Source organism: Methanocalculus pumilus (assembly GCF_055382585.1).
Window position 1 is genome coordinate 1,136,282 of sequence record NZ_AP042393.1, and the last position, 455,061, is coordinate 1,591,342.

A 455,061-nucleotide genomic window follows, 5' to 3' on the forward strand; every position below is an offset into this window, starting at 1 on the left:
TCGATCTCGCATCCTCCCTTCTCCGTGTCGAGCCTTACCATCCAGTATGTTTCAGGGACAAACGCCTCGATCTCCCGTTCCCTCTCAACGATCATCGCCAGTGTCGGGCTCTGCACACGGCCGACAGAGAGAATATTCATACCACCACGTTTTGCTGCAATGGAGATGAAACGGGTAAGGGATGCACCCCAGACGAGATCCACAATCTGTCGGGTCTCCCCGGCTGCGGCGAGGTTGAAATCCAGTGGTTGTGTCTCTGCAAATGCCCTCTGTATCTCTTCAGGTGTGATAGCTGAGAAGCGGGCACGATCAATCGAAACAGTCTTATTCACGGCACGGACAAGCTCATATGCCTCTTTTCCGATGAGTTCGCCTTCGGTATCGTAGTCGGTGGCGATTGTAACGAGATCTGCTCTTTTAGCTGCCTTCTGAAGGATGGAGACGAGCTTCGCCTCGGTAGCCCTCTTGATGATCCCAGCTTCAATGAGTGATCTGGGAGGATGGGTTGCACTCCGCCAGTTATCATAACCGGGCTCAAAATCAACCTCAACAACATGGCCCCTCAACCCCATGACTTTGGTATCCCCAAACTCATAGACAAAGACAGAGCCATCCTTTTTTGTGGAGAGCTTCCCTTTACCCGCAAGTATTTCGGCAATCCTCCTTGCGGCAATATTCTTCTCAGCTATTATCAAATGCACGGAAAACACAACCTCCAATCATTCCTTCAGAAGATCGGCGATTATTTTCGCGATCTCTTTTGGATCTGCACGCCCTCGTGTTGCCTTCATCACCTGGCCGACGAGGAAGTTGATTGCCCCCGCCTTTCCGGCCCGGTGATCGGCAACGGCTGCTTCATTTTCCTTGAGAACCGAGGCGACAGTATCAACAATCGAATCGCCTTTCTCCTTTGAAAGTCCAAGACGTGCGATAATCTCCCCGGGCATCTCAGGCTGCTGTTCCTCCATCACCTGGTTCAGGATGATCCTTAGAACCTCGACTGCTGATGTGTCAGTGACTGATCCCTTCTTCACTTCCTGAAGGAGGGCGCTATAGTGGGGAACCGGTACCTTTGTCACCGGCATGTCACGGTAATTCAGCTCACCGAGAAGAATATCCGCAGTCCATGGGGCGGCGATCTCCGGCATATCTGAGGCGACCTCCTCGAAGAATTCGGCAAGCTTCAGATCCCCGGTCAGGGTTCGGGCATGGTTTTGGGAGATCCCGTACTGCTGCATGAACCGATCCCGTCGTGCATCAGGCAGCTCGGGAAGAGGGATCTCGTCGACCCATGAACTGACCTCAAGCGGGGCGAGATCTGGCTCGGGGAAGTAACGGTAATCATGCTCCATCTCCTTTGAACGGGCGGAGGTGGTGACACCGCGTGCCTCCTGATAATGCCGTGTTTCGCGGACAATCTGAGCATTTCTCCGGATCATCCCTTTCTGCCGTGTTATCTCAAAGGTAAGGGCTTTCTCTACACCCTTGTAGCTGGTGATATTCTTCACCTCGACCCGTTCATATCCTTTGAGCGAGATATTGGCATCGACCCGGAGTGAGCCCTCCCGTTCGGAATCATAAATCCCAAGGTACTCGAGGGTTGCCCGGAGTTTATTCAAAAACCTTCGCGCCTCTTTTGGAGAAGAGAGCTGGGGTTCCGTCACAATCTCGATTAATGGAACACCGGACCTGTTGTAATCGACAAGTGTGTAGCGACCGCGATCCCCGCTTCCTTTATGAACAAGCCGGCCGGGATCCTCCTCCATGTGTATCCGGGTAAGTTCAACCCTTTTCTCACCGCCATTTTCTGCCTCGATATCGATATAGCCGCCAAGTGCGAGAGGTTTGTCATACTGGGTGATCTGGAATGCTTTTGGAAGATCCGGGTAGAAATAGTTCTTCCGTGCAAATTCAGAATATTCAGGAACCTTGCAGTGGAGAGCTTTTGCAACCTTCAGTGCATACAGAACCGCCTGTTTGTTCGTCACCGGCAGCGTTCCCGGCAGACCAAGGCAGATCGGGCAGACATGGGTGTTTGGCCCGTCATCACGGTAATCAGTTGAACAGCCACAGAAGAGTTTCGTCTTCGTATTCAGCTGGCAGTGAATCTCAAGCCCGATGATGACAGTCATGCAATACCCTCCTCAAAGGCGAGTGCAGCCGAAAGAATCTCATCCTCTGACCTGTGTTTTCCGATCAGCTGGAGGCCGACGGGGAGATTGTGGGCAGTGCCACAGGGAACTGATATCGCCGGGACACCCGCAAGGTTTGCCGGAACCGTCAGGATGTCAGCGAGGTACATCGAGAGCGGGTCACTCGTCTCTCCGAGGGGGAGAGCGACACAGGGCATTGTCGGGCCCGCGAGCATATCAACAGTCTCAAAAAGGCGGGCAAAATCATTCCGCACCATCTGCCGTGCTGCCTGTGCTTTTGCATAATACTTCCCCTGATATCCGGCAGAGAGAGCAAAGCTGCCAAGCAGGATTCGGCGCCGAACCTCTTCGCCAAACCCGGTCTTCCGGATATGAGAGTATGCATCATGCCAGGAACGGACGAAATCCGGCGCCGTGCCAAACCTGACCCCGTCATATCTGCCAAGATTTGAGCTTGCCTCGCTCATCGAGGTGACATAGTATGCGGCAAGTGCATACTCCATGCTCGGCATGGAGCAGGAGATGATCTCAGCACCAAGTTCCTGAAGCCGGTCTATCCCCGACTGTACGGTTTTTGCAACCTCAGGATCGACCCCTTCTCCAAAAAATTCAGCAGGGACTCCGATCCGTTTCCCGGCGATCTCCGCTTTCAGGGGAGCAGGTGCAGGAAGATCCAGACTGGTCCCGTCGCGTGGATCATAACCGGCGATGACAGAATACAAAAGAGCGCAGTCCCTGACATTCCCTGCAAGCGGTCCGATCTGCTCCATAGAGTTTGCATAGGCAATCAGCCCGTACCGGGAGACACGGCCATAGGTCGGCTTCAGGCCAACGATCCCGCAGAAAGAGGCTGGACAACGGATTGATCCTCCGGTATCGGTACCGAGTGCCATTTGTACCATTCCTGATGCAACAGCGGCAGCCGATCCTCCTGACGAGCCGCCGGGTGCCCGTGTCGGATCAGCAGGATTCGTGGTCGGTCCAAATGCAGAGGTTTCGGTGGTAGTGCCCATTCCAAATTCATCCATATTGGTTTTACCAACGATCGCAGCACCTGCTGACCGGAGGAGGGTTATGACATGGGCATCGTAGGGTGGGATGTAGCCTTTGAGGATATTTGAGCCGCAGGTGGTCTCTATTCCGGCTGTTGAGATATTGTCCTTGACGGCAACCGGAATGCCACAGAGAGGGCCTTCGCCATACTCAGCCTCACGGCAGATGGTGATGAAGGCATTGTGGGGATCATGATGATCAAACGAGTATCGGGATCCCATCTCAGATCACCCTCGGTGCCCGGATGAACCCATCTTCCGGATCGGTTGCATTCATCAGGACTTCATCATGTGAGAGGGAAGGAACAACCTCATCATCCCGGAAGACATTCGACCGAAGAGGGGCTGCATCACCACCCACCGGAACAGAATCAAGTACATCGAAATAATCCAGTATTGCATTGAACTGGACGGTAAAAAGTTCCAGTTCTGATTCATCAACGCCGATATCGGCGATTGTGGCGATATGTGCTACATCCTCTTTAGATACCATGCTCTGCCCTACCATCCTGAATATACTTCATGTACCCTTGTACGGCTCTTTTAAAACCTCTTTCCCGTGCACAAGACCTGATAACCTTCCAGACACCGCTGCCATACTGCATCGCTTTCTTCTCGTACCATGCGATATTCTCAGGCAGATATGCAGAAGCTACCGATCGGAGAGGGAATTTTCGTATACCTGAGCTGATCATCTCACCAACCGGAATCCGATCTGCGGCGCGCACGACCCTGATATCAAGGTAGGGAAGCGAGACCAGGACAGAAAAGAGCCCGGAAACCGCCTGATCCCGTGCAAACTGTCTTGGGAGGTCTGCGATATCCGCGGTTCTGTCTGCTTTGAGATCAGAACTCTCAAGGTACCTTGTATACCCGCAGAAGAGTTCATCAGCACCCTGCCCGGAGATGATCCGATCATATCCACAATCGGCAGCTGCTTCACAGAGGAAGAAGCTGGTTGCGGCAATTGAGGCATCAACCGGATTTATGGAAGGAAGGAGTGAGAGTATCTGCCGAAGTACAGGCTCCACGCGAGATGGATCGATCTCTCCTGTAATAAGGTCACACCCGATTGCAGCTGCCACCTCTTCTGCACGGTTGAGATCGTGCGATCCGGAGATCCCAACAGCAAGGCAGGGGCGATCGGCAAGAGTCGCGATGAGAGAGGAGTCGACTCCTCCCGAGAGGGCAACAACGCTCTTTTCACTGGTCCGGAGGGAAACAGCTTCCCTGATGGCATCTTCAAGCGGCATCTCCGGGGGATTTGGCTCAATGCGGCAGATGGTCCCGCCATTCTTCTGGAAGGTACCCGGGGGGGCGTTGCCGGGCACCACGCCAAGGGAATCACGGAGCCGGTATACCCCATACTCGATCATAAACTCCCCACCGAAACGGCATACTCTCTCCTGCTCCTCTTCGAGAATAAACCGGATCTGATCGTCTGTCAGGAGGGTCCCCCCCTCTTCCACCCATCCACGGATTGATAATTGTGTTTCCATTAAGGTTACTCCGGCATTCTGCTCCACATGATCATACTGGATTCCTGATAGCTCTTATCCACGATACACTGCCGCTTCGATCTCATCGCGGACTGCAGATCGGATCATCCGCTCGATCGTCTTCTGATCAAATGGCAGTTCACTTTTTGACCGCAGCTCCCTGATGAGGGCATCCATTACCCGGATCCCCTCGCTCAGGGAAGGGCCATAGGAGATGGCACATTCATAGGCATCGTCTGCAATCCTGACCACTCGTGACATGGATCCAGAATTGGAGCTGCGAGATGATATAAGTTACATATTGTAACACACTGATCAGCCCAGAGTTACAAATTGTAACTCTCTTGATATGGGGTGTTTCAATTTGTAACTGTAAGCGCCTCTTCCCTGGTCAACCGGTACATCCTGAGCATAGTCTCATTTACATTAAGGATCTTTCCCTCAAGATTATGAATGAAGATCGCATCATTTGAATGATCCATAAAGGTTCGCAAGAGGTCACGGGATTCACGAAGATTGTTTTCTGTTATAGTTAACTGGATAATAGTATCTGTTCTTACTTCATTACCCTTGTGTATATGGAAGAATGACAATTAGCGTAGAAATGGCTGTGTTATAGGGATAGAGTATCCTTCGAGGCTTTACGCAAAAAAGAAAAAAATGGATATTTCTCTCACTCGGCTGAATAGATCTCCCATGCCTCGTCAACAGATGCCCCTTCAATCGTAATTGCGAAGATTGCATTTGTGAACCGGACGGCTGCATCAAGTCCTTTTTGATGGATGTTCCTGCCGGTTGCATTTCCTGCCGCACCTCCGGAATGGATCTGGTCATAGAGTTCTGTTAAGAATTTCTTTTCATCGATGGAGGAGCCGCCTGCGCAGACCACCTTCGTTCTTCCAGCTGCAAGAACAGCTTCTTTCAGGAGATTAGAAGATTTCTCACCCTCTTTCTTTGGAGCATTCACCTTGACATAATCAGCACCGAGTGCTGCGGCAACTCCCGCTGCACCTGCGATCAGGTGCGGATCTTTCTCATCTTTAACCGCTGCTCCGCGTGGATAGATCCAGAGAACAACAAGCATCCCGTTTTTATGTGCATCCAGGATCACCTGCTGCGCTTCACGCATCATCTCGCTCTCGTATTCTGATCCGATATAGATAGTATAGCCAACACCGGTTATGGCAAGTCCTGTCCTGTCACGGAGATCCACAACATCCTGTACCGAAACCAGAAGGGGGCTGTAGGGGTCCTGCTGGGAGGTTTTAACAAGATGCGTCTTTGAATTGAGTTTCACGAGATAGGGGATATCCGGGAAATCCATTCCATACCTGACGATGAGTCCATACTGTGTTGCAAAGACACCAACTTTACCATCCGAGGCGATTTTGAAGAGATGCACAGGATTTGCATCATCTTTATGGATATCCTCGCCAAAGAAGTCATCATTGAGGTGCTCGACCTTCTGGTCACCGGCAAAAAGCATCAGGCGCCCGGTACCGCGTGTCACTCTCTGGTAGTTTGCGATGAAGGTATCAACTGCCGCAAACGGTACATCAAGTGGAATCGAGAAGACATCTTCTGCAGTCATACCCAGAATATCATCCCGTGCCTGATTAATGGTTGTGGATTGTTCAGGCAATATCAAGCAGGACGGGACTGCTACATATACCCTGAAGAGTACCCTGAATTGGAAAAAAGTGATTTTTTAGTATGAAAAGAGGAGGGGATTCTGTTTGCAGGACTATTTTTCCTGTCCTGCCAGTTTGATTTATTCGAGATGGATAACCTGATGGCCTCTATCCGGGTCCTTCCTGCAGGTGATCTCAAGGACACCATTGATACAGCTCATCCTTATGTTATCAGGATCGACCTGGGGGAGATCCACAACGGCAATCGGTTCTCTCCTCTCATATGATACGATATGGAGACGACCGCCCTCAAAGAAGATCCGGATCTCTTCAGGGTTATATCCTGATACATCAGTTGCGATGATCAGATCGTCATTGATCTCATAGACCTCAACTGCATGCTCCTCTTCGTCACATGGTGTCTGGCTGATGTTCACAGGGGAGCCGTTGATGACCACACGGAATCCCATAATCCGTGGAGATGTCAGATCAACGTTCATTGACTCAGCCATGATCTTCCTGACCGCATCAATCAGTTCCCTGTATGCATCTGATGGTGGTTCATTCATTGTTCTTTCACACTCATTTCTCTTCAACCATTTGTTTTTCCAGTTCTGTTGTTTGTTCCCTGATCACATCAAACTGTTTCTTTCCGGATGTCACAAGATTGCGGATTTTTTCTGCAGCAGCTGCAACTTCCTCACCTTTCTCAAGGAGGAGCGCCCGTTTTGCAACATTCAATGCCTTTTCCAGGACCTGCCTCTGCTCCTCATTATAGAGGAACTCCCATGACTGCCGTTCGGCGGACTCGATTGCATCGCTGTCAAGGGATGGCTTCACCCGCTCCTGTGCACGCCTGATATGCTCCTTGGTGACACGAATATTCTCCATCGCATCTTTCATCTCAATCTCGCTTCTGCCTCCCATCTTTGAGATGAAATCACGGATTGCATAGAGCTTTGCTTCACGGACAAGAGCCTCGATATCAGCACCGACAAACCCTTTTGTCTCAGCAACCAGTGTGTCAAGATCGATATCTTTTGCAAGCACACCTTCTTCATCCTTCAGGTATACCTTGAAGATCTGTCTCCTTCCTTCATCATCTGGTGGCGGGACATAGATATGGCGTTCAAGCCGCCCGGGACGCATGAGGGCGGTATCCATCATATCCGGCCTGTTGGTTGCACCGATAACAACCACATCCTTTAACTCCTCAAGTCCGTCAAGTTCCGTTAAGATCTGGCTGACCACACTCTCGGTTACATGGGAGGATCCGGTGTAGCTTCCCCTGCGAGGCACAAGCGCATCAACTTCATCAAAGAAGATGATCGACGGCGATGCCTGGCGTGCCTTCCTGAAGATCTCCCTGACACCTTTCTCGGATTCGCCAACCCATTTGGAGAGGAGTTCGGGGCCTTTGATTGAGATGAAGTTGCACTCGCTCTCGTTTGCCACCGCTTTGGCAAGGAGCGTCTTTCCGGTGCCGGGAGGGCCAAAGAGGAGGATACCTTTTGGTGGCTTGGTTGTGAGTCTCTGGAATATGTCCGGGAACTTCAGCGGCCATTCCACTGCCTCCCTCAGCTCTTCTTTAACATCTTCAAGGCCGCCGACATCACTCCAGTGGATGTCCGGCACCTCGACAAGCACCTCACGCATTGCACTCGGCTCCACATGCTTCAATGCTTCATCGAAATCCTCGCGGGTAACTTTCAGCTCATCCAGAAGCTCGGTTGGGATATCTTCATCCACATTGATCTTCGGGATGATCTTTCTGAGTGCATGCATCGCCGCTTCCTTCACGAGGAGGGAGAGATCTGCACCCACAAAACCATGGGTGATATCTGCGAATTGCGAGAGCTCAACATCCTCTGCAAGCGGGACCCCGCGGCTGTGAATCTGGAGGACTTCGAGCCTTCCCTTCTTATCAGGGATTCCGATCTCAATCTCACGGTCAAACCGTCCTCCCCGCCGAAGGGCTGGATCGATTGCGTCAGGAAGGTTTGTCGCAGCGATGACGATCACCTGTCCGCGGCTCTTGAGGCCATCCATCAGGGAGAGGAGCTGGGCAACAACCCGCCGTTCCACTTCCCCTTTCGTGTCCTCACGTTTTGGTGCAATCGAGTCGATCTCATCGATGAAGATGATCGTCGGCGAGTTCTCCTGTGCCTCATCAAAGACCTCCCGAAGCTTGCCCTCGGACTCGCCATAGTACTTGCTCATGATCTCAGGCCCTGAGAGGGTGATGAAGTGGGCATCCACCTCGCTTGCGACCGCCCGTGCGATCAGGGTCTTTCCGGTTCCTGGTGGACCATAGAGCAACACCCCCTTTGGTGGCTCGATTCCAAGCCGTTCAAAGAGTTCCGGGTGCCTGAGCGGGAGCTCGATCATCTCACGGACGAGCTGAAGCTCACGTCCCAGTCCGCCGATATCCTCGTAATGGATGTCAGAGAAACCTTCTTTTCCTTTCTCTCCTTCATAAGGCGTTTCTTTCAGCTCAATCTCCGTATCTTCGGTGACAATGGCAATGCCTTTTGGACTCACTTTCGAGATGACGAAGGTGAGCGGGTTTCCAAGTACATTTACCCGAACAGTCTGGCCTGCGGATACCGATCTCCCATGAAGCATCCGTTTCAGGTACTGCTCCCCGCCGACAAGCCGGATTGCCTGTGTCGGCTGGATGACTACCTTTGTTGCATATCCTGCATCCAGTTTTTTGATCCTGACCCTGTCATCAATCCCGGCACCGGCATTGCTCCGGATATTACCGTCGATCCTGATCACTGCACGGCCGGTGTCTTCAGGAAAACCCGGCCAGACGATGGCAGCGGCTTTCTTCTTACCTGATATCTCGATCACGTCGCCTGAGACCAGGTTCAGCTGTTTCATCACATCGATTGAGAGACGGGCCATTCCTCGTCCGGCATCGCCATGAGCCGCTTCTTTCACTACAAGATCCATGTAATCCTTATCTGTTGTCATAATGAGTACCTCTTATTTACCATACGTTAGTGTTGTTTAATATTTATACTTTTCTATCACTTTAAGATCTTAATGATTGTTCTCTTCTGATCATCTGCAAATTCCCTCCTGAATACAAAAAACTACTGTTTGATCTGAATAATCCACTATTGAGATACAGAAAAATCCCGTCAATCATTCCTGATAATCTAAAGACGGAGGTAAAAAAGTGGTTTGGATGAGAGATTTAGAAATTAAAGTGTTTACTGACGATCTTCAGTGCACAGAAGTCTCCGCACATGGTGCAGGCATCTGTGTCAGCAGGAGATCGGCTGTCACGGATATGGCGTGCCCGCTCCGGATTCATTGCAACAGCAAACTGGCGCTCCCAGTCGAGATCGCGCCGTGCGTGCCCCATCTCAAGATCAAGTCCCCGGGTCTTCTTCAGTTTGACCATATCTCCTGTATGTGCTGCAATCCGGGATGAGATAACGCCTTCATAGACTTCTTCTGGTGTCGGGAGTGCAAGATGCTCTGCCGGGGTGACGTAACAGATAAAGTCGGCTCCGGCAGCAGATGATGCAGCGGCACCGATTGCAGCCACCCGGTCATCATAGCCTGGTGCGATATCGGTGACAAGAGGTCCGAGCATATAGAATGGCTTTCTGTTTGTGACTCTTTTCTGGAGCTGGACATTCGTCTCGATCTCGTCAAGCGGGATATGCCCCGGCCCCTCGATGATCGTCTGGACACCAAAGGCATTTGCCTTGTCTGCAAGCTCTGCATTGATCAGGAGCTCCTGGATCTGTGCACGATCGGTTGCATCGTGGACTGCGCCTGCACGCATCCCGTTTCCAAAGGAGAGGGTGACCTCATGCTCTTTCATGATCTCAAGGAGATAGTCGAAGCGGCGGTAGAGCGGGTTCTCCATCTCATTGTGAAGCATCCAGGCGGTCATGAATGCGCCACCACGTGATACGAGACCTCCGTGCCGCCCCTGATTCTGGAGACGCTTCATCGTCTCCCAGTTGATCCCGGTATGGATTGCCATGAAGTTGGTTCCAAGCTTCGCCTGATCCTCGGTTGCCTTGAAGAGGTCATCCTCATCCATATCCACCACGGCACCTTTCTTACGGGCTGCCTCAATGAATGCCTGATAGAGTGGAACCGAGCCGACAGAGAGTGTTGTATTCTCGATGACGCGCCGACGGATTTCAAGGAACTCGCCGCCGGTTGAAAGCTCCATCAGTGTATCTGCTCCTGCGAGCTCTGCCTGCCGAACCTTCTCTAACTCTTCTTCAATATCGATAATATCAGATGATGTACCGATTGAGGCATTGACCTTGGTTCTGAGCCCTTCGCCTATTCCACAGATCTTTACATCGCGGTACGGGCTGATCGGAATGGTGATATGCCCGCCGGCAACACCGCGCCGGACATAGTCTTCTGTCACGCCTTCTGCCTGTGCAACGATCTTCATTTCGTCTGTGATGATGCCGCGTCTGGCATCTTCCAGTAATGTCATAGATACTTACTTGATAAAATACCAGATAAATCCTTTTATTTCAGAAAATTAGGGCAAAATTACTTTATTTCTAGACAATCAATATTGTTTTATCTAACTCTTATCCATTTGTTTTTTATCCATCAACATACTTTAATGCAAATTCAGAGCATATACAGAAGAACCCGGTGATCATGTGCAGGTAAATTATGGTGGTTTTATTCCAATCAGCACAGTGGACTGGCCAGGCCGTGCCGTCTGTACGCTCTTTCTCAGGGGATGTCCGGTCAGGTGTGATTACTGCCATAACAAACAAATTCAGGATGGCCAGGATTACCGACCAATCGATCAGGTTTTTGAGCAGATTCGATCATCCCGCATTGCGGTATCGGGCGTTGTCTTTTCCGGGGGTGAGCCGACACTTCAGGGAGACGCTCTCTGTGAACTTGCCCGAAGATCAAAGAAGGAAGGTTTTTTGGTGGGGCTCCATACAAACGGTGTCTTTCCGGAGGTTATTAAAAAACTCCTTGATGAACATCTGGTGGATCATCTGGCACTTGATATCAAGGCAAAATGGAACCGCTATGACAACCTGCTTCGTGAGCGATATTCTGCTGCGGTAAAAGAAACACTCAATATCTGCAAAAACGCATATCATACAGGAGAACTTCCGGAATTTCAGGTCGTCGTCACCTTATTCCGGGGTTATGAAGACGAGGTCAAATATATATCACGCGAAGCTGAGGGGCTGGAATTTGTTCTCCAGCAGGGAGTGTTCGGTATGGTTCCTCCCCTCTCCTCAGATGAATTAAAGGCAATCGCAGACTGTTTATGTCGACCGGTAATTATCAGAACACGTGAGAACGGAGAATTTCACTATGAAGGTACTAGGATTGGTCGGACTACCGGCGAGCGGTAAGGGTGAGTGTTCAGCGGTTGCAGAGGAACTCGGGATACCGGTTATTGTCATGGGGGATCTCATCCGTAGATATGCAGAAGAAGCGGGGCTTCCCGCAACCGATCAGCATCTGGGCACTATTGCGCGCCGCCTGAGAGAAGAGCGGGGAATGGCCGCTCTTGCAGAACTGACTGTTCCTGCGGTCAGGGAACAGAAAGCTCCGGTCGTCCTCATCGATGGTATCCGAGGAGATGCCGAGGTTGAACTCTTCAGAAAAACGTTTTCTGACTTCACATTGATTGCTATTGACTGCCCTTTTCACATCCGGCTTGAACGCCTCCGCAATCGCGGGAGATCTGATGATATGGTGAATGAGGATGATCTCCTCTCCCGTGATGAGCGGGAATGTGGTTTTGGACTGGTGCATGCAATGGATGGTGCAGATATTCGGATAGATAATACCGGATCTCTTGACGAATATCGTGCCGGGATTGAAAAGATCCTGAAAACCATCGGGAGCAGTGTATGATCTCAGGGTATTATTTCTCTTCATCATCAAAAGTCTGGGATGATCCAAAGTGGGTTCATGGGATCGAAGAACTGGGGTATGATGGCTGGGAGATCTCAGCAGATGGGAATTACCGGCTTGATGATCCGAAAAAACGAGAACGGATTGATGAGGTGCTTGCCAGTACAAACCTGGGTCTCACGGTTCACGCACCATATGGCGATCTGAATCTCGCCTCAATGAATTATCCGATCTGGCGTGAATCAATCCGTCAGATCTGCCTCTGCATCAAGCATGCTGCGGATCTCACCGATCGGGTAACGATCCATCCGGGATATCTCTCGCCTCTTTCTAAGCTTGATGTCGGACGTGCATGGTCGCTTCAGAAAGAAGCCCTCGGCGAAATCGGGGCTATTGCAGAAGAATATGGCGTGATTGCCTGTCTTGAAAATATGATATCTATTAAGGAGTTTCTCTGCCGTGATCCCGGGGAGCTCTTCGGGATGATTGAGGGGATAGATGGTATTGGCGTTACAATTGATATCGGGCATGCAAACACGACCGGAACCGTGGATGAATTCTTAAAACATCTTCCAAAAGCCGATCATCTCCACCTTCATGACAACCATGGGAGCTCAGATGAGCATCTTTCACTTGAGAGGGGGACGGTGGACTGGGGGCGTGTATCACGTGCGCTCCTCGATTCATATTCTGGTGTTGTCGTTATTGAGGGGCGTAATATGAATGAGGCCGAAGAAAGCCTTGCTGTTCTTCGGGGGTGGCAGTAATATCCGGAGAAACACTTCATGTCCATTTTCTTGGAACCGCCGGTGCACTTCCGACACCCCAGCGGAATCCATCATGCCTCATGATCAGGAGGGGATCTGACACTCTCCTCTTTGATTGTGGTGAGGGAGCACAGCAACAGATGATGCGTGTCCGGACCGGTTTCACCGTCGATGCGATCTTCATCTCCCACTGGCATGCCGATCATTATCTTGGAATATTTGGTCTTCTTGAAACAATGGGCTTTAATGGGAGGCGGGATCCTATCAGGCTCTATGGCCCCCGCCGCATCCACGAGATCGTCTCAATAATCAGGCAGTTAAACCAGGGTCTTTCTTTTCCAATTGAAGCATACGAACTTTCAGATGGCGAAGAGATCATCTTTGACGGATACCGGGTGATTCCTTTTGCCACCCGTCATGGTTGTGAAAGCTTTGGTTTTATTCTGGTGGAGGATGAACGTCCGGGGCGCTTTGACCGTGAAGAGGCGATATCGCTTGGAGTCCCGCCAGGTCCGCTCTTTGGCCGTCTTCAGCGGGGAGAAACGGTTACTATCAACACCTCCGGGGAGCAGAGAACCATCACCCCAAATCAGGTAATGGGATCCCCGCGACCCGGAAGGAAGGTCATCTATACCAGCGATACCCGCCCGCTGAGAGAATGGCCGGATACAGCAGCCGCATCCGATCTCCTCATCCATGATGCAACATTTGATGACCAGGAAAAAGACCGTGCCGATGAAGTTTTTCACTCAACAGCAGGTCAGGCAGGCGTTGCGGCAGAGGTGACCGGCGCCAGGCGACTTGCCCTTGTTCATATCAGTTCACGATACACATCAACAGCAAACCATATACAGGATGCAAAACGACATTATCAGGGCGAAATTCTATTTCCAAATGACTGTACTATGATTGAGATACCATTTCGGGACTGATTGCTATGGAGGGAATACCTGATGAACCAGCAGATAGAGGGACTCAGCCACCGTTACCGCGATATACTGACGGGGCTTCTTGCCCTCATCATCACCACACTCGTGGCATCAGTTGCAGGTATATACCTTGGCTCCGTGAAGGAGGTGCTCATACTTATTCCGGGTCTCATGATTCTTGTCCCCTCCTCTATCAATATGCGGGGTGCAATCGCAGGTATTCTCACCTCGCGTCTTGCATCATCGATGCACCTCGGTGCATTTGATATTAATTTCCGCCGGGGATCGGTTCTTGGCGATAACCTCCGGGCAACGTTTATTCTCACCATTCTGATTGCAACAATTGTCGGCATCATCGGTTTCATTATCGGAAAAGCAGTCGGTCTCGATATTATTGCTGTACATGAGATGATTCTGGTATCAGTTCTATCAGGGACGGTTGCCGGGGTGATTGTAACGCTGATTACCCTTCTTGTAGCGCTTGGATCTTACCGGTATGGTCTTGATCTCGATATTGTGGGAGCTCCGACTGTCACAACTGCCGGAGACGTGATCACTCTCCCTCTTCTTGTGACATCAGCAGTGATTGTCGTCAATCTTCCATTATCCTGGCAGTTCATCCTCTTTGGTATCGTTCTTCTGCTGGTGGCCGTCAGTATCGTCGGAATCCTCCGGGGAACAGATACCATTCAATCAATTGTCAGGGAAGGGCTCCCCCTCCTGGCCCCGCTTTGTATTCTCGGAACAATAGCCGGGGTGATCTATACGGAAGGACTTGAGGATCTCGTGGCAACTGCCGCCCTGTTGATCATCATTCCACCGTTTATGAACGGATGCGGGGCGATTGGAGGGATAATCAGCTCCAAACTTGCCACCGGGATGCATATGGGAGAGATCGAACCACGGCTCATCCCCGGAAGGGAGGTATTCTCCGGTTTCCTGAACAATTACCTGTATGCCCTCATCATTCTGCCTCTCATGGCAGGGATTGCTCATTTGGCAGCATTGATGATGCACCTTGACACTCCCGGACTCTTTCTGATGGTCGTAATTACTACCCTTTCTGGACTGATTGTTGTAACCGGACTGAATATTCTGGTATATATTACAGCAAGTGTATCATTCTCATCAGGCTATGATCCCGACAACTTTGGGATACCGGTTGTAACAAGCAGTATCGATCTCATCGGGGCAAGTGTCCTGATCCTGGTCATTCACCTGCTGCTATAGTGATAAGTAGTGAAAGATAAATTAGTAATGAAGTTATGTTCGATCTTGATCGTCAGCCTGTCAACTTCAAGAATGTCCTTATTGAAATGAAGGATGTCTCTGAGTTAATGGTAGATCTGGCTTATTCCGCAATCCTTTTTGAAAGTAAAGAGATTGCAAATGAAGTTGTCAACCTTGAAGAGACGATGAACCTCCTCCTCTATCAGGCACGCATCACCAGCATCCTTGGAGCGCGGAGGATGGAGGAGGCCGAATCGATGAGTGGTCTTCTTCAGATTGCCGAAGGTGCAGAGCGGATCTCAAATGCTGCCTCTGAGATTGCGATGGTTCTTCTGAAGGACATTCGAATCCCTGCGAGAATGCGGCTTGCCTTACCTGAAGCTGAAGAAGTTACTATACGTGCTGAAATTAAAGAAGGATGCGATCTTGATGGTGTCATCCTTGGTGATATTCGTCTCCAGAGTACAACAGGAATGCGTATCATTGCAATCAGGCGTGGACGTGTCTGGACCTATGATCCGGATAAGGAGACATACCTGAAGAAAGGCGATATCATCCTCGCAAAGGGACCAGAAGATGGCATTGAACCACTTTACAAACTATTGGGATCACCTCCTCCACCAGATGAGGAACTCATAGAAGAGGCACTCGATGATCTCGACCGGGCCGTTCTCCTGATCGTTGAGATGAAAAATATCAGCGAACTGGCAGTAGGACTTGCATATACCGCCCTTCTCTTTGATAGTCAGGATATCGCCGAAGAGGTAGTCTGGCTCAATGAACGCATGGATTCGATGCGGCTGCAGCTTGAACTCTGGGTTCTTGAATCAGCAAAGAAGGTGGAACATGTGGAATACCTGCGTGGACTTCTTCACATGTCGGCATTTGCTGATGCGATCTGTAGTGCGGCACTCTCAATTGTAGATGTGCTCATGCGTGATATTGAGATCCCTCCAATTTTCCAGAAGATTATCCGTGAATCCGATGAAATCATCTCCCGGATTGAGGTGAAGGGAGGATCGTTCCTCTCGGGAAAAACCCTCAAAGAGGCATCACTTGGAGCAGTAACTGGAATGGTTGTCCTTGCAATTAAAAGGGGAGATAAATGGATCTATCGTCCAAAAAAGAATGTACGGCTGTATGAAGGTGATTTCATCATCGCCAAGGGCCGCCGTGACGGTGAATGCCGGTTACTTGCGCTCTGCAAGCCGGAAGATCAATAAAAAGATGAATGGAGATAAAATATGAGTAATTCAAAAGAAACAGTCTATAAGCTTGGCCCGGGATGCGAGGTTGAGGATGTACAGGAAGGGAATATATATCTTGGAAAAGTTCAGGGTTTTGCCAACTTTGGCACGTTTGTCCAGCTGAATAATTCAATAAAGGGGCTGATTCATAAAAGTAATGCCCTGACACAGCACAGGGAGCGGGCAGATATTCTTGTGATGGTAGCACAGGTACGCCCAAATGGCAATATCGATCTCCGTGAAGTCCTCCTTGACGAGTATGAAACAACAGTGGTGAACAGGGCTGTAAGGACGACACAGCTCTCCAATCTCGGTGACAAAGTTGGCAGACGGATCACCGTAGAGGGTGAACTCGGGCAGGTGAAACAGACGAGCGGCCCGACGATCTTTACGATCATTGATGAGACCGGAGTCGAGAATGCCGCAGCATTTATTGAGGCAGGGGTCAGAGCCTACCCGGAGGCAGAAACCGGCGATATCGTCCAGATCTCCGGAGAGGTGATGAAGAGAAACAACCAGCTTCAGATTGAGGTATCCTCTCTGAGTCGCCTTGATGGTGAAGAGGCTGCCCAGGTTCGGTTGCGGATTAACGCAGCACTTGATAAACGAGCCGAGCCCGCCGACATTCCCTTCCTTGTTGAAAGTGACACACTCGTGAAACTGAGACCTGAGATGAAAAAGCTCGCAAAAATCGTCAGGCGTGCAGTCTTTACCCAGCAGCCGATTATTCTGCGCCATCATGCCGATGCTGACGGCATTTCTGCGGCTGTTGCTATTGAGACGGCAGTTGTCTCTCTGATCCGGGAACATCTCTGTGAGACCGATTCAGAGTATTATCTCTTTAAACGCTCGCCCTCAAAGGCTCCTTTCTATGAGATAGAAGATATAACCCGTGACCTGGATTTCATGCTGAAGGATGCCATCAGGTTTGGACAGAAACTGCCCCTCATCTTCCTGATGGATAATGGATCAACAGAAGAAGATATGCCGGCATATAAAGTGGCACAGGTCTATGATCTCGATGTCATTGTGGCCGATCACCATCATCCTGACGAGATTGTGAATCAGTTCTTACAGGCACATGTCAATCCCTACCATGTTGGCGGGGATTTCGGACTGACTGCCGGGATGATCGGAACTGAACTTGCACGAATGATCAATCCTCTGGTGGAAGAGCGGATCCGCCATCTTCCGGCAATTGCCGGAGTGGCTGATCGAAGTGATTCAATTGAACTCCCCCAGTACCTCTCGCTTGTTGCTGACGAATATCCCCTGGATGAGTGTAAAAAGATCGCTCTTGCTCTTGATTATGAGCAGTTCTGGCTGAGGTTCAATGACGGCCGGGAGATCGTTAAGGATATTCTCAATCTAAGCAACAATCCCCTCCGGCACAGGAGGCTTGTCTCTCTCCTCGTTGAAGAGGCTGAGACGGCAATAGCAGAACAGGTGAAAACCCTGATGCCACATGTTGAAAGGAGAACGCTTGCATCCGGTGCTCATCTCTTCCTCGCAGATGTCGAGATGTATGCACACCGCTTCACGTTCCCACCACCCGGAAAGACGTCTGGTGAGATCCATGATCTCCTCTGCAACGAACATGCGGGGGAGCCTGTTGTCACACTTGGAATCGGGCCGGATTTTGTTGTCCTCCGGTCACGAGGAGTTATGATGAATATTCCACAGATGGTCAGGGAACTCCGTGACGAGATCTCCGGAGGTGGTGTCAATGGCGGGGGACACCTTGTTGTTGGCAGCATTAAGTTCGTCGAGGGGATGAGGAATGTGGTGATCGAGAGTCTTATAGCAAAGATCGGTGAGGCTCCGATTGCAGAAAAAATTACATAAACTTGATTGTGAGAATAGATTGAACCACAAATGCTTTATATTAATATAACCCAGAAGTACAACCGGTGGTTAGCCAGATGACTGTACCAGATACTATTCGTGACAAATATAACGAAACGCAGGACAGGATTCTGAAATATCTGCGTGGGGGTCTGCAGAAAGGCAGGCATTTCTTTAAGTCTAAATATATTGCCCACGATCTTGGCCTCTCATCAAAAGAGGTTGGGACCAATCTTGCCATCCTCTCTGAGATCTGTGAGGATCTGGAGATCAAACGCTGGAGTTATTCCAATAGCACAACCTGGATGGTAACGTCAAAAGCCATATAATTTTTTATTCTTTCACTTCCTTTTTCTAGTATGTCAGATCATATTATTGAGATTGTTGAGACGATCGAGTTTGTCGCCCATATTGATGAAGAAAAAGATTGCCTGATGTCTCAGGACCCCCCGGAATCTCTCTGGTTCAATATTGATGTTCCAAAAGGTCATGGATTGCAGGCAGGGGATCGGATTAAGGTAACAATTGAGAAGGTCTGAAAGACCCTTTTATATGAGAGAACAGGAGAACACTTTTTATTTTTCCTGTATACCTGCTGCTTCTGGTGGCAACATCAGCGTTTTTTCAGAGATATTCCCGTGGTACTTCAAGTAAGATTCTATATTCATCGACACTTGTTGCAGAGATGATGAAATACATCTCTTTTTCAGATGAAACGAGAATACTCCTCATAGAACCCCCCCCGATCACCTCGCCACCATCAAGGATTGAACCGGTTTCTGCATCGCATAGGACATAGCGAAATTGCGCCTGCCCTGGAAACCTGTCAGCTGTCACTTCCGTTCGTATGCGTAAAAATGGTGTATCTGGAATTGAGAAGGTTGTTGAGACACCCCCCCGTCTTTGATTCAGCACACCAACGGGTATCCATTCAATTGTGGTAATTGCTTCAATCTGTGCAGTTGTGTAGGGAGAAGATCCAAAGAGTGGAAAGACCTCGTATCGTTCACCATCGATGATCTGAAATGTCCTGCTCTGGAATGAACCTGTACCTGGCATATATGCCCGCGGATATCCAAAAGGATTGTCAACAAGCTGTATGGTGGAGACAGGATACGAAAATAAAGACTCTTCCTGTTCAAATGGTGTCAGGATGATCGTATCTGAGATCTGATCTGGAGATACTGGATCAAAAACGGGTTCACTCTTCCATGGAAGTGAAAGTGATGGTTGCTGTACTGCAAGTCCGATGATCAATACAACAGCCAGTCCGGCAATGACTATTATGACATCTGACCGGTTCATACTATTAAAATGATGTAAATTTTAATAGATGTAGCTGTTGATCGGAGCAGCACTAATCAAAGGGTATCGATCATGCTCTCTGCATAAAAGGAAAACTTCTTAAAATCCAGTGCTGAATGTGAAGTTATGGATATACCGATGCTCAGGACATGGGCAATTTTTTATCTTTTGTCATTTGTCGTCCTGCTATTCGCCCTCTTCCTCTCAACACAGGGAGTACTTCTCTGGGTCAGTCTTTTCCTTGTTATTCTACTCATCGGGGTCAATCTCTTTACGGTGTCAATGGAGATCAAACGAAGAAATATGAAAAAAGAGCGTTTAAAGACTATATCAAGAAATGAAGACCCTGAGTTCCTTCTTGATCAAAAGAAACTCTGGTAATGTATTAACGGATCTCATTTTTTACAAGGATCTTCTGGAGAGCGTTATAATGGGAGAAGAGATGCTCGACTTCCCTCCCCAGATACTCGGTTTTCCCCATAACATAAAACCCACCAGTGTTTAATGCACTATGGATTGTCTTTGCGAGATCATTCTTCTGCCCCTCAGTGAAATAGATGGTGACATTTCGACAGGTTACAATATCCACGTACCGTGATGCGGGGATTCCACTCATCAGATCATGTTTTCTGAAGTGAATCATATCCTTTAGATGCTGTTTGACCTGATATCTCCCATCAGGAAGTTGGTTGAAGTGTCTTCTGATGATTGCAGTATTCAGTTTTTCAACAGTTTTTGCTTCATAAATTCCTTCCTTTGCTCTCTGAAGGATTTTTTCATCAATATCGGTTGCATGGATGCTGACTGACACACCTTTTTTATGGGCAATCAACTCATTGAGTATCATCGCAAGTGAGTATGGTTCTTCACCAGAGGAACAGCCGGCACACCAAATCCTGATACGATTATGTTCGGAAATTATCTTCGGTATCAGATCTTTTCTCAGGATCTCAAATACCTCTGCATCACGGAAGAATTCAGTTACATTGATGGTGAGGGCATTGCGAAGGAGCTCCCATTCTGCAGGATGACTATTTAAATACTGTGTATATTCATCATAGGTACCTGCCCCGGTGGTTCGCATCCGTGAAAGGAGCCTTCGTTTGATATATTCCTCTTTATATTGAGAGCACCGTACTTTCAGGGTTTTTTCAATAAGGGCTTTGAGCTGTTGGAGATCGTCCATAAGTTTTATCTATCATATATTGTCTTTGTTGGATATATAGGTGTTCAACTAAAAAGAATGATTTCACGGATTCTTTTTGATATCCGGAATACAGGGAATTTATATCGCAATCTTTATCTCATCTCCTCTGCTACGTTCTCACAATGAAGTCAAAGGCTCCTCTTCTCATCGGATTAAGTATATTCTGCTTCTTGTCTGCCGGATGTATGACAAATGCAGGTATTGGAGCTGTCTCCTATGAGGACTCAGGATTTGTGATTCCAATTGATCTGAATGAAGGAGAGGATGTCCTTGTTCAGATAATGATCTATGATGTGGGCGGGCTTCACCAGGAGGAGGAGCAGCTTATTCTTGAAAGCTTCTCCATCAGATACGATCAATCTACTGTCATGTCAATCTTCAAAAGTCGGGTAAAGGCGAGATAACTTCACTCGTGCATCCTCAGTCGTGAACTGCCAATTTATCCGACTATCTTTGTTATTTCGGGATTCTTCCCATGCTTTAACCTCTCTCTGGACAACCTCAATACTGTCTATCCTTCGATCAAGGCACTGGCTGGTGAGAACGCTCAGCTCTATTTCTGCCATATTTAGCCAACTTCCATGTTTTGGCGTATAGACAAACTCAAACCGATCCCAGAGAGCTTTAGCTATTCCCGGAGGATAGGTCTCATAGAGTGATCCAGGCCCATGTGTATTCAGGTTATCCATAACCAAGGTAATTCTATTCGCCCCTTCATATTGGGCAGCAATATCCTGCAGAAATTCAGCCCAATCCTGCTTGGTTCTTCGATTGGTTATTTTTACCAATCGTTTCCCGGCAAGAGGTTCACATGCGATGAAAATATTACATGTGCCACAACGGCGATACTCATAATCATGTCTGGCGGGATATCCCGGTGTACAGGATATGGTTTGTCGAGTTTCAGAAATGAGTTGTTTTGGGGATTCATCCATGCAAACAACTGGATGTTGTGAATCAAAGGGTCGCTTATACACATCCAGAACCCGTTCCATCTGAGCAACGAAATTACCGTTCTGGTTAGGAGGTATTACCCACGCCTGATTTCGCCACGGTTTGAGTTCGTTTTTTTAAAACCTGACGAACGGCTTCATGAGATATTGTGTTAACGTACTCAAGTTCAACCATTTTATCTGCCAGCAATCGAAGTGACCACCTGGAATAGCCCTCTGGCGGTTCACTGCAACTCAAAGCAATTAATCGAGCTTCGAAATCACCGTCGGTCTTTTTGACATAGATCCTATCTGGTTTTTTCTTTGTCAGTGCCTCATCAAGACCTTCCAGAACAAATCTGCTTTTGACACGGTCGACTTTTCTCATACTGATATTCAAAACACGAGATAATTCTTCATTGGTTGAACGCTGTGTCTGGTGCTCACCCTCATCACATCCAAGGAGAATAAGGGCATTCAGAACTGCTTGTGATGAATGTTTACCTTTGGAGGCGAGGGTTTCAAGGGTGTCACGTTCTTCCTGGGTGAGAGTCACAACATATTTTCTCATAAGTTATTATAGTACGCTTATGATATAATAAAGTTACGACACTTAATAATTGACATGACACTACCCTCTTCATTCCGGCTCCTCTTCCTGAGGGGAGCTATAAAGCACATATCACGCTCTTCCATGATGAAAAACGACTGGCTGGCAGAATTCTGGATTTTCGCGTTGACTGATAAAAATGACCATGACTCCTGATATCTTCTCTGCCGATACGATCATTCAGAATGCAACGCTCTATAACCCCTTCACATCCGATTGGGAAGTAACCACTCTGGCGATCAGGGATGGCATGATTCTTGGTTTTGGACCAGAATATAGTGGGAGAACGGTACTTGATCTCAAAGGGAGGCGTGTCGTTCCCGGCCTTATTGATTCGCATCTTCATATTGAGAGTTCGCTTCTCACTCCTGCGGAGTATGGGAGGCTCGTTCTTTCACATGGCATGACCACGGTGATCGCAGATCCTCACGAAATTGCAAATGTTGCCGGTATAGCAGGTATAGAGGCGATGATCCGTGATGCAGAACGGACACCGCTTGACATCTTCTTTATGCTTCCGGGTTGCGTTCCGGCAACTCCGATGGATTCAGCCGGAGCAACACTTCTGGCAGATGATCTCTTGCCTCTCCTTGGTAACCCACACGTTATCGGTCTTGGGGAGATGATGAATGTACCGGGCGTTCTGAATGATGATCCGGATGTCCTTGCCAAGCTGCACCTCTGTAACATCATAGATGGTCATGCTCCGATGCTCTCGGGAGCTCTCCTCGACCGGTATATCAGATCCGGGATACAGAGCGATCATGAGTGTATCACCCGTGATGAGGCGCTTGAAAAGCTTCGGAAAGGAATGTATATATTCATGAGAGAAGGTGCGGCTGCACGCAATCTCCGGGATCTCATACCGATCGCTGACTGCCGGACCGCCCCCCGCTGTGCATTCGCCACAGATGACCGGCATGCCGATATGCTTGATACTGCCGGTTCAATTGATGATTGTATACGAATTGCCGTTGATTCCGGACTGGAGCTTGAAGTTGCTCTCAGAATGGCAACCCTCACACCTGCTGAACGTTTTTGCCTCCATGACCGGGGTGCATTGGCACCAGGAAGAATTGCGGATTTCGTCGTCCTAGAAGAGTCTGATCGCTTCTCTGTAGAGAGGGTGTTTAAGAGAGGAGAGGAAATCCGGGATATTCCCTATACTTCACCCGCACCACTGCGGACAACATTCAATTGCAGGCTTCCGGAGATCGGGGACCTGAAGATCAGTGGAGCTGGACCTGCACGCGTCATTGGTATCATTCCCGGACAGATTACTACCCGCCTTGAGATTCATGACGTCATTGGATCGAATCTCCCGGATACACAATCTGATATCCAAAAAGCCGTCGTCTGTGATCGGTATCGGGCAGGTGGTTTTGGCATTGGTCTTGTCCGTGGCTTTGGTCTTGTTGAAGGGGCGCTTGCAATCAGTGTTTCACATGATTCGCATAATATTGTAGCTCTTGGAGCAGAAGATTCCGAGATCATTCTGGCAATCAATGCCGTTGCCTCCCACAATGGGGCGATGGTGGTTGCTTCGCAGGGTAAGACGACCGTTCTGCCACTTCCATGGGGTGGCATTATGTCAGATCAACCCTATCCCGAAGTTGTGGCATCTTTGGGGGAGATTGACGATCATGCCCGGTTGCTTGGTGCAATTGAGAATCCCTTTATGTACCTCTCCTTCCTGGCACTCACCGTTATTCCGGAACTGAGACTGACCGAGCGGGGGCTCTTCGACAACACCAGCTTTACCAGAACCAGTCTCTTCATCGAGGAATAAGAGAAGGGTTGTCAGACACAACCCTTATGTATCCATGTTGTTTATCATAACAACAGAAAGGAGTGTTTTATTATGGCAATCATAGATGAGAAACTAAAAGAAGCAATCACTGCTGTGGGTATCCTTCCACTGGCTACCGCATCAAAAGATGGTATTCCCAATGTTGTCCCAATGGGGAGTGTCTGGGTTATCGATGAGAAGACGATCTGGATAGGTGACAATTTTATGAAAAAGACGCTGCAGAATGTGCTGGAGAACCCCCATGCTGCCCTCTATGTCTGGAGCAGGGAGATTGGCGGATGCACACAGCTGAAATGTGATGTAAAAGTTGAGAAGAGCGGAGAGAATGTGGAGAAGATGCGGGCGATACTTCATGAAAAAAAACCCAATCTCCCCGGAAAATCACTTCTTATTCTCACCGTAACTGAGATATTTAACTGTGCCCCGGGCCCGAATGCCGGGGCACCTCTCCAGTAAATTTTTTTTTTTATTTTTTTGGTATCATTCGTGCCTGAAGGCCGAAGAAGACCGAGTATCCGATAGCATGAGCCTGATCAAGGGTTGTGCTGTCAAATGAAACGAGATCATCCGAGTAAATGGCGTCAGGGGATGAACGTCCAAGGATGCGGAGGTTTCCTTTATAGAGCTCGAGATCGACGTTTCCATTCACCCGTTTCTGGGTGGTGTCAATGAAGGCATTCAGTGCATGGTAGAGTGGTTCATGAACAAGTCCCATGTATGCAAGCTCGGACCATTTCTCATCAACCCCCACTTTGAATGCCAGCTCCTGCCTGGTAAGACAGAGCCGCTCAAGATCCTTGTGTGCTGCTAAAATCACGGTTGCTGCCGGATGTTCATAATTTTCCCGTGCCTTCAGGCCGAGTATCCGGTCTTCAACCATGTCATTTCTGCCGATTCCATTTCTTCCGGCAATCACGTTCATTTTTCTGATAAGGGATATGCCGTCCATTTCCTCTCCATTCAATGCTACCGGCACTCCCTCTGCAAAGGTAATTGTGATCATTTCAGGAGTATCAGGTGCATCCTTTGGATTGGTTGTCCAGTGATAGATCTCATCCGGGGGATGGTATGCCGGATCTTCAAGCCGTCCTCCTTCGATGCTCCGGCTCCAGATATTCTCATCAATACTCCATGGTTTGTCTTTCACAACAGGAACCGGGATATTATGCTGTTTGGCATAGTCAATCTCCCATTCACGGGTAAGGTTCATCTCCCGCATCGGTGCGATGATCTCATATCCATGCAGCCTGAAGATAAAATCGAACCTGAGCTGATCGTTTCCTTTCCCAGTACAACCATGGGCAACAGCAAGCGCCCCTTCTTTCTTCGCAATCGCCACCGTCTCCTCGGCAATCAGTGGACGTGCAAGGGATGTTCCCATCGGATAACCCTCATAGGAGCCATTTGCCTTGATTGCCGGGAAAATATGGTTCTGAACAAACTTTTCAGTTGCATCGATGGTATAGTGGCGATCGGCAATCAGCTCGCCTTTGTCTGTTGCCATCTTCACTTCATCTTCCGGCTGGCCGACATCTACTGCGACGGTAACGACACGGTCATATCCATACCGTTCCTTTAACAAAGGAACGCAGATGGAGGTGTCAAGACCCCCGGAAAAGGATAATACTACGGTTTTCTCTGACATGGTAACACATTGATCCTTTCCAGTATTGTAATCTTTCAAAAGCAATGAGCTTTCTTCTTCAGGCCTCCTGATCTTATGTTGAATTGATTTGGCTGCCACAAAAGCTATCATCAGTATCGGATATACACTCTCTTCTCAGATGCCGACCATAAACCGTTATTCACTCGCATTCATAGTTCTTCTTTTTGCAGGAGTACTGGTGTCCGGGTGCCCGTTTGGAGCAACGCCCTTAAATGACATCCCCCCGCATATCCGGGCAGCCAACGATGCACTTGAAGAACTCAGTATTATCGAAGACCGGACAAATACCTTCACCCTTGATGATGAGATCTATGAGATCGATATCCTCTTTGCTTCGATGGAGGAGTTACCTGAAGATGATGAAAATCTGATGGCACGCTATACCGCATATCGTATCTGGACAGATGCACTCCGATCAGGAAGCAAAGTGGTCAGTGATGATTATTCCCGATATACTGTGCACCTGAGACGGGCTGAACAGTTCTATGACGCATTCAATTATGTAGACTGGAAAAGGGAGCTGAACGAAGCAAAGGCGTTGGTTGAGGGAATGGAGCAGACTGCCCTCTCTGCTGCATATAGCCTTGATACAATTCCCGAGGGGCTCTTCTCTTCAAAAGAGAACGCAGAACTTCTGAGAACGCGGGCTGCAATCCTGAAGATACACCGTGAAATACCGTTCCTCAGAAATGAACTGGAACTGTTGCTACGTGCCGGATAAGCACTCTCTCCCTCCACCACATACTCATTTTCATCACAACTCATTTACCCTCTGAGGGATCAGAATATCTATATGCCCAGGGATGAGCTGATCATCGTTATAGCGGGAATAGCTGTTGTTCTCATCATCGGTTTTTTTGTGCAACAGCCTGCGCTCCCCTTTTCCCTTCCATGGGAAAAGGGTGATGAAACCTCATTTATCCCTGATGTGGTTTCAGAGACTACACAAATACCAGATCAGATCACCATCCCTTCCAGACAGCCGACGCAGGTTGTCTTTCAGATCCCCGTTGATGAGCCGGGCACAGTAGATACAAAACTGCCTGATCAGGTGCAACTCCTGACAGGTGATACCGCCCGGTCATATAGTTGGTACTACGGGGAGTCGTTTTATACCTGGACGATTCATATTCCGGCAAGCCGGTACAATTATCTGGCCACACTGCCTCGTGACAAACCAGGACCAGCCGATTACATCATGTCCGATCGTGGGAGGGCAGAACTGCATCTCGTGATTCAGGATCTCATCTCTCTTGCAGATTCAAGGAATCTGAATGATGACCAGAGACGCGATATGGTTATTGCCTTTGTCCAATCACTCCCAAACAACCGGTGGGGTTCTGTTGTCGATTATGATGAATATACAAAGTACCCTCTCCAGACCCTGTACGATGGAGGTGGTGATAGTCAGGATACGGCTATTCTTCTCACAGCACTCCTTCGTCTCCTTGGTGTCGAGGCCTCTCTTCTTGAGACGCCACGGCATTATGCGGTTGTCCTGCCGCTGACCGAAGCCGATAAGAATGCAAATAAGGTATACCTGTACCAGAAGGATGCAGACACTATCCTGAAAGGCAATTATCTTGATGAGAATAACAATATCCGGGATTACTATCACAATAATCCCGGGGTTCTCAGTAAAAGTTACATTTATATCGAATCAAATATCCCGGGTAATCCCATGGGTTCGATACCTGTCCAATTCAGAAATGCGTATATACAGAGCCTCTACGATGTTAATTTCCGTCCTGAACAGCCGATTGCAGGTGCAGTTATTCACCATCCTGTACGAAATCCGGATGCTGATCTGAGCTTTAGTGCCCGTCTTGTCCACTCTGATCAGAGGTATGCGTACTATCAGGTCTACTGTACCATCACAAGTACCGGAACAGGTCCGGCACGTGATCTCACAGTGGATATGACTGCGTATCCAGCAGATAAAACGGATGTCACCTGGGAATTCAGCGAATCCATATCGATTCCCCGGGTACCCGAAGGTGAAACCCGGGTTGTCGAAGGAACAGTACAGATTCCAAGGAACTCTGAGGTTCAGATAGAATGTATTCTCAGGGGCCCCGGTATCGAGCAGAAAAAGCGGTTGAGTGAAGTATTTTATACCTGACCGAATTAAAGAGAGGAGCCCCGGGTTAGCGGAGATAGAATCCAAGGGGCTCTATTGTCGTCTCATTCTTTTTATACGCTTCAATTGCCATTGCAGCGGCATCTGCTGCCGGAATGGTTGTGATATAGGGGATTCCATAATCAACGGCAATACGCATGATCTGGTAGTGATCCTGTCGTGATGTTTTGTCTGAGGGAGTGTTGATTATGAGCTGGATCTCGCCCCTCCGCATCATATCGATGACATTTGGCGATCCCTCCTGCACTTTCCGGACAAGGTTCATCCGGATACCTGACTGGGCGAGATGCTGGACTGTACCTGACGTTCCATAGAGCTCAAGCCCGAGATCCTGGAGTTTGCGTGCTATTGGTATGCTGACCTCTTTCTGGTCGTCATTGACGGAGATGAAGATACGACCTTGTAAGGGGAGTGTATTATCCGCAGCAAGGCTTGCCTTAAAAAAGGCACGTCCAAAGTCAAAATCAATCCCCATTACTTCGCCTGTACTTTTCATTTCAGGACCAAGAACTGCATCGACACCGGGGAGTTTGTTGAAGGGAAGGAGAACCTCCTTCACCGCCACATGGCGAATATCACGTTCGGTGTAGCCGATCTCTTTTATGCTCTCTCCAAGCATAATCCGTGCAGCGATCTTTGCGAGTGGAATACCGGTTGCCTTTGATACAAAGGGGACTGTCCGGCTTGCACGCGGATTTGCTTCGAGTACATATACCTGATCGTTCTGGATTGCATACTGGATATTGATGAGGCCGACAACTCCAAGACCAAGAGCAAGTTTCCGGGTATATTCCCGAACGGTGGCAATAGTCTCGGGACGGAGCGACTGGGTTGGTATGACACATGCCGAATCCCCTGAATGGACTCCTGCCTCTTCAATATGCTCCATGATCCCACCGATAAGAACATCAGTTCCATCACAGACTGCATCAACGTCAAGCTCGACTGCGTCCTGCAGGAACCTGTCTATCAGGACCGGGTGTTTCCGGCTGACCCTAACGGCTTCCTTGATATAGGTCCCAAGCTCGATATCATCGTGCACAAGCTCCATTGCCCGGCCGCCAAGGACGTAGGATGGCCGTACAAGGACGGGGTAGCCGATCCGATTTGCAATTGAGAATGCCTCTTCTTCAGAGTAGGCTGACCCGTTTGCAGGGCTTGGAATCCCAAGTTCTTCGAGGAGAAGACTGAAACGGTCACGGTCTTCTGCAATATCCATCGCATCCGGACTTGTTCCCAGTATCTGGGTGGAGAGTCCGAGACGTTTGATCTCCTCGTTGATCGGGATAGTGAGGTTGACAGAATTCTGCCCTCCAAACTGCACCATGACGCCATAATAGCCATCACTCCGGAGAATGTTCATGACATCCTCAAGCTGCATCGGCTCAAAGAAGAGCCGGTCTGAAGTGTCAAAGTCTGTTGATACCGTCTCAGGATTGTTATTTACGACATGAACTTCAACACCGCGTTCCCTGAGTGCCTGAATTGCATGAACCGTACAGTAATCAAACTCAATTCCCTGCCCGATCCTGATCGGCCCGGATCCAAGGATGAGAATCTTCTGTGCATCATTCTTTGTCAGTTCGCACCCTGTCTCCCAGGTCGAGTAGTAGTAAGGAGTCTGCGCCGGGAACTCTGCCGCACAGGTATCAACCATCTTATATGTGGGACTCCCGGTTATTGCTTCGAGAGCGGCAATAGTTTTTCCTGTTCGTTCAGCAAGTTCGGTATTTGAGAAGCCAAATCTCTTTGCCTCCTGTATTTCTTTGTCGGTAGTTTCCGGGGAGAGTGATTGTTCGATCTGAACGATATGGTGGATTTTTTCAAGGAAGAAGGGCTCGATTGATGTGAGTGTGTGAATCTCTTCTAATGAGAAGCCGATTCGAAACGCGTCAAAGAGGGTAGAAAAACGCTCATCGGTCGGACGCTGATGTATCATCCGTATTTCATCGGGATTGGTGTGTGTAGTAACATCAGTGTCGATTGAACGGAGTGCTTTTTTGAATCCCTCTTCGAGAGTCCGGCCGATTGCCATCACTTCACCGGTGCTCTTCATTGCAGTGGTGAGCGATCGGTCAGCGGTCTTGAATTTATCAAATGGCCAGCGGGGAACCTTCACCACCACATAATCGATGGCAGGTTCAAATGATGCAGGGGTGCATCCTGTGACAGAATTGGTGATCTCATCCAGCCTCATCCCGATGGCAATCTTGGCAGTGACCCGTGCGATTGGGTATCCGGTTGCTTTTGAGGCGAGTGCAGATGAGCGGGAGACCCTGGGATTCACTTCGATAACCCGGTAATCTCCATCTTTAAAGGCATACTGGACATTACAGCCTCCCTGAACGCCAAGTGCCCGGATGATCTTTATGGAGGCTGTCCTGAGCATCTGGTACTCGTCATCACGGAGTGTAAGGATTGGGGCAACAACTACACTCTCACCGGTATGGACACCCATCGGATCGACATTCTCCATACCGCAGATGATGATACAGGTATCAGCTGCATCCCGCATCACCTCAAACTCTATCTCGTTCCAGCCTTTGACACTCTCTTCGACAAGAACCTGCCGTATCCTTGACCGTGAGAGCCCCATCTCGACGATCCGTCGGAGTTCCTCCTCTGTTGTGGCAACTCCGCCGCCTGATCCTCCCAGTGTATATGCCGGGCGGATGATTGCAGGAAGACCAACCATCTTCAATGCTTCATCTACCTGATCGAGATGTGTCAGGATCATCGATTTTGGTACGGGCTCGTTTATCCTGTTCATCAGGTCACGGAACTTCTCCCGATCCTCGCCCATGTAAATGGCATTCAGCGGGGTGCCCAGGATCTCTATGCCTTCAAGGGCACCGAGTTCAGCAAGTTCTGCGGTGAGGTTCAGCCCGGTCTGTCCGCCAAGGCCACTTAATATTCCATCCGGCTTCTCTTTCTCGATGATCTTTGCAATTATATCGGCTTTCAGTGGTTCGACATAGACAACATCCGCCGTCTCCGGATCGGTCATAATGGTAGCTGGGTTTGAGTTAACCAGAACCACTGAGATGCCCTCTTCCCTGAGCGCCCGGCAGGCCTGTGTTCCTGAAAAATCGAACTCGGCTGCCTGCCCGATCTGGATTGGACCTGATCCAATCAGCAGCACTTTCTTTATGTGTGATAATTTAGGCATCCGGAATGCTCCTGTAGATCATATCAAAGATTGGTTCTTCCGTATCATGTGGCCCACCGTGGGCTTCCGGGTGGAACTGGACGCAGGAGATATTTAAGTAACGATCAACGAATCCTTCGAGGGTGTTGTCGTTCACATTTGTATAGCTCACCTGGCATCCTTCCGGAAGCGACTCCGCATCAACGACATACCCATGATTCTGAGTTGTTATGGATATCGACCCATCACTGCACCGCACCGGCTGGTTTGATCCCCGGTGTCCGAATTTCATTTTGTGGGTGTCTCCACCAAGGGCAAGTGCCAGGATCTGATTGCCCATGCAGATACCAAATATCGGGATCTCGCCGATGTATCGTTTGACGGTATCGATTGCATTTGATGCACGTTTTGGATCGCCGGGTCCATTGCTGACGAAGAGTGCCTGCGGTCTGCAGGCATCTATCTCGTCCTTTGTTGCTGTGTATGGGAAGACATATACATCCGCATCCCGCCTTCGCAGGCTGATGACGATATTCTTCTTCACCCCAAGATCAAGGACGGCGATCCGTTTTCCTTTGCCCCGTACATGATAGGGATCGGTGCAGGTGACTGACTGTATCAGATCTATATCTGAGATCTGTGGCGCCTTTTGTGCCATCTCAACTGCATATTCTCCATTATCATCCCCGACAATCAGTGCTGATCTGAGTGTGCCATGGAGCCGGGTATTTATTGTTAGCATTCGTGTGTCGATTCCTGATAGTCCATGCAGTCCCTGATCCTCAAAAAAAGTGATTAACGAAGGATTGTGTTTTGGGAATTTGCATACCTCATGAGTGATACATCCCCGTGCATGGATGAGAGGGTTCTGAAAATTTGCAAAATCTACACCATAATTGCCGATGAGCGGATAGGTAAACATGAGTAGCTGCCCCGCGTAGCTGGGATCAGTCAGCGCCTCCATATATCCTGCCATCTGTGTGGTGAAGACCAGTTCTCCGGTGCTTTCTCCTTCAGCACCAAAACCCTCTCCTACAAAAAAGTTTCCGTCTTCAAGCCCCAAAACCGCCTTCATGAATGACCATAATCATTCTGTTTCCATCTCATATTAACAATGGGGGCAGAACATTACTAAAAAATGAGATGTTGGTTTGATCTGTGATATCCTTCCTTGAAAAATAACCCGTTTGCCTGTTTTTGTATTGAATTATTGATTTTTTGTATGCGCGATGGAAAAAGGTGGATTATCGGGAGAGGATCGCCATGATGATCTTCCCGTATGCAGGCCGTGTGATGACGACTCCAATTAAGACGCCAAGGATGGTGATAATGGCAAATCCACGGAGTGATGAGAGATCCATCACGGCTAGCGGGAGCATTGCGATAATCATCGTGGAGGCGGCAACTATGATGATGCCAAGCGCCCGTGCGAGCCGTTTGAGATAGACATTTGGTGAGGGCACCTTTCCTTCGTGAAGTACCTCATCGGTGATGACGACGAGCTGATCTATGCTTGTTCCAAGAACTGCAATAAGACCGGCAATAGCTGCGAGATCGAGCTGGGTGAAGTACCGTGCAATTCCAAGGAGGATAATGATCTCCGAGGTGTTGATCAGGAGCATCGGAATGACGATACTTGGTTCACGGTACCGGTAGTAGACAACGATTCCGACGGTGAGGAGTGCGATGATACCGGCGATGATACTCATTATCTTGAAGTGTTCTCCAAGGGCGGCTGAGACTGACCCGGATCCGGCGATGGTGACATCAACCGGAAGTGCGCCGGCACGAAGGTGAATTTCGAGGATCATCGCCCTGTTGAGTGCCTCTTCTCCAACACCAGTTGATGCAACAAGGTTCCTGACCTCCTCAACCTTCAGCCGTGCGGCAAGATCTGTTGAGAGCGGTGCACTGTAAACGATCTCGTCATCCAGAAGCATCATCAGTTCATGCTCCATCGGCCGATCTGTTGCCCCTGTACGGATGGCGGCTTCCCGTAATGCCTGTGCACCTTCATCGCTGATGGTGAATGGTACTCCCCAGTTACTACTTCCCATTGGGTTCTGTGTGGGGTTGCCGACACTTGTTATTGCGTCACCATAGAGGACATGTTCGGTCTCATCACCGGTGGTCTGTATCCTGATATCGAACCTACCCTGCTGCCCGACGATCTCCTGTGCGGTGATCATGTCGACGCCTGCAAGTTCTATCCGGATATATCGTGAGGCGCCTCCGAATGTGGTGAGGGTGTTCACCTTGGCATCTCTCGTTCCAAGGCGGTTGATCTTCTCTTCCAGGATGCGTTTGACGGTTTCTGCGGTTTTTGGACCTACCCCTATCTCATAGCTGGTGATCGTTGCACCATATTGTGCGAATACCGGTTCCAGCTCTTCCCGGGTGAATGGTTTTCGTATCTCAACAACATTTTCCTCGATGAGTGATACTTCTGTGTCGAGATCGTTTGATATTCCAAGCAGAAGTTCTTCAACGGAGCCGGTTGTTTCAAAGGTGACTAATTCTGCCTTATATTCAAGCTGTATCCATGATCCGCCTTCCAGGTCCAGGCCAAGCTGGACATTCCCCTGAATACCCTTATCAAAGGCGGGGGGAAGGAGATAGATCGAAGCGGCTGAGAGAATAAGTGCTGCAATGAGCACCAGTATGCGCCAGTCACGCATGAGAGAATTGGAATCGTCTTTTGTCATCTCTTCACCCCTTTTGCTGCTTTTCCACTCTGCACATACCATTTCAGAAGTCCGGCATTGAACATCCAGGTGTTCATCAGGTCAACAAGAAGACCGATCAACAGGACGGCTGCAATCTGCATGATGATCTCTATTCCTCCGATCCATGAGACGACCAGAAGGGCGAGGACCGCGGAAAGTGTCGTTGTGGTCATGATAAATCCTGTCCTGAATGCATTCTTCAGTTTCTCCTCGAGTTTTCCCTGCCGTTTCAGGATACGGGTTGTCAGGAGTATGTCGCTGTCGACAGAATAGCCGATGAGCATCAGAAGTGCGGCAGTTGTGCCAAGTGAGAGGGGGAGTCCTATCAGATCCATGATTGCTGCGGTTATGAGGATATCAGTGAATGCAGCAAAGACGACTGCAATAGAGGGTATCACAGTTCTAAAGGCGATGAATACGATGATTGCCATCCCGATGAACGAGAAGAGGAGGGCAATAAGTGCTTGTTGCTGGAGTGTCTCGCCAAAAGACTCTCCGATCTGATCAATTTTCGCATCGGGATAGCGGGCTGAAATATCCCGGGAAAGTGAGCGGAACTCTTCATCAGACATCGGCCCGAACCGGAGGTAGTTTCCCCTGTTTAATCCTTCACCAATACTGATCAGAGGATATGCCGCAAAATATGCTTCCAACTGTTCAGGTGTATCGTCGCTCATCACCGTTACCGCCGTTCCTCCGGCAAAATCTATCCCAAGATTGATAGGAACACCGGAGATCATTAAATTAGCCCCGATGATTATCAGTCCGATGAGAGTGATGACAAGCGGCACCGCCATCATCTGTTTTGGAGGATATTTATTTACAAGATCGTACAGGTCAAACGCCATAGCAGTAACATTTACGATCTGATTGTTTAAATTATTGGCTATATAGAGGATGCAGTTAGTGCATTCCAGAGGTTTGATAGTTACGAAAAGAAAGACGTCCCGGCCGGGACTTGAACCCGGGTCAAAAGCTCCGGAGGCTTCTAGGATGTCCACTACCCTACCGAGACAATTGTTGCAGAAGCCCGAATAAGGGCGTTGCGTCTAGATAGATCTGTGTAAAAACAGATAAGGATATCGTTATCGGTGATACTGGTGCCATATTTTGCATGCACCTTCATGGGAGACCATGCAGGGGCCGACCGGGGAGCGGGGGGTGCATGCGGTGCCATAGAGCGGGCAGTCGGTTGGTTCGGCGAGACCGCGGAGGAGCTGATCGCAGATACAGGCGGAGCGCTTCTCGATATGAGGAATTGTCTTATTGAATTTCTTTAATGCGTCATAGGTATCATATTCTGGCTTTAATACAAGTCCGGAACCGGGTATGACGGGGAAGCCCCGCCACTCGATGTCACAGGGGGTGAACACATCGTACATCAGGGTTTTTGCCTTTGTGTTTCCTTCTCTTGTGACAGCCCTTGGATAGGCATTCTCCACTTTTGCCTCTTTGTTATTGATCTGTTTTACAAGCATGTACAGGCCAAGCAGGAGATCTTCTGCTTCAAAGCCTGCTACCACCTGGGGAACCGGGAACTGCTCATATTCATCATATCCCATAACAGCGCATACATGCCCGGGCAGTATGAATCCGTGAAGATCTGCTTCTCCCTGGCTGAGGAGCCACTGCATGGCAGGAGGAACAACACGATGGCAGGAGAGTATGCTGAAGTTTTCAGGTGGATTCTGGAGGATTGTTGCGGCAACGGTTGGAACTGTTGTCTCAAAACCAACAGAGATGAAGACAACCTCTTTATCAGTATTCTTTGCGATCTCTACTGCTTTATGAATGCCCTGGACGATCCTGATATCGCCGTCTGCTGATTCGAGCGAGCCTTTTGATCCCGGCACCCTGAGGAGGTCACCATAGGTGGTGATGATCTTTCCTTCTGCTGCAAGATTGATTGCACAGTCTATCTCGCCGGCAGGTGTGATGCAGACGGGGCAGCCAGGCCCCATCACGACCTTCAGTTCTTTTGGGAGGACGCTCCGTATTCCGTGTTTTGCGATGGCTGCTTCGTGTGTGCCGCAGACATGCATGATCCTGATGTCTGATTTTATCTCTTCCTGTATTGCCCTGATGATATCCTTTCCAACCGCCATAGAGATTCTCTCATAGTAGTATGCTCTCCCAGCCAGAAAAGGTTGATTGGTGGAGGCAGGGATTGGACAGGAGCACCTGCTCCTCTGTTGTGGAAGTTTTAGATAATCTGAGTATTCTTAAATTGCTCAATGAAGAACGATTGAATGGCTTTCTTCTCGTCGTCTGTGAGTGTCGCAACCCAGGGTTCTGCGCCGGGGCGGCTGAGCGAGTTGATGTGGATTACATCGGGGTTGATCCTGACTGCTGCATCCCGCAGGAGATGGAGCTCTTCTTTGATTGTATTCACACCCGGAATGAAGAATATCTCAAGCCAGATTTTTCCTTTAAATTCCTTCCTGAGTGCTATCAGGCCATTAACCATTGTTTCTGCGGTGATACCTGACGGGGGCCGGTTGATTTTTTGGAGGATGTCATCGCTGACTGCATCAAGTGAGGGGAGGATGAGGTCTGCTGTTTTGATCTCGTCTCTGATTGCCGGATCATGGAGGAGGGTGCTGTTTGTCAGGACCGCTCGTTTGTATTCAGGATGGCGGTTTTTCAGGTATTCAAGGATAGAGCCGATTCCCGAGTGAAGGGTTGGCTCGCCGGTTCCCCCGAGGGTGATATAGTCGAAATCCCGCTTAATTCTGAGGTAATGATCGAGTTCCTGCTTGATTCTTGAGAGAGAGGCATATTCCCCACGTTTCACGGTGATATGGGTGGTTGTGCCGCACTCGCAGTAGACGCAGTTTAAAGAACAGATGTTTCCGGGCACGAGATCGATCCCAAGAGATCTCCCGAGGCGGCGGGAGCGTACCGGGCCGAAGAGATATTGGTATTCCATTATCTTCGATACATATCTGTCGTGAAAGGGGATACTTCTTTTCTGCTGGTGGAGCTTTGGCATTGGTGGGTGTATCTTTAATTTGAAAGAAGATGTGTGCCTGAGGATTCGGATCAGATCATTTATCGTCTGTTCCTGCCGATTGAGTGTATGTTTGCAGTCTCTACCTACTGCCTTCATCGCGAGCCGCTCGGAATAGCCCTTGAGAAGCTGGCTCCAATCACCGGCTTTGTTGAGGTGATGGATGACGGCCTTCATTATATTGATAATCCTGAGATCCTCGAGTCCTACTCCTTCTCCTATTCGATTCATGCGCCATCACGCGGAGTGAATATCGCCTCCCTCCTGGAGCCGATCAGAAAGGCGAGCGTCCAGGTAACAGACGAATGTTTTGCAATTGCCGCTCTGGTCAATGCCCCGGTGATCGTCCACCCCGGCTATTTCGCCTGGCTGGAGGAGAGGGAGATGGCAGAGCGGCAGATGCTGAAATCAATAGCCGAACTCCATGCATTGGCGGAAGAGCGGGGGGTCGAACTGACGATTGAGAATATGGGGAACTGGGATTATTTCTTCCTTAAAATCCCCTCTGAACTGCCCCTTATTAAAGGCACCAGCTTTACACTTGATATTGGCCATGCTAATCTGAATAGCTGCCTTCCAGAATTCCTGAAGTATCCTTTTGCTCATATCCATGTTCATGATAATGATGGGACAACCGATTCGCATAGTCCTGTTGGAACAGGCACCATTGACTTTGATGCGGTGATGGACGCTGTCAGGAGGGAGAAGGTGATCCCGGTCATCGAGGTGGGGACGCTTGAGGGAGTGCAGGAGAGCATCAGGGCGCTTGGGTTGTGAATATCAGGATATGGTTGCCTGGCTGTGAGGGTTAAGTGGCGATAGATCTATTGAATATTGATATAGGGCAGTGGGTGACGGAGGGACTCTCTGGGAGTTGTCAGGTGTTTTGAGTGTAGTGGGTGCGAAGAGGTGTCAATCATTCATTGAATAATGGTAATCCATGGCAAAATACGCTCCAAGCCATGATCCATTCCGGAAGGTATTAAAACAACGCTGGCTTACGATATAATGCAACTTCTCATGGATTTGGGGGTTGTTGCCGGATTCAGGGGCTTAGATCTCCGGAATATGGGCATTTCAATCAGATAACTCAATCAGGCAACTTATTGTCTGGCACAACAATCGCCTCGGTGGCATAGCGGTATCGCGCTTCCTTGGTAAGGAAGAGGTCGCGGGTTCGATTCCCGCCCGAGGCTTATTTTGGGTATCGTTTCTTTTTTTTAAGAAATTTTAAGCGTTTTTAGATTGTCGATCGTTTCCCAGTACAGGAAGCGCTATAAAGGAATTATGGAGTCTATCGTCTCTTTGTTGAACAAATATTCTGCATTGTCTTTCAACTATCCCCCTCCAACCCTTCAAGGTGAAAAGCAATCGCTTCACACATCTGTTTTTCTGCCTCTTGACGGGTTTTTCCGGTTGCCACACAACCAGGGAGATCCGGGGAGTACGCGGAGAAGTTGGTTTCAGACGTCTCTATGACAATCAGATATTGTTTGGTGTTACCACTATCTCTGCCGCTCATCCCATCCCCCCCGCTCACCCAAGAAACTCCTCGATCATCTCTGCAATCCTCACCGGCTGGCAGAAGATCATCCCATGCGCCTGCCCGCCTAATATATGGAGCGTGGCATCGGGGATGGCCGCTGCCAGGATTTCGGCATTCTCCGGGGGGATGACAATATCCTGATCGCCAGCAATAATGAGTGCCGGAGAGCGGATTGTATGGAGATCCGGGCAGACCCCTTCCCAGAGCTGCATCGCATCAAACTGCTCCTTTACTGCATGCGGGTCAGCCACCTCCCCATAATCCACAAACCAGGTCAGGGGATCGGGGAATTCACAGCGGTGTGATTCCGTGAGGAGAAGCTTTCCTGCACGCTCAAGGTATGCCTCAGCGGTGGAGAGTTCTTTTGCCATCTCTGCTGTGACCCATTCCTCTGCCGGGACCTTCAGCATCCCTCCGCAGTCGGCATTCACGAGGACAAGGCGGTCGACTGAATCCGGATACAAAAGAGCATATTCAAGGGCAATCATCCCACCCATCGAGTACCCGACAATATGAACACCCCTCTCTTTTTCGGAATCATCCTCTCCTCCCCCTCCCTCTATCAATTCCTTCTTATCTTCCTCCCTATCTCGTCCATCCCCTTCCCTGCTCACAAGCTGTGTAATCACCTCATGCAGATCCCGGGCTCCCTGCGGGATCGTAAACTCAATCGCCGGGTTATGTTCACCGGACACCCCGCGATGGTTGTAGAGAATGACCCTGTAGGATTGTGCAAGGTGTGATATCAGCCGGGAAGGCCACTCATCGAGGCTCATTCCATACCCGAGGACAAAAATGACTGTTTTTCCTTCACCATGAATTGCATACCTGAGGGATATGCCATCAGAAGTGGTGATCACTGGCATACTTTTCAGAGGGATAGCAGGACTGATGAGGTTTTCTGAATGATGCTTTCCATTAAAAAGAGACAAGGGAAGAAATGAAGTTGATATTCAGGGTGTTGGATTATACTCCTGAAGAAGGAGGATCCCAATACTGGCTGAATTATCCCCGGACCCCTGCTGTGGCTGTTGGAATCTGTGCCTCCACACTTGCAATAGCGTTTTTTACTCTCGTCCATATATCTCCAAAGAACGAGAAGACAGGATCAAGGAAAGACTCGGGTTTTTGAGTCTCTTTTTTAAACAAATAGAGTTTGTTTCCCTCATAGACAGTTAAAACTCTTGAATCATGAAGCTCAACTACCACATAACCCTCTTTGACATCCAATCTATCGCCATCCAAAAGGCTTGCACTCACTGATGCAGGATAAAATAAAAGATTTCCACCGCCTCTGAAAATAGTGGCTTTTCCCTCGATGAATTTGATTGTTCCCACTTCATTACTATATTCTGTTTCCACATAGACTGAACCGCTTGCCCCATCCGACACTGTCGGTTCAGGAGTTGCAGCTTTGCCAAAACTACTGCCTGCCCGTTCAAGCAGAATTGCTGTGCCCCCTGTTCCTCCTCCAAGCATGGTTTTATCACTCCGATCAACAAGCTGGATATCGGCAAACGAGCCGCGTTGGATTGTAATGATATCTTTGTGGCGGAGAGTATCGCCAACCATTGCAGGCTGTACACTGGTACCGCGTGTGATAGTAATTGCATATGCACCGATATCAGATGCCGGGGTGATAGAAACAACCCGTCCCAGTACTGTTTCATCCGTATAAACCTGAAGAGTGGTATGGGATGCAGCCTGGGCAGCAACCGGTGCACAGAGAAGAAGCAGTCCAAGTAAGACTGTTAAAAGGTATAGTCCACAATTTTTTTGCATAAAATATCAATACGAGAAATAGTATTTAAAAGTAATGCATGAAATGTCATCAACACATTATAATGAAGAGGGAAAATGGTCACTGAACCCGATGCATGCCTTTATCATTCCTAATTCCCATCCCCTCTCATGCAGAAACATTCCTTCCTCATCCTGATCCTCGCCCTGTTTATCCTCTTAAGTGCGGTTATCTTCCTTCTCCTCCCCCATGTTGGAGCAGATAACAGGATGTCAGGCAGCGATCCAACAGCCCTCTCAGCCGTTGAGATCAAAAATTATGAGGGACTTGACCTCTCATCAGTCAATGACTTCCGCGAAAATGCAATCCGTGGTCCACGGTATGTTGATATCACTCAGTACCGGCTGACGGTCACCGGACTTGTTGAGGAAGACTCCAACTTAACCTATGATGAGATCCTTGACAAATACCCGCACTACTCATAAGTGGTCACCCTCTATTGTGTTGAAGGCTGGGATGCCACCATCCTCTGGGAAGGTGTTTTGGTCAGGGATATCATGCATCCGGTCAAAATCCACAAGATTCCCTCATCTATTACAATACCTCATCACTCAATAAAAGTGGGAAGTTTGTTGAAGAAGCATTTATGTTCCTTTCTTCTTCAGTTCATCAAGTTCAAGGCGGAGCCTCTTAATCTCTCTTCGGTCCGATCCCATACCAAGGAAGCCAAGACCGGCGATAATGAACATAAACGACATAAGCCCGATTCCGGCCATTGCCAGATTCATCATGGTGACGATATCATCACTCAGTTTATTCAGGTTTTCTGCGAGACTTCGCATGTTATTTGCTGTTTCAATAAGATCTGATCCGGTCTCGTTCATTGTACTGCCGACAGCATACATCAACTCTCCACCATCTTCAAGCGGATCTCCTGCCCTGACGAGCGGAATCAGGTTGATGAGTCGTCCGGCATCCCTCATGTATCCACCTACCTGCTGCATAGGATATCCGACTCCCTTAATTGATTCGCCGGTTGACCGGACTGCTTCTTCATGCCGCTCAATTATGGCTCCGCTATCCTGCAACACTTTTTGAGCATCAGCGGCAGTTCCAAGAGTATAGCTGTATCCGGTCCCGATAATGCCTAAAATACCAAAAATAATGAGAATAATGCCAATTATCTCAGGTTTATTCACAATCCACCTCTCAACAGATTGTCAGAATAAATAGTTCGATCTGGTTTATAATTACTGGTAAAGCCTTTCGGATGACTGAGATATGAGATAAAATCTCCAACAGCTTCATCATCAGTCGCACCGTATTCATCTTTTATGCAGCCAAGCAATCCACCGGATCTCAGGAAGATAGCAGATGAGGCAATGGAGAGGTATGGCTTCCTGCCGACATTTCCAAAGAGTGTCATCTCAGAAGTAAACAACCTCAATGTTGAGATGAGACCGGAAGAGAGAAGATCTGCCCGTGATCTCAGGTCCCTTCTCTGGATCTCTATTGACAATCATGACACTATGGATATTGACCAGATACAGTTCTGTGAAAAGGGGCCGGATGACGAAATACAGGTGAAGATCGCAATAGCTGATGTCGATCACCTTGTCGGGAAGGGATCGGCAACCGATCGGCACGCTGCAAAGCATGGAACCTCGATTTATACCGGTGTTGTAACCTACCCGATGATTCCGATCCGCCTCTCGGAAGATATCACCTCTCTCCACCCAAAAAAAGACAAACTGGCAGTTGTTATCGAATATACTGTTCTTTCTGATGGATCAATCCGTCACGGGGATATCTATCCGGGAATCATCCATAACAAAGCAAAGCTGGTGTATGAAGTTGTCGGAGAATGGCTCGAAAACAAGGGTGCTTTTCCCTATGAAGATCTTGATATTCCAAAACTCCCGGAACAGCTTCTCCTGCAGCATGAAGCAGCTCAAAAGATGAAAGAGGAGCGAGCAGAGCAGGGATTTCTTGATCTTGAAACAATAGAAGCCTCGCCGGTTATGGTTGAGGGAAAAGTCACCGGCCTTGTCATCCAACAGGAGAGTTTTGCCCATTCTCTCATTGAGGAATTTATGATCTCCGCAAACAGGACACTAGTCGCCCGCCTGAATGAACGATCGTATCCGATGATCCAGCGGATTGTCAGGACTCCAAGGAACTGGCAGGGCATAGTCGAAGAGGCAGCCTCACACCATTTCAGGTTACCTGCTGATCCTGATGTCCCGGCACTTGCCTCGTTTCTTATTGCAATGAAGAAGAAAGACCCCGAATCTTTCCCTGATCTCTCCCTTACCGTCGTCAAGCTCATGGGACCCGGGGAATATGTGGCAATAGCGCCGGATGAAGATTCGGTTGGCCATTTTGCCCTTGCAGTAACAGATTATACTCATGGAACGGCACCAAACAGGCGTTATGTGGATATAATCATCCAGAGGCTGATCAAAGCCAGTATTGAGAGGAAAGAACCCCCCTATGACATAGATGAGCTGACTATGCTTGCCGGACACCTCTCTGCATCAGAAAAAGCCGCAAAAAAAGTGGAGCGGTTTGTGAGAAAAGCAGCAGGTGCTGTTCTTTTGATGGACAGGGTGGGTGAGACATTCAGGGGTCTTGTCACCGGTGCTTCAGAGAAAGGAACCTATGCCAGAATCATTGATCCGCCTGTAGAAGGTCGGGTCGTAAAGAACATGGATGGATTGAAGGTTGGACAGAGAGTTCAGGTTCGCCTTTTAAAAACCGATCCTGAGAAGGGATACATTGATTTTGAGCGTATCTGATCTCAGGTGAATCTGGGCCCTCAAAAAACACTATTTCTCAGTCCTTAAAAGCCATGTGTATATCGCGATTATGAACGGGCAGTAAAGTACCCAAATCCTTCTTCCATCTGTTGAATCATGAAGAACCGACGAGTGGATTGTGGCGTCTGTATGTTAAGTTCAGGAATAGTTACCATGAATGAATGACGTGGGAACCAGAATGACCCATCACCATAATCAAAAGACGCATCGTCTACGGTAAGAACTGCCCGTTCGAGATCGGCATATTGGATTTTTGCACCCTCAAAATTCATTGAACGGAGTACTTTTGTCCTGAGATCATGGTTTCCAAGAAGCATAACCAATACCTGAACACCGGTATCGATCGAATAATTGACCGTAACAACAGCATCTGCCCCATCAAGAGCGATATCAACGCTCTCAAAGGTGATATAGCTGTACCTGTTTTCGGGATCAGATGCGGCAACAGGCATACAAGATAAGGCGAATATAAGGAGTGCTGCAACCAGAATGCCTGTTTTCATCAAAATATATTTGTTTCATATAATTATAGTGTTTCTGGTCGAAACCCTCTGGACGAAGTCATCAGACTACATGTATGAAGGCTGCCAAAACATTTGGAAAAACGAGAAAAGAAAAGATGGAATCCATCTTCATGTGGGAGAGGTGAAACTATCTTTCAGAGCGTCTTTGTGAGGATGATCTCGATACTGGATACATTGGTCCTGCCGCTATCTGTCTCAATCTCCTCTGTTGAGGTACAGATATCCTTCTTTCCAACACCCTCAAGGAATCGGTTCAATGAAATCTCAGCAGTATCCACTGCGCGTGAGATTGCTTTTCCCCGGGCCTTGATGGCGACCATTTCCGCGCCATTATTGAACTGTGTCACTACTGCCAGTACATAATTCATAACCGGCTTGTTACCAACGAATACTGTGTTATCTGTCTGCATATGATCCCTCAAATATAACCCTTTGTCTTCAATAGTTCAGCATTGAGGACAGACGCACCTGCTGCCCCCCTGATTGTGTTATGCCCCATAACGGTGTAGCGGATACCTTCCCTGATCCTGCCGATTGAGACCGTCATCCCGTTACCCCTGTTTCGATCCAGCCTGGTCTGGGGGCGATCAGGCTCTTCAAAGATGTGTAATGTCTCCTCAGGCTGGGTTGGCAGACCGGAGAATGGCGGCCTCCATCCGACAAAAGCCTTCTTCGCTTCAGCAGCACCATACTCAGCGTCAATCCAGACAGACATCAGATGGCCGTCAATAACCGGCACCCTGTTACAGCTTGCACTGATTGGAAATGCTGCGGGTTCAATCTCAGCTCCGTTAAATGTACCCAGGATCTTCTTCGGCTCACTCTCCATCTTCTCTTCTTCAGATCCAATATAGGGAATGACATTATCAAATATTGCCATGCCGGGAATACCATCAAACCCTGCACCCGATATCGCCTGAAGGGTAGCAACAGTGACACCGGAGATACCAAGAGGCATCAGTGGTGCAAGGGATGATGAGAGCATAATGGTCGAGCAGTTTGGATTTGTAACGATACATCCATCCCGTCCGCTGTCATGCTGGAGATCGATAAGACCGGTGTGATCGGGATTTATCTCGGCAATAAGCAGGGGAACCTGGGGATCCATCCGATATGATGACGCATTGCTGCATACGATCACCCCTGCTTCGGCAATATCCATCTCCAGTGTCTTTGCGACATCCGCAGGAAGTGCAGAGAAGACGATATCAAGATCTTTCACAGCCTCGACTGTTGTCGGGCTCACGATACGATCAGCCACAGTCTCTGGAAACGGGGCATCCACTCTCCAGTTCACAACCCGTCCGTATGGCTTCCCAGCACTCCGTTCTGACGCGGTAAGTGTGGTAAGGTCAAACCAGGGGTGATTCGCCAGTAATTGGACAAACCGTTGGCCAACGGCACCTGTAGCACCAAGAACTCCAACATTGATCATGGGTAAACAGAAGTAAGGGTGAGAATATATTTAAGCGTTAGAGTTTTAATTTTCGTCAAACTCTATCGGGGGAGATAAAAAAAGAATTATTCCATGTGAATGGCTTCAGCCGGACACTCATCCACACAGGTTTCGCAGTCAACACAGGTATCTGCATCTACAACAGCCTTCTCGTCATTCATAGAGATCGCAGCGGTTGGACAGATATCAACGCATGTTTCGCAGCCTGTACATTTCTCCTTATCAATAACAGCTACCAATTGGATTCCTCCTATAGTATTGTTTAAAAAAGATGAGAAATAGGTTTCGATATACGCACCACGATCAGAGGCCGAGAACCTCTTTCATCGTGTATGTGCCCGCAGGTTGACCCGGCACCCATTTCGCTGCCCTGATCGCGCCCCGTGCAAAAACAGAACGATCGTACGCGCGGTGAGAAAGTTCAATCGTTTCAAAATTGCCTGAGAATAAAACAGAGTGATCACCAACGATATCCCCGCCACGGATCACATGTACACCAATCTCATCAGCGCGTTCAGTCATTCCCTCACGCCCATACAACTTATCCCGTGCCCCCATCTCCTCTTCAAGGATTGCCAGGATTGTTTTTGCTGTACCGCTTGGGGCATCTTTCTTGTACCGGTGGTGTGCCTCGATCACCTCACAGTCATAATCAGGGAGGAGTGATGCTGCATTTCGTATCAGCTGCCAGAAGATATTGACACCCACACTGAAATTTGTGGTCTTGACAATAGGCACGACTCCTTCTGTTGCTTTTTTGATTCGTTCCTCCTCCTCTCCGGAGAAACCTGTTGTCCCGACAACAAGAGCCACCCCTGCGGATGCTGCAATTTCAATGTTCCTGACTGATGCACTTGCTATTGTGAAGTCTATGAGGCAGTCAGGTTTTCTCTCCCTGAGGAACTGCTCCAGATGCTCTGAATCCACAACAGGCTGTCCGAATGCCTCCCCGGAGCGAATGTCAATACCGCCCACAAAGGTGAGATCGGGATCTTCCTCAACCATTCTTCCGATGATTGTACCCATACGGCCAAATGCACCGCAGATTGCAACTTTAATCATAATGACTCAGTATCTCCTTCAATACCGCTTCTTTTTGAGGGTCAAGTTCGGTGAGCGGAAGCCTGAGCGGACCTGCTGCTCCTCCCCTCAGCTCGACACCTTTCTTCACAGGTATTGGGTTTGTATCAATAAACATGCCACGGAAGAGCGGGGAGAGCTCGTAATGGATCTGCTGGGCCCTGATAAACGATCCGGTCCGGCAGGCATCATAGAGAGTTCCCATTCTGACGGGCTCAAGATTTGCAGCAACAGAGATGACTCCATGTCCACCCAGTGCGAGAATCGGCAACGTCATGTTATCATCACCTGAGAGGAGAGCGAATGGATCCTCCCTGTCCAGATCCCGGGTCATCTCAATGATCTGGGAGATCTGGCCGATATCGCCGCTTGCCTCTTTCACTCCGATGATATTCGGATTCCTTGCAAGTTCAACGATCAGATCCGGGGGCAGGTTCTGACCAGTCCGTGATGGGACATTGTAGACGATGATCGGGATGCCGCAGTCAGCCAGTCTGGTATAATGTTTCATCAGCCCGGCACGGTTTGGCTTATTGTAATATGGACTGATAACGAGTGCAGCGTCAGCCCCGATCTTCTTTGCTGCTTTTGTAAGTGTCAGTGCCTCTTCGGTGTTATTCGAACCTGTGCCGGCAATGACCGGTATCCTGCCTCCGACAGCCGAGACCACCTCTTCGATGATCGCTTCATGTTCGGCAAAATTGAGGGTTGCAGATTCCCCTGTAGATCCACAGGGGACAATTCCATCAATACCCTCTGACAAAAGATTTTCGACGTTTGAACGAAGCCCGTTGATATCAACGGACATCGTTTCTGTTCTTTGAAAAGGAGTTATGATAGCTGGTATTATTCCATGGATCATACGCTAGCTTATCTGCGTCTTCTGGTATTTACTTTTCTCGTAATGTAACCCGCCACACGATTTCGCACACCTTTGCTTTCGATGGTGGTGAGATTCGAAACGGCGAGTTTATTCTCATCAAATTCATTAGAGAAGTAATTGCCATGCTTTTCCAGGAGACCTGTTCCGATTGATTTAATGTAGCTTGGTTTGATTCCCATGTATATCGTCCTCAAATTTCCATAGTAGTAATGCGCGATGACAACATAATGATTGTGTTTGCAACCGATGACGGATCCGGTCCAAGGATCCGTATCATCGGCTCTTTTCCAACAGCCCCGCGATCGATTATCATATCCGGGACGTCCTCTTTACAACATGATGCAACGCCCCAATCCATCGTCTGTATGCCGGGGGGCTCATGTTCCCTGTCAAACCAACATACAGTAAAACTCATATCCTCCAATAGAGCGGCCAGAGGCTCAGTAAACCGGATATTTGCAGCAGATCGTATCTCAGGGTTAAACCGCATTGCTGTCAGTACGATCCGGGCAACATGGTCACTTGCACCGAATGCACACTCTCCTACCGGGTGAACACTCTTCCGAAGCGTCACAATCCTCCCTTCCACCCCCGCCACATCAGCCGGGCTTCGGGCACCTTTTCGGGCATAGACAATGTTACTGCCAACTTCGGGGATAAGACGGGGATCCATCTTCCCCTTCAGCTCACTGACAGCATACGCGAGTGCATCGAGTATGTCGGTTTTTTCATCTCTATCAATCATTTGAACACACCCGGATTCGTGTAACTCCTTCGATTGCCGACTGGATAAAGAGATCGAGATCCATCAGTGGTTCAATCGATCGTATCCTGTCACGATCACAACCCGCTGCAAAGCCTTTATCTTTCATCTTCTTCTTCACGGTTTTTACCGTCACCTCTTCTATTGCCCCGCCTTTGACGAGGGCACAGGCGATGATGAGACCAGAAATGCTGTCTGCGGACTGAAGGCAGAGATCAACCGGGGTTGAATGATCCGAAAAGAGATGGTGGTTGTGCTTCATGACAGCATCTGCGATCTCTTCAGATATGCCTGCCTCGCGGAGCATCTCCGCGCCAACCATGCCGTGCCTCTCCATATCTCCGGAGACGATCTCATAATCGATATCATGCAGGATACCGATTGTCTCAAAGAGATCGGGATCTTCATTCAGATGTGGGGCAACAGCCCGCATGATTGCACCGGTTGCTACACAATGCTCAATGAGGCTCTCTGAAGTGACATGTTGTCTGAGGAGGCTCATGGGATCATCTGGTACCATACATTATGGATCTTTTCTGAGGGAGATAGATTCTCTGGTTGGCATCCGGATCAAATGATGAAAGAAAGTGTGATCTACCGGGTTATCCAATGGTTTTGACAGGAGTTATGTGAAAACCATTAAGCCTCTCCTCAGGAGAATATATGTATGCAAAAATGGCTCATGGACATCGCCATAGGGGTTATAAGCCTCATTATATTCCTTGTTCTTCTCATTGGACTGCCAGCGATAATGAATCCGGGATACGCCTATCTCCTCGCTCTCCTGATCTTCATATTCATCCTCATCGGAGCGGGATCAACAGTAATAGAGAAATCAATCTGAACCAGATATTCATTAAAGGATCCCCGCAAAATCATATTTTTTCTTTTTCTTCGTTATTTTGCCTGGGGGAGTTGTTATTACTCGCAGATTTCTTATTTTGCTTCTTCTCTTTCCGGTAATATGAGAGAGGGTGGCTGATAAGTTTGCATTTTGCATTTTTTCCGAAACAGATCCCATGTGTCATCATGGTTGCACAGGATGGTGTTGTATATCCGTCAGTTCCCTGGCTGATGATATGATTCACCTGGTAGGATGTTACTTCAATATTGAAGTCACTCCCTTGTGAGAAGGTACTGATAATCTCTGTTACATCCATTCCGATGGTATGGAGGAATGTGGTCAATGCAAATCTCCCCGAATGGGTGAGATATTTTCCAGTAACAGCCGCCTCATAGAGCGCATGGATACAGGGCGGGAACCGTGACTCCTCGACATCGCCATACTCTTCAACGGTACGTTCGGCAATAATGGACTGGACAACCTGGAGATGTTCAGAAAGGTTGTCACAGACAGATTCGGGCAGGTCAAGAGGAAGTTGATCGAGGAGGAGTGTTCTGATCCGCTCACGGAGAAGAAGATCTTTTTCTTCCTCACTCAGAAAGACCTGTCCTTGTGATAGATCACGGTTCACAAGCCGGAAAGTGTCTTCCCGCAGTGTCTGTGTGATCTCGATATAGCGGGTGTAGGACATACTGTCTCCCAAAAGAGGCATATCCAGTTCCCGAAAGATATGAAGGCGAAGAGCATCGTTCTTTTCGATGGTCTGAAGGAAGTAGAATGCCCGTTCAGCTTCATATCTGGCAAGGGTAGTGATCCCCTGACGGTTTTTGATGCAGGATACAAGAATCCTGGCAAGGCCATAACTGAGAATATCAAGGAATGGATCATCACTATCTGTCCATGCCCTCCCTTTTTTTGACTGGGCGGCATCACGTATTCTATCCACTGCTGCATCAAGGTAGATCCGGTTCTCAGGGTTACCAGTAATAGCGCGAAGAGAATAACCACGCGCTGCGATTACTTCCTGTGCTTCTTTTAAAAAAGGGTAGTGGGCAAGATCCTGCAGTTCAAGCCGGATTTTCATTAATCTGCCTCAATACGGGGTGCGAGGAGATAGGTGACACGCCCTTTGTCCTGGGCGATTGGAAAGAGGAACTGAACCGGATGATCGATTCCAAGTTGAATTTCTACAGTCTGGGATCGCCCGATTACTTTACCCATATCCTTGAGATAGTCAAGTGAGAAGAGCGATCGTGCTTCTGCTGGTTGAACGAACTCGACATCGTCTTTTCCTAGCTCGAGCTTGATATTATCAGTATCGCCCTCTGCCAGCATGATAAAAAGAGAGATCTCAGGGTCAATTTTTAGTGCAATCTTATCAGAAACAACAGATGCTGCTTTAATTGCATTGTTCAGCGTATCGCCTGGAACCCTCACAACTGCCGGCAGATTGAGTGTTGGCGGATTTGGATCCTTGCGGATCGTCTTTGTATCAAGAAGTGATATCGAGTATCGGTAGCTTTTGAAACTTATCGCGAGTTTTTTACTTTCAGCATCCAGTTCAAGCTCGATCGGATCACTTTTTCCTACCATCCCGAGGATATTCTTCAATTTCGCAATATCAAGTCCAATTTCGAGTTCTGTTGCAGCATATGACTGAAATGCACCTGCATCCAGCTCAAGTGAGATCATCGCGACATTTGAGGTATCTACTGCCCGCGTTGTAAAACCCTTCTCACTTATATGAAGACGGCATTCTCCAACCAGAGCTGATATGGCGTCGATCGATTCTCTGAACGTATCTGCATCAATAGTTGCTTTTAACATCACAAACCCCTTATCATATTGATACGAACTAAATACGGATAATTATATTGTTCTATTATCGACACACCCGATGATAAATGATCTGTTACATTGCTTCTATTATTTTGATTGGGGAGAGGAGAGAAGAGAAGATGGGTTCACAATGGTCACGTGATTCGGCTTACACCAGAGCAACCGGTGAGGGGTACCGATCTCGTGCTTCGTATAAACTGCTGGATATCCAGGCAAAATTCGGGATCATCCGTCCCACAGATTCGGTGATCGATCTTGGATCTGCTCCCGGTTCATGGCTTCAGGTATTGAGGAATATCACCGAGGGAGTAATCATTGGCATTGATCTCAATCCGATTGCTCCACTTCAGGGTGTACACACCATAACAGGAGATTTTACAAATCCCCTCATACGTGCAGAAGCACAACGGATCATTGATCCCGTCAGTATTGTCACCTGTGATGCATCCCCGAAGATTTCCGGGAAGAAGAGCTATGATCAGGCGCGCATAATCGATCTGAATGAAGAAGCGCTCAGGTTTGCCCAGGCAGTGCTAAAACAGGGAGGGAATTTTGTCGTGAAGACATTTCAGGGGGAGCTCTTTAATGATTTTCTCGCCGAAGTCAGGGCGAATTTCTATTCTGTCAGGATATACAGCACAAAAGCAACCCGCAAAGGCAGTACTGAGACCTATATAATTGCCAGGAACTATATTCATAAAAGAGATGACAGAGAAGCTGATTGATCCATATGGGCGTCAGGTAACAAATGTTCGGTTTTCTTTGACGCCAGCCTGTAACCTCAACTGTGTGTATTGCCATGCGGAGGGGGAAGAAAAGCCAGATAATTCCCTCAGTACAGATGAAATTATCACAATCATCAATGCTTTCTCTCGCTATCCGATCAGGAGCATGAAATTCACCGGAGGGGAACCTACTCTCCGTGAAGATCTAATTGAGATCATCAGCTCGGTTCCATTACATATCGAGTCATCAATGACAACAAACGGGACACTGCTGGCAGATTGTGCGCATGATCTGAAGGAAGCCGGTCTGTCGCGTGTGAACATCAGCCTTGATACGCTCAGGCACGACCGGTATAAACAGATCACCGGCAGAGACCTCCTCGGAGATGTTCTTGAAGGCATAGATTCTGCCCTTGATGCCGGTCTGACGCCGGTAAAATTGAATATGGTTCTTCTTCAGGGAATAAACGATGATGAGATCCCCGATTTCTTCAGGTTTGTCAGGGGAAACCGGAATCTGATCCTTCAGATCATCGAACTGATGGAGTTTAATGAGTGCACCTCACATGCCGATGTAGACGGACTTGAGAAGAAGATCGCCTCACAGTCAACTGAGATCCTGACACGGAGGATGCACCATCGGAAAAAATATTGTGTCGATGGGGCAGAAGTGGAGGTGGTGCGTCCTCTGCATAATACCGAGTTCTGTGCTCATTGCAATAGAATCAGAGTGACATCAGATGGAAAACTCAAGCCCTGCCTTCTCAGAAGGGATAATGAAATTGATATCAGGGGAAAAACCGGTGATGAACTGGATCAACTGATTCATAAGGCCATCAGTCTTCGCCAGCCTTTTAACCAGTGATAAAGTCAGACTCGGGCTGAACCAGACAACGTCACCTTCTCTTTGTTACCTCTGGCACCAGCTTTGTTCAGCTTTCAGAAGGCTTCCAGAAGAACAGACACATTTTTCAGGAGAAACCATCTGCCGAGACAGTAACCCTTTTTTCCACCCCCTCCATATAATCCCCTATGATGATGGAAAAAAATGAATATGCTCAGGAACTTGAATATCTCTATTCAAAATCTCTTGTTCTTGAATCGATATCTGATTTTCATCCGGTGCTGTGGTTTCACTGGATGGATGCGATCGCGCACATTGATTATACACTAAGTATTGCAGGATTCAGCTATGAATCGCCGCGATCCATCATGGCAGGAGAATATATGCGATGGAGGATTGACGAGGAGAAGAAGGGGGATCGTCCACTCTTCCGGCCATTTGTCAACTGGCTTGCAGAGAATCATCCGGAAACCTTTTCAAAACTTCCAATGCTCTGGCAGGGCATTTATTCAGATTCTGATCCTGCACAGTACCGGAGTTTCCGTATTGTCCTCGATCCGGCATCAAGCAAGCCGATTCCATCACATGCATTTCGGAGCATGATAGATGATCTCTTTGCAAAGGAGCTCATTAAAAGCATATACAACGGTGCATCTCTTGCAACACTCTTTGAGACCTATAAAAAGATCCTGTCACAATAGGAAGGAATCATGGATCCGGTCAGGATTTGTTCAGATCTTATTCAAATAAATAGTGAAAATCCTCCCGGGATCACTACCGAGGTAGTCGGCTATCTCAGTGATCTCCTTGCATCCCTTGGGGTTGCAACAGATGTCATTGAGAATGCTCCTGGCCATTGCAATCTCATCTCCAGAAGGCAGGGCGATCCCCTTCTTCTCTGCGGACATATTGATGCCGTTCCCGCACTTGATGAAGGATGGACACATCCCCCTTACTCAGGTTTCATTGATGATACTTTTGTCTGGGGACGGGGTAGTACAGATATGAAAGGAGGCTGTGCTTCCCTTATCGCAGCCCTTGCCTCCATCATTGACGAAGGGGTTGATCCTGCGGTCTCCCTCGCCTTTGTCTGCGATGAGGAGGTGGGCGGTCCTCATGGCATCCATCATCTCCTGAATAAAGAGCTGCTGTTGCCATCTGACTGTATCATTGCAGAGCCGACTCCTTCAGTCGCTCCATGTATCGGGCAGAAAGGACTCTGCCGCTTTACAATAGAATTTAAGGGCTCTCCCGGCCACAGCTCTCTCTATCCGGCGGTTGGAAAGAGCGCTATCATGGATGCAATGGCTTTTCTTGAATATCTGAAGCTGATTCACAGAAGGGAATTCCCAATAGATCCCACAATGGCCCGTTTAATCGATCATTCTGAAGATGTGCTGGAGGAGATCTTCCAGACCCCCGGCCTCCGATCTATCCTCACCAGAATAATGTATAATCCCGGTGTCATCTCAGGCGGTGAGAAAGCGAATATTGTGGCACAGAAATGCAGGCTTGAAGTCGATCTCCGCCTTCCATTTGGATGTGATGCTCACGAACTCCTGAGTGAGATCAGATCATATGCACCCGATACTGAAATTACCCCCTCAAGCATCTGGAACCCCTCACTGACACCACCGGATGCGGATATTGTCCGGAGAATCTGCGATCAGATCGGGAAAATCCATACCATCAATGCAGAGCCGATTGTCCAGTGGGCAGCCAGCGATGCACGTGAGCTTCGAAAGAAGGGGTTCGATGTGGTTGAATACGGGCCCGGAGATATCAGGACACTGCATGCTATTGATGAACGCGTCGCACATGAAGATCTCAGGAATGCAGCCAGAGTGTTTAGGGGTGTTATCCTCTCGTATCAGGGTCAATCTCCCTGAAACAACCATCTTCTCTTTTATACTTTGAATGGTAACTGATGAACCATGAGCCTGAGGTACGGGGGGTATCTGTTTATTGTGGTTATCTTCATCGTTCTTGTGGCGGGGTGTACTGCCCCTCCAGAGACGATTTCAGAAACTTCAGATGTCACACCCGCGACTGTGCAACCAACGCCACCAGCTGCCGCGACACCGGATGCAGTCATTGATCCATCTGTTGTAGTGCCTGCAACCCCATATCCAACCGGCACCCAGAGGCCTGATCCCGAACAAAACCCATCTGTCGTCACATCCCCTACCCAGACTGTGGGATACAAGACAGTTTACTCTGAAACAATTGAGCTGCATTTTTCAGAAAAAGCGATGATCGTCGAGGTGGCACAGGCTCCACTCATTATTACTGCCAAGATCACGCCGGAGACAGTCACCCGAACTGTTGTTGGCACAAGCCAATATGGGAAGAAGGAAGAGTTCTCAGTAGTTGTCACACGCCCCTCTGAACATGCCTGGTTTGAATGTACTGTCCGTGACGCAGGAACCAGTGAGATCATCGTCCAGGATGGATACAACCGGGGATACACACAGAATACCGACATGGCAATCACCATACGGAGAGCAGGTGTTTTTCATATCACCTTTGGTGGGAATTTTGTGAAGGCCGAGGTAAAGATGCAGCTCCCTGAGACTGCAATTTTGACAGAGCCCATAAACTAATCAATATCTTTTTATCAGAACATCACGTATAGAATAGAGCACCTTTGCAGGGTCCCGGTAGGGTAGTGGATATCCTAGAAGCCTGCGGAGCTTTTGACCCGGGTTCAAGTCCCGGCCGGGGCGTCCTCTATCTTTTCATTGTTTGAATTAACCGATCTTTTCTGCATTTTTGCCAATATGAACCTGGAAACCTTCATCTATTTTCCCGGATATACAGAACGTTTGGTGAATAACCGATGAAATATGAGATACGGTACAAACCATCCTTCTCACTCCTGGTGGTAACATTAAGTCCCGGTGAGAAGATCACAGCAGAAGCCGGTGCGATGACATATATGCATCCCTCGATTACTGTTTCGACGAGGAAGCGTGAGAAGAGCCTGCTCGGATCAATCGGCCTCTCCCTCCTTGGCGGGCAGAGCTTCTTTGTTACCGATTATACTGCCGGTAGTGAACCCGCCGAAGCCGCCTTTAGTGCAGCACCACTTGGGGATGTGGAAACCCTTAGGATCGCGCCCGGAAGTGGCTTTATCGTCCAGAAATCATCCTATCTCGCCGCTACCGAAGGTGTGGATCTGGACATAAAGTGGGAGGGCTTTACAAAAGGTCTCTTTGGGCAGGGACTGTTGATGATCAAAGTATCCGGAGATGGAACACTCTTCATTAATACCTTTGGAGCAATTGACAAACATCTGCTAAAAGAGGGTGAAAAGATGATTGTAGATAACTTCCATCTTGTTGCCTTCAGCGATACCTGCCAGTACCGCGTGACAAAGTTCGGAGGTCTGAAAGAGACTCTCTTCTCAGGTGAGGGGCTTGTAACAGAGATCACAGGACCCGGTGAGATCTATATCCAGACAAAGAATGTCCGCGAACTGGCAGAGATGATCTGGTCGATCATTGAGCCGAGGGTGCAGGCAAAATCCAGGTAATCTTTTTTCACGTGAGGATGAAACCCACCCTCACACCTTAATACTTCTCCATGCGATTATATTGGGTTAACAGGATTTTGATGAATTGCAATCTATTGCAAATATATCATATCCAAAAAAACTCTCACAGAGGGAGATAATTCCATGAATGAGACGCCCGGCCTGAATTTTGATGAACAGAAAGTGGATAAACTCAAGGAACTGCAGGAGAGCGGGATCCTGGTCTATCCCTGGGAATATGCAAGAAACGATCATGCAGCGGAGATAAAAGACAGATTCTCAGAAATCTCGCATGATAAAAGTGAAGAGGTAGTAGCTGTTGCAGGCAGGCTCTATACCAAGCGATCACATGGGAAGACTGTCTTTGCCGATCTGGGTGACGAAAGCGGAAGGATTCAGCTTTATATCCGGAAGAATGATCTTGGTGATGATGCATTTGCCTTCTTCTCAAAGAATATTGATACGGGAGATATCGTTGGTGTCCGGGGCCATGTCTTCAGGACAAAGGTTGGCGAGATCAGCATCTGGGTTGATGAGATTACCCTTCTTTCAAAGGCAATCTGTCCACTTCCTGAAAAGTACCATGGTCTGACAAATGTGGAGACTAGATATCGCCAGCGATACCTCGATCTCATCACAAATGATGAGGCGCGATCAATTTTCAAAACCCGAAGCAGAATAATTAGCAAGCTCAGATCAGATCTCTCTTCCAACGGGTTTATGGAATTTGAGACCCCGACTATCCAGCCGATTTATGGAGGTGCAAATGCCCGGCCGTTTACCACCTATCACAACTATCTCGATCAGAAACTCTACCTCAGGATTGCCCCTGAGCTGTACCTGAAGCGGTTGATCGTTGGAGGCTTTGAGAAGGTCTTTGAGATTGCAAAGAACTTCAGGAACGAGGATATCGATACCCATCATAATCCCGAGTTCACGATGGTTGAGATCTATTCTGCTTATGCAGATTACAATGATATGATGACCCTCACCGAGGATCTTATATCGGGTATCATCAATGAGGCTGCCGGAACATCTGAGGTCGTCTTTGAAGGTGAGCCGATCAACTATTCCACACCATGGAGACGGATATCCATGGAAGAGGCGGTGCTTGATGCTGCCGGGATTGATATCCATGCCCGGACAGTTGAGGAACTCAGGGAACGTGCAGAGAAAGAGAGGATTGACGGCTGGGATAAGGCTGCAACTCCTGGTGAGTTCCTGGTGCTCTTCTTTGAGCATTATGTCGAACCAACGCTTATCCAGCCCACATTCATCTATGACTTTCCGATTGAAAACTCACCGCTTGCCAAGAAGCACCGGACAAAACCAGGCTTTACCGAGCGTTTTGAACTCTTTATCGCTGGCATGGAGATTGCAAATGGCTTCTCTGAGCTGAATGATCCACTTGATCAGAAGGCGAGATTTGAGGAACAGGATGCCAAACGGCAGCGTGGAGATCTTGAAGCACAGATGATCGATTATGATTTTATCAATGCGCTTGGGTACGGGATGCCCCCGACAGGCGGAGTCGGGATTGGTATCGACCGGCTTGTGATGCTCGCAACCGGGCAGAACTCGATCAAGGAAGTGATCCTCTTCCCCTCCATGAAGCCGATCAGGTTCGGTGAAGAGGAATCCGAAGAAGAAGTATCAGAATAAGAGAATGATATCCACTGAGAGATAATCAGGTTATCCTGACGATCTCAACGCTTTTTTTCGAAAAAAAGAGAGTTTTTTTCTCTTATGGCTTTGTTTTCATTGCTTCTGATAGGATTCTGATCCCATCCCTGATATCCTGCATATCCACCACCTCAACCGGAGAGTGGATATAACGGGCAGGAATCGAGAACGGGACACTTGGGATGCCGCCCTGTTCAAGATGAATGATGGTCGCATCGGTATTGCCTCCGGTTCCAACTTCAATCTGGTATGGAATGCCGGATGCATCGGCTGTGCTCCTCAACCACCGAACCATTGTCTGATCAGATAACAACCCTCTACCGCTGGCAGAAACAAGAATGATAACAGGCCCTTTTCCCATCTCGATGCTTGCATCTTTCTTTTCAATACCCGGATGATCGCCCGGGATAGTAACATCGATTGCTATTGCGCAGTCAGGGTTGATTGCATATGCACTCGTCTTTGCACCTTTCAGCCCCACCTCTTCCTGAACCGTAAAGACGGCATAGACCGTATGTTCCGTCTCAAGCTGCTTCAGTGTCTCGATGATCATTGCAACACCAACCCGATCATCAAATGCCTTCCCGGTGATCCTGCTGCCAGCAAGCTCCCTGAGCTCCCGATCAATTGTTATCGGACATCCGATCTCAATTCCGAGTTCTGCTACTTCATCAGCCGATGTAGCCCCGACATCGATGAAGAGATCTTCTGGCTTCAGCGTCTTCTTCCGCTCATCATCTGACATCATATGCGGTGGCTTCCCACCAAGCACTCCGGTAACAGGACCTTTTGTTCCATGGAGAGTCACACGCTGGGCATAGAGTGCAGGTGTGAACCAACCGCCGATGGTGACAAACCTGATGAAGCCACGGTCATCAATATACTGGACCATACAGCCGATCTCATCCATATGGGCAGCCAGCATCACCTTGTAGTCACCACCCTTCTTAACTGCAATCAGGTTCCCCATCGAATCGGTCCTGATCTCATCGACAAAAGGGGCAATCTCTTCTTTGATGATCTCCCGGATGTTCTGCTCGCGGCCTGAAAGGCCATGCGCATCCGAGAGCTTTCTGAGTAAATCGAGTACCATGCTATCCTCTCATACAACGTTTCGTATCCGATTAAGTGCTTCTTTCAGGGCATCCTGTGAAGCTGCATAACTGATCCTTGCATATCCGGTTCCATGAGCGCCAAAAGCAGTGCCGGGGACAATGATCACGCCTGCTGAGATGATCGCCTCCAGCTGTTCTGCACTCATCGGGACAAACAGATAGAATGCACCTTCAGGAACGCAGAAATCAAAGCCCATCTCTTTCAAGCCACCTGCCATCAGGTCGCGGCGGGCATGATACTCGTCACGCATCGCTCGCACAACACCCTGATCTCCGGTATACGCTGCAAGAGCAGCGTACTGGGAGATGGAAGACGCGCAGGCGATGGTGTACTGGTGAACTTTCAGGCATTCCTCGGCTATCTCCAAAGGTGCTGCAAGAAACCCGAGCCGCCAGCCCGTCATCGCATAAGTCTTGCTGGTGGCATTGATGGTTATGACATTATCTCCATACAGGGCAGCACTGTAATGCTTTCCTCCATAGATGAAGTGCTCATAGACTTCATCTGAGATAACAAGTGTCCCCTGATCATCAGCAAACTCCACAATACCCCGGATCGTCTCTTCAGATTCAACCATTCCTGTCGGATTGGAAGGGGAGTTCAGGACAATCATACGGGCACCATCTATTGCCTCACAGGTTCGATCGAGATCGAGTCTCAGATCATCACCCAGCGGTACCGGATCGGGAACCCCGCCGGCAAGTTCGGCGAGTGCACCATATGAGACAAATCCGGGATCCGAATAGACAACCCGATCACCCGGATTGACGATCGCCTGCATCGCGATATTCAGTGCTTCGCTTGCACCTGCACAGACAATTATGTCTGAAGGTGAGTAGTGGAGATTGTTCTCACGCCTGAATTTTTGTGAGATGGTCTCACGCAATTCCGGTATTCCGGAATTTGGCGTATATCCGGTTTTCCCATCACGTATCGCCTGTATCGCCGCCTCTTTTATGTGAAGCGGTGTATCAAAGTCGGGCTGGCCAAGGGCAAGGCTGATCGCATCCGGCCCGGCCGACTCGAAGATCTTCCTGATTCCTGAGATTTCAAGATTCATTACCCTGTCTGCAAACTGCATAAACTGTCCTCCTTATTCGATATTCGTGTGCCTTTTCTTTAACTCTCCCTCTGATGTCTCGGTGATCTCCATCAGATGCGACACAAGGGCATCGGAGAATACCATAGACGTGGTTTCAAAGATAGTGCCAAGGGGGGCAAATGACTTGTGTTCTCCCATCATCTGGCGGATATCATATTCGTGAGATTCATCAGTGACAGCATCACGCTGGCTCTCTATCACAACGATGGTATCGGCAATCTGTCCTATTGTTGATTCTTTATTTGATGTTATCAGTCCGACAGTTGCACCAATTCCTTTTGCTGTCTTGGCCACATCGGCAATTGATCTCGTGTTTCCTGACCCTGAGAAAACAATAAGCATATCATTCTTCTCAATTGCCGGCGTAATTGTCTCTCCAACAACAAATGAGGTGAAGCCAAGATGCATCAGGCGCATCGCAAATGCTTTTGCCACCAGCCCTGATCTCCCGGCCCCCATAACATAGATGCGATTGGCAGATAAAATGGCCTTTGAAAATCCCTCCACCTCTTCATCAGCGATTGATTCGGCGATGGACTGTATCTTTTGGGCCATCTGCTTCATCATTCCGAGAACTCCTCCATTGTTACTCATTGGGCATACCTGTGATTATCTTATACCGCACCCTTATTGAGAATATCCCAGAGGATGATTGGATCAGGAGAGGGCACTCTGGCGTTGCATGAAAAATCAGAACAGTATCTCCGATCGAAAATAAGTGAGCGGCACAGTGCCCTCGATTCGCGGCACAATGGCAGTCAGTTACGACCTATCGATGGCTCCCTGATGATCCACCGACCAACACCCCCATGCAACTGTGACATGGAGATGGCAACCGAGCACCTATCGTGGCTCTTTATATCGAGCAGCGCAGAGTTCGTACATCTCCAGTAAGAACTGTTTAAAACTCACCTCATCTTTGTACAGCACGATCCAGAGCAACTGGAGCACCTGTTCATACGCGAAGTAAAAGAACCGGATTCGTGGATCCTTTGATTTCGAGGAGATTCTCGCTTCATCCTGCACCCGGAAACCGGTTTCGATTCTCCATCGTTTCTTGTAGGTTGGAATAACATATTCCAGATCAATAGACTCCTGATTCGTAGCAAATGCCCAATCATATGACTTTTCAGACTTTTTATCGAATATCTGCTTGAGAAGTGCGACTGTTGTCTCCCCTCGAAACATCGTCTTGTCTTTATTGACCTCGAGTTCATATCGGATCTTTTTCTTCTCTCCAATATCCAGCAATTCTATCTCTTTTTTGATTTTCTCGTTTTTTGGAGCGAAAATCAGATACGGCACCTCGGCATGTGTCAGAGTCAGCATCAGATCTTTGCTAAAGAATCCCCGGTCAAATACCGTGAGTTCAACGGAATTCACCAGTGGTTCAACCAGAGCAAGACACCAGGTCACTGTTGTTGCCATATTATGGCCAAGATGTACAGGAACTGATAAAAGCGGAATCTTCTGGGGAATATCAGAATTAATGATGGCGCATGAGAGGAACTTGAACTTCCCGGTAACCCCATGTTCACCCGTATATCCATGTATCCAGAACCCCTGAACATCACCATAAAAATCCTCTTCGGTATAATCAAAGGCTAAAACAACGTTTTTATTGGCAAGATCAAATCGTGTACCCAGTCGCTCGACCGTCATCCGATACTGCCAGACAATGTGTGATGTCGTGACATTCTTGATGGCGAGATGGAGTGAATCTGCCCTGTTGCCGACGGTTTCGATATAGGTATTTGCAACCGCTGCTTTGAGGAGGTCCCGGTTATACTGGAATCCAGAGAGTGTAGGTCCTTTAAACGGGAGTTTCAGTGCCCGATCGACGAATGTATCGAGTGTTTTGAGGGTCCTGAACAACCGTGCATCACTGAGTTTCATAGTATTACCAGGTAGACTGTTCTGTCCAGGTATTCCTTGGGGCAGTCCACTTTTGCGCTATTCCCGAATTTGGTGACTTTTCGAATGATAAATCCCTGAATATTCTCGATCTCGATCCGGGTAGCAGGATTTAGTTCAACTTTCTTCATTGGATATACAATGGATATCCATAATATTTAAATCTTACTGGCGCCCGGTCTGCTACAGAGGTTCGAAAAGAAGAGGTGTTAGTTCAAGTGGAGGTCATAGATCCCTTTCGGAGATACTGCAGAAACAAACACCCTTTTACGTGAACCTTATGTAGAGGTCACTCAATTGATAGATTATTATGGATTACCTGCATCTTTTCCTGGATTCCTTTATCCTACTCTTCGAGATCGTCGGTGCAATCATGATCATCTATGGCGGCTTACGGGGAGCTGTCAGGGTTTTTCAAATCGAACTTCTGAAAAAAACTGAATTGTCATATAATTACATACGGAGAGATTTCACAAATAAGCTGATTTTTGGCCTTGAGTTTATCATTGCAGCTGATCTTCTTGCAACAATCATCGCGCCTTCAATAGAGGATGTTATGCTTCTGGGTGCAATTGTCGCAATACGAACGGTCCTCTCCTACTTCCTCTCAAAAGAAACTCAGGAATATCCATTGGAGGACAACTAATCAATCCCCCTACCACCAAAAGAAGAATACAGGTCTGTGTAATTACCCAAGCATCAGCCGGAGAAGATCCTCTGATCGCTCAACCCGAAGCGTCCGGACAGAGGACTCCTTCGTCTCATCAGGATGCCAGTCTCCATATGCAGCATGAATGGTGCAGATCCCAAGACGGTTTGCCGGTTCGATATCCCGGCGGATACTGTCTCCGACATGTATTGTATGAACAGGATCGGTCCGGATCGAGTCAAGGGCCATCAGAAATGAGTCCGGATTTGGCTTTCGGCTGCCACTGATATCTGGAGTCATGATAATGTCAAAATAGTGAAAAAGATCTGCCTTTTTCAGCCGTTTTTCCGCATGAACGGAATCTGCGTCCGTCACCACGCCAAGCCGCATTCCTTTTGAGCGCAGTCCTGAAAGCATCTCTTCAATACCCTTATATGGATGGATATTGAGGAGTTTTTCGTTCTCATAGATTGTACATGACTCAAGATATGTTGCTGATCCCTGAATTCCGATATCAGAGAGATAATCAAAGATATTTCCATAGTCTTCAAACCCATACCGCTTCCTGAGGAAGTAAGAGAAGAGTTCATCAGGATCGCCGCACCCCAGTTCTTTGATGACAGTAGCACAGGCCTTCTTCTTAGCAGATATAAAATCTACAAGTGTGTTATCGAGATCAAAAAGGACGGCATCAAAGAGACCGTCATGGAGTAGGAAATCCTGCATATCCACCAGACACCTTAAGGTTGTATGCGCAGCTTGATACAGGTTTGGATAGAAACAGTTGATACAATGCGAGAAAGAGGGGTTTCTTTTGACGAAGAGGCTTAGTCTCCGGGTTCTCTTCATCGCCGTCTTTGCCTCGATGCTGGGGCTTGGGATTGTGGTTCCTCTCCTCCCCTACTATGCCGACACCCTTGGGGCTACAGGCATTGGAATAGGGCTGATCTTTTCAGGTTTTGCCCTCTCGCGTGCGGTTTTTATGCCCCTTATCGGCCAATATTCAGACAGGAAAGGGAGGAAATATTTCATCCTCATCGGACTTGGACTCTTCAGCATCCTCTCTATTGCCTATATCTTCGCCTCCTCGGTTGCCGGGCTGACTCTTGTGAGGATTGCCCATGGATTTGCCTCGGCGATGGTGGTTCCGGTTGCAATGGCATATGTTGCAGATTTCTCACCCCCGGGAAAAGAGGGGATCTGTATGGGCTCATTCAATACCTCGCTCTTCCTCGGGCTTGGTTGCGGGCCATTGATCGGAGGTGCCACCCTTGATGCAATTGGAATTGAGATGGTCTTTCTGCTTATGGCAGCACTTTCATTTGCCGCCTTTCTTATCTGCCTCGTCTTCCTTCCGGAAGCTCCATCTCTTCATCGAATGACCTCGTCAATACGGCTGGCTGCAGGGAGTACCCACATGAAGCCAATCCTCTTCTTCCGGATCATGAATGCCTATGCAAATGGGACATTTATGGTATTTCTGCCGGTCATTGCCACCTTCTGGTTTGGGCTCTCTGCCTTTGAAGCGGGAGTTATCATCTCATTATCAATACTGGCAACCGGTCTTCTCCAGCATCCATTTGGAATATTTGCAGATATCTTTTCGAAAACCGGCCTTATTGTGATCGGAACCGTCATCGTCTCTCTCTGTCTGATTGTCATTCCTTTTACCGCAGGATTCTTTGGATTGATCATTGTATCCTTTATTCTTGGAATCGGCAGTGCACTTGCAATGCCTGCATCCACGGCAGTAGTTGCTATTGCCGGACGGGAGTTTGGGCAGGGAGCATGTATGGGTGCATTTAATACCGCTATGAGTGTCGGAATGGTGACTTCACCGATCATCTCCGGCTACATCATGGATATCCTTGATATCAGGGCAGTATTTGAGATTGCAGGGATTATTTCCCTTATTTCGGCCATAGCGTTTCTGGTACTTGCACAGCGTGCCGGTATTGACTCCTATCATTGAGAATAAAACAATACCTTTAAACCGACTGAGACGTTATCGTTAATCAGGTGAATTGGATGGAGATCATCAAGATCCCGAAGATGGAGAAGAAGGAGTATGACAGGCTTATTGAGGAAGGATATATATCCCGGATAGCGTTTCAGGGAGAAAAATACCCCTACATTGCCCCATTTCTCTACGTGTTCGATGGAAAACATTTGTATTTCCTTTCAACAAAGTATGGCAGGAAAGTAAACCTCTTCCGGGAGAGCCCCTACGTGTCTGTAGAGGTGGAAAAGTACTCAAAGGATCTCTCCTATTACACATTCGTAACAATGCAGGGAAGAATTGAGGAAGTAACTGACTCAATCGAGAAGAAGATCGTTCGCGAGAACTTTGTTAACCTGATCAAAGAGCATAAACTCTCAAATAACATTCTCGGGGCACTTGGCCACTCTCCACAGGACCCCCCCGAATCCATCGCACTGGAAGAGCGTTCGATGGTCTGGAGACTATCCGGTGTAAAGGATATTGTCGCGCTGAAGAATGTGTAATCAATAACATCATTCTTTTATCGAGTAGAAAACCCCATCTTCCTGGACAAAACCTTCTTTTTCAAGATCAGCAAGTACCCTCTCGATTCGTCCTAACTCTCTTTTTTTTGTACCCGTAAGCGCACTGATAAGAGCGCTTTTTTCGATCTCTTTTCTCTCAAGGAGGAGTCGGAGGGCAGAGCCCCGGATCTCCCGATCAGATCCTGCGAACGGAGCCTGGCGTATATAATGCCTGCTCCGCTTATTTGGGTTTGTTAGCCTTTTTTTAAGGTCGGTCCCATAATCCATGAGTGCACTATACCATTCCCTTGGGTTATCATGGTAGAGGGCATCGCGGATGATTGGCAGGATCTCAGCATCATGGATATCATCGCGATCCTGGAAGAAATAATGGATAAAAATTCTCCGGATATTCGTCTCGATATAGACGACCGGCAAATTAAATGCATATGCACAGATTGCTGAGGCGGTTGCCTTCCCAATACCCGGAAGCCTTTCAAGGATAGCTGGATCCTCTGGAACCAGACTATTATACTCATCCCTCAGGATGATTGCTGTCTTCTGGAGATTAACCGCACGCCGGTTATACCCAAGCCCGGACCAGGCTGAAAGAACAGCAGAGAGCGGAGCAGAAGCAAGGCAATCGATCGTTTTGAACTGCTCAATGAAGAGGGAATATTTAGGAGCCACCCGCTCCACCTGGGTCTGCTGGAGCATGAATTCTGAGATGAGGATTAAGTAGGGATCTGTTGTTCTACGCCAGGGGAGATCACGCCCGTATTGTCGGTAGTATGAGAGTATAAGGTCAGTGAAGAGTTCAATTGATTCTTTATCCGGACCTTTTGTTGCGGCTCTCAGGACCGCTCTCTCTTTCCGGACGAGCTCAGAGTCAATAGTTCCGTTCACTATGCATTATTCGATCGTGGCTGAACAAATACTTCTTCTTTCCTGCATAGGGAGGTATTATCAGCTCTATACCCGATATCTCCACCTATGATCAATCCGGAACGGATACATTACCGGAAAGAGGGAGGTGGGGAGGGCGGAGACCGTGTGATCTACTGGATGCAGCAATCACAGAGAGCTGAACAGAATCATGCCCTTGAGTATGCGGTTAGTGAGGCGAATCAGCGTGGAGTTCCGCTCAGTGTTCTCTTCTGTCTCGATCCGGATTACCCGCTCGCAACATCCCGTTCCTTCCGTTTCATGATCGAGGGGCTGGCAGAAACTCACAAGAATCTTCTTGAACGTGGCATACCTCTATCTGTGAAACTTGGTGATCCGGATCAACTTGTGCCTCGCTTTATCCAGGATACTGCCTTACTGGTCATGGATCGTGGATATCTTGGGCATGAGAGGCAGATCCGTCATGCCATTACAGAAGAGGCCGACTGTCCTGTGATAGAGGTCGAATCAGATTGCGTGGTGCCGGTAAGGGCAGCGTCAGTTAAAGAAGAGTGGTCTGCTGCCACGCTGAGGCGCAGGATGACTCCGCAGATCTCACATTTCCTTTCTCCTGTGGAAGAGATCAAATTGAAACGACCCGCTCCTGAGGATTCAGAATCGGATCACGATCCTACCGATATTGATGGTGTGCTGAAGAAGATCGGCTTCTTTGAGCCTGAGAGCCCACTCATGGCGCGTGGCGGACGAGCTGAAGCTGCCAAAAGACTGGCAGCATTTCTTGCCGCTCCCGCTCATCTCTATGATACAGCACGGAATGATCCCGGACGCGAGGTCACCTCGGGTCTCTCCCCCTACCTGCATTTCGGCCAGATATCGCCTTTGGAAGTGGCACGCGCAGCCTCGGATCGGCCCGGTTTTCTTGAGGAGCTGATCGTCAGAAGGGAGCTTGCAATCAACTTTGTCTGGTATAATGAACAGTATGATTCTATCAACTGCCTGCCAAAATGGGCAAAGAAGACTCTTATGGAACATACCGAAGACACCCGCGACTATTGCTATTCATATGAGGAACTCAGGCGGGCAGAGACACATGATCCCTTCTGGAATGCGGCCCAGAAGGAGATGATCCTCACCGGGAAGATGCACAATTATATGCGGATGTACTGGGGGAAGAAGCTCCTGGAATGGTCTGAAACACCGGAAACCGGATACCATAATGCCCTTCTCTTAAACGACACCTATGAGCTGGATGGCAGGGATCCAAATGGATATGCCGGGGTTGCATGGTGTTTTGGGAAACATGACCGCGCCTGGAAGGAACGTCCCATCTTTGGGAAGGTGCGGTATATGAATGCAAACGGGCTGGTGCGGAAAGGAGATATTGCCGGATATGTCAAAAGGATACAACAGTTATCTGGTGCATCCGGATAGCGAAGATCATTTTGGGATCTCAATAAAAGAGCCTCATTGCTATTTCATGAGGGTAGTTTGAAGCAGGTGCGGCGGCGCGGGTATCGGGGGGCGGGGCAAGCGAAGGGAGCAGGATGACAGAGATGATAAACCCTTGCTCATCAGAGCAACCTGAAGGGCGATTCTGAAAGAATCTGGTGTTTATCTACTCTGGCAGCCACCGAAACATTCCCGCCCCTCCCGCGCTGCATCTGCGTCCACCCGTTCAGCTTCCCTGCGAAGCATGTGCGAACGGGGACGGGGCGGTGGGGAATGTTCCAGGGTTTTCTCTACCATGATACTGTAGCTATTTTGGCATATATGGTAACCATCTCGATAGATGCAGGAATTCAATCCTTTTCACCGTCTATGATTTCTGGATATCCAGCACCGGAGTGAACAGATCCCAATTGCATTATTCAAACACCAAATAGCCAGATTATGACGTGTTCGCTGATTAAAATCCGCACGGATCAGAGAAGATCCATAAAAGAGGAGTTAATTGGCGAGTAACCAGAGATCATCCATAACCGGTGATCTCATAATCAATAACAGTCGATTGACCGGCACATTCCTTTGCATTCTTCAATCCTTCCTCAATCATTTTTTTGATGAGTGCCGGATAGACAGAACCAACCAGCTGTGCAACCGATCGCCCATGGCAGAATACGGCAAATGTAGGTGTGCTCATAATGCCATACCGCTCGGCAATCCAGGGATTCTGTGTGACATCAATCCTGGCAAAGGCGACTGCACCCTTGAATTCTTCGGCATATTCTTCATAATAAGGCATGATCGAGTGGCAGTGGGGGCAGGTTGGAGAATAGAAGAGGAGTGTTATTGGATCATAGGTTTTCTCAACCGCTTTCTCCCAGTTCATGGTATCCAGTTCAACTAAAATGGCAAGGAGTCCCCTTCCTTTAGGTAGGGGTAGTTGACTGACAGATGACATAGGAACACTATCTCCGGATATTGCTCCACCACTACTTGAAGTTACTCCTCGCCAATGCAGTGGTTGATGACGATCTCTGAAATATCACTTGAGTACTCTCCAATGCGGGCGATACTGTTGGCTATATATCCAAAATAGATGCTGGCAGGGCTCTCCTGCTGTATGCTCAGCGCCTTGAGTTCGGTATACATTGCCGTCAGATCGGCAAGCGATACGATACCGGCATTTGCCTCCTGTATATTCCGATCATAAAAGGATCGCATACTTCGCTTAAAGATTGTGAGGGCCAGCTCATCTGCTCTTCTGAACATCTGAATCGTTTCAGCAGAGATTACAATTTTCCCATCATGCTCTTCAGCCAGGAGAAGAAGGTTCTGGACATTGGTTGCAATCGTCACCGCATGGTCGGCGATCCGCTCGATTGTACGGGATATCTGGAAGAATGTCATGGCAGCACCAGCTGTGATATTCATCTTCCGTGAAAGCGCCGGATCATGGGTGATCAGGTGATACTGCCTGCTTATCAGCCAGTGGAGGCGATCTATATCGTTATCACGCGATATGACATCCTGGCAGAGTGAAGTGTTCTTCTCCTCAAGAGCGGTGATGGCATCCTCATGCATCGACTTCACAATCGTATACATCCGTTTGATCGTGTTGTCAAGCGGCATCTCGGAAGGGTTTAAAATATCCTTTAAGGTAATGGAGGTGTCATTCTCTTCAGCCACCTCCTGGCCGATCGTCATCTGGGTATAGAGCCTCACCATCTGCCTCACATCCGGGGGAATTCTCACCTTTGATGTAATCCTGATCACAGTATAACCAGTGATATATGCGCTGATTAAGCACCGGAAGAGGCAGGTAGGATCAGCATAATCCTTCAGGAAAAACTCCTTCTCCCTCTGTGAGGAGATTCCTTTGATATCCGCTGTGATCAGCAGGTTCCCATCCGCCTGGGTGATAATCCCGATCGGATCATTCTTCTGTATCTGGTGTTTTGTTGCCCAGCTTTTTGGGAGAGAGAGGACAAAAGATGAGCTCCCGGTCACCTGGATCTTCCGGATATCCATAGTATCTATCACTGCCTGAAGAGAAGATATACTCCTATTGAGAATTTATATTACTATATACACACATATACTTTCTGATATACCAATACTCTCTATCAGGATTTATCATAGTATTTTCTGCCATACAATTGATCGATGACTCGTTCATTCAGCATTCGATCATCTCCGGCATACCTCGCCGGAGCAGTTATTCTCCTGCTTGCAGCAGCCCTTGTAAGCGGTTGTGTCGGGAGCGACCCATCAGTCGAACAACGCTCGATCTCAGTCACCGGATCGACGACCGTCCTGCCTATTGCACAGATAGCAGCCGACGCCTATATGGATAAACACCAAAATGATGAGATTCTCGTCTCAGGGGGAGGATCCAGTGTAGGTATCAAGGCAGTCGGTGAGAGAACCGCAGATATCGGAATGGCATCCCGTGACATCAAATCTTCAGAGATGGAGCAGTATCCGGGAATTGTAGAGCATGTTATTGCAGTTGATGGGATTGCACTCATTGTAAACCCTCAGAATCCGGTCTCCTCGCTCACGATGGCAGAGATAAAAGCAATCTACAAGGGAGAGATCACCAACTGGAAAGATGTTGGTGGCAGTGATCGCCAGATCGTTGTGGTTGGCAGAGATAGTGCATCGGGAACCCGTGAGTTCTTCTATGACGAGGTTATGAAGAAGGAAGAGTTCGTCAGAACCCAGCAGGAACTTAACTCCAATGGTGCAGTCAAACAGACTGTTGCCCAGACGCCTGATGCAATCGGCTATGTCGGACTTGGCTATATCGACACAACCGTCAAAGCAATCAGCATCAACAAGGATGGCACGCTCGTTGCACCCACGATTGATAATGTGAAGAATAAAAGCTACCCGATCGCCCGTGGTCTTCACATGTATACAAACGGCCCCGAAACCGGTCTTGCCAAAGACTATCTTGACTTCCTGATGAGTGCAGAAGGGCAACAGATCGTCTCGAAAGAAGGGTTTGTGCCAATTAATTAACCTCTCTTTTTTTCTGATCATCATGCCGAAGAACAGATTTGAATCACAGATTACTAATCTCTTTAACCGGCAGAATAAAGAGAAGGCAATCAGTGGTATCTGGCTTGGAACTGCACTTGTCGCAGTCATTACGATAATCCTTATCCTCGGCTTTCTGGTAAAAGAAGGTCTTCCTGCGATCCTTGAGATCGGTATTCCTGCATTCATCTTCAATGAGATCTGGACTCCAACCAGTGAGATCCCCCAATATGGCATATACTCACTGATTATTGGAACAATTCTTGTCACAATCGGCGCAATCGCAATTGCTGTTCCTCTTGGAATTGGATCGGCAATCTTTATCGCTGAAGTTGCACCACCTAAATTCCGTGAGGCAATAAAACCCGCAATCGAACTTCTGGCAGGTATTCCATCTGTTGTGTATGGATTTTTTGGTCTTGTTGTCCTGACAAACTGGCTCAGAATCTCACTTGATCTCTCCTCCGGTGCCACCTGGCTTGCAGGATCGATTATTCTTGGGATAATGGCCCTGCCGACGATTGTTTCAGTCTCAGAAGATGCGATCAGCAGTGTTCCAAAAGATTATCGATCCGCATCTCTTGCCCTTGGAGCAACACGCTGGCAGACGATCACTGGTGTTCTGATCCCTTCTGCCCTATCAGGTATCACAGCTGCAATAATCCTTGGTCTTGGCAGGGCAATCGGCGAGACGATGGCAGTGCTCATGGTAACAGGAAATGCAGCAGTCATTCCTGATCCGCTCTACAATATCCTCTCACCTATCAGGACACTCACCGCCACACTGGGTATTGAGATGGGAGAGGTTGCAATAGGAAGCACCCATTACCACGCCCTGTTTGGAATGGCTCTTGTACTCCTTCTGATCACCCTGATTGTCAACCTTTCTGCAACATTCATCCTGGCGCGGATTCGGGAGGGGCAGACCGGCAGTTCCAGGGCGCCATTACTCTCTCATGATCATCGAAGCAAGATCAAATCGACACTCCTCCTTGTTATCCTGGTTGGATTGTGTTTATTCTCATATCAGGTCGCCGGAATTCCCGGAATAGCCATTCTTGCAGCCATTCTTGCACTCTGGTATGGCGGATCAAGATTTCTCTCACAACAGTCGAAAGAGAGGATTGCCTTTGGAGTCGTCACTTTTGCAACAACACTTGTTCTCTTCGCACTTGTTGCGATCATCTTTGATATCGTCTCAAACGGACTGCCGGCAATCACCTGGGAATTTTTAACCGAAGGTCTACGAAATCTTGGCCGTGAGGGAGGTATCTTCCCTGCAATCGTCGGGACAATCTACCTTGTTATCGGCGCTATTGCAATCGCTCTTCCAATTGGAGTTGGCGCTGCAATCTACCTGAATGAATATACCCTCGAAGGTCGGCTCACCAGGATCATCAGGGCAGGAAACGATCTCTTAAATGGCACACCCTCAATCGTCTTCGGCCTCTTTGGATTTGCATTCCTTGTGATCTTTATCGGCCTTGGCGTTTCGCTCCTTGCCGGACAGATCACCCTTGCCCTGATGATACTCCCGACAATAATCAGAACGAGTGAAGAGGCACTGAAGTCTGTTCCCGACTCCCTCAGGCATGGTAGTCTTGCACTTGGAGCTACACGATGGCATACCATATCGAGAGTCGTACTCCCTGCTGCTGCTCCGGGTATCCTCACCGGGATGATCCTCTCAATAGGAAGGGCAGCCGGAGAGACTGCCCCCCTCCTCTTCACTGCCGTAGTCTTCTCAAAACGATATCTCCCGACATCGGTCTTTGAGCCGGTGATGGCCCTCCCCTATCACCTCTTTATCCTGGCAACCAACGTACCAGGTGCAGAGACACAAAAATATGGAACAGCCCTTGTTCTCCTCGTCCTTGTAACTGGCATCTATGCAGTTGCAATCCTGATGAGGAGGTATGCGCAGAAGACAGTGAGGTGGTAAAAACCCATGAAAAAACAGAATAATGCACTGGAGACACAAGCACTCAATCTCTATTATGGATCAGCACAGGCGCTCATCGATGTCGATATACAGATCCCGAAAAACCAGGTCACCGCATTGATTGGTCCATCCGGATGTGGTAAATCCACACTCCTCCGATGTTTCAACAGGATGAACGATCTCATCCCGGACTGTTCCATATCAGGTTCAATCCTCTACCATGGGGAAGAGATAACCGGACGATCAACCGATGTTGTGGAGCTTCGGAAGAAGATCGGTATGGTCTTCCAGCAGCCAAATCCATTCCCGAAGTCTATCTATGAAAATGTCATCTATGGACCGAAGGTTCACGGGATGAAAGACAGAAAAGAGCTTGACGCAATAGCTGAGAAGAGCCTGAAAGGAGCAGCCATTTGGGAGGAGGTGAAGGATCGGCTCCACGATGCTGCCCGGGGCCTCTCTGGGGGGCAGCAGCAACGCCTCTGTATTGCACGGACACTCTCTGTGGATCCCGATATCATTCTGATGGATGAACCCTGTTCAGCCCTCGATCCGATTGCGACAGCGAAGATAGAAAACCTCATCACTGAGCTTAAGGAAGAATATACTGTTGTCATTGTGACCCATAATATGCAACAGGCAGCACGTGTATCAGATTACACCGGATTTATGTACATGGGGAGATTAATCGAATTCGATACCACCTCGGTTATCTTCGAACGCCCAAATGAAGAGCTGACTGAGAACTATATTACCGGGAGATTCGGGTGATAATGATGAAAGACCACTTCCACAGAGAACTTGAGGAATACCAGAGATCGGTTGAGAAGTACAGCATATTCGCCCTCACAATGCTCCGGGATTCCTTTGATGCGTTCCGATCACTTGATCGGGAGCAGGCTTGTGAGATTGCCGGGGGAATGGAGAGCCACTGCATATTCTGCGGCACCTCAAACGGGCAGCCTGAGATGCATCAGCAGATAATGGTTCCAAGAAAGGTGTTCCTCGGCCTCAGAAGCGATCAGCTCGAAGAGGAGGGGCTCAAGCTGATAGGGCTTAACCAGCCTGTGGCACGGGATCTCCGGACCATCTCATGCTGTATGAACCTCATCAGCTCATCTGAGAGGATCGGAAGATATGGAAAGGATATCTGCCATTGCACCTACAAACTCCCAGAGGGGATTCACATACAGGATATGGCAGGGCTCCCCGAGATGGCTGCGCTCTCAATCTCAATGCTCGAAGATGCAATCACCGCCTTCCGGACACATGATCTCGGGATGATCAGGGGCTTCTCTGAACGTGATGATGTAATTGATCGATTGCGTTATTCCATCTATGAGGACTGTATCAGGATCATGGAAGAGGATCCAAAAACCATTCCCTACTGCGCAACCTACCTCCTCATTGACCGCTATCTTGAACGGTGTGCGGATCATGCATGCAAGACCGCCGAGAAGATCCATTACATGGTCACCGGCGAGCGTGTCGATATCCGGTAATCCCCTCTTTTTATCTCTATCTGTGCCAAAAGTATGCATAATGGAGAGGAGTACACACATCCCTGAGCTTCTGGCACCTGCCGGATCCCGCGGGGCATTTGAGGCTGCCGTTGCAGCAGGAGCAGACGCGGTCTACCTCTCAGGCAGCCGTTTCGGCGCACGGGCATATGCTGCCAACTTCGATGATGACGCACTTGTACAGGCGATACAGGATGCCCATGCCCGTTCTATAAAGGTCTATGTCACCGTCAATACCCTCGCATCTGATGATGAACTGCCTGCTGTGGCCGAATACCTGCTCTTCCTCTATAGGATCGGAGCCGATGCCATCCTCATTCAGGATCACGGGGTGCTCTCGATTGCACGCCGGATTATGCCAAAGCTCACGCTCCATGCCTCAACCCAGATGACGATCCATTCCATCGAGGGGCTCAGATATGCGGCAGCGCATGGGATCAGCCGTGTAGTCCTTGCGCGGGAACTCTCTATCGATGAAGTCAGAAGTATGCAGCATGAGGCAGAGGCGCTTGGCATAGGACTGGAACTCTTTGCGCATGGTGCTCTCTGCATGGGGTACTCGGGACAATGCCTTCTCTCTTCTGTCATCGGCGGGCGAAGCGGAAACCGGGGCACCTGCGCCCAGCCATGCCGCCGGAAATACATTCCGGTCATCGGATCAGGAGATCGGTTTGGGAGAATAATTCCTGATTGCGAGGAGAGGGATCCGGGATACCTCCTCTCACCCAAGGATCTCGCAACCTATCCCCGTTTGCCTGAGATGATGGATGTCGCGGCACTCAAGATTGAAGGGAGGATGAAATCCCCTGAATATGTGGCAACCGTCACCTCGATCTACCGGAGGGCACTCGATCAGATTCAATCCGGGATATTCTTACCCGATCCTGAGGAACTCCTCACAGCACAGTTTGCATTTAATCGCGGCTTTACTGAGGGACACCTCTTTGGCGGAATGGGATCAGCATTCGTCTCAGAGGAACGCCCTGATAACCGGGGTGTTCTGTTTGGAACTGTCCAGTGGTATGATCGTGAGCGCGGGGAGGCAGTCATCGGGGATCTTGAGGCACCACACCCGGAGAGAGGGGATGGGATCGTCTTCTCAAAAGATGGAGAGGAAGATATCGGCTGTGAGATCCGGACCAATCTTCGAGTTGAAAGCGGACGAATGCGGATCAAGGTCCCGGTTCCCGTGAAGAGGGGGATGGTGGTTGCAATCAACAGGCGTGCCTCTGTGGAGCAGGCAGCCGCAGCAATTATCGCAACCTTTGGATGTGGTGGCGGCAGGAAGGTCAGGATATCGCTTTTCATTAGGATGGATGAGGGGCATCTCTCTGTGGCCGGTCATCTCAGGGGAATGAAGAGTGAGGAGATCATCGTCACCGCACGGTCTGCCTCCCCGATGGCAGAGGCGAGGACACGGCCGCTGACTGCGGAAACGATCTCAGATCTCCTAACCCGCACCGGCGGGACACACTTTGAGGCTGTTATCGAAGAGCTGCACTATGATGGCGGGCTCTTCCTTCCCATACAGGAGATTACTGCACTCAGGAGAGAGCTCCTTGCCAAAGCAGAAAAAGCCCTGATCCGATCTGCTGAGCCCGCTTTTGAAGAAGTGGAAGAAGCCAGCGAGCGACTCAGGCGCTTCAGGAAAGAGATAAGACCACCCGCTGTCAGGCGATCCGATCCCCCGGTGATCGCCGCCTATGCCGACTCAATCGATCAGGTGAGGGGTGCGCTTGCAGGCGGATGCAGACGGATCTATTATGAACCAGCAATCGCGCTCTCCTCATGTGGAAGAAGGCAGAAGCTTGATCTTTCAGAATGGCAGGACGCGGTCAGAAATGGACTTATCTCAGTGATGGAACTCTGCCATCAGCATGGGGCAGCCTGTTTCTGGAAGTTCCCTGATATCACACGCCGGAGATTCCTTGATGCTGCCCTGCCCCTTCTGGATGATCTGTTTGCTGCCGGAATCGATGGAGTGATGGTCGGGGGTGTGGGTGTCTCCGAGGCAGTGCGGGCACGTGTTCCGGAGATGGCGGTTGCCGGATCTTCTGCACTGAATATCACCAACCACTCTGCGCTCGAAGCACTCAAACCAGCACACAACTCACTTGCCCTCTCACGAGAGATCTCACTGGCAGAACTTCAGAGCCTCTGCATCGGGGATGATGAAGTGGTTGAATTCTTTGTGCAGGGATCGGTTCCGGCAATGATCACCGAACACTGTATTGCATATGGGAGATACCCCTGCCCGTCACATACCGGATCACATCTCGCAGCCATTATGGATCAGACAGGACGATCATTTCCGCTCAGGGTGGATAGCGAGTGCAGGACAATTATAGGAAATGCCGTTGAGACCTGCCTCATCGATCATCTGGATCTGATCCTTGATGCCGGAATTGCAATTCTCGGAATTGAGCTCAGGTCCAGAACTGAAGAGTATGCCACTACCATATGCCGGGCTTATTCCTCAGCTCTCTCAGGTGGCACTATCGATCAGCTAAAAAATGATATCCGTTCGATCTCATGGGGGGGAATCACAACAGGTCCCTTCCTTGGTGGTGGTTTCAGATGAAGTATATCATATCAATCAATGACCTCTCACAATTTGAGGGTGCAGCAGCCGGGGATCCATGGGCAATCGAACTCAGGCTTGACCTGATGGAGACCTGCACGCCGGCAAACCTTCAGGCGATCAGATCAAAATGGAAAGGACTGCTGCTCCTAACAATCAGGAGTGTACGTGAGGGTGGACAGTTTGGCGGGGATACAGTCGAATGGAAACACCGCATAGAGAGACTTATTCCCTATGCAGATATGGTTGATATCGAGCGTCGGTTCTCTCATCATGCAGACTGGGTGCGATCGCAGCAGAAGAGAATCATCGCCTCGTATCACACTGAAGAGATGCCGGACTCAGATCAGCTCTCACTCTGCGAAAAAGAGCTCCGGTCATATGGTGAGATCCCAAAGATTGTCGTCTCACCGAAAACGAATGAAGATGCGATTGCACTCCTTGGATATACCAGTGGAGCGGAAAAACCGATCTGCATCTCGATCATGGGATCCGGGTATGCATGGCTGAGGCCCTTTCTCCTGGTGATAGGATCAGAGTGGGCCTATTGCCATGCCGGGAATGCGACTGCTGCCGGACAGTATCATATCAGGGAGATGAGAGAGATTATCGGGCTCCTGCTCAAAAGCCAGTGAACCTCTTCTGCATCAGAACTGCATCTATAAGCACGAGTGCAAGCATGCATTCGGCAACAACAAGGATCCTTGGCACAATACAGGGGTCATGACGCCCCCTTATTGATATCTCGACCTCCTCACCCTCCGAATTGATTGTCTGTTGTGGAAGCGAGATCGAGGGTGTCGGCTTCACAGCACACCGGATAACGATAGGATCTCCATTGCTGATGCCGCCGAGGATCCCCCCTGAATGGTTTGTGGCAAAGCCGCTCTTTCTGATCGGATCATTATGTTCGCTTCCAGACATCCGTGCAGCAGCAAACCCTTCCCCGATCTCAACTCCCTTGATCGAGCCGATCCCCATCATCGCACCGGCAATAGCAGCATCCAGTTTTCCAAAGACCGGATCTCCAAGCCCTGCCGGGCAACCCTCAGCAAAAAGCTCGAAGATGCCGCCGACTGAATCGCCGCCCTCCTTTGCCACAAGGATCTCCTCTTCGAACTGATCGGGATTGGAATTGCCATGAATCTCCAGTATTCGGGATCGAATCGAGATCCCCTGATTGAAAAGGCACTGGAATGCAACTGCACCCGCAGCCACACGTGCCGCCGTCTCCCGCCCTGAGCTCCGCCCGCCACCCCGGTGATCGCGGTACCCGTACTTCTTATGGTAGGTGTAATCCGCATGTCCCGGACGGAAGATCGATCTGAGAGTATCGTAATCACCGCTTCTCTGTGCAACTGATCGGATCAGTATCGCTATCGGCATCCCGGTGGTTCTGCCTTCAAAAACTCCGGAGAGGATCTCCACATGATCGGGTTCTGCCCGAGGCGACATGGTCGGATCCCGGCCCGGACGCCGTCGATCCATGTATGGCTGGATCAGATCTTCAGTGAGCGGTATGCCGGGGGGGCAACCATCCACCACCACCCCGAGTCCGGGACCATGGCTCTCGCCGAATGTGGTGCAGCAGAAGAGGTGGCCGAAGGTGTTCATGAGAGCACCCCCCTGATTCGTTCGATTCCGGGATCGATTCCGGTGAGGATGGTAAACTGGGCCCGCGCCTGATGGATGAACATCTCTGTGCCCTGTATGATCCGGCATCCCGCTGTTTCGGCTTCCCTGAGGAGAGGAGTCATGGGGGGGGTGTAGACAAGATCAAAGATGATTGTATCCGGTTTCAATAATCCGGGTGGAACCGGAGAGTTGTCACCCTCCTTCATCCCGACAGGGGTCGCATTGACGATCAGATCGGCGTTAATCGAGGAGGAGAGCGGGGCACTCCTGCATCCAAACCGCTCTGCAAGCACCTCACCACGCTTTTCTGTTCTGTTTGCAATGGTAACATCCATCTCAAGCGATTGGAGAGCATAGACTGCGGCTGCAGCTGCTCCCCCTGCACCCAGAACCAGGGCATCTCCTCCACGAAGATCGCGGATGGGCTCACGGATGCCGATCCAGTCGGTATTGTGTCCATAGAGCCGCCCGTTACAGGAGATGACCGTATTGACGGCGCCAATAGCCCGGGCATCCGCATCCGGCTCATCGATACAGGAGATCATCATCTCTTTGAATGGGATCGTGACAGATAGCCCTTTCGCTCCAAGTGAATGCATAATCCGGATTGCATCCTCTGCCGATTTCGCCGGGATGAAGAGGTACTTTCCAGGTATGGCATATTCAGGAAAGAGTGCATTATAGAGGTGCGGGCTCCTGCTATGGGAGACGGGGTTTCCGGTGATCCCAAAGATAAGCGGGCAGTTGATGAGATCATCCGGGGTATCGCAATTGAGTTCTGCCAGGGTCTCTGCAAAGAGTTCCGGATTCCGTCTTCGCATCCCATTCAGGTGGATGATCCTGGCTGCGGCTTCATCAGCCCTGATTGAGCCGGTGTCGATGCAGAGATCGGCCAGACCGCGATAGACCGGCATCCTCACCCCGGAAAGATGGCGGATCTCATCCAGATCCGAAAGAAGGGTGAGTGCCGGACGGCTGCTCCCCTGTATCCGGGAGTGAAGGGTTTCTTCATCTGCTGTCAGGAGGATGATGTGTGCTTTTCGACGGAGTCTGCGAGCATTCTCCGGATCCATCACCGCGCCGCCGCCGGTTGCAATGACAGCAGGACCATCCGGAAGAGAGGCGATCACCTCCCGCTCCATCTGCCGGAATACCTCTTCTCCAGAATCAGAGAAGATCTCCGGGATGCTCCGTCCTGCCCTCTCCTCAATCAAAGCATCGGTATCATAGAGGGGTATATGGAGCTTTTCTGCCATCCTCCTTCCGATAGCAGATTTTCCGGATCCGCGAAGCCCGATTAAGACATACCGTTCCATAAACCTGCTCCTTTCAGGATATCCCAGAATTCCGGATAGGATTTGCTGACACATTCTGCATCATGGATTGATACACCTCCAATCCCAAGGCCAAGGACTGCCCCACTCATTGCGGTCCGGTGATCGTTTGCCGGATCGATCATACCCCCGTGCAGTTTTCCGGGAGTAATTGAAAGGGAATCCCCGGATGTAGCTACACCTGCGCCGAAAACGGATAATACCTGTTCAATTGCTGCTATCCTGTCACTCTCTTTATACCTGAGATGTGTAATTCCCCGGATCACCGTTCTGCCACTGGCAAACGGTGCCACTGCTGCTAACGTCTGGACAGTATCCGGCATCCCGGACATATCACAGGTGATCCCGGTGAGCGGGCCATCCCGGATGAGATGGTACCCGTTCTCAAAAGAAGAGATCGTGCATCCCATCTCCCTTAGGAGAGAGAGGAACTGCCGGTCTCCCTGTGGAGATGTTGGTTTCAGGTTTGTAACAGCGACCTCACCCCCGCAGACCGCTGCGATCGCAAAGAAGTAGGACGCAGACGAGTAATCGCCTTCAACCTCATAGCGTCGTCCGACAAATGGCTTCCCACATGCAACCGGAAACGTTTTCCCGGCATCGGAGTTGACAGATATGCCAAATGAAGCCATAAGGTCAAGGGTAATATCGAGGTAGCTGGCAGATACGGACTGGCCCCTGAGCGAGATGGTGAGGTCCTCCTCTGCATAGGGAGCTGCCATTAATAGCGAGGTGACGAACTGGCTGCTTATCTCAGGAGAGATCTCAACCATCCCACCAAGAATCCGCCCAGATACTTCGATAGGAGGATACCCGCTTCTGCCGAGATACCTGACCTGCCCCCCGATTGCATTCAATGCAGAGACGAGATCCCCAATCGGCCGCTCACACATCCTCTCACTCCCGGTGAGTATGACAGGCTGATCTGCAAGCAGTGCAACTGATGCGAGGAGCCGCATGCTTGTCCCTGAATTCTTCAGATCAATGGTAACTCTTCCACCCGGGGAGAGGACTCCCCCAGTACCATGGATCAGGAGTCCATTCTCACGCTCTTCAATGGCAACACCCAGCTGCCTGAGGGCAGAGAGGGTGAGGAGGGTGTCCTCTGCTACCAAAGGTTCAATGATCATTGAATCGCCCTCTGCCAGTGCGGCAGCGATGAGTGCCCGGTGCGTATAGCTCTTGGATGGCGGAGCCCTCACCCGTAGATCGACAGGCGTATCCCTCTTCTCAAGTCTCACGATCATAACTGCACCACGAGCTTCGGATAACATCCAAATTCCCTGACATGAACGGTCTTCTTCAGTTCATTCAGAGCTTCCTGTGCTGTTTCTCCTGCCTCGAAATCCAGGAAGAAACGATAACTGCCGATTCCGCGTCCGGATGGCCGTGATTCGATCCGTGAGAGATTGATATTACGTTTGGCAAAGGGGCTCAGGAGTGCATGAAGAAGACCCGGAACATCCTGCTCTGGATCTATCAGGATACTACATTTGATGATACCTTCTCCTGAGTATCCATTCCTCTCGATCCTGATGAACCGGGTGGTGTTTGAGGCGCTGTTCTCAATTCCCCTGAGGATGATCGGGATGCCATAATACTCTGCTGCCGCATCAGAGATGGCAGCAGCACCATGCCTGTTCTCCAGTGTCTTGAGAGCACTGGCTGCATTGCTGCTTGTGTGGATCACCGGCAGGCCGAGGCGGTCAAATGCCTTACTACATTGCTCATGTGTCTGTGGATGTGCATAAATTTCTGTTACATCTTCAATCGAAACAGATGAAGCAAGGGAATGGTGGACCGGAGAATAGCATTCTCCTGTGATCTTCACATCGTACCTGCAGAGCCCGTCAAGGGTCGGGCCGACACCTCCTGCCTCGCTATTCTCTATGGGAACAATACCAATTGCCTCTCCCTTCTCAGCAAGTGCAAAAACCGCAGATATGGTCGGAAGGAGGAGCGGCTCGGCCCCGCTCAGCCGGACAGCTACTTCATGGCTGAATGTCCCGGCAGGTCCAAGGACTGCTATTACCACTCGCTCACCACCTGATCAAGGAGGCGGTCGGTGAGAGGAATTACCTCTTTTTGAAATGAGGCGGAGTGTGCAGCATCCTTATCAAATTCCTTCCTGAATACCTCAGGATCATGCTGTAGAATCATCTCCCCCACCTCTCTGACAGCTTTCAGATAAGCGGATATCGCCTCTTCAACTGACGGATTTCCCTGGAGGATACCCCCATACAGGCTGCTGTCCTGTGAGAGCGTCCGTGCCATGAAGGCAAAGGTGGCATGGGCATTCGGGGTGGCAAATGGGAGGAGGTCTTCAAGTGAACAATTCATGCTCCTGAGCATGTGGGCCATTGCAATGTTCTGAAGATGGATGATCCCCTGTGTCACCGCCACCGCCCTGTCATGTACCCCTGGTGTCGATTGATGAACCAGCATGCCTACTGCTTCTAATATCCCCTGTAGCCATAGTCGGGTCTTTGGATCAGCCCTCGCAGGTGTCATGATCAGCTTCTGGTTCTCTATCGTTGCCATATTCGGGCCAAAGAGCGGATGAAGGCCGATCACCTGGGCTTTTGACTCCAGCATTGCAGCAACCGGCTTCTCCTTAATGGAGGTGAGATCTGCAATCAGCTGGTCATGCTCCAGAACGGGAGCAACTGATCTGATCACCTCTTCGGTTGCAGAAATGGGAACGGTAACCAGCACCACACTGCATCGCCCGGCAAGCCCGCGGTACTCAGAAGCCGGGGCTCTGCCGATCACCTCTACGAGGCAGCCTGCATCTTCGAATATCTGCCTGAAGAGGGTACCCATCCTTCCGGTTCCGCCAATGATCCCGATGGTGCGGCCATCATCTCTCAAGGATGGTCTCATCGATGGCAACTCCAAAGTGCCGTCCTCCGGTCATCAGGTGCCCAAGCACCAAATCTCCCTCCTTCAGCTCAACAACGCTTCGCGCAACACCATCTTCCCCGACAAGCCTGACCGTCTCGGCATTCTGGATGACCGCACTTGCAACCCGTCCCTCATGCTCTGCTTCAACGAGGAGAAGGGGGCGGCGCTCGATCTTTACTCTCCCAACAGAGACCGTACGGCTCTGCCCTTCCCCGGTTACGGCACATCCTGTATCTCCGGAGACTATCTCGGATAGGTAGCGCGTTTTGCCATCAGGGGAGAGGATGTACATATGCACAGCACCCGCATTCACCCTGAATGGGCGGGGGGAGACATAGGGATTCTCAAGGGTTTCAGCAGCAACGAGGAGGAGGGCAGATGATGTATTCCCCACAAGCATCCCTTCACCTTCATCAAAGAGGGAGCAGGTGTCGATACAGACCCTATCACCAATCCCGGCAGGTGAGATTCTGGTAATTGTCAGGGGGAGGAGGGGCAGAGTGCCGGCATCCGTTTCAAGCAGTGTGGCTACGGACCGGATCTCTTCCGGATCCTGTGAGTTGAGCAGAATCCCGCCGACACCCTTCTCAAGGATGCCCAGAGCCAGTGCTGCCTCCTTCGCACCGGTGACTTCTGCAATGATCCTATCAGATACCGCAACAAGGTTTTCCAGTGGAATGACCGTCCAGTCGGTTGTACGTACAATGACATGGCCCACCCTGGCATAATCTGCTGCCTGCTCTTCGGTTGCCTTGTCGATGATCTCAATCCGGTGAAAATCCCTTCCTTCGATGAGATCGCCATCCGGCGCAATGATGGGAATTCTTGCAAGAGATTTCGCCTCTTCACTACTGTTGAGGAGAAGGGCTGTTGCTCCACCCTCGATTGCGGCAAGTGCTGCCTCTTTATTCCATGGGCGGATATCAACCCAGAACTCCTTCATGAAAGCCTCCCAAGAGCTTTATCCGGTTTTTCACGGTCATGTACAACCCGGCAGATGGTATTGACAAACTCGGTGGTGTTCTTCCTCTGGAATGCGTTTCTCCCCATGCAGACACCAGCACCCCCGGCATTGATTGCATCATCGATCATCTTCAGGGATTCGAGATCCCCTCCCTTCTCTCCTCCGGCAACGAGCACGGGAACCGAGCATGCAGCGATGATCTGCCTGAATGCCTTCTCATCCTGCGGGTAGTTTGTCTTGATCAGATCCGCACCCAGCTCTTCTGCCACCCTGACACAGTGGGCAACTGCACGTGGATCATTTGGATCGATCCCCTCACCACGAGGGTAGATCATGATCAGCAGAGGAATACCCCACCGGCTGCATTCCTGGGAGACAACACCTGCCGCCTCGATCATCTTTGACTCCTGTGGCGCCCCGAGATTAATATGGATAGATACCCCGTCGGCTCCAAGGGTGATCGCCTCTTCAACAGTACAGATCAGGACCTTGTCATTTGGATCAGGATTCATCGAGGTACTTGCAGAGAGGTGGACGATCAGGCCGATATCACGGCCGCGTCTCCTGTGGCCACCCTTCACCATTCCTTTATGGAGTATAATGGCATTTGCTCCTCCTGCACTCACCTCATCGACCACTGTCTGCATATCAAGCAGCCCCTCTATCTGGCCGAGGGTAAAACCATGATCCATTGGGATTATAACCGCCCGTCCGGTATTTCTATCCATAATCCGCTCAAGACGTATCTCTTTTCCGATCATTTTCAACTCCCCCTGAGTATCTCGAGGGCCTCTTCGGCTGTCCTCTTCTCCATCAATACAGCCCGTGCCGCATGCAGGAATGCTCTTGGATTTTTGTGCTGGAAGACATTCCTCCCGATTGAGATCCCGGCTGCTCCTCCAATCATTGACCCTTCGATGACCTGAAGTATCTCGATATCACTCATCTTTGAGCCCCCGGCAACAACCACCGGCACGCTGCACCCTTCTGTCACCTCGCGGAAGGAATCCGGATCTCCCGTGTACACCGTCTTGACGATATCGGCCCCAAGCTCAGATGCCACACGTGCAGCAAGCTTTACGTATTCGCATCCGTTTTCGTCAGTTATCTTCCTGCCTCTCGGGTACATCATTGCAAGGAGTGGCATCCCCCATTCCATGCATTCAATTGAGATCCTTCCGAGATCGGAAAGCATCGATGCCTCGGAATCTGCACCGATATTGACATGCACCGAGACGGCGTCTGCCCCCATCTTCACTGCCTGGGTAACGGTATTTACGATCACCTTGTTATTGGGATCCGGTCCAAGCGAGGTGCTGGCGGAGAGGTGCAGGATCAAACCGATATCCTCTCCTGATCGACGGTGTCCGTGAAGGGCAAGGCCGACATGCCCAAGTACTGCGGTTGCCCCACCTTCTGCGACTGCGTCAACAGTTCCACAGAGATCAATCAAACCCGTTATCGGGCCCTGCGATACCCCATGGTCGAGCGGGACGATGATCATCTTCCCCGACTTTCGATCCATGATCCGTTCCATGCGAATATCTTTTCCATGCATAGTATAACCACAACACACATACTGCCTTCTGACACCAGATTAAACATTGGTGTCTTCAGGCATAGCTAAAAAAACGATAAAAACCAAAGAAAGCCTCCGCTTGGGAGTCAACCTTCAGAAGAATGTCTGCGAAAAGAACAGATGCGAAGCTACCGGAGATAAAAGCATTCACCGGCGAAAAAACATCCACCACGCATTATAGTATTGTTATCGTGAACAATATAAAAAGGTGTGGGTAAGCAGAATACCCATGGATTAATCGGGTCCGAATTCAAACACGTATTCGACTTATGTTGGAACCATCCGATAATCGATCGTGGCTACGCTTAATTCTGATCATCTCGACGCTGGGATCATTCCTGACACCGTTCATCGGCTCAATGGTCAATCTCGCCCTGCCCCAGATTGCAGCAGAATTTTCAGCTGATGCAATCCAGCTCGGATGGGTTCCGACCATCTTTTTATTGTGTTCGGCGATGTTTCTCATACCTGTTGGAAAACTGAGCGATATATACGGGAGAAAAAAAGTCTTCCTCATCGGGATCGCAATAACCGGACTCACATCATTTCTCATACCCTTTTCACCGACATTTCCGGTACTCATAGCACTTCGTGGACTTCAGGGAATAGGAAGCGCCTGTATCTTCGGAACATCTGTTGCCATCGTCTCGTCAGTCTTTCCAAAAGAGCACCGGGGCAGGGCACTTGGGATTAATGTAACCGGCGTCTATGCCGGCCTCTCGCTTGGTCCGGTCATTGGCGGGCTGTTCACTCATTACCTCGGATGGAGGAGCCTCTTCTTCATTCTCGTGCCATTGTGTATCTTCGTCATCTTCGCTGTCACACGCTGGATTACGGTGGACTGGGCAGATGCCGGTGCCCCACCATTCGATCTTATCGGAGCCTTCCTCTATGGAGGGGTGGTTTTCTGCGGGATATTTGGGATCACCTCGATCACCTCTCAGGAGGGAGTGGTAGCACTCATCCTCTTCTTCCTCCTCCTTCCCATCTTTCTTTCGCATGAAACAAAGATACACAATCCGATCTTTGATATCAGGATCTTCAAAAACAACCGTGTTTTTACGTTCTCAAATATCGCCGCACTTATCAACTATAGTGCGACCTTTGCAATCGGATACCTTCTCAGCCTGTACCTCCAGATCATCAAAGGTCTTGATCCAAAATCTGCCGGACTGGTGCTTGTGAGCCAGCCCCTGATGCAGGTACTCTTCTCCCCGTGGGCAGGGAGGCTCTCCGATCGGATAGAGCCCCGCTACATCGCATCTGCCGGTATGGGGCTGAATGCCATCGGGCTCTTAATTCTTGCGGGAATTACGGCAGAGACGACCATGCCCGTCATCATTATGGCACTTCTGTTCCTTGGTTTTGGGTTTGCCCTCTTCTCATCCCCAAATACCAATGCGGTGATGGGATCGGTAGAAAAAAGCGAATATGGTATTGCTTCCGGCACTATTGCCACGATGCGTCAGTTTGGAATGGTTCTTTCAATGGGAATCAGCCTCTTTCTCTTTACCTTCTTCATCGGTGCTGTTGAGATCGGCGTCGAACAATCATCCGGGTTTCTGAATGCACAGAAATATGCCTTTCTTATCTATGCACTCCTCTGTATGGCCGGCGTTCTCATCTCATTAGCACGAGGTCGGGCGGCGTAAGCAGGTTTGCATTATTTCAGGATTTTTCTTGCGAAATCAGAAATTGTAAAAGCGGTTCCCATCATCCATACAGAAAGGAAATCCCGTGCAACAAAGAAGAGTGACTTGTCCGGATACTGATCATCCCGAACATTTCTGACCGAGAAATACGCAAGAAGGAACCATATTGATGCAACAGTGGTCTGGCCAATGACCGATATCCAGAGTCCAAGTGATGCAAAGACTACGCTGAGGATATATGCGAGCAGGCTCGTAAAACTCGCAGTAAAGAAGTTCACTACCGCTCCACGATGCAGGACATCCTGAAGCTGGGGGAGGAGCATGACTGCAAGAAGGAATGTGATGATCGTAATAGCAATATCCTGCCAGCTCATATGTTCTCCTGAAGTACCGATTCGTAACCCTGTCAAACGCTATCTACCAGATTGTTTGTGCGTGCTGGCATATGAGAGGATCAGAATCATCATTCCCGATTAACAAGAGGCTCATGGAAAAGCGATTGCCTATGGAGATTATCACTGCACATAATCTTGAGAAATACTTTGGCACCCTTGCCGCAGTTGATGGCATCAGCTTTTCTGTTCAGAAAGGTGAGATATTTGGTTTTCTTGGGTCAAACGGTGCCGGCAAGACGACTCTAATGAAGATGATCCACTGCGTATCAAAACGAACCGGGGGGGATCTTATGGTATTTGGGATGGATACCGACAGAGATCCCCGTAGAATCAAGCAGCGGCTTGGGGTGGTGCCACAGGAGAATAATCCCGATCCGGATTTCACTGCATTTCAGAATCTCACTGTCTATGCACGCTATTTTGGAATACCTCAAACTGAAGCTGAAGGGAGGGCAGAAGAGCTCCTCGAATTCATGCAGCTTTCTGAGAAACGTGACGCGCCGATAGAGACGCTCTCAGGCGGGATGAAACGGCGGCTAATCATTGCACGTGCATTGATGAACGAGCCGGAACTTTTGATCCTTGATGAGCCCACAATCGGCCTTGATCCCCAGGGACGCCACCTCATCTGGGAGAAGCTCCGCCATCTCCGGTCACGTGGCTGTACCCTTCTGATGACCACACATTACCTTGATGAGGCTGAGCGGCTCTGTGATCGGCTCGTTATCATGGACTCCGGGAAGATCCTTGTTGAAGGGAGCCCGGCCGAGCTTGTCAGAAAATATGCGTGTGAGGAGATTGTTGAGGCGGAAGCAAACCCGGAGATTATCGCCTGCCTGAAGGGGGAAGGGATAGAGTATGAAGTATTTGGAGACACCATACAGGTGCAGGGAGACAACCCGCAGATCGTTGCACAAATCCTGATGGAGAGATGTCGCCGGGAACGTATCACGGTCAGGAGGGCAACCCTTGAGGACGTCTTCCTGAAGCTGACGGGAAGAACATTGAGGGAGTGAGCTGTGGCATACGGTGGTTTGAGCGAAATTTCAAGGGGGTCGCTGGCGGTCTGGCGGCGGAACCTGGATGCATTTATCAAGACATACCAGGTCAATTTCATTCCCCCGTTTGTTGAGCCGGTACTCTACCTTCTTGCCCTTGGATATGGTGTCGGCGCCCTGATCCAGGATGTGGATGGCATACCCTATCCGGTCTTCATTGCACCAGCTCTTGTCTCGATATCAGTGATGTACTCGGCATTCTTTGAATGTACCTACTCGAGTTATGTCCGGATGTATTACCAGAAGACATTTGATGCGATGATTGCCACCCCCTTATCGATTGAAGATGTGATCACCGGGGAGATCCTCTGGGGAGCAACACGGGGAACAATTTATGCTACCCTGATGATCCCGGTACTCTTCCTCTTCGGGGTGATCGACATGCCGACATCGCTCCTGCTGATTCCTTTTGCATTCCCGGCAGGATTCCTGTTTTCGGCCATTGGAATCTGCTTCACAGCAGTCACTCCGGGAATTGACGCACTCAATTACCCGGCATTCCTCTTTATCACCCCGATGTTCCTCTTCTCAGGGACTTTTTTTCCTATTGGCATCCTTCCCCAGACAATCCAGTACTTCGCTTTTGGCTTTTTACCGCTTGCAAATATTGTCAATGTCAACAGGGCGATTACGATGGCAGAGTTCTCCCCGATGCTCCTCTATAATATTGTCTGGGTGCTTCTTGTTGCCCTGTTATTCTTTATTATCGGGATCAACCTGATGAAGCGGAGACTTGAGGACTGATCTGAAGATATAATCATCATTCATCTGTTTTGGATTCGGGGAACCTGAGGTAATAACAGGCTCCCCATTCCTTCCTTTCTCCATGCTTGAGACTCTGGAGATCTGCATCCGCATGCAGAAGGCAGACATATGATCCGCAGCAGCCATATACCTGGCAACCAACTGCCTCTGCTCCACAGATTGAACAGCGATGATCTGTCACTAAATCCACTTCCCAACAATATGTATATGACCAGTGTATTCTTTGCCTTCGAAGAACGTTTTGTTCAGAAGATGAACTCCTAAAGGAATAGATTATGATGAATACAAATCATATATAAATTATATTGTATGAAACAAAATTTGGACAGAGATATCATTTCTGCATATACCTGAACAAACAAAGACCATCATTATAATAACACTGATCTATTTTGTATTCATTGATAGAAGAGAGATTTCAATCGACTCTTTTTACTTAATAATCAATTTTTTCACAAGATAAAAGCGATACATATATATAGTAACAGAGGAGTATACACTGTATGCTCTCAGCGGGGGAGATTAAAAAGGAGATCGAAGCACGTCTCAAGGCGTACCTCTCAAGAGATAAATCAGGCATTCGGAAAGAACTGCTTACAATGTTCATACGTATACGTTCACTTACCATCTCTGAGATCCATGCACGATTGAATGAGAGGTTCAGTATCAGTATCAAAGCAGTAGCATCCATGGTCGGGACCATTGCTTCCCGCATTGGAATTCTTCATGTTCGGCGGAATGTCGAGGGAACAACCAGCATCTATGAGGTGAAAGAACAGTATCTTGATCTCATGACCCGTGTTGTTGCAACAACCTGAACACTCTTTTTTAGGAAAAACTCTGGCTCTAACAGAACTATTTTAATCAACGCCTTCCCATTAATCTGATACATGAGGAGACCATTTGGAGATATACCTGAAATGCCGGAGATCACCGTTGATGATGATGTTCGCGCTTATATAAAGGAACGAGGATGTGACTTTAGGGTGTGTACATCCTGTGGAGGTCCGATTCTCCTCCCAACATCTATAAAAAATCCAAAATCGTCAGACATACCAATAGCTGTCGGAGATTACACCCTCTATGTCTCACGTTACCAGGTGAAATGGATCCAGTCGATCACCATGCAGATGGTTCCCCGTTATTTCAGCTACGGACATTCAGATGAGTTTTGAAGAGCTTGAACATACAGCTGATGTTAAAATACGCATCAGAGCAGAGAGTTATGAAGAACTCTTCAGAACTGCATCTTCTGCACTCTTCTGTACCCTCTATTCAGGAGATTGCAGGATAGAAAGAGAGAGAGGACTTCAGGTTTCCGCGGATACCATTGAGGATCTGTTATGGGAGTTTTTATCCGAACTCCTCTTCATCTCTGAAGTTGAATCGTTTGTTGTCTGTGAAACAGAAGTGGTTTTTATCGAGGGCGGGCTGTCTGCTACTATCCGTGGAGAGACATTTGACCCTGAAAGACATGGAGGAGGACGGGAAGTCAAGGGTATCTCATACTCGGATCTCTTCATCAGGAAGATTGATAAGATGATCTCTGCTGAGATTATCTTTGACATATGAGGTGATCTGCGATGCTGAACGGGATTCAACAAGCCGGTGTGCATGAATGGGAGATACCAGTTGGATATGTCCCCGATATGCGTGTCTCGGGTCGGCTTTTCCTCTCTGAATCTCTAGGCAGAACACTGGAGGAAGGTGCAGCACGCCAGCTTGCCAATGTTGCAACACTACCCGGAATCATCGGACATTCATTTGGCATGCCCGATATTCACTGGGGATACGGGTTCCCTATCGGCGGCGTGGCTGCTTTCTCTGAAAATGAGGGGATTGTTTCACCCGGCGGTGTTGGATTTGATATCAACTGTGGTGTGCGACTGATCGCAACACCGCTCACCCTGGCTGATCTTGAGGATAGACGATCCATCATCTCCAAACTCTACAAGAAGGTTCCAACCGGTGTCGGATCAAAAGGAGCTCTCAGGTTCTCGGGATCCAGGCTGGATGAGCTTCTCAGTGGAGGATCCACTTTTGTCATCAATGAAGGTCTCGGGCTTTCAGAGGATGCACTTCTCTGCGAGGAGAATGGTTGCATGAAAGAAGCCAACCCCGATCTGGTGAGTGAGAAAGCCCGTAAAAGGGGTATTCCCCAATGCGGTACACTTGGATCGGGAAACCATTTCCTTGAACTACAGGTTGTTTCCAGCATACAGGATCAGAAGACCGCGCGGGCTTTTGGCATCACTGAGGGCACCATCTGTTGCATGATTCACTGCGGATCACGTGGGATTGGACACCAGGTATGTACTGATCACATCAGGAGCATGGAGAAGGCATCGAAAAAATATGGGATCAGGCTCCCTGACAAACAACTCGCCTGTGCCCCCCTGAGCTCCAGAGAAGGGCAGGATTACTTCAGTGCAATGGCAGCAGCTGCAAATTATGCCTGGGCAAACCGCCAGATCATTACTCATGAACTCCGTCTGCTCTTTGAGGGCACATTTGGTATTGATTACAAAGAGATGCCGCTCATCTATGATGTTGCACATAACATTGCCAAATGGGAAGTGCATACTGTCCTGGGTGAAGAGCAGCGCGTATGTGTCCACAGAAAAGGGGCAACACGCGCTTTTGGACCTGGAAGATCCGAGTTGCCGGAGAAATATCAGGCAACCGGCCAGCCTGTAATTATACCGGGAAGCATGGGAACTGCCTCCTATCTGCTTGCAGGAACAGAAACTGCCATGCAGAAGACCTTTGGGAGCACCTGCCATGGAGCGGGAAGGGTCAGCAGCAGGAAAGCTGCCAGGAATGCTCTCAATGGAAACGAGGTGGCAGCAGATCTCAAAAAGAAGGGGATAATTGTCATGGCACCTTCTGGCGATGCCATCGCTGAAGAAGCCCCCTCAATGTACAAACCAAGCGATGAAGTTGTGCGCGTCGTCGATGAGGCAGGACTCTCCAGAATCATTGCAACATTCCTGCCACTTGGGGTGATCAAAGGATGATGAATGGATCTCCGGCGGTTATATGGGAGGATAAACTCATGTTTCAGAGGCTGATCGACGACTGTGTGGGTTGTTGTGAGCTGGTCACACCACAACTGCTTGCAGCCCCATTCTATAGGGGGGCATTTGGAGCACTTATCGTTCCGACAGGCTTTGCAAATAAGGAGTATTCACGTGTCCTCCCTGCCCTCAGAGCTACAAAAAGCCGGATGAAGCGTTTTCTTGAATCTGGCGGAGAGATCCTTGTTTTTGGAGGGGGAGGCGATATCCCCGACTGTTATGACTGGCTTCCGTTTCCGGTTGGATACCATTTTGAATATGGGCCACAGAAGATTACAATCAAAAAAGAAGCTGATTCAGCCTCACTACTTGAAGGCTATGACCTTGATGCATTCGAATGCGACGGGTATTGTACCGGGTACCATGGCGATCCTGTTGCAACCACGCATGATGGCCACCCAATCCTCATTGAAGAGGAGGTGGGATCCGGTCGCGTTATTCTGACAACAGTCCATGAATACCCGTCACGGGCATTTCTTACGAGCTTCTGTGCCTGTAGAAAGGAAACCTTCTTTTAGATGGAGCAGGTATGGTTCTTAGTGTTGGATGATGCATCAGTATACCATTGCCCACAATTCATCTCCCGATGATCTGGAGCCTGTATTAATGACAATCCATACGATCGTCTCAGGACTCCCGGTTACAGGTAAATCGGCAGACAAACCCGGAATCAGGATTGAAGAGGGAAAAGTCATTGACCGGTCCTATACCGGTCCGGTTCTGGAGGAAGCGATTGCTAAAAATCAGCTGATCAAGAGACGGCCGGAGACCGGCATATACAAAGGGGTTCCCGTGGTGGTTGCACCTCTTCGCGACAGGGACGGAGAGGCGATTGGTGCAATCGGAGTTGTTGATATTACCGGCATCTTTGATCTTGCAACACTGATGGAACACCAGAGTTTTATCCTCCGTCAGGTATGCGGAACTGATCCCTGCCCGATAGAATCCGAACAAATCAGTTCAAAAAGGTAAAAGCCATGACAAACGCTGCGTATAATGTCCTCAGGATTCTTGATCGTTCCGGGGAAAAGATCTCCGGAGAAAAAATCAGTAAGGAACTTGGCATCAGCAGATCTGCGGTCTGGAAACATATTCAGGAACTTCGCGATCTCGGATATGAGATCGAGGCATCACAGAAAGAAGGATACCATGTCGCACAGAGGACAAAACGCCTTCTTCCGTATGAAATAAAACGCCACCTGAAGACAAAAAGGATCGGATCAGATCTTCATTATGCCATCTCCACCCCCTCAACAATCTGGCTCGGCAAGCAGATGATGCGTGAGATAGATGATGAGATTGAAGAGGGGCTTGTCATCATTGCTGAAGAGCAGACCGGTGGTATCGGGAGGCTCGGCCGATCATGGGCATCTCCTGCCGGAGGAGTCTGGACAACCATCCTTCTGAAGCCTTCGATTCCAATCTCGCGTGCCTACATGATCATGATGGCCGCCTCAGTAGCAGTTGCACGTGCTATCAGGAAGGAATATGACATCGGAGCTTTGATCAAATGGCCAAATGACATCTTCATTGGAGATAAAAAGGTTGCAGGCATGCACCTTGAACTCTCAGCCGAAGCGGATGTCATACACTACTGCCTCCTGAGTATCGGAATTGATGTAAATGTCTCGGTATCTGATCTTATGCCGGTATTAAACCGGGAAGTCACCTCCATCTCTGAAGAGCTCGGATATGAAGTCGACAGGGCAAAATTCCTTGCAAGGGTGCTGACGGAGTTTGAACGCCGGTATAATCTTCTTGAGAGGAATGAATACGAAGCTCTTATCCGTGAATGGAAGAGTCTCTCCTGCACACTTGAACACAGAGTAGAGATCAGGACACTCAAAAAGACATTTGAAGGTGAAGCAATCGATCTGGATGAGCATGGTGCCCTCATCATCCGGAAAGATAACGGAAAGATCGAGCGCGTCATCGCCGGAGATTGCTATCTTCTCTGATCTCAGGCTTTTTTTAATACCATATTTTTTATCGTAAACCGTCAAATGATGATCAGGTTGACGATGTATGGCAATTTAATGTATGCACAAATGCTGACAAGAACAGCAACATTTACCGCACTTATTGCAATCGGAGGATGGGTCGCAATCACAATCCCTTTCCTCCCTCTCGTTCCCTTCACACTCCAGACACTCTTCATCCTCCTCGCAGCAGTTATTATGAAGAGATATGCAGTCCTGCCGGTTGCCCTGTATGTCCTTCTTGGGATCTGTAACCTTCCGGTCTTTCATAATGGAACCGCAGGGATTGGAGTTCTTCTTGGACCCACAGGAGGATATATCATCGGTTTTATTCCAGCAGCACTTATTGCCGGGCTTCTGCTTGAAAAAGAGGTTAAATTTACTGGTATTGCAGCGATTGCAGCAGCCAGCATCACTATTTATGCACTAGGTACTGCATGGCTCTCGGTTTCAACCGGGATGCCATTTGTTGCAGCAGCCATGATCGGCGTCATTCCATTCATACCCGGTGACATAATCAAAGGAGCAGCAGCACTTGTCATCGGTAAAAGGATTACATGATATCAATTAAGGATCTTTCCCATGGCATACTCCGTATTCCCTCATATGAGATACCCAGGGGCATAACGACAGTACTTGGCCGAAATGGGGCGGGCAAGACAACGCTGCTCTCTCTCTCTGCCGGGATCCATCTCCCGGAGCAGGGATCGGTTCTGATCGACAGTCTTTCCCCGAGATCTCTGGACATAGGTTGGGTATCTGAGTTCCCTGACAGAAATATCCTGTTTGATCAGGTCTTCAATGAGATTGCGGCGCCACTCAGATTCCGGCATGATTCGATCGATCATATTGAGGAACGAACAGCAGAGATTGCAGATCGGCTTTCAATTACGCATCTTCTGGATAGAAAAACCCGGACACTCTCGGGTGGGGAGAAAGTGCTCGTCGCCCTTGCCTGTGCTCTTGTCATCGATCCCATTCTCCTCGTTATCGATGAGGCGGACTCACACCTTGACAGTGAAACTGCATGGAGGGTTCAGGAGGCAATACACTCACATCCCCCGGATTATACACTCCAAAGCAGCCAGTACAGAGGTATTTCAGCAGAATCTGATCATATATTATTTCTGGAGAATGGGGAGATTATCCGGGATGATCTGAGATGAAAGTCGTGTTGGAGGAGATCACTTTTCAGCAGGGAGGGTTCGCCCTCTCGGTGAACCAGGATTTTATACCTGGCATCTACCTGATTACGGGTCCCATCGGATCGGGGAAGAGTACGCTCTCTCTCATCCTCTCCGGACATCTCCAGCCTGATTCAGGGAGTATTCATAAAATCGGCATTACCTCAGAAGCCATCTCCCTGCAGTTTCCTGAATACCATATCACCGGGGCAACCGTGCTCGAAGAGATCCGATCATGGGGCGTGGATCCAGATATGACAGAGAGTGCAATCCTACCGGAAACCCTGTTTATGCGTGACCCGCTTCAGCTCTCCCGGGGAGAATTAAAAAGGGTCACCCTCGCGTGTGTCTTCGCCAGAGAGCCCGATCTCCTCATTCTTGACGAGCCCTTCTCCTCCCTTGACACCGAAATGAAGCAACAGCTCTGCACGATGATTGAAAACAGAACATCGGGCATAACCATCATCTTTACCCATGAACGTGAGATCCTTCCTGAGAGTGGATTTCATCTCAGTATCAGGAACGGCTCTCTCTATCCGGCAAACGCTGTTCCTGGAATACTGGAGCGAGCCGTTGAGAAGTCCACAGACTTCAAGGAGAAACCTCCTGTTTTTGGAGATGGGCGTCTCAGGCTCCTCTCCGTGATCCTCCTCTCGCTTGGAGCGTTTCTTTCAATTGGAGGGGCAATCCTTGCACTTCTCTGGTGGTTTGTTGCCTGCTGGCGAAAGTGGGAGGTTCCAGACAGGCATCTCATACTCGCTCTTGGAATGCTCATCCTTTTGCCTGCTCTCGTAACAGAATTTTTTACCGGGGATGGATTATCCTATGGTATCAGGATGGGAGTGATCCTCTTCATCTCATTCTGGGTATATACGGATTATAGGGGAGGTGAAATGCTGGATCTCTTTGTCTGGGCAGGAACAGAACGGAGGGGTTTTGATATCGGGCTTGCGGCTGAGATGGCGATGCAGGGGATATACCTCGCAGGCTCAGATCTTCAGCAGATTCGAAGGGCATATTCAATAAAAGGATTGAAAATTGGAGTTAAAACGTTCATTCCTGCTTCCATATCATTGCTCCTGATGCATATACGCCGATCGGATGAGACTGCCCGCCTTCTCGCACTCAGGGGTTTTAATGGAGGGGGTACCTATGCACCTTGTTTTCCTGGAAGAAAAAGAGACCTCCTACTTACTTTAATTGCCATAATTCCCTTGTTTTACAGTTTAATGTCATTTTAGAGAATTATTTATACTATCAGGTGTAATTTCTGAGAGGCTCGATTTTTAACAATTCCTCAGCCCACGAGGTGTTTAGATGACGAAATCAAAAGATTCCAGAGTATACATCACAGATACCACGCTGAGGGATGCACATCAATCGCTCATCGCAACCCGCCTTCAGACTGAAGACATGATACCGATTGCCAAAGAGATCAATAAGATTGGTTTCTTTTCGGTGGAGGCGTGGGGTGGTGCTACATTTGATAGCTGTATCCGCTTTTTAAATGACGATCCGTGGATGCGTCTTCGTTCACTCAAGGAAGTACTGCCGGATACACCGATTCAGATGCTTCTGCGGGGACAGAACCTTGTCGGGTACAGGCATTACCCCGATGACGTTGTGGAGCGTTTTGTCACAGCAGCCCATTCAAATGGCATCGATATATTCAGAATATTCGACGCACTGAACGATATTCGGAATATGAAGAGCTCCATGAAGGTTGTTTCCGATGTTGGAGCACATATGCAGGGAGCAATATCCTATACGACAAGCCCTGTGCATTCCATAGCAACGTTCATCGATATGGCTGAGGAGCTCTATTCACTTGGATGCGATTCGATCTGCATCAAGGATATGGCAGGGCTGATCATGCCCGAAACCACCCGTGAGCTTATCCAGGGGATAAAGAGGCGTGTGGATGTGCTGGTTGATCTCCACAGCCACTCTACAAGCGGCATTGCTCCGATGAGTTATCAGGCGGCAATTGAGGCTGGAGTTGATATCCTGGATACCGCGATGTCGCCATTTGCATTTGGGACATCACAGCCTGCAACCGAGAGTATTGTTGCCTCGGTGATCGGCACACCGCGTGAGACAGGAATCGATCTCCTGGCACTCCGAAAGGTTCGGAACCTCTGTATGGATGTCAGGAAGAAGTACAATGCACTTGTTGATCCCATCTCCGAGCGGATTGATAGCGATGTCCTTGTCTATCAGCTGCCGGGCGGAATGATCTCAAACCTCGTCTCCCAGCTCAAGGAGCAGGATGCAATCGATAAGCTGCAGGCAGTCTTTGATGAGATCCCACATGTGCGTAAGGATCTCGGCTACCCGCCACTCGTCACCCCGACAAGCCAGATTGTCGGTACACAGGCTGTTCTGAATGTTCTGATGGGCGGGCGGTACCAGAATGTCACCAAAGAGGTGAAGGATTATGTACATGGCCTGTATGGACGTCCGCCTGCACCAATTCCTGATGAAATCCGGCAACAGATCATCGATGGAGAGGAGATGATCACGGTGCGGCCGGCAGATCTGCTTGCGCCGATCTATGAGAGCATGAAGAAAGAAGCAACCGAGATGGGTCTTGTCAAAAAAGAAGAGGATGTCCTGACATATATCCTCTATCCGGCGATTGCCCCGGCATTTCTCAGAGGAGAGAAGACCGCCGAGCCTATACCCGTTCCAAAGAAAGAGGGATCAGGATCTGTTGATTTCCCGCATGCGATGGAGGTTGAAGTTGATGGGGAGATCTTCTCTGTCCGGATCGTCTCTGTCGAAGGTAGTGCATTGTCTTCTCCGGTTGGCAGTTCGGTGAAATCGCAGATTCCACGCGGGGATCTCCCCGGTGGTATCAAGAGCAATATACAGGGGATGGTGCTTGATATCAAAGTGAGCCTCGGTCAGGAGGTGAAGAAAGGAGATACACTGATCATCCTTGAGGCCATGAAGATGGAGAACCCGATTCAAAGCCCGGTTGATGGAAAGGTCCAGGAGATCTTTGTCGATGCCGGAGCGGTCGTACAAAACGGAGATATTTTGCTGGTGGTCCAATGACCTTCTTCGATAAGGTGCTCATCGCAAACCGGGGCGAGATCGCCATCCGTATTATGCGTGCCTGTAGGGAACTGGGTATTGAGACGGTTGCAATCTATTCGACCCCTGATAAAAATGCACTCCATGTGAAATATGCAGATGAAGCGTTTCATATCGGAGAAGCACACCCCTCGAAGAGTTATCTGAACCAAAATCGAATCATCGAGGTTGCCTCACTCTGTGAGGCAGAAGCAATTCATCCGGGATATGGTTTTTTAGCAGAAAACTATCAATTTGCAGAGCATGTTGAGCAGTCAGGCCTCACATTCATCGGACCATCTTCGAAGACCATTCACATGATGGGATCAAAACTCGATTCCAAAGAGGCGATGAGCGCTGCCGGGGTTCCGGTGTTGCCCTGGACAAAGGGGGGAGTTACTTCGTCTGAGGCAGGCATTGCTTTTGCAGAAGAGATTGGATACCCTGTCATTGTGAAGGCAAGCGCCGGTGGAGGAGGTATCGGAATGCAGATCGTCTGGGATAGTTCCGGTATTGCAGAGGCTATCGATAAAGGGATGAGAATCGCACAGTCTGCTTTTGGAGATCCGACAATCTTCATCGAAAAATACCTTGACAAGCCCCGCCACATTGAAGTGCAGGTGTTATCTGATCGATATGGGACGGGAATCCACCTCTATGAGCGTGAATGTTCGATTCAGAGGCGGCACCAGAAGCTTGTTGAAGAAGCTCCCTGTCCGATCATGACGCCTGAGCTTCGGGAGAAGATGACAGATTCTGCATTGACGGTTGCGAAGGTCTGTAACTACACAAATGCCGGGACAGTTGAATTTCTCTATTCTGAAGGTAATTATTACTTTATGGAGATGAATACGCGTCTCCAGGTGGAGCATACCATCACAGAAATGGTCACAGGAGTCGACATTGTCCGCCAACAGATTGCAATAGCGTCCGGTGAACCTCTTGCATATGAACAGGATGAGATCTCTCTCCGCGGTCATGCAATCGAATGCAGGATTAATGCTGAAGATCCCCTGAATGATTTTGCCGCAGATCCTGGTAAGATCGTCCGGTATCGTTCTCCCGGCGGGCCCGGGGTCAGGGTTGATTCAGGTATCCATGTCGGGTATGCAATCCCCCCCCAGTACGATTCTATGATCTCAAAGCTCTGTTCCTATGGCCTCACCCGGATTGAGGCGATAGAGCGGATGAGAAGAGCTATTTATGAATATGTGATCCTGGGGGTCAAGACGACCCTTCCACTCCATCACTCGCTGATGCATAACCGACAGTTCATCCAGGGCAATACCCACACACATTTCCTTGCGGATCAGCAGATCATGCGGAACCTCCAGAGTTTCTACCGTGATGAAGAGTCGCGTATGCAGACCCTTGCCGCTTCCCTCCGTCAGGGAAAGGAGATCGCAGCGGTTACAGCAGCAGTCAATGTCTATCTCCAGCATATGAATAAGGGCAAATAAGCCATTATTCGTCAATTTAATCCCATTTATTTTCTTTTTCTTTCTCTTACCGGGTTTCTCAGTGTATCCGGTTTTCTGAAGGCATATGGCAAGCTATTTACGAACAGGCGCCCTTCTTATTATGCACAAGTCGTGCATACATCAGATGCTGCGGTGGCCTAGCTGGTTAGGGCGCCAGACTCATAGGGTTTTGAGCAATCGAAGGCGCCATCATCTGGGATATCTGGAGGTCGGGGGTTCGGATCCCCCTCGCAGCACTTCTGCTGATTGTGTTTTTTCACCATTTCTGAGTTTTGCTTCTGCATCTTTTCAATAGATCAATCTTGTTTTCGATCATCTGCCCCACAGAAGCATTCATCATCTGTCTATGACCAGATATTGATCTGGTACCATGACAAGCGTTTTAATCGTCTATTATTCGCTCTTTGGCCATGTTCACAGAATGGCAGAGGCCATTGCTGAAGGTGTCCGGCTTGGGGGAGGGGATCCGATCATCCGGCGGGTTCCTGAAACACTGCCGCCTGAGGCAATTGAGAAGATGGGGGCATCTGCTTTCCAGAAGGAGTTTTCAAGGATTCCCATCTGTACGCGTGAAGATCTGGCAACAGCAGATGCAGTTATCTTTGGCACACCCACCCGTTTTGGAAATATGTGCGGCCAGATGCGGCAGTTCCTTGATGCAACCGGAGGGCTCTGGCAGAGGAACATCCTTCTTGGAAAGGTGGGGAGCGTCTTTACAAGCTCTGGAACCCAGCATGGAGGACAGGAGTCAACACTTCTCTCAACGCATATCACACTCCTCCATCATGGGATGGTGATCGCCGGGCTTCCCTATGGTTTCTCAGGCCAGTCGAGGACCGATGAGGTGACCGGGTGCTCGCCATATGGTGCATCGACAATTGCTGGAGGGTCAAACAACCGATGGCCTTCAGATAATGAGCTTGAGGGAGCCCGATGGCAGGGGAGGTATGTTGTGATCCTTGCACGGCGGCTTTCAGAGGATTATGAGGGGATGAGAGAGGAGCTTGGGGTTTAATTCCTTTATTCCATTCTCCCAAATGGTATCAATCAGAACGTTTTACCCTGAAAACGACAGGGATGATCATGGCTTTTCTTTCCCGGATACCATATCTCCCATTCCTGATAATTCTCGTGTTGGGATCCTGCCTCATCCCCGGATGTATCCAATCTCCCGAGCCTGTTTCTCAGGAGCAGGATACACTCCTGACATCTCCACCAGCTTCAGTTGATGCCAGGCTCCAAAATATCGTCTCTGATGGCGTAACACAAACCGGAATCCCCGGTGCAGTCGTCGGAATCGTCACACCGGACTGGAGATGGAGCTATGCGGCAGGGTATGCCTCCCTCTCACCTGAGATTCCAGCCGAACCCGGTATGCATTTCTTCATCGCAAGTGTAACAAAGCCATTTGTCAGCGTGGCAATCCTTCAGCTTGCCGAAGAGGGTAAACTTTCCCTCAATGATCCTATCAACTCCCATATTCCAATTGATATTGCAGAGGCGATCGAAAACAGCGATGAGATCACAATCCGCCAACTCCTTGACCATACAAGCGGTATTGCGGATTATGACGAAATGTCGATGATTCTCGAGGAGTACGAGAAACCCGGGAAAATCATTTCCTATGAGCAGGGTATGTGGGATGGCATTGATAATGGCCCGCTCTATGATCCGGGGATGGGATATACCTATTCGAATGTGAATTACATCCTCCTCACCCTGATCATCGACAGGGCATCCGGCACCTCCTATGAGGAGTATATTCAGGAGCAGATTCTCAATCCATGTGGCATGAAGGATACGACAATCCACCGCACCAACAGGTTGCCGGATCCGCATATGCATGCTATAGAGGTGGATGATGATGGCAGTATAATGGATTTCAGCAATCTCTATAAAAACTATGATCGGAGTTCCGGGGATATCGTGAGTACAGCTGCCGATCTCAATACCTTCCATATTGCTCTAATCTCAGGTGAGCTGATCGGTCCGTCATCGATTGACCAGATGAAGACGATCTCACCACAATCAGAGAAGAACATTGATATGAAGGCTCTTGGCTCTGGAAAACAGGGATATGGACTTGGATATGCCATCATATCTCTAAACGGACCAGAAAAGCTGACCCTAATTGGCCATACCGGCGGATATACCGGAGCATCAACATTCTGGTACTACCTTGAAGAGGAAGATACATATCTGACACTCCATGCCAATTCTGCGATAAAAGCAGCAGCAGCACAGGAAGAGATCCTTATACCCCTCCTCCTGTTTCTGACTGATGGAGATCCGGCAGAGAACTGATCTTTTGGGATATCACATTCCCCTCACATTTTCTTCTTACCGACTGTTGCGAGGTAGATGACAAACTCCTCTATCCCGTCTGCCCCGATAATCCGTGCCATCTCTTCGTCATCGAACGCTCCTATGGCACAGGTGCCGCAGCCAATCTGCTCTCCTGCAAGGTAGAGATTCTGGCAGATATGTCCGGCATCGAGATGGACGAGCCGGTATGCCCGCTCACTGTATCGCCAGCTCATCCGGTAGATAACACATGACCAGATGAATGTGACAGCAGATGATCTTACAAACGGCTGTCCGAGGCAGGCGGACATCACTCTATCAGCAATTCCCGATGATGTATCGATCTCAATCAGGCGGTGGGAGAAGGCGAGATACCGATACAGTCCCGGCGGGATTCCCTCAACACGATTGATCAGGAGGTACGTCTCACATGCATGGCGGCCACCAGCTGATGGAACGGTTCTTTTTGTAAAATAGGGATCAGCAATCTCTTTGATGCCCTGGGTGGACCAGAGGAGGTACGCAAGCTCGCTAAGTGTGAGTGGAGCCTTTGCATATGTCCTCACTGAAGAACGAATTGCGATCGCTTCCCTGAGATCAAGCCGTGGTATCCCGATGGAGTCAGGGGCTGGGAGATCCATCTGATCTCCATTCTCAGGGCATGGCTTTTCGAGCGGAGGCGGGGTCCCTCCCTGCTGCTGATCAGATATGGAGAGGTTCTCATACCGTGTCATCTCCATAAAAACTCTGCCGACATTCTGCATACCGTCTCTATGATCAGCGGGGATTATGAATTGTCCTATCAACAATAGAAACGATAGACGAAGAATTAATACAGACCAGCTCCTCATGCTGAATATGCCAACCAGTCCCGATCTCATCTCTGCTCTCTATATCGAAGACGATGGTGCCTTGCGAGAAATATACAGGGGATTCATCGAAGATGATGGCGACATAATCGTTGCAACTGCACGGAAAGAAGAGGCAGCTGAGATCCTTGATACATTCCAATTTGATGTTATCCTCTCTGAATATCACCTTTCTGAAAGAGAAGGAACAGACATACTCCTTCACCAAAAAGAGAAAAATGACAAGACCCCATGCATCATTCTCTCCAGCCAGAATGATGCAGATACCATTCTCCGGGCATATGAACAGGGAGCAGTGGATTATATCAGGATATCTGAAGATCCTGCGAGTATAGCAGTCATTATAAAAAACAGGATCAGAGATGCTGCATTGAAGAGAAGGAGGGAGCGAGATCTTGAGAGATACAGACTTCTCCTTCAGGCAACACTTGATGCCATACCAGATATCATAGGCATCCAGACGCCGGATCATAAGATTGTCTATTACAATCAGGCGGGGTACGCATTTCTGAATAAGCGGCCGGAGGAGGTGAAAGGGAGACGTTGCTTTGTGTTGATCGGGCAAAATCGACAGTGTGATATCTGTGCAACAGAAAAGGCCCTTCGTTCAAAAAAGCTGGAAAGGGTAGAAAAGTACCTTCCTGAGCAGGAGATCTATCTGGATTGCCGATCCTATCCGGTTCTGGACGATAATGGAGAAGTAATCTTCATCGTTGAGCAACTCTCTGATATCACCGGGAGGAAGCGGGTTGAGGAGGAGATCCGGAGCATCGCAAACGAGTATGAGACGGTCTTTAATGGAACACAGGATTGCATATTCCTCATCAGGGTGACCGATGATGGGAAGTTCCGATTCATCCGTAATAATCTCGCACATGAGACTGCAACCGGGCTGTCAACAGAGATGTTACATGAGAAGACACCGGAAGAGCTCCTGGGTGAAGAGGCTGGATCAGTTGTATCAGCGAACTATCAGCGGTGTCTCAATACCAAAGGGCCGATCATCTATGAAGAGACACTAAACCTTCCCGCTGGTGAAAGAACATGGGAGACGCTCCTTACACCAGTTATTCGTGATGAAAGAATAACGCATATCGTCGGATCGAGCAGAGACATTACAACCCAGAAACGGATTGAGATGGAGCTCCGGTTGAGTGAAGAGAGGTACCGCGACTTCTTTGATAATGCCAATGTGATGATCCAGAGTGTTGATGAAGAGGGGCGTTTCATCTTTGTTAACAGGACATGGAAAGAGAAGATGGGTTTTTCAGATGAGGAGATAGCGAACCTTTCACTCTTTGAGATAATTCATCCGGATTCTCTCTCCCATTGCCAAAGCCTGTTTCAGGATGTTCTCTCAGGAAAAGCGGTAAGCGGAGTCCAGGCAACATTTCTCACAAAAGACAGGCGTCCGATACATATCGAAGGGAATGTCAATTCATTTGTCCAGGACGGAAGGCTGAAGACAAGAGGGATATTTCAGGATATTACCGGGAGAAGAATTGCAGAGGAGGCAGTTCGAATCGCAAATACAAAGCTCCAGCTTCTTTCCAGCATCACGAGACACGATATCCTCAATGAGGTGATGGTGTTGCTCGGCAATCTGGAGTTTGCAGAAGAGAAGAGTGATGATCAGGAGGTAGGGAAGTATCTGGAGAAGGTAAAGGAGGCGGGGAGAACAATCCAGCGCCATATTGAATTCACCCGCCTCTATGAGAACCTTGGTATCAGCGAGCCGGAGTGGCAGAAACTTGCTGCGCTTATTCCGAAATCAAAAGATCCGGTAACCATCACAAATAATTGTACCAGCATCTCAATTTTTGGAGATCCGATGCTTGAGAGGGTCTTTTCAAACCTCCTTGATAATACCATTCGTCATGGAGAGCATGCCACCACCGTGACCATTGACTGTCACCCGGGTGATGAGGGGCTTCATATCATATGGAGAGATAACGGAGCCGGAGTTGCTCACGATCAAAAAGAGGCCATATTTAAACGCGGAGTTGGTAAAAATACCGGTTTTGGACTCTTCCTATCACGTGAGATACTTGCGATCACCGGAATGCTCATGAGGGAGATTGGCATCCCGGGTGAGGGGGCGCAGTTTGAGATACTTATTCCAAAAGAGGCGTATAGATTCGATTAAAAACGGGTTCTTCTCCATATTTCTGACGACCATTACTATCCAAAGGCTATCATAATACACAAATAGCCTCAAATCGCTATTATCTGACCAATAAAAGTAATAAAAAGACTTAATATATTTTGACATTCATACCAATGACTTCATCTTTAAACTTTGCAATTATTGGTGGTAACGAGTCAGAGACAGGCCTCATGGTACTTTGGAGAAGGGCTACTCGTATTGAGTATCAGAAATCCCCCACCGCCCGCTCTCCCGTCCGCAGATGCTCCGCAAGGGAGGTTGAATCAGATATCCGCAGATGCAGCGCGGGAGGGGGCGGGAATGCTACGCGGGCTGCCAGAAGCAGATAAAACCCCGATTCCTTCAGAATCGCCTTTCAGGTTGCTCTCTCGAGCAAGGGTTTATCAGCTCTGTCAGCCAGCTCTTTCGCTTACCCCGCCCCCCCGACACCCGCGCCGCACCTGCTTCACTCACTCCCAATGATCCGGTTGTTGCATCGGGATCTTTTCCCACGTTCCTAAGAGTTCAGGAAAACCCTGGAGTCAGAATTTTGGAGAAGAGTCAAAAAACGATTTATCCGGTGAGAGAAAATAAATCTCTCCCATCTTCTTGCGAATCTTCTATTCTACGGGTGAGAACGTAACAGACCAACTGCCGTCACTGACGATGTTGAAGAGATAATTGCCCCCTTCTTTGATTGTAACAGGAACTGTTGTGGCATAATCCCCGACATAGAGTTCAAAGTCGTCATTTCGTAGCTCATGGAATGCAAGGGGTGCTACGCTGTCACCATCCATCAGCAGAGTGCCATAATAATCCATCAGCCACACACTGATGATGGAGATCTTTTCGGCTGTGATATGGCAGTTATAGTCTCCAGCCGGGATCATGAAGAACGGAGTTGCTTTGTTGCCGACACCAGTAAAAGTCTGTGGTGGAATCCCATTGATCATCTCAGGGAAGCCGAAGGTAAGTTTCCAGGGTGCCGTCTGGCTGACTTCAACTGTTGCATCGGCTTTCTCAGAAAGCATGAATGCATATGTCCAGCGGTAGTGCCCGTCAATAATTGCATCAGACCGGACTTCAGGAGTATAATTACCTTCAACCATAATGGCATCTTTCTCGCTTGAGATTGAGACTGTTGATCCACCGGGTTCTGATCCATCCGGCTTCTCGATTTCAAGTGTCAACAGGTGAACACCAGCCGAAAGGGGCATTACGGTCTTCTGATCTCCGGCTCCTGAGAAAGAAACATCTCCATCTTCTGGAGGTTCTGCCAACGGTGTTGTAGTGGGCGTTGGAGTGACTGTTGGAAGCGGAGCCTTTGGCCCGGTATCCTCGCCAAGACACCCTGCAAAAAGTATACATCCTGCCAAAAAGAGAAATAAAGCGATATGAAGCGTAAATCCACGTCTTTCCATAGAAATACAATACTCAATTAAGATATATACCAATTTCTCTCTGCCCACAGGAGAGGATTAATAGCATATCAGTTGCGATTATCCGGTATGGCAAACCGGCTTGTGGATGAGAAGAGTCCCTATCTCCGTCAGCATGCAGAAAATCCAGTTGAATGGTACCCGTTCTCTGATGAGGCATTCGAGAAGGCAACAGAAGAGGATTTACCGGTCTTTCTCTCAGTCGGATATTCGACCTGCCACTGGTGTCATGTGATGAACAGAGAATCATTCTCCAGTCAGGAGGTGGCAGAAGCGCTCTCAGGCAGGTTCATTGCGGTAAAAGTTGATCGCGAGGAGCGCCCCGATGTTGATCGGATTGCAATGATCGCCTGCCAGCTGATGACCGGAAGTGGAGGCTGGCCGCTCACCCTGGTTCTGACCCCGGATAAGCGGCCCTTTTTTGCCGGGACCTATATCCCAAAAGACCCCCGGTATGGAAGTGCAGGACTCCTTGTGATCCTCGACCGGATATGGGAGTTATGGCAGGAGAGGCGCGAAGAGGCGGAGAGACTTGGGAGGCGTGTCGAAGGAAATGTTCAATCATACCTTGCCGGAGATATACTGGTGGCAGAGAGGTTTCAACAGGAAGAGAATCCCTCAGATGCTGCATTTGATTCCCTCCTGAGAACATTTGATCGGGAGTATGCCGGATTTGGAGATCGCATGAAATTTCCCTCACCCCACTGTATCAGCTTCCTTCTGCGGCACGGGAGTATAGCAGGTATTCCAAAAGCCACAGAGATGGCACTTGCAACTCTTCATGCAATGAGAAGAGGCGGGATAAACGATCAGGTTGGTGGCGGCTTTCACCGGTATACCACTGACCGGCAATGGAAGATCCCTCATTATGAGAAGATGGCTTGCGATCAGGCTCTCCTTCTGCATGCTTTTTCCGAAGGATACGCCGTGACCAGAGAACCACTCCTGAAAACCGAAGCACTCCGAATTGCAGCTTATGTAAAAACCGATCTTACGTCACCGGAAGGACTTTTCTATACAGCAGAGGATGCTGAGAGCGGAGGAGAAGAGGGTGGCTTCTATCTCTGGTCAAAAGAGGAGATTCGATCGCTTTTTGATGAGGAAGAGGGAGAAAAAGCTGCCAATTTCCTGCTTGGAAATGCAGCCGATAAAGAGAAACTACCCCTATCCCTCACCTCAGAAACAGATGATTCAGCATGGCTGCTTGGAGTGAGAGAAAGACTTGCTGATGCTCGCAGAACCCGTCCCCGCCCATTCCGTGATGAGAAGATCCTCCTCGATGTGAATGGGAAGATCATTGGTGCCCTGGCACACTCTGGTTTTCTCCTCCGGGAACCACAGCTCATTCGGAGTGCTGAAAAGGCCTTTTCAACGCTTCAATCAGTCATCAGTGAATTTGGAAGGTCGCTCTTCCATTCTATGATAAATGGTATAGTCACCTCATCTGCCTACCTCACAGATTATGCTGATCTGATTGCAGCATCAATTGAGCTCCATCAGGGAACGCAGAAGTCCGAGTACCTTCTATTCGCAGTTGAATATACAGAAGCAGCCATCCGCCGCTTTTATAATGCCGAAAGAGGATGGTTCTGGTTTGAAGAAGGTGATACCACACTCTTCCGGACACGGGATACTGAAGATTCTGCCGGGCCATCAGGTAATGCAGTGATGCTTCATAACCTTCTCCTCCTCAACAGAATTACCGGAAATCCGGATTTCCGGGAAACTGCTGATTCAATGATGTCGAGGCTGCAACCTGCCTTCCTCCAGCATCCAAATGCCTATATCCATAGTATCAGCTCATATCATCATCTCTCTCCTGCCGCAATCGATCTGGTAACTACCGGTAAAGGCGGGATATTTGATGATGCAATCAGATCATCCGGCAACCTGCTTGCAACCCACCTTCACCTCTCGCATTCACTTGAACAATTCCAGGAGAAATTGCCAAAATTACAGGATTACCCAACAGATACCGATGAACCTGTTGCCTATCCATGCAGGCAGGGAAGCTGCCTTCCACCGGTACGGGACCCAGATGAACTCAGAGAACTGCTCTATTCTGCATTTTATCACACTCCTGGGTAGTCGTGTCTGGGCAGAGTCGAAGGGTTCAATAGTGTCAGCATCATAAATCATCCCCATGACAACAGAAGAGAGACAGGGACGATTTGTCAAAGGCCGGTATGTCATTGATGAAGAACCAGTGGCAGCAGCACAGGAACAGGGATCTTCAGGAGAAGAAGCTTCTCACGACACCACATCAAAAACCCCATCTATCGAAGATCTCATTAGGCTCACCTCAAAAAATGTGGAGGTGACCGTTGAGAGTGTTATCGTCCTTGGTAAAAAGCTCTTCATGACACAGGAGGGGCGTGAACATATTGAGAATAAAACCCGCCAGATTGGTGACGAGCTCCAGAAGACCGTTGGTGAGATTGCAGAGGCTGCGAAAAGAGCCATTGAGAAGAAATAGGTGAATGGCAGGATTGTTGGCTCTTGAGATGGTCTTTTATAGTCTCAGGTTCAATCTTTTTTGCAGAACCTAACACTGCATGAGCTAAACAATGGAAGAAAGAAATTTTGGCGGCCGGGGTAACTTCGGCGGCCCAAGAAGATTTGATGGTCCACGTGAGATGTCAAAGGCAGTCTGTTCAGATTGCGGTTGCGAATGTGAAGTCCCCTTTAAGCCAACAGAAGGCAGGCCAGTCTATTGCAGAGACTGCCTCCCAAAGCACCGGAAACCCCGGTTCTAATCCTTTTTTTTCCGCCATCTCCGAAAGAGGGGCTTTTTTTGTGGGTTATTGACACTCGCACTCCCGGATATCAATGGTTTTAACCCAAGCCAAACTCACGCTATCATGAATCACCTGAGGATTCTCTATATTGAAATAAAGGTTCACTATGGAGCCTATACTTCAAAAGATAAGCAATATTGAGCCATTTGACTGAATTTCCAGGCATCATCCCATTAGCGTTCTCCCCCATATCATCTGAGGGTATTTTATACTAAAAGAACATATATTATGTGCAGAACTTAAAAGCTGCATGAGCTATACAATGGAAGGAAGAAATTTTGGCGGCCGGGGTAATTTCGGCGGCCCAAGAAACTTTGATGGTCCACGTGAGATGTCAAAGGCAATCTGCGCAGATTGCGGTTGTGAATGTGAAGTCCCCTTTAAGCCAACAGAGGGCAGACCCGTCTATTGCCGTGACTGCCTCCCAAAGCACCGGAAACCCCGGTTCTAAATACCTTTTTTTTTAACAGAGTCCGTGTACCTGCGCGAAGTCGTGCATCGTCTGATCATATAGTGATCCACTTCTCTCCTGAAAGCTTCCGGTGAAAACCATAAACACCTTGCATACAGAGATCATAGATAGATTCTCTTCAGATGAGGGTGGCTTACTTGCTTGACATTAAATTTGTACGTGAATATCCCCAGACGATCAAAAACGATCTGATCAAAAGAAATGATTCAGAGAAACTTGCCTGGGTTGATGACCTTTTAGTGACCGATAAGAAGGTGCGGGAACTGAAAGTTGAGATCGACCAGCTTCGCCAGCGGAGAAACACCATCTCCCGCGAGATTAATACCGGGCGGAAAGCGGGCCGTGACATCTCAGCTCTATTGGAAGAGGCAAAAGCACTTCCTGAGAGGATAAAAGAGCTTGATTCGGTGAAAGATGCAGCTCTTGAAAAGGTCAGGTACTACCTGATGCGGCTTCCAAATATCCTCGATGAAAGTGTCCCTGTTGGTGAAGATGAGAGCGGAAATGTTGAGATTCGCAAGGTCGGGACAAAGCGTGAATTTTCCTTTCCCATAAAAAATCATGGTCAGCTTGCTGTTGAGAAGGATTGGGCAGATTTTGAACGGGCAGCACGTGCAGCAGGTGCGGGGTTTTCTTACCTGAAAGGAAACCTTGCACTCCTTGATATGGCACTTCAGAGATATGCAATCGACTTACTGGTGAAGAAGGGCTTTACCCCGATCATCCCCCCGTACATGATGAACCGCTCCTCCTATGAAGGAGTGACCGATCTCTCGGATTTCGAGGATGTCATGTACAAGATCGAAGATTCGGAATCATACCTGATTGCAACAAGCGAGCACCCCCTCTGCGCGATGTATCAGGACGAGATCTTTGAAGAGAAGAATCTTCCACTCAGGTTAGCAGGACTCTCCCCCTGTTTCAGAAAAGAGATCGGATCTCACGGGATCGATACAAAAGGCCTCTTCCGCGTTCACCAGTTTCATAAAGTCGAACAGTTTGTCTTCTGCAAGCCGGATGATTCTCCTGCCATTCATGAAGAACTCCTTGCAAATGCCGAGGAGCTCTACACAAATCTCGGCCTCCCCTATCATGTCGTCCTCATCTGCACCGGCGACATAGGAACTGTTGCTGCAAAGAAGTATGATATCGAGGTCTGGATGCCACGGGAAGAGGCATACCGGGAGGTTGTATCCTGCTCGAACTGTACCTCATATCAGGCTGTCCGGCTCGGTATGAGGATGCGTGATCCCGATGATTTCGAGACCAAACATCATATTCACACCTTAAACTCAACTGAAGTGGCCACCTCCCGAACAATCCGGGCCATCCTTGAGAATTACCAGTACGAAGACGGCTCTGTTGAGATTCCACTTGTGCTCAGACCGTACATGAACGATCAGGAATTCCTCTAATCTCTCAGATTCATTTTTTCTACAGCATATCTGGCAAGGGCGATTATTGCCAGAATTGGCGGGGCACCGGGTGCAGACGGAAGTACTGATGCATCGCAGACAGAGAGTCCCGGAATAGCTGTCTCCAGATTCAGATCAACCGAGACGCCGATTCTTGCTGTTCCGCAAGGGTGCGAGCCCCTGAGGGGAGTGGTCACAAATGTTGCCGGATCGGCGCCGGCTTCCGAAAGTATGGATGCAGCATATGTGGAGCCACAAATGAGCCGCTCGGCATCATGCACCGAGACATTCTTCTGGATTGTTTCATTCACTGATCCAAAGTCCTCATCCCTGATCTTCACCATCATTCCGATGATATCTCCTGGTTGAGCGGGGATCCCTCTGTCATTCATGAGGGCATGAAGAGGGCGTGAGTAATGTGGGAGGATGATTCCGCCATCAAAGGGGATATATGATCCCATCGGAACATCCCGGTTCATACTGATATCTGGGAGATAACCTCCAATCGTGACGAAGGTATCGGCAAAGAGAGGAGTGATCGGAAGTGAGAGAGCTTTCAGAAATCCGGGTGTTTCCAGCGCCCCTGCGGCCAGCACTACACGCTCATCCCGGAAAATCTTATTTCCGCACCTGACCCCTGCTGTTTCCCCATTTTGAATGATTATCTCATCTGCAACCCTCTCTGTGATCACCCGTGCTCCAAACTCTTCTGCTTTTCTGATGAACCTGATTGCAGACCACCGGGCATCGGAAGGACACCCAAAAGCACAGAGACCGTCTTTGCAACAGAGATCAGGATTGATGAACTTCGGCATCCGATACACAGGCAGGCCGATTGTCATGGCAGCATCCATCAGGCGGCGGGTACCATCACCAAGCAGATCATCGGGGAGCAGCTGCACATCAAGCTCCTTTTCTACGGCTGCATAGTGGCTTGAGAGATCGATTCCAAGAGCCTTCAGCTCCTCTTCAAGGCAGCGGAGTGCATTGCCGCCGGAGACCATCGTTGTCCCGCCAAGGCAGAAGGTGCGCATCAGGCGAACACCGGCTTCAACATTTGCATAATAGTGGCCGGCATCTTTTCCAGGCACTTCCGGACCCCGTTCAATAATAAGAACATCATGGCCAGATTCTGCAAGATACCTGGCAGCAGCTGCACCACCGGCACCAGATCCGATCACTATCGCCATAAAGATCGATTGGGGGAAGCAAAGATAAAGTATCTTCCCAACCGATCAGCCCCAACTGTTAACTCTTCCTCCATCCATTTTTCTGTAGATAGTATGGATCTGGGCGTTGGACGGGTAGGAGATCAGAGTCTTGGCATTAGTGCGCAGGAGCTAGTCACTGGGAGGACATGCGTTATTGCCCAGTCAGGAGCCGGGAAGAGCTGGGGAATAGCTGTTCTTTGTGAACATCTCTGCAAATCATATCTTGGATTCTGCTTAATTGATACCGAAGGCGAATATTTCTCCCTTAAGGATCGGTTTCCAATCATCTGGATTGGATCTGATGAAAGCTGTGATTACGATATTGAATCAGTTGATCTCCATTCGGTTTTGCGGGATGCAATCCTATCCTCACGGTTTGTTGTCTTTGATGTATCAGAAGTGGACATGAGGGCAAAAGCAACAGCCCTCGTGAACATCCTCTATGAGCTTGAATCAGAGCTGAGGAGGCCGTTTCTGCTGATCGTTGAAGAAGCAGACAAATTCATCCCGCAATCCCGTGATTCCATCAAGATGATCGAGGAGATCTCCCGCCGTGGAAGAAAACGCGGACTCGGTCTTCTTGTAGCAACCCAGCGCCCTTCTCTTGTCCAGAAGAATGTGCTCAGCCAGTGCAACAATCAGATTATCGGCAAACTGACAATTGACAACGATCTCAAGGCTGTATCCCATTTCTTTGATGCACGGAAAGAGGTTGAGGAGCTGATCACTCTTGATCCCGGTGAGTTTTTTGTGATGGGGGGACTTGTCCGGGAGAAGATCCTGATGAAATTTGGAGAGCGGGAGACACAACATCGGGGTGTTACGCCTCAGATCCTCCCCGGCAGGCCTCCTGAGAAGAAAGAGGCAGAACCAGATCCCATTCCAGAGGCAAAACCAGAGAGCCCTCCGGAACCTCAACCTTTAGAGGTGGAAGCCGAAGATGCAGATCAGGTTATGCTGAGTGGAGGGGTTGTTGATGAAGAGGATGGGACAAAGAATGCCATCCCGACACTCCTTCAACGCGATGAGGCGCTCAGGGTTGTACAGAGCCTCTGCAAAAGGAGTTTCTGGAGACGGACATATCTCGATCGGATCATCTCTCTTGATCGGATCTCGTGGCCACTGCTGTCGGTTGAGGTGAAGTATCATGGTGGTATCCTGAAGAAGACGACGAAGCGCTCATCATTTATCCTGGAGGGATTTCACGGAGATATAGCCGATCTCTCAGATGGACTGATGGTGCGGCCAGGTTTCTCCGAGCTGATCGGGCTTGATGAAGCAGCAGTTGCGGTTCTGAAGATCCTGACGACTGCCGGGCTGACTGCGCTTGAGATCGAAGCTGATGCCGGCCTTATGCCCGCAGATGTAAAGAAAGCGCTGAAAAGCCTCCAGAAACAAAAACGTATCACCACGAAGAAGACCGAAGAAGGAGTCATTGTTTATATACCCCTTCTCGAAAAGCCGATCCCAAAACTCTCAAATCTGAACCAGTTACAAACGATGAAACTCACCACCCTCTCCGGAGAGAGCAGAGGCCCTTCATTCACCGAAGATGAACTCAGAAAGATCATCAAGGGTCTTGAAAGAACAGCCGAAATAACAAAGATCAAAGTGATCTTTTATCCGGTCTATGAAGCTGTGATCGCATCAGATTCTGGTGAGCGGCGAATCTTCATTGATGGGGTGACCGGGCGCGAGATCAATGGAATATCACACCCCTGACAGAACAGGGGCTAATTACTGCCTTTTTCATCCATTTGAAGAGGAATTTATATCATTAACAACGTCTTTGAAAGAATATGGAAGAAATGGATTCTTTTCGATGCCTTGTATGCGGGTTTATTTATGATCCAAAACGGGGTGATCCACGACGGGGAATTGAGCCTTTAACCGCATTTGAAGATCTTCCTGACGATTATACCTGCCCTGTCTGCGGGGTATCCGTTCTGACACAGAAATCCGCTTTTGTGAGAATTGTGTAGGAGCAGAATGTTTCCTGGCTCTATGAGCCAGGATATTTATATTTATATCACTTGAATATAGTAAGAGCAATTTATCAAATAAGAATGAATAACAGAAGAAATATCGCTATATCATTTGGATGCGAGAGGCCGGATTCGAACCGGCGAACCCCTACGGGACTGGGTCCTAAGCCCAGCGCCTTTGGCCTGGCTTGGCAACCCTCGCTCAAATTTAATATTGCAAACGAATCTGGATAACGTAATGCACCACGTATATTTGCCTTCAAAAGATAAAAGAGAAGCCCTTTTCTCTCTGCACAAGCAGTATAAATTGATCCACCGCTTCTTTCAGACACCATCATTCTTTTGAGATGGCGCAGTCTCCTCTCCTTTAACCCTTTTCAGCTCCCTGATAAGGACTACATACCCTGATACGACAAGCGCGATGATGAGTGGTCCGAGGATAAAGCCGATCAGTCCCATCACTGCAAGGCCGCCGAAGAAACCGATCCACATCAGGAGCGGATTGAGCTTGGCACGCATTCCCATGATAAGGGGGCGGAAGATGAGATCGGGCAACGCACAGACGATTGGATAACCTATCACCGCTATGAGTGCGGCACTCCGGTAGTCGCCAATCGAGACCGCATAGATGCCAAGGAAGATCATCAGAAAAGAGGGGCCTATAATGGGCACGAGCTGGAATAATCCTGCGATAGTTGCATAAAAGAGGACGTAATCATAGCCGAGGAAATAGAAGAATGGAAGAGCGAGGAGAAACGTGATGAGTGCAGTGATTACATGGACAACATAGATCGCATACAGTGTTCCAACAGACGTCTTTGAGATCTCTTTCACACCATCTGAAAGCCTCACAGGGAGCGCCTCAACAATCTCGGTATAGATCTCATCACCTTTGTAGAGAAATGCCATCAGGGCCATTAAAAAGACCACGATCTTCAGAAGGAGCGTCGGAGCCTGATAGAGCAGACCTGTTGTCCATGCAGAAAGTCCATCAAGCTGGAGCATAATCCATTCGTTCAGCTCGCTCTGTCCGATTGAGGCAATTCCTGTTGTGCTCAGTGCCGTTACCCACTCAAGAATGGTTATGACTATATTCTCAATATAATCTGCATGGCTGTAAAAGATTGAAATTGTAAAGCCAATGGCAGAGGTGACGACAAGAACGACTAATGTAGCGATCAGAAATGAAGAGACAGCCGGATTTATGACACGGATGAACTTCCGGTGGATAGGAAGAAGAACAACAGCAAGAGTGCCTGCAAGGATGATCACGCCAATCAGTTGCCAGAAGGCGAGGGCAGCGGCGATCATTATTGCGCCTATCGTCATTATGACATATCTGTCAGGATAATCCCCACCCATCATATAGCAGAGTGATTCTCCTCAATAGTTAATAAGATAGGCAGATACACAGGAAAATCCAATTGGTAATATCAGAAGGTTTTACTATTTTGGTGCCGATATATCGTTTCAATTCTGATGCACCATGCTTGAAGAGTTCGGAAGAATAGTGGTTGCCGCCGTCATCGCATGGATTCTCTTTCTATCGCTCGATATATTCTGGCGCCTTCCCCAGAAGGGAGGTGTTAGTGGTGCGGATGCAATCGGAGAGGCAATTTCCTGCCGTGGTGGAGATAGGCATGGCGGATGGATGATGGGCAACATCGTCTGCTCACCTGATGCATCGGCAGGAACCCTCCTTGCCGCCTGTGGTGTCTTTGTTGCAGGCATCCCAGGGGGAATCGCAGCCGCTGTTCTCGTCTATACAGGAAACCGTATCTGCCATGATAAAGGGTATGCCGGAACAAGCGGAGCCCTGATAGCAACGATTATCATCGCCGGATTTATGCAGATCGGATTTTTCGCATCGGACTTCATTGCCGGAATGGTGCTCGCCATACTCACAATACAGGGGATCTCCCATATCCATGCCAGCAGGTTGATTGGGTATTTCTGGAGGTGGAGAGCCTGATTGCTGAAGCAATCTGCATAAGTATCGCTCTCTATGGGGCAGTACGGACCGTCCTTGAAAAGGAAACACTCCTCAAACTCCCGTTTGTCAATGTCATGAACTTTGGGATCGCCGGTTTAATCGTCTTTATTCTTCCGCATCCGCTCACCCTTGTTGCCGCTGCTGCATACTTTGTTGGATCCACCCTTGAAGCAAATGCAATAGCAAGTGCAATTGCACGGAGGAGGCGAGAATGATCGAGCAGATCATTACACTCGCCCTCGCGGGACTGATCTTCCTTGGAGCTGTTGCAACTGCCCTCTGGAAGAATCCCTTTGACAAGCTGATCGGCCTCTCACTCCTCTCTGCGGGGGTTATTCCGCTCATTGTGATGCGGGGCTATCTTGATGTTGCAATCGTCATCTCCCTTGTCATTCCAATAACAACAATTCTGGTTCTCCTCCTCCTCGGGAGGGAAGTCCGATGAGTCCGGAATTTATTATCGGATTTGGTCTCATCATCCTCGGAACTGTTGCCACAGCCTGGCCATCTCCAAAAGACTATATCACCCGATTGATCAACCTCGAGCTCCCGGCTTTTGGACTCCTCCTCGTGATGCTTTCATTTGACGAGACACTGGCACTCCTGACCTTTATTGCTGTCACTGCCATCTCGACATTTCTCTTTGTACGTGTCATCGAGAAGAAGGAGGGAAGAAAATGATCATCCGCAGAATATCCGGGATCCTTTCAAACTTCACGAATCTCTCCCGCGTCTATGCCATATTGGTGATCATCGTTGTGCTTGCCGGGATCGCAGGCATCCCTTCCCTTGATTACCAGGGCGACCGCCTCTATCCGAAGACAATCGACCGCGACAGTCCGCTTGATCCCTATGATCGGGGCGGCATCCCCTTTGAATCAACAGCCATCTTAGCAGAATACCCGGAGAACTCACCATATCTTGGATACATCACGGCGTATCTTACTCCGCTTTCCCTTGCACTCGCCGGGGCAACTCCGCATATGGGAACATCCATCGTCGCCCATCCCGGCGGGATCATTGATGAGATCCTCTATGCAACACGGGGCCTCGATACCGTCGTAGAGACCACAATTCTCTTTGTCGGGTTTGCCGTTGCCGCATATCTCTTCCGCCGGAGGGAGGACGAATGATTGATACATTTCATACCGGGATGTTTGCGGCCTCCCTCTGCATCATCATCGCCTTCTTCTCGTTTATGAAAGAGACCGATGACCTGCACAGGCTCCTCCTCACCGATCTCGCCTCGGTGATGGCGCTCTTTTTGATTGCGCTTGTTGGAACCGACCTTGCAGAGGCGCTGATTCTCCCCGGTCTTGTGGTCACCATCTCAAAACTGATGGCACTTGCTGAGATTTACCTTCTAAAAGAGGGGATTTGGGGGAACCAGCCAGCAAGGGCACTGGATATTGAGGTGCTCCAGAGTGCACCGGCGATCCTTGCTTCAATCCTTGTGATATATGGGATCTTCCTCTCCGGATTCTCCGGGGGAGCGGTGGCGGGGCTTGGAATCATCTTCTATCTCGTCTGCAAAGGGCACCAGGAACGGTTCGAGCTAATTGAGACGGTGAGCGGGTATGCCTGGGTTGCTTGGATTGCTGCATTCTTCATCATGCTTATCTTCCCTTCACAATGGTTCCTGGCGGTGATGATTGCAGGTGGTGCAATCCTCATCAAAGTAACTGCAAAACTCTCCCTAATTGGCACCATGAGGGGTGAATCAGATGTTTGATCTGAATATTGAAGGTGCAGAACTCTTTGCACTCCCATTTGGAGATATTGTCCCGTACTTCAGTGTATATAGTACTACACTTGCTGCATTTGTCCTGATCTTCATCCTGATCTCGGCATTCGATCGCCCTGAGCGGCAGTTGAACATTATATTTGGCGGTGACGCGTACTATGAAAAGGAGATAAAGGAAGATGACACCCGGTTCTCCCGGTTCATGGCGATAGCCTGTGGTTTAGCAACACTGGGAGCAGTGCTGACAGGCGATATCTTCAACTTCACCCTCTTTGCGGTTCTTGTCGGGATCACAAATATCGCAATTGTCGCATCCGCCGGGAACCGCCATGTCTTAAATGCCGCATTCCAGTATGGAATCGTTGCAATGATCGCAACGGTTCCACTCTTTGGCGCAGCCGCAATCATCCTGGCAACCACAGGAACACTCTCAATCTGGACGCTTGCCGGAATGGGAGCAGTTCCGCTTCTTGCAAAGGCGCTGTTAATCCTCGGCGTGATGGGAGAAGGTATCGCACCGCTCTATATCGGTAAAGCAGAGATTATCAGGGCGCAGGGAGCTCCCTTTGTCCTGATGATCCATTTCAGCTCACTCCTGCTCTTCCTTCGGGTAACAGAGATAGTCTTGGTGGTATAAAGATGAAGAAACGCTATATCCAGTTGATTGCCATCATCTCCGGCATCCTTCTTATAGTACTGTCAGGAGCGGGGCACCAGGGCATTGTATCGGTGCCTGTTGGTGCTGTACTAAGCATCGTACTGGCACCGGTCTTTTTGATCTCAGTCGGGCTCCTCTTCTCGGCTGAAGTAATTGACGGGGATATTCCGTTTATGGGGTACTAGAGCCTATGATCGAATACATCATTGCTGCAATGTTTGCCGGCCTCCTCCTCCACGGTATCCACCGGAAAGTGATCGCACGGATACAGGGGAGGCCGGGACCGCCGATATGGCAGGAGATACTTCATACCCTAAAATTCCTTGGAAAGGAGTCATGGATACCAAAAACAGCGAGTCGGGGTGTTTTTGTTGCTGTGGTAGGGATCTCAATTGCGATCTGGACTGCAGCTTTGATGCTTCTGATCACGCAGGAGAGCCTTCTCCTTCTGTTTGCACTCTACGTGCTCCATAAGATCGTCGAACACGGAATCGGTCTTGCCTCGGGATCACCTTATGCAAAGTTCGGAGCAATACGATCAGTTGTCTCAGCCGCATCTGAACTTCCCCTCCTCTCAAGTGTCGCACTCATTTATCTCATCACGGGATCACTTATGCTCCGTGATATCGAGGCATACCAGGCAGTCAACGGGCCGCTTCTGTTTGTGGCATTCCCGGCAGCAATCGCTCTTTATATGGTAATCCTCTCAAAGATCCACTATGGCCCCTTCTCGATTGTTGAGGCAAAAGAGATCGTCAGCGGGTACTGGACAGAGCATTTCGGTGTATGGCGCGGGCTGATGAATGCGGCATTCGGGCTGAAGACGTTTGTCCTCCTTTATACCTTTGTAATGGTCTTCATCGGGCCGATCGGACTTCCGCTCACGCTGCTTGCAATCCTGATCCTGATGATAACACTCTCATTTGTCTGTGCAGCCACCCCGATGCTTGCACCCTATGACAGCGTTACCGTTCAGACACTCACAACCGGACTCATTGCCATCTATATCATCTATCTGGGGGTATTTGCATGAACCTAATCCGTAACTGCCTTCTTGCGGGTCTTCTCCTGTATATCTGTATTTTTCTGATACAGGGTGTAGCCACAGGTGCAGTACTTGTTGCTGCTATCATTGGAATCCTCATTCTTCTTGGAATTGGATCCACACTCTTCATCTCTGATGAAAAACAGCTGAAGAAGGTTGAGATGATCTTAATCTGGTCAGCCATACTGTTTTTTGCAGTATATGGAGTTCTGGTTGCCGGGGGGATTCTATGAACACGTACCTCTATGAAAAGGATCTCAGGCAGATGAAACTCACCATCCTCGAGAGCAGACGACATGATGCAGTCGTGATGGAGCTTGCCGCAACACTTGGTATAAAACGCCAGCAACTCAGAAAGATACTCATTGAGCGCTCCGATATGATGTTTCTTGAAAATCTTCCTGCACGCTGTGATGCGGCACGAGAAACAGGGGACGAGACTGAGAGGCTGCTTGGCATCCCCCTCCTCACCCAGGCTTTTCATCTGTTGTCAAAGGAAGAGGGGTCTCTGGTCAGGGAACAGTACCTTCAGAGGATACAGAATGGCATCACTCTGGAGGTTGCTCTTTCAGAGGCACAGATGGAGATACTGGAGTTGATCCGATCATGAGTCTGCTTCAAAGTCTCAAAAATGCCGTGCGATCACGCTCAATCCATGTTTCCTATATCAATGTCGGATCCTGTAATGGCTGTGATATCGAGATTCTTGCATGCCTCTCTCCGCGCTATGATATCGAACAGTACGGGATCTATGTGCACAACAACCCACGTGAAGCCGATGTCCTCCTGATCACCGGAGCATTCAGTCCGCAGTGGGAAGACAAGCTCAAGCCGCTCTGGGAGAAGATCCCTCATCCAAAAGTCGCAGTCGCCATCGGAAATTGCCCGATATCAGGATGCGTCTTCAACCGGCCGGAGACCCTTGTTGATCCGCCGGTATCAAAACATATCCCGATCGCAGCTGAGATCCCTGGTTGTCCCCCCCGCCCGACAGAGATCATCAGTACCATCCTCTCGCTGGCACCAATAATCTTCAAAGATTACGAGGAGACGAAGAAATGAAAAAGACAGTTGACATATCCCTCCCGGTTGGCCCGATGCATCCCTGCTTTAAGGAACCATGCCGTATAAAATGCGAAACACGGGGCGAATATGTCCTTTCAGCCGAGGTTGAACTGGGCTATGTGAAGAAAGGGATCGAGCGGATCATGCGGGGAAGGCCCTGGCAGGAGGTGATGTTCCTTGCAGAACGTGTCTGTGGGATCTGTTCGGTCGTTCATAACTTTGTCTTCATTGAAGCCGTGGAGAATATCAGTGGCATTGTCCCAACCGAACGTGCTGCATTCCTGAGAGTGATTGTAAACGAACTCGACCGGATGCAGAGCCATCTCCTTGCAAATTACTCGTACTGCTATACCATTGAGCACGAAACTCTGGCGATGTACCTCTTAAACCTCCGTGAGACGGTGATGGATCAGCTTGAAATGATCACGGGGGCACGGGTTACCTGCGCATATATTGTACCGGGAGGGGTCCGCTCTGATCTATCCACGGATGATGCAGAAAAACTCAAATCCGCGCTCGATCACATAGATGCCGAACTGTCACGGTTCGTGAAGATATTTGAGACAGGGCCACTCATCGCCCTTCGTTCAAAAGGGATCGGTATCCTCACCAGGGAAGCAGCTATAGAATCGCATGCTGTCGGCCCTACTGCGAGGGCGAGCGGAATCGACAACGATCAGCGATCAACTCACCCAACATACAGGGCACTTGGTTTCTCTCCCATCATCAGGCAGGAAGGGGATAACTATGCCCGTATCATGCTCAGGTTTGAAGAGGTTTTTCAGAGTACAGGCCTCATCCGGTCAGCACTTGCCGCCATGAAAGAAGGGCAGATCCGTGGAGGAGGTACGATTAAGGCTGGGTCGATCAAGTACCGGGGCGAGGCCCCACGGGGGGAGCTCCTCTATGAACTCACAACAGACGATTATGGCAGGATTATTGAGATAGCTATCCAGACACCATCTATTCCGAATATGCAGGTCTGTGCCCATGAAATGCTCATAGATGCGCAGTCGGCAGCTGATATAACATCAATCTTCATCAGCTCAGATCCCTGCATCGCCTGTACAGAGAGGTAAGTCCCGTGTTCTCGATCATCTACTATATCAGGGAATTTCTGCGGCCCCACTGGATTACTACATTCTTCACAGCGAAAACCGCTCCCCTTGTGACTCCTCCGCACTTCCGGGATTTTCCGGAGTTAACAGATAAGGAGTGTACCCACTGCCTTGCCTGCATGATGATCTGTCCTGCCCCTGAAGCAATAACCGTTGTAAAGCGGGAAGGGATCTGGCAGCCAGAGATCACAAAAGGACACTGTATCAGGTGCGGACTCTGTATCGAGGCGTGTCCTGAAGATGTCCTTTCAAGCGGAAGAATACTGGCATACAAAAAAGAAGAAGAGCTCACACTTAAGGGCACATTTCATATTGAGATTGACCAGTCTAAATGCATGGGATGTGGGAACTGTTCGGTTGCCTGCCCGGTGAACAGGGAGATTGATCCGTCACTCCGTTCCAGCGGAACATTCACCTCAGATGAGGTGATCATGCGGGTAGATACCGGCCAGAACAAGGTGCTCCATGAAGAGAAATGCACAGGATGCAAGACCTGTGAAGAGAGTTGTTCAAACGGGGCCATCCGTGTTGCCCGTGTTGTTGAAGCGCTCCAGGGAGTGGGAGAATGAGATATATACTCTCATCCGGAAGGACGGTCCCCCAGGGTTCATTTGTCGAACATAAGCTCTCAAAAGGATACCAGAAGGCAACCTCAATGATATATATTCACCCACTCGATCTCATGGAGCTTGGACTGGAATCCGGGGATCGGGTTTGTGTGACGAGCGATTATGGTTCTGTTGTTCTTACCACAGAAACAAGTGAGGATATACAGACAGGCTGTGTCTATATCGCACTCGGTCCATATGCCAATGCGATCACAGGGGGCCATACCCATGCAACCGGGATGCCCGACTACAAGGATATTATCGTTGGGATTGAGCCAACAGACGATCCTGTGCCAACTGTTTGGGATCTGATGGAGATAATTGGAGGGCTTCGGTATGGACATTAAGGATGTCCCCTGCCCATTCTGTGGGTGTCTCTGTGACGATGTCAGTGTCCGTTTGGAGGATAACAGGATTACTGGCGTTGAAAACTGCTGTACTCTTGGGAATGCCAAGTTCCTCTCAAAAAGCAGGCTACAACACCCAATCATGAGAAAAGATGGGAAATGGGTTGAAGTAACCTATGAAGAGGCGATTGATGAGACAGCCCGCATCCTCTCAGATGCAATTCGTCCACTCCTGTATGGATGGAGTGGAACGGTTGGAGAGGCACAGGTTGTTGGCGTCCACCTTGCAGAAGAGATAGGGGCACTCATCGACAGTACAACGTCAGTCTGCCATAATCCATCCATTCTGGCAATCCAGGAGGTGGGACACCCCGGCTGTACCCTCGGGCAGGTGAAGAACCGTGCCGATCTCGTTGTCTACTGGGGATGCAATCCGATTGAAGCACATCCGAGGCACATGAGCAGGTACACAACCTATGCCGACGGATACTTCATCGATAACACAGCCACCGACAGAAAAGTCATTGTTGTTGATATCAGGAGATCCGAGGGGGCAAAGATTGCAGATGAATTCATCCAGGTGAAACCTGGTGGCGATTATCTTGTTCTCTCGGCACTCCGTGCAATGGTACGAGGAAAAAGCGATGTTGTACCAGATTCTGTTGCGGGTGTGAAAAAAGTCCAGCTCCAGCGTGTCGCTGATCTGATGATGAAAGCAAAATTTGGCGCCGTATTCTTTGGACTCGGAGTCACAATGAGCCGTGGCAAATACAAGAATGTCAGAAATGCAATCGAACTCGTATCAGAGCTCAACAGGAAGACGAAATTTACTATCAGTGCAATGCGTGGCCACTTCAATGTCTATGGATTCAATGAAGTTCTCACCTGGATGTCGGGATACCCGTTTGCAGTTGATTTCTCGCGGGGTATCGCCTTCTATAATCCCGGCGAGACAACCGTCATCGATCTCCTTGAGAGGAAGGAGCCGGATGCCTGCCTGGTTGTTGCAAGTGATCCCGGTGCACATTTCCCAAAATCCACGATTGAACATATGGCATCGATACCAACGGTGCAGATTGATCCTTGTGTCAATGCAACAACAGCTCTCTGTCAGGTGCAGATACCCGTTGCAATTACCGGGATCGAAGCTGCCGGAACCGCATACCGGATGGATGGAGTTCCGATCAGGATGAAGAAAGTACTTGAAACCGAGTTTCCAACCGATCAGGAGATTCTTGAGCGGATCGTCACACGTATTCGGGAGATGAGATCACATGGCTGAGATACTGCTGAAGAATGCCTATGTTATCGATCCGATATCCGGCATCAACGGGGAAGTGATGGATATCGCCATCTCCGGGAGCAGGATCGTCGAAGAAGCATCCAAAAAAGCCGAGGTGATCGATGTTGCCGGACTCCTCACCCTCCCGGGAGGAATCGACTCCCATACACATACATCAGGGACAAAAGTGAACTTTGGCAGGTATATGAGCCCTGAAGATATGCGTGCCGGTCGAACCTCAAAGAAAGGCCACATGCATATCACCTCCGGCTATAGTGTCCCAACAACGTATGGAAACAGCTACCGTTACAGTGCACTTGGATACACCACACTCGTTGAGGGTGCGATGGCGCCGCTTGAAGCCCGCCATACCCATGAGGAGTTCAAGTTCACTCCGCTCCAGGACTCGTTTGCTAATACCCTCTTTGACGGGAACTGGGGGATGCTCGGGGCGCTTGAAGACGGAGATATCAAACGTGCAGCAGCGATCATTGCATGGACACTCACTGCCGTGAAAGGGTTTGCCATCAAACTGACTAATCCCGGCGGAACAGAAGCCTGGGGCTTTGGGAAGAACGTCTCCTGTATCAATGAGACGATTCCAACCTTTGATCTCACCCCTGCTGAGATCATCAAAGGTGCAATCAAGGCAAATGAACTGCTTCATCTCCCCCATTCGGTTCACCTCCACTGCAACAACCTCGGAACACCCGGGAATTTCACCTGTACTATTGGGACCTTCGGGCATGTTCCTGATGTAAATGATAAACGCCAGTCACTCTATGCAACCCACGTCCAGTTCCATTCCTATGGCGGCAGCGGGTGGGGAGATTTCTGCTCAAAGAGCGAGCCGGTTGCAAATGTGGTGAACTTCCGGCCACAGATCGTCATTGATATGGGACAGGTGATGTTTGGCAGGACAACGACGATGACAGCTGACGGACCGATGGAGTTCAATCTCTACCGGCTCCACCACGATAAATGGAGCAACCACGATGTCGAGCTTGAAACAGGATCCGGTATCATCCCTGTCAATTACCGGAGGAAGAATCTGGTTAACAGCATCATGTGGGCGATCGGACTAGAACTTGCCCTTCTTGTGAAAAATCCCTGGCAATGCCTCCTGACAACAGACAATCCAAACGGTGCTCCCTTTGTCAAGTATCCTGAGATCATTGCCCTCCTGATGAGTAAGAGGTATCGTGATGCTGAATTTGCAACAATCCATCAGGATACAGAAAAACGTGTTCCTCTCCCGGCTATTGAACGGGAGCTAAACTGGTACGATATTGCAGTGATGACCAGAGCAGGGCAGGCACGGGCGCTAGGAATCACCGATCTCGGCAAAGGCCATCTATTCCCAGGGGCAGAGGCTGATATTGCCATCTATCCAATCAGGATCGATGAAATTGACCCCTCTGCTGAATATGAGCAGGTGATAAAAGGCTTTTCGCAGACCGAGTATACCATTAAACGGGGACGCGTCGTTTCCCGACGGGGAGATGCGATAATAGATGGTGAAAATACCACATTCTGGGTGAAGCCGAAGGTTTCTGCCGCCTATGATCTGCAGCATGACCCGAAATTTCAGGAACTCTTTGAGCGATACTACAGTATCAGGATGAGTAATTATCCTGTACAAGAAGAATACCTCCATAGAAACCACTGCATTGAAACGGAGACCGACCTATGAATGTCACCATCACCTTCAGAAACCGCAGGAATCCTTTCATTCCAATCGAAGCCGAGATGATCACCCCGGATGCATTCTTCAATGAGAGGGAGATTTGTGTTGGTGAAGGAAACAGGACTGTGCATCTCAATGAGCTTGCAGATGTTGGTATTGAGGGGACAGCATCGTCAGTTGATGAGATCGGGATTCTGATACGCGGAGATGCATCACTCGTCAAACGTGTAGGTGAATACATGACCGGAGGGACAATCACCGTTGAAGGCGATATCGGGATGCATTGCGGGAATTTTATGTCCGGGGGCAGAATCGAGATACTTGGCTCGGCAGACGGATGGCTCGGACGTGAGATGAAAGGCGGTGAGATCATCTGCCATAAGGATGCAGGAGATTATTGTGCAAGCGGATATCGTGGGGGACGCCGTGGTATGCGTGGGGGATCGGTTGAAGTACTCGGATCGGTCGGCGATTTTGCATGCGAGCATATTGCCGGCGGTGAGGTGTTGATCCATGGCAGTACCGGAGATTTTGCATGTGCTGAGATGAAGGGCGGAACAGTCATAATCCTCGGGGACACAAGCCGCGTCTGTGCGAATATGTCAGGTGGGACCTGTTATGTGTATGGATCTGCGTCAGAGATGATCCCTACCTTTGAAAAGAGGGGAACAATCAATCATGACGGGCTTCTGTTTCACCATTTCAGAGGAGATGTGGCAAACCGCGGAAATGGAGATCTCTATACTGCCCGCTTCACCTATCTTCAGTGATAAAAATGATTACACCGGGATGTGCGCCTTCACCCACCGTGCATAAGTGGCGCGAAGACGTGCGATCTCATCATCTGTGAGGTCACCCCGTTGTGTCTTTCTGAGGTATTCCTCGAGCTGGGAGACGATCTGATCGGCCTCAGCATAGGTCTGCACCTCAATATAGACCGGCGCCTTCTGTGAACTGATGATCTCCCCACAGACCGGGCAGAGTTTCCATCTCTGAAGATGATCCATATAGGTAAATGACCGGCACCCCGGACACCGGATTATGATGTACATAGGTACCCGAAAGTATACGGATTTGATGATAAATGTATCGGAAGGTGGTCGGAAACCCCCATCTGATACTGTATCACACCTCTGTTGTCCTGCGGATAGTAAAAACATCAGCAAAGAGATTAATCTCTATCCAGCAGATAACAGAAGTGAGCAAGATGTCAATTGAAGTTATAGAGGTTGAAAACCTCCCTATTATCCAGCCGGGTGATGATCTCGCCGGACTTATCTCCGAGAGGATCGCTCTTCTGGATGGGGACATTCTCTGTGTCGCCAGTTCTGTCTATTCCAAGTCTGTTGGAAATATACGGAGTCTTGATGAGATCACACCCAGCCCTGAAGCAGGGCGGATTGCCTCTATGACCCGTGAGGATCCCCGCTTTGTCCAGGCTGTTCTTGACTCGTCTGTTGAGATCATCCTTGATCACCCCTTCATCCTCTCAAGACTTGCCTCCGGACATATCGGTGTCCGGGCAGGTGTCGATCACAGTAATGTGGAGGATGGCATTGTCATTCTTCTCCCCGCAGATCCGATGGGTGCGGCTGAGGCGATCCGATCGGAAATCTTGGAGAAGACAGGTGTCGACATACGTGTCATCCTGACCGATACCTGCGGGCGGGCATTTAGGCGTGGACAGACAGGCCACGCAATAGGGTGGAGCGGTATGACCGCAATTCGTGATTTCCGGGGTGATCACGATCTCTTTGGCCATGAGCTTCTCATCACTGAAGAGGCGGTTGCCGATGAGATCGCCGGTTTTGCAAACTTCGTGATGGGCGAGAGTAATAAAGGGGTTCCGGCAGTTGTCTTCAGAAACATGGGGAGCTGGAGCGGGCATGATATGCTCTATTTTGAGGAATCTGAAGATATCATCAAAGAAGCCCTGAAAAAGAGAGGATACGTTAGTATATGAGATTCATAATAAAGATAAAGACTCCAATGCCAATTGCCACTGCGATCACGGTCTTTGGGTCAATGGTGACCTGACGCCGATCCTCGCTGTCATAATAGGTGACAAGGCCTGCGGAGGATATCATTCTTCCACCTTTCTTCTTTGCCATGCAGACAGGTTTCTCCGTGCATATATTTAAACAAACGGTCAATAGGTAGGATATGGAGATGGATGCCTCCATTGAGGGGTTCGCACTTTTAGGTGATGAATTATCACTCCAGCCGGTTCAAATTGAAATTGCAGATGGGATCATCAGATCAATTGAAGAGGTAAATAATCCACGGAAACGCTGGATCCTTCCAGCACTCTTCAATGCTCACACTCATATCGGTGATACCGTGGCAATGGATCTGCCAGTCGATGGGGACCTGAAGTCGATTGTTTCACCACCTGATGGATTGAAACACCGGATTCTGCGCGCGACAGAGAGAGGTGCCCTTGTCTCTGCCATGCACGCGACGATTGGATTTATGGAGCAGACCGGGTGTGCAGGCTTTGCTGATTTTCGTGAAGGGGGGGTTGAAGGTGTTGATGCGCTTTTGGAGGCTGCAAACGGCATGTCCACACAGCCTCTTATCTTTGGAAGAGAGGGGGGGGAGCTAACCTCTGATGGTTTTGGGATCAGCAGTATCCGTGACCTGCCTAATCTTGAATCCGATATTGAAACTGCCCGACGTGCTGGTCGTATGATTGCAATTCATGCCGGGGAGCGGGATTTCGAGGATATTGAGGGCGCACTGGCCTATAACCCCGATCTTCTGATCCACTGCACTCATGCCCGCCGAAAAGATCTCAGGCGATGCGCAGATGAAGGAATTCCGATTGCTATCTGTCCCCGATCAAACTGGATCCTCGGGGTAACCAGATCGCCGGATCATCCGCCTGTTTGCGAGATGATCGAACTCGGATGCAGAGTCTTCCTTGGCACAGATAATGCAATGTTCGTTCAGCCAGATCTCTGGCGCGAGATGGCATTTCTCTCTGTGATCACGGATATTTCCGCGCGTACCATTCTTGAGATGGGCATCTCCGGTTCATCACTCACGAGAGACCCATACTGGATTGAAGAGGGGAAAAAAGCTTCAATTATTGAAGTAAATCCCGAACGCTTCAATCTGAATCACTCCCGCGATCCCATCAGAACACTGGTAACACGGGGTTGTTCCTGCCATCTTGATAGAATTCTTTTTTAATTAATAACTACCTAATAATAAAGAACTGATTTTGGTGGTACGTATGTTTCACACACTTCTGGTCGCAATTGACGGCTCTGAAATTGGCATGAATGCTCTTGATAAGGCTATTGAGCTTGCCCGTGGGTTCAAGGCAAATCTCCATGCAATCTATGTCATCGAGTCAGGGCTCATATCATCCGTTCCGATGGATAACACATGGGAGGTCATCTATAGCCTTCTAGAGAAAGAAGGAACCGAAGCACTGCAAAAGGCTGAAGAAAAAGCTGCTGATGCCGGCGTAACACTCACAAAACATCTCCTCTCCGGTCATGCAGGCAATGAGATCCTCAACGTCGCAGAGCAGGTGAACGCCGATCTGATCATAGTTGGTTCACGCGGCAAGTCCGAGATCGATCGCCTCTTAATCGGGAGCGTTTCAGCCCATGTCGTGAAATATAGCACTGTTTCAACTATGGTGGTGAGGGTATAAGCACAATGATAGTTCGTGACTACATGACAAAAAATGTGGTCACAGCTGACACCCCGGCAAACAGGGATGAGATCCTAAAGATTCTGAAAAGAACCGGGATCAGCGGCGTTCCTGTGATGAAAGACGGGAAGTGTATCGGGATCATAACCAGAAAAGATCTTCTCAGCAATCCTCATGAAACACAGATTGCACTATTGATGACCCAGGACCCAATCTCGATTACACCAGATGCAACCCTGAGAGAGGCAGCAGAGATAATTATTACAAATAATATCAGGCGACTTCCGGTTATTGAAGATGATAAACTCGTTGGTCTCATCAGCGTTGCCGATCTTGTCGGGGCGGTTGCGCAGCTGAAGATCAAAGATGAGATCAAGAACCGGTATATTGCCAGAACATTTGCCCTCTGGAGTGAGACTCCACTAACAATTGTCGGAAGGATTATGGAAATTGCCCATGTTGATGCAATTGCTATTCTTGATTCTGAAAGCAGGCTTGAAGGGATCATTACCGAACGAGATCTCATCAGATGTTCCTGCATTGAGGATGATGTCGAGGTAAGCGACTTTTCAAATGGCACAGACGATGACGAATGGACATGGGAGAGTATCAGAGATATGCATCACATCTCATATGCGATCTCACGGATTCAACTCCCGAAGAAACCCGTCAAACTTGCAATGGTCAAGAAGGTTATTGCCGTTCCAACGAATGCCGGAGTTTCCGAATGTGCATTGAAGATGAAGAGAGGGCGTGTCGATCAGCTGCCAATAGTCAACGGCGATAACAGGCTCGTCTCAATGCTCTATGATCGGGAGCTCATCAAGGCACTTCTCGACTATACGCCACAATAAGAATGTTTAATATAAGTAATCACTAAAATATGATACAATACCAATCATTTTTTTCATTCTGATTTTTGGGGGCATATTATGATGCAACAGCCACAGGAGATTATGAAGGGAACGACAACAATCGGAATTGTCTTCTCAGATGGAGTCGTGCTCGCAACAGAGAAACGGGCGACGATGGGCTATATGATCGCAAGTAAAAATGCAAAAAAGATCTATCAGATTACCAACACAATCGGCATGACAACAGCTGGTGGTGTAGGAGATGCCCAGCAGCTTGCACGACTGATGAGTGTGGAGAGTAATCTTTACCAGATTCGGCGAAGGACAAATATCTCTGTTGGAGCCTCGGCAACTCTCCTCTCAAATTACTTAAACCAGAACCGTTACTTCCCCTATTATGTACAACTCCTTGTTGGAGGGGTGGATGATACAGGATCTTCTGTCTATTCGGTTGATGCAATGGGCGGAGTAACACGTGAAGATGACTTCGTTGCAACCGGATCTGGATCTCCCATGGCATTTGGTGTGCTTGAGGACAGGTTCAAGGCAGGACTCTCTGAAAAAGAAGCAACCGAACTTGCTGTCCGTGCCTTAAAATCTGCCATGAGACGGGATGCAGGTTCTGGTGAAGGGTACCAGCTTGCTGTCATAACAGCAGAAAAATTCGAGGTGCTTGATGACAGCACCCTCGAAAAGATCGTTAAAACCCTTCGCAACTAACATTTTTTTAAAACTTTTTTAGGAAGATTCCATGTTAATTGAGGACAGACTCAGAGAGCTGAAAGAGCTGATAAACCGTAAGGTACCTCAGGGTATTACGGTATCCAATGTCGAATTCGAAGGCCCCGAACTTGTTATTTACACAGATGATCCCAAACAGTTTGCAGATCAGGCAGATCTGATCAGGGTACTTGCACGCGATCTCAGGAAAAGAATCGTTGTCCGCCCGAACATTCTCGAGGATCCGGAGAAGGCGTATGACGAAATTGTCAGGATTGTGCCGGAAAATGGAGGTATCACCGACATATTCTTTGATCCTGATACAGGAGAGGTGCTTATCGAGGCAGAAAAGCCAGGTGTTGTCATCGGCAAGAATGGATCGACCTTAAGGGACATTACAAAGAGTATCGGGTGGTCGCCAAAGGTTGTCAGGACACCCCCTATCGAGAGTTCCACGGTAAAACAGATTCGGCAGTATCTCCGGGCAAATCGTGATGAGAGGAAAGAGTTCCTCCGCATGAGTGGGAGGAGGATCCACCGGGATATCATCGCCAAAGATCAATGGGTCCGGGTTACCACACTTGGTTGCTGCCGCGAAGTCGGGCGGGCTGCATTTCTGCTATCAACACCTGAAAGCCGGATACTTATCGACTGCGGAGAGAAGCCCGGTGCAACAAATGGCGCCACACCGTTCCTCGGTGTTCCTGAGATTCAACCCCTGACAAATCTTGATGCTGTCGTCCTCACCCATGCACATCTTGACCATTGCGCACTGATCCCGCTCCTCTTCAGATATGGTTTTTCAGGCCCTGTCTATTCAACACCGCCAACAAGGGATCTCTCCTCAATGCTCCAGCTTGACTACCTTGAGGTGATCAGAAAAGAAGATCGTCCTGCTCCATATTCATCCAATGAAGTAAAGCAGTATGTCAAGAATTCAATCACCTTAAACTATGGATCAGTCACCGATATTGCCCCGGATATCAAGCTCACATTCCATAACGCAGGACATATTCTCGGATCGGCGATCGCACATTTCCATGTTGGCGACGGGCTGTACAATATTGCCTTTACCGGCGATTTCAATTACAGCAAAAGCCGTCTATTCAACCCGGCAACAGCCAGTTTCCCTCGCCTGGAGGCGATCTTCATGGAGAGTACCTATGGTGCATCCCATGATATGACTCCTGTACGAAGGGATGCAGAGATGAAGCTGTACGATGTGATCAAAAAGACGATCGAACGTGGGGGAAAGGTGATCATCCCTGCATTTGCAGTTGGACGATCGCAGGAAGTGATGCTGGCACTTGAGGAAGGAATCAGAAAAGGCGAACTTCCATCGGTCAAGATCTTCCTTGATGGCATGATAAAAGAGGCAACAGCCATCCATACCACTTATCCCGAATACTTAAATTCGGATCTCAGAAACCAGATCTTCCGCGAAGGATTGAACCCGTTCCTTTCTGAATGTTTTGAGCAGGTGGATTCTTCCGATAAGCGTGAGACAGTGATCAATGGGGGTCCTTCTGTCATCATTACGACATCAGGAATGATGAATGGCGGTCCTGTTATAGAATATCTCCATAACCTCGCTGCAGATGAACGCAATACCCTTGTCTTTGTCGGATACCAGGCAGATGGAACCCTGGGGCGGCGTATCCAGAAAGGCTGGCGTGAGATCCCAATCGGCACAAAGGGATCAATAAACATCAATCTCGAAGTCACGACTGTGGAAGGATTCTCAGGCCACTCGGATCGGAGACAGCTGATGAGTTTTATCGGCAAGATGCATCCAAAACCAGAGAAGATATTCTGTATCCATGGAGAAGAGAGCAAAACCCTTGATCTCGCAAGTTCAATCTATAAAAAATTCCATATCCAGACCTATTCGCCTATGAACCTTGAGACTTATCGAATGGTATAGATGAAAAACCATATTTCCTTGGAGTATTTGCGGTCATGGCACTCTCAAATGCCATTGTGCCAGTACTCCCGGCTTTTGGGGAAGGGTCTGCCCTTCAGGGGATTCTCTTTTCGGCCTATTTTTTTGGTGCACTTGTCACCGTCTTTCCAGCAGGGCTTGCGAGCGATCGGATTGGCTCCCGGCTTCTGATCAGAACAGGGCTTGGCATAACCGTAATCTCTGGAATTGTGCTCCTGACAACTCTCTCTCCACTCATACTAATTCTTGCCCGGGTTGTTGAGGGAGTGGGAGCGGGCCTCCTGATTGCATCAGCGATGTCACTTCTCAATGGCGATCCCGATCACACCCGGCTTTCGGGTTTTTTTATGGGATCGTTAAACGCAGGGCTTCTTGCCGGGCTTGCCGGAACCGGCTGGATTGTGTCACAGCTTAGTGATCCGCGATCAGGACTTGCATTCTTCACTATTATCTCTGGAGTTGCATTTCTCCTCTCACGTTTTATGAGACAGTCAGCAGAACGAAAGGATCTCTCTGCCAACAGAGCTACCCCGATATCTGAGCCAGTACAAATGGCTCTGGTACTCAGCAATCGTCATCCTTGGTACAACCGGGGCAGCAACCGCCCTCTATCCTGAATTTGGCGGACATGAACCCCTTGTAACCGGCATTTTTATTGCCAGTATGAATCTTGCAACAATGATTTCGGTTCTTGTCGTCTCACATATCCGCCTTGAGCCGGTTATAACAATCAGAGTCGCAGCAATTGGTATTGCCGGATCTGTTATTATCTGTTTAATCACCCCTATCGGTTTCCCACTGCTCGGGGCATTTGCCGGGGTTGTTATCATCTCCCAGATGGCGTTCCTTGCAGAGACCGGCGCACCGCAGGGGGCTATGATGGGGCTCTATAATACTGCAACCTATGGCGGGCTGTTTCTGCTTCCATTTGTAACCGGTTTTATCGCTGAATTATCATCCTTCTTCTTAGCCTTTATCGTTCCTGCTGTCTTCGCAGTCACCGTCGTCCTTACCATCGGGCGATGCCAATGCAGGCTTAAAGCACGTCAATAGATCTTTCTGTTTGGGATAGCTGCCCAGTCCCGGAGAAGCGAGAGGTTCTCTTCAAGGAGGAAGCCGCCGATTATCTCCATGTTGCTGCCCCCAATCTCCTGCAGGACAGTGTTTGGAATGGTCATCTCTGAAAACCCAAGTGCCTGTACATCTGTAATAGATGTCCCATAGACAACACGGGAGATCTTTGCCCAGTGGCATGCGGCAAAACACATCGGGCATGGCTCGGTTGTTGCATACATGGTGCACCCTTTGAGGTCAATGCTGTTTAAACGGGTTTCTGCCTCCCTGATCGCGACAATTTCTGCATGGGCGGTGCTGTCTGTGTCAGAAAAGACCTGGTTGTGCGCAGAAGCGATGATATCGCCATTACATTCGATGCATGCACCGAAGGGAGTCTGTCCTTTGGCAATACCGATTCGCGCCTGACGGATCGCTTCACGCATACACTCCGGGTTCATTGTATACCCTTTGGAATCAGTGAGATAAGAGGTTCACGATTGTGGTTTGGAAGAGGGAGAAATATTGCTATTCAGTTATGTTTTAGCGCTTACAAGCAGGTGCATCTCAGAGAGATACCTGCTGTACTGTGACACTCCTCACCAATCCGGCAAACCCCCCTGCCCCCCTTCACCTGAAGGGGGAATAAGGATAACATGGGGGTCCGGATAAATCGCGAATGAGCACCGGTGCCTGGTATCGGGTGAGGGTAAGCCCATGAAGGTGCTGTGTAAGAGATAGTACAGACGCGATTGCAGGTGGGCGGTGTTCTCCTTATCAAATGGGAGCGGCAGGGCGCGTCAACCATTAATTTTCTGCATAGATGGACTGAGATCAGGTGTCTCCAGTTTTCCTCTGTATCTGATGGAGAGCCAGTACAACAGCATAAGCGCGGAAGCGCTCCCATCCTCTCGGCGGGGCGGTTCAGCCCCGCTTGGTGGCTGAGAGGCCGCCCACTCCGGGAACCGGAGGGGGTAGGCGGTGCCCCCCGGGAGTGGCGAGGAGTCAATCCTTGAGATCAGCTCGCGGTGTTAGCATTCAGTCACCAGCGTTTACTCTCTCAAAAAAGTGGAGGATATTCATCTCTCGTGCAAAAAAAAAATTAAACCGGAGACGGCACCGGTATATCCCGCAGGATGTTCCCATATCTTCTGACTGTACCAGGCAGATCAATCGATCCATACCGATGTGATGGCTCCCGAATATCCACAAGGACGATTGCGTTCTCTGATATGGTAGCCAGCATATCACCGATGGTGAGAGATCGTTTTACTGCTGTTGGCCAGCGGTCCTGCTCCGGCGGTTCATCTCCCCTGTACTGCGGGACGATGCCCCTGAGTGTGAAACCATCTTCAGGTGTTATGTCGTAGACATAGGATCCCTGCCAGACATAACCGGAACCATACCCCTGAGCAATCGTGACCGGGAGCACCATCACGCCGGTCTTTGGATTGAAGTAGAATGCCTTATGATCGCGGAGGATCTCAGAGTCGCTCCCGGATCCGCCGATGGTGATCGAATCTTTCAGTGCCGGGTTTGTGACATCAGTGACATCAAAGAGTGCCGCCTTAACACCGGTGGTGGTGAAGCCACCCCATGCCGTCTCCTCGGTATCTTTCCCAATTCCAATTATATGATTGTCATCAAAGGGATGGAGGTAATCCGAATATCCGGGGATCTTCAGTTCACCGAGGATCTTCGGGTTCTTTGGGTCAGCAAGATCGATCACAAAGAAGGGATCGATCTGGCGGAATGTGACAAGGTAACACCGATCTCCGATAAAACGGGCAGCAAATATACGTTCGGTCGGCGCAATCCCGGTGATCTCACCTGTGATAGTTCCAGATCGATCGAAGATGGTGATGCTTGAGGATGTCTCAAAACCGGTTGCACCATACTCCTCCACGGTTGTGGCAACACGGAGGTGACCCTGGTAGTCATCAAGTGAGAACTGGTTCAGGAGTGTTCCCTGTGCACTCATGCTCTGTTTCCATACCGGGCTTCCACGGTTCAGATCAAACCGGTGGATGATGGTTGAAGGGCCTGCCGGGTCAGCAGGTTCCATCCAGCCGAACCGGTAGCGATCGCCGTAGTGGGTATAGGCGATATAGAGATCTGCCGGTGTTGCATAGAAGGTCGATGAGTAGCCGACAAGATAACTCTCTGTTGACAGGGATGATGATCGCGTGGGTGCAAAGGCAGTGATCGTCTGGAAGATAAATGGCCCTTCGAGATCGTCAAACCGCCAGATATCGGGGTTGTAGGTACTGCTCCCATCTGTCACCAAAGGCAACGGGATATCTGATCCCTTCCTCTGCGGGTACTCCTGAGTGATGAGGTACACGATCCCATCAGTCATCCTTGATGAGGCGTATGTTCCTGATGCGTTGATTGTCCTGATGAGTGAGGGCTTTGAACGGTCCGTGACATCATAGATCTCAGCCTTTGTCACCTGCCGCCTGACAGGAACAGGGGCAGCACTCCCTTCGACCTGCTGGAACTCTTCGATCGTCTCGTCTGAAAAGATCACAACCGTTGAACCGGAGAGGTACATCTCACGCGGACTGCCGGAGAGACTGATGTTGGAGATTATCTTTGCATTTTCTGGCGGGAAGGCATCAACAATGATGAACCTGCTGCCGCTGATGAGATAGATGTATTTCTGGTCATTTTTAACAAAATCAGCCTCATCAACTCCTTGTACCTGGATGTTCGTTGTCGAATACTCAACCGCCCCACCGGCTGAGGTTGGCATCGGGATCGGCATTCCTGCCTGGGCAGCAGGGGGCATAGCGGCCATATCTTCGGTTTTTGCCGTATTCATCCACCGGGACGAATAGCCGGAGACCTCTGACTGTACCAGGTACTTCTGTACCTCCTGTTCGTTAGCAAACTTCACCGGCCCTCCTTCCGGTGATGAAGCCTGCGGGTTCAGCAGGGCAAATCCAATGATTGCACCAATAACAAGTATGCCGAGAAGAAGGGTTGCGATGAGATAGCGGTGCTGCATAGTATCACTCCTTTACACTAAGAAGAGCATCAGGTGAGAAATAGATTGCTTTAACTGCGGATATTATTGCAGTTTTACCCTAATCGATCATTTCAGGCTGGGACATAACTCCTCAAAAGTACTATATTGTATAAAGGGCTAATATATATGCAGGAATCTCTGAACAGAGATTCCAGCGGTGTTATTATGGTTCAGAAAGAGGGGTTCAAACCATACCATCAGGGACAGACCTTTTCTGCTCCCTCTCTCTGTTGAAGAATTTGTTCCGGCACATCACAGTGCCCGGATCATCAGTGCTGTTGTCGACAAAATGGATCTCACCGTTCTTTACAACACATATAACGCAACCGTTGGTCAGAATGCTTTTGATCCTCGAATGATCGTCAAAGTTCTCTTTTATGCTACATTCCAGGGTGTATTCAGCAGCAGAGAGATAGAAAACAAACTGCACACCGACACCGCCTACATGTATCTTGCCGCGATGCAGAAACCAACCTATCGAACGATCAGCCGTTTCCGAACCCGATTCTTTGATGAACTTGTCCCGCTCTTTGAACAGATTATCTCGATCTGCAAAGATCTCGGTTTAATCGGTCTGAACCATATCGCCTTTGATGGCTCAAAAATCAAAGCAAACGCTTCTTCAAAGAAATCTGTGACACAGGAACAACTCCGACGCAGGATCAAAAAGCTCCTTGGCAAAGCGAAAAGGACAGATAACGAAGAGGATGAGCTATTTGGAACCGGGTCCCCATTCACCATTCCAGAGGAATGTGCAGATGACCCTGATCTGATGAAGAAGATCGAGGAACTTGCATCCGCATACAACTATCTTGTTGCATCCGGTGAAAAACGCATCAATCTCACCGATGAGGATGCACATCTCATGAAAAACAAACAGTCCTGTCTTGCAGCATATAATATGCAGACAGCAGTGGATGATATGGCCAATATCATCGTTGCCGTCGATGTCACAACCGAAGAAACCGATTATCACCAACTCATTCCAATGGTCGAACAGGTTATGAATAATACATCCAGTGCACCGGCTGTCATCAGTGCCGACCCCGGTTATGCCACATTTGAGAACTATGCATTTCTGAAAGACAATGGATTATTTAGCTTGATTCCTGATTCCATGCATTTTATTGAGACTCACGGGAGACCGAAATATTATCCGAAGTCGCGGTTCAGGTATGATCTTGAAAACGACTGGTATACCTGTCCTGCCGGAAGGAGAATGCATTTTGTCCGGATTCAGAAGGATAGCAAAAGCCAACCATTACGGCTGTATCGTGGTAATTGCGCCTGGTGTCCACTCCATCTGAGTTGTACAAAAGCATCTAAGCGTTCAATCACACGACATCCCCAGGAGATGCTGAAAGACGAGATGAGAGCGCGGTTGGCAACACCTGACGGGAAGAAGGAGTATGCAAAACGACTCACTGTGGCTGAAGCACCGTTTGGAAATATGAAGGTAAATAAACGCTGGATTCAGGTGAGCCACAGGGGTAAGAAGAAGGTGACAGGTGAGTGCATTCTTCATGCAATTGGACACAATCTTGGTGTCATCTGCAAACGTGTGCCGGTTCAAAAGGTGCAAAACCTTGGCTCAGTCAATGGTTTGAGGCTACCGTCTCGGCAATACTCGAATGAGGGATCGTTTTCGTCATTTTTTACCGATGAACGATGTATCTGGGTTTCCCCCTGTGATGAATGGAACCAATATGAGCGTTGGGGGATCAAATGTGGTGATCCGGGATGGATTGTTGGGGTCATGTGCTCATGACAAAAAATGGGGATTTTGTCCCAGCCTGATTTCGGCATATTCTGGAGGCAGATGCCATCCTCTGAGATTCTTCAAAAAAACTCAACTGATTGTCGTGTGCCGGGGATCATACCGACAGTTATATGCGTGAAATGTTCACCACCATCCCTGTCAATGAAGGTGAATTCATAACAGTGTGGTGGAGAATCATCTGTTTTCCTTCTTTCCGTATGATAGTCAACTAACCCGCCCTAAAGAAAGGAGACTCCTTGCCATTTTAGTTGAAGCATGCGATCCAGATCGGCCTTGCTTACAAATTCGGTCCAACTCCTCATACTGATGCCGTAGTTCTTCTTCTATTGCTGTAAGTTGTTCATTGGCTGCAGTCCGTTCATCATTGGCTCTTTGAAGCTGGATGTCGCGTTCCATGAGGCTGCTAATTTCAAAAATCAGACCGGGGCGTATATCCAGGTCACCAGGAGATCCTCTTCTGTGGTCTTTGGATCATTGATATAGACTTCCCGGACCGGACCTGTGATGGTGAGATGGTTATCTTCAAGCCACCTGAAGAGTTCCTGATAGGTATCGGGCAGCTCGCGGTATGGCCCCATGTGAATGATCCGGGCCATCTTTCCACCGGGGAGCTCATAGACACGGATATCACCGCTTCCTTCGGCTTCACCTGTGATCGGATAGGCAATCTCTATATCGGCATTTCCGGCTTCTGCTGCCGCCTGCACGGCTTCAAGGCTCTCTTCATGGCAGATGTAGGCAGGGGGGCCGATTACGGTTATGTTGTGTTCTTCGATGAAGGATGCAAGCTCCATAATCATCGGTCCAATCTCTTCATAGCGTCCGGTTCTCCGGATCCCAATCACTTTCTGCGTGGGAGCGTCAACAGTCAGTATCGATCGCATGGAAGGTGATCTGCATCCGAAGAATAAAAAATGAATCTTGGATGTAGGGAAAACCAAAAATATGGATATTTTTAGTAGGGAGAACCGGAAAACCATATAGATGCAGTGCATAATGACTGGATGGGGACGGTGCAGGTGAACGCCGGTCAGTCTACACCCGTCTCAGCTATACTCACAGAAACAACACCACCCGCAACAGAAGAGTCTGGTAGTCTGCCGGTTGCTGCTATTGCTGCTCTCGGGCTTTGTGGAGTACTCATTGTCGCCCTGAAGAGGAGATGATGGAGCCCAATCTTAGATAATAGACAGGTAACTCAGAAGGAGCAAGCAAAAGGAAATGAGCAGAATAACTGCTCATTAATCCACTTTTGTTAAAAGAACGCTCAATCAGAAGGATATTCCGAGAACATCATTTCAGCCATCTGCAGCGAATTATGGGAGAAGAAGAAGTTGCCTTCTCTAAAATGAAATATCTTTGCCATTACAGAAAACAACAAAAGAAAATGCGAGGGACCGGATTCGAACCGGCGAACCCCTACGAGACTAGCCCCTCAAGCTAGCGCCTTTGACCTGGCTCGGCAACCCTCGCTCGGTTGACTTAAACAAATACGATGCTATCCTTAAAAATGCTATCGATCTCGCTTTCCTGCCGGAGAGGGGAAGTCTGACACGCTTGATCGAAGATCTCATCATTTCCAGGCTCTATTTCCGGCGACTATGTACACTGATACACACCACTCTGCATCATTATACATCGCATCCTTTTTCCGTCATGGCACCAATCATCAGGTGACTATGTGGTACGATATCATTGATGCCTTCTCAGATTCCCCATCACAACTCCGCGTTGTCAGATTCCTCCTCGAAAACGGGTTTGGGGTGAACGAGTCAGGGAAAGTCACCGCAAATGGGATCGAGATGCCCGCCACCCAGGTAGCGCGTGCAATAGGAGTTGACAGGCGTGTCGTCGATACCACCGCCCGCAGTATCCTTGATCACGAGACCCTGCGCCAGGTCTTCTGTAACATCCGCGTGACACCGGATCTCTCGCAGGTTGCAGAAGTGCTCGGCCTCGCAATCATTACGCTCATCCCAAAGAACGCTTCAGACAAACACATTGTTGCATCGGCCGTCAGGGTGCTTGCAGAATATGACCTTTCCATACGCCAGCTCTTCGTGACCGATCCGATCTTTTCCGAAGAGCCAAAACTTGTGATGATCATTGACGGAGCCCTCCCCCACGGAGTCATCGAAGATTTGAGGGAGCTACCGCAGGTGAAGCGGCTCATACTCTGAGAACCAGATTAGAAAAAAAAATGACCGGCACACTATACCTGAATCTGCTTTGATCAGCAGTCGCTTACAGGCAGCATCCATTGTAATTGTGCATGTATTAGAGACCTAGGACAACATCATATGCGCGAAGCGCTTCCATCCTCACTGGCGGGGCGACACGCCCCGCTCGGTGGCCGCCAGGCCGCCTACCCTGAGAGCCGGAGGGGGATGGCAGTACCCCCCCGGAGGTGCGAGGGGTCAAACCATACTCGATTCAGCCTATTTCGACAAGCGCTTACAGGCAGGTTCCATCTCCCTTACCAGATCTACTGCTCTGTGACCCTCCTCCCTCCGGCAAACCCCCCTGCCCCCTTCGCCTGAAGGGGGTGTAAGGATATCGGGTGGGTAAGAGCAATCGCGAGTGAGCGCCGGTACCTGGTGCGGGAAATAAGTGAGCCCATAGTGGTGCGGTAATGCATATCGTACTATGGCGATTGCAGGCTTGGAATGTGCTCCTTTTCGTGAGGGAGCGGCAGAGCGCATCATCCACTGATTTTCTGAATGCACTGAGATCCCGTAACTCCTGTGGCTGTTATTGGGTTGCTCTTCTCAACTCATACAGTGTATGTTTCTGAGATAAGAGAGATTGAAGATAACCCATCCAGCCGGAACAGTAGAGAGAAACTCGGTTATTTTCGGCTTTCATCTCCTGAAAAGTTCCATTTCAACTGCCAGCCGATATGTCCGGCGCCGCTTCTTCTTTGGAAGATCAAGGATCTTCATCATCCGCTCCTCGATATGAATCACTGAAGTCCCCTTCACCAGATTATCGGCATGGGCGACGATCTTCTCGGGGAGAGTAACAGGCATACAATCTCTGGGTGGGTAGCCGAGCTGGAGGTATTCATCCGCAGTCTGCCCAGCTCCAAGGTGCCGCTCAACGATACGGGCGATCTCCTCGGGGAGACCCCTTTTCCGGCATATATCGCCGCCAATTATTGCATGATCCAGTGAGTGGCTCTCTGATCTGCCTATATCATGAAGAAGAGCCCCGCAGGTCGCAAGAGCCCCGTCAACGGCTTCGTCATCGAGAAACTCCGAAACAACACCGGCAACCGCACGCACATGGGCGATCACCTTCTGAGAACAACCAGCGCCAACCAGATGCCAAAGACACATCGACTCATCAATCGAGGTTGGAAAAGTCATACAAAAAAGAGATTATCCGAGTGTCTCGCTGATCGCCTCAAGTCTTCGCCGGAGAGCAAGAGCGAGCATCTCGTTATCAAAGTGTGAGAGTGGAACTTCGCAGGTGGTGCAGGAGAAGTCGTGTTTATATGCCTCGTTAAAGGTTTGCATCGCACCACAGGTCTTGCAGAGATAAAAGTCGTTCTCCTCCTCATACCTCTCACGTGCGACAAGCTTCTCCTTCACCTTCTCCAGATCCTCTTCCAGCACAGGATCCAGCTGATCAAGTTGCAGGTGCCAGAGATACGTAAGCCAGCCGGTTTCATTGTCTTTTACCCTCCGATACACAGCCAGTCTCCGTTCATAGAGGGTATAGAGAGTATGCCTGACAGAATTCAGATTGATCCCGGTTTGTTCGGCAAGCTCCTCATCACTATGCTCTCCATCATCAGGGAACCGCAGCAGGAGCTGAATTCCTTCCTCACCAACAAGCCGGAGGAAAAAAGAATGGATCGCCTGCTTCTCTAATAATTCTTCCACTTGTTGCATCATTCAAGATATTGGCGTATGAGACTAATATGGTTATCCAGCATCCGAAGGGCATCATCCCTTGAAGAACCATATCCAAAAACACTGATCATTGCATCCCCTTCGGCAAATTCTGTTCCGATATGGGGGATATCCGCAGCAATCGCAGCGAATCGATCCAGCCGTGATCGAACCATGCAATCCTTCCCGGCAAAAAGGATACGCCGGGCAAAATAGCGGATCGGTTCTGGCCTTTCAAGGGGGAGTCTCCCGGAACAGGCATCCATATGCAGAGAGAAGAGATTTACTCCGGTCGATCCCTCAACCGTATCAAGGGTCGCCTGAAACCGTGGATTCACCTCGATTGCAACCGCTTCATCAGAGAGCACAAAGTCAACGCCGACAGACCCGACACACCCGCTCGCAGCAACAATCCGCTCGGCTGTTGCCATCATCTCACCAGCAAGCGGATGATCGCACGGTGTGATCGATCCGGCAAAGCCAAATGCAGAATCACCTGATCCACGGAGGATCTGCTCATTGGCTGCAAGAGCTACAGCCCGTCTGCCATCTGAGACACAGGAGACGCTTGCAGGCAGTCCCAAAACAAACTGCTGGCAGATATAGGGGAGATCAAAACCTGCGATCCATGCTTTTTTCTCCTCTTCTGTCCTGACAATCGCATTTCTCCACCCCCCTGCACCGCAGACGGGCTTGATCATAACAGGATATCTACCCTCTTCAGCAATTCCGGGATGAGGCACAGCCAACCGGGAGAAGAATGACTGGGTTGCAGATTTATCAAGAAATGGTTGGATCGCCTCAGGATCAGTACCTGCGCGCGGGATACCCGGACAGATCGCTGACTCGGCACCTGAGGTGAGCACAAGATGGTCGATCGAATTGCGCGATAGAATCTTCTCAATTGCCAGAGGGAGATCGGTGAGTTCCAGGAACCCCTCATAATCCGAAACACTCCATCCAAGATCCAAATCACAGAAGTGATCGACCGCACACACCCGGTAACCCGCCCTTCTCGCAGATCGCGCAACATGCCGTGTGGCAAACCCCGCGACAAGAACAGTCTTTGTCACCGCTCGACCATCTCTTTGCCACATTCACAGGGAACAACACTGATCTCTGCATCAGGAAACTCCAGGTCCAGTTCTTTCCCTTCATACAACTGGTCAAGAAAAACAGCAAGTCCTGCTATCTCCGAGTGGGGCTGGTTTGTTACCGCAATATTATAATCTGCAAGACCATAGACCTCACCGGGCACCTTCTCAGCACCGACGATGACAAGCACCTTCTCGCGCGTGCGTATCTCGCCGATCGTGTCCTGGATACGGAGACCATACATTGTCAGGTGGACAACAACCCCACCCGACTCCTGAAACTCCCGAATACAACGCTTCCATGAGACATTATTCTGAACAAAGAATGACCCGCCGAAACGTCGTGCAACTCCCTCGATACTCATAACAACCCCGGGATCATCTGCTGCAAGATACATGCCATCTGCGCCAAGCGCACGTCCGGTCAGTCCGACATGCGTCGTCACCCGTTGATCACGATCATGTCGATGACCAATCCTGAGTATAGCGGATCGAACCATAGCGCTCTAATCCTCCTTTTTCATCTTAATAACACCATTTTCAATTGTGAACGGAAGATCCTGTGCATGCCGCATCCGGCAGCAGAGGAGCATCTCTTCAATCGCAAGAGGGTGAAGCAGCCCATTCTCCTCTTTTATGAGGAGGTAGTGCTTGAGCCGATCAACAGAGGCACGCACCCGATCAGACGAGAATCCACAGACCTTCTCTATACCAGAAACGGTGTTTGCCTGATTGCAGACAATCCGATGATAGACATCCCAGTCAACCTCTTCATCTTTCACAGAGTATTATGGAGTGAAAAGAAACAATATATGTTGTGAACCAGAATGCTACCCTCGCCGGGATTGCAGACGAACTCCTCGACTATGCTGATGACGACGACAATCGGCTGGTGCAGGGAATCTCCAACCTGACACCCGGGGTTCGATCTGAACTGTTGATATCCGACTTCCTCAACGCCTATCAGGTCTATATCTATCTCTTCAGGGAAATCCCGGATGAGTTGATCATCGACAGACTTCTCCTTCAGCCAGCTTCATCTCTTGAGAAAGGCACCCTCCTCGAAGAGATAGGTCTCGTCGAACTTATTTTTCTCGTTCAGGGGGAGAATCCGGTTGTCCAGGTCAGAATAGAGAAGGATATTCTTGCAACCTTCAGAGGGAAGGATGCACACCGGCTTGCGATCAGATTTGCAGAAGAATTTGAATAAGTCAGATCCCCCGTGTGATCAGATTCATATCAATTTTTGCGGGAACGATCTCAGGGACACTGCCATACGAAAAAAGAGAGTCGCCAAAGATCGCAACAGCACCATGAACCCGTGAACCGGGGAGGCGGTTGAATTCCGACTGATCATCGGCTGAGAGGCGATTACAGAGTGCAGTTGCCCAGGCATCTGCTGCTGACACATCATCGGAAAATACACAAACAGCATCGGCCGTTCCAAGTGATATTGAAGGGCCAACCGTTGCAGACGAGGTACAGACACCATATATCTTCTCCTGTGGCGGGCAGAGAAATGCAGATTGCCCACCTGCTGAGGCACTGCCCGCATACATCCCTATCCTGAGAAGACGGTCTGTCATAAGGGCGATATCGCCGCCGTTGTCAACAACACCAAAGAGGGAACCCCCATCCTGCATCGCTTCCACCCCTGCCCATGCGATTGTTCCGGCAACCGCTGCCATCGGGCCGACACGAGCTTCATATGCAGCATCCACCATCCGGCAGATCACCGGATGATCGGATCCTGGATCATAGGGCTCAAAGGTCGAGGCAAAAAAGGGATCAGCTGCCACCATTGCCTCGACAGCTATGCGTGCATCGAGAATTCCTGCCTTTGCCAGATCAATATCTGCTTCACAATCGGCGAGGATTGTCGTGATCGTCTGTTTGTACTGGAAATGCCGCCGGATCATTGTCGTATGGAGAGTGCCTGGTGTGGACAGGCACAAACACATTGTCCACAGAGGATGCATCGGTCTTCCTTGATCACGAGGTGGAACTCCTGATCAAATGAGAAGACCTCCTGCGGGCAGATTGAGAGGCAGGCACCGCACTCAACGCACTCATGTTCGTCATGAACAACAGCATTCTCGAGCTTCTTCACCTGCACACCAAGCTCGATGAAACGGGCAGTTATTCGAACCTCCTCTTTCTCCGGGATATCAATCAGTACCCATCCTTCATTGGAATCGATATGAGCACGTTCGACATTGATCAATACCCCGGTTTCAAGAACCACCTGTGAAATGAGCGGGCGCTTCACGACATCCCTCTGAATAGTCAGGAAGAGTTTCATGGCTGCCACCTCCGTGAGAAGAGCTTGCCGAGATCAACTGCATTTAAGATCCCAATGACGTGGAACTCACTATCGACAACCGGGAGCGCACTGATGTTATGCTGTTCAAGCCGTTGTGCTGCCACATCAACAGGCTCATCAGGTGTAACAACAACGACCTTCTTACTCATGATCTCAGACACCTTCATGGAATCTCCTTTTAGAAGAACTGACTTGGATACATCATAGGTTGTGATGATCCCAACCAGCTTCCCCTGGGAATCGATCACCGGCAGATGATTTGTCTCACCCTTGAGGAGTTTTCGGGCAGCAGTCTTCACTGACTCGTCTTCGGTGATCGTGGCAACCGCAGGATTCATAATCTCGCGTATCCTCGGTGTTTGCCGCGTCTCCCTCATTGGATGACTTCTTTTTCCGGTATTAATTCGTCGTGTCGGGAGTGCAACCGTAAATGATCCAGCCTCAACCAGACTTTTCAGTTCCTGAGCAATCTGCCGGGCATGGCTGTAGCTGGACAGGGAGGATGTCCTGACCATCTCGCCATCTATCTCAACATGTCCGCTTTTCAGTTCGGCATATGATACCGTCCGAACAACCGGCCTGTCTCTCCTTGGAGTCCCATAATCAACGATGGAGGTGATGAGATCTTCATCCCGGACCGCACAATTTTTCACCGCTTCGACATTCAGCATGGGGAGAGCTATACCCAGACCAACATACAGGCTGACACCATAGCCGGTAAAACTCGCAGCACGAAGATAATCAGGAGTCATTGAGTTCAGATCTCCACTTACCATCAGGGTACCAAAACCATTTGACGGAGAACTCTGTGTCCCTTCTCCAACAATGACACCTTCTCCACCACCAAGGAACAACGGAACCCCGGATCCGATCAGGTTGAAATGCGGATCGTTTGCAAGCGGGGAGAGGAGACCGGCACCGGAATAAGATACATTTCCCTGGTTTGAGAGGAGCATTCCCATGTAGGTATTCAGTGTCCGGTCAGATCGGTTGGTAACCGCATTATAAGACTGGTATGCATTTCTTGGATTGACCATCACCGCCTGATTCAGATCCTCAAGCAGGAGTTCTGTTGTGATCGTCCTCCTGGGATAGCAGTCTGTTCCTTTTGATATGGCACGAACCTCAATCTGCCTGCCGGATACGAGATCCTCGATAACATGAGCCCCGCCATATTTTGACCCTGCTGTGGTGGACTCCTGCGTTGCTCCAATATATGCATCCACGGCGGCAATCCCGGCATATGCCTCGACATCATTGATCCAGATCCTCTCCATCCGGATAGGTGGATCAGCATGGCCGAAGTTCAGAAAAGCTCCTGAAGAACACATCGCGCCGAAGGTGCCTGTTGTCACAACATCAACTTCGCGCAAGGCTCCTTCCTCGCCCAGTTCGGAGACGATATCAGGCATCTCCTCAGCAGTGACAACAACAGCACTTCCATCGCGTATTTTGAGATTTATCTCTTCGATGGATTTAGTCATACTCAATATCTTCTCCATGCATTAAAAAAGGTTCCGAATAATACCTAAGAGTAATATTTCGCATCGCAAGACCTATGCCTTCTCCGATTCAATCTAAATTCCATGAAGCTATCGGCATTCCTCAATCAGATGGAGAAGATAGCCCCTGCATCGCTTGCAGAAGAGTTCGATTCAGACAGAATCGGACTCGTTGTCGAGGGAACAGAGGATATCGGTGTGGTTGTTGCAGCACTAGATCCAACCCCAAAGGTTGTACAGTCAGCAGCAAATCTCGGTGCAGATATGCTTGTTGTGCATCATACCCCTCTCTTTACCCCGGTTACCCGGATCATCGGGACAACTGCGCGCATATTGAAGATACTCCTTGAGAATGATATGAATCTCTTTGTGATGCATACGAATTTCGATCATGCGGAGAATGGAATTAACGATGCGCTTGCCGATCAGATCGGATTAACGAACAGGAGACGGATGAGCCTTGGGATTGTCGGTGACTGCCACCTTGGGATCGATGAATTGATCAGGTTTCTTGGGTGTGGCGTCCGGGTTCATGGAGCAATCACCACCCATAATCGGGTTGCTGTTGTGGGCGGATCAGGTTTCTCGCCGGATCTCATGGATGAGGCAGTACGATGCGGAGCAGAGATTTTCATCTCCTCTGAGATGAAACATAGCATCGGGCGCCAGATACCACTTCCCTGCATTGAAGCTACACACTATGCCCTTGAATCGCCCGGCATGAAGGCTCTCTCGGAGAGGATGGGGTGGACATATATTGATGATCCACCTGAAAGCTGCCTGCTGGTATGATTAATCCCTGGGTACAGCTGGAGCAGAGTCAGGAGCTCTCATCAGAGGTAAAACGTTCTCTCATCCATGCATACCATGAACGTGGTGAAAAGGCAATTCTTGCAGCCGAGCATGGCAATGTTAAAAAGTACCGGGACTTCTGGGTCGTCGTTGGACGATCTGACGAATATATTGTCGAAGATGGATTTTGTACCTGTGATGACTTCCGTTTTCGGGGAGGAGTCTGCTGGCACAGCATCGCGGTTCGGATCGCCGATATCTGCCACCTCTACGAGGAGTTCGATCTCTGGTATAGCGAACCTCCAAATGGAGACGATACAGGATGAATCCAAAGAGAAACCATTTATGGTGACGAACAGAACCTATACCAAGCACGTGGTTGTTCATGCTTGAGGAAGAATACGAGCTGGATTATTTTCGATCCAATGGATTTCTGAGGAAAACATGCAGATCCTGTGGGGCAGCCTTCTGGACACAGGATCCGGATCGTGAGTTATGTGGAGATGCACCCTGTGAGCCATATCAGTTCATCGGAGAGCCGATCTTTAAACCGCATTCTCTCGATCAGATGCGTGAGGCATTCCTCTCATTTTTCGAGACGAATAATCATACACGAATCGAACGCTACCCGGTCGCCGCACGTTGGCGTGACGATATCTATCTGACGATTGCATCAATTGCAGATTTTCAGCCATTTGTAACCGGAGGGGTTGTTCCTCCCCCGGCAAACCCCCTCACAATATCCCAACCATGTATCCGCTTAAATGATCTGGATGCAGTCGGACGATCAGGCAGGCATCTCACCTGTTTTGAGATGATGGCACATCATGCCTTCAACTCCGCAGATGAAGAGATCTACTGGAAAGAAGATACACTTGAACTCTGTTCGAATTTCATCAGATCGATTGGCGGGGATCTTCAGAGCCTCACCTTCAAGGAGCATCCATGGTATGGAGGAGGCAATGCAGGTCCAAGCGTTGAGGTGCTTATCGGAGGATTGGAGGTTGCCACCCTCGTCTTCATGAACCTTGGAAGGACAAAGACAGCTCACTCACCGACAATGATCGATGGAAAAGAGTACTATCCGATGGATCTTCGGATCGTAGATACCGGGTATGGCCTTGAGCGATTCGTCTGGGCATCAAAAGGATCACCAACCATCTATGATGCAGTATTCCCGGAGATGGTATCCCGACTGATGGGATCGGCCGGACTCGAGCACCTTCTGGATAATAGCGAGTTTACCAATATCCTTGGCTTAAACGCAAAATTCGCCGGGCTTATCGATATCAGGGGAGAAAAACTGGTTCATCTCCGCAGGAAGGTTGCAGACTCAATCGGTATCAGCATTGGTAAACTTGAGGAGATGATCACGCCAATCGAGAGGATTTACGCACTCTGCGATCATACCCGATGCCTTGCATATATGCTCGGGGACTGCATCGTCCCATCAAATGCACGTGAAGGATATCTGGCACGGCTTGTTCTCAGGAGAAGTCTCAGGATGATGGGCGAGCTGAATCTGGATGAGACGCTCTCGGATCTGGTTCTCGCCCAGATGAATACAATAGGCTTTGATCAGTTTGAGCAGACCAGGGATATAGTCAGGCAGATAATCGATCGTGAAACAGAGAAATATGAAACGACCATTGCCAGGGGAAGCAGGGTCGTCCAGCGTATTGCCAAGACCTATATCAAAAAGAACGAACCTGTCCCGCTCCATGAGATGGTCACTCTCTATGAATCGCATGGTATTCCGACTGCCCTGATGCGGGAGATACTGACGAATGAGGGGGCCGACTTCGATCTCCCCGACGATCTCGATTCAATTATCGCAGATATGCACTCTGAGGCTGAAGTATCAGAGGAAGAGTCCGGTACAAAGAAGTTTGATGAGAGGATCACGGGACTCCCCCCAACCAAAAAGCTCTATTATGAACGACCCTATGAATTTGAATTCGATGCAATTGTCCTCGATTATTTCGATGGATTTGTCGTCCTTGACCAGAGCCTCTTCTATCCGGATGGCGGAGGGCAACCCTCGGATACCGGGACGCTGGTAACGACAGAGAATGTTGTCCGGGTGGATGAAGCAATCATCAAAGACGATCGAATCCTGCATAAGATCAAAGGCGGAGTCCTGAAGAGGGGAGAACGGGTAAAAGGTAGTGTTGACGAGGAACGGCGCTGGTCGCTGATGCGTCACCATACCGGCACCCATATCCTTCTCCGTGCCTGTAAACAAATTCTCGGTCCTCATATTCACCAGGCCGGATCTCAGAATGGGATTGATAGTTCCAGGCTTGACATTCGCCATTTCTCACATATTACACCGGAAGAGGCAAAGCAGATTGAGATCGTTGCAAACCAGATCATTATGGAGAACATGCCTGTTTTTATAAAAGTTGAAGACAGAAACCGTGCCGAAGAGAAATTCGGATTCGCACTCTACCAGGGAGGTGTTCCCAAAGGAAAAGATATCCGTGTTGTCCAGATGGGCACAGAAGTCCAGGCATGTGGAGGAACCCATTGCAGGAACAGTGGTGAAGTGGGGATCATCAAGATACTCAGGATAGAACACATTCAGGATGGTGTCGAACGAATTGAGTTCTCAGCAGGATTTGCTGCGATCTATGCCATGCAGCACCTGCAGGATATTGTCAACGAGGCTGCCGCCACCCTCTCGGTTCAGGTGGAGCATCTCCCCCAGTCAGTGGAACGATTCTTCTCTGAATGGAAGGAGCGGGGGAAAACGATCGAGGATCTGGAACAGAGACTCGCAGATCTGTCACTACAGAACATGAGCGGTGAGGAGATTGGCGGGGTGAATGTTATCATCCGTCAGATCGATCGAACACAGAAAGAACTGGTCAATATGGCATCAGGCATCTCTGAACAGAAGGGAGTGGCCCTCTTCATCTCTACAAGCGATGGCATCCGTGTTGTTGCCGGATCCGGAAATAATTCAGTTGATGCTGGTGCAATTGTCCGCGAGATCTGTACTGTTCTTGGTGGGAAGGGCGGAGGAAAACCCGGACTTGCGCAGGGGGCCGGGAAAGATCCGGATGCCATCCCCGGTGCACTTGAGAAAGCCCGTGAAATCATACAGACGATGATCAATGGCTGAAGAGATAGTATTCCTTGAACCTGGTGAAGAACAGGCACAGAAGATAGCAAAGGCGATGTCAAGCCCGACCGCAGGCGATCTCCTGCGAAGCCTCTCGGATAGCCCAAAGAGCACAACTGCGTTAGCAGAAGAGCTTCATATTCCTCTCACCACCGCAAAATACCATCTCGGCAACCTGCTTGATGCAGGTGTAATTGAGGTGGCAGATACCCGCTGGAGTGCAAAAGGCCGCGAGATCAAGATCTACAGCCTGAAGAACCAGATCCTGATCGTAGCGCCCGGACGAGCGAGTGCAATCGGCATGATGAAGAAATATGCCGCCACACTCGGTGTCTTCATCGCAGGAACTGCTCTTCTCACCTTATATCTGCCTTTCCTTCAGGGAGCAAAAGCTTCTTCAGAAGATATGATGGTATTTACAGGTGCACCACCAGAAGCCATACAGATCACTGATGCAATGCCGATTGCAGCACGGGCAGTGGGAGGAGCAGGCACTTCACTGCCCCCGATGGTGCATGAATTTGTCATGGCCTTCTTCCTTGGGGGTTGCCTGGTCTTATTGGCCTTAATCGTGTACGAAGCGATACACTGGTTCCGCGATGAGCGGTATTAACATATTCCAATAAAATTTTTCAGAAGCAGAAGGCCTGTCTCCCCGCTCTTTTCCGGATGAAACTGTACACCGTATATGTGATCCTTCTTGACTGCCGAGGAATACGAGACACCATAGATGGTTTCACAGAGCCGGTACTCGATTGGGCAGTCAACATAGTATGAATGGACAAAATAGACATAACCCCCCTCATCTATTCCAGAGAGGAGCGGATCATCCGGCATTGCATGATGAATGGTATTCCAACCCATATGTGGAACCTTCATTCCTGGCTGCGGCTGAAATTTGCGGACATGTCCGGGGATCAGCGAGAGTCCTTTGTGGTTCCCATGTTCTTCACTCTCATCCATCAGCATCTGCATTCCAAGACAGATCCCAAGGAGCGGCACATCTCTGGCAACAGAGAGGAGGCATTGCCTGAGAGGTGAGAGCCGACCCATACCCTCAGAGAATGCGCCAACACCAGGCAGGATAATGCCATCGGCAGATCGGATCTCTTCTGGATCATGAGTGATGATCGGTCGTGCACCTGCCTTCTCGATGCCCCGGAATACCGATCTGAGGTTTCCAAGACCATAATCAATAATGGCTATCTTCGTCATCAGTCTCTCCTTTCTCAATCCTCCACGCACCGCTCTCAAACCAGTTGTCCGGACGGCCGGTGGCTTCAGCATACTCTGTAACAGCAGATCTCCACTCCTCCCAGAGTGCCGGATAGCGCTCTTCTATCATCCTGAGATGTGCAATATCACTTGATGGGCACATATAACACCCGATTCGATCGAGGCCCGCTTCATAGAGTGTATTATACGGCGCCTTCTCCTGGAAGAGATACAGCCAGACATGGAGTGCATTCCAGTGCTGGATCGGGGCTGCCGAGAGCTGGTTGGGAACATTTGGGTTTCGCCAGACACGCCGGCTCTTCATCCTCTTTGCAGACTCGTACTTTCTCTGACCGATGAGAGAGAGGCATTCTCCAAACTCAAGTTCGATCAATCTTCTGACAGGATTCAGCTTGCATGCCCGACAACACCACCTGAAGTTGACTGCCGGAGGGCCATGCCTTGAAAAACCTTCCCAGAAACCAGTTTCACCATCTCCCCTGAGGACAGTGACAGAATAGCGATCTGAGACAGCCGAGATATTTTCAAGTGTCTCCGGAAACTCAAGGCCCGTATCTGCAAAAAGCAAGGGAACAGGTCCGATTGCCTTCAGTGCAAGAAGGAGGGTGACAAGGCTGTCCTTTCCACCCGAATATGATACCGTGACCGGGAGATCTTCCTCTTCTGCCAGATCGCGGATGAAGGTGATGGAGTCTGCCTCCATTGTTGCAAGATATTCCCTGTTTGCATCCACCGCATCATCCCATGTTCCAGGACTGGGGCTGCAAACCTGTGGAGCATTCTTTCTGAGACGGACGACCTGGCCGCGGGCTATCCCCCGTGCCTCTTCTTCACCCATCTTTGCCCGCCCGACACCAATGCAGGTGCCATCTGTTGTGAGGACAAAGACCTCATCTCCCTTCTCTACATGGGATTCGATCAGAACAACTCCGGGTGCAAGAACGCTTGAACCATCTTTGATGAATACAGCGGCACCATCATCAACGATCACATATCGGAGCTTCGGAGTCATCAGGCGGGTGGCATCCGGGCGCGGGAGCACCTCCCACCGGCTCTCTCCGGGAAGATACCTGATTGCACCGACGATTGCCCCGCCGACGATGATCTCCTCCATCCTGTCATCATCGGGGACCTTGTTCAGAATGGCGAGGTGATCTTTTGGAATAAGTGGGGAGCCAAATGACTCCTCAAACAGATGGTTTATCAGTTCGATATCAGAGGGAAATGCCGGACGGAGATCTCCCGGGGGTGTAACTCCGACAAAACGCGTCTTCTCCCCGCAGCCGCACCGTTTCCCAAGAACCGGTACATGGCAGGCGTCACACCAGTGGAGGGGGATGGCGCCAAGATACGGTGACTTCATCTCTATTCTATTATTGAGCATTGGTTAAAAAGCGAAGCATCGGTTCATCCTGCACGTATGGAAAACCATATTTTACGAAACGATCATTATTGATCATGACAAACAAAGGGCTGGAGTTACATCTACCGCGTTTGTATCATTCTTTGCGGGATATGACGACGCATTGCCGTTGCACAAGGGGGGTTGTCCACCAGTGATCCGATTCCTGGCAACCACAATAGCCGCTTTTGTGGCATATCTCTTTTTGACAGCCGGATCAGGAACGGTCATTCTCTGGTCTGAAACCGAACTGATCATCGGCTTTATACTGGCAATCATTGTTGGTCTCGCCTCATACCGGATATTCTGCAGGAGCGGAAGTCTCCGTATGGCAAACCCCATACGCCTCATTCTTCTGCCCGTCTATGCAATTATTCCGCTCTTCATCGAGATGGCACGGGCAAATATCGATGTCGCCATCCGGGTGATAACCGGAAACGTGAAGCCGGGTATTGTCAGGGTGAATACCGGGATGAAGACAGATCTCGGCATGCTGCTTCTGGCAAACTCGATCACCCTCACCCCCGGGACGCTCTCGGTTGATGTTGATGATGCAACAAAGCAGTTGTATGTGCATCTGATCAATGTCCCGGATGAACTCCGTGATAAGAAGGTGGTTGATGCGCGTGAGCTCTTCTCATTCTTTAATATACCTGGCTAGATCAGGAGGATTGCAGAATGAACGATATCTTCTTCTTCGCAATTGCAGTTCTCGGACTTTTGATACTCTTTTCTGCACTGAGGCTTGCAATCGGGCCGACAGCACCGGACAGGGTCGTTGCTCTTGATACAATCAACACCCTTATTGTCGGGGCGATGATTCTCCTTGCCGTCTATCTCGGGCAGACGATCTTTGTGGATGTGGCGATCGTGTATGCCCTCCTCTCATTCCTCGGAACCATCGCCATTTCGAAGTATATCGGAGGAGAATTATGATTCAGACAGCAGCAATGATATGCCTTGGAATCGGTATACTCTTCAATACACTCGGAGTTATCGGTATCCTCAGGTTCCCTGATGTCTATACCCGTCTCCATGCAGAGACGAAGATGACGACATTCGGAACAATATTCCTCGCACTCGGGGTCATCCTCTATGCCGGAGGAATGTTGGCCGGAACAAACGACAGCCAGTACCTTACCCTTGCAATCCATACTGCAATCGCCGTTATTGCCCTTGCATTCACAAATGCAACCGGTTCCCATGCCATCGCACGGGCCGCACATAGAAGCGGGCAGTTGCCAGACCCTTCAGTTGTCGATCGCCTCCTGGAGGTGAAGTCCCGTGATTGAAATAATCCTTCACGCATTCATCCTCACCGGGATGATTGTTTCAGCAATTCTGGTCTTTAAATTCAAGGACCTCGTATCAGCAGCAGTCGCATTCGGGCTCTTCAGTTTCCTCCTGGCAATTGAATTCTATCTCCTTCAGGCACCCGATGTTGCCATTGCAGAAGCTGCTATCGGAGCCGGACTCACGACTGCTGCTTTCATGATCGCAATCCGGGGCACCACAAGACAGGAGGGTGATGAGGCATGAAGAAGAAACTCTCCATCATCATTACCATCCTGATGATCGGGATGCTCGGTGTGATTGTGAGCGGACTTACCTTTGGCGATCCCGTCGATCATCCAATGGACCGGTATTTCATTGAGAACAGCCAGCAGCAGAGTGGTGCAAATAATGTTGTCACTGCCGTCCTCTTCGACTACAGGGGTTTTGATACCCTCGGGGAAGCGGCGGTGCTCTTTACAGCTGCTCTTGGTGCCAGCCTTGTTCTGAGAAGACGGAGGGATGATTAATGCAGATGAGTTCAATTGTAAAAACAACAGCGGATATTCTCTTTCCGTTCATCCTGATATATGGATTCTATATCATTATCCATGGCCATCTCACCCCGGGCGGAGGGTTCCAGGGCGGTGCCATCCTCGCATCGGGAGTTCTCCTCCTCCTTCTGGCATACCGTTATACCGAGAGCACGAGCGTTGTCAGACAGGTGATGATGAAGAGCTTTGAGTCTGCAGGACTGCTCCTCTTCATCATTGCTGCCCTCTCTGCGATGGCAATAGGTGCGGGATTCTTCTTCAACTGGTTATCACCAGGTGGATTCATCTTTGGTGATATCGTTGCATTTGGATCCGGTGCGGCAAACCTGAATACCGGAGGGCTGATCCCGATCATGAATCTGGCTGTTGGTATTGAAGTCGTAGGAGCGATCAGCGTGATCCTGCTTGCACTCCTCTCAGGGATAAAGGAGAAGATCTGATGATCGAACAGATACCATACCTGGCTGTAGTCCTGATCGCAGGGATTGGGATTGCCACAATTCTCCTGAAGAAGAATCTGATCAAGATGATCATGGGGCTTGCTATCATCGAGGGTGCGGCAAACCTCTTCCTCGTTACTCTCGGGTACCGCGAAGGAGGGATTGCCCCCATCTTCACCAGTGCTCCGAGCGGAGAGATGGTGCTCCCTACCGTGCAGGCGATGACTCTCACAAACATTGTCATCGGATTTGCAACAACAGCGCTTCTCCTTGCCTTTGCGATCATGATCTATAGGAAATATGGATCAGTCGAAACAAACAACATCAGGAGGCTGAGGGAATGAGCCAGTATGCAGCGTTATTACTGGCAATTCCCCTGCTCGCGGCATTTGCGATGCCGCTTATCGGGTTGATCGGACGGCGGGTGCGTAATTCATGGGCAATTATCGCCATGCTCGCAACGGTTGCAGCAGCCCTGATCCTTGTCTGGGAAGTCCTGACACAGGGAACAATCGTCTACGCATTCGGCGCATTCGATTCTGCGCAGGCTATACCCTTTGATTCCGGCGGAGTGCCGATTCGGATCCTCTTTGTGATCGATGCGATGTCGGCATTCATGATCCTGACTGCAGCGATCATGATGTTTGCCGCTACCCTGTACTCGATCTCAAGTGAGTCCGAACAGACCGGGCAGGACGGGTACTATGCCCTCCTCTTCCTGCTGATGGCCGGAATCTTTGGGATGGTCTCAACAGGGGATCTCTTCAACTTCTTCGTCTTCCTCGAGATCAACTCGCTCGCCGGTGCAGCACTTGCCGCATACCGGATCAAGGGCGGTGTTGCGGTTGAGGGAGGCCTGAAGTATGCGTTCATCTCGACTGTTGCGGGCCTCTTCTTCCTCATTGCAGTCGGGATGCTCTATGGCCAGTACAACTCGCTCAATATCGCCTATATCGCCTCGGTGATCGATTTTACCGGTCTTTCGCTTGTGGCAGTCGTCCTGATGGTCGTCTCGCTCGCGATGAAGTCCGGATCGGTTCCGATGCACTTCTGGACACCGGATACCTATTCGAGTGCACCATCTTCAATCACAGCGCTCCTGATCGTCTCCAGTATGGCAAGCCTCTATGCGATCTTCAGGATTGCATTCAGCTTATTCGGCCTGACGATGAACGTGGTGACTGTTGGCTGGGTGATCATCATCCTCGGTATCCTCTCGATGTTCATCGGTGTCTCGATGGCGCTCCCACAGAAGGATGTGAAGCGGCTGATGGCATACCACTCAGTCTCACAGATTGGATACATGCTTGTCGGACTTGGTGTCGGTCTCGCGGTGCTTGGTGATTCCCAGATGCTCGCACAGTTTGGGGTTGTCGCGATGGAGGGAGGGATCTTCCATATCATCAACTATGCCCTCTACAAGGGCCTCCTCTTCCTGATCGCAGGCGCAGTCATCTATCGGTGTGGAACCGCAAACCTGAACGATCTGGGAGGACTCGGCCATTCGATGAAATGGACGATGGGATTCTTTATCATTGCAGCACTTGCAATTGCAGGCATCCCGCCCTTTAACGGCTTTGCTTCCAAACTGATGATCTATGAATCGGTCTTCATATTCAACCCCTTCATCGCGGTGATTGCAATGGTGGTCTCAATAATGACGCTTGCGTCTTTTGTCAAGGTCTTCCATTCGATCTTCATGGGACCAAAGCTTCCTCAATATGAGGCGGTGAAGGAAGTGCCGATGCCGATGCTCATTGGAATGGGACTTCTTGCTGTTCTGATCATACTCTTCGGGCTCTTCCCGGATCTCGTTGTGAATACGCTCGTTGAACCCGCCGCACTGGCACTTATCGACAAAACCGGCTATATCGCCTCTGTAATGGGAGGGATCTGATATGGATATTACAGCAACCCTTTTCACAGGAACGGGATTCTGGAATCCGATCATCTGGATTCTGGCGTTTCTGATCACAAGCATCGTGGCGTACCTGATCTGGAGGAGCGGGGTTTCAACATACCAGAAAGGGACAGAACAGGTAAAACCATACCTCTCGGGCAATGCAGAACCAGAGAAGAACGCGGTGCATATCCGCGGTGGAAACCTCTACTGGGGGTTCACCGAGGGGCTGAAAGGATATTATTCCCGCCTGGTTCCGCTCCATACGGGAGATCTGAATGATTATATGCTCTGGTACTTTGGTGTTATAATTGCCGTCTTCGCATTGGTGGTGATCTTCCTATGACACTCTCCCCATCTTTCAAGCGATCCCTCTGGGTATTCCACTTCAATGCAGGATCCTGCAATGGATGTGATATCGAGATCGTCGCAACGATCACCCCCCGCTATGATCCCGAACGTTTCGGCGTGAGACTTGTTGGATCTCCAAAGCATGCGGATGTCCTGCTTGTGACAGGACCGGTGACAAAGAAGATGGCACCGAGGCTCAGGCGTGTATACGAACAGATGCCCTCACCAAAGGTTGTCATCTGTATCGGGACATGCGGGCAGTCCGGCGGGGTCTTCTATGACTCATATAACCTGGATGGGCCAGTTGATGAGATCATTCCGGTGGATGTCTATGTCCCGGGATGTGCTCCCCGGCCAGAGGCGATCATCTATGGTGTCGTCACAGCACTTACAAAACTTGAACGGATAGAAGGAGGTGAAGAATGAACGAGACGATACTGACACCACAGGAACTGATCGACCGGTTCACCACAGCATTTGGTGATTTGGTCTCTGATCCAAGAATTCAGATCCGGGCTGAAGGTGCAAAGAAGAACCCAAATACGAATATCTGGATGACCATCACCCGTGATGCATTGAAGCCGGCAATCTCTATGTTAAAGGAGATCTCCTACCCGCATCTTTCAGTGATTTCAGGCTGGGATGCCGGAGAGGAGCTTCGCATGCAGTACATCTTCTCGATCTATTTCGGTGAGAGGCATGGGGAATATATGGTGATCTTCACAGTTCCCCTCAAAAAGAATGACCTCGTGCTCCCGACCATCACCGATATCATGCCGGGGGCGCTCTTCACCGAGCGGGAGAAACAGGAGATGTTCGGCGTGAAAATTCAGGATATCCCGGACGGACGGCGGCTCTTCCTGCCAGAAGACTTCCCCGAGGGCGTCTACCCTCTCAGAAAAGACGAGACCGGTATCCCCGATACAATGGTGAAGCACCTCTGGGAGGTGGGGCGTCCGACGAATCGTCCCGCACCACCGGTAACCGAGAAGGAAGAAGAGCCAAAGGCTGATCCTGAGGAGAAGAAGGTGAAGAAAGAAGAGAAGAAGTCTGAAGCGGAGGTGAAGACAGATGAGTGACGATAGTCCCGGGAAGAAAGCTCCCTATGTCGTCCCGATCGGCCCGATCCATCCGGCACTCAAAGAGCCTGTCCAGTTCCTCTTTGAGATGGAAGGCGAGGTTGTCAGGAAGGCGGACTTTGCTCCCGGCCAGACGCACCGCGGGATTGAATGGATGGGGATGCACAGAAACCCGGTCCAGATCGTCCACCTGACCGATCGGATCTGCGGAATCTGCGGAGTAACCCATTCGTTAGCGTTTGCACGGGCAGTCGAGCAGATCGTTGATATCGAGGTCCCGGCACGGGCAGATTATATCCGGGTGATCATCGCTGAGCTCGAGCGGGTCCAGTCTCATCTCCTCTGGGCAGGTGTTGCTGCCCATGAACTCGGGTTTGATACCCTCTTCTATCTCGCATGGCGTGTCCGCGAGGAGTCGATGGATGTGATCGAGTACATCACCGGCAACCGTGTCAACTATGGCCTTGTGCAGATCGGAGGAGTGAGGAGGGATATTGTCCCGGAACAGCACCCGACTATTCTGAAATGCCTGGACGGGTACCGGGAACTCCTTGGGAAGATGCTGAACCTCTTCCTCAATGACACAACAATTGCAATCCGGTGTAAAGGTACAGGATTACTCACCTTTGAGAAAGCCCTCGAACTCTCCTGCGTCGGTCCAACCGCACGGGCATCCGGGGTAATGAAGGACCTCAGGCATGATTACCCCTATTCGGCATATGGGGATCTCGACATCTTCCCTATTTTACCATCTGCCTATGGCGGCGAGATCAACGGTGATGTCTATGACCGGATCATCGTCCGTCTCCTTGAGATCGAGCAGTCCATCGGGATCATCGAGACCTGCCTCAAAGAGATGCCGGAAGGGGCGATCCTCTGGGAGCCGAAACTTCCAAAGCTCCTCTCTGCCTGCAAGAAGGCACAGGGCGAGGCGGTTGGTCGGCACGAGGCTCCACGGGGCGAATGCCTCCACTATGTGGCAATGGACGGGCATGAGGCTCCAGCGATGTGGAAGGTGAAGGCATCCAGCTATAGCAATCTTCACTCGTGGATTCCGATGCTCGAAGGCGAACAGCTTGCTGATGTCCCGATCATCGTCGCCTCGATCGATCCCTGCCTCTCCTGCACTGACAGGGTTGCTGTAGTCCGTGGCATAAAGCAGGATCTGATGACAAAGGAAGATCTCCATCGGCTCTCGGTTGAGAAGACACGGAGGATACAGGGATGCTGAGCATTGAGACCGTTCTGGTGACCGTTCTCGCTGCTATTGCCCTCTCGATCATCGGGATTGCTCTTGGGCTGATCCTCCTTGGAATCGATCGAAGGATCTCGGCCCGGATGCAGGCGCGGATCGGCCCCCCCCTCCGCCAGCCCTTTATTGATCTGAGGAAGCTCCTCTCGAAAGAGAATGTCATCCCCGGAAATGCGATACCGTCGATCTTCAATGCCGCTCCCATTGTAGCGCTCGCTTCATCAATTGTGGTGCTCCTGTACCTCCCGATCGGCTCGATGATGCCGATCCTCGGCGGCTATGGCGATCTGATCCTGGTGATGTACCTCCTTGCGGTTCCCGCACTTGCGATGGTTGCAGGAGGTTTTGCCTCCGGATCACCCTATGCAACCGTTGGTGCACAACGTGAGATGGTGAGCATGATCGCATACGAGCTCCCGCTTGCCTCCATTGTGATCGCGGTCGCCTGGCTCCTCTATTCATCAGGAGTTGCCGATCCCTTCGCACTCTCAAGTATTGTGGCAAACCCGATCTGGTCACTGGTCGGACCCCTTGGGATGGTGGGGCTCTTCATTCTGCTCCTCACCTTTGCCTGGGTGTCGCCGGCTGAGCTCTCGAAGATCCCCTTCGACACCCCTGAAGCAGAGACTGAGCTTGCCGGGGGAGTGCTTGTTGAGTATTCAGGCAAGAACCTCGGCCTCTTCACGGTTGCGCAGGGTGTGAAGACGCTGGTGATGGGCGGGCTTGCAGTTGCAATCTTCTTCCCATGGAATCTCTCACCACTGCTTGGATTTGCCGGCTATGCTGCCCTTGCAGTTGATGCCGCATTCTTCTTCGCAAAGGTAATAGTCCTGATGATCATCTCGGTTACGGTTATAAAAACCGGTCTTGCGAGATTTAGAATCACCCATGTCGTCACCCTCTTCTGGGTATGGCTTGGACTTGCCGGACTCTTTGGCCTCTCGCTTGTGATCCTTGATTCGGTGCTGGCGGGGTGGTTCTAAATGGCGCTTCCGATGATCCGGGAGATCCTCTCACAGGTCTTTAAGACACCTGCGACAAACCCCTTCCCATCACGGTTCCTCCCGCCATCAGTGACAGAGTTCCTGAAGAAGGTGGGTGCGGGAGAAGCCACAATCAACCCCCCGGTTGCAACACCTCCTCAATTCCGCGGCAGGATCGTCTATGACCGGGACGGCTGTATCGGATGCAATCTCTGCATCCGGGTCTGCCCCGCACATGCAATCGAGTTCATCCCTGAGACGAAACGGATCAGGATTTATGTAGGTCAGTGCATCTTCTGTTCACAGTGTAATGACATCTGCCCAAAAGGCGTCCTCACCATGAGCCCGGAGTTTCTGCTCGCAGCAGAGGATCGGTTTGCCGAAAGCCAGATTGTGGAATAATCAAAGCCTCTCCAGAGAGGCATACTCTCCTTTTTTCAGTACGTTAATGAGCGCCTCAGCCGCAGTCTCTGCAGCAGGCGAGAGCCCCTCCCCAGGCTCGATGGTCTCCGGCTGGATCCCGATGAAGAGGATCTTTGGAATGTCAGATGACAGATAGTGGATCAGGTGTGAGAGCGGCAGCATGTGGGTGCCGATGCTCGTATCATCGATCTGATCGGGGGGGATGATCCGGATACTTCCTGCGGGAAGGCCCATATCCGCAGCATCCACGATAACAAGCAGTTCCGGTTCCAGACGCCGGATCGGGGCGGTGAAGTTCTCTGGTGCCGTTCCGCCATGAAATGCTCTCATTCCATCTGAAGAGAAGCAGTTTGAAGAGAAACTATCGGCTATCCAACAGCCGACACCATCATCTGAGAGGAGCGTGTTTCCAACGCCAAGGAGGATCTTCATTGTAGATAGATCTCATCCTTCAGACTACATCAACCTGCTTTTTTTTGCAGGAAGAGAAGCAGGCTACTCAGGAGAGAATCCGGAAGAGGTAGAACCTGAACTCCCGCTTTTTATAGGCACTGGATCACAATAGGATCCCACATAACCATCCATTTCCTCAATTTATCCTCGATATGGGCTTGTAATCGAAAGTACTTTATACTATCATGTGCCCATATTGTGTAGGCACACCATGGAACCGATTCGAAGGATCAAAAAGTCTGGCGACAGAGAATACTGGTACGAAGAAACACCCTATTACGACCCGGTATCAAAACAGACTCGATATAAAAACTCCAAATATCTTGGACGAAATATTGACGGAAAGCCCGTTCGTATGCGGGATGCACCACCAGAAGTCAGGGAAAAGATCAGGAAAAATACCAAAACTGTAGCTGTCCGTTCTGCCTACGACCATGGATCAGTCATGCTCCTCACGCAGATCATGCATGACCTGAAACTGGATCAATATCTGCATGAGATTCTTAATGACTCAGATGCTGCAATGGTAACTGCACTTGCACTCAACCGGATTATCAGACCACTGGCAATGAAAGATGTCGGGGCATGGTACGCCGGAACCACTCTCGCTCTTGATTCGCCACAGATTACTCTTACCGGACAGAGAATCAGTGAACTGCTTGCTCGAATCGGGTCCAGCACTGTTCCCCAACAACTGATGACGAGACTCCTGGAAGAGAACAGGACGAAAAGGACACTGATTTATGATATCACCAGTCTCTCCAGTCATTCTTCTCTGATGAACCTTCTTGAATACGGATATAACAGGGATGGCGTGTCACTTCCCCAGATTAATCTCTCACTCATCATGGACAAGGAACTTGGTATCCCGGTGATGTACGATCTCTATCCAGGGAGTATGTTTTCGCCGATTCCTTTTGATCCCCCCTTTATATAGGTGCGCCGATCCAAATTGATCCCCCTTTTTGCCAAAAACCGCCACTTCCCTTTAAATAGGGTATGAGGTGGCACAAAGGGTGAAAGAAATGGTAGAAATCAAAGAGATCCTCGACTGTTATGAGAAATATGGGAGTATCAAAAAGACCGCACAACGCCTTGATGTGTCCATCAATACCGTGAGACGCTATCTTCGCCAGATGAAACAGATGGAGAATGGAGAACTCCCTGACTTTCTCACAGCCAATCCTGTGGTAATCCAACCTTCCCGCGTCCTCACCGATGAGGTAAAAGAGAAGATCCATGGATACCTCGAATCGAGTGAGTGTAATCGTGGGAAACAACGTATCACTGCAAAACGCATCCATCAGCTCCTCACAACGCGAGATGGTTACTCGATCGGCTATACTACCGTCAAAGATGAGGTCCGTCGCTGGAAAAGAGAACACTCGTTCCGTGAGACATTCATTGAACAGGAACCTCCCGTAGGATGGCGTGGCGAATTCGACTTTGCAGACGTTGTGCTGTGTATTGGGCGTGAAGAGTGCACATTCTCCTGTGGAGGAATGGTCTTACCCTCCTCTCTGTATCGATTTGGCCGTTTATTCCGGCATTCAGGACATCTGGAAGTAGTCCAGACCCATATCGACTTTTTCAATGAAATTGGAGCCGTTCCAGAGACTATCTTCTATGATCGGCTCGGTGTCGTCTATAATTCCCGGTTGAAACGGCTGAATGACAATTTCCTTCGTTTTGCAGTACATTATGGGTTTACACCTCATGTATGCAATGCTGCCTCACCTCAGGAAAAGGGCACAGATGAAGAGACTGTTGGCTATATCCGGAGATATGCATTCGGTGAACGTGACTCATTTGACACGTTCCAGGAGGCGTGCCAGTGGTTCTCCACCTGTATTGACGAGATAAACCATCTTCCGGCATACCGCCGTGACCTGACACCGGCTGAGGGGCTGGAGGTTGAACGTACACACATGAAACCCCTTCCTTCACTTGAATATACAAACTGTCACACCAGAAGAGCCACCCTGAACAAATATTCCATGGTTCGATACGAGAACACCTCCTATTCCGTTCCGACAACCTATCGTGGCAGGACAATCACCATGCAGGCGTATGTCGATACTATTCGCCTGATCGATGGTGAACAGGTCATTGCTACTCATCCCCGCCGTTCAAACAGCCCGGAGCCGGTCTCGGATATCCGTCATTACATCAAGACGTTCCACCGAAAACCAAGAGCGCTTGCCAATTCAAAAGTCTTCAACCAATGTGATCCACGACTCAAGCATCTCTTCACCCATCAGTGTCGAGGTGATCCAAAAGAGTTCCTCCCCATCCTTGATCTGGTCAATGACACTTCAGAAGAGGCGTTCTGTGGAGTTCTGGATCTGCTGAGTGAAGAGAATATGCCCATCACCTATGATACACTCAGATTCTTCCTCTTCCAGAATCCAGTCCAGATGATTGAACCTTTTGATTTTCAGGATGCCTTCTCTGTACCCCAACTTTGCCATTAACAAGAAATATATGTGTTCTTAGTGATGTTTGAATTGAACCAAAATGCAAACAAAACTAAGAACTAATCAGATTGAACCGAATGAGAATATATCCTTTCCTATCGGTACCCTTCTTCTCGTTGAAAGGCTGTATGAAACCCTGAATTTATCCTCTGTTTTCGGGAAACACAAGACAAGAGGTATCGACATCAATAATCTGCTTCAAGCTCTTGTCAGCTACAAAATGACGGATAACTTCAGCATAAAGCGGTCTCACGAATGGATCAACCGGCCTGAAGTGCTTACCGAATTCTCTCTCCCATCATTCAGTGAAAGAACACTCTACCGTGTCCTTGAAACCCTTGGTGCCAACCGTGAAGAGATCATCTCCGATATCCAGGACATCCTGTTTGAGAGGTATGAATTTGAGCATACAAACATCAACATGGACTGGACCAGCATTGTTCTTCATGGTACCAAGGCTCCGCTTGGAAAGTATGGCTACAGTCGTGATCATCGGCCAGATAAAAAACAGATCACCGTTGGTGTCACAGAACTTGCCGACCCGATCAATGTCCCGATTGGGCTGACAATCGAACCCGGCAATCTCAATGATCAGATCCACTTCAAGAAGACCTATCAGCAATCAAGCGGCAGTCTCAGAGAGGGTTCTCTGGTAATATTTGATAAAGGAGCGAACAGTGTCGCCAATATCCAGATGATCCGGGCAGATAATATGCAGTACATCACCGGAAAGAAGCTCAACAAGAGCGACGACAAGATAATCGCCAAATTTGAGACATATAATCCTCAGATGGTTGATGAGGAATCTGGGACCCGCGGGATTAAAATCGAGAAACCGAACAGTATCAATTATCTCTACTTCTCAGAAAAACTGCAGAAAGAGCAGCTGGAATCCAGAGCCCGAAAAGTTGTGCGAGAGATAAAAGAAGCGAAGGCCATTCAGGAGAGTATTGACAAGAATAAGGGTCTTCCAAAGCGATTCCGGATAAACAATCTTCTTGTTGATGTGGATTACTCCATCCAGACAAAGCTGATTGAACTCTCCGAAGATGATGCCGTCAGGCTTCTTGAAGATAAGTTCATCACCGGCAGAGAGGGATTCTTCTGCCTGAAATCGAGTAAGAATTTGACACTTACTGAAGCCCTTCTGACCTATCGAAAAAAGGACTCGATCGAGAAGATATTCAACTCTCTCAAGAACGAGATCGAGATCAAACCATTGCGTGTATGGACTGATAACAGCATTTACGGTGCGTTAATCATTGGGTTTCTTGCACAGTTATTCATCTCACTGGTCCGATTTGAGATCCCGGAACTAAAGCATACGTCAACGACATTCATCAAAAAGGCGCTATCGAATTTGACAGTTACGGTTGATTCGTGGATGAGGAAGACAAAAAGGTTCATTCACTCCAATTTTGATGCCATTAACACGATGATTTTACGGCATAATTGGACGGTTACATGAAGTTTTGATGGGAAAATCGTCAACTGTCAAATACAGTTTCCCGATGAAATTCTGGAAAAAATAGATCGCAGTAGTGGATGCTCTCATTGGGTGGCTGAACCCAAAGTGGCAAACTTAGGCTGTACCCAAACCAGATCTGGATACCTATGACGACCTCCTCAGGAGGCGGAGAGAATGAATCTCGATTTCCTCTGCAAAGAGCTCCGTATTGGTGGCGTTCATTCGTATATCCTGGAGAATTATCCTGACAGACCTGATATTGAGGAGATATTTATCTCGGCACTCGAGGCTGAACAGGAGAAACGAAAGGTGAATCGCCAGATGCGTGCTCTGAGGCAGGCAGGATTTCCAACGATGAAGAGATTTGAGGATCTGGTTGGAGAGCACCTTCCCGAGGATGGGAAACATGCGGTGCCTGGATTGAGGAATCTTGGTTTCATCCCCGAGAGAAGGAACGTGATCCTCATTGGAAATGCCGGGACTGGCAAGACGCATATGGCGATCAGTACAGGTGTTCTGGCCTGTGAAGCCGGGTATCGTGTGCTCTTTCGGACCGCTGCAGGACTGATCAACGAGATGATCGAGGCACGGCATGAGAACCGGTTGACACTCTATCTCCGCCAGTTCAAGAAGATTGATCTGCTGATTCTGGATGAACTTGGGTATGTGAGTTTTGATCTTGCTGCTGCAGAACTGTTGTTTCAGCTGCTTGCAACTCGATATGAAACGATGTCAACGATCATCACCTCGAATCTCAGTTTTTCCGAGTGGGTGAAAGTGTTTCATGATCCGGCACTGACCGGTGCGATTTTGGATCGGATCACTCAGAACGCGATTATCCTGAACATGAACGGGAAGAGTTACCGAAGAGAGAAAAAAGCATAATCATTAAATCTTGAGTTAAGGAGATCGGGTACACTACACCATTTATCATCCTGTTAATTTCCATCATATTTTCGCCCATTTTCTGATCGTGCCATGAAATGTATCGAAAGCTTTATTGTAGTGTAGTGTTTATATAACACTACAATGACCTGGATTCGGCGTATGAAAAAGGGGGACAAAGTATACCTGTGTGAATACCGGAGTGTCAGAGAAGGGAAGAAGGTCCGGAGTGAGTTTGTCAGATACCTGGGGATCGAAGGTGACCAGGAGAAGGTACCTCTCCCAAAGAAAACCATGATAGACTGGAAACCACCTGAACGATCCGTTCGGGCAGGTGATGTGACCGTTCTCTGGTCAATTGCCAGTGAGATGATGATGCCCGAGATTATTGACCGGATATGCGGCCGTAAAGGACGGAGAAAAACCAATAGTCCGGGGAAACTTCTGACATTGTGGGCGATTAACCGGGCGCTGGATCCTGAAAGTACAACCAATCTTGAAGAATGGATTGCGAGCACATCACTCCCTGAACTGGCACAGTTATCACCAAAAGGAAGTGATAGAGATGCGTTTTATGCGGCTCTTGATTGTATCTGCTCTGAGGATCCGGCAACAGGCCATCTCGTCAACAATACTCCGGCAATTGATGAGTCATTGTATGCGAAATGGAGAGATCTTCACCCAATACCAAATGGAGAATCAGAGTTTCTTGCATATGATATGACATCGACCCTCACCTATGGAGCCAGCTGCCCTCTTGCTGAAAAAGGACATAGTGCTGAGGACTGGCGACACCGACAGTTCAACCTCTCTCTTTTGGTTTCCAAATACGATTCTCAGCCACTGGCTCATATGGTTCATCCCGGAAATCACTCTTCGATGACCACTATGCAGCACGTTATTCCCCGGCTGTCCGACTTTGCAATACATAATGGAACTATTATCTGGGATAGAGGGAATACCTCGAAAAAAACGGTTGTCGCATTGGAGAAAATGGGATGGAAGGTTGTGTGCGGTGTCCCAAAGATCTCAAATGAAGTGAAAAGCATCATTATGGCAACCGAGGTTCCGGAAGATCCCGAGTCTTTGGTTCCCTGCAAGAAGACCGGAGAGTTGTATGCATGTACGGCTGTGGCTCCGTTCTATGGCCAGGAACGGAAAGTGGTCATCTATAAAAACGTCACAAAAGCGGCCAAATCGCTTATTCGGAGAAACAAAGCAATCTATGAGATTTCACATGAGTTAGATCAGCTGAGGGGCAAACGATCGTTCAAATCGCAAAGAGATCTGGCGAGTGCGATAAAAGCGATTGTCAATGGCTGGAGCAGCTTTTTTACGATACAGTACCCGGAAGATGAAAACCAGATATCCTTCTCCTGGTCGCTTAATCAGAAAAGAGTTGATGATGCTAAAGCGATGGATGGAAAATTTCTGTTGTATGCAACAGATGAGACGTTTACCGCTCAGGAGATTGTCAGGATGTATCTTGAAAAAGACTTCATCGAGAAGGTTTTCAGGACAGTCAAGACAGATGAGGAGTTAAAACCAATCCGCCACAGATTGGAGTCGCGGGTCAGGGCCATATTTTTTGTCTGCACATTGGCGTACCGATTACTGGCTGCCCTTCGTTGGAAGATCAATTCATCGAATTCTCGATATGTGACGTTATCAGCAACTCAATTTCTCAGAAAACTTGGAAGGGTCGAGAAATTAGAGGTGGATTTTGGGAAAGAGTATGAGGTGTTCTATGTGAATGTGATGAAGGATCTCAGTGAACAGGTGGTAGCACTTGGTATGAACGATCTCTTTGCGACTCGAAGGTTTCTGAAGGAGTAGTGTACATAAACTCCGTAATTCAGGTTAAATATGATTATCCAAGAGTGAGTATTTAAAGGGGGGATCAGTTCGGATCGGCGTTAGGGGATCAATTTGGATCGGCCAATACATTTTCATGGAGTATGAGGTGATCTGAGGAATATGGTGATAAAATTAAGGTCAATAAAAGAATGGTGTGGACAGTGCTTCAGGTGACTGACCACTTACTCAAAAACAAAAATGAAGGAAGATAAGCTGAAATCAGCTATTTCACACTACCTTTTTTAAAGATATCGGGCCGGAACCAACTGCCCCTCTTTACTCCCCGGCTTCCATTTACACCGAATCCGGATCACTCCAGATCCCATAAGGGGCTGCCCCAGACAGATCCGAGATTAATTGTGAGATAGATATCTTTGAGCTGCAAGGTCTGTGGAACTTCAAATATCAGAGTACCCTGGGCCAATTCTTTTCTATTGAGCGTCTGTTGCCTATACATCTGACCAAACGATGTATGGGCGCTCGTCTGGATAGGTTTGAAGGTATCGCCCCCGCCATGAAGTGTAAATGACGAGATTGGCGGAGTCTGGATGGTGTATCTCCGCCCATCCATATTGCCCCGGTGAGTGACTTTGATGAATACAGCAATATATTTTCGACCAGATGGTGCGGTGACGTACACCGTTCCACCATCTGTCTCATACCAGAAGGTGGTGAGCACCCGTCCATATTCCGGATAGATGGATATCTCGTTACTCCGTGTTGCATCCATATAGATGAAGGGAGTTTTCTTTGGGAGGAGATCATCTGGTTTTGCCGGTTGAGCAAGCTGTGAGAGCTGGAAGGTATAGAGGCTCCTCTCATCTACCTCTCCGGGTTCAATCGGTATATCCTTCAGCGCAGAATCCAGATATTCTGTTCCTGATGCCAGAATACCGAGAGCCTCCCGCCGTTCATTCTCTGAAGCAGGAAGCCCACGCTGGAGATAGGTGGCGGCTTTCATGAACTGCATCATTGCATGCTGATAATCGCGTTTTCTGTCGCTTTCATCTGGAGATACATACATCGCCTCAACCTCATTGAAGCTCTGCTGGGCAAGGGTGTGGAGAGCATCCAAATTCGTGTTGAAAATATTGGTGTTTGACTGATCTATTGCAATAATCATCTGCATTGTGATGATTGTCAGCGGTATAGCCTCTCTTTTGATGGTATCAAGGAACCGCTCATCATCGTACTCTATGGCTGGGACGATCGCTTCAGGTTCCGGATCCAGCGGGAGTTCCGGGGTGGTATTCACAACAAGAACTGTTGTTCCAAAATATTTCGAGAGCGCGGCAAATGCCGGAGGAGTTTCTGATTCTGCAGAAGCGATAGATGATGGAGGAGATGCAGGATTAGCCTCTGTCTCCATTGGAGGAGCAGTTGAAAAAATAATTGCTGTGAGAAAGAGTGTTGCGATGAGGATCATAACCGCATTGAGGTAGGCTTCTTTGATCGGTTTTTTCGGAGCATTCTCCGATCCAAGCTTCGCTCTATCTGTTGAGAGTTCAGATGACCTGTCTTTCCTCTTTTCTGACTCATCCGGTGGCACTATCGATTCAGGAACAGGAATCTCTTCTTGTTGCTCTCTCTCATCACCGGTTCCCGGGAGAATATCTGTTGTGAAAGAAGCGAGATCCAGATTGGCAGGGTCATCTGGATCAAGTAAAATAAGTGCTCCATTATTTATCCAGATGCATTCACCGTTCCTGAATTTAACTTGTTTCTGATATCCTTTGTATCGTTCTCCAATGATCCTGCCAACACCATAGTAATGGTGCTTTACCACATCCCCACATGATAGCATAATCCGGGTCAACACCACCTTGGAATTTCCAGTATATATTATAAGACTGTAATGGACTAGGGGGGGCTCCCATTCACCTCCCATACAGTGCTGCTTCCTATCACCGATCATCAGCCCGGTAAAGCGCAGTTGAGGTACTCATACCGACACGTGATCAGTCACTGGATTCTTCGTATAGTAATGATCACCCTGTACTCAGATAAAATGTATGATGAGACCTCCCGGAAGACGGAAGATCCCAAACCGGATTTTCCCTCATCTGATCGTCGCAATCATCCACAGTGGGGGCAAAAATGGTTGAAAAGGAGTGTGAGAGATCACTCGAAATTCCATGAGATGGTGCCATCGGTTGATCCGAGATTAACAGAGAGATAGACCGTATCGGTGGTGAGGGTGTCGGGCACCTCAAAGAGAAGTGAACTCTGGCTGGATTCGCGGCGGTCAAGTGACTTCTGCGTGTACATCTCTCCAAGCGAGGTGAATCTCTCTGTGGTGATCGGCTTATATGATCCTTCAGGACCATAAAGGGTGAATGCGGAGAGTGGAGGTGTCTGGATTGTATACTTCTTCCCATCCAGGTTGCCGCGATGGGATATTATTAAATATACCTGCATATACGAACTCCCTTCAGGGGCATTTATGTGCCGTGTTTTTGTTTCAAGGCCGGTTTTCTCCTCATAATAGAATTTCTGAATGTTACGGGCATATTGAGGGGAGAGAGATATCTCATTGCTCCTGGTGCTATCGTAATAGACAAACGGCATGCCTGCCTGTCGGATATCATCCGGCCAGGGAACCTCCTGAGCCGAATGAAGAGCCATCGTATCCGGTATCTCTGATACCTTCATGCAGTTGATGTTCCGGACTGCATTATCCAATAACTCGACTGCATTTGTAAGGGAAGCATATGCAACTCTCCGTTCGGCAAAAAATTCTGGTGATCCATCTTTGAGAGTCCGGGTGACCTCTATAAAAGTCTCCATTGATTCCAGAAAGACCTGTTTTCTCCCGAGGTGATGATCCTCGACATCAAGCGGTTCAACCTGTTCCTGAAGATCAAGGGCGAGATTATGAAGCCTTTCTGCAGTACTCCGGAGGTTGGTCTGATCGTTTTGATCGAGTGCAATAATACACTGAAGGGAGAGAAGGTTTAATGTAAAGGATTCATTGCCAAGTATCCTTAAGAAGATCTCATCATCAGTTGGAGAGATAATAACGGATGTATTCTCTGTCTGGTTCAGAGCATCAGACCCTGTCAGATTATTCCTTTCAGACTTTCCAAAATATGTATTCAGAAAATTCATCAGATCAAATGGTTCATCCTCTTCCATCTCATCTGGTTCAGGGGGAAATCCATCTTCATCAACGGAGTTCTCAGATGCCAGATGCTCTGGTGTGGACGATGACTGCTGATCGGTTGAGGCGGCCAACCCTTGAGGCAGGATAATGCAGCTGATGAGCACACAACTCACCAGGACCAGAAATTGACGGCTGGATATCATAGAGGAAGCATTGAATGCATCTTTTTCATAGTATCTGTACTGGATAGGTATGTCTTTTTTTAGCGAAAAACAGACCTACTCATCGTTTTCAAGATCCGTGGATCTTCATTCCGGGATCTGATCCCAGGAACTGATAACATTTTATCTGACGGTAATCAATAAAAACGTTTCTCACATGCAAAATCTGCCAGCGATGATGATGAGCCCGGGCCGGAGTATGCGGTATAGTATCAGGATCCCTCTGGCAGAACATACCTGACAGTACCAGAAGAAACGAATACAAAAGAGATGCGCCGACCGGGACTCGAACCCGGGTTTAGGCGTTGGCAACGCCTAGTGATAACCACTACACTATCGGCGCACTCCGGACATCTCTGCCCTGCGACCTTACTTTATAGGAATTGTCCGTATTTATTCATATCGATCTTTCATCGATTGGTGGTTATTCACAGACCTGACGAATGACAGGATCGATCCGACGACCATGCAATCAGAGAGATCAGACGATTGAATGTAACAAATAACATCGTCTCTGAAATATCGTCATCTTAATAGGAAAGCACCACTAACCTTGAAGAAATGATCCCCCTGATCATCGACTTCAGCAACAAAAAAGTCGTCATCTTTGGCGGAGGTTCGGTATCTGCCAGAAAAGCACGTTATTTTCTGGATGAAGCAGATCTCACCATTATCAGCAGAAGCTTCACGGATGCTCTTTCCCAACTTCCGGTGAGGCGGATAATAGCCGATACAGGGGCTATGAGCAACGAGGAGCTTTTCACCTATATTGAAGATGCATTTCTTGTTATTGCTGCACTCTCAGAGAGAGAAGAGAATAACCGCATCGGAATGCTGGCTGCCCGGGCAGGAGTCCTCTTCAACAACGCAGATGGAGATATGGGAGATGTGATCATTCCTTCAATCGTCCGTGGCCGTCATCTGATAGCCGGATTCTCAACCGGTGGCGAAAGCCCGGCAGTCAGCAGGCATCTGAGGGAACATTTCGAAGAGATAACACCTGAAATTGATGCAATGATCGATCTCCAGCACATACTCCGTGATGCCCTGAAAAGAATGGATCTGACACAGGGAGAAAGAGCCAGGCGGCTGACAGCAGCAATCCAGGATCCGGTAATACGGAAAGGGCTGCTTGAAGACAGAGAGAGAACAATTGAAATAGCGATATTGAGGTACTGCCATGAATGAAGGGCTCCTGGTTCCAATCGCTATTGCAGGGCTTGATCACCATACAGCAGGCCAGAGTGAACTTGAATCATTCAGATTTTCTGATGAAGAGGATTTTATCCGCCAGGCACGCTCCCGATATAAAGGTGTCCTCCTCCTCCAGACATGTAACCGTGTAGAGGTACTTGTGCAGGGAGATCCTGACGATCTCGCCCGTTTTATGCAGAGTATCGGAAGAAACCATTTTACCATCCATCACGGCCTTGGTGCCCTCCGACACCTCCTCGGACTTGCCGCTGGAATCAATTCCATGATAATCGGTGAAGACCAGATCCTTGGTCAGATGCGCCAGGCTCTCCTCACTTCAACCGAATATGGGGGTAACAGCCAGATCATTGATATCTGCATCAATACGGCGATCCATTTCGGTGTGACGGTCAGACAGAAGACGATGATCAACCGTGGATCGGTCTCGATCGGATCAGCTGCTGTCCGGCTTGCAGAAGATCTTCTGGGCACATTGAAGAAACGGCATATCCTCGTTGTTGGTACCGGTGAGATGGGCAGGCTCGTTACAAAAGCCCTTCAGGAGAAGGACTTAACAGCGATTTATGTAACAAACCGGACATATGAGAGGGCGGTTGAACTGGCTGAAGAGATCGGTGGGAAAGCAGTCACCTTCAGGGATCTCTTTCCATTCATCCTGCTCTCTGATGTGGTCATCTCCTGTACAGCAGCACCCCACCCGGTAATACGGCACGACGAACTTGAAAAAGCAATGCAGGGGAGAACCTGGCCCCTTGATACCGGACCAAAGCCTCTGGTCGTCATTGACATCGCCCAACCCCGTGATACCGAGGATTCAATACGGGAGATCCCCGGAGTCCATCTCTATACAATCGACGATCTCAGGTCAATATCAGAAGAGAACCTTGCTGCACGGCAGAGCGAAGCAGATACAATCCGTTCACTCATAGAAGCAGAAATTGGAACATTCATCCAGAGGATCAACCGGGCAGCTGCAAACGACACCATCGCCACCCTCCATACCTGGGCTGAAGCAATCAGGATCAGGGAACGGGACAAAGCAATTAACCGGCTTGGTCCGGCAGATCAAAAAACAATTCAGATCATTGATGATCTCACACGTGTGCTGACTGGTAAGATACTTGCCGATGCTACAATGGCAATCAGGGTAAGTGCAGAACAATGCGATCTGGATACTGCAGGGATGATCGTTGATGCAATAACAAAAGGTGAGAAGATATGTTTCCGGAAACACGATTAAGAAGACTGAGAAAACGCCGAATCCAGCCATTGGTGAGGGAGACACAGGTGTTGACCACCGATCTCATTGCACCGCTTTTTATAGATGAAACGCTCCGTGAGCCCTCTCCGATTAGCTCAATGCCCGGCCAGTTCCGCTTCCCTCCTGATGGCATCGCGGATGTCGTCCGGCGCCTGTACGATACGGGAATCAGAGGTGTGCTCCTCTTTGGGATTCCAAAAACAAAAGATTCCATCGGTTCATCAGCATATGATGAGGCTGGAGTGATACAGAAGACGGTGAGATCAATTCGGTCCCAGGTTCCTGATATGATGATCATCACCGATGTCTGCGCATGCGAGTACACCGATCATGGTCACTGCGGGATTCTGACAGATGATTGTTTGGATCTCGATAATGACCGATCGCTTGCATTGATGGCAAAAATTGCGATCAGCCATGCAGAGGCGGGGACAGATGTGGTTGCACCCTCGTGCATGCTTGACGGCCAGGTGAAAGTAATCAGAGAAGCACTCGATGCAGAAGGGTTCTTTGGAATCCCCATCCTCTCCTATTCGACAAAGTTTTCCAGTGCCCTCTATGGACCATTCCGTGAAGCCGCTGACTCCTGTTACACCTGCGGTGACCGATCCACCTATCAGATGGATCCGGCAAATGCACGGGAGGCACTCAGGGAATCCAGAATAGATGCTGAGGAAGGGGCGGATATGCTGATGGTCAAGCCTGCCGGGTTGTATCTTGACATCCTCAAAGAGATACGATCTCTTGGCCTCACGGTTGCGGCATATCAGGTGAGCGGCGAGTATGCAATGATAAAAGCAGCCGCTATGAATGGATGGGTTGATGAGAGAAAGGTTGTACTTGAATCCCTGACCTGCATCAAGAGGGCGGGGGCAGATGTGATCATAACATATTTTGCAGAAGATGCGGCGAGGTGGTTAGATGAGAAGTGAAGCACTATTTAACAAAGCAGAAAAGCTCCTCCCGGGAGGGGTGAGCAGCCCGGTCAGGGCGATCAAGCCATACCCATTCTATACAGAGTCGGGAAAAGGCGGACGGATCAGAACAGCAGACAAGACCGAACTCATCGACTGCTGCCTTGGGTATGGTCCCCTGATCCTTGGCCACGCAGATGATACAATAAAAGATGCCATTCAGAAGCAGCTTGATCGCGGCTGGCTCTATGGAACACCCGCAGAGCAGGAGATCGAAATGGCTGAGCGGATCATCCGCGATCAACCCGGCGTTGAGATGGTGCGTTGTGTATCAAGCGGATCAGAAGCCACAATGGCAGCAATCCGACTGGCAAGGGGTTTTACCGGGAAGAAGAAGATTCTGAAGATTGAAGGGGGATTTCACGGCGCCCATGACAGTGTCCTTATTAAGGCAGGATCTGGTGCAACGACACTTGGAATTCCGGATTCTGCCGGAATTCCTGCCGGTGTAGCAGAATTTACACGGCAGGTACCGTATAATAATCCTGAAGTACTTGATCGGATCCTTACAGAAGATCAGGATATTGCCGCATTCATCCTTGAACCGGTGATGGGAAATATCGGACCAATTCTACCAGAAGAGAATTACCTGAAAGATGTTCGGGCAATCACACAGGAACACGATGTCCTCCTTATCTTTGATGAAGTAATCACCGGATACCGGCTTGGCATCGGTGGTGCCGCAGAGGAGTATGGCATTACACCTGACCTGACCACACTGGGAAAGATCATCGGAGGCGGACTCCCAATCGGAGCGTTTGGAGGAAGAAAGAATATCATGGAGATGATCGCACCCGCAGGCCCCGTCTACCAGGCAGGAACTTTCAGTGGCAATCCACTCTCCCTTGCTGCCGGGATCGCAACCATCGACTATCTGAATGCTCACCGTGAAGAGTATCATCGGGCAGAAGAGCGCACCCGTGCAATTGAAGAAAGTCTTCCCTCATCTGCGGAGGGATCATTTGTCAGGACACAATCCATCTTCAAATATTTCTTCAGAAGCGATCCGCCATCAAATTATACAGAGGCAAAAGAGAGCGATACAAATGCATTCGGATTGTTCTGGAAGGCTGCGCTTCAGAATGGGGTCTTCCTCCCTCCGGCACAGTATGAATCAAACTTCCTCTCATTTGCACATACTGACGAAGATATCGAGATAATTGCCGGAGTCTACCATTCATGCCTTCCATAATCAGGATAGGCACCCGTGCAAGTGCCCTTGCTCAAAAGCAGACGGAGATCGTCTCCAAACTCCTTCTGGAGAATGGGATTGAATCAGAGAGTATCATCATCAAAACAGAAGGCGATGCACAGACCGGGATCCCTCTTCACGAGGTCGGGGGGCAGGGGATTTTTGTCAGGGCACTTGATGATGCGATCCTCCGGGGTGAGATTGACTGTGCGGTTCATAGTATGAAAGATATCCCGGCAGCCCGCCCGGATGGAATTACTACCGCTGCCATTCTCCCCCGCGATCCTCCAAATGACTATCTTGCATTCAATATCCCGCTTGATGAGATCTCCTGTATCGGAACCTCCAGCACACGGAGGAGGGCGCAACTTCTCCGCTATGACCCGGAGTATGCGATCAGGGAGCTCAGGGGCAATATCGACACACGAATTCGAAAGCTGAAATCCGGCGAATATGACGCAATAATGCTTGCGGAAGCAGGTCTTGCCCGGATGTCACTTCATGTAAATGGGATCAGACTTCCGATAAACCAATTTGTCCCTGCTCCAAACCAGGGGACAATTGCAGTCGTTTGTCGGGATGATCCGGTGATGAGTGATCTCATCCGGCCACTCGATCACCCGGCCACACGCATGGACACAGAGATCGAACGTGCAGTGATGGAAGAGGTCGGGGGCGGGTGTTTTACTCCGCAGGGAATCTATTGTTATAACGGTTCCCTGATCGCAGAGATCCTTTCACTTGATGGAAAGAGGCACGTCCGAATGGAAGAGCATGTCGGGCAGATTGACGATGCACGCAGGATTGGTACAGAGCTTCGTGATCGCTCAATGAATCTTATTCTTGAAGCTAAAGAGAAACTGGGGTTGAAATAATCATGACCGGAATCGTATATCTTGTCGGATCAGGGCCTGGCGGCCTTGGCTTATTGACATTTCGAGCGCGTGAAGTGATTGATTCGGCTGAGGTGATCCTCTACGATCAACTGCCCGGAGATGAGATCCTTGCAACATTACCAAAAACAGCTGAGAAGATCAACTGCGGTAAGTTCGGTGGGTCCCATACCCTGAAACAGGAAGAGATCGAGAGCCTCATGGTGGACAGGGCACAAAAAGGCAAACGTGTTGTCAGGCTGAAAGGAGGCGACCCATTTGTCTTTGGCCGTGGCGGAGAGGAGATGGAAGTTCTGAGAGAACATAATATCGCTGTTGAGGTTGTTCCCGGGATTACGAGTGCCGTAGCAGTTCCCGGGTGTGCAGGGATTCCAGTAACACACCGAAGCCATGCAAGCCAGGTTACATTTCTGACAGGGCACGAGGACCCGACAAAAGAAGAGTCGGCAATAGACTGGGGATGGCTGGCACGGTCACCAGGCACCATCGTAATCCTGATGGGAGTGAAGAATCTGGGCATGATCACCAGATCCCTAATCGAGCATGGAATGGCAGCCGGGAAGCCGGTTGCCATTATTGAACGGGGCTTCCGCCCCAATCAGCGTGTAACAATCGGAACTCTTTCTGACATTTCTGAAAAAGCCAGAGAAGCCGGGGTAAAGCCACCCGCAATCATCGTGATCGGAGGGGTCGTCTCCCTGTATCGTGATGGGAGTGAGGGGGAGTGGAGCAGGTCTGATACACAACAATAACCAATATTTTCCAGTCTTTCTATTGGATTAATTTCTTCGATTCGGGAGTGTCTGCTTCCAGTTACATTTTCCGTGTTCTCCGAAACTCTTTATCATCATTGAAGACGATGTATTTTGATCATCTATGCGCAGTGATGAATTAAAAAAAGGATATCCACGGGCTCCAAATCGTTCTCTTCTCAGATCCCTCGGCTTGAGCAACAGAGAGATGGATCTCCCATTTATTGGGATTGCAAATGCCTGGAATGATATCGTCCCCGGTCACACCCATCTCAGAAACCTCACCAATAAAGTGCGTGAGGGAGTTGCAGCCGGTGGCGGGGTTCCATTCGAGTTTGGAGTGATTGGGATCTGCGACGGGATTGCAATGGGACATAAGGGAATGCGGTATTCCCTCCCCTCACGGGAAAATATTGCTGATTCAATCGAACTGATGGTGGAGGCACACCGGTTTGATGGACTCGTATGTGTAGGCACCTGTGATAAAATTGTACCCGGTATGCTTATGGCAGCAGCTCGTCTGGATATCCCCGCCATTCTCCTCACCGGCGGCCCGATGATGCCTGGAACACTCAATGGAAAGGATCTCTCGCTTGTTGATGTCTTCGAGGCGGTCGGAAAAGTCGCTGCCGGATCATTTCCTGAAGAAGAACTCTGTACCCTTGAGTGCGCGGCGATGCCCGGATGCGGCAGCTGCCAGGGCCTGTATACTGCAAATACAATGGCATGCATGACTGAAGCCATGGGGATGTCATTAGCAGGATCAGCTGCCATTCCTGCTGTTGAATCAGATAAACTCAGAATAGCACATGAGACAGGATACAGAATCATGGATCTCGTCAGATCGGGAACAAATGCCAGGCAGATCATTACAGAAAAGAGCCTGAGAAATGCAATCCGGGTTGATATGGCGCTTGGTGGATCAACAAATACCGTTCTGCACCTGATGGCGATTGCCAGGGAAGCGGACATTCCCATGAATCTTGAATCATTCAATCAGATCAGTGACGGGACCCCGCATATCTGCCACATGCAGCCTGCCGGCCCGCATGCAATGGTTGCACTCAACCGGGCAGGCGGAATTCCCGCAATCTTCAACCGCTTAATCGATCACCTTGAAGATGTCATGACCGTTTCCGGCAGATCTGTTTTGGAGATAGCAAAGGGAATTCTGACAATGGATGAAAACGTCATCAAACCTGTAGATAATCCCATCCACATAAGCGGAGGTCTGAGGATCCTCTTTGGAACGCTTGCACCAGATGGTGCGGTCGTCAAATATGCTGCGGTCTCAGAATCGATGTGGCAACACAAGGGTCCTGCACGTGTCTTTGATGGAGAAGAGATGGCAATGAAGGCCATTCTTGCCCGTGAGATCAGGGAGGGGGATGTAATCATCATCAGGTATGAGGGTCCAAAGGGCGGGCCTGGCATGCCCGAGATGCTCTCACCAACATCAGCATTGATGGGACTTGGATATGAACGGGTGGTTCTCATAACAGATGGAAGATTCTCCGGAGGTACACGAGGGCCATGTATCGGCCATGTCGCACCAGAAGCAGAGGTCGGAGGACCGATTGCTCTGGTCAGGGACGGCGACGAGATCGCAATCGACCTTCCGGCGAAACGGATTGACCTGAATGTTGATGATGCTGAACTTGATCGGAGACGCAGTATGTGGCGGCCAAAGGAACGCAGATTAAAAGGTGTCCTTGCGCGATATGCCAGGATCGTCGGACAGGCTGATTCCGGGGCAGTCCAATTATAATTCCACCCAATTTTTCTGATATTGTTGTAAAAATTTTAGAAAGAGAGATAGTACTTATTCAAAGAGTGGATCTATCGAATCTTCAAAGAGATTTGATTTCCGGTCAGCTGACCTGATAACATCCTGTTTCGTATCTTTAGCCTCTTCAAGCAGTTCAGAGATCCGGGGTGCTTTTCCAATGGTAGAGAGAAGGACGACTGCTGCGATATAATTGGATCCAACAGGATAATCACCACCCCTCACCTCAATTCCGGCAATATTCTCTTCAACCCAGGACTTGGACTTTTCTACACCCTTCCTGTCCAGCTCATTTGGGGGGCCGGCTACAAGCACCAGTGCCCGTTCTGCTGTTGTATAATCACAGGGGAGTGTCAGGCGGCCGAGCATTGCCCTTCTGACAAGCCCGATGATCTTGGCAGATTTATCCTCTCCGGTGAGGGCACCATCATCCTTCTCTTTCTTCCCAAAGCCTGAGAAGAGACTTTTCTTCGGCTTGGTTTTAGTAATAACATCAGAGATCGCATACCCAATGGTGGAGATCCCGCCACCCCTGAGAGTATTGATAATCTCGGAAGAGTCAACAACCATCTCACCAACACCAAACTGGCCTACCTCGCCTGCCCTGAAGAGCACGCCAAACCGCCTCACAAGCTCCTCATTCAGCCGGTCATAAGCACTCTTGACACTTTCCCCCTCTTCTTTCCACGCACTATTATCAAAGACAAAGGTGTTGTCCGCTTCGTTGACAAGTGTCGCCAGGCTGCGTGCAGCATTGTATGAGTAGAGACGCCCTTCCTCTGGTGCCGGGATCATGGCAAGAGCATAGACAGGTTCACGATAGATGCGTTTTAAGTGCCGGCAGAGAACGGGCGTTCCACCTGAACCGGTTCCGCCACCAAGCCCGGCAACAACGATAAACGCATCGATGTCATGGGTTCCCCGGGTATCAATTGCATTGATGATCGTATCAATTTCATCGGCTGTGATCTTTGCACCGGTGACATTATCTGTCCCCACACCGTGCCCTTTTACCACCGTCTGACCGATGAGTAGACGATCCTTCATATCGATATTCTGCAGGCCAAGAAGATCTGTCCGTGCAGAATTTACCGCTATTCCACGAAAACTGCTATTCTGAAGTTTTTTGTCATGCGCGAGGAACATATCGACAATTTTTCCTCCCGCCTGCCCAAATCCAATAAAAAATACCCGCATTAAATAGACACCTGTCACGTAAATGAATATAATCGTAGTATCCGCAATATATAAGAGATTTTCGAAAATGGTCCTAAAAATCACAATGGATCAAACCTGAGAACAAACAATCACAGACGGCAGGCAGATACGTTTCTATCCATTTAGTGGATTGAGAATATCGGGGTTTCACCAGTACCAGATAGAAAAAACAAAGGAAAGCCTGATCTTTGAATGAAGAGGAACACAATAGCAAAAAGCGCATAAAGATCTCGTGTTTTGAGAGGATCGTTTTCGCCTCTTTCAATTCAGCTTAAGAGAAGAGAGATATTTTTGACCCATTATTAAAAATAAACGCAATTGAAGTCATTTGTATTTCAAAGCATTAATTAACAGAGAATGTTCAGGTACCGTGGGGCATTTCCATTCGCTCCGGTGTGATAGTATGATCGATCAATTTTTTGAAGGAAATAAGGCTTTTATTAAAGAAGACTTTGAAAAAGACAGAAAACGATATTCCGATCTGGCACAATCCCAGAGCCCGAAGACACTGTGGATTGGGTGTGCAGACTCGCGTATCGATCCTGAGCGAGTTACTCATGCAAAAGCGGGCGAGCTCTTTGTCCATCGAAACATAGCAAATATCGTTCCTCTTCAGGACTGGAACTTTGCAAGCGTCCTTGAATATGCTGTTGCACACCTCAAGGTCGAGAATATTGTCATCTGCGGCCATTCTGAATGTGGAGGTATCAAAGCCCTTGATAAAGAGATGCAGGATTCATATATCCCCCTCTGGATCAATAATGCTCGTGAGGCACAGATCAGGGTCGATGCAAAAATACCCCCCCCAAAGAACGCAGAAGAGGAGAAGAAGCGGCTGACAGAGATGGAAAAAGAGAATGTTCGTCTCCAGATAGAGCATCTCAGAACATACCCAATCGTAAAAAAGGCTGAAGAAGAGAATAAGGTGGAGATACACGGTCTCTATTACTATCTTGAGACCGGAGTACTTGAAGAGCTCACATAGAGGAGTTCTTCAACTCTTTTTCTATCTCCGCTCTGATTAAAGGGAGTGAGATGCGGCCGACCGGAGTAACGCGACCATTTATAAGGATAATTGGAAGAGGAGGCTGGTGTTCCTCAATAATCGTCCGAATTCTTTGCGGCACACCATCATCGATACAGGTGAGTTGAAGTGAGACAGTATCGCCATACTCCTTCTTAAGCAACTTTTTGAGCGCCGATACAGCATTGATAAGCTTCTCGGTGGGGGCACATTCGGTAAGTTCACAGCTTCGTTCATCATTGCAGGGGAACGGACCGCATGAGAGTTCCTCAAGCCCGATTACTTCAATATCGATTATACTATTCATATAAGATATCTGGATTCAGACAATTTAGCACCATCGCTCTCTCAGGAAAAGAGTGAGTAGAAAATAATGGCTGCACCATCATATCACAACAACTGTAAAAAGGGGATTTAGGCTCTCGATCGCGCATGATTTGCCTTTGATAGTCAGCATACCCTATAAAGGTCTGATCTGCATGCCATTCTCATAAGGTTTATCTCGGGAGAGAGGAAAAAGGCAATCTTTATTGCTCTTTTCAACGACAGTAAAAGAAGGTAATTCCATGACCAGACCGATTCTTATTGACTTTTTCGCCACATGGTGTGGGCCATGCAAGATGCAGACCCCCATCATTGAGGACCTGAAGGTAAAACTCGGGGATGCAGTTGAAATCAAGACAATTGATGTCGATCATCATATGGATCTTGCAGGAAAATATCAGATTCAGGTTGTTCCGACACTCATCATAGAAAAAGACGGAGCTGTTATCCATAAACTCGAAGGAGTAACCGATGCACGGAGACTGGAAGAACTCTTAAAACCACTTATCTGATGGATGAAAGAGGCCGTATAGAATCACTTATTTCGGTCTTAAACGAGACCTATGGAACCTTTCCGTGGTGGGATGCACCATTTGAGGAAGTGGTTATCGGGGCGATATTAACCCAGCAGACACGCTGGGAGAATGTTGAAGCGGCATTAACCCGGCTAAGATCTGCCGGGTTGAATACCCTTGCCGCGATTGCGGCAGCGGATCCGGCAGATCTGGAATCCTGTATACGATGTACCGGGTTTTACCGGGTCAAATCAGCACGCCTCCATCAGCTTGCCACATTTTTTCTGGACCAGTATCATGAGATGGAAGAGATCGATCTGATCCCAACTGATCTCCTGAGACGTTCCCTCCTCACAGTGAATGGTGTAGGTGAAGAGACTGCCGATAGTATCCTCTGTTATGGACTTTTTCGGGAGACATTTGTAATTGATGCATATACCCGCCGGATCTGTACCTGCGCCGGAGTTTCGCTCCCCGATGATCAATTACGCCGGATCTTCTTATCAGCTCTTGGTTCAAACAACCTTCACCTCAGATCCTGTCATGGCCAGATTGTTGAATATGCAAAAGAATATTGTAGTAAGAAGAGATGTCAGGAATGCAGAATCCGGATTTTACGCGAATAGGACGCCGCCTCTTCAATGAAGGACTCGTTGGCGGTAATTTTGGCAATATGAGTATACGTTCAGATAATGGATACCTCATCACCAGAAGTGGTTCATACCTTGATGATGCTGGAGAGCTTATCCGGGTGATTCCCGGCGAGCCGGTTCCAAAGGGGGCATCGAGCGAATACCGGGTTCATGAAGCGATCTACAGGGAGACTGAACATGACGCAATCGTGCATGCCCACCCCTCCTGTGCGGTTGCGGCTTCACTTCTCATGGATCAGATCATACCAATCGACAGTGAAGGGGAAATGCTCTGCCCGGAGATTTCTGTTGTGGAGGGAGTACCCGGCAGTCAGGAACTCGCAGAGAATTGTGCAGATATCCTGAAAAAAAGTAATCTTGTCATTGCCAGGGGGCATGGGACATTTGCTGCTGCAAAAACAATCGATGAAGCATATCTTTTTACCTCACTTGCTGAGCATGCATCACGTGTACTCTTTTATACAGGGCATTTCACAAAAAACCCTGATGCTCACAGGGAAATAGTAAAGCAATGAGGAAAAACAGAAGCAGACTAAAAAAGTTACTTATTTTCCTCATTCTCGATTCGATTCAGTTGTTCACGAAGCTTCCGGATCTCCCCGGTCGTCTCACGGTGAAACGCAAGGAAGATATCTCCAAGGAGACCAAACATCAGAATAATCAGTCCAGACATGATCAGAAGACCTGTAAGGACAGTCATTGGTATACGTTCAATACTCTGGAACCAGTCATAGACGACATAGATCCCGAGCACCACACCCATCAGGGTGAGAAGAAGGCCGATAATTCCAAAATAGAAGAGAGGATTTCCGATTTTGGCGAGCCGATAGATGGTTTTTATGATCTTGTATCCATCCCGGATCGGATGGAGCTTTGTGGGGGTGCCCGGTCTCTGGCAGTAACTGACAGGAACAACAGTTATTTTAAGCTCGTTCCTGACCGCTTCAGCTGCAATCTCGGTCTCGATCTCAAAACCGGACTCTTTCAGGTTCATCCGGGAAAGTGACTCGCGGGTAAAGGCCCGGTATCCCGAAAGGATATCCTGAAGATATACCCCATGAGCCCATTTGAAGAGAACATTGATGATATAATTACCAAAATGATTCAGGCGTGTCAGGGCACCCTTCTCATACCCGGATAAGCGCTCACCGATGACATGATCAGCACCGTGTGCCAGAGGTGCGAGCATTCGATCGGCATCTGCCGGAGCATAGGTGCCGTCACCATCAAGCATGAGGATGTAGGGCTCGCGGATCATCGAGAATGCCTCAATGATCGCTGCACCTTTGCCTCTGCCAACCTGGGTTACCACCTCTGCACCTGCCCGGGATGCAGCCTCTATTGTCCCATCGGTGCTCTTACCATCAATGACGAGTATATGTGTAAAACCCATCCCCTGAAATTCACGGATGAGGGGTTCTATCGTTTTACCTTCATTGAGTGTAGGAATGAGGATACAGACATCCGTTCTCTCGATGGCCATCGTACAATTATTAATAAGTACATTCTGATAAGTCCTTGTATGGGTTTGGAGAAACCGGGGATACGTATCCTTGGCATCGCAGAAAGCTGGATAGGGAGAGATGAATCGTTCCTTGCAGGTGTCGTAATGAGAGGTGATCTCAGAATCGATGGATCTGCACTCACTCATGTGACTGTTGGAGGGATGGATGCAATCGATGCTGTGATCCGACTTTTCATCTCGTTAAACCGGACAGATATCAATCTGATCCTAATCTCAGGGGCTGCAATCGCCTGGTACAATATCATCAATCCCGATCTGATTCAAAAGGCCACAAACACCCCGGTTCTGATCATCACCTATGAGGAATCAGGTGGCCTAGAAGAGGCGATCAGCCATCATTTCCCGGGTGATACAGAGAGAATGGACGCATATTGCGCCCTCGGGGAACGTGATTCTATCCATCTGAAGACCGGGCATGTTGTCTATATCAGGCGATCAGGAATTCAGCTTGATGATGCAACAAGGATCGTCAACAGATTTACCTTCGATGGCAGAGTCCCGGAGCCAATCAGGGTTGCGCGGCTTTTTGCCCGTGCAGTCATGCAATCCGCTCAGAACGGGAGATAAGCCGGTCATGATCCTTATGATACACATCAAGCCTGACAGAATCTCCGGGTCGAAATGTACCATCAGTCAGATCAAGAAAGATCCTTGATCCCGGATACCAGTAAAACCCTGTCGAGCCGGGACCTTCCATCCTCTGAACACCGATATGGTATGTCGGGATGAACTGATGAGCATTCATTGAAGAGATGAGGGCTCCGGAATCCCGACCATTGACAAAGATCTCGGCCCAGAGATCGTCATTGACATACGTAGTCACTCCGCTATTGATGATGGTCATCCTGCTATCATAATTTAGTCCACCATTTTTTTCACAATAGTGGCTCAGCTGCGTGATTGCAAAGATCTCCGGTGGCTCTTTAGGAGATCCTCCCTGCCAGAGCGGGATATGGAGCATCAGAAACAGAAGAACTGCAAGAATGATTGTGATTACAACAAGGAGCAGGACACCCTGAACCTGTGATACTGCTTCCCCGGATCGCCCATCTGACATCCTAAAAAATGTTATAAGTCCGGCTATTTATACAATCTGAAAAGAGTTCCTGTCAACTACCCCGCCCTAAAGGACGGGGCTTGAGGCTCTGCAAAAATTCAGGACACTCGTCTGGGTGGCTGACTTCACACCCCTGTGATTCCAGGATATACCTGGAATCACGTGTTCGCAATTCGATGTTCCTTGCACCGATAAGATCAGAGTGTAACGTATATCCACAACATTTACACGTAAAAGACAAACCATTACGGTTCGATTTGTTAATGTGATAACATCGTGGGCATGTCTGCGAAGTATATTGAGGGTCAATATATTCGACACGAATACCCGCGGTTTTCGCTTTGTATTCGATCATAAAGTGTAACTGATAATATGACCACGATGATTTCTGATACCTGTTTTCTTTACGGGTTTTGTGGATGGTGTTTGTACGGATGCCTGTTAAATCTTCTAATCCGATACAATTAACATTATTATCGAGTGCAAACTGAACAATCTCTTTGGACACGTTATGATTCATATTTGCCATGAGCCGTCTTTCTTTACCTGATATATGTTTCAACATTCGTTTTGCAGATAAAGTGCCTTTGGCTTGTAACCTTGCTCGCATGGATGAATAGATGTTTTTGAGGTTCTTGACTTCTCCACCGCAGAAAAACCTGCATTTGTTGTCTGTGGTGTTGACGACGGCTAACCAGTTCATTCCAACATCAACCCCCATGAATGTGGATGCTGTATCCAATTCGGGGGGATCGGGGATGGTCCTGGATACGGAGAGATGGAAATAATAGCCGTCTTTATGTTTAACAAGTTTCGATGCGGTAAATTCCCATGAACCGTCAAAATACTGTTCGGCAGAAGAATACATGTGGAATGGATATTTTTTTCGACCATCCAATGTGGTGATGCTCACCCATTCTTTCGTGATAGTAAAATCCCGCCTATATGAGAAGGTTACATTTGTGGGACGATATCGGATCTCCTGCCATTCTGCCTGACCTGTTTTAATCTGTTCTTTCAAGGTTTTGTGTAAGTGGTCAGCCATGTGAAGTTTGAATGATCTCTAATCCCGCTTTCACAAAATTTTTCTCTTTTAACTTGAATGTTTGGATAACTGAAGCCAATACTTCGTATCTCTTTGTTCCTATCGGTGATCGTGTCCCTCCTGATATTTTTCGGTAGACAACATGTGGTCTGATGGCTCGCTCTGCACGATTATTCGTCCCTTCGACATCTGGGTTTGTCACAAACACAAAGAGCTGATCCGGTCTCTTCAGGATTGATTGTGCAAACTTTTTACATCTCAACTTTGTGAAATTCTGACCCAATACAGTATGAAGGCGTTCAATCAGACGCTTGACATCCTCATCTGTCCCTTTGTGGTCGAATGCACTTGCACTGGCAAAAAGTTCTTTCATACCCTTATGGATTGTCCTCCCCTCTTCACCACATAATTGAACCAACTCCTTTGAATCTCCGAGAATATGGAACCAGCAGAGTTGTTGAGGTCGGTTTCCCGTAAGTCGCTCGACCACATCGTATGCTCGAAATCTATCGTGGACATCAACACCACTTGGCTGTTCTCCAAGCACCTCGCATGGCACCTCATGTCCTCTACCTTTCGCGATCCGATACAATGCCATTCCTTTCGTGACAAAGGCCCACATCCATTGTCTGTTACCGTTTTCTCTCCATGAAGTTTCATCGATATACCGAACAGGTGCGCTCCGGATCTCCTCTTCTAATTGAGCATAATACTCGCCAAACTCTTTGGCGATCATTGAACAGATATTGGATACTTCTCCTTCACTTATTCGAATCCCGCATAACTCGTCAAGAATTTGTGGGATTGCCTCTTCAGTCAATCTCAATCCAATTTTCAACCAGACCACAACAAGCATGACCTTCAGCCCCAGCCTTGCCTTTGGCAATGCCGTCGTGATCGGTTCCTCGACAAGCTTCTTACAACATGAACAATATCGTCTGCATAGTGTGTATTCGATCACATCAGCCACGGGCACTGGGATATCCTCAATAACTCGGGTTCTTTTTTCCTGAATACGGCTCAATGTATCGTTGCCACAGTTTGGGCAACAGGTAACATCTACAGTAACTGTCTTTGTGATATTGGTCGCTTTCTCTCTAAACCGTCCTTTATGACCGGGTTGACCACCAGGTTTTCGTTTGATCTGTTGAGGTGTATCTACAAGAGGATCAGCTGCATGCGATGAGTCATCTGGTTGTATGACGTATGATTTTCCATGTTTCACCCCTACCTGTTTTGGGTGGCGATGCTTGTATTCTAAGAATTGCTCCTGTAAGTGGTCATAAGCAGCACTGAGCTCTCTGTTTTTCATTTCAAGCGTTGCGATCTGCTCTCGAAGACAGGCATTTTCACGTATGAGAGATGCATTAATGCACCTGCACTCTTCAAGAGCTGTTGTCATTCTTCTCGTCACCGATTATTACCAGAAACACCGTTTTTCCGAGATGCTCTTTTGGGCAGTCTACTTTTGCACTCGTTCCAAATGGCTTTACAGTTCTGACATAGAACCCTTCGATGTTCTTGACATTCAGCTCTGTAGTTACTTTCATTGGGACTTTCCTCATATGAGATATCTATTAGATATCTATAGTATTTAAAACTACCGATTCATGGAGTATGAGGTGATCTGAGGAATATGGTGATAAAATGAAGGTCAATAAAAGAATGGTGTGGACAGTGCTTCAGGTGACTGACCACTTACGGTTTTGTAGGTTCCTGCTACCTGGCGGCAGATATTACAGGTCATCTGGCTGAGTAATCCGAGGTTTCGTACGTCCTGATAAACCCGTTTTTGGATTTTGTCAGAACCCATAGGCTTACCATGTTCATATACAACAGTGGAAACATAGTTCATCCCTGATGTATAACTTTGGACGAGAGCGTTTAACTCTCCCCCGTAATTATACAACTTTAACGGAATGGTTTTCACTTGTTGCATACAGTATAATTTTCAAGTGACAATATAAAGGTATCTGAGGCAATTCCCCCCCTACCTAAAGGAAGGGGACTCCTTGCCATTTTAGTTGAAGAAGAAAAGATGATAAAAAGAGAGGAGAACTCTTAATCCTCAAAACCCACAAACGCAAGTTCATACATCCAGTCAAGAAGGAGTTCGCAGGTTTCAACAACACATTCGCGCTCGCAGCCGACACAGGGGATCAGATGTTCACCAGCCATCAGGAGAGAGGGATCAATCACCCGCTTTTTTGTTGATTTCAGGAGATATGTCTTAATCCCGTTTTTCCGATATTCATGTCGCTCAACCATCCCAGAATCGATGAGCTTCTTGACAATCCGTGAACACTTCCTGGAGTCAACATTCAGGAGTTTCCATAATTCGCTCTGAAGAACACCATCGCTCTTCGACTGTATCAACTGGAGCGCTTCGTCAAACAAGTCATCAGTCATAGCGCTTCAGATGACGGGAGCGATGCTCAGAATATTGTTCCCGCGTATAACAACACATCCAAGATTTCGTTCACGTGACCCTTCAGTAAGCTCTGTGGCTTCATCCATGTGGAGATTGAGATACTCGTCAACCGCAATAAGCCTCCCCTGAAGTTTTCTTCCATCATCCTTAATTTCTACGACAATTTTGGAATCGACGAGAGAATTTACCTTTTTAATAGGCAGAACAATACTTGACACCATTATGAATACTATCGCAGGGTTGCCACATTAACCTTTTCATACCTTTTATATGAAAATGCATGGGAAAACCCATCATTTTCATCTTGTATGCCTGTTGCCCCAGATGGCATCATGAGCGTTTTTTACAAAGAGTTGATCAGAGGAATGGATCAAAGGGGCCGTGTGCACGGCAAAATCCTGCAATCCGGGATCCAAGTTCTCTGGCTGGGTCGAGCGCCAGATCATCAAAGATATCAGCAGGCCCAATCAGCCGGCCACCTGCAAGTGTGAAGGCAAGGCAGACAACCCGGGGCGGCCCTCCGGAACGGGAACCCTGTGCATCACAAAGAGAAACCGGAATAAGTGGCATCATAGGCCGTTCTCCACCTGAGGAGCGCACCATGTACGGCTGGGCAAAGGGCTCGACTGCTTCACCATAAGTTGGAAATATGCCCCCAGTCCTGAGGAGAAGGCCGGGGGCGGCAGTTTTTGACGGCCCGGTTACAGATGCCGCATGCTCCCCATCTCTCTTCGATACAATTGTGACCCTCGTCTCTTCCGGCCTCCTGATCGAAGCGAGAAGACGGTATGTATCCTCAGGAAGAGAGAAGTTACGCTTGGAATCATGGGAGGATGTTGAAAAGACAAAACCATCCAGAAGCGCTTCGTCAGTAACAAGCCGTGTTGTCGAGAATGGATCGGCAAAGATACGATAGAGGTGGAGATTAAAGAGATCCGCAGTTGGATGGTCGGCTATGAAGAGAAGGATCTCTTCAGATCTGCGCTCAGCAAATGACAGCGTGCATGATACTGTGGAAGCTTGCGCAGGAGAGAAGATATTCTTCTTTTCGAGATAATCACGACAGGATTCAAGAACCCTCTGTACCAGGGAATCAATCTCTACCTCTTGTGTGTGTGTAATGAGAAAGCCAAGCACATCCCCGCACCGAAATACAAAGGAATCTATCAGTATTCCACCCTCCTCTTTCTTCAGCAGGCGGGCTGCCAGTTCAAGCATACCGGGATGTACCCGGTGTCCTGCCGGAAATCCGCCGGGACGGGAGGTGATCAGGGTGCATTTCAACAGCAAAGAGTCCGTCATACCTACGAGCTCCCTTATTCGGGCAGCGCTTCCAGCCGCTCGATTATCCCTCTGCTCCCGACATAAATCGGCGTCTTCTGATGGACATCTTCAGGAAGAATTTCAAGTATATCCAAAGATCCATTACTGATCCTGCCCCCTGCCTGCTCTGCGAGGAAACCAATAGGCTGGGCTTCGAAGACCAGTCGTAGTTTCCCTTCTGGCTTTCCACGCGCGGCAGGATATGCATAGAGGCCGCCATATTTGAGAATCTGGTGGAAGTCAGCCACAAATGAACCCGAATAGCGGCTCTTTGCACCTTCAGCCTCAAGCGCGGCAATAAATTCCGAATGCTTTTTTGTCCATTCCGGCCTCTTGCCACCACTCCCATAGATAGTACCCTCCGGCATGGTGATGGAATCCTCCATCAGCAGATACCGCCCGTCATCTGCCAGAGAGAAGAGAGCCACCCCTGATCCTATTGAGAGCGTGAGAGTCGTCATCGGGCCATAAAGAAGATAGAGGGCGGCCTTCATCTCATTTCCCTTTCTCAGGACCGAACGTCCCTCATAGATCCCGACAATTGTACCAACTGCAAGATTCACAGCAATCAGCGACGATCCATCAAGCGGATCCATCACAACAGAATACCGGCCCATGGAATCCCGGCACTCAAAGACCTTCTCCTGCTCTTCAGATGCTATCAGAGAGACAAGACCAGATCCGGCAAGTATTTTGGATATATGTGTATCCGACCAGGTATCCATCTCGGCCTGCACTTCGCCGGATGTGTTGAGTGAGGTGGCATACCGCTGATTCGAGATAAATGCGCTCCGGATAGGCCCTGCCTGTTCTGCAATCAGGCAGATGAGATCGGCAAGATCGGATTCGCAATTCTTCTCCCTGAGATACTCCTGTACTGTTATCATATCCTTATCACTCCGTTATGTCCCGTCCCCGTACCGGGCAGATGTATCATTTCGTCGTCTGCTGGCATCTTAATTATGCCTCATTCTTACCGGTGAACTCTGTTCTGTTCAGCATATCATGTACTCTCGTGAGAGCTTCAATGGCATCTGATCGTTTCTGATCGATTGCCGATTTTGAAATAAACTCGAGAAGGCGGGTGCGTAATTCAATCCCCAGTACAGAGACGATACGCTCATAGGTTCGTTCGGGATAGAAGAGATCTTCTGCAGTTCTGATAAGAAGAGCCTCCACATCTTCTGAGATAACACCATCTTTTCTGGCATGTCGAAGCGTACACCGGATATTAACAAGGGGGTCAGAGAGGGGAGTCAATGTTTCGGGATCGAAGACAAGGGCCACCTCATCATCAGAGACGAGTGTTCCATTCCGGTACAGTGAATAGATGACACCAACCCCCTCCATTCCAAGGGAATCCAGTTCTGCTGCCCTGAGCGCCCCCATGCTTGATGCACCAATCACGAAAATTCCACTCCGGAGAAGAGAGAGGATCTCGCGATGGCCGACAGCAGAATCCTGAAAGAAGTACCCATCAATGATACAGACAAGTGATACTTGTGATCCGAAAATGGCATTCAGATCCCCGCGCCTGATCGGGGGGAGGAATGTGGCATCCGGACAGAGTGCCCGTGCCTCTTCATGAGGAAGACTTGGACCGAGGTAAACGACTGCGCCTGGCATTCTTACACCGCTCTCCCATCCGTTCCTGATCCATAGCGTACACCTCAAGACCGGGAACAACCACCCTGACAACTGGAATGCCGATATCCGGATGTGTCAGATCAGAGACTATCACCCGGTCAAATCCGGCAGAGGCAAGGCAGCGGCAGACATATTGGATATCCGCCAGCAGATCATCGCTTGTATGCGATGGCAGGCTCTCAAATAACACATCTCCATTCTCACGGAACCAGTATCCATTCATGCGTTTTGTCCTCTCGTACCCGATCTGCCTCCTCATATCGGCAACAACAGTATCCTCGCGGGCACCATGTATCTGGGTGAGGCGGCTCTGTGCCACCTCGGTGAGTGCACGAAGGACTGCGATCTCCGGTGTTGTATGCGTCCCCATCCCTGTAACCAGAAGGGCCGGATCGCAGAGGACGGTATCATCTGCAACTGCGGCACAGGTAGGAATCCCGATATCGCTTGTAATATCCCTGAGAATAAGATCAATCCCCTCACGGGCAAAACGGTCGATGATATCTGAGCTGATCGGATCGGTGACGTCTGTGATACGATTCCCTGTATAGCGGGTTGCCTCAACAAGTGACCATGCATCCCGCTCGATTACCTCCAGCAGTCCATGGATGATCGCCTCTTCCAGAGTATTGCCGGATGCAATACCATTCGTATTTGTCCGGTGAAGAGGATTGTATGCGTGGGAGAGGGGATGATATACGGCATGTGCAGGAAGAAGCACCTCCTCGTTATTGATGATATCATAACCACCAACCCACGGCACCCGGGCATCCGGATCCGTACCGGCAGGCAGGATCAGATCAACAGGATTGACAGCAGGTGATTTCCCTGAGATCTCAGAATACCGTCCGATCATTATTGGATCGGAGTGCATCTCAGCAGAACACCGTTCGATCCCTTCCATGATAGCAGATACCCGCGCAGCAACCGAAGTTGCCCCTTTCCCATTATAGACAGATATTGCTCCACCCTCGGCAGTAGGGCGGATACAGGAGAAGACCGGAATTCCAAGCCGGTCAAGTCCGGTGATATCGGCAACCCGCGTAATACCTGCCTGTGGAAGGAGGGGTTCAATCCGCTCAAGGGTTGACTCGGGAGATACAGCCCGGTGTGTTTCGATCATATACCCTTTCGGGCAGCTTTTCAACTGCATCTGAATCTAATAGATCTTATCCCCTCAGATACTTACTACCTTTGCATTATGAAACGCAATCAGGCTGATAGAATATATATGATCACGGCAAGAGATCAGATCTGATGAGCAAGCCGCACGGAACAAAACGGGATGATCTTCTTGATGCTGCCCGTGGAGTGTCTCTCATCGCAATGATCGTATACCATATCATCTTCGATCTGAGTTATTTTGGAATCATACAGGTTGACCCGTTCTTTCGCTACATGGCATATCCGATCGCCGGTTCATTCATCTTCATCGCCGGGATCTCGCTCCACTTAAAAGCTCGATCAATCGGGATGCAGGCAGATTACAGAGGATCTGTCTCTCCATTCATCTCACGCGGCATAAAAATCCTCGGTATTGCAGCAGGAATAACAATTGTCACCTGGATCTATCCCCATGAAGGATTCATTGTTTTTGGGATCCTCCATCTCATAGGAATCTCCACTATCCTCGCAATCTTATTTCTCCCCTTGGGAAGATGGAATATCCTTCCGGCTGGTATGATTATTCTCATCTGGTTCCTCTTCTTTCCGGTCTATGGACCAGCGCACCTGATCCCACTTGGCATCTATCCACCCGGCTTCTATACGCTGGATTATGAACCGCTTATACCATGGTTCTCCCTGATCCTGCTGGGAATAGCAGCAGGAACATTCCGGTATTCTAAAAAGGAAATAAAACAACATAATAACAGAATTGTGAATCTTCTGGCTGTTCCCGGACGAAATTCGCTTCTTATCTATCTCATTCACCAGCCGATCATCATTGGGTTTCTTGTTCTGATCGGACAGGCAGGGATCTAATAGCCTGGTTTTTTCCAGGAGAGAAACAGAAAGGTTAATTGTTCTGCCTTGAGAATCGATTAGTATGTGCGCCGGTTTTTTGAAGGGTTTCTTTGGGAAGAAACCTCACATGGTCTACAGCCCGCCTCCACCTTCAATATCCCATGGTGCTGGCATGCAGATACCAGAATATAAGAACAAACCATATTTCATCGTCGCTTCTGTTGAGATGGGCAATACCACTACAAAATGTATCCTGACAGGAACCAGCCTTGAAACCGGTTTATGCTATGTTATAAACAAGACAGTGAGCATGAGCCGGGATGTCCGTCCCCCAAAGCCCGGAGAGGAGATCTTTGGAAAGACACTGGACGGAACCGAACTGACACGGGAATCGGTGACCGAACTCGTCCGTGACACCCTGATTCAATGCCACAATGAAGCAAAACTGGATATCAAGAAAGATCTTGATTTTGTGGTCAGGAGCACCGGGGTTGTTGCGGCAATGGATTCACCCGATCAGGTCGGCGATTTTGTTATCGCTCTGGCAAACGGCTGCCTTGAAGCAGGGGTCCCCCCCCGAAAGATGACGCCGCCAATGTCAATTGAGAATCTCCCTAAAAAGCTCAGGGATCACAGCTTCGCTGACCGACTCGTCTTTACCGGTGCCGTTGCAGGCGTTATACCTCCAATCGGAAGTACAGGGGTTGAGATGGTGGCAAATGAGATGGAAGGGGAACTTGCAATGGCAGGGATCAAAGAAGGCGCAAAATGGACTCCGGTTGATTTTCGGAATCCCTGCATCTCACTTGACTTTGGCACCACGCTTGACGGAAGAATAACCGGTGATGTCCCACACGATGCCGATAACCCCTTTGCAAAAACAATCGGCAATTTTTGTGGCCTTGCCGGAGCCATTCCCGATGCAATCATCAGGGGAACCGGTCTTGTAAAGGAGAGGACGGGGACTGCACTGGATGTATTTGGTGAAGGAATGGGTGGCGGAAGTTTCTCATTAGGAGGACATAAGAAGATAATATCCGAATATGTCGATCTCTGCCATGAACATATTGATATCAGGATAGTTCCCTCGGATCGAAAGCGGTTTGGGCGTGTACCGGTCTATGCAGATGTAGCCGAAGAATCGGGAGTGGCACTGATAGGTTGTGACTGTGGCGTGAACGGGGATGAAACCGACAACCTCAAAAAGATTGGTGCGGAGATCTATGAGAAATACAGGTTACCTGTCATAACAGAGATTGTTGATCGTGTCTGTGCCAGGATGGCACTTCGGTTGATTGATGTCTGTATTGATCGCAATCTTGTTCCGGAGAATGCATCCATAGGCTTCACAGGTAGAGCCGCAATATCAGGTAAAAAACCTGAGTATATCCTTGAAGGGATCATCGAACGCGAGCTCTTCGCAGATCCCGTCGATCATCTCGTCTTTGTCGATGATGGGCTTGCTCGCGGTGCTGCATTGATGGGACGCTGTATGAATTCGCTCGGAAAACCGAAAAATCCCCTTGGCGGCGTCCGTGGAGGGGGCTGTATCATGGGTAGAAGAATAAAGATTGGGAGATAGAGTATGGAAGAAGCAGAATTATTTGATCTGGTGATCCCACCGGGAGTACCGAGAAGCATTATCCGCTCAATAGTGGAGAATTTTAATGTCGAACTGGTGCCGCATAAAACCCGCCTTACTTTTGCGAATATGGATGGGGACGAACGTGAACTCCTGGCATTCAGAGGAGAAAGGGAAGAAGTGGAACGTGTTGAGGCGTTCATGTTTGAAGAACTAAAAAAATTTATCAATTAATTATTTTTTATCAATCCCAAAAATCGTGAGCAGAAGTGCTTTTTGTGCATGGAGGCGGTTTTCAGCCTGATCCCAGACAGCACTCTGGGGTCCATCCAGAAGTTCGTCGGTGATCTCACAGCCACGATGTGCCGGGAGACAGTGGAGAACAATACATTCTGGAGATGCGCGCTTAAGCAGTTCTGCATTCACCTGATATCCCATAAAGGCTGCAACACGCTCCTTCTCTTCAGCCTCCTGACCCATCGATATCCAGGTATCTGTATAAACTGCATCGGCACCCTCTGCCGCTTCAAGAGGGGTCTCGCACAATCTCACAGAGCCTTCGGCTTCGGCACGGCGGATGCACTCGCTATCGGGTTCGTAGCCTGGAGGAGTGGCAACTGATACATTCATTCCTGTCCTGATAGATGAAAGGATCAGTGAATTGCAGACATTGTTTCCATCCCCGACCCATGCAACATTCAGTCCCGATAAGCGGCCAAAACGTTCCTTTAAGGTCATCAGATCCGCAAGAATCTGGCATGGGTGTTCCATGTCTGAAAGGCCGTTAATGACCGGTATCGCAGAAGATGCAGAAAATGCCTCAATAGAGCTGTGGGTATGTGCGCGGATCATGACTGCCGAGAGATATCGTGAGAGAACACGCGCAGTATCGCCGATGGCCTCACCGCGATTCAGCTGCATATCCCGTGGGTTAAGGTACAGGGCAGATCCCCCCAGTTCAAACATCCCGACTTCAAATGATATCCGTGTTCTGGTCGATGACTTCTCAAAGATCATACCGAGTGTTTTTCCAGAGAGGTATGGATGAGGGATATTCTGCCGACGCTCTTCTTTCAGCCGGATTGCATCTTCAATGATCATCGAGATCTCTTCAGACGAGAGATCCAGAATAGAGAGTACATTCATCGCAATTCCTTCATATGATGTATACGATTAAAAAGAATGGTTTCTTTTCCAATATCCGTCCTGTACCTGACATTTCCCCGAACTGAAGATGCCGCAGCCTCAGCTGATCTCTCGGCATCTGCCAGGTTCTCACCAATCCCAACAAAGGCAAGGGAACGGGACGAGCGGGTGAAGATGGATCCGTTCTTCTCCTCCACATTGGCATAATAGAGAAGGGCATCGTGATCTCCTGAAAGCTCAATTCTATCTCCAGTCTTTGGTTTTTCAGGATAGCCCGCAGGAACTACATATTTACATACGGTTGCCTTTTTGTCAAACACCACGTCAGACTGGTGGAGAGTACCATCAGCAACACGCATGGTGATATCGGAGAAATCACTTAAGAGTATTGAGAGAACATTCATGGCTTCCGGATCTCCAAACCGTGCATTGAATTCGATAACTTTTGGACCAGACGCCGTATTCATGAATTGTCCATAGAGGATACCACGGTAGGGAGAACCTGATTTATCAAGTGCCGAGACGACATCATGCATTATCCGAAGAGCTGTTGCATATTCTGAATCCAGAACAAAGGGGAGTCTGTGATCGGGCATACTGTATGATCCCATTCCACCGGTATTTGGACCGGTATCCCCCTCAAACGCACGCTTATGATCCTGGACAAGGGGCATGGGGATGAGAGAATTGCCATCGACAAATGCCATAAGGGTGAATTCCTCGCCTATGAGCCGCTCTTCAATGACCATTCCCCCCTGAATGGAGCGGACATACTCGAACGCACCCGCCCGATCGACCTGTTCACCCATCACCTTGACGCCTTTTCCTCCGGTCAGGCCGATTGGTTTGATGACAACATCCTCTTCATGTGATGAGATAAAAGCCACTGCATCTTCGGGATCGGAAAAGATGCGATATGCAGGGAGACCTTCGATCCGGTACTCCTTCATGAGCTGTCTGCAGAAGGCTTTGTCCGTCTCGATCCGTGCAGCTGCCCGGGTCGGTCCCAGGCATCCAATACCACACTCAATCAATGCATCGGTAACCCCGGCATGTAATGGAGCTTCAGGTCCGATCACTGCATAGTCAATCTGCCGGGCTTTTGCATATCCGACAATGGCCTCAGTATCAGTCTCACTTGCGATTAAATAATCACGGCAGAGTGTAGTAATGCCGGGATTTGCATGTGACATCACGGCATAGAGTACGGACTCCGGATTGCAGGAGAGTGCTCGTGCAAGTGCGTGCTCCCTTCCGCCACCACCCACAACCAGGTAATTCATGCTCATGTATTTGAACCCTTCTCCTATTATACTATCACTTTTTCAAAAGATCGCTTACCCGTGCAAGCGGGCAGAGAGAGATGCCTTTCTTCTTCATACGTGACGCTGCACCCTGCTCTCGATCCACAATTGTCACCACCGTATCGACAGAAGCACCAGCCCGCCGTAACTCTTCGACTCCATAGATGGCAGAACCACCGGATGTGGTAACATCTTCGATGAGAAGCACCCTCCTGCCGGCTACATCTCCAATAATCCGCGCAGCTTTACCATGATCTTTCTCAGTCGCACGGATGATAGCATAGGGTTTCCCAGACACAAGTGATACGGCAACTGCAAGCGGAACACCCCCGACCGCAACACCGGCAACCAGTTCGAAATCATATGCATCAGATACAATTCGGCCGATTGCATAAAGCAGGTCAGGATGCGTCACTGCCTGCTTGATATCAACATAATACGAGCTCTTCTGGCCGGAAGCCAGTAAAAATTCACCAAATTCAATTGCATGATACTGAATCAGGAGTGATGAAATATCGTCTACCATGGTACATCCTTTATTCCAAGTATATAGCCAATAATATTTGTTCCACGATGAAGAACCGGGGTGAGGATCAGAATTGCAATTGCAATTGGAATTGTGATCGCAGAAAACAACCAACCGGGATCAAAGATGAGAAGCAGGATGAATGCGCCAATAACAAGATCGAACTGATCGGCAACCGGCCATTTCTCACCCCTTTCAACCCCCCTCCGCCTCTTCAGAAAACTCTTTGCCAGATCGCCGAGGAGTGCCCCGACAGCAAGAAGGGTGATCGATACGAGTGTATGCTCTGGTAACCAGACGATCTCTGTATGGGAATGGACAAGGATCTGGAGGAGTCCTATGGCAACACCTCCGGCGATCCCGGCTATGAGCCCTCTCACTGTCTTGCCATCACCAAATATCCTTCTGCCATCACGCCAGCATCTTCCACCGTCAATCGGTTTCCCGCCACCAAGTGCAGCTGCAACCGGGTTTGGAAGATAAGCCGGAAGCATCACCCAGAGTGCGGATATGCCGATAATGATGAGCGAATTGATATCGATACCACCCATATCCTATGTACTATGGTGGAAGGTTTAAAAAATACTGTATCACATACTTACTCTGAAGGTTTTCGCGGGTGAATCAAGAATGCTGATCAAAAAGACGAAAAGTATCTGCCCGGTTTGTAGAACAGTCCTTGATGCGGATATTATCGAAGAAGATAATGCCATTTGGCTCTGCCGTGAATGTCCGGATCATGGTCCATTTAGATCGCTCTACTGGTCTGATTCTGCAATGTACCACAGGTTTGATGCTTATAACGCTATAGGTAACGGTGTTCAAAACTCAAAGCAGCCTGAAAACCGGAATGGATGCCCAAATGATTGTGGCCTCTGTTCCGAACATAGATCTGGAACCCTGCTTGCAAATGTTGATGTCACAAATCGCTGTAATCTGAATTGTGAATTCTGTTTTGCAAATGCCCGCGCATGTGGTTTTATCTATGAGCCAACGATGGAGCAGATAGAAGAGATGTTTCTGCTCCTCCGATCCCAGAAACCGGTTCCACCCCCGGCAGTTCAGCTTTCAGGTGGTGAACCGACGATGCGAAAAGACCTTCCCGAGATCGTCAGAAAAGCCAAGGAATATGGATTCAGCCAGGTACAGATTGCAACAAACGGTATCAGGCTTGCACAGGATAAACAGCTTGTTTCAGATCTGAAAGATGCAGGTGTTTCCACTCTATACCTCCATTTCGATGGTGTCACCAAAACAACAAATCCCCTTCTTGAGATCAGTAAGAAAGCCATAGAAAACTGCCGGGAACTAAAAGTGGGAATCGTTCTTGTACCTACCATAATTGGTGGAAAGAACCATCATGAGGCAGGTTCCATCATCAGGTTTGCAGCAGAGAATATCGATGTGATACGAGGGGTCAACTTCCAGCCGGTTGCATTCACCGGGGCTGCAAGCAACGACGATATCCAAAAGGAACGGATCACCATCCCCGATCTTCTCAAGGGAATAGAAGAACAGACAGAGGGAGTATTAAAGGCAGCAGACTTTTATCCGATCCCATGTGTCAAGCCGATCATCGATCTGGTAGAATCATATACAGGACGTCCCCAGATACAGTTTACAGCAAACCCACACTGTGGAGCAGCCACTTACCTCTTCGTCACAGAAAACGGGCTTGTTCCGGTGAACAGAATGGTAGATGTTGATGACTTTTTTAAGTCGATTGATACCATTGCAGAGGGTTTGAAGACGAAAGGAACGATCAATAAATACCGAACCCTCCTTGAGGGTGTGAATCAGCTCCGCACCACCATGAAGAATGATCGGCCAGATAAGATTGATTTCTGGGGGCTCATTACAAATGCCCTGATTCACCAAAATTTTGATGCTCTCAGAAAATTCCACTGGAATGCACTCTTCATCGGAACCATGCATTTTATGGATAATTATAACTATGATATCAACCGGATAAACCGGTGCTGTATCCACTATGCAACCCCCGATGGTCAGATTATCCCATTCTGCAGTTATAACAGCGGACCGATGAGGCGTGAGGAAGTCTGGAAAAAACACGCACTCAATGAAGAGACTCAATCATTTTGATAGTGATGTGGTTTTCAGATGATCAGAATCATTCCAAAACCAACCGATACACCCGAGGATAATTCAACACAAATGGTGCTTGATGCACTTGATACGCTGAATGCACAGTATAAACTGCTTCATCTCAATGAAATAAATCCTTTCAGGGTTCCCTACAAGGGTGATCTTATCTGGGTCTGTGGCATTCGCCAGAACGGTGTTGAGTTTGAACAGATCAAAGCCCTCTCGTTAAAAAACCGTCTTGTCAATACCCCGGAAGCAATCGCCACCTGTGCAAGCAAGGTGATGACGTCCGCACTTCTCTGCCACCATGGCGTACCAACACCAGAGACACTCTTTACCGCTTCACAGGAAGCAGTTGAAGCGTTCCTCTTAAAACATGGGAAAGCTGTGTATAAGCCAGTCTATGGATTTGACGGAGATGGCATTTTCCTCTTCTCTGACATCTCAGATCTTGCTGAACCCCCATATTATATTCAGGAGTATGTTAGAAATGATCGCGATTTCAGGGTCTTTGTCATCGGATATAATGCCGTTGGGGCGATATACCGCCAGTCACCCCACCTGACCCATAATATCCATAAGGGAGGGGTCGGCACACCGGTTGAGATCGATCCTGCAATGAGGAGGATAGCTGAAGCAGCAGCAAAGGCTGTCGGAATAGATTATTGTGGTGTTGATCTTCTCAGGACAGATGATGGATATACCGTCCTTGAAGTGAATGGTACACCAAACTGGCATTGCATGGCTGCCCCAATACCCCATCTGATGGCAGAATATCTGGTCAGAGAAGAAGAGAGTCTAAAAAAATTAAAATAAAATCACTGGGCACATTCGATCTCTTTCAGCGTCTTCTCTGCAAGCTCCCTCATTCTGGAGCTTATCCTTCCCGAGGATCCAAGTTCTGCATCCTTCATAACATTTGCAAGTTCTGTTGCAAGAATGAAAATTGCATACTTATGCTCAAGTTTGCTTTTATGTACCTGGGAAGGGTTGATCTTCAGGGCTTGGTACTGAGGAAATGAAATATCAGGTCTCTTTTCTTCAAAGTAACCCTTGATATCTGCTAACATCTGGTGGAGTGCGATCAACTCATCTTTATGCATCGGATCACCCGCAAGTACGATCGTGATGGCTGGGAATAAAAGAGTATGGATTAAAAAGAAAATCTAAAATACTATTGCATATTCACCATACGTAAAGATATTGGTCTTTTCACAATACCCTGAAAATCACGCGCAGCGATAAATTCCAGACCCTTTTCGGCAGCTACATCCAAAATCTTCTGATCCACATTTATATCAAGAAGAACACCCGCACTCTCGGAACCATACTCTTCAAGGAGAGCCTCAAATTCTTCAGGGGAAAAATCATGAAGTGTCGAGAGATCAGGAGAGAGAAAACGTCCAAGACCACTGCCATACACTGCCTTCATGTGCCTGCCAAGTGTTGCATTTCCTCCTTTCTCCTCAGAGGGCTGGATGATATCCGGCTCTTTGGAGACATTATCAGATCTCTTCACCTGAGGGAAACTATCATCTGGAACTATTACAGGTGAAGTGTGGGTTGTACTCCCCTCTCCAACAGAATTCCCCGGAATTTTCTCTTCACTGATATCAGGGGAATAAGGATACAGGGTTGGCTGGATTCCATGATCTGAGGGGACCTTTCTGATATCACGATTCACCTGATCACGGACATATTCAATCGGCATCTTGTTTCTCAGGGCTTTGACGATCTCCTTCCGGCTGAGATCCTCAACACTCTTGCCCCGTGGCGGATATGCAACAAAATCAATATCCGCAATCTGGAGAAGCTCACGCAGTATCAGTTCCCCACCACGATCCCCATCGAGAAAGACGGTTGCAGTCTTCTTTTCGCAGAGACTGATGATGATATCGGGGACATTGGTTCCTTCTACCGCCACACTGTTTTTTATCCCATATCGGAGGAGATTCAGAACATCCGCTCTCCCCTCAACAATGATGATAGCATCGGATTCTTCGACATTCGGACCGGCTGGAATTCGCTCTTCCCCGAGAAGCCTGATCTTTTCAATTCTGATCGATTCACGCACCTCATCCAGAAGATCCTGTGAGTCGATTGTGTTCTCTTCAAAAGCATCCAGAAGAAGCTCTTTTGCCCGTTCGATGATCTTTTTCCGTTTCGCTACTCTGATATCCTCAATACATTCCACACGGACGCGTGCAACGCAGGGACCAACCCGATCTATTGTCTCAAGTGATGCAGCAAGTATAGCTGTCTCTGCCCGATCCAGAGACGAGGCGATGAATATTTCACCTGCGGTCTCTCCACGTTTGCTGATGATCTGAACATCAATACGTCCAACCCTTCCGGTTCTCTGGAGATCACGCAGATCGAGATCTTCGCCAAGTAATCCTTCTGTCTGGCCAAATATGGCACCGACTACGTCGGGTTTTTCAACCACCCCCTCTGTTTCGAGATGAATCTGAATAAGATACTTTGTCGTATCTGGTGAATACATGTAAACGCACCTCCATCGATCATGCAATTATGTCTGCGCTTGATCATAGGCATTATGTCATAAGGATTTGCGATTACTTAAAGTAACCCATGGTGGAAATGCCGTTTCAGAACGTCAGGCGATCCTGGCATGTGGGAGGATGGAAAAGATTCATTCCATTCAGTGAATGGTATATTTAGAGAAGTGTGGCAAGCAGTTCTTTGCACCGGAGAGGAGTCATCCCGGCAATCTGGATCACTTTTTGCGATGACTTGTGCCCGGATACAATACGAATATCAGATTTTGAAATACCCATAACCTTCGAGACGAGATCGATGATCGCCGTGTTGGCACGTCCTTCAACCGGAGGGGCGGTTATTGCAATACCGATAGACTTTCGCCAGGCATTATATCCATCGGGAAAAGCATTTCTTCCAGATCCTGGATGTACATCAAGAGTGATCAACAATCCTTCATTGGATATCCGAAATGCATCTTCAAAAGAAGCCATACTATCGATAGGTTAATGTCACCCGGTGATAACTGATTTCGGTCATCGATGGCTGCTGCCCATCCTCCCGCATCAAACCCGTCACCGGGTGGTGCCTGTCTCGCAGACGGGTTGTCCCATGGATCATCTCATGGCATACGTCATATGGATCACCTGGGGACCTATGAATGCGAATATGTTGGCACATTATTCTATTTGTTCCCCGGGATGATAACCCCTTCCCGGCATCCAGGTTCCGGGATCATGAGTATACTCTCCCTCGCGATATGCAATCCTGCCGAAACGAACAACAAGAGAGGGAAAAACTCCCATCATACCCTCATATGGAGTCCACCCACACCGGGAATGGAGTTTTTCAGATTGTATTGTTTCTGGTTTCATCGCATAGAGGGTAAAATCAGATCTTTCTCCTGCTCCAAATCCGGAAGGCGGTATTCCAAGTACCCTGCATGGAGTTGTTGCCGTCTTTTCGATGACAGATTGAAGGGTGAATGTACCTTTGACCACCTCATTCATCAGGAGCGGGAGCATCGTCTCAACACCCGGAAGCCCCGAGGGGGCGTCTGCAAAAGGAACCCGCTTCTCTTCACGCGTATGAGGGGCATGGTCAGAGGCGATAAGATCAATAGCATCCCATGATGCAAAAAGCGCTTTCCGCTCAGCTTCCGGTCTCAAAGGGGGGTTTACCCTCCCAAACGTATCTTCGGGTTCAAACAGTTCAATTGAGAGGAAGAGATGGTGAGGAGTCACCTCCTTTGATCCAGGTGCAACTGCGAGGGATTGCGATGAGCTGATGTGGCAGATATGTGGTTTCATTCCTTTCGGGATGGCCGATCGTATCTGCTGAAATGATTCTGCTTCTCCCTCAGCGGATCTAAGGGTATGGTGATCTACAAGAGTATCCGGTGATCCGGGAAGCACCTGTTCACAGTGGATGGTGGCGGTGGCGCCGAGTGAGTGGATCGCAGGAAGCGCACCTCGCAGCTCCTCAAGGGTGAGGGCATCACCATAGCTTGAAGGTGCAGCGAAGATCTCGCCAAATGCCATAGCACCCGCGTTCCAGAGAGGCAATGGATCTGAATCCGTGGATACGCCCCCGTTTATTCCGAATGAGCAAAGGGCACCCGCAGATGCTTCCCTGATACGATTCTGGTACTGCTCGCGTGAAAAAAGCGGCGGAATAGTATTCGGCTGATCGACAACCATGGTAACCCCGCCAGCAAGGGCGGCCATGGTCCCTGTCCTCCAGTCTTCCTTTGCAGACTGAATCCCGCCACGCATATGGACATGCATATCGGTGGCAGCCGGTACACAGAGGAGACCACGGCACTGAATCTCCTCATCTGCCCTTCCTGCGCTTCCGATATGGAGGAGTTCACCATCCCGGAAGGCGAGATCAGCCACCCTGCCATCAGGGAGAGAGGCGTTTCTCAGGACAAGATCTAGCATACCCTTGGCACCGGATCTCCAAGAGGCGGCTCAATAAAGCGCTCGCCTCCGATACTGGTCTGCATCACAACCCTTGAACCTGAGACGACCTCTCCGATGATTGCAGCATCAGCGCCAGTCGGGTGGGAGCGGATTGCCGAGAGGATGGCTTCTGCATCATCTGCTGCAACCCCCATCACCACTTTACCTTCATTTGCAACCTGAAGGGGATCGATTCCAAGTATATCAGCCGCAGACCTGATGCTCCTGCGGATCGGGACCTTCTCTTCATCCAGCAGAATTCCCACTCCGCTCTTCCGGGCCATCTCGTTGATAGCAGCCGCAAAACCACCTCTGGTCGGATCCTTCATTGCATGAATGTCACCGACAGCGAGCGCACGTTCAACTATCGGCCAGACCGGGGCAACATCAGACCTGAGCGTCTCACCAAATTCAAAGCCCTCGCGGTATGAGAGGATGGATATACCATGATCACCAAGTGTGCCCGAGGATATGATGAGATCCCCTTCCTGCAGAGTGCTGTCACGCACAGGGCGATCAGCTATCCCTATTCCTGCGGTATTGATGATGATACCATCGAGGGATCCCCGTTCCACAACCTTTGTATCACCGGTGACGATACTGGCACCTGCCTCGCCGAGTGCCTGATCCATCGAGGCAACGATACTGGCAAGATCGTCAACAGAGAAACCCTCTTCGATGATCATTGCAGAGGTGAGGGCAATCGGCCGTGCCCCCATAACTGCAAGATCATTCACCGTGCCACAGACGGATAACCTCCCGATGTCACCTCCCGGGAAAAAGAGGGGGCGGACTACATGGGAGTCGGTGGTAAGGACAATATTGCTGCCATTAATGGGAATAACTGCTCCATCGTCAAGGGATTCAAGACCAACACCCCCGGCATTGTTGTGGGAGAAAGCCGTCAGAGTCCTGAGGAGTTCCCCCATCACCTCTCCACCGGCACCATGCATCAGATTGACTTTCATTCTTCACCCGTATCTATCTCAATATTTTTGACTACAATCTCTTTTCCGGCAACAAGTGTTGGGAGTTTTCCACAATCCGGGCAGACATAGATCTCTTCACCCTCATATCCGCATGTACAGCGGGTTCTGGGAGGGATGATCTCACAGACGATCTCTGCTCCGTTCATTACCGGATCATCTGCTGTGAGGGTCTCAAAAAGAAAGGAGACCTGTTCCGGGTTTATCATCGCCATCTTACCGAAGTTCACGGTGATCTTCGTTACATGACTGGCATTATGATCCAGTGCCGTTCTGCGTGCCGTTGCATAGATGTCATATGCTATGCCATATTCGTGCATCAGGCACCCATGGCCTCATAGACCTGACGGAATATCTCCCGTGTTTCAAGTCCTTCCTCACGGGAAAGCCGCTGGATAGCAAACCCGACATGAACCAGAACAAACTCACCAACCGCTACATCAACGAGATCAAGCCTGACTTCATGCTGGAGATCGCCGAAGTCGACAAGTCCGATGTTGCCATCCCTGATCTCAATTACTTCTGCAGGCACTGCAATACACATGAACCGTTCCTCAAGATCCTCTTGTCTTCTCAAAGTGATAAAGAGAACGAATGTGGCTGATGGATCAATGAGTCAGAGAAGAGAAAAGAGTCATAAAAACGCCGGGGGAGAGATTTGAACTCCCGAGGTGCAACACCAGTGGCTTTCAAGGCCACCGCCTTTCCGGACTAGACTACCCCGGCCTGTATACATATATGCTCTTTAGAAATAAGAGATTATGGTTTCTTCACCAGACAAAGGACGAGAATTGCCAGTGCAACCAGGGGCATAGGGATAAACGCCGGAGACTCTTCAGCAGGTGTGTGCCCCGGATCCACAAGATCTCCGAATTTTTCGGAAGCCGTCGTGCTTGTGGTTAAAGAGATGATGTTCTGGCCATAGAGATGGACTGTACCGGTCTCCCCTCCATCAGGGTATGCCCTGATATGAATCATGCCCCCATTCCCTTCAAGGGTAAATGTCTCTGCCCGGTCTGCCCCATATTCATTGATGATATGGTGATTGCCGGATTCATCAATATACTCAATCACCCAGTCGACTCCAAGTGAAGTGCTGATTGTTGCCGGCCCGGCTCTCGTCTGCATCACAAAATATGCCGGATTTTCACGTGAGGCAGTCGCGCTTGCAGAGATTATCGATTGTGACGGTGTTGGAGTTACAGGGATTGGAATGCCCTCCCTGACCACCTGAAAATCCACAGTTCCAATCATTCCTCTCCGATCTGCAATCTGAGCAGAGTATGTTCCCTCCGTGTCGATCCGGACTTCCTGAAAGAAACGCCCCATCTGATCTGTTGAAACCCATTTTGGTCCAAAGTGTATGCCAGCCGGACCAGAAACGGTCAGTTCAATTCCTGCTGAGCCAAGTTCGTCTACCCTGCCGTTAATAGTCAGCCACCCATCGTAATCCTGTTGCAGAGGTGACGTTATTGTCAGGAGAAGGCTCCTGTCGACCAATCGGTAGATGAACCAGTTTCTTTGTGAGCCAAGAGGATAATCGCCGGGGGCCTGGATTTCAAAGCGATAATCCCCTTCCCTCAATCCTGCCGTTTCAACAACTGTCCTGAAGTACCCCTCATTCTGGACGACCATCTGTCTTGTCAGAAAATAATTGCCCGGACCTGTCACACGAAGCGTCAGTGTGACTCCGGGAGGTATGTTCTGGGAGACTCCCTCAACGACTATCGCATCCCCAATATAACCCGTGAGACTGCCAGAGTCACGCGGCGGACCGATAAACTGAAAGGAGTATGCACCTGCTGCTGTAATACAGAGCAACAGAAGGATTGAGGCAAGTGCGATCTTTTTCATGATCGAGATATCATATTTAAATGGTTTTAATGGTATCCCGAAGAGTTGAAAAGCCCCTTGCCTCATGGATGGGGGAGGACCTGATAGATGGCGATATTAAAAAAACACTCACCATCATTCTGAAATCCGGCGGTTGCCGCTGGAACAGGTGCAGGATGTGCGGATACCGGTTTGAACGGTACCATTCATTAGATACGAGCGAATTAAAAGAACGGCTGATTGCCCAGATCCGGTGGATCGAAGAGAATTATCGCTCCGGGGATTACGAGGTGATCAAGATCTTCACCTCAGGAAGTTTCTTTGATCCAAACGAAGTTCCGCTGGAAGCGAGGGAGGAGCTTGGGAGGCTCATCAGGGGAAAAATTGCGATTGCCGAATCCCGTGCCGAATACATTTCCCAAACAGCAATTGCTTCATTCCTCGACCAGATTGATTGCGGCGATCATACGATACCCCTCTATGTTGCAATCGGGCTTGAAACAACAGACGATCGAATCAGAGAGAGATGCATTGACAAGGGAATGGTATTTGCCGACTTTATCCGGGCAGCAAAAGAGGCAAAAGAGGCTGGTGTCGGCGTCAAGTCATATCTGATGATGAAGCCCCTCTTCCTGACCGAGAAAGAAGCGATAGCAGATATGAAGACATCTATCCGTGAGGCGGCACCATATTCGGATTTGATGTCAATGAATCTCTGCACGGTTCAGAAGCGGACAGATGTAGAGTACTATTGGAAACGCGGAGCATACCGGCCTCCATATCTCTGGAGTGCCCTGGATGTCCTCCTCTCAACCGATGAAAAGGTCAGTTGCGATCCTGTTGGGGGTGGCTTTGCCCGTGGACCCCATAACTGCGGCGAATGTGATCGTGAGATAAAAAATGCGATTAATCTTTATTCGCTGAGCTTTGATCGCAGCCTTCTCCATGCTGTATATGATACAGGCTGTGATTGTAAAGAAGAGTGGGAGTATGTCCTTGGCAATGAGATGCCATGGTGCATGCCCCTTACCCGGTAATTTTTTTTAAATTGACGTCTCTTTCTGGTGCTGGAGTGCGGTAAGGAGAGCCGGGATGAATGTCCCTGCATCCGAGACAACACCTATCGCCTGACTGGTTCCACGATCCATCAGTTTTGTGACAGATGCCGGATTGATATCCACACAGATCGTCTTCACATAGGAAGGCAGGCAGTTGCCAACAGCAATCGAGTGGAGGAGGGTTCCGATCATGAGAACCATACCGCATTCACCAAGATTGGCCCTGATTGCATCCTGTGCTACCACAACATCGGTTATCACATCGGGGAGAGGCCCGTCATCCCGGATTGAGCCTGCGAGAATATAGGGGACACCTGCTTTTACACACTCATACATAATTCCACCTGTAATGATACCGGATTCAACAGCAGCCGGAATTGAGCCTGCCCGCATCACCTCGCTGATTGCGATAATATGGTGCTTATGACCGCCGGTGACGAGATCACCTGTTTTGAGATTCATTCCAAGGGATGTACCAAACAGGTTATTCTCGATATCATGCGTTGCAAGGGCATTGCCGCTGAAGAGGATATCGATATATCCTTCCCTGATAAGAGTTGCGAGTGCCTCTCCGGCTCCAGTATGAACAATCGCTGGACCGCCGACGATGCCCACTTTTTTGCCTTTTGCTTTGACTTTTAGCAGCTCTTCTGCAATCTTTCTCACAAGTGTCTCGCTCGGCCGCTCAGAGGAGACCTGTCCGTGCATAAACTCAAACATACCGGTTTCACGGGGCCTTTCAGGATAGATAACCCTGACTCCCGATTCGCCAAGGACGACATAGTCACCTTTTCGCAGCTTTGAGAGGGGGATACAGAAAGCACGCGAATTGTTTGGATCTACTTTGATTATACAATCCATCTCAATGTTCTCAACCGGAATCCATTCATCATTATACCGAATAGATGTCGGATGATTGGTTGTTGAATAAAAACCCTTTGGGATAACCCGGTCGGCTTCCGCAGGAAGAAGCCTGACATTGTCAGCCTCAATGAGGCGTATACCGTACCGGTGAAGCTCGCTCATTATTAGGTCAAGTTTCTCTTCTGTTTCGGCAAAGACACGGAGTCGGGCAAAGCTTGGATCAACTTTCTTCTTTCCGACTTCAAACGTGATGATCTCAAAGTCTCCCCCCATATCCATGATACGGTCAAATACCCGTGTCATAATACCCGAATCAATGATATGACCCTCGACCTCGATCTCCCGCGAATGATTCATATATAGTACTCAGCAGTTTTCGTTATATGCATTCTGACGAGTCGTGCCTGTGAAAGGGATCAATTCTCATCGTTTTATGAGTGACTGAAAATGCTTTTCGAGAAGTTCAAGTTCAAAGCGGGTATTTACATTGAATACAAGCCCCGGATCATGAAGAAGGAGCCGGAGTTCCTCCTGCTCCGTATGAATACATGAACCATCAAGGATATTGATGCCTGCCGGGCTTGCCGGGATACCATCAATCTCCATCTGGTACCGTGGCGTGGTTTCAAAACGACTACAGAGAGTGAGAGGGATCCAGGTTGAGCAGGCCTGCATTCCTGAAATGGTGTACTCTTCCCATATATAGGATATAATAGCGGGCCGGAGGCAGGGGATGTCTGAGACCGCTACAAAAAAAGGACTTTTTTCTTCAAGAATTGAGACTGCCTGAGCGAGATCTTCGATATAACCTGTTCCATCAGTAGAGACAAACAGGATATCATGTGCCCGGCACCAGTTTTTTGTGTAGGGTGTTTTAATGGATGTTACGATAATCGGAGTTACACCTGCTGCTAAAAAAGCATCAATAACAAAACGAATCATCGGACGGCCTGCTATTCTGACAAGGGGTTTTTCCCCCATGTCAAGGCGCGATCCAACTCCTCCTGCCATGATTAAGGCGCGCATGCAGATAATGCCTCAATGAGAACCTGATTCTCCTCATGTCTCCGTACTGCAACTCTGATCGATTCCGGGAGGCCAAATGATGTGCAGTCCCTTACCAGAACCCCTTCACGAAGAAGGCGCGGAACCAGATCTGATGCGGACATCCCCACATCAACGAGGATGTAGTTCGCAGATGACTGATGTGGAGTGTAACCGATAGCGCAGAGTGATTGATTGAGATAATCACGCTCAATTACTATCATTCTTCGTGATTCTGCCAGATCAGGGAGATGCCTGATAGCCTCGGTTGCAAACATCTCAGCAAATCTGTTCACAGTCCATGGAGGGCGGGTGCTCTCGATTGCTTCGATCAGATCCGGATCACCAAAGCCAAAACCAAACCTGATGCCCGGTACAGAAAATGCCTTTGTAAGTGATCGGAGGATGAAGAGATCGGGATCTCTCGCTTCCACCATGCTCTGATCGGGATCTGAGAGATCAATGAATGCCTCATCCAGAAAGAGGATGGAGCCCTCATCCCGGCACTCCTTCAGCCTGTGTTTGATCGCATCTTTTGAAAGGAGTTTTCCGGTTGGATTGTTTGGATTACAGATATACCGCAGATCAACTGTATCTTCAGGATTATGGGTAATTGTACCTCCGGCGAGACGAACCGACTGGGCATATTCCCCAAATGTCGATCTCTCAATAAATGCCCGCGACCCCGCGGGTGCCATCACCAGTGCAAAGATCCTGATCAGCTCAACCGATCCATTGCCAACGGTGATCTCTTCAGGATTTCGTGAAAATACAGATCCAATCGCCTCCTTCAGATCAAGATAGGTGTCATCGGGATAATCGCCCAGATCACATGCCCCGGGCTCCCATGCAACAGCAGGAGGGAATGGATTCATGCTTGCACTGAAGTCCAGTAGATCCTTTTCCAGCCCTTCTCTGCGAAGATTTCTTATAATACCACCATGTATCTGCCTTTTTGGCATGTTTTTGATCCTCATAGTCAACTACCCCGCCCTAAAGGACGGGGCTTGAGGCTCTGCAAAAATTCAGGACACTCGTCTGGGTGGCTGACTTCACACCCCTGTGATTCCAGGATATACCTGGAATCACGTGTTCGCAATTCGATGTTCCTTGCACCGATAAGATCAGAGTGTAACGTATATCCACAACATTTACACGTAAAGGACAAACCATTACGGTTCGATTTGTTAATGTGATAACATCGTGGGCATGTCTGCGAAGTATATTGAGGGTCAATATATTCGACACGAATACCCGCGGCTTTCGCTTTGTATTCGATCATAAAGTGTAACTGATAATATGACCACGATGATTTCTGATACCTGTTTTCTTTACGGGTTTTGTGGATGGTGTTTGTACGGATGCCTGTTAAATCTTCTAATCCGATACAATTAACATTATTATCGAGTGCAAACTGAACAATCTCTTTGGACACGTTATGATTCATATTTGCCATGAGCCGTCTTTCTTTACCTGATATATGTTTCAACATTCGTTTTGCAGATAAAGTGCCTTTGGCTTGTAACCTTGCTCGCATGGATGAATAGATGTTTTTGAGGTTCTTGACTTCTCCACCGCAGAAAAACCTGCATTTGTTGTCTGTGGTGTTGACGACGGCTAACCAGTTCATTCCAACATCAACCCCCATGAATGTGGATGCTGTATCCAATTCGGGGGGATCGGGGATGGTCCTGGATACGGAGAGATGGAAATAATAGCCGTCTTTATGTTTAACAAGTTTCGATGCGGTAAATTCCCATGAACCGTCAAAATACTGTTCGGCAGAAGAATACATGTGGAATGGATATTTTTTTCGACCATCCAATGTGGTGATGCTCACCCATTCTTTCGTGATAGTAAAATCCCGCCTATATGAGAAGGTTACATTTGTAGGACGATATCGGATCTCCTGCCATTCTGCCTGACCTGTTTTAATCTGTTCTTTCAAGGTTTTGTAGGTTCCTGCTACCTGGCGGCAGATATTACAGGTCATCTGGCTGAGTAATCCGAGGTTTCGTACGTCCTGATAAACCCGTTTTTGGATTTTGTCAGAACCCATAGGCTTACCATGTTCATATACAACAGTGGAAACATAGTTCATCCCTGATGTATAACTTTGGACGAGAGCGTTTAACTCTCCCCCGTAATTATACAACTTTAACGGAATGGTTTTCACTTGTTGCATATAGTATAATTTTCAAGTGACTATATAAAGGTATCTGAAGCAATTCCTCCCCTACCTAAAGGAAGGGGACTCCTTGCCATTTTAGTTGAAGGCCACCGGGAAAGTACCTGACCAAACCAATTTTCAAAGAAAGCGGGTTGAATCATACTCAATTTAATTTGCATTGTTCTGAATAAAAGGGTTCTGAAAAGACTGTTTTGGGGGCGCTTCAGGGAGTTTTCGTAAACTATATATATATTAACGATGTATCTACATTCATCTGATTAGTAAGATCAGACGATTGTGTGCTTAATGTCTGACAATTAGCTTATCTTTGTATGACATTTGTCTGACTGGAGTGAGAAATGGACAGGATCACCATCCGATTACCCAGGCAACAGGTCGAAATGCTGGAGAAACTGGTAGCGGCCGGAGAATTCCCAACCGTATCTGAAGCGGTTCGATATGCAGTACGGGAACTCCTATCCAAGCACGGAGATCGGGTAATGCGCGAAAGCGATCAGGTCACGTCTTTAAAAATTTAATGAGGGGTTGTAGTATGCAGACAATTATAAATGAAGCTCTAAAACACGCAGAGATTGAGAAAGACCGCGTTAAATCATCGATCATCGATGATGACGAGATGCTTGGCAATCCACGCATTGTCATCATCGGGTGTGGCGGCGCAGGAAACAACACAGTAAACCGGCTTCACCATATGCAGGTGAATGGTGCTGAGACGATCGCAATCAACACTGATAAACAGCACCTTGATATGGTTCAGTCCGATAAAAGAGTCCTGATCGGCAAATCCCTGACCAAAGGTCTTGGAGCTGGCGGATTTCCGGATGTTGGCAGACGCGCAGCCGAGATGGCCAGGCCGACCCTTGAGAGCCTCCTTGAATCAGCAGATCTCGTATTCGTCACCGCAGGAATGGGCGGGGGAACCGGAACAGGATCGGCGCCTGTTGTGGCTCAGATCGCAAAAGAGCAGGGTGCAATCGTCGTCGCCATGGTAAGTTACCCCTTCCAGGTTGAGAAGGCACGTATGCTCAAAGCCGAAGAAGGGCTTGAAGCGATCCGCAATGCAGCAGATTCTGTTATTGTTCTTGACAATAACCGGTTGAAGAATTTTGTTCCAAACCTCCCACTCGGACAGGCATTTTCAGTTATGGATCAGCTCATCTCAGAAACCGTCAAAGGGATCAGCGAAACAATCACTGAACCATCACTCATTAACATCGACTATGCCGATGTTCGTGCCACCATGAGCAAGGGCGGACTTGCTGTAATGCTTGTTGGTGAAAGCAAGCAGCAGAACAAAGCGGAAAGTGTTGTTCGCGAGTGCCTTGACCACCCGCTTCTTGACATAGACTATCGTGGCGCAACAGGATGCCTCATTCATATCACCGGTGGCAGCGATCTAACACTCCACGATGCAGAAGAGATTGCAAGCCAGCTCACCTATGAGCTCGATCCGCATGCAGATGTGATCTGGGGTGCGCGCGTCAGAAGCGACTATGAAGGGAAAGTCAGGGTAATGGCAATTATGACAGGCGTCCAGAGCCCGCAGATACTCGGTGGACTCCCAAGCCTCTCGATGCAGTCAACACGCTCGCGAAGTGAAGCGGTTGTCCCGGGACGAAGTATCGGCCGGGGAACAGCAGATGCCCGCTCCGGAAGCCTCCTTGACTGGGTAATGTAATTCAAAAACCCATTTTCTTTTCTATATTCTACTATTCAAACCAAAATTGCACTCTCTTCGGAGGATTCGATACATTTAATAGTAACCTTAACCTTTACTTATAGAAAGTCGTATCAATGCCTCTGGAACAGGGAACAGTCTCTGTCACCGGAATTGAGCAATTGATGGCTTTTCGTATCGGAGGTTGAACAGGATGGTTTACGCGCATCAGCACTCACGTCAAGTGCTGTCTGTTTTTTATTTACTACCCGGAATAGAGGATACTCTGTACAAACGGGGCGCAGACACTCCAACCCGCAACCCAGAGGCAAACGTATCGACATTTGAGGATTGTTGAGCATGTTGAATGATCTCGTAGACAAGAGAAAAACTATTCTTGCTGAATCTGAACAGCACAAGAACAGAAGGAATGAACTCAATGCCCTCGCAAGCAAATGTGCCCGCGAGCGTAATGAACTGAACAACCAGACACGCCAGTATGTCGAAGAAGCCCAGAAGCACAAGGAGCTTCGCGACTTAAGCAACAAGGATGTCTCCGATCTGAAAGAACAGAGAAATATCCTGAATGAACAGGCAAATATACTCTTTGAGGAGCTTGAAGAATATAAAAAAGAACATGGCAATATCAAAAAGGGCCAGGTTAAAGACATCCAGCGTCAGATCGAGTTCCTCGAGTTTAAACAGCAGACCGAAGCAATGAGTTCCGACAAGGAACGCGAGCTCGTTGAGAAGATCAAACAGATGAAAAGCCAGGTTCGTGAACAGGAAGCTGAACTTGAGCAGAATAAAGAGATCCGGTCAAAACTTCAGGAGGCACGTGACCTCCGGAAACAGGCATCCGATCTCCACATCAAGGTGACCGAGAGTGCAGAGCTTGCACAGACTCATCACGATCTTATGGTGGAGTGCTACAGGAAAGCCGACAAATCCCGTGAAGAGGCAGATGCCAGGCACCGTGCATTTGTCGAGGCACAGGAAGCAGCAGATGCCGAACACAAAGCTTTCATCGAATGCCAGAAAGAACTCCGTGACTACGACAAGGTCATCAGCGGCATGCGGACAAAAACCAAGAAGTTTAAAACCGTTAAAGAGAATAAAACTGTCAGAATGGAAGCAGAAAAGATCTTCAACTCATTCAAGAGTGGAGAGAAGCTTACCACCGATGACCTCCTTCTCCTCCAGAGATCGAAACTCATTTAATTTTTTTTGCAGAACGCACGATATGATTGAATAAGACCGGCGGGTCTTCTTCAGCAGGGCGATCTTTTTTGGGAACCATTTTCAGACGATTTTTTTTCCCTGGAAAACCAGATTTCATTTATCATTCAGAGAAAACAACATTATTATCCTAATACGTTCATGTATTCTGTAATGGAGAAGAGAAAGACGCTCGTGCTGAGCGTCGATCGCGATGACGATATCGGATATAAAGCGAGGATAGAAAGCCCCGTTATCGGAAGAGAGGCATGTCTTGAGGCGGCAAAACGCCTTGGGCTTGTGGATCCCGAAGATTCCGATGTGAATGCGATATTCCAGGCAGTCAAGACATATGACGAGCTAACTGCACGGGGAGAGGATGTGATCGTTTCTGTCATTGGCGGAAGCCATTTGAACATGCTCGAAGGAGATCGCAAAATCGCCGATTCGCTCTCACAGTTAATCAATCAAACGAACGTAACCGCATGCATCCTTGTATCTGATGGCGCTGAGGATGATTTTATCCTCCCAATCGTCCAATCCAGAATTCCTGTCGAGAGCGTTAAACGGGTCATCGTTGCACAGATGCCAAACCTTGAGGGGACCTACTATATCATCAAGAAACTGCTCGATGATCCAAAGATCGCCCGTGTGGTTCTTGTCCCAATCGGCCTTGCAATGTTGCTCTATTCTGCAGCATATCTCTTGGGAAGGCCGGATCTTGCGACCTTCTTTGTAGTCGGAGCTGTCGGGATTTATCTGCTCTTCAAAGGATTCGGAATTGACGAATTCTTCAGTTATCTCATCTCAGGATTTCAGCAGTCTTTTCAGAAGGGGAGTTTCAGTTTTGTTGCATACATAACCGCAGTCTTGATCTCAATTGTCGCTGTAATCATGGGTTTAACAAGCCTGCTCGTTTATTATCCACAAGATGCCGGAGTTCTGCTCTTTTTCGCTGCATTCATCTATGGATCTGTCTGGTGGTTTGTGGGCGCAGGGCTTGTTGCACTGGCGGGAAAGATCATAGATTGCATCCTCAATGAACAGGAGATGCTCAGCAGAATTGTGATCATCCCCTTTTTTATCGGAGCGATTGGAACGATCATCTATGGGGCGAGCAGTTACCTGCTTTCGATCAGCAATGTGCCCGAATTCCCTGTATCCGCAGGTAGCGGAGTGCAATCCATCATCATCTTCACAATAGCCGGACTTCTCTGTGCACTTATTGGGATCTATATCCAGTCAGCAACCAGCAAATGGGTTATAGACGGTAAGAAGAGCAGAAAGTGGTGAAGAGCCGGATAAAACGGCAATACATTTATGATTATATGCTGATGTCTATTCCATGCCCGTCATAACGATTCAGATGTCAGAAGGAAAAACAGCTGATCAGAAGCGGAAAGTTGCCGGTGAGATCACCCGGACCGTTGCCGAAACATTCGGAGTCGACCCGGCGGCAGTTATTGTCATCTTCAATGAGTTGCCACGCGACAATATCGCAAAAAACGGAAAACTCCTCTCGGATTGAGAGGATTTTATTTTTTCAGAGATTACTCATTTGAGAGCGGGAAATGCTCCTGGTAGACCTTGCGCCTCTCTTCAAGATCCGTATGCAGGTACACTTCTGTCGTCTGGATAGACGAGTGGCCGAGGTTCTCCTGCACCACCCTGAGGTTCCGTGAACGCCGGTAGAGTTCACTTGCATAACTGTGGCGGATCTTATGAGGAGTGATTCCGGCAGGGGCATATTTCTGGAATATATGCTGGACTGAACGGGAGGATAGTGGGGCGCCAGAACGGCCCTGGAAGAGCGGGCCATCCTTTCTTCCGCCGATAAACCCCCTGATTGCGGCCAGAGTATCGGGATCGATGAAGACCGTCCGGATCTTGCCCCCTTTTCCACGGATGCGGATCGTCTCCTCATCAAAATCGATATGCTCAATCATAATTCCACAGAGTTCAGACACCCGCACCCCGGTTGCATAGATTGTCCTGATAAGCAGGCGGTCCCTAAAATCCCCGATCTTCTCGAGAAGAGTGATCACATCTGCATGTTTGAGGTATAAGAGTTCCCGATCCTTGATTTTTGGACGATCTACGCCGAGAACCGGATTCGTATCAACAACCTGCTGGCCAACAAGAAATCTGTAAAATGAGCTGAGCGTTGAGAGATAGCGGTTCATGGTTGTTGCGGAGAGGCTCCGTTCAACCGATGCCTGCGCCATAAAATTGGTGACTTCATAGCTATCAGTCTCAACGTCCGGATCATCTGAGGCCTGTACTCCGGCAGAATAGGAGGAGAAATCGTACAGCACCCGGCGGTAGGTATCTATTGTTTTTTCAGAATAATTCCGCATCGTCAGGTGATTCATATACCGGGGAATCCAGACAGAGAACGTCCGAAGACGGGGAGCCATGACAGTACTATTTCCTTCTGAGGCAATGAACATTGCGCAGAATATTTATTCAGAAGTATCCTTGTAATCCCGCACCCCGGATCTATACCCTCAGAGAAAATAGGAGAATGAGATCCATGATCAGATCACTGAAGATGCGGATTACTGTATAAAAGATGCAAAATATCTCTTCGAATACATATAGCACCATATGGTTTATAAGAGAAATTAATTCGTGATCTTTCAAACAAAATACTCCAACTTTAAATATAAATCTGGGGAATATATGTTAGATCCAATCCCCAGTACAGATGAATAGATCAAACAGACAGAAGAAAAGGACGCGGGCAGACCCACCCAGGCAAGAGAAAATCAGGAATGGAAAGAAAGGAGAAGCATCCACCCAAAACCATGAGAGCAGAGACGTTGACCCTGAGCCCCAAAAAGCACCCCCACCCAATCACCCCACCCAGTTCAACAGCAATAATCTGGCAATAGGCAGAGGACTACATCGAATAAAACCAGATGACAAGCCCGACACAGATCAGAGAATCATAATCACCCGGCATCTGCGAACAGAGAGATCAAATCACGCAATTTGACACTCCTGGCTCCACCGCATACCATAATTGCGCAGAATACCTATTCTGCGCAAAAAATCCCGTTCCTCTACGTTGTAAAAATAAACGAAATTTAGGATTTAAAACGAGAATAGACCGAAATTCAGTATTTTTAGGGTTACAAGATAGTGGACAGCTTCTGACTATAATTTTCAAGAGAAGCAGAACCCCCAACCATCCGGACAGACAACGGGTCGAGTTACCCCACCTCAAGGAGCATATAAAGAAACTTCATATCGTCGATTTCATCGATCTTTTCACATTTTTACTATTAGGCATTATGATAATCGAAAAAAGTCGATGATAATGCCAATATGAGGACGTTAATTTTTGACGCAATTGAAATATTGATTGAACCAATTGCAGAGAGACAGAGGGTAGGAATTACGAGAGAGAAGGGTTTGAAAACCAACTGCCTTTTAGATAACCACACCTACCCAACAGGGCCAGAGGAGACGCACCAATCACTCACCATAAGAACAGGGAGATCAGCAACCCACCTACCAGAGAAATCCACAGGCAGGCAATTGAATAGTTGCCACAACACTCGGGCACAACCCGGAAGGATCAGATCGTGTATATTATTAGAATGCAGAAAGTGGACAATAGCAAAATGGCGGTGAGAGAGGTCAATCCAGAATAACAGACGATCGATTCGGATAGTGGAGAGAGAAGAGAGGAGAAGGATTGAAAGGGAGAAAGAGGGGGAGAGAGAGAAGCGATCTGATCCCGATCCAGAAACCCCTCTGATCAATAATCGATCCATACACCATAGATCCAAACAGCGACAGATCAGATGCCCGTTATGGAGATTGGCAGAGATCCTCCTTTTTCAGAGGAGAATATATCAGGCAATTCTTTGCACCAGAGTGCGAGATCCTGCTTTATAGCCAATAAGAAGAGCAGCCATAAGCTGGAGACCCACCCGAGGAGCCACCCTTTGATCAGAAAACCAATCAGTAACCCCTAAAACATAGCCCGCAAACCTCCGCCAACAATACACAAATCCACCCTTAACGATACTGCGTTTGCCCCTGCATCAACGACGAGCCAGAGCAAGGTTACATTCTGGACGATATATACCGCCATACCCAAGCAGCATCAGACCATGCCTTCCATGAAATACCCCCCGCCCAAGACAAACAGAGAGTGAGCAGTTACAAAAGACAGGAAAGCAGTGGAGCACTTTTCGATCGCCACACCTGAGCAATATGAAACGCAAATTTAACGAAGGCATTGACATTCTACATCGAACAGCAGATCTCAGAGAGCATCCAGCCAGAGAGGAACCAGTCATAAGCCAACTTTCAGGATGACTGAAGCATCCCCATGAAGAGAAAAACGGGTTCGACTACAAGCCCCCGTTACAACCTGATGTAATGCGAGCCCCAACCAGGCACCTGCATCTTCACCCCCACACACGGATCTAAGAAAATAAATAAATTATTTATTCAACAATATGCTTCAATCAGAGCATTTTCGAGGCAGATCGTCATCTATAAACCATATGATGCTATACGTTAAAGAGCACAGAATTTTCCGCATCCTGCCCAGGAAATTGTCATACATTGACACCGATATACACAGAAAAAGGTTCAAGGGGGCAGAAGAGCAACAAAGGTACTGAGATGAGCAACCCAGAAGAGGAAAACCCTCAGATCGATGAAAGCCGGAGAGAGGAGATCTCCAAATACCGGAAGTTCCGGAAAGTCGATGGCGCCACATACCGGAAAGTCAACCAGTTCCTGAGGAAGCATACGTACGTAACTGCCCGGGAATGGGCAATAGCCCGGCTCTGTTCCGATTTTAAGACAACAGCAGGTGCCGAGATGACTTTTATCGGAGAGAATCTCCCCGATCTGGTTCCATTTATGCAGGAGCCATACTCTCCGCAGGCGGTCAACCAGGCACGTTCATCCTTCAAGAGAAAAGTCAGGAAATCGGGTGCCACATTCTTTTACGGGGCCATGTGCGGTTTTTTTACCCTTGACGAACTTGACGACATCCTCTTTGAATCAAGCGAGATCGCACGGTTTCTCCTTGAAGTTGAGGGCACATCACTTGAGATCGATGACGAGATCGAAATAGAAGACCGGATCACCGACATCATGAGAAAACTTGGCGATTCTGCCAATATTCTCCTGAACAAACGATCCCAGCAATCTATTCAGCCGGATGAAACAAATATCAGACAATCTGAGAGAGATGAAGATAATGACGAATAACACCGAACCGAAAAAAGTACTCTTTGGAACAAACGGAGTCCGCGGAATCATTGGAGAAGACATGAACCCGGAACTCGTCATGAAGATCGGGTTATCCCTGGGAACAATGATACAGGGCAGAGTGGCGATTGGTAGAGATACCAGAACATCTGGAGAGGCACTTGCTGCTGCAATGCGATCAGGACTTCTCGCATCCGGATGCGATGTGATCGATCTCGGCATACTCCCGACACCGGCACTCCAGTACCTGGTCAGGGAGCATTATGATGGAGGGGCGATGATCACCGCCTCACACAACCCCCCTGAATATAACGGGGTGAAGGTGATTGAGGGTGACGGCACCGAGATGGATGATACCCGCACAATAGCACTCGAATCATTAATCTTTTCAGAGGATGTCAGAATTGCGGACTGGAAGAGTGTTGGGAAGCTGACTGATGAGTCCCACAGAATAGAGGAGTACATCAGAGCCATCGTCTCTCATTTTCCAAAAGACTGCTGCAAAGGGATGGTCGTCGTCGTCGATCCGGGATCGGGTCCGGCTGCTGCAACAACGCCCGAGATCCTCCGGCGAATGGGATGTAGTGTTCATACCATCAATGGCCGGTTTGACGGTACATTCCCCGGACGGCTCCCTGAGCCGAGCCCGGAGGGGCTCGCCCTCCTTTCAGAAACAGTCATCGCAACCAAAGCAGCATTCGGGGTTGCGCATGACGGTGATGCGGATCGGGCAGTCTTTGTGGATGAGACGGGAACTTTCATGAACGAGAATCTGACCTTTGCGATGCTTGCACGTGCCACATGCCGCAAAAAACCAGGTATTGTCGTCACACCAGTCAGTACATCAGATGTCATCAGGGAGGTTGCAGCCGACTGCGGATGTAGTACCACCTATACACCGGTAGGGAGCATATATGTCGCACGAACCATGCTGAAACTGATCGAGGCAGGAGAGAGGGTTGCTTTTGGGGGTGAAGGAAATGGAGGTCAGATCTTTCCCAATCACCAGTTCTGCAGGGATGGGGGAATGACTGCTGCTGCAATGGCAGAACTTGTTGCTGGATCAAAACGATCGATATCCTCCCTTGCAGATGAGATCCCCCCATATACCATGGTAAAAGAGAAGATCCATTCCGATGATCCGACCGCCGTTCTTTCAAGAATTCGATCAGCATGTTCTGAACTTGACCTGAATGAAACCGATGGCGTCCATATACGGTGGAATGATGCGTGGGCGCTGATCCGCCCTTCAGGGACAGAACCTTTCATCAGGCTCTATGCAGAATCAAAAGATCCAGAGCGGGCAGAAGAAGTGAAAACTTATCTTCTCTCCCTGCTCTGATTAGACATCCATTAAGGCTTAAATTCAAATAATAAGCTTATTATTTCTTTTTTTCAAAATAAAAGGAAATAGATTTCTTTAATAACTATATTCATTCCATATCATAATGACAAAGGACTTTCCCACAAGAATTGAGATCAAAGTGAGATTCGTGGATTAGGTCAGATACCTTTGATTGATAGGAAGAACCGGGATCGTCTCCCAACACATTCAATCAGTTCCAGAAATCACAGGTCTGATTCAGCTGAAGATGGGAAAGAATACAACATTCTGAATAAGAAGAAACCATTGATTGTTACAGAGCATAATATCCACTCAAAATGAACAGAGAGATGAGAGAGGATCAGGAGGAGAGATGAAAACAATCGAACTGATCATTTCGGGGAGAGTTCAGAAAGTTGGTTTCAGGGCCTGTATACGGCATATTGCAACCAGCCTCGGCATCTCCGGGGAGGTGGAGAATCTCCCGGATGGCAGAGTGCATGTGCTTGCCACAGGTGAGGATGTTATCCTTGAAAAGTTTGTATCCATGCTCTATAGTTGTCCCCGTGCAATCATTCGGGATATTGATATGAGAACATTCATCCTGACAGATTTTCCGGATTTCTCCATCAAACGCCCTCTTTGAAGACAGAATTGGTTTAACTGGCGGGGGTGAAGGGGGCGGAGCGGGGAGTCTCCGGTCTTCAGGGTGGGGTAGTTCACCAGGCAGTGGAGGCCGTGCAGCCCCTAATCTTCCACCAAACCTTAAAAAATAACTGAAAAATTGCCCCCTTTCTCAAGAGATTTAAGATATGCATACACATTTGCATCGATGATCCGCTGATCGATCGTGGTGTATAAACGCTCAAGGAGCCGGGAGATGAGTTCGTCCGAGAGGACACATCGGGTCTGACTCAGTTCATAATCACCAGCGGTTATAGATTCCTTTGCAAGTTCAAATACCGTGGAATCGACCATGGTTCTCTTCAAAGGCTCGATTATATCATAGACAAATCCGCCTGCCCCCTGATTCAGGAGACCGTTATCAGGATTCAGATGAGCCCCGATGATTGCAACACACGCATTGCCGAAGAGAAGGGCGTACCCAAACGAGAGCATCGCATTGACAGGATCAAAATGAGGACGTTTTGTCCTTCTTCTGTACTCCAGATCTGTTGGAAGCATCCGTGAAAGAATCTCATAATACATATCAGTTGAGAGAGTATGGAGCCGTCTGATCTCTTCTATCCTGACCAGATATTCTATCTCATTTCTTGCCTGCTCCAGGAAATCGTGTTCACCGCGATAGAAAAGGCCTGATTCAAGAGTATTATCAAGCTCCTCTAACCAGAGAAGCCGTGATTGCAGAGAAGAGCGGACAAATTCAATGACATATCGATGTGAAGGGGTAGAGGTCTGAAGACACCACGTCTCTTCATTCCTGTTCGATCCAAACGGCGTTAGGGTACCAAGAGGTGTTCCATGAGCGTCAAAGAAGGAGATTGACGCACCCTTCTCAAGAAGACGATTTATTGTCGCAGTCTGAATCGTATGCCCACCAACAAGGAGCAGATGATTGATTGCATCTATTGAATAGCTTGACTGCTGGGATCGTTTCTGGACATACAACAGTCCTGGTGTCGACTTGATATGTGCACCATATCCCCAGATTGCATGCCAGGGAACCTTCATATCAACCAATAATCAACCCTCATACACAGAACAACAGTATATTATCCGTTCTTTCAGTGATTAATCTTTGGAAAAAAGTCTGGAGAATACAGGTGAACGATCACCTGATCGGAGGTAGTTGCAGCCGGCATTCAGGGCAGAAATATCTCTCCTTCCGATCCAGTTCACTCAGACTTTCAGGCCTGTACATGATGCATTCAGGAACAGAACAATGTTCAAGCCCCAGGAGATGCCCCAGTTCATGAGCTCCTTCCTTTGCTGTCCTCTCAATGATCAGATGAATATCACCGGGGAGCCCGTAGTATTCATTCTCCAGCCGTGCTGTTGAAACAACAGCACTCCCAATAGAATCACGTGCCAATCCAAATACAAAATCCGATGAGTCAGCATAGATGTCATCAGGTATTACCAGTAGAAAGTGATCCTGTATTCCGTGCAGCCGTTTGAAGAGACTGATCCTGTTGATGATCCGCCCTCCATCATACTGGCGGCGTATCCGATGATATCCTTCAAGAGGAAAATGATCACCAAGGATGAGTTCAACCGGAGAGCCAATGACAGCCGAAATGATTCGCTGCACAGGAAGCTGGATGCCATCAACCGATCGATAATCCCAATAGATCACGATCCCCATACTGTAAATAGGAAATGAGCGGCTATAAACATATTGAAGAAGCGATTGGCACATTTATCGGAATGAGATACCGGCGATGCGTTGAAGTGGGATATGGCGGCAGCCTGGTTGCCGCCTCAATTATCCAACGCAGGGGCAGATCCATCCTCTGTGTCGATCGAAAGCCATTTCCACCAGCTGGCATGATACGGACAGCAGTTGATGATATCACAGACCCCGATCTGAGGCTCTACAGGGGATCCGACTGCATCTATGCGATCAGACCGGGAATTGAGATGATGCCGGATCTCATCAAACTTGCCCAAACCGTCAGATCAGACCTGCTCATCTATCACCTGGGATGCGAGATCTACCAGGATGGAGGGGAGAAGATTGACTGTGGCGTCATTCTTCACCGCTATTGCGCAAAACACGGATCCCAATCAGAAAGAGAATAGTGTTGATTGCGATTCTGCCTTCTTCTTTTCAGGAGAAGGTTCTTCTGTTTGCTTTTCAGGGATTCGATCTTCGCGAGGTGCAGCATTCACAATTTTCTGTGACGATTTTCTCTTCTCCTCTTCTTTTACGGCTTTTTCAATCTCTTTCATGATCGACTGGGAACGCGCCTTATCATGGATTAACAGTGCCAGTTGATCGGCATCCAGATTGAGTGAGCTGACAAATCGTTTTGGATCCTTGTCGGCAAGGAGACCGATTGGTGTGAGATACTCATCTGCCACTGTCTTTTCAGGGATCCTGTATGCCTCAGAGCAGCGGTGCAGGAGCGAGAGCCGGATCATCTTCTGCCGGCGCGCCTGCCCCATCCGCTTCCATCGATCCGGTGGAGAGATCCTCACCCGGAGTCCGGATCCGGCAGACGCAGCAGCCAATCCTATGAGCATGATGCCGGTTGCATACCTCCAGAGAGTGTAATACTGCCTGCTGAATGTCCTGCCGAGATACAAATCCGCACAGGAGAGAAGACGGAGAGAGAGCGCTCGCCTCCGGAGATCACGGTGTTGAAGAGCACCTGCTTCAAGCCATTGAATCTGCGCATCCGGTGTATCATCCACCTCGCGGGAGAGCCGCATCAGCGAGTCGTCGTCTGAAGAGCCGGAGAGTGTTTTTGCAACAAGATCAAAGATGCTGGAACGGGAATCCTTCTGTTGAACCTGAAGATCCGATGGAAGAATGCGAGCTTTTCCGATTGAGGAGCCAAAGAGCATATTGACAGCAGATCGGATATCGCCTTTTGCTTCCTCGGCTATGATACGAGTTGCTTCCGGATCGCAATCGAGGCCCTCGGCAGCACAGATATATTTCAGATGTGGAGCGAGAGTTCGGGCTGTCACAGCCCGGAACTGCACCTGATCGCAGAGCCGCCTGATCTCGGGTGCAACCCCGTAGGCATCATTTGCGATGAGCATTATCGGCTGTTTTGATCGCCTGATGATATCCACAATCGCTTTTGCGCCACCCCGATCTGCGTTGCCATCAAGATTATCTGCTTCATCAAGGAGGATCAGACGCCGTAATGCGCCGGAGAGGCTGGCGGTTGTACTCGAGCTCCCTGCAATCCGCTCGATCACCCCTTTTGTCCGCTGATCGCTTGCATTCATCTCAATGATCTCCCAGCCGAGATCTTGTGCCAGCGCATAGGCAGCCGAGGTCTTTCCAATACCTGGCTTACCATAGAGAAGGATCGGTTTGCTCTGTGTCGTCCACCCTTTTGCCCATTCAAGGAGCTCGTGAACCGCAGACTGATTGCCTATAACATCTGCGAGTGTCTTTGGCCGATACTTCTCCACCCAGTCCATATCAGATCTATTTCAGTTTATGAGAAGAAAATAGGTTTTGGGATCAGTAGACCAGAACAAATACATTATCTTTGATGAGGCAAAAATATAGGAGTAATCGATATTTGGTGTTTATTGTGGTGAAGAACTGCTCCAGTCAATCAGTAGCAGATGCGGTTAGAGAATACGAGGGAGTGACCAGAAAACACGCTATTGGTGAGATCATCCGCTCTCTCAAGCTTGATTCTCCTGATATCGTGGCATCGTTTGGAGAAGATGCAGCCGTCATCCGCAAGGGAGACGATGCCCTCCTCCTCGCCGCAGACGGTATCTGGAACAAGCTGATGGAGGCTGATCCATACTGGTCCGGCTTCTGTGCCGTTCTTGTAAATATTCATGACATTGCTGCGATGGGAGGAGATGCACTTGCACTCGTAGATATCCTTTCATTCACGGATGAAACACTGATGCAGGAGGTGACACGGGGAATGGCAGATGCTGCAAGCCGTTTTGGCGTTCCGATCGTCGGAGGGCATCTCCATCCAGACACCCCATATAATGTCATTGATGTTGCGGTTCTTGGAACAGCACGACTTGACTCGGTCATCTACAGTGACAGGGCAGAGGATGGAGATGCAGTGATTGCAGCCATTGATCTCAACGGCCGTGTTCACCCTTCATGTGCCATGAACTGGGATTCTGTCACAATGAAAGATGGAAAAACCCTCAGATCCCAGATCGGCGTGATGAAAAAGCTCGGAGAGGCACACCTCGTCACATCTGCAAAGGATATCTCAAATCCCGGTATCATCGGAACCCTTGGGATGCTCCTTGAAGTAAGCAGGAAAGGAGCGAGTATAGATCTCCAGTCGATACCGATGCCTGACCTTGCAGCGCACGAAATCACCTTTGAGCACTGGGTGCGCATGTACCCCGGAATGGGTTTCATACTCACTGCCAACCAGTCTCATGCAGAGGAGGTGGCGCGGTTGTTCCGTGACGTAGGAATGGCAGCACAGATAATTGGAAGCATCAACGACACACAGGAACTCACCATCACCTATCAGGGAGAAAGCACCGAAGTCTTTGACTTCTCCCATGACGGGATCATCGGATCCACTGATTGGTGCAAGTCATTATGAGAAGAATCGGAATAGGGGCGCTGGAAGATTTTAGCAGGGTATATAAGGCAGCCAGAAAGGCAGCTTCAGACGATCTCTTCGTCTGCATTTATACATCTCAGAAGGTGAGCGAAGAGGAGGACGAACAGGTTCGTTTCCATGTATCACCCAATCCCATACAGGCACTCATCAATGACCTGCTGAGCGGAGAGATCGATGGGGCGGTTCGGGGAACATTGCCATCAGATGCCACACTCAGGTATCTCAGGGAATCAACCGCTACCTCCAGCCTCGAACGTATTGCGGTTCTCGAAACTCCGGAGGGAAAGAAATTCCTCCTCACCCCCGTTGGTATAGATGAAGGGTGGACTTGTTCTGAGAAAGTGAGTCTGGTGGAGATGGCAGTTGCACTTGCCGGATGCATCGGAATTGATCAGACGATTGGAATACTTTCAGGAGGCCGGAAGAGTGATATCGGCAGGAATCCCGTTGTTGATCGGTCATTGGGCGAGGGAGAGCTCCTTGCACAACTGACCGGAGGAGTTCATACAGGAATTCTGATCGAGGAGGCCGCAAACAGGTATGGGATTGTGATTGCACCTGATGGCATATCCGGCAACCTCATCTTCAGGACACTTGTTCTTCTGGGTTCCGGGAGATCACATGGCGCACCTGTCGTAAATATCGATGTTACGTTCGTCGATACTTCGCGCGCATCTGATAATTACGAGAATGCCCTCAGGCTGGCAGCAAAGCTGTGTGATTTAAAAAAACCTTAAAATGAGTTTAAATATCAGAAATAACACCATTTAAAACCTATTTTCAACGAAAAGCCCTGAATTAACAATAACCCACCAACATCGAGATACCGATAAATGGAAGGGAGAAAGGGGCTGAATATACGAAAGCCTTAAATATTTAACAATATACTCTTTCAATGGTGGTAATTACATGGCAGACCTACCAATTGCAGCTGTAGTAAGAATCGCAAAGAAGAATGGTGCAGAGCGTGTCGGAAGTGATGCAGCTGAAGCACTTGTTGCTAAAGCAGAAGCATACATCGCCGAGCTCACCAAGAAGGCAAATCAGTACGCCCTTCACGCTGGTAGAAAGACGATCAAAGAGGAAGACATCGAACTCGCCGCAAAGAGCGAGGCTTGATATCACCTCTCTTTTCTAAAAAAATCAGAAAGTTCCTTTTGTACTTCGAATCTCTGATTCGTTTCCACTCAGTCTGAGTGCCATATTGAGGGTAATTCCAAACGCCTTGAAGATCGATTCACAGATATGGTGATCTGATCGGCCGGAGAAGACGATATGTGCAGTAATCCCTGCCTGATGAACGAGAGAATAGAAGAAATGTTCAAAGAGATCATTTGAGATTCCCCCGGTCTCACTTCCAACAAATGTCCCTTCAAAGACGAGATACCCTCTTCCTCCGCAGTCAAGTGCAACATCTGCCCGGGCCTCATCCATTGGTACAACGGCATTGGCAAACCGGGTGATCCCACGACCATCTCCAATCGCCTCTTTGATAGCCATCCCAAGAACGATACCGATATCCTCAACGGTATGGTGGGAATCCACCTGGAGATCGCCTGATGCCGTTACAGAGAGGCCAAAACCCCCGTGCCTCCCAAATGACTCAAGCATATGATCCAGGAAAGGAAGGCTCGTCTGGATCTCCAGGGGACCTCCATCTGGATCAAAGCTGATTATTATACTCGTCTCTTTCGTCTCACGACTAATATCTGCCCGTCTCATTTCAATTCCTCAAGAACTGCAGGGAACGAGAGCATCCCATTATAGAGAGCCGATCCGAGAACAGCCCCTGCCACACCTAGTTCCCGGAGAATTCTCAGATCCGTTGCTCGTGAGACGCCACCAGAGACGACCACAGGGCATTTCACCGCATCTATAACCCTTCGTATAGGATCAACGGCGATCCCCTCACAGAGCCCCTCTACATCGACATTGGTGAAGAGGAGAGAACCAGCACCTTCATCTTCAAACCGTTTTGCCCAGACTGAGACCTCACCCGCAGTCTTCTCCCAACCATGAATCGCTATCTCACCACCACGGGCATCAACACCTGCCATGATCCGTTCACTTCCATGTTCTCTTGAAAGCCGACTGATGATTGATGGATCTTCTGCTGCTGCCGTCCCGATAATGACGCGATCCACACCCAGTTCAAGCCATCCGGCTGCATCGGATTCGGATCTGATACCGCCGCCGAGCTGGAGAAAAACATCAGTTTCAGTTATCAGCTCGCGGATAACGCCTACATTCGCCCCAGCATTTCCAAAAGCACCATCGAGGTTGATGATATGGAGTGCTGTTGCCCCTTCATCAATCCAGCGAAGAGCAGAAGAGAGCGGATGGCCATAGGAAGATGCGGTCTCTCTTTTACCCTGAACAAGCTGGACGCATCTTCCACCAAGGATATCAACTGCGGGAAATATGTCCATAACCATCACTTGATCATCCGCTGGACATCCATCACGAGGATATCCCTGGCACCGGCACGCTTGACCATATTGATCAACTGGTATACCCGCTCTTCGGCAACAACCACATGGACTGCGACAAGATTCTGGTCAGATGCAACCTCCATCACGGTTGGACCGGAGAGACCGGGAAGAATTGACCTGATCTCTTCCAGCCGATCGCGACTGACATTCATCATCAGATAGCATTGCCCTTTTGCCCGCAGCACACTTTCAAGTGCAAGGGTAATCTCATCAATCTTCTCACGAAACTCCAAAAAAGAACTCTGGTTCGCAATGAGCCATGTCGAGCTCTGAAAGACATCAGTCATAATCCTGAGGTGATTGGTTCTGAGAGTCGTCCCTGAACTGGTCAGATCCACGATCGCATCTGCAATTCCAAGGTTTGGGGCAGCCTCACATGCGCCGGAGACCGAGACGATCGAGACATCAACACCGTGCTCTGCAAAAAATTTCCGGGTGATTCCGGGAAATTCCGTTGCAATCTTCTTTCCCGCAAGATCACCAAGCTCATGATAGCTGGAATCCTCGGGAACAGCCACAATCAGACGGGCCTGTCCCATTTTAAGATCCAGGAGTTCAAGAACATCTGATCCGCGTTCTGCGACCATATCAAGTCCGGTGATGCCGATATCCGCCACTCCCTGCGCAACATATTCGGGAATATCAATCGGACGAACATACAGTATCTCAACATGAGGATCGACGGTTTTTGCGATCAACCGTCTATCCCCAGAGGTAATGATATGGAGGCCGCTCTTCTCGATGAGATCGTTAATGGGTTCAGCAATCCTTCCCTTATTCGGGATTGCCAGCCTGATCAGATCAGAAGGTCTTGAGTTCACCTTTGATAACCCTCTCGGTGATACTGGATATATTCGCAAGCCCGTTATTCACGATCTCTTCAACGTCACGGGAGATACTGCCAAAGTCAGCACCATCATCAGTAATAATCTGGACGCTCGCCACGAGTGGATGATCGATCGGATGACCGATCTGTGAGAGGAGACGGACATACATCTCGGTGATCCCATCAACCTTTGTGCACGCTTCCTGTGCAATCTCGGTTGAAAGGAGGTTGTAGATCTTGCCGATATGGTTGATCGGGTTCTTCCCGCTTGCTGCTTCCATACTCATCGGACGGTTCGGGGTAATCAGCCCATTGACCCTGTTTCCACGACCAACCGACCCATCATCACCCATCTCGGCAGATGTTCCGTTTACGGTCAGGAAGAGGCTCTGGCTCTTGACATCATCAGCGGTATTTACCGCAACAGAGACCTTGCGCTTGGTATGTCTCCGGGCAACTGCTTCAAGTCCTTCCTTCATGATCTCCGTCACCTCGACATAGTCATCGATGGATGAGCAGTACCGGTCCACCATGGCTGATGCGATGGTGTAGGTCATCTCCTCACCATGACGGAGACCCATGATCTTGATATCATATCCGATCGCCGGATTTTTCGGACGGAGAACAGAGGCGATCTCCTGATCCATGGCAAGCACGATCTGTTCGACTTCAGAGAACGGTGCATGCCCGACACCAAAGGAGGTGTCATTTGCCCGCGGAACGGCGTTTCCACCACAGGATTTAAAGACATCACAGAGATCGGTTGACCCGTCACCCATACGGCAGTCAACAATAATGTCCCGTTCCATGTTCAGTGTGGGAAGGGTCTCCTTCAGGTATTCCCTGGCTGCTTCAACTGCTGTTGCATCGGTTGGGATGACATGCCCCTCAAAACATTTTGTTGCTCTTCCCGTCAGCAGAAGATAGATCGGACGAACGATCTTTCCACCGCCAAATGACGGGAGGGAAGCTCCGGCAACAACCTCACCCTGATCGGTGTTGTGATGGAGGACTGCCTCACACTGGTTCTCATATTCACGGCAGAGCGCGCGGCTGATGGCTTCTGCCACTCCGTCTGCAATACTATCGGGGTGACCGATGCATTTGCGTTCAACAAGTTCAATAGCCTGTTCTTCAATCGGCATCTGCCGGAGTGATTCAACGTTGATAGTGCGTTTCATGAGAGGCCTCATTTTGTTTCTGTCAGTATATAAAAAAAGACTGGATTTGATTTAACATTGTTCATCTGGTCAGCGCCACCTCTGATCGGAGTGTCAGCCTGCAGACACCATCGCGGAAGACCCTGACAAGTCCGCCGCTCTCGGATACGGTGATCCCGACAGCCGGGACATCCCGGGTAATGGCAGCTGTCGCCATATGGCGGCCGCCAAGCCCTGATGGAAGGCTTACTCCGCGTGAATCCGCATCGATGTAGCGGCCTGCGGCGGTGATGTATCCTTCTTTTGTAATGATAAAGACGCCGTCAAGCTGGGCAAACTCCTTGACACTCTCCCAGTTCTCACGATTCCTGATATCACAGACAGAAAGCGGGTGGCCGGCATAAGGATTCAGGATTGCCTGGTGCGAACGGGCAAGGAGGGATGAACCATCGCCGATGATAAACGCGGTTCCGATATTTCGCCCTTCCCTCCCTTCATGTGCAATCTCAATTGCAAGTGCGAGGGCGGAATGGAGGATATCAGATGGAACAATATCATCGTAACTGGCGAGATCAAGGTAATCACGCCCATCCCCGACATCATAGATGAGGATGGCAAATGGGAAGACTCCGATGATCTTCCCGCTTGCAACCTCGGTTCTGAGATGATACTGAACAACTGCATCAAGGATATGGTGCTCGCAGAAGAGAAGAAGTTCCTGCATATTTTTTTTGATCATCAGATCAGGCTGATGCTCCTTCACCCAGATAACCGGAACATCAGAGTCAAATGGCTGTGATTCAAGGAAGGAGAGGATGGCGATGGCATCAACTGAATGTGCAAGATCTGCTGCTGCTGCCATCAGTACCTGATCTTTCTCCACGATCATAGCAATTCGCGTATTTTTGAGGGGAGTTCGGATGGGCGTGCTGCTACGGTGATACCCATCGCCTCCAGTCGTTGTATCTTCGATGCTGCATCACCTTCGCCCCCTTCGATGATGGCACCGGCATGCCCCATTCTCTTCTCTTTTGGAGCGGAAATACCTGCGATATAGGCGACGAGTGGCAGATCAAGTGAGAGTGCTGCTTCGGCACCTTCGATCTCAAGTGCACCTCCCACCTCACCGATGAGGATGACGGCTTTCGTGAGCGAATCCTCGCTAAATCTCTCGATACAATCGACAAACGTCTCACCGATCACCGGATCGCCACCGATCCCAACAACCGTGCTCTGTCCGATACCAGCCCTGGTGAGTTCATCAACCACCTCATAGGTCAGGGTTCCGCTCCTCGAAATGACCCCGACCGGTCCCCGCTGAAAGAGCGGTGAGGGCATGATTCCAAGCCTGCATTCACCCGGAGAGAGGAGGCCGGGGCAGTTTGGACCGATAACGGCTGATCCGCATGAACGTGCATAGGCAACTGCCCTCATCACATCATGCACCGGGATGTGCTCGGTGATCGCAACGATCGTCCTGATCCCGGCATCAGCAGCCTCCATGATCGATTCTGCCGCAGCACCCGCCGGAACGAAGATGACGGACGCTTCGGTGTCGTGAACAGCCTGTGCCTCCCGGACAGTATCATACACCGGGACACCATGGACTTCCCGGCCGCCCTTTCCGGGGGTCACCCCCGCAACAACGCCTGCACCACCGACTGATCGGGCATACTGATTCATCAGATCGATATGAAAGGCGCCCTGGTTTCCGGTTGCACCCTGAACAAGGATCCGTGTTTGTTTATCACAGTAGATCATGATGACGCCTCCAGAACGGCTGCTGCAACTGCGTCTTCCATCGTATCAAACATCCTGTACCCTGCACCCTCGAGGAGAGAGCGCCCTTCTGCCTCGTTTGTGCCTGCAAGACGGACGATCACCTGCTGTGAAACACCGGCTGCGATAATGCCACGGGCCACCTCATCACATCGGGTAATCCCGCCAAGCAGATTGACAACAATCACCTTTACAGCCGGAACGGATGCAACCAGCCTGACAGCGTGCATTACCCGATCTGACCCGGCACCTCCTCCGACATCAAGGAAATTGGCCGCAGCCCCGTTGTAGTGGGCAATAAGATCGAGGGTTGCCATGGTAAGTCCCGCACCATTACCGATGACGCCGATCGACCCGTTCAGTTCAACGTACGAGAAACCATGCGCCTCAGCCTCTGCCTCACGATCGGTGAGGTCACGGTTCACACTGATTCCCTGACGGGCAAGGGCATTATCATCGATGATCAGTTTTGCATCGGCTGCAAGAACACCGGACGGGGTGACCACAAGTGGATTGATCTCTGCCAGAAGAGCATCTTTCTCACGAAATGCACGGTAGAGCGCCGAGATAACCGGTATAATCTCTTTTTCACACCCTCTGGTCAGATACCTGAGAATGAAGCCGGGAACCTCACTGAAGAGGGGGTATACATGAGCACTCCTGACCGCATCCGGCCGCTCCCCGGCGGTCGCCTCGATCTCAACACCGCCTGCTTCGGCAAAGAGGATCACCGGGGACCGGGTGCTCCGGTCAATGGCAATTGAGACAAAGTATTCTTTCTGGATGGGAAGACGCTCCTCCACAAGCACTTCTTTCACCGAAAGGCCTTTGATCTCTTTCTGGAAGAGTTCGGTTGCAACAGCTTCTGCATTATCTGCCGTTGCCATCAGGATGCCGCCGGCTTTACCCCTGCCACCAACATCGACCTGTGCCTTCAATACCGCCGATCCACCAATCTTTTTGCAGGCATCAGCTGCTTCCCCGGCACTGGTGATCAGGACACTCTCTGGAATCGGGATTCCAAATGTCGAAAAGACTTTTTTTGCTTCGTATTCAAGCAGTTTCATGAATCTCCTCCTTTCTGCACGATATCCCGACCAAGATTCAATGCCCGGATGTTGAGCTCTTCAGTCCCTTTTGGAACGCTGTCAAGGACAGCCTTCTCCATCGCTTCGAAACTGACGATCCCGGTTGCAGAAACAAGAGCTCCGAGCATGACGATGTTGGCTACGATCAGTTTTCCAAGTACTTCTTTTGCCTGCATCGTTGCGGGGATCTCTATGAAACGGCACTGTGGGCGGGACTGGACAAGCCCCGTGTCAATCAGCATCAGGGCAGATTCCGGTGCTTCTGCGCCAAACTTTAAAAAACCAGCCTCGGACATGATCACATAGAGGTTTGGCTGCAGGACCTTTGGGTACTGGATCGGATCGCTACTGATGATGACAGTACTTGAGGATGCCCCCCCACGCGCCTCCGGCCCATAACTCTGGGACTGGACAGCGTATTTTCCATCATACATCGCTGCTGCCCGACCAAGGACAATAGCAGAGAGGATGATCCCCTGGCCGCCAAATCCCGAGAATAAGACTTCATACTTCATTGTTTCACCCCGAGTGCCGGGCGGTTCCGCTCAGTCAGTGTTCCGACAACAAACATATCATCCGGGATCGGTTTTCCTTCTGCCAGGAGACGGTCACGTTTCTCTTTCAGGAGCGAATGATCTTTCATCGACGATATCATCGACTGCACATCACGGAGCTTGTTCCGCCGCCCGTAATTTGTCGGGCACTGGACAACAACTTCAATAAACGAGAGACCCGGTCTCTGGAGGCCGGTCTTTATCGCCTGTGTCAGTTCCCTGACATGATATGATGTCCAGCGTGCCACATAATTCGCACCCGCAGCAGATGCCAGTTCGCAGAGATCAAAGGGGTTTTCATCCATGCCATAGGGGGTGGTTGTTGAGACTGCCCCCTTTGGCGTACAAGGGCTTCCCTGGCCGCCCGTCATCCCATAGATCTGGTTATTCATGCAGATGACGGTGATATCGATATTCCTGCGGCAGGCGTGGATGAAATGATTCCCTCCAATTGCCGAGAGATCACCATCACCGGTGAAGACGACCACATTGAAATCCTTTTTTGCCATCTTCACGCCGGTAGCAAAGGGAAGTGCCCTGCCATGCGTGGTATGGAGCGAGTCGGTTTTGATATATCCCGGCGCCCGTGAGGAGCAGCCTATCCCGGATACAAAGACCGTATCATCGATCTTCCACCCAAGAGAGTCGACTGCCTCGATGGTGCAGTTGATGATTGTGCCATTCCCACATCCGGCACAGAAGATATGAGGCAGGCGATCCTCCCTGAACCAGTCTTCAGCTGTCATTCATGTTCCTCCGCTGATTTCAGTAGATATGCCGGGATATGGAGTTCGCCTCCAAGCCGCGGAATCGGGATAACGGGCTGATCGACATGCCGCTGAATCTCACGCGCAATCTGTCCGAGATTCATCTCAGGAACAAGAAAAACCCGTGCATTTGGGAATTGCTTTAGGAGATCTTCAGGGAATGGCCAGACGATCCTGAGATTCAGGTGTCCATAGGTTTTCCCGGGTGCATCCAGGAGAGCCTGGCGAACCGCACGCGTCGGAGCACCATAGGAGATGAAGACGATCTCCGCTTCCGGGTTTACAATATCATAATCTGCAATCTCATGGCGTGCTCGTTCGACCTTTTCGACAAGCCGCATCACCAGCTTCTCGTGGAGATCGGGATCGGTTGATGCAGGATATCCTTTCTCGTTATGGGTAAGTCCTGTCACATGGACCCTGTGACCTTTACCAAACGGAGTGAATCCGGGTACAAGATCCTCTTCGGGTTCAAATGGAAGCATACCCTCCCTGATCGGTTTTGGAGGAATACACTCAACCTCATCGGGGAACTCTACCCGTTCCCGAAGATGGCCGATGATTTCATCGGACATCAGGAAGGTCGGGACCCGGAACCGATCTGCAAGGTTGAATGCTTTCACCGTAAGGTCAAACATCTCCTGAACCGTCGATGGGGCAAGAGCTATCACGCTGTAATCACCATGCGAGCCAAACCGTGCCTGAAGCATATCTCCCTGGGCAGCCATCGTCGGCTGACCGGTTGAGGGGCCCCCGCGCTGGATATTGATGACCACACATGGTGTTTCGGTGAATGCGGCATACCCAATATTCTCCATCATCAGGGAGAAGCCGGGACCGCTCGTTGCTGTCATCGACCGCACACCAGTCCATGCCCCCCCGATGATCGCAGCCATGCTGGCGATCTCATCTTCCATCTGGATAAATGTACCACCGATTTTTGGGAGGCGGCGAGCCATCTGCTCTGCAACCTCTGATGACGGAGTAATTGGGTATCCTGCAAAGAACCGGCATCCTGCCGCCACTGCACCTTCTGCACAGGCATCATTCCCCTGCATAAAATTAATGCGCGTCAATATTCTATCACCACCTTATGCGGTTCAAAGGGGGCCTCCTGAACCCATCTGATCGCCTGATCCGGGCAGATGGTCTGGCATACGCCACAGAGACGTCGTTGGTACAGCTGTTGGAGACGGCAGTTTGTACATCGCCCGGGTCGATCCAGTTCAGGTACAAAAACACCCCGCTTATTCGGTCTCTGCCCCTCCTGAAATATCTTATATGGGCAGACCATCACGCAGAGGTTGCACCCTTTACACCGTGTATCATCGATAAGCAGTTTCATGCAATGGAAACCCTCGTATATAGAATTGTGCGGTTATTCAATAAGCACTTGCGTATCAACGCATTCATCATCGCACCTGATTTCTGATCCATGTATCATACCGTTCCCGTGCCCTTTCATCCACCCTGGAGAAGAGGTTGCCCCCGGTTGCATCAATGCCAACCACCAGTGGGAGGGAATTCACCTCAATCTCCCATATCGCCTCGGCCATCCCGAGATCGGGATAGAAGACACCGGCGAGTTTCATATGAGATGCCGCAAGGGCGGCACAGCCTCCGGTAAAGGCAAGATAGACCCCACGGCCTTTCAGGGATGTGGCAACATCTTCACTCATCCCCCCTTTTCCAATCAGGCAACGCACCCAGAAATCGAGGAGGAAACCTGTCAGCCGGTTCATCCGGGCAGACGTGGTGGGGCCTGCGGCGATGATCTGATCATCCCGGATTACTGGTCCGCAGTGGTAGATCGCGGCCCCCTTTGGATTAAAAGGGATTTTTTCCTCCATCATTCTGAGATGCGCCTCATCCCGTGCCGTGTAGATGGTTCCGGATAAAAGAACAGAATCTCCTGCCCTGAGAGTCAGAATCTCATCTCCAAGTGGAGTTTTGATCTTCATAGACTCACCTTCCGTGTCGCCCGCCTGCATGCCCAGCACTGGATATTTACGGCAACCGGGAGGGATGCTGTATGGCAGTGGGCTTTCTTCACCTTCACTGCAAGAGCAGTTGTGCTGCCCCCAAGCCCCATCGGGCCGATTCCGAGGTTGTTTATTGCACCACAGATCTCCGTTTCATAGGTATCCATCGAATCGATAGGGAGGAGGAGCGCCTCTTTTGCAAGAGCAGCAGCCAGATCAAATGTGCCTCCGATCCCAACGCCGACAACAACCGGCGGGCATGGCCGGCCGCCAGCCAGCAGTACAGTTTCAACAATAAATGCAGGGATCTCATTTCCCTGTGAAGGAAGAAACATCCCGATGCGTGAGACATTCTCGGATCCGGCTCCTTTCGGAAGGACAGTGATGGTGAGATCAGATCCTTCACTGATATGGATCGGCGGGATGCCAACACCGATATTATCACCACTGTTCTGCCGTGAAACCGGATCGACGACGTTTGGTCTGAGGGGAACAGAGAGGGTTGCACGCCTGACCCCATCATAGACGGCTTCCCTCAGATCTGCTTCATGGAGGGGATAGCAATGGGGTACTGTCATGTAGATGACGGCAATTCCGGTATCCTGGCAGAGAGGGAGATTCAGTCTTTCGGCCTCGGATATATTGGCGCGAATATTGGCAAGCTCCCCCCGGGCCACAGGATCGGTCTCCGACTCGTATGCAGCATCAATTGCAGCCTTTACATCCGGGGGAAGGAATACCTCAGCCTCATGTATACAGGCACACGTCGCATCTGACACAGCCTTTCGGAGCGTCTGCTCTTCACGGGCATTCATACCGCCTAATGAGTTGCGAAAGGTGATAAAACTCGTGAAATATACAGGTAAAAAAAGAGATATTGGAGGTTTTTTAGTTCTTCTCTTCAATGACGACACGAACAGGTGTTGGAAGCTTGTGTCCACCGTGGAGAAGTGCATACTTTGCTTTCTCAACGTGCTGGGGGGATGTCCAGATGGTGAATACCCGCTGTTTCTCCTGTACACGTGCGGCAGTTCCGACTGCCTTTCCAAATGCAAGACGCATTCCTTCTGAAACACGGTCTGCACCTGCACCGGTTGCCTGTTTGTTCTCCCTGAGAACATGGTGAGGATAGACACGGAGCTTCATATGGAAGTTACTCCTGCCCACATCCTTCATAAGGCGACGATTCATGTTCACACGGGCAGCTTCAAGAGCTGAGTGACGAAGCTGACATGCCTCTTTCACCTCAAGGTGGAGGGCAACCGGGAATTCTTCCTTCAGATTTCCCATATCAAACTGGACAATCTTCAGGCCCGGGACACCACCCATATATTTCCTGCGTGTATATGCCTTCTTTGAAATGGCCCTGTACATCTTTGCTGGTTTTCGTACCATGTAAAAAACTCCTCGCTATGAAAATATGCTTAATAAAATGGATGGTATGAGGTATAAAAGTTATGGGCTGTCCTCGAGACGATCGATCAATTCCAGCACATCCCGGCGGAGGGTCGCAAACGCAACACTTGTTCGTTCACGAGGGCGGGGGATCTCGACATCATAGATCCCGGCTATCCTTCCGGGTCGTGGTGAGAGTACCATAATCCGATCGGCTAAATAGACCGCTTCATCCACGCTGTGCGTTACAAAGATAACCGTCTTCTTCGTCTTCTCCCAGATCTGGAGGAGCTCTTTCTGCATCCGGTTTCGTGTCTGAGCATCAAGGGCGCCAAACGGCTCATCCATCAGGAGGACAGCAGGATCAGTTGCCAGCGCCCTGGCGACTGCTACACGCTGCCGCATCCCCCCTGAGAGTTCATATGGGTAACTATCACCAAATCCTTCCAGACCGACAAGACTGATGAAGCGGTTTACGATCTCCTCGCGCTCTTCGTGGGGCATCCCGCGCATCTGGAGGCCGAAGCCCACATTTGCCCGGATGGTTCGCCAGGGATAGAGCGAGTACTCCTGGAAGATCATCGCAAGACGCGGATCAGGTCCGGTGACAGGAGTTCCTTCAACATCAATCTCCCCCGATGTCGGATGATCAAGGCCACCGATCATCCGGAGGAGGGTAGTCTTCCCACACCCTGAGGGGCCGAGGATGCAGAGGAACTCGCCTTTTGCTACCTGGGCCGAGATATTATCAAGAGCGATGAGCGGCTCATTCTGTCGTGTTGTAAAGGTTTTGCTGACATTTCTGAGGACAACAGTCATCTGTTCATCTCCTGCCACTGGAACTTCCGTTTCTCAACGGCGCGGAAGAGAATATCCACGCCGATCCCGATGATACCAATGACAATCATACCAGCGATAATCACCTGCACCTGACCCCAGTTGTATGAGTACATGATCAGGTACCCGATACCCGAGCTGGTGCCAGGAAGCATTTCAGCTGCAACGACACACATCCAGGCAACTCCAAAACCGACCCGAAGACCAGTCCAGATCGCAGGGGCAGCAGCCGGTAAAATCACATATGCAAGGAGCTTCCACCCTTTTGCACCATAGATCGCCGCAGTCTCGATCCAGGTACGATTCACCCTCCGTACACCATCTATGCTATTGATCAGTATCGGGAAAAACGACCCGATGAAGATGATGAAGACGATTGAAAGGAGACCAATCTTAAACCATGCTAATGCCAGAGGGACCCATGCAAGCGGCGGGATCGGCCTGAGGAGCTGGATGATAGGGTTTACCAGTTCTTCGATGGTGCGATAACGGCCTATAATAATCCCAATCGGAACAGCACAGAGAACTGCCAATCCAAAACCCAGCAGAACTCTCCAGACAGAGAGCAGTGTATTATCGATGATACTCCCGCTCCCGAGAATATCTGCCGCAGGAGTCATAAGGACCGCAGCAACAGACGCCGGTGTCGGGAGGATGAATGGGTTATTGATCAAAATCGACGCGACTTCCCATGCAAGGAGAAGAAAAAAGGGAGGTAATAATTTCAGATACCATCTCATCAGACTTCTTTCACCACCACACCGCTGTCCTGGAGCGCATATTTTATCTGCACATCCTGGATCGAACCACGTATTGGTGCGGCAATCTTCAGTGGCCGACCCTCGGCGGATCGTGCATCAGCCCATGCGATGAATGAATCCCAGTCTTCAACCGGAGCAGATGCCGCAACAACAAGGCCTGATCCTTCATTCTGTGTTGGAAGCAGGATCTTAATAGCCATTCCCTTGTCAATCGCAGAGATTGTTGGCGGGGTGCCTGCATAGGAGAGCTGGATAGCTTCGCTTCCCATGAGTGTCATCAGCTGGGCGCCACCTTCACCCTGGACGAGCCTGACTTCTGCAATGGTCTCACCATTGACGATTAAATCGGCAACATCGACCTTGCCCGGGGCAGTTGTCCGTGGCTTCAGAGCAATCCCATAGTTCTCATTGAAGTATTCCCAGTCCTTTAAAGCAACAAAGAGGGGTGCATCATGATCTGATGGAAGAAAACCAAGTGAGACTGGACTTGTCAGCTTATCCGGAGTTGTGATCTCGCCTGCGTCTACCATCGCCCGTGCGGCTTCGTAATGGGAGAAGTCATAGAGTGTGGTACGTACATCATCATTTGAGGTATCTTTAAGGCTTCCCGTCAGATAACCGATCTCGCGGAGCGCTTCGATGAAGCGATCATTACTCTGGAGCCACTCTTCAGAGGGTTCAGTCGAGAACCGGATTGTCGGTATGGAATGGGCAAGAACATCCTTTGAATCGACCTTTACATCACCAAAAGTCATGGTCCCGCCACCAAAGAGCCAGTTGGCGGAGACCTCTGCGGCACGATCAGGGTTCTCCTGGACATAGTTGCCTGAGAGAATAAGGAGTGCAGCAATTGCATTCACAAAATCAGGGTTTGCAGTTATGAAGTCCTCGCGTGCAGACAGTGCATCACAGGTGTGATCTGTCCAGGTACCTGCTGGAGGAAGATCCTGTGAATAGCTGACAACAGTTCCAATACCTGAAACCTCAGCTACAGAGACGAATGGCTGCCATACCATGTACCCATCGATCTGACCGGTTGAGAGCAATACAGGCATCTGCCCGGTTGCCGTATACATGATACCTACTTCACTCTGCATACCTTCAGGGGGAGTTACCGGTACATCTTCTGTGACACAGCCCGCTACAAGCAGGGCAAGTGCAAGAAGAGTTATGATACACCCTAACACCTTCATTTTCATACCTAGGAGTGGTGGGGAAGACTATATAATCTATTGGATTTCGGAATTTCGTGGACATTTTAGAGATATTTTAACAATAAATTCTACAAAAAGAGATTTTTTGCTGAGGACAATCACCACAGTCCTTCCTGAAAAGAATCGATATCTACGAAGAGATAATCAGTTTTCAGGTACCATCATACCTGAAGAGGAAGAGGATGCGACACGACCAGATACGGGAAGGGAGGCTTACCGGAGAGCGGAACACGCTTATTGCCCGGTACCTCTCATCAATGGAAGCTGACCAAAGGATCGCCTCTGCGGATCTCCGGGTGGATATGGCTCACCTGGCGATGCTGAACCGGCAGGGGCTGATAGCAAGGGAGCATGCACAGAAGATTGCAGCAGCCCTTTTCCGAATGTATACAGAAGGCATCCCGGATGAGGCATTTGATGAGTGTTTTGAAGATATCCATGCGGGAATAGAGGGAGAATTGATTGCTGAGGCTGGTATCGATGCCGGAGGACGGCTGCACCTTGCACGCTCACGAAACGATGAGGTGGCAACCTGCCTCAGGATCAGGGTGCGTGAGGATATTCTGGAGATCCTGACATCAGTTGCCACACTCAGGGAGATCCTCATCCGGCGTGCTGGGGAGCATACAGGAACCGTTATGCCGGGCTTCACTCACCTCCAACATGCACAGCCAACAACACTCGCCCATCATCTTCTCGGTTATGAAGAGGCTTTTTCCCGAAGTGCAGAGAGGCTTCTCGAAACCTTTGCCCGCGTGAACCGATCACCTCTTGGGTCTGCCGCATTTGCATCGACAGGTTTTCCGATCGATCGTGAGATGACCTGTCGGCTGCTTGGGTTCAACAGCATCCTTGGCAACTCGATGGATGCGGTTTCGGGGAGGGATTTTGCACTTGAGACGCTCTCTGCCCTCGCCATTCTGATGGCAGATGCAAGCAGGCTCTGTGAAGAGCTGATCCTCTGGAGCAGTGCCTTTGTGGAATTTATCGAGCTTGATGACATATACTGCTCCACCAGTTCGATCATGCCACAGAAGAAGAACCCGGACTGTGCCGAGATTATGCGCGGACACGCAGGAACGGTTTTCGGGGCATTCCAGTCCGCACTCGTCTGCATGAAAGGGCTCCCCATGAGCTATAACCGCGATCTCCAGACCCTGACACCACATCTCTGGAACGGAATCTCCCATACCGCTACAAGCATGGAGATTCTTGCTGGAATGATGGATACAGCAGTATTCAATGTTGAAAAGATGTATCGTGAGAGTGGCAGGGGCTTTTCGACCGCCACCGAACTTGCCGATACACTTGTGCGCGAGTTTGGGCTTCCATTCAGAACAGCTCACAACATTGTCGGCCGGGCGGTCCGCTCAAAAGAGATCACCCTGAGCATAATCGAAAAAGCTGGCAAAGAGATCTCGGGTATTTCTCTTCAGGAGATGGGGCTTACCGAGGAGCGAATTCGAAATGCACTCGATCCCAGCCTTGTTGTTGCCGCGAAGAAGGTTGCCGGAGGGCCAGCTGAAGAGGCTATCCTTGATGCGATTAGGATACGCTCAGGTCTTCTGAAGGAACATAATGAGACGATACAGATGAAGAGAAGAGCTTTACAGGATGCTGAAGAGGAGCTTGTCTCCATAATACGGGGGCTTATTGAAGCATGAAGACCGGAGATCTCGTCTCCTGCACCATTGGCGGGAAGACGCTCGAGGCTGTATATATCACAGAGCGGGATGAGAGAGCTGTCCTGAAACTCTCCTCAGGATATAATATCGGGGTTCCATTCTCTGAAATCAGGCATATCAGGGATGGAGATGAGAGAAAAGGAGTCGAATCGCCTGTTGTGCAGGATTCGAAATTACCGGAGCTTGCAATCATTTCAACCGGAGGCACCATCGCATCCCGTGTGGACTACCGGACAGGGGCGGTAACAAGCAGATCAACAGCTGATGAGATCATCTCTGCAATTCCCCGGCTTGCTACAATCGGGCGTTTCCGAACCAGACAGCCATTCTCGATACTGTCTGAGAATATGAAACCCTCAATGTGGATTGAGCTTGCACGCAGCATCCATGATGAGATTCAGGCAGGCGCCCGGGGTGTCATCGTCACTCATGGAACCGATACGATGGCATATTCGGCATCTGCCATCAGCTTCATGCTTGATACACCGGTTCCCATCATCTTTGTCGGTTCCCAGCGATCAGCCGACCGTCCGAGCAGCGACAATGTGATGAATGCACTCTGTAGTGCTGCTGCTGCATCTGCGAATCTGGGTGAGGTCGCCATCTGCATGCACGGTACCGTCAATGACGATTATTGTGCTGTGCACCGGGCGACAAGGGTACGAAAGATGCACACATCACGCCGCGATGCATTCCAGAGTATCGGGGCAGAACCGATTGCCACGGTTAACTACCCGGAACTTGAGGTATCGCTTCAGGCAGATGCCATAGGGAGAGGTGTACGGGAGTTGACTCTCAGGGATACAATGGAGGAGAGATGTGCCCTTATCTCCTACTATCCGGGGATGGATCCGGCAATTCTTGATTCATATACATCATATCGCGGACTTGTCATCGCCGGAACCGGTCTTGGCCATGTCGGAACTGCCCTTATGGAGAAGATACGTAAGCTTGTCTGCAATGGAACAACAATCGTGATGACAACGCAATGCCTCCAGGGAAGGGTCTGTGACCGGGTCTATGATACGGGGAGGGATCTCCTCAGGGCAGGTGTCATCGAAGGAGAAGATATGCTCCCCGAGACTGCACTTGTCAAACTGATGTGGGTTCTTGGGCAGACAGAGGAGCCTGAGGAGATTCGGCAGTTGATGCAGGAGAATCTGAAGGGTGAGATTATACGGAGGTCTGTGTATGGATTATAAGGCACTCGGCCTGACCGCTGGAATTGAGATTCACCAGCAGCTTGACACAGCTGAAAAACTCTATTGCAGGTGTCCGACCATTCTCAGGAATATTGATGAGAGAAACGGTGAGATCAGGCGATACCTGAGGGCAACAGTCTCGGAGATGGGTGCTATCGACCGTGCGGCAGAAGAAGAGATGAAACAGATGCGCTTCTTCTCATACTATTGCTACGATACCACCTGCCTTGTCGAGAATGATGATGAGCCGCCAACACCGATGAATCCCGAAGCCCTTCAGATCACCCTCACCATCGCAAAGATGCTCTCGATGACGCCGATTTCTCAGGTGCATACGATGCGGAAGATGGTGATCGACGGGTCTAACACCACCGGCTTCCAGAGAACGGCACTTGTTGCCATGAACGGGATAGCAGGTGGCAACTGTACAATCGAGTCGATCTGTCTTGAAGAGGAAGCGGCCCAGAGAGTGACAGACAAGACATTCTCACTGGACAGACTCGGGATACCGCTTGTTGAGATCACAACCGCCCCCTGCATGCATACCCCGGAAGAAGTGAAGGAGATTGCAGAATATATCGGCATGATCCTCAGATCAACCCGGAAAGTGAAACGCGGTCTTGGAACGATCCGGCAGGATGTGAACATCTCGATCAGGGACGGTGCCCGTGTTGAGATCAAGGGGGTGCAGGAACTCGATCTGATCCCGGAGGTCGTCTCCCGTGAAGTTGAGCGGCAGGTAAGCCTGCTTGCGATCAGGGAAGAACTGAAAAGCCGTTCTGCTGAAGTACCTCAGGAGGGGATCGATGTCACTGATCTCTTCTCATCCACGAAATCGAAGGTGCTGAAGAAGGCGCCATGCATCATGGCTGCGACCCTGAAAGGATTTGCCGGGATCGTCGGGCGTGAGATCCAGCCCGGACGCCGCCTTGGAAGTGAGATGTCGGATTATGCAAAGAAATGCGGCGTCGGCGGCCTGTTCCACACCGATGAGCTGCCTGCATACGGCGTCACTGAAGAGGAGGTTGCTGCCCTGAGGGAGCGTGCAGTCGCAGGTGAGGCCGACTGTGTGATCATCGTCTCAGGAACAGAAGAGGAGGCATCTTGTGCAATCAAACAGGCGCTGAAGCGTGCAGAGATGGCATTTGAAGGGGTTCCTGAAGAGACCCGGAAGATGCTTCCTGAAGGAAGCTCCGCATATATGCGGCCACTCCCGGGAGCTGCACGGATGTACCCCGAGACGGACGTTCTTCCTGTTGAGATTACCGGGGAGATGATGGATGCAATCGAGGTCCCGGAGCTATTGACCGAAGTTGCGGCACGGTTTACCAGGGATCTCGGCATAGATAGCGCGCTTGCCCGCCATATCGCATACTCGGATCGGCTTATCACCTTCGAGAAGGCGATTGCAGCCGGGATAAAACCTGCATTAGCTGCACGTACCCTCATCTCAACCCTGCGGGAATTATCCCGCGATGGTGTTGACTGCGGAGGAATACCTGATGAGACGCTGATCGATCTCCTCTTACGCGTCAATGGGGGGGAGATTGCCAAGGAGGCAATTCCCGACATCCTCCGTGCCCTTGCCGGGGGTTCACCACTCGAAGAGGCAATTATGTCAGTCGGACCAACATTCTCGGTTTCCGATCTGGAATCCTTAATCGAGGGAATTGTCGCCGAACGTGCCGATTTTATCAAAGAACGCAAGATGGCGGCGCTTGGTCCGGTGATGGGTGTTGTTATGAAGGAAGTGAGGGGCAGGATAGACGGGCAGATCGTTGCAGAGATTCTGAAACGATCACTTGAGAAGAAGATTTGAAAAGATATCTTTATCAAAAAGCCAGACAGTAGTTATAAGGAGTTTCACATGGGAAAGACAGGCAGCATAAACTGGCACCAGGTAAAAGGAAACCAGGGACAGATCAGACTGGTTCCTCAGAAGAGTGGTGAGGCTAAGAAGCCGGGACCGAACCAGAGATTTAAGAGATATACCATCGTCAAGAAGCTTGAGCAGAAGATGGCAAACGCCCAGCAGCAGGGACGCGGGGGCGGAGGGCGCAGGGGAGGACATGTTGTCGACCCACGTGTCCGTCGCCACATTCGACGCTCGAAGAAGACGATGATGGGCGCAAAACAGAAATCCAGGCGGTAATAGAAGCCTACTACCTACCTTTTTATATTCTTTTATCGCCTGTATATCCATATGGATGTCAGGAATGCAGTTTTATCATGGCAGTATGCTGAGCGTCTCAAGACCGGCATTATCCAGGTATCAAAGATGCTCATGAGCCTGCCGGATTATCCAAAAGAAGAGCGGACAGGCGGCAAGAGAATGTTGATAGGCATTATTGAGGAATTGCGTGCAGATGCGGAGACAGCATCAGCTGCAACCGGGAATGCGGATTTTTCTAAAGTGGCCCACTCCCTCTCGGAGATGATCAGCCTCACCGAAAGCAGCCAGTTTGGCCTTGCAACAGAGCGGGCAGGCGAAGGCGTATCTGCTGCAACAACGGCAGCACAGAAAGCCTGGGAAGTATTACATTCACATGGAATCCTCTGAATTTCTTGGTTTTCTGAAATCCCGCGGTTCAGTCAGGAGTTATACCGGCGAGCAGATTTCTCAGGAGGAGAGAGAGTATATTCTCTCTGCTGCATCAACATGTCCGACTGCCGGCAACCGCGAAGCGTGGGATGTGATCATCTGCAGGCAGGAGGATCTCCTTGAATCTCTTGCAGATGCGGCATTCAACCAGGAGTTTATTGCCCATGCAGGGACCGCTTTTGTCATATGTGCAAATTATGTCAGATCGATGTCACGGTACGGGGAGCGGGGGATACTTTATGCGGTTCAGGATGCGACTATCGCCGGAACCTACATGATGCTTGCAAGCCATGCCCTTGGGCGTGCCACCTGCTGGATCGGGGCATTTGACGAGGAGGAAGTGAAGGAGATCCTCGGCATACCACCCCATGTCCGGCCGGTTGCTGTCCTCCTGATCGGAGAGGGGAAGGAGCAGGCGGTATCGCCTGAGCGGATGACCATTCACGAACACCTTCACGAGGATTACTGGTAAATTGGAGATGGATAAATATGGCAGATTATCATGTGACACTGGAATCGGCATGGATCGTAAAGGACGTTAAAACCGTTGACGATGCGATCGGTATTGCCATCAGCGAGGCTGGTAAGCGACTCAATCCGACGGCAAAATTTGTCGAGGTCGAGATCGGGGCAACATCATGCCCAAATTGCGAAGAAGAACTGAATAATGCGCTTATGGTAGCAAATACCGCCCTTGTGGGACTGACACTTGATATGAAGGTCTTCAAGGCGGAGTCCGAGCAGCATGCCGAGCGTATCGCAAAAGCGACAATCGGAAAAGCACTCAGGGAGATTCCACTTCAGGTTGTGGAAGTGATCGAGATATGATTCATGTCGTCGGCCATACGGCGACAGATCATATCTTTCGTGTCCCGCACCTTCCTGATCCAAACACCTCGACACAGATCCTCGATCACCAGATCTTCTTCGGCGGCGGTGCGGCGAATATCGCTGTTGGCATTGCAGTCCTTGGTGGGGAATCAACACTCGTCTCCGCTGTAGGAGGCGATTTTGAAGGAACAGATTATGACCGCTGGCTTCATTCACATCATGTCGGCAGGTACTTCTACATCGAGGAGGAAGCCCACACACCCCTTGCCTGCATGTTCACCGATGAACGGGAGGATCAGATCACGTTCTTTGAATGGGGTGCATCGGAAGCTTTTACAAAAGCTGATCCACCATCGTTTGACTTTGTGCATATGGCAACCGCCGATCCCTCGTACAACGTGAAGGTCGCGGAGCGTGCCGGTTTTGCCTCTTTTGATCCTGGACAGGATATCCACAAATATAGTGCCGAGCAGTTTGAACAGCTGCTTGATTCAATTGATATTCTCTTTGCAAACCGTTACGAGGCAGAAATTATGGCTAAAGTACTTTCCCATACCGAAGAGGAGCTTTCTGCACGCGTTCCTGTTGCAATCTTTACCCAGGGGAAAGATGGGAGCAGACTCTACGAAGATGGAGCGCTCACGGTGATCCCATCAGTTCCAGTGACGCTTGTTGACCCGACCGGAGCTGGCGATGCATACCGGGCGGGGTTCCTGACGGCGTACAAGAAAAAGCTGCCTCTTACAGACTGCTGCCGAATCGGAACAGTCTGTTCGTCATTTGTCATCGAGAAGACCGGTTGCCAGACGAATTTACCGACCTGGGATCAGATGCAGGATAGGCTGGATACATACTTTGGGTGATATGCAGGTGTATGCGGCACTGACATCAGGTGGAAAGGATTCCGTCCTCTCTATCCAGCTTGCACTCGATGCCGGGCTAGATATCGGATATATCGTCTGTGTCCGGCCGGATAATCCGGATTCCTATATGTTCCATTCATCAAACCTGGATGCGGTCCGACTGATCGCAGAACGGGCCCGGATGGAGTACATAGAGATTACAACCCACGGTAAAAAGGAGGAGGAACTGGTCGATCTGGAGAAAGGGCTCTCTATTCTTCCAATCGAAGGCATAGTTGCCGGTGCAATCCAGTCGAAGTACCAGTATGATCGGGTCGGCGCCATTGCCGGGAGGCTGGGGCTTTCTGTCTTCACACCTCTCTGGCAGAAGGATCCGGAATGGATCATGGATGAAGTGGTACGTCGGCTTGATGCTATCATCGTGGTCTGTGCAGCAGACGGGCTGGGTGAGGAGATGCTTGGTGCCCATATTGATGCCGGACTGGTAGAGAGGCTGAAGCAGATATCAGCGAGGAACCGGATACATATCGCAGGAGAGGGTGGCGAATACGAGACCCTTGCAATAAACGCACCCTTCTATAGCACCCCAATCGGGTGGAGCGGCGAGGTGCGCAGGGTTTATACTGGCAGAAGTGAATTAATTCTCAACGGATTGTGGTAGTATGGCTCCGGGGGGCGACGTCAGGATCGAGAGATTATCGCGGTTTATCTTTACCGCCCCCTCCTGGCCACGATCCCTTCTGATCATTATCATTCTCGGTTTTTTAATAGACATTACATTAATCCGGGCACAAGAGCCGATCTGGTTCTTCGGATCCATCGGTTTTACTCTTCCAGCCCTCTTTGCCTTTTATTTTACCCGCCAGTTTATCCAGTTATCAGGAAAGAAACTGAGCTGGAACAGATCCGGGCTTCTTGCCCTGGCATCAGTGGTTATCGGGATCATTACAACGGCCTTTGCTGTTATCGGTGTTGATTCAGGGTTCTATCTTCCGATAACCTATGCAACCGGCCTTGGCATGATCCTCTCGCTCCGGATGCCTGTTCTTGTCGCTGTTGCCGATTACCGGCTCAGGAGAATGATCATTCCTGCGGCACTCCAGAGCCTGTTTGGGCTCGGAGCCGGATACTATTATTTCGGGCAGGAATTTGTTCTCTGGGCAGGCGGACTCCTGATCATCTTCGGAATCGGTAGCTCAATATTCATCTGGCTCATTGACAGGCCCCTTAAGCGGGCTTTTGGACTTTCGGGACTGAGCTTTCTGAATGCGTTTATTGCCCACATGACCGATGGATCGAAGACACTTGAGGACTTCTTCTGTGAGATCGGAGAGGAGGTAACGATTCCACAGGTGAGCATCTTCTTTTCCCGTGATGGTTTGGGTGATGCGATACTCACCATACCCAATGTCCATCCCGGACCACTGGGGGAGACAGGAAGTGCAAACCTCCCCAAAATCATTCACGATCGGTTTGATGAAGAAGTCTTTGTCGCCCATGGATGTGCAACCCATGATTTTAACCTGGTTTCAGAGTCAGAAACCGATACGCTCATTGAGGCGATGAAGAATTCCCGGAAAAATCTCTCGTTCTCCGAAGGGGCAGGCAGGCCGATCAGGATACGGCATAAAAGTGTCGAGATCCTGACCCAGCGGTTCTCTGACTCGATACTGATGATCTCCACCCGTTCACCTGAAAAGACAGAGGATATCGATTTTAATATCGGGATGACGATCATGGCCGAGGGGCACCGGTGGTTCCGTGATGTTGCCTTCATAGATGCCCACAACTGTATGACAGATGTCTCTTCCCCGGTGCTGCCCGCAACTCCTCTTGGAACCGAATACTACCGGGCAGCCCTCGCCGCGATGGAGAAGGCGATAAAAGAACCGCTTCTGCCGTTCTCTATTGGGATATGCCACCGTCGCCTGCCATTTACACGAATGGAAGGATTTGGCGATCTCGGTATCCAGGTGTTAGTGATGAACGTTGACGGCACAAAATGCGCCTACATTCTCTTTGATGGCAATAATATCCAGAAAGGGGTGAGAGAAGAGATACGGGATGCAGTGAAGGATCTCGTTGATGAATCCGAAATTATGACGACAGACACCCATGTTGTCAATACCGTGAGCGGGAAGAATCCGATCGGCCATATAATTCCCGTCTCTTCGATCATTCCCCATGTCAGATCTGCTGTTCTTGAGGCAGTTGCCGATCTGAAGCCTGCGAAATCAGCATCTGTGACAACATGGTGTGAAGGACTCATCATCTTCGGCTCTCACCGGATTGCACAGTTTGCAAGCACCGTGAATGCCATGCTGGTCTTCATTCCCCCCTTAAGTCTCGGGATGCTGATTCTGGCATTTATCCTCTCCATCCTGACCTTCTCTGTCATCGGATTATACTGGTGACCTGAGGACCTGATGAGGTTGTGAAGAGATGTTCCGAAGACCTTTTTAATGAGGCAGGCATATTATTATAAGCATTTCAGGGCGTTTGTATTCGGGGCGGTTTCTCTCCCCACAGGTGCCAGATAATGCAGTCAACAGCGCCTCAGTGGCTTAGCCCGGCATAGCGGCTGACTTGTAATCAGCAGGTCCCGTGTTCAAATCACGGCTGAGGCTTCTTATTTTTTGTTTTTGCTTCTTAAAACAGAGTTATTTTCGTTTGTTTCAGGATGGAAAAGATCGGCTTTCCGGGGACGATGTTTTCATCTCCCTGATGCCGCCTCCATAAGAGTAATCTTTGAATCTGAATGCTCCGAAGTATATGTTGAAGCGGACATCTAAAAGGGGCCATAGTAAAAGAGCCTGAATACTCTGCATAAATGATGAAAAACCTTTAGATTTGAGTAAAGTCACGACGAGGAGATCATTAATCCCAGAGGGGGTACTCCTCGCCGGTATCTGTATCTGCTACAGGGGCATATAATCCTTTGCCTCTATTATCCTCTTCTAAATGGTTCTAATTCAGAATCCGCACCCTCTGAGGCAAAAGAGCTGAATTAGAATCCCTAAAGGCTAAAAAGAGTCAATTAGTCCGACATTCGATCCCTTCTCATCTCTCTCCCGGCAAGATAAACACTCACTCTCACCGTCCTGATGACTTCTGCCTCTTTTCAACCCTGCAGAACATCCATGCCGTCAGCTATCGTCGTGTGCATCACCGGGAGCGATTAGGATGTACTCATGAAGTAATCAGGATACTCCTTCCTCTGAACCCATGCCAATCAGATAGAGCAGAACCGAAAGACGATACCTGTTCCGTTCAGTAACACCTGTAATCTGGCGGTTTCCATCTTCGGTGAGAATATTGAATAAGCCAAGTGACTGTATCAGAAACGCCGCGGTTGGAGATTTCAGGGGTTTATTATCGATATAGATCCTGGGCGGCTCCGGCAGGTTCCTGATATTCATCCGTGCGATCATCTGCAGAATCCCCATCACAAGATACGAGACATACAGGATCGTCATCATGGCATCGATCCGTTTTGGGTTATTCAGATAGATCCGGTCTGCCATAACCGACCATTTCATTGTCCGGAAAATATTCTCGACAATGTGCTGCTGTTTGTAATGCTTGAGCACGGACCTGTCATCCATATCCGATTCGTGATGATTTGTCAGGAGAGCGAATGTTTCCTTCTTCTCTCTGAATTTTCTCACGCGTTCATCGTGCACACAGATCTCCTTCACCCGGACATGGTAGACCGTCCACTCTTCAAGAGGTTTCGTCTTCTCTCCCCTCCGCCCCCGCGGCCATCGTTGTTTTGTCTCGGATTCGATCTCGAGCACTGGTTTTACAAGCAGTTTCCGGGACTGTTCGTGCAGTTCTTCAATTGCCCTCAGTGCATCAGGTTCACAGGCAAATGGTGTTTTGAACATCTTCTCCTTGATCAACTTCTCCAAATCAGTTCTATCCGTCTCGATCTGGCTCTGCACCCGCTCATCTGCTGCTGATGTTTCATAGACGACAACTGTATAGGGCAATCCATAGATTTCAACCTGAAATCGCTGTGAACGGTAGGTTGCCCGCTTCCCTGCCTCCTCCTCGGTGCAACATTGACCAAGGTCTGTCCATTGATTCCGTTCACGGGCAATCGATCGGTATCGTTCAGCAAGTTTCCCTGCAAAATTCGCTGGAATATGCGATATAAACCGCACTTCAGATCCCTGCCGGTTTAAAACCTCCAGATTGGGACGGTTGAGGAGTTTGGAGTCTGCAATATAGGTATGGTTTCTGAACTCTTCCCCGAAGATCTCCTGTAGAACGGTGAGCGCTTCCAGATTCCAGACGGAGTCTGCATAATTTCCATTCATGGTTCTGCAATACCGGATCAGTCCATTGCCATCTGAGACGACTCCTGTCTGAAAGATCCTGCGATCCTTTCGACCGGTTTTGTTGAGGCCAAAACAGATTGTTGGACCATGAGCATCTGGTGTTTCATCGAGATCATACTCGCCACAGACCTCATGTGATGTGACATCACTATGGAGGATCAGTGATTGTGGGATGTCGTAGGTGGCATAGGCCCGGAGAGAGAGCTGTTGAAAGAAGTTTGAGGGACATGCTTCTGCGAACTTGTCTAGGAACCTTCCGAGACAATCGTCAGTGAACGATGTGGCAGGTATGGCCGAACCAAAGATCAGTTCTGTGTCGATATCTTCGAGCTGCTGGCTCACATGAACCAGTGCAACACGTTGTTTGGTGGAGAGAAACGGTAGCAGGACAAGGGCGAGTGCTCGGTTTCCCGGGCTGATTGAACATTGATTGGGATCCCAGGATACCGTTTCGTTTACCAGATCAACAAACCCGATTTTATCGAGGATTGATCGAACAACCAAGGCAATGAATGGGGTTATCTGTGTTGGAGAGGGTGATTCCGGTATACGATCCACCAGATCACTAAGCTCTTTGATCGGATTGGTGACACTCATTTTGGTTTTCGGGTAGAGGCGATCCATTTTGGTCAGGCCATTCTTCTCCCTCTGTTTTGGCATGAAGGATATAGAATGAGGATGAATTTATAGTTAATCATTATGTTGGATAATAGTTGTACTAGTTGGTACATTATTAAATGAAAATATAATTAAATGTGAATTGTGGATGGGGTGCGGATTGTGCATTCTAAATGACTACTTAAAGAAGAGGAGATTCTGCGAAAGAACGAGGAGCTTGCGGCAGCTGAAGAAGAGATGAGGTCACAGCTGGAAGAGCTGATCGAAACCCGTGACGCCCTCGAAGAGTCAAGTCAACTACCCCGCCCTAAACGGCGGGGCTTGCAATAGCGGTGTTACCACAGACATTGCAATTTAATGTGCACGAAGGTTGCTCGTAGTTGAGCCTTATTCGTACCGGTCGGTTGACACGACCGCTACTGATTATCGGCGTCATAACCGAATCACCAGCTACATTTCTCAAATGGTTTAACGCACCATTGACATCCGCATTGATCACGATACCGGAACTGCTCTGGTACAGTCCCCGGCTGATACGACGGCATCTTCCATACCATGGTTTCTGGATCGGATCGAGTGCCAGGGCATCAACCTGAGATGTGTACCGTTCATCATGGGAATCGTCAAAGTGTATCCCGAACAGCTCGCATTTTGACTGTAATTTTCGTCGAAATTTCGCATAGGGGATCTGGACGAAATTCTGGTTGTTTCTCGCACCATGATTGATCTCTTGTTTGATCCCATCCCATGTTGGCACAATAATGGTACCGATTTTGTGGTCACATGCAAATTTGATAAGATATGCGACGAACCGGTTCATCGCCTCATCGATTTTGTTATTTCGTCTGATGAGGAGGCGTGACTGGCGGTGCGTAAACTCCTCGGTTAATCCCTGTTTATCTTTAATCGATTGTAATCGGGCGTTTTCTTTGTTGTACCACCGGTTGATTGATTTTAGATACGTACCATCGATAATCGAGGCAGTCCCGGTAGCAGTGTCAACGATTGTTGCAAAATTGGTAACGCCGAGATCAATTGCAAGATAATGGTCAGGATTAAGACGTGTTGGTTGAAGGGGAACCGTATACGCAAATTCGATCGTGTATACCTTCCCGTTATGGTGTGGCACAATGGTCACCTCACGGATCTGGTTTGGTTGAATGTGTGGAGGGATTTTGAATGTAAGTTCTTTCCCGGTTAATCCATGCCGTTTTTTAAACATCCGTGACATGCCGAGAGTGACATATCCATTCCGCATTGTGATATGCGATGCAGGAAATGCCAGTTTGTACCTGCCATTTTTGTCCAGATAGCGTGGAGGTCGTGGTTGACTGCTGAGTTCGCCACAGTGGTACATCCGCATGAGTGCAAAATACGAGGTGTACGCCTCTTCAACACTCCTGATCGTCTGTTGAGCAACATCACTATGGAGCAGCGGATAGTTCTCATTCTGGCGTGATTGGACATAATTTGAAACATCTTTGTAGGGAAAGTCTTTCTTCCGGGTATAGGGGAGAAAGGAACCGATACAGATAGTGATGCTGGATGCAATATCCGGTCGAACCGTTCGAAAGATCGCAGCGTTTTCACAATACTCCTGGTAATGTTGCCGGGTATTGTACAATGCAACATTGTACAAATTCTTTGAATGGTATGCGAGTGTGTCAATAATATGATACTGTCGTTGTGGCAGTCGCAGATAGTTTGACACCGTTCGAATTACCATTTGATGCATATGGGTTGTACTACAGGATATGGGTTATGGTTCAATTATGGGCGATTCCTCCCCGGCATGAATGCCGGGGTCTCCTCGCCCTTTTGGATGAATACCTAAATATCCTGATATCATATGCAAATGCACCGATCATTGTCTGGGATCCGGACTATACCATTACCCGCATTAACCATGCATTTGAGATGCTGACGGGAACTGTAGCAAATAAATCCTGTATTTTCAGAATTTATGCATAACTATTACCTGAGAAATGAATTGATGAGTGAAAAGACAAAAGTCAACTTTAATTTAGGGACTTCGAAAAAGAGGTTGATCCATAGAAAGATATATACACGATTCAACGTGATAGCTATATTGTACATGCCAACTACACACATTGTTTTTGTGGGAAACCAGAAGGATCGCCTGATCGAGTCGATCAGCGCCCTTCGTGAAATTCCTTTCTCAAAACTCTTTCTTATCGTTGGGGAAGATAAAAATAAAGCCAGTGAGCAGAATATCAGAAAAATTGCAAAGCAGATTCAGACCGAGCTGAAGATGCTCTGGGATATTGAGATCCGGGCAGTTGACAAGCAATCTCTTCTGAAGGCAGCAAATCAGCTCTTCAAGATGATCACTGAAGAGAAGATGATTGGAAATGATGTCTTCCTCAACACATCCGGCTCAACCCATACCTTGTCGGTTGGTGCCTATATCGCTGCCTGCATGACCGGATCAAAGATGATTACAGCCATCCCAAAATATAATGACATGGGAGAGGAGATCGGAATTGAGGAGGTCATTGAGATCCCGGTCATCCCGGTGGATTATCCAGGTGAAGAACAGCGGCATATCATCACTCTCATTGGAGAGGGGGTCGAGTCACTTGACAGCCTCATCTTCATGATCACCCCTGATATCGAGAAGGACAGCAAGGAGTTCAAAAGCGAGCGTAGCCGTCTCTCCCATCACCTCTCAAAGCTTGAGGAGTCCGGGTTCATTAAAAAGGCAAAGAAAGGGCGTAATATCTCAATACGGCTCACTGAACTGGGAAGAATGCTCGCAGACATGATAAATTCAAAACTTATATAATCTCTTTTTCCCTCCACCACAGTATACCACTCTGATTCCGGGGTTGTGTCAGTATCTCCCTGTAAATTAGGCAAGACCTGTACCTAACATCAATTCGATCTCTTCTATATTAAACATTATGTGCAACAATTGACTGTCGCAAAGTCTCTGCCAGTACAGCGGGCTATCCTCACGACAAGGGGGTGGGCTCACCCACCCCCGACCACATGCAGCCACAGGGCACCAGTCACCCGTCATTCCTTTTCTGCAGGGATTCAACGGCAGTTCGTGGACAGGACTATTGAACAGCTGCAGGACATTCTCTGGGCGATCTGGTCATCTCATCGACAGGAGGCGATATCGTCAGGTATCGTTTGCCACAGAGCCAGTCTTCATTGATATCAATCAGGATCGACCCTATAAGACGCATCGCTGAATCACCATTTGGAAACGCCCCAATACTTCGTGATCTCCTCTTAATCTCAAGATTCACGCGTTCCAGCATATTCGTTGTCCTGAGACGTTTCCAGTGCTCTTCAGGAAACGCCTGGTAGTTGAGAAGGTCCGTAGAGAACCGTTCAAGACTTGCCGCAGCACTCTTGTATCCCATCTCTTCCAACTGTTGTATGGCACTCTGGAGAGCCTGGAAATCTCCCTGAATTCCATTTCTGACAATCTCAACAACGATTTTTATATCGCACCTCCTGATCCCCTTGGATTTGATGATCCTGTGCATATGGACATGACACATCTGCCAGCTAGAACCGAGAAAAGCTCGTTGAACTGCATTCTGAATCCCTGTGTGTCCATCAGAGATGAGAAGTTGTACTCCGTGGAGACCACGCTCCTTGAGCATCTCAAAATGTTCGTACCAGAAGGCTTCACCTTCGCTGTCCATCAGGTCGATACTGAGTATCTCACGGAACCCATCCTCCCGGATCCCGGCTGTGATGAGAAGAGCCTGAGATACGACACGGGTACCGCGACGGACCTTGAGATACGTTGCATCAACGATTAAATACGGGAAAGAATGCTCGATTGGACGATTTCTGAATTCTTGTACAACACCGTCAAGTTCCTTGGCCATCCTGGAGACGGTATCCGGACAGATGTTGGTGATCCCGAAGTGTTTCATCGTTTCATTGATCTTTCGGGTCGAGACACCGTTGATATACGACTCGGTGATTGCAAGAATAAGAGCGCGTTCAACTCGTGAGTATCGCTCAAAGATAATTGTCTGGAATGGCTTCTCACGAAACTCAGGTTTTTGAAGCCGTATGTCGCCGTATCGTGTTTTTAAACCTCGTTCTGAATACCCGTTCCGTGTGGCAGTCCGGTGTTCAGAACGCTCATAATACCCTGCTCCGGCTTGCTGCTCAGCCTCACAGCGCATAACCATGTTCATGAAGGTGGTCAGCAGGGTCTGCATTGCACCGTTTGGATCGGAAAGATAATCTTCTGCTAAATCGTATATATCCATGGCTCTGTTCCTCTTTTGTAATTCTAACTTGGTACAGAGCCTTAATTAAATTTACAGGGAATTACGGATACTATCGATTCCGGACTCTTTGGACTGGAGAACATCACAATCAGGATGATTCTATGAATGTCAAAAATGGTGATCAGAGTACTCTTGCTGAGATATCCAAAGAACCCAGCAAGGCTTATCACCCCTTCAATCCATGACTCCGCATGGACTATCGAGGGTACTTTCTCCTTCTTCTTTTGATCTGCTTCATTGTAGCCCGGCAGGTTGCCGGATCAGATCAGCTCTCTGTGCAGACAACCAGGCCGGTTGACCCGGAAGAGGTCGAGGCGTTTCTTGATGAGATCATGCCGGCAAACCTCGCACTCTAGAATGTGCCGGGGGTAACGATTGCGGTTGTGAGAGACAGAGAGTTCGTGATCGTGAAAAGGTATGGGTACAGCGATCTCTGGGCATACACATACATTTATAGAATGTCCTGACAGAATATGATCTACGATACCATTATGAAATTCTCTCTCATTGTCGAAAAGGACGAGGATGGGGGTTGTGTCGTGGAGTGTACTGACCTGCCGGGATGTATGAGCGAAGGAGAAACGCTCAAAGAAGCTATTGAAAATATCCATGAAGCAATCATTGGCTGTCTGAGCTCGAGATTAAAGATGGCATCTGAGAATATCCAGATCAGTTCTCTTCCATCTCATATGAGTATCGATCTTGATTCCTCTGGAATACAATATACCTAAGCTCCCGCGAGCAAACGCAATTAAACACATCGCAGCTTTCAAAAGAGCAGGATGGATTGTGAATCATATTGAGGGGAGTCATCATATCCTCATAAAAGCTGGTAGCCAGATTCATCTCTCAATCCCTGTTCATGCCGGGAAAGAACTACTAGGTATTGGCCTGCTGCGCAGACTCATTGAGAAAGCGGATATGACTCAGGAGGAGTGTTGCATGTATTTCTCAAAGAAAATATGACTCTTATCCACGCAGCAAAACCAAAACAATACTTTTGTCAACCTCGGTCTGGAAATCCACAATTGCGTCAGGATGAGATTCCCCAGTTTGGTTAAATCACCCGGAAGGATTCGTATCTTCAGGCGATATCCTTATACATCTATACCTGCCTTTCTCAGGAATGGTTATCCTGATGACAGCGGAGAGAAGAGCACAAGATGAGCTTGCCGAAAGGATCAGATCAGATGCAACCGCACGCGATGACGGCCTGATCATGATGCAGGGGTTCATCCATCATCTGGCCGATTCCAACCTCCTGAAGCGATGCGGAGAGGAACTGGCAGAGCATTTCAGGCACCTCTCCCCGACAAAGATACGGACCGCCGAGGTGAGTGGGATACTCGCGGCACTCCCCGTCGGAATGGAGCTTGGCATACCGGCATTAATCGCCAGAAAAGAGCTCCCGAAGACGATGCAGGGACCATTTTTTCACGATAGCCTGCATTCACGGACAAAAGGACATAAGACGGATCTCTTCATCCTGACGGAATACATTGGGAGCCAGGACCGGTTGCTGATCATCGATGATGTGCTGGCACGGGGGGAGACTGCCGCCGCACTAATCAGGGTTGCCGATTTGGCGGGTGCGGAGGTTGTTGGCATCGGGGTGCTTGTTGAAAAGGTATTTGAGGCAGGGAGGGATCAGATCCGGGCAGGAATCCCGGTACATGCTCTTTGTGCAATAATGGGGGTTCGCGGTGGACGGATATTGATCGAAGAGGATGATCGATAATCTTTTTCGCGAAAAATGCAGGAAAAGAAGATTATAGATAAGATAGAAGGATGACCTGCCTCTACCTCTCAACCACATGCACAGCCGAGGCCTTGAAAGATGCACAGATCTCAGATCCCACACTGATCCCAAGCTCCTCGGTTGCCTTCCAGGTGATAACGGCGATGAGCTGTACCCCACAGTCAAGGATGAGGCGGTTTAATGGTCCCATCGGGATGATCTCAACCACCTTTCCGGGGAGGACGTTCCTGACACTTGTCGCATGTTCGCCTGTACAACTGAGGGCAATATCCTCAGGCCTGAGGAAGAGATGTACATGAGTTCTCTCTGTAAGCGGGGAGATCGCATAGAGACGCGTACCATCTGCCTCGATAGTGGCAAGGCCGCCGTCTTTTGCAGTGATGGTACCTTCGATAATATTCTCAATCCCGACAAAGCGGGCAACGTAGCGATCATGGGGGGCCGAAAAGATCTCGCGGGGGGTGCCGATCTGGGAAAATACTCCATTCATCATCACCCCTATCCGGTGTGCCAGCCTCTGCCCCTGGACCATATCATGTGTTGACATGAGAATGGTGATCCCATAATCCCGGTTGATCTTCTTGATCAGATCCTCGATCATCTCCACCGAGACCGGATCGAGATTTGCTGTAGGTTCATCAAGAAGAAGAAGATCCGGATTTGTGACCAGTACCCGTGCAAGCGCCACCCGTTGCATCTCCCCACCTGAGAGCGTCTTTGCCTTCCTCTCTTCAAACCCGGTGAGCCCGACAATCCCGAGGGCTTCTGTAATCTTTTCCCTGACTTCTGCCTCCAAAATCCCCCTGAACCTGAGGCCGATGGCAACATTCTCGTACACGGTTGTGTTGAAGGTTGCTGATTTCTGGAAGACCATTCCCATCCTGCGGCGTACCTCAATTGATCCCGCGGAGGTAATATCCCTCCCTCCGAAGATGATCGACCCCGAAGTTGGCGTCTCCAGGAAATCAATAATCCTGAGTAATGTCGACTTTCCAGCACCCGAAGGGCCGATGATCGTAAAGATTTCACCCTTCTGGATCTCAGCAGAGACTCCCCTGAGCACTTCGGTGTCACCGAATTTTTTGGTAATATCACACAGTCTGAGCATCAGGATCACCGGTTCTGGACATATGCTAACATGAGGTTGATCACAAGGGCTATTCCGAGGAGGATGATCCCAAGGGCAATTGACATCGCGAGGTTTCCCATCGAGGTCTCAAGCGAGATTGCGGTCGTCAGCACGCGGGTATGACCCCGGATATTCCCGCCGATCATGATCGCAGCACCGACTTCAGAGATTGCCCTGCCAAATCCGAGGACTACAGCTGCCATGATTGCATACCGTGCCTCGCGGACGACACTGTTCATGAACTGGTACCGGGTTGCGCCCAGTGACCGAAGGGTGTCAAGGATCGTCAGATCCACTCCTTTCAGGGCTGATATCGTCAGACCGATCAGGATCGGGAGGATCAGGATCGTCTGTGCGATCACCATCCCCTCAGGTGTGAAGAGGAGCCGCATGAAACCAAAAGGACCTGCACGTGAGATCAGAAGGAAAACAAACAACCCGACAAGCACCGTTGGAAGGGCATAGAGCGTCTGGATCAGGTTGATAAGTGCCTTCTTTCCCCGGAATTCAGTAAAGGTGATGACAGATCCGATCGGAATCGCAAGCAGGGTGGCAAAGAACGTCGCGGTGAGCGAGATGGCAATGCTACGGATAGCGGTCTCTATTACCTCCGGATCCAGGCTTACGATCAACTCGATTGCGGTGGTGAACCCTGCAACGATCTCATTCATAGCATACTCTCATGGACAGTTTTGTCGAAGAGGACAAAAAAAGGGTGGTTTTCGATCAGAGAACAGGTGAAGTTACCTCTGCCTCGGGAACTCCCATCAGATCCCATTTACCGGATGCTGCGAAGAAGAGGGGTTCACCGTACTCTGCAACACCAAATGTGGCAATCTCCTGCTGCACCTCATCGGAGATTAGGTAGTTGATCCAGGCTTTACCAAGTTCGGTGTCGATACCTGCGTGCTTCTCAGGGTTGATCAGCATTGTGGAGTAGATATTCAGGAGGATATCTCCGGAATCAACGACCGGCACAAGCTGGAGATCTCCCTTGTATGCAAGGAATGTCCCAAGATCCGAGAGGGTGTATGCTTCTTTCTCATTTGCCATCACCAGTGTCGCACCCATACCGGATCCTGCTTCAACATACCAGTCGCCTGAGTTCTGGACATCGGTTGCATAGTCATAGCCTGCTGCCTTCCAGATGGCTTTCTCTTTTGCATGAGTTCCGGATGCATCACCGCGTGAGACAAAGACAACACCCGGAGTCCCGGCTTTACCCTCAGTCATAAGGGTCTGGAACGCTTCCTCGGGTTCTGTTCCACGGATGCCTGCAGGGTCAGACTCAGGACCGACGATCACAAAGTAATTGTATGCGATGACACGCCGCTCAACTCCATCGCCATCAGCCATGAAGGTATCTTCACGGGCACGGTCATGGACCATCATCACATCGACATCGCCCCGCTGGCCGTACTCGAGAGCCTTCCCGGTACCGGCAGAGACGATCAGGAGTTTGGCATTATACTTCTCCTCAAATGCGGGCCTCAGGTGATCAAGCAATCCTGTATCATAGAGGCTTGTGGTTGTTGCGATACGTAGTTCTTCCGGAGGGCCGGTAGGTGTTGCATCCGGTACGGCAGGTGCATCACTGCTGACGCATCCTGCAACAAGCAGCCCTGCAATCAGAAGGGCTGCCACGAGAATAATTCTGTTCCATTCCATAGTAAACAGGGTTTATTACTATCTTTTACTATTTAACGGTTATTTTTTAGATTGATGTCAATCATATCTAATTAACACAATAAACCATCACATCCCACATTCATGCTTTGATAATCGATCCAACCCGCTCCCCATTCAGGAGGCGTGTCAGCGTGCCGGGAACATGCCCATTGATGATGTGAATCTGTCTGACACATTTTGCATCCTGCATCATCTCAACCACCTTATCTTCAAGTACCAGATCCTCCATCCCCAGATTCAGGAGTTCTGCGGCAGTAATCTCCTCAATTAACTCTGCATCCGGGTTATCAAATGGATTTTCGGTAAAGAGTCCGTCAACATTCTTGACAAGAATGCAGGATTTTGCCCCAAGCACCTCAGCCATAAGAAAGGCACCGGTATCTGTCCGGTGAGCCGGGATCATGCCGACTTCAGATGGAGATTCATACAGCCCATAGGGAGGTGTGCCATGAGTTACCGGAAGAATGCCCATCCTGAGGAGCATCGGAAGATCAAGAAGATCAGATGAGTGAATGCGGGTTCCACCATACGCGGAGAGGAGGACAGACATCATCAGCGCATTCTGTTCGCTCACTTTACCGGAGAGTTCCGCGAGCACACCGGTTGGCATACCGAGATCCAGGCCGATATCCATGATATGTCGGACACGAACACCCCCGCCGGTCACAACCATCATCTGATGGTTTCGTGAGAGCGATCCGATCTCTTCTGCAAGCGGCTTCAAGACAGGGGCTCCGTAATCGACGATCCCGTGCCCTCCGATCTTTACAACATGCAGATCTGGAGCGATCCTGAGCTGATCTGTACCTTCATACCGTTTCAGAAGGCCACGACGACCAAGCGTCTCACCTTTCAGTTTTGATTCAATCTCCCTTCTTCTGTGCATAATAATCAAACCATTGTGAAATCTCTATTATTCTTAATATCTATCATTCATTTGGAATCGGGCACATACTATCCTGAGTGGCGCGAAAAAGAAAACAATCCCATGATGATCTCATCCTACCACGAGATCCTGATAGTGTCCGTCTGTTCCGGCTACAAAAAGGACTGCCTTCCCATTCACGAGAGCCGGTTTTGGGAACTTCCGGATCTCCACATGGCCCTCCAGAATCGGCTCGCGATCCCGGGTCATGATCTGATCGATCCCGGAGGCGAGGAGCTCATCAACACTCCGGGTTCCAGTCATCATCCGGGAACGTCCCCGCATAACAAACCTGCCATCCTCCCCGGAAGCCGCTAAGCCAACCCCGGCAAGCGCACCAATGATACCGCCGTTAGTCCCGCCAAGCCCTTCAAGGGTGATCCCACAGTTCTTTGCATGATGACGTGCATCTTCCTGCGTGAGAACGGTGTTTTTCGCACTCCATCCGAATGCAATAACCGGGGGGGTGATTGTATCTGATGTTGCGATGCAGATACCCGGATCACTACCAACGATGAACTCAGAGAGCATCATCTCGCGGGCTCCCAGGTAAATCTTTTGCAAAGATCCATCGCCATTACAATCGATGTGAATAACAGCAGCACTATTATGGGATGTATAGGGAATCTCATCATGGACAAAAAGCTGGTGCCGTGTGACACCGAGTATCGTATACTCTGAAGACAGTTCATCTGCGATAGAACGGGCAAGCCTTCCGGTTCCCCGTGATTCCTGCGTATCCGTATCATCAATGCCAAGATAAACGGTCACGAACCCTTCTCCTCTTTCATCTGTACCAGCATATTCATTCGCTGACAAATATGAATAATGTATTGTTGATTAAATACATTTAATAAGTTTAATAAACACCATGAACTCTCTCCTCATAGAACAGAGATCCAAAATTACCCGAATAGGGAGCATATTGTGCAAACTTATTTATACAATGCATGTATATCAATTGATATACCAACTGAAATGAGGTGAGGGTATGAAGATCTATGTACGAGAACGACAGAAGGTAGGCACAGGTGTAAAACAACCCAGATTCAGGGTTGTTGCAGTCACCGCAGGTGCAGATGACAAAAGACAGCTGAAGGTTGAGGGAACTCATTTCCGGAAGACCGAACTTGAACAGATTGCAACCGATACCGGTGCTGAGATCGTGTATCTCCAGGATATGCCTGAAGACCAGCACGGCAAGAAGAAATCAAAGTAAGGCAGCAGACAGGCACTGTCTCTGGCATCTGAACTGAACCGCTCTTACGAAGAGAGCAGAATAGTGAGAGCATTCAATGAACGCATACGAACATCACGAAATGCTTGATGCGGCCATCCGGCTCATCCTGGAAGAAGGCCGCATCACCATCAGTGTTACCGGGGAGGAGGTTTCCATATCACTCCCCAGAACACGTCGGCTTGCTGAACACCTTGGTATACCCCACTATTATGTCCTGCCGCAATTTGCCGCGATGGAGAAGGACGGGCTTATCAGGAGAGCTGAGCGGGTGGGTATATCCACCACACGGAAAGGAACTAATGCAATCGTTTCCATAATCGATCAGCGTTATGCAGATATTTTTTCAGAGAAATTCCCAAAAACAATGATTGATCTTCTGAGAGAGCCACCACGATAATGGATGTAAGAATCCACCGCAGCATTCTGAAACTATCCATGTTCTTTATCAGTAAACAGTTCCAATCCCTCTAACAAGAAGAGTGATGCGGATGGATATGGAACCGGCTCCTGAAGAGAACCAGAAGACAGGCATCCGTTTCTCACTCAGGGAGCTTGCAGGATCGGTCGGCGACTTCGGGACGATCTTTCCGATCATCCTCGGGGCAGGGATTGCCGCAGGAGTCAATGTCAGTTATGCATTCCTCGGTGTCGGGCTCTGGTTCATCATCGCAGGGCTCTATTACAAGCTCCCTGTCCCAATCGAGCCGATGAAGGCGATCGGTGCCATCGCCATCGCTGAAGGATTAACAGCAGGCGAGATCGCCGCATCCGGAATTATCATCGGGCTGTTTCTTATCATCCTTGGCTATCTGAAAGGAATGGAGAGGCTCCAGAGGGTGATCCCGGTGAGTGTGATTCGGGGCATTCAGGTCGGCCTGGCACTGATTCTTCTCAGGACATCCTTTGGCTATATTATACCGGATCCATTCTTTGCAGCAATTGCCATTCTGATCATAGGAGGGTTCTTCATTGCTGGACAATTGAGGCAGATCCCGGATATCTCCTCGCTTATCGTCATCGGAATCGGCCTTGGCGCAGGTATCATCATAACCGGGCTGCCCCCGTTTCGGCTGATTCCATTTCCTGAGCTGATCATACCTGCATCAGGAGACTGGCTCTTCTCAGCTCTGCACCTGGTGATACCGCAGATCCCTCTCACCATCGGCAACGCAATCCTTGCCACTTCGCTCCTCACCCTTGACCTCTTCAGGCACGAGATCAAACCTGACCGGCTGGCAAAGACGATCGGGATCATGAACCTGACCACAGCACCCTTTGGCGGGTTCCCGATATGCCACGGGGCAGGGGGGCTTGCCGCCATGTACCGGTTCGGTGCTCGAACCGGCGGGGCAAACATCATCGCAGGCCTTATCATTATCGGTTTTGCAATCGCCTTTGCACCCCCTGAAGTGCTGACCCTGATCCCCTATGGCATATTCGGTGGACTTCTCATCTTTGTTGCCCTAGAACTTGGAAAACATGGGATGAAGACCGACTCCTATCCGGTCACAATCACAATGGGAATCATCGCTCTCATCGGCGGCATCACTCCTGCATTTCTGATCGGCATGATTATTGCATACACCCTGAGGAAGCAGAAGAGAGATGGGGCGCAGATAGAGGGATGAGTCTTTTATACCTTCCTGCTCTACTACTCCCATTAGGTGATGATTCCTATGGGTGAAGACAAGGAAACGATTCGGAATATACTCAGGCAGAGAAAGGAGATGCAGACACCAAAAGAGCGGTTTGAGAGGAGCAGGCGGATCTGTAATCACCTGATGAAGATGATCCAGCCAAATGAGACGGTGATGGTCTACACCTCAAAGGAGAAGGAGGTGAACACAGTTCCTCTCATCACGATGCTCCTCGCATACAAAAATCCTGTCGTCGTCCCGATCATCCAGAAAGAGGATTACAGCCTCCGTCTATCTTATATTGAGAATATGGGAGTTTTGATCCCAAGCACCTTCGGAGTTCCTGAACCGATCGGAAATGAGATCCCAGCGGATGGTGCAGATATCGATACGATCATCCTCCCTATGCTCGGGTTCGACCGACGGGGCGGGCGTATCGGTTATGGCGCAGGCTATTATGACCGTTTCCTTGAGAAGTACCCAACGATTCGGAAGATAGGGATCGCTTTTGCCTGCCAGGAGATGGAAGCACTCCCGCTTGACCCACACGACATTCCAATGGATGCAATCATCACCGAAGACGGAGTCATATTCAAGAGAGGGTGATCCCGGATGGAACGAAACGGGATCACCATAATCGATACATTTGCCGAGGCGTTCCCGGTCTGGATCTCACGGGTGATCGTCACCGCAGACACGCATGAACTAGCATATGCAGCAGCAGCAGAAGCAACAGGATTTGCCACCTCAAAGATCTACTGCCCCTGTGAGGCAGGGATAGAAGGCAACTGGGATGATACCCCTGACGGAAGACCGGGTGTCTCGATCCTGATCTCCGCGGAGAAGAAACAGATGCGATCAAATGTATCGGATCGAATCTCCCAGTGCATCCTCCCGGCGCCAACAGCATCCGCCTTTGACGGACTCCCCGATGCAATCGATCGGTTCTATACACGGATGCATTACTTTGGAGACGGGTATGAGGAGCGGTGCATGGTCGGCAACCGTCACTGCTGGCGTATTCCTGTCATGGAAGGGGAATATATCGGAGAGGAGCGGTATGGGACCGTGAAAGGCATTGCAGGAGGAAATTTCCTCGTAATGGGGAATGACCGCCGCGAGGCTCTCGCCGCCGCACAGGCAGGAGTAAAGGCAATAGAGCCGGTATGGGATGTGATCATGAGTTTTGCCGGAGGTATTGTCGGGAGCGGATCAAAAGTCGGATGCAAAAATTACCGTTTCCCCATGCCCGCCAGCACAAACCATCTCCTCTGCCCGACATTGAAAGGAAAGGTGCAAGGCTCACAGGTGCCTGATGGCGTCAATACGATCTATGAAGTGGTGATCAACGGGATCGGTCATGATGCAGTCCAAACGGCTATGAGGGTCGGGATAGAGGCGGCAACTGCACATGGCGGCATCCTCGCAATCGGTGCATCGAATTTTGATGGCAGACTGGGACCACACAGGTTCCGGCTGCATGATCTCTTTGAAGAGAGAAGAAGTGGACAATGATTGACACACGGACAATCCCCGTCACCTACAGGACACTCGTCTTTCTGGCGCTCCTCATCGTTGTCGTAATTGGACTTCAGATCACCTCGTATATCATCAATATCCTCCTCCTTTCGCTCGTTCTCACCATGCTCATCTACCCCTGTGTCCGGTGGCTGAAGGAGAAAGGGCTCCCCGATATTGCCGCAGTTTCTATCATCACAGGCGGAGCAATACTGATTATTATCGCATTGATTCTTCTGATTCTCGCTTCAATCGGCCAGCTCATCGCCGACCTCCCGTTCTTCCAGGCAGAGCTCCAGGAACGTCTCGCTGATATCTTCATGCTCCTTGACAGACTCGGGATAGAACGGACATCAGTCACCCATCCGACAATAGATCTCCAGTCGACTGCTGTGATCATCTCCCAGTCGATGCTCGGCCTTGGGGAGGCATTATTATATATCTTCTTCATTGCGATCACCACCTTCTTCACCCTCCTTGAAGCACCAAAAATTCCAGAGCGGATCAGGAAGATTTACGGTAGCGTGGAGAACAAATCCCTCAGACAGTTCGCCCGGATGAGCAGGTTCATGGTGGATTTTGTCGTCGTCAGGACAGAGACGAATATCGTCCATGGATTTCTCTTTGGAGGCATCCTCTATGTGATGGGGGTACACTCCGCCATCCTCTGGGGAATTCTGACAGTGATACTCGGCTACATCCCCTATATCGGGCTGATCATCGCAGCGATACCCGCGATCTTCTTTGCCTGGCTCCAGTTTGGGGTCTGGGGCGCTGTTGTGGTGGTCGTTCTTGTCATCATCCTGAATGTCGTTGTTGAGAATCCCGTGTATGCACATCTTGCATCAAAACGGTTCGAGATGCCCGCACTCGTTGTCATCCTCTCGCTCATCTTCTGGAGCTGGACACTTGGTGTGGTCGGGCTCGTCTTTGCTGTGCCATTCACCCTGCTTATTCTGATCATACTCCAGTCAAGCGAGGAGACAAGGTGGATCAATACACTGGTTGGAGTGGACACCATATTCGAGGAGATTGCAGAGGGACAGTCGGGGGAGAGTGCAGGTCCAAAAGAGCAGCAACAATAAGGAGATCTGAATACATCTCCTCTCTCTTATGAAAAGGGGGACGATTACCTCCTGACAAGGCAGTCTTCAAGAGAGCGTTTCGGCACATGGTGGACCCCATCAGGTGTCCGCCAGTACCGGGTATCCCCATCATCTCCAAGCGGCTCCAGCCGGATCTCTTCCCCGGAATAGCCAAGTGCGATCACAAGGAGGATCTCATAACCTTCTGGAACCGGAAGGATCTGTTGCAGCTTCTCCCGATTGATAGAGCCGAATATACAGCCGGCGATCCCCTGCCCGGCAGCTGCTAAAAGGATCGTCTGGGCGGCGATCCCAAGATCGATCGCCGGGTCGGGGTTGCAGTTCTCAGGAGCAATGATCGTGATATAGGCTGGTGGCCGCTCCCCAACAGAGGGTCCATCCCAGTCAGGGAGATCCAGTGCCCAGAGGAGGGCATACCTGATCTCTTGTGTCTCATCCGGGTCAACCGAGATGATGTACTTCAGGGGCTGGCGGTTCCGGGCAGATGGGCAGAGCCGGGCGATATCTATTAAATCAATGATCAGTGATTCCGGTAGAAGACGATCTTCCAGAAATCTCCGGGTGCTCCTGCTCTTCCGGATGAGGGTGTGTATACTGGTATCCATCTATAATCCTCCGGCAACAAGCAGATGATCGTGCCTGATGCATGATAGTATTATGGTTTCTCGTCAGCAATACGGCACTGCTAAGGATATGCATACAACCAGAAAAACCTATGAACTGATAAAAGAGCGATACCCATACCTCCATGCAGAAGGTATAGTACGGGACCGTGCAGATGCCGCATATGAGATACTGAGCAACTGCACCCTCTGTCCCCACCAATGCCACGTTGACAGAACCGCCGGAGAGACCGGGTTCTGCCGGACAGGAGATGAGCTGATCATCTCAAGCTATTCCCCTCATTTCGGCGAAGAGCCGCCGCTTGTCGGGAGAAGGGGATCAGGAACGATCTTTTTCACCAACTGCAATCTCGGATGTATCTTCTGCCAGAACTACGGGATCAGCCAGTGCGGGAGAGGTTTTCAGGTACATGCAGAGGATCTGGCAGAGATCATGCTCAGGCTCCAGGAGAGGGGATGCCATAATATCAACCTTGTCTCACCCACCCATCAGGTGCCGGGGATTCTGAGGGCAGTAGATATCGCAGCAGGCAGGGGGCTTCATATCCCAATCGTCTACAATACCGGCGGCTACGATGCATTTGAAACCCTGCGGCTTCTTGATGGAGTGATTGACATCTATATGCCGGATGCAAAGTATGGGAGCAACGGGGTTGCTCATGCCCTTTCAGGTGCTGCCGACTATGTTGATCGGATGAAAGAAGCACTGTCTGAGATGCACCGGCAGGTCGGAGATCTCAATATTCGGAATGGAATTGCAGAAAGGGGCATGATCATCCGGCACCTGGTGCTTCCGGACGGCCTTGCCGGAACAGAGGAGGTGATGCGGTTCATTGCAGACGAGCTGTCACTCTCAAGTTACGTGAATATCATGCCGCAGTACCGCCCTTCCTGGAAGGTGCGGGAGAAAGGTTCCGGGTTCGATGCTCTCAGGCGGACGATCACACAACAGGAGTTCGATGATGCACTTGCAACTGCACGAAAATACGGTCTGAGCAGGGGTTTTCTCGAATAGATAACTGCAGAAATCCCCGCAGTTAAAGGAATATATTTATTATTATACTGCCCAGTATCTGATTGATACCAATGAAAGCGAAATTGATCTTAGTAGCCCTCATGGCTGCCGCCGCCTGCTTGCTGATAGCAGCCGGATGTGTGACTGAGGAGCCTCCGGCAGGAATGGAAGTTTCTGCGACAGGAACAATCACCTACATCGACCTTGAAGGTGGATTTTATGGGATTGTTACCGATGCAGGCGAACAGTATCTCCCCCTGAACCTGGCAGAAGAGCTGAAAGTCGAGGGGACAGAAGTGACATTCACCGGCGTGACTGAAGAGGATATCATCACCATGCAGATGTGGGGAACCCCGATCCGGATCACCGAAATCCGGGTTGAACATGGCGAGCCTGCGATCTCCGGCACCGGAGTTATCACCTATATCGATCTTGAAGGTGGATTTTATGGGATTATTACCGGTGCAGGTACACGTTACCTTCCCCTGAATCTGGCAGAGGAGTTCAAAACAGACGGGCTTACCGTCACCTTCACGGCAACACCTGAGGATGTCATAACAATCCAGCAGTGGGGGCAACCGGTAAGGATTCTATCGATCACCGAATCCAAACCCTCTGTGGTCGGCATGGCAAATCCAGCAGCCGTCTTTGTGAAAGAGCTTGGGTATGCGTATGAGATCCGATCCGGTCCTGATGGAGAGTATGGCGTCGCCATTCTTCCCGATGGAACCGAGATAGATGAATGGGAACTCTACTGGCAACATCATGACAAAACCTGATGGAATATGGATGGAACCAGCCTAACTTACAGCTGCCTGGCAGGAATCTGCCACCTTTTTTAGATCGAACCCGATACAAACCATATCCCAAACACGATCAGGAATATGCCGCAAGCAGCAAGAACAAGCCGGTATCCGGATTCTGAGAGGAAGAACCTTCCCCTATGAAGGCTCAGAGAGACGAGAGTGAGCCACCCGATATCTGCTGCCCAGTGGCCGGCCATAAAGGCACCTCCTGCGATGATGCCACCTTCAAGATAGCTCCAGAAAAGAGCAGCACCAACGGTAAACCACCAGATCCAGAAGTACGGGTTTGCAAAGCTGGTCAGAAGTCCTGCAGCAACCGGCTTCTTTGCATCAATAGAATCATCCCCTGTCGGAAGAAGAGCCCCGCGGGAAGAGGAGAGTGTCAGGACACCAAAGACTACAAGAGCAAGACCACCAACAAGCCCGATTACCCATGTCGCCGATCCGATCAGGGTACCGAGACCGGCGATGATGAGGATGATGATCCCGATCTCAGCTCCCATATGGCCAAGGCTGACAAGAGGTCCTGCACGCCATCCTGATCTGACCGAGGCGTTGATGGTCGCAATCAGGGTGGGGCCCGGTGCAAGTGCCCCGGTAAGTCCGATTGCCAAGCCAATAAGAAATATTGAGATGAGATCAAACATGCCCGTTTCTGAAAGTACTATTGAGTGGGTATCCCTGATGAAAGGTGCAGCCCAACATACATCATACCAATTTCCTTGAAATTCGGTCTATTTTTTGATTTAGACTGCAAATTTCTTCGCAGTTAAGAGAAACTATAAGATATATACACTCCTTTGATAGTATGATCGCTATGCGTAATCACATACTCACACCACTGCTGGCACTCCTTCTTGTGTTCAGCCTGATCGTGCTGCCGGTATCTGCGGCAACCACATCGAATGAACGGGTTATCAATACCCAGGGAACCGGCACCATTACCACCACACCCGACCGCGTCGAGATCTCGGTTGCGGTCATGACAGAACATACCGATGTGAAGGATGCACAGCGGGAGAATGCTGTGAAGATGAATGCTGTCATGAATGCCCTGAAAAATTCCGGGCTCACCTCAGATGATATCAAAACCACCGGGTACTCGATATACCAGGTAACAAAAGAAGAAGACAGGATCTTCCCGGGGGAGAAGCGTGCCCAGGTCTACCGGGTTACAAACACCCTCATGATCACCCTCAAAGACACCACAAAAGCAGGCGATATCATCGACATCGCCATTGAAAACGGTGCAAACAACGTCAATTATATCTCTTTCACCCTGAGTGACGAGAAACAGGCGAGCCTTCGGGCAGAGGCGCTTCAGGAAGCGGTAGCACAATCCCGTGGCGACGCTGATGTGGTCGCTGCATCCCTTGGCCTCTCTGTCCGTGATGTGAAAGAGGTCACAATCGGCGGGGGGTACTATCCACCAACCAGCAGGATGTACGACAGCATGATGCTCGCTGCGGGCATGGAGAAAGCAGCAACCCCGATTGAAGCCGGGGAAGTAACTGTCACCGCCACCGTATCAGTAACCTACCTCTGCTAAAAATCTGCATCCAACCAACCCCCCTTTCTATTTTTTCAGCACTGCCACATCAGTACCTGAGAATACAAATGCTTAATGAGGAATATTGACAATATTCCTCCTAAAGAGAATGAATCATCATCTCGGGATAATACAATGGAGCGAACGATTAGTTTTAAAGAACGCAGGTATATTGAAGAGCTCCGTATCCTCACCAAATCAACTGCAATTGACTGTATCATCGATGATCGCTTTGACCGCCTGATCTATATCATAACCCCGGGCGACATGGGTATTGCCATTGGAAAAAGTGGTGACAATATTAAAAGAATGCAGAAGGTGCTCGGCAAGCGGATTGAGATGGTCGAGTATGCAGAGGAGCGGGATCAGTTCATCAGGAACATCTTCAAACCTGCCGAAGTATTGCAGGTCTCTTTCCCTGAAGGGGAGACCGGCGGGATACGGGTGACGGTAAGGAACAAGAATGAGGTGGGGATCGCCATTGGAAAAGGTGGCTGCACCATCGAAAAGGCACGCATGATCGTACGCCGGTTCTTTGGCCCCGAGAGCGGGGACATTATCGTTGAGGAAGACCATGGAGCCTGATATCTTCGATACCCTCTGGGAAGTCATAGAGGAGCGGGCAGTTGATACGAGCGGTAAAAAATCCTATGTCAGAACACTCCTCTTTCATGAGAAAGGGATCGACAAATCCCTGGAAAAAGTAGGTGAAGAGGCTATTGAGTATCTGCTTGCCGTAAAAGGAGGAGATCAGAAACGTATCACCTCTGAAGCAGCAGATCTCATCTTTCACCTGATGGTAAGCTTAAAAGCAGCAGATATCAGTTTTGATGCTGTAAAAGAGGAGCTTTCTATTCGCAGGGCAGGAATGAATCTCCACGATTAACCTTTTTTACACCTGATAATCAGTAAATTCCCTGAGTTCGGGGAGATGATTACGGGTCACCGCGGACTCTGACAGAAGTGTCTCATCTATGAAGACAGGGGCATTCTTTCGGACAGCAAGGGCGATCCCATCGCTTGGACGGCAGTCGATTGAGAGATCGCCGATCTGTGTATCAAGTGAGAGGGTTGCATAATAGACTCCGTCATCGATGGAATCGATCCTGACCTCCCGCAACCCTGCCCCTAGAGCGGTGAGTGTGTCACTGAAGAGATCATGCGTCAGTGGGCGTGGTGGCGGCGGACCATTGAGAGCAGAATGAATGGATACGGCCTCAAAGAGACCAATAAATATTGGGATAAACCGATCATCCTGAGTTTTCAGAAGAACAACCGGGACGGCACCGAGATCATGTATCGCCAGATAGACCCCGGTGACCTTACAGGTGATCTGCTCCATGACCGTGTCAATGTCACTGGAGTTTATCAAGTTGTTGGTTTCCCCTCTCGGATTCAACTTCCCGCCTGACGATAATTAGCCCGGATACAAGGCCAATTCCGATATTAAAGTAATACAGGATCATCCGCCAGAGCAGGACAAAGACACCGATGACCGATGTGCTGATGAAGAGGCCATAGATAGAGCTGATTGAGATCTCGGCAACCCCGGCACCACCCGGTGTGAGCGGGATCATCATGATGATTGCAATAATGAGCTGTGAAACAATTGATTCAAGGATGTATGGCTCCTGGCCGAGTCCGACCAAGAGGATCGATGCAATAATAAATTCAAGGAACCAGAAGATGGCAGTAAAGATCAGGCCCAGGAAAAGACCAAACTTTCCCTTTCCGATAAATTTTCCGAGACTGAAATGGAAGTTATCCACCTCACGATCGACTTTCTCCATGAAACGTTCGACTCTGGCAATCTCCCACTTCTTTGTCAGAAAACCAGAGACTGTTCTCATCAGCCGTTTCAGGATAAGCGGATTTCTGACAGAGAGGGCAAAAAGAACAACACCGATCGTCACAGCAGCCCATGTAAGGTAAATGATGGTATTGACGAATGGAGGGAGGCTCACCTCTTTCCAGGCAGTGCCAAGGAGAAAGAGGGTGATTGCTCCGCCAAGCCCAAATACGATACCATCAAGTACCCTCTCCATGATCACAATGGCAGTTGCATCCCCGAGTTTAACATTCGCCCGATAGAGTTCATGTACCCGTACCGGCTCGCCTCCTGCCTGTGACGGAGTAATTGCGGCAAGAAAGAGATTGGCAAAGACGAGATTGATGCAATGAAAGAGTCCCACACGGTACCCAAGCGAATATGCCATCACCTTGATCCGGAGAGCCCAGACAATAAGGGCAATGACATGGATGGTGAGGGCAAGGAGGATAATAAAAGGGCTAAGATTTTTGAGGGCGATGATCGTGGCCTCATCAAAAGTGAAGTACAGGAGCCCTATGAGAAAGATGGTGCTGATCCCAATTGAGATCCAGATCCATTTCTTATGTTCTTGATTCATCAGAGTACCTGTACATCACAATTCTGTCATCAACCATTATCTGCCATTCTTAAAACGTCTTCTGGCAGTTATGCCGTGAAGAGGTGGCGATCTCCGGTAATCCGAAGGAGTCCTGCCCTGACGCCACAGTCAAGCCATCCATATGCATAACTGTATGCAGCAAGTGCTGAAGCAGAATCCCGCCGGGCATGGCATGCCTCGCCCTTCATCTGCCACTCATCAACACAGTCCCGGATTATGCCACATAAAGGATAGATTGGGCTTGATTCATCAGGTGCATCTTCAATTGAGAGGCGTGCATCCTTGAGCATCCTCTGGTATCGTTCTGTCTTCTCTTCAAGGTGTTCAGTACAGGTTGGGGGGATCGAACCATGGAGTCCTGGAATCTCGCTGAATGTTAAGGGAACAATCAGAATACCAAGTTTTGCACCGGCATCAAGCCACCCATATCCATAGCACCAGGCTGCAAGGGCATTGACAGGATCACTTCGTTTGTAAAAAACAACACCATCCTCAAGGTAGGCAAACGCCATCTCCAGAATCTCTTCAGCAACCCGTAGATAGGGAGAGGCGGGGCTAAACAGTGGATTTGTATCTTCAAGCGCTTCGGTGAAAGACCGGCAGAGTTTGGCAAGCTGAGCATTCATTGGATTGGATCTGATTCTGGTGGAAGATCGGCAAACAATTCCAGGTACTCACGTTCCATCATATGAAGATCTGCGGGAACGATCAGGATATGGAGCGGCGGGCCAAAATCCATTCTCTTCAACTGATCCCCTGATCCGGCCATCACAACCGGATCAGCTGATCCTGCCCGTGCAATGCCGACAAAGAGAGGGATTGTGACATTGAGTTTTGAACAGATCTCCCCGATGATCGTAATTGCTTCAGGTATCCGCATATACCGGTCTTTCTGAATGTCCAGGTATACGATCGTATGGAGGTTCTGGGAGCGGTTTGCTACAATAACCTCAACAGGCGTGATGGGCATCCACCGTGCTTCCGGGTACGGGAGCGAACATGACTTTCCAAACCGGTAGTTCTGAAGACCCGACAAGCCACAGACTGCACTTGCAATCGAAGCCGCGTGGATGATTTGGGTCCGGATACCCCGCTCAGCTGCACGGATCCTGAGATCGGCATGGGTGGTTGAGACCATGGTATCTCCGGCCGTCAGAAAGACGGCGGATCCCGATTCTGCTGCATCCAGAATAGGTTCAGGGTGCTGTTCAACATCCTCACGGGATAAGAGCCGGATGGGTTGCTGGTAGAGCGCTTCAAGAGCAGGGATATCTGCACCCATCAGCCTGGAGGTATAGGTTTCGAGAAAGACTGCATCTGCCTCACGGATGACGGCAAGTCCTTTTAAGGAGATATCATGCTCGTCAAAGAGCCCAAGCCCGATAAATGTCAGCATCTGTATCCTCAATACTCAAACCGCGTGATCTGATCGACCATTGAATCGATGATATCACGGCATTGCCTGGGGTCTGTTGCCGATATGAAGTATACCGGTGTTCCCGGTCCGATCTCAAGAGCGGTGCGGATCTCCTCCTCAGTGACCGAATATTCGAGATCCGCTTTATTTGCAACAACGATCACCGGAACAACAGCATTTCCTTCTACTATCGTCTTCAGTTTCAATGCCCTTGCCATCTGATCGGGGCGTGTGACATCCACCATCAGGATGACGCCCATCGCATTCCGTGCCAGCTGGGGAACAATCGGGTCAAACCGTTCCTGGCCGGGAGTGCCGTAGATATTGATATCAAAACCCTTGCTTGCCATGTGGCCGATATCAAGAGCAACGGTTGTCGGTGTGCCAAGCACCCCGAGGCGATCGACCGACATGCCGCTCTCTGAGATATTCTTGACAAAAGTCGTCTTGCCGCTGTTTGAGGGGCCGGTCACGACGATCTTCGGGATATAAGGAACAATATGGCCTTCGGTGACGATATAGGGGAGTGAACGCGCCGGGAGTGGAAGCCAGGATACGGTATGGAGGGTGAAGTAGTTGAAGAAAGAGACAACTCCCGCTCCCGACTGAAGAGTTATAACGAGATCACAGGGGGTTTCGCTGAGGATTGAATTGAGCATCTCCTCACCAAAGAGATTGAAATACTCAAAGGCAATTGTGACCGGTTTATCAGATCCAAGATCATCAAAGAGCGAGACTGCTCCGGCAAATTCAAAGTAGTCTGAGAGGACATCTAGATAGACGACGATAACGTCGATATCTTCCTCTTTGACAATGCTCCGGATTCTGTCCCGCCATGCTGCCCTGCATGCACTCTGGTCAGGATTTTGTCTCGTAATTGCTTCAACATCAGACTGGTCGAGGAAACTGATCAGTTCATCATAACAGTCCAGATGATAATGGCTCTGTGTTGCAATATCATTAAAGTAGGCATCTTTACTGGTAAAGGGCGCAATAACCAGTGTTTTTTTGCCGGAAACAACAGCAGTATGGAGCATCGAAATCAGGAAATGCTGTCCGTCAGCCTCAGGCTCGATCGAAAAGAGAACCCTGCTCCCATCAGGAATCCCTCCTTCAAGCAATCCATCCAGCGCATCTATTCCAGTATATATCATCCTTCCACCACCAGTTTCCCATTCGGATCAAATGAATATGGAAGCCACGGAGTCATCCGTCCTCCAAGGCCAACAACCCTCAGTTCAAAGCTATCTGTCCCCTCTCTCACTTCAACCACCCCGTTCATCAGCTGTTTAATCACCGAGATTGTACGGGCATCAAACGACTCGTTGTTTAAGGTATAAAGCCCGATCCACTCGTTCTTCTTGATCTTGGCAGAGATGATATGGACAAACTGATACATCACCTCCAGTTTCCGGTACATCAGGAATGTTGAGAGAGAGCTTACACAGAACCGAATCGGCGGCGGAAAAACACCTGATTTTGGATTCTTCAGGCTCTCATCGACGATGCCCGCAAACATCTTGCTCATCTTGATGCTGATGCCGGTCAGATCAACCGGACTTGCAACGAACTTCATCCTGTCGGTATCAGGCACGTTCGGCAGATCGCTTTTTGTGATGGCATCGATGATCGCAAGGGCTCTCCTCTCCGTTCCATTCAGCTTAAAGAAATTCAGTATCTCGGATGCCCGTTCATCTGTCGAGAGAAGAACCGAGTATTCGCTTTCAGAAGGAAACGAGAGATTATACGCAATCCTCTCGGCACCAGAGAGAGGGGGTGCCAGTATGAGTACATTCGCACCCGAGGTCAATCCGCCGAGTTGATCATCGAGTGCAGGGATACCGAACTGGTAGCTGTACATAGTATATTACGTGTTATGTCATCCCTATTTTTAACAATGCGCCTACAATGATACCCAGGGCGACAGTATACAAAGATATGAGTATCGCCCACCGTTTTCCAATTTCCCTGATTAAAACGGCAATTGTTGAGATACAGGGGATAAATAGGACACAGACAACCGCAAAAATATACAGCTGCACACCTGAGAGGACTGCGCCGAGATCTGCTGTTCCCGCAAGAACGGCAAGCGTCTCAAATGCCATCTCTTTTCTGAGGATGCCAAAGAGAAGGGCGGTTGCGGCAAATCCCGGAAGCCCGAGGACAGCCTCGGAATAGGGGGTTATAATATCCTGGAATGCCGACACGAATCCGAGATACTCAAAGATCCCAAGGAATACACTGGACACGAGGAGGAGCGGCATGGCAATGAAGAGAAATTCCGAGAGACGGGTCCAGGCCTTCTTCACAACCATATCGGGCCGGGGAACCCGGAGTGCCGACATCTCAAGGATCATCCCAAACTGCTGGCCGGGCGTCACCTTCGAGAGTACGATCCCGGTTGCAAAGACGAGGAGGAAGACGATTCCATAGACAGAGAATGCAGCGGCAAGACCGATAAAGGAAGCAACAATCCCTGATATGACAACGGTCCTTGCTGAACAGGGGATCATCGTAACGAGAACCGAGGCAATGATCCGCTCTCTTCGTGTTGCGAGGAGACGGACGCTCATCAATGCCGGGACACTGCACCCAAACCCAAGAACCAGCGGGATGATCCCCTGCCCATGCATCCCGAACCGGTGCATCGAGCGGTCAGCAAGGAATGCGGCACGGGTGAGGTACCCTGAATCCTCGATGATCGAGATGACCAGGTAGAAGATAAAAACATAGGGAAAAGCAATCCCCATACCAGCCTGAAGGGCGATGATTATGGAGAGGCCGACAGCTGATGCAATTCCGGGAAGTTCGAGGGCAAGGAATGGTTCTATTGCGTAGATGTCAATGAAGGTAACAATAATGTCTTCAAAGAACGCGCCTGTGGTGAATACAAGCAGGAGTATGGCGATGATCATCGCAATCAGGATGGGGATACCGGGAAATGACCGTGTCAGAATCGTGTCGAGATCAAAACAGGGAGGGCGGGAGTGCTGCTCGGTTACCTCCCCTGCCAGTGCATGTGAGAAGTTGTGCCGGTTGGTTGCGATGATCTGGTGCGGCGTCATATTATGCCGCTTTTCGATCTCAGCTCCAAGCCCCAGTGCCGAATCCGCGAGATCATCTGATCCCTCCGGCCGTACGAGTGCCTGGAGAGCAGCACTTCTCTCCACACCATAAACCTTTGAGAGACTACGTACAGCTGCTTCGACATGATGATCATAGTGAACGGAGATGGTTGGGATGGAGGGTTCTCCCGTTGCGAGATCGATGATCGCCTCCATATTCTTCCCCTCAGATGCAACTGTCGGGATGACCGGCGATCCGATCTTCTCTGAGAGGAGATCGTAATCGATCTCTATCCCGAACTTTTCGGCTTCATCGACCATGTTCAGGACGACAACCATCGGGATTTTGTATTCTGCAACCTGGAGGAGGAGGTAGAGGTTCCGTTCAAGATGGGTGGCATCCAGAACAGCAATGAGGATATCCACCTCCTTCCGATTCAGAATACCTCTGACAAGCGTCTCTTCTTCGGATTCCCCATCAAGGGAGTAAATTCCGGGGAGATCGACGAGCTCGATCATCTCGCGCTGGAAACAGACATTTCCACGCATCAGATCGACTGTGGTGCCGGGATAATTGCTGACTTCAACACCAAGGCCGGTTAGGTTGTTGAAGATGAATGATTTTCCCACACTCGGGTTTCCGATGAGCGCGCAGGAGAGGCGTCCAGTCATATCCTTCTCCTGGCATGGATCTGGGATGCGACCTCAGGGGAGAGTGCGATATCGCACCCTTTCACCGAGATGACGACGGCTTCGTTATGGAGCTTTCTCCGGATGGTGATCGGTTCGCCTTCGATGACACCCAGATCGATCAGCCTTCGGTGGCGACCCGGGCAACGGACAAAGGTGACGATAAGGGGCTCGTCTTCCGGGAAGGAGATGAGTGGTCCCGATTCCGGAGGAGTGGGACAGTGATGCCTCCGATGTTCGGGGCATCTTCCCCCTTTTGACTGCATGAATGAATCAAGGGCCTCGATCGTCTCTTCGGAGATATCATGTTCCAGGAGGCATGCTTCACGGGAGGCAGCCTCTGCCTCAAGACCAAGTGTCTCTTTCAGAAAACATTCAAGAACAGCATGTTTTCGTGCGATCATCTCCGCAGCTCTTCTTCCTGCCGGTGTAAGCTGGTAGCCGGAGGAACCCCGGGAGATGATGAGATCCTGATGCATGCACTGTTCAAGTGCAGTGGAGATTGATGCCTCCGGTTGAGAGAGATGAGAAAAAATCCTCTCCAGTGTGGGGACGTCCCCCTCCTGCTGGATCAGAAGGATGGTTTCAAGGAGATCTTCCTCAAGAGAGGTCTGCATATACAGAGTATCTGAGTCGTAAATGATATAGTATGCCTTTTGGAGGAAAATGCATGCATCTATAAGGAGATGGATACCAATACCGGCTATGGGAAGCGGGGTGAATGCGGAGGTTGCCGGGGTGCTTGAGAGGGTGGCCGATCTCCTTCTCGTAATCGGTGAGAATCAATTCAAAGTCCGTGCGTACCAGCGCGCAGCAGAGGCGGTGCGGAGGAGCCCACACGCTGTTCTGACAATGACCCAAAATGAACTGATGGCACTGGATGGTATCGGGAAGGGGACATCAGAGGCCATTCTTGCTATTGCTGAGACCGGGACCTGCTCTGAACTCGAAACCCTGATGGAGAAGGTGCCCCCTGATCTTCCGGAACTGCTTGAACTGGATGGTGTCGGGCCAAAGACGGTGCAGAAGCTCTGGAGCCACCTGAATATCACCTCGATTGCAGAGCTTGAAACCGCCGCCCGCGGGCGGCGGATCCGGGGCTTGCGGGGGTTTGGAGAGAAGAAGGAAGAAGAGATCCTCAGGGCGGTCAGGATCTATAAGAACAGATCCGGGAGGATGCTCATATCGGAGGCAGAGGAGATTGCCGGAGAGGTTGCAGCCATACTCATTCCGGGGACATATTCGTATGCCGGGTCACTCAGGCGCGGCAGGAGCACGGTCGGCGATATCGATATTGTGACGACCGAGCCTGCACAATCGGTCAATCCCAGGATCAGGGAGATTGCCAGTGAGATGATCGATGAGGGTATGAAGAAGACTTCATTCTTCTATCGTGGGAAACGAATTGATATCCGGTTTGCAGATACAATAGAGTTTGGTGCGACGCTTCTGTACCTCACCGGATCAAAGGAGTTTAATATCCGGCTCCGCGAGCGGGCGATTGCACGCGGTATGCAGCTGAATGAATACGGGCTGCTCAATAAACAGAACGGGGAGATGACCCGGTGCGCAACCGAGGATCAGGTCTTTTCGCTTCTCGGTCTCCATTTCATTCCTCCTGAGCTCCGGGAAGATCGCGGCGAGGTTGCTGCTGCAGAAGCCGGAACGCTGCCACAACTGGTTGAACTATCAGATATCAGGGGGGATCTCCATGCCCACACAACCGGATCTGATGGATCCCTTTCGGTTGACGAGCTGGCGGCAACCGCAGATGCGCTTGGATACGAATACATCCTCTGTTCTGACCATTCCGCCTCACTCGGGGTTGCACGGGGCCTCACACCGGAAGGGCTTTTCGAACAGGCACATGAGATCGAGATCGCAAACCGAAACCATGACTGCCGGATACTCGCTGGTATCGAGGTAGATATCCTGACTGATGGAAGTCTGGGGCTGCCGGATTCTGTCCTCGCCGATCTCGATCTCGTCATCGCTTCGGTTCATTCCTCGCTTCACCAGGAAAGCGATCAGATCACAAGGCGGGTGATAACAGCAATAGAGAACGAGCATGTCGATATCATCGGCCACCCCACCGGGCGGCTGATTCAGAGGAGGGAGCCATCTGCAATTGATATTCCCCGGATCCTTGAGGCTGCACGAGAGGCAGGGGTGGCAGTTGAACTGAATGCTTCACCATACCGGCTCGACCTTGATGATATTTATTTGAAGACGGCAAAAGAACTAGGAGTGAAGATTGCAATCGGGACCGACTCCCATGGGCCGGGAGATTTTGCCGCGATGAGATATGGCGTGACGACGGCCCGGCGTGGCTGGTGCGGAGCTCGCGATATTCTGAATACCTATTCATTACCCGGATTACTGGACTATTTCAGATGATACACAGGCTCTATGAATACCTGCTGATGCGGGAGATCACAACTCCCCCCCGCGAGATCTGTTTTATGCTGACGGTATTCGATCTCCGTTCTGCGCCTGAGCGGATCAACGATGTCGTCAGGTGGTCAGAGGGTGTGCCGGGGATCGGGATGCTAACCTTCCATATCGATACCGATGATCTCTCCTGCGTGATGCCTTTCATTGATGACTTGAAGGCAGTTTCCCGGCATGCCCGTCTCGAGCTGCATCTGAAAGATGAGGTGTTTCTTGCAGGAGAAGGGCTCCCGGTTCTGATCGTCGTTGGCAGAAGCGGGAGGGAGGAGATCACAGAGAGCATTCAAAAGATAGCGGATGAAGGAGTTGACCCATGTGATCTCACCGAGGAGACGATCGAGTCGCATCTCACCTTCAGGTCAGCACCCGATCTGATCATAAAGACTGGCGGGAGCCACCTCACCGATTTTCTCATCTGGCAGTCGGTCTATTCCGAACTCTTCTTCCTTGATGTAAACTGGGAGTTCTTCAGGAAGACCGATCTCCTCCGTGCGATCAGGGATTTCCAGTCACGGGCACGACGGTTTGGGGCCTGATCGTCTTCTCTGATCATAGACCCGGATCGCCCTGAGCAGATCTATTTTCCGAAACTGCGGCCAGTATGGTGCGCAGAAGTAGACTGAGGATTCGTTTCCGTTTGCGAGCCATGGCAGGAAGTTTGATGTTCTGTATTCGTTCCCGGTTCTGATGATCAAATCAACCGGCGGGAGGCCGAGGCCGCCGTAAAGGTTCTCCTCGACCATCGCCGGGGTGATCTCGTCTGATCTGAGGGTGCCTGCCCGAACCTGTGAGACGAGGCGGCGGGCGGCATGGACGATCTCGTTCCTCCCTCCGTAGGCGATGGCGACATTGAGGTAGTGGTTGCTGTACTCTTTTGTTGCTTCTTCTGCTTCTTCGATACAAGATAGGACATCATACGGGAGGAGGTTCTTGTCGCCGACCATCCTGACACGGATCTTGTTTCTGTGTACCCGCTCGTCATTCAGTACTTTTAAGAACCGGTCTTTGAAGAGTTCGAAGAGTTCTGCAAGCTCTTCTTCACTCCGCCGGAAGTTCTCGGTCGAGAAGGCATAGAGGGTGATGTGTTTGATCCCAAATTCCCGTGCCCATTCGAGCATCGTCTCGGTGGTGTTTGCCCCCTGCCGGTGCCCAAACCCCGTCTTCTGCCCCCTCTCTTTTGCATATCGCCGGTTTCCATCCATGATGATCGCGATATGGGTCGGGATATGGGTAATCGACGATCGCAGGATGCGGAAGTAGAGGGGTTCCAGGAGGGATCTGAGTGTCATAGCGGTTCTATCTCCACGATCATGCCGTTATTTGGGTACCGTTCGATGATCTCAAGTTCAAGGCCGGGCTCTCCTTTCAGGTCATCAAGGAGCCACCACTCACATTCGACGCTTCCATCCGGCTGGAGTTCATAGCTCTCTTCTTCGAATGTGGCGAGGATCTGGCTGAGATCGGTGTTGGATCTGATCCTCCCGTAGACGATGGTGCCGTCATCGGTGATCTCATCAAGGTTCCGGGCGGTCATGGTTGCTATCCGTATGAGCCGCTCCCTCAGCTGGACGGCGTCCTTAAAACCTGAGGAGCAGAAATGAACCTTCGGATCGTCACTGATCTCGTCTGCCCAGTCTTTTGCCCCCCTGATTGCATTATAGAGACCCTCTTCCGACTCCATGCCGCGTTTCCGCATCTCGTCAGCACAGGTCTCGCCCCACTCAAGCTCGTTGATATTGAAGAAGTCAAGCAGTGGGAGCATTGGCCTGAGGTTCCCGATACCGGGGAGGGAGGGAACTTCAATCCCGATGTCAAAGCCCATCTCTTTTGCCCGCCTTGCGGATGCCGGATAGTCCGTCTCCATGATATGATCCCAGACTTCGTAATCCGGGTGCATCCGGATCTCGTCAACAACCCCCTGAAGTGCGGCTAAATCTGCTTCTGTCGGCGCCCGGCCGGTATAGAGATGGATCTGGTGATTCTTTCCGAAGTGATCTTTCAGGAGTTTGCAGTAGTGAACTGTCCGATCAATAAAGAGGAGGGGCTCGCCGCCGGTAACACCGGTCCCAAGTGCATCCATCGCCTCTGCCTCGGCGATGAGGTCGGCATCTGAATGAACCGGCTTGTCGTTTGCGAAGACGACATCAAGGTCTTTTCTCTCGACCGAGAGGGGGCAGTACCAGCAGGTGCGGTCGCAGAGGCCGGTTATGAAGAGGACGAGCTTTGCCCCCTGGTAGCAGAGGATACAGCCGTTGCTGAGGTTCTCCGGGAGAGGGGGGCCGGCCCGCTCCATATGGTCGGACGCGATCTCGTCATTGTCCATGGGATCGCCTCGCGGGTGTGGGATTTTGTATGTGGATTGAACGTGGGGTGGGGAGTGTCATTTGGATCTGTACCTCTCTATTCGTCATGAAAGAGTAAAACAGTATGCGGACGGATGGCGGGGTGTGTGGGGAGGTTATTCTGATAAGTACCTTTTTCATTATGATGATGCTATGTATCATCATGCCGAGGCGATTGAACCGGTCCCGGAATGTACGATCTGATACTGCTGGATCGAAAAAACCACGATCGGATGATGCCCTCTCTGAAGTGATTGGGTTCATCCTGATTATTGCTATTCTCATGATCTTCCTCTCCCTCTGGATGGTGTATGTGGTTCCTGCGGAAGGGCGGCAGCAGGAGATCGAGCATATGAACTATGTCCGGACCTGGTTCACGCAATATAAGGTGACGGCGGATTCGTTGTGGGTGAATCATGAGCCGAATGATCCCTATAAGTCACTTACCGGTGTAACCTTCTCGAATTCGCTCACGCTTGGATCACAGGGTGGTGCCACCCAGGCAGGGGGTTTGTTCCTGCCAGTGATGAGCCCCATCGGATCTACCGGAGCTATAGCAGTGGCGAATCAGCCTGCCGCATCCGGTGGCGTGGAAAGAATTGAGATTAGCAAGGATGGTGCACCCGCTGTCATCGAGTTCGAAATGGGCAGACTTGAATATGACGCAACAAACCATTACTGGATCCCGCAGTCATACTATTACCAGATGGGGGGGGTCTTCCTCAAACAGTCATCAGGGACTGTCGCACGTGTCTCTCCACTTATCAATTTTGAGACAGGAGGTACATTTATTGCCCTGGTAAAACTGGCAGGAGCCGGGCAGGTTGGACTTTCAGGGCAGGGGCCGGTTCGTATCGATACCAAAATGACGAATCGGACACAGAGCTATTCCATGATACCTGCACCAGGTACACCTTACTCAAATATTACCATCTATCTTGAGGACGCCAATGTTGCACGCGGGTGGGAGAATGCCCTGAAGGAGTTACGATTCCAGTCTGGAGTTTCATCAGGTGCATGTAATATTTATCGCGGTCCTCCGGATGTTGTCAAAATCGATCTCCAGGGGGGGCCTGAAAAAGTCCAGTATAGATATATATATTACACCGTCTCGGTGCAGTCAATTGCAACAGGAGCTACATGATGCAACAGAATTCAGCAGTTTCTGAGGTCATAGGGGCAATCCTCCTCATATCACTGGTGGTACTTGCGGTAGCTATTGTTGGCGTAGGATTCCTCTCTCAGCCACCGCCTGTGCAGACACAGGATCTGAATGTCATTGCGGGCAACACTACAACCACGCTGTATATTTATCATGATGGAGGGGATCCGATGGTTCCCGGGGAGTTTGCTCTTCTTCTTGATGGGAATCCCGTTGATCCGATCCCGGCACCATCCGGGGGATGGCCGTGGGAGATAGGTGAAGTCCTCGAAATACCGATAACAACAACGCCACAACGCATTCAGATCATCTCCACCCGCGGCGGGCAGCAGAATCTTATCCGCGAGATCAGTATCGGGCAGGTGACCGGAGGCGGTGTGCCTATCACGCCAGGGCCGGCGCCTAAACCAGGTCCCGGGGGGCAGTGTACGCAGGAAGAGCTGGAAAATTATCTTAATATTACATATATCAGTAAATTTTCAGAGGAACTGAATAATGATGCGATCTACCTAACACGATACAGGCTCGGCAATTCCGCATCCCTTTCAGGCTGGGTAAATATGACAATTAATAGCACAGGTTCGTATATTGTCACACCAGGTCAGGGAAATAACCCTCCAGTCATAACAGATCTCAATGTAAATGACAGGCTTGCTATTCAGTATGTAGATGCCAATCAGGTCAGTGCCAATATCTTCTCTGTGGGAGGGAAGGGTTGGGCATTTGCTGGAGATAACACGAATATTTACATTAATCCAGGTCAAACAGGCCAGCAATCATTTACAAATACAAATCTCATTGATAGCTGGATTTTATCTTTTAAGAAGTATGATTCAACCCTCACATTGCAGGTGGGTGGAACACCCCAAAATATATTTACAAGGTTATTCATCAAAAACCAGACAAACCCGGAAGTTGAGGGTCCAGACACCAATAGATGGAAATTCTATAATATTGAACCCGCAGAGCCTTCGCTTCTCATTCTAAATTTCGCAAAGAAACAGAACGATGGTTATTTGCAGTTCGTCGGAAATGTATCGAAAATTGAACGAAATGACATACTCTACTGGTCACCATCCTAATTTAACTAGGGTTAATTATTATGGTTATAAAAAAAAATACTTTCCACACCACCGCCTCCTCAGAACTGGTCGGCACGCTGATCCTCTCCGCTTTGATCGTCCTGGTCATTGGGATCGTCGGGGTGAGCCTCCTCTCCCAGGGGCCGCCTGCTGAAGTGCCGGCGCTCCGGGTGGATATCCATAATGAGTCAGGGAACCTGATTCTGATCCATCGTGGCGGTGATACGCTTTTCCGGGAGAAGACCAGAATCTTTGTGGATGGCGTGGATCAAACTTCTAATTTTATTCTTGAAGGTGAGAGCTGGGGGGAATATGGTGCCGGAGACTGGCTTATCCTTCCCGTTGATCTCATGCCATACCGGGATGATATCAGTGTGCAGATCGTCCATACCGGACCGGAAGTCCCGGCACTCCTCTTCACTATCGGGGATATCGGGGTACCGCCAGGGCCGTGGGGAGATACCTATCAACTTACTCTCACTGCCTCACCAGCTGGAGCGGGGACGCTGACAGGGGCAGGAGATTATGAAGCCGGGACTTCGGTTTCGGTCAGTGCTTCTGCCAATCCGGGGTGGACCTTCAGCAACTGGACACGAAATGGCGTATTGGTCAGTACATCACCAGGTTTCACCTATACGATGCCAGCAGAAAGTGTGACGCTGGTGGCGAACTTCGAGATGGATCCAACGGTGAAATATACTCTCACACTTGTTGCCGATCCATTGGTGGGTGGAACCGTCAATGGCTCAGGCCTGTATGAGGCTGGAGAAGAAATTCCCGTATCTGCCCAAGCCAGTGCAGGCTATCAGTTCATCAACTGGACACAGAATGGCGTGGAGATAGCCAATACATCTGCATTCACCTTCACGATGCCGGCAGGAGATGTAACCCTTGTGGCGAACTTCGAGCAGCAACCCTGCAACCCGGGTCTTCGCGGATTCTACTACCCACAACAGGTCTTCTCCGGCATCCCGGTCATACGGATCGATCCGCGCCTCCGGTTTGCCGATGCCCAGGCGGTCAGCCAGTATGGAGAGCCGACTGATGAAGTGAACTGGCCCGACGCAACACTTGCGAAACAGAATGACTTCAGCATCATCTATGAGGGGTATCTGGTCGTTGATACGGCAGATACTTATACATTCTCACTCCGCTCCGATGATGGCTCACGCCTCTGGATCAACGAGATCGATGATGCTGATACACCGGTGGTTGACAACTGGGGTTTCCATGCACCCACTACAGTTACAGGCACAAAATATCTGGAAACTGGATATCATCCGGTGCGGGTAAAGATGTTTGAGAATACAGGGGCTGCCTCCCTCCAGCTCAGATGGGAGTCTCCAAACATGACAGACCGCGTCATCGAGAGCTTCTGCACCGATCCGGTAGGGTACCAGGTTGATTTTGCTGCCACTCCATTGAATGGAGATACGCCACTGCTCGTCAATTTCACCGATCTCTCAACCGGGTTATCAGGGAACCGTTCTTGGTCATGGACATTTGGGGATGGTGGAACATCGACCGCCCAGAACCCAACCCATATCTACACCTCACCCGGCAACTACACGGTCAGCCTGTTTGCATCAGGAGATGAGGGATCCGGGGTTGAGACAAAGACGGGCTATATCACGGTCACCAGCTCTGGAATAGGGTTCACGGCAGAGTCATGGGTCAGATGGAACAGGAATCCAACACCGGACGCCAACGATCAGCGGTGGGCGACGATCGTTGTCGATGGGAACTCAGATGGAAACAGCCGCTATCACCTTCAGCATAATCGGAATAATCAGAACTTTGAGATTGCCATCAGGACAGCTGATAATGTCAGGACATTCCGCCAGAGTACAACTACTCCCCTTGAGGGAATATGGTACTATGTTGTCGGCGTCTACAACCAGGAGACAGGACACCTCCGCATCTATGTGAATGGGGTTGAAGAGAACAGTGTTTCTGTCAATAGATCGGGACTGATCCCATCGCCCGGCTTATACCAGATCGGCGGCCCTGCCGGCATCGAGTGGCCTGATCCTACATCGATGGAACGAAAATTCGACGGCAACATCCTCTGCCTTGGGACACATGAACGGGCATTCACCCCGCAGGAGATCCTGGATAACTATAATGCCGGATGCCCGCCGGTTGTTGACTTCACCTCCGATGTTACCAACGGCACTGCCCCGCTTGCGGTGCAGTTTACCGATCTAACCTCGCATTCACCGACTGCGTGGGCATGGGACTTTGGGGACGGAGGTACATCGACACTCCAGAACCCCACCCACACCTATGTGACAGCTGGGACGTATACTGTCAGCCTGACGGTGACGAAGAAGGATGTGAATAATTTAGATGCGAACGTGACCGGGACGAAGATCGATTATATAACGGTCGAAGGAGAGTCATTTGTTGACTTTGTAATCAATGAGAATGTCTTTGTCTATGGGAATGTCCTGAATTTCCAAGGAGGTAATATCAATGGCCCTGGAGCAACGGTGGTGATTAATGGCGGCCTTGTCACCTCAGATTTAAATCAGGGCGCAACCGTTGCAGTCTCAACGATATACATTGATGGAAATGTGAATCTCAATTCTGGAAGTGCAGGGCTTGGATCATTAACTCAGCCGGGTAATATCTACGTGAACGGAGATATGAGGCTCTGGACTGGACAGCGGGATATCTATGGAGATATCTATGTTAATGGCAACTTTGATCTTAAAGATGCTCACATCCATGACAATGTGTATGTTAATGGCAATCTAAAACTTGGAAATACGCCAACGCTCTCTCCAGATACACGAATCTATTATACTGGGACGATTGCCCATCCAGGAAATTACCCGGGAGATATCCTTGCCAAATGCATCCATCAGGCAACGGTTCCTGGGTTCGACATGCCGGATCAGGAGATCCCGCCTGCGAAACCAGCTGACTGGTATTCAGATCGTGGGTACGTGTCCGATGGAGCTTTGACGAGCAATATGAAGGTATTTGCTGACAGCTACTCACCCACAAGCTGGCAACCCACGGCAACGAATGTGATCATCATCGCACGTACTGGTGATATAACAATTACCGGAATAGGGGAGAGTGGCGTTACCGGCGTATTCTTTGCACCAAATGGCAGGGTAACTTTTAACGGAGCATTCCTCGAAGGTGTCGTCATCGCCCGTGACGGGTTCTATGTGACAAGTGGCGGAACACAGGTTACTTTCAAAAACCTTGACCAGTACATCGGAGATCCAAATGATTATCCGTTCTGAATAAGGGTGTTTGAACCCCTACACTCATTTTTTTTAAAGGAACAATACAGAATAGAATAGAACAGGAACAGAGATGAAAACCGCTACCAACGACGCAGTCTCCCAGGTAATCGGCGTACTCCTGATGATCGCTCTCGTCTCTGTCTTCGCCATCATCATCTATGGCTCAATCTTCAACCTCACCCCCACAATCGTCCAGCCGCCGTACCTCGCCATTGAGAGCGAGCTCCATAATCCCGATGGCACACCCTATATAGAACTCCGGCATAGGGGCGGGGATACGATTACCCTAAACACAACGGGCGCAGAACAGGGAAAAGCAGTCGATCTCTTTGTAACAATCGCTGGGTAGAGAAGCCGTGCAGTTCCTCTTGCCCCCACAAACTGGAGACCCGGTGAGAGAATCTTCATGTTCAATACACCTGATGGTCCCCGGCTTACTAAGGAGAGGAATGTCGACATCAGCTCCGATATCGGCTGCCTTCCTGGCGAGCGATCGATCACTGCGATGGATATTGACTCCCAGCTGCTGGTATTTATTGAGCAGATTACCGTGCAGAGTATATGGGATGGAGATATCCGTGAGCCTGAAACCATTTGAGCCGGTTGAAATCGAAGAATTCACCGATACCTCAATTACATTCCTCATGAAGAATCCGGATGGCTAACCCTATATCGGAGATGTGATCTTCCGGGAGCGGGAGGGAGCGGCACTTGTTGATTCCCCTATGTTATCACCGCAAATCCACGATGGAGTTTCAATTATTGCCTATTCGAGCTTTATTGAACGATTTGAAGACGTATCACTGAAATTCATGCAGAGAGTTTTGAATGACTGTATCCATTCACCGGTGATCGGTCTCTCTCTGGAGCTCCGGGAACGATACCGGAAGTTTGCCACAATCTTCATCCAGGATTCTTCAATTATCAGGCTCCATGAGAAGCTTGCAGAGAGGTTTCCCGCCACCCGTGCCAAAAAGATAGCTGCCGGGATCAAGGTCAGTTATCTCCTCAATGTCCTTGCAAATAGTCCACAAACCGTTTCTCTCGTTCCTGAACGCACAGTTGAGGTCAAGACACTTCGAATCGGTCACTGGGTGAAAGGATCGCTCCTGCTCATCGATCTGGGATTCTACTGTTATCACTCCTTCTCGAAAATAGACAAATATGGGGGGTATTTTGTGTCCAGAGTCAAGAAAGACAGTTGTCTCATCATCACACGATTTCACTCACCAGTCACTGCTGCACAACGGGAGATGTTCACCGGCAAGGATCTCAAACATGTGCTCAAAGTACTCGGAGGAACCTCTGTTGATGCAACGGTAACCATCAAGGTCAAAATGACCGGTGGTTGTTCTCACAAGAAATGTAGTGTGTACCAGCAGTTTCGGTGTGTTGGCCGGGTCCATCCTGAGACTGGGAAATGGCATCTGTACCTGACAAATCTCTCCCATGAAGAGTTTTCAGTTGATGATATAGCTGCTCTGTATGGATTCAGATGGGAGATTGAATCCCTTTTTGACGAGTATAAGAGGCTGTTGCATGAACCATTACATATCTCCTGAAGGAGAATCTGGTTAACAGATTAAACTTAAAAGAGCCTGTTAAAGCGTTTTTCTCTTAAGATGCGGATCAAAATTCACCTTATTGTATAATGAAAATCCTTCATGCAACAGCTTCAGATATCCTTTTTAATGTGTGACGATATCGGATGAAACAATAATCTCTATATGCCAGAAAAGAGATAAAATGAGGGAGCGCGATAATAGTCTAGTGGTAGGACAGGGGCTTCCCAAGCCTCTAGCCCGGGTTCGAATCCCGGTTATCGCATATATCGCATAGGGGGTTTCCTCTTATATGCATCAGATCATCATTCCACCTTGATCAGGTGGGGCATACTAATTTACTATTATAAGTAATTCAACTAAAATTGCAAAGAGTCCCCTTCCTTTAGATGGGGAGGGATTACCTCAGATATCTTTATATTGTCACTTAAAAGCTGAAAGTAACGAGATAATTAAATCTGGAAAAATTATAGTGTGGACAGCGCTTCAGATGGCTGACCACTTACGAAAAGAGGATAAATTTTGTGTGGTTACCAGGATTCCGGAAAAGCCATGTTAACATAGATGTCTTCAAGTCGGGCTTTATGACCTCTCTCCATATTTGCGAGTTGCTCAAAGACCATCTTCTGCTCGATGGTGGTGCTTGCTTTTGCAAATTGTGTGTACATCTGCATGGCCGCAAGTTCTTTCTTCATTGCAATGACAAGACCATCGACTGGTTTAAGATCTGGAGTGAGGTTGGGCATTGTGGTTTCATGGACGACTTTGTAGTCATGCGAGGGATCAAATTTGAGTTCCGCAACATCTTTTGTTAGATATCCCTGAAGTAACTCCCTATGGGATTTTTCTTCTTCGGCAAGCTCTGCGAATAAAGATTTCATAGCAGGCCCGCTGACTTTTTCGGCAATAGTTTTATAAAACGTATAGGCCTCTACTTCATTTTCAATAGCGTCGGAGATAATTTTTTTGTATTCTTCTGCATTCATAATGTTTCATATAGTTTCACTCCTTTAAATTACTTATGTTGTAACAGTTATGTTGTAACAGGTCAGCACCCCTTATCCTGATCTCTTCTCAACCCACACCACACACCACCACTAATGTCAGGTTAAGGTCAACAACCCCTGAATTCACACTTTTCTGAAAACACTTCATAATTTTTCGCGATCCCCTTCAGCGCATCAATTCGATACCATTATTAAGTTACAAGATAATGCCAATATCTCGCTTTATTTTGAAAAAGAAAGTCAAATTATTGAGAAAAAAGTGGAGGGGCTCTTCCCCTACCACAGACTGCATGAACTTGCCAAAGAAACCGGGTTCTGTCAGAGGCTCAGGAAGATATACCCGGTTATCTTCCTTCAGGTGGTCATCTTTTCTGCTACTCTGCACAAACATCCGACAGTTGCAATCTGTACCTGACAAATCTCTCCCATGAAGAGTTTTCAGTTGATGATATAGCTGCTCTGTATGGATTCAGATGGGAGATTGAATCCCTTTTTGACGAGTATAAGAGGCTGTTGCATGAACCATTACATATCTCCTGAAGGAGAATCTGGTTAACAGATTAAACTTAAAAAAGCCTGTTAAAGCGTTTTTCTCTTAAGATGCGGATCAAAATTCACCTTATTGTATAATGAAAATCCTTCATGCAACAGCTTCAGATATCCTTTTTAATGTGTGACGATATCGGATGAAACAATAATCTCTATATGCCAGAAAAGAGATAAAATCAGGGGGCACGATAATAGTCTAGTGGTAGGACAGGGGCTTCCCAAGCCTCTAGCCCGGGTTCGAATCCCGGTTATCGCATCAGAATGGACTCTTCTTCAAGCTATGCCATCAGCCTGATCACCGAGAATAAAAAAGGCGTTCTCCGCGATATCGCAACCACTCTGGCCGAACATAATGGGAATATTCTGACGATCCAGCAGGAGATCATCAAACGCGGACCTGAGACCGGCTTTGCATGGGTTGATATGGAGATCGAGGTGGATGACAACTTCGGATCAATCGTTGCTGCGCTGACTGCCCTTTCCCAGATTCTTGAGGTCGAAACCCATGAGACGTTTTCGAAGATCTTCGGGCAGCGGGTGATCATCATCGGCGGTGGAGCCCAGGTTGCACAGGTGGCTATGGGTGCCGTGAATGAGGCTGACCGCCATAATATCCGGGGAGAACGGATCTCGGTCGATACCATCCCGCTTGTCGGGGAAGATACGCTGGCACTCGCAGTCGATGCGGTGACACGCCTCCCCCGTGCCTCGATCCTGGTGCTTGCCGGATCGATCATGGGCGGAAAGATCAGCCGGGCAGTCGAGAACGTGAAGGCAGAAGGAATACCGGTGATTGCTCTGAAGATGGCGGGAAGTGTCACAAAACATGCTGACCTTGTTGTCACGGACCCAATCCAGGCAGGAGTCTTTGCCGTGATGCATGTCTCAGAAAAGGCTATCTTTGACATCAGCAGGGTGAAGGGGCGCGAATTTTAACGTTTTGAAGACACATTCCAAAGAGGTGATCTGGTACTATGAAAGATATGGATGATATCATACAGCAGGCCGTTTCGATCCTCAGGCATGACGGGTTAATCGTCTACCCGACCGAGACGGTGTATGGGATTGGCGGGGATGCCTTCTCGGATATTGCAATCGAGCGGGTATATGAAGCAAAGAACCGGCTTAGGGGAAAACCGATCTCAATTGCGGTATCGGATATCGAGATGCTCGCCTGTGTTGCTTATCTTGATCCGGCGGCAGAAGCGTTCATCAACCGGTTCCTCCCCGGCCCCGTGACAGTGATCCTGAAGGCAAAGAGCTGTGTCCCTACAGAACTGACCGGCGGCACCGGGATGATCGGGATCCGCTGGCCGGATCACAGAATAGCGCTTTCGATCATCAGCGAGCTGGATGCCCCGATCACCGCAACCAGCGCAAACCTTTCAGGCGATATCTCGCCAAGGACCAAAAATGACGTGAATGTCCGGCACGAGCTCTTCATCGAGGGGGGAGAACTGCCGGGAACGCCAAGCACGGTTGTGGATCTGCATACGAAAGAGATCATCAGGCCGGGCTCACAGCTCGATGAGATCGTCAGGTTCCTCATCGATATGGACTGAGCTGTATGGAGATTAAGCGGATGGAGAAGCCGATCCGGCTTCGTGATTTTTTAGTCGATAAAGATGGCGGGATATATGCCGTTTCAGTCTACGACAATTACGAACGGGCAGGCTGCATCCTGAGGTACCTCCCTGATCCTGATGGTGAGCGAACCTGTGTGAATGGTAAGCGGTACCGGAAGATCGAGTTTGATGAGGCATTCGCCTGGATTCGTGAGCACCATCCCGATTGGAATGATACCGTTCATCGGATCCCGCTGGATCAGATCACCTCTGTCCTGAAGCCGGAAGAGGAGATGGACCGGATCATGCAGCAGAACCCCCGTGTCAGGAGCCTCGCAAATCTCTTCAGCCTCCCAAAGAAGAGTTTCGGCTGCACCGGCTCCCTCCTCTGCGGGCTTGAGAACGAGGCATCCGATATCGATCTCGTCGTCTATGGAGAACACTGGTTTTCAGCACAGCGACAGCTTGCCGATGCGGTTTCAGCGGGGAAGATCCCGGAGATGAGCGAGGAGATGTGGAGGAAGGTCTACAGGAAGCGTCTTCCCGAGATCTCTTTTGACGACTTCGTCGCCCATGAAGCCCGGAAATACAACCGGGGCGAGTATGAAGGTACCTACTTCGACCTTCTCTTCTCTCGTGGATATGCCGGGCAGAACGCCGTTCCGATCAAAAAAGGAGTTCCAATCGGCCGGGATGTGATCGAGGCGACCGTGACCGATGCCTCCCTTGCATTTGACAACCCGTCCGTCTATGCAATCGACCACGAGGAGATCAGCTATGTCCTCTCCTTCACCCATACCTATGCCGGACAGGCACTCGCAGGAGAAGTGATCGAGGCAGCAGGTGTTGTCGAGGATCATGGAGATGAAAAATGGCTGATCGTCGGCACCACCCGCGAGGCACGGGGCGAGTACATCCTCTCAAGAACACTTCTGAACAGGTGATCAATTTTTCAGGGGATCTCGTTTCTATCTGCCAATCTGTTTCCGCCCTCTTTTTCGGTATATCCCCTCCAAAATTCACTTTTTCCTGAAGAACCGGTCAAAGAGCGTCTGCGGCTCGCCGGCGCCACGGGTGCAGGATTCCCTCTTCGGGCAGCGGTCGCAGGGGGCATCCGGCGGTGCCTGCGGGGTTTCGCCGCGGTAGATCGCTTCTGCCTTCCTGAGGGCGGCGAGGAGGCTCCGCCTGTCTGAGGCGGTGGGGGCGACCGTCCGGATGATACCGGATGGAATATAGGCGATCCGGACTTCGGAGAGGGGGCGCCCTCCACAATTCAGCTGTTCCATCTCTTCTGCCGCCAGCAGGTATGCGGCCGCCCGAATCCGATCCTGCTTCCAGACCCCATAGGTCGGGGCACGGCCTGCCCTGAGGATACCGATTGCAGGTTTGCTGCTGAATATCCAGTCGATCCGCCCGGAGATGCCGTACTTCCTGTTTGCACAGGCAACATCGGCTGCGACAGGCTCCTCCCAGGCAAGCCCCTGGCAGGCAGCGATACACCCTTTGAGGTACTCTTTCATTGAATCGTCGATATCGGGCCGGACGAGTCGGATCTCCTCCCAGATTATCTCAACGTGGGGATCTGGATGGATGGTCGGATCCTGTGAAGATCCAACAGATGACAGAGCCTCCGATTCCACAGCCACCGGGGTTTGAGATAACGCAACTGCTCCCAGATGGTAGCCGACCTGTTTTGCAATGGTGTATTCCGGCGGCTCTGTGATCCCTTCATGCCGTTCCAGGTACACCCGGACCGGGCAGACCGAGGTGCGGACAAGTGTGGAAACAGGGATGAGCTGTGGCTCTGGTGGTCTTGCAGGCGCAGACATGCGTAAGAAAGCTTTTCTTTTCACTCCGCTAATAGATTTGCATGGCTTCCAAAGAAATAACCGTAAATGTGCCGCAGGATCTCGATCCCGTCTACAGCAATATGATCCAGATCGCCTTCAGGGACGACGAATTCACCTTCCTCTTCCTCCATCAGATACCAAATATCAACCAGGCAAAGGCAAAGTCCATCGTCACCATCAGCCCAAAACATGCAAAAAAGTTCCTTGCAGTGCTCCAGCAGAGTGTCGCAGAGTTTGAATCCAAGTTCGGCACCATCGAGCCCCCCCAGGAGCAGCAGGCAGGCGACTCGGTGACGATGCGGGGATACTCGTAAGCGATGTCAGAACGATAGTCTCTACGACAGTCTGCACGAGAGCGAAACCAGAAATGATACCGCGATGCTGAAAAGAGCAGAACCTTTTAACCTTTTCAAAGCCAATAGAATGGTCGCAGTGCCGCCGTGGCTTAGCCCGGCATAGCGGCTGATTCGTAATCAGCAGGTCGAGGGTTCAACTCCCTCCGGCGGCTCTATTTTAAAGTCGTTAAATCAATACGTTTGCTTCTATCTCCGATCTCAATCACAAAGATGACCATCACATCATCCTCAATAGTGAGCATAATCCGATACCGCCCTATCCGATAAGAGTAAATCGGAATGCTTTGGTGTCCCTTCAGTTTTTTTATGTGTAAGCAAGGATATGATTCTTCTGCGAGAGCAGTTAGTTCATCTTTTATCCGCTGCTCCTCAGACATTGGAAGACGTTTCAAGTCACGTTCCGCTTTCGGAGTGAAGAGGACTCGCCAGATCATTCCAGACCCAGTTCCAAAGCAATATCTTCAAGTGAGCGCAAGCGACCGGCCCGTATATCTGCGATCCCTTCCTCTATCTGCTGCAATGTCTCTTCAGAGAGGGGTTCTGGGTCATATGCTATATCCAGAAGGCGGTTGAGCGTCTCATCATAACTCTCCCGGGGATGTATTTTTAATTCATCCAGACGGGATTTTGTCTCCGGCTGAAGTTGAATCGTTGTTGCCATAGTAACCCATAGAAGAGCATAGGACATAAGATTTCGTATTCGCTCATCATAAACTGATCCACCTGAGACCATCTAACAGAGATAAAGTGGTCTTTTTGATAGCCTCATACCTGGTGTCCACCTCACGCCATCACCTTTATCTTGTAAGTTGACATTAAAGTAGTATACTTATGTATCAACAAATCTTCGTCGACCGGAATGATGAGCTCCGGTTCCTTCTTGATCGATACCATTCACAGAAGCCGGAGTGCATAATCATCTATGGCAGGCGGCGTGTCGGGAAGACAACTCTCCTCGCCCAATTCCTAAAGAAGGCAAAAGGCTTCTACTTCCTTGCCTCCGAAGAGGGAACAGCCCTGAATATTTCAGATTTTGCGCACTATGCAGGAGAATACCTCCAGGATCCTGATTTTGAGCGGGGAAGTTATCCGGATTGGAAGGCGGTCATTCAGGCACTTATATCACACCGAAGATTTGCACCACCAGATGGAGAGAAAGTTGTGATGGTAATCGATGAGTTTCCGTACCTAATCGGACGGGATAAAGCAACTCCATCAATCTTCCAGAAGATATGGGATCAGATCCTCGCCGATGAGCCGGTGATGCTTATCATCTCAGGATCATCAGTGAGCGCAATGGAAAGTGAAGTACTGGCATACACAAGCCCCCTGTACGGCAGAAGAACAGGACAGTGGCAGGTTGAGCCGCTTCCCTACCCCTACCTCCGGGAGATCCTCCCCTATACTGAGCATGACCTGATTCTGACATGGTGCATCCTTGGAGGAATACCGGCATATCTCAGATTATTCAACCCTGATCTCTCCTTCTGGGAGAATGTGGAGGAGCAGATCCTGACAAAGGGTGCATACCTATACTCTGAGGCAGAACTCCTGATGCACTATGAGTTTCGGGAAGCTGGCAACTATATCTCGATTCTTCGCGCCCTTGTCTCCGGACATACAACACTATCAGCAATCTGCCAGGCAACCGGACTTGATAAAGGGATGGTATCCAAATATCTTGCAACACTCTCACGTATGCAGCTCATTCGGGATGAAGCTCCGGTAACCGCACATGCGGGGTTCAGGAGACGGCATTACCGTTTGTCTGACCCCTATCTCACATTCTGGTTCCGCTTTGTGTATCCAAGGCGGGCAGAGACTGAAACCGGCAAGGTGGAGGCGGTTCTTCATTCGATTCAGGACTCAATCGCTCCATATTGTGGAGAGATGTTTGAGATACTTATTGAAGATCTGGTACGGAGAGGAATCCTGTTTCCGGATACGCCATACTCACGCCTGGGGCGATGGTGGCAGAATGAGATAGAGATTGATATCGTCGGACTCGATGAACGAACAGTTGCCGCACTCTTCTGTGAATGCAAATGGTCCAAACTGAGCATCCGGGAAGCACGATCCATCATGGCAGCTCTCAGGGAGAAGGCAGAACACGTGCGATGGAGAAACGGCGAGCGGGAAGAACGCTATGCACTGATCGCCAGGGAGATTCACGGGAAAGAACAGCTCAGGGATGAGGGGTACCACGTCATTGATCTTCAGGATATCACCCTGCTTTCAGAGAGATTTCTGGCAGATAAAACCCGATAATCCGATCAGAATTTAGAGCTTCAGATCATACCCCTTTTTCTCTTCCAAAATCCCATCCCTCCAATTGATTACAATGGTTGATTCGGCTGCATGCCCTGAAGCAATACAACACCTTGTCGAGCGTTTCGGTTTTCATCTCCCCTCATACCTCCGGGGGCAGAAGAACGAAACCGAACTCAGGCGGCAGTTCCTCGATCCCTTCTTCCATGCCCTCGGATGGGATGTCGATAATAACAAGGGATACTCCGAGGCATACAAGGAAGTCGCCCACGAAGAGCCGATTAAGATCCGGGGGAAGACGCTCTTCATCGATTATGCATTCCGGATCGGCGGGCAGACAAAATTCATTGTCGAGGCAAAGAAGCCTGATGTCAATATAAAAGACGATACCAATGCAGCCCTCCAGCTCAGGAGATATGCCTGGAATGCAAACCTCAAACTGAGCATACTGACAGATTTTGAAGAGTTTGCAGTCTATGACTGCACCATCCCGATTGGCAAAAGCGATACCGCCGCAACCGCCCGGATCGCCTATTTCACGTTCAAGGAATACCCGGAGAAGTGGAGCTGGATCGAGGAGATATTCGCACAGGAGTCGATTAAGCTCGGATCATTCGACAGGTTTGCCGAGTCCAAGAAAGGGAAGCGGGGAACTGCCAGGGTGGATGATGCGTTCCTTGAGGATATCGAGAAATGGCGGGATCTCCTTGCAAGAAATATCGCACTTCGGAATGAGATCACGCTGGAAGAGCTGAATACCGTTGTCCAGCGCACCATTGACCGGATCATCTTCCTCAGGATCTGCGAGGATCGGGGTATTGAGAGATATGGGAGGCTAAACGATCTCCGGGAAGGTGCAGGGATCTACAAGCGGCTCTGTGAGATCTTCATTGAGGCAGATGACCGCTACAACTCAGGGCTCTTCTATTTCCAGGAAGAAAGAGGCAGGACGGAGATTCCGGATATCCTCTCCCTCTCAGTTGCAATCGACGATAAGGTACTCAAGGAGATCATCAATCGCCTCTATTACCCTGAGAGTCCTTTTGAATTCTCGGTTATCCCGACTGAGATTCTTGGCCATGTCTATGAACAGTTCCTCGGAAAGGTGATCCGGCTCACCAAAGCCGGACGGGCTGAGGTCGAATACAAGCCGGAGGTCAGGAAGGCGGGAGGAGTCTTCTACACGCCGACCTATATCGTCGATTATATCGTTGAGAAGACAGTCGGCGAGCTTGTTTCCGGTAAGACTCCAAAGGAGGTCTCGGAGATCAAAATACTCGATCCCGCCTGTGGATCGGGATCGTTTCTGATCGGGGCATACCAGTATCTCCTTGACTGGCATCGCGACTGGTACATCGAACACCTGGTGCCGGTGATCAAGGGGAAGGGAGCAACCTCAAAAGAGGTGCAGGCACTCATCCCATCACAGTATCAGGAGGCACCCGGGAAGAAAGGCGCAAAATCCAGATCCCGAGCACAGAACGATCACGTTGAACTGCCGATCTTTGCATCAGGTGATGGATCTGTCCCCCGTGTCAGGAGCACGTGGCAGCTCACCTCAGCTGAGCGGAAGAGGATTCTCCTAAACAACATCTTCGGCGTGGATATCGACACACAGGCTGTCGAAGTAACCAAGCTTTCCCTCCTGCTGAAGGTGCTCGAAGGCGAGAACGAAGAGACGATCTCAAAACAGCTGAAACTCTTCGCAGAGCGGGCACTCCCTTCCCTGCACAGGAATATCAAGTGCGGGAACTCCCTCATCGGACCGGATATCTATACAACAGTTCAGAACACCTTCACGGATGAGGAGATTCACCAGATCAACCCCTTCGACTGGAAACGCGAGTTCCCCGATATCATGCAGAGGGGAGGGTTCGATGCGGTGATCGGGAACCCACCGTATGTACGGCAGGAACTGCTCAAAGGGCAGAAAGATTACTTCAAGAACCAGTATGCCGTCTATGCAGGAACAGCCGATCTGTACGCATATTTCATTGAGAAGGGCATCTCTCTCCTCGGAAAAGATGGCAGGTTCTCCTACATCGTTGCAAACAAGTGGATGAGGGCAAACTACGGCAAACCGCTTAGGCAATGGCTGAAGACAAAACAGATCGAGGAGATTGTGGACTTTGGTGATCTCCCGGTCTTTACGAACGCAACCACCTATCCCTGCATCATCACGGTTGGGGGAGGGAGAGCCAATTCCACCTTCGATGTAGCTCAGGTAAAAACTCTGGATTTCCCTGATCTCTCCGCATATGTTGAGGAGAACAGGTATCCAGTTAATCAGGATGAGCTGGACGATGGTGGATGGTCGCTTGCAGATGGCGGTGTGCAGGGGTTGCTCAGCAAGCTCAAGCAGAAAGGAATCCCACTTGGCGAGTATGTGCAGGGGAAGATATACTATGGAATCAAGACAGGCTTGAATCAGGCATTCGTTATCGATGCAGAAACACGGGATCGACTTATTGCCGAAGAGCCAAAGAGCGAGGAGGTTATCAAGCCATTTCTGGCAGGAAGGGATGTGAAGCGGTATCAACCTCTGAAAACCAATTCGTATCTACTTTATATTCCATGGCACTTCCCTCTGCAAGATGATCCTTCAATACAAGGTGCTTCACAAAAAGCGGAAATAGAGTTTAAAAATCAATATCCTGCTATATACAAACATCTTCAAAATTTTAAGAGGGATTTAAGCACAAGGAACCAAACTGAAACAGGGGTGCGATATGAATGGTACGCACTTCAAAGATTTGGTTCACAATATTACAAGGAGTTTGATCAGCCAAAAATAATATATCCGAATATTCTTAAAAAACCTGAATTTACTTTTGATACAAACTTACATTACGCAAATCAGAAGTGTTTCATCATACCTTTAAATGATCATTTCCTGCTTGGGATACTAAATAGTAAACTCAACCATTTTTTATTTGAATACCTTTTACCCAAGCTTCGTGGAGGTTTTTACGAGCCGAGTTCCGTTTTCTTCAAGGATTTCCCAATCCGCACCATCGATCCCTCCAACCCCGATGACGTTGCCCGGCATGATCGAATTGTTGCCCTTGTCGAACGGATACTTGATCTGAATACGAAGGTGGGCGGGGTGCGGGAGGCACATGCACGCGAACTCCTGATGCGGCAGATTGAGGCGATAGATGCCGGGATTGATAAAGAGGTGTATGAGCTCTACGGGCTTACCGAAGACGAGATCAGGATCGTGGAAGAAGCGGTTGCTCAATAGAGTTGCCGGTGGGTTTAGGGGTAGGTTTACAGGTGAGTTAACAGGTGGGTTTACGGGTGGGGTTATAGATAATCTTACGGGAAGAATCGGAGACAGGGCATGCACATTCTCGAAGATATCCTAGCCCATAACCTGCTCATCATCTTTTGCGGATCTGCCGCCAGCAGGAAGTCAGCAGAGAGGGGATGCTACTATTGCGGGCCTGGAAATAAATTCTGGCCGCAGTTCTCCCGGATAACCGGCAGAGAGAACGTAATGCCAGCTTCCATCGACGATTGCAGGATTGTGCTGGAATACGGCATCGGGCTTACCGATCTGAATAAGACAGAGTCGGGATCCGACAGATCCCTGACAAAATCAGAGTACGACACCGGGAGCTTCATGCAGAAAATGCTGGAATATAAACCCCGCTTCATCGTCTTCAATGGGAAGGAAGCCGCCAGAAACGCCTTAAAGAGAAGTGATATCGAATATGGCATACAATCTGAGATGATTGGGGAGAGCTCCGTATTCGTCGCTCCATCCACCTCCGGACTCTCGGCTAAAGACTGGAAGTACCACGGGGAAGCGTGCTGGGGCAGGATCGGGGAGATTTATTCGGAGATGCAGGCAAGGCAGGATTGAATAAATAATGAGTCCCGGAGCTGTGAGCAGGAACAGAGAGAAGTGGCAGATCAGGGAACGCCTCCACCACCCTCGTACATAAACATACTTAGATTGAGTAAACATTTAAATAAATACAGAATATACTTACACTCATGGGTACGATCACACTCAGCATCGACGATGAAACAGAGCGGCGCTTTCGGAACACAGCCAGGAAGGTTATCGGGGAGCGAAAAGGGTACCTGGGCGAAGCTGCAACCGATGCGATGAAACTCTGGATTCACGAGAAGACGCAGGAAGCCATTGCACAGGATGCATTGGATCTTATCAGGAAGACATACCATTTTGGAGAGAAGAAATATCGCTACAGGAAGGATCTCTATGACCGGTGAAGCACCACCGCTCATCGATACCAACATACTGGTCTATCTCTTTGATGAAGACGCGGCAAATAAACGGGATATCTCTCATCAGCTCATCGCAGGCTGTTTCAAATCAGAGAGAAGGTATTCTCTGTCTTACCAAAACCTTGCAGAATTCTCAGTTGTTGTCACCGAGAAGGTCGCAGATCCAATGCCTTCTGAAAATATCCAGCGATTCATTCATACGATTACCTCATACCAGGGATGGAATCTCGTTCACTACACAGGCACGACAATCATCCATGCCCATAAGATTAAAGAACAGCATAAGCTCCATTTCTGGGATGCCCTGCTGGCTGCAACAATGCTGGAAAACCATATTCATACGATATATACAGAAGATGCACATTTCAGGAAGGTTCCCGGAATCAAGGCAGTAAATCCATATGAGACTCAGCAGTGAGAGATCGAATCAATATGGTGAGCTGATATCTTCTTCACATTGCAAGACAAATCCCCTCTCCCAACCAGCATCACGCTCCCCACCCCTCCCCCACCACCGCCGGAGATCCACACTTTTATAACTGATTTTAGGGGGGCGAGCTGAACACCTGTTACAACTGCCTCGACCGCCATATCGAAGAGGGGAGGGGAGACAGAATAGCCCTCATCTATGACAGCCCGGTCACACAAACGATCCGAAAATACACCTACACCGAGCTGCGGGACCTCGTTGCCCGCTCTGCCGGGGGCCTCCGGAAGCTTGGCGTGCAGAAAGGGGATCGGATCGTCATCTATATGCCGATGATTCCAGAGGCGGTCATCGCAATGCTCGCCTCTGCCCGGATCGGTGCCATCCACTCAGTCGTCTTCGGCGGGTTCGCCTCCCGCGAGCTGGCAAAACGGATCGAGGATGCAGAGCCAAAGATCATCATCACCGCATCATGCGGGATCGAAGTGGACCGGATCATCCCCTACAAGCCGCTCCTTGACGGAGCACTCGCCCTCTGCACCCACAGACCCTCGGCATGCATCTATGTCCAGCGGAAAGAGCACCTCATTGATCTAAAGGAAGATCAGGATATCGCCTGGGATCAGCTGAACGATGCAGAACCTGCCGCCTGCATCCCGGTGAAAGCAACCGATCCCCTGTACCTCCTCTATACCTCGGGCACCACCGGCAAGCCAAAAGGGGTGGTTCGGGACAACGGCGGCCACCTGGTGGCACTCTCCTGGAGCATGGAGCAGATCTATGGAATGAAACCCGGAGAGGTCTACTGGGCCGCCTCCGATATCGGCTGGGTCGTCGGCCATTCCTATATCGTGTACGGACCGCTTCTGCATGGGTGCACGACGATCCTCTATGAAGGAAAGTCTGTCGGCACCCCGGATCCGGGAGCATTCTGGCGGGTGATCACCGAGCATGGCGTATCTGTCCTCTTCTGTGCCCCAACCGCATTCCGGGCGATCAGGAAAGAAGATCCCGATGGTTCATACATAAGAAGATATGATCTCTCATCCCTGAGAACGCTCTTTTTAGCTGGCGAGCGGTGCGATCCTGACACCCTGCTCTGGGCAGAAGAGAAGCTCAATGTGCCGGTGATCGATCACTGGTGGCAGACAGAAACCGGCTGGGCGATCGGAGCCAACTGCGCCGGGCTTGAGCTGCTTCCGGTGAAACCCGGATCATGCACAAAACCGGTTCCCGGCTACAGGATAGAGGTGCTAGACACCGAAGGGAGAAGCGTTCCTGCCGGAGTAACAGGGAATGTCGTCGTCAGGCTCCCGCTTCCACCAGGCTGTTTCACCACGCTCTGGAAAAATGATACAGATTTCGCCACCACCTACTTCTCGGCATATCCGGGTTATTACCTGACATCCGATGCCGGCTTCATCGATGAGGATGGGTATCTCTGGATCATGGGGCGGACTGACGATATCATCAATGTGGCGGGGCACCGGCTCTCGACCGGCGCGATGGAAGAGGTGCTTGCATCCCATCTGATGTTGCTGAATGTGCCGTCTCCGGCGTCCACGATCCAGTCAAAGGGGAGGTACCGCTTGGCTTTGTTCTCCTGAAGGCCGGGGTGGAGCGTGATGAGATGGCCATCAAATCTGAGCTCATTGCACTTGTGCGGCAGAAGATCGGGCCAATTGCATCATTTAAAGAGGTTGCAGTCGTAAAACGCCTCCCAAAGACACGGTCAGGAAAGATCCTGCGCGGCACGATCAAGAAGATTGCAGACGGCACCCCCTATACGGTTCCGGCAACAATTGATGATCCCGCAATCCTTGACGAGATCAAAGAAAAACTCATGTATATGGGATATCCAAAACACTAAGCCAATGAGAAAGCAGGGACCCCTCTTTCTTTCTCAATACGCCTCCATGAAGGAGTGGGCGCCTGAGAAGCACACATTTATATAACACATAAGAATCAGTATTATAAATATAACCACCCATCTTTATATAAGTAATAAAAAAAGTAGAGAAGCATATAACGAAATCAAGAGCCATACTATCGATATTTCGGAAAAATGCCATACAAACATTCATAAACAGATGAGCTCAACACTTTTCTATAAGGGATACCCGAACATTTTTTCTCTGTTTCCAATTGGCATCCCATCAGGGGTCTGACCATGACTTCACATACACTCCTCTACATTGATGATGAGCCCGATCTGCTCAGAATAGGGCGGCTCTTCCTCGAGAAGAACCCGAAGTTAGCCGTCTCCACCTGCGAGAGTGCACTGGATGCAATACAGATCCTCTCCACCCAGCCATTTGATGCGATCATCTCAGATTACCAGATGCCCGGAATGAACGGTATCCAGTTCCTCAAACATCTCCGGCAGAACGGCAATGAAACACCCTTCATCATCTTCACCGGAAAAAGCCGTGAAGATGTGGTGATCGAGGCATTCAACAATGGTGCTGACTTCTATATGCAGAAGGGAGGAGATCCGAGATCGCAGTTTGCCGAGCTCCAGAATAAGATACAATACGCAATCGAACGAAAGAAAACTGAAAAGGCCCTCAAGGAGAGCGAAGAGCGGTACAGAAATGTCGTCGAGGCTCAGACCGAGTTTATCTGCAGGTTCAAACCAGATGGAACGCATCTCTTTGTGAACGAGGCATACAGCACCTTCTTTGGGATGCAGGATGAGGAGATCATCGGCACCCGGTTCAAGCCACGAATTCACCCGGATGATCGAAAAAGTGTTACCCGGCTCTTTTCCTCCCTGACACCGGAGAACCCATCCGCTTTCAGCGAACAACGGGTCATTATGCCGGATGGGCGGATCGTCTGGCAGCGGTGGAACACGCGGGCGATCTATGATGAGAAAGGGATTCTCAAGGAGTACCAGTCCGTTGGCAGGGACATAACAGACGTGATGGATCGGGAGCTGGAGCTTCAGCAGAAGAATATGGAGCTCCAGGCATCATATGAACAGCTCGCAGCAACCGAGGAGGAGATTCGCCAGCAGCTTGATGAGATCGTAACCACACAGACTGCACTCAGGGAGAGCGAGGAGCGGTACCAGGCAGTCATCGAGAACCAGTCCGAGTTCATCTGCCGGTTCAAGCCGGATGGGACCCATATCCTCGTCAATGATGCCTATGCACGATACTTCGGTACAACAAAGGATCAACTGCTTGGAGAAAACTTCTCACCAGATATCCACCCTGAAGATTCAGAGAAGGTCAACACGTTCTTTGCATCACTCACACGTGAGCACCCCATCGGAACCATCGAGCACCGGATCATCATGCCCGATGGGGAAATCAGGTGGCAGCAGTGGAATGATCGGGCAATATTTGACGAATATGGACATATCAGGGAGTATCAGTCTGTTGGTCGTGACATTACCGAGAAGAAACAGATAGAGGAGACACTCCGCCTGACAAACAATAAACTCCACCTTCTCTCAAGCATCACCCGCCACGACATCCTAAACAATATCATGATCGCGCAGGGATACCTCGATCTCATACGTGAAATCGATGCAGGCTCCACCATCTCAAAATATCTTGAAAATGTAATTGATGCAGTATCTGCAATTGAGGGGCAGATCATCTTCACCCGCGAATATGAACAGCTTGGCGTCAGCGAGCCGGTATGGACACCCATCGGGAGCACGATCGAGAAGAGTTGCGAACAGGGGATTCATATCAGCTATGAAGGACCAAAAACCAGGATTCTGGCAGATCCGATGATCCAGAAGGTCTTTTCAAACTTAATCGATAACACCCTCCGCCATGGAGAAGGAGCTGATCAGATACGGATCCGGTGCAGGGAGACCGGGTCAGGACTGACGATCACCTATGAGGACAACGGCCCCGGCATCCCGCATGAAGAAAAGAAAAGGATATTTGACCGGGGTTTTGGAAAGAATACCGGGTACGGTCTCTTCCTTGTGCAGGAGATATTAACCCTCACCAGGATCTCCATCACCGAGAATGGTGAGCCCGGAAAAGGGGCAAGGTTCGAGATTCTTGTTCCAAAAGAAGGTTACTATATTGAAGAATAACCCAGAATCAGACACCCTTTTCCGGTTGTTCTCTATTTTTAATCTCAGGTGCGCATAGGTTCATTTCTGAGAGCATAGCGGAGACGTACCCCCCCGGTGTTTTCGCCGATTCCTTTTGATCCCCCCTTTATATAGGTGCGCCGATCCAAATTGATCCCCCTTTTTGCCAAAAACCGCCACTTCCCTTTAAATAGGGTATGAGGTGGCACAAAGGGTGAAAGAAATGGTAGAAATCAAAGAGATCCTCGACTGTTATGAGAAATATGGGAGTATCAAAAAGACCGCACAACGCCTTGATGTGTCCATCAATACCGTGAGACGCTATCTTCGCCAGATGAAACAGATGGAGAATGGAGAACTCCCTGACTTTCTCACAGCCAATCCTGTGGTAATCCAACCTTCCCGCGTCCTCACCGATGAGGTAAAAAAGAAAATCCATGGATACCTCGAATCGAGTGAGTGTAATCGTGGGAAACAACGTATCACTGCAAAACGCATCCATCAGCTCCTCACAACGCGAGATGGTTACTCGATCGGCTATACTACCGTCAAAGATGAGGTCCGTCGCTGGAAAAGAGAACACTCGTTCCGTGAGACATTCATTGAACAGGAACCTCCCGTAGGATGGCGTGGCGAATTCGACTTTGCAGACGTTGTGCTGTGTATTGGGCGTGAAGAGTGCACATTCTCCTGTGGAGGAATGGTCTTACCCTTCTCTCTGTATCGATTTGGCCGTTTATTCCGGCATTCAGGACATCTGGAAGTAGTCCAGACCCATATCGACTTTTTCAATGAAATTGGAGCCGTTCCAGAGACCATCTTCTATGATCGGCTCGGTGTCGTCTATAATTCCCGGTTGAAACGGCTGAATGACAATTTCCTTCGTTTTGCAGTACATTATGGGTTTACACCTCATGTATGCAATGCTGCCTCACCTCAGGAAAAAGGCACAGATGAAGAGACTGTTGGCTATATCCGGAGATATGCGTTCGGTGAACGTGACTCATTTGACACGTTCCAGGAGGCGTGCCAGTGGTTCTCCACCTGTATTGATGAGATCAACCATCTTCCGGCATACCGCCGTGACCTGACACCGGCTGAGGGGCTGGAGGTTGAACGTACACACATGAAACCCCTTCCTTCACTTGAATATACAAACTGTCACACCAGAAGAGCCACCCTGAACAAATATTCCATGGTTCGATACGAGAACACCTTCTATTCCGTTCCGACAACCTATCGTGGCAGGACAATCACCATGCAGGCGTATGTTGACACCGTCCGCCTGATCGATGGTGAACAGGTCATTGCCACTCATCCCCGCCGTTCAAACAGCCCGGAGCCGGTCTCGGATATCCGTCATTACATCAAGACGTTCCACCGAAAACCAAGAGCGCTTGCCAATTCAAAAGTATTCAACCAATGTGATCCACGACTCAAGCATCTCTTCACCCATCAGTGTCGAGGTGATCCAAAAGAGTTCCTCCCCATCCTTGATCTGGTCAATGACACTTCAGAAGAGGCGTTCTGTGGAGTTCTGGATCTGCTGAGTGAAGAGAATATGCCCATCACCTATGATACACTCAGATTCTTCCTCTTCCAGAATCCAGTTCAGATGATTGAACCTTTTGATTTTCAGGATGCCTTCTCTGTACCCAAACCAGATCTGGATACCTATGACGACCTCCTCAGGAGGCGGAGAGAATGAATCTCGATTTCCTCTGCAAAGAGCTCCGTATTGGTGGCGTTCATTCGTATATCCTGGAGAATTATCCTGACAGACCTGATATTGAGGAGATATTTATCTCGGCACTCGAGGCTGAACAGGAGAAACGAAAGGTGAATCGCCAGATGCGTGCTCTGAGGCAGGCAGGATTTCCAACGATGAAGAGATTTGAGGATCTGGTTGGAGAGCACCTTCCCGAGGATGGGAAACATGCGGTGCCTGGATTGAGGAATCTTGGTTTCATCCCCGAGAGAAGGAACGTGATCCTCATTGGAAATGCCGGGACTGGCAAGACGCATATGGCGATCAGTACAGGTGTTCTGGCCTGTGAAGCCGGGTATCGTGTGCTCTTTCGGACCGCTGCAGGACTGATCAACGAGATGATCGAGGCACGGCATGAGAACCGGTTGACACTCTATCTCCGCCAGTTCAAGAAGATTGATCTGCTGATTCTGGATGAACTTGGGTATGTGAGTTTTGATCTTGCTGCTGCAGAACTGTTGTTTCAGCTGCTTGCAACTCGATATGAAACGATGTCAACGATCATCACCTCGAATCTCAGTTTTTCCGAGTGGGTGAAAGTGTTTCATGATCCGGCACTGACCGGTGCGATTCTGGATCGGATCACCCAGAACGCGATTATCCTGAACATGAACGGGAAGAGTTACCGAAGAGAGAAGAAAGCATAATCATTAAATATGATTATCCAAGAGTGAGTATTTAAAGGGGGGATCAGTTCGGATCGGCGTTAGGGGATCAATTTGGATCGGCCAATACACCCCGGAACCAACTTCCTTTGAATCTATCAGATCGAGGGTACATGCATCCACAGATGAAAAGAGCCTCTTACCATTACCTGCGGCGAAAACACAGGCTCACTTTGGAGTGGATGATAACCCTGGGTGGCATCTCTGTAGGATAAGCATTTCAGATGAGATAAGGATGACGAAGAATTCTGGACGGGGAATGATGTGAATAGAGAGGGAAAGGTGGGATCAATAACCTGCACACTCCGGATCCGGAGAATGCCATGATCGAGATCCCTTCAGGGCTCGGGAAGAACCTCTATCCAGAACTCAAATATCCTCGTGTATTCGTGTCCTTCCTCATCCCGGTAATCAGCCTTGAGATCCAGAGGCACCATCCCTACCGAGAGGGGTTTGATGCCAATATCAATGGTAACCTGATCTGCGGGAGGGACCGTGACCGGGATCAGCCGTCTGGTGGCGAAATCCTCAGAGAACGATATCAGCAGATTGATGAGTGGATCGCCGCCGTCGTTCTGGATCGTCAGGGGAACACGGTACCATTGGTTCCTGATAAACCGGGAGTGATCAAGTGTTACAGAGAAGCTGGCAGCAGGCGGGAGGGAGCGTTCTCTCTCAGGAGAGGATACAGGCCCCGGCTCAACCCCGGATCTCAAAGATGTCTCTTCCACCATAAGAGCTTTCTGCTCTACCGGAATCATCCGGGCTGCCTCATCCCGATGGGAAACAATATCAGGATTATCCGGATCCAGCAAAAGAGCCCGTTCAAATGAGAGAACCGCCTCAGGATAGTTACCAGTTCCCATGAGAGAGAGGCCACGTATAACCCATATTCTCGCATCAGATGGATCAAGAGCAATAGCATGATCATATGAAAGAACGGCCTCAGCATGCTTGTTGAGTCGTGCGTTGGCAAGGCCATGAACCTGCCAGGAGTAGCTGTCTTCATGATCGATTCCAAGAGCCCTGTTCAGTGATTCAACAGCAGCAGCATAATGGCCCAGATTGAACTCTGCAATACCCCGTCCCACCCAGGGAGCAGCATTCTCCGGGTTGAGGAGGATCGATTTATTATATGATTCAGCAGCCTCTTCATGGCGGCCGAGTTCATTGAGGAGAAAACCACGGTTATTCAGGGCGAGGGGATTCTCCGGGTCAAGTGCAAGCATTTGATCATAAGATTCCAAGGCATGATCATAACGGCCCAGCTGCCTGAGGGCAACACCGCGGTTATACCAGATGGCAGCATCCTGCTGGTTGATTGAGAGGGCACGATCAAATGAGGCGACTGCGTCAGCATGGCGGCCGAGTTTCCTGAGTGCAACACCGCGGTTGTGCCAGGTATCAGCATCATCTGGATCGAGTGCGAGTGCCCGGTCATATGACTCGATTGCATCTTCATAACGGCCAAGATTACGGAGCGCAACACCGCGATTATACCAGGTTCCGGGATCGTCAGGTACAAGTGAGAGTGAATGATCATAGGATGCAACCGCTTCTTCATACCGGCCAAGGTTACGGAGAGCAACACCACGGTTGTACCAGACAGAAGGAGCCTCAGGATCAAGTGAGAGCACCTGATCATAATAGACAACTGCCTCATCAAATCTGCCGCCGGTCGCACACTCGGTTCCTTTCCTTTCGTAATCGACGATCTTCTTCTGGATTAACGCCATCAGGATGCGCCGGTTCCTTTCTGCCTCGGCATAGTCTGGATTGATAGCAACGGCTCTTTCAAACGACACGACGGCATCACGATACCGGTTGAGGTTATAGAGGACGAGTCCACGATTATACCAGAGATCAGCATCATCCGGACTGCGGAGAACTGCCCGATCATAATATTTCAGGATCTCGGCAAAGCTGCTATCAGTTTCAAGCCCAACCATTTCTTCTTCTGGCGAAAGCTCTTCATCCATCTCCTCAGAATCACCGGAAGGAGCGAACGTATCTGGCCCATACACCATATCATCTCCATACACACCTTCGACACCGTCTGGATCAGATACATCATCATCGGCATCAGGGAGAACGGAAGCATCAGGCAAAGCAGAAGGGGACATTTCGCCAGTTTCTTCATCCCCTACAATATCTGAGAGAAGAACAGAGATCTCAGGAGGGAGTGAGGTAGAATCCGGAGAGAGCAGATCATCTTCCCAATCAACCTCGCCAAAATCATCCAAAACATTATCAGGATCCTCTGATCCAGAAACTATATCCGCATTATCCGAACCGGAATCTGCTGGAACATCAACATCCGATGCCTCAAAAGCACCCTCAATTGCTTCGAGATCACCCATGATATCAGGAAGAGCAGCTAACGGATCAGGATCAGCATCATCAACCATCTCACCAATCCCGTCTGGTTCAGGCAGATCATCCGCCAATTCAAGATCTCCAAACTCCTCAGAAACAGTCTCGGGAGTCTCTGATCCTAAAAGACGACCCGCATCATCGGAGCCGGAATCTGTTGGAAGATCACTATTCCGTTCCGCCATGGCAGCCTCAATTGTTTCGGGATCGGCCGTGATATCCGGAAGAGGAGCAAGAGAATCTGGATCTGCATCATCAATTTCTTCTCCCATCTCCAGAGCATTCTCTCTATCTTCATCCCGCTCAGGGGGCATAGATCCTGGTGTTTTCCCACCATCATCTGATTGGGAGACTGCGGCATAGCCATCAATGTACCCTTGGAACTGGGGGGACTTGTACCACTCTTTTCCGGTCTTATACCCGATTGCAAGTGCTTTATCAAAGCAATGAGCAGACTCCTCAGTCTCTCCCATTTCAGAAAGCAGCACTCCGCGATTATACCAGGCAGATGCATCACCCGGATTGATCGCAAGTGCACGATCATATGATTCAACTGCATCGGCAGGACGACCAAGCTCTGCCAGAGTACGAGCCTTGTTCATCCAGGAACTTCCATGAACGGGGTCAAGCAGCAGTGCACGATTATATGATTCCAGGGCCTCTTTGTGGCGGCCGAGCCGGGTAAGAGCCACACCCCGGTTATTCCAGGTATCGGGCAAACCGGGATCGAGCTTCAGTGCATGATCATAGGAAACGACGGCTTCATCATACTGTTCAAGGTTTTCAAGCGCAAGACCCCGGCCAACCCAGAGATACGCATCTCCCGGATCTTCCCTGAGTGCCTGCTCATATGCCAGAAGCGCCTCTTCAAAACTCCCTTCGCTTGCATGTTTCTTAGCGGATTTCGCCCAGTCAACCTTCTCACGCTCCTCTATCGGAGAATTCATATCAGCCTTCATCTCCATTGGAAGCATAGCGGGATCTGTTACGGGGAATTCATCAGGTACTTGTAATTCATCGGTTATGGGCATTTGATCAGGTACTGGTATTTGATCAGATACACTGGCATCTGGTGATACAATCCCATCATCCGGATCATCGATCTGCTCTTCATAATCTCCTGAAGCATCTCCTCAGTATCTGATCCGGGATCAGGGAGAGTCAATCCTGATTCAGCTTCCGGGGAACTCCCATCATCAGGAGGAGAGATCGCTTCATTCGATATCCCGGTTGCACTCCTCTGCATCTCCTCAATCAGGCGTGGGAGATTTCTCTGGGCACCGGGATGATTGGGAGCAATCTCCAGTGCCCTCTGGTATGATTTCACAGCTTCCTGTGGACGAAAAAGCCGTTCAAGTGCAACACCACAGTTGTACCAGCCAACAGCATTGCTTGGGTCTATTGCAAGAGCGTGGTTATAGGATTCGATGGATCGGACATACTGGCCAAGATCATCAAGGGCAACACCATGCCTGAACCAGATGTCAGGATTATTCTGATCGATTTTGAGGATCTGCTCATATGCTTCAATAGCATCTTCAAGACGGCCAAGTTCATGGAGAGCAAGCCCACGATAGTATAGTGTATCGATATCACGGGGATCATAATCGATTGCCTTCTCATATGACTCGATAGCGTCTGAAGGACGGCCAAGTTCATGGAGGGTACGGCCACGATTCTTCCATGCATCGGGTCTTCTGGGATCAATCTCAATGGCTTTCTCAAATGAGGTGAGTGCATCAGAGTATCTGTCAAGATAAAAGAGGGCTGAACCGCGGCCAACCCATGCATCATATCTCCCGGGATCCTGGGATAATGCCTTTTCAAAGGAGTCGACTGCATGAGCAAATTGTCCACTCTCATGGAACCGGGTACCTTCTTCAATGAAGGAAAGAACAGAAGCATTTTTTTTATTGAGAAGATCAAACAACCCCATATTGAACCCCACCCTCTGAGAATCCAATCCCGGATACATCCGGAGAGATGATCAGCCACAACCAGGCGCATCATCTGGGATCGGAATATGATTCTCTGGTACTTCTCTCACAATCCACTATAATATATTACCTTTCAACCCGGAGTTCCAACAGATGCGATCACATACGATACAGATGAGTGGCTTGTCTGAGGGTGAGGGATGCAAATATGAGTGCTCATCATTTCACATTCCGGCTCTCATCTCGGCAATAATTCCCTCCTTAAGCATCTCGCGATACAGCCCATAGCGGTCATACATCCTGTTGATGATTGTTGTATGAATGGCAACATACCGCTCAGCCGAATGAACAAGGCGATTATACTCCTCAATGCGCATATTATACCGATCAATGAGGCTATTGAAGATTGGAACCTGCCGGTTGTACTCCTGGTACCTCCCCTGCCGGATGAGGGTATCCATCTCCCTGCGAAGCGCCCCGATATCATCATTCATCTCACGGATGAGAACAGATTCGCGCTCCATCTCAGCATTCAATCGATCTATCTCATCCCGGCAGTACGTAAGGAGATCAGACAACACGATCGTCTGATCGCATCGCCCATACCGAATTGTTCCATCCCCGATGGGAATAATGATCGGATCAGACTCAAGAACAATATCCCCGGCAAGCATCTCAGGAACAATACCAACAAAATTGGGGCGGGTTGTTTCAATGAATACATACCCATCCCCGATATCCCGGCAGCCATCTCCCTTCACCCCGACTGCCATATGCGCCTCTTCTGAATAGAGGAGCAGAGCAACAGAATACTCCTCTCGTGAGAGAATACCGGCAAGAAGAAGACTTTTATCATCACAATCACCGGTGCCGTCGCCGTATGTCTCAATCGGGAACTTCGGCTCAATAAGGACGGTATCGTCATCATAGGGGAGAGACTGGACAAAGACACAGCAGAGCTCAAGGTAGCGGTCATCATCCAGTTGAAGAGCGGATCGCACACGCCGCAGTTCTGCGATCAGATCAGAGAAGAATTCCTCCTGGTAGGGATCATCGATGAACGCCTGATAATAATGGGGAAGCCAGTCACGATCGGTGAGATCAGTATAAAGGTAAATCTGCTTATCAGCATCCCGCGCCCCGTAATAGACACCAGAATCAAGAGGAAGACTGATTGTTATCTCGCTCTCTTCAAAGGTGAATGTGTGATCAATGACCAGAACCGGAGATTCAGCCTGAGCAGGTGATATCGAGGGGAGCACCATATCGGGCTGAACGCAGCCGCCAGAGAGACAGATACATATCAGCAGAAGAGCGGGTATGAACCGGTGGATCATCACGTTCGTCTATTTAACTTTGTTCCAGATATGAATTCCGGAACAGACAGTCCTGTCAGGATACGTGGATGAGGGTGAATAGAAATAATTCAGCTGAGGAGAATTGCCTCAGCTGCATCGCTGTATGCTTCCATCACATACGGGATGCCGGTCACTTTTGCGGACTCTTCGGAGAGGGCCATCAGATCGTTTCGTGAGATAGATTTAGGCTGAAGTTCCGGCTCCCTGCCATGATCTGCTGCATGCCGAGCCGGACTCCTCGACATAGGACCTGAATGTTGTTTTGATATTGGTCATGGAATACACCTCTTGACTTCCCCCTCAACGCGATGTCTATGAGGAGGAGTTTGGTCATGGGTGGGCAAAAAGGAATGAGCGTATACAGACCTTGATATCCCATCCATATTCTGTTGTGGTATCGACTGACGAGAAGAGGGCAATATCGGAGTGAAAAAGAATCTGGAAAATGATCAGGTACACAAGTCCGGAATATCAGGATACACGAAGCCTGAAGCTCGCTCTATCACATCGGGAGAGGTACTGGGTTGAGGAGAAAATAGATTTATTTGAAGTAAACCCCGACATCACGCATTTTGTTTGAGATTGCAATATTCAGGAGGAGGGGAGTGATGCTCTCAACAATCGATGAGACGGCAAGGGGTCCGGCATCAAGGGGGGAGAGTTTTGGGAGATCCCGGATGAGATCCATGACGACATGCTTTGCATCCTGATCATCACTACAGACAGCCACCGAATAGTCAAGGACCGCATCAAGATCCTTCCATTTGTGAGCGGCGATATTATTAAACGCGACAACAAGCCGGGCACTCTCGGGGAGTCGGTTTTTAATATAGACGGCAGCCGATCCTTCCTCTGGCGGATCATAATAGAAATGGCCTGAGCGGGCGATCGGATTCACCGGAGAGATGACGATCTTATTCTCAAATCCATTCAGCCCGGCGAGAGTGGAATCCACATGGGCAAACGGGAGGGCAAGGACAATAACATCCCCTGCATCCACAGCCTCCTGGTTCGAGACACCCCGACATTTTGATTGAATGCCACGCCCTTTAAGTGTTTCAATGGTGCAGTCGCTGGCTGTACATGCCTTCGACTCATCCCTTGATCCAAGTATCACTTCATGGATATGAGAGAGTCGGAGTGCCATCCCCTCACCGATATCCCCGGTTCCGCCAACAATTCCAATCTTCATAGAATTACCTTCATTTCAGTCTCAAACCACAGAAGAGTGCGATTCGAACGCTAGTGATAGAATCGACAGAAATGGTATTAAATATTGTTGTTTATCTTTTCAAAAGAGAAAGAGCAGGATCAATCCTCGATGATCCCGATCAGATTCTCCATAATGGTATCGACAGCCTGCCAGGTGGGGTTATCGGCACGGCGGATGATGAATGGCTTGCCCTCATCTCCAGCTTTCCGCATATCGATGTCAAGGGGGATGCTCCCGAGGAAGGGAACGCCAAACTCTTCGGCGGCCTTCTTCCCGCCATCCTTCCCAAAGAGATCAATTGCTTCATGGCAGTGCGGGCAGACCATGCCGCTCATATTCTCGATAATGCCCAGGTTTTTAATCCCGATCTGTTCAACGAACTTCAGCGCCTTGCTCGAGTCGAGCACCGAGACATCCTGCGGGGTGGTGACGATGATCGCACCGGCAATATTTGGTGCAAGCTGAACGATCGAAAGCGCCTCATCGCCTGTTCCCGGGGGCAGATCAACAACAAGGAAATCAAGGGGACCCCAGTTCACATCCGAGAGGAACTGCTGGATCGCTGCCATCTTCATCGGACCACGCCAGATAACCGGTGTGGAGCGCTCAGGAAGGAGGAATGCCATTGAGATGACGGCAAGCGTTCCGGTCACATTCACCGGCTGGATCTTCTCTCCCATGATCTGGAGCTTATGTTCCTCAAGCCCGAGCATCTTCGGGATGCTTGGCCCATGGATATCAAGATCCATCAGACCGGTTTTGAACCCATGGTTTGAGAGAGCATAGGCCAGGTTCACCGAGACGGTGCTCTTCCCGACACCGCCTTTACCCGAAAGAACCAGGACAACATGCTTGACATCTATATCCGCCTTTTTTGGGAGATTGGAATCGCATCCTTCAGTCTTTGATGAACAGCCTTCGCACTGGCCATCACATCCCTGTGGTTGTTGTTTATCTGTCATGATATGCCTCAATACACAATACAAAGGAAAGTTGTGAAAGGAAGATTATAGGTGTATAGATCGGTGCATCCAGAGAAGGATAGGAATCAATACCAGATATCTCTCTTTTACTGCGAATCAAGATCCGGTTCATATGGTTTGATATCAAGAATTGGAGTCCTATCAAGGGCATCCAGACCCCGGACACGCAGGATTCTGCCATTGATCTCAAGGAGATCTACAAGCGTGAGGCCGATCGGATTTGGGCGGTTCGGAGACCGGGTTGCAAAGACACCGCGCGCACCACCCCTCCCGGGACGCTCAACCCGGAGCTGATCGCGGCGGCTTTTGTCAAACCAGCAGAAGATGAAGAGCTTGTCATAATCCAGAAGCCCGGCAAGACCTCCTTCGTATTCAGGATAGATCTCAATTCTGCTCTCGACAGGATCAAGCCTCCCCTGACGTGGAGCATCTGACTGCACTTTGTACGGAGAAGAGACGATACCTATCGGCTTCACGTACGCTTCCAGCCGTGATCCAACAGGAGAGGAGGGTATCTTCCCATCAAGCGCCTCATTTGCAAGTGCATCTGCCTTCTGAATAGTAGGATCTTCCCGTGGAAGAGAGGTGAACGTGACACGATCAAACATACTCTTCGCTTCAGTTGCCTGCTTATAGAGGGGGAGAAGCCTCGCAGATCTGACAGCATATGAGCCCTTCATCTGTTTCACCATCAGTTCACTGTCAGAGTGGACAGCCACCTCATGCAGATCAAGAGCAGCAGCAGCCTTGAGGCCTGCGATCAGTGCCCGGTATTCAGCTTCATTATTTGTGGCAATACCAATCGTCTCCCCATGTTCCTGTAGAATCCGACCATCCTCGATGAGGATGTAAGCAATCGCCGCCTGCCCCGGATTTCCGCGGGATGCCCCGTCAGTATAGAGTGATGCCTTCCGTGCCATAATAACCCCAATCAACACTTTTTTATTCTTCCTGGTACTATCACCGGCAATATGGAAAAACTCATGGTAACCCTTGGATTTATAGAATTTCCCCCGACCCATACCGGTGATGGAGGAAACATCTCACCCCCGATACGGTTGGCCAATCTGAAATCACCGTATCTGGCAGTCTTTGCCCTGAATCCTTTTGAACCCGGATGCTCATTCTGTTCGTGGGTGGCATGGGACATCCCTGCTATCCACCAGATACCATCCGGCTTCCCAAACGAGCTGACAATCACCGCCCCCACCCAGGCAAAACAGGGGAGAAACGATTACGGGGAGATTGGATACCGGGGACCTGCTCCACCCGCAGGAGAGACACAGCGGATCCTCTTCAAGGTCTATGGCCTCGATGCTCTCCTTGACTGTCCGCCAGGTTCAGACAAGCATGAGGTGATTTGCGCTATGAAAGGGCATGTCCTCCAGTACGGTCAGACCGAGGCACTCGTTCAGCGATGACAAAACCTTATTAGGCATGATATCCACTCATCAAATAGTGACAATCCATGGAGAAACTGATAATAACCTTACCAACACGTGAATTTCCCGCAGACTATACCTGTGACGGGGCAGACCGCTCACCTCCCCTGACCATCGCCGGCCTCAACGATCAGGTCAAATCCCTTGCCATTATCATGGAAGATTCAAGTTCAGAAGGCGGCGGTAGCTTCGCCCACTGGATCATCTGGAATATTGAACCCGTCAAAATACTCCCAGAATCACTCGCGAAAGAGCCGAAGATCTCATTTCCGGTCTCAGCAGTACAGGGAGTAAATGACTTTGGAAAGATCGGCTACTCAGGCCCATGCCCACAATCCGGATCGCCCCACCGGTACATCTTCAAGATCTATGCACTTGACAGTGAGATCGACCTTCCCGCCGGGGCGACACGAAAAGAGCTTGCCGCTGCACTTGCAGGCCATGTCATCCAGTTTGGGAATGCTGAGGCTATCTACTCGCGTTGATCAATACATTGGCCAGAAGAAGATCAGGAGTGGGATTGAGACGGCCACAACAATCAGCTCAAGCACAATCCCCATCCTCCAGTAATCCGTGAACCGGTATCCACCCGGACCCATGACCAGGGTATTGGACTGATGGCCGATCGGAGTAAGGAATGCACAGGATGCTCCGATTGCAACCGCCATCAGGAAGGGATCGATTGAGGCACCCATATCAAGAGCAATACCAATAGCAATCGGGGCCATCAGGACAGCTGATGCGGCATTGTTCACGAGATCCGAGAGGAACATCGTGATGACAAGGAGGATTACGAGCGTTAAAACCGGCGGAAATGTAGAGCCTGCCGAGACTATACTTCCGGCAATGAGTGCCGCCCCACCGCTTATTTCAAGTGCCTGGCCAACAGGTATCATTGCACCAAGAAGGATGATGATCGGCCATTCAACACTCTCGTACGTCTCGCGAAGAGATATGATAGAGGTGAGGATCATCAGGACAACTGCAGCGGAAAAAGCGATCTGAACAGGCATAAGCCCAAGTGCAGATAGTAAAAGGGCAGATCCGAAGATCAGCAGGGCAAGCAGGACCTTCTTCGGACCACCGATCCGAAGGCCTCGTTCTGCAAGGGGAAGGCAGCCGATTTTTGGAAGGGCTGCCTGCAATGCATCTTTTTTCCCCTGGAGGAGGAGTATATCGCCGGGCTGGAACCGGACCTGTTTCAGCCGATCCTTGATCCGTCCGCCTTCCCGTGCAACTGCAAGGAGATTGAGCCCGTGTATCCAGCGGAGATTTGCCGAGTATGCAGTCTGGTCGAGGATCGGAGAATCCGGCTTGACGATCGCCTCAAGAATGCCCACACTCTCCGATCCGATCACCTCCTCGGTCACATCGTCTTTTTCAGTGAGTTCGAGCCGGGTTGCATCAAGGAGAGTCTGGAGATCATCGGAATGTGCCTTGATGATGAGGATATCACTCTCAAGTATCCTCTCATAGACCGAGGGAGCGACAATCTTCCGGCCATTTCGTATGATCCCGACCACTATCACATCCGCTTCTGTGGCGGTCCCGATATCAATGATCATCTTTCCCGCGAACCTCGACTTTTCAGGAACCCTGACCTCTGTTAAGTAATCCTTCACGGAAAAGAGATCTTCCTGCGATGCCGGGCTCTCCCTGATGGGGATCAGCCTATAGCCGATGAGTGAGATGAAGAGGATGCCACAGATCGCAACCCCCAGCCCGACATATGCGAAATCAAAGATGAGGAATGGATCGCCTCCATTCTGGATCCGGTAGGTGGCGATGATGATGTTTGGGGGTGTGCCGATGAGGGTGACCATGCCACCAAGGAGTGAGCCGAACGCTATCGGCATCAGGAGATATGAAGGAGATCTCCCGCTCTTCCTTGCAGTCCTGATGGCAACCGGCATCATCAGGGCCAGTGCCCCGATATTATTCATGAAGCCGGAGAGAAGGGCAACGATACCTGTGAGTGAGAAGATCTGCCGCACCTTCCCATCACCCACCCGCGACACATAGCGGGCAAGAATATCGATTAACCCTGAGTTCTGAAGCGCCTTGCTCAGGATCAGAACAGCAGCAACGGTGATCACCGCGGGATGGCCAAATCCAAGGAATGCATCAAGAGGGTCGATGATCCCTGCAATGGTGACAATGAGGAGTGAAATCAATGCAACGATGTCATAGCGGATCTTTCCGGTTGCAAAGAGCACGAGTGCCAGAAGCAGCGTTCCAAAGACAATTGCCATATCGAGCATCAGGGATATGCCTCGTGTAATATTACCAGATGACGATTAAGGAGATATACCTTACCGGGATGCAGGGAGAGACCGGAGATTATTCGGCATGAGAACCACCAGGATTCCCGGCAACACCGGCCGTCGATCCTTCACGTGTTGCATAGTCAACGAGTATTCGCCCGTTCATGCGGACACACTCTCCCTCTGAACTGATGAAACTTCCGAATTACGTTGCGCTCACCACAATCAAAACACGGTCAGAATAGAGCGTATTACAGAAGAGTCTGGAGTTAAAGAGAAAAGATTATATAGAACTGCTACTCACCTTATGTTAAGGCAGAAAGCCGAAATTATCAGGAGAGTTGATACACAATGGCAATAGTTCCAATTGGTGAGCGTGTTCTCATCAGGCCGATAAAACCTGAGGAGAAGACAAAGAGCGGGATCTATATCCCTGACAGCGCCCAGGAGAAGCGGAAAGAGGGCGATGTTGTCGCTTGCGGGACATATAAAGATGGGAAAGAACTTCCCGTACAAGCCGGGGATAGGATCCTGTATGGCGGATACAGTTCAGAGAAGATCACCGTCGAAGATGAAGAACTCGTCATGATCGAATTCAAGGACGTCATTGCAAAAGTGGAATAAGGTGATACAGATGACTTCAACAAAACAGATCATGTTCAATGAGGAGGCACGAAAATCCCTCCTCTCAGGTGTTAATAAAGTGGCAGATACGGTCAAGGTGACGCTCGGACCAAAAGGGCGGTATGTCGTCATCGACAAGAGCCAAAACCCAATCATCACCAATGACGGAGTGACAATTGCAAAAGAGATCTCACTTCACGACAAATTCGAAAATATGGGTGCGAAGCTGATCAAGGAGGTCGCATCACGGACACAGGATAAAACCGGTGACGGGACAACGACCGCCTGTCTGCTGGCACAGGCGATCCTGACAGAAGGAATCAAGATCATCTCAACGGGTGCAAACCCGATAGAAATAAAAAAAGGCATCGAAGCAGCCGTCAATGCCGCTGTTGAATATATCGAGTCAACAAGCATTCCGGTCCGCGACCAGGAGAAGATCCTTCAGGTTGCAACCATCTCGGCAAACAACGATGAAGAGATTGGATCCCTCATTGCAGAGGCAATGGAGAAGGTCGGATATAATGGCCTGATCAGTGTCGAGGATGCAAAAAGCCTTGAAACAGGACTTGAGGTTGTCAAGGGGATGCAGTTTGACAACGGATTCATATCACCCTACATGGTCACCGACCAGGAGAAGATGGTCTGCGAGTATGAAAACCCCTACATTCTGATCACCGACAAGACGATCAGCACCATCAAGCAGATCGTTCCGATCCTCGAACTTGTCTCATCTGAGGGGAAACCGCTTTTAATCATTGCAGAGAATGTTGACGGAGAGGCTCAGGCAGCACTGATTCTGAATATCATCCGCGGATCACTGAAGGTCTGTGCCGTGAAGGCACCCGGCTTTGGTGATGAGAGGCTCGCAAATCTTGAGGATATCGCTGCACTCACCGGTGCATCTGTCATATCCGAAGAGCGGGGACTGAAACTTGAGGATGTCAACCGCTCACAGCTTGGCACCTGCCATACCATACGGGTTGATGATGAGAAGACCCTGCTCGTCGGCGGAGCAGGCAATCGTGCGATGGTCGAAGAACGGATGAAACTGATCGATTCACAGATTAAGATCAGCGATTCGGAGTTCAAGACAAATGAACTGAAGCGGCGGCTCGCCAGCCTCGGTGGGGGGGTTGCTGTCATCAAGGTGGGTGCAGCCACCGAGACCGAACTGAAAGAGAAGAAGATGCGGATCGACGATGCACTGAATGCTACAAAGGCAGCAGTCGAGGAAGGGGTTGTCGTCGGTGGTGGCATCACCCTGTTCCGTGCAATAGACAACCTCGGCGATCTCTCCTTCAATGATGGCAGGGATGCCGGAGTCGGGATCATCCGTCGTGCCCTCGAAGAGCCGGTACGCCAGATCGCAAAGAATTCAGGGATCGAGGGAGCCGAGATCGTCGCCCGGCTGAAGGGTGAAAAGAACCCATCAATCGGGTACAATGCCAAGAAGGGAGAGTATGAGAATCTGGTCGAGAACGGTGTCATCGATCCTGCCAAGGTGGTCAGGATCGGGCTTCAGAATGCAGGATCAATTGCCGGAATGATCCTCTCAACAGAAGCAATCATCACCGACTATGATGATGAGAAGGATCAGAAGACCCAGACCATCATCATCTAACCTTTTTTTAAAAAAATTACTCCGGAATTACTCAGAGTCCATAGAAACGGGTTTTGGGGTCATAATTCCCTGAACAATGCTGAGTATGCCGATTGCGATCGCAAAGACACCGATATAGACGGCAACCAGGATGACCGCACCAAGCAGCGGGAAGATGAAGAAGATACCTCCGAGAATAACCGAGAGTGCACCGGAGAGCCCAAGGAGCAGGCGGATACCGCCTGAGTCCATTACCGTAAGTGCAACCCAGATATCTGAGAAACCTGATATGATCGCAAGGATCGCAATGAGGATTGTCAGGGTAATTGCAGTCATGATCGGATTAATTACCCCAAATATTCCACCAATCACCAGGAGGATTCCAAGGATGAGAAATGCAGTTCCAAATGATTCGCCAGATGGCTTCATGAGTGAGAGCCCGACAAGGAGAAGGCCGTTGATCAGGATGAAGACCGCAAAGAGGATTGCAACCACCTCAACGGTGAGGCCGGGCCAGAAGAGCACTATAATACCAAGAAGAAGGGCAAGCACTCCTCGCACGATATAGGGCATACGTGATTGTTCGTTCATACTAGAGGATACGAGCGACAGTATTTAAAGAATTGTATAGCTTTTCCACTTCCCTTATCATCGTGCCCTTCAAATAATGATCTGCATTGTTATGCGGGTGACGATCAGGTGGTATTTTTTCATCTCTATTGTACAGACAACTGTAACCTTCTATGCCGGTACTGCCGCGGTAAACTGTTCGACGATGACGAGGAGGAATGTGCATCCCCCTGCGATATCGCAGTCAATCTCCCGGTGGAGTTTGATCGCTCACTGAAGAGCCCGCTCTACCGGTTCCTCGCAGCAGATCCCGAGCCGGTCCTCACCTTCATCGGCGGGGAACCGCTCCTGATGCGTGATCTTATCTGCGAGATTATGGACGAAGCCCCCTGCAACAGGTTTATGCTCCAGACGAACGGACTCCTGCTCGATCGGATGCCTGCTGCATACAGAAACCGGTTTGAGACGATCCTCATCTCGATCGATGGCGATGAGGCGACGACTGATAACAACCGGGGGGATGGCGTATACCGCCGTGCATTACAGAATGCCAGGCTTCTCCGGGAAGAAGGCTTTACTGGGGAGCTTATCGCACGAATGACTATTGATGAAGAGACTGATATTGCTGCGTCAGTTCTTCACCTTGCATCACTTGAAGACTCCCCCTTCACCTCCATTCACTGGCAGATGGATGCAAACTTCTCAGGAGATTATAAAAGACGGCACTTTGCAGAATGGGCCAGCGCAAACTATAACAGGGGTATCTCATCACTCATCGATCACTGGGTATCTCATATGCAGATGTATGGAGAAGTACTGCGGTGGTACCCCTTCCTCCAGACAACCGAAGATCTGCTACAAAACAGGCCATCCGGCCTTCGCTGTGGTTCCGGGGTGACAAATTTCACGATCCAGACTGATGGATCGATCACCCCATGCCCGATCATGATCGGGATGAACGAATACCTGCTAGGGGATATCTGGTCGGCTGACCCGACCCGCCTGCGCGAAGTCCGGCCGCGCCATCCCTGCAACCGGTGCTCCATTGCTGAGTTCTGCGGTGGGCGGTGCCTCTATTCAAACATCATCAGGCCATGGCCACAGGAAGGAAGAGATGCTGTCTGTTCGACCATTCACCACCTGCGATCAGAACTCATTGCATCCCTTTCGATAATTCGCACCCTTTTAAAGGATGGCAGAATCGATCCGGGATCATTTGCCCATACCAGGTATAATGGGTGTGAGATCATCCCATGAGAGAGGCTACTGTGCCGAATGGTTTTACCCAAATACTGATATAGTTCGATTACATCAACGTTAGCAGGGATCTGACATGGGAGAGGAGAGAGGAGACCGGGAGAGGGGGGAGGAGCTCATTGCACGTGCCCGTCTCGAAAAAGATCCTGCACGGAAGCTCTTCTTCGCAACCCAGGCGATGGCCTTTCTCCCGGATGATCCCGGAGCATGGATTGAACGAGGCAAGGCACTCTTAAAATCCGGGATGATCAATGAGGCCGAAACGCAGATCCTGGAAGTTGTTCGCCAGAATCCTGATGAAGGAGAGGGGTGGTACCTGCATGGTATCATCAAGAATATACGAGGGGAACGAGGTATTGCAAAATCCAGCTTTCAGAAGGCAACTGGTGCCATGGCAAAACCAGGTCCCGCCCATTATGCCCTGGGAAAACTGCTCTTTGAAGACAAAGAGTACGAAGAGGCCCTCCGCCTCTTCGATGCTGCACTCAGCGAGGATAAGCGGGATCCGGATATATGGTATGCACGGGGAAGGGTACTTCTTGAAATGAAGCGGTTCAATCAGGCGATCATCTCCTTCGATCATCTCCTTGAGATCCGGCCTGATGATGAGCAGGCAAAGGAAGCCCGGAGAAAAGCCATCCGGATGATGAAACATGACCTGAACAGAACAGAGGAACGGGACTTTACCCTCCTCCGGGAAGAAGCGGACTATCCGGGCCTTGTACGAATTCTCTCCCGTGAGAAGAATTCCAGGGCGATGAAGGCTGCTCATGAACTCATCAGGCTTGGAACCGGATCAACACCATATATCCGTCCACTCCTCTCGAATAATGATCCGGAGATACGGTTCCGTGCCCTTCATGTCCTTCTCGCCATTGGAGATCCCCGCTGTGCAGGACTCTTTGTGAGACTGGCATTATCCATCGAGACCCCGGAGGAGGGGGGCGGAGAGAAGGCTGCCACTCTTCTTGATGCTATCGGCCGGTCTCTCAGGAGGATGAGGCAGCCTGCCGCAGTATCTGCACTGGAAGAAGCCCTTGCAGGCAGGAATGAGACGAAAATGATCCGTTCGATCAGGCTCGTTGAACGCATCCACGATGAGCGGGCAGTATCCCTGCTCATCAAAGCAGCCAGCCATCATTCGATCCGGGTAGCATTTGTCGCCCTGACAGCCCTTGGCACCCTTGGAGATCAGGAGACAATTGACCAGATCTTCACCCACCTAATGAGCCGTGATCCATCGATCAGAGGTCAGGCAAAAGAGGTTCTCAGACTGGTGATCAGGCGATCCTTTCAACCCCTGATGGTCAGGTATGCATCTGGTGATGAACCGGATCGGGCATTTATTCTGGAGATCCTCCGCTCAATCGGGGGGGATCTGGTACCGGTCATCCTCCGTGAACTCGTTCACCAGGATACACCGGCAATCAGGGATGCCCTCTCGGATGCCCTGGTAGCAGCCGCAGATCCGGAGTCCATTCATCTGCTGATTGATGCCCTGGCATCTCCTGAAGAAGGAGTACGACAGGCTCTCCCTGCTGCATTCAGGGCTGTCGGAGTACCGGCAATCCATCCCCTGATGAAAAGCCTCCTTGATCCAAGGCGGCGGGTTCGTGAACGCACTATTGAGATCCTGGCCGACATGGGAAGATCAGCCATTCCATCCCTTCTTGTTGCATTGGAATCAGAAGACGAAGACCTGCAGAGCGGTGCATCAGATGTCCTCATGCGTATGGGAAATGATGCAGTACCAGCACTTCAGGATGCAATGCTGATGAAGGCACACGATCCTGATACCACCGATATGATCAATAACCTGATAAAGGGGATTGTGAAGAAAGAGCGGATGAGCCGCCTTCTTGCCGAATACCGCGGTGAAGAGCCCCTTTAAGAGAGAAAAGGGGTGACTAAACTGGATCTGATCTGGATCATACTCATTCTGATTCTGACAGGCATCATTGCCGGTTTTTTTGCAGGTCTTCTTGGGGTCGGAGGAGGATTCCTGATGGTCCCGGTACAGTATCTCCTCCTCGTTGATGGAGGGATTGATCCAACATATGCTATACGTATTGCATTTGGAACGAGCCTCGCGGTCGTATTCCCGGTATCCTGTGCCGCTGCATGGGCACATGAGAGAAAGGGTGCAATCGACTGGAATGCTGCTCTTCCAATTGGAATAGCCGGAATACTGGGAGGTTTTGCAGGGGGGACCTTTGCGTCGCATCTCCCTGTTGAAATCCTGAAAGTATTCTTTGGGGTGCTGGTCATCCTTGCTGCAATACGGATGGTGCGGGGCAACCCGCCCTCATCAGACGGTACAACCAGGAGCGGGCTCTGCCTATGGACACTGACCGGGATCATTGCCGGCCTCCTCTCAGGGCTTCTCGGACTTGGAGGGGGATTCATCCTGGTTCCGATGCTCCTCCTCATCTTTAAACTCCCGATACACCGGGCAGTTGCGACATCCTCAGCCTGCATCCTCTTCTTCTCAATCGGCGGTATTGCCGCATACATGTTCCATGGAGCAATGATAGAAGAGCTTGGAAGAGGATTCCTTGGCTATATCGACATCTTCCAATGGGTGGTCTTGACCGGAGCAATGATCCCCCTGAGCCGGATCGGTGTTTCAACAGCCCACCGGCTCCCTTCAGAGAAACTGAAGAAGATCTTTGCGATTATGATGAGTGGAATCGGAATTGGCATGATCGGAATCTTCCCCTGAACTATGGAGAAATAGTAAAGTATATATAAATTAGTTTTTTTCCAGCACATTTATAAAGGGATGGAAGACAAGCACTTATTACCCTCACGCCTTACAAATATGTGCGTTTGGAGTAGAGGTCCAAATGCTACAAGGAGATAGTACATGGATACTGAGAAGAATCATTCAACAGAATCGCAGTACAATATTATTGAAGAGTGCGTACGCGATCTAAACCTCGACAAAAGTACAACAGAACTCCTTCAGAACCCAAAGCGGGAGCTTAAGGTATCTATTCCTGTCCGTATGGATGATGGATATGTGAAGGTCTTCACCGGATACCGCGTCCAGCATAACAATGCCCTGGGACCGATGAAGGGGGGCATCAGGTATCATCCTGAAGAGACCATTGAGATCGTCAGATCGCTTGCGGCATGGATGACCTGGAAATGTGCCGTCATGAATCTCCCGCTCGGCGGGGCAAAAGGCGGTATCATCTGCGATCCGAAGAAGCTCTCGCGTGGCGAGCTTGAACGGCTTACCAGAGCATATATGGGCCGTATCTGGAAATTTATCGGTCCGGAGACCGATGTTCCCGCACCCGATGTCGGAACCGATCCATCCATCATGGGATGGATGATGGATGAATATGCCCGACTCAGCGGAGAGTACAAACCCGGTATCATCACCGGAAAGCCCATTCGGATCGGCGGGTCACTCGGAAGGACAGAAGCAACGGGACGCGGTGGCATCATCACTATCAGGGAAGCAGCACGCGAGATCGAGCTTGAAACAAAAGGAGCAAGCGTTGTTGTACAGGGTTTTGGAAATGTCGGCATGTACTCCGCCCTGCTTGCACGCAATATGCTGAACTGCCGCGTCATTGCCGTCTCCGACTCACAGGGAGGCGCCTACAACCCTGATGGCCTGAATCTCGAGGAGATCATCGAACACAAGGCAAAGACCGGATCCGTCAAAGGTGCTCCAAACACAGAGGAGGTCGGAAGTACCGAGGTGCTTGAGATCGAAGCGGATATCATCATTGCCGCAGCTCTTGAAGACGCAATCACCGCCGAGAATGCCGGACGTGTCAAGACGAAGATCCTCGCAGAACTGGCAAACGGGCCAACCACCGCTGAAGCTGATCGCATTCTTGAAGACAGGGGCATCATCGTCCTCCCCGATATCCTCGCAAATGCCGGAGGCGTCACCGTCTCCTACTTTGAGATGGTGCAGAACAGGACACTGGACTACTGGACAGAGGAACAGGTGAACCGTAAGCTCGAAGAGAAGATGGTTGAAGCACACCATGAGATCTTCAAGACATCACGTGCACGCGGCATCTCAATGAGAAAAGCAGCATATATTGTAGCTATTTCCCGCGTCGTCGAGGCGATGAAGCTTCGTGGCTGGCTGGATCTCTGATCCAACATTTCCGTTCTTTTATATGAAAATGCATGGGAACACCCATCATTTTCATCTTGTATGCCTGTTGCCCCAGATGGCATCATGAGCGTTTTTTGCATAATAATCCGCTCATCCCGGCTCAGCCATACACAATAAAAGCATCAGCATTCGATAGATACATTCATTAGAACAAGGGTGATAGGAAAAGGGGGGCTTACAGGGCTCCATCAGCCCCCTTCCTTAGTGGGAGATAATACAATTTAACTGTGGAGCCCAATTCTCTTTTTATTCGCTCTTATCGTCTTTTCGCACCCAGTATGCCTCCTCAACCGGAATCACAAAGATCCGGCCATCACCCACCGTCCCTGTCCGTGCAGCTGTCTGGATTGTTTCGACTGCACGGTGAAGATCCTCATCCTTTACAACCATCTCGATCTTGATCTTTGGCAGGAGATTCACTTTCATCGTCTTGCCACGGTACTGGAGTATGATCCCACGCTGGGAACCGCGTCCTTTGACATCCGAGACGGTCATTGCGGAAAACCCATGTTCTTCAAGGGCTTTCTCGACATGTTCGTACCGTTCCGGCCGGATTATTGCCTCAATTTTTTTCATCCACACTCCCCCCGCTAACTTGAAATTTTCTCTCCATGCTGGGAGATGTCAAGACCAACATACTCTTCCTCTTCTGTTACCCGGAGGCCGATCGTCTTGTGGACAGCATAGGCTAGGATGTAGGTCACAACGAATGCATAGATCACCGCTGCAAACGCATCAAGCGCCTGGATACCAAGCTGGCCTGGGTTTCCATAGAGGAGGCCGTTCACACCGCCAACAGCAGCAGTCGCAAAGATACCTGTTGCCAAAGCACCCCAGAGACCACCGACACCATGGATCGCCCATGCATCGAGGGTTTCATCAAGGCCTTTATTGATCCGCCAGAGCATTGCTTTGTAGCAGACAAGACCGGCAATGAGACCAATCGGAATTGATGCCATCGGATCGACAAAGCCTGCAGCAGGCGTGATTGCCACAAGACCCGCAATTGCACCCGAGATCATACCAAGAGACGAGGGTTTTCCATGCAACCATGCTGCAAACATCCAGGCAAGTGCACCCGCAGCTGCTGAGATATTCGTCACCACAAAGGCATTTACTGCAAGGCCGTCTGCTGCAAGGGCTGAGCCGGCATTGAATCCAAACCATCCAAACCAGAGAAGCGCACCGCCGATGAGGGTCATCGGGATGTTATGCGGCTCCATCGAGTGCTTTCCAAATCCGATACGTTTCCCGATGATGAGGGCTGCTGCAAGAGCCCCAAATCCTGAGCTGATATGAACGACTGTTCCACCGGCAAAGTCAAGCGCTCCGAGCTGATGTGCCCAGCCGCCACCCCATGCCCAGTGGGCAAGCGGATCATAGACAATTGTTGTCCAGAGGAGCCCGAAAATGATGAACGAACTGACTTTCACACGTTCAGCCATTGCAGAGGTTAATATCGCAAGCGTCAACCCTGCAAAGACGAGCTGGAAGACCATGAAGAGGAGATCCGGTATCCCGTCACCATCCATCCCGACTCCCCGGAGCCCGACATGGTCGAGGTTTCCGATAAACCCGCCGACATCTGAGCCAAAAGCCAGCGAATACCCAATGATCACCCACTGGATGCTCACCACAGCAAACGCGATCATCGAAAGCGCAATAGTCGAGATGAAGTTCTTCTTCCGAACCATGCCGCCGTAAAACAACCCAACACCTGGTGTCATCAGCATGACCATAGCAGTTGCAATCAGCACAAACGCAGTTGCACCCGAATCAAGTCCCATTCTCTTTCAACTCCATCTTCTTCATTTCTGAGATCTATTTCATCCATCCCGGCTCTTTTCTCATTGCCACAACGGGGCAGGGCAGGGAGAAAATGCCCGAATTACCGTTCAAAGTCACACAGAAGAGAGCAGAGCAGGGAATTGCCCCAAAACTTTACACTCCCATTCTGCATGACTTGGAAGGAAGTTACCTTCTATAAAATAAATAATTTACTATTTTGATATAGGGATGAGAGAGATGAATACAACGAGAGATACCGATCCGGCCTTTCCGAAGAGAGAAGTCCGGCAAAAAGACGCATGGGGAGGGAGAAAAATGAGAAGAAAAAATTGAATCCGGTTTTATTCAAAAGGAAAAGATAGCGTGAGGGGATCAATAGGTTGCAAGGTACCGTTTTGTCTCCCAGTCCGTAACAGCTGTCCGGAATGAATCCCACTCAATCTCTGCGATCGAATTGAGGTTTTCTGCCACATGAGGGCCAAGGGCATTGCAGATGAGGAGATCATTCATCAGATACTGGTTCGCCTCAAGCAAGGTTCCGGGAAGGGTATCAATACCTTCTTCCTTCCGCTGATCGCCTGTCATGTGGAAGATGTTTTTATCTGCACTCTTTGGAGGCTCAAGATCATTTTTGATCCCGTCAAGACCAGCAGCGAGGATCGCAGCAAAGGTAAGGTAGGGATTGCAGGTTGGATCAGGGCTCCGGAGTTCCACACGGGTGCTCCGTCCACGCGGCGCAGGCACACGGACAAGTGCAGTCCTGTTTGATGCACTCCACCCGATATAGACCGGGGCTTCATAGCCGGGAACAAGCCGCTTGTATGAGTTGATCGTCGGGTTTGCAACCCTCGTGATCGCCTTTACATGCTTCAGAAGACCTGCAATGAATTTCATTGCAACATCCGAAAGCTGGAGGGGAGCATCAGGATCATAGAAAGCATTCTTTCCATCCATCGTCGAGAGGGAACAGTTTGTATGCATGCCGGACCCGTTGATCCCAAAGATCGGTTTTGCCATAAAGCTTGCATGCAGCCCCTTCTGAAGAGCAATCGTCTTGGTTGCAAACTTGAAGGTGATCACATTGTCTGCTGTTGTGAGGGCATCCCCGTACTTGAAGTCGATCTCATGCTGCGACTCGGCAACCTCATGGTGAGATGCCTCAATATCAAAGCCCATATCGGTGAGGGCAATGATGATATCACGCCTGACATCTTCTGCCAGATCTGTCGGTGCCAGATCGAAGTAGCCACCAGTATCCTGCAGTTCAAGGGAGGGTTTTCCATCCTGCTGGCGGAAGAGGAAGAACTCCAGTTCCGGGCCTGTATTGAAGATATACCCCATCTTCGCTGCCTCCTCAACCTGCTTCCTGAGGATGTAGCGCGGATCACCCTCAAAGGGTATCCCTTTCGGAGTGTAGATATCGCAGATAAACCGTGCAGCCCGCATCGCCTCAGGCCTCCAGGGGAGGATCTGGTACGTGGAGATATCCGGTTTCAGAACCATATCCGACTCTTCAATCCGTGCAAATCCCAAAATGGACGAGCCATCGAAGCTGATACCGTCAGTAAGTGCCTTCTCGGCCTGCTTCGCAGGGATCGCAACATTTTTTGCCATACCGACGATATCGGTAAACTGGAGCCGAATGAACTTCACCCGGTCTTCCTCGATCTGTTCCAGGATCCTGGACACGTCGTCTCCTGTCATATGGAAGATTACTTCTACTGATTACTATAAATAGTTAATGTAACAACCATATACATCCGGGAGTCATGAAGAAATCGTTCCCGTGTGATACTCATGTGTGGCATTATCAGCGTCATTGACAGATCAAAAGCCGGAATGGATGGAACCAACATCAAACACGCACTTTCGCTCATGAATGAGCGGGGGAGCGGTGAAGGTGCAGGATATGCCGCATATGGCATTTATCCGGATTATTCAGATTACTATGCCCTTCATCTCTTCTTTAACAACCTTGTCGAGCCAAAGGGGACAGTGGATGAAATCCTCAAAACCTGGGGGGAGATAGAATACGAAGAAGAGATACCAACCATTGAACAGCCAGATCTCCGCCGCACCCATATCCCCTGGCGATACTTCTTCAAGCCTGATCGGACCCTGATGCCCGGAAGCACAACCCCTGAAGAGGACATCATTACGATGCTCGTGATGAAGATCAATACCACCGTCGAGGGTGCACTCGTCTACTCATCAGGCAAGAATATCGGTGTATTCAAGGCATCAGGATGGCCGGAGACGGTTGCTGACTTTTACCAGATTGAACAGTATGAGGGCTACATCTGGCTTGCCCATAACCGGTACCCGACAAATACCTCAGGGTGGTGGGGAGGAGCACACCCCTTCAATCTTCTCGACTGGAGTGTCATCCATAACGGTGAGATCACTTCATATGGGACAAACCGCCGCTATATCGAGAGCTATGGATACAAATGCACCATGTTCACCGATACCGAGGTCGTTGCATACCTCTGCGATCTCCTCGGGAGAAAGCACGGGCTACCGGAAGAACTGATGGTCCGCGCCTTTGCCCCGCCATTCTGGGATGAGATCGACCGGATGAAAGAAGCCGACGCTACCCTGAACAGCGCCATCAGGCTGACCTATGGATCGGCACTGATGAATGGGCCATTTGCCATTGTTGTTGCAACGGCTGACGGGATCGTAGGATTCACCGACAGGATCAAACTCAGGCCGCTGATTGCAGCAGAGGCAGGCGACCGTCTCTACATATCCAGTGAAGAGGCGGCGATCAGGAAGATGGAGCCGAATCTGGATCGGGTCTGGATGCCAAAGGCCGGTGAGCCGGTGATCGGGAGGGTGAGGGTATGAGTATCGGATCAATCCCGATAAAATTCAAAGTCAGGATAGACCCCGGCCGCTGCATGCTCTGTGAACGGTGTATCGAGAACTGTCCCTACGGCACCTATCGCAGGGAGGGCGAGAAGATCGTCGTTGACTCGAGGAACTGTGTCGCATGCCACCGGTGTGTTGCCATGTGCCCGCGTGATGCGATTTCTATCGAAGAGAAACCTATCGACTACCGGAGCCACCCGCTCTGGAGCAGGGAGGCACGTGAAGCGATCTATAACCAGGCACGGACAGGACGGATCGTCCTTGCCGGTATGGGGAACGCAACAGACCTTCCAAACATCTTCGACCGGTTGCTGCTTGACGCATGCCAGGTAACAAACCCGAGTATCGATCCGCTCCGCGAACCGATGGAGCTCCGGACATATCTTGGGAAAAAACCCCGGAAGCTCGAGATCAAACGGGGAAAAGATGGAGATATCAAGCTAAATACCACCCTTTCCCCAAACCTCAAACTGAATATCCCGATCATGATCGGGCATATGAGCTATGGCGCAATCTCCCTCAATGCCCAGCTCTCAATGGCAAGGGCAGTTTCGAATCTGGGAACCTTTATGGGAACAGGGGAGGGTGGGCTGCACCCCTCACTCAGGGAGTACCAGAACAATATGATCGTCCAGGTCGCTTCCGGGCGTTTTGGTGTTGATATCGATTACCTTGAACGCGGTGCTGCAATCGAGATCAAGATCGGGCAGGGGGCAAAACCCGGGATCGGCGGACACCTTCCCGGTGAAAAGGTCGGTTCCGAAGTCTCACAGACAAGGATGATCCCTGAGAGGAGCGATGCGATCAGCCCGGCACCGCACCATGACATCTATTCGATAGAAGATCTCAAACAGCTGGTTCATTCCTTGAAAGAGGCAACCGAATGGAAGAAACCGGTCTTTGTGAAGATCGCGGCAGTCCATAATGTTGCAGCAATTGCCTCAGGCATCGCCCGATCCTCTGCCGATGCCGTCGTCATCGACGGGTTCCGTGGAGGAACCGGAGCCGCACCGAGGGTATTCCGCGATCATGTCGGCATCCCCGTTGAGGCAGCAATTGCAGCAGTCGACCAGAAACTCAGGTCACAGGGGATACGGAACGAGATCTCGATCATCGCATCCGGCGGGATCAGGGATGCAGCCGATGTCACCAAGGCAATCGCACTTGGTGCCGATGCAATCTACATCGGGACAGCGGCACTGATCGCAATGGGTTGCCGTGTCTGTGGAACCTGTTATCGCGGCCTCTGCCCGTGGGGTATTGCAACCCAGGATACTCGCCTCACCCAGCGGCTTGATCCTGATGTCGAGTGGCAGCATGTGGCAAATCTGATCCGTGGATGGACACTGGAGATCAGCGAACTGATGGGTGCTGCCGGTATCAACAGCATCGAGAGCCTGCGTGGAAACCGTGACCGGCTGAGAGGATATATGCTGGACGAAGCAATGATGAATGTGCTTGATGTGAAACCCGTGGGGGCATAACCTATGGATAAAGAACTGGTAATCAATGCAGAAGGTATCCATTACACCCCCCTCAATGTCATGATTCGATCAGCTGTTGCACGCGGGGTTGAGCGGATCAGGATAGAGAATATCCTTGGACAGAGATTTATTGCTGACGGGCTGAAAGGAAAAGCCAGGATCACCATATACGGCACACCCGGGGGAGATCTCGGGATGTTCATGAGCGGACCGGCAATCGAAGTCTTTGGCAACTGCGATCATGCACCCGGCAATACCATGGATAGAGGTGAGATCATCGTTCATGGGAACTCGGGAGATGCAACCGCACACTCGATGCGTGGCGGTATGGTGATGGTTGAAGGAGATATCGGCTATCGTGGCGGGATTCATATGAAAGAGTATGGTGATTGCCGCCCGGTTCTGATTGCGGGTGGAAATGCCTGCTCCTTCCTTGGAGAGTACATGGCCGGAGGAGTCATTATCATTCTGGGATGCCGGGGTGAACGCAGTCTCCCTGATCGCGGAGTCGGAACCGGCATCCATGGCGGTGAGATCTTCATTCGGGGCGATATCCCGGAGAGGATCCTCGGAGTCGGTGCACGGAAAGCGATGGCAACCGAAGAAGATCTTGCCAGGATCAAACCGCTCATCAAAAGATATGCGGAGGCTTTCTCTGTGGATGAGGAAACACTCCTCTCTGCTGAATATACAAGGATAACCCCTGCCAGCGGACGGCCATTTGCAAATAAATACACCTGGGAGTGAGAGAGCATGCAGGGAAGATGTTATGAAGATCTCAGGCGGGAAGTCTGGGATACGGACCGATGTTGTGGCTGTGGGGCATGTATTGCTGTATGTCCAGCAGATGCCCTCATCTTTACAGCCGAAGAAAAAAGCCATCCTCTAAACCGCAGTTACTGTAAAGAGGCCACAGACGGGGTTCCCTGTGGAGCCTGCTACGAGGTCTGCCCACGAGTGAAGATGATACAGGGGCGGGGACTCCTTGGGGACTACTGCTCGATCGTCTCGGCAACAGCAGGAATCGATATCCCACACCGGCAGAGCGGCGGAGCAGTCACGGCGATCCTCGCTGATGCCCTTGATAACGGCCTGATCGATGCTGTCGTTACCGTATCCGAGGACCGTTTTACACTGAAACCCCAGTCAGTGGTGATCACCTCGTCAGGAGAGCTGATTCGCCATGCGGGGAGCAGGTATGCCTGGTGGGTTCCCCTGCTTGCAGCACTGAAGACGGCTGTCCTTGAGAAGAAATGCAGGAAGATTGCCGTCATCGGGCTTCCCTGTGTTACCGAGGCGGTAGCGGAGATGAAAGCAAGTGAAAACGATCTGGTCAGGCCCTTTGCACGATCGATCAGGCTGGTTATGGGTCTCTTCTGCACAGAGACATTTGACTACAATCATCTCGTAGAGGGAATTTTTGAGCGAAGATACCAGCTTCAGCCCCACGATATCGGGAGACTCGATATGAAGAAGGGGCTTCTCATAACAAAGATCGATGGCGAAACACTGACGATTCCCCTGAAGGAATTGAATGAAGCGGTTCGGCCGGGATGCCGGATCTGCACCGACCTGACTGCCAGATCAGCAGATGTCTCGGCAGGTGCAGTCGGTTCACCTCCCGGACATACGACACTCATCATCAGGAGCAGCACCGGAGAGACATTTGTTCAGTCTGCGATTGCATCGGGAGCACTGCTGATCAAAGACGAAATTGATGAGAAGGCGATCGAATCACTTGCCGCGAAGAAGGCGGCACGGTGCATCCCAAAACAGTGATCATATACATACATTCCAGATTTCCAACCCGGCAGGAAGGAGTTGCCAGAGATCAGGAAACCAGTTGCCGGCACCGGTTCCTGAGGGTGGCAACCCCCACCCCGGCAGCTTTTGCGACCTCACGCTGGGTTCGCCTCTCTCCGGTTTCAAGCGAGGCGAGATAGAGAGCAGCAGCTGCAAAACCAGCAGCATCCTTTTTTCGTTCTTCTTTTATTACTGGCTGCCCGGAGAGGATCTCCCCGGCACGCCTCCGCTGGATTTCATCGATCCCAAGCAGTCCGGAGATGCAATCCAGAGCAGAAGAGAGATCGGTTTGATAGGGATCGACAATCCGGATATCATCAGCTTTCTCCCCGATAAATGCCGCCTCTCTCCGGGAGAGGCGTGAGAGATGGATGATCGCATCAAGGGTTACAGGCAGGCTCTTCTGCCGGCAGGCATGGTAAAGTGCAGCTACTGCAACAGTCTGAACAGATCCACCCGGAATGCTTCCCGCCGCTGCCTCTCGTTTGCAGATCTCTCTGGCTTCACGTTGGATTTCCCGGGAAAGCCCAAGGGCCGATCCCATCCTCTGGATCTCAGAGAAGGCAGTCGAAAGAGACTCATCCATATCAACGGCAGAAACGGCACCCCTCTTCTTCCGACGAAGATAATAGAGCAGTTTCGGATGATGAGTGACATCCATCGATCCAGCTGATGATATAACCATTTGAGCAGCAGACGAATCCGGGTAGAGAGGGCTCATGCCACTACCAGCGCTATTGGGTCCTTCACCGGCAATCTCCGTAAAAGGCTCGCACTCAACACCAGGATCAGAGGGTGCCGGGAGATCATGCTGGCGGCTGACCCTGTCAATAAGCGTGTTTCTTCCGGTTCGGGCAACACCATCATCAGGATTGAGGGAGAGGGCACGCTCATAGGATCTGAATGCTTCATCCACACAATCAAGCTTCTCAAGCGCAACACCACGCCCCGTCCAGGCCACCGCAAGATCCGGATCAAGTGCGAGGGCCTTATCATAGGAGAGGAGGGCATCGTCATATCGTCCGAGCCCGCCAAGGGCATTGCCCCGGTTTGCCCATGCATGGGCATCATCAGGATTGAACTCAAGAGCTTTATCATACGAGGCAAGGGAATGACCAAATCTCCCGAGTTTTTCAAGCGCAACACCACGACCCGTCCAGACGTGTGGATCCCGTGGATTGAGGGAAAGAGAACGATCATAGGAGGCAAGAGCATCCTTAAAGCGGCCCAGATTTCCAAGTGCAGTTCCACGGATATACCAGGCAAGGGCGTGATCCGGATCGAGTGCGAGGGCCTTATCATAGGAGGCGACCGCCTCATTTCTCCTGCCAATCTTCTCAAGAGCAACACCACGGCCGGTCCAGGCATTTGCGTTCTCAGGATCGAGGGAGAGGGCCTTATCACAGGATGCAACCGCATCGGCATGTCTTCCAATAACGCCAAGGGCATTGCCCCGGTTTGCCCACGCACATGGATTTGAGGGATCAATTTCCAGTGCCTTGTCATATGAGGCGAGCGCATCCTCCAGCCTCCCGATACCAAGGTATGCATTGCCGCGGTTATACCATGCGGTTGCATATTCTGGTTGGATTGCGAGGGCGCTGTCATAGGATCCCAGGGCATCATCATACCGGCCAAGGTTCGCGAGGGCTTTTCCGCGATTATACCATGCCGGCGCATTCTTCGGATCGATTTTGAGGGCACGCTCAAAGGAGTCAAGTGCTTCGGTATATCGGGAGAGTTCTGCAAGTGCCACCCCCCGGCCGGTCCAGGCGAGGGCATCATCGTTGTTCATCGACAGCGCCCGGTCATAGGATGCGAGGGCTTCAGTATATCTGCCAAGTGCCCCGAGTGCAACTCCACGATTATTCCAGGCGACCTCATCTTCAGGGTTGATCGAAAGTGCATTTCCATATGATGAGACGGCATCGGAATATCTGCCGAGACGGAGGAGAGCATTGCCGCGGCCGGTCCAGGAACTTGCATTCTTTGGATCCAGTGCAAGAGCACGATCATAGGAGACGAGTGCATCTTCATATTTAGACAGGCTCCTGAGTGCATTACCACGGTTATACCAGGCATAGGCATTTCTCTGGTTCAGGGAGAGGGAACGATCGAACGAGGCAACAGCATCAGCATACCTGCCAAGATTAGCAAGGGCAACACCACGAAAATACCATGCTAATGGATCTTTTCGATCGATTTCGAGTGCACGTTCGCATGAGGCGATCGCATCGGCATACTGCCCCAGTCCAAGAAGCGCATTACCACGGTTCGTCCAGGTACACCCATCATCAGGTTCAAGAGTAAGGGCGTGATCAAAAGATATGAGGGCATCGGTGTACCGGCCAAGGCTGGTGAGGCAGGTGCCCCGGCCAGACCAGGCCAGGGCATCGTCAGGGTTGAGTGCAAGCGCCTTCTCAAATGATGCGAATGCATCAACATAGTGGCCGAGATCGGCGAGATCAGCACCACGGTTTATCCAGGCAACAGCATCACCAGGGTTGATGGCTATTGCACGGTCATTTGAGGCAAGTGCATCACTGAGACGGGAGAGTGCAGCCAGAGCAACTGCCCGGAAGATCCAGGCAAGAGCATCATCGGTATTACGGGCTAGAGCCCGATCATACGAGAGAAGAGCATCTTCGAGGTTACCAAGATATGCAAGCGCGATGCCGCGGCCAACCCAGGCACGGGAGTCACCCGGATCTGAAGAGAGAACGGCATCAAAGGAGGTGAGCGCATCCTGATACAAACCGTTTTCTATCTCTTCGGTGCCTCTGCCGAGCTTATGGAGAGGAATACGCCGTTTCAAACAAACCCCCTCGAACAGATGTCATCGAACCGATCCAGCACATCATGCAATACAACTCCATCTACTCCGAGGTAATTGATTATTCCCATTCAATTCCACAAAGTGGATCGTGAGGATACCTCATGACTTTTATGAGAACTACTAAAGACCATTACACCCACCATCCGGATTCCGATCTTTTGCCGGAGGAAAACGTTGTTTGGCCAGGATATGAAAGGGCGGCCTATTCCCCGCCCATCCTCATGATCCGGACAGCCGGGCTTGAGCGCTCAAAGAAGGCGGCCAGAAATTCTGAGAGATCCTCATTCCAGCAGTCGGCACCGGATGTAATATCCCAGCCATGCTCCACCATTGACTTTCTCACATGCTTACCAAGAGCGGCTTCAAGCAGGTCTTTTGATGAAAGGAGGGTTTTAGCCCCGGTATAGGGGCGGCGAACCTCAACAATATACCGCCCATCCTCAATGAAAGGACCTGAGAGAGGGGAGTTTTCGATATATTTTCGGATAAAGCGTTCTGCATTGTCACTGTTATTCACCGGGGGACCGATATGCCTGACAACTAGTGGAACCCTGTCATTGAGAAGCTCAAAGAGGAGAACGGATCTCTCTTCACCCATATGGCAGTCGGTCCGGTTCACGGAAAAACCCGACCGTTCCAGAAGGTCTCTGATTGCGATAGTACTCTTCCTGAGCTGGGGGACAATAGTATCCGGGACATAGGGCGGTGTTGTAAAGGTTATGGTGTACAGCGCCGATCCCCGTTCGGCAAGTGCCAGTTCCACCTGCTTTCTGGTAAATGAGGCTGGACGGTGAATCGTGAAGAATGCCTCCGTCGGATCTTTCAGGTAAGCGCGTGCAAGCTCTATGAAGGCGCACATCCGGTCAAGTGAGAGAGCTGCAGCGACATTCCGGTTTGGATCGGTTGGATCGACCACAACAAGCGGTTCATCAAAAATCCGTGTCCGGTGGTTCTCGGGATCGATCACAAGGCCCGGCCGCCACCCGGCCGCCGCTCTGATGAGAGGGTTGAAACCACCATAATGAAGTACAAGGAGTTCGCAGAGATAGCCTGAGAAGCCCTCAGTCATATGATCTGATCCATACACGCCTCCTGCTTTTGTAAACTGCTTCATCAGCAGGGCATCATCGACATATGGGGCAATACGGGGGATAATATACCGGGTATGAAATGGGGTTCTGTCCACCGCACTCTTGATCTCGGCAGCAGATGCCACATGGTAACAGGGAACGAGATCGATATCAAGGTCAAAAATCCGGGCATTTAAGTACGGATGCTCGGCGTACTTCTCAACAGCGGTTCCCCCAAAATGATCGACGACAGCACGCCCAAGACCAATGCCCTCGATTGCCAGATCTTCACGGGAGAGATCTGTTGGGAAGAGCATGAAGATATCAAGATCGCGATCACCACGGACAAATGTCCCCCGCGCAACTGATCCAACAACCATTGAGGGGCGTTGGTGATACTCCATCAGGTACGCAATAATCCGATCAGAGATGGTGCGGAGGTGTTCCACCTCCTCAGGTGTAGGCCTGATTCGGGAGAGGATCTCCTCCTCAAAGGGACTTCTGGTCACAGCGGCACCTCAGCAAGTGTCTCATAGATGGGTCCCTGCGGGGTGAGGGTACTCTTCTTCAGGACAATCCGGTTGACATCGATCTCCCCATATCTCCACCGGGAGTGCGGGAGAAGTGCCCCTGAAATACCGGGATGAAATTCCTTCACCCGCGCAATGGTGATATGGGGACGGAATGGCCGGGTTTCACAGACAATACCAATCGATTCGAGGGCAGAATCAATCATCCCGGCAAGGGCAGCAGTTTTCCCCTCATCTTCCACCTCCGCCCAGATGACGCGGGGGCGATTTGGATTATTTGCTGAAATACCTCTGATCGAAACTGTATATGCAGGAAATTCCAGGGATTTCAGCTCTTCAATGACACGTGCAACCTGATCGGGAGACACTTCCCCAAGGAATTTCAGGGTGACATGAAGGAGGGATGGATCAACGATCGCAAGCCGTCCCGGTGCCTTGTGCAGTGGCTCCTGAACGAGAGATAATGCCTCCTGCATGGATGCCGGCAGATCGATTGCAATAAATGCCCTCACCATAACTCGATAACCTGAAGTATGTCTTCGTCATAAAAGGGGAAATATCTTCACCTCCGGTTCTGTCAGGAGAGGAACAGATATCAGATGGCAAATAAGAATAGAAGGAAGGTATAGATCTATACTAAGAGAAGGGGTATGCCTCATGTCTGATGTTCATGATATTATTGTCTATTCACTCGAAGTCTGTCCGAACTGTGAAATACTCAAACAATACCTTCAGGACAATATGATCCCCTATATGGAGCGGAGCCTTGAGGATCCCGAAGCACTCACTGATCTGAGAATGAACGGTATCTTTGTGATGGAAGCACCAGTACTCCAGGTCGGGGATCAATACCTCACCTCACAGGAGATCTTTGAAAATGGTGCTGTCTTAACCTCGATTGCAGAAATATGCCGACGGTGAAGGCTGCATGAAAGATACGCGGCAGTCAACACTTGATGGGGCATTCCAACCCCCGATGCCCAAGGTGCGGACTTCCCAGGGTCACATGATGGACTGGGACCGCCAGAAGATTGTTCAGCAGATCCTCACCGAGACCCGCCTTGTCGAGACCTTTTATGGAAGGGAAGGGGCAGACCCTGAACTCGCAGAGCGGATGGCCCAGAGCGTTGAGACCCGGATCAAAAAGCTCGGCCTCACCTTCCTCTCCGGCCCCCTTATCCGTGAGATCATGAATATCACCCTCCTCGAAGAGGGACTTGTCGATTACCGGAACGTCTGTACCCGTGTCGGAACACCCGTCTATGATGCGCATTTAATCGATGTCGGGAGGGGTTTTGAGGCAAAGGATAACTCAAACCTCCAGGAGAATGCCGAGACATCCCATAAGAAGAAGGCAGACAAGATCAGCAAAGAGCAGTACCTCCTCCAGCTCCCCCCGGAACTCGCAGACATCCACCTGACCGGCGACATGCATATTCACGACCTCGAATATTTTGGGTCACGCCCGTTCTGCATAGACGGTAGTACCGTCATTCCGGTGAAATCGGAGGGTCGGATCAGGAGTACGAGGGCCGATGAACTGCCAATTGACGGGGATGAAGACGCCCCGGGTGATCTCTCCCTTCTTACGCCCAAAGGCTGGGTGCGGGTGAATAAGGTAACCCGGAGGGTAGCTCTCGATGGAGAGATGCTCAGGATAAAGACATCGGGCGGCCGCATGCTCTCTGTCACCGGGGAGCACAGGATCCCGGTACAGACAGATGATGGGATGGTGATCCGGCGGGCAGATGAGATACGGGAAGGTGATATCCTCTACACAATTACTGCATCTGATCCGATCCGCGGAGAACCAGTATGCGGAATAAACCTGATCCGTGAACTCACAGATCTTGTTCCCGAAGATCTTCTCACCGGCGTGTATGTCCGGGGCGCAGCAGATCTCTTCTCTGAAATTGTCAGGACGGGGCAGGCACGATCCTATACAGCGATCTCACGAGCCCTTGGGATCGAACACAGGAAACAATGGTACACAAAAGGTTTCATGCCTCTTCGTGTCTTCCGGACATTCTGTGAGCACTATGGGATAGTTGAGTTGACAGGTTTGAGGGTCGGGGTAACAGGCAGCGAGCATGACCTCCCGGCTCTCCTGCCGATCACCCCTGATCTGATGCGGCTGCTTGGATTCTTCGTCTCCGAAGGAAATTACAATGCATCTCCAAAGTCCGGACAATATAATCTTGCAATCACTGAAAACCATCAGTCAGCCTCGATACAGGCATCAGTGAAAGCTACCCTCAATACCTATGCAACGATCACCCGCCCCACCCCGGATACAACCGAGATCTACGGAATCGAAGTTCATAGGAATCGTGCACAGCAAGTCTATTTCGGGGGAAAGATCGTCTATCTCCTCTTCCGGTACATCTTTGGGATACCAGAAGGCAGCAGCAGCAAGCGCCTGCCTTGGATCGTCTATCATGCCGATGACGCACTGCTTCGTGAGTTCCTCTCAGCACTCTACACCGGCGATGGATCAGCATACTATCGCCCGGAAAAGTCTGACTGTATCATCACCTATACGACAGCATCAGAATCACTCCGCCAGGAGCTTGCCCTTCTTCTGTCGGCACTCGGCATAGGGGTGCATATCACCGAGCTGTATAATGATGATACAGAGCGGCGGATACTCTACCGTATCCAGTTTCATGGACGAAAGAATATCGATATCTTTTCAAAATACTGTTCGTTCCTCGATGAGAGGCAGGATCATATCGATTCCTTCCTGAAGCATACTCAGAAGATAAACCGGGCTGAAAAGCCTGAACGCGTTCTCGCCATTGAACCCTGCACACCCTCCAGCAGATATGTCTACGATCTCTTCCTTGAAGGCGACGGGAGCGAGGAGAGCCATACCTTCTTTGCATCAGACGGCCTCCTCATTCATAACTGCCAGGATTGGGATCTCCGCTATTTCTTCTACTATGGCTTAATGCCGGATGGAAATGGGACGAAAGCGAGTGTTGCAGGTCCCGCAAAACGCGCCGAGGTGGCTGTGCTCCATGCGGTCAAGGCACTTGGATCCGCACAGACAAACTTTGCCGGAGGGCAGGGTTACTACAACTTCCTCACCTTCTTAGCCCCCTATGTCGAGGGGATGGACAGGGCCGAGATCAAACAGCTTATGCAGATGTTTGTCTATGAGATGACCCAGATGATGGTGGCACGCGGCGGCCAGGTCGTCTTCTCATCAGTCCAGCTCTCACCAGGAGTCCCAAAGCTCTGGCGTGACAAGCCGATCGTCTTCAAAGGCAAGGTCTGGAATGGCAGGCAGGCTCCCTTCAGGGCATATGGAGAGTTTGAACGTGAAGTCCGGCTTCTCTTTGCAACACTGATGGAAGTGATGCTTGAGGGAGATAACTGGGGCAAGCCCTTCAACTTCCCAAAACCCGAGATCAGTATTGAACCGGACTTTATGGATGAGGATGAAGACTTCAATACGAACAATCCGGATATCCCGACCTACCGTGAACTCTACCTGATGACATTTGAGCTTGCATCAAAGTTCGGCACTCCATACTATGACAACCAGCTCCCCGCCTACAGGGGTGCCGGAGAGGGGATCTCATGTTACCAGTGCTGTGCCTACCAGTTCTCGACGACCGCAGCAAATGACACCTCATTCGAGGATAAACTCACCTTCACGGATGGCAAACATTTTTCAATGGGATCCTGGCAGGTGATCTCGGTGAACTGTCCCAGGGCAGCATTCCGGGCAGACCACGACGACCAGAAACTCTTTGCTGAACTCCGAAAACTGATGGATTCTGCGGTCTCAATCTTTAAGATCAAACGCCGCTGGATGGAGCTTGTCAGAGCGAACGGACGGATGCCGTTTGCAATGCAGAGGCCAAAAGATCCAGAGACACAGGAGAGGGGGGCTGTTGCAATCGATCTCGAGGGGCTCGTCTATACCGTTGGGATCGTCGGCGTCAATGAGATGATCCAGCATCATCTCGGCTCCCAGCTCCACGAGACCAAAGAGGCGTTCCGGTTTGCCGTCCGGACAATGACCGAGATGGAACAATATGCAAAGAAACTCTCGGCAAAACACGGGATGACGATTGCACTTGCCCGCACCCCTGCAGAGACGACCGGGCAGAGATTTGCCGTTGCAGATCTGCTTGATGAGCAGTTCCGCCCCCATGCCCTCAGGATCGTCAAGGGAGATACAAAGAACCTGCTTGAGCGGTCAAAGAAGACACTCGATCTCCCGGTCTACTATACAAACGGCATCCATGTCACACCCTCAGCGGATATTCCACTGACACGGCGGATGGAGATAGAGCATGTCTTCTTCCCGATCGTAGACGGGGGTAATATCTTCCATATCTGGCTTGGAGAAGCCCGGCCTGATCCCCGCGGGCTGATGGATATGGCGATGAACCTTTGCCGGACCACCCAGATCGGATACTTCGCCTTCACCCGTGATCTGACGGTATCACTTAAGCAGTTCACCGAGTACCGCCCTGATAAAACGCCGGAGACGAGCGGGAGCATCGTGCAGGCAGACCGGCGCGTGCTCATCTGAACACCCCCACCATATCTTTCATCGCCTCAAAGCACCAATAGAATGAATGATGCGAGAGCCGGCAGTCAAAAAGGAACTCTTCTGGTGCGATACCTGTAATCTTCCGCTTATCGGGAGGAGATGCGGATGCGGAAAAGAGGCGCGGGCAATCCCCCTGCTGGAGCCATTTGACTTAAGGCCCGCCCTTGATGCAGATCGGAATCTCATTCACAAACTGCTCAACAGCCGGTTTGGAGAGGTACCCCTCCCTGAAATCATCCTCCTGAACAAGACCGGCGGAAGGGACAGGGCCGATCTCATCATCATGAATGGCAGCCGGTTTGGGTGGCTCCTCTTCGATCCCATATCCCGGCAGTTCTCACTGGATATCGCACCTGAATCACTTCCCTACCTGCTGAAGCATGCAACAACCGGCATCGTAAACCTTGACGATCACATCGAACAGGAGAAGAAGGTGAGAATAGGGGGGAAACGCTTCCCCCTCAAGTCACCTGTTTTGGATGGCACCGTCATCGTCAGTTACAGGAGGAAATATGGAACCGGTGTCGTTCGTGACGGCCATATCAGGGTGAAGGAACTAATGCAGGTAAATCCCGCAACCTTCAAAAACCCCGACTGGAAGAGGGGAATCCTGCAGAACCAGTACCATCTCAGGCTTATGGAGCGGGATAGCCTGCGGATCATTAAAAAACATAAAAATGACCGGCCAACCGCAAATGTCTCATTCTCAGGTGGAAAAGACAGTGCCGCCGTCTTCCACCTTGCCAGAAAAGCCGGAGTGGAATCGGCATTCTTCATCGATACCGGAATTGAGCTCCCCGAGACGATCAGGTATATCGAATCACAGAAGGTTGATATCATCAGGAAAGGCGGAGATTTCTTCGCCGCAGTCGAAAAGGCCGGCCCGCCGGGAAAAGATCACCGCTGGTGCTGCAAACTTTTAAAACTCCACCCCCTCAGGATCTATCTCTCGGAGATTGGACCATCCGTTACCTTTCAGGGGAACCGGTGGTACGAGTCGTGGAACCGGGCAGACCTTGATGAAACGAGCCAGAATCCTGCAAACCCGCTCCAGCTGAATGTCTCACCGATTAGAAACTGGCGGGCATTTGAAGTCTTCCTCTACCTCTGGTGGCAGGATGTGCCGATCAATCCACTCTATGATTTGGGTCTTGAGCGGATCGGCTGTTACCTCTGCCCTGCAATGCTCGAGAGCGAATACGAGATGCTCAGAAGATTGCATCCCGATCTGACTGATCGATGGGATTCCTTCCTCAGGAAATGGGCAGAGAAGAACGGGCTGCCTGATGCATACCACCAGTGGGGCCTCTGGCGATGGAAGGCGCTCCCCCCGAAGATGCGTGAGCTCTGCCGGGAGCAGAATATCCCGGTGAACAAGGACTTCACCCTGAAAGAGGGGGGACCCCGGAAAAGAAGCGAGAGGATAGAGATGGGAGAAACTGGTGGAGATATAGCTCCGGAGAAGACAGAAGGGGTATCCTTTTCCGAGAAAGTACGGCGGGACTTTCCGATCATCCACGACTGCATTTACCTCGATTCAGCGGCAATCAGCCTCTCACCTGATCCGGTTGTCAATGCTGTTGTTGAGTTTGAACACACGTATCGATCCAATGTCGGAAGAGGCATCCACCGGTTCACACAGATCGCCTCACAGCGGTACTGGCATGCCCATGAGAAGGTCGCCCGGTTCATCGGCGGAGAAGAGGGCACAACCGTCTTCACAAAGAATACCACCGAGTCGATCAATATGGTTGCCCGTGGTCTCGACTGGAAACCGGGAGATCGGATAATCACCACCATCCTCGAACACCATTCAAACCTCCTTCCCTGGAGGGCACTGGAAGCAGAGGGAATCGAAATCACAGTCATCGGCATACAGCCGGACTACACCCTCGATCTTGAAGCCTTCGAGGAGGAGGTCAGAAGAGGGACGAAACTTGTTGCGATCACCCATGCCTCAAATGCAATCGGGGTGATCATGCCAGTCAAAGAGATCGGAGAGATCTGCAGGAGATACAATACCCTCCTCCTCATCGATGCCGCACAATCAATACCGCATATGCCGGTGAATGTCCGGGATATCGGCTGCGATTTCTGCTGTTTCTCAGGCCACAAGATGCTTGCTCCCACCGGAACCGGTGTCCTCTGGATGAGGGAGCCGATCATTCAACCGATGATGCTGGGTGGCGGGATGATCGAAGAGGTGCATCAGGATGGTTTTATCCCGATCGAGGGATACCAGCAGTATGAAGCAGGCACTCCGAACATCTCAGGCGGAATCGGGCTTGGCGTTGCGGTCGATTACCTTGAGAAGATCGGAATGGATCAGATCCGTCGCCACGAAGAAGAGCTTACCACCCGTCTGATAGAGGGGCTCTCGCGGATCGATGGAGTTACCATCCATGCACCATCCAATCCGGCATCACGGATCGGTGTTGTCTCTTTTTCGATTCAGGGGCTTCATCCTCATGAGGTTGCAGAGCGTCTTGATAGCGACTTTGAGATCCTGGTGAGATCCGGCCATCACTGCTGCCAGCCGCTGATGGAGTCGCTTGGCCTTTCGAATGGAACGGTGAGGGCAAGCCTGGCCCTCTATACCACCATCGATGAGGTCGATCTCCTGATAGCAGCGGTCCGGGAGATCATACGAAGCCTTTGATCCTTTCGGGATGTGAGAAGCAGGCGGGTCTGCCATCCCGGGTATAAGAGATGATGCAGAGGTTTGTCTCGTCTGCAATCCGGGCAGCAAGATCTGTTACCTGCCCGGTCGATACCAGGATCGGGATTTTGGCAAGGAGGCATCTCCTGACCATCTCGGAGGTAATCCTGCCGGAGATCCCAAGAACTACACTTGAAAAGTCCAGATCGTGCTGAATACCATATCCGATAACCCTGTCAACAGCAGGTGAACAGCCGATATCATGGAACGAGGCAATGATTCCTCCATCCCAATCCATCAGCACTGCTGATTCTTTCTCACCCGGCAGTTTTGGGATGATCTCCATTATGACAGAGAGAGGGATGGGATTTTTATCATTCTTAATCCTCGGAAGTGATGTCGTATCAATGTAGGAGGTACTCCCTCCACATCCGGCAAGAATGGTCTTCCTCCGGCCGGTGATCCGAAAGGGGTTTGTTGTCAGGACACTGATCCGGTTCTTCTCGAATTTGATTGATTCGATATCATCTTTTGACCTGATGATCTCTTCTGAGAAGAGGTACCCGATTGTATACTCCTCAAGACTGCCCGGAGAGAGGATCGCCGTTTCTGCATGGCGGCCATTCACAAAGAGGGCAATTACCACCTCCCGGGATGCATCATCTGTTGATTCCAGCCGTTCTCTCTCATCAAGGAGAAGACAGGGGAGGGAAAAGAGATCAGGATGAGACATAGAGATGAACCATTCTTTCAGAGAGCAGAACGAAGATCTGCCCCTGCATAAAAATATTATTCCTGAATCAGTTCGACATCCGCGATGTCAAACTGTCTCCGGAGAAGCTGCTTTGCTTTTGAGATATTCTTACCTTCTTTGCCGATTGCAAGGCCGCGATCGTCCTCACGGACTTCGACCTGTGCAACCCGCTCCTCATCCTCGCCTTCGAACTCAATCGAGAGAACTTCTGCTGGGAGGAAGCAGTTCCTGATGAACTGAACAAGATCGTCAGAATATTCAACGACCTCAACACGCCTGTCAAGGACCTCGGATGCCTTCTTGATTGAGGCGCCCTTCTTCCCGATTGCAAGACCCATCTCGCCGGGGTTTATGATGAAGATGACCCGGTCATGCCTGTCATCGATGACACAGTCGCGTGCACCTGCACCTGTGAGGCTCTCGAACTGGGAGATCAGATGCATGCAGTCTTCATTTAAGGTTATTTCCGACATATCAAGCTCTCTGAATATTTAGAATGTCAGATTCACCGGCATTAATGACTGCAAGTGCGCTCACGATGAAATCCTTTCCGCACTCTTTGCCGAGCTGGCGGCCTGAGCCATTGTAGTGGTATACAGCGACCTTCTCCTGCGCTTCAACGATCTTTTTGAAATCTTCCGGGCAGTTCTTTGCAATAATTACGAGCCTTGCGGTCTCATCCTGAATGCTCGCTTCTGTGCTGTTCCGGCCAAGAATGACCGTTCCGGTCTTCATTGCCCTGCGTAAAGATGTATTGAAATCCATTAGTTTTCACCTGTTTTGGTGATTGGTTGCATTGGTTTTACGACCAAACGAACATCGCCGGTTCCAAGCCGGATCGGCTGGCCGACGATGACATTCTCTGTCACACCGCAGAGTTCATCATGCTCATGAGCAATTGATGCATCAAGGAGGTGATTTACGGTCACCTCGAATGCTGCACGTGACAGAACACTTTCTTTCTCTCCAGCAATCCCGTGACGGCCGATCTGCTTGACCTCGCCATCCATGCACATCATATCTGCGACGAGCATGATATGACGGACATCAACACCAATACCCTGTTCACGAAGCGTGCTGTTTGCCTCATGGATGATGGCATCCCGGGCAGCCTCGATCCCAAGGACATGGGAGATCTCGCTGATATTATTCGTTCGGGTACGGGTGGTGTCTACACCCTCTACCTCGAATACGTCTTTAAGATTAGAGCCTTCAGTATATAGGATATACTCTCCGGACTCCTTTCTGACAACGACACGCTGGATATCATCGATACCCTGAACAATCACATTTCTGACATGTTCCTGAAGCTGGAAGAGATTCTGATAGCTATCCTGGTCTTTTGGGAGGAATCTGAGGATTCCCGCCTGTTCATCCACCTCAGACTCGAAGTCGCGGTAATGGCGCCGTTCGCGGATCTTCGCCGGAGCGCGCTCAAGAATATCCGCAACCTTGATCCGGCGCTTATCACATACCGCCTTGTTTAAGGTGACAACAACAGCCATACTCTCCATGTCTGTCGTGATATCACCAAATTCGTGGAGCGGTGATGCTTCGATATCCCAGGAGACCTCACGGGCGCGGTCACGGTTATCACGGTACCCATCCTCAAGGTGAATCGTCATTGCTGGTGTTGAGGGTTCACGTCTGGCATCCATAATCTCAATGAGACGCGGCAGACCAAGGGTGACGTTAATCTCAGCGACACCCGCATAGTGGAACGTCCGCATCGTCATCTGAGTACCCGGCTCACCGATTGATTGTGCCGCGATGATACCGACCGCTTCACAGGGTTCGATCCTGGTAGAGAGATATTCCTTTACGACCCGGTTGAGGATCTCGTCGAACTGCTCATCAGTCACCGGTGATTCCTTCTCTTCTCTCTTCAGAAGGAGGGTGATCAGCTGATCGTGTGTCTTGACCGGAAGGTTTGCATCATTGATTCTGAGGATTCGGCTGATGATACGCTCAAATACCTCTTCCTCAACTTCGCGCTCAGCGAGCCACTCGGTGATCAGCTTATGAATCGTCTCCGGAAGTGTATGTGAGTCGATCCTTTCAATATACTGTTTATTCATCTCAGACCTCCTCCTTTAACACACTCTCAACGATTCCCTTGACATCCACCGGATCTCCAAAGGCGCTCTTTGTGGGATCGGTTCCGTCCTCTCCGTACTTGAACTGGATGATCCGCCCACCTGTTGTCCTGACTGTGCCGTCATAGGCGACTTTTAAGTCCTGAAGTGCATTGATCAGCCTCCTCTGGAGGTAACCACTCTGCGACGTCCTGACCGCTGTATCGACAAGACCTTCACGGCCACCGATTGCATGGAAGAAGAACTCGGTCGGTGAGATTCCACTCTTGTAGGAGTTCCGGATAAAACCATGTGCTCCTGCACCCTGGTCATATTTCTTGAAGTGGGGGAGGGTTCTCCCTTCGTATCCACGAACGATACGCTCACCACGAACAGACTGCTGTCCGATACACCCGGCCATCTGTGTCAGGTTCAGCATGGAACCTCGGGCACCGGAGACGGCCATTACGACAGCAGAATTGCCAAGACCAAGGTGACTTCCTGCAATATCACCGGTCTTGTCCCTCGCCTTTCCGAGGACCTGCATGATCTGCATCTCAAGTGTCTCCTCGGCAGTTCTTCCGGGCATTGGTTCCAGCTGGCCGTTGTTATAGATCCGGATCCTCTTCTCTACATCCTGTTCGGCCTCATCCAGCAGATCGCGGATCTGTCCATACTCGGTCCTGCTGAGATCTTCATCATCTATCCCAAAGGAGAAGCCGATGAACATGATACTCCGGATCGAGAGTTTGGTCATATCATCGATATATTCGCGGGCCCTTTTCAGACCGTGTGTCCGGATGATCCGGTTCATTATCGCGCCTTCGAACGCACCAACGGATTTCTTATCAATGGTTCCGGAGATGAGATCCCCATCAATGATCCTGACATAGGCATCACGTTCGCAGAGGTCTTTCTTGCAGTCATCACAGTTGACACAAGATGTTGCCCGGTAGACCATATTCAGTCCGCGGGGGAGGATCATCGAGAAGACCTGTTTATTGCTCCAGTACGATACGCCATCCTCGACCTTGCCGGGCTTTGGAAGGAACTCGATATCCGCATGCCGCAGGAGATAGAGAACTTCAGGCTTGGTAAACCAGCGCAGCTCATGCGTCAGGAGGAAGATGCCGGAGATGTGATCGTGAATCCCGCCGATGATTGGTCCGCCAAAACGCGGCGAAAGGATATTCTCCTGAACCGATGCAAGAAGCGAGGCTTCTGCTCTTGCCTCTTCGGTCTGGGGAACATGCATGTTCATCTCATCACCATCAAAGTCAGCGTTGTATGGCGGACATACTGCCGGGTTTAACCGGAATGTCTTATCACCCATCAGCTTGATCCGGTGTGACATGATGCTCATCCGGTGCAGCGATGGCTGACGGTTGAAGAGGACGATATCGCCGTCCCTGAGCTGCCGATCAACAGTCCATCCCGGCTCGATCATAGAGGAGACCATCTCCCGGTTATCGAGAAGGCCTGATCCGCCATGAAGACGGAGCCTTCTGTTATCAGGACGGATGGCGTAGTTTGCGCCACAGGGATCGCGGAGTGTCGGCCGCTCGGGTCCGACAAGAATCATTGAGCGGAGTTCTTCGATATTCTCTTTTGTTACGCGGATTGGAACCGACATCTCGTTTGCGATTGCAAGCGGGATACCAAGTTCTGATACCGAGAGGTTCGGATCAGGAGAGATGACGGTACGGGCAGAGAAGTTGACACGCTTTCCTGAAAGCGAACCCCTGAATCGTCCGTCCTTTCCCTTCAGTCTCTGGGAGAGGGTCTTTAAAGGTCGACCCGACCGGTGGCGTGCAGGCGGGCATCCGGCCACCTCATTATCCATGTAGGTAGTCACATGATACTGGAGCAGTTCCCAGAGATCCTCGATGATCAGCTGGGGTGCTCCTGCATCCTGGTTCTCCTTGAACCGCTGGTTAATCCTGATGATATCGACAAGCTTGTGGGTCAGGTCATCTTCAGAGCGCTGTCCGTTCTCAAGGATGATCGAGGGGCGCATCGTCACCGGGGGAACCGATAATACCGTCAGGATCGTCCACTCGGGGCGTGCCACGGTTGCATCGATCCCAAGAATCCTGAGATCGTCATCGGGAATCCGCTCAAGGCGTGCACGGATGTCAGCCGGAGTCAACTTGTGTTCTGTCTTCCGGCCGTCTTCGGTCCATGCCTCCATGAAGGTGGTCGGCTTTTCGAAGTTCACCTTCAGCTGCTGCTCGGCACAGTGCGGGCAGACCCGCTCTTTCTTGATATCCTTCTCCGAGACGACATCGGCAGAGAAGGGATCGTCACCCAGTGCGGAGAATTTCTCGATCTCCTGTGGCTCAAGGAGAAGCCTTCCGCATGCCCGGCAGCTGACACGGAGAAGCTTCCTGATCAGCCGTGTATATCCGACATGGATGACGGGTTTTGCAAGATCGATGTGGCCGAAGTGACCGGGGCAGTCACCTGATTTCTGGCCGCAGGTCTTGCACCGGAGACCTGGATCAATGACTCCGAGACTTGGATCCATCAGACCTTTGCTATAGGGGAAACCATCATCGTCATAGGTGTCTGGCCAGATCACCTTACATACACTCATTTTTCTGACATCTTTCGGTGAAAGAAGGCCAAAATCTAATTTTCCTATTCGTTTTGGGCTTGGCATATTCAGATCACCTCAGACTATATCCTCAAGCATCAGTCGTGGTGCAATACCCATACTGATCATCTCATCCAGAAGGAGCTTGAACGCATAACTCATCTCTACCTCATAGATGTCCGTCTCGGCACCGCAGGCAAGACATGAAGTAACCTTCCGTTTCGCATCATACATGGCAACCATACCGCACTGGGCACAGACCCATTCCTTCACGGCATCCGATTCATCAAGGAGACGTTCCTTCAGGGCCATCGCAGCGCCATGGCCGATCATCACATCACGCTCCATTTCACCAAAACGAAGACCTCCTTCACGGGCACGGCCTTCAGTTGGCTGGCGGGTCAGGACCTGCACCGGTCCACGGGACCGTGCATGCATCTTGGTTGATACCATGTGGTAGAGCTTCTGGTAGTAGATGACACCAATATAGATATCAGCGGCAAACGGCCTGCCGGTGATACCATCATACATCACTTCCCGTCCGGTATGTGAGAAACCAAGCTCCTGAAGCTCTTTTCTGAGTGCAAACTCTTTCTCACCACGGAAGGGGGTTGCATCGATCCGCCGCCCATTCAGGCTGCCGACCTTTCCACCGATCATCTCGATCATGTGGCCGATCGTCATACGTGAGGGGATGGCGTGAGGATTGATGACGAGATCGGGTGAGATCCCCTCAGCTGTAAACGGCAGATTCTCCTGCGGAGCGATAAGCCCGACGATACCCTTCTGTCCGTGCCTCGAGGCAAACTTGTCCCCGATCTCAGGCACCCTGAGATCACGGGTCCTGACTTTAACGAGGCGGGATGAGTTCTCACCCTCTGTGAGGATGACGGTATCAACGATACCATGCTCATTACTCCGCATCGTAACCGAGGTGTCCCTTCGTTTCTCAACAGCAATCAGCTCAGCCGTAGGCTCTTCAAGGAACCGTGGGGGCGAGGTTTTTCCGATCAGAACGGACTTCTCATTCACGATCGTCTCGGGGCTGATGATACCATCGGAATCAAGGTTCCTGTATGCATCTTCACCGTGAGAGCCGGATACTTCCTCATCCGGAATCTCGATCCTGTCAATCTGGCCACCGGGATATCTCCGTTCTTCGCCCTCATAGGTTCTGAAGAAATGAGAACGCCCGACACCCCGCTCGATCGAGGCTTTATTGAAGATGAGTGCATCTTCGATGTTGTAGCCTTCGTAACTGAGGATGGCAACAACGAGGTTATAGCCCTGGGGCCGCTCTTCGGATCCGATCAGTTCCGCTGCCTGTGTCTTCACAAGCGGCCGCTGTCCATAGTGGAGCATATGGCCACGGGTATCAGGGCGGAGCTTCATATTTGCCTGTGCAAACCCGAGTGCCTGCTTGACCATTCCCGCACCCATGGTGACACGGGGCGATGCATTGTGTTCTGGGAATGGAACGTGTGCCGCACCGATACCAAGCATCAGCTGTGGGTCGATCTCCATATGCGTATGCTCAGCGGTAAGCCCGTCCTGGTTGACAGCGATGTAGAGATCGTCTTCCTCTTCGGCATCCACATATTCGATCTTCCCCTGGGAGACCATATCCTCAAAAGAATATTGCCCGGCCCGGATCTTTTCGATATCATCGTCGGTAATGATCGGGAGCCCCTGATCAAGGATGATAAGTGGCCTTCTGGCACGGCCGCGGTCGGTATTGATAACAATCTCGTTGCTGTATTCCTTGAATGAGACATTAATCTCTGAGGAGAGCTCTCCACGGCGCCTGAGCTGACGGACCCTGGCTGCAAGCGCCTGTCCGTCATCCACAACACCGATGAGTGCTCCATCAACAAAAATTCGTGTTTTGACTGACATCAGAGTTCACCACCAATCGGCTCAACACCAATGTTGAAGAGCACATTCTTTATCTCCTCTTCATCAAGGACACCCTTGCTCACTTCAACAAGCTGGGCAAAGTTCTTTACAAGACCACAGTTTGGACCCTCAGGAGTCTCTGACGGGCAGATTCTGCCCCACTGTGTCGGGTGCAGATCACGGGCCTCAAAATGCGGCTGTGATCGTGAGAGCGGAGAGATAACACGGCGCAGGTGGGAGATGACCGACATGTGGTCAACCCGATCCAGAAGCTGTGATACACCAGTTCTTCCGCCCACCCAGTTCCCTGTTGCAAGTGGATGGAGAAGCCGCTCGGTTAAGACATCTGCCCTGACCGCGGTCTGTATAGAGAGATCGCGGTGCCGCATGCTGGCACGTTCAAGCTGGTACTTGACATCACGGGTCAGCCTGTTGAGGGAGATACGGAAGAGATCCTCCATCAGGTCACCGGCGAGCTTCAGTCTCTTGTTTGAGTAGTGATCCTTGTCATCTGTCTTCCGCTTCTTCAATGCGAGGTGGAAACAGGCTTCAGCCATGCGTCCGAGGAAATGGGCTTTTGCCAGCCTGACACTGATCATCATCTCTTCATACCCGGGATCACCCTCTTTCACCGAGGGGCTGACGAGGTAATTCAGGTGGGGGAGAAGATAGTTGTCAAGGACAAATTCTGCACGCTTCTTCTGGTACTCCCTCGTCTGGTTCGGCGCTAGCTTTTTGCCGACATACATGACTCCTTCCTCAACTGATCCGCATTCTGCGGCTTCAAGGTTCTGCATCATGTAGGTGAGGATATCTTCGTCAAGAGAGACCGCAGTCACAATATCGGAGTCGGTCTCAAGACCGAGTGAACGCATCAGGTCTGCAAATCTCAGGTGCCCGGCAACCGAGGGGAATGAGACATCAAGGAGATTCTTCTTATTCTTCTCAACGACAACGAGCGCACGGTAGCCACGGTACTGCGAAAAGACCTTTGAGACATGGATCTGTTCGTTGTACCGCTCGGTATACTCGGTCATGATCTTGTTGGATGCAAGATCTTCAAGAGACATCAGCACGCGCTCCGTGCCGTTCACAATGAAATATCCGCCTGAATCCAGCCGATCCTCACCACGTTCGACCCGCTCGTCATCGGAGAGGTCGTACAGGTTACAGACTTTTGATCCGATCATTACCGGAAGCTGACCGATTGTTGTCTCGATGGGATCGTACCGTTCCTCACCCTGGCAGAGCGTCATCTCCAGGATCATGGGTGCAGCATAGTTAAGGTTCCGAAGCCGTGCCTCGGTCGGGTAGAGCTCGCTCTGGGATCCGTCTGCCTCCCGGACGATCGGTTTTTCAACCCGGATCTTACCAAGTTCGACCCAGACAGCCTCGTTGTTCTTGCCCCTGTGTTCGATATCCGTCTCTATGACGCGTTGTTCATCAACAACGGCCTGTAGATTATAGTCTAAGAAGTTGTTGTAGGATTCAAACTGGTGGCGTGCAACATGATCTTTGGAAAAGTATGCCTGCGATAATACGCTTCTATCAATCAGATGTATCATCTCCGATTATTTCTTGGGTCTTCTCACAACAAGGCGAAATGCTTCGGCCTCACCCGCTGTATGGCTTTTTCGGGTGATGCGTATGACATTCCCGGGTACAGCATCAATAGCTTTAACAATTGGGTCGTCGTGATATATCTTTAGTAATTGCTCCATTATCAGATTATAATCCGTCAGGAGAGTGTTTACTTCTTCAACATCCATGATCTGATGCTTTGGCACCATATCATGCATCAGAACATTTAACCTGGTGCCCATCAATAATTGCCCCTTTTAATAGTGTTGAATAGGATAATGTTCAGAGATCTCATCGATAAAAACCACAGCTTAAACCGTGGTAACGGGCCCGGAGGGATTTGAACCCCCGACCACCTGGTTAAAAGCCAGGCGCTCTACCTAACTGAGCTACGGACCCCCCCGGTCAAACAAACCTAGCATTATTAAAATGCCATATTAACTTAAAAACCTTGTTATTCACCCACGTTTTCCACCCCATTTCCGATCACCCTGAAACGATCCGGACCCGGAAATACCCAGTCACCAAAAATCCAACCGACATACTTTAATTCAAAACCGCTTCATATGAAAGTAGAATCGAAGGTATACGGTGAAAAGTATGGGAGATTACGATCATCTCACTCCGATAATGAGATCTGTAATGAATATGATTTCGCGGTGTACACTATTCATTTATGCCTTAATTGCCGCCCTTTTAATCATTATTGCCCTTCTAACCTTTCTGGATGCAGTCTACCTGATCTTTGCGATCTTCTCGCATGGAGATGTCGTCACAGGTATTCTTGACGTATTACATGTCCTCCTTCTGACGATCATCGTTGTCGAGGTGCTTGAGACCGTTACCGGTTATTTCAGGACAAAACGCATTCTTGTCCGCCCCATCCTGATTGCAGGAATGACTGCGATGATCAGAAAAGTGCTCATTATCAGCGTGGATGATGCACAGATTGCTGAAATGATCTGGATCATCGGTATCATCGCCGTCCTGACAGCAGCAATCTATGTAGTGGGAATAAGTGAGGACAATACGGTTTTAAGCTGAAAAGAAGAGATATTCTGGCATAAAGTTATATCCCAATCTGAGCCCGGATCTCTTCGAGACGGGACTGCTGGATCGAGAGGCTTTTCTTCATGCTGTTAATGGCATTCTCTATCTTTTCGACGCTTCCTGTCCTGCGATCCTTGAGAGAATAGGTATTTTCCAGGATACGAATGAGACGGGTATTCACGTCAACACTTTTTACGAGGCGCGCATATTCTGATACAAGAGCCTGATTGACACCCCGCTCACCTGCGAGCCTGATCGCTTCTGCGATTGACCGGCGCCTCCCAAGCACATGTTCGATTGATTCGTAGAGTTCCGTATGCGTGATCGGCTTGATAATATAATCCTCAATATACATCCCATACTCTTCTGCCTCATCAGGTGTGAGCTGTTTTGCTGTCAGCATCATGACAGGTATATCACGGGTAGCCGGGTTCAGCTTGATATTTTCAAGCGTCTCCCAACCATCCATCGGTTCCATCATGATATCAAGGAGGATGATGTCCGGAGTGAGATCCAGAAGAATATCAAGGCCTTCTGCCCCGCTTCCAGCCGAATATGTCTCGTACCCACCACGCTTCAGCATAGTTACAAATACCTCTACAATGCCAGGGTTATCATCAATCACAAGGATTTTTGCTGTCATCAGAGAGCTCCTCCAATCCGCTCTCCAATCTCCTGGAGTTGGGCGCAGACCACCTCCAGTTTTGTATCGTTATCGGCAGTAACGGCAATTAACAGCCTTTCACCAGCAGGGACGAGGATTATTGCCTTTTTTTGGCTGTTCACCACAATCCAGAGAGGGGATTCGATATTGACGACAGATGCGGCAGCCTCGGCTGAGGCTATCATGGTGGCACACATCGCCCCAAAAGACTGGGCAGAGAGGGAGTCTTCAAATGATTTGCCAATGAGGATTCCATCGGTTGAAACAAGGGCGCAATCGTTTACACCTGAAACAGCCTTTATTTCGTCTACGAACTGACGAATCATCTGCTTAAGAGGACCTGCTGACGACATCTGTTCTGATCTCCGGTAATTTTTCACTGTATTGAGGGAGGAATAATCCAGTGCTCAATCGATATAAAATATCGATCATTGCTGTTTCCCCGCGATACAAAGGATTAGAAGACTAATTAGCCCAATACCTAAATACCTTTTTGCTTTTCATCAGAGATCCACCCCCGTTATGCATGAGATCGTTTTGAGAGAGGGGAGGATGCCGGATGTTGGCAATTGTGCATTCAATCCCGGTTAAAAAAGGAAACTACATATGCAATACAACCGAATAGTATGAGCACGGGGCCATAGGGTAGCCTGGCCATCCTAGGAGACTGGGGGTCTTCTGACCTGCGTTCAAATCGCAGTGGCCCCATTCAACTCTTTCTAAAACGTATCAGGTAACAGGTCGATGAAATGAGAATCACCGAAACATGCCGGGATTGTCTCCTCTCCCGCGTCCGCTTTGAAGCAGAACTCTGCACAGAGGATACGGCAATCGTTGAAGAAGCAGTCAGGGCTTCCCAAACCCTGCTTGACTCACTATTTGAAGACGATGTTCCGGCACCAGTGATTGCAAGTGCGGTTCACCGTTGCTGTTACAGAACTGTGGGAGCTGTTGATCCGTACCGGACACTGAAGTACCAGGATACCCGGACAGCACGGGATGTTGTTGCGAAGGTCCGACATCTTATAACCGATCTTCCAACCGCCATTCGGGCAGCAGTCATCGGTAACGCAATGGATTATGGAGTGATGGGCCACACGATCGCAGAGGACTTTGTCAGCTTTTTCAAGGCCGAATTTGAAAAGGGACTCTTTATCGACGATTCCGATGAAATTGCAAAAGCTGCCCGGAGAGTCGTCTACTTTATGGATAATACCGGTGAGAGTTTCTTTGACCGGATTCTCATTGAGGAGCTGAAACATCTGGGGGCATATGTCACGGTTGCCGTAAAACAAGCGCCAATCTTAAATGATGTCACCCTTGATGAGGCACGGGATGCCGGGATAGATGAGGTCGCAGACCACCTGACCACAACAGGCGGCGGTGCAGAAATCGGCGTCAATCTAAACCTGATCCCAGACGATCTGTTAGATGCGATCCAGAGTGCAACCCTGATCATCTCAAAAGGGCTTGCCAACTATGAGTCACTCTCCGACTATTCCAAGCTGCCTCCGGTTGCGTACCTGCTGGTTGCAAAGTGTGATCCGATCGCAGAAAGGTTCAACGTTCCAAAAGGGGCAAAGATTGCCCATATCATCAGATAATTTTTCTTTCAGGAAGCATTTATCCCCCCAAACCACCATCTATCTGTATGGTGCTTGAGACCAACCTGTATTTCGCATTGATTATTATCGGTGCATTATTGCTTCTTTTTGAGGCGATGAATCCGGGGTTCTTTGCAGCTGTTCCCGGCACAACGATGATCGTCCTTGGAGTCATGTTCCTGATGGGCATCGATGTCTTCAGCAGCACATGGGGGATTCTGGTCGGAGTTGCGTCGGCACTCATTGCCGCAAGCCTGACTGTCCTGCTATACCGGCGCCTCTCACCCGAACAGCTTCCAACGACGATGAGTCGGGACTCTCTTGTTGGAAAGGAAGGGAAGGTCGTGCGTGAAGTACAACCGGACGAACTCTCAGGGAAGGTCTCGGTCTCCGGTGTCGAGTTGAGTGCACGCTCAACAGGAAGAATACTCTCCCCCGGTACAACCATCCGGGTTGTCAGTTCCGAGGGAGTGCATGTCATTGTAGAGGAGGTATGAATGCATGGCTATCATAGATAATTTTGTAACCATTATTCTAATTTTAATTATCGTCTTCATATTTGCCCGTGGTGTCGTCATCGTCCAGCCGTACCAGCAGGGACTTACCATCCGGCTCGGTACCTATACTGGCCGGATGAACCCCGGTTTCCGCTGGGTTGTCCCATTCATCACAGAAGTCATCAAGCTGGATCTCAGGACACAGGTGATTGATGTTCCGTCGCAGGAAGTGATCACAAAAGACAATTCACCGACAAATGTCGATGCCATCATCTATGTCCGGGTGATGGATCCCGAAAAAGCATACTTTGAGGTTGCCGCGTATAAATCCGCCACGGTGGCTCTTGCCCAGACAAGTCTTCGTGGCATTATCGGTGATATGGAGCTTGATGAGGTCCTCTACAACCGGGATCTTATCAACACCAAGCTCCGCGATATGCTTGACCGCGAGACAGACCAATGGGGTGTCAAGGTTGAGCGTGTCGAGATCAAAGAGGTCGATCCGATCGGTGCCGTCAAACAGGCGATGACCGAGCAGACCTCGGCCGAGCGTGAACGGCGTGCGGCAATCCTCAGGGCAGATGGAGAGAAGAGGGCTGCCATCCTGAAGGCCGAAGGTCTCCGGCAGAGTATGATCCTCGAAGCCGAGGGTGAACGGCAGAGCAAGATCCTGAGGGCAGAGGGTGAACGGCAGGGGAAGATCCTGGTGTCGCAGGGAGATGCACAGGGGCTCCGTATCCTGGCACTTGGCGCCCGCCCGCTTGATAAGCGTGCCATTACTGTCCTCTCACTTGAGGCTCTGAAGAAGATGGCCGAGGGAGAAGCAACCAAGATCGTGCTGCCATTTGAGCTGACAAGCCTCATCAAGCAGAGCGCGAAGTTCCTTGGTGCAACCGAGGATATGCATGATGAAGATCCAAAAGACTTAATGGAACTTTCTGAGGATATACTCGGCGAGATGCCCGGAAAGGATGCAATCCATTCTGCAAAAGAGATCTTAAAATCGATCGAAGCGGATATCGATACATCCGATATCAAGATGATCGGAAAAGATAAGATCGAATAACCGGGAACCGGCAGCAAAGCCGTTCCTTTCCTTTCCTTTTTTTAAATCAAACCATAACTTCTATCAGCCAGAACTCCTACCAGATCATTATGACAGAGATCATCAGGGAACTCGGGAAAGACGAATTCCACCTCGCAGAAAAACTCTGGCAGGAGTATCGCGGCCAGAAAGCAGACACAACAAAAGAACGCATATTCGGCGTATTTCTTGAGACGGAACTGGCTGCAACAGCCCGTTGTACCCGCCACCCGGAGGGTCTCGAGATGGACTGTGTCTTCACCCCCGAGAGGTACCGGGGCAGGGGTTTTGCCCGCATTGTTGTACAGGCACTCCTTGATGCCTGCGGTGGGGAGGACATATATATCCATTCCACCCTTCCACTGATCGCATTCTACACATCCCTTGGATTTGAGAGGATTGAAGAGCGGGCAATGCCACAGACGATCCGTGAGCGTTTCATCTTCTGTTTCGGGGAGATGGAAGGGTGCAACGCCATCCCGATGGTGAGGCAGGGAAGATAGTTTTCTCCGGATCTTTTCGGAATCAGAGATTGAAGGATGCTTCTATTCATCATCGCCTGAAGATTGATTACTCTTCACAGGTGGAAGAGGTAGGGGAGGAGGATCGGAACCAGTAGCATAAACAGCACCGCCCATGAGACCGAGACAACGATCCGGTCCACAAATCCTCCCAGTCCACGCTTGTCAAGAAGCCGGTTTAACCCTTCCCTGAGGATATGGCCGCCATCAAGCGGGAGCATCGGAAGGGCATTGAAGATCCCTACCATGATATTGATCCAGCCAACCCAGAAGAGGAGGTGGATCAATGGCCAGAAACCATCAAACGGAACCTGAAGGTAGGTGTTCTCAACCGAGTCATAGGGGATCACCTTAAGGAAATCTGCTCCCGGAACGATATTGAGTGGTGCAATCAGGAGATAGAGCATCCCTTCAGGAGAGGCGAGATTGCCAAGTACGGTAACGACACGCTCGCTGTCATAGTACATGATCCCCATGAACCCGGATTCCATTTCGCTTGCAAGTTCCTCCGGCCAATCCGAGAGGATAAGGGTCCGTTCGACATGTGTGCCATCCGAATCGACAATGAGCGTCAGGGAATCACCGGGCCGGGTTTGGGAGAGGAGAGCGGTCACCTCTTCCCTGGATGTAACCGACTCGCCATTGACATTCACGATGACCGAGGGGAAGGGGAGATCGCCCTCATATGCCGGATAATCCATATAGACACCGGTGACAACCGGGGCAGGTGAAGGGGCCACCATTCCGAGGAGGAGGACAAGGGCAATGAAACAGGCTACACCGACGGTGAGGTTGTTTGCGATACCCGCACCAAACATCCGCATCTTAGGCATGCCATGAGTTTTATCGAGATCTTCCTCATCTGGTTCAACAAATGCGCCTATCGGGATGACCGCCAGGAGAAGGCCAGTGCTCTTTACTGCGATCCCCTCGATTCGGCAGAGGATACCATGGCCAAATTCATGGATTGCGATCGTCAGCACAAGGGCAGTCCAGACCGCAAATGATGAGGGTATAAACTCATTGACACCGGGGATGAGGAGAAGATTCTGGGGTTTCTGGAACTCTGTTGGTTCAGGGCGTGTCAGTAGGGTGATCTCGGTCGTCTTGACGAGCAGGTACATCATCAGGGCTGAGATGAAGACCACCATCAGCACCCCGATAGTCCCATAGATCCTGAAGAATGCCCTGAACGGGATAAAACGATCGAAAAAACCTACTTTTTCCGTCTTGATCATCATAATAGGCCCATAAAAGGAGATATTTTCAGGAAATAAACCATTTCTCCATATGACCCCGGCTATAATAGCATATAAAGCAATGACAAGAACAACAGGGAAAAGCCAGTCCATAAGTAAGAGTAATATTAGCAGTGAACCTTCATAAAACCGTTCATTGTTTCAAAAATCAAGAAACGATGACTGTCTTTCTTTTGCGAGGAGGGTTGCCACCGTCTTCCAGCTTGATCGGGCACAGGCGGGGGGGCTTCCATGTTCCCGGATATACTCTGTGAGAAAACTGATCGTCTTTTTGTCGGAAGGATACCCGCTCCCGATATCACCATATTCAAGAGCAAGATCAGCAATCGCCCGATCCCTTGTAACTTTCGCTATGATACTGGCGGCACCGACGATTGGATAGGTAGCATCTGCCCTGTGCCCGGCTACCAGGCTGCATGGGTATGGGAGGAGAGACTGCACCGTACCCGCATACCGGGCGGCATTTACATCACATGCATCAAGATATGCGGTTTCTGGCTTCAGTGCCGCAACACATTCTGCATGTGCCCTGGCCACAACAAGGTTCATTGAGATGAGAGGGAGTGCAGCATCAATCTCACCGGGGGAGACGTAGACGAGATGATAGAGGCACATTTCCGTCAGCAGGGAGAAGAGCTCTTCTCTTTTGCGGCGGGTAAGGGTTTTTGAATCCCTGATTGCAATGGAATCAAGTTGCGTGATATCTAAAACAGCCGCGGCAGCAACCACCATCGGTCCTAGAACCGCACCCTTCCCTGCTTCATCCACCCCACAGAACATACATACTGATCACTCCGCAAGGTATTTTAACACCTGCTTCGGTAAAACCGTATATGTACATCATCGTGATCGGACTCGGTGGTATCGGAAGAAACCTCGCGGCCATTGCTGCTGAGAACGGCGACAGCGTTGTTATCATCGACAGGGATGAAGAGCGGTGTGCTTCGATGCTTGAGAACTACGATCTCCTGGCAATCACCGGGAATGCCACCGACAAATCCATCCTGGAAGATGCCGGGATCGATCATGCCGACGCACTTGTTGCAACCACAAGCGATGATGCGGCAAACCTCATGACATGCTGGCTTGCAAAACGATACTCTGTTCCGAATGTTGTTTCAATTGTAAATCACAAGGAACATTCCGAGCTCTTTTCTGAGGTGGGAGTTCGGATCAGCGAAAATCCTGATGAGATCGTGGCCAGATCCCTCTATACCTGGGCAGAGAACCCAAATACCCAGGCACTTGCATCAATCCATGGCGGCGGGATCTTTGAGATCTCCGTCGAAGCAGATTCACGCGGTGTCAATAAAAAGATCAGTGACCTTGATGTAAAGGATTTCGTCATAATTGCTGTTCACCGGGCCGGCGATCTGATTATCCCAAGAGGAGATCTTGTTATCAGGCCGGAAGACGTGATAACGGTCTTTTCGAAGAAAGAAGCAGAGATGAGTAGTCTCCGCTATTTAAACCAGCAGTTCACAAAAATATAAAACCGGTCTCTGACCGGTTCTCATTTTAGAGGAATGCTTTGAGGTGTTTGAGCTCCAGGAGGAGTGAGGGGTTTGCTTTGATCAGCTCGGTGATCAGTGTAAGCGTGCTGAATTCCTCAAGATTGATCTTTGAGATAGAATGAACAATGGCATTCAGCTTCTCATCTGATAACCCGACAAAGACTTCTTTGACGGCATAGTTCCGTTCAAGCGCCTTCCCCATCTTTGACCTGCGCCATGTTGTATCATACGGCATCAATGCGGCTTTTCTGGTGTCACCCATCTCAAGTGCTCCGATTGCAGTCTCAGCAGCAAGCCGTCCGGTATACATCGCATTGTAAATCCCGCCTCCGGTGATGGGATCAGAGATCCGGGCAGCATCGCCGACGATCAGCATATTATCTGCAACAGTGCAGGAGAGGGGTTTGCAGACCGATACACCACCAACAATCAGTTCGATACATTTGCCATCCGGAAACTTCCTTTTTACGAAACGGTCAAGATAATCCTTTGCACGATGACCTGCACCGCTTTTTCCGCCGCTGATACCGATACCGACATTGGCAAGCCCTTTTCCTTTTGGGAAGATCCAGACATATCCGGCTGGTGCAACGTCATTGCCGAGATAGAACGAGGTCGTCTGTGCATCGATATCGATCCCGGTCATCAGGTACTGGGCACAGGTCTCGATCTCGCGGAGCGGAACAGTGGTATCTATTCCGGCCCATTTGGCAAACTTCGACTCGATCCCATCTGCTGCGATCGTGATCTTCGCATCCACTTCATAGGTCTTCCCATGCTGTTCGATGACCGCACCGGCAACTGCACCATTTCTCACAATTGGAGCAGTGGCCCGGGCCTTCACATAGGTCTCGGCACCCGCCTCAGCTGCCTTCCAGACAAGTTCCCGGTCAAAGACCTTCCTGTCAAGGACATATCCGACTTCTGATCCCGCCATCTTCGGCTCAAGAATCATCGAGAAGTCATCGGGGGCAACAAGTTCCGCCCGTTCGATATCAGTGCAGATCCACTTTGGATCCGGGGGGAGGAAATCGGTTAAGAGCTCCTTGCCAATACCCTCGGCACAGCGGAGAGGAGCGCCAATCGCAGGACGCTTCTCGACAAGACAGACAGAGAGACCTTTCTCTGCAGCAGTCTTTGCAGCAAGCGCTCCTCCGGGACCTCCTCCGATGACCAGCATATCATACTGCCGTTTCATTCCTTGACAACCTCCAGAGCACCGAGTGGACAGACCTTCTCACAGATACCACAGTTGATACAGGTGGTCTCGACGGTGAGATACGCATCGACCAGCTCAAGGGCACCTTCCGGACATACAGAGACGCACGCTCCGCAATAGCCACAGATTTCCCGTCGTATATTGAGCATTGACAATGTAATGGGACGCGAATACGTTTAATTATATTGATTCGTCCGGAGGAAAGCGCCAAAGGCGACAGGCACGTTCTCCTTTTTGGAGAGAGACCCAATAACTATTAAGAATTCCAGCCAATACTTCTGAAACAGGCAGGCAGGGAATGGCTGTCTGAGTTGCGGGATCCATGACAACGAGTGAATTGAGAGGAGGGCCGACCCAGCCCGAAGTATGTGCCGTTGCGCTTTCGAAGCTTGCAGTCCGCCCCGGAGATACTGCTGTTGATATCGGGTGCGGGACCGGAACCGTCAGCATCGCCATTGCACGGACTGCTGGAAGGGTATATGCAATCGACATGCGGCCGGAGGCAATCGCTGTTGCCGGAAGAACAATTAATGATTCCGGGTTGACGAATATCACCCTTGTCGAGGGCGATGCAGCACCATTTCTCGGGGAGATTGAGGGAATTGATGTCGCGTTTGTCGGTGGCTCAAAAGGGCTTCTCCAGGTACTCTCACTTCTTGCAGAGAAGAGGGTCAGAACGATTGTGGTGAATGCCGTCCTCCTTGAGACCGCCACACTTGCAATTCAAACGATGAGAGAATGTGGCATCTTTGTCGAAGCCATCCATCTTCAGGTCTCGCGATCCGCTGATCTCGCCGGAAAAACGATGTTTAAGCCGGAAAACCCAATCTACATCATCGTCGGGGGGTGCAGATCATGCTGATTGCTGTCGGCCTCGGGCCAGGCGATCCCGAACTCCTCACCCTGAAGGCAGCACGGCTCCTCAGGGAGGCAGACTCGGTCTTTGTACCTGGTGAGATGGCATACAATCTCGTCTCTGCATACCGAAGGGATGCCATCACCCTTGATTTCCCGATGACAAATGATGAATCATATATCGAGGCCTGTATGGAGGAGAATGCAAAGAAGATTGCACCATATGCCCTCTCAGGGATCGCAGTCTTTGGAATCATCGGGGATCCGAACTTCTTCTCCACATTTTCCCGGTTAACAGCGATTCTGAAACGGGACCACCCGGAGATCGAATGCAGCACGGTGCCGGGGATCAGCTCGATTACGGCACTTCCATCTGTTGCAGATCTTCCGATCCAGAAGAGTTTTTCTGTCTCGGATGGATCTGAGCCGGATGTCAGGATCACGCTGAAGGTACGTCGGCCACAGAAGACAGCAGCGGAGCTAAAGAAGGAAGGATACTCAGAGTTTGTGCTTGTGGAACGGATGTATATGGACGATATGAAGATCTATACCAATGAGAACCTGCCTGAACAATCCAATTACTTCAGCATACTGTACGCGAGGAAATTATGAGCAATTTTTATATTGTCGGTGCGGGATGCGGAGATCCAGGCCTTATCACAGTGAAGGGGATGGATCTCCTGAAGAGGGCGGATATCCTGATCTATGCAGGATCGCTCGTAAACCCGGAGCTTGTTGCTGCATCGGGGGCAGTGCTGAAATTAGATTCCTCAAAGATGAACCTGGAGGAGATCTGCGGTGCAATCAGAGACGGAGTCTTGGAGAAGAAACTGGTTGTCCGTCTCCATTCAGGTGATCCCGCACTGTATGGCGCGATCATCGAGCAGATGGCAGTCCTTGAGAAGGACGGGATCAGACCGGAAATTGTTCCCGGTGTCTCCTCACTCTTCGGGGCAGCCGCAGCACTCAACACCCAGCTCACCCTGCGGGGTGTTTCCGAGAGCGTCATCATCACCCGCCCTGCCGGTGCAACCCTCGAAGAAGATCGGATTAAAGAATTCTCCCGAACCGGGGAGACGCTTGTGATATTCCTTGGCACCGAGAAGCTGAGGGATATTATGGCACAGGTTGAATGCCCACAGGATACGCCGGTTGCGGTTGTCTACCATGCCACCTGGGATGACCAGAAGATTGTCAAAGGTACTGTCGCCGATATTGCAGATAAGGCGGAGGCTGCTGGGATTACAAAGACCGCCCTGATCATCATCGGCCGTGCAGTCCTTGGTATCGAAAGTGGATTTGTCCATTCACATCTCTATTCATGAACTGCTGTGTCATCGCCCTGCCCCGCTTCTCAGAACTCGGCCAGAAGATAGCAGAGGCGATTGATGCAGAGCTGCTTCCCTATGAGGAGGGTATCTTTAAAACCGCATTTGCGGAGTACAAGGGCATCATTGCGGTGATGTCGGCAGGGATTGCCGTCCGCTCCGCTGCCCCGCTCCTCACCGACAAGTGGCATGATCCGGGGATCGTCGTTGTGACCCCGGATGGGAAGTATGCAATTCCGATTCTGGGCGGCCATCATGGCGCAAACGATCTCGCCTGCCGCCTTGCTGAGATCGGGATCATTCCTGTGATCTCAACAGCAACCGAGGTGCATGGACGGCCGTCTGTTGAGGGATATGCCGCAGTTGAGCAGTGTCGTGTGATCAACCGCCCCTCTACCCGGAGGGTGAATGCCGCCTTCCTCGATGGTGATGTGCCGGTCTACGAGATACCTGAGCCCGGCATCGTGGTGGCGGGGCCAGGAGTTTCCGTATTGATCAAGGCAAAACCCTATACCATCGGTATCGGGGCACGGCTTGGGATCACGCCGGAAGAGGTGGTGGTTGCGGTGGCTTCCGCACTCAAAGACGCTCACATCCGCTCAGATGAGGTGGGAGCGTTTGCAACTACCGAGAAGAAACGCCCTGACCCCGGACTCGCCGAGGGGGTACGAAGGCTTGGGGGCGTCCTCATCTACCTTGGCGACGATATGATCAACAGTATAGAGACACCATCTCCGTCACGGGCGGGGCTGATTGGCCTGAGTGGGGTTGCAGAACCCGCTGCCATCGCATGCTCGGAGAAGGGCGAGCTTATTATGAAGAAGAAGACTTATGGAAGGGTGACCATTGCAATTGGAAGGTAATGAAAAAGGCCTCCTCTCGATCGTCAGCACAGGCCCCGGGAATATCCAGCAACTGACCCCGGCGGCCTTAAAGGCGATCGCAAAGGCGGAGTATGTCATCGGGAATAATGTCTATATCGACCTGATTCGACCTCTCATTGAGGGAAAAGAGGTCGTGAAGAGCCCGATGGGTGAAGAGGTGAACCGGGCGCAGCTCGCACTCGATCTCGCAGAGAATCATCGTGTCGCGATGGTCTCGGGCGGGGATGCAGGCGTCTACGGGATGGCCGGGATCGTGATTGAGGTTGCCGAGAGGACAGGCTCAACGGTTGCCATCGAGGTATTACCGGGAGTAACAGCGGCAACTGCTGCGGCATCATGTATCGGCTCCCCATTATCAGGTGATTATGTCACTCTCTCGCTCTCGGACCTCCTCACACCATGGGAGGTTATTGCGATGCGGCTCGATCATGCATCAGCGATGGGTGTGCCGCTTACAATCTACAATCCCCGGAGCAGGGGGCGGCCGCATAACCTTGATACCGCACTCGCAATCATCTCAAAGCACCGGGAGAAAGAGACCCCGGCTGCTGTTGTGAAGAATGCATACCGGCCCGGTGAAGAGCGGCATATCATGACACTTGATGAGCTGAAGGCCGACACATCAATTGTGGATATGCATTCCATTGTGATCATCGGCGGACTTGAAAGCAGGATATGGAAGGTGGGAGACGATGTCAGAGGAATTATCACCCCGCGGGGATACCACAGAAAATACGTATATTGATCTCGGCGCAGATACCCACGAAGGGTATCAGATCGCAAAGACAAGCAGGCAACTTGCCAGGGAGGCGATCGGCGATGAGACACCGGAAGATCGGATCCGTCAGCGCTGTTCGGTTGCTGTCGGAGACTTTGCGATGGCGGATCTGATGCAGTTTACAGATGATCCGATAGCTGCCGGCATTGCTGCTGTCCGGGAAGGAGCACCGATCTATACGGATATCAGAATGGTGCAGGTCGGCATCCTGAAGAGGGGGCATTCATGCAGTATCGAGTGCGCACTCGATTATGGGGCTGATATCGCAGCAGCCGAGGGGATCACAAGAACATCAGCCGGTTTTCGTGCACTCGGGGAGAGACTTTCCGGCTCCATTATTGTGATCGGAAACGCCCCCTCAGCCCTCCTCACTGTCTGCCGTATGATCGGCGAGGGAATTGTTCCTGCGCTTGTTATCGGAACTCCTGTCGGGTTTGTGAATGCGGCCGAGTCAAAAGAGCTGCTCAGGACGATACGGGTTCCCTCGGTCTCAAATGTCGGAACACGCGGCGGCACACCGATTGCTGTTGCAAGCATGAACGAGATCATCACAATGTCACTTCAGTAGTCTATGATCGATCCGGTGACCGGGTTCTCCTATCCAGACGAGTGGATCAGGCGCGCCAGAGAGAGGGGGGATATCACCGCTGTTGAAGAGGGAAGAGCGGTCCTGACATCATCCGGGGAGATCCTCAGGCGGGGGATCACCACCGGGGCAACTGCGGCAGCAGCAGCAAAGGCAGCGGTCCTCTCGCTTGGGCAGCCGGTATCGGACGTTGAGGTCCTGCTCCCCTGCGGGATCCGCGTGATGGTGGATGCGGCTGGTGAGAATGGAGAGGGGTATGCGGTGAAGGATCCGGGTGACTACCCGGACGACCGGACCGCAGGCCTCCTCTTCCGGGCAATCGCCACCCCCTCCCGGGAGATTCTCCTTCACGCGGGAGAGGGGATCGGGAGGTTTGTTCGTGATACTCCCCGCTATCTTGAGGGCGAACCGGCGATCTCCCCCCCGGCACGCGAATGTATCCAAAATGCCATCACCGAAGCAGTCCGGGAGATAGGACTTCATGGTGCTCATGTCACTCTTACGGTCATCGGTGGGGAAGAGGCGGGCGCAGATACCCTGAATCCGAAGGTCGGGGTTGTCGGCGGGATCTCCCTCCTCGGCACAACCGGATTTGTCGAGCCATGGGATGATCATCTCGAATCTTCAATGGAAGAGCGGGTGCGTGGAGCCGATCATGTGGTGATCACAACCGGCAGGATCGGCCTTCGGATCTCCCGCCTCCTCTTCCCGGATCACGAGGTGGTGCTCGCCGGATCAAAGATCAGGCAGGCACTTGCAGCCGCAGAGGGAGAGGTGATCCTCTGCGGGCTGCCGGGGCTTGTCCTGAAGTTCCTCTGCCCTGATATCCTGAGCGGTACCGGATACCAGACGGTGGAGGAGTATGTCGCCACACCGGACGGCATCACTGCAATGAAAGAGATACTGGAAGAGAATGTTCCTGAGGGTGTGAGGGTTGTGATTGTGAGCAGGGACGGAGAGATCATAGGTGATTCCGCATGAAAGTGGTGGGGGTTGGATGCGGAGACGGGATGCTGACTGAAGAGGCAATTGCTGCCATTCAGGGAGCACAGCTCATCTATGGCTCCAACCGGGCAATCGAGCGGGTACGGCATCATATCAGTCCTGGTTGCATGGTGAATACGATCACCGACTACAAGGCGATACGGAGCCTGCCTGATGAAGCGGTGATCCTCTCGACAGGCGATCCCCTGCTTGCCGGGCTCGGCTTTCCCGGTAGCGAGATCATCTGCGGGATATCAAGTCTTCAGGCGGCATTTGCTGCGGTTGGACTTCCCTGGAGCAATGTATCGGTGATAGATGCCCATGGAAAAGATCATGCAGAGGCAATTGGTGATGCCGTCACCGATTCCAGAAGAGGGCGTCCTGTTTTTATCATCGCCGATCCGAAGTTCCCGGTTCACGAGCTTGCAGAGGCCCTCCGTGGGATGGATCTCGTAATACATATCTGCCAGGATCTGGGGGAGACGGAAGAGAGGATCATCACCGGAACACCGGAGAATCCCCCCATTCCTAATTCAAAACTTTTCTGCTGTATCGTGTCGCCCAACCGGACGGAGTGAGAGGGAAATTGTACTCTCTTCAGAAAACTCCGCTATTCTTTTATGGACACGGTCGATCATCCCTCCGCTTGTAACAATCACAACCGGCTCCTGCCTGAGTGCATGGAGGATCGAGGCATCGATGACACCATAGGTGAAGTCTGCTGAAATCTCCGCCCCGGCGAGGTGCCGTTTTGCAGTTGTCCCCATCACTCCGATCCTGAGCGAAGAGACCGTCTCCATGAGGTGGGGGAGGGTGCCATCAAGTCCGGACGTGCAATCGATCAGGTAGATCGGGGCTGGTGCATGGTGTGTGGCGACGGTGGCTGCCATCTCCTCGATCCGCTGTGCCATCTCAAGCAGTCCGGCAGGGGGGTCGCTCTCCTTCATGATCCCCCGGCAGACAAGATGGTGGTGGAGCGAGAGGACCGCGGGCTGGGTCAGGTGTGCCCGCCGCATCAGATCAGCATCGCAGAAGACAGAACGGGGCGGGGCATGCGTGAGGATCTCACCACCTTCAATCAGCACCACATCATCTGCCCAGGAATAGGCAAGCTCCACATCATGAGTCGAGAGGAGGATCGTCACCCCCTGCTGGTTGATCTCTTCAAGGAGATCCATCACCTCCGCAGCACCTGCCGGGTCAAGCGAACTCGTCGGCTCGTCAAAGATCAGGATCTCCGGTTTCATCGCCAGCACCCCGGCGATGGCCGCCCGCTTCTTCTCGCCGCCGGAGAGATGGTGCGGTGGCCTGCGTTCATATCCGGTGAGCCCGACTGCAAAGAGGGCATCCGAGACGGCCTGCCGGATCTCGTCCTCCCCCAGCCCGAGGTTCAGGGGCCCAAATGCCACATCCTGATACACAGTCGGGGCAAAGAGCTGTGAGTCTGAGTTCTGGAAGACCATGCCCACCTTTCTCCGTACCTCGCGGAGCTGGCGTGAGCCGTAACTGATCGGCTCCCCGCCGACGAGCACCTCGCCTGATGTCGGCCTGAGCGTGCCGTTGCACATCAGGAGGAGGGTGGTCTTGCCGGCACCATTTGGGCCGACGAGTGCAGTCCGGCTCCCTTTCTTCAGGGAGAAGCTGACATTTCTCAGTGACTCCGGGTGGCTGGTGTAGGCGAAGGTAAGATCCTTGAATTCTATGGCGGGTGCAGGCATGGGTATCATCTCATAATGGTGGGAACGGGAGAGGGAGGAATGCAAGGATTCCTGCGAGTGAAAGGAAGAGAAGGACCGGGAGGATCTGATAGACCGTCGGGGCGGTCGAGGGTTCGAGGATCTCAAATTTTCCATCATAACACCGGAGATCCATTGCTGTCATCAGCTCTTCTCCCCGGTCCCATGCCCTGATGAAGAGGGAGGAGGCGAGCATCGAGATCGCGATGATCCCCTTTCTGAAAGAGGAGTATCCGTTCCTCATCACCTGGGCATTGTAGATGGCGACAGCCTCCCCGATGATCACAAAGATCGATCGGTAGAGGAGCATCGCAAGATCGATGAACTCGTCTGGGAGCCTGAGGGATCTCAGTATACCGAAGAGCTCGATCATCGGCGTGGTCAAAGCGATGAAGAGGAGACCGCAGGTACCGCCGATTGCACGTGAAAGGATGAGAAGGGCATGGAGTGCTGCTGCATCCGTTGCGGTGAGGGTGAGCCAGGGAAGTTGTATGGTGAGGATGGGGACGCCGCCGCCGGTCAGGAAGAGGATCACAATCACACTCATCAGGGCAAAGGACGCCGGAATCAACAGGAGTGCGAGATAGAGACGGGCAGGAATCTTTGCATAAAAGACGGTGACAATTGAGAGGATAAAAGCAATAAAGAGGGGGGCATAGGGCGTATCTGCCGATATCGCGATCAGGATTGCCCCAAGCCCGAGAATGAGCTTGATCCGGGAATCAATACCCCGGAGTGCATTCCTGCAGGCATAATCATCCAGGAAATGATGGTCGATTGATTGCACTGCTCTCTCTCATTCCTTTATTTCTGGTTGTATTAACTACGATGATGTGTTCTTCCCGCCACGCCAGAGCCCGAAGACATATCCGATGACAAATGCTCCGATTGCCGCCTGTAGGGCAAAGAGGAGCGATTCGATCTCACCGCTTGGCGGCTCCCAGAATGGATCTACCCATGGTTCGTATCCCTGCTCTTCGATAATGTCGGCAACAATTCCATCTGCACCGCCCCATGACTCCTCGTCCTCACCAAGTTCTGCCGCAATGGCAGCGTTCTGGATGAGGAAGATTGTGGCAAAGGCGATTATGACAACAGCCACAACGATCTCAAGTCCGTATTTCATGCCCATCCCTCCCTGAGGCGTTCAGCACGCTCCTGCGTGATTACCCCGATCCTGATCAGGATCTCAGGCTTTAACTGCACAATGTACTTGAAGACGAGTGCGATGACCAGACCCTCAATGATCGCAAGCGGAATCTGCGTGATCGCAAATATTGCGCCAAATGCCATGAAGGATGCCATGATGCCTCCGGCTTCAGCGGGGAATGCCAGCGCAAGCTGGAGCGAGGTGACGACATAGGTGACGATATTTGCAAAAGCCGCTGCAAAGAAGATGGTGACGATCTCGTTGATACCCGCCTTCTTTCCGGCGATAAAGATCGCATAGGCAACAACGGGCCCGGCAATTCCCATTGAGAAGAGGTTTGCACCAAGCGTCGAGAAACCGCCATGGGCAAGGAAGAGAGACTGGTAGACAAGCACGATCAATGCCAGCACCGATGCGATGAATGGTCCAAAGAGAACCGAGCCAAGGCCGGTTCCGGTCGGGTGCGAACAGCTCCCGGTGACCGAGGGGAGCTTCAGCGATGAGAGGACAAAGACGAATGCCCCGGCAACCGCAAGGAGCGGCAGGGCTTCCCTGTTCTCACGCACCATCCTCCTGAGTGCATAGAACCCCATGATCACAAAGGGGGCAGAGAGGACGAACCAGATCTGCCACCAGGGGCTTGGTAAGAAACCTTCCATAATATGCATAACTTCACCAAATTTGTTTTATCTAAATAAGATTTAATTGTTATAAAAAGATGCCCATTTCATTGTACCGACCAGAGTATATTATATCCCCGGCGACATACGCCCTGAACAAGGAGTGAACCATTCATTGCCTGAAAATATGAAACTGATTCCCCGGATTATCATCGCAGGAACCCATAGCGGGTGCGGGAAGACGACGATTGCCACCGGCCTGATGGGGGCGCTTGTCGCACGCGGACTTGTTGTCCAGCCCTTCAAGGTCGGGCCCGACTTCATCGATCCGACCCACCATACCGAGATCTGCGGGAGGAGTTCGCGGAATCTCGACCCCTTCATGATGGGAAAGGACGAGGTGCTGCGAACCTTCATCTCGGCTTCAGAGGGTGCGGATATCGCCGTCATCGAAGGGGTGATGGGGCTCCATGACGGAGTCGACGGTACCGGAGAATCGAGCACCGCCGATGTCGCCCGGATCCTCTCCTGCCCGGTGATCCTCACCTGCGATGTGAAAGGGATGAGCCGGAGTGTCCATGCGATGATCCTTGGGTACACAACCTATGATCCGGCTGTCTCCTTTGCGGGCGTCATCTACAACCGGGGGGGATCTGATCGCCACCGGGAGATGATCGGATCTGACAAGATGCTGCAATCACTCGGCTGGATTCCACGCCGGGACGAACTCCAGGTGGAGAGCCGCCACCTCGGCCTCACCATGGCAGGTGAAGGAGAGGGGATGCAAGCCAGCAGGACGATCGTGGAGGAATGCTGTGATATCGAGGGGATCATACAGGCAGCATCCGCTGCCCCCCCGCTCCGGCAGGGGATTGATGATGAGAGCGAAGATGAAATGCACATTCGGATCGGCGTTGCGATGGATGCGGCATTCTGCTTCTATTATGCTGAAAACTTCACGAAGCTGAGGAGAGCGGGAGCCGACCTCGCCTTCTTTTCACCAATAACTGACCCGCTCCCGGATGTCGATGCACTCTACCTCGGCGGCGGCTATCCCGAACTCCATGCGGCAGCCCTTGAGAGGAGTCCATGCAGACAGCAGATCCAAAAAGCTGCCGATAATGGTCTTCCAATCTTCGGGGAGTGCGGGGGGCTCGTCTATCTCTCCCGCTCGCTGAAGACTGAAGAGGGAAGATTTGCCGGTGCAGGAGTGATTCCGGGGGATGCCGAGATGAAGAGCCGGTTCCAGGCGCTTGGGTACGTGGACGGAGCCGTCACAGGAGACGCTGCCCTCCTCCCCGCCAATCTCGGGTTCCGGGGCCATGAGTTCCATTACTCTGCCCTCTACCCCGATAGCGGCTGCCGGTATGCATTCACCCTCAAACGGGGAACAGGGATCATAGATGGGAAAGACGGGATCATTGAGGGCAATACAATCGCCGGGTACACCCACGTCTATTTCACGCGGCGGTTTGCTGACGCATTTGTTTGGATGGCAACGAGAAGACAATCAGAATGAAAACGTCCCGTACTGCCCGCCGCCGCCCGGATGCAGGGTTACCCTCCCCTCCCGGAAGGCGGCGATGGCATCGGCAACGCCCGGATGGACCGATCGTATCTCCTCTGCCGGAACATGGAGCAGGATTGAGAGCTCATCCCCGAAGGTTGCGATAAGCTCATCATAGAGGGCCAAACATTTCTTTGTCCGTGGAGAGCAGGTGCCGAGCCGGTTTGCGATGATCTCGGCAAGCGGGATGATATGAATATAGGGGGGACGTTCTGTGACGGTCTTCCCGGAGAGCTCGCGGGCACGATCCGAGACACCCTTCTTGATCCTCCCCTTGTCATGCGGACACTGCCATTTCAGAGCAGATGCCTCTTCAAGCGTATACTGGTGGTAGCAGCGGGTGCAGGCGGTCCGGTTGTATTTGCCTTCTTCGGGGAAGAACCCGATATTCATCAGGATCCGGCTCTCCTGTATCGCCGAGAGGAGGGAAGAGACATCCATTCTCTTCAGGTCAAGGATGGTACATTCGCGGCCGAGCTTCTCCGGAACCGGGCTGTGTGCATCCGAGTTGGTGAGGAACGGAATTCCCGAAAGCTCCTCGATCGCAGCACCATCCCGGCTGTCTGCTGAGAGGCCGAGTTCGAGATAGGATACCTCCTCTTCACCATAACATTCAGCAAGCGAGGAGAAAGCCGCATAGATGGATCTCCACGGCGTAAAGGCATGGGCAGGGCCGATGATCCCTCCTGCCTCATGGACTATGTCTGCAATCGCCTCCCCCTTCAGCCGGATATGCGGCCGACCGGCAGTCTTCAGGTGTGAACAGAACGGAGTAAATGACTCCTGCATCACCGCAAACGAATCAAGGGTCTCTGCTGCAATCAGGTGGTGTACCCGGTTCTCATCCTCAACCTCGGTTGTCGGGAGGATGATGATGCCGGAGTCATTCGAAACATCCTCCCACATCTCCCGCCATTTTGGGTGAAGTGCATCACCAGTCCCGATTGCAGCAATCCCTTTTATCAGGCACCCGGAGAGGATGCGGTCAGGAACCATATCCTTCGACGTTGCCATCGAAAAACAGGAGTGGATATGGATATCTGCTGCAACCTGAGGCATGCCTATCCGATATAGGAGAGCTCTTCCTGCTCGCGATCCTGTTCGGACTCTTTCAGTTTCTCAAGAGCCCCCTCAAGTTCGGCTGCGGTCTCCTGAAGGCGTGATGGATCAATCTCAAGGCCGATCATCTTCGAGAGGACTGTCAGGACGGAACCGGCACTGATCGGATCGACGAGGTACCCGGAGGTCTCGCCAAGGAGGGCGACACCCTCCATCCCACGGAGAGCGCCAAGGCCGATAAGGAGTCCGGCGGCACCGATGATCCCGCCGGGGGGCTCCTCCTGTGAAAAGACCGAGCCTGCATTCACCGCTTCCTCGATCAACTCCGGCCGGTCTGAAGCACAGAGGACCCGCGGCTCATCGACAAGCCGCCCGACACCGTATCCGCCGAGGGTGTAGATCCGCTGAACGCCAAACTGTTCTGCAAGATTGAGATACTCTTCCGTGAGGATATAGTGCCCCTCAGGGGAGGTGCTCTGGCAGTCGCCTGTCAGAAGAAGGAGCGGTGGCTCGGTCTTCACAAGATAGAGTTCGTTTTTTGGAAGATTGATCACCCCTTCCTTATTGATAAAAACCTGTGGTGGAAAATGGTGCGAGATGATCCTTGCAAGGAGCACGCCATCCAGCTCATCGACGATATGATCAGCGACAAGCTTGCCGACGTGGCCGACACCGGGAAGGCCTTCAATTAATATTGATGCCCTGTAATCATCTGTATTTTCAACAGCATATGAGATTGTTACCGGATCCATGTACGCATCTGCCTCCTGTACTTACCATACCGATCCTGCGGAGAAAAACGAGGTGGGTGAACCGGAGCAGTCCGGCCCCCGCATACCCTGCATTGCAGAGAAAGAGTGTAGGTGCCATCTTCCATACACCGTCTCATCCGGCCTTTCATAGCAACCGGATTATTTTGCTTTCCGGATCAGTTTTCCTGATCCGCCGGCCCGCTCAACAACACCGATCGTATTTGCCGCTACCTTCTCGATTGCCTTCTCAGCAGTCTTATAGTCAGGTGCGGTTACCTTGATCTGGTATTGGGGGGCTCCAAGGTAGGTGATCTCAACATTGACACCGGGGATCTTTGCCTCGGCACTCCTGAGTGCGCGTCTGATCACATTGACGCCATCGGGTTTATCGGACATCATATCCATAATCCCGGAGATCATCACCTTCTGAACCTTGACATTGTCTGTGGCGACAACCATCAGCGCCTTATTGACAGCTTCAGAGAAATCAAAGCGGGTAAGTATCTCTTCACCGGTTATGACAAGATCTTCAAAGAACGGGTAGATCAGAGTATATTCCGAACGGATTGCATCAATAATCCTGGCGGGATCGATACCGGCAACCTCAGCCGCAAACCCTATCCATTTGTGAGCTTTCTGTTCGTTCTTCCATTCCTGAATCTTTTCACGACGCTGGTGATCGTTGACATCCTTCAAGGAGAGGTCAATATGCCCGCGTGAGGTGTCGACATGAAGGACTTTACATACGACCTTCTGCCCTTCACGAATAAAGTCGCGAATATATTTGATCCACCCACGCGCGATCTCGGAGATCGGGATGAGACCCTGGCGCCCTTCATATTCATCCAGGGTAACAAACGCTGCAAAGTCCTTTACATCAACGACGGTGCAGACGACCAGTTCTCCATCTTCGGGCCAGTACCTCTCGCTCATCAGATAATCACTCAAACTGTGATACGATCTCAGCCTTTATCAGTGCTTTGCCGCCGGTAGTCTCTGCCAGTACTGTTCCGCAGACGATACAGTCGACGATGGTGCTTGCCTTCTCAAAGATGACCTGTTCGTTTTCACAGTCAGGACACTTCACTTTGACAAAACTGCTTCTGTTTTCCCTTTTTAACTCGACCATTGTATATTCACTCCGTCAGTTCGAATTTTGCAATTCTGTACCCTTTTCTAAGATGGGCTTTCTTACAGGTTTTACAGCGGTATCGGACATTGATCTTCTTTGTTGGTTTATCGCCACCCGGAACCTTGCTGAACTTACCCATATTTCCAACACGGGATCTCCGTGCCTTCTCGCGGTCGATCCAGTGAAGACCGGTTGTTTTGCCCTTCTTCACTTTCTCGATCTCATGTTCCGTGTGTGTCCGGCAGAACGGACAATATGTGTTGAATTTTGCTGGTCTTTTCATGAAAAATACCTCTGTTTCAGGAACCCGAATACCATATTTATTTGCGAATTCTTATATTTAAGGCTATGTTGCGGTCACAGAGAACCGTTGCATTGGGAGTGGGGAGGTAGATAACATCCTCGTTTGCTAACTTGTAGGTTCTGCCATCAATCCCCATGAATGGCTCAATTGGGGTAATAAGCCGTACAAGGCTGAGACCACGGGGGGCACCATCTTCTTCTGCTTCGTCCACCGGCTCTTCGATCTCGGTCTCCGGGATAAGGGTGGCTTTTCTGGAACGGCGATCGATCAGCTCCGCCCGTGCATGCTGAACCGCCTTGGAAACGGTCTCAAAGAGCGCCTGCTCCTCTGCAATCATTAGCCGCTTGATCTCACGATCGATCGTATCGCCATTCCCTTTGGCGAGTGCCAGTTCGATGATCCTGCCGGTTCTGATCGAAAAGATCTCCTGGATATAGGACTTGAAGCTCTCAATCTGGCGGATCATATCCTGTGAACGATCAGAGAGCGGATCACCTGACTCATAGAGCTCCTTATACATCAGTTCAATCTCTTCGTGAACCTTTGTGTAGAGATCCGGGGGGATATCCGTCAGCGTGCCGCTTGCCCGCTCGTCAAAGAGGATCGACCTGACACGGTCAAAGGAGATAGTCATGAAGACCCTCCTTCAAGCTCTGCAATCCCCCGTGCGCAGAGGAAGACCGCAAGTGCTTCGGGGACGGTGTTGATCCCTTTTGTGAGTGTATAGGTGTTCCCGAGGATCGGCATCGTCGTCTCAAAGGACGAATCGATTCTGATCGGGCGTTCCGAGAAGACGACTGCATCAATGAGGGGATCGAAATCTTCGAGATCCCGGATATCCAGCGGCGTGACAAGGAAACCGCTTCCCCCATGAAGAGAAGAGGGATGGCGGATCAGCCGCTTGATATCGGTTGTCACCGGCTCATCGGCGAGAGCGGCCCGATCACGGATCTGCTGTGAAAGAAGGCTGTCGGGATCGTCGAACATTGCCAGGATCACGCGATCATGGATGCAGGCTCGGTAATCATTCCCTTCCATCGATCGGATCACCCGGTCAAGCCGTTTGACAAAATCGGCGGCACCCGTCTCCGAGACCCCCCTCACCGATGAGAGGGTTTTGATCTGTTCATCAGGCGGAAGGGTGCGGATCTGCGCACAGGTTGCCTTGAGGGCTTCCTTCAGGCGGAGCCTCCACCCGCGATCCGGGCGTTTTTGATCGGAGAGATGCGTGGTGAGGGAGATGCCGGTCCCGCAGACATAGTTTGCAAGTTCACGCCGCTCACCACTCTTCCACGAACGCATCTCAAGTGAGTGAAGGTGGATATGGTAGCCCCTTCCCCCGGAGAAGACGAGAGAGAGTTCCTTTGCGGGATCGATCCCGCACTCATCGGTGAGCATATCAATCAGTTTGAAGAGCTCCTCTTTCACCCGTGCAAGCATCTGGTCATAGGGCCCGCGCATAATATGGTCGGCATCAAGATCGAAGATGAGATCTGCACCGCTCCATCCCTTCTCATCCATCGTCGGGGCTGCCGGGTGTTCATAGTAGGCTGTCGAGTAGTAGACATGAGCGGGCGTCATCGATCTGAGGTACGATAAGAGCTCATCTTTTGATGGAAACGAGAGGTGGCGCCGCATACCAGGAGTGGTTCTGGTGCCAAAGAACATGAAACCCCACTCCCGGGAGTCAAGCGCCTCCGGTACCCGCAGGGGAGCGGTCATCTTCATGGTACCGGAATAATAGTCAGAGAACCGGTTTCTGAGAAATTCAACAGTTGCAGGTTTCATGACAGCTTCTTAATCATATATGGACCTTCCCGTAGATAGCCCTGTTTACGGTAATAGGGACGGACGCCAATACCACTCATTACACAAACAGATGAGTACCCTCCACGCCGTGCCATCTCCTCAGCCTCTTCCAGCAGACGTTTTCCATAGGAGCTGTGCTGCCGCTCACCGCCAGTTGGATCCCAGGAGAGTGGAACAATACTCCCGTATACATGGAGTTCACGGATGAGTGCAGCGCCATCGCATTCGGGTGAGAAGACCTCTCCCGGGAACCGGAGACGGATAAAACCGATAAGGGAGTCGCTTGCCTCTGCCTGGATGAAAAATTCGCGGCCGCCACAGCAGTCATACTCAATCGTGCGGAGAGTTCCTTCCTCTCTGTTCGGACTTCGCCCGATCTCGCGGCACCTGATACACCGGCATCGCTTACCGGCAGCTTCAAGATGCTTCTGTGCGAGCTGCCGGAAGTTTCCATGTCGCGATCCGGCAACGATCAGCTTCGCCGGGATATCACGCTGGATACGCTGGAGCCGCGTATATTCGGGGAGTTGCTCTTTTCCATATGCCACCAGTGCAATCAGCTCCTCCTCATCATAGGGTCGGTATTCACCGCGATGATAAAGCTCCTCGATCTCAGATCCGGGGGTGACGAGAGTTGGGTATATCTTCAGGAAGTCCGGCCGGAGATTGGGATTTGAATAGAGACTCCGAAAGAGTTCACGATCCTTTTCGATATCGCTTCCGGGGAGGTTCGGCATCACATGGAACCCGACTTTTAATCCTGCGTCGCGGAGGAGGCGGTTGGCTTCGATTGAATCATCAACACCATGCCCACGCCGGTTATATTCCAGGATCTCATCCAGGACATGCTGGATGCCGATCTCAACCTTGGTGACCCCAAGAGAGAGCATCCGTTCGATATGCTCGCGCCTGCACCAGTCAGGCCGGGTCTCGAAGGTGATCGCAATGCACCGGACTGCTGCGGACTCGTTTGCGAGTGCGGCTTCTTCAAAACCAGCCTCGGTGGATGATCGATCAGGAAAGTCATTCATCGCCCTGAGGCACTGGGTGACGACATGCTCCTGATATGCCGGATCGCGGGCGGTGATCGTCCCCCCCATCACGATCAGTTCTGCCTTATCGACATGGTGTCCAAGGAGCCGGAACTGGGAGAGGCGGGCATGCACCTGTTCATAGGGATCATATCCATGCTCCCGCCCCCTGAGCGCTGCTGGCTCCTCCCCTGTATAGCTCTGGGGAGACTGAAAGAGGTGGTCAGGACCTCCGGGGCAGGGGAGGCAGATCCCATGCGGGCAGGGATGCGGGGAGGTCATCACTGCAACGGGAGCAACCCCGGAGAGGGTCCGGGTTGGTTTCACCTGAAGGATACGCCGGAGATGTTCCCGTTCATGCGGCTCTGCTGCAAGGAGGATTGCAGAGTTCTTCGGAAAAGCGGATAGCCGGAATTTCCGGCAGACAGATAACTTGATCCTCTGGATATCATCAGGAGTATCTGAAGAAGAAAGCCGGGAGATGATCTCCCGGAAAGCGGTGTAATCATCCATGATAGGATCAGTTTTTTATCAGAACAGGAGTGGCGGTTTTTGCATGATATTCCGGCTGGATGGGACCGGAATGATCATGAATCCGCTCGACAATCTCTTCTGCAAGCGTCAGGAGCGCTTCTTTATGTGAGTTTTTATTTTTGTGGATATGAACGGGGGAGATAAGAAGAGAGTCGTACTTTTGAGTCGATACTGCGTCGCCAGTCATGGTCTCATAATATTTCTTTACGGTTACCATGAGCATATGTAAATGAATGAGTTCTTCTTTCTGCAACCTATCACCTTTTTCAGATGAGACTCTAATGAGTAGCCAGATATAATTTATTGGTGATCTTTATATTCCAATTCACGCGCATACCGGGATCGCTGATTGGCTCGGCAATAGGGGATGCAATGGGTGCGCCCTTCGAAGGAAGCCCAAATATTCATCAGATCCCACAGCGGATGACAGGAGGAGGGCCTTTCTCAACACGGAGAGGAGAGTATACCGATGACACCCTCCAGATGATAGCGCTGGCGGAGACCCTGATCACCTGCCATCGGTTTTCTGCAATTGATTTTATGAGCCGCCTGATCCGGATCTATGATCTCCATCCCGAGTTCTTCGGACCTACTAGCCGGGAAGTTCTGGAACGCGTGAAGGGAGGGGCATCCCCGGAGAGTGCAGTATCGAGGATCTCCGGAAGCGGGAGGACAAACGGGGCGGTGATGCGGGGGGCCCCCATTGGGATCTTCTACCACCCCGGAAATGCCCGCATCATGAGCGGATATGCCGCTGCCACAACACATCCCCACCCGGTGGCAGGTGCAACATCCGGCATTGTCAACCAGATGATCTCGATCCTCTGCCGTGGCGGCTCAAAGGAGGAGGCGTTCTTCTCGGCACTCGGCTCCTGTGAAAACACAGAGGTGAGAAACAGGATTGCACTCCTTTCAGCCGCACCGCTCATCCCTTCCCTTGATGCCCTCGAAGCAGCGCATGTTGCCATCACCTGTTTCATGGAAGAAGAGACTTTTGTCGGGATGATACAGGCTGCCATCTCTCATGGAGGGGACACCGATACAACAGCCGCCATCTGCGGCGCTCTCGGGGGCGCACTCCACGGAGCCGGAGGGATTCCACGGGAATGGATCGCGGATCTTGAAGGCGGGCCTGCACTCCTTGAGCTTGAGGTGGCGGTCTGGTCAGCGGGCGAGAAGTGATCGTCAATTGAATTATGATATTTAAAAAAGAGGATCAGAGAGGGAGTATCTCAACAAGTTTCAGGTTCTTCCGGCCCCGGAGGCATTCATCGGGAGCACTCCCGAGAACCTGGGTGATCGTATATTTTTCCTTCTCATTGACCCCGTCAGGATGGCAGAGATCATAGCTCCTGCATTCCTCACGGTTGCAGGTGTACTCATAGATAAACCTGGAATTTGTGATCGCCATCTCACCAGCGATGAGCGCAACCACCGGCGCCTCCTCCACCTCAACAACGCAGGCGCCGTCTGCAAAGACCTGGCATGAGTGGCTTGTCGGCCTGACATCGACCACCCGGTATTTCCTCCCCAAAATGAGGTTGTGACAGGCCTTCTTCACCTTGCATCCGTTGCATGCGTCCACTACCCCGACATAGACAAATTCTGTCCCTTCACGGGCAAGTTTTTTTCCAATTAATGTAACCCGGTTCTTTGCCTCAGTCATATATCTCACTCCCGGTACAGCATTCGGATCAGATCATCTGCTGATTCCTGTGTGATACCCATATCAAAAATAGTAAAGCGTTCAGGCCGTATCTCTTTTGCCTTCACAATTGCTTCAGCGGCTATCTGATCGGGAAGGCCGACCTCGGCCGGAGTTGTCGGTGCACCTATCGTTCTGAGGGAGTCGCGTATCCCACGCCAGTCACCTCCATGCAGGTACATCGAGATGATCGTTCCAATCCCGCATGCTTCACCATGCAGCACCTTCCCGGGCGCCAGCCGCTCGACTGCATGCCCAAACTTATGCTCTCCTCCGCTTGCAGGCCGGGACGATCCGGCGATACTCATTGCAACTCCCGAGGAGACGAGGGCTTTTGTCACGATCCAGGCACTTTCTTCAGAATTGGGCCTGATAAGATGGGCATCTTTCACCAGGATCTCGGCGGTCATCCGGGATAGGGCGATCGCATACTCGGATATTGCTTCGCCGCGGAGCCGGTGGGCGAGCTCCCAGTCGAGTATTGCGGTATAATTTGAGATGATATCCGCACACCCGGATGCAAGGAGGCGGTGAGGTGCAGCAGCGATGATCCCGGTATCTGCAACGATTGCAACCGGGGGATGGGCATCAAGTGACGAGCTTCCTTCTTCTGTTGGGACCGATGCGCGGGAGGAGGCGATTCCGTCATGGGATGCAGCAGTCGGTACACTGACGAACTGGCAATCCAGGTTGAATGATGCGATCTTTGCAGTATCGATCACCCGCCCGCCACCAACCGCCACAATGATATCGGCTGCTGATCCCGCCTCCTCGACCAACCGGATCGTCCCAGGCGTAATTGCATCGGTGACATGGCGCGAGAGATCAAACTGATCTTCAAGAAGGGAGGCTACACGGCTCCCGACCGCCTCATTCGTCCTTGGACCGGAGAGGAGGAGAACCGATCGTCCAAGAGCAAGCTCCTCAAGGACCCGCGGGATCTGGTCGATGGCATCGTGCCCGATGACCACATCACGGGGGAGCTGCATCCATTTTGACTTATCAAAAACTTTATTTTTGAGTATCTTGAAATATTCTGAGCCCATCGAGATCAATTCATGATTAGTGACTTCATATACAAATATTACATTGATCCCATCCGGTATGGAGGGGCATACACATTAGTTGATACCCTCACCTATGCCCTGATACTGATCATTTCAGTCTATCTCGTCTATCGATGGCTCTCTAGAAAGCAGATTGCGATTGATGGCGTGTTTGTTCTTGCCACGATCCCCTATGTCGTCCTCGGCGGATTCCTCAGGGTGATCGAGGATACCGGGATGATACAGAGCGATTACCGGTTCCTCCTGATCACACCGCTCATCTTCTTTGTGATCTTCTTCATCACCGTCATCTCGCTCTTCATCGCACGATGGCTTGAGACGGCAGGTATTGTGGAGACGTTCATCCGGCCATACTGGCTCCTCGGAACTCTCTATTCGGTGCTGGCATTCTTCACCCTCGCGTGGTGGGGGATGACGCAGACGAGCTTTGACATCGTTGTCCTTTTGATCATCCTCCTGATGGCTATCATCACAACAGGAATCACCTATGCAGGGCTTCGGTACCTGTTCAGGTGGGAGTATATGCAAAATCCGCTCTATACCCTCCTGATATTTGGTCACCTGATTGATGCCAGTGCAACGAGCTACGGGATCGATATCCACCCGGTACGATACGTGGAGCAGCATGTGGTCGGCGGAGCACTCATCGACTGGACCGGCACCGCGTTTGCCATGTATCCATTGAAACTGGCCGTCCTGATTCCGGGGATCTATATCCTGGAGATGTATCGCCGGGAGAACGGGGACACCGGCCTATGGTATCTCCTCCTGCTTGCGATGATCGTCGTCGGGATGGCACCAGGCATCCGGGGCATGATGAGGATGGTGCTCCATGTCTGAGAAGATCCTGAAGAATATCCTCTTTGCCGCCCTCATCTTCGTTTTATCAGCAGGTGCTGGTGCCATGCTCGTCATGCAGGATCCGACAATTGGTGAGAGCTTTATGCAGGTGCTTGCGGAGGCACTGGATCTTGAGGGGCTTATGGAGCAGGGGGCGCTTGCAATTGCCATTGCGCTCTTCCTCAATAACCTTCAGGCCTGCATCATCCTCTTCCTCGGAGGGGTTACGTTTGGCATCCTGACGATCTTTGTGCTGGCAACAAACGGGATTGTCGTGGGGGCGGTTGCCCAGGTGGTAAACGAACTTCAGGGAGGTCTTTTTGTCGTCGCCGCCCTCCTCCCTCACGGCATCTTCGAACTCCCCGCCCTCTTCATCGCCGGTGCCCTCGGGCTGATGCTGGCAGGGTCGATCAGGCGGGAACTGTACGAAGATGGTGATGCCGCAGCAGATGCCCGGCGATATACGGTGGTTTTTGCAAAGACCGTCCTCCCACTTCTTGTTCTTGCCGCAATTACGGAGGCATTTATAACACCAGGTATCATAGTACTGGTCGTTTAGGTGGCATACTATGGAAGATAAGACGGATGCACTCCCCCCGATTTCCGATTTTAGTGCATGGTATAATGAGATTCTCAGGCGCGCCGAGATCATGGATGTCCGGTATCCCGTGAAGGGGCTGTATGTCTGGTACCCCTTTGGGTTCTCGATCCGGAAGAATACGTACGCCATACTCCGCTCGCTCCTTGATGTCGATCATCAGGAGACGATCTTCCCGCTCCTCATCCCCGATCATGAGTTCATGAAAGAAGCCGAGCATATCAAGGGCTTTGAGGAGGAGGTCTACTGGGTGACGCATGGGGGGCTCTCCGAACTCGACGTGAAACTGGCACTCAGGCCCACAAGCGAGACTGCAATCTACCCGATGTATGCCCTCTGGGTGAGATCCCATGCAGATCTCCCCTTAAAACTCTACCAGATCGTGAATACCTTCCGGTATGAGACGAAACATACCCGGCCGCTGATCAGGCTCAGGGAGATCACCTCCTTCAAGGAGGCCCATACCGTCCACTGCACCTGGGAAGATGCTGCCGAACAGGTGGAAGAGGCGATCAGGCTGTACTCGCAGTTCTATAAATCTCTCGGAGTTCCGATCCTCATCTCGAAGCGTCCTGACTGGGATAAGTTCCCTGGTGCGGATTATACGATCGCTGTCGATACGATCATGCCTGATGGCAAGACCCTCCAGATAGGAACCGCCCACCATCTCGGCACCCATTTCTCAAAGACCTTCGATATCACCTACGAAGATCTGGAAGGGGAACAACAGCTCGCATACCAGACCTGTTATGGGATCTCGGAGCGGTGCATCGCCTCGGTTATCTCGGTGCATGGTGATGATACCGGTCTTGTGCTCCCGCCCTCGGTTGCCCCGGTGCAGGTGGTCATCATCCCGATCATCATCGGGAAGCGGAAAGACGAGGTGCTTGCGGCAGCAGAAGCGCTTCAGGACGAGCTGAAGGCACTTGGCATCCGGGTGGAACTCGACCTCCGCGATATGCGGCCCGGTGCGAAGTACTATCACTGGGAGCTGCATGGTGTGCCGCTCCGGCTTGAGATCGGGCCAAGAGATATCGATGCGGGAACCATTGTCGCCGTTGACCGGTTCAAGCAGAAGCAACAGATCGGATCAGCCGGAGAAGTCCCGGCACTGCTGGATCAGATCCAGACGATGATTGCAGGCCGTGCAGAGGCAGCAATGGAAGGAAAGATTACGATCTGCAGAACCATCCCGGATATCCGATCTGCGGTCGAGTCCGGGGTTGCGGTCGGATCATGGTGCGGTGAGCGGGAATGTGCCGACCAGATCGAGGCTGAGACCGACGCCTCGCTCCTCGGAACTGATCTCCGGGGACCCTATGCCGCAAAGGTGAGCAAAAGCGGTTGTCTTATCTGTGGCAAAGAGGGGAAGGCTGCCCTTATCGGGCGGTCGTATTAATATTATTATCAATACAGCACAATATAAAAAACCATACATTTATCGAAAAATTTTAGTTCGAATATAGGCAGAAAGATTAAATATAAAAAAATCAATTTAAAAATATGGGAAAAAAATTCACTCCATTCAATCCTTTTCGATTTATTCTAAACAATCCCTTTCGTAGTATTCTAAATTTTTTTATAATTATTGTTGGAGCTGTCATAGCAATATTTGCACAACAGAATGTAGGCATTATAGCTCTCGGTATATCGGTTTTAGCAATAGGATTTTCTTTATTTTCTGCTCAATGGAGTGAGGAGTCTTTTAGTGAAATGAAGCAATCACAAGAGGATATCAAACAATCACTCGAAGAAATCAAAAGTAAATTATAATAAATTTTTAAAAAAAAATTAATTATTATTCTCCCATCCCACCCATGCATTTCCCGCACCGGTAAGAAACCTTCATACCACCGGTTAGGAGGTCGCCGGAGACCTTCTTTCTTGCACCCCGAAAGAATACTCTCCGGCATGAGCTGCATTGCTTGGGAAGCAGCCGCTCCAGACGTGAGAGCTCTGCATCCAGTTCATAGGGGAGCTCTTCTTTCTCCTTCTTTGTGGCAACAACCTCTCCGTTCTCTTCAACAGTGGATAACAGCCGGAAGACCTGGAGCGGGTTTGCTCCGAGATCCCCGAACTTCTTAAAGAGGAAGTACTGGAGGACGAGCCAGGATAGTTCGGACCGCTCAAATCCGTCATCATAATCAAGCGACTCATCGTGAGCCTCAAGCTCTTCAACAGGTGAGCCACAGAGCGGGCACTGCCCTTTCACCAGCTCTTCCATATAGATCTCTTCATTACACCCAGGGCAGGTGGTGTGGCGTGCGTGAGTACGGTATCCCATTCTTATCAGTCCGGACAAATTTGATAGATTCTATTCTACGTGCTCAGCTCGGCCGGTATCGTCCGGTACCTCACGCCCCCCAAAAAAAAAGAGGGGAATAGTTGTTTCTGTATATACCATCTGTTCTGAGACCTCATAAACCTATAACTCGATACATACGCGAATTGATAAAAAAGACGATTAATAAGGATTTTGCCTCGATTCAACGGAGATCCCCTCACAGGAGACGGTTGGCCCGGAAATAAAAAAAGGAGGTTATCCGGTATCTGCCGGGGGGTGTTCCCGCCTCTTTGCCGGGGGCACATAGCCCCTCAGGAGGAGCGAGAGCGAGACGATCGTCACAGATGAAAGGGCCATCGCAAGACCAGCATATTCAGGCCGGAAGGTGATCCCAAAGAAGGGGGTGAGAAGCCCTGCTGCAACCGGGATGAGGAGGATATTATAGAAGAATGCCCAGAAGAGATTCATCCGGATTCTGCCCATCACCTTTCGGGCGAGCTGGATTGCTGCAGCGGCATCGATAGGATTGCTCTTCATCAGGACAATGCCGCCGCTCTCGACTGCGACATCGGTTCCACCGGAGATGGCGATCCCGACATCGGCCTGTGCAAGCGCCGGGGCATCATTGATGCCATCCCCGATAAATGCGACTTTTTCACCCCTCTCCTGGAGCCGGGAGACTTCCTCTGCCTTATCCCAGGGGAGAACGCCAGCAAGGATACGGGAGATTCCGATCTCCTCTCCGATCACCTGTGCAGTGTGTTCGTTATCGCCGGTGATCATCACGACAGAGAGCCCCATCTCCTCAAAAATCTTCACCGCATCATGCGAGGTGGACTTGATCGGATCAGTTATGGCAATACATCCTGCATAGGTTCTGTCCACGGCAATGAGGGGGACGGTTTTTCCCTCACTCTCAAACCTGACGATCGATCCAAGTGCATTCTTTGGGATCTGAATGGAGTGTTCCTCAAGCAGGGAGCGGTTCCCTATGAGAACCGGGAGATCCTGAATATATCCAAAGACACCCTTTCCGCTGAATGACTCAAAGCCGGCCACTTCATGGAGCGGGACACCGATCTCTTCGGCTCTCCTGAGAATCGCTTTGGAAAGAGGGTGGAGCGATAAGCGTTCAACAGATGCTGCATATGAGATAAGCTCTTCTTCGGTGCGATGGTAGGGTGCGATCTCTGTTACTTCGGGACGGCCTTCGGTGAGGGTGCCTGTTTTGTCAATGGCAACGGTGGTGATGGTGCCGGACTGTTCGAGCACCTCACCATTTCGAATCAGGATACCAAGTTCCGCACCCCGTCCGATTCCAACGGTGATGGCAGTAGGGGTGGCAAGCCCGAGGGCACAGGGGCAGGCGACAACCAGCACCGAGATGAGGGCGGTCACAGCAAAGAGGAGCGGGGATCCGGCGATGAAGTACCAGAAGGCAAAGGCTGAGAACGCGATGATCAGCACAGTTGGGATGAAGTATGTTACCACCGTATCTGCAACCCGCTGGACAGGGGGTTTGCTCCCCTGTGCCTCCCCGACCATCCTGATGATTCTGGCAAGAACGGTATCCTTTCCAACCTTTGTTGCATAGATCGTGATCGCTCCGTTTGTCGGGATGGTGCCGCCGATGACGGTGGCATCCTTTCCTTTGTAGACCGGGTGTGGCTCACCAGTCACCAGGGATTCATCCACATGGCTCTCTCCTTCAACAACCACTCCATCCACGGGAATGGATTCTCCGGGGCGGACGAGGACGAGATCATAGGGGGCGATCTCCTCAACCGGCACAACCGTCCCGACACCATCCCTGATCACGGTTGCCGTCTTTGGCTGGAGGTTCATCAGGGAGCGGATCGCCTCACCTGTCTTTCCTTTTGCCCGTGCCTCCAGGTAACGGCCAAGGGTGAGAAACGCAGTGAGCATGATTGCTGTTTCATAAAAGTTGAAGTCTGCTGAGAGGAATATCCCAAAGGTCGAGAGGACACTTGAAAAATATGCTGTCCCTATACCAAGCGAGTACATGACATCCATATCCAGGATGCCGTGTCTGAGGGATCGGATGGCCGCAGAGAAGATCGGGAATGCAAGGAAGGCAAAGAACGGTGTTGCGATGAGAAACATCATCAGCGGCATCGGGATCGGGAGAGGAGGGTGTGTCCACATCAGGAGCATCAGGAATCCTGAGACTGCAAATCCGAGGATGGATCTGTATGCCTTCATGCGGAGATCACGTGCAGCCACGGCATCCATGGTGCCGGATGCGGGGTTATCATCCCTGCTGGTGACGGTGAAGCCTGCTTCCGAGACTGCGTTCTTCATCTCTTCAAGCGATGTTATTTCCGGGTAGTAGGTGATATATGCCCGTTCTGTTCCGAGATTGACCGAGACAGAGGTAATTCCGGGGAGACCGGCAAGTGCTTTTTCTACAGACTGTACACAGACGGCACAATGCATGCCGCTGATCCTGAGTGTGAGTGGTTCGGGAACAGGTGAGAAGCCTGCTTCCCTGACTGCCTCCTCGATATCCCGAATTGATACGGCATCCGGATCAAACGCAACACGGAGTGTTTCTGCGGCGAGATTCACCTCTGCAGAGGAGATCCCATCAAGCTGTTGAACAGAGCTCTCTATGGCTTTGGCACAGGTTGCGCAGTGCATCCCGGCAATTCTTATCTGTGTCGTAATCATCTGGTATCCTCTGCTGATCGTCTGGTTTTCTGGTGCGCCAGCACCAAAAAGAAGGTATTGGATTCTAACATTTATCGCTTGCCAAGCTGGTGGTCAAGATGGTAGAGACCGCCTGTTGCAGGACCGATCTTTTCAAGGGTTGCGACGATATCTGAGGCATTTGCTTCCTCTTCAACCTGCTCGGTGACAAACCACTGGAGCATGATCTCAGATGCATAATCCTTCTGCTTGATCGCTTCTGTCATCATGGCGTTGATCATGCCGGTGACCTTCTGTTCGTGGGCATAGACCTCTTTAAAGATGGCAGGGATATCTTTCCAGTCGGCCTTCGGGGCGGCGATTGCTGTGAGTTTGATGGTTCCGCCCCGCTCATTGAGATAGTCATAGAACTTCATCGCATGAGCCAGTTCTTCCTGTGCCTGGAGGCGGAGCCAGTGGGCAAAGCCATTCCAGTTCTTATCCGAGCACCATGCGGACATCGAGAGGTACAGGTAACTCGAGTACATCTCGGCATTGATCTGGGTATTGATCAGATCTTCCATCTTCGTTGGGATCATAGTCATAACTCCTCTATCTGCCGCATTGCGGCAACAGAAGAGCATTACGCAGGGATACTGTTAAAGGTATCGATGGATGGAGGGGCTTTTAGCACCCATCATGAACTTCAACAACAGTATTCCATCTTCAAAAAGGCCGATCATGGAGGAGGAACGTCATGCATCACACAAAGGAATAAAAACCGGGAGATCGAACTATTATATCCTTCCGGGGCTTGTGGCTTAGCCAGGATAGAGCGTCGGGCTTCTAACCCGAATGTCGGGGGTTCGAATCCCCCCAGGCCCGTTTCTTTTTGTTGACTCGTCTCACCATCAAGCTGTGATACTGGAGAGATTACAATTGCGATTTTTTGCCTCTCTTGTTCTGCTTTTATCAACTCAATCAGGTGTAACCTCTGAGGCGATATGGATAGAAGAATGTAACTATCCTTTGGAGGGATTCGATATGAATCAGAAAGAATACGTGTGGATTCCCGAGAATACCAGACAAAAAAGCGATTTCTGAACTGGTAAAGTGTTCTATGGGATACAAATCTTCATCACCCTTTGGGAGCAACAAAATGAAGAGATGCTCTTCTTATCTCCTCAGGAATCAGCTCTGTGGTCGCATCTGGCCGATCAGATCCTTGAAGATGGCAGAACTCCCGGCTCCGTTCCGGAGATCCTCTCAGGTCAGATCCGCCCAAACCTCCTCCCGGTCTTCTGCTACTATATCGGCACCCTCCTGATGGCACAGGGATCTGTTGATTCCGGGTTCGGGTGGCTTTCCGAGGCTGCCCGGCTGGAGGGGGATGAGCCATTCTCAGCATCCCAGCTCGTCGGTTTTTTAGAGCGGCATGAACGGAAGCTCCAGATGCCATATGTGGTGTTCTTCGATCCCAAAGCCTTCATGCTCTTTGCGAAAAATCCTGTGATGCAGGCTGCACGATTGAGGTATGTGACCGAATCTGCCGCCAGCCTGCCGTATTTCCAAAAGCCGTTCTCGATGATGGATCTCGGGTGCGGGGATGGGAGCCTTACCGTGGCATTGCTTCAAAAACTCCGTGAATGTGGCAGGATTGGTGAGATCGATGAGATCTTTCTGATCGATTCATCGGCTGCCATGGTGGAGCTTGCCGCGAAGACGGTAGCAGAAGCGTTTCCCGGTGTGCATATCAGCAAAGAGAACTGCCGCATCCAGGACTGTACCGGCAGGATATACCGGCATTTCGATCTCGCAACAAGTTCCCTTGCCTATCATCACATGCCCTATGAGGAGAAGAGGCTGCACCTCTCCCGGCTCAGGCCAAGGATAGACCACTTCATTCTCTACGAGATGGATGCGGACAATGATCGACCCGAGATCTACTCCCCGGATCTGGCACTCGCCGTGTACCAGTCCTATGGGAGTATCATCAATTCGATCCTCTCACAGGATGTGCGAATCGATCTCGCCAGGACCTGTGTCGACCAGTTCCTGATGACCGAGGTCATCTCGTTCTTCACTCAGCCACGGGGCGAGAGAACAGAGTACCATATGCTCCAGAGCCAGTGGCTGGCACTCTTCTCCGAATGCCTCGGAGGGGAGTTTACGCTCCGGTGCCATTCGCCCTGTTATATGGACCGGTATACCTCCCTCTTCTGCATGCATTTTGGGAGAGATAGCGAAGGATAGTGGGTACTGGCAACGAGTGGTTTCCGGTTACTATCGGTCTTTCTTCTTATCGGATCAGGTGCAGAACAAGTTCCCCCCTGGAACAGGGGATCACCTCCGAACCATTTCAGCAAGATGTGTTCCCCGGAAACCCTCCTGTTGAACGATCATCTTTTCATCATGGAGGTAGATTCTGCCTCTATGCTCACCCCCGAGGATATTGCAGATGCCGCGGATCTGATCCGCCCCCATATTCACCGGACACCGCTTGTCTACTCGCCGACATTCTCGGCAATGACCGGCTGCGAGGTGTACCTGAAGCTCGAAACACTCCAGAAGGCGGGTTCGTTCAAGGTGAGGGGAGCAGTCCACTCGATACTCAAAAATCGAAAGGGTATTGGAAGTGCCGGAGTGGTGGCGGCATCTGCGGGGAACCATGCCCAGGGGGTCGCCCTCGCCGCAGGCATTGCCGGGGTAAGGGCGACGATCGTGATGCCGGTTGGATCGTCGGTTGCCAAGCAGGAGGCGGCACGGGGATATGGGGCTGAGATCGTCATTGCCGGGCGAACGCTCCAGGAGTCGATCCTCTATGCACAAGTACTGGCTGAGAGGGGAGCGTTTCTTGTCCATCCCTATGATGATAAGCATGTGATCGCCGGTGCAGGTACCATAGGAACTGAGATCCTCGAGGATCTCGGTGATGTCGGGTATGTAATCGTACCCGTCGGCGGTGGAGGCTTAATCGCCGGGATCGCCGCTGCGATCAAAGGTGCCGGGAATCCTGCCCGGATCATCGGCGTGCAGGCGGCTGCCTGTGATGCCGCATACCGGGCTTTTGCCTTTGAGGAGCGGGAGCTTGTCTCTCCCGGCAGGACGATCGCAGATGGGATTGCAGTTCCGATCGTCGGCGAACGGCCGTTTGGGATGATACGGGCATTTGTTGATCGAATCGGGATCGTCTCGGAAGAGGAGATGGTTCAGGCAATCCTCCTCCTTGCCGAACGAAAACATCTCGTTGTGGAAGGGGCGGGATCGGCGCCGCTCGCCTACCTCCTCTCGGGGAGAGGGATGTTTCCAGAGAGGAGCAGGATCGTTCTGATCATATCAGGAGGAAATATCGATCTCCCCCTCTTCCAGCGGGTGATCCATCAGGCACAGGTTGCACGGGATCGTTCAATGACGATCTCAGTGGTGGTTGATGACCGGCCGGGATCACTTGCGAAACTCCTCGGCACAATCGCTGGTGCCGGGGGCAATATCCATGAAATTATCCAGAAAAGAGATGAGAAAGGGCTCCACCCGACCGAGATCAGGGTGGAGGTTGAGATCGAAACGAGAGGGCTTCTGCACCAGGAGCGGATCCGATCCCATCTCACCGGTGCAGGGTATATTTCCCGCTGATCACCGGATCTCTGTTCCCGGCTCGATCTCGCGGTTCGGCATCAGGAGGGCGGCATCATCGCCTGCTGCCAGGATCATGCCCCTGCTCTCGACACCAAAGATCGTCGCTGGCTCAAGGTTTGCGATCATCACAACCAGGCTGCCGGTGAGTGCATCGGGTGCATAGAAGGGGGCGATCCCGGATACCACCTGTCGGATCTCAGACCCGATATCCACCTGTATCTTTAAGAGTTTCTTTGATCCTTTGATCGGCTCTGCCGAGAGGATTTTTCCGATCCTCAGATCCATCTTTGCAAATTCATCCATTGAGACCATTGGTTTCCTCTCCTCTTTTAATGCCTGTTTCTTCTTAGCTGCTTCTACACGCCCATTAAAGGTCTTTTCAAGGATGGCATACTCTTCGTCTTCGAGTTTGGCAAAGAGCATCTCCGCCTTCTGTAATGTGACACCTGATAACGGGGTGTCACATTCGTCCAGGTGGTGATCGGCAATCGGAGTTGTATAGCCAAGCATTGCCCAGCATCCCGCTGCTGCATCCGGGAGAACCGGCTCGAGCATAAGGGCGAGTGCCTTGACGATCTGGAGGCAGTCTGCAATTGCAGATTCTGCTGCCTTGCGATCCGTCTTCATCAGTTTCCAGGGTGCGTTCTTCTGGATGTAGTTGTTCCCAAACCCGGCAAGCCCCATGATCCCGTCAACTGCCAGCTTGAACTCAAATGATCTGAATGCAGAGTCGACACTCGCCCGTGCTTTCCTGATCTCCTCTAGAATCTCCGGGCCTGCCGGAGTGTCGGGAATACCACCGAGTTTTGCTTCTGCAAAGTGGATTGTCCGGTACATGAAGTTCCCAAGCGTATTCACAAGCTCATTATTGACCCGTTCCTGGTATGCCTTCCAGGAGAAGTTCAGCTCTTTCGTATGGCTTGTATAGCTGAGGAGATAGTACCGGAGGTAGTCTGAGGGGAGCCCGACATCGAGGTAGTCTTCGTTTGCCCAGACCACATAGCCACGGGATTTTGAGAACTTCTGGTCCTCGACCTTCAGCATCCCCGATGCAACGACGGCATCCGGGGTTCCATATCCTGCTGCATGGAGGAGGGCGGGCCAGAAGATGCAGTGGTGGTAGATGATGTCTGAGCCGATGAAATGCGTCACCTCGCCCTCGCCACACCAGTATCTCTTCCAGTCATCATTATGGGCATTTGCCCATTCCTCGGTGAAGGAGATGTAGCCGATGGGAGCATCCACCCAGACATAGACGACGAGTTCCTGGTTTCCGGGGAACTTCACACCCCAGTCAAGGGTTCGTGTGATGCACCAGTCACGAAGCTCGTTCTCGACCCAGCCGATCGCATAGTTCTTCGCGTTTGTAGTTCCCTTGAGATCCTTCAAGTAATCAAGGAGATAATCACGGAAGGTGCTCAGCTTGAAGAAATAATGCTCCTGCTGGCGGATCTCGGCCTTTGTGCTGCAGACGGTGCAGACGGGATCCTGGATCTCGCCGGGCTCGAGGTGGCGGCCGCAGCCCTGATCGCATTCATCACCACGGGCATGCTTGCCGCAGTGGGGGCAGACCCCCTCGACATAGCGGTCAGGGAGGAACCGCTCGCAGGAGGTGCAGTAGCTCTGATTGATGATCTCGGAGTAGACATATCCACGGTCGATCAGGCGGTTGATGATCGACTGAGTCCGTTCATGGTTGGTTTTGTTGTCGGTCATCCCGAAATGGTCGAAGATGACACCCATCCTTTCGAAGGTCTCTTTGAAATGATCATGGTATTTTTCTGAGAGCGCCCGCGGGGTGGTGCCCGCCTCTTCTGCGGATACGACAATCGGAGTCCCATGATTGTCTGAACCGCAGACAAAGAGAACCTCCTCACCTGCACGCCGGAGGTGCCTGACATAGCAGTCGGCGGGCACATAGGTCCGCAGGTGACCTATATGGCATAATCCATTGGTATAGGGAAGTCCACATGTAACCAGTTTCGGTGTACCACTCATCGTTATGCTTTTTGCGCTGGATCGTATAAAATACAGGGTACACTATGGCAAAGCGATTGGCAATACCGGTACGGAGCCTTGGATCCGAGGTAGATACTCCTTCAATCACCGATCTCGCTGCATGGGCAAATGCCCGCGCAGGTCAGAGCGGCGATCTGGTCACCTATCACCTGATGAAGACGCTTGAAGCGCAGAGGGAGGTGCATACCCCGGCTGCCGGCGGCTGGTTCTACCATGAACGGGCGAGGGCAGCATCTCTTCCCGATGCACCCGCAGATGATGTCCTCGATGATATCCAGGCGGTCTCTGATATACGGAAGAACTGCTGGTGGTCGCTCCCCTCTGCCGCTTCACTGTTTATTGATCCTGATGAGGATCAGATCCTCTTCTTCAGGCAGTTCCTCAGGATGATGCGGGATGCCGGGGTCTTTGGGCATGTGATCCTTCTCAAAGAGGATCCAAAACCGCTTGAGCTAGAGCTCGTCTCCGGGCGGCGGATCTTCTGGCACCTGCTGAACCCGACTGAACGGGGACTTGAGAGGGTGCTGGAGGTGCAGCGGGATATTGCCATTACACCGGCAGATTTACCGCTGCTTTCCGATCTCATGGACTCTTACACCGTCAGGAAGATCATCGTGATGGAAGGGGGCGAGGCCGATCTCCGGGCTGCGAAGGAGCTTGTGGATCTTGATAACATCATGACCGGGGGCTATGCCCCCGCCAAAAAGCCCTCATACTGGGACGAGCTTGTAGAGGGATCGTTTATTCTGCGCTAGATGGTGTTTGTTGTGCTTCTGCCACCTGAACGAACCTATTGAAGTGGGAGGTTGTCCCAAGGAGCCGGAAGGAGAGTTTATCCCAAAAAGTGAAGGGGAAGGTGCCCCCGGATGCATTCGGGTGTCCGCCGCCCCCAAATTCTCCTGCGATGAGGTGGGAGATGGGCGGGGCTGATCTCAGGGAGAACCGTCCGTTATCAGAGACGATCACCTCGATGTCTGTTTCATATTCTTCCCTGATGGCAGCTGCCGTCTCGCTTGGATAGTTGATGAGAGGGGCAAAGGCGATCCGGTATCTGCCGTCACGAATCTTCATCCTCCTGATGCTTGTCCTGATTGCCTGGGTTCGTTCGCGGTCAATCTCCGCATAGGTCTCCTCGATCCAGTCGTCAGTGAAAATACCCTCCTCCAGCCGGTTCCTGAGCGGTCGGAGGTTTTTATTGATGGATCCGATCTGCCCGAGGATTGCAGACCGCGGGTCCCGGTGGGTCCAGAGATCATAGTCACAGACGACCCTCGCTATCTCGACTGCGACAGGGTCATCAGGTGCAAGTGCCCGTGCCACGAGCCCGCACCCGCAGGTGGAGGTATCAACCGTGAGCTCTTCTGCATACTGCTCGATCTGCCGTATCTGATCAGGCTTCCACCGATGATGGTCACGCCAGATGATCCTCCATCCTGATGCCTTTGCCCGCCGTGCAGCTTCATCGACGCCGTTCTGATAGCCGAGATCGGATATGGAGAGGATATCGCCCTTGCCGGGGACGTTTGCTATTGAATTGAGGTTCTTTGTGAACCTGCCGACCGATGAGAAGACGGTGAAGACTCCGTCGTGCCCATAGACCCGCCTGTGGATTGCATCTGCCCCGGCGGCATCGAGATCATTATGCGTCAGGTGGACGATCCCGGCGCCCCGCTCCCGCACCCGCTCCTCGAGCGTCGGCCCCTGCTTCTTCTCAGGTTTCCGGGGGCCGAGGAGCGAGCGGATGCGATGAAGGATGCCGGCGCCGGTGGAGCTGCCGGAACTGCCGGGATTGCCGGTGCCGGAGGACGAACTCATGGTGATATGTCTGTTCTTCAGGCGTGATAAATGGGGGCGGTGGAAGGGGGAGGGATAGATGGGAGGTGAGATCATGAAGCCAGAGAACGGGAATTATGCTTCTATTTTTATTGGAGATCCCTGGCTTCATATCAACAGATGCATCGTATTTTGAACTTCTTTTGAATACTCAGGAAAAATTAAATGAATGAAGGCTGATGTATGGTTGTGGCAGATGGCAACAATAAACTGAGTGATAGACGTTTTCTCCTTCAGAAGATTGAAAAGAACATTGATGCCCGACTTTTTGAAGAAATTGAGCCGGATGATGATGAGATCAGCCTGATTGGCGAGTACCAGGAACGAAAGAAGAGTGGGACTCTGATAATCAATGAGATATAGGGTTTTCTGGAGATTGTAGCAAGAATAAACCTGAGTTAATTGAGGATGGTAAATGGGTCTAAGCATACGCACTTTACAACAAGCTTTACCCATTTAAGGAAGGATTCGCCCTGATTCTCGATACAATGGTCAGATCAGATCGGATGTATTAAATAGAGATCTGGCGTATATTGTAATCCCAAAGCCTCAGTAGCTCAGACTGGGAGAGCGCCAGACTGAAGATCTGGTTGTCCCCGGTTCAAATCCGGGCTGGGGCATGGTTTTCTTTTTATGATTTCTTTCTCGGTTTAACCTTTTATCCTGTTTGCTATGTTCGTTTCGCCTTCATGAAAGGGGGGGTTTGGTTGCACGGGCAAACATGAGATCTGCCATCATGAGTATTGATCCTAACTTTGCCATTAACAAGAAATAGTCGAATAGGGACGCAAGATTACTCTTGCGCCCCCTTCTAAGAACGCACCGTGCGACTTTCACCGCAGTACGCTCAAGCACTTTACAACCCGAATTTCGGGCGGCAATATGTAAAGAATGAGAGTCGTGTTTGAATCCAAGGTGTTTGCTTTCGTATCCTATCTGTTCTGGTGAGGAAATATCCTCTGTCCAAGTAGGGGTTAGCATCAAGTTTTACCATGTAATGTCTGCGAACCTTTGTGTCCGCAAACCTAACAAGTGTTGCTGATTCTGACCCGAAGACCCAGTTTCTGGTGCCTACTGTATGCCAGTATCGCCGTGCAATCCATTTTTTCCCCTTATTGGGATGCCTTCGTTTGGCCCACCTCCAAAGCATATTCCAAAGTATGAAATCCAGACGTTGGTATGCTCTTTTCGCCACAATATGACGATGGTAGTTAGCCCATCCCATGATAACCGGGTTCAGCAATTTTATCATTTCATCCTGTGTCCATGCAGCAGCTTTATGGATTGTCTTCCTTATTTTCTCGGTAATCTTCTCAATTGACTTTCGGGAAGGCTTGGTGATGAATTTCCCGTTATATTTACGGAAGTTCCAACCCAGGAAGTCAAATCCATCATCAATATGAGTTATCATAGTTTTTGATTCGGATAATTCCAATCCCCTTTTTGCAAGGTATTTCCTGATACATTTACGAATTTCTTCTGCAATCTCCTGTGTTGGAGCAATTACCAGAAAATCATCCGCATAGCGTATGAAGTGTACCTTCATCTTCGGAAACTTATCGTCAAGAAGTTTCTCAATTCCATCCAGAGCCATATTGGCCAGTATTGGAGATATCAATCCCCCCTGAGGCGTACCTTTGTCAGTCGGGTAGAGCTTCTGTTCGAAGACAAATCCGGCTTTGAGGAATTGGTTCAGGACTGATGATTCCATTGGGATGTGTGTTTTCAACCATTCATGGGAGATGTTGTCAAAACATCCCCGAATGTCTCCTTCCAGAATCCATTGGGAAGATTTTGGGAAATGAAGGCAATAAAATGCATATTGTGCTGCATCCTGACCGCACCGAAATAGCCGGAACCCAAATGATCGTTTATCAGCGCAGGTTTCAGCAACTGGCTGAAGTGCCAGTGCATAGAGTGCCTGCATTGCCCGGTCATACATGGTTGGAATAGAGAGCGGACGTTTGGTGTCTGTCCCAGGTTTGGGAATATAAATACGCTTTAATGGTTGTGCATGATACTGTTTACTGGTAAGTCTTAATGCGGCATTCATTTTATCAGAAGGTCGTGTCCAGCGTTCACCGTCAATACCGGGGGTGCGAGCACCTCGATTCTGCGTGACCGTCCGTATCGCAAGTAGTTTTGCGGAATAGGAATTAGTTAGCAGATACTGGAGTCTTTTCACACGATTCCATTTCTTTTCATCTGTTGCCTTTGCAATCCGGGTCTGTAGCCTGTTAACCGTAATATGTACCTGTTTCCAGTCAATGGATTCCCATTGCCAGGTTAGGTCAAGGTCTGTACGCTTCTCGCCAATTGGCGTCGTTGAATAACGCACATTCACAAGTATACCTCCTTTCTTTGCCGTAAAGCACCGGTATCAAGTCAGCACCCTTTCAGGTCAAAACATTCGTTTCTATCCTGTCTATTACAGACAGGCATTTGCTTCCTGTTACCTCCTCTACCCCCTGAGTCATTAGATTTTCTTACGAATTTCCTACCTCTGAATGAGGAACTCATGGGGTTTACCATGTTCAATAACTTAGATAATTGTGGATACCTTAGGAGCCATCTTTAGACCGGGAACCGTGTGTCCTTTCGTTTTCATGTCAAACTAGCCATGAAAACCGGATTCCATGCATTTTTTGCTTAAGTGTATCAGCCTTTTTTCACTTAGTCTAAGTAACGATCCTTACGATGATTCACCTTTCAGTTCTCCATAGTATCCTTACTCTAGCAATTTATCCGGGCAAGGCTCCCGGAGTTTATCACATTGTCACATGAGCTTCATACAATCCCGTTACCAGGAATGCATGTCATGATAGAGTCATACCGAAAGGATAGTATGGCATTACGCAATCCAAGATATTGCTTCCATGTCGCACAATTTGTTCTTAGTGATGTTTGTATCGACAAAAATGCAAACAAAACTAAGAACTAATCAGGTTGAGCCGAATGAGAATATATCCTTTCCTATCGGCACCCTTCTCCTCATTGAAAGGCTGTATGAAACCCTGAATTTCTCCTCTGTTTTCGGGAAACACAAGACAAGAGGTATCGACATCAATAATCTGCTTCAAGCTCTTGTCAGCTACAAAATGACGGATAACTTCAGCATAAAGCGGTCTCACGAATGGATCAACCGGCCTGAAGTGCTTACCGAATTCTCTCTCCCTGCATTCAGCGAAAGAACGCTCTACCGTGTCCTTGAAACCCTTGGTGACAACCGGGAAGAGATCATCTCCGATATCCAGGACATCCTGTTTGAGAGGTATGAATTTGAGCATACTAACATCAACATGGACTGGACCAGCATTGTTCTTCACGGTACCAAGGCTCCACTTGGAAAGTATGGCTACAGTCGTGATCATCGGCCAGATAAAAAACAGATCACCGTTGGTATCACAGAACTTGCCGACCCAATCAATGTCCCGATTGGGCTGACAATCGAACCCGGCAATCTCAATGATCAGATCCACTTCAAGAAGACCTATCAGCAATCAAGCGGCAGGCTCAGAGAGGATTCTCTGGTAATATTTGACAAAGGAGCGAACAGTGTCGCCAATACCCAGATGATCCGGGCAGATAATATGCAGTACATCACCGGAAAGAAGCTCAACAAGAGCGACGACAAGATAATCGCCAGATTTGAGACATATAATCCTCAGATGGTTGATGAGGAATCTGGGATCCGCGGGATTAAAATCGAGAAACCGAACAGTATCAATTATCTCTACTTCTCAGAAAAACTGCAGAAAGAGCAGCTGGAATCCAGAGCCCGAAAAGTCGTTCGGGAGATAAAAGAAGCAAAGGCCATTCAGGAAAGCATTGACAAGAATAAGGCCCTTCCGAAACGATTCCGGATAAACAATCTTCTTGTGGATGTGGACTACTCCATCCAGACAAAGCTGATTGAACTCTCCGAAGATGATGCCGTCAGGCTTCTTGAAGATAAGTTCATCACCGGTAGAGAGGGATTCTTCTGCCTGAAATCGAGTAAGAATTTGACACTTATCGAGGCCCTTCTGACCTATCGAAAAAAGGACTCGATCGAGAAGATATTCAACTCTCTCAAGAACGAGATCGAGATCAAACCATTGCGTGTATGGACTGATAAAAGCATTTACGGTGCTTTAATCATTGGGTTTCTTGCACAGTTATTTATCTCACTGATCCGATTTGAGATCCCGGAACTAAAGCATACGTCAACGAAATTCATCAAAAAGGCGCTATCGAATTTGACAGTTACCGTCGATTCCTGGATGAGGAAGACAAAAAGGTTCATTCACTCCAATTTTGATGCCATCAACACGATGATTTTGTACCCCAACTTTGCCATTAACAAGAAATAAAAGTGTTCTTAGTGATGTTTGTATCGACGAAAATGCAAACAAAACTAAGAACTAATGAAGTTGAGCCGAATGACAATATATCCTTTCCTATCGGTACTATTTTCCTCGTTAATCAGCTGTATGAAGTCCTGGGTTTTCGCGATATTTTCGGGAAACATAAGACGAAGGGTATCGATATCAATAATCTGCTTCGAGCACTCATCAGCTACAAACTGACAGATAACTTCAGCATCAAACGATCCCACGACTGGATCAATCGGCCTGAAGTTCGTGCCGAATTCACCCTCCCTTCATTTAGTGAAAGAACACTCTACCGTGTCCTTGAAACCCTTGGTACCAACCGGGATGAAATCATCTCCGACATCCAGGATGTCCTGTTTTTGAGATACGATTTTGAGCATACCAACATCAACATGGACTGGACCAGCATAGTCCTTCATGGCACTGAAGCCCGGCTTGGAAAGTATGGATACAGCCGGGATCATCGGCCAGATAAAAAACAGATCACCGTTGGTATCACTGAACTTGCCGACCCAATCAATATCCCAATTGGGATGACAATCGAACCAGGTAATCTCAATGATCAGACCCATTTCAAGAAGACGTATCGGCAGTCAAGCAACCGGCTCAAAGAGGGATCTCTGGTAATATTTGACAAAGGAGCGAACAGTGTCACCAATACCCAGATGATCCGGGCAGATAATCTCCAGTACATCACCGGAAAGAAGCTCAACAAAAGCGACGACAAGATAATCGCTGAATTCGAGACATATAATCCTCAGATGGTTGATGAGGAATCAGGAATCCGCGGGATTAAACTCGAGAAGCCAAACAGTACGAACTATCTCTACTTCTCAGAAAAGCTGCAGAAAGAGCAACTGGAATCCAGAGCCAGAAAAGTCGTTCGGGAGATAAAAGAAGCAGAGGCCATTCAGGAGAGTATTGACAAGAATAAGGCTCTTCCGAAACGATTCCGGATAAACAATCTTCTTGTGGATGTGGACTACTCCATCCAGACAAAGTTGATTGAACTCTCTGAAGATGATGCTGTCAGGTTTCTTGAAGAGAAGTTCATCACTGGGAGAGAGGGATTCTTCTGCCTGAAATCGAGTAAGAATTTGACACTTACTGAAGCTCTCCAGACCTATCGAAAAAAGGACTCGATCGAGAAGATATTCAACTCACTCAAGAACGAGATCGAGATCAAACCATTGCGCGTATGGACTGATAATAGCATTTATGGCGCTCTAATCATTGGGTTTATTGCACAGTTGTTTGTCTCCCTGATCCGATTTGAGATCCCGGAACTGAAGCATACATCAACAAAATTCATCAAAACGGCGCTATTGAATTTGACAGTTACGGTTGATTCGTGGATGAGGAAGACAAAAAGGTTCATTCACTCCAATTTTGATGCCATTAACACGATGGTTTTACGGCATAATTGGGCAGTTACATGAAATATTGATGGGAAAATCGTCAACTGTCAAATACAGTTTCTCGATGAAATTCTGGAAAAATAAGATCACGATAGTGGATGCTCCCATTTGGTGGCCGAAGCCAAAGTGGCAAACTTAGGTTGTACCATAATTGGGCGGTTACATGAAGTTTTGATGGAAAAATCGTCAACTGTCAAATACAGTTTCCTGATGAAATTCTGGAAAAGTTAGATCGCGGTAGTGGATGCTGTCAATGGGGGTGAAGCCAAAGTGGCAAACTTAGGTAACAGCATTTACGGCGCATTAATCATTGGATTTCTTGCACAGATATTTATCTCACTGATCAGATTTCTGGAAAAAATAGATCCCCTTAGTGGATGCTGTTATTGGGGTGACTGAAGCCAAAGTGGCAAACTAAGGATTGATCTATTGAGCAGGATCGATTTGGATCGGCTAATGCACTGTTAATATGAGAAATAATAAAATGATTTTTTGGATGGGCTCTGCACTTCTGTGTTAGTCGTTGTTGAGTTATTCAATAACCTAAAATAACGTTGGGATGTGCTCATATTTCACAATTAGTAATCAATAACCTCTTCTCCCCCGAATGTTTCCATTACTTCTAATAATACTTTAAAACTGGCACAAGCATCTTTGATGGCCTTTTCATTACTAAGTAAAATATCAATATCTTTGGCGTCATCGGTACCGCCATTCATAATTTTATTGACGGTCAAATCGGGTGCTTTGGTTCCATCAGAATTCGTGTATGTACAAAGTACAAAAGATTCTGCTTTGTATCGACTTACTAAGTCCTTTTCTTGAGGGGTTAATTCGAGTCGATATGATAACTGAAATAATATGCCTTTATGCCCCCCAAGGAGACCCGTCTGTGCTTTTTGATCGCGTTTAATGAATAGTTTCATTTTCTCACTCCAATAATAATTGATTATCATGAACAAAAATTTGCTCTGATATTTTTTTACTTAACCCCCCTATTATTTAATTCAATCGTATAGAACTTACGCATTTCAATGAGCCAATCAAATCAGGAGGGGTGTTGTTTTGATGGCCTCTATCGGAGATACTGTCGAGACCATAAAATATATAAATTAACAAGTTAATGATGAATTGATTAAAATGGCAAAGAGAATATGTGTCAAATGTGGTAAAGAAAAAGATATTAGCGGTGGCAAATATTGTCCGAAGGATCATTTCACTTGTGCGGGATGTGCATGGCATCAAGACTGGTGTAACTCTTGTAAGCAAAAGATAAAGTAATTCCAATAAGTAAGCACCCCCAATCTCTCCCTTCTTTGAATGTAACAGGTCAGCTATACCTGTAAGCCACGGTGGGCATGAAGGGTTCTCTCCTGAATACTCCTTTGATGGCGGCAAGTACTGACCCCTCATTCTTCTTCACGGTGGAGATATATCCCCGTACCCTGCAGAAGTTCGCTACTCCCTCAACACTTCTGAACGATCCCGAGATCTTCTGTTGCACCTTCACCATCCTGATGTCACGCTTTGCAAGATTGTTTGTGAACGGCACTCTGAAATCCGTCATGAACCGGAGGATTTCTGTCCGGTACGTCCGGCACCGTTCAATGAGATTTTGCGCACGAGTCTTCTTCTTCCGACCGCGCTTCTTTGGAACAGGTTCGGTGGAGAGAGGATTCTCTGCAATTCCGATCTCGATGATATAATCAAATCTCCTCTGGAACTCTTCGATCTCGTCCTTGGTGAGTGAATCTGCTGATTCGGGTACTTCTTTTACCGCAGCATGGATCTCAATCAGCAGTTCCTGCATTGCATCACTCCAGTTCGGGCCAAAATTCTCCGATATCCCCGTTAAATCACGGAGTATGTGAGCATTACAGATGGCATGTTCACACTGATATTTGAAGTACGGCGACCAGCAATCGTGTACCATGAGGCCTTTGAATACAGGAAGTACTCCAATTGCATCCATTGCCTCTTTACCCCGTGATGAATGACAACCATAGAGGGTAAGGAGAGCGGTGGATGTATACGGGTTTCCAAGTTCCATACCGGAGATAATTGTGAACGCTGTAGGAGTCATCTTTGAGGCGGGAACATTTTGTCTGTCTATCATCCTGCATAAGATCCAGTAAAGACCAATTTCCTGCCTTTTGGTTCAGGCGTGGTACCACCCTGGTTTCGCCTGTTGCCGATTACGACCCTTTCACAATGATTCAGCGTTTGATTCTCCATGGCGTTCGTTTCCTAGCAGATTGAACAGATCAGGGTTCTATTCTTCTCCACATTGTCCCATGGGCTTCATACCCTCCCGTTACCAGGAGCGCATGCCATGGTAGGAACATCCCAGACAGATAGGAAGGCGGATTTACCCGCAATCCCCGATATAGCGTCTTGTCGCACTCCGGTCTTCGGCAGTAAAAACCCAACTATCAAACATTTACGTACATAGTATTATATATTAGTACATGTTTAATATTTAATTGTTCTACTATGGCTCTTGTAGATGGCTCGAATGTCACAATATCCCATCTTGGACTCGTTGCCGGTGTGTATGACTCTCTTGGGATCGGCGATCTCATTGACGAACTCATACCCAAAAAACGACATTACATCGTCTCCCATGGCACCGCTGTCAAAGCTCTTCTCCTCAACGCTCTTGGCTTTGTGGAACGGCGGCTCTATATCATGCCCGACTACTTCGATGATATCGCAACAGAACGTCTTCTTGGTCCAGGAATCTGTCCGGATCACCTCAATGAATCTCTCTTTGGTGAGACGCTGGATGCAATTGCACGGTTTAACCCGACCCAACTTTTCACAGCAATCAGCCTCACCATGATGAAAAAGCTCACCTCTGAACCTCCCCGACTTCATCACGATACGAGCTCATTCAATGTCACCGGCCAATATGACAGCGATTTTGGGACTCAGCTGATTCAGATAGTCCGTGGTTACTCGAAGGATCACCGAAATGATCTCAACCAGTTCGTCATCAACCTGGTTACCAACCAGCATGGGATTCCCATCTTCATGAAACCCCTATCCGGGAATGCCTCTGATAAGAAATCCCTTATCAGGTCAATTCAGGCTGTCCGGAATAATCTGGTGACCGATCAACGAATCTACCATATCGCAGATTCAGCGTTTTATACGAAATTAAACCTCCAAACCCTCGGAACACAGTGTTACTGGATCTCTCATGTCCCACACACGATCAAGGAGGTAAAAGCACTCATTCACCAGGAGGGGATCACCTGGAATCCCTGTACCGATGAGCGGTATCACTATTATGAACTCGAATCTGAGTATGCCGGGATCCCTCAGAAATGGGTGATGTACCATTCACGTGATCAGCAAACCCGTTCAGAAAAGAAGTTCACATCCCGCATAGAAAAGCAACGAAAAAAGGATGAAACCGCTCTGAAAAAGATATTTGCGCATGAATATGCCTGTGAAACAGATGCACGCGCAGAACTTGAACGATGGATTAGAAAACACCCTCGCTACGTTCCAGTAAACATTCAGGTGACGAAGAAGAACCATCGTGCTAATGGGAAAAAGGGTCGGCCAAAAAATGGAGAAGAGTTGAAGGAGGTCTTCCTCATCTCCTGTAAGCTGACGTTTAATGATGAAGGGGTACAGCGGGAGAAAGAGCGTCTTGGGCGATTCATTCTCGCCACAAACGATTGTGAGATAGATCCAGAGACACTTCTCGACTGGTATAAGGAGCAGGGTGCCGTTGAACGCGGATTTAGGTTTTTGAAGGATAACAGCTTCCATATCTCCGAAATTTACCTGAAAAATCCAAATCGAGTGGCTGCTGTCTCAATGCTGATGGTATTAAGTCTGATGGTCTATACAGTTACTCAGTGGCAGATCCGGGAGATCCTCAGAGAACAGAAGAAGACGGTTCGTGATGTCAAGAAGCAGACGGACAAACCGACGACAAAACGGATCTATCATCTCTTCAGGCGTGTTCGGCAGATCGAAGAAGTGACTGATACAGGGTTAGAGTGCCGTATTCTCAATTATACGGATGAATTACAGGATATAACGCGGATGTTTGGGCCAAGGGTGGAAAAATATTATGCGTGAAAAAATAGCTGCCGAATGTGTGTTATATCGTGAAGGGGAGATGGATCGGCAGCATACTATTCAAGAGCGATACCTATTCGTATTCGTATAACCCTTGACAATACACCATATGATTTCTCAGCAGAAGGTGTGAAGAGCACCCTGTACACTATTCGTCACCCAGTTGCCGTATGACCTGATCGTCACCGAGATCACGCATGATATCCCGGAGAGTTCGATAACGGCCTGCTTTACTATCCTCTTCGCTCACTTTGAGGGCTTCAATTTCCTCCTGGGAGAGAGGTTCATCTTCATACGCTGCGTCGGCAAGACGATTAATGAGTTCATCATACGTCTCCCTCGGGTGAATCTTCAGGTCGTTGAGCTTCTCTTTTGTTTCCGGCCGGATCTGCACCGACGTCATCGGCATAAAACGATACAGTTTCTCTAGTTAGTAATAGATTGCGGGGGGATAGGATTGATAATACGAGTTGATTATAGCTGAATGGTTGTACCTGGTCAGCTATACCTGTAAGCCGCCGTAAGTGGAGAGGGTTCTCTCCTGAATACTTCTTTGAATTCAAGTGGGCAAAAACGAATGGGCGTGTACAGAAGGACATGATTGGTGGAACAATACGTCTACTTTTTCCGGGAATTTAAGATAATACGGTGCGTGCGGGGAGATATTTCGGGAGATGAGGGGTTCAGGGGCGGCTTAGGTGACTGATTACCATTTTTTTCTTCAGCAAATTCCCTACATGCCAGCAATATAATAAAAGGAAGAATAAGAATCCAATAATGTAGATATTGACGTATAAGAAGCGTTCCCAATAAAACGATTACAAAGAGAAAAATTGTCCATTCCGAGGGAGATCTAAGCCCTCTCTTGATAACACTCGCTCCAGAGAACAGCACTACTGGAAGAACAATAAAAACACTTGATATAAGATACATCGAAAAGGCAAAAAAGTTATTAGTTTGATAACTAGGAATTTCTAAGATCTCTTGACCACTGATATAGGCTGATCCGATACCAAATGTCCAGTATAATGCACTCATCATCACCTCATTTCCATACATCAATAGTAATAAGCCATACGGAATTAATCCAACAATAATTGCCGGAATTATTAGATAATAAAGCCTTTTCTCCCCTTCTATCCACATTAAATAAAGTAGAGGAATAAAACCTAAAATTGCATATTGTTTAAACCCTATAGCAAGACCAATACAAATCCCTGCATAAACGTACTGTGACTTGCGTGCCGAGATGAAAGCCAGTAAGAGAAACAGGATCGCAAACTGTTCACTAAAAAGGATATATCCCTGAACAAATGCGGCAACAATAAGGTAGAGGAGCCCCGCAAAAAAGCCTGAAAGATAACCATAGTCTTTGTTCCCAATATAAAATAGTAGGAAAGCACAGATTATATTAATCGAAGTTATAACAGGGACATCCAGAAAACCCGCCGGTTGAACCAGATCCATTGCTGCCACAACATAAAATAGAAGCGGCGGTTTAGGATCGATGTAACTAATATAGGGATTAAAACCATTGATAATTATCCGGGCCATCTCGTGAAAACGTTCTGCATCAACCCCAGCCCAACCACCAGTATCAATCTTGTGCATAATCACAGCAATTGTGATAGCAACGATAATGTATGATAGGAGAAGTAAGCAAATTTTTAAGATTATGCGCTGTTTGTTATTCATGAGTTTATCGAGATTTACATATTAAACCCATTTCTTAAAAAGGATGTGGAGAAATCATCCAATCAAATCAGAAGAAGCGTTGTTTTGATGACCTTTAAAACAAAAGTTTATTCACAGAGAGACAAATTTATTCTTATTATATAAATATTATTCAGCCTTAAAGACAACTTAGGTGAACATAATGAAGTATATAATACTCATCTTAATAACACTAGTCATTCTAACAGCGCTGGTTCCTCCTGTTCTGGCAGATGAAGGCACTTTTACCATGAAGTGGGGAGAAACTGGCATGAGCGATGGAGAGTTCTATGATCCATATATAATTGCAGTCGATAGAAGCGGGAATATATATGTAAAAGATTATTTTACACATCGAATCCAGAAATTCACAAGTGATGGTATCTTCATAACAAAATGGGGGGAGGGTGGCACCGGTGACGGTCAGTTTAAAAAAGAGGTAGGTGGCATTGCAGTTGACACTGAAGGGAACGTTTATGTAGTAGATCATGATAATTATCGGATTCAGAAGTTTACAAGTGACGGAAAGTTCATTTTGAAATGGGGAAGTGAAGGCAATGGCGATGGACAGTTTTATTCTCCTCGGGGCATTGCACTCGATGAACAAGGAAATGTCTATGTTGTTGATGGGGAGAATCATAGGATACAGAAGTTCACAGGCGAAGGCAAATTCATCACAAAATGGGAAACATGGGGTACAGGTGACGGAGAACTCAATAACCCCATCCTCATTGCTATAGATTCAAGTGGAAAGATATATATAACAGACTTAAGCAGCATTTACAAATTCACAAGTGATGGCAAATTCATTACAAAATGGCTCTTATCCGGTGTAGCAGATGATCTAGTATCAACTGTTGGCGGCATTGCGATCAATACCGATGGAACCATCTTGGTAAGTGATGTTTCAAATAATCATATAGAAATGTTCACCAGTGACGGAAAATTCATTTCTAAATGGGGAACGGAGGGCATAGGTGACGGACAATTCCATTCACCATATGGCATTGCGATAGACAAAGATGGGAACATCTATGTAGCGGATACCGGTAATAACCGTATTCAGAAATTCAGACCTCAGACAGCTTCTTATAACCTCCTTCTTTCTTTCGGTTTTATTCTTCTAGTTGGATTGGGAGCTGGCTTACTGGTGAAAAACAGAAATCAAAAGATTCAATCTCCTATTCAGATGAAAAACGAGGGTAGACCACAAAAGAAGACAGAACAGATTAAGACCGATATCCCTGAATCTTTACCAATTCAAACACCTATTATTCAGGATACGGTCCCTATATTCCCTCGGGAACTTCTCAGCCGCTATAATCCCATTGAATTGGTTGGAGAAGGTGGTTTTGCCAAGGTCTTCAAAGTAAAAAGGATAAGTGATGGGCAAATCGTTGCAGTCAAGATCCCCCGTATAGACGAGAAAACCAGTTCGATCTTGATGAACGAAGTTGCGGCTTGGTATCATCTGAACCATCCAAATATCATCAAACTTAATAACAGCAATCTACTTCCAATACTACATATTGAGATGGAATATGTAGAGGGTATAGAAGTCAATGGGAAGAGGGTCAGGGATCTTGATGAGCTTCAAAAACCAGTTTCGCAAGAGCAGGCATTAAAGACAATGTCTGATATTGCAAGAGGTCTGAAATATGCTCACGAGAAGGGGATCTATCACCATGATCTTAAACCATTGAATGTTCTTATTACAGCCGATTTTATCCCAAAGATTGCTGACTTTGGGCTCTCAAAGATCAGTTCCCGCAGTTCAATGATGGCAGACAAGGAGGGGTATTCACCAATGTATGCCGCACCGGAACAGCTGGATTCAGAGCATTATGGCAATCCGGATCAAAGAACCGATCTCTATCATCTCGGGTTAATCTTCTATGAACTCCTAACCGGCAGATTACCCTATGAAGGTTCATCACATGTGGTAACAATCAGCAAGATTCTCTTACCGGAGATTGCACCTGCAAAACTAGCTTCGGTGAATCCTGACCTAAAAGTCTATGATCCAGTCATGGCCAAACTTATTGCAAAGAGGATGGAGGAAAGATTCCAGAATGTTTCTGAATTCCAAAATGCATTAGAGAGTGTCCATTCCCTTAATAAAGAGAGAACGGAACTGCTCGAAGATTTGAAAGGGACAAAAGAGTCGCTGAAAAACAGTACAGGAAAAGAAGAGATCCGAAGGCTTACCAATGACACGATCCGGAAATCTATTCGGATCGCTCTCCTCCATGCACAATTACAGGATCGGGTTGAGCTCATAAACGCACTCAATGAGATCCGCCTCCTGACTTCACATCACAGAGAGGAGCTGGACACCGCTATCGATCAGGTGCAGTATATGATCGCAGAAGATCTCCCTCTGGGCAAGGAATGGATCGACCAGCTCAGGATACTGCTTGGGAAGATTGAGATGCAGGGGTGAATCAGCACACTGGGGAGGCCTGTAACTGATATATCAAGTCATTCAAGAGGGGGAGAATGTTGTGTGGTAAGATAAAAACAGGTAAAAATTGCTAGAACACCGGGATGAGCGAACCAGTAGTTCAGGAGTATGTCCATCTCAGAGAAGAGAAAGAACATAAGAAGAAGGAAGTTTATAGTCACTTAGAGTGGAAATGCGATGAGACATAGATTTTTATACATAATAACGCTGTTCCTCCTAGTCGTGGTAGTACAACCCGTGACTGCGGACGACTTTAAATTTGTAACAAAATGGGGAACAGAAGGATCGGGTGACGGTCAGTTCCTTAATCCAAGTGGTATTGCAATTGATGCGGCCGGGAATATCTATGTCGTGGATAGTAATAATAACCGGATACAGAAGTTCACTAGTGATGGTACATACATTACAAAGTGGGGAGAAAAAGGTGATGGAGAGGGACAGTTCAATTCCCCAAGCGGCATTGCAATAGATTCAGAGGGTAACGTATATGTGACAGAATTATATAATAACCGCATTCAAAAATTCACTAGTGAAGGATCTTTTATTACGAAATGGGGGGGAACAGGCTCAGGTTGGGGTGGGTCTGGCACAGTCAGCGGACAGTTTACTATGCCCAGTGACGTGGCGGTGGATCCAGATGGGAATGTCTTTGTAGCAGATATGGCGAATCAGCGCATCCAAAAATTCACAAGTGATGGCACATTCATCACGAAGTGGGGAGAAAAGGGATACATAGATGGGGGGGAATTTAATGGTCCAATAGGGGTTGCTGTAGATTTGGATGGGAACCTTTACGTTGCCGATCGTACAAACTATCGAATCCAAAAATTCACAAATAATGGCATATTCATCAATAAATGGGGTAAAGAGGGAATATATGACGGACAGTTTAAAGGCCTTAGTGATATTGAAGTAGACTCAGAGGGGTACATCTATGTTACTGATAACATTAACGACCGAATCCAAAAGTTTACGAGCGATGGAACCTTTATTACGAAATGGGGAGAAAAAGGTGATGGAGAGAGGCAGTTCAATTCACCAAGCGGCGTTGCGATCGATGCCGACGGGAACATCTATGTCGTGGATAGTAATAATAACCGGATACAGAAGTTTCGGTCATCCACACCTCTGACATCCCAACCCACAGATTTCAACTTACTCCTCCCGATCGGTTTTATTCTTCTTGTTGGATTGGGTGCTGGCTTACTGGTGAAAAACAGAAATAAAAAGATTCAATCTCCTATTCAGATGAAAAATGAGGGCAGATCACAGAAAATGACCGACATCCATGAGGAATTGCCAATTCAAACACCCATTATCCAGGAATCAGTCGCAGATTTCCCACGTGAACTTCTCAGTCGCTATAATCCTATCGAATTGGTGGGAGAAGGTGGTTTTGCCAAGGTTTTCAAAGTAAAAAGGATAAGTGACGGTCAAGTCGTTGCAGTCAAGATCCCAAGGATAGACGAAAAAACCAGTTCGATCTTGATGAAAGAAGTTGCAGCCTGGAATCATCTGACCCATCCAAATATCATTAAACTTAATAGCAGCGATCTATTGCCGATACCACATATTGAGATGGAATATATAGAGGGTATCGAAGTCAATGGGAAGAGGGTCAGGGATCTTGATGAGCTTCAAAAACCAGTTTCGCAAGAGCAGGCATTAAAGACAATGTCTGATATTGCAAGAGGTCTGAAATATGCTCACGAGAAGGGGATCTATCACCATGATCTTAAACCATTGAATGTTCTTATTACAGCCGATTTTATCCCAAAGATTGCTGACTTTGGGCTCTCAAAGATCAGTTCCCGCAGTTCAATGATGGCAGACAAGGGGTATTCACCAATGTATGCCGCACCGGAACAGCTGGATTCAGAGCATTATGGCAATCCGGATCAAAGAACCGATCTCTATCATCTCGGGTTAATCTTCTTTGAACTCCTAACCGGCAGATTACCCTATGAAGGTTCATCACATGTGGTAACAATCAGAAAGATTCTCTCACCTGAGATTGCACCTGCAAAACTAGCTTCGGTGAATCCTGACCTAAAAGTCTATGATCCAGTCATGGCCAAACTTATTGCAAAGAGGATGGAGGAAAGATTCCAGAATGTTTCTGAATTCCAAAATGCATTAGAGAGTGTCCATTCCCTTAATAAAGAGAGAACGGAACTACTCGAAGATTTGAAAGGGACAAAAGAGTCGCTGAAAAACAGTACAGGAAAAGAAGAGATCCGAAGGCTTACCAATGACACGATCCGGAAATCCGTTCGGATCGCCCTCCTCAATGCACAGTTGAACGACCGGGTCGAGCTGATAACAGCCCTCAATGAGATCCGCCTCCTGACCTCGCATCACAGAGAGGAGCTGGATTCTGCAATCAACCAGGTGCAGTATATGATCGCAGAAGATCTGCCTCTTGGCAATGACTGGATCGACCAACTCAGGGTACTGCTTGGAAAAATTGAGATGCAGGGGTGATTCTAAAGGTATGAAGACTCCCGAGTGGTTAGAAAAGGTTGCTGGGACTGTCAGAAGTATAAGAGGTAATCACGCAGATCCCACCCCCACCTCACCCGACCTCTTCGGCATCAGCATCACCGGAAAGCGGCCAGTAAATGAGGACTCTATTCTCACCGTTTCAACCGATTCATACCACCTCCTTGCCGTTGCCGACGGGCTCGGCGGACATGCCGCCGGGGAGTATGCCTCAGGAATGGCGATCCGGATCCTGGAAGAAGAAGTGGCTCTCGCTTTTTCTGATCAGATGAGCAGATCTGAGGTCGAAGCGATGCTCCGTGATATTCATACCAGGATTCATGAGTCAATCGAGGAAGAGAGTACCGGTGAGCGGAAAGGGATGGGGACAACACTCGTCTCTGCCATCATTCGGAACAAGGAAGCTGTGATCGGAAATACCGGTGACAGCCGGGCTTATCTTGTTCATGAAAAGGTGGTACAGCTCACAAAAGATCATTCCGTTGTCCAGTCACTCATTGATGAAGGGGTGATCGATAAGGAGAGCGCTTCTTCGCATCCGCTCAGGAATATACTCTCCCATGCGATGGGTGGAACATTCACAGTGGACTCTTTTCACCAACCCCTCAGTGAGGGCGATATACTGCTCCTCTGCAGCGACGGGTTCTCCGTATTTGTGAAGGAAGAAGAGATCCCCCGAGCAGTCAAAGGAAAAACCGCAGAGGAAGCAACGGACATTCTGGTGGAGATGGCAGAAGAGGGGGAATCTGACGACAATATCAGTGTGGTTATCTACCGCCATGGTTCAGGGTAAACAAGATCGGTTCAGTGTAAATTACCTGATTAATCCGGTAAGCTGAAGCTTACGAGAAATCCTCCCCGAACTCTTCAGACCATGCAGTGAACCGATCGAGATCCGCTCTTGTGACCGGGGATTTGATCCTGGCAATTGCTGATCTGAAATCATCCATTGAGAGAGGGCGGACCTTCAGGGATCGCTTCTGGAGCTCTGCAAACGGCAGCGAGGCAAGGGTATGTAGCTCCGTATTTTCATCCCGGATCATCATCCACATCGCCTGCTGGCAGAGGGTATGGATATCTCTGCCTGAATACCGTCTCTGCACACATTCAGAACCCAGCTCGTCAAGATTCAGAGACGAGATATCGAGCGATTCGGTATGAATCCTGATGATCTCACGGCAGGCCGCCTCATCAGGGAGCGGGATGAAGATCCGGCGGGGGAACCGTGAGAGGACAGCAGTGTCCAGATCCCAGGGAGTATTCGTGGCGGCAAGCGTCAGCAGCAGCCGGTCACTCTTCTTGTCCTGGAGCCCGTCCAGTTCGGTCAGGAGGCTTGAGAGGAGTTTCCGGGTTGCGTCACTGGTATCATCACTCCGGGACTGGCTCAGGGCATCAAACTCATCGAGGAAGATGATTGAAGGTGCATGTGACCGTGCAGCTGAATAGAGGCCTGAGATGAGTTTGGAGGATTCTCCGAAGTACTTGGAGACGATCTTGTCTGCCTTGACATCAAAGAACGAGGCGTTCAGGCTGCCGGCAGCTGCTGCCGCAAGGAGGGTCTTCCCAGTTCCCGGCGGGCCGTACAGAAGGATGCCTTTCCATGGTTTCACTGACTCGGGCTTCTTCAGGCCGGCTATTACGATCGTCTCCATCATGAGACGCTTCACTTCTTCGAGGCCGCCGATATCATCCCATCGTACCTTCGATTTGGTGATGAGACCCGATGCATCAAACGCGCCAACGCCATCCTGCTCACCTTCGGCCTGTGCATTCTGCCGGGAGCCTTTCCCGGTATTTCTTTTCCTGCCCTTCCTGTTTGCAGGGTGAGGAGATCTGCCGGTTGCTATCTGCTCCCAGCGATCGGCATGACCCAGGTATTTTTCCTCCATGGAAGGCACATTGGAGGCAAGCCGCCGGTTCAGGGAGGCACAGGCAAAAGCTTTCTCCCGCCCCAGATCATCATCGCCGGCAGCCTTTGCTTTCTTGTACTCATCCATCATATCCCGCAGTTCGGATAGGAGAAAACCACTCAGATCAACCTTCATCACACCACCCAAATTGATTCAGTCGCCTCTGGCATCCGTAATGCCTGGATCATCGGCTCTCCTCCAGAAATGCATGGAGATCGTCATCGATCCGGCTGGCGACGAATGGAACCACGGTCCCAAAACCGGCGATAGTAATAGCAACCTTTGTTCTGCCATCCAGTGGTGTTAACTGCATGCCAATCGATGCCCGTCCTTTCCTCGTATAGACAGAAAAGCTCTCAATTCCATTTGTAACACCCTCATAACTGGCATTCATCTTGTTTAGGAGGAAGCGCATGAATTTTCTGACCGATTCTGCCTCGATATCTGTTTCATAGAGAATAGTTTGTGATATCTCATCAATTGTCGGCGTATATTCTTCGGATGCATAAATCCTGACGTTTTCGCTCCCCTTTTCAAGTCGCGCATAAAGATCCTGAAGGAACTCCTCGATATCATCACCACCAAGGCGGATGATCACGCCCTTCTCCCGGTGGATCTCAAGCTTTGATCGAAAGCGTTCAATAGCGCTATCGATACGCTTTCGTTCGGCATCTGTTTCATAGTCGATGACGAGGAGATGTTCCATTGTGAATGAGTATAGTTATTCTACCTTATAAAAGTTACATCCAATTTGGAAATAGATATTTTCGGCATTAATTTAGTATATCCATTTTGGAGGATAACTTTATTATAGGTTAGTGACTATGATGAATGTGTGAGATATGATGGATTTCATGGCAATGTTTCGGAAGAACCCAATTGACAGCATCAAGACCGGTGAGCTTCAGGAAGAGGAACTGAAGCTGAAGAGCAGGATCAACAGGCTGAGAAAAGAGATCGATAAGATCGAGAAGCAGAAGAAAGATAAATTCAAGGAAGGCGTTGGTGCGGACTTAATCAAGAAGAAGATGATCGCCCAGGAACTCAAACAGCTCGATATGGAGGCGAAGCTGAAGGTGAAGAACTTCATGGCCCTCCACAAGCAGTATATGTTCGTCTCAAACCTTGTTGTGATCAAGAAGTACCAGCGTGATCTCCAGAAGACCGCACTCTGGTCAAAGATCCAGGCGATCACCCCAGAGTCATTTGAAAGTTCGCTGATTAAGGTGAACCTTGCCGGAAAAGGATTTGAACGGGTAATCGATGACCTAAACCAGATCTTTGCACTGGATATCACCGAATCTGACAGCGACATGGATGAAGCTGAGAAGCAGATGTTTGAAGTCTGGAACAGTGTCGAGGATGGATCCCTTGATCTCGAACAGGCCGAATCGGTTCTCTCAATCGAGAAGGATATCGAAAAGGCGCTTGAGAAGATGGAAGATTGAAAGGACCACGGACTGATTCCTATGACATTCCTGTCCCGGTTCTTTGCGAAACATCCCCTTGACACCATGAGCCTTGGTGAGCTGAAGAAGAGCGAGGCGCAGCTTACCCGCCAGATCAAAAAGCTGGAGGGTGAAGAGAACGCGGCCGAGGCTGCTATCCAGGCGGTCTTTGCCGAGGCAGCATCAGATACAGCAAAGGAGAAGGAGCAGTATACGCTCCGTATCCAGTCCCATACAAATGCCTGGCAGCTGAAGCACCGTTCTCTCCTTCAGGCAGAACGGGATCTCACCGTCATCAGGAATATCATCACCATCAAGGAGCATGAGAGAACGGTTGGATCTTCAAACACCCTGTCCCGTATCAGAGAGCTTGATCCCGAAGAGCTGGAATCCTGGCTTGCGAAGAAGACGCTGAAAACAGATGGCAGCACAATACAGCTCGAAGAGATATCCGAGATCACGTCAGGGCACATGGCGGGCGTGGATGCAGAACCCGTTGATGGAGAGACAGTCGATAGTATCCTGGCACGGGTGCAGAGCCAGGGCATGAGCCCGGATTCTGCCCGTGAGGATCTCCTCAACAGAATAACTGAGAGATAAACCAGATGGTGGTATCATGATATTTAGAAAAAAGTCAGACACGGGTTGTCCGAAATGTAACACCCCAATGGAGCCGGATGCAAAGTTCTGTCCACACTGCGGGGTAAAAGTGGGTGCATCGTCCTGTATCAAATGCGGGGGAAATATTCCGGCAGAGGCAAAGTTCTGCCCCGCCTGCGGAGCCGACCAGCGGACCTCGAAGATCCGGTCGTTCGTTGGACTGGATGACGAGGATTTTTCACGGCAGCGTGAATGGAAACGATCGCCTGAAGATTTTGCACGTCGTTTCGAAGTGGAGGATCTTCGTGGGATGCTGAAGAAGACGGTGACGGTTGCAGAAGGTACCCGCGCCCTCCTCTTCCAGGGAGGCGCATTTGTGGCGGATCTCCCCTCAGGACATTACAGTATCGGCAACATCATTGATGCAAAACTCCCGATCAACCTGGATAACCGGGCATCGGTTGTGCTCGTTGATGACGGAGTAATCCCGGTCGATTTCACCGTTGATAAATCACGGGGAAGGACACAGGATGCAATCGCAGTCGGGCTGCATGGGCGGCTCTCTGTTCGGAGCGTTGATTCCGAGAAGCTGATCGCAAATCTCCTCAAGGGAAAGAGCCGGATTCAGCTTGAGGACTTGATTGTGGATCTCTCTTCAGATCTTGAGATGGTGGTTCAGTCGGTCCTCCGGAATTACCGGGTTGATGAGCTCTATGGCAATACCGGGATGAAGAAATCTATTGAAGACGAGATCAGGTCACACGTCGGCACGACGCTCACAGGCTTTGGCTTTGAGATTGAGGGGCTCCGGTTCGTCAGCCCAGATGATTCCGAATGGGCGGATGTCATTGCCCGGCGGGGAGATTCAGCCAAAAAAGTTGCCGGAAAGGGAATCGAGATCGATGTCGAGCAGCAGATCAGATCCCTCCTCTCAGAGGATCGGATCAACCAGCTCCAGACCGATGAGAAGGTGACATCCTATGCCCATGATCTCACAACAGCGGGGGTCATCCGCGACCATGAGGTTACTGAACTGAAAGCCGAACTCCTGAGAAACCGTGAAGATTCAGGGATCCAGAGGAGGATCATCCGGGAGAAAGTTGAGCAGGCACATCGCCACGTTCTGGAGAAGCTAGATGCTGAGCATGGGATCAGTATCGACGATGCCCGGAAAACGCATGAGTATACATGGAAAGAGAAGGAGCAGGATCTCGATGCCCGTGAGATCGAGAAGCTGATCAACCAGAAAACGAAGTGGAATGAGGCACTCCAGGCGAAACGTGCGAAAGAGCAGGAACTGAAACACCAGGATCTTGAGAAGGATGTCGATCTCGAAGGGCGGCGTCTTGAGCAGCGGGCGAACACTTCAGTTGAAGCACTCCTCTCAACGGTAGACGGGAAAGCTGGTGAGCAGATCACCGAGCTGGAGAAGATGAAACGGGCCGCGACCCTCACCGAAGAGCAGATCATGGCACTTTCCGCCAAAGAGAGTGATGCTGTTGCCGATGCCATGAAAGCGAAGTTTGGATCTGACAGGATGGAGGAGCTCTTCAAGCTCCGGATGCAGGATCAGGAGAGGTACATGGAGACTGTCCGGAGCATGTCAACAGAGAATGCCGACCGGCTTGCAACCGTGATGGATAAGGCGCTGGATGCGATGGGCAATACCGCAACCGCCCGGAGCCAGGCGCATCGGCCGCAGGGTGCAACGGTGGTTGCCAGCGGCGGGCTTCAGCCGACGATCATTAACCCCGTGCAGCCGGAAGAGGGGCGCAGCTGCTCTTCCTGTGGGGTCTCCAATAACGCATCATCACAGTTCTGCAAAGAGTGTGGTGAGAAGCTATGACCTCTCGTATCCTGACCATATCCATTGTCCCACCAGAACCAGATATCCGATCCAATTCATTTTTTGAGACAGGAACAAGTATCCGGAATACCCAAACACCATCTCTTTTTGTGTCAACCTCTCTCCTGACGTTCGCATCCGATCAACAGACACACAAGTCCAGTGATGCATGATGCCTGGCCGTGGCGATCTCGAATGTGCAAAAAAACTCGTGGCTGGTGCAGAGCGGATCCTGCAGGCAGGCAGGGGCTGTTGCCGCTGGCCGCCTGAGAAGCGGGAGCAGGTATGGGAGGAGATCCTGGCGCAGTACCAGCGGTTTCAGGATCATGAATGCGGCACACTCCCGCGGGATATCGATCAGCATATCAGGTCCAAGTTCGAGGTGGCCCTCCTTACGCTGGCAGTCTCATTCCGTGCCAATGGCGAATCCTGCCCAGATACGGGAACGAGTCGGAATGGAGAGATATTCAACGATGATGAGATTGCCCTCTTTGAGATCATCGACCGCTACCAGGTGCTCCCGGCCAAAGACGAACTGAAGAAGATGCTCATTGCCAGAAGCGGCGGGGACTCCGATTTTGTCAGGGATCTCATCCACGTCCACTATACCTATATTGACGGCCTCGTAACCGGGATGCTCAGCGGCGAGTCGAGGGCGGCAAACCCGCTGATCATCCAGTACATGAAGAAGGAATGGAAGCGGTTTGATTCAACACTGAGTGATGCGGTTATTGATTCAATCAAGGCGAACGGGATGCACTGGTTCTTCACCTTTGCAAGCAAGGGCGGCAGCCGGGCTGAGCAGGTGGTCTACCAGATCTCTGGTGGCCACGTGAATATCGGATCCGGCGTCCAGATCGTCGACAGCCTCCTCTCCCGGACCGGGATCTCAAATGAGCAGGAAGCCAGCCTCTTTCCACAACCCGGCAGGAAGGCTGATGGCCGGGGCGGCGTCAGTGTGACGGATAGTCTGATGAGCCGCTCGTCGATTGGGGGGAGAGAAGAGGATGAGCTACGAGCGGAGTTGGCGTCAGAGATGGCATCGAGACCCAGCCCCGGGTCTGCCCCGCAGGAGAACGGGGAGCACCGCTTCTGCCCACAATGCGGGGGGAAGAACGGGAGCGGGGCGAAGTTTTGTATGCAGTGTGGGGAGAGGTTGCGGTGAGTGGTTTGAATGATGATTGCTGCCTTGTTTGTGATGGTTTGAATGGGGGGTTTGGGTATGGATGGATTGCTTGCATAATCCGAGAGGGGAGAGAAAGCAAGGGGTTATTGACAGTATATATGGATTATGAGATTGAGGGAGTTGATGAAAAATGGGATTATTTGATTTTCTGAAGGGCGAGAAGAAGCCAGATAAGTGGGAAAATGCACCTCACACGGTTCTCAAAGCTACTGAGACTGGCACTACGAAAGAAGGGCAGGTAGCCGTAGTGAGGATACCCAACGAGAAAAGTGAATTCATAACATGGGGACGGGAAGGCTCAGGCAACGGGGAATTCAAGAACCCAAAAGGCATCGCGGTCGCCCCTGATGGAAGCATCTATGTCGCAGATACGTATAACCACCGTGTTCAGGTCTTCGCGCCTGATGGCAGCTTCATCACGAAGTGGGGAAGAGAGGGCTCAGGCGAGGGGGAGTTCAATTGGCCAAGAGGCATCGCGGTCGCCCCTGATGGAAGCATCTATGTCGCAGATAGGGATAACAACCGTGTTCAGGTCTTCGCGCCTGATGGCAGCTTCATCACGAAGTGGGGAAGAGAGGGCGAAGGCAACGGGGAGTTCAAGTGGCCAGTAGACATCGCGGTCGCCCCTGATGGTAAAATCTATGTTACAGATTCGTATAACCACCGTGTTCAGGTCTTCACGCCCGAGGGCAGATTCATTCGAAAGTGGGGAAGCTTTGGCGAAGGCGACGGGGAGTTCAGTGAGCCAGGAGGCATCGCGGTCGCCCCTGATGGTAACATCTATATGCCAGATGAAATTAATAACCGTGTTCAGGTCTTCACGCCCGAGGGCAGATTCATTCGAATGTGGGGAAAAGAGGGCACAGGCGAGGGGGAGTTCAATCGGCCAAGAGGCATCGCGGTCACGCCTGATAGACTCATTTATGTCGCAGATTCGTTGAACAGCCGTGTTCAGGTATTCACGCCTGAGGGTAGCTTCATTCGAATGTGGGGAAAAGAGAGCGAAGGCATGAGGAAGTTTTGTTATCCATTTGGCATCGCGGTCACCCCTAATGGCCTCATTTATACCACAGATTATCTTTTATACCACCGTGTTCAGGTGATAGCGGAGGATGAAACAGTTCGGAACCAAATAGCGAACGTTCCCAAAGCTACTGAGGCCGGTAGTACGAAAGACACGGAGACCGCTTTAGCGGTGGGATCCAACCAGAATAGAGAATTCATAACGTGGGGAATAAAGAGCTCACGCAACGAGGAGTTGTCTACTCCACAGGGCATCGCGGTCGCCCCTGATGGTAACATCTATGTCGGAGATCCTCGGAATAACCGAGTTCAGGCCTTCACGCCCGAGGGCAGATTCATTCGAGAGTTAAAAAGTAAGCAGCAATATGAGAATTATTTTAAGCCTGCAGGCATCGCGGTCGCCCCTAATGATCTCATCTATGTCGCGGATAGAGGTCACGACCGTGTTCAGGAAATCACGCCTGAGGGCAGATTCATTCGAGATTGGGGAAAGGACGTTGGGAATTACGGCATTTCACCATCAGGCATCGCGGTCGCCCCTGATGGACGCATCTATGTCACAGATTATGTTTATGACTGTGTTCAGGTCTTCACGCCCGAGGGCAGATTCATCGAGATGTGGGGAAAAGAGGGCACAGGCGAGGGGGAGTTCAATCGGCCAAGAGGCATCGCGGTCGCCCCTAATGGAAATATCTATGTTACAGATACAAATAACCACCGTGTTCAGGTATTCTTGAAGGACGGTAGATTCAACAGGACATTTGGGAGCTTGGGCACAGGCGAGGGGGAGTTCAGATTGCCACATGGCATCGCGGTCGCCCCTGATGGCCTCATTTATGTCACAGACACATTTAACCACCGTGTTCAGGTATTCACGACCGGGGGCAGCTTCATCGGGATGTGGGGAAGAGAGGGGTCAGGAGACGGGGAGTTTTCTTTTCCACTTGGCATCGCGGTCACGCCTGATAGACTCATTTATGTCGCAGATAGTAATAACCACCGTGTTCAGGTGATAGTGGGTGATAAGGCAGTTCAGAGGTGGAAGAGGCAAACACAGGAAAAGATTGCCAGACTTGAGAGGGAAGGATTGGCATACATTGATGAAGGGCGAACCGAGGAGGCAATTGTTTGTTACAACAAGGCATTGAATCTTGATCAGAACAATTATTACAGTATGTCTAAATACGATGGGCTGTGGAAGTTATCTCCCGAGATATCAATTGAGCTCTCGAATACCTCACTTACTTCGAATAAATGGGAGCAGGTCGATCTCATCCTAAGGAACACCGGCAGGGTTATTGGGGAGGATATCTCGGTGAGCTTCTCAGATGTTGCTGATATACGGAGAACTGAAACCACCTACACCTTACAGCCCGGGGAATCGGTCACCGATACCATAACCATCAGATCAGATGCCACTGGGCGGGCTCCGCTTGATGTTACGATGAAAGGCGGTTATTTTGGAGAACGTACTTTTGAAGCAACTTCCACCATCTGGCTTGATATCTCCGAACCAGGCACCACTTCAGCTCCCAGCATGGCCGGAACAGGTCCTGCCGCCTCTCCACCCGATTCGTCCAGCCTATTTGCCAGGTACCAGTCCCATGATCTCATCGGCGAGGGCGGGTTTGGCCGTGTGTACCGGGCGAGCCGGGGTGGCAAGGTATATGCAGTGAAGGTACCAAAGACCCCTGATTCAGCCACCGGAAAGACCTTCATCAGTGAGATCCAGAACTGGACACGCCTGAGTCATCCGAATATCGTGAGGGTCTTTGACTACAATATCCTCCCGACTCCCTATTTCGAGATGGAATACTGCGAAGCGTCCCTTGATAGCCTGCCAAAGCCGATGAGCCCGGATCAGGCGGCATGGCTCATCTACGGCGTTTGTAGTGGCTTAAACTATGCCCATGACCAGAAGATCATCCACCGCGATCTCAAACCCCAGAATATCCTTATCAGGGAGGGCATCCCGAAGATCACGGATTGGGGGCTCTCAAAAGTGCTGAGTGAGTCAAAATCCACCACCTCCACCTCGTTCACCCCCTACTATGCCGCCCCCGAACAGATGGGATCGCAGCCCAAAGATGAGCGGACTGACATCTGGCAGCTGGGTGCCATCCTCTACGAGCTTGTGACGGGAACTGTACCGTTTACCGGCGAGAGCATGATGGAGGTGATGATGGGTATCATGTCACGTGATCCGGTGAAGCCAACGGATCTCAACCCCGATGCAAAAGAGCTTGAACCAGTGATTCTCCGATGCCTGGAGAAGGATCCCGCGAAACGGTTCGGGTCGGTAACTGAACTCCAGCGGGTGCTTGCTTTCTACCTGAAGGTGACCTATACCGAGGCCCTGAAGGTGAGCCAGGGATCAGATGACCGGAAATCCACATACCTCTGCGGGGAACTGTTGATCATCCACCTCGATTCCGGAGAGCTGCCAAAGGCACTTCTGTATGGGAAGGATCTGATCCGGTACCTCTCAGGAGAGAACCGATCTGCACTGGAGAGCCTTGTTGAGCAGATGTCTTTCTGTGTCGATGAGGGGTTAAGTGATCTGCCGGAAGAGCTGATGCGGAAAGTCGAGTGGATTGTGCATGGGTCGAGGTTAGAGGGGATGGGGTGAGACAAGCTTGATTACACTATTTTATCTATCGGAGCTATCGGGATGCGTTTCTTCACAAGTTCGGATAATGATTCAATAGGAAATCAATGGAGCACACTCCAGGATCCACCGGTCTGGGTGATGGAGGCTGCTAAGAGGTGGTACCATCATCAGAATGTCCCATCATATGATGGCATTCTCCATTTTGTCGGGAAGAAGTATCTGTATCTTGGTTTCTTCTTTTTGATACAACCAGATCGTATTCAATGGAGTTTCTACTGGAGATTAAAAGGTAAAAAGCCGGATGCACTCTTAAAAAAGCTGAAGAGCGGCCCAGGCCGGTATAAGGAAGCATTACTTTGTGTAAATGAAGTGCTGAAAACAAACCCGGAAAATCCAACCGCATTGCAGAACAAAGCCCTCGCCTTCAAAAAGCTTGAACGATATGAAGAGGCACTTGGCTGCTATGACAGACTGATTCAGATCTCCCCGGATGACAGCAGATTTTTGATTGAAATGGGTCTGATACTTATCAAGCTGGGCAGAAATCATGATGCCATTCAGTTCTTTGACAGGTCACTCGCTCTGGATTCAAACAATTTCTTCGCATGGAATAACAAAGGGTGGTGTCTGAAAACCCTTGGCAGGTATGATGAAGCACTCACCTGCTATGACAGAGCCCTTGAGATTGATCCAAACAATGCCACTACCTTGAAGAACAAGGGAAGTACACTTCACAAGCTGGAGAGGGATGAAGAAGCGATAAATTGTTACAAACGGGCAGTTGCACTCAGCCCCCGGCACCTCTCTGCATGGCAGAATTTGGCAATAGCACTTGCTGGCATAAACAGGTTTGAAGAAGCAATTGATAGCCTTGATCAGGCATTACATATTGATCCGAACAATAAGGCAATCAGAAGTTTGTACAATGAATTGGGCTCGCAATGGACTGGAGTTGGACACCCATCCTGGGTAGTTCGTGCAGCTCACAAATGGTATCATGAACAGTCAAATCCCCCATATTCTGGAATCAGGCACTTCATCGGTGACAACTATCTCTATCTTGGATTTTTTGAGAGGCTGTCGGGTGGAGAGGTGCAATGGCACTTTTATCGGAAGCTGAAGGGAAGACAACCGGAGAAACTTCTCAGCAAGATTTCCAAAGCTGAGGGCAGGTATGAAGAAGCTCTCGCATTCCTCAATACCATGCTCCAGACCAATCCTGATGACCAAACCACACTTCATAACAAAGCAATCGCCCTGAAGAGCCTTGGAAGATTTCAGGAGGTGCTGGGCTGTTATGACAGAGTCATCAGGAACGACCCGAAAGATACCCTTTTGTGGAATAATAAAGGCTTTGTTCTCCTCAAACTCGGACGATATGAGGATGCGATAGAAGCACTCGACAAGTCTCTCGAACTCGATCCAGCGAATGCCTTGGCATGGAACAATAAGGGGACAGCTTTCCGCACCCTGGGGAGATATGAAGATTCAATCGAATTTTTTAACCGGGCTCTCAGCATCGATCCACAGTATCTTAATGCATGCAACAACATGGGTGTGGCGATTAAAGACCTGGGACGGCATACCGAAGCCATCGGCTGGTTTGATCGTGCCATTGCTCTCAATCCCCATTTTGCATGGGCATGGTTCAACAAAGGTCTTGCACAGAATGAGCTGGGTAAGGGAGCCGAGGCGCTTGCATCCCTGAACAGGGCACGTGAGCTTTTTCCGCATCCAACAATCAACGTACAGCAGGAGGTACTGAGAGAGCAGCTGAAAGCCAGTGTCTCCTCAGGAAACGATTCAAATGTGACCTATTACTGTGGTGAGCTGGTGTTGACAGCTCTTCACATGGGAGATCTGAAATCGGCGTATAAGTATCTTGGAGATCTCCTGGTGTATGCAAAAGGCGATATGAAAGATGAGGTGCAGTCGCTGGCGGATACCATGCAGTTCATAATGGAGAACCAGATGGATGTTTCAGAGGACATCCTGATGAAGGCGGATCTGCTGGTGCATAAGATGCGGGGAAGGGGTTGAATGTAGAGTCTTGACAGAGCTGGCCCCGATCGTACTCATTGTATCATTCCCCAATCAGGTTTTAAACTCAGATTTATTCATTTCAAAGGTTGTGTATCTATGGAAGATGTGACAGGAAAAACTCCTCATATGGACTGGCTGAACATTCTGCGCTATCACCGTGAGGTGATCGAAAAGGGATCGGACGACTTCTTTTCTATCCTGGCAGAGGGAATTGAACGCTATACCCGACTCCTGCACTTTTATCCGGAGACATTCGAAGGCCCCTGGAGCATCACTGCAGATGAAATGATAATGGCATTTCTAGAAGAGCAGTTTTCAAATGGCGAAAACCCCCAACTTATCCTTGGCTGCCTCTACTGGGAGAGTTCGAAAAAAGGCAAGCGATATTTAAATCCATTACTCTATATGGATGTTTCAATTGAACAGGGGATTGAAGATTCGATCATCTTAAAACCAGAATCTCTATATTGGAATTTCTCTCCATCCCTTGAATCAGCAATACGAAATAAACAGATTAAACTTCAGGAAAACCTGCACGAAAAGCTTCCTGAACTGCTTAAAAAAGCGGCGGAGGGTTACAATCCTGCTACGAAAGATCTTGCAGCTGTTTTCAAGAACGCCCTCTTGAATGAACTACCAATATTCAAAGAGATCCTAGCCAAGGATTTATTGGGCTGGATACTCTTCACCCCTCCAAAATCCTATGTATTTACCAGACATATCCTCAATGATTATAAAGAGATCGAGCGACAGATCAAAGACAAACCTGAAGAAATAGGCGGTTTAAGGCTTCTTGAGTTACTTCAGAGCTCGAATAACCACGATTCAGTTGACATTTTGCCTGTTGTTCCATTGAATCCAGAGCAGAAACATGCTGTAGCCAATATACTCTCAGATAACCCAATTACTGTAGTGAGCGGACCCCCGGGATGCGGGAAAAGCCAGGTTGTAGTTTCACTTCTTATTAATTGCTGGGCTGAAGGAAAGACGGCATTATTTGCAAGTTATGTCAACAATGCCGTCTCCGTCATTCATGATCGTATTACAGCAATAGAGGAAGAAGCGAAACGATCAATTCTTCCGGTCACTATCAAAGCAGGAAAGGAAAATAACATCTGTCCTGGAATTCGAAAAGTCAAGGATTCAATAATTCAATATAGACCGATTAAACCTGAAGCATTTCAAAATTTACAAATACGAAAGCGTGAGTTAGAGACCAAGAAAGAAGAGTTTCAAAAGTGTATTAATACAGGTGTTCCTCAGCAGATAGACGAGTCATTGCATTCTGCGTTTGATGCATATGCAATCGCCATGGAACATAATGAGATGCTTAATGAACAATACAGAGAATATACAGCGATATTAGAACAATTTGGATACCCGATAAAACCTGAGGAGTTTGGAGATCGGATCTTGAGCATTGAAGCATGGCTCCAAAAACGATTCCGCTATGCAACCGAGATCAAAGAGAATATAAAAATAATCAACGAGTATCAGGAAAAGGCTGATATTATTGCCGAGGATATCGACAATATTCTTGAGTCATTTAATCTCAAATATAACTCCCGTCAATGGCATCTACTTCTACAAGATACCGGCTCACTGGATAAATTGATAGATTGGTATGAGGAGTATAAATCCACAATTCTTCAGGAAGATTTGCAAAAGGCGGTGCGCTCAAATGGAGTGAAAAATGATCATCGGGTCTGGTCAGGAACCCAAGATGTGGAAGAGTGGTTGGGGAATGCTCAGATACTAATCGACAAGATAGTATCAATGCTCCATCGCGAAAAAGAAACCATTGAAAAAATTAAGCTCATTCAACATGAATATGATCATTGGACAAATATTGTAACTCAAACTGGTTTTTCTAAAGATTTCGAGTTTGATTCCACGATTCTCATCTCATGGAAGACATTATACAAAGAATATGTCACAATTCCAAGGGGAATGCTCCCAAATCCCTTCACAAGAAGGGCCAATATCGAAAGGAATCTTAGAGATCTTGAAAAGACGATCATACCCATCCTTCCTCAACTCCTAAAACAAGCTATTGGTATAGTTAACGTAGAATCAGAGAAGAAAATCTCAGATCTATCCCGAAGTGCATTGTCCCCCCATCTGGATGAACTTCTCTCGTGGTTTGAAGCAAAAGATCGTCGTCGTATGAATGCTCAGGAAGACGCAAGAGTTCGCTCGGCCTTCGAGGATTTAATGCAAGATTTTGATTCATTGAAACTATTCTATCCACCTGTCTCGATGCTTGATATTGATGGGTGGCAAAATACAGTTAACCAGCTTTCAGATAAAATCAGGATAGCAGGAGATGCTCGTGAAGCATTTATTGCGAATGAATCAATCCAGAACCTAAAAAAAATCCTGATAAAATTTGGAGCGATTGCTGCGAACAGTCCGGTAAAAAGTGCTTGGAGCTCAAATGCCGGAAAAAAATTTTCGGATTCGATAAAAAGACTAATGGCTCATCCGGATCCCGACTCCCTTGAAGGAGCCAGTGATATCGTCATGGCAAATGATTTTGATTTGTTTGTATTCGAATGGAAGCAGCTTATCGGACATATACAACAGTATATTGATACACTAAATGTGAAAAAGAAGATTCCATCCGAAGAGGAAATCAGCCATAGGTGGTGGGCAGAAGATCCAACTAGTGGAATCAATTATCCAGATAAGAGGACAATTCCGACAGATGTGGGAGATTATGAAAAACATCTTGAGAAATGCAGAGATATTCAGCATTCATGGAATAAACATACACAGAAGAGCATTCCTGAGAAAGAACGAATAATTCAAGAAAACCTACTCTGGGCCAGAACAGAGATAGAGAATGCCTGTCGAAAGATACCGGATGAGACTGCACGACTAGAGATCGAGGAGGATATTCTGCCGTTTATTCAGCAACATGATGATCAATGGCCACTCCAGCAAATACGTTCAGAATTTGAGCAATTCAGATCATCAGAGTTGAATATGCAGATTGCCCGCATGGACCAGAAACTTCAGATTCTGTCATTTGAGATTGCCAGTAACCAAAGGGTTGAGAGATTAAGAACTATGAATATGTCAGAAGGGGATACAGTTTGTGATTCGCAAAATAACTGCAAAGAACCTAATAAAGGATCCTCTAAAACCTCATACCCACTCGGAACAAGATTGACTGACCTGCTTGACTTTTATGAGAAGGCACAACGTAACAGTTACACCTTACCTCAGGAGAATACCGATCTCTTCTCAGGATGCCTTGCTGCAATTCCTATCTGGGTAACAACTTCTCTCTCTACACAATCCATTCCACGAAAAGCCGAAATTTTTGATCTTGTGGTAATAGACGAAGCCTGTCAGTGTGATGTGTCATCCGTGCTACCCATGATCTATCGTGCCCGGAGTCTTGCAGTTATTGGAGATCCGCATCAGTTGGATGCTATAAATATGATCAGCTCCCCCGAACTGGATCGAAAAATTGCCAAAGATCATGGTATAGAGGGTGTCCCAGATTCATTCAGGCATATAAATAATAATCTCTATAAGCTTGCCGAGCGGTCGCTCCCTCATAATAGCCAGGTAATCGATCTGCTGGAGCATTACCGATCCCATCCCCAGATTGTCGGTTTTATCAACATGCATGTATATAATAAAAAACTCATAATCAAGAAAGAGATTGATTGTACCGAACAGGATCTTGCCGAGGAAGGAATATTTGGAGTAGATGTAAAGGGAGCATGTGAACGGATCTCAAACAGCTGGCGGAATGCAAGAGAGGCAGATGAAGTTGTACGGGTTGCAAGGGAACTAATTCAGGATAAGGGATATAATGGATCGCAAATTGGGGTGGTAACGCCATTCAGCCCACAGAAAACACTCATTGAAAGAAAAATTAATTCTGAACTGAACAACCTAGGAATTACTGTAGGCACAGCCAATACATTTCAGGGCAATGAACGCGACATTATGATCTTCAGTCCGGTTCTATCTCAGGGTATATGGGATGTCTCGATCAATTTCGTGCAAAATCCTGTTAATCGGATCAATGTGGCTCTGTCCAGAGCGAAAAATGCATTATATGTCGTCGCAGATTTTGATTTCTGTAAGAATACGAGCGGTATACTCTCCGAACTCATTCATTATATTGAAACCATAAAGGCATTGAGAGTAACAGCAAAAGAGCAGGGATATGAGCAATTATATCTCTACACCCTGATGCTTATTGAAGGATGGAAACCGGCTGTTGACATAAAGATAGGAGGGATAACTGTCGATTTGGCTCTTCAGGAGTCCGGAGCTAAAATTGCTATTTTTATCACCACCAGAACCATCTCCGAGAGCGAAAAAGCACGTAGGATAGAAGCAGTAAAGAGTAAGGGGTTTGAATTGATGGATATACCTGCAAGGAAGATCTCAGAAACGCCAAAAGAAGTAATAGTTACTATTCAGGATAGGATCGAACAGGTATAGAGGCCATATTAAGCAATAACATATACGATTGATATGTCAGATGACAATCCAGAAAACACGATATCAAGCAATGAAGCTGAAGAATGGTTCATTAAGGGCTATAATACGGTGAACGTCCATGATAAAATTATTAGCTATAGAAAAGCGATTGAATTGGCTTCAGACAATCCAGGACTATGGGAGATCCTTGGGCACACCTATCTTGAGTCTGAGAACTATGAAGAGGCATTAAGGTCCCTATTCGAGGTCTCGGGAGAACGAGCCTCCCATCCCGACTACTTATGTCTTCTCGGGGACGTCTATTCACACCTCAACAAAATCGATGAGGCTTCCAGATGTTATGAGAAGGCACGGGAAATGGATAGCCTCAATAAGAGGGCCTGGACAAAAACCGGAAACCTCCTTGATGAAACCGGCAACTTCATTGAGGCGCGTGATTGTTTTCAGCGTGCCAGGAAACTACCTGAAGATCCGGGAAATTATCTGGATAGCCTGTATGTGCAGATTATCAAATGGTTTGACACGAGACAGGATGAATCCCTTGATTTAAAAATATTACAGGTAAAGAAGGATATAAAAAACCAGATATCTCCCCTTCCTGAATCAGTGCAAAATAGATACGAAAATTTCGAATACATTAGTAAAGGCGGCTTCGGAGAGATATACAAGGCAACCCGTGCTGATGGCAACAATGTTGCTATTAAAATTCCAACAGCATTTGACTCTCAGGCAGCAAAAGCATTCATTCTTGAATTGAATAACTGGAATAAACTCTCCCATCCAAATATCGTCCGGCTTCTTCATTACGAAATTAAACCTCATCCATTTTTTGAGATGGAGTTGTGTGACAGCTCATTAGCAGATATGAAGATGCCGATTGAAGTGAGAGAAGCTGCATGGATAATCTTTCATATATGTGAAGGGCTGAAATACGCCCATGCTCAAAAAATCATCCACCGGGATCTTAAGCCCCATAATATCCTGATAAAAAATGGGATGCCAAAGATCAGCGACTGGGGTCTATCAAGAGTCCTGAGTGAATCAAGGACAGTTACCAACATCTCATTCAGCACTCCATATGCTGCACCTGAACAGATAGACAACAGATCCAAAGATGAACGCACTGACATCTGGCAGGTTGGAGTTGTATTCTACGAACTTGTTACAGGAAAACGTCCATTTGAAGGTGATTCACAGACCGGAATTATGGCCGCAATAACAGCAGCAGAACCCAAACCTCCAGGCAGGCTGGTACAGCTCCCATCTGAAGTTGAGTCGATTATTCTCAAATGTCTGGAGAAAAAGCCTGAAAATCGATATCAATCCGTTCTTGACCTCCAGAAAGTAATAGCCAGCCACCTCAAATTCAACTATACAGAAGAACTGAGAAACAGTATCTCAATAGGGAACAACCGCCAGGCAGCTTACCTATGCGGCGAACTGGTTCTGGTTCACCTCAGAATTGGCGAAGGGCATGAGGCATTCAAGTATCTTAAAGACCTTTTATTTTATACAAAGGATGACTTCAATGACGATATCCAGTCACTCATTGACTACCTGCAGTTCATGATCGAAGACGGTATTGAAATATCTGATGATATCATAATTAAGATAAATGACGTTATCCATAAGGTAAGAGTGGTTTGAATAGCTATTAATCAAGTTCATTTGCTCTATTTTAACAGAACATATTACGAAGCTCAATCACATTTTCACATATATAATCAGGATTTGATTTCTTGAGCAGATCTGGGTTTTCACAACCCCAAAGTGCAGCTATGGAACAGAGACCTGCATTATTAGCTGAAATAATGTCCTTTGGATCATCACCAATAGCGACGGCATTAATTATTGGAGTATTTAGGAATTTTAATATTTTTAGATAAGGTTCGGGATACGGTTTGTGTCGAATAGTATCGTGATAACAGATAGTGGCATCAAAATTCCAATTAAAATGAGATAATATACGATCGCAGTACGTTCTCGGTGTTGATGTAACCAAACCTACTTTGTATTCGTTTTGTTGTAGGTCATGAAGAAGATCATTTATACCATTGTATGGGAGTAATGTGTGAATAAGAGGATAAATATCCTTCCATTTCCGACTATTCCGTAAAAATTCTATAGATTTGGTATCAACAAGAGTTTGATCTAAATCAAAGATGATTGCGGAAATATCTCGATCAGAAATCAAATAGTTTCTTGTTGTTTCCATTTTTATCTTTCTGCCTTTGCTTGATAGTGTTTTTTTGAGAGTTATTTACTTCCTTTTGCATAAAATGATACAAATTTACTTTATTTAAGAAACTATGAATTGATTCGTTATTTTCACAATCAATTATATGGGCCCCATAATTACTAGTTTCATCAATAATTTTTTGATTTCCTTTTGTTTGAGGGTAGTTTAGGAAATCCTTTGGATGGCGAATACAAGCTAATATTCTCTTCTGTTTTATGCAAAAACTTACAGTATGCATTGAACCTCCAACTACATCAGTTTCAATTACAACAACAGCTTTACTTAATCCACTTTGTAGACGATCTCTTTCTACTAAGGTTCTTTTACTTATTTTATCTTTTGGAGGGTATTCACTTACGAGACATCCACCTTTAAGAATTATATCTTCAGCTAATTTTTTATTTTCAGAGGGATATATATTAACACCTAACCCATGTGCAAGTATTGCCACTGTTTTTCCATCTCTACGAATACACCCTTCATGAGCCTTTGTATCACATCCAAGAGCTAGACCACTTGTTACAATATAATGTTTAGTTGCAAGTAGTTCTCCCATTCTATGGGCCTGCTTCGCACCATATTCTGTTGGTTGCCTTGTTCCAATGATAGCAATCGAATTATCATTATTAAGGCATTCATAATTTCCTTTTGTATAGATTATTATTGGAGGATCTGCTATTTCGAGTAATCTCTTTGGATAATTAGTATGATAATAAGGAAATATATCAATATCATTATTCTTTGAATATTCAATTATAATTTGTGCATCGGAGTATGCTTTATTTAAATCATCTTCATTAGGAGGCTTATAATTTTTATTAATTTTTTTTAAGTCAACCTCATAATCCTTCAATAACCCATTTAATGCACCAATATTCATATTATATTTATAATAATTATTAAGATCATAATTGTTTTTTTTCTCACCTAGAATTTTTAATATACTCCAAATTGTTTTCCTTCCAATTGAGCGTATATTCTGAAGCGTTATAATGTATACCAAATCAATTTGAGGAAGGCATTCGTTAGATAAAGAATTCATAATAGTTACTCCTTTCATTAAATATTTCCACATACCATTAATTATTAAACAATAAAATTTATATTATGTAAATATTATAAACCGCTGACATTCATTATAACAACCACAATATAATTAAGTCCTTGCAGTTTTTCCTATTGCTAGGCACTCAACTCGATTTGCTCCTTCAAGAAGCAACTTAGTTTTACACACCTTAAGGGAATTCCCACTTGTTGTCACATCATCTAATAGAAGAATATCTTTTCCTCGGATAATATCTGTGCGGCTAACAGATATTGTTTTTTCATGGATTAACTCATTACGAGAACCTCCATGAGCCAATTTTTGAATGGTCTCAGTTCTAACTAAACAGTCTGTTGCATCTACTCTTCTTTTTTCAGCAAGAATTTTTGCTACATTTCGAATGCCACTATCATTATCATTTGCTTTTGATGAAGGTACAACGGCTATAGCAATACCATAATTTAAATGCGGATGAAGTGAATTAGCCAAATCATTTACTTCATTAGATTTGTTATTTTTAATATTCAAAATATAATGTTCAAAATCACCGAATTTAGGATTTGGAATGTAATTTCGCCTATCAAGCCAAATTGGATTATAAATTCCGATATAATAAATTCCTCTTTCATCTAGGTGAAATTTACTGTCATCTTGAAAAATACAATGGGGAGGTTCAATATCCATTTCTCTTAGGGCCTCTGCAACTAGACTTTCTTTTATAAATTCACAATCCTGGATAGCAGCATAGTCCCTGACGCGTCTTAGGAGGCGGTTGGCAATTCTAGGTATTCCCCGACTCCATTTCGCAATTTCAATACAAGCTTCCTCGGTGATGGATATGTTTAGAATAGATGATGACCTCATTAGAATACAAAAAAGCTCATCGATATCGTAGAGATTTAACCGGCAGATCAATCCGAATCGATCAAGGAATGTGGGTTCAAGAAGTTCAGCTCGCGGAGCTGTCCCTAAAAGTCTGAACTGTTTGATAGAATGCATATAATTCTTCCCTTCCGCTCCAGCACCGACAATCTCATTAGTCTTAGTATTCTCCAATGCCTCAAAAAGGATCTTTTTGACAGGTGGACTTAACAGATGAATATCATCAATTAACAAAAAGTCTCCTGCCGACAGACTAGTAAGTTGTGAGATAAGTTTATTTGTATTACCCAAGTCTTTAGCGGAAGTGAACCTTATTGTGACACCCATCTCTCTTGAGATAATTTGACAAAGAGTGCGTTTTCCAAGACCGGGGCAACCTAATAAAAGGATATGATAAATTTCTTTCTTCTTTTCGGCATCAAGAAATTTTTTGATGTTATCTATTATTTGTTGTTGACCGATGAAGTCATCAAAATTAATAGGTGGAATTAATGGATCTTCTATTTCACCGATTATAATATTTGGAGAAAAAATGGATTCATTTAAATCATTATTATCTTTCATGTTTATTTGAGCATGGGCAACACTTTTATTTTCATCTATATTTGTTTGAATACCATTTTCAATTGAAGATGGAGATAAATTATTTGATTGAACCGCATGGTGTTTTTCATCAAGAGATTGACCCCACTCAACAATCCCGTCAGTATCCAGCTTGACTATCCAGGCATCAGCACCGCCGTGTGATGACTGGACGTCTCCATCAGACGATCTAGTAAATCCACACGCGATAAAACCGCCATCAGAGGTCTGCTGAATACATTTTGCAGAGTCATAACTTGAACCGCCAAGACAACGTTGCCATGTGATCTTCCCATAAGCATCCAGTTTCACGATCCAGGCATCATTACCTCCATGATTCCCGCTGACATCACCATCATTCGAACTTGTCCTACCGGCGACAATATAACCTCCATCTGATGTTTGCTGGATACTATATGCTTCATCAACACCTGATCCCCCGAGACACCGTTGCCATTCGATATCCCCTTGGGCATTCAGTTTGACCACCCAGGCATCGAAATGACCATGATTCCCGCTGACATCACCGTCATTGGAGTTGGTCCTGCCCGCGAAGATATACCCCCCATCTGCTGTCTGTCGTATGCAATAGGCTATCTCTTCTGCCGAACCACCAAGACAACGCTGCCATTCGATCACTCCTTGAGCATTCAGTTTGACCACCCAGGCATCGAAACTACCATGGTTCCCGCTGACATCACCATCATTTGAGTTCGTACGTCCGGCAGCTATATACCCCCCGTCTGAGGTTGGAGATATGAAAAAGACATGATCATCTTTTGAGCCGCCGAGAATACGGTGCCATTCGATCTCTCCGTGAGAATCGATTTTGGCCACCAATCCATCAAAACCACCACGATTCTCAGCGATATCGCCATCAGATGAGGCAGTCTCTCCTGCTATGACAAAACCACCATCTTGAGTATTCTGGACACAACAGGCAATATCCACCTTCGAACCACCGATACAACGCTGCCATTCAATGGCACCATCTGAACTTAGTTTAACAACCCAGGCATCGAATAAACCATGATTACCTGCAACATCTCTATCATTTGAACGTGTTTTACCAGCGACGATATAGCCTCCATCAGGTGTCTGTTGAATGTAATGAGCCTCATCTACTGAAAAGCCACCAAGACAACGCTCCCAGACAATTCGTCCGACAGAATCCAGTTTCATGACCCAGGCATCCCGTCCACCATGATTTCCACTCACATCGCCATCATTTGATTCAGTCCAACCCGCAACGACATATCCTCCATCCAGAGTTTGTTGGATACAATATGCACGATCATCCTTTGACCCCCCAAAGCATTTTTGCCAATACTGAGGGATCTGAACAACATTCTGTTCTGGCTCAATAGAATTCTGAGGGGGAAGCGATTCTATTCGGTTCGGATCAGAATCGGTTAAATTGTTCTTTTTATCTGAATGATAGGGTATTCCAGAAATTTGACATATTCTCTTCAGGCGTTCGTGATTGGAGACAGATTGTTCGGATTTGCTGAGATTATTAGATTTTTCCTGGGGTTTCGTATTCTTATGAGTGTCAACATTTGTATTAGTAGAGTTATTATGATCAATCATTCTCCAATCCTCTTTATTTTCTTTCTATGCCGGTTTTTCTCCTGTGGTTGTATTCTAGACCAGTTTAATATAATAGCTTCGATTTGATGCCAGGACTTTTGAGCCCATCAAACCACCGATCTGACTTAGAAAAACTCCCAATTTTTCCGGCATTCTGCGCGCCTTTGAGAGATTCCATCAATTTATCTGTTATATCCCTCATTTTTCCAAGTCTTCCCAACTTTTTTGCGCCCCTAAGAGGGCAATTCGGTCAGGTATATATACTCAGCGTACGACTGGCTCATAGACTCCAGCATTGAATTCTCGGAAAACGCAGGTCAAATTAAAGAGATTGAACAGGGAACCCCTATCTCGGAATTACTTAGTTCATCGTATCTGCACACAATTGCACAGACCATTGAACGAGAATACTACCCACAGGAAGCACCAGATTCCGGTATCCGGTTCATCTCCTGCTGAAACTCCTTATCATCAAGTGTTTCAGGAAACAATCCTATGCCCGGACAATTCTTCTCCTGACAGACGAGGATTGTTTTCATCTTGGGGCAGAGTTGGGCGAAGATGGGTACATCATACCCAATTCAGCAACACTCCACTACTTCGTGAAATACCGTCTCGGAGTCAAGGGGATGAAACGGCTCATGCACCTTGTCGGCGAGGCAATCCTTCTCTGGGCACAGAATGAGATGGTAGGTATCATTGATTCAACTCCGATTGAAGCTTCCCGGTACGACAAATATGCTCCGTTTCATCCGCACTACTCGGTGAAGATGGATAAAGCGCATATCTTCCATCTGGGACCATACCATACCCTCTTGCAATGGTCTACTCGTATGGAACCGATGCTGATCCATCTCATCTTCTGCCTCATCTTAAAAGAGTGAAGACATTGAATCCACGGCTCAATAATGTGCTGCTTGATGCAGGATATGACTCATTTGAGGCACATGCCCAGGTCTGGTATCATCTGAATGCCCGACCCTGCATCGATATCCGTGAAGGAGCAGTTCTCCAGAATGAAGGAAATGTTAAGAGAATCAGACACTGGGTTAACAAGCTCTGGAGAGCAGGGGGAGATATCCACGCTCCCCTGGCTCAACAGTTGAGATTCCTCTTCCAGAACGGAAGAGTGGAACAGGTCGGAATGCATTTCCGAAACAAGAATCTTCTCGACCCAGAATTCTCAGCAATCATGCGAAGCCGTGGTGAGTGTGAACGGGTACATGCCCGGATGAAGGCATCAGTTACCTTTCACCTCAGGAGGATTCAGCATGAAAGCCGGGAACTCTATATAATCCTCAACTTTGTTGTTTATCAAATGCTCCTCCTGACGGGGTTGCGTGCCGGGGTGAAGAACCCGACACACCTGAGTACGTTATTCTGAGGACTGATTCCTGCAGTCACAAGAGGCAAACCCCTTGGTGAGAGGGGAATAAAGAGAGCGATAGCTTTGTCTTTTCAATGGGTTTTTGGGTAATCTGGCAGTGGAACCGTATCGCTGTTCAAGACGAGGGCAGTGATGTTGAGCAGTTGGGTGATATATTCAGCGCTCATTATGGAGATCTGGCTGAACAAACGACTCAAAATTTCTGCCCATCAAATGAAAAGAAGTGTTGTTTTGATGGGCTCCGGAAAGGATGGGCTGACCCGTAACAAAATGTTTAAGTTGTGACGTAGAATTCTGTTATAGGTTTATCATGAATTCGAGGATGTTATCAATTGGAATTGCCATTTTAGTAATTGGAACAGGGTTGTATATGATTGCATTAACCCAACTTCCAGAATATGAAACTCTATTTGGTTCTTTGGCGAGAGCGCTTGATAGTGATGTAAAACAAAAATATGAACTTCTCAAATTATTCCAGGTTATTGGTCCAATGGCTGGAGTGGCAGGCTTTATTATTTCTATTGCAGGTTTGGTTTCTTCACCAAAGGACAACTAAACTCTTTTTAAAAAGTCAACTCCGACTTGAAGCCACCATGGCCATTCATTTATCACTCCTGAATACCCCTTGTTGATGATTATTTTCCCTTCCTCTGGTTCATCGTATGTAGGTTCAGATTGAAGGGACATTGAGGATTTGGTTTGAAGAAATAGAGAATTGTAGAGAAGAACCAAATTTTAGCATATAAAAACTAGATCATAACCATGACACTCTTTGATTTTCTCAGGAAAAGCGATTTCAAAAAAAGGGTAGAGCTCTCAACCATCGAGCATGATACCGAAGCACTCGATTTATTTGACCTGGCAATCGCCCGCCATCCGAGTCATTTCAATACCTGTAAGAATCGCGGTGCGGAACTGAGCAGGCCTGACAAGTACACAAGTCTATCGATGTTTATGAGAAGGCTCATGCCTCTACAAGAATCTACAATCCCTATCCCTCTGATAAAGAGATTCGAAGGGGGGGGGGGGTAAAGATCCAAAAGACAGCAACAGCATCCTCTAACCTTCAATACTTACGTTATATCAAGCTTCGATTTGCTGCTTAGATACCATGGATGATCATCACCACAATGTCGATTATGAGGATAACGATGATTCGTTCAAAACGTTTTTAGCTTCAGGAAAGAGAAGAAAGAACTGAGCAGGATATCATGAAGAGCTTTATTGACAAAGTCATGCATCGGAACCAGAAGAAGAGAAGATCATTCTCGCTAAAGATTGAGATGCAAAATGCAGCAGCATTGACAGATGAAGTTATTTCTGAAGCAATGACTGAACTTGCACAGATGATCAGACGCGGTGAAGTCAACCTTGATACCGAAGGTAAAGTGAGATACATCCTCGGGGACGTCGTTTTAGAGGGCCGGATGGATATTGTTACGGAATGAGACGATCCGATATCACGTGTGAGATGGGGAGCAGATCAGATCCGTGTGTATTGGAGGGCCGGACAGAGAATTATGCAGCGGCTGCTGCACAGATTTTGGATCTTCAGGCAACCACCCCTGCCACTCTCTGGCATAATCCCCATCATTCACCCTAAAAGTGTACCTCCACCTCCCCCATTGGGATCAAAACCCTCAATCATCTTCCAGATCTTCCACATTATCCTCCTTATCCCCCTCATCCTTCTTCCTCATCAGGTACGAATTAATCACCATATCCCCCGGCACCGGTCCGCCTGAGAAGATTCCAACCTCGACAAGCTCCCGCTCGATCCGCTAATATTCCTCGCGGCTCTTCTGCTGCTGCCGCTCATAGTCGCCAGGGATCTTTTCATTAAAGAAGATCATGGTGCTTAACTCGGGCAGCCGGACGTGCCTGCCATCCTCATAGATCCTGCCACGGGCATCCCCGCCGATCCGGTGATGGGCATAGTATTCCATGAACCCGGATCCCTCTTCGGTATCATCTGTTCCAGAAGCATCAATTCCAAAGGCGAACATGATCCTGCCGCTCCCATAGGGGAGGGAGCCGGGAGTGCCGTCACGGAGGTTCTTATCAGGTATCTTCAGGTCATGGCGGCCAAAGAGCTCTATGAACTTTTTCTGGATGGTTGATCGGTCAGGAGGCATAGGGGTCACCGGTTGTCACCACAATGGTGTGTCAAAGCCTCTTGCATGGGCAGCACCAATAACCTTTGCCAGTGGGATACCATATATCGGTTCTTCCTCATGCACCCTGATTTGTACCACTCCCCTCCGATTGAAGAGAGAGGGAGGGAGGGAGGTGAGCACTTTTCAACCGCCACTTCTGTGCATTTTTAAACCGCCATAGGCACCGCCACTGTAACCATTAACAATTCTGCGACCAGGATCCAGAATCCATACAGAGTGCAGAAGGAAAAAAAAAAACCTTAGGGGGGGTGGGCAGGTATGAAGGATATGACGAGTATGAAAGATCATACGGAATTGGTTTTGATGATGAAATGTTTTGAGGGTGTACACTCTTCCCATTACCTTTGAATACTCCCCTTCAATAATCGATATGTACCATTCTCAGGAGATGAATATAAGGGCTATGCATGCACCCTGTGAGTGTTTTTAGCGTTTTTGCGACTTTTCTTTATGTGTATGAAAGATCATACTCGTCATACAAATCATACCCTTGATCAGTACTAGTGTCATGTCAATTATTAAGTGTCGTAACTTTATTATATCATAAGCGTACTATAATAACTTATGAGAAAATATGTTGTGACTCTCACCCAGGAAGAACGTGACACCCTTGAAACCCTCGCCTCCAAAGGTAAACATTCATCACAAGCAGTTCTGAATGCCCTTATTCTCCTTGGATGTGATGAGGGTGAGCACCAGACACAGCGTTCAACCAATGAAGAATTATCTCGTGTTTTGAATATCAGTATGAGAAAAGTCGACCGTGTCAAAAGCAGATTTGTTCTGGAAGGTCTTGATGAGGCACTGACAAAGAAAAAACCAGATAGGATCTATGTCAAAAAGACCGACGGTGATTTCGAAGCTCGATTAATTGCTTTGAGTTGCAGTGAACCGCCAGAGGGCTATTCCAGGTGGTCACTTCGATTGCTGGCAGATAAAATGGTTGAACTTGAGTACGTTAACACAATATCTCATGAAGCCGTTCGTCAGGTTTTAAAAAAACGAACTCAAACCGTGGCGAAATCAGGCGTGGGTAATACCTCCTAACCAGAACGGTAATTTCGTTGCTCAGATGGAACGGGTTCTGGATGTGTATAAGCGACCCTTTGATTCACAACATCCAGTTGTTTGCATGGATGAATCCCCAAAACAACTCATTTCTGAAACTCGACAAACCATATCCTGTACACCGGGATATCCCGCCAGACATGATTATGAGTATCGCCGTTGTGGCACATGTAATATTTTCATCGCATGTGAACCTCTTGCCGGGAAACGATTGGTAAAAATAACCAATCGAAGAACCAAGCAGGATTGGGCTGAATTTCTGCAGGATATTGCTGCCCAATATGAAGGGGCGAATAGAATTACCTTGGTTATGGATAACCTGAATACACATGGGCCTGGATCACTCTATGAGACCTATCCTCCGGGAATAGCTAAAGCTCTCTGGGATCGGTTTGAGTTTGTCTATACGCCAAAACATGGAAGTTGGCTAAATATGGCAGAAATAGAGCTGAGCGTTCTCACCAGCCAGTGCCTTGATCGAAGGATAGACAGTATTGAGGTTGTCCAGAGAGAGGTTAAAGCATGGGAAGAATCCCGAAATAACAAAGATAGTCGGATAAATTGGCAGTTCACGACTGAGGATGCACGAGTGAAGTTATCTCGCCTTTACCCGACTTTTGAAGATTGACATGACACTAGAGCTTTTTTTTGGAGTGAGTGGATGGAGTGAAAAAGTGAGATCGATCTGGGGGTTTAAAGATTAGGCAATTGTAGTTTTCAGGTGGGATTGGGGAGTTTTATTCCGACGAAAGTGGGGAGTTTTATTCCGACGTTGACATACTCTATTCACCCTTCCTCTAACTCCCCCGCCTTCCCCCGGATCTTCTCCATCATCACCCTGCTCCCCACAACCGCAAGCAGCTGCCGTGCCCGGGAGAATGCCACGTACAGCATCTCGTCACTGTTGATCAGTGCATCGTCAAGCACAACTATGGCGACCGGGCTCTCCAGCCCCTTGAACCGTTTGACGGAGTCAAATATGATCGAGTCGGAGTTATCATTCAGATACCGCTCATTACAGAACTGGTACCGCTGCCCGCCGATCTCCCTGCCGGTGCTGTACTTCTCCCTGTCATCACGGGTTGAGATGAGGACCGCGATATCAGATGGCGGAATCTGTTCTTTCTCAACAAGGGTATGGATGTATTCTTCAAGATTTTTCCGTGCAAGTGCTGGGGTTCCGGCCTCGATCCACTCAACCTCAAGGCCTTCCGGCCCGATGGCCGTTGTATCCTGCCCCTTGTAGAAGAGCCGGGCGATCTCGTGGATGCGTTGCGTGTTCCTCAGGTTCAGAGAGAGGGTGAAGGGGATCTCATACAACTCTTCGAGGTATTTCCCCTGATTGTGATAGACATCCTGGTTGTTGTCATAGAAGAGCCGGATCTTCTGTTTACCATCCGGATCCAGTGCGGACTCAAGTGACTTGAGGAGAAGGGGAGGGAAGTCCTGCCCTTCATCGATAATGATGGTATCAAAGCGTCTCTCCGGAATCTTTTCAAGTGCTTCGAGCAGGTGAGCCGGGTACTTCTCCAGGAAGAGCTCGCTGTCGATCTTCTCCATATCCACCTCAACTGAAGCCTCCCTGAAGATTTTATCGCATATTTTGTGGTAGTTCCCGGTCATGAGGAGATCCTGTGATCCCATCATCTTCTTCATGTACTCGGAGAGCGGCCGGTTGTAGCAGGTGAGAAGAACCCGCTCCCCAGCCTGTATACATCGTTGTGCCTCCTCCATTGCCAGGATCGTCTTCCCGGTACCGGCAGACCCGGATATCGCAACTCGCTTGAAATTGGCAAAACCCGCCAGGATCTGGTACTGGAGCGGAGTCAGAGTCTGGATACGCTCCTCATCATCCTTTATGACCCGGTGAAGAGGCACATTCAGCTGGAAGGGATGGGCGAGGATATCCTCAAGGATTGCCATCCCCTCCCTGCCAAGCGGCTTGGCCCGGTAGTCGCTCGCCATCTCGCCTTCCAGCAGGTTAAGAATCCAGAACCGGAGATCAGATTCGAACTCGTCCATGCAGCAGAGGATATTCCGGGGCATATCAGCCCCAAGAACACCTTCGATTGCCGGGATATCAGGCAGGATAACCCCGTGGCTTATACCAATACGCCGGAACCCCCACTTTGGGTGTGCCTGGCATTTCTTCAGAATCTGGTGTTTTGAATCAAGCGCCTGTCTCACCGGGTTCTTGATATCCCAGGTGTTTCCGTGCCGGTCGGTACTGGTCCAGGAATCAGATGCAGGATCATAGGCAATGCCGCCACCCTTCACCTCGATTGTAAGAAAACCATAGTCAGGGTGGGCAACAACAAAATCGCATTCTCCATCGATCGGCTTCCCGTTCTTCAATGTCCCAAGCCATGGACGTGAGTAAAAGACGGTGAAGGGGTCTTCGAGCACCTCTGAGAGCTTATTGTACACTTTCTGTTCTGCTCTCCTGCCGGGATCGGCGAGGATATCCGGAGTTAGTTTGCGGGGCCACAGTATTGCCATTTGGATCAGATCCTTGTGTAAATGAGAGGATTATCTGGATATCTCCATTCTGTTCCTCATCATGCATCAAGTATTACCTCCTGGGATCTTCCCTGAGATTATCGATCTCATGAGGAGTGTGAGTTAAAAGCAGGTGCATCCCCCTCTGCCTGATCGAAGACATGATCCTCCCAGAACCAATCAATATCAGAATTGATCACTCACCATGCTATCCGCGTCTTTTCACTCTCTCATCACTCTCAGCCACATTCTCCGATCTCATACTCCAGATATGCCGTCTCTGTCCGCTCAGAAAACCTGATATCGTCCTCTGTCACCAGTCCCTTATAAAGCCCGGAATAATAGCGGACAGAGAAAAAAGACCACTATCAGGAAGAGGATAATCGGAATAAGAAAACGGATGATACAATTTGAGGTACAGAGACACCCCATCTTCGTCGCACGTGATTCATCCGGCATAGATATCATCACCTCCGGCAGGCAGATCTAAGTCAAAACCTACATTTTTCCCGGTCAGAAATGATGAAGGGGATATCTCATAATAAAACCATCCCACCCCTCCACATTATCTCCTCTCAGGAAATATATTCCCGGCATGTCAGATACAGAACCAATCCCGGATGAACGGTACCGGCAGGGCCTTGCCCAAATGGAGAAGATGGGAGGCGAATCCGTCCAGTCGATGCTCGGCAATATACAGGATCTCTCACCGGATCTCGCAAAGATAACCATCGAATTCCCCTACGGAGACATCCTCTCCCGGCCCGGCCTCGATCTCAGATCCCGACAGATAGCAACTGTTGCCGCCTTAACCGCACTCGGCACCGCCCCCGTCCAGCTCAGGGCACATATCGAGATGGCGCTGGCTGTCGGATGTACAGAGGAAGAACTCAAAGAAGTGATCATCCAGATGGCAGTCTATGCAGGCTTCCCGGCAGCCTTAAACGGGATGGCAGCTGCTCAGGACGTCTTTTCAACGAGGGAGAAGAAGGACGTCTGAAGAGGGTGCGTGAGGAGGGGTCAACAGGGTTCAGGAACCCTCATCTCTTTAGATCCAAAACCGCTGCAACAACAACCGGAGTTGTTTGCCCCGTTCTTCAGCATGATCCCCCCATACATCCGTGAACGGGAGAGGAGCTCCAGGCAATCGTCATGATCGATCTCTCTCCCATCATGCCCGCTCAGGTATACAATCAGGTAACCCAATTCCTGTAGACGGTTCAAGACCCATGTGGGCTCTTCTAAGAAGTGGAACGGATGAATCTCAACGATGATCACTAGTAGGCAGATGCAGGGGTGCCGGAGGATCTCAATCTCAGATCCCTCACAATCAAGTTCGAGGATATCGCACTCTGGGAGAACGGCAGGAAAGAGCGAGAGAGCCTCCTGGCAATCCCCGCCATACACATCAATCAGAGGACCAACGACTGCATGCCGGACAGAACAGGAGGATAAAGGAGAGTTCTGAGGACTTACTTATGATATATGACCAGAAAAAAAGAGGGTTTGGGATCATGTCGAGCGGCCGGTCCGCTCCATCTCATCGTTTAAGAGATCGCGGAACGGAGTGTCCCTGATCCCAGGCACAACCCGCTTAACCATCTCTTCCATACGAATCCGTTCGGTCAGATCACGGAATGTCAGAACTGCTCCCATGATTTTTTTACGATCATCCTTGATCGGAGAGGCGATGTATCCCACATACCGCTCTGTGCCATCCTTTGCTGTAAGGACGATCCGTTCATCTTCATCTGATGCAAGAAAGCCTTCATTAGCAAGGGCTTGTGTCACTGGATCAAGTGGGGAAGTACCTTTCCCTTCCATGGTAAGGTGGAAGATCTCACTGGCAGGCTCACCAATGACGTCTTTTTCCTTATAGCCAGTCAGGATCTCCGCAACCGGGTTCATGAACTTCACAAGACCCTTTGTATCAGTAGCGATGATCCCCTCACCCGTGCTCCGGATCATTGTCCTGATCCACCGGTCACTCTCCCGTAGCTTCCTCTCCATGGACGATTTATAGAGCGCGATCTCAAGAGTACTGATCACATCCGACTCCTTGAACGGCTTGATGATGTAACCATATGGCTCTGTCTGCTTTGCCCGTTCCAGTGTCTTTGTATCTGCATACGCGGTGAGATAGACAACGGGAATTCCAAGTTCCTCCTTGATGATACCCGATGCAGCGATTCCGTCCATATCCCCTTTCAATACAATATCCATCAGCACAATATCCGGCTTATGCTGGCGTATCTTCTCCAACGCATCCTCTCCGGATCCCGAAATCCCAAGCACTTCATACCCCCGTGACTGGAGGCGGCTTTTCAAGTCCATTGCAACGATTGATTCATCCTCCACGATCCATACCCGATTATCAGTCATATCAGATCCCCCCTTTTGATACTGTATTGGCTCAGGGTTTATAAATTTGTGGGAGAGGAACTGCACATCAAAGAGAATACCTGAAGAGGCGTTCAGGAAGACAAAGAAAGCCTCTTGCATAAGAATCAGGGAGATAGATCAGGAGGTTTTCATCCTGCTCAGTCGTGCAATAGCTTTTGCACGGTTTAACCCTTCCAGATCATACTCCGGATCAAGGGCGAGGGCATGATCATAGGATTCGACTGCCTCTTCATACCGACCAAGCCTGGCGAGGACGACACCCCGGTTATTCCAGGCAACCGCAAATCCCATATCAGATTCGAGGGCTCGATCATAGGAGATGATTGCCCCCTCAAAATAGCCTGATGCATCCTCATCTTCTAAAAACCCTCATCACCTAATACCGATGATAGTTACGGGTAACAGGCAGAACCACCCGATACAATCCAGATCACCCGGAACCACACAGGTCCTGATACCCCTGATTCACCACCAGAAACGTATATCAGAGAGAGTGAAGCAAAGATGAGCTGCTGAGTCATAGTATGACAACCATCAACAAAAAGATCCTGGTACTGGGCTATCTGGCAAAGGTCGGGGAGAGAACCGTCTACGATATCGCAAAGAATCTCGGCCTCGACCATGCATATGTCCACCGTATTGTGAAGCAGATGATTGATGAGGGGCTTCTCGAAAGGCTTGAACCGATCCTGAATGAAAAAGGCGCCCCGGCA

471 protein-coding genes, 16 tRNA genes and 1 pseudogene (2 of these 488 only partly in view) are annotated in these 455,061 nt (G+C 49.6%); 264 read left to right on the forward strand and 224 right to left on the reverse strand.

Going from position 1 to position 455,061, the window contains the following annotated elements; all coding sequences use genetic code 11:
• From ACZ44I_RS05880 to thiC, 11 genes are all read right to left on the reverse strand, one after another.
• Positions 1–701 carry the start of a DNA topoisomerase I gene (locus ACZ44I_RS05880; protein WP_464547882.1) on the reverse strand. It extends 2,089 nt beyond the left edge of the window, so the window shows 701 of its 2,790 coding nt (coding positions 1–701); the start codon lies at positions 699–701; its stop codon lies beyond the left edge, outside the window.
• A gap of 18 nt (positions 702–719) precedes the next feature.
• On the reverse strand, positions 720–2,132 hold the full coding sequence (gene gatB, locus ACZ44I_RS05885) for an Asp-tRNA(Asn)/Glu-tRNA(Gln) amidotransferase subunit GatB (RefSeq protein ID WP_464547880.1): 1,413 nt from the start codon (positions 2,130–2,132) through the stop codon (positions 720–722).
• A complete protein-coding gene (gene gatA, locus ACZ44I_RS05890) occupies positions 2,129–3,427 on the reverse strand; it encodes an Asp-tRNA(Asn)/Glu-tRNA(Gln) amidotransferase subunit GatA (protein WP_464547878.1) in 1,299 nt (432 codons plus the stop codon). Before gatA ends, gatB begins: the two co-directional genes overlap by 4 nt.
• A 1-nt stretch (position 3,428) precedes the next feature.
• A complete protein-coding gene (gene gatC / locus ACZ44I_RS05895; protein WP_464547876.1) occupies positions 3,429–3,698 on the reverse strand; it encodes an Asp-tRNA(Asn)/Glu-tRNA(Gln) amidotransferase subunit GatC in 270 nt (89 codons plus the stop codon).
• Complete coding sequence (locus tag ACZ44I_RS05900) at positions 3,688–4,704, reverse strand: asparagine synthase C-terminal domain-containing protein (protein WP_464547874.1); 1,017 nt, start codon at positions 4,702–4,704, stop codon at positions 3,688–3,690. The genes gatC and ACZ44I_RS05900 overlap by 11 nt, the downstream gene beginning before the upstream one ends.
• A 54-nt stretch (positions 4,705–4,758) precedes the next feature.
• A complete protein-coding gene (locus ACZ44I_RS05905; protein WP_464547872.1) occupies positions 4,759–4,965 on the reverse strand; it encodes a hypothetical protein in 207 nt (68 codons plus the stop codon).
• A gap of 98 nt (positions 4,966–5,063) precedes the next feature.
• Positions 5,064–5,186, reverse strand: a complete 123-nt coding sequence (locus tag ACZ44I_RS05910; protein ID WP_464576421.1) for a PAS domain S-box protein — start codon at positions 5,184–5,186, stop codon at positions 5,064–5,066.
• A 191-nt stretch (positions 5,187–5,377) separates the two neighbouring features.
• On the reverse strand, positions 5,378–6,295 hold the full coding sequence (locus ACZ44I_RS05915; protein ID WP_464547869.1) for an aldolase: 918 nt from the start codon (positions 6,293–6,295) through the stop codon (positions 5,378–5,380).
• A 180-nt stretch (positions 6,296–6,475) separates the two neighbouring features.
• A complete protein-coding gene (locus tag ACZ44I_RS05920) occupies positions 6,476–6,904 on the reverse strand; it encodes an Hsp20/alpha crystallin family protein (protein WP_464547867.1) in 429 nt (142 codons plus the stop codon).
• A 13-nt stretch (positions 6,905–6,917) separates the two neighbouring features.
• On the reverse strand, positions 6,918–9,314 hold the full coding sequence (locus ACZ44I_RS05925) for a CDC48 family AAA ATPase (protein ID WP_464547865.1): 2,397 nt from the start codon (positions 9,312–9,314) through the stop codon (positions 6,918–6,920).
• A gap of 226 nt (positions 9,315–9,540) precedes the next feature.
• Complete coding sequence (gene thiC / locus ACZ44I_RS05930; RefSeq protein WP_464547863.1) at positions 9,541–10,818, reverse strand: phosphomethylpyrimidine synthase ThiC; 1,278 nt, start codon at positions 10,816–10,818, stop codon at positions 9,541–9,543.
• A gap of 175 nt (positions 10,819–10,993) precedes the next feature.
• On the opposite strand from thiC, the gene ACZ44I_RS05935 reads away from it, so the two are divergent.
• The 9 genes from ACZ44I_RS05935 to ACZ44I_RS05975 all read left to right on the forward strand — a co-directional run bounded on the left by ACZ44I_RS05935 (position 10,994) and on the right by ACZ44I_RS05975 (position 18,781).
• Positions 10,994–11,716, forward strand: coding sequence for an anaerobic ribonucleoside-triphosphate reductase activating protein (locus ACZ44I_RS05935; protein WP_464547861.1), 723 nt, complete (start codon positions 10,994–10,996; stop codon positions 11,714–11,716).
• Complete coding sequence (locus ACZ44I_RS05940; RefSeq protein WP_464547859.1) at positions 11,676–12,224, forward strand: AAA family ATPase; 549 nt, start codon at positions 11,676–11,678, stop codon at positions 12,222–12,224. Before ACZ44I_RS05935 ends, ACZ44I_RS05940 begins: the two co-directional genes overlap by 41 nt.
• Positions 12,221–12,991, forward strand: a complete 771-nt coding sequence (locus ACZ44I_RS05945) for a sugar phosphate isomerase/epimerase family protein (RefSeq protein ID WP_464547857.1) — start codon at positions 12,221–12,223, stop codon at positions 12,989–12,991. The genes ACZ44I_RS05940 and ACZ44I_RS05945 overlap by 4 nt, the downstream gene beginning before the upstream one ends.
• Positions 12,991–13,923: a ribonuclease Z gene (gene rnz / locus ACZ44I_RS05950; protein ID WP_464551652.1), complete on the forward strand. Its 933-nt coding sequence runs from the start codon at positions 12,991–12,993 to the stop codon at positions 13,921–13,923. The genes ACZ44I_RS05945 and rnz overlap by 1 nt, the downstream gene beginning before the upstream one ends.
• A gap of 21 nt (positions 13,924–13,944) precedes the next feature.
• Positions 13,945–15,150 (forward strand): magnesium transporter, encoded by a 1,206-nt coding sequence (locus ACZ44I_RS05955; RefSeq protein ID WP_464547855.1) that lies wholly within the window; start codon positions 13,945–13,947, stop codon positions 15,148–15,150.
• 86 nt (positions 15,151–15,236) lie between these two features.
• A complete protein-coding gene (locus ACZ44I_RS05960) occupies positions 15,237–16,373 on the forward strand; it encodes a potassium channel family protein (RefSeq protein WP_464576620.1) in 1,137 nt (378 codons plus the stop codon).
• 21 nt (positions 16,374–16,394) lie between these two features.
• Positions 16,395–18,242 (forward strand): DHH family phosphoesterase, encoded by a 1,848-nt coding sequence (locus ACZ44I_RS05965; protein WP_464547851.1) that lies wholly within the window; start codon positions 16,395–16,397, stop codon positions 18,240–18,242.
• Positions 18,243–18,319: 77 nt separating this feature from the next.
• Positions 18,320–18,571, forward strand: a complete 252-nt coding sequence (locus ACZ44I_RS05970; RefSeq protein WP_464547849.1) for a DUF7123 family protein — start codon at positions 18,320–18,322, stop codon at positions 18,569–18,571.
• A gap of 30 nt (positions 18,572–18,601) precedes the next feature.
• Positions 18,602–18,781: a hypothetical protein gene (locus ACZ44I_RS05975; protein ID WP_464547847.1), complete on the forward strand. Its 180-nt coding sequence runs from the start codon at positions 18,602–18,604 to the stop codon at positions 18,779–18,781.
• A gap of 85 nt (positions 18,782–18,866) precedes the next feature.
• Here ACZ44I_RS05975 and ACZ44I_RS05980 read toward each other — a convergent pair whose 3' ends face one another.
• Positions 18,867–19,547, reverse strand: a complete 681-nt coding sequence (locus ACZ44I_RS05980) for a hypothetical protein (protein ID WP_464547845.1) — start codon at positions 19,545–19,547, stop codon at positions 18,867–18,869.
• A 126-nt stretch (positions 19,548–19,673) separates the two neighbouring features.
• Between ACZ44I_RS05980 and ACZ44I_RS05985 the strand changes: the two genes are divergently transcribed.
• The gene (locus ACZ44I_RS05985; protein WP_464547843.1) at positions 19,674–19,928 is read left to right on the forward strand and encodes a hypothetical protein; all 255 of its coding nucleotides are present in this window, start codon (positions 19,674–19,676) and stop codon (positions 19,926–19,928) included.
• Between the two features lie 4 nt (positions 19,929–19,932).
• Here ACZ44I_RS05985 and ACZ44I_RS05990 read toward each other — a convergent pair whose 3' ends face one another.
• Positions 19,933–20,733, reverse strand: a complete 801-nt coding sequence (locus ACZ44I_RS05990) for a CheR family methyltransferase (protein WP_464547841.1) — start codon at positions 20,731–20,733, stop codon at positions 19,933–19,935.
• 143 nt (positions 20,734–20,876) lie between these two features.
• On the opposite strand from ACZ44I_RS05990, the gene ACZ44I_RS05995 reads away from it, so the two are divergent.
• Complete coding sequence (locus ACZ44I_RS05995) at positions 20,877–21,158, forward strand: hypothetical protein (protein ID WP_464547839.1); 282 nt, start codon at positions 20,877–20,879, stop codon at positions 21,156–21,158.
• On the opposite strand, the gene ACZ44I_RS06000 is transcribed toward ACZ44I_RS05995, so the two are convergent.
• A protein-coding gene (locus tag ACZ44I_RS06000) for an IS630 family transposase (protein ID WP_464547837.1) occupies positions 21,126–22,257 on the reverse strand; the annotation gives its coding sequence in 2 pieces (ribosomal slippage) (positions 21,126–21,825 and positions 21,824–22,257; 1,134 coding nt in all). The two genes, ACZ44I_RS05995 and ACZ44I_RS06000, sit on opposite strands and share 33 nt — an antisense overlap.
• 184 nt (positions 22,258–22,441) lie before the next feature.
• Here ACZ44I_RS06000 and ade point away from each other — a divergent pair.
• Together ade and ACZ44I_RS06010 are read left to right on the forward strand one after the other, a co-directional pair.
• Entirely contained in the window at positions 22,442–24,085 is a 1,644-nt protein-coding gene (ade, locus tag ACZ44I_RS06005) for an adenine deaminase (protein ID WP_464547835.1), read from the forward strand.
• A gap of 72 nt (positions 24,086–24,157) precedes the next feature.
• The gene (locus tag ACZ44I_RS06010; RefSeq protein WP_464547833.1) at positions 24,158–24,562 is read left to right on the forward strand and encodes a pyridoxamine 5'-phosphate oxidase family protein; all 405 of its coding nucleotides are present in this window, start codon (positions 24,158–24,160) and stop codon (positions 24,560–24,562) included.
• A gap of 10 nt (positions 24,563–24,572) precedes the next feature.
• Here the strand turns inward: ACZ44I_RS06010 and ACZ44I_RS06015 are convergent, their stop codons facing one another.
• Positions 24,573–25,751, reverse strand: a complete 1,179-nt coding sequence (locus ACZ44I_RS06015; protein ID WP_464547831.1) for an argininosuccinate synthase — start codon at positions 25,749–25,751, stop codon at positions 24,573–24,575.
• Positions 25,752–25,890: 139 nt separating this feature from the next.
• On the opposite strand from ACZ44I_RS06015, the gene ACZ44I_RS06020 reads away from it, so the two are divergent.
• A complete protein-coding gene (locus ACZ44I_RS06020) occupies positions 25,891–26,493 on the forward strand; it encodes a hypothetical protein (protein ID WP_464547829.1) in 603 nt (200 codons plus the stop codon).
• A 72-nt stretch (positions 26,494–26,565) separates the two neighbouring features.
• Positions 26,566–27,894, forward strand: a complete 1,329-nt coding sequence (locus tag ACZ44I_RS06025; protein ID WP_464547828.1) for a hypothetical protein — start codon at positions 26,566–26,568, stop codon at positions 27,892–27,894.
• Positions 27,895–27,919: 25 nt separating this feature from the next.
• Here the strand turns inward: ACZ44I_RS06025 and carB are convergent, their stop codons facing one another.
• From carB to ACZ44I_RS06060, 7 genes are all read right to left on the reverse strand, one after another.
• Positions 27,920–31,081, reverse strand: coding sequence for a carbamoyl-phosphate synthase large subunit (carB, locus tag ACZ44I_RS06030; RefSeq protein WP_464547826.1), 3,162 nt, complete (start codon positions 31,079–31,081; stop codon positions 27,920–27,922).
• Positions 31,074–32,135, reverse strand: coding sequence for a glutamine-hydrolyzing carbamoyl-phosphate synthase small subunit (gene carA, locus ACZ44I_RS06035; RefSeq protein ID WP_464547824.1), 1,062 nt, complete (start codon positions 32,133–32,135; stop codon positions 31,074–31,076). The genes carB and carA overlap by 8 nt, the downstream gene beginning before the upstream one ends.
• 169 nt (positions 32,136–32,304) lie before the next feature.
• Positions 32,305–33,765, reverse strand: coding sequence for a preprotein translocase subunit SecD (locus ACZ44I_RS06040; protein WP_464551623.1), 1,461 nt, complete (start codon positions 33,763–33,765; stop codon positions 32,305–32,307).
• Positions 33,762–34,634, reverse strand: a complete 873-nt coding sequence (locus ACZ44I_RS06045; protein ID WP_464551622.1) for a protein translocase subunit SecF — start codon at positions 34,632–34,634, stop codon at positions 33,762–33,764. The genes ACZ44I_RS06040 and ACZ44I_RS06045 overlap by 4 nt, the downstream gene beginning before the upstream one ends.
• Before the next feature lie 95 nt (positions 34,635–34,729).
• Positions 34,730–34,801 (reverse strand) — tRNA-Arg (locus tag ACZ44I_RS06050).
• 70 nt (positions 34,802–34,871) lie between these two features.
• Positions 34,872–35,891 carry a hydrogenase formation protein HypD gene (gene hypD, locus ACZ44I_RS06055; protein ID WP_464551621.1) on the reverse strand — a complete coding sequence of 340 codons (1,020 nt, stop codon included), beginning with the start codon at positions 35,889–35,891 and terminating at the stop codon, positions 34,872–34,874.
• A 98-nt stretch (positions 35,892–35,989) separates the two neighbouring features.
• The gene (locus ACZ44I_RS06060; RefSeq protein WP_464551620.1) at positions 35,990–36,715 is read right to left on the reverse strand and encodes a radical SAM protein; all 726 of its coding nucleotides are present in this window, start codon (positions 36,713–36,715) and stop codon (positions 35,990–35,992) included.
• 150 nt (positions 36,716–36,865) lie between these two features.
• On the opposite strand from ACZ44I_RS06060, the gene ACZ44I_RS06065 reads away from it, so the two are divergent.
• Together ACZ44I_RS06065 and ACZ44I_RS06070 are read left to right on the forward strand one after the other, a co-directional pair.
• Positions 36,866–37,573: a sugar phosphate isomerase/epimerase family protein gene (locus tag ACZ44I_RS06065; RefSeq protein WP_464551619.1), complete on the forward strand. Its 708-nt coding sequence runs from the start codon at positions 36,866–36,868 to the stop codon at positions 37,571–37,573.
• 347 nt (positions 37,574–37,920) lie between these two features.
• Positions 37,921–37,992: transfer RNA gene (locus tag ACZ44I_RS06070), tRNA-Thr, on the forward strand.
• 137 nt (positions 37,993–38,129) lie between these two features.
• Here the strand turns inward: ACZ44I_RS06070 and ACZ44I_RS06075 are convergent.
• The 3 genes from ACZ44I_RS06075 to ACZ44I_RS06085 form a co-directional block, all read right to left on the reverse strand.
• The gene (locus ACZ44I_RS06075; protein ID WP_464551618.1) at positions 38,130–38,318 is read right to left on the reverse strand and encodes a type II toxin-antitoxin system HicB family antitoxin; all 189 of its coding nucleotides are present in this window, start codon (positions 38,316–38,318) and stop codon (positions 38,130–38,132) included.
• A 14-nt stretch (positions 38,319–38,332) separates the two neighbouring features.
• A complete protein-coding gene (locus ACZ44I_RS06080; protein WP_464551617.1) occupies positions 38,333–39,208 on the reverse strand; it encodes an alpha/beta fold hydrolase in 876 nt (291 codons plus the stop codon).
• Between the two features lie 139 nt (positions 39,209–39,347).
• On the reverse strand, positions 39,348–40,124 hold the full coding sequence (locus ACZ44I_RS06085; RefSeq protein ID WP_464551616.1) for a FecR family protein: 777 nt from the start codon (positions 40,122–40,124) through the stop codon (positions 39,348–39,350).
• 129 nt (positions 40,125–40,253) lie between these two features.
• Here ACZ44I_RS06085 and ACZ44I_RS06090 point away from each other — a divergent pair, with 129 nt between their 5' ends.
• Positions 40,254–40,568, forward strand: a complete 315-nt coding sequence (locus tag ACZ44I_RS06090; RefSeq protein WP_464551615.1) for a hypothetical protein — start codon at positions 40,254–40,256, stop codon at positions 40,566–40,568.
• Positions 40,569–40,727: 159 nt separating this feature from the next.
• Here the strand turns inward: ACZ44I_RS06090 and ACZ44I_RS06095 are convergent, their stop codons facing one another.
• On the reverse strand, positions 40,728–41,282 hold the full coding sequence (locus ACZ44I_RS06095; protein ID WP_464551614.1) for a hypothetical protein: 555 nt from the start codon (positions 41,280–41,282) through the stop codon (positions 40,728–40,730).
• Between the two features lie 135 nt (positions 41,283–41,417).
• Here ACZ44I_RS06095 and ACZ44I_RS06100 point away from each other — a divergent pair, with 135 nt between their 5' ends.
• Positions 41,418–42,881, forward strand: coding sequence for an RNB domain-containing ribonuclease (locus tag ACZ44I_RS06100; protein ID WP_464551613.1), 1,464 nt, complete (start codon positions 41,418–41,420; stop codon positions 42,879–42,881).
• Between the two features lie 68 nt (positions 42,882–42,949).
• Here ACZ44I_RS06100 and ACZ44I_RS06105 read toward each other — a convergent pair whose 3' ends face one another.
• The 9 genes from ACZ44I_RS06105 to ACZ44I_RS06145 all read right to left on the reverse strand — a co-directional run bounded on the left by ACZ44I_RS06105 (position 42,950) and on the right by ACZ44I_RS06145 (position 48,128).
• The gene (locus ACZ44I_RS06105; RefSeq protein WP_464551612.1) at positions 42,950–43,405 is read right to left on the reverse strand and encodes a hypothetical protein; all 456 of its coding nucleotides are present in this window, start codon (positions 43,403–43,405) and stop codon (positions 42,950–42,952) included.
• Positions 43,406–43,560: 155 nt separating this feature from the next.
• Entirely contained in the window at positions 43,561–43,836 is a 276-nt protein-coding gene (gene albA / locus ACZ44I_RS06110) for a DNA-binding protein Alba (RefSeq protein WP_464551611.1), read from the reverse strand.
• Between the two features lie 8 nt (positions 43,837–43,844).
• Positions 43,845–44,861, reverse strand: coding sequence for an aspartate-semialdehyde dehydrogenase (asd, locus tag ACZ44I_RS06115; RefSeq protein ID WP_464551610.1), 1,017 nt, complete (start codon positions 44,859–44,861; stop codon positions 43,845–43,847).
• 86 nt (positions 44,862–44,947) lie between these two features.
• Entirely contained in the window at positions 44,948–45,121 is a 174-nt protein-coding gene (locus ACZ44I_RS06120) for an indolepyruvate ferredoxin oxidoreductase subunit alpha (protein WP_300330776.1), read from the reverse strand.
• 64 nt (positions 45,122–45,185) lie between these two features.
• Positions 45,186–45,944, reverse strand: a complete 759-nt coding sequence (gene dapB, locus ACZ44I_RS06125; protein WP_300330781.1) for a 4-hydroxy-tetrahydrodipicolinate reductase — start codon at positions 45,942–45,944, stop codon at positions 45,186–45,188.
• Positions 45,937–46,824 carry a 4-hydroxy-tetrahydrodipicolinate synthase gene (gene dapA, locus ACZ44I_RS06130; protein WP_464551609.1) on the reverse strand — a complete coding sequence of 296 codons (888 nt, stop codon included), beginning with the start codon at positions 46,822–46,824 and terminating at the stop codon, positions 45,937–45,939. The genes dapB and dapA overlap by 8 nt, the downstream gene beginning before the upstream one ends.
• A gap of 8 nt (positions 46,825–46,832) precedes the next feature.
• The gene (locus ACZ44I_RS06135; RefSeq protein WP_300330790.1) at positions 46,833–47,024 is read right to left on the reverse strand and encodes a 30S ribosomal protein S17e; all 192 of its coding nucleotides are present in this window, start codon (positions 47,022–47,024) and stop codon (positions 46,833–46,835) included.
• Positions 47,025–47,035: 11 nt separating this feature from the next.
• The gene (locus ACZ44I_RS06140; protein WP_464551608.1) at positions 47,036–47,590 is read right to left on the reverse strand and encodes a thiamine-phosphate synthase family protein; all 555 of its coding nucleotides are present in this window, start codon (positions 47,588–47,590) and stop codon (positions 47,036–47,038) included.
• Positions 47,583–48,128: an HDIG domain-containing metalloprotein gene (locus ACZ44I_RS06145; protein ID WP_464551607.1), complete on the reverse strand. Its 546-nt coding sequence runs from the start codon at positions 48,126–48,128 to the stop codon at positions 47,583–47,585. Before ACZ44I_RS06145 ends, ACZ44I_RS06140 begins: the two co-directional genes overlap by 8 nt.
• 147 nt (positions 48,129–48,275) lie before the next feature.
• Here ACZ44I_RS06145 and ACZ44I_RS06150 point away from each other — a divergent pair, with 147 nt between their 5' ends.
• A complete protein-coding gene (locus tag ACZ44I_RS06150) occupies positions 48,276–48,452 on the forward strand; it encodes a hypothetical protein (protein WP_464551606.1) in 177 nt (58 codons plus the stop codon).
• Between the two features lie 31 nt (positions 48,453–48,483).
• Here the strand turns inward: ACZ44I_RS06150 and ACZ44I_RS06155 are convergent, their stop codons facing one another.
• The gene (locus ACZ44I_RS06155; protein WP_464551605.1) at positions 48,484–49,536 is read right to left on the reverse strand and encodes a DNA primase large subunit PriL; all 1,053 of its coding nucleotides are present in this window, start codon (positions 49,534–49,536) and stop codon (positions 48,484–48,486) included.
• Positions 49,536–50,279 (reverse strand): DNA polymerase sliding clamp, encoded by a 744-nt coding sequence (locus ACZ44I_RS06160; RefSeq protein WP_464551604.1) that lies wholly within the window; start codon positions 50,277–50,279, stop codon positions 49,536–49,538. The genes ACZ44I_RS06155 and ACZ44I_RS06160 overlap by 1 nt, the downstream gene beginning before the upstream one ends.
• 131 nt (positions 50,280–50,410) lie before the next feature.
• On the opposite strand from ACZ44I_RS06160, the gene ACZ44I_RS06165 reads away from it, so the two are divergent.
• The 8 genes from ACZ44I_RS06165 (at position 50,411) to lysS (ending at position 57,057) form a co-directional block, all read left to right on the forward strand.
• On the forward strand, positions 50,411–51,016 hold the full coding sequence (locus ACZ44I_RS06165) for an RlmE family RNA methyltransferase (protein WP_464551651.1): 606 nt from the start codon (positions 50,411–50,413) through the stop codon (positions 51,014–51,016).
• Positions 50,997–51,881 (forward strand): GTP 3',8-cyclase MoaA, encoded by an 885-nt coding sequence (gene moaA, locus ACZ44I_RS06170; RefSeq protein WP_464551603.1) that lies wholly within the window; start codon positions 50,997–50,999, stop codon positions 51,879–51,881. Before ACZ44I_RS06165 ends, moaA begins: the two co-directional genes overlap by 20 nt.
• Before the next feature lie 167 nt (positions 51,882–52,048).
• The gene (locus tag ACZ44I_RS06175) at positions 52,049–52,561 is read left to right on the forward strand and encodes a hypothetical protein (RefSeq protein ID WP_464551602.1); all 513 of its coding nucleotides are present in this window, start codon (positions 52,049–52,051) and stop codon (positions 52,559–52,561) included.
• Between the two features lie 9 nt (positions 52,562–52,570).
• Positions 52,571–53,749 (forward strand): M20 family metallopeptidase, encoded by a 1,179-nt coding sequence (locus tag ACZ44I_RS06180; RefSeq protein WP_464551601.1) that lies wholly within the window; start codon positions 52,571–52,573, stop codon positions 53,747–53,749.
• A gap of 45 nt (positions 53,750–53,794) precedes the next feature.
• A complete protein-coding gene (locus tag ACZ44I_RS06185; RefSeq protein WP_464576424.1) occupies positions 53,795–54,463 on the forward strand; it encodes a hypothetical protein in 669 nt (222 codons plus the stop codon).
• Between the two features lie 51 nt (positions 54,464–54,514).
• Positions 54,515–54,586 (forward strand) — tRNA-Arg (locus tag ACZ44I_RS06190).
• 113 nt (positions 54,587–54,699) lie between these two features.
• Positions 54,700–55,395, forward strand: a complete 696-nt coding sequence (locus tag ACZ44I_RS06195; protein ID WP_464551599.1) for a TIGR00266 family protein — start codon at positions 54,700–54,702, stop codon at positions 55,393–55,395.
• Positions 55,396–55,539: 144 nt separating this feature from the next.
• On the forward strand, positions 55,540–57,057 hold the full coding sequence (lysS, locus tag ACZ44I_RS06200) for a lysine--tRNA ligase (protein ID WP_464551598.1): 1,518 nt from the start codon (positions 55,540–55,542) through the stop codon (positions 57,055–57,057).
• Between the two features lie 82 nt (positions 57,058–57,139).
• On the opposite strand, the gene ACZ44I_RS06205 is transcribed toward lysS, so the two are convergent.
• The 5 genes from ACZ44I_RS06205 to ACZ44I_RS06225 form a co-directional block, all read right to left on the reverse strand.
• On the reverse strand, positions 57,140–58,171 hold the full coding sequence (locus ACZ44I_RS06205) for a M42 family metallopeptidase (protein WP_464551597.1): 1,032 nt from the start codon (positions 58,169–58,171) through the stop codon (positions 57,140–57,142).
• A 9-nt stretch (positions 58,172–58,180) separates the two neighbouring features.
• The gene (locus ACZ44I_RS06210; RefSeq protein ID WP_464551596.1) at positions 58,181–59,275 is read right to left on the reverse strand and encodes a pyridoxal phosphate-dependent aminotransferase; all 1,095 of its coding nucleotides are present in this window, start codon (positions 59,273–59,275) and stop codon (positions 58,181–58,183) included.
• Between the two features lie 12 nt (positions 59,276–59,287).
• On the reverse strand, positions 59,288–59,863 hold the full coding sequence (gene hxlB / locus ACZ44I_RS06215; protein WP_464551595.1) for a 6-phospho-3-hexuloisomerase: 576 nt from the start codon (positions 59,861–59,863) through the stop codon (positions 59,288–59,290).
• Positions 59,864–60,139: 276 nt separating this feature from the next.
• A complete protein-coding gene (locus ACZ44I_RS06220) occupies positions 60,140–61,192 on the reverse strand; it encodes a transposase (RefSeq protein WP_464576426.1) in 1,053 nt (350 codons plus the stop codon).
• On the reverse strand, positions 61,189–61,341 hold the full coding sequence (locus ACZ44I_RS06225) for a DUF2080 family transposase-associated protein (RefSeq protein ID WP_464548398.1): 153 nt from the start codon (positions 61,339–61,341) through the stop codon (positions 61,189–61,191). The genes ACZ44I_RS06220 and ACZ44I_RS06225 overlap by 4 nt, the downstream gene beginning before the upstream one ends.
• 179 nt (positions 61,342–61,520) lie before the next feature.
• On the opposite strand from ACZ44I_RS06225, the gene ACZ44I_RS06230 reads away from it, so the two are divergent.
• Complete coding sequence (locus tag ACZ44I_RS06230) at positions 61,521–61,856, forward strand: DUF1622 domain-containing protein (protein WP_464576428.1); 336 nt, start codon at positions 61,521–61,523, stop codon at positions 61,854–61,856.
• A 42-nt stretch (positions 61,857–61,898) separates the two neighbouring features.
• On the opposite strand, the gene ACZ44I_RS06235 is transcribed toward ACZ44I_RS06230, so the two are convergent.
• A complete protein-coding gene (locus ACZ44I_RS06235; RefSeq protein ID WP_464551590.1) occupies positions 61,899–62,585 on the reverse strand; it encodes an HAD family hydrolase in 687 nt (228 codons plus the stop codon).
• Between the two features lie 88 nt (positions 62,586–62,673).
• Here ACZ44I_RS06235 and ACZ44I_RS06240 point away from each other — a divergent pair, with 88 nt between their 5' ends.
• Together ACZ44I_RS06240 and ACZ44I_RS06245 are read left to right on the forward strand one after the other, a co-directional pair.
• A complete protein-coding gene (locus ACZ44I_RS06240) occupies positions 62,674–63,831 on the forward strand; it encodes an MFS transporter (protein WP_464551586.1) in 1,158 nt (385 codons plus the stop codon).
• 56 nt (positions 63,832–63,887) lie between these two features.
• Positions 63,888–64,364: a pyridoxamine 5'-phosphate oxidase family protein gene (locus ACZ44I_RS06245; RefSeq protein WP_464551584.1), complete on the forward strand. Its 477-nt coding sequence runs from the start codon at positions 63,888–63,890 to the stop codon at positions 64,362–64,364.
• Positions 64,365–64,373: 9 nt separating this feature from the next.
• Here ACZ44I_RS06245 and ACZ44I_RS06250 read toward each other — a convergent pair whose 3' ends face one another.
• Positions 64,374–65,270: an HhH-GPD family protein gene (locus tag ACZ44I_RS06250; RefSeq protein ID WP_464551582.1), complete on the reverse strand. Its 897-nt coding sequence runs from the start codon at positions 65,268–65,270 to the stop codon at positions 64,374–64,376.
• A gap of 87 nt (positions 65,271–65,357) precedes the next feature.
• Between ACZ44I_RS06250 and ACZ44I_RS06255 the strand changes: the two genes are divergently transcribed.
• Positions 65,358–66,701, forward strand: coding sequence for a deoxyribodipyrimidine photo-lyase (locus ACZ44I_RS06255; RefSeq protein WP_464551580.1), 1,344 nt, complete (start codon positions 65,358–65,360; stop codon positions 66,699–66,701).
• A gap of 538 nt (positions 66,702–67,239) precedes the next feature.
• On the opposite strand, the gene ACZ44I_RS06260 is transcribed toward ACZ44I_RS06255, so the two are convergent.
• Entirely contained in the window at positions 67,240–67,671 is a 432-nt protein-coding gene (locus tag ACZ44I_RS06260; protein ID WP_464551578.1) for a thioredoxin family protein, read from the reverse strand.
• A 41-nt stretch (positions 67,672–67,712) separates the two neighbouring features.
• A complete protein-coding gene (locus tag ACZ44I_RS06265; RefSeq protein WP_464551574.1) occupies positions 67,713–68,741 on the reverse strand; it encodes a PhoU domain-containing protein in 1,029 nt (342 codons plus the stop codon).
• Between the two features lie 135 nt (positions 68,742–68,876).
• On the opposite strand from ACZ44I_RS06265, the gene ACZ44I_RS06270 reads away from it, so the two are divergent.
• From ACZ44I_RS06270 to ACZ44I_RS06295, 6 genes are read left to right on the forward strand one after another with little or no spacing between them, the layout of a single operon-like run.
• The gene (locus ACZ44I_RS06270; protein ID WP_464551571.1) at positions 68,877–69,737 is read left to right on the forward strand and encodes a phosphate ABC transporter substrate-binding protein; all 861 of its coding nucleotides are present in this window, start codon (positions 68,877–68,879) and stop codon (positions 69,735–69,737) included.
• Positions 69,738–69,759: 22 nt separating this feature from the next.
• Entirely contained in the window at positions 69,760–71,697 is a 1,938-nt protein-coding gene (pstA, locus tag ACZ44I_RS06275; protein WP_464551569.1) for a phosphate ABC transporter permease PstA, read from the forward strand.
• 6 nt (positions 71,698–71,703) lie between these two features.
• Positions 71,704–72,468, forward strand: a complete 765-nt coding sequence (gene pstB, locus ACZ44I_RS06280; RefSeq protein ID WP_464551566.1) for a phosphate ABC transporter ATP-binding protein PstB — start codon at positions 71,704–71,706, stop codon at positions 72,466–72,468.
• A 2-nt stretch (positions 72,469–72,470) separates the two neighbouring features.
• Positions 72,471–73,199 (forward strand): phosphate signaling complex PhoU family protein, encoded by a 729-nt coding sequence (locus ACZ44I_RS06285; protein ID WP_464551564.1) that lies wholly within the window; start codon positions 72,471–72,473, stop codon positions 73,197–73,199.
• A 40-nt stretch (positions 73,200–73,239) separates the two neighbouring features.
• Positions 73,240–75,798, forward strand: coding sequence for a U32 family peptidase (locus ACZ44I_RS06290; protein ID WP_464551562.1), 2,559 nt, complete (start codon positions 73,240–73,242; stop codon positions 75,796–75,798).
• A complete protein-coding gene (locus ACZ44I_RS06295; RefSeq protein ID WP_464551560.1) occupies positions 75,795–76,433 on the forward strand; it encodes a type I 3-dehydroquinate dehydratase in 639 nt (212 codons plus the stop codon). The genes ACZ44I_RS06290 and ACZ44I_RS06295 overlap by 4 nt, the downstream gene beginning before the upstream one ends.
• Here ACZ44I_RS06295 and ACZ44I_RS06300 read toward each other — a convergent pair.
• Genes ACZ44I_RS06300 through ACZ44I_RS06335 form a run of 8 tightly spaced genes read right to left on the reverse strand, consistent with a single transcriptional unit; the run spans position 76,420 to position 84,193 of the window.
• Complete coding sequence (locus ACZ44I_RS06300; RefSeq protein ID WP_464551558.1) at positions 76,420–77,412, reverse strand: chorismate synthase; 993 nt, start codon at positions 77,410–77,412, stop codon at positions 76,420–76,422. The genes ACZ44I_RS06295 and ACZ44I_RS06300 overlap by 14 nt on opposite strands.
• Positions 77,409–78,749 carry a shikimate dehydrogenase gene (gene aroE, locus ACZ44I_RS06305; protein ID WP_464551557.1) on the reverse strand — a complete coding sequence of 447 codons (1,341 nt, stop codon included), beginning with the start codon at positions 78,747–78,749 and terminating at the stop codon, positions 77,409–77,411. Before aroE ends, ACZ44I_RS06300 begins: the two co-directional genes overlap by 4 nt.
• A complete protein-coding gene (gene aroA / locus ACZ44I_RS06310) occupies positions 78,731–80,014 on the reverse strand; it encodes a 3-phosphoshikimate 1-carboxyvinyltransferase (protein ID WP_464551555.1) in 1,284 nt (427 codons plus the stop codon). The genes aroE and aroA overlap by 19 nt, the downstream gene beginning before the upstream one ends.
• On the reverse strand, positions 80,011–80,802 hold the full coding sequence (locus ACZ44I_RS06315) for a prephenate dehydratase (protein ID WP_464551553.1): 792 nt from the start codon (positions 80,800–80,802) through the stop codon (positions 80,011–80,013). The genes aroA and ACZ44I_RS06315 overlap by 4 nt, the downstream gene beginning before the upstream one ends.
• A complete protein-coding gene (locus ACZ44I_RS06320) occupies positions 80,796–81,650 on the reverse strand; it encodes a prephenate dehydrogenase/arogenate dehydrogenase family protein (protein WP_464551551.1) in 855 nt (284 codons plus the stop codon). Before ACZ44I_RS06320 ends, ACZ44I_RS06315 begins: the two co-directional genes overlap by 7 nt.
• Positions 81,628–82,614: a 3-dehydroquinate synthase II gene (locus ACZ44I_RS06325; RefSeq protein ID WP_464551549.1), complete on the reverse strand. Its 987-nt coding sequence runs from the start codon at positions 82,612–82,614 to the stop codon at positions 81,628–81,630. Before ACZ44I_RS06325 ends, ACZ44I_RS06320 begins: the two co-directional genes overlap by 23 nt.
• On the reverse strand, positions 82,611–83,396 hold the full coding sequence (locus tag ACZ44I_RS06330; RefSeq protein ID WP_464551548.1) for a 2-amino-3,7-dideoxy-D-threo-hept-6-ulosonate synthase: 786 nt from the start codon (positions 83,394–83,396) through the stop codon (positions 82,611–82,613). Before ACZ44I_RS06330 ends, ACZ44I_RS06325 begins: the two co-directional genes overlap by 4 nt.
• A 2-nt stretch (positions 83,397–83,398) precedes the next feature.
• Positions 83,399–84,193 carry a 2-amino-3,7-dideoxy-D-threo-hept-6-ulosonate synthase gene (locus tag ACZ44I_RS06335; RefSeq protein WP_464551546.1) on the reverse strand — a complete coding sequence of 265 codons (795 nt, stop codon included), beginning with the start codon at positions 84,191–84,193 and terminating at the stop codon, positions 83,399–83,401.
• A 290-nt stretch (positions 84,194–84,483) separates the two neighbouring features.
• On the opposite strand from ACZ44I_RS06335, the gene ACZ44I_RS06340 reads away from it, so the two are divergent.
• Positions 84,484–85,866 (forward strand): MFS transporter, encoded by a 1,383-nt coding sequence (locus tag ACZ44I_RS06340; protein ID WP_464551544.1) that lies wholly within the window; start codon positions 84,484–84,486, stop codon positions 85,864–85,866.
• A gap of 11 nt (positions 85,867–85,877) precedes the next feature.
• On the opposite strand, the gene ACZ44I_RS06345 is transcribed toward ACZ44I_RS06340, so the two are convergent.
• The gene (locus tag ACZ44I_RS06345) at positions 85,878–86,240 is read right to left on the reverse strand and encodes a hypothetical protein (protein ID WP_464551542.1); all 363 of its coding nucleotides are present in this window, start codon (positions 86,238–86,240) and stop codon (positions 85,878–85,880) included.
• A gap of 131 nt (positions 86,241–86,371) precedes the next feature.
• Between ACZ44I_RS06345 and ACZ44I_RS06350 the strand changes: the two genes are divergently transcribed.
• Both ACZ44I_RS06350 and ACZ44I_RS06355 read left to right on the forward strand, forming a co-directional pair.
• Positions 86,372–87,277: an ABC transporter ATP-binding protein gene (locus ACZ44I_RS06350; RefSeq protein WP_464551540.1), complete on the forward strand. Its 906-nt coding sequence runs from the start codon at positions 86,372–86,374 to the stop codon at positions 87,275–87,277.
• A gap of 18 nt (positions 87,278–87,295) precedes the next feature.
• Positions 87,296–88,063, forward strand: coding sequence for an ABC transporter permease (locus ACZ44I_RS06355; protein WP_464551537.1), 768 nt, complete (start codon positions 87,296–87,298; stop codon positions 88,061–88,063).
• Between the two features lie 16 nt (positions 88,064–88,079).
• Here ACZ44I_RS06355 and ACZ44I_RS06360 read toward each other — a convergent pair whose 3' ends face one another.
• Complete coding sequence (locus tag ACZ44I_RS06360; protein WP_464576431.1) at positions 88,080–88,265, reverse strand: hypothetical protein; 186 nt, start codon at positions 88,263–88,265, stop codon at positions 88,080–88,082.
• 322 nt (positions 88,266–88,587) lie between these two features.
• On the opposite strand from ACZ44I_RS06360, the gene ACZ44I_RS06365 reads away from it, so the two are divergent.
• The 15 genes from ACZ44I_RS06365 to ACZ44I_RS06435 all read left to right on the forward strand — a co-directional run bounded on the left by ACZ44I_RS06365 (position 88,588) and on the right by ACZ44I_RS06435 (position 101,187).
• The gene (locus tag ACZ44I_RS06365) at positions 88,588–88,902 is read left to right on the forward strand and encodes a DUF2551 domain-containing protein (protein WP_464551535.1); all 315 of its coding nucleotides are present in this window, start codon (positions 88,588–88,590) and stop codon (positions 88,900–88,902) included.
• A 102-nt stretch (positions 88,903–89,004) separates the two neighbouring features.
• Positions 89,005–89,259 carry a hypothetical protein gene (locus ACZ44I_RS06370; RefSeq protein ID WP_464551533.1) on the forward strand — a complete coding sequence of 85 codons (255 nt, stop codon included), beginning with the start codon at positions 89,005–89,007 and terminating at the stop codon, positions 89,257–89,259.
• A complete protein-coding gene (locus ACZ44I_RS06375; RefSeq protein ID WP_464551531.1) occupies positions 89,249–89,656 on the forward strand; it encodes an archease in 408 nt (135 codons plus the stop codon). The genes ACZ44I_RS06370 and ACZ44I_RS06375 overlap by 11 nt, the downstream gene beginning before the upstream one ends.
• A gap of 11 nt (positions 89,657–89,667) precedes the next feature.
• The gene (locus ACZ44I_RS06380; RefSeq protein ID WP_464551529.1) at positions 89,668–91,101 is read left to right on the forward strand and encodes an RtcB family protein; all 1,434 of its coding nucleotides are present in this window, start codon (positions 89,668–89,670) and stop codon (positions 91,099–91,101) included.
• Between the two features lie 38 nt (positions 91,102–91,139).
• Positions 91,140–91,679, forward strand: a complete 540-nt coding sequence (locus ACZ44I_RS06385) for a hypothetical protein (protein ID WP_464551527.1) — start codon at positions 91,140–91,142, stop codon at positions 91,677–91,679.
• An 88-nt stretch (positions 91,680–91,767) separates the two neighbouring features.
• The gene (locus ACZ44I_RS06390) at positions 91,768–92,133 is read left to right on the forward strand and encodes a DUF2111 domain-containing protein (RefSeq protein WP_464551526.1); all 366 of its coding nucleotides are present in this window, start codon (positions 91,768–91,770) and stop codon (positions 92,131–92,133) included.
• 5 nt (positions 92,134–92,138) lie between these two features.
• The gene (locus ACZ44I_RS06395) at positions 92,139–93,119 is read left to right on the forward strand and encodes a biotin--[acetyl-CoA-carboxylase] ligase (protein WP_464551524.1); all 981 of its coding nucleotides are present in this window, start codon (positions 92,139–92,141) and stop codon (positions 93,117–93,119) included.
• Between the two features lie 78 nt (positions 93,120–93,197).
• On the forward strand, positions 93,198–93,701 hold the full coding sequence (locus ACZ44I_RS06400; RefSeq protein ID WP_464551522.1) for a biotin transporter BioY: 504 nt from the start codon (positions 93,198–93,200) through the stop codon (positions 93,699–93,701).
• On the forward strand, positions 93,698–94,306 hold the full coding sequence (locus ACZ44I_RS06405) for an ATP-binding cassette domain-containing protein (RefSeq protein WP_464551520.1): 609 nt from the start codon (positions 93,698–93,700) through the stop codon (positions 94,304–94,306). Before ACZ44I_RS06400 ends, ACZ44I_RS06405 begins: the two co-directional genes overlap by 4 nt.
• Entirely contained in the window at positions 94,303–95,565 is a 1,263-nt protein-coding gene (locus ACZ44I_RS06410) for an ATP-binding cassette domain-containing protein (protein WP_464551518.1), read from the forward strand. Before ACZ44I_RS06405 ends, ACZ44I_RS06410 begins: the two co-directional genes overlap by 4 nt.
• Before the next feature lie 76 nt (positions 95,566–95,641).
• Positions 95,642–97,384: a pyruvate/oxaloacetate carboxyltransferase gene (locus ACZ44I_RS06415; RefSeq protein WP_464551517.1), complete on the forward strand. Its 1,743-nt coding sequence runs from the start codon at positions 95,642–95,644 to the stop codon at positions 97,382–97,384.
• On the forward strand, positions 97,381–98,862 hold the full coding sequence (locus ACZ44I_RS06420) for an acetyl-CoA carboxylase biotin carboxylase subunit (RefSeq protein ID WP_464551515.1): 1,482 nt from the start codon (positions 97,381–97,383) through the stop codon (positions 98,860–98,862). The genes ACZ44I_RS06415 and ACZ44I_RS06420 overlap by 4 nt, the downstream gene beginning before the upstream one ends.
• Before the next feature lie 147 nt (positions 98,863–99,009).
• A tRNA-Met gene (locus ACZ44I_RS06425) sits at positions 99,010–99,119 on the forward strand.
• A gap of 134 nt (positions 99,120–99,253) precedes the next feature.
• Entirely contained in the window at positions 99,254–99,898 is a 645-nt protein-coding gene (gene wrbA, locus ACZ44I_RS06430; protein WP_464551513.1) for an NAD(P)H:quinone oxidoreductase, read from the forward strand.
• Between the two features lie 116 nt (positions 99,899–100,014).
• On the forward strand, positions 100,015–101,187 hold the full coding sequence (locus ACZ44I_RS06435; RefSeq protein ID WP_464551650.1) for a serine hydrolase domain-containing protein: 1,173 nt from the start codon (positions 100,015–100,017) through the stop codon (positions 101,185–101,187).
• Positions 101,188–101,210: 23 nt separating this feature from the next.
• Here ACZ44I_RS06435 and ACZ44I_RS06440 read toward each other — a convergent pair whose 3' ends face one another.
• A complete protein-coding gene (locus ACZ44I_RS06440; protein ID WP_464576433.1) occupies positions 101,211–101,921 on the reverse strand; it encodes a SagB/ThcOx family dehydrogenase in 711 nt (236 codons plus the stop codon).
• 124 nt (positions 101,922–102,045) lie between these two features.
• Here ACZ44I_RS06440 and ACZ44I_RS06445 point away from each other — a divergent pair, with 124 nt between their 5' ends.
• Complete coding sequence (locus ACZ44I_RS06445) at positions 102,046–104,202, forward strand: PAS domain S-box protein (protein WP_464551509.1); 2,157 nt, start codon at positions 102,046–102,048, stop codon at positions 104,200–104,202.
• A gap of 620 nt (positions 104,203–104,822) precedes the next feature.
• Here the strand turns inward: ACZ44I_RS06445 and ACZ44I_RS06450 are convergent.
• Positions 104,823–105,623 (reverse strand): hypothetical protein, encoded by an 801-nt coding sequence (locus ACZ44I_RS06450; RefSeq protein WP_464551507.1) that lies wholly within the window; start codon positions 105,621–105,623, stop codon positions 104,823–104,825.
• An 87-nt stretch (positions 105,624–105,710) separates the two neighbouring features.
• Here ACZ44I_RS06450 and ACZ44I_RS06455 point away from each other — a divergent pair, with 87 nt between their 5' ends.
• The 5 genes from ACZ44I_RS06455 (at position 105,711) to serS (ending at position 110,326) form a co-directional block, all read left to right on the forward strand.
• On the forward strand, positions 105,711–107,729 hold the full coding sequence (locus ACZ44I_RS06455; protein WP_464551505.1) for a thioredoxin domain-containing protein: 2,019 nt from the start codon (positions 105,711–105,713) through the stop codon (positions 107,727–107,729).
• Between the two features lie 55 nt (positions 107,730–107,784).
• Positions 107,785–108,117 carry a hypothetical protein gene (locus ACZ44I_RS06460; RefSeq protein WP_464551503.1) on the forward strand — a complete coding sequence of 111 codons (333 nt, stop codon included), beginning with the start codon at positions 107,785–107,787 and terminating at the stop codon, positions 108,115–108,117.
• 91 nt (positions 108,118–108,208) lie between these two features.
• Positions 108,209–108,397, forward strand: a complete 189-nt coding sequence (locus ACZ44I_RS06465) for a CxxC-x17-CxxC domain-containing protein (protein WP_300328267.1) — start codon at positions 108,209–108,211, stop codon at positions 108,395–108,397.
• Positions 108,398–108,689: 292 nt separating this feature from the next.
• A complete protein-coding gene (locus tag ACZ44I_RS06470; protein WP_292735060.1) occupies positions 108,690–108,890 on the forward strand; it encodes a CxxC-x17-CxxC domain-containing protein in 201 nt (66 codons plus the stop codon).
• Positions 108,891–109,048: 158 nt separating this feature from the next.
• Complete coding sequence (serS, locus tag ACZ44I_RS06475; RefSeq protein ID WP_286680043.1) at positions 109,049–110,326, forward strand: serine--tRNA ligase; 1,278 nt, start codon at positions 109,049–109,051, stop codon at positions 110,324–110,326.
• On the opposite strand, the gene ACZ44I_RS06480 is transcribed toward serS, so the two are convergent.
• On the reverse strand, positions 110,323–111,516 hold the full coding sequence (locus ACZ44I_RS06480) for an FAD-dependent oxidoreductase (RefSeq protein ID WP_464551500.1): 1,194 nt from the start codon (positions 111,514–111,516) through the stop codon (positions 110,323–110,325). The genes serS and ACZ44I_RS06480 overlap by 4 nt on opposite strands.
• Before the next feature lie 93 nt (positions 111,517–111,609).
• Between ACZ44I_RS06480 and ACZ44I_RS06485 the strand changes: the two genes are divergently transcribed.
• Positions 111,610–113,259 carry an ATP-binding protein gene (locus ACZ44I_RS06485; RefSeq protein ID WP_464551498.1) on the forward strand — a complete coding sequence of 550 codons (1,650 nt, stop codon included), beginning with the start codon at positions 111,610–111,612 and terminating at the stop codon, positions 113,257–113,259.
• A 77-nt stretch (positions 113,260–113,336) separates the two neighbouring features.
• Positions 113,337–113,519, forward strand: a complete 183-nt coding sequence (locus ACZ44I_RS06490) for a rubredoxin (protein ID WP_464551496.1) — start codon at positions 113,337–113,339, stop codon at positions 113,517–113,519.
• A 120-nt stretch (positions 113,520–113,639) separates the two neighbouring features.
• On the opposite strand, the gene ACZ44I_RS06495 is transcribed toward ACZ44I_RS06490, so the two are convergent.
• A tRNA-Leu gene (locus tag ACZ44I_RS06495) sits at positions 113,640–113,724 on the reverse strand.
• A gap of 122 nt (positions 113,725–113,846) precedes the next feature.
• Positions 113,847–114,851, reverse strand: a complete 1,005-nt coding sequence (locus tag ACZ44I_RS06500) for an AI-2E family transporter (RefSeq protein ID WP_464551494.1) — start codon at positions 114,849–114,851, stop codon at positions 113,847–113,849.
• A 157-nt stretch (positions 114,852–115,008) separates the two neighbouring features.
• On the opposite strand from ACZ44I_RS06500, the gene ACZ44I_RS06505 reads away from it, so the two are divergent.
• Genes ACZ44I_RS06505 through ACZ44I_RS06590 form a run of 18 tightly spaced genes read left to right on the forward strand, consistent with a single transcriptional unit; the run spans position 115,009 to position 125,839 of the window.
• Positions 115,009–115,494 carry a hypothetical protein gene (locus tag ACZ44I_RS06505; protein WP_464551493.1) on the forward strand — a complete coding sequence of 162 codons (486 nt, stop codon included), beginning with the start codon at positions 115,009–115,011 and terminating at the stop codon, positions 115,492–115,494.
• Entirely contained in the window at positions 115,482–115,730 is a 249-nt protein-coding gene (locus ACZ44I_RS06510) for an EhaC family protein (RefSeq protein ID WP_464551491.1), read from the forward strand. The genes ACZ44I_RS06505 and ACZ44I_RS06510 overlap by 13 nt, the downstream gene beginning before the upstream one ends.
• Entirely contained in the window at positions 115,727–115,960 is a 234-nt protein-coding gene (locus tag ACZ44I_RS06515; RefSeq protein ID WP_300333050.1) for an EhaD family protein, read from the forward strand. Before ACZ44I_RS06510 ends, ACZ44I_RS06515 begins: the two co-directional genes overlap by 4 nt.
• Positions 115,957–116,196 (forward strand): EhaE family protein, encoded by a 240-nt coding sequence (locus tag ACZ44I_RS06520; protein ID WP_464551489.1) that lies wholly within the window; start codon positions 115,957–115,959, stop codon positions 116,194–116,196. Before ACZ44I_RS06515 ends, ACZ44I_RS06520 begins: the two co-directional genes overlap by 4 nt.
• Entirely contained in the window at positions 116,193–116,648 is a 456-nt protein-coding gene (locus tag ACZ44I_RS06525) for an EhaF family protein (protein WP_464551487.1), read from the forward strand. The genes ACZ44I_RS06520 and ACZ44I_RS06525 overlap by 4 nt, the downstream gene beginning before the upstream one ends.
• A complete protein-coding gene (locus ACZ44I_RS06530; RefSeq protein WP_464551485.1) occupies positions 116,645–117,247 on the forward strand; it encodes an EhaG family protein in 603 nt (200 codons plus the stop codon). The genes ACZ44I_RS06525 and ACZ44I_RS06530 overlap by 4 nt, the downstream gene beginning before the upstream one ends.
• Positions 117,240–117,896, forward strand: a complete 657-nt coding sequence (locus tag ACZ44I_RS06535) for a hypothetical protein (protein WP_464551483.1) — start codon at positions 117,240–117,242, stop codon at positions 117,894–117,896. Before ACZ44I_RS06530 ends, ACZ44I_RS06535 begins: the two co-directional genes overlap by 8 nt.
• Before the next feature lie 2 nt (positions 117,897–117,898).
• Entirely contained in the window at positions 117,899–118,102 is a 204-nt protein-coding gene (locus tag ACZ44I_RS06540) for a hypothetical protein (RefSeq protein ID WP_464551481.1), read from the forward strand.
• A 5-nt stretch (positions 118,103–118,107) separates the two neighbouring features.
• Complete coding sequence (locus tag ACZ44I_RS06545; protein ID WP_464551479.1) at positions 118,108–118,950, forward strand: respiratory chain complex I subunit 1 family protein; 843 nt, start codon at positions 118,108–118,110, stop codon at positions 118,948–118,950.
• A complete protein-coding gene (locus ACZ44I_RS06550; RefSeq protein WP_464551477.1) occupies positions 118,947–119,195 on the forward strand; it encodes a hypothetical protein in 249 nt (82 codons plus the stop codon). Before ACZ44I_RS06545 ends, ACZ44I_RS06550 begins: the two co-directional genes overlap by 4 nt.
• Complete coding sequence (locus tag ACZ44I_RS06555) at positions 119,192–119,572, forward strand: EhaM family protein (protein ID WP_464551475.1); 381 nt, start codon at positions 119,192–119,194, stop codon at positions 119,570–119,572. The genes ACZ44I_RS06550 and ACZ44I_RS06555 overlap by 4 nt, the downstream gene beginning before the upstream one ends.
• Positions 119,569–120,024 carry an NADH-quinone oxidoreductase subunit B family protein gene (locus ACZ44I_RS06560; protein WP_464551474.1) on the forward strand — a complete coding sequence of 152 codons (456 nt, stop codon included), beginning with the start codon at positions 119,569–119,571 and terminating at the stop codon, positions 120,022–120,024. Before ACZ44I_RS06555 ends, ACZ44I_RS06560 begins: the two co-directional genes overlap by 4 nt.
• Positions 120,021–121,106: a hydrogenase large subunit gene (locus ACZ44I_RS06565; RefSeq protein ID WP_464551473.1), complete on the forward strand. Its 1,086-nt coding sequence runs from the start codon at positions 120,021–120,023 to the stop codon at positions 121,104–121,106. The genes ACZ44I_RS06560 and ACZ44I_RS06565 overlap by 4 nt, the downstream gene beginning before the upstream one ends.
• A gap of 5 nt (positions 121,107–121,111) precedes the next feature.
• On the forward strand, positions 121,112–121,714 hold the full coding sequence (locus ACZ44I_RS06570; protein WP_464551472.1) for a 4Fe-4S binding protein: 603 nt from the start codon (positions 121,112–121,114) through the stop codon (positions 121,712–121,714).
• Complete coding sequence (locus tag ACZ44I_RS06575; protein ID WP_464551471.1) at positions 121,711–122,100, forward strand: molybdopterin dinucleotide binding domain-containing protein; 390 nt, start codon at positions 121,711–121,713, stop codon at positions 122,098–122,100. The genes ACZ44I_RS06570 and ACZ44I_RS06575 overlap by 4 nt, the downstream gene beginning before the upstream one ends.
• Positions 122,090–123,382: a formylmethanofuran dehydrogenase subunit B gene (locus ACZ44I_RS06580; RefSeq protein WP_464551470.1), complete on the forward strand. Its 1,293-nt coding sequence runs from the start codon at positions 122,090–122,092 to the stop codon at positions 123,380–123,382. Before ACZ44I_RS06575 ends, ACZ44I_RS06580 begins: the two co-directional genes overlap by 11 nt.
• The gene (locus tag ACZ44I_RS06585; protein ID WP_464551469.1) at positions 123,375–125,075 is read left to right on the forward strand and encodes a formylmethanofuran dehydrogenase subunit A; all 1,701 of its coding nucleotides are present in this window, start codon (positions 123,375–123,377) and stop codon (positions 125,073–125,075) included. The genes ACZ44I_RS06580 and ACZ44I_RS06585 overlap by 8 nt, the downstream gene beginning before the upstream one ends.
• Complete coding sequence (locus tag ACZ44I_RS06590) at positions 125,072–125,839, forward strand: formylmethanofuran dehydrogenase subunit C (protein WP_464551467.1); 768 nt, start codon at positions 125,072–125,074, stop codon at positions 125,837–125,839. Before ACZ44I_RS06585 ends, ACZ44I_RS06590 begins: the two co-directional genes overlap by 4 nt.
• Positions 125,840–125,848: 9 nt before the next feature.
• On the opposite strand, the gene ACZ44I_RS06595 is transcribed toward ACZ44I_RS06590, so the two are convergent.
• Positions 125,849–126,121, reverse strand: a complete 273-nt coding sequence (locus ACZ44I_RS06595) for a DUF1922 domain-containing protein (RefSeq protein WP_464551465.1) — start codon at positions 126,119–126,121, stop codon at positions 125,849–125,851.
• Between the two features lie 155 nt (positions 126,122–126,276).
• Here ACZ44I_RS06595 and ACZ44I_RS06600 point away from each other — a divergent pair, with 155 nt between their 5' ends.
• Positions 126,277–127,032, forward strand: a complete 756-nt coding sequence (locus tag ACZ44I_RS06600; RefSeq protein ID WP_464551463.1) for a coenzyme F420-0:L-glutamate ligase — start codon at positions 126,277–126,279, stop codon at positions 127,030–127,032.
• Here ACZ44I_RS06600 and ACZ44I_RS06605 read toward each other — a convergent pair.
• Entirely contained in the window at positions 127,022–127,180 is a 159-nt protein-coding gene (locus tag ACZ44I_RS06605) for a preprotein translocase subunit Sec61beta (protein WP_464551461.1), read from the reverse strand. The genes ACZ44I_RS06600 and ACZ44I_RS06605 overlap by 11 nt on opposite strands.
• 52 nt (positions 127,181–127,232) lie before the next feature.
• Between ACZ44I_RS06605 and ACZ44I_RS06610 the strand changes: the two genes are divergently transcribed.
• From ACZ44I_RS06610 to ACZ44I_RS06640, 7 genes are all read left to right on the forward strand, one after another.
• Positions 127,233–128,264, forward strand: a complete 1,032-nt coding sequence (locus tag ACZ44I_RS06610; RefSeq protein ID WP_464576435.1) for an amidohydrolase family protein — start codon at positions 127,233–127,235, stop codon at positions 128,262–128,264.
• 43 nt (positions 128,265–128,307) lie between these two features.
• Positions 128,308–128,736, forward strand: a complete 429-nt coding sequence (locus ACZ44I_RS06615; protein ID WP_464551457.1) for a universal stress protein — start codon at positions 128,308–128,310, stop codon at positions 128,734–128,736.
• Between the two features lie 5 nt (positions 128,737–128,741).
• A complete protein-coding gene (locus tag ACZ44I_RS06620) occupies positions 128,742–129,590 on the forward strand; it encodes a CBS domain-containing protein (RefSeq protein WP_464551455.1) in 849 nt (282 codons plus the stop codon).
• Positions 129,591–129,668: 78 nt separating this feature from the next.
• Positions 129,669–130,310, forward strand: a complete 642-nt coding sequence (gene psmB / locus ACZ44I_RS06625; RefSeq protein WP_464551453.1) for an archaeal proteasome endopeptidase complex subunit beta — start codon at positions 129,669–129,671, stop codon at positions 130,308–130,310.
• 31 nt (positions 130,311–130,341) lie between these two features.
• A complete protein-coding gene (locus ACZ44I_RS06630; RefSeq protein WP_464551451.1) occupies positions 130,342–132,234 on the forward strand; it encodes a beta-CASP ribonuclease aCPSF1 in 1,893 nt (630 codons plus the stop codon).
• Entirely contained in the window at positions 132,231–132,869 is a 639-nt protein-coding gene (locus ACZ44I_RS06635; RefSeq protein ID WP_464551649.1) for an MFS transporter, read from the forward strand. Before ACZ44I_RS06630 ends, ACZ44I_RS06635 begins: the two co-directional genes overlap by 4 nt.
• Positions 132,870–132,915: 46 nt before the next feature.
• Entirely contained in the window at positions 132,916–133,305 is a 390-nt protein-coding gene (locus ACZ44I_RS06640; RefSeq protein ID WP_464551449.1) for a hypothetical protein, read from the forward strand.
• Here ACZ44I_RS06640 and ACZ44I_RS06645 read toward each other — a convergent pair.
• Together ACZ44I_RS06645 and ACZ44I_RS06650 are read right to left on the reverse strand one after the other, a co-directional pair.
• The gene (locus ACZ44I_RS06645) at positions 133,299–133,766 is read right to left on the reverse strand and encodes a nucleoside deaminase (RefSeq protein ID WP_464551447.1); all 468 of its coding nucleotides are present in this window, start codon (positions 133,764–133,766) and stop codon (positions 133,299–133,301) included. The two genes, ACZ44I_RS06640 and ACZ44I_RS06645, sit on opposite strands and share 7 nt — an antisense overlap.
• Positions 133,767–134,407: 641 nt before the next feature.
• Positions 134,408–136,315, reverse strand: coding sequence for a beta-propeller domain-containing protein (locus ACZ44I_RS06650; RefSeq protein ID WP_464551445.1), 1,908 nt, complete (start codon positions 136,313–136,315; stop codon positions 134,408–134,410).
• A 178-nt stretch (positions 136,316–136,493) separates the two neighbouring features.
• Between ACZ44I_RS06650 and ACZ44I_RS06655 the strand changes: the two genes are divergently transcribed.
• Positions 136,494–138,104, forward strand: coding sequence for an IS1182 family transposase (locus ACZ44I_RS06655; RefSeq protein ID WP_464551443.1), 1,611 nt, complete (start codon positions 136,494–136,496; stop codon positions 138,102–138,104).
• A 428-nt stretch (positions 138,105–138,532) separates the two neighbouring features.
• On the opposite strand, the gene ACZ44I_RS06660 is transcribed toward ACZ44I_RS06655, so the two are convergent.
• Positions 138,533–139,000: a GyrI-like domain-containing protein gene (locus ACZ44I_RS06660; protein WP_464551441.1), complete on the reverse strand. Its 468-nt coding sequence runs from the start codon at positions 138,998–139,000 to the stop codon at positions 138,533–138,535.
• 105 nt (positions 139,001–139,105) lie between these two features.
• Between ACZ44I_RS06660 and ACZ44I_RS06665 the strand changes: the two genes are divergently transcribed.
• Complete coding sequence (locus ACZ44I_RS06665; protein WP_464551439.1) at positions 139,106–139,282, forward strand: hypothetical protein; 177 nt, start codon at positions 139,106–139,108, stop codon at positions 139,280–139,282.
• 222 nt (positions 139,283–139,504) lie between these two features.
• Here ACZ44I_RS06665 and ACZ44I_RS06670 read toward each other — a convergent pair.
• Positions 139,505–139,589 (reverse strand) — tRNA-Leu (locus ACZ44I_RS06670).
• A 206-nt stretch (positions 139,590–139,795) separates the two neighbouring features.
• On the opposite strand from ACZ44I_RS06670, the gene ACZ44I_RS06675 reads away from it, so the two are divergent.
• Complete coding sequence (locus ACZ44I_RS06675; protein WP_464551438.1) at positions 139,796–140,296, forward strand: regulator of amino acid metabolism, contains ACT domain protein; 501 nt, start codon at positions 139,796–139,798, stop codon at positions 140,294–140,296.
• A 681-nt stretch (positions 140,297–140,977) separates the two neighbouring features.
• Here ACZ44I_RS06675 and ACZ44I_RS06680 read toward each other — a convergent pair.
• The 5 genes from ACZ44I_RS06680 to ACZ44I_RS06700 are packed head-to-tail and all read right to left on the reverse strand — an operon-like array spanning position 140,978 to position 143,888.
• Positions 140,978–141,484: an HD domain-containing protein gene (locus ACZ44I_RS06680; protein ID WP_464551436.1), complete on the reverse strand. Its 507-nt coding sequence runs from the start codon at positions 141,482–141,484 to the stop codon at positions 140,978–140,980.
• A gap of 12 nt (positions 141,485–141,496) precedes the next feature.
• Positions 141,497–142,012, reverse strand: coding sequence for a transcription factor (locus tag ACZ44I_RS06685; protein WP_464551648.1), 516 nt, complete (start codon positions 142,010–142,012; stop codon positions 141,497–141,499).
• Entirely contained in the window at positions 142,012–143,085 is a 1,074-nt protein-coding gene (locus ACZ44I_RS06690; RefSeq protein WP_464551434.1) for an ATP-grasp domain-containing protein, read from the reverse strand. The genes ACZ44I_RS06685 and ACZ44I_RS06690 overlap by 1 nt, the downstream gene beginning before the upstream one ends.
• Positions 143,082–143,606 (reverse strand): tRNA (cytidine(56)-2'-O)-methyltransferase, encoded by a 525-nt coding sequence (locus tag ACZ44I_RS06695; RefSeq protein ID WP_464551432.1) that lies wholly within the window; start codon positions 143,604–143,606, stop codon positions 143,082–143,084. Before ACZ44I_RS06695 ends, ACZ44I_RS06690 begins: the two co-directional genes overlap by 4 nt.
• Positions 143,607–143,612: 6 nt before the next feature.
• Entirely contained in the window at positions 143,613–143,888 is a 276-nt protein-coding gene (locus ACZ44I_RS06700; protein WP_464551430.1) for a MarR family transcriptional regulator, read from the reverse strand.
• Positions 143,889–143,923: 35 nt separating this feature from the next.
• Here ACZ44I_RS06700 and ACZ44I_RS06705 point away from each other — a divergent pair, with 35 nt between their 5' ends.
• Positions 143,924–144,316, forward strand: a complete 393-nt coding sequence (locus ACZ44I_RS06705; RefSeq protein ID WP_464551428.1) for a hypothetical protein — start codon at positions 143,924–143,926, stop codon at positions 144,314–144,316.
• A gap of 1 nt (position 144,317) precedes the next feature.
• Here the strand turns inward: ACZ44I_RS06705 and ACZ44I_RS06710 are convergent, their stop codons facing one another.
• The 3 genes from ACZ44I_RS06710 to ACZ44I_RS06720 are packed head-to-tail and all read right to left on the reverse strand — an operon-like array spanning position 144,318 to position 146,913.
• Positions 144,318–145,061: a UPF0280 family protein gene (locus ACZ44I_RS06710; protein WP_464551426.1), complete on the reverse strand. Its 744-nt coding sequence runs from the start codon at positions 145,059–145,061 to the stop codon at positions 144,318–144,320.
• Positions 145,022–145,408, reverse strand: coding sequence for a 4Fe-4S binding protein (locus tag ACZ44I_RS06715; RefSeq protein ID WP_464551424.1), 387 nt, complete (start codon positions 145,406–145,408; stop codon positions 145,022–145,024). The genes ACZ44I_RS06710 and ACZ44I_RS06715 overlap by 40 nt, the downstream gene beginning before the upstream one ends.
• Complete coding sequence (locus ACZ44I_RS06720; protein ID WP_464551422.1) at positions 145,405–146,913, reverse strand: homocysteine biosynthesis protein; 1,509 nt, start codon at positions 146,911–146,913, stop codon at positions 145,405–145,407. The genes ACZ44I_RS06715 and ACZ44I_RS06720 overlap by 4 nt, the downstream gene beginning before the upstream one ends.
• 102 nt (positions 146,914–147,015) lie before the next feature.
• Between ACZ44I_RS06720 and ACZ44I_RS06725 the strand changes: the two genes are divergently transcribed.
• The 4 genes from ACZ44I_RS06725 to ACZ44I_RS06740 are packed head-to-tail and all read left to right on the forward strand — an operon-like array spanning position 147,016 to position 151,463.
• Positions 147,016–147,723, forward strand: coding sequence for a Nif3-like dinuclear metal center hexameric protein (locus tag ACZ44I_RS06725; protein ID WP_464551420.1), 708 nt, complete (start codon positions 147,016–147,018; stop codon positions 147,721–147,723).
• Positions 147,720–148,049, forward strand: coding sequence for an SWIM zinc finger family protein (locus ACZ44I_RS06730; protein WP_464551418.1), 330 nt, complete (start codon positions 147,720–147,722; stop codon positions 148,047–148,049). Before ACZ44I_RS06725 ends, ACZ44I_RS06730 begins: the two co-directional genes overlap by 4 nt.
• Before the next feature lie 59 nt (positions 148,050–148,108).
• Positions 148,109–150,850: an alanine--tRNA ligase gene (gene alaS / locus ACZ44I_RS06735; RefSeq protein ID WP_464551416.1), complete on the forward strand. Its 2,742-nt coding sequence runs from the start codon at positions 148,109–148,111 to the stop codon at positions 150,848–150,850.
• Complete coding sequence (locus ACZ44I_RS06740; protein WP_464551415.1) at positions 150,843–151,463, forward strand: ArsR/SmtB family transcription factor; 621 nt, start codon at positions 150,843–150,845, stop codon at positions 151,461–151,463. The genes alaS and ACZ44I_RS06740 overlap by 8 nt, the downstream gene beginning before the upstream one ends.
• Here ACZ44I_RS06740 and hisH read toward each other — a convergent pair.
• Together hisH and ACZ44I_RS06750 are read right to left on the reverse strand one after the other, a co-directional pair.
• Positions 151,460–152,065, reverse strand: a complete 606-nt coding sequence (gene hisH, locus ACZ44I_RS06745) for an imidazole glycerol phosphate synthase subunit HisH (protein WP_464551413.1) — start codon at positions 152,063–152,065, stop codon at positions 151,460–151,462. The two genes, ACZ44I_RS06740 and hisH, sit on opposite strands and share 4 nt — an antisense overlap.
• Positions 152,043–153,449, reverse strand: coding sequence for a phosphoadenosine phosphosulfate reductase domain-containing protein (locus ACZ44I_RS06750; RefSeq protein WP_464551411.1), 1,407 nt, complete (start codon positions 153,447–153,449; stop codon positions 152,043–152,045). Before ACZ44I_RS06750 ends, hisH begins: the two co-directional genes overlap by 23 nt.
• A gap of 193 nt (positions 153,450–153,642) precedes the next feature.
• Here ACZ44I_RS06750 and ACZ44I_RS06755 point away from each other — a divergent pair, with 193 nt between their 5' ends.
• The 14 genes from ACZ44I_RS06755 to ACZ44I_RS06820 are packed head-to-tail and all read left to right on the forward strand — an operon-like array spanning position 153,643 to position 161,721.
• Entirely contained in the window at positions 153,643–154,149 is a 507-nt protein-coding gene (locus tag ACZ44I_RS06755) for a Na+/H+ antiporter subunit E (protein WP_464551409.1), read from the forward strand.
• Positions 154,150–154,166: 17 nt separating this feature from the next.
• Positions 154,167–154,424 carry a cation:proton antiporter gene (locus ACZ44I_RS06760; RefSeq protein ID WP_464551407.1) on the forward strand — a complete coding sequence of 86 codons (258 nt, stop codon included), beginning with the start codon at positions 154,167–154,169 and terminating at the stop codon, positions 154,422–154,424.
• A complete protein-coding gene (mnhG, locus tag ACZ44I_RS06765) occupies positions 154,421–154,780 on the forward strand; it encodes a monovalent cation/H(+) antiporter subunit G (protein WP_464551405.1) in 360 nt (119 codons plus the stop codon). Before ACZ44I_RS06760 ends, mnhG begins: the two co-directional genes overlap by 4 nt.
• Positions 154,773–155,027 carry a hydrogenase subunit MbhD domain-containing protein gene (locus ACZ44I_RS06770; protein ID WP_464551404.1) on the forward strand — a complete coding sequence of 85 codons (255 nt, stop codon included), beginning with the start codon at positions 154,773–154,775 and terminating at the stop codon, positions 155,025–155,027. Before mnhG ends, ACZ44I_RS06770 begins: the two co-directional genes overlap by 8 nt.
• Positions 155,024–155,290: a hydrogen gas-evolving membrane-bound hydrogenase subunit E gene (gene mbhE, locus ACZ44I_RS06775; protein ID WP_464551402.1), complete on the forward strand. Its 267-nt coding sequence runs from the start codon at positions 155,024–155,026 to the stop codon at positions 155,288–155,290. Before ACZ44I_RS06770 ends, mbhE begins: the two co-directional genes overlap by 4 nt.
• Entirely contained in the window at positions 155,290–155,754 is a 465-nt protein-coding gene (locus tag ACZ44I_RS06780; protein WP_464551400.1) for an MnhB domain-containing protein, read from the forward strand. Before mbhE ends, ACZ44I_RS06780 begins: the two co-directional genes overlap by 1 nt.
• Entirely contained in the window at positions 155,754–156,098 is a 345-nt protein-coding gene (locus ACZ44I_RS06785) for a sodium:proton antiporter (RefSeq protein ID WP_464551398.1), read from the forward strand. The genes ACZ44I_RS06780 and ACZ44I_RS06785 overlap by 1 nt, the downstream gene beginning before the upstream one ends.
• Positions 156,095–157,651 carry a proton-conducting transporter transmembrane domain-containing protein gene (locus tag ACZ44I_RS06790; RefSeq protein ID WP_464551396.1) on the forward strand — a complete coding sequence of 519 codons (1,557 nt, stop codon included), beginning with the start codon at positions 156,095–156,097 and terminating at the stop codon, positions 157,649–157,651. Before ACZ44I_RS06785 ends, ACZ44I_RS06790 begins: the two co-directional genes overlap by 4 nt.
• A 1-nt stretch (position 157,652) precedes the next feature.
• Complete coding sequence (locus tag ACZ44I_RS06795; protein ID WP_464551394.1) at positions 157,653–158,000, forward strand: hydrogenase; 348 nt, start codon at positions 157,653–157,655, stop codon at positions 157,998–158,000.
• On the forward strand, positions 157,997–158,431 hold the full coding sequence (locus ACZ44I_RS06800) for an NADH-quinone oxidoreductase subunit B family protein (RefSeq protein WP_464551392.1): 435 nt from the start codon (positions 157,997–157,999) through the stop codon (positions 158,429–158,431). Before ACZ44I_RS06795 ends, ACZ44I_RS06800 begins: the two co-directional genes overlap by 4 nt.
• Positions 158,428–159,084 carry an NADH-quinone oxidoreductase subunit C gene (locus ACZ44I_RS06805; RefSeq protein WP_464551390.1) on the forward strand — a complete coding sequence of 219 codons (657 nt, stop codon included), beginning with the start codon at positions 158,428–158,430 and terminating at the stop codon, positions 159,082–159,084. Before ACZ44I_RS06800 ends, ACZ44I_RS06805 begins: the two co-directional genes overlap by 4 nt.
• Entirely contained in the window at positions 159,077–160,315 is a 1,239-nt protein-coding gene (locus tag ACZ44I_RS06810) for a hydrogenase large subunit (protein WP_464551388.1), read from the forward strand. The genes ACZ44I_RS06805 and ACZ44I_RS06810 overlap by 8 nt, the downstream gene beginning before the upstream one ends.
• A complete protein-coding gene (locus ACZ44I_RS06815; protein WP_464551386.1) occupies positions 160,309–161,319 on the forward strand; it encodes a respiratory chain complex I subunit 1 family protein in 1,011 nt (336 codons plus the stop codon). Before ACZ44I_RS06810 ends, ACZ44I_RS06815 begins: the two co-directional genes overlap by 7 nt.
• A complete protein-coding gene (locus ACZ44I_RS06820) occupies positions 161,320–161,721 on the forward strand; it encodes a 4Fe-4S dicluster domain-containing protein (protein WP_464551384.1) in 402 nt (133 codons plus the stop codon).
• Here ACZ44I_RS06820 and hycI read toward each other — a convergent pair whose 3' ends face one another.
• Positions 161,722–162,174 carry a hydrogenase maturation peptidase HycI gene (hycI, locus tag ACZ44I_RS06825; RefSeq protein WP_464551382.1) on the reverse strand — a complete coding sequence of 151 codons (453 nt, stop codon included), beginning with the start codon at positions 162,172–162,174 and terminating at the stop codon, positions 161,722–161,724. It lies immediately after the preceding gene.
• 232 nt (positions 162,175–162,406) lie between these two features.
• Between hycI and ACZ44I_RS06830 the strand changes: the two are divergent.
• The 5 genes and pseudogenes from ACZ44I_RS06830 to ACZ44I_RS06850 form a co-directional block, all read left to right on the forward strand.
• Positions 162,407–163,096 (forward strand): annotated as a pseudogene (locus ACZ44I_RS06830) (IS1634 family transposase); the annotation flags it as partial.
• Positions 163,097–163,220: 124 nt separating this feature from the next.
• Positions 163,221–164,669, forward strand: coding sequence for an IS21 family transposase (gene istA / locus ACZ44I_RS06835; protein WP_464576438.1), 1,449 nt, complete (start codon positions 163,221–163,223; stop codon positions 164,667–164,669).
• 43 nt (positions 164,670–164,712) lie between these two features.
• Positions 164,713–166,140, forward strand: coding sequence for an IS1634 family transposase (locus ACZ44I_RS06840; protein WP_464576440.1), 1,428 nt, complete (start codon positions 164,713–164,715; stop codon positions 166,138–166,140).
• 174 nt (positions 166,141–166,314) lie between these two features.
• Positions 166,315–167,025, forward strand: a complete 711-nt coding sequence (istB, locus tag ACZ44I_RS06845) for an IS21-like element helper ATPase IstB (RefSeq protein ID WP_464551378.1) — start codon at positions 166,315–166,317, stop codon at positions 167,023–167,025.
• 144 nt (positions 167,026–167,169) lie between these two features.
• Positions 167,170–168,861 carry an IS1634 family transposase gene (locus ACZ44I_RS06850; RefSeq protein WP_464551376.1) on the forward strand — a complete coding sequence of 564 codons (1,692 nt, stop codon included), beginning with the start codon at positions 167,170–167,172 and terminating at the stop codon, positions 168,859–168,861.
• A 331-nt stretch (positions 168,862–169,192) separates the two neighbouring features.
• Here ACZ44I_RS06850 and ACZ44I_RS06855 read toward each other — a convergent pair whose 3' ends face one another.
• The 3 genes from ACZ44I_RS06855 to ACZ44I_RS06865 form a co-directional block, all read right to left on the reverse strand.
• Positions 169,193–170,686 (reverse strand): hypothetical protein, encoded by a 1,494-nt coding sequence (locus tag ACZ44I_RS06855; RefSeq protein WP_464551374.1) that lies wholly within the window; start codon positions 170,684–170,686, stop codon positions 169,193–169,195.
• Between the two features lie 317 nt (positions 170,687–171,003).
• Positions 171,004–172,149: a hypothetical protein gene (locus ACZ44I_RS06860; protein WP_464551372.1), complete on the reverse strand. Its 1,146-nt coding sequence runs from the start codon at positions 172,147–172,149 to the stop codon at positions 171,004–171,006.
• A 328-nt stretch (positions 172,150–172,477) separates the two neighbouring features.
• Positions 172,478–172,549: transfer RNA gene (locus tag ACZ44I_RS06865), tRNA-Gly, on the reverse strand.
• Positions 172,550–172,767: 218 nt separating this feature from the next.
• On the opposite strand from ACZ44I_RS06865, the gene ACZ44I_RS06870 reads away from it, so the two are divergent.
• The 7 genes from ACZ44I_RS06870 to ilvD all read left to right on the forward strand — a co-directional run bounded on the left by ACZ44I_RS06870 (position 172,768) and on the right by ilvD (position 180,261).
• Complete coding sequence (locus ACZ44I_RS06870) at positions 172,768–173,394, forward strand: precorrin-2 dehydrogenase/sirohydrochlorin ferrochelatase family protein (protein ID WP_464551370.1); 627 nt, start codon at positions 172,768–172,770, stop codon at positions 173,392–173,394.
• Positions 173,387–174,661, forward strand: coding sequence for a glutamyl-tRNA reductase (gene hemA, locus ACZ44I_RS06875; RefSeq protein ID WP_464551368.1), 1,275 nt, complete (start codon positions 173,387–173,389; stop codon positions 174,659–174,661). The genes ACZ44I_RS06870 and hemA overlap by 8 nt, the downstream gene beginning before the upstream one ends.
• Positions 174,640–175,614 carry a porphobilinogen synthase gene (gene hemB / locus ACZ44I_RS06880; protein ID WP_464551366.1) on the forward strand — a complete coding sequence of 325 codons (975 nt, stop codon included), beginning with the start codon at positions 174,640–174,642 and terminating at the stop codon, positions 175,612–175,614. The genes hemA and hemB overlap by 22 nt, the downstream gene beginning before the upstream one ends.
• Positions 175,604–176,848: a glutamate-1-semialdehyde 2,1-aminomutase gene (gene hemL, locus ACZ44I_RS06885; RefSeq protein WP_464551364.1), complete on the forward strand. Its 1,245-nt coding sequence runs from the start codon at positions 175,604–175,606 to the stop codon at positions 176,846–176,848. Before hemB ends, hemL begins: the two co-directional genes overlap by 11 nt.
• The gene (hemC, locus tag ACZ44I_RS06890) at positions 176,836–177,723 is read left to right on the forward strand and encodes a hydroxymethylbilane synthase (protein WP_464551362.1); all 888 of its coding nucleotides are present in this window, start codon (positions 176,836–176,838) and stop codon (positions 177,721–177,723) included. Before hemL ends, hemC begins: the two co-directional genes overlap by 13 nt.
• 2 nt (positions 177,724–177,725) lie before the next feature.
• A complete protein-coding gene (gene cobA / locus ACZ44I_RS06895; protein ID WP_464551360.1) occupies positions 177,726–178,493 on the forward strand; it encodes a uroporphyrinogen-III C-methyltransferase in 768 nt (255 codons plus the stop codon).
• 124 nt (positions 178,494–178,617) lie between these two features.
• Positions 178,618–180,261, forward strand: coding sequence for a dihydroxy-acid dehydratase (gene ilvD, locus ACZ44I_RS06900; protein WP_464551358.1), 1,644 nt, complete (start codon positions 178,618–178,620; stop codon positions 180,259–180,261).
• A gap of 54 nt (positions 180,262–180,315) precedes the next feature.
• On the opposite strand, the gene ACZ44I_RS06905 is transcribed toward ilvD, so the two are convergent.
• Positions 180,316–181,476 (reverse strand): tubulin/FtsZ family protein, encoded by a 1,161-nt coding sequence (locus ACZ44I_RS06905; RefSeq protein WP_464551356.1) that lies wholly within the window; start codon positions 181,474–181,476, stop codon positions 180,316–180,318.
• Between the two features lie 424 nt (positions 181,477–181,900).
• On the opposite strand from ACZ44I_RS06905, the gene ACZ44I_RS06910 reads away from it, so the two are divergent.
• Entirely contained in the window at positions 181,901–182,482 is a 582-nt protein-coding gene (locus ACZ44I_RS06910; protein WP_464551354.1) for a carbonic anhydrase, read from the forward strand.
• Here the strand turns inward: ACZ44I_RS06910 and ACZ44I_RS06915 are convergent.
• On the reverse strand, positions 182,475–182,828 hold the full coding sequence (locus tag ACZ44I_RS06915) for a hypothetical protein (RefSeq protein ID WP_464551353.1): 354 nt from the start codon (positions 182,826–182,828) through the stop codon (positions 182,475–182,477). The two genes, ACZ44I_RS06910 and ACZ44I_RS06915, sit on opposite strands and share 8 nt — an antisense overlap.
• A 259-nt stretch (positions 182,829–183,087) precedes the next feature.
• Between ACZ44I_RS06915 and ACZ44I_RS06920 the strand changes: the two genes are divergently transcribed.
• The 3 genes from ACZ44I_RS06920 to ACZ44I_RS06930 are packed head-to-tail and all read left to right on the forward strand — an operon-like array spanning position 183,088 to position 184,528.
• On the forward strand, positions 183,088–183,357 hold the full coding sequence (locus tag ACZ44I_RS06920; protein WP_292736586.1) for a thioredoxin family protein: 270 nt from the start codon (positions 183,088–183,090) through the stop codon (positions 183,355–183,357).
• Positions 183,357–183,986 (forward strand): endonuclease III domain-containing protein, encoded by a 630-nt coding sequence (locus tag ACZ44I_RS06925; protein WP_464551349.1) that lies wholly within the window; start codon positions 183,357–183,359, stop codon positions 183,984–183,986. Before ACZ44I_RS06920 ends, ACZ44I_RS06925 begins: the two co-directional genes overlap by 1 nt.
• Positions 183,959–184,528, forward strand: coding sequence for an aldolase (locus tag ACZ44I_RS06930; RefSeq protein ID WP_464551347.1), 570 nt, complete (start codon positions 183,959–183,961; stop codon positions 184,526–184,528). Before ACZ44I_RS06925 ends, ACZ44I_RS06930 begins: the two co-directional genes overlap by 28 nt.
• Before the next feature lie 26 nt (positions 184,529–184,554).
• On the opposite strand, the gene aglJ is transcribed toward ACZ44I_RS06930, so the two are convergent.
• Positions 184,555–185,496 (reverse strand): S-layer glycoprotein N-glycosyltransferase AglJ, encoded by a 942-nt coding sequence (aglJ, locus tag ACZ44I_RS06935; protein ID WP_464551345.1) that lies wholly within the window; start codon positions 185,494–185,496, stop codon positions 184,555–184,557.
• A gap of 39 nt (positions 185,497–185,535) precedes the next feature.
• Here aglJ and ACZ44I_RS06940 point away from each other — a divergent pair, with 39 nt between their 5' ends.
• Entirely contained in the window at positions 185,536–186,105 is a 570-nt protein-coding gene (locus ACZ44I_RS06940; protein ID WP_464551343.1) for an endonuclease dU, read from the forward strand.
• Here ACZ44I_RS06940 and ACZ44I_RS06945 read toward each other — a convergent pair.
• The 11 genes from ACZ44I_RS06945 to ACZ44I_RS06995 all read right to left on the reverse strand — a co-directional run bounded on the left by ACZ44I_RS06945 (position 186,077) and on the right by ACZ44I_RS06995 (position 194,194).
• Positions 186,077–186,595, reverse strand: coding sequence for an archaellin/type IV pilin N-terminal domain-containing protein (locus ACZ44I_RS06945; protein ID WP_464551341.1), 519 nt, complete (start codon positions 186,593–186,595; stop codon positions 186,077–186,079). The genes ACZ44I_RS06940 and ACZ44I_RS06945 overlap by 29 nt on opposite strands.
• 52 nt (positions 186,596–186,647) lie before the next feature.
• Positions 186,648–187,640, reverse strand: coding sequence for an RNA-guided endonuclease TnpB family protein (locus ACZ44I_RS06950; protein ID WP_464551339.1), 993 nt, complete (start codon positions 187,638–187,640; stop codon positions 186,648–186,650).
• Positions 187,633–189,042 (reverse strand): IS66 family transposase, encoded by a 1,410-nt coding sequence (gene tnpC / locus ACZ44I_RS06955; RefSeq protein WP_464548475.1) that lies wholly within the window; start codon positions 189,040–189,042, stop codon positions 187,633–187,635. Before tnpC ends, ACZ44I_RS06950 begins: the two co-directional genes overlap by 8 nt.
• Positions 189,026–189,190, reverse strand: a complete 165-nt coding sequence (locus tag ACZ44I_RS06960; protein WP_464548477.1) for a DUF2080 family transposase-associated protein — start codon at positions 189,188–189,190, stop codon at positions 189,026–189,028. Before ACZ44I_RS06960 ends, tnpC begins: the two co-directional genes overlap by 17 nt.
• A 104-nt stretch (positions 189,191–189,294) precedes the next feature.
• The gene (locus tag ACZ44I_RS06965; RefSeq protein ID WP_464551337.1) at positions 189,295–189,579 is read right to left on the reverse strand and encodes a hypothetical protein; all 285 of its coding nucleotides are present in this window, start codon (positions 189,577–189,579) and stop codon (positions 189,295–189,297) included.
• Between the two features lie 122 nt (positions 189,580–189,701).
• Positions 189,702–190,049: an Lrp/AsnC family transcriptional regulator gene (locus tag ACZ44I_RS06970; protein ID WP_464551335.1), complete on the reverse strand. Its 348-nt coding sequence runs from the start codon at positions 190,047–190,049 to the stop codon at positions 189,702–189,704.
• 6 nt (positions 190,050–190,055) lie between these two features.
• Positions 190,056–190,292: an LSM domain-containing protein gene (locus tag ACZ44I_RS06975; protein WP_464551333.1), complete on the reverse strand. Its 237-nt coding sequence runs from the start codon at positions 190,290–190,292 to the stop codon at positions 190,056–190,058.
• A gap of 136 nt (positions 190,293–190,428) precedes the next feature.
• On the reverse strand, positions 190,429–191,373 hold the full coding sequence (locus ACZ44I_RS06980) for a fructose 1,6-bisphosphatase (protein ID WP_464551331.1): 945 nt from the start codon (positions 191,371–191,373) through the stop codon (positions 190,429–190,431).
• 14 nt (positions 191,374–191,387) lie between these two features.
• Positions 191,388–192,281, reverse strand: coding sequence for a class 1 fructose-bisphosphatase (locus ACZ44I_RS06985; RefSeq protein WP_464551329.1), 894 nt, complete (start codon positions 192,279–192,281; stop codon positions 191,388–191,390).
• 73 nt (positions 192,282–192,354) lie between these two features.
• Positions 192,355–193,020, reverse strand: a complete 666-nt coding sequence (locus ACZ44I_RS06990) for a TfuA-related McrA-glycine thioamidation protein (RefSeq protein ID WP_464551327.1) — start codon at positions 193,018–193,020, stop codon at positions 192,355–192,357.
• Complete coding sequence (locus ACZ44I_RS06995) at positions 192,977–194,194, reverse strand: YcaO-related McrA-glycine thioamidation protein (RefSeq protein ID WP_464551325.1); 1,218 nt, start codon at positions 194,192–194,194, stop codon at positions 192,977–192,979. Before ACZ44I_RS06995 ends, ACZ44I_RS06990 begins: the two co-directional genes overlap by 44 nt.
• 104 nt (positions 194,195–194,298) lie before the next feature.
• On the opposite strand from ACZ44I_RS06995, the gene ACZ44I_RS07000 reads away from it, so the two are divergent.
• From ACZ44I_RS07000 to ACZ44I_RS07010, 3 genes are all read left to right on the forward strand, one after another.
• Positions 194,299–195,024, forward strand: a complete 726-nt coding sequence (locus ACZ44I_RS07000) for a heparan-alpha-glucosaminide N-acetyltransferase (protein ID WP_464551323.1) — start codon at positions 194,299–194,301, stop codon at positions 195,022–195,024.
• A gap of 64 nt (positions 195,025–195,088) precedes the next feature.
• Positions 195,089–196,588, forward strand: a complete 1,500-nt coding sequence (locus tag ACZ44I_RS07005; RefSeq protein ID WP_464551321.1) for a methanogenesis marker 14 protein — start codon at positions 195,089–195,091, stop codon at positions 196,586–196,588.
• A 3-nt stretch (positions 196,589–196,591) separates the two neighbouring features.
• Entirely contained in the window at positions 196,592–196,822 is a 231-nt protein-coding gene (locus ACZ44I_RS07010; protein ID WP_464551319.1) for a hypothetical protein, read from the forward strand.
• On the opposite strand, the gene argF is transcribed toward ACZ44I_RS07010, so the two are convergent.
• The 4 genes from argF to ACZ44I_RS07030 are packed head-to-tail and all read right to left on the reverse strand — an operon-like array spanning position 196,823 to position 200,058.
• Positions 196,823–197,740, reverse strand: a complete 918-nt coding sequence (gene argF, locus ACZ44I_RS07015; RefSeq protein ID WP_464551647.1) for an ornithine carbamoyltransferase — start codon at positions 197,738–197,740, stop codon at positions 196,823–196,825.
• Positions 197,731–199,023, reverse strand: a complete 1,293-nt coding sequence (gene purD / locus ACZ44I_RS07020; protein WP_464551317.1) for a phosphoribosylamine--glycine ligase — start codon at positions 199,021–199,023, stop codon at positions 197,731–197,733. Before purD ends, argF begins: the two co-directional genes overlap by 10 nt.
• Before the next feature lie 28 nt (positions 199,024–199,051).
• Positions 199,052–199,564 carry an orotate phosphoribosyltransferase gene (pyrE, locus tag ACZ44I_RS07025; protein WP_464551315.1) on the reverse strand — a complete coding sequence of 171 codons (513 nt, stop codon included), beginning with the start codon at positions 199,562–199,564 and terminating at the stop codon, positions 199,052–199,054.
• Complete coding sequence (locus ACZ44I_RS07030) at positions 199,558–200,058, reverse strand: CDP-2,3-bis-(O-geranylgeranyl)-sn-glycerol synthase (RefSeq protein WP_464551646.1); 501 nt, start codon at positions 200,056–200,058, stop codon at positions 199,558–199,560. Before ACZ44I_RS07030 ends, pyrE begins: the two co-directional genes overlap by 7 nt.
• A 136-nt stretch (positions 200,059–200,194) precedes the next feature.
• Between ACZ44I_RS07030 and tes the strand changes: the two genes are divergently transcribed.
• Positions 200,195–201,667 carry a tetraether lipid synthase Tes gene (gene tes / locus ACZ44I_RS07035; protein ID WP_464551313.1) on the forward strand — a complete coding sequence of 491 codons (1,473 nt, stop codon included), beginning with the start codon at positions 200,195–200,197 and terminating at the stop codon, positions 201,665–201,667.
• Positions 201,668–201,685: 18 nt separating this feature from the next.
• Positions 201,686–202,486, forward strand: coding sequence for an ATP-grasp domain-containing protein (locus ACZ44I_RS07040; RefSeq protein WP_464551311.1), 801 nt, complete (start codon positions 201,686–201,688; stop codon positions 202,484–202,486).
• A 2-nt stretch (positions 202,487–202,488) separates the two neighbouring features.
• Here ACZ44I_RS07040 and ACZ44I_RS07045 read toward each other — a convergent pair whose 3' ends face one another.
• From ACZ44I_RS07045 to ACZ44I_RS07085, 9 genes are all read right to left on the reverse strand, one after another.
• Positions 202,489–202,773, reverse strand: coding sequence for a UPF0058 family protein (locus ACZ44I_RS07045; protein ID WP_464551309.1), 285 nt, complete (start codon positions 202,771–202,773; stop codon positions 202,489–202,491).
• A 71-nt stretch (positions 202,774–202,844) separates the two neighbouring features.
• A complete protein-coding gene (gene dnaG, locus ACZ44I_RS07050) occupies positions 202,845–204,173 on the reverse strand; it encodes a DNA primase DnaG (protein WP_464551307.1) in 1,329 nt (442 codons plus the stop codon).
• 175 nt (positions 204,174–204,348) lie between these two features.
• Positions 204,349–204,663, reverse strand: coding sequence for a DUF167 domain-containing protein (locus tag ACZ44I_RS07055; protein WP_464551305.1), 315 nt, complete (start codon positions 204,661–204,663; stop codon positions 204,349–204,351).
• 186 nt (positions 204,664–204,849) lie between these two features.
• Complete coding sequence (locus ACZ44I_RS07060) at positions 204,850–206,112, reverse strand: amidohydrolase family protein (protein WP_464551304.1); 1,263 nt, start codon at positions 206,110–206,112, stop codon at positions 204,850–204,852.
• Positions 206,106–207,101, reverse strand: coding sequence for a hydrogenase expression/formation protein HypE (hypE, locus tag ACZ44I_RS07065; protein ID WP_464551302.1), 996 nt, complete (start codon positions 207,099–207,101; stop codon positions 206,106–206,108). The genes ACZ44I_RS07060 and hypE overlap by 7 nt, the downstream gene beginning before the upstream one ends.
• Positions 207,098–207,439 carry a hydrogenase maturation nickel metallochaperone HypA/HybF gene (locus tag ACZ44I_RS07070; protein ID WP_464551300.1) on the reverse strand — a complete coding sequence of 114 codons (342 nt, stop codon included), beginning with the start codon at positions 207,437–207,439 and terminating at the stop codon, positions 207,098–207,100. The genes hypE and ACZ44I_RS07070 overlap by 4 nt, the downstream gene beginning before the upstream one ends.
• The gene (locus ACZ44I_RS07075; protein WP_464551645.1) at positions 207,439–207,663 is read right to left on the reverse strand and encodes a HypC/HybG/HupF family hydrogenase formation chaperone; all 225 of its coding nucleotides are present in this window, start codon (positions 207,661–207,663) and stop codon (positions 207,439–207,441) included. The genes ACZ44I_RS07070 and ACZ44I_RS07075 overlap by 1 nt, the downstream gene beginning before the upstream one ends.
• 99 nt (positions 207,664–207,762) lie before the next feature.
• A tRNA-Ser gene (locus ACZ44I_RS07080) sits at positions 207,763–207,845 on the reverse strand.
• Positions 207,846–207,878: 33 nt separating this feature from the next.
• Complete coding sequence (locus ACZ44I_RS07085) at positions 207,879–208,973, reverse strand: hypothetical protein (protein ID WP_464551298.1); 1,095 nt, start codon at positions 208,971–208,973, stop codon at positions 207,879–207,881.
• Positions 208,974–209,002: 29 nt separating this feature from the next.
• Here ACZ44I_RS07085 and ACZ44I_RS07090 point away from each other — a divergent pair, with 29 nt between their 5' ends.
• A complete protein-coding gene (locus ACZ44I_RS07090) occupies positions 209,003–209,989 on the forward strand; it encodes an archaeosine biosynthesis radical SAM protein RaSEA (RefSeq protein ID WP_464551296.1) in 987 nt (328 codons plus the stop codon).
• 6 nt (positions 209,990–209,995) lie between these two features.
• Here ACZ44I_RS07090 and ACZ44I_RS07095 read toward each other — a convergent pair whose 3' ends face one another.
• The 4 genes from ACZ44I_RS07095 to ACZ44I_RS07110 form a co-directional block, all read right to left on the reverse strand.
• Positions 209,996–211,231 (reverse strand): ornithine cyclodeaminase, nickel-pincer nucleotide-dependent, encoded by a 1,236-nt coding sequence (locus ACZ44I_RS07095; RefSeq protein ID WP_464551294.1) that lies wholly within the window; start codon positions 211,229–211,231, stop codon positions 209,996–209,998.
• A gap of 66 nt (positions 211,232–211,297) precedes the next feature.
• The gene (locus ACZ44I_RS07100; RefSeq protein WP_464551292.1) at positions 211,298–211,900 is read right to left on the reverse strand and encodes an NTP transferase domain-containing protein; all 603 of its coding nucleotides are present in this window, start codon (positions 211,898–211,900) and stop codon (positions 211,298–211,300) included.
• On the reverse strand, positions 211,888–212,880 hold the full coding sequence (locus tag ACZ44I_RS07105; protein WP_464551290.1) for a pyridoxal phosphate-dependent aminotransferase: 993 nt from the start codon (positions 212,878–212,880) through the stop codon (positions 211,888–211,890). Before ACZ44I_RS07105 ends, ACZ44I_RS07100 begins: the two co-directional genes overlap by 13 nt.
• A 17-nt stretch (positions 212,881–212,897) precedes the next feature.
• Positions 212,898–214,103, reverse strand: coding sequence for an RNA-guided endonuclease TnpB family protein (locus ACZ44I_RS07110; RefSeq protein ID WP_464576443.1), 1,206 nt, complete (start codon positions 214,101–214,103; stop codon positions 212,898–212,900).
• A 344-nt stretch (positions 214,104–214,447) separates the two neighbouring features.
• Here ACZ44I_RS07110 and ACZ44I_RS07115 point away from each other — a divergent pair, with 344 nt between their 5' ends.
• The 5 genes from ACZ44I_RS07115 (at position 214,448) to ACZ44I_RS07135 (ending at position 218,512) form a co-directional block, all read left to right on the forward strand.
• Positions 214,448–214,627, forward strand: coding sequence for a ribbon-helix-helix domain-containing protein (locus tag ACZ44I_RS07115; RefSeq protein ID WP_300330943.1), 180 nt, complete (start codon positions 214,448–214,450; stop codon positions 214,625–214,627).
• Positions 214,628–214,641: 14 nt separating this feature from the next.
• Positions 214,642–215,787, forward strand: a complete 1,146-nt coding sequence (ftsZ, locus tag ACZ44I_RS07120) for a cell division protein FtsZ (protein WP_464551285.1) — start codon at positions 214,642–214,644, stop codon at positions 215,785–215,787.
• A gap of 339 nt (positions 215,788–216,126) precedes the next feature.
• The gene (locus ACZ44I_RS07125; protein ID WP_464551283.1) at positions 216,127–216,987 is read left to right on the forward strand and encodes a coiled-coil protein; all 861 of its coding nucleotides are present in this window, start codon (positions 216,127–216,129) and stop codon (positions 216,985–216,987) included.
• Between the two features lie 171 nt (positions 216,988–217,158).
• Positions 217,159–218,277 (forward strand): DUF373 family protein, encoded by a 1,119-nt coding sequence (locus ACZ44I_RS07130; RefSeq protein ID WP_464551281.1) that lies wholly within the window; start codon positions 217,159–217,161, stop codon positions 218,275–218,277.
• Between the two features lie 52 nt (positions 218,278–218,329).
• Positions 218,330–218,512: a tautomerase family protein gene (locus ACZ44I_RS07135; RefSeq protein ID WP_464551279.1), complete on the forward strand. Its 183-nt coding sequence runs from the start codon at positions 218,330–218,332 to the stop codon at positions 218,510–218,512.
• A 22-nt stretch (positions 218,513–218,534) separates the two neighbouring features.
• Here ACZ44I_RS07135 and xerA read toward each other — a convergent pair whose 3' ends face one another.
• Entirely contained in the window at positions 218,535–219,401 is an 867-nt protein-coding gene (gene xerA, locus ACZ44I_RS07140; protein WP_464551277.1) for a site-specific tyrosine recombinase/integron integrase, read from the reverse strand.
• Positions 219,402–221,628: 2,227 nt separating this feature from the next.
• Here xerA and ACZ44I_RS07145 point away from each other — a divergent pair.
• From ACZ44I_RS07145 to ACZ44I_RS07155, 3 genes are all read left to right on the forward strand, one after another.
• Positions 221,629–222,225: a DUF5806 family protein gene (locus ACZ44I_RS07145; protein ID WP_464551275.1), complete on the forward strand. Its 597-nt coding sequence runs from the start codon at positions 221,629–221,631 to the stop codon at positions 222,223–222,225.
• The gene (glmM, locus tag ACZ44I_RS07150) at positions 222,215–223,567 is read left to right on the forward strand and encodes a phosphoglucosamine mutase (RefSeq protein ID WP_464551273.1); all 1,353 of its coding nucleotides are present in this window, start codon (positions 222,215–222,217) and stop codon (positions 223,565–223,567) included. Before ACZ44I_RS07145 ends, glmM begins: the two co-directional genes overlap by 11 nt.
• A 355-nt stretch (positions 223,568–223,922) precedes the next feature.
• The gene (locus tag ACZ44I_RS07155; RefSeq protein WP_300329705.1) at positions 223,923–224,195 is read left to right on the forward strand and encodes an acylphosphatase; all 273 of its coding nucleotides are present in this window, start codon (positions 223,923–223,925) and stop codon (positions 224,193–224,195) included.
• Between the two features lie 119 nt (positions 224,196–224,314).
• On the opposite strand, the gene cas1 is transcribed toward ACZ44I_RS07155, so the two are convergent.
• Both cas1 and ACZ44I_RS07165 read right to left on the reverse strand, forming a co-directional pair.
• Positions 224,315–225,241 (reverse strand): CRISPR-associated endonuclease Cas1, encoded by a 927-nt coding sequence (gene cas1, locus ACZ44I_RS07160; protein ID WP_464551644.1) that lies wholly within the window; start codon positions 225,239–225,241, stop codon positions 224,315–224,317.
• Between the two features lie 100 nt (positions 225,242–225,341).
• The gene (locus ACZ44I_RS07165) at positions 225,342–225,875 is read right to left on the reverse strand and encodes an archaemetzincin family Zn-dependent metalloprotease (protein ID WP_464551271.1); all 534 of its coding nucleotides are present in this window, start codon (positions 225,873–225,875) and stop codon (positions 225,342–225,344) included.
• A gap of 14 nt (positions 225,876–225,889) precedes the next feature.
• Here ACZ44I_RS07165 and ACZ44I_RS07170 point away from each other — a divergent pair, with 14 nt between their 5' ends.
• The gene (locus ACZ44I_RS07170) at positions 225,890–226,312 is read left to right on the forward strand and encodes a UPF0146 family protein (protein ID WP_464551269.1); all 423 of its coding nucleotides are present in this window, start codon (positions 225,890–225,892) and stop codon (positions 226,310–226,312) included.
• On the opposite strand, the gene ACZ44I_RS07175 is transcribed toward ACZ44I_RS07170, so the two are convergent.
• Positions 226,298–227,671: a replication factor C large subunit gene (locus tag ACZ44I_RS07175; RefSeq protein ID WP_464551267.1), complete on the reverse strand. Its 1,374-nt coding sequence runs from the start codon at positions 227,669–227,671 to the stop codon at positions 226,298–226,300. The genes ACZ44I_RS07170 and ACZ44I_RS07175 overlap by 15 nt on opposite strands.
• A gap of 116 nt (positions 227,672–227,787) precedes the next feature.
• On the opposite strand from ACZ44I_RS07175, the gene ACZ44I_RS07180 reads away from it, so the two are divergent.
• The 3 genes from ACZ44I_RS07180 (at position 227,788) to ACZ44I_RS07190 (ending at position 229,932) form a co-directional block, all read left to right on the forward strand.
• Positions 227,788–228,792, forward strand: a complete 1,005-nt coding sequence (locus tag ACZ44I_RS07180; protein ID WP_464551265.1) for a methanogenesis marker 2 protein — start codon at positions 227,788–227,790, stop codon at positions 228,790–228,792.
• The gene (mtxX, locus tag ACZ44I_RS07185) at positions 228,789–229,550 is read left to right on the forward strand and encodes a methanogenesis marker protein Mmp4/MtxX (RefSeq protein WP_464551263.1); all 762 of its coding nucleotides are present in this window, start codon (positions 228,789–228,791) and stop codon (positions 229,548–229,550) included. Before ACZ44I_RS07180 ends, mtxX begins: the two co-directional genes overlap by 4 nt.
• A gap of 172 nt (positions 229,551–229,722) precedes the next feature.
• Positions 229,723–229,932, forward strand: a complete 210-nt coding sequence (locus ACZ44I_RS07190; protein WP_255332874.1) for a histone family protein — start codon at positions 229,723–229,725, stop codon at positions 229,930–229,932.
• Between the two features lie 24 nt (positions 229,933–229,956).
• Here ACZ44I_RS07190 and hisB read toward each other — a convergent pair whose 3' ends face one another.
• The 17 genes from hisB to ACZ44I_RS07275 all read right to left on the reverse strand — a co-directional run bounded on the left by hisB (position 229,957) and on the right by ACZ44I_RS07275 (position 243,653).
• Entirely contained in the window at positions 229,957–230,535 is a 579-nt protein-coding gene (gene hisB, locus ACZ44I_RS07195) for an imidazoleglycerol-phosphate dehydratase HisB (protein WP_464551261.1), read from the reverse strand.
• On the reverse strand, positions 230,532–231,242 hold the full coding sequence (gene hisA / locus ACZ44I_RS07200; RefSeq protein WP_464551643.1) for a 1-(5-phosphoribosyl)-5-[(5-phosphoribosylamino)methylideneamino]imidazole-4-carboxamide isomerase: 711 nt from the start codon (positions 231,240–231,242) through the stop codon (positions 230,532–230,534). The genes hisB and hisA overlap by 4 nt, the downstream gene beginning before the upstream one ends.
• Before the next feature lie 5 nt (positions 231,243–231,247).
• Positions 231,248–232,126: an ATP phosphoribosyltransferase gene (gene hisG / locus ACZ44I_RS07205; protein ID WP_464551259.1), complete on the reverse strand. Its 879-nt coding sequence runs from the start codon at positions 232,124–232,126 to the stop codon at positions 231,248–231,250.
• Positions 232,107–233,312 (reverse strand): methionine adenosyltransferase, encoded by a 1,206-nt coding sequence (locus ACZ44I_RS07210; protein WP_464551257.1) that lies wholly within the window; start codon positions 233,310–233,312, stop codon positions 232,107–232,109. Before ACZ44I_RS07210 ends, hisG begins: the two co-directional genes overlap by 20 nt.
• A 61-nt stretch (positions 233,313–233,373) precedes the next feature.
• Entirely contained in the window at positions 233,374–234,180 is an 807-nt protein-coding gene (locus tag ACZ44I_RS07215) for a DNA integrity scanning protein DisA nucleotide-binding domain protein (RefSeq protein ID WP_464576445.1), read from the reverse strand.
• Entirely contained in the window at positions 234,177–235,052 is an 876-nt protein-coding gene (gene sucD, locus ACZ44I_RS07220) for a succinate--CoA ligase subunit alpha (protein ID WP_464551253.1), read from the reverse strand. Before sucD ends, ACZ44I_RS07215 begins: the two co-directional genes overlap by 4 nt.
• Positions 235,049–236,137 (reverse strand): succinate--CoA ligase subunit beta, encoded by a 1,089-nt coding sequence (locus tag ACZ44I_RS07225; protein ID WP_464551251.1) that lies wholly within the window; start codon positions 236,135–236,137, stop codon positions 235,049–235,051. The genes sucD and ACZ44I_RS07225 overlap by 4 nt, the downstream gene beginning before the upstream one ends.
• Positions 236,134–236,673, reverse strand: a complete 540-nt coding sequence (locus ACZ44I_RS07230) for a 2-oxoacid:acceptor oxidoreductase family protein (RefSeq protein WP_464551249.1) — start codon at positions 236,671–236,673, stop codon at positions 236,134–236,136. The genes ACZ44I_RS07225 and ACZ44I_RS07230 overlap by 4 nt, the downstream gene beginning before the upstream one ends.
• Positions 236,670–237,458, reverse strand: coding sequence for a thiamine pyrophosphate-dependent enzyme (locus ACZ44I_RS07235; RefSeq protein WP_464551247.1), 789 nt, complete (start codon positions 237,456–237,458; stop codon positions 236,670–236,672). Before ACZ44I_RS07235 ends, ACZ44I_RS07230 begins: the two co-directional genes overlap by 4 nt.
• On the reverse strand, positions 237,455–238,555 hold the full coding sequence (locus ACZ44I_RS07240) for a 2-oxoacid:acceptor oxidoreductase subunit alpha (protein ID WP_464551245.1): 1,101 nt from the start codon (positions 238,553–238,555) through the stop codon (positions 237,455–237,457). The genes ACZ44I_RS07235 and ACZ44I_RS07240 overlap by 4 nt, the downstream gene beginning before the upstream one ends.
• Positions 238,552–238,824: a 4Fe-4S dicluster domain-containing protein gene (locus ACZ44I_RS07245; protein ID WP_464551243.1), complete on the reverse strand. Its 273-nt coding sequence runs from the start codon at positions 238,822–238,824 to the stop codon at positions 238,552–238,554. Before ACZ44I_RS07245 ends, ACZ44I_RS07240 begins: the two co-directional genes overlap by 4 nt.
• 67 nt (positions 238,825–238,891) lie before the next feature.
• Positions 238,892–239,440 (reverse strand): FumA C-terminus/TtdB family hydratase beta subunit, encoded by a 549-nt coding sequence (locus ACZ44I_RS07250; RefSeq protein WP_464551241.1) that lies wholly within the window; start codon positions 239,438–239,440, stop codon positions 238,892–238,894.
• The gene (locus ACZ44I_RS07255; RefSeq protein ID WP_464551239.1) at positions 239,437–240,276 is read right to left on the reverse strand and encodes a fumarate hydratase; all 840 of its coding nucleotides are present in this window, start codon (positions 240,274–240,276) and stop codon (positions 239,437–239,439) included. The genes ACZ44I_RS07250 and ACZ44I_RS07255 overlap by 4 nt, the downstream gene beginning before the upstream one ends.
• A 73-nt stretch (positions 240,277–240,349) precedes the next feature.
• Positions 240,350–240,856 (reverse strand): 50S ribosomal protein L16, encoded by a 507-nt coding sequence (locus ACZ44I_RS07260; protein ID WP_464551237.1) that lies wholly within the window; start codon positions 240,854–240,856, stop codon positions 240,350–240,352.
• Positions 240,857–240,916: 60 nt separating this feature from the next.
• Positions 240,917–241,675: an ABC transporter ATP-binding protein gene (locus tag ACZ44I_RS07265; RefSeq protein WP_464551235.1), complete on the reverse strand. Its 759-nt coding sequence runs from the start codon at positions 241,673–241,675 to the stop codon at positions 240,917–240,919.
• Positions 241,672–242,433, reverse strand: coding sequence for an ABC transporter permease (locus ACZ44I_RS07270; protein ID WP_464551233.1), 762 nt, complete (start codon positions 242,431–242,433; stop codon positions 241,672–241,674). Before ACZ44I_RS07270 ends, ACZ44I_RS07265 begins: the two co-directional genes overlap by 4 nt.
• Entirely contained in the window at positions 242,433–243,653 is a 1,221-nt protein-coding gene (locus ACZ44I_RS07275) for an ABC transporter substrate-binding protein (RefSeq protein WP_464576447.1), read from the reverse strand. Before ACZ44I_RS07275 ends, ACZ44I_RS07270 begins: the two co-directional genes overlap by 1 nt.
• A 197-nt stretch (positions 243,654–243,850) precedes the next feature.
• Here ACZ44I_RS07275 and argH point away from each other — a divergent pair, with 197 nt between their 5' ends.
• The 11 genes from argH (at position 243,851) to ACZ44I_RS07330 (ending at position 253,478) form a co-directional block, all read left to right on the forward strand.
• Positions 243,851–245,332, forward strand: a complete 1,482-nt coding sequence (gene argH / locus ACZ44I_RS07280) for an argininosuccinate lyase (protein WP_464551229.1) — start codon at positions 243,851–243,853, stop codon at positions 245,330–245,332.
• Positions 245,329–246,555, forward strand: coding sequence for a Glu-tRNA(Gln) amidotransferase subunit GatD (gene gatD, locus ACZ44I_RS07285; RefSeq protein ID WP_464551227.1), 1,227 nt, complete (start codon positions 245,329–245,331; stop codon positions 246,553–246,555). The genes argH and gatD overlap by 4 nt, the downstream gene beginning before the upstream one ends.
• Positions 246,545–248,374: a Glu-tRNA(Gln) amidotransferase subunit GatE gene (gene gatE / locus ACZ44I_RS07290; protein WP_464551225.1), complete on the forward strand. Its 1,830-nt coding sequence runs from the start codon at positions 246,545–246,547 to the stop codon at positions 248,372–248,374. The genes gatD and gatE overlap by 11 nt, the downstream gene beginning before the upstream one ends.
• A gap of 48 nt (positions 248,375–248,422) precedes the next feature.
• Positions 248,423–248,707 carry a DUF5350 domain-containing protein gene (locus ACZ44I_RS07295; RefSeq protein WP_464551223.1) on the forward strand — a complete coding sequence of 95 codons (285 nt, stop codon included), beginning with the start codon at positions 248,423–248,425 and terminating at the stop codon, positions 248,705–248,707.
• A 51-nt stretch (positions 248,708–248,758) separates the two neighbouring features.
• Complete coding sequence (locus tag ACZ44I_RS07300) at positions 248,759–249,115, forward strand: hypothetical protein (RefSeq protein WP_464551222.1); 357 nt, start codon at positions 248,759–248,761, stop codon at positions 249,113–249,115.
• A complete protein-coding gene (locus tag ACZ44I_RS07305) occupies positions 249,102–249,629 on the forward strand; it encodes a nitroreductase family protein (protein WP_464551220.1) in 528 nt (175 codons plus the stop codon). The genes ACZ44I_RS07300 and ACZ44I_RS07305 overlap by 14 nt, the downstream gene beginning before the upstream one ends.
• A 17-nt stretch (positions 249,630–249,646) precedes the next feature.
• Positions 249,647–249,985, forward strand: coding sequence for a DUF555 domain-containing protein (locus ACZ44I_RS07310; protein WP_255332848.1), 339 nt, complete (start codon positions 249,647–249,649; stop codon positions 249,983–249,985).
• Positions 249,982–250,851 carry a carbohydrate kinase family protein gene (locus tag ACZ44I_RS07315; protein WP_464551218.1) on the forward strand — a complete coding sequence of 290 codons (870 nt, stop codon included), beginning with the start codon at positions 249,982–249,984 and terminating at the stop codon, positions 250,849–250,851. Before ACZ44I_RS07310 ends, ACZ44I_RS07315 begins: the two co-directional genes overlap by 4 nt.
• Before the next feature lies 1 nt (position 250,852).
• On the forward strand, positions 250,853–251,512 hold the full coding sequence (locus ACZ44I_RS07320; RefSeq protein ID WP_464551216.1) for a diphthine--ammonia ligase: 660 nt from the start codon (positions 250,853–250,855) through the stop codon (positions 251,510–251,512).
• Between the two features lies 1 nt (position 251,513).
• On the forward strand, positions 251,514–253,265 hold the full coding sequence (locus ACZ44I_RS07325) for a DUF2070 family protein (protein WP_464551214.1): 1,752 nt from the start codon (positions 251,514–251,516) through the stop codon (positions 253,263–253,265).
• A gap of 139 nt (positions 253,266–253,404) precedes the next feature.
• Positions 253,405–253,478: transfer RNA gene (locus tag ACZ44I_RS07330), tRNA-Thr, on the forward strand.
• A gap of 573 nt (positions 253,479–254,051) precedes the next feature.
• Here the strand turns inward: ACZ44I_RS07330 and ACZ44I_RS07335 are convergent.
• Positions 254,052–255,854 (reverse strand): IS1634 family transposase, encoded by a 1,803-nt coding sequence (locus ACZ44I_RS07335; RefSeq protein ID WP_464576449.1) that lies wholly within the window; start codon positions 255,852–255,854, stop codon positions 254,052–254,054.
• Between the two features lie 265 nt (positions 255,855–256,119).
• On the reverse strand, positions 256,120–257,538 hold the full coding sequence (locus ACZ44I_RS07340; RefSeq protein ID WP_464551211.1) for an RNA-guided endonuclease InsQ/TnpB family protein: 1,419 nt from the start codon (positions 257,536–257,538) through the stop codon (positions 256,120–256,122).
• Between the two features lie 35 nt (positions 257,539–257,573).
• Between ACZ44I_RS07340 and ACZ44I_RS07345 the strand changes: the two genes are divergently transcribed.
• Together ACZ44I_RS07345 and ACZ44I_RS07350 are read left to right on the forward strand one after the other, a co-directional pair.
• Positions 257,574–257,783 (forward strand): hypothetical protein, encoded by a 210-nt coding sequence (locus tag ACZ44I_RS07345; RefSeq protein ID WP_464551209.1) that lies wholly within the window; start codon positions 257,574–257,576, stop codon positions 257,781–257,783.
• 124 nt (positions 257,784–257,907) lie between these two features.
• Positions 257,908–258,618 carry an HFX_2341 family transcriptional regulator domain-containing protein gene (locus ACZ44I_RS07350; protein WP_464551208.1) on the forward strand — a complete coding sequence of 237 codons (711 nt, stop codon included), beginning with the start codon at positions 257,908–257,910 and terminating at the stop codon, positions 258,616–258,618.
• 277 nt (positions 258,619–258,895) lie between these two features.
• On the opposite strand, the gene ACZ44I_RS07355 is transcribed toward ACZ44I_RS07350, so the two are convergent.
• Positions 258,896–260,077 carry an IS256 family transposase gene (locus tag ACZ44I_RS07355; RefSeq protein WP_464549371.1) on the reverse strand — a complete coding sequence of 394 codons (1,182 nt, stop codon included), beginning with the start codon at positions 260,075–260,077 and terminating at the stop codon, positions 258,896–258,898.
• Between the two features lie 212 nt (positions 260,078–260,289).
• On the opposite strand from ACZ44I_RS07355, the gene ACZ44I_RS07360 reads away from it, so the two are divergent.
• From ACZ44I_RS07360 to xpt, 4 genes are all read left to right on the forward strand, one after another.
• Positions 260,290–260,454 (forward strand): hypothetical protein, encoded by a 165-nt coding sequence (locus tag ACZ44I_RS07360; RefSeq protein ID WP_464551206.1) that lies wholly within the window; start codon positions 260,290–260,292, stop codon positions 260,452–260,454.
• 117 nt (positions 260,455–260,571) lie between these two features.
• Complete coding sequence (locus ACZ44I_RS07365) at positions 260,572–260,829, forward strand: type II toxin-antitoxin system HicB family antitoxin (protein WP_464551204.1); 258 nt, start codon at positions 260,572–260,574, stop codon at positions 260,827–260,829.
• 58 nt (positions 260,830–260,887) lie between these two features.
• On the forward strand, positions 260,888–261,064 hold the full coding sequence (locus tag ACZ44I_RS07370; RefSeq protein ID WP_464576451.1) for a type II toxin-antitoxin system HicA family toxin: 177 nt from the start codon (positions 260,888–260,890) through the stop codon (positions 261,062–261,064).
• A 160-nt stretch (positions 261,065–261,224) separates the two neighbouring features.
• Complete coding sequence (gene xpt / locus ACZ44I_RS07375) at positions 261,225–261,836, forward strand: xanthine phosphoribosyltransferase (protein ID WP_464551200.1); 612 nt, start codon at positions 261,225–261,227, stop codon at positions 261,834–261,836.
• A 61-nt stretch (positions 261,837–261,897) separates the two neighbouring features.
• Here xpt and ACZ44I_RS07380 read toward each other — a convergent pair whose 3' ends face one another.
• The 5 genes from ACZ44I_RS07380 to ACZ44I_RS07400 form a co-directional block, all read right to left on the reverse strand.
• Complete coding sequence (locus ACZ44I_RS07380; protein ID WP_464551198.1) at positions 261,898–262,965, reverse strand: ABC transporter ATP-binding protein; 1,068 nt, start codon at positions 262,963–262,965, stop codon at positions 261,898–261,900.
• Positions 262,966–262,970: 5 nt separating this feature from the next.
• Positions 262,971–263,657 carry an ABC transporter permease gene (locus tag ACZ44I_RS07385; protein ID WP_464551196.1) on the reverse strand — a complete coding sequence of 229 codons (687 nt, stop codon included), beginning with the start codon at positions 263,655–263,657 and terminating at the stop codon, positions 262,971–262,973.
• Between the two features lie 55 nt (positions 263,658–263,712).
• The gene (locus tag ACZ44I_RS07390) at positions 263,713–264,654 is read right to left on the reverse strand and encodes an ABC transporter substrate-binding protein (RefSeq protein WP_464551194.1); all 942 of its coding nucleotides are present in this window, start codon (positions 264,652–264,654) and stop codon (positions 263,713–263,715) included.
• Between the two features lie 100 nt (positions 264,655–264,754).
• Positions 264,755–265,561 (reverse strand): amino acid kinase family protein, encoded by an 807-nt coding sequence (locus ACZ44I_RS07395; RefSeq protein WP_464551192.1) that lies wholly within the window; start codon positions 265,559–265,561, stop codon positions 264,755–264,757.
• A 111-nt stretch (positions 265,562–265,672) separates the two neighbouring features.
• The gene (locus ACZ44I_RS07400; protein ID WP_464551190.1) at positions 265,673–266,371 is read right to left on the reverse strand and encodes an ABC transporter substrate-binding protein; all 699 of its coding nucleotides are present in this window, start codon (positions 266,369–266,371) and stop codon (positions 265,673–265,675) included.
• A gap of 220 nt (positions 266,372–266,591) precedes the next feature.
• On the opposite strand from ACZ44I_RS07400, the gene ACZ44I_RS07405 reads away from it, so the two are divergent.
• The 6 genes from ACZ44I_RS07405 (at position 266,592) to ACZ44I_RS07430 (ending at position 271,080) form a co-directional block, all read left to right on the forward strand.
• Positions 266,592–266,819, forward strand: coding sequence for a hypothetical protein (locus ACZ44I_RS07405; protein WP_464551188.1), 228 nt, complete (start codon positions 266,592–266,594; stop codon positions 266,817–266,819).
• Between the two features lie 76 nt (positions 266,820–266,895).
• A complete protein-coding gene (locus ACZ44I_RS07410; RefSeq protein ID WP_464551186.1) occupies positions 266,896–267,237 on the forward strand; it encodes a hypothetical protein in 342 nt (113 codons plus the stop codon).
• A gap of 91 nt (positions 267,238–267,328) precedes the next feature.
• The gene (locus ACZ44I_RS07415; protein ID WP_464551184.1) at positions 267,329–268,468 is read left to right on the forward strand and encodes a putative sulfate/molybdate transporter; all 1,140 of its coding nucleotides are present in this window, start codon (positions 267,329–267,331) and stop codon (positions 268,466–268,468) included.
• A 48-nt stretch (positions 268,469–268,516) separates the two neighbouring features.
• Complete coding sequence (locus ACZ44I_RS07420) at positions 268,517–269,083, forward strand: 5-formyltetrahydrofolate cyclo-ligase (RefSeq protein WP_464551182.1); 567 nt, start codon at positions 268,517–268,519, stop codon at positions 269,081–269,083.
• Positions 269,084–269,089: 6 nt separating this feature from the next.
• Positions 269,090–269,992, forward strand: coding sequence for a formylmethanofuran--tetrahydromethanopterin N-formyltransferase (gene fhcD, locus ACZ44I_RS07425; protein WP_464551180.1), 903 nt, complete (start codon positions 269,090–269,092; stop codon positions 269,990–269,992).
• Positions 269,989–271,080, forward strand: coding sequence for an AI-2E family transporter (locus ACZ44I_RS07430; protein WP_464551178.1), 1,092 nt, complete (start codon positions 269,989–269,991; stop codon positions 271,078–271,080). The genes fhcD and ACZ44I_RS07430 overlap by 4 nt, the downstream gene beginning before the upstream one ends.
• Before the next feature lie 44 nt (positions 271,081–271,124).
• Here the strand turns inward: ACZ44I_RS07430 and ACZ44I_RS07435 are convergent, their stop codons facing one another.
• A complete protein-coding gene (locus tag ACZ44I_RS07435) occupies positions 271,125–271,706 on the reverse strand; it encodes a nitroreductase family protein (protein ID WP_464551176.1) in 582 nt (193 codons plus the stop codon).
• Between the two features lie 52 nt (positions 271,707–271,758).
• Here ACZ44I_RS07435 and ACZ44I_RS07440 point away from each other — a divergent pair, with 52 nt between their 5' ends.
• Both ACZ44I_RS07440 and ACZ44I_RS07445 read left to right on the forward strand, forming a co-directional pair.
• Entirely contained in the window at positions 271,759–272,739 is a 981-nt protein-coding gene (locus ACZ44I_RS07440; protein ID WP_464576453.1) for a radical SAM protein, read from the forward strand.
• 71 nt (positions 272,740–272,810) lie between these two features.
• Positions 272,811–273,518 carry a putative hemolysin gene (locus tag ACZ44I_RS07445; protein WP_464551172.1) on the forward strand — a complete coding sequence of 236 codons (708 nt, stop codon included), beginning with the start codon at positions 272,811–272,813 and terminating at the stop codon, positions 273,516–273,518.
• Between the two features lie 59 nt (positions 273,519–273,577).
• On the opposite strand, the gene ACZ44I_RS07450 is transcribed toward ACZ44I_RS07445, so the two are convergent.
• On the reverse strand, positions 273,578–274,192 hold the full coding sequence (locus ACZ44I_RS07450; RefSeq protein WP_464551170.1) for a LysE family transporter: 615 nt from the start codon (positions 274,190–274,192) through the stop codon (positions 273,578–273,580).
• Between the two features lie 170 nt (positions 274,193–274,362).
• Here ACZ44I_RS07450 and ACZ44I_RS07455 point away from each other — a divergent pair, with 170 nt between their 5' ends.
• From ACZ44I_RS07455 to hisE, 3 genes are all read left to right on the forward strand, one after another.
• Complete coding sequence (locus tag ACZ44I_RS07455; RefSeq protein WP_464551168.1) at positions 274,363–275,094, forward strand: SIMPL domain-containing protein; 732 nt, start codon at positions 274,363–274,365, stop codon at positions 275,092–275,094.
• A gap of 135 nt (positions 275,095–275,229) precedes the next feature.
• Positions 275,230–275,679: a NusA-like transcription termination signal-binding factor gene (locus tag ACZ44I_RS07460; RefSeq protein WP_300330504.1), complete on the forward strand. Its 450-nt coding sequence runs from the start codon at positions 275,230–275,232 to the stop codon at positions 275,677–275,679.
• On the forward strand, positions 275,669–275,980 hold the full coding sequence (gene hisE / locus ACZ44I_RS07465; RefSeq protein ID WP_464551166.1) for a phosphoribosyl-ATP diphosphatase: 312 nt from the start codon (positions 275,669–275,671) through the stop codon (positions 275,978–275,980). The genes ACZ44I_RS07460 and hisE overlap by 11 nt, the downstream gene beginning before the upstream one ends.
• A 6-nt stretch (positions 275,981–275,986) precedes the next feature.
• Here the strand turns inward: hisE and ACZ44I_RS07470 are convergent, their stop codons facing one another.
• The 8 genes from ACZ44I_RS07470 to ACZ44I_RS07505 form a co-directional block, all read right to left on the reverse strand.
• Positions 275,987–276,436 carry a bifunctional nuclease family protein gene (locus tag ACZ44I_RS07470; protein WP_464551164.1) on the reverse strand — a complete coding sequence of 150 codons (450 nt, stop codon included), beginning with the start codon at positions 276,434–276,436 and terminating at the stop codon, positions 275,987–275,989.
• Between the two features lie 13 nt (positions 276,437–276,449).
• On the reverse strand, positions 276,450–277,502 hold the full coding sequence (locus ACZ44I_RS07475; protein ID WP_464551162.1) for a lysylphosphatidylglycerol synthase transmembrane domain-containing protein: 1,053 nt from the start codon (positions 277,500–277,502) through the stop codon (positions 276,450–276,452).
• Positions 277,503–277,570: 68 nt separating this feature from the next.
• Entirely contained in the window at positions 277,571–278,149 is a 579-nt protein-coding gene (locus tag ACZ44I_RS07480) for a DUF357 domain-containing protein (protein ID WP_464551160.1), read from the reverse strand.
• Positions 278,146–278,919: a diphthine synthase gene (dph5, locus tag ACZ44I_RS07485; protein ID WP_464551158.1), complete on the reverse strand. Its 774-nt coding sequence runs from the start codon at positions 278,917–278,919 to the stop codon at positions 278,146–278,148. Before dph5 ends, ACZ44I_RS07480 begins: the two co-directional genes overlap by 4 nt.
• An 8-nt stretch (positions 278,920–278,927) precedes the next feature.
• A complete protein-coding gene (locus ACZ44I_RS07490; protein ID WP_464551156.1) occupies positions 278,928–280,094 on the reverse strand; it encodes a GTP-binding protein in 1,167 nt (388 codons plus the stop codon).
• Complete coding sequence (locus ACZ44I_RS07495; RefSeq protein WP_464551154.1) at positions 280,091–280,801, reverse strand: RAD55 family ATPase; 711 nt, start codon at positions 280,799–280,801, stop codon at positions 280,091–280,093. Before ACZ44I_RS07495 ends, ACZ44I_RS07490 begins: the two co-directional genes overlap by 4 nt.
• Positions 280,802–280,814: 13 nt before the next feature.
• Positions 280,815–282,677 (reverse strand): ferrous iron transport protein B, encoded by a 1,863-nt coding sequence (gene feoB, locus ACZ44I_RS07500; RefSeq protein WP_464551152.1) that lies wholly within the window; start codon positions 282,675–282,677, stop codon positions 280,815–280,817.
• Positions 282,674–283,312, reverse strand: coding sequence for a metal-dependent transcriptional regulator (locus ACZ44I_RS07505; RefSeq protein WP_464551150.1), 639 nt, complete (start codon positions 283,310–283,312; stop codon positions 282,674–282,676). The genes feoB and ACZ44I_RS07505 overlap by 4 nt, the downstream gene beginning before the upstream one ends.
• Positions 283,313–283,400: 88 nt before the next feature.
• On the opposite strand from ACZ44I_RS07505, the gene polX reads away from it, so the two are divergent.
• Both polX and ACZ44I_RS07515 read left to right on the forward strand, forming a co-directional pair.
• Positions 283,401–285,092: a DNA polymerase/3'-5' exonuclease PolX gene (gene polX / locus ACZ44I_RS07510; protein ID WP_464576456.1), complete on the forward strand. Its 1,692-nt coding sequence runs from the start codon at positions 283,401–283,403 to the stop codon at positions 285,090–285,092.
• Complete coding sequence (locus tag ACZ44I_RS07515; protein WP_464551146.1) at positions 285,089–285,682, forward strand: undecaprenyl diphosphate synthase family protein; 594 nt, start codon at positions 285,089–285,091, stop codon at positions 285,680–285,682. Before polX ends, ACZ44I_RS07515 begins: the two co-directional genes overlap by 4 nt.
• Here ACZ44I_RS07515 and uppS read toward each other — a convergent pair.
• On the reverse strand, positions 285,656–286,435 hold the full coding sequence (uppS, locus tag ACZ44I_RS07520) for a polyprenyl diphosphate synthase (RefSeq protein WP_464551144.1): 780 nt from the start codon (positions 286,433–286,435) through the stop codon (positions 285,656–285,658). The two genes, ACZ44I_RS07515 and uppS, sit on opposite strands and share 27 nt — an antisense overlap.
• Complete coding sequence (locus ACZ44I_RS07525; protein WP_464551142.1) at positions 286,432–287,469, reverse strand: DUF8061 domain-containing protein; 1,038 nt, start codon at positions 287,467–287,469, stop codon at positions 286,432–286,434. The genes uppS and ACZ44I_RS07525 overlap by 4 nt, the downstream gene beginning before the upstream one ends.
• A gap of 182 nt (positions 287,470–287,651) precedes the next feature.
• Between ACZ44I_RS07525 and ACZ44I_RS07530 the strand changes: the two genes are divergently transcribed.
• The 7 genes from ACZ44I_RS07530 (at position 287,652) to ACZ44I_RS07560 (ending at position 294,822) form a co-directional block, all read left to right on the forward strand.
• Positions 287,652–288,632 carry a hypothetical protein gene (locus ACZ44I_RS07530; protein WP_464551140.1) on the forward strand — a complete coding sequence of 327 codons (981 nt, stop codon included), beginning with the start codon at positions 287,652–287,654 and terminating at the stop codon, positions 288,630–288,632.
• The gene (locus ACZ44I_RS07535; RefSeq protein WP_464551138.1) at positions 288,629–289,732 is read left to right on the forward strand and encodes a type IV pilin N-terminal domain-containing protein; all 1,104 of its coding nucleotides are present in this window, start codon (positions 288,629–288,631) and stop codon (positions 289,730–289,732) included. The genes ACZ44I_RS07530 and ACZ44I_RS07535 overlap by 4 nt, the downstream gene beginning before the upstream one ends.
• Before the next feature lie 20 nt (positions 289,733–289,752).
• Positions 289,753–292,992, forward strand: a complete 3,240-nt coding sequence (locus tag ACZ44I_RS07540; protein WP_464551136.1) for a PKD domain-containing protein — start codon at positions 289,753–289,755, stop codon at positions 292,990–292,992.
• Between the two features lie 73 nt (positions 292,993–293,065).
• A complete protein-coding gene (locus ACZ44I_RS07545) occupies positions 293,066–293,344 on the forward strand; it encodes a type IV pilin N-terminal domain-containing protein (RefSeq protein ID WP_464551134.1) in 279 nt (92 codons plus the stop codon).
• A 57-nt stretch (positions 293,345–293,401) separates the two neighbouring features.
• Positions 293,402–293,593 carry a hypothetical protein gene (locus tag ACZ44I_RS07550; RefSeq protein ID WP_464551133.1) on the forward strand — a complete coding sequence of 64 codons (192 nt, stop codon included), beginning with the start codon at positions 293,402–293,404 and terminating at the stop codon, positions 293,591–293,593.
• 82 nt (positions 293,594–293,675) lie between these two features.
• Positions 293,676–294,557, forward strand: coding sequence for an IS4 family transposase (locus tag ACZ44I_RS07555; RefSeq protein ID WP_464551131.1), 882 nt, complete (start codon positions 293,676–293,678; stop codon positions 294,555–294,557).
• A 194-nt stretch (positions 294,558–294,751) separates the two neighbouring features.
• A tRNA-Gly gene (locus ACZ44I_RS07560) sits at positions 294,752–294,822 on the forward strand.
• 265 nt (positions 294,823–295,087) lie between these two features.
• Here the strand turns inward: ACZ44I_RS07560 and ACZ44I_RS07565 are convergent.
• Positions 295,088–295,543 carry a ferritin-like domain-containing protein gene (locus ACZ44I_RS07565; protein ID WP_464551129.1) on the reverse strand — a complete coding sequence of 152 codons (456 nt, stop codon included), beginning with the start codon at positions 295,541–295,543 and terminating at the stop codon, positions 295,088–295,090.
• A 755-nt stretch (positions 295,544–296,298) separates the two neighbouring features.
• Here ACZ44I_RS07565 and ACZ44I_RS07570 point away from each other — a divergent pair.
• The 4 genes from ACZ44I_RS07570 (at position 296,299) to ACZ44I_RS07585 (ending at position 298,622) form a co-directional block, all read left to right on the forward strand.
• Positions 296,299–296,369 (forward strand) — tRNA-Gly (locus tag ACZ44I_RS07570).
• 5 nt (positions 296,370–296,374) lie between these two features.
• Positions 296,375–297,049, forward strand: coding sequence for a DUF5612 domain-containing protein (locus tag ACZ44I_RS07575; protein WP_464551128.1), 675 nt, complete (start codon positions 296,375–296,377; stop codon positions 297,047–297,049).
• Positions 297,050–297,096: 47 nt separating this feature from the next.
• Positions 297,097–297,675 (forward strand): L-threonylcarbamoyladenylate synthase, encoded by a 579-nt coding sequence (locus ACZ44I_RS07580; RefSeq protein ID WP_464551642.1) that lies wholly within the window; start codon positions 297,097–297,099, stop codon positions 297,673–297,675.
• A gap of 20 nt (positions 297,676–297,695) precedes the next feature.
• A complete protein-coding gene (locus tag ACZ44I_RS07585) occupies positions 297,696–298,622 on the forward strand; it encodes a nucleotidyltransferase domain-containing protein (protein WP_464551126.1) in 927 nt (308 codons plus the stop codon).
• A 75-nt stretch (positions 298,623–298,697) separates the two neighbouring features.
• Here ACZ44I_RS07585 and ACZ44I_RS07590 read toward each other — a convergent pair whose 3' ends face one another.
• A complete protein-coding gene (locus ACZ44I_RS07590) occupies positions 298,698–299,507 on the reverse strand; it encodes a PD-(D/E)XK nuclease family protein (RefSeq protein ID WP_464551124.1) in 810 nt (269 codons plus the stop codon).
• Positions 299,508–299,548: 41 nt separating this feature from the next.
• Here ACZ44I_RS07590 and ACZ44I_RS07595 point away from each other — a divergent pair, with 41 nt between their 5' ends.
• Positions 299,549–299,842, forward strand: coding sequence for a DUF3467 domain-containing protein (locus ACZ44I_RS07595; RefSeq protein WP_300329746.1), 294 nt, complete (start codon positions 299,549–299,551; stop codon positions 299,840–299,842).
• A 120-nt stretch (positions 299,843–299,962) separates the two neighbouring features.
• Positions 299,963–300,036, forward strand: a tRNA-Thr gene (locus tag ACZ44I_RS07600).
• On the opposite strand, the gene ACZ44I_RS07605 is transcribed toward ACZ44I_RS07600, so the two are convergent.
• A complete protein-coding gene (locus ACZ44I_RS07605; RefSeq protein WP_464576458.1) occupies positions 300,037–300,318 on the reverse strand; it encodes a type II toxin-antitoxin system RelE family toxin in 282 nt (93 codons plus the stop codon). It lies immediately after the preceding tRNA gene.
• A complete protein-coding gene (locus ACZ44I_RS07610; protein WP_211529605.1) occupies positions 300,315–300,545 on the reverse strand; it encodes a DUF7557 family protein in 231 nt (76 codons plus the stop codon). The genes ACZ44I_RS07605 and ACZ44I_RS07610 overlap by 4 nt, the downstream gene beginning before the upstream one ends.
• Positions 300,546–300,715: 170 nt before the next feature.
• On the opposite strand from ACZ44I_RS07610, the gene ACZ44I_RS07615 reads away from it, so the two are divergent.
• From ACZ44I_RS07615 to istB (ACZ44I_RS07660), 10 genes are all read left to right on the forward strand, one after another.
• Positions 300,716–302,152 carry an ATP-binding protein gene (locus tag ACZ44I_RS07615; protein ID WP_464551122.1) on the forward strand — a complete coding sequence of 479 codons (1,437 nt, stop codon included), beginning with the start codon at positions 300,716–300,718 and terminating at the stop codon, positions 302,150–302,152.
• 73 nt (positions 302,153–302,225) lie between these two features.
• Entirely contained in the window at positions 302,226–305,396 is a 3,171-nt protein-coding gene (locus tag ACZ44I_RS07620) for an Eco57I restriction-modification methylase domain-containing protein (RefSeq protein ID WP_464551640.1), read from the forward strand.
• A gap of 99 nt (positions 305,397–305,495) precedes the next feature.
• On the forward strand, positions 305,496–306,020 hold the full coding sequence (locus ACZ44I_RS07625) for a mismatch-specific DNA-glycosylase (protein WP_464551121.1): 525 nt from the start codon (positions 305,496–305,498) through the stop codon (positions 306,018–306,020).
• A gap of 134 nt (positions 306,021–306,154) precedes the next feature.
• On the forward strand, positions 306,155–306,394 hold the full coding sequence (locus ACZ44I_RS07630) for a hypothetical protein (RefSeq protein WP_464551119.1): 240 nt from the start codon (positions 306,155–306,157) through the stop codon (positions 306,392–306,394).
• A complete protein-coding gene (locus tag ACZ44I_RS07635; RefSeq protein WP_464551117.1) occupies positions 306,384–306,827 on the forward strand; it encodes a PIN domain-containing protein in 444 nt (147 codons plus the stop codon). Before ACZ44I_RS07630 ends, ACZ44I_RS07635 begins: the two co-directional genes overlap by 11 nt.
• 233 nt (positions 306,828–307,060) lie before the next feature.
• Complete coding sequence (locus ACZ44I_RS07640) at positions 307,061–308,443, forward strand: AMP-binding protein (RefSeq protein WP_464576622.1); 1,383 nt, start codon at positions 307,061–307,063, stop codon at positions 308,441–308,443.
• A complete protein-coding gene (locus ACZ44I_RS07645) occupies positions 308,359–308,706 on the forward strand; it encodes an AMP-binding enzyme (protein ID WP_464551638.1) in 348 nt (115 codons plus the stop codon). Before ACZ44I_RS07640 ends, ACZ44I_RS07645 begins: the two co-directional genes overlap by 85 nt.
• Before the next feature lie 300 nt (positions 308,707–309,006).
• Complete coding sequence (locus ACZ44I_RS07650) at positions 309,007–310,899, forward strand: PAS domain S-box protein (RefSeq protein WP_464551115.1); 1,893 nt, start codon at positions 309,007–309,009, stop codon at positions 310,897–310,899.
• A 223-nt stretch (positions 310,900–311,122) separates the two neighbouring features.
• Entirely contained in the window at positions 311,123–312,607 is a 1,485-nt protein-coding gene (gene istA, locus ACZ44I_RS07655) for an IS21 family transposase (RefSeq protein WP_464576460.1), read from the forward strand.
• On the forward strand, positions 312,604–313,314 hold the full coding sequence (gene istB, locus ACZ44I_RS07660) for an IS21-like element helper ATPase IstB (protein ID WP_464551378.1): 711 nt from the start codon (positions 312,604–312,606) through the stop codon (positions 313,312–313,314). The genes istA (ACZ44I_RS07655) and istB (ACZ44I_RS07660) overlap by 4 nt, the downstream gene beginning before the upstream one ends.
• Positions 313,315–313,670: 356 nt before the next feature.
• Here istB (ACZ44I_RS07660) and ACZ44I_RS07665 read toward each other — a convergent pair whose 3' ends face one another.
• From ACZ44I_RS07665 to tsaA, 7 genes are all read right to left on the reverse strand, one after another.
• Positions 313,671–316,652 (reverse strand): tetratricopeptide repeat protein, encoded by a 2,982-nt coding sequence (locus ACZ44I_RS07665; RefSeq protein WP_464551111.1) that lies wholly within the window; start codon positions 316,650–316,652, stop codon positions 313,671–313,673.
• Between the two features lie 74 nt (positions 316,653–316,726).
• Entirely contained in the window at positions 316,727–317,641 is a 915-nt protein-coding gene (locus ACZ44I_RS07670; RefSeq protein ID WP_464551109.1) for a tetratricopeptide repeat protein, read from the reverse strand.
• 225 nt (positions 317,642–317,866) lie between these two features.
• Complete coding sequence (locus ACZ44I_RS07675) at positions 317,867–318,979, reverse strand: hypothetical protein (protein ID WP_464551107.1); 1,113 nt, start codon at positions 318,977–318,979, stop codon at positions 317,867–317,869.
• An 89-nt stretch (positions 318,980–319,068) separates the two neighbouring features.
• Positions 319,069–319,245 (reverse strand): hypothetical protein, encoded by a 177-nt coding sequence (locus ACZ44I_RS07680; protein ID WP_464551105.1) that lies wholly within the window; start codon positions 319,243–319,245, stop codon positions 319,069–319,071.
• Between the two features lie 296 nt (positions 319,246–319,541).
• Positions 319,542–320,192 carry an NADPH-dependent F420 reductase gene (npdG, locus tag ACZ44I_RS07685; RefSeq protein WP_464551103.1) on the reverse strand — a complete coding sequence of 217 codons (651 nt, stop codon included), beginning with the start codon at positions 320,190–320,192 and terminating at the stop codon, positions 319,542–319,544.
• Between the two features lie 119 nt (positions 320,193–320,311).
• Positions 320,312–321,175 carry an Mrp/NBP35 family ATP-binding protein gene (locus ACZ44I_RS07690; protein WP_464551101.1) on the reverse strand — a complete coding sequence of 288 codons (864 nt, stop codon included), beginning with the start codon at positions 321,173–321,175 and terminating at the stop codon, positions 320,312–320,314.
• 107 nt (positions 321,176–321,282) lie between these two features.
• Positions 321,283–322,116, reverse strand: coding sequence for a tRNA (N6-threonylcarbamoyladenosine(37)-N6)-methyltransferase TrmO (tsaA, locus tag ACZ44I_RS07695; protein ID WP_464551099.1), 834 nt, complete (start codon positions 322,114–322,116; stop codon positions 321,283–321,285).
• A 51-nt stretch (positions 322,117–322,167) separates the two neighbouring features.
• Here tsaA and ACZ44I_RS07700 point away from each other — a divergent pair, with 51 nt between their 5' ends.
• Entirely contained in the window at positions 322,168–322,617 is a 450-nt protein-coding gene (locus ACZ44I_RS07700) for a YbhB/YbcL family Raf kinase inhibitor-like protein (protein ID WP_464551097.1), read from the forward strand.
• Between the two features lie 47 nt (positions 322,618–322,664).
• On the forward strand, positions 322,665–323,123 hold the full coding sequence (locus tag ACZ44I_RS07705) for a YbhB/YbcL family Raf kinase inhibitor-like protein (RefSeq protein WP_464551095.1): 459 nt from the start codon (positions 322,665–322,667) through the stop codon (positions 323,121–323,123).
• Here the strand turns inward: ACZ44I_RS07705 and ACZ44I_RS07710 are convergent, their stop codons facing one another.
• Positions 323,124–324,899 carry an SLC13 family permease gene (locus ACZ44I_RS07710; protein ID WP_464551093.1) on the reverse strand — a complete coding sequence of 592 codons (1,776 nt, stop codon included), beginning with the start codon at positions 324,897–324,899 and terminating at the stop codon, positions 323,124–323,126. It abuts the gene before it with no gap.
• Between the two features lie 354 nt (positions 324,900–325,253).
• On the opposite strand from ACZ44I_RS07710, the gene groES reads away from it, so the two are divergent.
• Positions 325,254–325,526: a co-chaperone GroES gene (gene groES / locus ACZ44I_RS07715; protein WP_464551091.1), complete on the forward strand. Its 273-nt coding sequence runs from the start codon at positions 325,254–325,256 to the stop codon at positions 325,524–325,526.
• A 10-nt stretch (positions 325,527–325,536) separates the two neighbouring features.
• Positions 325,537–327,150, forward strand: coding sequence for a chaperonin GroEL (gene groL / locus ACZ44I_RS07720; protein ID WP_464551089.1), 1,614 nt, complete (start codon positions 325,537–325,539; stop codon positions 327,148–327,150).
• A gap of 27 nt (positions 327,151–327,177) precedes the next feature.
• Here the strand turns inward: groL and ACZ44I_RS07725 are convergent, their stop codons facing one another.
• Positions 327,178–327,720: an HdeD family acid-resistance protein gene (locus tag ACZ44I_RS07725; RefSeq protein WP_464551087.1), complete on the reverse strand. Its 543-nt coding sequence runs from the start codon at positions 327,718–327,720 to the stop codon at positions 327,178–327,180.
• A 108-nt stretch (positions 327,721–327,828) separates the two neighbouring features.
• Here ACZ44I_RS07725 and ACZ44I_RS07730 point away from each other — a divergent pair, with 108 nt between their 5' ends.
• The 4 genes from ACZ44I_RS07730 (at position 327,829) to ACZ44I_RS07745 (ending at position 333,082) form a co-directional block, all read left to right on the forward strand.
• A complete protein-coding gene (locus ACZ44I_RS07730) occupies positions 327,829–328,956 on the forward strand; it encodes a TIGR04084 family radical SAM/SPASM domain-containing protein (protein WP_464551085.1) in 1,128 nt (375 codons plus the stop codon).
• 76 nt (positions 328,957–329,032) lie between these two features.
• Complete coding sequence (locus ACZ44I_RS07735; protein ID WP_464551083.1) at positions 329,033–330,847, forward strand: HEAT repeat domain-containing protein; 1,815 nt, start codon at positions 329,033–329,035, stop codon at positions 330,845–330,847.
• Between the two features lie 12 nt (positions 330,848–330,859).
• Positions 330,860–331,678, forward strand: a complete 819-nt coding sequence (locus tag ACZ44I_RS07740; protein WP_464551082.1) for a sulfite exporter TauE/SafE family protein — start codon at positions 330,860–330,862, stop codon at positions 331,676–331,678.
• A 144-nt stretch (positions 331,679–331,822) separates the two neighbouring features.
• Positions 331,823–333,082, forward strand: a complete 1,260-nt coding sequence (locus ACZ44I_RS07745; protein WP_464551080.1) for a Glu/Leu/Phe/Val family dehydrogenase — start codon at positions 331,823–331,825, stop codon at positions 333,080–333,082.
• 267 nt (positions 333,083–333,349) lie between these two features.
• Here the strand turns inward: ACZ44I_RS07745 and ACZ44I_RS07750 are convergent, their stop codons facing one another.
• From ACZ44I_RS07750 to glnA, 3 genes are all read right to left on the reverse strand, one after another.
• A complete protein-coding gene (locus tag ACZ44I_RS07750) occupies positions 333,350–333,679 on the reverse strand; it encodes a P-II family nitrogen regulator (protein ID WP_464551078.1) in 330 nt (109 codons plus the stop codon).
• A gap of 14 nt (positions 333,680–333,693) precedes the next feature.
• Positions 333,694–334,890, reverse strand: a complete 1,197-nt coding sequence (locus tag ACZ44I_RS07755; RefSeq protein WP_464551076.1) for an ammonium transporter — start codon at positions 334,888–334,890, stop codon at positions 333,694–333,696.
• Positions 334,891–335,263: 373 nt separating this feature from the next.
• A complete protein-coding gene (gene glnA / locus ACZ44I_RS07760; RefSeq protein ID WP_464551075.1) occupies positions 335,264–336,595 on the reverse strand; it encodes a type I glutamate--ammonia ligase in 1,332 nt (443 codons plus the stop codon).
• Positions 336,596–336,688: 93 nt separating this feature from the next.
• On the opposite strand from glnA, the gene ACZ44I_RS07765 reads away from it, so the two are divergent.
• From ACZ44I_RS07765 to ACZ44I_RS07780, 4 genes are read left to right on the forward strand one after another with little or no spacing between them, the layout of a single operon-like run.
• Entirely contained in the window at positions 336,689–337,741 is a 1,053-nt protein-coding gene (locus ACZ44I_RS07765) for a class II glutamine amidotransferase (protein ID WP_464551637.1), read from the forward strand.
• Positions 337,738–339,249: a glutamate synthase-related protein gene (locus ACZ44I_RS07770; protein WP_464551074.1), complete on the forward strand. Its 1,512-nt coding sequence runs from the start codon at positions 337,738–337,740 to the stop codon at positions 339,247–339,249. Before ACZ44I_RS07765 ends, ACZ44I_RS07770 begins: the two co-directional genes overlap by 4 nt.
• A gap of 3 nt (positions 339,250–339,252) precedes the next feature.
• Positions 339,253–339,996: a GltB/FmdC/FwdC-like GXGXG domain-containing protein gene (locus ACZ44I_RS07775; RefSeq protein ID WP_464551072.1), complete on the forward strand. Its 744-nt coding sequence runs from the start codon at positions 339,253–339,255 to the stop codon at positions 339,994–339,996.
• Between the two features lie 6 nt (positions 339,997–340,002).
• Positions 340,003–341,028, forward strand: a complete 1,026-nt coding sequence (locus ACZ44I_RS07780; RefSeq protein WP_464551070.1) for a Coenzyme F420 hydrogenase/dehydrogenase, beta subunit C-terminal domain — start codon at positions 340,003–340,005, stop codon at positions 341,026–341,028.
• Between the two features lie 52 nt (positions 341,029–341,080).
• Here ACZ44I_RS07780 and ACZ44I_RS07785 read toward each other — a convergent pair whose 3' ends face one another.
• From ACZ44I_RS07785 to thpR, 3 genes are all read right to left on the reverse strand, one after another.
• Positions 341,081–343,867: a tetratricopeptide repeat protein gene (locus tag ACZ44I_RS07785; RefSeq protein WP_464551068.1), complete on the reverse strand. Its 2,787-nt coding sequence runs from the start codon at positions 343,865–343,867 to the stop codon at positions 341,081–341,083.
• A 223-nt stretch (positions 343,868–344,090) separates the two neighbouring features.
• On the reverse strand, positions 344,091–345,467 hold the full coding sequence (cca, locus tag ACZ44I_RS07790) for a CCA tRNA nucleotidyltransferase (protein WP_464551066.1): 1,377 nt from the start codon (positions 345,465–345,467) through the stop codon (positions 344,091–344,093).
• On the reverse strand, positions 345,464–346,003 hold the full coding sequence (gene thpR, locus ACZ44I_RS07795; RefSeq protein ID WP_464551064.1) for an RNA 2',3'-cyclic phosphodiesterase: 540 nt from the start codon (positions 346,001–346,003) through the stop codon (positions 345,464–345,466). Before thpR ends, cca begins: the two co-directional genes overlap by 4 nt.
• A gap of 142 nt (positions 346,004–346,145) precedes the next feature.
• Between thpR and ACZ44I_RS07800 the strand changes: the two genes are divergently transcribed.
• The 3 genes from ACZ44I_RS07800 to ACZ44I_RS07810 are packed head-to-tail and all read left to right on the forward strand — an operon-like array spanning position 346,146 to position 352,717.
• The gene (locus ACZ44I_RS07800; protein WP_464551062.1) at positions 346,146–346,409 is read left to right on the forward strand and encodes a glutaredoxin family protein; all 264 of its coding nucleotides are present in this window, start codon (positions 346,146–346,148) and stop codon (positions 346,407–346,409) included.
• Between the two features lie 7 nt (positions 346,410–346,416).
• Positions 346,417–350,037 carry an anaerobic ribonucleoside-triphosphate reductase gene (nrdD, locus tag ACZ44I_RS07805; protein WP_464551060.1) on the forward strand — a complete coding sequence of 1,207 codons (3,621 nt, stop codon included), beginning with the start codon at positions 346,417–346,419 and terminating at the stop codon, positions 350,035–350,037.
• 46 nt (positions 350,038–350,083) lie between these two features.
• Positions 350,084–352,717, forward strand: a complete 2,634-nt coding sequence (locus tag ACZ44I_RS07810; RefSeq protein ID WP_464551059.1) for an aminotransferase class V-fold PLP-dependent enzyme — start codon at positions 350,084–350,086, stop codon at positions 352,715–352,717.
• Here the strand turns inward: ACZ44I_RS07810 and ACZ44I_RS07815 are convergent.
• The 9 genes from ACZ44I_RS07815 to ACZ44I_RS07855 form a co-directional block, all read right to left on the reverse strand.
• A complete protein-coding gene (locus ACZ44I_RS07815; protein ID WP_464551057.1) occupies positions 352,701–353,450 on the reverse strand; it encodes a formate dehydrogenase accessory sulfurtransferase FdhD in 750 nt (249 codons plus the stop codon). The two genes, ACZ44I_RS07810 and ACZ44I_RS07815, sit on opposite strands and share 17 nt — an antisense overlap.
• A gap of 56 nt (positions 353,451–353,506) precedes the next feature.
• Positions 353,507–353,944, reverse strand: a complete 438-nt coding sequence (locus ACZ44I_RS07820; protein ID WP_464551055.1) for a NusA-like transcription termination signal-binding factor — start codon at positions 353,942–353,944, stop codon at positions 353,507–353,509.
• Between the two features lies 1 nt (position 353,945).
• Entirely contained in the window at positions 353,946–354,236 is a 291-nt protein-coding gene (locus ACZ44I_RS07825) for a 50S ribosomal protein L30e (RefSeq protein WP_300330692.1), read from the reverse strand.
• Positions 354,236–355,549: a DNA-directed RNA polymerase subunit A'' gene (gene rpoA2, locus ACZ44I_RS07830; protein WP_464551053.1), complete on the reverse strand. Its 1,314-nt coding sequence runs from the start codon at positions 355,547–355,549 to the stop codon at positions 354,236–354,238. The genes ACZ44I_RS07825 and rpoA2 overlap by 1 nt, the downstream gene beginning before the upstream one ends.
• A 1-nt stretch (position 355,550) precedes the next feature.
• Positions 355,551–358,208 (reverse strand): DNA-directed RNA polymerase subunit A', encoded by a 2,658-nt coding sequence (locus ACZ44I_RS07835; protein ID WP_464551051.1) that lies wholly within the window; start codon positions 358,206–358,208, stop codon positions 355,551–355,553.
• 12 nt (positions 358,209–358,220) lie between these two features.
• Positions 358,221–360,038, reverse strand: a complete 1,818-nt coding sequence (gene rpoB, locus ACZ44I_RS07840; RefSeq protein WP_464551049.1) for a DNA-directed RNA polymerase subunit B — start codon at positions 360,036–360,038, stop codon at positions 358,221–358,223.
• Entirely contained in the window at positions 360,038–361,603 is a 1,566-nt protein-coding gene (locus ACZ44I_RS07845; protein ID WP_464551047.1) for a DNA-directed RNA polymerase subunit B'', read from the reverse strand. The genes rpoB and ACZ44I_RS07845 overlap by 1 nt, the downstream gene beginning before the upstream one ends.
• A 6-nt stretch (positions 361,604–361,609) precedes the next feature.
• On the reverse strand, positions 361,610–361,861 hold the full coding sequence (locus tag ACZ44I_RS07850; protein WP_464551045.1) for a DNA-directed RNA polymerase subunit H: 252 nt from the start codon (positions 361,859–361,861) through the stop codon (positions 361,610–361,612).
• Positions 361,862–361,944: 83 nt separating this feature from the next.
• Positions 361,945–362,018 (reverse strand) — tRNA-Lys (locus tag ACZ44I_RS07855).
• Positions 362,019–362,261: 243 nt separating this feature from the next.
• Between ACZ44I_RS07855 and ACZ44I_RS07860 the strand changes: the two genes are divergently transcribed.
• The gene (locus tag ACZ44I_RS07860) at positions 362,262–362,663 is read left to right on the forward strand and encodes a phosphate-starvation-inducible PsiE family protein (RefSeq protein ID WP_464576463.1); all 402 of its coding nucleotides are present in this window, start codon (positions 362,262–362,264) and stop codon (positions 362,661–362,663) included.
• 25 nt (positions 362,664–362,688) lie between these two features.
• Here ACZ44I_RS07860 and ACZ44I_RS07865 read toward each other — a convergent pair whose 3' ends face one another.
• Together ACZ44I_RS07865 and ACZ44I_RS07870 are read right to left on the reverse strand one after the other, a co-directional pair.
• A complete protein-coding gene (locus ACZ44I_RS07865) occupies positions 362,689–363,312 on the reverse strand; it encodes a response regulator (RefSeq protein ID WP_464551041.1) in 624 nt (207 codons plus the stop codon).
• Complete coding sequence (locus ACZ44I_RS07870; protein ID WP_464551039.1) at positions 363,312–363,686, reverse strand: roadblock/LC7 domain-containing protein; 375 nt, start codon at positions 363,684–363,686, stop codon at positions 363,312–363,314. Before ACZ44I_RS07870 ends, ACZ44I_RS07865 begins: the two co-directional genes overlap by 1 nt.
• A 281-nt stretch (positions 363,687–363,967) precedes the next feature.
• Between ACZ44I_RS07870 and ACZ44I_RS07875 the strand changes: the two genes are divergently transcribed.
• From ACZ44I_RS07875 to ACZ44I_RS07895, 5 genes are all read left to right on the forward strand, one after another.
• Positions 363,968–364,041 (forward strand) — tRNA-Pro (locus ACZ44I_RS07875).
• Positions 364,042–364,082: 41 nt separating this feature from the next.
• A complete protein-coding gene (locus ACZ44I_RS07880; RefSeq protein ID WP_464551037.1) occupies positions 364,083–364,937 on the forward strand; it encodes a damage-control phosphatase ARMT1 family protein in 855 nt (284 codons plus the stop codon).
• A gap of 47 nt (positions 364,938–364,984) precedes the next feature.
• A complete protein-coding gene (locus tag ACZ44I_RS07885; protein WP_464551035.1) occupies positions 364,985–365,434 on the forward strand; it encodes an NfeD family protein in 450 nt (149 codons plus the stop codon).
• A gap of 4 nt (positions 365,435–365,438) precedes the next feature.
• A complete protein-coding gene (locus tag ACZ44I_RS07890) occupies positions 365,439–366,500 on the forward strand; it encodes an SPFH domain-containing protein (protein WP_464551034.1) in 1,062 nt (353 codons plus the stop codon).
• Between the two features lie 89 nt (positions 366,501–366,589).
• Positions 366,590–367,021 (forward strand): GNAT family N-acetyltransferase, encoded by a 432-nt coding sequence (locus tag ACZ44I_RS07895; protein WP_464551032.1) that lies wholly within the window; start codon positions 366,590–366,592, stop codon positions 367,019–367,021.
• A gap of 74 nt (positions 367,022–367,095) precedes the next feature.
• On the opposite strand, the gene ACZ44I_RS07900 is transcribed toward ACZ44I_RS07895, so the two are convergent.
• Together ACZ44I_RS07900 and rnhB are read right to left on the reverse strand one after the other, a co-directional pair.
• Positions 367,096–368,280, reverse strand: a complete 1,185-nt coding sequence (locus tag ACZ44I_RS07900; protein ID WP_464551030.1) for a site-2 protease family protein — start codon at positions 368,278–368,280, stop codon at positions 367,096–367,098.
• Positions 368,281–368,439: 159 nt separating this feature from the next.
• Positions 368,440–369,078 carry a ribonuclease HII gene (gene rnhB, locus ACZ44I_RS07905; protein WP_464551028.1) on the reverse strand — a complete coding sequence of 213 codons (639 nt, stop codon included), beginning with the start codon at positions 369,076–369,078 and terminating at the stop codon, positions 368,440–368,442.
• Between the two features lie 53 nt (positions 369,079–369,131).
• On the opposite strand from rnhB, the gene ACZ44I_RS07910 reads away from it, so the two are divergent.
• Positions 369,132–369,791: a potassium channel family protein gene (locus ACZ44I_RS07910; protein ID WP_464551026.1), complete on the forward strand. Its 660-nt coding sequence runs from the start codon at positions 369,132–369,134 to the stop codon at positions 369,789–369,791.
• A gap of 25 nt (positions 369,792–369,816) precedes the next feature.
• Here ACZ44I_RS07910 and ACZ44I_RS07915 read toward each other — a convergent pair whose 3' ends face one another.
• Together ACZ44I_RS07915 and ACZ44I_RS07920 are read right to left on the reverse strand one after the other, a co-directional pair.
• Positions 369,817–371,010: an NAD(P)/FAD-dependent oxidoreductase gene (locus ACZ44I_RS07915; protein ID WP_464551024.1), complete on the reverse strand. Its 1,194-nt coding sequence runs from the start codon at positions 371,008–371,010 to the stop codon at positions 369,817–369,819.
• Entirely contained in the window at positions 371,007–371,180 is a 174-nt protein-coding gene (locus tag ACZ44I_RS07920) for a 4Fe-4S binding protein (RefSeq protein ID WP_464551022.1), read from the reverse strand. The genes ACZ44I_RS07915 and ACZ44I_RS07920 overlap by 4 nt, the downstream gene beginning before the upstream one ends.
• A 173-nt stretch (positions 371,181–371,353) precedes the next feature.
• On the opposite strand from ACZ44I_RS07920, the gene cbiT reads away from it, so the two are divergent.
• From cbiT to ACZ44I_RS07960, 8 genes are read left to right on the forward strand one after another with little or no spacing between them, the layout of a single operon-like run.
• Positions 371,354–371,893, forward strand: a complete 540-nt coding sequence (gene cbiT / locus ACZ44I_RS07925; protein ID WP_464551020.1) for a precorrin-6Y C5,15-methyltransferase (decarboxylating) subunit CbiT — start codon at positions 371,354–371,356, stop codon at positions 371,891–371,893.
• The gene (locus ACZ44I_RS07930) at positions 371,887–372,498 is read left to right on the forward strand and encodes a cobalt-factor II C(20)-methyltransferase (RefSeq protein ID WP_464551636.1); all 612 of its coding nucleotides are present in this window, start codon (positions 371,887–371,889) and stop codon (positions 372,496–372,498) included. Before cbiT ends, ACZ44I_RS07930 begins: the two co-directional genes overlap by 7 nt.
• Positions 372,495–373,211, forward strand: a complete 717-nt coding sequence (locus ACZ44I_RS07935) for a cobalt-precorrin-4/precorrin-4 C(11)-methyltransferase (protein ID WP_464551019.1) — start codon at positions 372,495–372,497, stop codon at positions 373,209–373,211. Before ACZ44I_RS07930 ends, ACZ44I_RS07935 begins: the two co-directional genes overlap by 4 nt.
• A complete protein-coding gene (gene cbiG, locus ACZ44I_RS07940; protein WP_464551017.1) occupies positions 373,208–374,077 on the forward strand; it encodes a cobalt-precorrin 5A hydrolase in 870 nt (289 codons plus the stop codon). The genes ACZ44I_RS07935 and cbiG overlap by 4 nt, the downstream gene beginning before the upstream one ends.
• The gene (gene cobJ, locus ACZ44I_RS07945) at positions 374,067–374,843 is read left to right on the forward strand and encodes a precorrin-3B C(17)-methyltransferase (RefSeq protein WP_464551015.1); all 777 of its coding nucleotides are present in this window, start codon (positions 374,067–374,069) and stop codon (positions 374,841–374,843) included. Before cbiG ends, cobJ begins: the two co-directional genes overlap by 11 nt.
• Positions 374,791–375,444 (forward strand): precorrin-8X methylmutase, encoded by a 654-nt coding sequence (locus ACZ44I_RS07950; protein ID WP_464551013.1) that lies wholly within the window; start codon positions 374,791–374,793, stop codon positions 375,442–375,444. The genes cobJ and ACZ44I_RS07950 overlap by 53 nt, the downstream gene beginning before the upstream one ends.
• Before the next feature lie 3 nt (positions 375,445–375,447).
• The gene (locus tag ACZ44I_RS07955) at positions 375,448–376,443 is read left to right on the forward strand and encodes a cobalt-precorrin-5B (C(1))-methyltransferase (protein WP_464551011.1); all 996 of its coding nucleotides are present in this window, start codon (positions 375,448–375,450) and stop codon (positions 376,441–376,443) included.
• Positions 376,440–377,024 carry a cobalt-precorrin-7 (C(5))-methyltransferase gene (locus ACZ44I_RS07960; protein WP_464551009.1) on the forward strand — a complete coding sequence of 195 codons (585 nt, stop codon included), beginning with the start codon at positions 376,440–376,442 and terminating at the stop codon, positions 377,022–377,024. The genes ACZ44I_RS07955 and ACZ44I_RS07960 overlap by 4 nt, the downstream gene beginning before the upstream one ends.
• On the opposite strand, the gene ACZ44I_RS07965 is transcribed toward ACZ44I_RS07960, so the two are convergent.
• The 4 genes from ACZ44I_RS07965 to ACZ44I_RS07980 are packed head-to-tail and all read right to left on the reverse strand — an operon-like array spanning position 376,980 to position 380,000.
• On the reverse strand, positions 376,980–378,164 hold the full coding sequence (locus tag ACZ44I_RS07965; protein WP_464551007.1) for an energy-coupling factor ABC transporter ATP-binding protein: 1,185 nt from the start codon (positions 378,162–378,164) through the stop codon (positions 376,980–376,982). The genes ACZ44I_RS07960 and ACZ44I_RS07965 overlap by 45 nt on opposite strands.
• A gap of 10 nt (positions 378,165–378,174) precedes the next feature.
• Positions 378,175–378,969 (reverse strand): cobalt ECF transporter T component CbiQ, encoded by a 795-nt coding sequence (gene cbiQ / locus ACZ44I_RS07970; RefSeq protein WP_464551005.1) that lies wholly within the window; start codon positions 378,967–378,969, stop codon positions 378,175–378,177.
• A gap of 36 nt (positions 378,970–379,005) precedes the next feature.
• Positions 379,006–379,308 (reverse strand): energy-coupling factor ABC transporter substrate-binding protein, encoded by a 303-nt coding sequence (locus ACZ44I_RS07975; RefSeq protein ID WP_464551003.1) that lies wholly within the window; start codon positions 379,306–379,308, stop codon positions 379,006–379,008.
• Positions 379,305–380,000, reverse strand: a complete 696-nt coding sequence (locus ACZ44I_RS07980; protein WP_464551001.1) for an energy-coupling factor ABC transporter permease — start codon at positions 379,998–380,000, stop codon at positions 379,305–379,307. Before ACZ44I_RS07980 ends, ACZ44I_RS07975 begins: the two co-directional genes overlap by 4 nt.
• Before the next feature lie 139 nt (positions 380,001–380,139).
• Between ACZ44I_RS07980 and ACZ44I_RS07985 the strand changes: the two genes are divergently transcribed.
• A complete protein-coding gene (locus ACZ44I_RS07985) occupies positions 380,140–381,471 on the forward strand; it encodes a cobyrinate a,c-diamide synthase (protein WP_464550999.1) in 1,332 nt (443 codons plus the stop codon).
• Here ACZ44I_RS07985 and ACZ44I_RS07990 read toward each other — a convergent pair.
• Genes ACZ44I_RS07990 through ACZ44I_RS08035 form a run of 10 tightly spaced genes read right to left on the reverse strand, consistent with a single transcriptional unit; the run spans position 381,463 to position 388,363 of the window.
• Positions 381,463–382,578: an endonuclease Q family protein gene (locus ACZ44I_RS07990; protein ID WP_464550997.1), complete on the reverse strand. Its 1,116-nt coding sequence runs from the start codon at positions 382,576–382,578 to the stop codon at positions 381,463–381,465. The two genes, ACZ44I_RS07985 and ACZ44I_RS07990, sit on opposite strands and share 9 nt — an antisense overlap.
• 2 nt (positions 382,579–382,580) lie before the next feature.
• Positions 382,581–383,330 (reverse strand): proteasome assembly chaperone family protein, encoded by a 750-nt coding sequence (locus tag ACZ44I_RS07995; RefSeq protein WP_464550995.1) that lies wholly within the window; start codon positions 383,328–383,330, stop codon positions 382,581–382,583.
• On the reverse strand, positions 383,318–383,479 hold the full coding sequence (locus ACZ44I_RS08000; RefSeq protein ID WP_464576466.1) for an RNA-protein complex protein Nop10: 162 nt from the start codon (positions 383,477–383,479) through the stop codon (positions 383,318–383,320). Before ACZ44I_RS08000 ends, ACZ44I_RS07995 begins: the two co-directional genes overlap by 13 nt.
• A gap of 10 nt (positions 383,480–383,489) precedes the next feature.
• Entirely contained in the window at positions 383,490–384,263 is a 774-nt protein-coding gene (locus ACZ44I_RS08005; protein ID WP_464550993.1) for a translation initiation factor IF-2 subunit alpha, read from the reverse strand.
• Between the two features lie 7 nt (positions 384,264–384,270).
• Positions 384,271–384,459 carry a 30S ribosomal protein S27e gene (locus tag ACZ44I_RS08010; RefSeq protein ID WP_464550991.1) on the reverse strand — a complete coding sequence of 63 codons (189 nt, stop codon included), beginning with the start codon at positions 384,457–384,459 and terminating at the stop codon, positions 384,271–384,273.
• A gap of 7 nt (positions 384,460–384,466) precedes the next feature.
• Positions 384,467–384,745 (reverse strand): 50S ribosomal protein L44e, encoded by a 279-nt coding sequence (locus tag ACZ44I_RS08015; protein WP_255333110.1) that lies wholly within the window; start codon positions 384,743–384,745, stop codon positions 384,467–384,469.
• Positions 384,746–384,782: 37 nt separating this feature from the next.
• Positions 384,783–385,400 (reverse strand): hypothetical protein, encoded by a 618-nt coding sequence (locus ACZ44I_RS08020; RefSeq protein ID WP_464550989.1) that lies wholly within the window; start codon positions 385,398–385,400, stop codon positions 384,783–384,785.
• The gene (locus ACZ44I_RS08025) at positions 385,397–386,554 is read right to left on the reverse strand and encodes a DNA primase small subunit domain-containing protein (RefSeq protein WP_464550987.1); all 1,158 of its coding nucleotides are present in this window, start codon (positions 386,552–386,554) and stop codon (positions 385,397–385,399) included. Before ACZ44I_RS08025 ends, ACZ44I_RS08020 begins: the two co-directional genes overlap by 4 nt.
• The gene (locus tag ACZ44I_RS08030; protein WP_464550985.1) at positions 386,551–388,119 is read right to left on the reverse strand and encodes a tRNA uridine(34) 5-carboxymethylaminomethyl modification radical SAM/GNAT enzyme Elp3; all 1,569 of its coding nucleotides are present in this window, start codon (positions 388,117–388,119) and stop codon (positions 386,551–386,553) included. Before ACZ44I_RS08030 ends, ACZ44I_RS08025 begins: the two co-directional genes overlap by 4 nt.
• Positions 388,120–388,126: 7 nt before the next feature.
• The gene (locus tag ACZ44I_RS08035; RefSeq protein ID WP_464576468.1) at positions 388,127–388,363 is read right to left on the reverse strand and encodes a UPF0058 family protein; all 237 of its coding nucleotides are present in this window, start codon (positions 388,361–388,363) and stop codon (positions 388,127–388,129) included.
• Positions 388,364–388,512: 149 nt separating this feature from the next.
• Between ACZ44I_RS08035 and ACZ44I_RS08040 the strand changes: the two genes are divergently transcribed.
• Positions 388,513–389,322, forward strand: a complete 810-nt coding sequence (locus ACZ44I_RS08040; RefSeq protein WP_464576470.1) for an ADP-ribosylglycohydrolase family protein — start codon at positions 388,513–388,515, stop codon at positions 389,320–389,322.
• Between the two features lie 34 nt (positions 389,323–389,356).
• On the opposite strand, the gene ACZ44I_RS08045 is transcribed toward ACZ44I_RS08040, so the two are convergent.
• Positions 389,357–389,806, reverse strand: coding sequence for a UPF0179 family protein (locus ACZ44I_RS08045; RefSeq protein WP_464550979.1), 450 nt, complete (start codon positions 389,804–389,806; stop codon positions 389,357–389,359).
• A gap of 5 nt (positions 389,807–389,811) precedes the next feature.
• Positions 389,812–390,891 (reverse strand): NAD(P)-dependent glycerol-1-phosphate dehydrogenase, encoded by a 1,080-nt coding sequence (locus ACZ44I_RS08050; protein ID WP_464550977.1) that lies wholly within the window; start codon positions 390,889–390,891, stop codon positions 389,812–389,814.
• 12 nt (positions 390,892–390,903) lie between these two features.
• Here ACZ44I_RS08050 and ACZ44I_RS08055 point away from each other — a divergent pair, with 12 nt between their 5' ends.
• From ACZ44I_RS08055 to ACZ44I_RS08070, 4 genes are all read left to right on the forward strand, one after another.
• Positions 390,904–391,752 (forward strand): DUF63 family protein, encoded by an 849-nt coding sequence (locus ACZ44I_RS08055; RefSeq protein WP_464550975.1) that lies wholly within the window; start codon positions 390,904–390,906, stop codon positions 391,750–391,752.
• Entirely contained in the window at positions 391,745–392,311 is a 567-nt protein-coding gene (locus ACZ44I_RS08060; protein ID WP_464550973.1) for a stage II sporulation protein M, read from the forward strand. Before ACZ44I_RS08055 ends, ACZ44I_RS08060 begins: the two co-directional genes overlap by 8 nt.
• A 10-nt stretch (positions 392,312–392,321) precedes the next feature.
• Entirely contained in the window at positions 392,322–393,749 is a 1,428-nt protein-coding gene (proS, locus tag ACZ44I_RS08065; RefSeq protein WP_464550971.1) for a proline--tRNA ligase, read from the forward strand.
• Between the two features lie 104 nt (positions 393,750–393,853).
• Positions 393,854–394,123: a hypothetical protein gene (locus ACZ44I_RS08070; RefSeq protein ID WP_464550969.1), complete on the forward strand. Its 270-nt coding sequence runs from the start codon at positions 393,854–393,856 to the stop codon at positions 394,121–394,123.
• Between the two features lie 25 nt (positions 394,124–394,148).
• On the opposite strand, the gene ACZ44I_RS08075 is transcribed toward ACZ44I_RS08070, so the two are convergent.
• From ACZ44I_RS08075 to ACZ44I_RS08085, 3 genes are all read right to left on the reverse strand, one after another.
• Positions 394,149–394,634, reverse strand: coding sequence for a hypothetical protein (locus ACZ44I_RS08075; RefSeq protein WP_464550967.1), 486 nt, complete (start codon positions 394,632–394,634; stop codon positions 394,149–394,151).
• Positions 394,635–394,889: 255 nt separating this feature from the next.
• Entirely contained in the window at positions 394,890–397,325 is a 2,436-nt protein-coding gene (locus ACZ44I_RS08080; protein ID WP_464550965.1) for a heavy metal translocating P-type ATPase, read from the reverse strand.
• A 71-nt stretch (positions 397,326–397,396) separates the two neighbouring features.
• On the reverse strand, positions 397,397–397,888 hold the full coding sequence (locus tag ACZ44I_RS08085; protein ID WP_464576472.1) for a ferritin: 492 nt from the start codon (positions 397,886–397,888) through the stop codon (positions 397,397–397,399).
• A 94-nt stretch (positions 397,889–397,982) separates the two neighbouring features.
• Between ACZ44I_RS08085 and ACZ44I_RS08090 the strand changes: the two genes are divergently transcribed.
• From ACZ44I_RS08090 to ilvA, 4 genes are all read left to right on the forward strand, one after another.
• A complete protein-coding gene (locus ACZ44I_RS08090) occupies positions 397,983–398,108 on the forward strand; it encodes a hypothetical protein (RefSeq protein ID WP_464576474.1) in 126 nt (41 codons plus the stop codon).
• Positions 398,094–398,168 (forward strand) — tRNA-Arg (locus ACZ44I_RS08095). Before ACZ44I_RS08090 ends, ACZ44I_RS08095 begins: the two co-directional genes overlap by 15 nt.
• A 282-nt stretch (positions 398,169–398,450) precedes the next feature.
• Complete coding sequence (locus tag ACZ44I_RS08100; protein ID WP_464550961.1) at positions 398,451–399,536, forward strand: class I SAM-dependent methyltransferase; 1,086 nt, start codon at positions 398,451–398,453, stop codon at positions 399,534–399,536.
• 159 nt (positions 399,537–399,695) lie between these two features.
• Positions 399,696–400,916: a threonine ammonia-lyase gene (gene ilvA / locus ACZ44I_RS08105; protein WP_464576476.1), complete on the forward strand. Its 1,221-nt coding sequence runs from the start codon at positions 399,696–399,698 to the stop codon at positions 400,914–400,916.
• On the opposite strand, the gene metG is transcribed toward ilvA, so the two are convergent.
• Positions 400,917–402,917 (reverse strand): methionine--tRNA ligase, encoded by a 2,001-nt coding sequence (gene metG / locus ACZ44I_RS08110; RefSeq protein WP_464550957.1) that lies wholly within the window; start codon positions 402,915–402,917, stop codon positions 400,917–400,919.
• A gap of 44 nt (positions 402,918–402,961) precedes the next feature.
• Between metG and ACZ44I_RS08115 the strand changes: the two genes are divergently transcribed.
• Positions 402,962–403,693, forward strand: coding sequence for a type III secretion system chaperone family protein (locus ACZ44I_RS08115; RefSeq protein WP_464550955.1), 732 nt, complete (start codon positions 402,962–402,964; stop codon positions 403,691–403,693).
• Here ACZ44I_RS08115 and ACZ44I_RS08120 read toward each other — a convergent pair.
• Complete coding sequence (locus ACZ44I_RS08120) at positions 403,680–404,753, reverse strand: DHH family phosphoesterase (RefSeq protein ID WP_464550953.1); 1,074 nt, start codon at positions 404,751–404,753, stop codon at positions 403,680–403,682. The two genes, ACZ44I_RS08115 and ACZ44I_RS08120, sit on opposite strands and share 14 nt — an antisense overlap.
• 201 nt (positions 404,754–404,954) lie before the next feature.
• On the opposite strand from ACZ44I_RS08120, the gene ACZ44I_RS08125 reads away from it, so the two are divergent.
• Positions 404,955–405,134, forward strand: coding sequence for a hypothetical protein (locus ACZ44I_RS08125; RefSeq protein WP_460372443.1), 180 nt, complete (start codon positions 404,955–404,957; stop codon positions 405,132–405,134).
• Between the two features lie 183 nt (positions 405,135–405,317).
• Positions 405,318–405,391 (forward strand) — tRNA-Phe (locus ACZ44I_RS08130).
• A 236-nt stretch (positions 405,392–405,627) separates the two neighbouring features.
• Here ACZ44I_RS08130 and ltrA read toward each other — a convergent pair.
• Positions 405,628–407,115: a group II intron reverse transcriptase/maturase gene (gene ltrA, locus ACZ44I_RS08135; RefSeq protein ID WP_464550951.1), complete on the reverse strand. Its 1,488-nt coding sequence runs from the start codon at positions 407,113–407,115 to the stop codon at positions 405,628–405,630.
• A 574-nt stretch (positions 407,116–407,689) separates the two neighbouring features.
• Between ltrA and ACZ44I_RS08140 the strand changes: the two genes are divergently transcribed.
• Positions 407,690–409,123 (forward strand): IS1634 family transposase, encoded by a 1,434-nt coding sequence (locus ACZ44I_RS08140; protein WP_464550949.1) that lies wholly within the window; start codon positions 407,690–407,692, stop codon positions 409,121–409,123.
• A gap of 32 nt (positions 409,124–409,155) precedes the next feature.
• Positions 409,156–410,583 (forward strand): IS1634 family transposase, encoded by a 1,428-nt coding sequence (locus tag ACZ44I_RS08145; RefSeq protein WP_460372814.1) that lies wholly within the window; start codon positions 409,156–409,158, stop codon positions 410,581–410,583.
• A gap of 557 nt (positions 410,584–411,140) precedes the next feature.
• Here the strand turns inward: ACZ44I_RS08145 and ACZ44I_RS08150 are convergent.
• Together ACZ44I_RS08150 and ACZ44I_RS08155 are read right to left on the reverse strand one after the other, a co-directional pair.
• Entirely contained in the window at positions 411,141–411,488 is a 348-nt protein-coding gene (locus ACZ44I_RS08150; protein ID WP_464550947.1) for a hypothetical protein, read from the reverse strand.
• A 404-nt stretch (positions 411,489–411,892) separates the two neighbouring features.
• Positions 411,893–412,678 carry an IS66 family transposase gene (locus ACZ44I_RS08155; protein WP_464576478.1) on the reverse strand — a complete coding sequence of 262 codons (786 nt, stop codon included), beginning with the start codon at positions 412,676–412,678 and terminating at the stop codon, positions 411,893–411,895.
• Between the two features lie 377 nt (positions 412,679–413,055).
• Between ACZ44I_RS08155 and ACZ44I_RS08160 the strand changes: the two genes are divergently transcribed.
• Entirely contained in the window at positions 413,056–414,660 is a 1,605-nt protein-coding gene (locus ACZ44I_RS08160; RefSeq protein ID WP_464550945.1) for an IS1634 family transposase, read from the forward strand.
• Positions 414,661–414,808: 148 nt separating this feature from the next.
• Here the strand turns inward: ACZ44I_RS08160 and ACZ44I_RS08165 are convergent, their stop codons facing one another.
• Positions 414,809–415,069, reverse strand: a complete 261-nt coding sequence (locus ACZ44I_RS08165; RefSeq protein ID WP_464550943.1) for a DUF7557 family protein — start codon at positions 415,067–415,069, stop codon at positions 414,809–414,811.
• Positions 415,070–415,278: 209 nt separating this feature from the next.
• Positions 415,279–416,271, reverse strand: coding sequence for a hypothetical protein (locus ACZ44I_RS08170; RefSeq protein ID WP_464550941.1), 993 nt, complete (start codon positions 416,269–416,271; stop codon positions 415,279–415,281).
• A 265-nt stretch (positions 416,272–416,536) separates the two neighbouring features.
• Here ACZ44I_RS08170 and ACZ44I_RS08175 point away from each other — a divergent pair, with 265 nt between their 5' ends.
• From ACZ44I_RS08175 to ACZ44I_RS08185, 3 genes are all read left to right on the forward strand, one after another.
• Positions 416,537–418,816: a protein kinase domain-containing protein gene (locus ACZ44I_RS08175; RefSeq protein ID WP_464550940.1), complete on the forward strand. Its 2,280-nt coding sequence runs from the start codon at positions 416,537–416,539 to the stop codon at positions 418,814–418,816.
• A 198-nt stretch (positions 418,817–419,014) separates the two neighbouring features.
• Positions 419,015–421,321: a protein kinase domain-containing protein gene (locus tag ACZ44I_RS08180; protein ID WP_464550938.1), complete on the forward strand. Its 2,307-nt coding sequence runs from the start codon at positions 419,015–419,017 to the stop codon at positions 421,319–421,321.
• 10 nt (positions 421,322–421,331) lie between these two features.
• A complete protein-coding gene (locus ACZ44I_RS08185; protein ID WP_464550936.1) occupies positions 421,332–422,132 on the forward strand; it encodes a PP2C family protein-serine/threonine phosphatase in 801 nt (266 codons plus the stop codon).
• Positions 422,133–422,181: 49 nt separating this feature from the next.
• Here the strand turns inward: ACZ44I_RS08185 and ACZ44I_RS08190 are convergent, their stop codons facing one another.
• Together ACZ44I_RS08190 and ACZ44I_RS08195 are read right to left on the reverse strand one after the other, a co-directional pair.
• Positions 422,182–423,384 carry an ATP-binding protein gene (locus tag ACZ44I_RS08190; RefSeq protein ID WP_464550934.1) on the reverse strand — a complete coding sequence of 401 codons (1,203 nt, stop codon included), beginning with the start codon at positions 423,382–423,384 and terminating at the stop codon, positions 422,182–422,184.
• 49 nt (positions 423,385–423,433) lie between these two features.
• Complete coding sequence (locus tag ACZ44I_RS08195) at positions 423,434–423,955, reverse strand: hypothetical protein (RefSeq protein WP_464550932.1); 522 nt, start codon at positions 423,953–423,955, stop codon at positions 423,434–423,436.
• Positions 423,956–424,103: 148 nt separating this feature from the next.
• Between ACZ44I_RS08195 and ACZ44I_RS08200 the strand changes: the two genes are divergently transcribed.
• From ACZ44I_RS08200 to ACZ44I_RS08235, 8 genes are all read left to right on the forward strand, one after another.
• Positions 424,104–424,697, forward strand: coding sequence for a chromosome assembly protein (locus ACZ44I_RS08200; protein ID WP_464550930.1), 594 nt, complete (start codon positions 424,104–424,106; stop codon positions 424,695–424,697).
• Positions 424,698–424,718: 21 nt separating this feature from the next.
• A complete protein-coding gene (locus ACZ44I_RS08205) occupies positions 424,719–425,297 on the forward strand; it encodes a hypothetical protein (RefSeq protein ID WP_464550928.1) in 579 nt (192 codons plus the stop codon).
• Between the two features lie 16 nt (positions 425,298–425,313).
• On the forward strand, positions 425,314–427,143 hold the full coding sequence (locus tag ACZ44I_RS08210; RefSeq protein WP_464550926.1) for a double zinc ribbon domain-containing protein: 1,830 nt from the start codon (positions 425,314–425,316) through the stop codon (positions 427,141–427,143).
• Positions 427,144–427,312: 169 nt separating this feature from the next.
• Positions 427,313–428,308, forward strand: coding sequence for a zinc ribbon domain-containing protein (locus ACZ44I_RS08215; RefSeq protein ID WP_464550924.1), 996 nt, complete (start codon positions 427,313–427,315; stop codon positions 428,306–428,308).
• A gap of 151 nt (positions 428,309–428,459) precedes the next feature.
• On the forward strand, positions 428,460–431,981 hold the full coding sequence (locus ACZ44I_RS08220) for a protein kinase domain-containing protein (protein ID WP_464550922.1): 3,522 nt from the start codon (positions 428,460–428,462) through the stop codon (positions 431,979–431,981).
• A gap of 42 nt (positions 431,982–432,023) precedes the next feature.
• Positions 432,024–434,003, forward strand: coding sequence for a tetratricopeptide repeat protein (locus tag ACZ44I_RS08225; RefSeq protein WP_464550920.1), 1,980 nt, complete (start codon positions 432,024–432,026; stop codon positions 434,001–434,003).
• Between the two features lie 99 nt (positions 434,004–434,102).
• Positions 434,103–438,476, forward strand: coding sequence for an AAA domain-containing protein (locus ACZ44I_RS08230; protein WP_464550918.1), 4,374 nt, complete (start codon positions 434,103–434,105; stop codon positions 438,474–438,476).
• A gap of 33 nt (positions 438,477–438,509) precedes the next feature.
• On the forward strand, positions 438,510–440,123 hold the full coding sequence (locus ACZ44I_RS08235; protein ID WP_464550916.1) for a protein kinase domain-containing protein: 1,614 nt from the start codon (positions 438,510–438,512) through the stop codon (positions 440,121–440,123).
• A 31-nt stretch (positions 440,124–440,154) separates the two neighbouring features.
• Here ACZ44I_RS08235 and ACZ44I_RS08240 read toward each other — a convergent pair whose 3' ends face one another.
• The 4 genes from ACZ44I_RS08240 to ACZ44I_RS08255 form a co-directional block, all read right to left on the reverse strand.
• Complete coding sequence (locus ACZ44I_RS08240; RefSeq protein ID WP_464550914.1) at positions 440,155–440,691, reverse strand: HAD family hydrolase; 537 nt, start codon at positions 440,689–440,691, stop codon at positions 440,155–440,157.
• Positions 440,660–441,775, reverse strand: coding sequence for a DNA-processing protein DprA (locus ACZ44I_RS08245; protein ID WP_464550912.1), 1,116 nt, complete (start codon positions 441,773–441,775; stop codon positions 440,660–440,662). The genes ACZ44I_RS08240 and ACZ44I_RS08245 overlap by 32 nt, the downstream gene beginning before the upstream one ends.
• A gap of 96 nt (positions 441,776–441,871) precedes the next feature.
• A complete protein-coding gene (locus ACZ44I_RS08250; protein WP_464550910.1) occupies positions 441,872–444,814 on the reverse strand; it encodes an AAA family ATPase in 2,943 nt (980 codons plus the stop codon).
• Positions 444,815–445,224: 410 nt separating this feature from the next.
• Positions 445,225–445,353, reverse strand: a complete 129-nt coding sequence (locus tag ACZ44I_RS08255; protein WP_464550908.1) for a hypothetical protein — start codon at positions 445,351–445,353, stop codon at positions 445,225–445,227.
• Between the two features lie 12 nt (positions 445,354–445,365).
• Between ACZ44I_RS08255 and ACZ44I_RS08260 the strand changes: the two genes are divergently transcribed.
• From ACZ44I_RS08260 to ACZ44I_RS08275, 4 genes are all read left to right on the forward strand, one after another.
• Positions 445,366–445,698 (forward strand): hypothetical protein, encoded by a 333-nt coding sequence (locus ACZ44I_RS08260; protein ID WP_464550906.1) that lies wholly within the window; start codon positions 445,366–445,368, stop codon positions 445,696–445,698.
• Positions 445,635–446,198 (forward strand): transposase, encoded by a 564-nt coding sequence (locus ACZ44I_RS08265; protein ID WP_464550904.1) that lies wholly within the window; start codon positions 445,635–445,637, stop codon positions 446,196–446,198. Before ACZ44I_RS08260 ends, ACZ44I_RS08265 begins: the two co-directional genes overlap by 64 nt.
• A gap of 313 nt (positions 446,199–446,511) precedes the next feature.
• Positions 446,512–446,757, forward strand: coding sequence for a hypothetical protein (locus ACZ44I_RS08270; RefSeq protein WP_464550902.1), 246 nt, complete (start codon positions 446,512–446,514; stop codon positions 446,755–446,757).
• 655 nt (positions 446,758–447,412) lie between these two features.
• The gene (locus tag ACZ44I_RS08275) at positions 447,413–447,649 is read left to right on the forward strand and encodes a hypothetical protein (protein ID WP_300329137.1); all 237 of its coding nucleotides are present in this window, start codon (positions 447,413–447,415) and stop codon (positions 447,647–447,649) included.
• Positions 447,650–447,982: 333 nt separating this feature from the next.
• Here the strand turns inward: ACZ44I_RS08275 and ACZ44I_RS08280 are convergent, their stop codons facing one another.
• On the reverse strand, positions 447,983–448,336 hold the full coding sequence (locus ACZ44I_RS08280; protein ID WP_464550900.1) for a hypothetical protein: 354 nt from the start codon (positions 448,334–448,336) through the stop codon (positions 447,983–447,985).
• A 606-nt stretch (positions 448,337–448,942) separates the two neighbouring features.
• Between ACZ44I_RS08280 and ACZ44I_RS08285 the strand changes: the two genes are divergently transcribed.
• A protein-coding gene (locus ACZ44I_RS08285; RefSeq protein WP_464547837.1) for an IS630 family transposase occupies positions 448,943–450,074 on the forward strand; the annotation gives its coding sequence in 2 pieces (ribosomal slippage) (positions 448,943–449,376 and positions 449,375–450,074; 1,134 coding nt in all).
• Positions 450,075–450,232: 158 nt separating this feature from the next.
• Here the strand turns inward: ACZ44I_RS08285 and ACZ44I_RS08290 are convergent.
• A complete protein-coding gene (locus ACZ44I_RS08290; RefSeq protein WP_464550898.1) occupies positions 450,233–451,945 on the reverse strand; it encodes a nuclease-related domain-containing DEAD/DEAH box helicase in 1,713 nt (570 codons plus the stop codon).
• Positions 451,946–452,540: 595 nt separating this feature from the next.
• On the opposite strand from ACZ44I_RS08290, the gene ACZ44I_RS08295 reads away from it, so the two are divergent.
• On the forward strand, positions 452,541–452,945 hold the full coding sequence (locus ACZ44I_RS08295; RefSeq protein ID WP_464550896.1) for a carboxymuconolactone decarboxylase family protein: 405 nt from the start codon (positions 452,541–452,543) through the stop codon (positions 452,943–452,945).
• A gap of 20 nt (positions 452,946–452,965) precedes the next feature.
• On the opposite strand, the gene ACZ44I_RS08300 is transcribed toward ACZ44I_RS08295, so the two are convergent.
• The 3 genes from ACZ44I_RS08300 to ACZ44I_RS08310 all read right to left on the reverse strand — a co-directional run bounded on the left by ACZ44I_RS08300 (position 452,966) and on the right by ACZ44I_RS08310 (position 454,639).
• The gene (locus ACZ44I_RS08300; RefSeq protein ID WP_464550894.1) at positions 452,966–453,352 is read right to left on the reverse strand and encodes an FkbM family methyltransferase; all 387 of its coding nucleotides are present in this window, start codon (positions 453,350–453,352) and stop codon (positions 452,966–452,968) included.
• A gap of 105 nt (positions 453,353–453,457) precedes the next feature.
• Positions 453,458–454,327, reverse strand: a complete 870-nt coding sequence (locus tag ACZ44I_RS08305; RefSeq protein WP_464550892.1) for an ATP-binding response regulator — start codon at positions 454,325–454,327, stop codon at positions 453,458–453,460.
• Between the two features lie 138 nt (positions 454,328–454,465).
• Positions 454,466–454,639: a tetratricopeptide repeat protein gene (locus tag ACZ44I_RS08310; RefSeq protein WP_464576480.1), complete on the reverse strand. Its 174-nt coding sequence runs from the start codon at positions 454,637–454,639 to the stop codon at positions 454,466–454,468.
• Between the two features lie 233 nt (positions 454,640–454,872).
• Between ACZ44I_RS08310 and ACZ44I_RS08315 the strand changes: the two genes are divergently transcribed.
• Positions 454,873–455,061, forward strand: the 5' end (the start) of a protein-coding gene (locus ACZ44I_RS08315) for a MarR family transcriptional regulator (protein WP_464550890.1). 738 nt of this gene lie beyond the right edge of the window; the window shows 189 of its 927 coding nt (coding positions 1–189); it begins with the start codon at positions 454,873–454,875; its stop codon lies off the right edge, out of view.

What these genes read in the sequence shown, in the direction of transcription:
- ACZ44I_RS08020 (WP_464550989.1), bottom strand. Translation starts at nt 385,400, where the DNA reads ATGACTATCTCCTTTGACCGTGTCAGGTCGATCCTCTTTGACGAGCGG.
- ACZ44I_RS05910 (WP_464576421.1), bottom strand. Translation starts at nt 5,186, where the DNA reads ATGGATCATTCAAATGATGCGATCTTCATTCATAATCTTGAGGGAAAG.
- ACZ44I_RS07110 (WP_464576443.1), bottom strand. Translation starts at nt 214,103, where the DNA reads ATGCAACAAGTGAAAACCATTCCGTTAAAGTTGTATAATTACGGGGGA.
- ACZ44I_RS07315 (WP_464551218.1), top strand. Translation starts at nt 249,982, where the DNA reads ATGATTCATGTCGTCGGCCATACGGCGACAGATCATATCTTTCGTGTC.
- ACZ44I_RS06400 (WP_464551522.1), top strand. Translation starts at nt 93,198, where the DNA reads ATGTATGCACAAATGCTGACAAGAACAGCAACATTTACCGCACTTATT.
- ACZ44I_RS06100 (WP_464551613.1), top strand. Translation starts at nt 41,418, where the DNA reads ATGCAGCCAAGCAATCCACCGGATCTCAGGAAGATAGCAGATGAGGCA.
- gatB (WP_464547880.1), bottom strand. Translation starts at nt 2,132, where the DNA reads ATGACTGTCATCATCGGGCTTGAGATTCACTGCCAGCTGAATACGAAG.
- ACZ44I_RS06445 (WP_464551509.1), top strand. Translation starts at nt 102,046, where the DNA reads ATGCCAACCAGTCCCGATCTCATCTCTGCTCTCTATATCGAAGACGAT.
- ACZ44I_RS07495 (WP_464551154.1), bottom strand. Translation starts at nt 280,801, where the DNA reads ATGTACAGCTACCAGTTCGGTATCCCTGCACTCGATGATCAACTCGGC.
- ACZ44I_RS08040 (WP_464576470.1), top strand. Translation starts at nt 388,513, where the DNA reads ATGGGTGCGCCCTTCGAAGGAAGCCCAAATATTCATCAGATCCCACAG.
- dnaG (WP_464551307.1), bottom strand. Translation starts at nt 204,173, where the DNA reads ATGTATTCACCAGATACGACAAAGTATCTTATTCAGATTCATCTCGAA.
- ACZ44I_RS07090 (WP_464551296.1), top strand. Translation starts at nt 209,003, where the DNA reads ATGGTATCCCGAAGAGTTGAAAAGCCCCTTGCCTCATGGATGGGGGAG.
- ACZ44I_RS05985 (WP_464547843.1), top strand. Translation starts at nt 19,674, where the DNA reads ATGGATATACCGATGCTCAGGACATGGGCAATTTTTTATCTTTTGTCA.
- istA (WP_464576460.1), top strand. Translation starts at nt 311,123, where the DNA reads ATGGTAGAAATCAAAGAGATCCTCGACTGTTATGAGAAATATGGGAGT.
- ACZ44I_RS07215 (WP_464576445.1), bottom strand. Translation starts at nt 234,180, where the DNA reads ATGATCGTGGAGAAAGATCAGGTACTGATGGCAGCAGCAGCAGATCTT.
- ACZ44I_RS06905 (WP_464551356.1), bottom strand. Translation starts at nt 181,476, where the DNA reads ATGCGGGTATTTTTTATTGGATTTGGGCAGGCGGGAGGAAAAATTGTC.
- ACZ44I_RS06455 (WP_464551505.1), top strand. Translation starts at nt 105,711, where the DNA reads ATGGCAAACCGGCTTGTGGATGAGAAGAGTCCCTATCTCCGTCAGCAT.
- ACZ44I_RS07155 (WP_300329705.1), top strand. Translation starts at nt 223,923, where the DNA reads ATGAAAACAATCGAACTGATCATTTCGGGGAGAGTTCAGAAAGTTGGT.
- ACZ44I_RS06255 (WP_464551580.1), top strand. Translation starts at nt 65,358, where the DNA reads ATGATCAATCCGGAACGGATACATTACCGGAAAGAGGGAGGTGGGGAG.
- ACZ44I_RS06295 (WP_464551560.1), top strand. Translation starts at nt 75,795, where the DNA reads ATGAAGTATATCATATCAATCAATGACCTCTCACAATTTGAGGGTGCA.
- ACZ44I_RS07345 (WP_464551209.1), top strand. Translation starts at nt 257,574, where the DNA reads ATGGTTCAATTATGGGCGATTCCTCCCCGGCATGAATGCCGGGGTCTC.
- ACZ44I_RS07350 (WP_464551208.1), top strand. Translation starts at nt 257,908, where the DNA reads ATGCCAACTACACACATTGTTTTTGTGGGAAACCAGAAGGATCGCCTG.
- ACZ44I_RS07775 (WP_464551072.1), top strand. Translation starts at nt 339,253, where the DNA reads ATGGATAAAGAACTGGTAATCAATGCAGAAGGTATCCATTACACCCCC.
- ACZ44I_RS07075 (WP_464551645.1), bottom strand. Translation starts at nt 207,663, where the DNA reads ATGTGTATTGCAGTGCCTGCAGAAGTAATTGAGATCAGGGATGGCAAC.
- ACZ44I_RS05990 (WP_464547841.1), bottom strand. Translation starts at nt 20,733, where the DNA reads ATGGACGATCTCCAACAGCTCAAAGCCCTTATTGAAAAAACCCTGAAA.
- ACZ44I_RS07190 (WP_255332874.1), top strand. Translation starts at nt 229,723, where the DNA reads ATGGCAGACCTACCAATTGCAGCTGTAGTAAGAATCGCAAAGAAGAAT.
- aroA (WP_464551555.1), bottom strand. Translation starts at nt 80,014, where the DNA reads ATGATCGTGAGACTTGAGAAGAGGGATACGCCTGTCGATCTACGGGTG.
- istB (WP_464551378.1), top strand. Translation starts at nt 312,604, where the DNA reads ATGAATCTCGATTTCCTCTGCAAAGAGCTCCGTATTGGTGGCGTTCAT.
- tnpC (WP_464548475.1), bottom strand. Translation starts at nt 189,042, where the DNA reads ATGACAACAGCTCTTGAAGAGTGCAGGTGCATTAATGCATCTCTCATA.
- fhcD (WP_464551180.1), top strand. Translation starts at nt 269,090, where the DNA reads ATGGAACGAAACGGGATCACCATAATCGATACATTTGCCGAGGCGTTC.
- ACZ44I_RS06525 (WP_464551487.1), top strand. Translation starts at nt 116,193, where the DNA reads ATGATCATCCGCAGAATATCCGGGATCCTTTCAAACTTCACGAATCTC.
- ACZ44I_RS06260 (WP_464551578.1), bottom strand. Translation starts at nt 67,671, where the DNA reads ATGTCATCTGTCAGTCAACTACCCCTACCTAAAGGAAGGGGACTCCTT.
- ACZ44I_RS08030 (WP_464550985.1), bottom strand. Translation starts at nt 388,119, where the DNA reads ATGGATGATTACACCGCTTTCCGGGAGATCATCTCCCGGCTTTCTTCT.
- ACZ44I_RS06205 (WP_464551597.1), bottom strand. Translation starts at nt 58,171, where the DNA reads ATGGTACTCGATTTACTCAGAAAGCTCTCGGATGCGCATGGCCTTTCA.
- ACZ44I_RS07450 (WP_464551170.1), bottom strand. Translation starts at nt 274,192, where the DNA reads ATGTTTGATCTCATCTCAATATTTCTTATTGGCTTGGCAATCGGACTT.
- ACZ44I_RS06040 (WP_464551623.1), bottom strand. Translation starts at nt 33,765, where the DNA reads ATGACAAAAGACGATTCCAATTCTCTCATGCGTGACTGGCGCATACTG.
- dapA (WP_464551609.1), bottom strand. Translation starts at nt 46,824, where the DNA reads ATGATCCATGGAATAATACCAGCTATCATAACTCCTTTTCAAAGAACA.
- ACZ44I_RS07325 (WP_464551214.1), top strand. Translation starts at nt 251,514, where the DNA reads ATGGCTCCGGGGGGCGACGTCAGGATCGAGAGATTATCGCGGTTTATC.
- ACZ44I_RS06485 (WP_464551498.1), top strand. Translation starts at nt 111,610, where the DNA reads ATGGATCTGGGCGTTGGACGGGTAGGAGATCAGAGTCTTGGCATTAGT.
- thpR (WP_464551064.1), bottom strand. Translation starts at nt 346,003, where the DNA reads ATGGTGAGGGCATTTATTGCAATCGATCTGCCGGCATCCATGCAGGAG.
- ACZ44I_RS06730 (WP_464551418.1), top strand. Translation starts at nt 147,720, where the DNA reads ATGATTAATCCCTGGGTACAGCTGGAGCAGAGTCAGGAGCTCTCATCA.
- ACZ44I_RS06015 (WP_464547831.1), bottom strand. Translation starts at nt 25,751, where the DNA reads ATGTCAGAGAAAACCGTAGTATTATCCTTTTCCGGGGGTCTTGACACC.
- ACZ44I_RS07870 (WP_464551039.1), bottom strand. Translation starts at nt 363,686, where the DNA reads ATGTCGTCAGCAGGTCCTCTTAAGCAGATGATTCGTCAGTTCGTAGAC.
- hypE (WP_464551302.1), bottom strand. Translation starts at nt 207,101, where the DNA reads ATGAAAGTCAATCTGATGCATGGTGCCGGTGGAGAGGTGATGGGGGAA.
- ACZ44I_RS08230 (WP_464550918.1), top strand. Translation starts at nt 434,103, where the DNA reads ATGGAAGATGTGACAGGAAAAACTCCTCATATGGACTGGCTGAACATT.
- ACZ44I_RS06800 (WP_464551392.1), top strand. Translation starts at nt 157,997, where the DNA reads ATGACACTCTCCCCATCTTTCAAGCGATCCCTCTGGGTATTCCACTTC.
- cas1 (WP_464551644.1), bottom strand. Translation starts at nt 225,241, where the DNA reads ATGAAGGTTCCCTGGCATGCAATCTGGGGATATGGTGCACATATCAAG.
- ACZ44I_RS06025 (WP_464547828.1), top strand. Translation starts at nt 26,566, where the DNA reads ATGCCCAGGGATGAGCTGATCATCGTTATAGCGGGAATAGCTGTTGTT.
- ACZ44I_RS06780 (WP_464551400.1), top strand. Translation starts at nt 155,290, where the DNA reads ATGCAGATGAGTTCAATTGTAAAAACAACAGCGGATATTCTCTTTCCG.
- ACZ44I_RS07550 (WP_464551133.1), top strand. Translation starts at nt 293,402, where the DNA reads ATGTTCAATACACCTGATGGTCCCCGGCTTACTAAGGAGAGGAATGTC.
- ACZ44I_RS06970 (WP_464551335.1), bottom strand. Translation starts at nt 190,049, where the DNA reads ATGACTGATGACTTGTTTGACGAAGCGCTCCAGTTGATACAGTCGAAG.
- ACZ44I_RS08180 (WP_464550938.1), top strand. Translation starts at nt 419,015, where the DNA reads ATGAGACATAGATTTTTATACATAATAACGCTGTTCCTCCTAGTCGTG.
- ACZ44I_RS07145 (WP_464551275.1), top strand. Translation starts at nt 221,629, where the DNA reads ATGAGCAACCCAGAAGAGGAAAACCCTCAGATCGATGAAAGCCGGAGA.
- ACZ44I_RS06960 (WP_464548477.1), bottom strand. Translation starts at nt 189,190, where the DNA reads ATGAAAGTAACTACAGAGCTGAATGTCAAGAACATCGAAGGGTTCTAT.
- ade (WP_464547835.1), top strand. Translation starts at nt 22,442, where the DNA reads ATGACTCCTGATATCTTCTCTGCCGATACGATCATTCAGAATGCAACG.
- ACZ44I_RS06160 (WP_464551604.1), bottom strand. Translation starts at nt 50,279, where the DNA reads ATGTTAAAAGCAACTATTGATGCAGATACGTTCAGAGAATCGATCGAC.
- ACZ44I_RS07405 (WP_464551188.1), top strand. Translation starts at nt 266,592, where the DNA reads ATGAAGATCTATGTACGAGAACGACAGAAGGTAGGCACAGGTGTAAAA.
- ftsZ (WP_464551285.1), top strand. Translation starts at nt 214,642, where the DNA reads ATGCAGACAATTATAAATGAAGCTCTAAAACACGCAGAGATTGAGAAA.
- ACZ44I_RS07005 (WP_464551321.1), top strand. Translation starts at nt 195,089, where the DNA reads ATGTGCGCCGGTTTTTTGAAGGGTTTCTTTGGGAAGAAACCTCACATG.
- ACZ44I_RS06580 (WP_464551470.1), top strand. Translation starts at nt 122,090, where the DNA reads ATGGACATTAAGGATGTCCCCTGCCCATTCTGTGGGTGTCTCTGTGAC.
- ACZ44I_RS08210 (WP_464550926.1), top strand. Translation starts at nt 425,314, where the DNA reads ATGATATTTAGAAAAAAGTCAGACACGGGTTGTCCGAAATGTAACACC.
- ACZ44I_RS07590 (WP_464551124.1), bottom strand. Translation starts at nt 299,507, where the DNA reads ATGTCTGCGCCTGCAAGACCACCAGAGCCACAGCTCATCCCTGTTTCC.
- ACZ44I_RS06340 (WP_464551544.1), top strand. Translation starts at nt 84,484, where the DNA reads ATGTTGGAACCATCCGATAATCGATCGTGGCTACGCTTAATTCTGATC.
- ACZ44I_RS07995 (WP_464550995.1), bottom strand. Translation starts at nt 383,330, where the DNA reads ATGGATCCGGTAACAATCTCATATGCTGTTGAAAATACAGATGATTAC.
- ACZ44I_RS06910 (WP_464551354.1), top strand. Translation starts at nt 181,901, where the DNA reads ATGATCGATCAATTTTTTGAAGGAAATAAGGCTTTTATTAAAGAAGAC.
- ACZ44I_RS06105 (WP_464551612.1), bottom strand. Translation starts at nt 43,405, where the DNA reads ATGAAAACAGGCATTCTGGTTGCAGCACTCCTTATATTCGCCTTATCT.
- pstA (WP_464551569.1), top strand. Translation starts at nt 69,760, where the DNA reads ATGCCGAAGAACAGATTTGAATCACAGATTACTAATCTCTTTAACCGG.
- ACZ44I_RS06995 (WP_464551325.1), bottom strand. Translation starts at nt 194,194, where the DNA reads ATGCAGTTGAAAAGCTGCCCGAAAGGGTATATGATCGAAACACACCGG.
- ACZ44I_RS05925 (WP_464547865.1), bottom strand. Translation starts at nt 9,314, where the DNA reads ATGACAACAGATAAGGATTACATGGATCTTGTAGTGAAAGAAGCGGCT.
- ACZ44I_RS07885 (WP_464551035.1), top strand. Translation starts at nt 364,985, where the DNA reads ATGGTGCTTGAGACCAACCTGTATTTCGCATTGATTATTATCGGTGCA.
- ACZ44I_RS06575 (WP_464551471.1), top strand. Translation starts at nt 121,711, where the DNA reads ATGAGATATATACTCTCATCCGGAAGGACGGTCCCCCAGGGTTCATTT.
- ACZ44I_RS07515 (WP_464551146.1), top strand. Translation starts at nt 285,089, where the DNA reads ATGATACACAGGCTCTATGAATACCTGCTGATGCGGGAGATCACAACT.
- ACZ44I_RS08280 (WP_464550900.1), bottom strand. Translation starts at nt 448,336, where the DNA reads ATGCCTCCTGACCGATCAACCATCCAGAAAAAGTTCATAGAGCTCTTT.
- psmB (WP_464551453.1), top strand. Translation starts at nt 129,669, where the DNA reads ATGATGCAACAGCCACAGGAGATTATGAAGGGAACGACAACAATCGGA.
- ACZ44I_RS07705 (WP_464551095.1), top strand. Translation starts at nt 322,665, where the DNA reads ATGGAGAAACTGATAATAACCTTACCAACACGTGAATTTCCCGCAGAC.
- ACZ44I_RS06385 (WP_464551527.1), top strand. Translation starts at nt 91,140, where the DNA reads ATGTTTCAGAGGCTGATCGACGACTGTGTGGGTTGTTGTGAGCTGGTC.
- ACZ44I_RS06220 (WP_464576426.1), bottom strand. Translation starts at nt 61,192, where the DNA reads ATGAAACTCAGTGATGCACGGTTGTTCAGGACCCTCAAAACACTCGAT.
- ACZ44I_RS06560 (WP_464551474.1), top strand. Translation starts at nt 119,569, where the DNA reads ATGAGTCTGCTTCAAAGTCTCAAAAATGCCGTGCGATCACGCTCAATC.
- ACZ44I_RS06920 (WP_292736586.1), top strand. Translation starts at nt 183,088, where the DNA reads ATGACCAGACCGATTCTTATTGACTTTTTCGCCACATGGTGTGGGCCA.
- ACZ44I_RS07980 (WP_464551001.1), bottom strand. Translation starts at nt 380,000, where the DNA reads ATGCATATTATGGAAGGTTTCTTACCAAGCCCCTGGTGGCAGATCTGG.
- ACZ44I_RS08255 (WP_464550908.1), bottom strand. Translation starts at nt 445,353, where the DNA reads ATGAAAACAATCCTCGTCTGTCAGGAGAAGAATTGTCCGGGCATAGGA.
- ACZ44I_RS07700 (WP_464551097.1), top strand. Translation starts at nt 322,168, where the DNA reads ATGGAAAAACTCATGGTAACCCTTGGATTTATAGAATTTCCCCCGACC.
- aroE (WP_464551557.1), bottom strand. Translation starts at nt 78,749, where the DNA reads ATGGAACGGTATGTCTTAATCGGGCTTCGCGGATCCGGAAAATCTGCT.
- ACZ44I_RS06045 (WP_464551622.1), bottom strand. Translation starts at nt 34,634, where the DNA reads ATGGCGTTTGACCTGTACGATCTTGTAAATAAATATCCTCCAAAACAG.
- hemL (WP_464551364.1), top strand. Translation starts at nt 175,604, where the DNA reads ATGAGAAGTGAAGCACTATTTAACAAAGCAGAAAAGCTCCTCCCGGGA.
- ACZ44I_RS06685 (WP_464551648.1), bottom strand. Translation starts at nt 142,012, where the DNA reads ATGCAACAAGTGGAAGAATTATTAGAGAAGCAGGCGATCCATTCTTTT.
- istA (WP_464576438.1), top strand. Translation starts at nt 163,221, where the DNA reads ATGGTAGAAATCAAAGAGATCCTCGACTGTTATGAGAAATATGGGAGT.
- ACZ44I_RS06235 (WP_464551590.1), bottom strand. Translation starts at nt 62,585, where the DNA reads ATGCAGGATTTCCTACTCCATGACGGTCTCTTTGATGCCGTCCTTTTT.
- ACZ44I_RS07270 (WP_464551233.1), bottom strand. Translation starts at nt 242,433, where the DNA reads ATGAGATGGTATCTGAAATTATTACCTCCCTTTTTTCTTCTCCTTGCA.
- gatA (WP_464547878.1), bottom strand. Translation starts at nt 3,427, where the DNA reads ATGGGATCCCGATACTCGTTTGATCATCATGATCCCCACAATGCCTTC.
- ACZ44I_RS06395 (WP_464551524.1), top strand. Translation starts at nt 92,139, where the DNA reads ATGACAAACGCTGCGTATAATGTCCTCAGGATTCTTGATCGTTCCGGG.
- ACZ44I_RS07545 (WP_464551134.1), top strand. Translation starts at nt 293,066, where the DNA reads ATGAAAACCGCTACCAACGACGCAGTCTCCCAGGTAATCGGCGTACTC.
- ACZ44I_RS06300 (WP_464551558.1), bottom strand. Translation starts at nt 77,412, where the DNA reads ATGAACACCTTCGGCCACCTCTTCTGCTGCACCACATTCGGCGAGAGC.
- ACZ44I_RS08100 (WP_464550961.1), top strand. Translation starts at nt 398,451, where the DNA reads ATGCTCTTCTTATCTCCTCAGGAATCAGCTCTGTGGTCGCATCTGGCC.
- ACZ44I_RS06375 (WP_464551531.1), top strand. Translation starts at nt 89,249, where the DNA reads ATGAGTTTTGAAGAGCTTGAACATACAGCTGATGTTAAAATACGCATC.
- ACZ44I_RS07950 (WP_464551013.1), top strand. Translation starts at nt 374,791, where the DNA reads ATGTCAGAGGAATTATCACCCCGCGGGGATACCACAGAAAATACGTAT.
- ACZ44I_RS07745 (WP_464551080.1), top strand. Translation starts at nt 331,823, where the DNA reads ATGGATACTGAGAAGAATCATTCAACAGAATCGCAGTACAATATTATT.
- ACZ44I_RS06010 (WP_464547833.1), top strand. Translation starts at nt 24,158, where the DNA reads ATGGCAATCATAGATGAGAAACTAAAAGAAGCAATCACTGCTGTGGGT.
- ACZ44I_RS06945 (WP_464551341.1), bottom strand. Translation starts at nt 186,595, where the DNA reads ATGTCAGATGGGCGATCCGGGGAAGCAGTATCACAGGTTCAGGGTGTC.
- tsaA (WP_464551099.1), bottom strand. Translation starts at nt 322,116, where the DNA reads ATGGCACGGAAGGCATCACTCTATACTGACGGGGCATCCCGCGGAAAT.
- thiC (WP_464547863.1), bottom strand. Translation starts at nt 10,818, where the DNA reads ATGACATTACTGGAAGATGCCAGACGCGGCATCATCACAGACGAAATG.
- ACZ44I_RS07010 (WP_464551319.1), top strand. Translation starts at nt 196,592, where the DNA reads ATGGAAGAAGCAGAATTATTTGATCTGGTGATCCCACCGGGAGTACCG.
- ACZ44I_RS07175 (WP_464551267.1), bottom strand. Translation starts at nt 227,671, where the DNA reads ATGGACTGGGTGGAGAAGTATCGGCCAAAGACACTCGCAGATGTTATA.
- ACZ44I_RS08250 (WP_464550910.1), bottom strand. Translation starts at nt 444,814, where the DNA reads ATGATTGATCATAATAACTCTACTAATACAAATGTTGACACTCATAAG.
- ACZ44I_RS06925 (WP_464551349.1), top strand. Translation starts at nt 183,357, where the DNA reads ATGGATGAAAGAGGCCGTATAGAATCACTTATTTCGGTCTTAAACGAG.
- ACZ44I_RS07895 (WP_464551032.1), top strand. Translation starts at nt 366,590, where the DNA reads ATGACAGAGATCATCAGGGAACTCGGGAAAGACGAATTCCACCTCGCA.
- ACZ44I_RS06330 (WP_464551548.1), bottom strand. Translation starts at nt 83,396, where the DNA reads ATGATCGGAAAAGAGATACGTCTTGAGCGGATTATGGATAGAAATACC.
- ACZ44I_RS05915 (WP_464547869.1), bottom strand. Translation starts at nt 6,295, where the DNA reads ATGACTGCAGAAGATGTCTTCTCGATTCCACTTGATGTACCGTTTGCG.
- ACZ44I_RS07415 (WP_464551184.1), top strand. Translation starts at nt 267,329, where the DNA reads ATGGATATGGAACCGGCTCCTGAAGAGAACCAGAAGACAGGCATCCGT.
- ACZ44I_RS08025 (WP_464550987.1), bottom strand. Translation starts at nt 386,554, where the DNA reads ATGAAACCTGCAACTGTTGAATTTCTCAGAAACCGGTTCTCTGACTAT.
- ACZ44I_RS07360 (WP_464551206.1), top strand. Translation starts at nt 260,290, where the DNA reads ATGGACTATCGAGGGTACTTTCTCCTTCTTCTTTTGATCTGCTTCATT.
- ACZ44I_RS06620 (WP_464551455.1), top strand. Translation starts at nt 128,742, where the DNA reads ATGATAGTTCGTGACTACATGACAAAAAATGTGGTCACAGCTGACACC.
- ACZ44I_RS06155 (WP_464551605.1), bottom strand. Translation starts at nt 49,536, where the DNA reads ATGAAAATCCGGCTTGAACTGCAGGATCTTGCCCACTACCCTTTTTTA.
- ACZ44I_RS08160 (WP_464550945.1), top strand. Translation starts at nt 413,056, where the DNA reads ATGGCTCTTGTAGATGGCTCGAATGTCACAATATCCCATCTTGGACTC.
- ACZ44I_RS06675 (WP_464551438.1), top strand. Translation starts at nt 139,796, where the DNA reads ATGTGGTACGATATCATTGATGCCTTCTCAGATTCCCCATCACAACTC.
- argH (WP_464551229.1), top strand. Translation starts at nt 243,851, where the DNA reads ATGCGACACGACCAGATACGGGAAGGGAGGCTTACCGGAGAGCGGAAC.
- ACZ44I_RS06725 (WP_464551420.1), top strand. Translation starts at nt 147,016, where the DNA reads ATGAAGCTATCGGCATTCCTCAATCAGATGGAGAAGATAGCCCCTGCA.
- ACZ44I_RS07100 (WP_464551292.1), bottom strand. Translation starts at nt 211,900, where the DNA reads ATGCGCGCCTTAATCATGGCAGGAGGAGTTGGATCGCGCCTTGACATG.
- ACZ44I_RS07630 (WP_464551119.1), top strand. Translation starts at nt 306,155, where the DNA reads ATGGGTACGATCACACTCAGCATCGACGATGAAACAGAGCGGCGCTTT.
- ACZ44I_RS07245 (WP_464551243.1), bottom strand. Translation starts at nt 238,824, where the DNA reads ATGAAACTGCTTATCGATGATACACGGTGTAAAGGGTGCAACCTCTGC.
- ACZ44I_RS07435 (WP_464551176.1), bottom strand. Translation starts at nt 271,706, where the DNA reads ATGGATACCAGTATACACACCCTCATCCGGAAGAGCAGGAGCACCCGG.
- gatC (WP_464547876.1), bottom strand. Translation starts at nt 3,698, where the DNA reads ATGGTATCTAAAGAGGATGTAGCACATATCGCCACAATCGCCGATATC.
- cbiT (WP_464551020.1), top strand. Translation starts at nt 371,354, where the DNA reads ATGACAACGAGTGAATTGAGAGGAGGGCCGACCCAGCCCGAAGTATGT.
- ACZ44I_RS07595 (WP_300329746.1), top strand. Translation starts at nt 299,549, where the DNA reads ATGGCTTCCAAAGAAATAACCGTAAATGTGCCGCAGGATCTCGATCCC.
- ACZ44I_RS07385 (WP_464551196.1), bottom strand. Translation starts at nt 263,657, where the DNA reads ATGAATGAGATCGTTGCAGGGTTCACCACCGCAATCGAGTTGATCGTA.
- ACZ44I_RS07130 (WP_464551281.1), top strand. Translation starts at nt 217,159, where the DNA reads ATGGAGAAGAGAAAGACGCTCGTGCTGAGCGTCGATCGCGATGACGAT.
- ACZ44I_RS08175 (WP_464550940.1), top strand. Translation starts at nt 416,537, where the DNA reads ATGAAGTATATAATACTCATCTTAATAACACTAGTCATTCTAACAGCG.
- ACZ44I_RS07975 (WP_464551003.1), bottom strand. Translation starts at nt 379,308, where the DNA reads ATGAAATACGGACTTGAGATCGTTGTGGCTGTTGTCATAATCGCCTTT.
- ACZ44I_RS06075 (WP_464551618.1), bottom strand. Translation starts at nt 38,318, where the DNA reads ATGAGCGGCAGAGATAGTGGTAACACCAAACAATATCTGATTGTCATA.
- ACZ44I_RS06715 (WP_464551424.1), bottom strand. Translation starts at nt 145,408, where the DNA reads ATGAAACTCTTCCTGACTATTCAGAGGGATGTCGTGAAGCGCCCGCTC.
- ACZ44I_RS07990 (WP_464550997.1), bottom strand. Translation starts at nt 382,578, where the DNA reads ATGCCTCAGGTTGCAGCAGATATCCATATCCACTCCTGTTTTTCGATG.
- ACZ44I_RS07605 (WP_464576458.1), bottom strand. Translation starts at nt 300,318, where the DNA reads ATGATCTGGCGAGTCCTCTTCACTCCGAAAGCGGAACGTGACTTGAAA.
- ACZ44I_RS05940 (WP_464547859.1), top strand. Translation starts at nt 11,676, where the DNA reads ATGAAGGTACTAGGATTGGTCGGACTACCGGCGAGCGGTAAGGGTGAG.
- ACZ44I_RS07825 (WP_300330692.1), bottom strand. Translation starts at nt 354,236, where the DNA reads ATGGATTTCAATACATCTTTACGCAGGGCAATGAAGACCGGAACGGTC.
- ACZ44I_RS06470 (WP_292735060.1), top strand. Translation starts at nt 108,690, where the DNA reads ATGAGCTATACAATGGAAGGAAGAAATTTTGGCGGCCGGGGTAATTTC.
- glnA (WP_464551075.1), bottom strand. Translation starts at nt 336,595, where the DNA reads ATGACAGGAGACGACGTGTCCAGGATCCTGGAACAGATCGAGGAAGAC.
- ACZ44I_RS08205 (WP_464550928.1), top strand. Translation starts at nt 424,719, where the DNA reads ATGACATTCCTGTCCCGGTTCTTTGCGAAACATCCCCTTGACACCATG.
- ACZ44I_RS06345 (WP_464551542.1), bottom strand. Translation starts at nt 86,240, where the DNA reads ATGAGCTGGCAGGATATTGCTATTACGATCATCACATTCCTTCTTGCA.
- ACZ44I_RS07920 (WP_464551022.1), bottom strand. Translation starts at nt 371,180, where the DNA reads ATGCTCAATATACGACGGGAAATCTGTGGCTATTGCGGAGCGTGCGTC.
- ACZ44I_RS05975 (WP_464547847.1), top strand. Translation starts at nt 18,602, where the DNA reads ATGTCAGATCATATTATTGAGATTGTTGAGACGATCGAGTTTGTCGCC.
- ACZ44I_RS08245 (WP_464550912.1), bottom strand. Translation starts at nt 441,775, where the DNA reads ATGAAAGGAGTAACTATTATGAATTCTTTATCTAACGAATGCCTTCCT.
- ACZ44I_RS06085 (WP_464551616.1), bottom strand. Translation starts at nt 40,124, where the DNA reads ATGCAAAAAAATTGTGGACTATACCTTTTAACAGTCTTACTTGGACTG.
- ACZ44I_RS07440 (WP_464576453.1), top strand. Translation starts at nt 271,759, where the DNA reads ATGGTTTCTCGTCAGCAATACGGCACTGCTAAGGATATGCATACAACC.
- ACZ44I_RS07880 (WP_464551037.1), top strand. Translation starts at nt 364,083, where the DNA reads ATGAGAATCACCGAAACATGCCGGGATTGTCTCCTCTCCCGCGTCCGC.
- ACZ44I_RS06645 (WP_464551447.1), bottom strand. Translation starts at nt 133,766, where the DNA reads ATGAACCCGGAGTGTATGCGTGAAGCGATCCGTCAGGCGCGAATCGGT.
- npdG (WP_464551103.1), bottom strand. Translation starts at nt 320,192, where the DNA reads ATGAAGATTGGAATTGTTGGCGGAACCGGGGATATCGGTGAGGGGATG.
- ACZ44I_RS06545 (WP_464551479.1), top strand. Translation starts at nt 118,108, where the DNA reads ATGATCGAATACATCATTGCTGCAATGTTTGCCGGCCTCCTCCTCCAC.
- ACZ44I_RS06980 (WP_464551331.1), bottom strand. Translation starts at nt 191,373, where the DNA reads ATGACGGACTCTTTGCTGTTGAAATGCACCCTGATCACCTCCCGTCCC.
- ACZ44I_RS06065 (WP_464551619.1), top strand. Translation starts at nt 36,866, where the DNA reads ATGTTTGCAGTCTCTACCTACTGCCTTCATCGCGAGCCGCTCGGAATA.
- ACZ44I_RS07310 (WP_255332848.1), top strand. Translation starts at nt 249,647, where the DNA reads ATGGCAGATTATCATGTGACACTGGAATCGGCATGGATCGTAAAGGAC.
- ACZ44I_RS06060 (WP_464551620.1), bottom strand. Translation starts at nt 36,715, where the DNA reads ATGGAATACCAATATCTCTTCGGCCCGGTACGCTCCCGCCGCCTCGGG.
- ACZ44I_RS08120 (WP_464550953.1), bottom strand. Translation starts at nt 404,753, where the DNA reads ATGAGTTCGTCCTCCGGCACCGGCAATCCCGGCAGTTCCGGCAGCTCC.
- ACZ44I_RS07865 (WP_464551041.1), bottom strand. Translation starts at nt 363,312, where the DNA reads ATGACAGCAAAAATCCTTGTGATTGATGATAACCCTGGCATTGTAGAG.
- hisA (WP_464551643.1), bottom strand. Translation starts at nt 231,242, where the DNA reads ATGGACATATTTCCCGCAGTTGATATCCTTGGTGGAAGATGCGTCCAG.
- ACZ44I_RS07255 (WP_464551239.1), bottom strand. Translation starts at nt 240,276, where the DNA reads ATGAATGCCCGTGAAGAGCAGACGCTCCGAAAGGCTGTGTCAGATGCG.
- ACZ44I_RS07850 (WP_464551045.1), bottom strand. Translation starts at nt 361,861, where the DNA reads ATGGGCACCAGGTTAAATGTTCTGATGCATGATATGGTGCCAAAGCAT.
- ACZ44I_RS06965 (WP_464551337.1), bottom strand. Translation starts at nt 189,579, where the DNA reads ATGCAACAAGTGAAAACCATTCCGTTAAAGTTGTATAATTACGGGGGA.
- ACZ44I_RS07480 (WP_464551160.1), bottom strand. Translation starts at nt 278,149, where the DNA reads ATGAATGCTCAGCTTGCCAAACTCTGCCGGTCTTTCACCGAAGCGCTT.
- ACZ44I_RS06420 (WP_464551515.1), top strand. Translation starts at nt 97,381, where the DNA reads ATGACCTTCTTCGATAAGGTGCTCATCGCAAACCGGGGCGAGATCGCC.
- wrbA (WP_464551513.1), top strand. Translation starts at nt 99,254, where the DNA reads ATGACAAGCGTTTTAATCGTCTATTATTCGCTCTTTGGCCATGTTCAC.
- ACZ44I_RS07985 (WP_464550999.1), top strand. Translation starts at nt 380,140, where the DNA reads ATGAAACTGATTCCCCGGATTATCATCGCAGGAACCCATAGCGGGTGC.
- ACZ44I_RS07455 (WP_464551168.1), top strand. Translation starts at nt 274,363, where the DNA reads ATGCGTAATCACATACTCACACCACTGCTGGCACTCCTTCTTGTGTTC.
- ACZ44I_RS07585 (WP_464551126.1), top strand. Translation starts at nt 297,696, where the DNA reads ATGGAGAAGCCGATCCGGCTTCGTGATTTTTTAGTCGATAAAGATGGC.
- ACZ44I_RS06245 (WP_464551584.1), top strand. Translation starts at nt 63,888, where the DNA reads ATGGAGATCATCAAGATCCCGAAGATGGAGAAGAAGGAGTATGACAGG.
- ACZ44I_RS06550 (WP_464551477.1), top strand. Translation starts at nt 118,947, where the DNA reads ATGAACCTAATCCGTAACTGCCTTCTTGCGGGTCTTCTCCTGTATATC.
- ACZ44I_RS07615 (WP_464551122.1), top strand. Translation starts at nt 300,716, where the DNA reads ATGTATCAACAAATCTTCGTCGACCGGAATGATGAGCTCCGGTTCCTT.
- ACZ44I_RS06565 (WP_464551473.1), top strand. Translation starts at nt 120,021, where the DNA reads ATGAAAAAGACAGTTGACATATCCCTCCCGGTTGGCCCGATGCATCCC.
- ACZ44I_RS07340 (WP_464551211.1), bottom strand. Translation starts at nt 257,538, where the DNA reads ATGGTAATTCGAACGGTGTCAAACTATCTGCGACTGCCACAACGACAG.
- ACZ44I_RS08235 (WP_464550916.1), top strand. Translation starts at nt 438,510, where the DNA reads ATGTCAGATGACAATCCAGAAAACACGATATCAAGCAATGAAGCTGAA.
- ACZ44I_RS06150 (WP_464551606.1), top strand. Translation starts at nt 48,276, where the DNA reads ATGCAAAAATGGCTCATGGACATCGCCATAGGGGTTATAAGCCTCATT.
- ACZ44I_RS06185 (WP_464576424.1), top strand. Translation starts at nt 53,795, where the DNA reads ATGAGCCTGAGGTACGGGGGGTATCTGTTTATTGTGGTTATCTTCATC.
- ACZ44I_RS06460 (WP_464551503.1), top strand. Translation starts at nt 107,785, where the DNA reads ATGACAACAGAAGAGAGACAGGGACGATTTGTCAAAGGCCGGTATGTC.
- ACZ44I_RS06750 (WP_464551411.1), bottom strand. Translation starts at nt 153,449, where the DNA reads ATGAAGTCACCGTATCTTGGCGCCATCCCCCTCCACTGGTGTGACGCC.
- ACZ44I_RS06915 (WP_464551353.1), bottom strand. Translation starts at nt 182,828, where the DNA reads ATGAATAGTATAATCGATATTGAAGTAATCGGGCTTGAGGAACTCTCA.
- ACZ44I_RS08010 (WP_464550991.1), bottom strand. Translation starts at nt 384,459, where the DNA reads ATGGTCGAGTTAAAAAGGGAAAACAGAAGCAGTTTTGTCAAAGTGAAG.
- ACZ44I_RS06660 (WP_464551441.1), bottom strand. Translation starts at nt 139,000, where the DNA reads ATGCGATCGATACTGACTGTTGACGCTCCCACGCAGAAAGTGATTGGG.
- ACZ44I_RS07580 (WP_464551642.1), top strand. Translation starts at nt 297,097, where the DNA reads ATGGATGATATCATACAGCAGGCCGTTTCGATCCTCAGGCATGACGGG.
- ACZ44I_RS06790 (WP_464551396.1), top strand. Translation starts at nt 156,095, where the DNA reads ATGAGCCAGTATGCAGCGTTATTACTGGCAATTCCCCTGCTCGCGGCA.
- ACZ44I_RS07030 (WP_464551646.1), bottom strand. Translation starts at nt 200,058, where the DNA reads ATGCTTCCGGCTTATCTTCCAAACCCGGTTGCAGCTGCACTTGGTGGC.
- ACZ44I_RS08055 (WP_464550975.1), top strand. Translation starts at nt 390,904, where the DNA reads ATGATTAGTGACTTCATATACAAATATTACATTGATCCCATCCGGTAT.
- ACZ44I_RS06740 (WP_464551415.1), top strand. Translation starts at nt 150,843, where the DNA reads ATGGCTGAAGAGATAGTATTCCTTGAACCTGGTGAAGAACAGGCACAG.
- ACZ44I_RS06175 (WP_464551602.1), top strand. Translation starts at nt 52,049, where the DNA reads ATGATGATGGAAAAAAATGAATATGCTCAGGAACTTGAATATCTCTAT.
- ACZ44I_RS07210 (WP_464551257.1), bottom strand. Translation starts at nt 233,312, where the DNA reads ATGAAACGCACTATCAACGTTGAATCACTCCGGCAGATGCCGATTGAA.
- ACZ44I_RS06195 (WP_464551599.1), top strand. Translation starts at nt 54,700, where the DNA reads ATGAAATATGAGATACGGTACAAACCATCCTTCTCACTCCTGGTGGTA.
- ACZ44I_RS07460 (WP_300330504.1), top strand. Translation starts at nt 275,230, where the DNA reads ATGGAGCGAACGATTAGTTTTAAAGAACGCAGGTATATTGAAGAGCTC.
- ACZ44I_RS08115 (WP_464550955.1), top strand. Translation starts at nt 402,962, where the DNA reads ATGGCAAAGCGATTGGCAATACCGGTACGGAGCCTTGGATCCGAGGTA.
- ACZ44I_RS07115 (WP_300330943.1), top strand. Translation starts at nt 214,448, where the DNA reads ATGGACAGGATCACCATCCGATTACCCAGGCAACAGGTCGAAATGCTG.
- ACZ44I_RS06520 (WP_464551489.1), top strand. Translation starts at nt 115,957, where the DNA reads ATGAGTCCGGAATTTATTATCGGATTTGGTCTCATCATCCTCGGAACT.
- metG (WP_464550957.1), bottom strand. Translation starts at nt 402,917, where the DNA reads ATGAGTGGTACACCGAAACTGGTTACATGTGGACTTCCCTATACCAAT.
- ACZ44I_RS06270 (WP_464551571.1), top strand. Translation starts at nt 68,877, where the DNA reads ATGACTCGTTCATTCAGCATTCGATCATCTCCGGCATACCTCGCCGGA.
- ACZ44I_RS07965 (WP_464551007.1), bottom strand. Translation starts at nt 378,164, where the DNA reads ATGCCTGCACCCGCCATAGAATTCAAGGATCTTACCTTCGCCTACACC.
- ACZ44I_RS06615 (WP_464551457.1), top strand. Translation starts at nt 128,308, where the DNA reads ATGTTTCACACACTTCTGGTCGCAATTGACGGCTCTGAAATTGGCATG.
- ACZ44I_RS07525 (WP_464551142.1), bottom strand. Translation starts at nt 287,469, where the DNA reads ATGGACAATGACGAGATCGCGTCCGACCATATGGAGCGGGCCGGCCCC.
- ACZ44I_RS06810 (WP_464551388.1), top strand. Translation starts at nt 159,077, where the DNA reads ATGAGTGACGATAGTCCCGGGAAGAAAGCTCCCTATGTCGTCCCGATC.
- ACZ44I_RS06820 (WP_464551384.1), top strand. Translation starts at nt 161,320, where the DNA reads ATGGCGCTTCCGATGATCCGGGAGATCCTCTCACAGGTCTTTAAGACA.
- ACZ44I_RS07410 (WP_464551186.1), top strand. Translation starts at nt 266,896, where the DNA reads ATGAACGCATACGAACATCACGAAATGCTTGATGCGGCCATCCGGCTC.
- ACZ44I_RS06535 (WP_464551483.1), top strand. Translation starts at nt 117,240, where the DNA reads ATGTTTGATCTGAATATTGAAGGTGCAGAACTCTTTGCACTCCCATTT.
- feoB (WP_464551152.1), bottom strand. Translation starts at nt 282,677, where the DNA reads ATGACTGGACGCCTCTCCTGCGCGCTCATCGGAAACCCGAGTGTGGGA.
- ACZ44I_RS08000 (WP_464576466.1), bottom strand. Translation starts at nt 383,479, where the DNA reads ATGAAAGGCCGGATGAGACGGTGTATGGAAGATGGCACCTACACTCTT.
- ACZ44I_RS07305 (WP_464551220.1), top strand. Translation starts at nt 249,102, where the DNA reads ATGGAATCCTCTGAATTTCTTGGTTTTCTGAAATCCCGCGGTTCAGTC.
- ACZ44I_RS08310 (WP_464576480.1), bottom strand. Translation starts at nt 454,639, where the DNA reads ATGGGATTTGCGGTTGCCTGGAATAACCGGGGTGTCGTCCTCGCCAGG.
- ACZ44I_RS07890 (WP_464551034.1), top strand. Translation starts at nt 365,439, where the DNA reads ATGGCTATCATAGATAATTTTGTAACCATTATTCTAATTTTAATTATC.
- ACZ44I_RS07680 (WP_464551105.1), bottom strand. Translation starts at nt 319,245, where the DNA reads ATGTCGAGGAGTCCGGCTCGGCATGCAGCAGATCATGGCAGGGAGCCG.
- dph5 (WP_464551158.1), bottom strand. Translation starts at nt 278,919, where the DNA reads ATGCTGACATTTATCGGGCTTGGGCTCTTTGACGAGCATGATATCTCC.
- ACZ44I_RS07265 (WP_464551235.1), bottom strand. Translation starts at nt 241,675, where the DNA reads ATGACTGTTGTCCTCAGAAATGTCAGCAAAACCTTTACAACACGACAG.
- ACZ44I_RS07635 (WP_464551117.1), top strand. Translation starts at nt 306,384, where the DNA reads ATGACCGGTGAAGCACCACCGCTCATCGATACCAACATACTGGTCTAT.
- ACZ44I_RS07250 (WP_464551241.1), bottom strand. Translation starts at nt 239,440, where the DNA reads ATGAAGATCAAAACTCCACTTGGAGATGAGATTCTGACTCTCAGGGCA.
- ACZ44I_RS07225 (WP_464551251.1), bottom strand. Translation starts at nt 236,137, where the DNA reads ATGAAACTGCTTGAATACGAAGCAAAAAAAGTCTTTTCGACATTTGGA.
- gatE (WP_464551225.1), top strand. Translation starts at nt 246,545, where the DNA reads ATGGATTATAAGGCACTCGGCCTGACCGCTGGAATTGAGATTCACCAG.
- ACZ44I_RS07900 (WP_464551030.1), bottom strand. Translation starts at nt 368,280, where the DNA reads ATGATGATCAAGACGGAAAAAGTAGGTTTTTTCGATCGTTTTATCCCG.
- ACZ44I_RS07835 (WP_464551051.1), bottom strand. Translation starts at nt 358,208, where the DNA reads ATGCCAAGCCCAAAACGAATAGGAAAATTAGATTTTGGCCTTCTTTCA.
- hemC (WP_464551362.1), top strand. Translation starts at nt 176,836, where the DNA reads ATGCCTTCCATAATCAGGATAGGCACCCGTGCAAGTGCCCTTGCTCAA.
- ACZ44I_RS06610 (WP_464576435.1), top strand. Translation starts at nt 127,233, where the DNA reads ATGGAGATGGATGCCTCCATTGAGGGGTTCGCACTTTTAGGTGATGAA.
- ACZ44I_RS05970 (WP_464547849.1), top strand. Translation starts at nt 18,320, where the DNA reads ATGACTGTACCAGATACTATTCGTGACAAATATAACGAAACGCAGGAC.
- ACZ44I_RS08035 (WP_464576468.1), bottom strand. Translation starts at nt 388,363, where the DNA reads ATGCTCATGGTAACCGTAAAGAAATATTATGAGACCATGACTGGCGAC.
- pstB (WP_464551566.1), top strand. Translation starts at nt 71,704, where the DNA reads ATGAAAAAACAGAATAATGCACTGGAGACACAAGCACTCAATCTCTAT.
- ACZ44I_RS05920 (WP_464547867.1), bottom strand. Translation starts at nt 6,904, where the DNA reads ATGAATGAACCACCATCAGATGCATACAGGGAACTGATTGATGCGGTC.
- ACZ44I_RS05960 (WP_464576620.1), top strand. Translation starts at nt 15,237, where the DNA reads ATGAAGGATGTCTCTGAGTTAATGGTAGATCTGGCTTATTCCGCAATC.
- ACZ44I_RS06365 (WP_464551535.1), top strand. Translation starts at nt 88,588, where the DNA reads ATGCTCTCAGCGGGGGAGATTAAAAAGGAGATCGAAGCACGTCTCAAG.
- nrdD (WP_464551060.1), top strand. Translation starts at nt 346,417, where the DNA reads ATGAAAGATACGCGGCAGTCAACACTTGATGGGGCATTCCAACCCCCG.
- ACZ44I_RS07380 (WP_464551198.1), bottom strand. Translation starts at nt 262,965, where the DNA reads ATGCTCAGACTGTGTGATATTACCAAAAAATTCGGTGACACCGAAGTG.
- ACZ44I_RS06650 (WP_464551445.1), bottom strand. Translation starts at nt 136,315, where the DNA reads ATGCAGCACCGCTATCTCATCGCAACCCTTCTTCTCGGCATACTTGTT.
- ACZ44I_RS06985 (WP_464551329.1), bottom strand. Translation starts at nt 192,281, where the DNA reads ATGATAACAGTACAGGAGTATCTCAGGGAGAAGAATTGCGAATCCGAT.
- purD (WP_464551317.1), bottom strand. Translation starts at nt 199,023, where the DNA reads ATGAGCATGAATTACCTGGTTGTGGGTGGTGGCGGAAGGGAGCACGCA.
- ACZ44I_RS07235 (WP_464551247.1), bottom strand. Translation starts at nt 237,458, where the DNA reads ATGACAGCTGAAGACTGGTTCAGGGAGGATCGCCTGCCTCATATCTTC.
- ACZ44I_RS06680 (WP_464551436.1), bottom strand. Translation starts at nt 141,484, where the DNA reads ATGACTTTTCCAACCTCGATTGATGAGTCGATGTGTCTTTGGCATCTG.
- ACZ44I_RS07650 (WP_464551115.1), top strand. Translation starts at nt 309,007, where the DNA reads ATGACTTCACATACACTCCTCTACATTGATGATGAGCCCGATCTGCTC.
- ACZ44I_RS07725 (WP_464551087.1), bottom strand. Translation starts at nt 327,720, where the DNA reads ATGAACGAACAATCACGTATGCCCTATATCGTGCGAGGAGTGCTTGCC.
- ACZ44I_RS06930 (WP_464551347.1), top strand. Translation starts at nt 183,959, where the DNA reads ATGCAGAATCCGGATTTTACGCGAATAGGACGCCGCCTCTTCAATGAA.
- ACZ44I_RS07535 (WP_464551138.1), top strand. Translation starts at nt 288,629, where the DNA reads ATGATGCAACAGAATTCAGCAGTTTCTGAGGTCATAGGGGCAATCCTC.
- ACZ44I_RS08200 (WP_464550930.1), top strand. Translation starts at nt 424,104, where the DNA reads ATGGCAATGTTTCGGAAGAACCCAATTGACAGCATCAAGACCGGTGAG.
- ACZ44I_RS07365 (WP_464551204.1), top strand. Translation starts at nt 260,572, where the DNA reads ATGATCTACGATACCATTATGAAATTCTCTCTCATTGTCGAAAAGGAC.
- xpt (WP_464551200.1), top strand. Translation starts at nt 261,225, where the DNA reads ATGGTTATCCTGATGACAGCGGAGAGAAGAGCACAAGATGAGCTTGCC.
- ACZ44I_RS07470 (WP_464551164.1), bottom strand. Translation starts at nt 276,436, where the DNA reads ATGGAGCAGATCACCTGTAAGGTCACCGGGGTCTATCTGGCGATACAT.
- ACZ44I_RS06440 (WP_464576433.1), bottom strand. Translation starts at nt 101,921, where the DNA reads ATGACACGGTATGAGAACCTCTCCATATCTGATCAGCAGCAGGGAGGG.
- ACZ44I_RS06795 (WP_464551394.1), top strand. Translation starts at nt 157,653, where the DNA reads ATGGATATTACAGCAACCCTTTTCACAGGAACGGGATTCTGGAATCCG.
- sucD (WP_464551253.1), bottom strand. Translation starts at nt 235,052, where the DNA reads ATGATCTACTGTGATAAACAAACACGGATCCTTGTTCAGGGTGCAACC.
- ACZ44I_RS07045 (WP_464551309.1), bottom strand. Translation starts at nt 202,773, where the DNA reads ATGCATAAAGATGAGTTGATCGCACTCCACCAGATGTTAGCAGATATC.
- ACZ44I_RS05900 (WP_464547874.1), bottom strand. Translation starts at nt 4,704, where the DNA reads ATGGAAACACAATTATCAATCCGTGGATGGGTGGAAGAGGGGGGGACC.
- ACZ44I_RS07800 (WP_464551062.1), top strand. Translation starts at nt 346,146, where the DNA reads ATGTCTGATGTTCATGATATTATTGTCTATTCACTCGAAGTCTGTCCG.
- ACZ44I_RS06230 (WP_464576428.1), top strand. Translation starts at nt 61,521, where the DNA reads ATGGATTACCTGCATCTTTTCCTGGATTCCTTTATCCTACTCTTCGAG.
- pyrE (WP_464551315.1), bottom strand. Translation starts at nt 199,564, where the DNA reads ATGGTAGACGATATTTCATCACTCCTGATTCAGTATCATGCAATTGAA.
- ACZ44I_RS07860 (WP_464576463.1), top strand. Translation starts at nt 362,262, where the DNA reads ATGAATATGATTTCGCGGTGTACACTATTCATTTATGCCTTAATTGCC.
- ACZ44I_RS06940 (WP_464551343.1), top strand. Translation starts at nt 185,536, where the DNA reads ATGGGTTTGGAGAAACCGGGGATACGTATCCTTGGCATCGCAGAAAGC.
- hisE (WP_464551166.1), top strand. Translation starts at nt 275,669, where the DNA reads ATGGAGCCTGATATCTTCGATACCCTCTGGGAAGTCATAGAGGAGCGG.
- ACZ44I_RS07260 (WP_464551237.1), bottom strand. Translation starts at nt 240,856, where the DNA reads ATGGTACGAAAACCAGCAAAGATGTACAGGGCCATTTCAAAGAAGGCA.
- ACZ44I_RS08145 (WP_460372814.1), top strand. Translation starts at nt 409,156, where the DNA reads ATGCAAACAAAACTAAGAACTAATGAAGTTGAGCCGAATGACAATATA.
- ACZ44I_RS06370 (WP_464551533.1), top strand. Translation starts at nt 89,005, where the DNA reads ATGCCGGAGATCACCGTTGATGATGATGTTCGCGCTTATATAAAGGAA.
- ACZ44I_RS06595 (WP_464551465.1), bottom strand. Translation starts at nt 126,121, where the DNA reads ATGTACATCATAATCCGGTGTCCGGGGTGCCGGTCATTTACCTATATG.
- ilvA (WP_464576476.1), top strand. Translation starts at nt 399,696, where the DNA reads ATGGAGGTAGATTCTGCCTCTATGCTCACCCCCGAGGATATTGCAGAT.
- ACZ44I_RS06530 (WP_464551485.1), top strand. Translation starts at nt 116,645, where the DNA reads ATGATTGATACATTTCATACCGGGATGTTTGCGGCCTCCCTCTGCATC.
- xerA (WP_464551277.1), bottom strand. Translation starts at nt 219,401, where the DNA reads ATGGCTCCCCGTCTTCGGACGTTCTCTGTCTGGATTCCCCGGTATATG.
- ACZ44I_RS07530 (WP_464551140.1), top strand. Translation starts at nt 287,652, where the DNA reads ATGCCGAGGCGATTGAACCGGTCCCGGAATGTACGATCTGATACTGCT.
- ACZ44I_RS07675 (WP_464551107.1), bottom strand. Translation starts at nt 318,979, where the DNA reads ATGATCCACCGGTTCATACCCGCTCTTCTGCTGATATGTATCTGTCTC.
- ACZ44I_RS06180 (WP_464551601.1), top strand. Translation starts at nt 52,571, where the DNA reads ATGGATCCGGTCAGGATTTGTTCAGATCTTATTCAAATAAATAGTGAA.
- rnhB (WP_464551028.1), bottom strand. Translation starts at nt 369,078, where the DNA reads ATGTTCTGTGGGGTGGATGAAGCAGGGAAGGGTGCGGTTCTAGGACCG.
- ACZ44I_RS08045 (WP_464550979.1), bottom strand. Translation starts at nt 389,806, where the DNA reads ATGACTGAGGCAAAGAACCGGGTTACATTAATTGGAAAAAAACTTGCC.
- ACZ44I_RS07915 (WP_464551024.1), bottom strand. Translation starts at nt 371,010, where the DNA reads ATGAAACGGCAGTATGATATGCTGGTCATCGGAGGAGGTCCCGGAGGA.
- ACZ44I_RS07355 (WP_464549371.1), bottom strand. Translation starts at nt 260,077, where the DNA reads ATGGATATATACGATTTAGCAGAAGATTATCTTTCCGATCCAAACGGT.
- ACZ44I_RS06505 (WP_464551493.1), top strand. Translation starts at nt 115,009, where the DNA reads ATGCTTGAAGAGTTCGGAAGAATAGTGGTTGCCGCCGTCATCGCATGG.
- ACZ44I_RS07810 (WP_464551059.1), top strand. Translation starts at nt 350,084, where the DNA reads ATGATGCGAGAGCCGGCAGTCAAAAAGGAACTCTTCTGGTGCGATACC.
- ACZ44I_RS07935 (WP_464551019.1), top strand. Translation starts at nt 372,495, where the DNA reads ATGAGCAATTTTTATATTGTCGGTGCGGGATGCGGAGATCCAGGCCTT.
- ACZ44I_RS06540 (WP_464551481.1), top strand. Translation starts at nt 117,899, where the DNA reads ATGAAGAAACGCTATATCCAGTTGATTGCCATCATCTCCGGCATCCTT.
- ACZ44I_RS07815 (WP_464551057.1), bottom strand. Translation starts at nt 353,450, where the DNA reads ATGTCTCATCCTGATCTCTTTTCCCTCCCCTGTCTTCTCCTTGATGAG.
- ACZ44I_RS07390 (WP_464551194.1), bottom strand. Translation starts at nt 264,654, where the DNA reads ATGGAATGGAACAGAATTATTCTCGTGGCAGCCCTTCTGATTGCAGGG.
- hisH (WP_464551413.1), bottom strand. Translation starts at nt 152,065, where the DNA reads ATGACGAAGATAGCCATTATTGATTATGGTCTTGGAAACCTCAGATCG.
- ACZ44I_RS06320 (WP_464551551.1), bottom strand. Translation starts at nt 81,650, where the DNA reads ATGAGACCATCCTTGAGAGATGATGGCCGCACCATCGGGATCATTGGC.
- ACZ44I_RS07565 (WP_464551129.1), bottom strand. Translation starts at nt 295,543, where the DNA reads ATGAATGCAGAAGAATACAAAAAAATTATCTCCGACGCTATTGAAAAT.
- lysS (WP_464551598.1), top strand. Translation starts at nt 55,540, where the DNA reads ATGAATGAGACGCCCGGCCTGAATTTTGATGAACAGAAAGTGGATAAA.
- ACZ44I_RS08005 (WP_464550993.1), bottom strand. Translation starts at nt 384,263, where the DNA reads ATGAGCGAGAGGTACTGGCCCGAAGATGGAGAACTGGTCGTCTGCACC.
- ACZ44I_RS07490 (WP_464551156.1), bottom strand. Translation starts at nt 280,094, where the DNA reads ATGATATATACTGGAATAGATGCGCTGGATGGATTGCTTGAAGGAGGG.
- ACZ44I_RS06405 (WP_464551520.1), top strand. Translation starts at nt 93,698, where the DNA reads ATGATATCAATTAAGGATCTTTCCCATGGCATACTCCGTATTCCCTCA.
- ACZ44I_RS07770 (WP_464551074.1), top strand. Translation starts at nt 337,738, where the DNA reads ATGAGTATCGGATCAATCCCGATAAAATTCAAAGTCAGGATAGACCCC.
- ACZ44I_RS07610 (WP_211529605.1), bottom strand. Translation starts at nt 300,545, where the DNA reads ATGGCAACAACGATTCAACTTCAGCCGGAGACAAAATCCCGTCTGGAT.
- ACZ44I_RS08075 (WP_464550967.1), bottom strand. Translation starts at nt 394,634, where the DNA reads ATGGGATACCGTACTCACGCACGCCACACCACCTGCCCTGGGTGTAAT.
- ACZ44I_RS06490 (WP_464551496.1), top strand. Translation starts at nt 113,337, where the DNA reads ATGGAAGAAATGGATTCTTTTCGATGCCTTGTATGCGGGTTTATTTAT.
- ACZ44I_RS06590 (WP_464551467.1), top strand. Translation starts at nt 125,072, where the DNA reads ATGAATGTCACCATCACCTTCAGAAACCGCAGGAATCCTTTCATTCCA.
- ACZ44I_RS06805 (WP_464551390.1), top strand. Translation starts at nt 158,428, where the DNA reads ATGAACGAGACGATACTGACACCACAGGAACTGATCGACCGGTTCACC.
- groL (WP_464551089.1), top strand. Translation starts at nt 325,537, where the DNA reads ATGACTTCAACAAAACAGATCATGTTCAATGAGGAGGCACGAAAATCC.
- polX (WP_464576456.1), top strand. Translation starts at nt 283,401, where the DNA reads ATGGGAAGCGGGGTGAATGCGGAGGTTGCCGGGGTGCTTGAGAGGGTG.
- ACZ44I_RS07135 (WP_464551279.1), top strand. Translation starts at nt 218,330, where the DNA reads ATGCCCGTCATAACGATTCAGATGTCAGAAGGAAAAACAGCTGATCAG.
- ACZ44I_RS06335 (WP_464551546.1), bottom strand. Translation starts at nt 84,193, where the DNA reads ATGCATGGAAAAGATATTCGCATGGAACGGATCATGGATCGAAAGTCG.
- ACZ44I_RS06210 (WP_464551596.1), bottom strand. Translation starts at nt 59,275, where the DNA reads ATGCAGTTTGCAGACAGGGTAATGAATCTTGAAATCTCAGGAATCAGG.
- ACZ44I_RS07540 (WP_464551136.1), top strand. Translation starts at nt 289,753, where the DNA reads ATGGTTATAAAAAAAAATACTTTCCACACCACCGCCTCCTCAGAACTG.
- ACZ44I_RS08170 (WP_464550941.1), bottom strand. Translation starts at nt 416,271, where the DNA reads ATGCACAAGATTGATACTGGTGGTTGGGCTGGGGTTGATGCAGAACGT.
- ACZ44I_RS07170 (WP_464551269.1), top strand. Translation starts at nt 225,890, where the DNA reads ATGAGCGGCTATAAACATATTGAAGAAGCGATTGGCACATTTATCGGA.
- ACZ44I_RS06640 (WP_464551449.1), top strand. Translation starts at nt 132,916, where the DNA reads ATGAATCTTGCAACAATGATTTCGGTTCTTGTCGTCTCACATATCCGC.
- ACZ44I_RS07710 (WP_464551093.1), bottom strand. Translation starts at nt 324,899, where the DNA reads ATGCTCGATATGGCAATTGTCTTTGGAACGCTGCTTCTGGCACTCGTG.
- carB (WP_464547826.1), bottom strand. Translation starts at nt 31,081, where the DNA reads ATGCCTAAATTATCACACATAAAGAAAGTGCTGCTGATTGGATCAGGT.
- ACZ44I_RS06020 (WP_464547829.1), top strand. Translation starts at nt 25,891, where the DNA reads ATGCCGACCATAAACCGTTATTCACTCGCATTCATAGTTCTTCTTTTT.
- cbiG (WP_464551017.1), top strand. Translation starts at nt 373,208, where the DNA reads ATGAACTGCTGTGTCATCGCCCTGCCCCGCTTCTCAGAACTCGGCCAG.
- ACZ44I_RS07420 (WP_464551182.1), top strand. Translation starts at nt 268,517, where the DNA reads ATGGGTGAAGACAAGGAAACGATTCGGAATATACTCAGGCAGAGAAAG.
- ACZ44I_RS06840 (WP_464576440.1), top strand. Translation starts at nt 164,713, where the DNA reads ATGCAAACAAAACTAAGAACTAATCAGATTGAACCGAATGAGAATATA.
- ACZ44I_RS07060 (WP_464551304.1), bottom strand. Translation starts at nt 206,112, where the DNA reads ATGCTAGATCTTGTCCTGAGAAACGCCTCTCTCCCTGATGGCAGGGTG.
- ACZ44I_RS07750 (WP_464551078.1), bottom strand. Translation starts at nt 333,679, where the DNA reads ATGAAAAAAATTGAGGCAATAATCCGGCCGGAACGGTACGAACATGTC.
- ACZ44I_RS08275 (WP_300329137.1), top strand. Translation starts at nt 447,413, where the DNA reads ATGAAGAGCTTTATTGACAAAGTCATGCATCGGAACCAGAAGAAGAGA.
- ACZ44I_RS08265 (WP_464550904.1), top strand. Translation starts at nt 445,635, where the DNA reads ATGGTCTACTCGTATGGAACCGATGCTGATCCATCTCATCTTCTGCCT.
- ACZ44I_RS06630 (WP_464551451.1), top strand. Translation starts at nt 130,342, where the DNA reads ATGTTAATTGAGGACAGACTCAGAGAGCTGAAAGAGCTGATAAACCGT.
- ACZ44I_RS07295 (WP_464551223.1), top strand. Translation starts at nt 248,423, where the DNA reads ATGGGAAAGACAGGCAGCATAAACTGGCACCAGGTAAAAGGAAACCAG.
- ACZ44I_RS06950 (WP_464551339.1), bottom strand. Translation starts at nt 187,640, where the DNA reads ATGGCTGACCACTTACACAAAACCTTGAAAGAACAGATTAAAACAGGT.
- ACZ44I_RS07125 (WP_464551283.1), top strand. Translation starts at nt 216,127, where the DNA reads ATGTTGAATGATCTCGTAGACAAGAGAAAAACTATTCTTGCTGAATCT.
- ACZ44I_RS07320 (WP_464551216.1), top strand. Translation starts at nt 250,853, where the DNA reads ATGCAGGTGTATGCGGCACTGACATCAGGTGGAAAGGATTCCGTCCTC.
- ilvD (WP_464551358.1), top strand. Translation starts at nt 178,618, where the DNA reads ATGCGCAGTGATGAATTAAAAAAAGGATATCCACGGGCTCCAAATCGT.
- ACZ44I_RS07620 (WP_464551640.1), top strand. Translation starts at nt 302,226, where the DNA reads ATGGTTGATTCGGCTGCATGCCCTGAAGCAATACAACACCTTGTCGAG.
- hypD (WP_464551621.1), bottom strand. Translation starts at nt 35,891, where the DNA reads ATGGCGGTTGGAAAGGATATCATCAGGGCAATACAGGAAGAGATAAAA.
- ACZ44I_RS06480 (WP_464551500.1), bottom strand. Translation starts at nt 111,516, where the DNA reads ATGGCGATAGTGATCGGATCTGGTGCCGGTGGTGCAGCTGCTGCCAGG.
- ACZ44I_RS07625 (WP_464551121.1), top strand. Translation starts at nt 305,496, where the DNA reads ATGCACATTCTCGAAGATATCCTAGCCCATAACCTGCTCATCATCTTT.
- ACZ44I_RS07690 (WP_464551101.1), bottom strand. Translation starts at nt 321,175, where the DNA reads ATGACAGATAAACAACAACCACAGGGATGTGATGGCCAGTGCGAAGGC.
- ACZ44I_RS08085 (WP_464576472.1), bottom strand. Translation starts at nt 397,888, where the DNA reads ATGACTATGATCCCAACGAAGATGGAAGATCTGATCAATACCCAGATC.
- ACZ44I_RS07275 (WP_464576447.1), bottom strand. Translation starts at nt 243,653, where the DNA reads ATGAAAATGAAGGTGTTAGGGTGTATCATAACTCTTCTTGCACTTGCC.
- ACZ44I_RS06585 (WP_464551469.1), top strand. Translation starts at nt 123,375, where the DNA reads ATGGCTGAGATACTGCTGAAGAATGCCTATGTTATCGATCCGATATCC.
- ACZ44I_RS06140 (WP_464551608.1), bottom strand. Translation starts at nt 47,590, where the DNA reads ATGATTGATAGAGATGAAAAAACCGACATACTCGATGCACTCGCGTAT.
- ACZ44I_RS05945 (WP_464547857.1), top strand. Translation starts at nt 12,221, where the DNA reads ATGATCTCAGGGTATTATTTCTCTTCATCATCAAAAGTCTGGGATGAT.
- ACZ44I_RS07070 (WP_464551300.1), bottom strand. Translation starts at nt 207,439, where the DNA reads ATGCACGAATATGGCATAGCATATGACATCTATGCAACGGCACGCAGA.
- asd (WP_464551610.1), bottom strand. Translation starts at nt 44,861, where the DNA reads ATGATCAATGTTGGAGTTCTTGGTGCTACAGGTGCCGTTGGCCAACGG.
- ACZ44I_RS07430 (WP_464551178.1), top strand. Translation starts at nt 269,989, where the DNA reads ATGATTGACACACGGACAATCCCCGTCACCTACAGGACACTCGTCTTT.
- ACZ44I_RS08015 (WP_255333110.1), bottom strand. Translation starts at nt 384,745, where the DNA reads ATGAAAAGACCAGCAAAATTCAACACATATTGTCCGTTCTGCCGGACA.
- ACZ44I_RS07670 (WP_464551109.1), bottom strand. Translation starts at nt 317,641, where the DNA reads ATGGGGTTGTTTGATCTTCTCAATAAAAAAAATGCTTCTGTTCTTTCC.
- hemB (WP_464551366.1), top strand. Translation starts at nt 174,640, where the DNA reads ATGTTTCCGGAAACACGATTAAGAAGACTGAGAAAACGCCGAATCCAG.
- ACZ44I_RS06225 (WP_464548398.1), bottom strand. Translation starts at nt 61,341, where the DNA reads ATGAAGAAAGTTGAACTAAATCCTGCTACCCGGATCGAGATCGAGAAT.
- ACZ44I_RS07335 (WP_464576449.1), bottom strand. Translation starts at nt 255,854, where the DNA reads ATGCCAAAACAGAGGGAGAAGAATGGCCTGACCAAAATGGATCGCCTC.
- ACZ44I_RS06135 (WP_300330790.1), bottom strand. Translation starts at nt 47,024, where the DNA reads ATGGGAATCAAACCAAGCTACATTAAATCAATCGGAACAGGTCTCCTG.
- ACZ44I_RS05905 (WP_464547872.1), bottom strand. Translation starts at nt 4,965, where the DNA reads ATGTCACGAGTGGTCAGGATTGCAGACGATGCCTATGAATGTGCCATC.
- ACZ44I_RS08090 (WP_464576474.1), top strand. Translation starts at nt 397,983, where the DNA reads ATGAACTTCAACAACAGTATTCCATCTTCAAAAAGGCCGATCATGGAG.
- ACZ44I_RS08295 (WP_464550896.1), top strand. Translation starts at nt 452,541, where the DNA reads ATGTCAGATACAGAACCAATCCCGGATGAACGGTACCGGCAGGGCCTT.
- ACZ44I_RS07910 (WP_464551026.1), top strand. Translation starts at nt 369,132, where the DNA reads ATGTACATCATCGTGATCGGACTCGGTGGTATCGGAAGAAACCTCGCG.
- aglJ (WP_464551345.1), bottom strand. Translation starts at nt 185,496, where the DNA reads ATGGCCATCGAGAGAACGGATGTCTGTATCCTCATTCCTACACTCAAT.
- ACZ44I_RS07475 (WP_464551162.1), bottom strand. Translation starts at nt 277,502, where the DNA reads ATGAATCAAGAACATAAGAAATGGATCTGGATCTCAATTGGGATCAGC.
- ACZ44I_RS07930 (WP_464551636.1), top strand. Translation starts at nt 371,887, where the DNA reads ATGCTGATTGCTGTCGGCCTCGGGCCAGGCGATCCCGAACTCCTCACC.
- gatD (WP_464551227.1), top strand. Translation starts at nt 245,329, where the DNA reads ATGAAGACCGGAGATCTCGTCTCCTGCACCATTGGCGGGAAGACGCTC.
- ACZ44I_RS08140 (WP_464550949.1), top strand. Translation starts at nt 407,690, where the DNA reads ATGCAAACAAAACTAAGAACTAATCAGGTTGAGCCGAATGAGAATATA.
- ACZ44I_RS07230 (WP_464551249.1), bottom strand. Translation starts at nt 236,673, where the DNA reads ATGAAGTATGAAGTCTTATTCTCGGGATTTGGCGGCCAGGGGATCATC.
- ACZ44I_RS08220 (WP_464550922.1), top strand. Translation starts at nt 428,460, where the DNA reads ATGGGATTATTTGATTTTCTGAAGGGCGAGAAGAAGCCAGATAAGTGG.
- ACZ44I_RS06600 (WP_464551463.1), top strand. Translation starts at nt 126,277, where the DNA reads ATGTCAATTGAAGTTATAGAGGTTGAAAACCTCCCTATTATCCAGCCG.
- ACZ44I_RS05965 (WP_464547851.1), top strand. Translation starts at nt 16,395, where the DNA reads ATGAGTAATTCAAAAGAAACAGTCTATAAGCTTGGCCCGGGATGCGAG.
- glmM (WP_464551273.1), top strand. Translation starts at nt 222,215, where the DNA reads ATGACGAATAACACCGAACCGAAAAAAGTACTCTTTGGAACAAACGGA.
- ACZ44I_RS06870 (WP_464551370.1), top strand. Translation starts at nt 172,768, where the DNA reads ATGATCCCCCTGATCATCGACTTCAGCAACAAAAAAGTCGTCATCTTT.
- ACZ44I_RS07040 (WP_464551311.1), top strand. Translation starts at nt 201,686, where the DNA reads ATGATCAGAATCATTCCAAAACCAACCGATACACCCGAGGATAATTCA.
- ACZ44I_RS07780 (WP_464551070.1), top strand. Translation starts at nt 340,003, where the DNA reads ATGCAGGGAAGATGTTATGAAGATCTCAGGCGGGAAGTCTGGGATACG.
- ACZ44I_RS08225 (WP_464550920.1), top strand. Translation starts at nt 432,024, where the DNA reads ATGCGTTTCTTCACAAGTTCGGATAATGATTCAATAGGAAATCAATGG.
- ACZ44I_RS07395 (WP_464551192.1), bottom strand. Translation starts at nt 265,561, where the DNA reads ATGCACAGAAGAAGGGAGATTGAATCAAAACTGAAAGGTGAGACGCTT.
- ACZ44I_RS07765 (WP_464551637.1), top strand. Translation starts at nt 336,689, where the DNA reads ATGTGTGGCATTATCAGCGTCATTGACAGATCAAAAGCCGGAATGGAT.
- ACZ44I_RS08215 (WP_464550924.1), top strand. Translation starts at nt 427,313, where the DNA reads ATGATGCCTGGCCGTGGCGATCTCGAATGTGCAAAAAAACTCGTGGCT.
- ACZ44I_RS08190 (WP_464550934.1), bottom strand. Translation starts at nt 423,384, where the DNA reads ATGAAGGTTGATCTGAGTGGTTTTCTCCTATCCGAACTGCGGGATATG.
- ACZ44I_RS07820 (WP_464551055.1), bottom strand. Translation starts at nt 353,944, where the DNA reads ATGTCGGAAATAACCTTAAATGAAGACTGCATGCATCTGATCTCCCAG.
- uppS (WP_464551144.1), bottom strand. Translation starts at nt 286,435, where the DNA reads ATGACACTCAGATCCCTCCTGGAACCCCTCTACTTCCGCATCCTGCGA.
- carA (WP_464547824.1), bottom strand. Translation starts at nt 32,135, where the DNA reads ATGAAGGCGGTTTTGGGGCTTGAAGACGGAAACTTTTTTGTAGGAGAG.
- ACZ44I_RS06380 (WP_464551529.1), top strand. Translation starts at nt 89,668, where the DNA reads ATGCTGAACGGGATTCAACAAGCCGGTGTGCATGAATGGGAGATACCA.
- ACZ44I_RS06265 (WP_464551574.1), bottom strand. Translation starts at nt 68,741, where the DNA reads ATGGATATCCGGAAGATCCAGGTGACCGGGAGCTCATCTTTTGTCCTC.
- ACZ44I_RS06515 (WP_300333050.1), top strand. Translation starts at nt 115,727, where the DNA reads ATGATCGAGCAGATCATTACACTCGCCCTCGCGGGACTGATCTTCCTT.
- albA (WP_464551611.1), bottom strand. Translation starts at nt 43,836, where the DNA reads ATGCAGACAGATAACACAGTATTCGTTGGTAACAAGCCGGTTATGAAT.
- ACZ44I_RS05980 (WP_464547845.1), bottom strand. Translation starts at nt 19,547, where the DNA reads ATGAACCGGTCAGATGTCATAATAGTCATTGCCGGACTGGCTGTTGTA.
- ACZ44I_RS06555 (WP_464551475.1), top strand. Translation starts at nt 119,192, where the DNA reads ATGAACACGTACCTCTATGAAAAGGATCTCAGGCAGATGAAACTCACC.
- ACZ44I_RS08155 (WP_464576478.1), bottom strand. Translation starts at nt 412,678, where the DNA reads ATGATAGACAGACAAAATGTTCCCGCCTCAAAGATGACTCCTACAGCG.
- ACZ44I_RS06165 (WP_464551651.1), top strand. Translation starts at nt 50,411, where the DNA reads ATGGGTTCACAATGGTCACGTGATTCGGCTTACACCAGAGCAACCGGT.
- ACZ44I_RS08165 (WP_464550943.1), bottom strand. Translation starts at nt 415,069, where the DNA reads ATGCCGATGACGTCGGTGCAGATCCGGCCGGAAACAAAAGAGAAGCTC.
- cobA (WP_464551360.1), top strand. Translation starts at nt 177,726, where the DNA reads ATGACCGGAATCGTATATCTTGTCGGATCAGGGCCTGGCGGCCTTGGC.
- ACZ44I_RS08185 (WP_464550936.1), top strand. Translation starts at nt 421,332, where the DNA reads ATGAAGACTCCCGAGTGGTTAGAAAAGGTTGCTGGGACTGTCAGAAGT.
- ACZ44I_RS07085 (WP_464551298.1), bottom strand. Translation starts at nt 208,973, where the DNA reads ATGAAAAAGATCGCACTTGCCTCAATCCTTCTGTTGCTCTGTATTACA.
- ACZ44I_RS07505 (WP_464551150.1), bottom strand. Translation starts at nt 283,312, where the DNA reads ATGCAGACCTCTCTTGAGGAAGATCTCCTTGAAACCATCCTTCTGATC.
- ACZ44I_RS06350 (WP_464551540.1), top strand. Translation starts at nt 86,372, where the DNA reads ATGGAGATTATCACTGCACATAATCTTGAGAAATACTTTGGCACCCTT.
- proS (WP_464550971.1), top strand. Translation starts at nt 392,322, where the DNA reads ATGGAAGATAAGACGGATGCACTCCCCCCGATTTCCGATTTTAGTGCA.
- ACZ44I_RS07735 (WP_464551083.1), top strand. Translation starts at nt 329,033, where the DNA reads ATGGGAGAGGAGAGAGGAGACCGGGAGAGGGGGGAGGAGCTCATTGCA.
- ACZ44I_RS06990 (WP_464551327.1), bottom strand. Translation starts at nt 193,020, where the DNA reads ATGCCAGGCGCAGTCGTTTACCTCGGTCCAAGTCTTCCTCATGAAGAG.
- ACZ44I_RS07105 (WP_464551290.1), bottom strand. Translation starts at nt 212,880, where the DNA reads ATGCCAAAAAGGCAGATACATGGTGGTATTATAAGAAATCTTCGCAGA.
- rpoB (WP_464551049.1), bottom strand. Translation starts at nt 360,038, where the DNA reads ATGTCAGTCAAAACACGAATTTTTGTTGATGGAGCACTCATCGGTGTT.
- ACZ44I_RS08050 (WP_464550977.1), bottom strand. Translation starts at nt 390,891, where the DNA reads ATGGGCTCAGAATATTTCAAGATACTCAAAAATAAAGTTTTTGATAAG.
- ACZ44I_RS08080 (WP_464550965.1), bottom strand. Translation starts at nt 397,325, where the DNA reads ATGATTACGACACAGATAAGAATTGCCGGGATGCACTGCGCAACCTGT.
- mtxX (WP_464551263.1), top strand. Translation starts at nt 228,789, where the DNA reads ATGAGAAGAATCGGAATAGGGGCGCTGGAAGATTTTAGCAGGGTATAT.
- mnhG (WP_464551405.1), top strand. Translation starts at nt 154,421, where the DNA reads ATGATTCAGACAGCAGCAATGATATGCCTTGGAATCGGTATACTCTTC.
- ACZ44I_RS06325 (WP_464551549.1), bottom strand. Translation starts at nt 82,614, where the DNA reads ATGAAGGAGTTCTGGGTTGATATCCGCCCATGGAATAAAGAGGCAGCA.
- ACZ44I_RS08125 (WP_460372443.1), top strand. Translation starts at nt 404,955, where the DNA reads ATGGTTGTGGCAGATGGCAACAATAAACTGAGTGATAGACGTTTTCTC.
- ACZ44I_RS07960 (WP_464551009.1), top strand. Translation starts at nt 376,440, where the DNA reads ATGAAAGTGGTGGGGGTTGGATGCGGAGACGGGATGCTGACTGAAGAG.
- ACZ44I_RS08150 (WP_464550947.1), bottom strand. Translation starts at nt 411,488, where the DNA reads ATGAAACTATTCATTAAACGCGATCAAAAAGCACAGACGGGTCTCCTT.
- ACZ44I_RS06720 (WP_464551422.1), bottom strand. Translation starts at nt 146,913, where the DNA reads ATGACTAAATCCATCGAAGAGATAAATCTCAAAATACGCGATGGAAGT.
- hemA (WP_464551368.1), top strand. Translation starts at nt 173,387, where the DNA reads ATGAATGAAGGGCTCCTGGTTCCAATCGCTATTGCAGGGCTTGATCAC.
- ACZ44I_RS06760 (WP_464551407.1), top strand. Translation starts at nt 154,167, where the DNA reads ATGAACGATATCTTCTTCTTCGCAATTGCAGTTCTCGGACTTTTGATA.
- hisB (WP_464551261.1), bottom strand. Translation starts at nt 230,535, where the DNA reads ATGAGACGGGCAGATATTAGTCGTGAGACGAAAGAGACGAGTATAATA.
- istB (WP_464551378.1), top strand. Translation starts at nt 166,315, where the DNA reads ATGAATCTCGATTTCCTCTGCAAAGAGCTCCGTATTGGTGGCGTTCAT.
- ACZ44I_RS08270 (WP_464550902.1), top strand. Translation starts at nt 446,512, where the DNA reads ATGAATTCGAGGATGTTATCAATTGGAATTGCCATTTTAGTAATTGGA.
- ACZ44I_RS08240 (WP_464550914.1), bottom strand. Translation starts at nt 440,691, where the DNA reads ATGGAAACAACAAGAAACTATTTGATTTCTGATCGAGATATTTCCGCA.
- alaS (WP_464551416.1), top strand. Translation starts at nt 148,109, where the DNA reads ATGCTTGAGGAAGAATACGAGCTGGATTATTTTCGATCCAATGGATTT.
- ACZ44I_RS07755 (WP_464551076.1), bottom strand. Translation starts at nt 334,890, where the DNA reads ATGGGACTTGATTCGGGTGCAACTGCGTTTGTGCTGATTGCAACTGCT.
- ACZ44I_RS07575 (WP_464551128.1), top strand. Translation starts at nt 296,375, where the DNA reads ATGGACTCTTCTTCAAGCTATGCCATCAGCCTGATCACCGAGAATAAA.
- ACZ44I_RS08305 (WP_464550892.1), bottom strand. Translation starts at nt 454,327, where the DNA reads ATGACTGATAATCGGGTATGGATCGTGGAGGATGAATCAATCGTTGCA.
- hxlB (WP_464551595.1), bottom strand. Translation starts at nt 59,863, where the DNA reads ATGATGAAGCAGATGGCCCAAAAGATACAGTCCATCGCCGAATCAATC.
- dapB (WP_300330781.1), bottom strand. Translation starts at nt 45,944, where the DNA reads ATGATTAAAGTTGCAATCTGCGGTGCATTTGGCCGTATGGGTACAATC.
- ACZ44I_RS07300 (WP_464551222.1), top strand. Translation starts at nt 248,759, where the DNA reads ATGGATGTCAGGAATGCAGTTTTATCATGGCAGTATGCTGAGCGTCTC.
- ACZ44I_RS08290 (WP_464550898.1), bottom strand. Translation starts at nt 451,945, where the DNA reads ATGGCAATACTGTGGCCCCGCAAACTAACTCCGGATATCCTCGCCGAT.
- ACZ44I_RS07445 (WP_464551172.1), top strand. Translation starts at nt 272,811, where the DNA reads ATGAAAGCGAAATTGATCTTAGTAGCCCTCATGGCTGCCGCCGCCTGC.
- ACZ44I_RS06855 (WP_464551374.1), bottom strand. Translation starts at nt 170,686, where the DNA reads ATGCTATCATGTGGGGATGTGGTAAAGCACCATTACTATGGTGTTGGC.
- ACZ44I_RS06605 (WP_464551461.1), bottom strand. Translation starts at nt 127,180, where the DNA reads ATGGCAAAGAAGAAAGGTGGAAGAATGATATCCTCCGCAGGCCTTGTC.
- ACZ44I_RS06390 (WP_464551526.1), top strand. Translation starts at nt 91,768, where the DNA reads ATGACAATCCATACGATCGTCTCAGGACTCCCGGTTACAGGTAAATCG.
- ACZ44I_RS06410 (WP_464551518.1), top strand. Translation starts at nt 94,303, where the DNA reads ATGAAAGTCGTGTTGGAGGAGATCACTTTTCAGCAGGGAGGGTTCGCC.
- ACZ44I_RS06500 (WP_464551494.1), bottom strand. Translation starts at nt 114,851, where the DNA reads ATGACGATAGGCGCAATAATGATCGCCGCTGCCCTCGCCTTCTGGCAA.
- ACZ44I_RS07845 (WP_464551047.1), bottom strand. Translation starts at nt 361,603, where the DNA reads ATGATACATCTGATTGATAGAAGCGTATTATCGCAGGCATACTTTTCC.
- ACZ44I_RS08060 (WP_464550973.1), top strand. Translation starts at nt 391,745, where the DNA reads ATGTCTGAGAAGATCCTGAAGAATATCCTCTTTGCCGCCCTCATCTTC.
- ACZ44I_RS07955 (WP_464551011.1), top strand. Translation starts at nt 375,448, where the DNA reads ATGATCGATCCGGTGACCGGGTTCTCCTATCCAGACGAGTGGATCAGG.
- ACZ44I_RS06450 (WP_464551507.1), bottom strand. Translation starts at nt 105,623, where the DNA reads ATGGAAAGACGTGGATTTACGCTTCATATCGCTTTATTTCTCTTTTTG.
- tes (WP_464551313.1), top strand. Translation starts at nt 200,195, where the DNA reads ATGCTGATCAAAAAGACGAAAAGTATCTGCCCGGTTTGTAGAACAGTC.
- ACZ44I_RS08070 (WP_464550969.1), top strand. Translation starts at nt 393,854, where the DNA reads ATGGGAAAAAAATTCACTCCATTCAATCCTTTTCGATTTATTCTAAAC.
- ACZ44I_RS07665 (WP_464551111.1), bottom strand. Translation starts at nt 316,652, where the DNA reads ATGAATTCTCCGATAGAGGAGCGTGAGAAGGTTGACTGGGCGAAATCC.
- ACZ44I_RS06815 (WP_464551386.1), top strand. Translation starts at nt 160,309, where the DNA reads ATGCTGAGCATTGAGACCGTTCTGGTGACCGTTCTCGCTGCTATTGCC.
- ACZ44I_RS06695 (WP_464551432.1), bottom strand. Translation starts at nt 143,606, where the DNA reads ATGGTTCGATCCGCTATACTCAGGATTGGTCATCGACATGATCGTGAT.
- ACZ44I_RS06850 (WP_464551376.1), top strand. Translation starts at nt 167,170, where the DNA reads ATGACCTGGATTCGGCGTATGAAAAAGGGGGACAAAGTATACCTGTGT.
- moaA (WP_464551603.1), top strand. Translation starts at nt 50,997, where the DNA reads ATGACAGAGAAGCTGATTGATCCATATGGGCGTCAGGTAACAAATGTT.
- ACZ44I_RS07000 (WP_464551323.1), top strand. Translation starts at nt 194,299, where the DNA reads ATGAGCAAGCCGCACGGAACAAAACGGGATGATCTTCTTGATGCTGCC.
- ACZ44I_RS07165 (WP_464551271.1), bottom strand. Translation starts at nt 225,875, where the DNA reads ATGGGGATCGTGATCTATTGGGATTATCGATCGGTTGATGGCATCCAG.
- ACZ44I_RS05995 (WP_464547839.1), top strand. Translation starts at nt 20,877, where the DNA reads ATGAAGTCAAAGGCTCCTCTTCTCATCGGATTAAGTATATTCTGCTTC.
- groES (WP_464551091.1), top strand. Translation starts at nt 325,254, where the DNA reads ATGGCAATAGTTCCAATTGGTGAGCGTGTTCTCATCAGGCCGATAAAA.
- ACZ44I_RS06090 (WP_464551615.1), top strand. Translation starts at nt 40,254, where the DNA reads ATGCAGAAACATTCCTTCCTCATCCTGATCCTCGCCCTGTTTATCCTC.
- ACZ44I_RS06465 (WP_300328267.1), top strand. Translation starts at nt 108,209, where the DNA reads ATGGAAGAAAGAAATTTTGGCGGCCGGGGTAACTTCGGCGGCCCAAGA.
- mbhE (WP_464551402.1), top strand. Translation starts at nt 155,024, where the DNA reads ATGAAGAAGAAACTCTCCATCATCATTACCATCCTGATGATCGGGATG.
- ACZ44I_RS06080 (WP_464551617.1), bottom strand. Translation starts at nt 39,208, where the DNA reads ATGCCAGTGATCACCACTTCTGATGGCATATCCCTCAGGTATGCAATT.
- rpoA2 (WP_464551053.1), bottom strand. Translation starts at nt 355,549, where the DNA reads ATGAATAAACAGTATATTGAAAGGATCGACTCACATACACTTCCGGAG.
- ACZ44I_RS06785 (WP_464551398.1), top strand. Translation starts at nt 155,754, where the DNA reads ATGATCGAACAGATACCATACCTGGCTGTAGTCCTGATCGCAGGGATT.
- ACZ44I_RS06285 (WP_464551564.1), top strand. Translation starts at nt 72,471, where the DNA reads ATGATGAAAGACCACTTCCACAGAGAACTTGAGGAATACCAGAGATCG.
- ACZ44I_RS05955 (WP_464547855.1), top strand. Translation starts at nt 13,945, where the DNA reads ATGAACCAGCAGATAGAGGGACTCAGCCACCGTTACCGCGATATACTG.
- ACZ44I_RS08195 (WP_464550932.1), bottom strand. Translation starts at nt 423,955, where the DNA reads ATGGAACATCTCCTCGTCATCGACTATGAAACAGATGCCGAACGAAAG.
- ACZ44I_RS07095 (WP_464551294.1), bottom strand. Translation starts at nt 211,231, where the DNA reads ATGAATCATTCGCGGGAGATCGAGGTCGAGGGTCATATCATTGATTCG.
- ACZ44I_RS06145 (WP_464551607.1), bottom strand. Translation starts at nt 48,128, where the DNA reads ATGGTACCAGATGATCCCATGAGCCTCCTCAGACAACATGTCACTTCA.
- ACZ44I_RS07055 (WP_464551305.1), bottom strand. Translation starts at nt 204,663, where the DNA reads ATGGCTTCTTTTGAAGATGCATTTCGGATATCCAATGAAGGATTGTTG.
- ACZ44I_RS06415 (WP_464551517.1), top strand. Translation starts at nt 95,642, where the DNA reads ATGACGAAATCAAAAGATTCCAGAGTATACATCACAGATACCACGCTG.
- ACZ44I_RS06290 (WP_464551562.1), top strand. Translation starts at nt 73,240, where the DNA reads ATGGAGAGGAGTACACACATCCCTGAGCTTCTGGCACCTGCCGGATCC.
- ACZ44I_RS06975 (WP_464551333.1), bottom strand. Translation starts at nt 190,292, where the DNA reads ATGGTGTCAAGTATTGTTCTGCCTATTAAAAAGGTAAATTCTCTCGTC.
- hycI (WP_464551382.1), bottom strand. Translation starts at nt 162,174, where the DNA reads ATGAAGATCCTCCTTGGCGTTGGAAACACGCTCCTCTCAGATGATGGT.